We start from the raw sequence: 461,373 nt of genomic DNA, 5'->3' as shown, positions 1-461,373 counted from the left end.
GAGCGAATGAGTTGAGTTATCGACGCATTCAAAGATCATTTCGAATTTGAAATTTCGACTTTCGCATTCAATAAGAACTGATAAAGATTAAACCCATCACGGGTCAAAGCTTCAGCAATATCCTGCTGGAGCTTTTTTTTGTCGATATTGGCCATGCGCCGGTCACGGATGATCTGCCAGGCTTTTTCGGCAAGTAACATGGCGCGTTTAGGGTTCGGATGATGCGTTTGTAGAGATACAAATTCGGCTATTTCGGCCATGCCTTTATTTTGCGATGCTATAGCCTTATATATGGGCATAGGTTTGCCGCTTTGGGCAAGCAGTTTTTGTAGTGTATTATAATAGGTGTCGGCGCCATCGCGATCGGCCTTGTTTATAATAAAGGCATCGGCAATTTCCATAATGCCCGATTTGATGTTCTGGATCTCGTCGCCACTCTCGGGTACCAGTACCAATAAAGTGATATCGGCCAGCCCGGCTATCTCTATTTCTGACTGGCCTACGCCAACGGTCTCCACAATAATATGATCAAACCCTTCGGCCCGTAAAACGTCGGTCATTTCAATGGTACGGGCAGATAAGCCGCCGAGCGATCCGCGGGTAGCTATCGATCTGATGAAAACGTTAGGGTTGTTAAAGTGGGCGGCCATCCTTATCCTGTCGCCCAGTAGTGACCCATGATTGAATGGCGATGTTGGGTCGACAGCTAATACGGCTACCTTTTTGCTTCCTGTGGTAAGTTCGGCTATCAAGGCGTTCACCAAAGTGCTTTTGCCAGCACCCGGCGGGCCGGTTATACCTATAATAGGCGTGTTGCGGCTCAAGTCGGCATTGGCTAATAATTGCATCGCACCGGGCAGATCATTCTCTACCATGGTAAGTCGCCTGGCTATTTGCCTTAATTGTTTAGTGCTGAAAGGTTGCTGACCCGTATTTGACATATATTTAAGGTAAAGAAACAAAATAATGTACACACTGTTACGTTTACCATTTGCTTGTTAATGTAAGAGGGGACGTACCGCTGCGGAAAAATTAACAGCAAACAAGTGAATATCACCAAACATCTGTATCTTTAACGATATAATTAGTTGATGTTGGTCAACGATAGGGTGGCTGATCGGTGCTGATGACCAAAAACCAAATAAAGTTTTGGGCCAATAGCGGCGTTAGGCAATAAAATTAGGCGTTTGTTTAGACGCCACTATATCATTTTAGTTACACACTTTTATCAGATCGGTATTTGCTAATCTTGAAAAAAATGGTTTTTATTGTAAAAAATTGTTTTTTGCAGCCTGTGAACGTCTTTTTTGACCTCGCTATTACAAGGCGATAAATTACGAACTTGATAAAACGGATATTAAAAAATTATTAATTGTACAGCACTACGTTTTTTTATGTCAATTAAATTATAAATTTGTTATCCTGCTTAAAAGCGCATTATTTAATTAACTATAACATATAAACAAAAACTAAAAACTAAATTTTAAAAGTAATGGCAAACGCACCAAAACCAACTACACCTGCTCAGAAAAAAGAAGGCGGATCTAAGTCAGGTATTTTCTCTACCCTGGTTATCCCGATCTGTTTCGTTATCGCTATCCTGTTATTTATCTTCGTTTTGGGTGATCCAAGCCACTACAAAGGAGGCGATGTTGAGCACGGCGACCCGACCGACGTTTTCGGTACTGTACACAAAGGCGGCGTGATCGTACCGGTACTGATGACCATGTTATTGATGCTTATCGTTTTCTCTATCGAGAGGTTCGTAGTTATCGGTAAAGCTTCAGGTACAAGCAGTGTTGATTCATTTGTACACAAGATCCAAGTTTTCTTGAATCAAGGTAACATCGCTGCTGCGTCTGCAGAGTGCGACAAACAAAAAGGTTCGGTAGCTAACGTTATCAAATCTGGCTTGAAAAAATACAAAGAGATGGAAGAAGAGCCTAATCTGGACGTTGACCAAAAAACTTTGGCCATCCAAAAAGATATCGAAGAGGCTACCGCTCTTGAAATGCCAATGTTAGAGCAAAACTTAACTATCATCGCAACTTTAGTATCTATCGGTACATTGTTGGGTCTGTTAGGTACAGTAACAGGTATGATCAAGGCCTTCCAGGCACTGGGTGCATCTGGTGCTCCAAGCCAATCAGCTCTGGCGGTAGGTATCTCTGAAGCATTGATCAATACCGCTTTAGGTATCGGTACTTCAGCTTTCTCTATCATCATGTACAACATCTTTACCTCTAAGATCGACAGCTTAACTTACGCTATCGACGAAACAGGTTTCAGCATTGTACAAACATTTGCGGCGTCTCACAAAAACAAATAAAAATTTAGTGTATATATGTTTAAAGCCCGGCCTTTTGTGCCGGGCTTTATAAACCCATCCACTAACGTTTTATTTAACAAACAACATTATGCCAAGAGTAAAGATCCCAAGAAAGAGTACAGCGATAGACATGACCGCGATGTGCGACGTGGCGTTCCTGTTGCTTACTTTCTTTATATTAACAGCAAAGCCCCGTACGGATGACCCTATCCCGGTGGACGCTCCTGCTACCGCGATCAACGTGCAATTGCCCGAGTCGGACGTTGCTATTTTGACCGTAGGCCAAGGCAAAGTGTTCTTTGGTGTAGAAGGCCAAAAAACACGCGAGGAGTTGTTGGACCAAATGGGCAGAAGATATAGCATCGCTTTCACTCCGGAAGAGAAAGCTGTTTTTGCATCGCTGCCAAGCTTTGGTGTCGACATTCAAAATCTTAAAGGCTTCCTTGCTCTATCTCCTGACGAACGGAAGGAATATAAATCGCAAGGTATCCCAACAGACACCACTACCGAAAGCCAGCTTTTTTATTGGGTTAAAGAAGCCCGTATCGTCACCAAAAACCTTAACAATAAGGAATTGCGTATAGCTATTAAAGGCGACGGAAAAGAAGAGTATCCAACGTTTGCTAAGCTTATTAAAGCCTTGCAAAAACAAAAAGTTAACAAATTCGCGTTGATCACCAACGTTAAATCCTTACCTAAATAAGAAGATGGCAGAATTAGACACCTCCGGTGGGGGTAAGAAGGGCGGCGGGAAGGTCAGAACCAAGAAGAAGTCAACCCGAGTGGACCTTACGGCCATGGTTGACTTGGCTTTCTTATTGGTTACTTTCTTCATGCTGACCACTACCCTGAACAAACCAAAGGCGATGGACCTTACCATGCCGGATAAAGACGAAATTAAAAAGGACGAGAAACCGGTTCCTGAGTCGCGTACGTTAACTATCCTGTTGGGTAAAGACAATAAGATAGAGTGGTACCGCGGTTTACCTGGTGTACCTTACAAAGGACAAGCACCTACTACCGATAACTTTGGTAAAGATGGCATCCGCAAAACATTGTTCGATCTTAAAAAAACGATCGAGGAAGAGTCGGGTGGTAAACCAATGATCGTGCTGGTTAAACCGAGCGATAAGTCAGTTTACAGGAACATGGTAGATATCATGGACGAGTTGAACATCGCTAAAATAGAGATTCGCGCTATCGTTGATATTTTACCATTAGAAATTGAGCTTTTAAAGCGCGACGGTAACTATTAAAAATAAACTAAGATTTTAGTTGCATTATTAAATAATAAACTATATCTTTAGTCGTTAAATCATTAAAAGAAAGAAAGCCCATGTTAGGTTCAAAATTAGATATTCTAAAACCGGAATGGCTGGAGATCGTGTTTAATGACAGGAACAAGGCTTACGGTGCTTATGAGTTGCGCAAGCAAAATCCATGGAACACCGTAAAGGCACTATCAATAACACTGCTATTCTTTGTAGTTGCTGTAGGTACGCCAACTGTTATTAATAAGATCCAGAAATTTATTCCTAAAGCCAAGGAAAAACCGAAGATCATTACCGAGGTGAACTTAAAACCACCTCCACCACTGGATGAGACCAAGAAACCACCTCCTCCACCTCCGGAACCACCAAAACCGAAGGTTGACCAGGTTCGTTTCCCGCCTCCGGTAGTAAAACCGGATAACGAGGTTAAAGAGAAAGATCCACCGACCGTGGAAGAGCTGAAGGTAGCTGATCCGGGTCAGAAAGATCAGAAAGGTGACCCAACTGCCGAAGTACGTATCGACGAGCCTGTAGGTAACTCTGACGTGAAAGCAGTAACTGAGGACTCTAACGAGATCTTTAGCGCGGTAGAAGAAAGTGCCGAGTACCCGGGTGGTATCGACAAATTCTACAAGTACCTGGAGAATACCATGAAGTATCCTTCGGTTGCACGTGAAAATAACGTTCAGGGTAAAGTGTTCTTAACCTTCGTAGTTGAGAAAGATGGTGCCTTGACGGACATTAAAGTACTTCGTGGTATCGGCAGCGGTTGCGACGAGGAGGCTGTACGTGTAGTTAAAGGTTCAAAAAAATGGAAGCCGGGTATGCAGAACGGTCGTGCTGTACGTCAGCAATACACAGTTCCTATCAGCTTTACATTGTCTGAACAATAAGAATATCAATGTCATATTTTTATAAACGTGAGCAAAAATCGCCCCCAAGGCGGTTTTTGCTCATTTTAGGGATCGCCCTACTGGTCAGTATTTCGGCCTTTGGCCTGATGATATTGTTTTGGCCCAAGCTGATAACCGCTATGGCCCTGCCCGAGCACCTGAGGATAGGTTTTGGGGTGATATGTATCATTTACGGGATACTGCGCAGTTCGAGGCTGATCTTTAAAAAGCAAACTGATGAGTATTAAGATCAAATTTATTTTCTTTTTGTTGGCAGGGCTTTCTATATTAGCCGCTCCTGCCTGCAAGAGAAAGAAAAAGGTGCCCGAAAAGAATGCGGATACCTTTATGGCCGGCCAAACCGATATGTTGATAGACGAATCGTGTGCACCGATCATAGAAGAAGAACTTTTCGTTTTCACATCCAGCTATACCGAGGCTAAGCCAAGGTTGCTGTACAAGACCGAGAACGAGCTACTGAGCCTGCTGCTTACTGATAGTATCCCTTACGCTATAATGACCCGGGATCTTACTGCCGACGAAAGGCGGCTGATGATACAGCATACAAGGCCACCTGATGCTAACAGGTTCGCTATAGACGCAGTTTCGTTGATCGTAAACCAAGCCTCGGCCGATACTACGATCACTGTATCTGAAGTGAAAGCGATGCTGAACGGAGAATTTAAAAGCGACAGAAGTGTAGTTTTTGATAACCCCAACTCCAGTTTGGTAAGATATTTGAAAGACCTGGCCGGCACAAAAGAACTTAAGGCAAAAAACGTTTATGCCCTTAAGAATAATAAAGAGGTGATACGCTATGTAGCTACCCATCCTAACTCCATTGGTATAACTGGCTTTAGCTGGTTGAACGATCCTGATAAGGATTATGCCGATGACGTTAAAAAAGTGAAGATAGTAGGTGTTAAGGACAACTCCCGCAAAGATGACATTGGGTTTACTAAACCATCGCAGGAATCTTTAGCTCTAAAAACATATCCGTTCATACGGTCGTTGTACATTATTGATTGTACCGGGCGCGATGGATTGGGAAAAGGGTTTGCCTCTTTTGTGTTAAGCGACAGGGGGCAACGGATCATTCTAAAATCGGGCATATTACCAGAAGTAATGCCTGGCAGAGAGATCAACATAGTAAAAGAACAGAATACAGAACGAGTAAACTAAAACTATAAATAAAAGCCATGGAAATGATCAAAAGAATAGCGATGACCGCAACGGCAACGATATTTATAGGATCGTCAGTTTTTGCGCAAAGTCTCGCCGACGCCAAAAAAGCTATCGACGCCGAACAATATCAAAAAGCTAAGACAATGCTTAAAGGACTGACCACAACTCAGCCTAACAGTGCCGAGAACCAGTTTTACCTGGGTTGGACCTACATTAAGCAAGAGTATGCCGATTCGGCCAAAGCTGCCTTCAATAAAGGTATTGCCGCCGACGGTAAATTTGCCCTTAATTTTGTTGGTTTAGGTGCAGCAGCCCGTTTAGATAAAGATGAGGCGGGTGCAACCAGCAACTTTAACCAAGCGCTGTCGTTATCGCCAAAAGACACTAAGGTTTACGACTATGTTGGCCGCAGCTACTTGCTTATCGTAGCCCCTGCAACAACCGTATCTCAGGCTAATGCCGAATCGGCCATCGCTGTGTTAGAGAAAGGCAAAACTGCTAACCCTAAGGTTAAGGATGCCGAACTGTATGTAACTGCAGGTAATGCTTTGATATCTCAGTTGAAGAGTAACGACGCTTACAAAAACTATTCAGAAGCATTAGCTATCGACCCTAAATCGGTAACTGCCCACGTTGCTGAAGGTGTATTGTGGAGATATGCTAATAACTGGGAGTCGGCTACTAACGAGTTCAATGCCGCTTTGACCATCGACCCTAACTTTGGCCCGGCTTACCGCGAATGGGCTGAGACCGACCTGCGTCAGGCTAACAAAGATATCAAAGTAGCATCAGCTAAAGTTAAAGAGGGTGTGGAGCACTACCGTAAGTATTTAAGCTTGACAGACATGTCCATCGAGTCGCAATTACGGTATGCCGACTTCTTGTATAATGCCGGTGAGTTTAAGACCTTGCAAGAGGTTACCGCCCAATTGGCTAAGTCAGCCGCTTCTAACCTGCGTGTTTACCGTTATTTAGGTTACTCAGCGTTAGAGAACAAGGATTACGACGCAGGTATCACCGCATTGAACAAGTTCATTGGCGAAGCCGGTGAAAAACGTGTATTAGCAACCGACTACCTGAACTTAGGCCGTTTGAAATTAGCTAAGAGCGATTCGACAGGTATCAATGACCTGAAGAAAGCTTACGCGATGGATACTACCAAAGCCGACGTTTTCTTAGAGATAGCTAAAGACGCTTACGGAAAAAAGAAATATGCTGATGCCGGTAACGCGTATCAGGAGTACTTTGATAAATCTAAAAAAGGTACTTTGCAAGAGCGCTTTGCTCAGGCTTTGAGTTATTTCTTCGCTTTCGACAGCAATAACCCTAAAGCAGATTCTGCAGTGCTTGTTAAGGCAGATTCGGCTTTCAGCTATATCGAGCGTAAAGCAACTACACCGGTAGCAGCTGTGTACCAATATAAAGGTTACATTGCTGACTTAAAAGATGCTGACAGGAACAATATCAAAGGTTTGGCTAAGCCGTACTACGAGAAGTATATCACTTTGACCTCTGCTAAACCTACTTTAAGCGACGCAGATAAACGTTACTTGGCTGCGGCTTATGTTTATATGGCCAATCTTTATGAATACAAGGATAAGGACGAGGCTAAAACTTTAGAGGCTTATACTAAAGCTAAGGAGTATGACCCGGCCAATAAATCGGTAGTAGCCTACTTTGCCCGCAAAACGGCGCCTGCTAAAACAACTAAGTAATAAAATTATCTAACCGATAAACAAAAAGCTCCCGATACCTTTCGGGAGCTTTTTTTGTTAACAGCACATTTACTATATTTGCCGCCATGGAAGTAAAAAGTTCAGCCATTGATTATTTACCGATCATTATTCAAATGCTGGTTGCGGTGGGTTTTGCCGTTGGTACCATGTTCGCGACGCACGCGTTGGGCCCAAAACGTAAGACCGCTGACAAGCTAACACCATTTGAGTCGGGTATTGAGGTTGTGGGTAACGCCCGTACACCTTTTTCTATTAAGTACTTCTTGGTGGCTATCCTGTTCGTATTGTTTGACGTGGAGGTTATCTTTATGTACCCTTGGGCGGTTAACTTCCGTGAGATGGGCTTTACCGGCCTGATAGAGATGTTCATCTTTATGGCTACGCTGCTGGCCGGCTTCATTTATATTCTTAAAAAGAAAGCATTGGATTGGGATTAATACATCCTGTCAATAAATATCAAAAGCATGTCTATACAAGGCATGCTTTTTTGTTTATACGGCGTTATAACATGCTTCTTTAGATTGATTCTAAATTCCCTTGTGCCAACGTACTCGTCTTTAAACACTGTATAATTTGTCGTAAATTTGTGATGTTGAAACATCTAATTCAACAGCACTATTATTTCTCTTATTCATGAGTGATATAAAAATAGTTGATGCCCCTGCCGGTATTGAAGGTTCCGGATTTTTTGCCACTAAACTTGATGAGGCTGTTGGTTTGGCGCGTTCGTATTCTTTATGGCCGCTGCCTTTCGCTACGTCTTGCTGTGGTATCGAATTTATGGCCACTATGGCATCGCATTACGATCTTTCCCGTTTTGGTGCCGAGCGTTTAAGCTTTTCGCCACGCCAGGCCGACCTGCTGATGGTAATGGGTACTATCTCTAAAAAGATGGGTCCCGTTTTACGTCAGGTTTACCTGCAAATGGCCGAGCCACGTTGGGTAATGGCCGTTGGTGCCTGCGCGTCAAGCGGTGGTATATTTGATACTTACTCGGTGTTGCAAGGTATCGACGAGATCATTCCGGTCGACGTTTACGTTCCTGGTTGCCCTCCGCGTCCTGAAGCGATCATTGATGGCTTTATTCAGATCCAAAAATTGGTACAGACAGAGACCGGCCGCCGTCGTAATTCTCCGGAGTATCAAAAATTATTAGCATCCTACGGTATCCAATAATGAGCGCTATTACTAACGAGACCATACTGAACGCCATTAATGCTAAATTCGGCGATACCATTATTGTAGAAGGCGAGCCTTATGGTTTGCTGACCATTGAGACAGGGCGCGAACAGGTCATTGATCTGCTGGGCTTTTTGAAAGGGCATGCTGTATTGAAATTCGGTTTCCTGACAGATATTACGGCCATCCACTATCCCGAAAGGGAAAAGCCTGTAGGTGTGATCTATCACCTTCATAGCTTGCAGAACAATGTACGCATCCGCGTAAAAGTATTTATGGCTGATGGTGACGTTCATATCCCAAGTGCGACCGTGCTTTGGGACGGCGCTAACTGGATGGAGCGTGAGACCTACGACTTTTTTGGTGTTGACTTTACCGGTCACCCTGATCTGCGCAGGATATTAAATGTTGACGACATGACGGTTTTCCCGATGCGCAGAGAGTATCCGCTGGAAGACCCTAATCGTGTAGATAAAAAAGATTACTTTTTCGGAAGATAATAATGGAGAACCATCCGGTATTTATAGATAACGATCCGCAAAGCGAACTTTCTACCCTTAACCTGGGGCCGACCCACCCTGCAACGCACGGCGTTTTTCAGAACGTGCTGCAAATGGATGGCGAGCGTATTGTTAGCGGCGTATCAACCATAGGTTATATTCATCGCGCGTTCGAGAAGATCGCAGAACACCGCCCTTTTTACCAGATCACCCCGCTGACCGACCGCTTGAATTATTGTTCGTCGCCGATCAACAACATGGGTTGGCACATGACGGTTGAAAAACTGTTGAACATCCAATTGCCGAAACGTGTGGATTACCTTCGTATCGTGGTGATGGAATTAGCCCGTATTGCTGATCACATCGTTTGTAATGGTGTATTAGGTGTGGATACCGGCGCCTTTACAGGTTTCCTTTACATGATGGAATTCCGTGAGGCGATCTATGAAATTTACGAAGAGATCTGCGGATCCAGGCTGACCACTAACGTAGGACGTATAGGTGGCTTTGAGCGTAATTTTAACGATATATTCTTCCGCAAGGTCAATAAGTTCTTGGTTGATTTCCCTGTAGCGTTGAAAGAGTTCGAGAACTTATTCAACCGTAACAGGATCTTTATCGACCGTACCAAAGGCGTTGCCCCGGTTGATCCTGATGTTGCTTTAGGTTACAGCTGGACAGGCCCTATCTTACGTGCTACCGGTGTAGATTACGACGTAAGGGCGATGAACCCATATTCAAGTTACCAAGATCTGGACTTTGAAGTCCCCGTAGGTACCCGTGGCGATGTTTACGATCGCTTTTTGGTGCGTAACGAGGAGATGAAGCAAAGTATGCGCATGATCGATCAGTGCTTAAAGCTGATCGCTAAAGAGGACTCTACGATCTTCCATGCTGACGTACCTGCATATTACCTGCCTCCGAAAGAGGAAGTTTACAACAATATGGAAGCTTTGATCTATCACTTTAAGATAGTGATGGGCGAGGTGGATACCCCGGTTGGCGAAGTTTACCACTCGGTAGAGGGCGCTAACGGTGAGCTGGGTTTTTACCTGGTTAACGATGGTGGCCGTTCGCCATATCGTTTGCACTTCCGCAGGCCAAGCTTTATCAATTACCAGATGTATGCGCCAATGAGCCGTGGCATGCTGTTGAGCGATGCGATTATTAACATGAGTAGTTTAAACATTATAGCCGGAGAGTTAGATGCTTAGAGTTGAAGATACTACCGAACACGCGCCGGTAACTTTTAGCGCCGAGCTTATTGCTAAGTTCGACGATGTGGTTAGCCGCTATCCGCAAGGCAAACAAAAATCGGCTTTGTTGCCTATTCTGCATTTGGTGCAAGCCGAATTGGGTTGGGTTAGCCCGCCTGCGATGGACAAGGTTGCCGAATACCTGAGCATACAGCCGATCGAAGTGTACGAGGTAGCTACTTTTTATACCATGTACCTGTTACGTCCGCAAGGTAAATTCCTTTTCGAGGTTTGCCGTACCGGCCCATGCGAGATCGTTGGTGCAGGTAAGATCATGGATTACATCGAGAATAAACTGGGTGTTAAAGAAGGTGAAGTTACTCCGGACGGCTTATTTAGCTGGAGAGGGGTGGAGTGCCTTGCTGCCTGTGGTTACGGCCCGGTATTGCAAATAGGCCCCGAATATACTTTTTACGAGAACTTAACTGAACAGTCTGTTGATCAGCTGATCAGTGATCTTAAAGCTAAAGCGAACAATTAATATGGGACGCAAGCTATTATTAGAACATATCAACGTACCGGGCATTAACACGCTGGAGGTCTATCGTCAAAAGGGCGGCTACCGCTCTGTCGAGAAGGCTTTGAAGCAGATGACGCCTGAGGAAATAGTAGAAGAGGTTAAGAAATCGGGCTTACGCGGTCGCGGTGGCGCAGGTTTCCCTACCGGGATGAAGTGGGGCTTTTTGGCAAAGCCTGAAGGCGTAGCACGTTACCTGGTTTGCAACGGTGACGAATCTGAACCGGGTACCTTTAAAGACCGTTACTTGATGACCTATATCCCTCATGCTTTGATCGAGGGTATGATCGTAGGTAGTTTCGCGCTTGGTGCTCACGTTTCTTACATTTACCTGCGTGGCGAAATGATGCCGCAGATCCGGATCTTGGAAAAAGCGATCGCTGAAGCTAAGGCTGCCGGATTTTTAGGTAAAAATATTTTGGGTACCGGTTACGATCTGGAGTTGTACGTACAACCCGGTGGTGGTGCCTATATCTGCGGTGAAGAGACCGCTTTGTTAGAATCATTAGAGGGCAAACGTGGTAATCCACGTATCAAACCGCCATTCCCGGCTATCGCTGGTCTGTATGGTTGCCCAACGGTGGTGAACAATGTTGAGTCGATCGCGGCAGTAGTGCCGATCATTAACGATGGCGGCGAAGAGTATGCTAAGATTGGTGTTGGTCGTAGTACGGGTACTAAGCTGATATCTGCCGGTGGTAACTTAAAGAAGCCGGGCGTTTACGAGATAGAACTTGGCTTAACTTGCGAAGAGTTTGTTTACAGCGACGAATATTGCGGAGGTATAGCCAACGGAAAAACCCTTAAAGCGGTGGTTGCCGGTGGTTCATCTGTACCGATCTTACCAAATAACCTGTTCTTTAAAACAGCTAATGGCGAAGCCCGCTTAATGAGTTACGAATCACTGTCTGACGGTGGTTTTGCTACCGGTACCATGTTAGGTTCGGGCGGCTTTATCGCTTATGACGAGGATCAGTGTATCGTACGCAATACCTGGAACTTCACCCGTTTCTACCATCACGAAAGTTGCGGACAATGTTCTCCTTGCCGCGAAGGTACCGGTTGGATGGAGAAAGTATTGCACCGCTTAGAGCATGGCCATGGCAAGATGAGCGACATCGACCTGTTGGTTGATGTATCTAAAAAGATAGAAGGTAACACCATTTGTCCGTTAGGTGACGCGGCGGCATGGCCGGTAGCCAGTGCTATCCGCCACTTTAGGGACGAGTTTGAATGGCACGTAACGCATCCGAGTGAAGCGACAACAAGGAATTTTGGATTGGCGCATTATGCTGACCCGTTGCCGAAGAAAGAAGAAACAGCGGCATAAACTTAAAAGGATATGAACAGCATTGATGATCTGGACTTATCGAAATCTTACACCTACGCGGATTATTACTCCTGGCGTTTTGAGGAGCGTTTGGAGCTGATCAAGGGTAAGATATTCAAGATGAGTCCGGCCCCGACAGGGAATCATCAATTGATCGCAGGTAGCATTTTTGCTGAATTGCATCACTTTTTAAAAGGACAGAACTGTAAGGTTTTTATGGCTCCTTTTGATGTAAGGCTGGTAAGGGACGAGACAAGTGACAAGAAGGTTAAGAACGTTGTTCAGCCTGACGTGTGTGTAGTTTGCGATATGGCTAAAATGGCCGATCCAAGGAGTTGTTTAGGAGCTCCCGATATTATTGTCGAGGTTTTATCAACTGGCAACAGTAGTAAGGAGCTTAAAACTAAATATGACCTTTACGAGGAATTCGGTGTAAAGGAATATTGGGTGGTATATCCTTCAGAGCAATCGTTAGTGCGGTATGTGCTTGATACTAACGGTAAGTTTGCAACTGAAGGGCGCGCGCTAACAGGTGGTGATACTTTAACTACTCCAATACTACCGGGTTTTGAATTGGCAATGGATGATGTGTTCAGAGACTTGCTGTAAGAATTAGAAGAATAGATTTTGACGAATATAAAATGTCAGATAAACATAAAGTAACAATTGATGGCATTACCGTAGAGGTAGAGGCTGGTACAAGCATCCTGAATGCCGCAAGGCAGATCGGTGGTGATATTGTTCCGCCTGCGATGTGCTATTACTCTAAGCTGGAAGGTAGCGGCGGTAAATGCCGTACCTGTTTGGTGCAGGTAAGCAAAGGTTCGGAGAAAGACCCGCGCCCGATGCCTAAGTTGGTAGCATCATGCCGCACCACGGTGATGGATGGTATGGAGGTAAAGAACATCACTTCGCCTGAGGTTGTTGAGGCACGTAAGGGTGTAGTAGAGATGTTGTTGCTTAACCACCCGCTGGATTGCCCGGTATGTGACCAAGCCGGCGAATGCCACCTGCAAGACTTAGGTTATGAGCACGGTCGTGCTAAAACCCGCTACGAATTTGATCGCCGTACTTTCGAGAAAGTTGACCTTGGCGATAAGATCCAATTGCACATGACGCGTTGCATCCTTTGCTACCGTTGCGTGTTCACTGCTGATCAGATCACCAATACCCGTTTACATGGTGTATTGAACCGTGGTGACCACTCCGAGATATCAACTTACATCAGCAAGGCTATAGATAACGATTTTTCTGGTAACGTGATAGATGTTTGTCCGGTAGGTGCTTTGACCGATAAGACCTTCCGCTTTAAGAACCGTGTTTGGTTCACTAAGCCGGTACAGGCTCACCGCGATTGCGACCACGAGAAATGTAATGGTAAAGTGACCCTTTGGTACAAAGGTGAAGAAGTTATCCGCGTAACTGCCCGCAAAGATCAGTATGGCGAGGTTGAAGAGTTTATCTGCAACACTTGTCGCTTTGATAAAAAGCAGACCAGTGATTGGGTGATCGAAGCGCCGACCAAGATATCTAACAAGTCGGTGATCAGCTCGAACCATTACGACACTATGAAGCCGCTGCCGGTGGTTAAAACTAACCCGCAATTGCTGGAAGCGAATAAGGAACAATTTGAAAGAGACACACGTTTATAATGGATCTATTACAAATAGGAATTAAAGCAGGTTTAGTGGTGATCATCTTCGCCATTAGTTTGGTTGTTGCTATGTACAGCACCTATGCCGAGCGTAAAGTAGCCGCTTTCTTACAAGATAGGGTAGGCCCTAACCGCGCAGGACCATGGGGTATATTACAACCATTGGCCGACGGTGGCAAAATGTTCATGAAAGAAGAGATCATCCCGGCACGCGCCAATGCTTTCTTGTTCATTGTAGGTCCGGCTTTGGCGATCATGACGGCTTGTATAGGGTCTGCAGTTATCCCTTGGGGGCAAGAGATCAAGACGGGTTCGCTAACGATCGATCTTCAAGTTACCGATATCAATGTTGGTATCCTTTACATTTTTGGCGTTGTATCGCTGGGTGTGTATGGTGTAATGATCGGTGGTTGGGCATCTAATAACAAATATTCGCTGTTAGGTGCTATCCGTGCAGCATCTCAAAATATCAGCTACGAAATTTCAATGGGGCTATCTATCATCGCTTTGCTGATGTTCACCGGTACTTTGAGCTTAAAAGAAATAGCTGAGCAACAACATGGTGCCAATTGGAATGTGCTTTATCAGCCTTTCGGTTTTCTTCTGTTCATGGTTTGCTCTTTTGCCGAGACCAACCGCTCACCGTTTGACTTACCTGAGTGTGAGACCGAGTTGGTAGGTGGTTACCACACCGAGTATTCATCAATGAAATTAGGTTTCTACCTGTTCGCTGAGTATATCAACATGTTCATCTCTTCGGCAGTAATGGCTACACTTTATTGGGGTGGTTACAACTATCCGGGCATGGATTGGGTTACAGCACACGTTGGCCCGGTGATCGGTCCACTGATCGGTACTGCGGTATTGTTCGGTAAGATATTCGCTTTCATCTTCTTCTTTATGTGGGTACGCTGGACCATCCCGCGTTTCCGTTATGATCAGTTGATGGATCTGGGTTGGAAATCATTGATCCCATTGGCGATAGGTAACATCGTGTTAACAGGTGTGTGGATAACCGTTTATGATAAATTTTTTAAGTAAGAGGAACTAAGATGGAACCACTAAGTAATAAACGGAAAGTTTTAGATTTTAAGCCACTTACCTTGGCCGAGCGCTCTTACCTGCCTGCTATTGTAAAAGGTTTGGGCATCACCATAAAGCACTATTTTAAAAAGGACGTTACTATCCGTTATCCTGAGCAAAAGCGTGAGTTCTCTGAGAACTTCCGTGGTATGCACTCGCTTAAGCGAGATGAGAATGGTGCCGAGCGTTGTACCGCTTGCGGCCTTTGCGCTTTATCTTGCCCGGCGGAAGCGATCACCATGACAGCTGCCGAGCGCCAAAAAGGCGAGGAGCACCTGTATCGCGAAGAGAAATACGCTGCGGTATACGAGATCAATATGCTGCGCTGCATTTTTTGCGGATTATGTGAAGAGGCTTGCCCTAAAGAGGCGATCTATTTGGACGGCGACATCGTCCCTTCGGATAACTTGCGGAAGGACTTTATTTACGGTAAGGACAAATTAGTAGAGGCGCCCTTAAATCAATAGAGAAGTTTTATACCTTTGCCCCGCATTTGTGGGGAGCGCTAAGGTAAATTGACATAAAAACATGAGTATATTTTACTTCATCGCATTTTTATCTATCCTGTTCGCCGTGCTGGTGATCACGGCCAAAAACCCGGTGCATAGCGTATTGTATCTTATCCTTACGTTCTTTACCATCACCATCCACTACATTTTACTGAACGCCCAGTTTTTGGCCATCGTTAACTTTATTGTTTACATGGGGGCCATTATGGTGTTGTTTCTTTTCGTACTGATGTTACTGAATTTGAACGTAGAGTCGGAACCTGTAAAAAGCAACATCGTAAAGTTTGCCGGTGTGATAGGTGGTTGCTGCTTGTTAGCTACGCTATTCGGTACGCTGAAACTGGCTGCTACATCAAGCCCGGTTGTTTTACAAGATCAGGGTTTAGGTCTGGTAAAGAACCTGGGTAAAGTATTATTTAAAGAATTTTTATTGCCATTTGAGATATCGTCCATCCTGCTTTTATCAGCAATGGTGGGTGCTGTATTATTGGCCAAACGCGAAAGACAGCCTGATGGAAAAGTTTTTTAATATTGTACAATCAGTACCGCTTAACCATTACATTTTGTTAAGCTGTATCCTGTTCTCGATCGGTGTGATCGGTGTATTGACCCGCCGCAACGCTATCGTGATCTTTATGTCGGTAGAGTTGATGTTGAACGCGGTGAACTTGCTGTTAGCAGTATTCTCGGTATTCCGTAACGATCCAAGCGGACAGGTATTCGTGTTCTTTGTGATGGCCCTTGCCGCTGCCGAAGTAGCTGTTGGATTAGCCATTATCGTAATGGTTTATCGTAACACAAGTTCGATAGACATTAATGTGCTGAATAAATTAAAATGGTAAGCCCCCGCCCCCTAACGGGGAGTTTGGATGGCTTCATAATAATATAATAAATTAAAAACTTCTGTTCCCCCTTTAGGGGGTTAGGGGGCTTAGATCCTATGGATAAATATATCTGGCTTATTCCTGTATTACCGCTTATCGGGTTCGTTATCAACGGGCTTGGGCGTAATCTTTTGCCAAAGGCGGTCATTGGTTTAATAGGTACATTATTAGTATTTGCGGCTTTCGGCATCAGCATCGCGACCTTTTCGCAGATACACGAGACCGGCAAAGCGATCAACGTGACGCTGTTCCAATGGATCAACGCCGGGGCAATGAAAATCCCTTTTGCGTTTTTGGTAGATCAGTTAAGCGCTATTATGCTGCTGATCATAACCGGGGTAGGTACATTGATCCATCTATACTCTGCAGGCTATATGAGCCATGACGAAGGCTTCGGTAAGTTCTTCGCTTACTTGAACCTGTTCGTATTCTTCATGTTATTGCTGGTGATGGGATCTAATTATGTGATCATGTTCATCGGTTGGGAAGGTGTAGGATTATGCTCTTATTTGCTGATCGGTTTCTGGTACACCAATCCTGATTATGCAGACGCTGCTAAGAAGGCTTTCATCATGAACCGTATCGGCGATTTAGGCTTCCTGTTAGCCATCTTCGTGATGGTGAATGTATTCGGCAGTGCATCATACAATGTCATCTTCGCTAAGGTGAAAATGCTGGAGCCTGGTTTCTGGGTTATCACAGTGATCACCTTATTGTTATTTGTAGGCGCTACCGGTAAATCGGCACAAATACCGTTGTTCACCTGGTTACCGGATGCGATGGCCGGCCCGACCCCTGTATCCGCCCTGATCCACGCGGCTACCATGGTTACCGCAGGTATCTACATGATCGCGCGCTCTAACGCATTGTTCAGCTTTGCACCGGTTACGATGGATATCATTGCTTATATCGGTCTGGCAACTGCTTTGTTTGCAGCGCTGATCGCTTTGACGCAAACGGATATCAAAAAAGTACTGGCTTATTCTACTGTATCTCAGTTAGGCTATATGTTTTTAGGTTTAGGTGTTGGTGCATTCACCGGTGGTTTCTTTCACGTGATCACACACGCTTTCTTTAAAGCCTTACTATTCTTGGGTGCGGGTTCGGTTATCCACGCGATGAGCGGCGACCAGGATATGCGCAACATGGGCGGCCTTTGGAAGAAAGTACCTATCACGGCCTGGACCATGCTGATCGGTACGATCGCCATTGCTGGTATCCCGCCATTCTCGGGTTTCTTTTCTAAGGACGAGATCCTGGCCCATACTTACGAGCACAGCAAATGGATGTACGGTGTTGGTGTACTGACGGCCATGTTGACCTCTTTCTACATGTTCCGCCTGGTGTTCCTTACCTTCTTTGGTAAGTTCCGTGGCACACATGAGCAGGAGCATCACTTGCATGAGTCGCCTGCAAGCATGACCATTCCGCTGATCGTGTTGGCTATCCTGTCGATGGTTGGCGGTTTGATCGGTGTGCCGCATGTATTAGGCGGTCATCATGAGTTGGCCCACTTCCTTAAACCGGTATTCGATAATCCTTCGTTACACAATAAAGTAGAGGAATTGCCTGCGAGCACAGAGTTTATGCTGATGGGCTTATCCGTTGGTGTTGCAGTTCTTGCGCTCATCTACGCTTGGGTTAAATATGTTAAGAACAAACATGTACCTGTCCGCGATGGCGAGGAGCGTAGCCTGCTGGCTACCTTATCATACAACAAGTTCTATGTTGATGAATTATACGATTTCCTGATCCGTAAACCGCTTGATACCGCTTCTAACTTCCTTTACCTGGTGGTGGATAAAATGGGGATCGATGGCATTGTTAACGCGTTCGGCTCGGCTCCGTTAGAGAGCAGCAAGGGCTTGCGCCTGTTGCAAAGCGGAAATGTTGGCTTTTATATTTTCATAATGGTAATAGGTGTTATTGCCGTGTTGGCTTACAGCCTGGGACTAACTGATATACTGCATAAATAAAATGACGGTTTCGATATTAATATTTTTACCATTACTGGCCGCCGCCGCTTTAGTATTCCTTAAGAATGAGGTGGCTAAACTGGCAGCCCTGTTCTTTGCAGTGGTCGAATTGGCGCTTTCTGCCTATTTCCTTGCTAATTATATCCCGGGTAGCAATACGCAATTTTTGGTTGATCAATCATGGATACCACAATTCGGCATCTATTTTAACGCGGGTATCGATGGCATCAACATCATCCCGATCATGCTAACCACGCTGTTGGTACCGATCATCATCCTGACAACCTTTAAGCACGAATATACTAAAGCCAATATCTTTTACGCGCTGATCCTATTCATGCAATCAGGTTTATTGGTCGTGTTCACCGCATTGGACGGTTTCTTGTTTTACGTAGGATGGGAAGCAGCATTGATCCCGATCTATTTTATCTCGGCACTTTGGGGTGGCGAGAACAGGATAAAGGTGACCTTGAAGTTCTTTATCTATACGTTTGCAGGTTCATTGTTCATGCTGATCGCGCTGATCTATCTGTACACGCAAAACCCAAGTCACACTTTCGACCTGCACGAGTTCTATAACTTTAACATGACCGCCAAGCAGCAAGGTTTTGTCTTCCTGGCTTTCTTTTTGGCTTTTGCTATCAAGATGCCGGTGTTCCCTTTCCATACCTGGCAGCCCGATACTTATACCGAAGCCCCATCGGCAGGCACCATGATGTTATCCGGTATTATGTTGAAGATGGGTATCTACGGCGCTATCCGCTGGATGATCCCGGTAGTCCCACAAGGCTTTGATCAGTACTATCCTTACTGCATCACCTTGGCCGTTATCGGTATCGTTTACGCGTCTATCATCGCCTTTAAACAAAAAGATGGCAAGCGTTTAGTGGCGTACTCATCTATCGCCCACGTTGGTTTGATCGCTGCGGCTATCCTGGCCTGGAACGTTACGGGTGTGCAGGGCGCGATGATCCAAATGCTGAACCACGGTATCAACGTAGTTGGCCTGTTCTTTATCTGGGATATCATCAGCCGTAAATTAGGCACACGCGATCTCAGCCAGTTAGGCGGTATCGCTAAGAATAACCCATGGTTCGCTGTAGCGTTCCTGATCATTACGTTAGGCACGGTTGCTTTACCATTAACCAACGGTTTTATCGGCGAGTTCCTTTTGCTGGATGGTGTGTATTATTATAACATCACCCTTGCGGCAGTTGCCGGTACCACCATTATTTTGGGCGGTGTGTATATGCTGAGGATGTATAAAAGCGTAATGCAAGGCCCGACCAACGACCTGACGCTGACCTTTACCGATGTTACCGGTACTGAGCGCCTGGTGTTGGTGATCATATGCGCGCTGATCATTGTGATCGGTGTTTATCCGCAGCCTATCCTGCATTTGTCCGAAGCTTCGGTAACACAGCTGGTTGGCGAGGTTAATGCTAAATTGAATGCTTTACATGCACCTGCTGCAGCTGTTCCGGTAAAATAGATAGGCTGTACTGTATAAAAATATAAAGATGAATACCCTTATAGTTATTTCTGTTTTACCCATAGTGCTGCTTTACCTGGGCTTGTACAAAGCCAAGAATGCGCTTTTACCTGTAACCATTGTTGGGTTACTGGTAGCGCTTGGTTTAGCGGTATCTCAATGGAACGTTGATGCACAGCCGATATTCAGCGGTATGATGTTGTTCGATAAATATGCGATCGCTTTTTCGAGCATAAGTATCTTGTCGACGATACTTATCCTGGCTTTATCTAAAGAATACTTTGAACGTATCAGCAGCCATGTGGCCGAATATTACGCAGTGATCTTATTCGCTTTGGCGGGTATCATTGTGATGGTATCGTACCATAACCTGAGTATGCTGTTCATCGGTATCGAGATCATGTCGGTGAGTTTATATATCCTTGCGGGCATCAAAAAGACCGACTTTGCGTCGAACGAGGCTGCTTTAAAATACTTCCTGATGGGGGCATTCTCTACCGGTTTCCTCTTGTTTGGTATCACGCTGATCTACGGTTCGTCCGGTTCTTTTGATCTGGATGTTATCCGCGATTGGGCTTTAACGCATACCGCTAAAACTGTCGACCCGATGTTCTATACAGGTATTATGCTGATGATCGTTGGTTTGTGCTTTAAAGTTGGCGCCGCCCCGTTCCACTTCTGGACGCCGGACGTTTACGAAGGTTCGCCTACGCTGATCACCGCGTTTATGAGTACTACAGTTAAGACCGCCGGTTTTGCCGCCTTCTTAAGATTGTTCTCAACCTGTTTCGCATCACTGGCCGACCTTTGGACGCCGACCTTAATGGTGATCACCGTGATCACACTTTGCGTGGGTAATGTTACGGCATTATATCAGCAAAGTTTTAAACGTATGCTGGCTTTCTCCAGTATATCACATGCAGGCTACCTGTTGTTTGCGATAGTGGCTTTAGGTATCAATTCGGGTAATTCGGTATTTGTTTATGCTACGGCTTATACAGTAGCATCTATCATCGCTTTCGCGGTGCTGATCTTGGTGCAGCAACAAAGCGGTAACGATAACTTTGAGAGCTTTAACGGCTTAGGTAAACGTAACCCGTTCCTGGCTTTTGTGCTTACGGTGGCTATGCTGTCCTTGGCAGGTATCCCGCTTACGGCCGGCTTTATGGGCAAATTCTTTATGTTCGGCGGTGCGGTTGCAAAAATGCAGATCTGGATGGTGATCATTGCGGTGATCAACGCTATCGTGAGCATATACTATTATTTCAAGGTGATCATTGCCATTTATTTCCGTGATGCAGAGCGCGCCGAATTGGTTGCCCCGGGTTATGTAAATGTAGTGCTTGGCCTATCGGTAGTGATCACTTTGGTGATCGGTGTTTACCCTAACTTAATTTCGAACCTGATCCCGTAAATTATTTCCTGACGGTAAAAGATATAGGTCAGACCTTTTAGGTCTGACTTTTTTTCGTTTACTATCAAGCAGTTATCCTGCAAACTAATAAGTATAAAACAGAACATAAATATTTGTAGTTTTACTTGTCTAATGGAAAGCTTCTGGGAATACCTGCATAATCTGACCGATGCCAACTCCATTATAAGTACAGGCGGTTTTTACTTGTTGCTTATTGTGGTTTATGCTGAAACGGGATTGTTCTTCGGGTTTTTCCTACCCGGCGACTATCTGCTGTTTTTAGCCGGGCTGCTTTGTGCTACAGGTATATTAGATGTCAGCATTTACTTATTGGTCGCCTCGTTAATGATAGCAGGCATACTGGGCAACTTTACCGGGTACTGGTTCGGGTACCGAACGGGGCCACTTTTATTCACCCGGAACGAATCAATTTTCTTTAAGAAGCGTTATGTGACCATGGCCGAAGCTTTTTACAAAAAACATGGCGGAATGGCGCTGGTTTTAGGTAGATTTTTTCCAATAATTCGAACTTTTGCGCCTATCTTTGCGGGAGTTGTAAAACTTGACTTTAAAAAATTCAGTATTTACAATATAATAGGTAGTGTGGCCTGGGTAGCGCTATTCACGTTGAGTGGATTTTTCCTTGGCCGCCGTTTCCCCCGCATCGAGCAATATCTGCAATATGTGATCATTGGCATGGTGATACTCACCAGCATACCGTTGATCTTTGCATTTTTTAAACGAAAAGGAGTTATCGAACCTGAAGAAAAAGACAAGACTAAAAATTAAAACACAATAGATAAAGAATGAGTACACAACACCCATGGCACCAAGTTTCGCCGGGCGACAATATCCCTGACATTGTTAACGCGATCATCGAGATCCCTAAAGGCTCGAAAGCTAAATACGAGATCGATAAAGACTCTGGTTTGCTAAAACTGGACCGTATCCTTTTTTCGTCTGTGATGTATCCGGCTAACTACGGATTTATTCCGCAAACTTATTGTGATGATAAGGATCCTTTAGATATCTTAGTGATCTGTTCTGCTGATGTTTACCCAATGTCTATGATAGAGGCTAAAGTGATCGGTGTAATGCACATGGTAGATAACGGCGAGCAGGACGATAAGATCATCGCGGTAGCAAAGAACGATATGTCGGTAAACTACATCGACGATCTGAACGAATTGCCACCACACACAATGAAAGAGATCGTACGTTTCTTTAAAGATTATAAGGCTTTAGAAGATAAAAAAGTTACCATAGAGCACCTTTTAGGTAAGCCTTATGCGTATAAAGTAATTAAGGAAAGTTTGGAACTTTACAATTCCACTTTCAAAGTTGAACAAGAAGGTTAATTAATGGCGCCCCCCGATCACCCCGTCAGTTTACTGTACATTTTTTTAACACTGTTCCTCGTTCTGCTGAACGGGTTCTTTGTTGCAGCGGAATTTGCGCTTGTGCGTGTCCGTGGGTCGCAAATAGAATTACAGATCAAATCGGGCAGCACAGTTGCTAAACTGGCCCGCAAAATAATGCACAATATGGACGGCTACCTGGCCGCTACCCAATTGGGCATAACTATAGCATCCCTGGCACTTGGTGCCTTCGGCGAGGAAGTAGTGACCAACATTATGCTTAATACGTTTGCGTATTTTGGTTTGGTCATTACTTCGCAAGTCGTTATCAATGCGGCTCACATCGTTTCATTTATAGTGATCACGGTTTTGCACATCGTGTTTGGTGAGTTGGCGCCCAAGTCGATAGCTATCCAGCGCTCGGTACGTACTACACTGGCCGTGGCTGCTCCGCTGCGTTTCTTTTTTGTGCTGTTCAAACCGGGTATTTGGTTGCTGAATGGTTTTGCTACCTTCCTTTTAAAGTTAGTAGGTATTCAGAACGTAGGCGAAGAAGCGCATCATAGTTCAGAGGAATTGCAGTACTTATTAGAGCAAGGTAAAGAAAGCGGAGCTTTAGATTACAACGAGCACGAACTGATCAAGAACGTATTTGATTTTAACGAGCGCGTGGTAAAGAACATCATGGTACCTCGTACCAAGATATCGGGTGTTGATATCGATACCTCTAAAGAAGAATTACTGGAGTTGATCATCACCGAAGGTTACTCGCGTATGCCGGTTTACCAGGATAGTGTAGATAAGATCATCGGTATCGTACATGCTAAAGATATCTTACCTTTATTAGCACGTAACACCGACTTTGAATTAAAGGACATTATCCGCAAGCCGTACTTTATCCCCGAAACCAAAAAGATCAATGATCTGATGGCCGAGTTGCAGCAGAAGCGTATGCAGATCGCTATTGTGTTAGATGAGTTTGGTGGTACTGCCGGTATGGTTACGCTCGAAGACATTGTAGAAGAATTGGTAGGCGAGATACAGGACGAATTCGATGAGGAAAAACCGATCGTTGATAAGATCAGCGACCGCGAGTTTGTTGTTAACGCTGTAGCTTCTATTTATGACGTGAATAGCCACCTGCCACACGATCTGCCTGAAGACGGCGACTTTGACACCGTGAGTGGTTGGGTAAGCGAGATCTTTGGTAAGATACCTGAGGTTGGTGAACAACGCGAAGCTGATGGCTACAACATCACCGTGTTGAAGAAATCGGACCAGAACATCGAATCGGTTAAGCTGGAATTGCTGCTGAACGAGGAAGATACCGTTGACCTGCATTAACCCCTTGCCGGTATGCACCTGTTTTATACCCCCAATATCACCCCACAAAATGATGCCTGGTTCCTGACAGAGGAGGAGAGCAAACATTGCGCGCGCGTGTTGCGTTTGGGCCAGAGCGATCAGGTTAGCCTGATCGATGGTAAAGGCGGGCTATACACTGCAACCATCAGCGATCCGCATCCAAAACGCACTATCCTCAAGATCGATTCGGTGATCACCGAATACGGGAAGCGCAACCATTACCTGCACATGGCCGTGGCCCCAACTAAAAATCTGGACCGGTTGGAATGGTTTTTGGAAAAGGCGACCGAGATCGGCATTGATGAAGTTTCGCTGATCATCACCCAGCGATCAGAGCGTAAGGAAGCCAAAGCTGAGCGCCTGAATAAGATCATCACATCGGCTATTAAGCAATCGCTGAAAGCCTATCACCCCATACTGAACGAGGCTGTGCCTTTCAACAAATTTTTGGAGCGGCCATTCGATGGGCAAAAATTTGTGGCACATTGCATAGACGGACCCAAGTCGGCTATTAAAGATCTGATCGCACCACAAGGTAACTATTTGGTGATAATAGGCCCCGAGGGCGACTTTACCGAAAAAGAAGTGACCGATGCTTTACAAAGTGGTTATAAAGCCATAACTTTAGGTGAAAGCAGGCTCCGCACCGAAACGGCCGCATTAGAGGCTTGTTTTGAGGTGAACTTTTTAAACCGCTAATATCATTTTATGAAGTTGAAGATAGGGATAGCCACGTTGCTATGTTTTTGCCTGTTCGTAGCTTTTGCTCCGCCATCATACCGCATGGCTAAGTTAAAATACAACGGCGGCGGCGATTGGTATGGCGACCGTACGGCTTTGCCCAATCTGATCAAATTCTGTAACGAGAACTTGAAGACCAACTTCCAGTTAGAAGATGAGGTGGTGGAGGTGGGTAGCACCGAGATATTCAACTATCCATTCGTTTTCCTGACAGGCCATGGCAACGTGATCTTTAGCGATGTGGAAGTGAAGAACTTGCGCAAGTACCTGCAAGGCGGCGGTTTTTTACATATCGACGATAACTACGGCCTGGATAAATTCATCCGCCCGCAAATGAAACGAGTATTTCCCGAATTGGAGTTTGTTGAGTTGCCGGTGAACCATCCCATCTATCATCAGAAATACGATTTCCCCACCGGGCTACCCAAAGTGCACGAGCATGATGGCACGCGCGCCCAGGGCTTCGGGTTGATATATAAAGGCCGTATGGTGTGCTTTTACAGTTACGAGTGCGACTTAGGCAACGGCTGGGAAGACTTTGGTACCTACGCCGGCGATACGCAGGAATCGCGCGCTAAAGCCCTCAAAATGGGCGCTAATATGATACAATTTGCATTAACCCAATAAGGCGATGTATCAGATCAAAGTAAACGAAAAACTTGCTTTCGAGGTAGGAGATGGTCCGGGTGGCCTAACGGTTAAAGGCAATGCCTTACAACCTGATATCAGTAATATCGCTCCGGGTGTCTATCATATTATAAACGGAACGGGCTCCTATAATGTGGAGGTGGTGAACTTTGATAACACCGCTAAAACAGCGGAGATAAAAGTGAACGGTAATACTTACCAGGTATCAGCCAAGGACCAATTCGACCTGTTATTAGATAAATTGGGCATGAGCAGTGCCGACAGCGCCAAAGTGGCCGACCTGAAAGCACCAATGCCAGGCCTGGTATTAAAGATATTTGTGAACGAAGGCGATACCATTAAGAAAGGCGATAACCTGTTTACCCTGGAGGCCATGAAAATGGAGAATATCATTAAAGCCCCGGCCGATGTGACCGTTAAGAGCATTAAGGTAACACCAGGGGATAAAGTCGAAAAGGGACAACTGCTGATGCTTTTCGCTTAGGTGTTCGGTCCTTCGCAAAATGCTATATAACAAAGAACGCCCGTGATCATCTTCACGGGCGTTCTTTGTTTATGTCAACATCCTTATTTTTTAGGATTAAAGTTTTTAGAGTTTTTAATGCTGAAGTGCGGTTTACCACTCGGATTGATCTCCGGCGGGCCATCATAGCTCATCGCGCAACGGAAGCCAATCTCGGCACTCACATCGTCCTGGTCTTTAAAGCGACGTGCAGCAGGGTTTAACCACTGTGCACGGTCATTCCAAGATCCGCCTTTGTAAACCTTAGAGCGGTCATTTACCAAAGTGGTTATGCCATATAAAGCGGTTTCAGGATCCCTTGCGCCACGTTGGTCAGCAGAATAAGGTTTACCTGCCAGTGCATTATCTTGAGGTTGCAAACCGGCCGGTAAAGCAGGATTGGCAGGGTTACCTGCGTTAGCAGGCGGATTGGTGGTATTAGCATTTGGATTAGCGGCCGCTTGTTGCGCAGCTACCAATTCGGCCCAGGTCTGTTTCTTTTGAGCTACGGCAGCAGTTTTTACAGGGCGGCCGTATTTATCTTTTGCGTACAGACCTTTTTCGGCATCAGCGTAGCTTTTGTTAGTGAACTGGTTACCACGGAAAGGGTTAAAGTCGTCAGATTCCTCGAACGAGGTTTGGCGATAAGTATCCTGTACCCATTCGTTAACGTTACCGGCCATGTTGAATAAGCCAAAATCGTTAGGCTCATACATACGCACCGGGGCTGTAATGTCGGCTTTATCATTCAGGTAACCACCTACACCGGCGTTATCACCACTGGTACGTTTAAAGTTGGCCATGATCAAACCACGGGTACGTGATCTGGGCGAACGAACGCCCATGCCATTCCATGGGTAGATCTTGTTATCGTCAATATTCTCAAATTGCGTATTACCGATCAGGCCTAATGCTGCATACTCCCATTCAGCTTCGGTTGGCAAACGGTAGGCCGATTTCAAAACACCATCCTCGCGACGCACCGGACGAGTAACTTTGCCGGAACCACCCGGGTTGTTACGCGGGTTAAGATCGGGCATCATTTTCTTACCGTCGATACCCTGGCCTTTGTACTGACCGTTCAGGTAGATCTCGGTATTAAAGGGCTGTTTAGGATCTGCGGCTGTTGCGGTTGCAGTGGTGCCTGTAGGTGCAGTGACCGGGGCGGTAATGCCTGTACTGGCAACGCCGCCAGCACTGCCCACGGTGGCAGATCTATCTTTCCATGACGCTAACTGACCGCGCTCGCGCAGGATGTTCTCGTTCATGCGTTGTGTACGCCAATCGCAATAATCTTGAGTCTGGCTCCAACTAACACCAACAACCGGATAGTCTTGAAATGCAGCACCACGCAGATAGTTATCTACATAAGGCTCGTTGTATGAAAGAGCGCTACGCCAAACCAGGGTATCAGGGATGGCATTATAGTAAAGCTCGCGGTCATCAGGGAAATTGCTTTGTAACCAGTACAGGTATTCGCGCCAATCGTTATTAGAAACCTCGGTCTCGTCCATGTAGAACGTCGAGATGGATTTGCGCTTGCGCGTGTTGTTATACTCGTAAGTAACGTCCTCGCCGGCGCTGCCACCTTGTACAAAGGTACCGCCTTCAATAGCGATCAGGCCCGGGCCCGGCGCCGGATGTGTCTTTCTAAATACCTGGAAACCGCCGTTATACTTGTCGTTATACCGCATCCCTGTCTTTGGAGATGATGGTTTTGAACAACCAACTAACAAAGATCCCGCACCCAACAGCACTAAAGCATACCTGGTAAAATTCATCTTCATGCAATTCAAATTGATCAGAGCGTAAATTTAGTAAAATTTTCAGATCTGTAACTAACGCTAATGTATGGTTATTTTCAGAAAATAAAATGTTTATAAATACCCTTTTAACGTAAATTAACGGTGGATGTTATATTTAATTGAATAATTTCGCCACCCGATAAGTTATTTTATAATAATACGTTAATTTCGCATTGATATGTGCATGTTGCACACGATCTGAACAAACTGATGACAAGACTTTTCCCTAAAGCTATCATAAAGATAAGTTCGCTGATGGTGGCTTTGCTGCCCCTGGCAGCATCTGCACAGGTAATTGGCCCGGGTGGTACCACTACCACAGGCAGTGCGGCGCAGGATAATCCTATTATTACAGGTGTCCCTTTTTTGTCCATCGCTCCGGATTCGCGTTCGGGTGCCATGGGCGATGCCGGTGTAGCGTTATCTACCGATGTGAATGCCAATTATTGGAATCCATCCAAGTTAGCTTTTATAGGTGAGGGCACGCATTTCGCTTTGTCATATAGCCCTTGGTTACGGCGTTTAGTGCCGGATGTTGATCTGGCTTATCTTTCTTTTGCAAAGAAGGTTGATGATCGCAATACCATCGGAGCATCCTTAAGATATTTTAACCTGGGATCCATACAATTAGTGGATGCCAATCAGAACGATCAGGGTACTTACCGCCCTACCGAGCTTTCACTTGACGTAACGTTGGCTCGTCAGTTCGGCGAGAATTTTTCGTTGGGGTTGACAGGTAGGTTCATCCATTCTAATTTATCTAACGGCGCTTTCACGGCCGGGCAACAAACCCGCGCGGCCAACGCTGTAGCTGCCGATGCCAGCATGTACTATCGCAATCCGACCCAGCAATTTGGTAAGGACGCGATATTTGCTTTCGGTGTTAATATATCTAACATCGGTACCAAGATCAGCTATTCAGACAATGGCGTAAAATACTTTTTACCGACCAACCTAAGGATCGGTGCCGCCAATACCTGGATGATAGACGAGTATAACGAGTTTACGCTTGCCTTTGATATCAATAAATTGTTAGTGCCGACACCGCCATTGCGCGATAATACAGGTGCTATTATCAGCGGCAAAAGTGATGACCGTTCTGTCGTTTCAGGAATATTCGGTTCTTTCAGTGATGCACCGGGAGGTTTTGGCGAAGAAATGCGCGAGATCACTTACTCGCCGGGTTTGGAGTATTGGTATAACAAGCAATTTGCCCTGCGTGCAGGTTATTTTTACGAGAACCCTAACAAAGGCGCACGCCAGTACCTAACGCTTGGCGCGGGCTTTAAATATGATATCTTCAATATCGATTTTTCTTATTTAGCGGCCAGTCAGCAACGTAGCCCGCTATCTAACACGCTCCGTTTCTCGTTGTTGGTTAACTTTGGTGCCACCGGCAAACAACAATTCTAAAAAATGGCTAAAATAAGGGTAGGTTTCGGGTTCGACGTGCATCAACTGCGCGATGGTCACCCGTTTGTGATGGGTGGTGTAAAATTAGAGCATACATCAGGTGCGTATGGTCACTCTGATGCTGATGTGTTATTACATGCTATTTGCGATGCCTTATTAGGTGCGGCCAACCTGCGAGATATCGGTTTTCATTTTAAAAATACTGACGACCGCTGGAAAGGTATCAGCAGCCTGATCCTGCTACAGCACGTGATGGAAATGCTGAAAGAAAAAGGTTGGGCGATCGGTAACATTGATGCCATGATCTGCCTGGAAGCGCCAAAGATCAACCCGCATATCCCTGCCATGACGGCCCATATCGCTCAGGCTGCCCAGATCGATCCGGATGATATCTCTATTAAAGCCACTACTAATGAGCAAATGGGCTTTATTGGCCGCGAAGAAGGTGTCGTGGCTTACGCCGTTTGTTTGATCGAGAAGATCTGATCAGGGTTTATCTTTAATTAGTGCCTTAATCAGTTCCCTGTTTACCGATGCCTTTTCGGTAATGCGGATGATGACCACTCCATTTTTAGCGGCCGCCCCAAATTGAGCATTCGCGGTACTGTCCTTCAAAATTTCCATCGAGGCGATATCCTGTTGTTGGATAACATCTAACGGCGACTTTTTGATATTGGATGAATCACTGCGATAGATGATCTTATCACGCGCATAAACGACATACAAGGGTGGCGATAGTAGCCTGTGACGAGATGCCGTGCATATTCTGACCGTACCGCGCGATCCGGCTTGAGGAGTATCGGTCGGTTTTGTTGCTGTATTTTGTGCATTGACGGATGCCGAAAAGGTCAGCAAGGAAAGAATAACTAACGAGGTCTTCATAATGGGTAATTGGTTGTTAGTATGATGCCTTACCAGACCGTATTCCATAATTCCTTGAAAATATTTTAGGTCCATATCAAAAGCCTACCGATCTGCTTCGTCGATCACTTTCACACTCCCCGTACGTTTCAATACTCCCCAACCGCTCAATTCGCCTTTTAATGCCCTGCGGATCGATTTGAATAATACCCAATACATCAGTTGGCGCCAAATGAAACGTTGCGGGATGATGTACAGCAACCGGTGATAGTCCCGTTCTTTCTCCATCCAGAAAGCCAGGGCAGATACAATGAGGTCGATAATGATAAAGGCCAGATAGAACCACAATATCTTATAAGGGTTATCGCCAAGGAAACCGACCAGCATCATCAGATCTGCTAATGGCGAGAACAGCGGCAGGATGATCTGGAACAGCAAGATATTAGGCATGCCGACCATGCCAAAGAAGTTATATTTTTTATTGAACAACGCGTCGCGGTTTTTCCAAAAGCTCTGAATTACCCCAAAACTCCAGCGGAAACGTTGTTTAAGTAGCCCGCTCAAGGTTTCAGGTGCTTCTGTATAAGCGATCGCATCGTCACAATTGCGGACAATGTAGCCCAGTTTAAGGATGCGCATCGTGAGGTCGCAATCCTCGGCAAGTGTATCGGTAGTAAATCCGCCCGCCTCGGCAATGGCTTGCTTTTTAAACGCCCCGATAGCGCCGGGGACTACGGTAATGCTGTTCAACAGATCGAATGCCCGCCTGTCCATATTTTGTGCGGTGATATACTCGATCGCCTGCCAATTGGTAAGCAGGTTGTGAGCGTTACCCACTTTGACCGTACCTGCAACGGCACCTATTTCGGCATCGGTAAAGTAACGCATCAGGTGATGAACGGCATCGGTCTTTAGTTGGGTATCCGCGTCGATACAGATCACATGGTCATACTGCGAATGCTGGATGCCAAAATTCAGAGCTGATGCTTTGCCGCCGTTGGGTTTGGTGAGTACCTTGACCGATGAATGGTCACCGTAAGCATCGGTCACCATTTGGTAGGTGTTGTCTTTAGAACCGTCATCCACAAAAATGACCTCGAATGATGGATAGTCGGTTTGTAGTAGGCTTAGGATGGTCTTGACGGCTGTCACCTCCTCATTATATCCGGGGACGATGATACTGACCGGCGGCAGGGTAGCAGCATTGGGCATGTCACGCTTTTCGCGTTTGTTGATAAAGTATTGGCGGGTAGCCAGCACACCGATCAAAAAGATCCGCCCGACGGCCAAAAATATGGCCGTGTAGAAGATGTAGTTGAGTACAAATCCGCCATAAAAATAGCCGTTGATAAAGGCATCATAGATCCGATCCGTGACAGTGGTTTCGGCATCTTCCTTGATCTCGGGCATCAGCTCTTCGCGGGTCTTATCCAAAATATCGCCGATGGTGGTGAACTGGTAGCCGTGGGTTTTAAAGTAATGGATAATGCGCGGGAGGGCTTTTACGGTCTCCTCGCGTGTATCACCGCCGGCGTCGTGCAATAGTATCATCGAGCCATCGTTAGCCATGCGGATGGTGCGTGCTACAATGCTGTCGGCCGTAACGCCTGGTTGCCAATCGTGCGGGTCGATAGATTCGCCAATGTTGATGTAGTTCTGCTTTCGGCTTTCGGCCACGGGGATGACCTCGGCCAGTGTACGTGGTTCGGCATCAGCATTAAATGGCGGGCGGAAAAGGATGGTGCTCCTGCCCGTAATAGATTCGATCAGCTTGCGCGTAGCATTCAATTCCAGCTTTACCCGCATCATGCTGATGGTGGAGATATCGGGGTGGTAATACGTATGGTTACCTATCTCGTACCCCGAATCGTAAATGCGTTTAACAATTGGTATCGCCTTCTCGGCCATCGACCCGACAATGAAGAATGACCCCGGTACTTTTTCTTTCTCTAAAATGTCCAGTATGCGCGGCGTGTAGGCCGGGTCAGGACCATCATCGAAGGTCAGCACTACTTTTTTTGCTTTGTAACCGTACTTACGGATCACATACTTGGTAGGTAGCTTTTTATATTCCTGATCGGTGACCGTGAAGTTGGTTTTATCGATGTTGATACTGATCTCTCCCATTTCGGGCTGCGTGATCAGATCTAACACCTCGCCGTCGCCGGTATAGTCGATATGGTTATTCAGGCCAACGCGGGTCAGATGTTCTTCGTCGATGCCGGTACGTTTTAAGGAATCCAACGCCAAACTTTTAGAGAAGAAAGACCACAAACGCGGATCCTCGTAACCTAAACGCCATAGCGCAATACCACCAACGCCCCAATCATCGGCCATGCGCATGATGTTAAAGTTGGCCGCAGCATCCATAAAATAAACGGTGTGCTTGCTGCTATCTAGCGCGGTGTATTTATAATGCAAATTGGCCGACCCTTTATCGAACGTGACCTTCGACTTATTTTCCTGCGCCACGCTAATGGCCTGCTGGTAACCGACGGATGCCCCCTCGCTATTCTCGGGCCAATCGTAGCCGCCTGCCGTTAATACAAGCACTACTTTATTGCTGGGCACAATGGCGCATACGTGATCTAACAATTCCTCCACCCAGCGTTGATGGGCAATATCGCCGGGGAGGGTATTATAGGTATGCTGATCGGTAGCAAATACTAACAGGAAGTCGTTGTATTTTTGAAGGTGTTTCAGATCGTACGAGTCATCGCTCGGCATTACGTTCTGTGTTACCATAAAGCCCCGGGCGTGGAGGGTCTCGTAAAGTTCTTTCTCAAACTCGTGATAGTCTTTAGTGGTTCGTTGCACATCCACCAGCTCCATATTCAAGCCACGGAATTTGTATTTGGTGAGCTTGGCCGCGATATCATTGATCAGCTTTTGGCGGGCTTTTTTATCCTTAACAATACGCTCCACCGTTTTGGTGTCCATGTAGCCGCTAACGTTATCGATGTTGATGTAGTTACTCAACGACATCAACACCTGCTTTTTGTGCCAGCGGTTAACGTTGGTCAAACCGGTATCCAAACGGACGGTGACAGTATCTTGGTTGGGGGTAATGGAAAAGCCTTCGGTAATGATGACATCCATTTTGTTGATATGATCGGACAGCGAGGTATAGGCCTGTGGTTCCCACGCGCGATAGAACCCGAAGTTGATGCGCATTTTGTTATTCGGGTGCTGCAACTGGTGCAGGTGCATGCGGTGGCGTAGCTTCGCCAGTTCTTCGGTATCGACCTTGAATTCGCCGTATTTGCGGCTCTTTTTGATCAGGTCGAGTTCTTTTACGGTCAAGCGTTTGGGGGCCTGGTCAAAGCTCGGCAAGGTAGGGTAACGAGTAGAACGGATGGTAATAACAACGGCGGCAATACCCAGCAACAGGAAGATCAGCAGCCCCCGGCTGAGCCACTTAAAACGGTTCCACCTGCTTGGGGTATCAGTTTGAAAAACCTGTTTTGCAGCCATTAACGGAATATAAATTTAGGCGTTCGTGCGCTGCCTAAGAACGGTCAGCAACGAAGATGGTTCACTAAGATACAGTTTTGCCCGGGCCGATGTTAGAAAAGTCGACCTCGCACTTGCAATTACCGCCACAGCTTTTTTTGGTAAATAGCTGCTTGTAGAACATCCTGCCGATGTAAGCCACAGCTAACGCAAAAACAACTGCTATGATAATTCCTTGTACCATGTCACAAATTTAAGTATTATGTAATAGATAATACGTGAAGTTTTGGTGAATAGTATAGGCTAATGACAGAGCGAGGGTTATTTCCTAACCAAAGCCACCGTACCGCCCACCCAATCAAAGTCTTTATTATACCGCACCCCGATCATTTTACCACGACTTAAACGAGCCAAAGTAATAGCCAACGTAGGCTCCGCGTCACCATCGGGCCATAAGTAAAGCAAGCGTATTTCTGCTTTCACACCACCATCCGGCGACTGTATAGCAGGCTCGTAATTCACTTTCTCTTGCAGTATCCAGTTCTCGGGATCTTTGATAGCGCTGATATCTTCGGGCTTAACATCAATGATCACACCCTGACCGGCAAAAGAGAACAAGGGTTTCAGTACATAACTTTCCAGATCGGCAGGGATAGGATTTACCTGATGTAGAAATTGGGTTTTAGGCACAAAATCGCCTTTAAAGAAAGGCATCGTGAACTTGCTGATACGATAGAACCAGTTTGGATGCGGCAACCATTCCACATTCAGCGGCTTACGGATGTCGACCGCTTTGTTGAAGATATCGGGATCACCGGCTATCTCGTCAAATATCAAACGGTTGTAGATGCGTTTGATCGGCTTTAGCTGACCATCGGCTGGGTAATATAGCTGATCTCCTTTTTGCACAAGACCCTCTAACGATACCACCGGTATACCAAGATATTGCTGGGTGATATAAAAGTCGACGGAGGTTTTTTGTTCGGGGGCGTTAACGTCCATCAATACCACTTCATCTGGCTGATGCGGACCGATGATGGTCTTTTTTAATAATTCGATATAGCTTACTTCATCCAAGCCATTCAAGTGCCCTGTCCATTCCTCCGCGATGTCGAAGCTTTTTTTGTAATGTTCGCTCGCATAAGACTGGAAGCCATACAGGGAAGGAAAGCCCTGTAACTCGATCAGTTTTGGCACCAGATCTCCGTTATCATCCTTACATACACCAAAATCTAAAGCGATCATGTGGGCATGACCGTTCTCTTTAGCTACCCGCCATTGGTCGGGGATAGCGCGTTCGGTCAGCTCCTTAAAATCGGGTTGAAGAATGGTACCGATCACATCAGCGCCTGCTTGTTGCAGCTTGGCATAGAAATCATCCGAAATAAATATTGGGGTCTCTGCCAACCTGAAATGGATAGGATGATCCACTCCGGCCTTGATATCGGTCAGGAACTGCTGATATTTTTCATCGGTAAAATTAGCGTTGAACGCTGCGCGTGCTGATGGATCCATATTAACCTATTGGGTTTTTGTCATTGCGAGGAACGAAGCAACCGCGAATAAGCAAAGCGGCTCTTTGGGTGTGCGGTTGCTTCGTTCCTCGCAATGACGTTGGGATTAGGTTCATTTCGCAATTGGCATTTCGCCTTTCGCAATATTCTTCACCGCCTGATCCAAAAAATTAGGGATCAGCGTGTTTTGGGTATGCATGATCTTGTCGGGATCTTCTAACCGTTCGATCATGTCATTGTATTTGTCTTTGCCGTGCTCGGCTATTACTTCATTCTTACGCTCATCCTGCTCTAAATGATATTTCATACCCATGGCGTCGGCCTCGGGGTGAAATTGTGTGCCGATGAAATAGTCGCTAAAGCGGATGGCCATCATAGCACGGGGCAGGTCAACATAAGGGCGTTCTTTCTCAATGATCAGCAATTGCATGCCCAACTCAGTGAAGCGTTTTTCATCAGCATGGATCACTTGCCAACTACGCGAATCAACGGTATAGAACGGGTCGGACAGATCTTGCAGCACAGGCTCGTGTTTGCCCGCGTCGGTCAAGTGTACCGGCAATATCCCGAACGATGGCGAACGGCGTTTATTGATCAGTCCCAATTTGTACCTGCGGCACATCATTTGGAACGAATGGCAAACAAAGAATACGTGTTTTTTATCCGTCGCGTCAGAGGCATTGTGAGCTTCTAAGTCGCCAACCAACTTCATAAAGTTGATATCCCAATCTTCGGCCTCGCTGCTTAACGGATCGCCGGGGCCACCGCTGCAGATGTAGATATCGTAGCTGGTGTCCGGCAATTCATTTGCTCCACGGGTATCATAGACCTTATATTCCAAGTCAAGGCCATGTTTTTCCCGATATCGCTTTAATATATCTTTGAAACCCCGCATGCCCTGGTTGGCCATGCCGGCATAGAGGTCTAAAATTGCTACTTTGATCGGCGCTTCTTGCGTCATTTTTATAATCCCTTCAATGTTTGCGAGGTGATAAAATCTACCACATCTGCAAAGTTATTATTTTGCTGGTAAACGGCCAGCTGTCTGTCGGCCCCGGTGCCATGTTCTAAGATCTTTAACACATAATTTAAGTGGTGACGGCTACCCAGATCATCAACCACGTCATCCACAAAGTCCAATAGCTCCATGATCAGGGCGCGGGTGTTTACCTCCATCTCTTTACCAAAGTCGATCATCTTACCATCTATACCATAGCGGGCCGCACGCCATTTGTTCTCGTTGATCAGGGCACGGTTATAGGTGATAAAGCTCATATTCTGCTGACGCAGTTTGTACAACTTAGCACAAAGCGCCTGGAACAAGGCCGTGAATGCCATCGTTTCCTCCACCAACATCGGGCAATCGCAAATGCGGAACTCGATGGTCTCGAAGAACGGATGCACCCGGATATCCCACCAGATCTTTTTAGCATTATCGATACAATTGGTCTTTACCAGCAGCTTGACGTAATTATCGTAATCCTCGATGCTGTTGAAAAAGTCGGGGATGCCCGTCCGCGGGAACTTATCAAAAACCTTAGTGCGGAAAGATTTATAGCCAGTATTACGACCTTCCCAAAACGGCGAGTTGGTGCTCAGCGCATACACGTGCGGCAAAAAGTAACGCACCTGATTAGCGATATGTATCGCCATCTCGCGCGATTGTATGCCCACATGCACATGCAGACCGAAGATGAGATTACTACGGGCGGCCTCCTGCAACTCGTCCACAATGTCAAAATACCTTGGGTGATCGGTGATCAGCTGGTGCTGCCAATGCGAGAACGGGTGCGTACCCGCTGCGCCAATACGCAGACCGATATCTCCTGCCAATTGCGCCACCGTAAGCCGAAGTTTGGATACTTCTTTATGTGCCTCATCGGTATTGCGGCAAATGTGGGTGCCCACCTCCACAACGGCCTGGTGCATTTCGGCTTTCACCTGATCCTCGTGGATCTTTTGCGCGGCCTCAACGATCTTTTGATCGTGCGATGTTAGCTCCCGGGTCACCGGGTCTACCACCATAAATTCTTCTTCAACGCCTAAGGTAAATTCGTTCATAATTGGTTCGGGTTTTCTTCTCTCTCTCTTTCTTTCAATCCAGTACGTCATCGCGAGGAGCTTCTATCAGCGACGAAGCGATCCTCGGCAAAGCGGTTCTTCCTTCCGAGGATTGCTTTGTCCCTCGCATGACGTTGGTTTTTTTTATTTCTTCGGTGCTTTTGGAGCTGCCGCCTTCTTAATCGGCTCTTTTTTTACTGTCTCTTTCGCTTCGGCAGCTTTTTTCGCCGGCGCTTTCTTAGTGGCCGGCGCTTTAGCTTTAGCAACCTTTTTCTCTGTAACTACTGGTTGTTCTAAGGTACCAACGCTAACATCAGCGGCTTTGACCGCTTTTGCAGACGCGATCAGCGGTTTGCCTGCTGCGCCGGTCTTGACAAATTCGCCCCATGTAAGGTTGTCGGCACCATCTTTCTGTGCTTTGGCACGTTCGATGGCGTATTCGGCGGCAGTCTCCACTACCCACTCAAAGTTCTCCTGACCTACGCTGGTCACTTCAGCATCAGGGGCAGGGTTGCAGAAATCTATCGCATAAGGAATCCCATCGCGTACCGCAAACTCTACGGTATTAAAATCGTAACCTAAATATTGGTTCAGCTTTAATACGTACTCGGTAATGGTATCTAAAAGCTCTTTTGATGCCGGTGGTTTACCGTGCTCGTAACGCAGGTGGTGCGGATTGCGTGGCTCGTACTGCATTATGCGTACGTGTTTGCCGCCAATGCAATAGCAACGGAAGTAATCCTCAAAAATGATCTCTTCCTGCAGCATCATTACGTATTGCTTGGTCTGGTTGTATTTGTCCCACAGGTCATCAAGACTGTTGATCTGGTACACTTCTTTCCAGCCCCCACCGTCAAACGGTTTCATATAGGCCGGGAAACCCACGTAACTGAAAATACCTTCCCAATCCAGCGGGTAAGCCAAGTTACGGAACGACTTTTCAGTAGTATCATCCGGCAATTCTTTAGATGGTAAGATCACGGTTTTTGGTACCGGTACACCGATCTTCACCGCTAAGGCGTTATTAAAAAATTTTTCATCCGCGCTCCACCAAAATGGATTGTTGATGACGGCAGTTCCGCACATGGCGGCGTTCTTCAAGGCCGCACGATAGAACGGAACGTCCTGGGAGATACGGTCGATGATCACCGAATAGCCCAGCGACTCGGCCTGTAGTACTTTATCAATGCGGACAAATTCGGCAATGATGTCTTTGCCCCCTGTCTTTTGATTCACCCGGTCGACAAATGCTTGCGGGAATGAATTCTCTTGTCCGAAAAGGATGCCAATTTTTTTCATAGTGTGTTATTTCTTTGGAGTGATGTCTGTTTAATTGCAAATAAAGCTTTGCATTTTACCTTAGCGCTAAGGTGCTATTAATTCGGTGCTTCAATAATTCGATCATTCTTTTTAATGATCAGATGATATCATGTCTTGATTCTTGACTCTATACTCTTGTTTTTATTTTATAGTGCTCAGATAATGCGGGAACATCTGTCGCCAAACCGGCCAATCGTGCTTAGCCTGAGGGCGGATGTCGAGCCAATGGTTAATGTTCTTGGCCTTTAAAATGTTTGACATAATGATATTATAACCCTTGCAGATATCCCACTCCGACGTGCCCAGGATGATATTCATCTGCCAAAGGTTAGGGTCATTCGCGCCGGGCATATAATCTACCGGGTTGTTATAAAAAATATCGTCGTTATAAAAGCCGTCGGTAAATTGTTTAATGTCGAATGCGCCACTCATGCTGAACAAATTGCTCACCTTATCCGGATGCTTAAAAGCGAAGTTGCCTGCTTGATATCCACCAAAACTGCAACCTGCCACGGCTACTTTACCTACGCCGGTCTCGTGCATGGCCCAAGGAGCTAATTCCTCGTTCAGCATGCGATCGTACCATTGGTGATTGTAGGCACGGGCTGCCGGGTGGACGTCTTTATTGTACCAGGTGAGGTGATCTATACTGTCCGGGCAATAGATCTTTACCAGGCCTTGTTCAATGAACCAGCGGGCGCTCTCGATCAGGCCTTCATCCTTGTTTTGATAATAGCGGCCTTTTGTGGTCGGGAACAGGATAAGCGGGTAACCGCGGTCGCCAAAAACCAGCATCTCCAGGTCTGTGCCCAGGTTGTGCGAATACCAACGGTGATATTGTTCTTTCAATAGGTGATGTGTTTATGATGGTAAGATAATATCTTTAAGTCAAAATGACAACCGTATGTAAATTAAAGGTTTCATCTCTCGGTGTTTAAACAGATAAAACTTATTTTTGTGCCCTTTAAAACTATTTGCGCTATCAAATACGTAAGATATATAATTTGCTTGCTGATAACCCTTGGGCAAGCTGTACCCCTGATAGCGAATATTAATACTATTGAGATGAATTTGTGCTGGCCTGAATTAGAGATGGACGTTACCCAAACCACCTATATTATTGCTTCAACCAACCTCGGTCGCGAGGTTACTTATACGATATTTTTGCCCGAAGGCGACCTTAACGGAGGGCCGGTGAACCTGCTGTTGATGAACGATGGGCAGGATGCAGAAGCTTTGAACTTAAAGCAAACGTTGCAAGAACTTTATGATGCCAACCGCCTAAAGCCAACGGCTGTGGTGGCCATTAACTGTGGCGATGACCGCATACAGGAATACGGCGTAGCTGGTAACCCCGATTTTAAAAAGCGCGGCGCTAAAGCCGATCTCTACACCGCCTTCATCATCAAAGAGCTTTTGCCACAAATTAAAAAACAGCTTGATAGCGATACATTTGAGACGGTCGGCTTTGCAGGTTTTTCATTAGGTGGATTATCAGCTTTAGATATCGCCTGGAATAATCCGGAGATTTTTGACGTAGCAGGCGTATTCTCCGGCTCGCTATGGTGGAGGAGCAAGGACATTGGCAAAGGCTATACCGAGGCCGATCGCATTATGCACCGCGTTATCCGCGAAACAAAAGGCAAACCCAACTTGAAATTCTGGTTCCAAACAGGTACCAAAGACGAGACATCAGACCGTAACGGCAACGGCATTATCGACGCGATCGATGACACCACTGACCTGATCAAAGAACTCCAAGCCAAAGGCTACACCCGCGATGACATCACCTACGTAGAAATGGTTGGCGGCGAACATAACCCGGCCACCTGGGCTAAAGCGATGCCTAAGTTTTTGGTGAAGGTTTTTGGGAAGTAGGCTGCGCTTTTATTGAGCGTATCAGGATTTAACTTTAGCGAAAGTTTACAAAGGTTAACATTTTTAACGGTGACTTTATACAAATAATTGATTGTCAATTATTTATATAAAGTCGATTGATGTGTGTTAACATAAAAAAGCATTAACCGGGTCCTTGATGATATTGCTTAACTTGGAGTTATGGGCGCGAACATAACTCCGGCCACTCGGGCTATAGCCATGCTTAAGGTTATTGGGAAATAAAAATGTTTAATTTTCTCATGTGGGATCTTGGCCTGAGTTGCATCTTGTTTAAGATGAAAAGATATGCGTTAGTATTAGGACTTATTTTAATTGTTTTTACATGCTGTGGTAGTAGCTGTTCGGTTAAAAGAAAGCAACCTTTTATTATTGAACAAAGACAGTCGATAAGTTCAACGGATAGCGTTGGTCCTGGAGTAAAGGTCATCAGCTTTGAGGGTGCGACTTGCGTTATCTTTCCTGCTTCGTTCGGTCGAGAAATGTTCGAAAATGCAACGGACTTTAAAGAAATGGACTTCTTTATGCCTGATAGTACTTTGATCAGTAAAATTTCTAAAGAGTTTCTATCGAAGTATTGCGAATTGTTATCTAATTCAAAAGGTGGTTCGGCTTTTGGAAGGTTGGCCTGCTTTAATTTGCAGAAGAACTACGCTTACTACGATCGACAGTATTTGGGTTACGTGACAAAAAAGGGAACCCGAATTATAAGAGTACAGTTTGTAGACTTTCGTCAAGATCCTCAGAATTTAATAAAGATGTTTAGATATCATTGGATCAATGGAGTGCACGGCTGGTATTACAGCAATGTTTGGAATCTTTTTTATGATGTCAATAAAAACGCTATAGCAGATGACGATGATATTTGATCGTCTATACACAACCGCTCACCCCAAACCTGATAGTAACGGAAACCCCGAAGCGCGCGGCGGGAGTGAGCATCAGGACAGGCGAGGAGTTGTAGTGGATAGCAGGAAGAAACGTTGATAGTAGCAGTGTCTTTGCTTTTAAAAAAGGCATTATAATTGTACGATATTTTGTATATTAGCATATCATGAGTACCATCGAATTGATAGAAATGATCGAGAAGCTTCCTGCTGATAAGCAAAAGGAAGTGAAGGATTTTACGGCCTTTCTGCTTTCAAAAAATTTGGAGGAGAAGGCAAAAATGTATCCGCACATTAAACCCGGTTTAGGGGGTGGTAAGGGTATTTTTGGTGAGTTACCCGATGACTTTGATGAGCCTTTACCCGAAATGAAGCCTTACATGTGATCCGAATGAGAGTACTGCTCGATACGCATTCGCTTATTTGGTTTACTGAAGATGACAAGAGGTTATCAAAGAAAGCCGCCGAGATCATTGCTAATGCTGAGAACGAAAGATTTTATCAGCATTGCATCGCTATGGGAGATCACGATAAAGTTAACCAAGAAAAAGCCTGGCTTTGATGTCTCGTTAGGCGAGCTCTACTACTTTTTAGAAGTAAGCAAGATAGAAATATTGCCAGTAGACTTCAGTCATCTGAATACTCTATTGCATTTGCCAAGGCATCATGATGATCCATTTGATCGCATGATGATCGCTCAAGCGATCACCGAAAATTTAAACTTGGTGTCTACAGATGGTGCTTTTCCTGCATACGGAGTTAACCTGATCTGGTAAATCTTAATCCCTTCCCTACATTACCTTTGCGTTAATACTTTTTATTCTAAGATATTAACCGTATCTTTGCGCAAAATTTAAGAGGCGCATTTCAATGCAAAAAATTAGAAACATAGCGATCATCGCTCACGTTGACCACGGCAAAACTACTTTGGTTGACAAGATCTTGCACAGTTGTGCAATTTTCCGCGACGGCCAGGAAACTGGTGAGTTGATTTTGGATAATAACGACCTGGAACGTGAACGTGGTATCACCATCGTATCAAAGAACGTTTCGGTAATGTATAAAGATGTTAAGATCAACATCATTGATACCCCTGGTCACGCCGACTTTGGCGGCGAGGTTGAGCGTGTATTGAAAATGGCTGATGGTGTGTTGCTTTTGTGTGATGCATTTGAGGGCGCCATGCCACAAACACGTTTCGTAACGCAAAAAGCTTTGGCTTTAGGTTTGAAACCAATTGTGGTTGTAAACAAAGTCGATAAAGAGAACTGCCGCCCTGAAGAGGTTTACGAGCAGATCTTTGAATTGTTCTTCAACTTAGAGGCTACTGAAGATCAGCTGGATTTCCCGGTTATTTACGGTTCGTCTAAACAAGGTTGGATGAGCACCGATTATAAAGTACCAACTACGGATATCTTCCCGTTGATGGATGCTATTTTGGAGAACATCCCACCGGCACCTATCAATGAGGGTACGCTGCAAATGCAGATCACATCGTTAGATTACTCATCTTTCGTTGGTCGTATCGCTATCGGTCGTGTTGCCCGTGGTACTATCAAAGAGAACCAACCGGTATCTTTGGTTAAACGCGATGGTTCGATCCAAAAATCACGTATTAAAGAGCTTTACACTTTTGAAGGATTGGGTAAAGTTAAAGCTACCTCGGTATCGGCCGGCGATATTTGCGCTGTTGTAGGTATCGATGGTTTTGATATTGGCGATACCATTGCCGATTTTGAGAACCCTGAGCAATTAGCGGTTATCCATATCGACGAGCCTACCATGAACATGTTGTTCACCATCAACACTTCACCTTTCTTTGGTAAAGAGGGTAAATTTGTAACCTCACGTCACTTACGTGATCGTTTGTACAAAGAGATGGAGAAAAACCTGGCACTGAAGGTTGTGGAGACCGAATCGCCGGATTCGTACTTAGTTTACGGTCGTGGTATCCTTCACTTGTCTGTACTGATCGAGACCATGCGTCGCGAAGGTTACGAGTTACAGGTAGGTCAACCGCAAGTTATCGTTAAAGTTATTGACGGCGTTAAATGCGAGCCTATCGAGGTTCTAACCGTTGACGTTCCTGGTGATGTTGCCGGTAAGGTAATTGAATTGGTAACACAACGTAAAGGCGACCTGTTGGTAATGGAGCCTAAAGGCGACCTGCAACACTTAGAATTCGAGATCCCTGCACGTGGTATCATCGGCTTACGTAACAACGTACTGACCGCTACCGGTGGCGAGGCTATCATGGCTCACCGCTTTAAAGCATACGAGCCTTGGAAAGGCACTATCCCTGGTCGTGCAAACGGTGTATTGGTATCTATGGATACCGGTAAAACCACTGCTTTCGCTATTGATAAACTACAAGATCGTGGTCGTTTCCACATCGATCCGGGAGTTGATATCTACGAAGGTCAGGTTTTAGGCGAGCACATCCGCGATAACGATTTGGTTATAAACTTAACCAAAGGCAAGCAGTTAACCAACATGCGTGCATCAGGTAGCGATACCAACGTGCGTATCGCTCCGGCTATCAAGTTCTCGTTAGAGGAATCTATGGAGTACATCCAGGCTGATGAGTACATTGAGGTTACGCCGCAAAGCATCCGTATCCGTAAGATCTATCTTAACGAGGGCGAGCGTAAGATCAACGCTAAAAAATTCACCAGCCAGTAATTAGGTAGGAGAGTCAAGAATATAGAGTCAGGATGCAAGACAGAAGTTTTGCTCCTGACTTTTTTTGTTTATAGAGCTGGCTATCGTATGGTCTTGATTCTTGAATCTATATTCTTGACTCTATCCTTCCTTTTTTTCTCTTGATCCCTGACTCTATACTCTTGACTCTTTTCTCTTATCTTGGCCCCGTTAAATAATATGCGCATACCCAGTATCCCCGGTTTTGATCAGCAGGCACTCGAGAAGTATTTTAAGAATACGGGGTGGTTATTTATCGGCAAGGTAGGTGGTTTGCTTATCAAGATGCTGGTGAGCATACAGGTGGCTAACTATCTGCTGCCCGAGAATAATGGTATTGTTTACGGCGGTACTGTTTTTATTTATCTGTTCTCGGCTATTGCCTCCTTAGGCTTAGACCAGTTCATTGTAAAAGAGCTTCATCAATTTCCCGAGAATCGGGATCAGATACTGGGCACATCTTTTTGGATGAAGATCTGTGCAGGGTTTGCTTGCTTCCCACTCATTTGGATAGCTTACCAACTTTACCCGCCCGAGGGTACACCCTATAAATACGTTTTGATCTTTTCGGCGATAGGCGTCATTCAGGCATTTACCGTGGTCGACTCTTATTTTCAGTCGCAGGTTAGGTCTAAATACATTATGCAGGTGCAGGTGACGGGAAATATCATATCGGCCATTATTAAACTGGCGCTGATCTATTTGCACGCGCACCGCGTAGCTTTTGTGTACGCGTTCACGTTCGATTTTGTGCTGATATCGGCCGGTTACTATTTTACTTATCAGCGCGAGGGTAGGAGCGTTTTTAATTGGGCGTTCAATTGGTCGCTTGGCAAAAAGCTGCTCCATCATTCGTGGCCGCTGATCATATCGGGCATCATGGTGGTGCTGTATATGAAGATAGACCAGATCATGCTGCAAAACATTTGTGGCCCTGCCGAAGCCGGTGCTTACTCTACAGCTGCCAATTTAAGCGAGGCCTGGAACTTCATTCCTTCTATTATTGTAACCTCATTGTTCCCGGCTATATTGAACGCCAAGCGCGACGACCCCGAGCGCTATAAAAAAAGGATACAGAACTTGTACGACCTGATGGTTTACATCAGCCTGCCTATAGCGATCTGCATCACATTTGCTGCGCCGATAGTGTACATGTTATACAAAACACAATACGCCCACGCCGCGCCAACTTTAGCCGTGCATATCTGGTCGGGTATATTTGTGTATTTGGGGGCAGCAAGCAGTCAGTATCTAATTGCCGAAGGTTACAACAAACTGACCTTTGTGAGGACGGGCTTTGGTGCCTTGGTCAATATCGGCCTCAATTTAATACTCATACCAAAAATGGGCATGATGGGGGCGGCATACGCAACATTGGCAGCATACGCCAGTGCTACCTTCTTCATCCTGTTCATCCCCAAAGTAAATAAGCAAGGCATTATGATGTTAAGGTCATTATTCCTAATTTCACTTTTTCAAAAGATCACCAAACGTTGAGCAACTTTTCCACCATATTAGAGTTATTAGCGCGACCGGCCAGGTTGCGTTCGATATTGTCATTCAATAAAAAAGGCTATCTGAAAGAGATCGGTTGGTTCGCATCGGCCGAGAGCAGATCGCCGGTAGATAAATATGGCAGTCCTATCCCCTGGGTGACCTACTCATTCATCGACTTTATTAAAGAACGCCTCACCAAAGAGCATTCGGTATTTGAATTTGGCTCGGGTAACTCTACGCACTTTTACGCCAAGTATGCGGGTAGAGTAGTATCGGTAGAGCATGATAGAGCCTGGTTCGATAAGATACAGGACGGTAAGGCCGCCAACTCAGAGCTGGTATTTACTGAACTAAAGACCGACGGTGATTACTGCCGTGTCCCTGTTACCCGTGGCGAGAAATACGATATCATTATAGTAGATGGCCGCGACCGCGTGAACTGCTGCAAGCAAGCCGTTGATGCACTAACGCCAAGTGGTGTGGTAGTGCTTGACGATTCGGAACGCGATTTTTATAGCGAAGGGGTAAACTTTTTAAAAGATAGAGGATTTAAACAATTGCCTTTTTCAGGGATATCGCCGGGGTTATTTTACCCTAAAGCTACCTCGGTATTTTACAGGGCTGATAATTGTTTAGGGATATAAGCGGATGGAAGAAAAGATGGTGAGCGCGGACGTAAAGACCGCGTACGACGAATTTTACCAAAAACATGATGTGGCCTGGCGAATGCTTGGCGCAAAATATAAGGCCCAGCACATCATTGATGTATGTAAAGGCCAACAATTTAAAACCGTACTGGAAGTTGGCGCAGGCGATGGCAGTATCTTAAAGCTATTATCAGAGCAGAACTTCGCCCCCAGCTACGATGCTGTCGAGATATCAGATAGTGGTGTAGAGATGATCAAAAAGGCCGGGATCACCAACCTGCGTTCGGCGCAGGAGTTTGATGGTTACCGTTTACCTTTTGCCGATGATAGCTTTGATCTGATCATCCTGTCGCACGTGTTAGAGCATGTGGAGCATGAGCGCCTTTTACTACGCGAGTTAAAACGCGTGGCCAAGATGTTCGTGATAGAAGTGCCGCGAGACTACAAGGCTAACGTGGATACCCGTATCAAGCATTTCCTTGCCTACGGACACATTAACGTTTATACCCCAACATCGCTAAGATATTTATTGCGTACCGAAGGCTTTGAAGTGGTGACCGACCTTACCTCGATGATAGAACCGGAGGTAACTAAGTTCAACACTTACATCAACCAAAAGAAAGCCAAAAGTTTGGTGACCGACTTTAAGATCGGTGCCGAATACGCGGTAAAGAACTTCATAGTAGGCGTGATGGGTAAAAAGAAACGCGAAGAATTGGCCAATGCTTATACTGTACTTTGCAAAAGGTCGGATGAGCAGTTAGGGGTGTTTTAACAGTCATCAAACCATAATGGGGTGTCATCCTGAGCTTGTCGAAGGGTGCGCGGGGAGGCTTACCACTATGCAAGTTCGCCACTTGCATATTCGAGAGGCCCCTCACACCATGCTTCGACGGGCTCAGCATGACACCCGTTCAGTGAAAAGAAACGTATTAACAGTTCTGCATAACCAATGCAAAAACTTGCCCCCATAGCCCTATTCGTATACAATCGCCCGGACCATACCCGCCGGACGCTGACCTACCTGCAAAAAAATGTTTTGGCCGATGAGTCGCGGCTATACATTTTTTCGGATGCGGCCAAAACCTCTGCCGATGAGGATAAGGTGGACGAAGTGCGCGAGGTGATCAAAAATGTAACTGGATTTAAGTTGGTAAAGGTTATTGAGCGTAAGCAAAATATGGGATTGGCTGCTTCTATTATCGACGGCGTTACCCAATTAGTAGCCGAATACGGCACAGCCATCGTTTTTGAGGATGACCTGCTGTCGTCACCATACACCTTAGAATACTTTAACGAGGCACTGACCCGTTACGCCGACGAAGAAAAGGTAATGCACATCGGCGCCTATATGTACGATCTGAAAGACCGTACCCTCCCCGAGACCTTCTTTTGGCGTGCCGCCACCAGCTGGGGCTGGGCCACTTGGGCACGTGCCTGGAAAAACTTTGAGCCGGATGTTGACCTGCTCTTAGCCCAGTTTAATAAAGAAAAGATAAGTGCGTTCTCCATCCAGCATACGATGAACTTTTGGAAGCAGATCCAGGGTTTCAAAGCGGGCAAAAATAACTCCTGGGCTATCCGCTGGTACGCCTCGATATTCCTAAAAGGCGGGTTGACGCTTAACCCCTCGCACTCACTGGTCCACAATATCGGTAACGATGGCTCGGGCACACATTCTAATAACGAGCACATGTACAGCGTGCAAGTAGCCCAGAAGCCTGTAAAGCAGTTCCCGGATGTGATAGCGGAGGATGCTACGGCCTACCACGCCATCTGGAAATTTCTGAAACACCGTAAGGGTACATTATGGCAAAGGGTGGTACGGTTTGTTAAGCAGCGGGCGAGGCGCTAAGCTACTTCGCCATTTCTGCCAGCAACATATCCTCCGTCTGCTTGCCATCGCTTGGGCGCGAAGCGTCAAAGCTGACGATGTTGCCTTGCTTGTCTACTACAATAAACTTGGGTATAAAATTGGCCGCATAGCTTTTGTATACTTTGCCGTCTTTGTCCAGCAATTGCAGCCACTCGGGTTTATCTTCTTTAATAGCTTTTTTCCATTCGTTAATGCCATCGCTTACCGCTATGCTAATGAAGGCTATCCGGTCATCATCTTTGTACTTGGTATAAAGGCTTCTGAAGGCTGGTGTTTCGGCACGGCAGGGGCCACACCAGCTGGCCCACAAGTCGATATAAACAACTTTGCCTTTAAAATCAGCTATCTTGTAGGGCTTACCTAAATTTGATATCGCAGTAAAATTAGGGGCCGGTTTACCGATCTGGGTCTTCATTAGGTCGGTTTCTTTGTCGGCAAAATTTTTGGTGATAGCTTTTTTCAGTTGATCATTACTTATGCTTGCAACAAATGGTTTGGTATCTTCGACTAAGGTGCTCAACTCATCTAATGACTTTGCAAAATAGGTCTTGTCATCTATCAGGTTATAAAAGGTGAACTCTTTTATCGGTCCTTTGTAAGTGTCGCGCACTTTTTCTAAGCCGTAATTTTTACGTGTTTTTAACGTGGTATCCCTCAACCTGTCCATTCGGGTAAGGAAACTCAGGTATCGGGAGGTCATAATGTCTTTGTATTCTTTTGAAATGAAGTATTCAGGTCTGAACATATTTGTCCATATATCCTGATCAACGTTGTTACGGATCAGATTCATCGAACTTTCTCGATCCAGGTTGTTCAACTGCACGTATTGCAGTAAGAGACTCAGATCAGAGAATGCATTATCATAAGTGATCATTTTACCAAAGTGGAAAAGGTATTTATCCGCTTGAGCGAGTGTATTGTTTGTTAGATCTATTATGCCGGCCCGGTTGATGGAAAGCTGTTTCGGCGCGTTTGGCGCGCCAAATACTACCTTTAATAGTGAATCTCTTAGCTTTTTCCGTTGTTTAATATACGCGATAAGCTCTGCTTCATTTAATTTGTAAACTTCGGTAAAGTTCTTCCTGGCAAAATTCACAGAATCAAACTTGATATCATACTTGTTACTTTGCGCGCCATGCCCGGTGATCTTAATGGTGGTGATCAGCGTTAACGTATTGGGTGCATCCGCTGTAATATTAAGTTGATATCCCGGCGCTACATAAAGATCGTTGATCTGGATATTGTTCTGTACGATGCGAGTCTTTTGCGGACCGGTTACCTTGTAAGTTTTTAAGTAAAAATTGCCCTCCTTATCCACCTTGATCGTGTCAGACAAGATCAGTTCGTTTTTATCCCTAAAATAGATCACAAGTTTACTCTCCGGGCAGTTAGTAAGTTTGCCTTTAATGATCAGCGGCAGTGGTTTGGCTTTTTGCTGAGCGATCAAGGCGAAAGGCGCAAGGATGATGGATAGGATAAGGGTCAGTTTTTTCATGGTAAATATAGTGACGCTTTTAATAGGTCGGTCTTGTTGTGGCATGCTATAACTGATTTGATACTACCAAAATACTACAATAATTTATTCCGGTCAAATGGAGATGTGTAAATGGAACCTCCGGATGTGTATCACGATCGAATAGGATGGCCGATGTCTTGATCTAAGTGCATTTCATATTCCAATTCTTTAAGATCTTTTCGCCCTCTTTTCACTTTTCGCGCCGTCCAAAACGCACCTTTGAGCGCATACACTAAGCCCCGCTTTTACCACCCGCCCGGTGCCTACCTAACTTGCAATGGATCAGCAGGATCGCGCCGCAAATATTTATGAAAAAATTATTGCATAACTATTTGAGAGTTAATTCAAAGTTGCTATCTTTGCCGTCCCTTAAAGCGGGATAAATTGTCTTGAACGAAGCCCTACTGCTTCGATGGACGCAAACAAAAAAAAGAAAATGTCAGGATTAATTGGTAAAAAAGTAGGTATGACCAGCATCTTCGACGAGACAGGGAAGAACATTCCTTGTACTGTGATCGAGGCTGGGCCTTGCGTGGTTACTCACGTTAAGTCTGTAGAAACAGACGGTTATGCAGCTGTTCAGCTTGCATACGATGAAAAAAAGGAAAAAAACACTACCGCACCTTTAAAAGGCCATTTCGCAAAAGCCGGCACTACGCCAAAACGTAAGCTGGTTGAATTCAAATCATTCGAGGACGAAAAATCATTAGGCGACACTGTTGCTGTTGATATCTTCGCCGTGGGTGATTTTGTTGACGTTGCGGGTACTTCAAAAGGTAAAGGTTTTCAAGGTGTTGTAAAACGTCACGGTTTCGGCGGTGTGGGTATGCAAACTCACGGTCAGCACAACCGTTTACGTGCACCAGGTTCATTGGGTGCTTCATCATGGCCATCACGCGTATTCAAAGGCATGCGCATGGCCGGTCAAACAGGTAATGTACGTGTAAAGGTTCAAAACCTTGAGGTAGTGAAGATCTTCGCTGAGCAAAACCTGTTAGTAGTTAAGGGCTCTATCCCAGGAGCTAAAGGTTCATTTGTTATAGTGGATAAATAAGATGGAAGTTAAAGTATTAAATGTTTCAGGTAAAGAAACAGGTGCCAAGGTGCAGCTTCCTGAATCGATCTTCGCTATAGAGCCGAATGATCACGCTATCTATCTTGATGTTAAGCAATTTTTAGCTAACCAACGTCAAGGTACTCACAAAGCTAAACAGCGTAACGAGATAGCTGGTTCAACTCGTAAACTATACAAACAAAAAGGTACAGGCGGTGCCCGTGCAGGTAGTGTTAAATCGCCATTGTTCAATGGTGGTGGCCGTGTTTTCGGTCCTCAGCCTCGCGATTACAGCTTTAAACTGAACAAGAAGTTAAAATCATTGGCCCGTAGGTCAGCTTTAACTTACAAAGCTCAGGATAACAACATCTTAGTTATTGAGGATTTCAGCTTTGATACCATCAAAACTAAGAGTTATGTTAAGCTGCAGGCAGATCTGAACGTTACTAACGACAAAACGTTATTAGTAATTGCCGGTGCCGAAAATAACAATGTGTATTTATCAAGCCGTAACCTGAAGAAAACTAAGGTAATTTCTGTTGAGCAATTGAACACTTATGATGTGTTGAACGCCGGCAAATTACTGTTAACTACAGGTGCTGTTAAAACTTTGGAGGAAGCTTTCGCTAAGTAATTATGGAAATTTTAAAGAAGCCCTTACTTACAGAAAAAGTAGCTCAGTTAACTGAGAAACTTAACCGCTTTGTTTTCAAAGTTGATCACAGAGCTAATAAGATACAAATTAAAGCCGCTGTAGAAGAAATGTATGGTGTAACTGTAGTTGCCGTAAATACAATGAAATACGCCGGTAAATTAAAAAGCCGTTCTACTAAAGCTGGTGTTGTGACCGGCCGTATCGCTACTTACAAAAAAGCAGTGATAACGTTAAAAGACGGTGAGTCAATTGATTTTTATAACACTTTATAATCAGGGAAATGGCAGTTAAAAGATTTAAACCAGTTACCCCGGGTACCCGCTTTAGAGTAGGTGCCGATTATTCTGACGTTACAACCAACGTTCCTGAAAAGTCGTTGGTGGTAAATGTAAACACCAGGTCAGGTGGTCGTAACCACAGTGGTAAAATGACCATGCGCTACTTAGGTGGTGGTCACAAACAAGCATATCGTTTAATTGATTTTAAACGTAACAAATTTGACATCCCTGCAAAGGTTGCAACTATTGAGTATGACCCGAACCGTTCGGCCCGTATCGCATTGCTACACTTTGTAGATGGTGAAAAAAGATACATGATCGCTCCGGCAGGATTAACAGTAGGCATGACCGTAATATCTGGTGATGCAGTTGCTCCTGAGATCGGAAATACTTTACCATTAAAAAGCATCCCTTTGGGTTCTTTGATCTACAACATCGAGTTGAACCCGGGTCAAGGTGGTGTAATTGCCCGCTCGGCAGGTACTTACGCTCAGCTTGCTGCACGTGATGGTAAATACGCAGTTATTAAATTACCTTCAGGTGAGACCCGTATGATCTTGTCAACTTGCTTGGCTACGATCGGTACAGTTTCTAATGCTGAAAAAGCCAATGAAGTATTGGGTAAAGCAGGCCGTAAACGTTGGTTAGGCCGTCGCCCAAGAGTACGTGGTGTTGCGATGAACCCGGTAGATCACCCTATGGGTGGTGGCGAGGGCCGTGCATCAGGTGGTCACCCACGCTCTCGTAAAGGTTTATTAGCTAAAGGCTACAAAACCCGCGACAAGAAAAAAGCATCAGATCGTTACATCATTGAAAGAAGGAAGAAATAATGGCTCGTTCAATTAAAAAAGGACCTTATATTGATCATAACCTGGATAAAAAAGTACTTGTCCTGAATGAATCAAATAAAAAATCGGTTGTGAAAACATGGTCACGCCGTTCCATGATCTCTCCTGATTTCGTGGGTCACACATTTGCTGTGCACAACGGCAATAAATTTATCCCTGTTTACGTAACCGAGAACATGGTAGGTCATAAGTTAGGTGAATTTGCACCAACCCGTACTTTCCGTGGTCACGCAGAAAAGAAAAAATAAGCAATGGAAGCAACAACAAAAATTAAAAAGTCTGTGCTGGTAAGACAGCAAAAAGACGAAGCAAAAGCCATTCAAGGCGGCGCTGCGGTTGCCAAGTTGAATGACTGCCCAACCTCTCCGCGTAAAATGCGCTTAGTGGTTGATCTGATCCGCGGTAAAGAGGTATTTGCTGCATTAAGCATCCTTAAATTCACTAACAAAGAAGCCGCTATCCGCGTTGAGAAACTGCTGTTCTCGGCTATCAATAACTGGGAAGCTAAGAACGAAGGCAAACGTGCCGACGAGAGTGGCTTATTTGTTAAAGAAATTAGTGTAGGCGGTGGCCGTCAGTTAAAAAGGTTACGCCCGGCCCCACAAGGCCGTGGATACCGTATCCGTAAACGCTCTAACCACATTACTTTAGTGGTGGATAGTAAAAACGTTAACAATTAATTTGAAATGGGACAAAAAGCACATCCAATAGGAAATAGGTTAGGTATCATCAGAGGATGGGATTCTAACTGGTTCGGTGGAAATCATTATGCCGACAAATTAGTTGAAGACGAAAAGATCCGCAAGTACATCGCTGCACGTATCGCAAAAGGTGGTGTATCTAAAGTAGTTATCGAGCGTACTTTAAAACGTATCACTATCACTATCCACACTGCCCGCCCGGGTATCGTTATCGGTAAAGGCGGCCAGGAGGTTGATAAGATCAAAGAAGAGTTAAAGAAACTGACCAAAAAAGACGTTCAAATTAACATCTTCGAGATCAAACGCCCTGAGCTTGATGCACAATTAGTTGCAGAGAGCGTTGCTAAGCAATTAGAGGCGCGTATCTCTTTCCGTCGTGCAATGAAAACTACCATCGCGTCGACCATGAGAATGGGTGCCGAAGGTATCAAGATTATGACATCAGGCCGTTTAGGTGGCGCTGAGATGGCACGTACCGAGCAATACAAAGAAGGACGTATCCCATTGCACACTTTCCGTGCTGATATCGACTACGCTTTGGCCGAAGCTTTAACTACTTATGGTAAAATAGGTGTTAAAGTTTGGATCTGCAAAGGCGAGGTTTACGGCAAACGTGATCTGTCACCTAACATTGGTGCAGCAAGCAGCGCAAGCGCTAAAGGCGGCCGCCCAGAGGGTGGTGGTTTTGGCGACCGTAACGAGCGCGGTGGCGATCGTCGTCAAGGTGGTGACCGCCGTGGTGGCCCAGGTGGCGACCGTCGTGGTGGCCCAGGTCAAGGTGGCAATCGTGGTGGCCAAGGCGGTGGAAACCGTGGTGGCGGCCAAGGTGGCAGGAGATAATTAACTTAAATATGAGATGTTAGATGTGAGATATGGGATATGGATCACATCACCAGACATCGAGTAAAGAATAGGATCGTTTAACAAAGATATATGAGAGTTGAGATGTGAGGCTTCGGTCTCATATCTCACACCTCAGATCTCAAATCTTAAAAATAAAATGCTACAGCCAAAAAGAACCAAGTTCAGGAAGATGCAAAAAGGCCGTATGAAGGGTAATGCCTCTCGCGGTACTGAATTGTCTTTCGGTTCATTCGGTATAAAATCACTCGAAGCGGCTTGGATCACCAGCCGTCAGATCGAGTCTGCACGTATCGCTGTAACACGTTTCATGAAACGTGAAGGCCAGGTGTGGATCAGGATATTCCCTGACAAGCCGGTTACTAAAAAACCAGCAGAGGTACGTATGGGTAAAGGTAAAGGTGCCCCAGAATACTGGGTAGCAGTTGTACGCCCGGGTAGGATCATCTTCGAAGCCGAAGGTGTACCACTGGAAGTTGCTAAAGAAGCACTACGTTTGGCAGCCCAAAAATTGCCGGTACAAACAAGGTTCATCGTTCGTAACGACTACGCCGAAGCTTAAAAATAATGGTTGCTGTAGGTGGTAAACATCATAGGATGAATACCTGCAGTGTAATATCAAACCCTGTAAGTTGTATAGTTGTGAGGTAATTCTTACATACCCAACTTGCAACTTAACAAACAAAGTAAAATGAAGTACTCAGAAATTGCTGCGTTATCAACTGAAGAGTTGACAGCCCGGGTAGGCGAGGAAAAGAAAAACCTTACCAAGTTGAAATTCGCTCACGCGGTCTCAGCTATCGAAAATCCAAGCCGTATCACTAAGATACGTAAGGATATCGCCCGTTTAACTACAGAATTAACCAAACGTAAAGCGGCAGCAGTAGTAGCTGAAGCATAATCATCAAGCAGGAAATGGAAAGAAATTTAAGAAAAACCCGTACCGGCCTGGTAGTAAGCAACAAGATGGAAAAATCTATCGTTGTGGCCGTTGAACGTAAGGTGAAGCACCCTATCTATGGTAAATTCGTTAAGAAGACTACCAAATTTATGGCTCATGACGAAGCTAATACCTGCGGTATTGGTGATACCGTGTTGATCATGGAAACTCGCCCTTTGAGCAAGAGTAAGAACTGGAGGTTAGTACAAATTTTAGAGAGGGCTAAATAAGATGGTACAACAGGAATCAAGGCTTAACGTAGCCGACAACAGTGGTGCTAAAGAAGTTTTAGTTATCCGCGTATTAGGTGGTACCGGTAAAAGGTATGCATCAATTGGCGATAAGATCGTAGTTACCGTAAAAAGCGCTTTGCCATCAGGCAACGTTAAAAAAGGTACTGTATCTAAAGCCGTAGTTGTTAGAACCAAGAAAGAGATCCGTCGTAAAGATGGTTCGTACATCCGTTTTGACGACAACGCAGCAGTTTTGTTAAACAACCAGGACGAGCCAAGGGGTACCCGTATTTTTGGCCCGGTTGCAAGGGAATTGCGTGAAAAACAATTCATGAAGATCGTATCATTAGCACCGGAGGTATTATAATATGGAAAAGAAAGTAAACAAACCTGCCAAACTAAAGATCAAAAAAGGTGATCTGGTTAAGGTGATTGCCGGTGACTCTAAAGGTACACAAGGCAAAATAGTTGAAGTTATCATTGCAAAGAACAGAGCGATAGTTGAAGGTGCCAACATGGTATCTAAGCACACTAAGCCTAATGCTGCTAACCCTAACGGTGGTATCATTAAGCAAGAAGCTGCTATTCATATTTCGAACCTGGCTTTGGTTGATCCTAAAACAGGCTCAACTACCCGCGTAGGCCGCAAGCTTAACGCCGATGGTAAATTGGTTAGGGTATCAAAAAAATCAGGGGAGGAAATTAAGTAATGACTTACACGCCAAGATTAAAGACCAAGTATTCGGAAGAGATACGTACTGCACTGAAAGAGAAATTTCAGTACAAAACGATCATGCAAGTTCCGAAACTGCAGAAAATAGCTATCAACCAAGGTGTTGGTGCCGCTACTACTGATAAAAAACTGATCGACGTTGCGATCAACGAGCTGACCACCATTACCGGTCAGCAAGCTGTTGCTTCTAAATCAAAGAAAGATATCTCTAACTTTAAATTGCGTAAAGGTATGCCTGTAGGTGTACGTGTAACGCTGCGCGACAATACCATGTACGAGTTCCTTGATCGTTTGATCGCTGTAGCTCTGCCACGTATCCGCGACTTTAAAGGTATCAACGATAAAGGTTTTGATGGCAACGGTAACTATACCTTAGGTATTACCGAGCAGATCATTTTCCCTGAGATCAATATCGACAAGATCAACAAGATCATGGGTATGGATATCACATTCGTAACCTCGGCAACTAACGACGTTGAGGCATTAGAGTTGCTTAAACAATTTGGTTTACCATTTAAAAATCAAAATAACAATGGCTAAGGAAGGTTTAAAAGCACGCGAAGTAAAACGCGCTGCGTTAGTTGCAAAATATGCTGAGAAACGTGCCGCTTTAAAAGCAGCAGGCGACTACGAAGGTTTAGATAAATTGCCTAAAGCTGCTTCACCTGTAAAATTGCACAACCGTTGCAAATTAACAGGTCGCCCACGCGGTTACATGCGCCAATTCGGTATCTCAAGGGTAACTTTCCGCGAGATGGCTTTGGCCGGTAAGATCCCGGGAGTGAAGAAAGCAAGCTGGTAATCAGTTAAGCTTAAAGGTGAAAGGTAAAAGGCGAAAGGTGATAAAACACCCCTCGGCTTTGATCTTTCACCTTTTCTCTTTTAAGTAGAGGATGGGTGATAAGCACCCATTTTTTATGTAATAAGGCCGATGTGGCAGATCCGTTAAATAATTACCTTTAACCCTTCGCCATTCAGCTTTTACCTACCCGAAAAAATAGTTGCTAAAAGGTTCAAAACATATGAGTTATGTTTTTAATTTTTTTGTATCTTTGCGCCTCGGTTTTTATAAAGAATTTTAACCGGCAGTAGGTCGCCCCGGATGTTACGGGGATGAAACCGCCGCCACAGCTCAATAAAATGAATACAGATCCAATCGCAGATTATCTTACACGAGTAAGGAATGCCATTAAGGCCAACCACCGGGTTGTCGAAATTCCTGCATCAAATCTTAAGAAGGAGATCACGAAAGTGCTTTTCGACAAAGGTTACATTGCTAATTTTAAATTTGAGGATAACGGTCCTCAAGGCATCATCAAAGTTGCTTTGAAATACCATCCGATCACTAAAGTATCGGCTATCCGCACGTTAACACGCATCAGTAAACCAGGCTTAAGGACATATGCAGGTATGGAGAACATGCCACGTGTACTTAATGGTTTAGGTATCGCCATCTTATCAACTTCAAAAGGCGTTATGTCTGACAAAGAAGCACGTCAGCAAAATGTTGGTGGCGAGGTATTGTGCTACGTTTATTAATAGTTTAAAAGCAAACAAACAATGTCAAGAATAGGAAAAGCACCTATAGCTATCCCTGCAGGCGTTACTGTTACTGTATCTTCGGATAACGTGGTAACTGTAAAAGGCCCTAAGGGACAATTAGAGCAAGCAGTTGATAGCGATATCACGATAGCTCAGGAAGACGGAAACGTGCTGGTACAGCGCCCGTCTGACCAGAAACGTCACAGAGCATTACACGGTTTATACCGCGCATTGCTTAACAACATGGTTGTTGGCGTTACCGAAGGTTACAAAACAACTCAAGAGTTAGTAGGTGTGGGTTACCGTGCTACTAACACAGGTAATACTTTAGACTTAGTGTTAGGTTACTCTCACCACTACGTGTTTGAATTACCAAAAGAAATTAAAGTTACAACAACTGCTGATAAAGGTAAAAACCCTACTATCATCCTGGAGTCTATCGACAAGCAATTGCTTGGCCAGGTAGCCGCTAAGATCCGCTCGTTACGTGCACCAGAGCCTTACAAAGGTAAAGGTATCAAGTTTGCAGGCGAGGTATTGAGAAGAAAAGCAGGTAAATCAGCATCTAAAAAATAATCGTCATGGCAGCTAAACTATCAAGAAGAGAGAGAATAAAAAAAGGCATCCGCAAACGTATTGCAGGATCTGCCGAGCGCCCGCGCTTATCAGTGTACAGAAGCAACAAAGGCATCTATGCACAGATCATTGACGATGTAACTGGTAAAACATTAGTTTCGACATCATCTATGGCCAAAGACTTTACCGATAAAGGCAGCAAATCAGAATTATCTGTAGCTGTAGGTAAACTGGTAGCTCAAAAAGCTATCGCGGCCGGTATAACTTCAGTAGTGTTCGATCGTAATGGTTATTTATACCATGGCCGTATCAAATCATTGGCCGACGGTGCACGTGAAGGTGGTTTAATTTTCTAAACACAACAAGAGATGTCAACAATCAACGTAAAAAGAGTAAAAACAAGCGAGATCGAATTAAAAGACCGCTTGGTAAGCATACAACGTGTGGCCAAAGTAACCAAAGGTGGCCGTACTTTCAGCTTCAGTGCCATTGTGGTAGTGGGCGATGAGAATGGTGTAGTAGGTTACGGTTTAGGTAAAGCAAAAGAAGTTACCGAGGCTATCGCTAAAGGTGTGGATGATGCTAAAAAGAACTTGGTAAAAGTTCCGATCATCAACCAAACTATCCCTCACGAGCAGATCGGTAAATACTCAGGCGGTTTTGTATTCCTGAAACCAGCTGCTAACGGTACCGGTGTAATTGCCGGTGGTGCGATGCGTGCTGTATTAGAGAGTGCCGGTGTACATAACGTACTGGCAAAGTCAAAAGGTTCGTCTAACCCGCACAACGTGGTTAAAGCAACTGTATCTGCATTAGCGCAACTGCGCGATGCCTACACAGTAGCACAACAACGCGGTGTTAATTTAAACAAAGTATTTAACGGATAATCATCATGGCTAAGATCAAAATAACTCAGATAAAAAGCGTGATCGATAGAAGTGAGCGCCAGAAAAAAACTGTTGAAGCGTTAGGTCTTAAAAAGATCAATCACAGCGTGGAGGTTGAAGCTACACCTGCTATTATTGGCATGGTGCGTAAAGTAAATCATTTGGTAGCAGTAGAAAATATTTAATATCATGAACTTAAGTAATTTAAAACCTGCAGAAGGTTCTACTAAAAATAGAAAAAGGATCGGTCGTGGTACCGGTTCAGGCCGTGGCGGTACATCAACCCGTGGTCATAAAGGTGCAGGCTCACGCTCTGGTACATCTACTAAGGTAGGTTTTGAGGGTGGCCAGATGCCATTGCAACGTCGTGTACCTAAGGTAGGTTTCAAAAACCCTAACCGTGTAGAGTACGTAAGCTTAAACCTGGATGCTTTACAGATCCTGGCCGATACTCACTCATTAACTTCTATTGATTTTGAAGTGTTGAAAGAGTACGGTCTGGCATCACGTAACGACCTTGTTAAAGTTTTAGGTCGTGGCGAGCTGAAAGCTAAATTAGAAGTTAAAGCACACGCTTTTTCGGCCACTGCACAAGCAGCTATTGAAGCAGCCGGCGGATCTATCGTAAAACTGTAAATTTCGATGAAGAAATTTTTCACAACATTATCCAATATCTGGAAGATCGAAGATCTAAGAGTGCGTATCATAAACACACTCTTATTTCTTTTGATCTACCGCGTAGGCTCATACGTTGTTTTGCCCGGGGTTGACGCTAACGTGCTCGACTTGCAGAAAAACAAAGACGGTTTGTTGGGCTTGCTTAATATGTTTGCCGGTGGTTCATTCTCCCGCGCATCAATTTTTGCATTAGGTGTGATGCCTTATATATCTGCCTCTATCGTGGTGCAGTTATTGGGTATTGCGGTGCCTTATTTCACTAAAATGCAAAAAGAAGGTGAGAGCGGCCGTAATAAGCTTAACCAGTGGACCCGTTACTTGACAGTTGCTATCACCTTTGCGCAAGCTTATGGTTATGTACACTCGCAAGTACCGGAAAACGCTCAGCTGATCACTAACGCTTTCATGTTCAACCTCATCACTATGTTGGCTTTAACCTCGGGTACATTATTTGTAATGTGGCTGGGCGAGAAGATCACCGACAAAGGTATCGGTAACGGTATCTCCCTGATCATTATGGTGGGTATCATCGCTCAATTGCCAGGTGCAATTATCGATGAGTTCAGCTCACGTGTGATCAGCGGTGGCGGTGGCCCTATCATCTTTATCGTAGAGATAGTAGCCCTGATGCTGGTGGTTATGTTCACTATCCTTGTTGTACAAGGTGTGCGCAAGATCGCAGTGCAGTATGCTAAACGTGTAGTTGGTAACAAACAATATGGTGGCGTACGTCAGTACATCCCGTTAAAAGTTACTGCTGCAGGTGTTATGCCTATCATCTTTGCTCAGGCTTTGATGTTCATCCCGGCTACTGTTGGTCAATTCTTCCCTAAGATGTCGACCAATAGCGTGCTAATGGCTTTATCTAATTACACATCTTGGCAGCATAATCTTGTGTTCGCATTATTGATCATCATTTTCACTTTCTTCTACACCGCTATTACGGTAAACCCTACCCAAATGAGCGATGATATGAAAAAGAATGGTGGCTTTATCCCGGGTGTTAAACCAGGTCAGGCTACATCAAGCTACATTGGTGGTGTAATATCAAAGATCACTTTACCGGGATCTATCTTCCTGGCGATCATTGCTATCATCCCGGCATTTGCAGGCTTGTTCCATGTGAATAGCCAGTTCGCACGTTTCTTCGGCGGTACCTCACTGATCATTTTGGTGGGTGTTGTTTTAGATACGTTGCAACAGATCGAAAGTCACTTGTTAATGCGCCATTATGATGGCTTAATGAAAACAGGCAGGATAAAAGGCCGTAGCGCAGTTCCGACTGCTGCAGGTACTACCCCGCCTGCTATCTAATTGAAAGAGGAATAAAAACTAATGTCAAAGATCGTTTATAAGTCTATCGAAGAGATAGAACTAATAAGAGAAAGTTCTTTGCTGGTTTCCAAAACACACGCCGAGATCGCCAAGATCATCGGGCCGGGTGTTAAAACAATAGACCTTGATAAATTGGCAGAGACCTTTATCCGTGACAACGGAGGGGTCCCTGCCTTTTTAAACTACGGCGGTTTCCCTTATACCCTTTGCATTTCTGTTAACGACCACGTGGTACATGGTTTCCCGGGCAAATACGAGCTTAAGGAAGGTGATATCATATCGGTTGATTGCGGTGTCCTTAAAAACAAATTCTACGGTGACTCGGCTTATACCTTTGCCATTGGCGAAGTAAGCGCGGAAGCTAAGAAGCTGATGCAAGTGACCAAAGAGTGTTTAGATAAAGGCATCGAGAAAGCGGTTGTTGGTATGCGCATAGGCGATATCGCCTACGCCGTACAGGAACATGCCGAAAAGAACGGTTTTGGCGTAGTGAGAGAACTGGTTGGCCATGGTGTAGGCAAACGCCTGCACGAGAAGCCGGAGGTTCCTAATTACGGTAAACGCGGCAGCGGCACCAAACTTGAAGAAGGTATGGTGATCGCGATCGAGCCAATGATCAACGGAGGCAGGGCAGGAGTGAAGTTTTGGGACGATGGATGGACGGTGTCTACTATAGATGGTAAACCTTCGGCTCATTTTGAGCATACGGTAGCCATAAAAAAAGGCAAAGCTGATATATTATCGACTTTTTCTTACATAGAAGAAATTTTAAAAGAAAAATAAAAATTACAAATTATTTTGTTAATTTTGCGTCCCGCTTTAGGGGCGGATTTTTTATCGTAACAGACAATAGATGTGAGATTTGAGACGCGAGATAAGCGCCAAAATGATCATATCGACAAAAAGAAGATAAAGCAGTTGAGTTTAGGTTGAGGGTTGAAATGTCTCAAATCTCATATCTAACATCTCATATCAAAGTAACAATATGGCTAAACAGTCCTCGATCGAGCAAGACGGCACAATAAGAGAAGCATTGTCAAACGCTATGTTTAGGGTTGAGTTAGAGAACGGGCACGAAATTATTGCGCATATTTCGGGCAAGATGAGGATGCACTACATCAAGATCTTACCTGGCGATAGAGTGAAATTGGAAATGAGCCCGTATGATCTGACCAAAGGCAGGATCACCTACAGATATAAATAATTTATTAATATAAAGCGATGAAAGTTAGAGCATCCATCAAAAAACGCAGCGCTGATTGCAAAATTATCCGTCGTAACGGAAAACTTTATGTGATCAACAAAAAGAACCCAAAGTTCAAGCAGCGTCAAGGATAATTAAAACAGAAATTGTGCTGAATTCCGTACAACGGTAGCCGCCGTTCGGTCAGCATTTAAAACCAAACTAAAAATATGGCAAGGATAGCAGGTATTGATTTACCAAGAAACAAGCGTGGCGAAATAGGACTTACCTATATTTACGGTATCGGTCACACCACAGCTGTAAACATTTTGACTCAAGCCGGTATCGACTTGAATACAAAAGTACAGGACTGGACAGATGAGCAGTTAACTGCCATCCGTACCATCATCAACGAGCAGATCAAAGTAGAAGGTGCTTTACGTTCTGAAGTACAACTGAACATCAAACGTTTAATGGATATCGGTTGCTACCGTGGTACCCGTCACCGTAAAGGTCTTCCTTTACGTGGTCAGCGTACTAAGAACAACTCACGTACTCGTAAAGGTAAACGTAAGACAGTTGCTAACAAGAAAAAAGCTACTAAGTAATAAATGATCAGTGATCAGGGACCAAAGCAACAGTGCTTCGGTCTTTGGTCGTTGGGAACAAATTAAAAACGGCTAAGGGTCCGGGTTATTCGTTAACTGAGTAATTCTTAGCAAGATCAAAAAAGACAATGGCAAAAGCTAAAAAAGTAACCAAAAAACGTATCGTTGTTATCGAGGCTGTAGGTCAGGCTCACATCAACGCTACTTTTAACAACATCATCATCACCCTTACCAACAACAGCGGTCAAGCAATTTCTTGGTCGTCTGCAGGTAAAATGGGTTTTAAAGGTTCTAAAAAGAACACTCCTTATGCAGCAGGTCAAGCAGCAGCCGATTGCGGTAAAGTTGCTTATGACTTAGGTTTGCGTAAAGTAGAGGTGTTTGTTAAAGGCCCGGGTTCAGGTCGCGAGTCAGCTATCCGTACTTTGCAAACTACCGGTATCGAGGTTACCACCATTAAGGACATCACCCCGCTTCCGCACAACGGTTGCCGTCCAGCAAAACGCAGAAGAGTTTAATCAATTAATTTTTAAAGCTAAGATTCGCCGGCTGCGGGCCGGTCGATACTTTAAAAGCAACAACAATGGCAAGATATACAGGCCCCAAATCAAAGATCGCACGTAAATTCCGTGAGCCAATTTTTGGCCCGGACAAAGTGTTAGAAAGAAAGAACTACCCACCGGGTATGCACGGACCGTCTAAAAGACGTGGTAAAGAGTCAGAGTACTCTGTGCAATTGAAAGAGAAGCAAAAAGTTAAATACACTTACGGTGTATTAGAGCGTTACTTCGAGAACTTGTTTCACCGTGCTTCTGCTAAAGAAGGTATCACTGGCGAGAACTTGTTAAAATTCTTAGAAGCTCGTTTAGATAACGTAGTTTATCGTTTAGGTATCGCTCCTACCCGTTCTGGCGCACGTCAGTTGGTAGGTCACAAACACATCAACGTTAACGGCGAAGTGGTTAACATCGCTTCTTACCAGGTTAAACCGGGTGACGTGATCTCTGTTCGTGAGAAATCTAAGTCATTAGAGGCTATCACAGCATCAGTTGCAGGTCGTAGGATCAGCAAGTATAGCTGGATAGAGTGGGATGCAAATAGCTTAACAGGCAAATTGCTTAACTACCCTAACCGCGATGAGATCCCTGAGAACATCAAGGAGAACCTGATCGTCGAGTTATACTCTAAATAAGATATGAGCATTGAGATGTGAGATCTGAGACCCCTTTTTCGGGGTCTCAGATTTGGCATTTAAGATAAATCAAATACGAGAACACGAAATGAGATAATTGATCTGTATATTGGTCTCACATCTCATATCTAAAGTCTCACATCTATTAAACAACCAATTAAAAGGATATAAATGGCAATATTAGCATTTCAGAAACCAGACAAGGTTATCATGCAAAAGTCGACTGACTTTGAGGGCACATTCGAGTTCCGTCCGTTAGAGCCAGGCTTTGGTGTAACCATTGGTAATGCTTTACGTCGTATCTTACTTTCATCGCTTGAAGGTTATGCGATCACTTCTGTTCGTTTGTCAGGTGTTACGCATGAGTTTTCGACCATCAAAGGTGTTGTTGAAGACGTTACCGAGATCATCCTGAACCTTAAACAAGTTCGCCTGAAAAAAACAGGTGACTCTGGCGATAGCGAAAAAGTATTCGTTATCATCAATGGTCAAGATAGTTTCAAAGCCGGTGATATCACCAAATTCTCTAACAACTTTACTATTCTGAACCCTGACCTGGTGATCTGCAACATGGATCCTTCGGTTACTTTGGAAGTTGAGTTGACCGTGAACAAAGGCCGTGGTTACATTGCCAGCGAAGAGAACAAAAATCCTGACGCTGCTGTAGGAGTTATCGCTATCGATTCTATCTACACCCCGATCAAGAACGTAAAATATACTATCGAGAACTATCGTGTTGAGCAAAAGACCGACTACGAGAAATTGGTTCTGGATATCGCTACAGACGGTTCTATCCATCCAGAAGAAGCATTAAAAGAGGCTGCTAAGATCCTTATCCAGCACTTTATGTTATTCAGCGACGAGAACATGATGCTGGAAGCACAAGCTAAAGAAGAAACCAAAGAGGTTGACGAAGAGATCCTGCACATGCGCAAGATCCTGAAAACCGAATTGGTTGACCTTGACCTTTCTGTACGTGCGTTGAACTGCTTAAAAGCAGCTGATATCCGCAGTTTAGCTGATCTGGTATCTTACGACGTTGCTGACATGTTAAAGTTCAGGAACTTTGGTAAAAAATCATTAACTGAGATCCAGGACCTGGTTAAATCAAAAGGCTTATCTTTTGGTATGAACCTGTCTAAATTTAAGTTAGACGAAGAATAATTTTAGTGATCAGAGGTTAGAGACCGGTTAATCAGTCTTTAACCTCTTTTCTTTTTATAAGAACTTGATCAGCGAGAATACAGTGACTAATCACTGATCACTAATTAACCAGTCACTGACGAACGCGTAATTCCGAAGGCTTGACCGAAAGGCCGCCCGACGGTATGCACGTGCCACAAACAACAAAACAATGAGACACGGAAAAAAAGTTAATCACTTAGGCCGTACCGACAGTCACCGTAAGGCGATGTTGAGCAACATGGCTACTTCACTGATACTGCACAAGCGTATCACAACTACACTTGCTAAAGCTAAAGCTTTACGCGGTTATGTTGAACCACTGATCACAAAATCAAAAAGCGATACTACGCACTCTCGTCGTACTGTATTTAGCTACTTGCAAGACAAGGATTCTACAAACATCCTGTTCCGCGAGATAGCTGAGAAAGTTGCTAACCGCCCGGGTGGTTACACTCGTATCATCAAATTAGAGAACCGTTTGGGTGACAACGCCGAGATGGCTATCATTGAGTTGGTAGATTACAACACAGTTTACAACAAAACCGGTGAAGCTGCTGCCGCTAAGAAAACTACTCGCCGTCGTGGTGGTAAAGGTAAAGCTGCTGAAGCTGCTCCTGTTGCCGCTGTTGCAGAAGAAACCCCAGTTGCTGAAGAAGCTGCACCAGCAGTTGAAGCAGCTCCGGAAGCACCTGCTGCTAACGAAGAGAACGCAGAAAAAGGCGAATAATTTATCCGCTTTTAAGCATAACAAGAACGCCCCGGTCAGTTTGATTGGGGCGTTTTTTTGTTCGTATGGATATTGGGGTTATCTTAGATGTAGCTGAATGATCTTATGCTAAAAACCTATATCATTATCCTATTCTCGATCCTCTGCTCGCGCTCAATTTATGGCCAATCTAAAGACGTGTTGATGTCGGGCATTCGGCTCGAATTTCAAAGTATCAATTCTGACACGAATTTTAAACGGGTCAGTTTGGAAAACGAAGAGATCTCCGGACCGGCAACTAACGGCGGGCAGGAGCTTGTTGGTTATTTTGAAGGTAGTAAAATAGGAAAGATCAAGGTCTGGGTCGGGCTTTCCAATAGGGTACTTCAACAAGAATATTATTTAAAGAACGATAAGTTGTTCTTCGTTTATATAAAGGAAGAAAGATATGCTGCTAACGACACTACTGTTGATTTGGATCACACTAAGCTTATTCCATCGTCAGAACGTAGGTATTATTTAGATAATGAGAAGATCGTTGAATTGATGAGCAAGGGGAAGGGTGTTTACGGGAATAACTCAACTGAAACGTTTAGTGAACTGAAAGAAGGGGTCTTGGACCACATTAAAACACTTAGATCCCAATTGAAAAATGCTAAATAATAAATGCCCCGACCAAATTGACCGGAGCATTTATTAATAGATGTTTGTTGCGACTTATTTAAAAATTAGTATTCACCGTCAATTCTTTCCATTCCTCCAGCTCCGCTTTGATAGCGCCCATTTGCTGATTAGCCAAATTATAAGCATCCTCACCTAAAAAGAAGTGCACCGGTGGGTTTTCTTCCGAAGCTAATTTGATGATTGCTGCTACACCTTTCTCCGGATCGCCGGGTTGGTTACCGTTGATAGCGTTCTGGTGTGCCTCTTGCGAATCCCTTACTGCCTGGTAGGCATCGATCGGGTTCTTAGGTATGGCTACCGAGCCACTGGTCAGAAACTCGGTGCGGAAATAACCCGGATAAACAGCGGTCACTTTAATACCCAGATCTTTTACCTCCTCAGCTAACGAACCGGTAAATCCTTGCACCGCAAATTTGGTGGCGCAATAGATACCCCATCCTGGGAAGGCAGACGAATAGCCACCGATAGAAGAGATATTGAAGATATGGCCCGACCCTTGTTGGCGCAGATGCGGCATCGCAGCACGGATCACGTTCAATGAGCCGTATACATTCACTTCAAAGTTGCCTTTTGCTTCGTCGTAACTAAGCTCTTCCAGCGCACCGATGAGACCATAACCCGCATTGTTGACAACCACATCCAGCTTGCCAAATTGCTTAACTGTTCTGTCGATAGCTTCGGTTACGCTGTCCTCAGATGTAATATCCATAGCCAGGGGCACGAAGTTGTCTGAAGCTTCAACTGCTGCTGACAGGTCGGCAACCTTACGTGAGGTGGCAGCTACTTTATCGCCTTGTGCTAATAATTGTTTAACGAATTCCAGGCCGAACCCTTTGGATGCGCCTGTTACGAACCATACTTTTTGAGTGCTCATGATGTTTTGATATTTAATTGTTGTGTGTGAAATGAATTAATAGTCGGTAGATTTGGTGAGGTCTTCCCATTGGTGGTAGGTGTTGGCCAATAGCTCCAGCTTACTAAAAGCTCGTGCGTAGGCATCCGAACCTAATAGGAGGTACAAAGGAGGTTCCGTCATCTCTGTAATACCGATCATGGCTTCTACTGCCTTCTCAGGGTCGCCAGCTTGCTGTCCGCTCATTTTGGTGTAGCGCTCGTGAGAGGCGCGGATATCAGCATAAGCATTGATCTTGTTTTTTGATAGCACTAATGAATCGGCATTAAGGAAATTAGTACGGAATGCCCCCGGTGCTACCACGGTCACTTTGATGCCTAAGGCTTTTACATCGTCGGCCAATACTTCGCTCAGGCCGATCACAGCATGTTTTGCCGCGCCGTAAACCGACCAACCCGTGGCCGGTGCGATACCAGCGATAGAAGAGATATTGATGATGTGCCCCGATGACTGTGCCCTCAGGATAGGTAGGGCGTGGCGGATGACATTGATAGTACCGAAGACGTTAATGTCGAAACTATCCTTTACCTCTTTATCGGTCAACTCTTCCAGGCTACCACCAATGCCGTAACCTGCGTTGTTGACCACAACGTCTATACCGCCAAAGGTTTGGTGAGTTTGTTCGATAGCGGCGGCAACGCTGCTATCGCTTGCAAGATCTGCCTGTAGGGGTAGGAAAGCGTCGCCGGTAAAGTCGACGGCTTTAATAAGATCTGCAGTGTTTCGCGAAGTGGCTGCTACTTTAGCACCTGCTTTTAATAATTGTTTGACTAATGAAAGTCCCAGGCCTTTGGATGCGCCTGTAATGAACCATATTTTTTGCTTTTCCATATCGTTTGACTTGATAGGTCAAAGGTATGGCGGCAATGAGGGGAAGCGTTTACATCAATCAAACCAATGCTTGCGAAATTCAAACAACTCGTATGGCGGTAGGGGTAAAGTTAGTATGCTTTTTAAAAAAGTTATTGAAATGGGCCGGTTCTTCAAAGCCAAGGCTATAGCTGATCTCAGCTACGTTCCAGCTGGTATGCTTTAATAGGGCGGTGGCCTCGGCTGTGATACGTTCGGCTATGTGTGCTGTAGTGGTCTTGCCCGTGGTTGAGCGCACTGCCCTGTTCAGGTGATTGACGTGTACAGATAACTGCTCTGCAAAATCACTTGCAGATCTTAGCGTAAAGCGTTGCCCTGGATTCTCGATAGGAAATTGGCGTTCCAACAATTCGGTAAAGACTGCTGTGATGCGGGAGTTAGCATCAGGATGTTGGTAAAGTGTTTCGGTAGGCTGCATCTTCATGGCGAAGTGGATCATCTCGGTCACGTAGTTGCGCAGCAGGTCATATTTAAATCGATAATCTGACTCGATCTCGTCAAACATCTTTTGAAACAGCGTAATAGCTTGTGTTTCCTGGGTTTCATTCAAGGTATAGGCAGGCTTGCCGCCAAGCATGAACATCGGCAGGTCATGGATATTGCCGCGCATGCTTTCTGTAAAGAAGGAGTCCTTAAAAATGCAAAAGAAACCGGTGGTCGTTTCGTCCAAAGGTTCGAATCGATAAGGCACCTGCGGGTTAAAGAAGATCAGCGTAGTGCCGTCCACCTCGATGCTTTTATCGGCATAATGGTAGCGGTGTTTGCCACGGATGAGCGTGATCTTATAGAAATCGCGACGGGAGTAAGGCGTAACCACTTTGCCGCCATTCCAGCAATCCTCTAAACGGAACACATTGAACGCCCCGACGCCGTTTGCCGTAGGCGGGGGTGTGGTACCGAACTTATGGGCGTAAAAATCTTCTAACGTTTCTGTGGTTTGCATGATGCAAAGTTACAGAAATCAAACTATATACAAATTGGGGTCTTCTGCTGTCGGTTAGCAAGGCGTACGCTAATTAAGTTGATCGTTCACGCGTGAATGATCAATTTTGGCTATAACAGGTTGATATTCAGTGGTGTTCATGGGTGTGTTCATGTTCACGCGTGAACACGCTTGTTGGGTTTTGTAACTTATTGATATTCAGTATTGAAAAATGTGCCGTGAACAAAGCGGCGATGAACGATCACAGATCAGGCTTAAAATACCACACTCGGACCAAATTTTACGCCGGCAAGCAACGTAGCCCCGTTATAGCCAAAGTCCCACATGTAATTTTTATAGTTACGGTTGCCCGGATAAGTAGCACTTTCTGAGCCGAATTTGTAACCTACTCCGCAGTAAATATCCAAAAATACAGGACTTCTGTTGTTTGTTAGCCGACCGGCCACGGTGGCGTTGATCATGATGTTCTGTGCCTTAACCACATCCTCAAATTCGCGGTAGCGGTAATATGTAAGGCCGTTACGTTGTTCGGGGATAAAACCTTCGTCGTTATATTTTACATTTACGGCGCGGTAGGTCAACCCCAAGCTGGTGATAATGGGTTTGCTTTTGCCATTTGTAATATAGCTTTGATGGTAAAGACCAATGCCAAAACCGTCGATCCGGTCGCCGTTGAAAGAAAATAAACGCTGGCCGGTATAGATCTCGGGAGTTAGTTCCAAACCAAATTTTTTGCCCGGAAACTTGTAGGCCAGATCAAACTTAAGGGCATTATTAAAATGGAATATCGGTTCCAAGCCAATGGTCATCAACCCGGCGTTGGTGAAAGCGGTTGTATCGCGATGGGCCTCTATCAAGCTGTCCCTTTTTCGGATAAGCGCAGAGTCTCGGGCCGGATCGCGGCGCGATGGATGCGGAGGGAACAACGGCGGTAAGGGCCGCCTTTGGGCCATGCTGTCCAAACATATGAACAATAAAGCGAGGGTGATAAGGAACTTGTACAAGGCGGGGTTAGTTAAGGTTAAGCTTGCTGATCTGCACCAGAGTGCCACCTGCATAATTGAACTGATAAAGGCCGTCTGTAGCTATGCAAATGAGTTTCCCGCTCTGCAAGATCACATCGCGGGCGCCAATGTTGATAGTTTGTTTCAGCACAGGTTTGGCCACGTCGGTAATATCATAAAGCTTCAGGCCGCGGTCGCACACGAATAGGTAGTTACCATCCAGGCCCAAACCGTAAGGTTCGGTCATAGGGTAGCTGAGCAGAAATTTTGGCGCGGTCGGTACTGTAATATCAATTACATCGATCTGATTTTGCCCGATCGTACAGACCGAACTGCTCCTTAACGATGCGAAAGCGTATTTGTCATTCGCTACTACCGGGTCGCAAGCGCGGGCATGCGAGTAACCTCCCAGGTACTTGGGGTTGAACGGGTCGGCGGCGTCGAATATGGACATGCCCGTTTGAGCGCCGATATACAGGAATTTGGGTGTAGCAAAAATGCTTTCGCTATTGGCGTTCAGGTAACTGGTGGCGCGGTACACCGGCAGCGCGGCGTTGGTGATATCGTAGGTATTTAACCGGTTGGGTGTTACGGTATATAGCGTATTACCCGCCACTGCGAAACGGGCCAGCGAACCACCAATGCCCGCATTGGTGCCGGTATTGTTAGGGCCAACATAGTCTTTACCGCATGCTGTAAAAAGCAAGATCAGTACCGCCAGACTTAAGGTTTTTTTCAGGTCGTTCATCATTATTTCTCCCAGCCTACAAGTATGGTATTCGGTGGACGGTTCTCTGGTTTGTATTTATCCGGCACTGATCCGCCATCGGGCGGGGTAAGCTCGGGGAATGCATTCTTAGTACGCGATAAAACATTGATGACCGTGTTGCCGATGCTGCTAAGGTCTATCGCCAGCATATCAACCGCGTTGTCTACATACAGCACATTCCCTTTAACGGCCATATCTACACAACCCGGCACATTGATGTAGCCGCGGTTAACGGGTTTGGCCGGGTCGGTATTATCAATAACGTGGACGCCTTTAAAACGCTCGCTAATGAGGATAAAATTGTCCTTATAATAAACCTTGGCAGGTATCTCGATTGGTACAGGACCATGGAAAGTAATAGACCGTTCTAACGATTCACGACTTAACAGCACGGGGAAGTAGTTGGTCTGCGGATCTTGCTCGTCTCTGCGGCAGCCACTGATCAGGACCAGTAAGAGCAGTAAATGATAAGGTTTCATTTGCCTAAGATAAGCAGCAGGTTTTAATTGGGCAAGGGGTGGAGGTGTTAAGGTTTTGTGAAGGGGGCTTTCATTATTCCATACCATCCATCGTAGGAAAGGCCTGGATGTGGCTGTAGAACCATTTGCCGTTCTTGTCTGTCAAATAGATGTTTATCCGGGCACGTTCGCTGCCTCCCGATCTGTAGTAATATTTAAGGAAGATCATTCGCTTGTTGGTAGAGAAGATCGGCATAGCTATTCGGGTAAACCTCGTTTCATCGGATAATGCTTCTTGTAAATGGATCCCCGGTAACATTGTCGAGTCTAACACCCGGTGCGCCGCATTATACTTTATCTGTTTGGCAAAATAGGCTTTCTCCTTACTGTTCACTTTTAGGTAATCCAGGGTCGTCTTGTCTCCGGTACCCAGATCAGTTATAGTGAACAGGTCGGTCTCCATGATCATGTATCTTAGGTCTTCGCTTTTGATGGCCCATTTTAGGAAGTCGTATTGTTCTTTTTTGGTGGGGACAGATTGTGTGTAAACGATCAATGGGAACAATAACGTTAAAATGATAACGACCTTTTTCAAAATAATGTGAAGATACACCTTTGAACTAAATAAATAGTTATATTTATGCACCTACTTATCAACCTAAACCCGGTAGGAGCGGAAAACCCACAGCGAGGAACGAGCGAGGATCTGTAGCGGATGACGGGGCTACCGGTACTGAAACGTGACAGACCGTTCTTTTTCAAAGTACTTATAAGACTGCTCTGCTTATCGGGGATTGCCACGTCGCTGTTAGAAACTACTCATGATGACTGGGGGGAATATCTGCACATCTTCAATTTCTGTCAACCTGTCATCGATAAGTCAGCCAAACCTGACGTTTTTTGACCTTTTGCCTTTCACCTTTCGCCTTTTACCTGACAATTTACGCCAAACAAATATTGGCACAAGCATTGTTAATATAGGGGAGTAAGACAAACGAGTAAAAAAGAAATATCAATCATATTATGTCAAAGATCATAGGAATCGACTTAGGAACAACAAACTCCTGCGTAGCAGTAATGGAAGGTAACGAGCCGGTAGTAATTGCTAACAGCGAGGGTAAACGTACCACGCCGTCGGTAGTGGCGTTTGTGGACAACGGCGAGCGTAAAGTAGGTGATCCTGCAAAACGTCAGGCGATCACAAACCCTACAAAAACCATTTATTCAATTAAGCGCTTTATGGGTAACCAATATAACGAGGTTACTGCTGAAGCCGGCCGCGTGCCTTACAAAGTGGTTAAAGGTGACAACAACACCCCACGTGTAGAGATAGGCGACCGTAAATATACCCCGCAAGAGATATCAGCAATGGTGCTTCAAAAAATGAAGAAAACCGCTGAGGACTTTTTGGGTCACGAAGTTACTGAAGCGGTTATCACCGTTCCGGCTTACTTTAACGATGCGCAACGTCAGGCTACTAAAGAAGCAGGCGAGATCGCAGGTTTGGTAGTTAAACGTATCATTAACGAGCCTACTGCTGCTGCCCTTGCTTACGGCCTGGACAAAGCGCATAAGGACATGAAGATAGCTGTATTTGACTGCGGTGGTGGTACGCATGACGTATCTGTACTGGAGTTAGGTGATGGTATCTTCGAAGTAAAATCTACCGATGGTGACACGCACTTAGGTGGTGACGACTTTGACCAGGTTATTATTGACTGGTTGGCAGACGAATTTAAGAATGACGAAGGTATTGACCTGCGTAAAGACCCTATGGGCTTGCAACGTTTAAAAGAAGCTGCTGAGAAAGCTAAGATCGAGTTATCGAGCACTACCCAGAGCGAGATCAACTTACCATACATCACCGCTGTTGACGGTATGCCTAAGCACTTGGTTAAAACTTTGACCCGTGCTAAATTTGAGCAATTGGCTGACAGCCTGATCAAACGTACCATTGAGCCTTGCCGTACCGCATTGAAAAATGCAGGTTACAGCGTGTCTGATATCGACGAAGTGATCTTGGTTGGTGGTTCTACCCGTATCCCTGCTATCCAGGAAGCTGTACAAAAATTCTTTGGTAAAGCGCCGTCAAAAGGTGTTAACCCGGATGAGGTTGTAGCGATCGGTGCTGCTATACAAGGTGGTGTAATGACAGGTGAGGTTAAGGACGTATTGTTGTTAGACGTTACCCCGTTATCATTAGGTATCGAAACTATGGGTGGTGTAATGACCAAACTGATCGAATCTAACACGACCATCCCGACCAAAAAATCGGAAGTGTTCTCTACCGCGTCTGACAGTCAGCCATCTGTAGAGATCCACATTTTACAAGGTGAGCGCCCAATGGCAGCGGGTAACCGTACGATCGGCCGTTTCCACTTAGATGGTATCCCACCTGCACCTCGCGGTGTACCACAGGTAGAAGTTACCTTCGATATCGATGCTAACGGTATCCTGCACGTATCTGCAAAAGATAAAGCTACCGGTAAAGAGCAAAAGATCCGTATCGAGGCTTCGTCAGGCTTAACTGATGCCGAGATCAAGAAGATGAAAGAAGAAGCTGAAGCTAACGCTGATGCCGACCGTATAGCTAAAGAAGAAGTTGAGAAACTGAACTCGGCTGACGCGCTGATCTTCTCGACCGAGAAACAATTGAAAGAGTACGGTGATAAGATCCCTGCTGACAAAAAAGCACCGATCGAAGAAGGCCTGACCAAGTTGAAAGAAGCTTACGCTGCCAAAAACTTAGGCGATATCGAAACTGCTCAAACCGCGTTGAACGCTGCATGGCAGGCAGCATCTGAGGATATGTACAAAGCATCTGCCGAAGGCGGCGCACCAGGTCCGGATGCAGGTCAGCAAGGTGGTGGCCAACCACAAGGCGGCGCTGATAGCGTGACCGATGTTGATTTTGAAGAAGTAAAATAGTCAGATCAATATATAAAGCAAAGCCCCGATGGAGAGATCCATTGGGGCTTTGTGCGTTTAAATAAACCTTTACCAACCGTCATAGCGAGGAACGAAGCAATCTCTACGTTAGCAGAGTGGCTATGCAAGGACGACCTTTGGGTGCAGAGATTGCTTCGTTCCTCGCAATGACGGATCCGGCAGATCGAAGGTTAAAAGATGTTAAATAAGTAGATGAGCATTGCAATTCCCTTATCAAGTGCTGAACTTGTACTAAACCCGTGTCACCATGAAAGTCAAACTCCTTTTCCTCGTCCTGACATTGATCACCAACACCTCGTTAGCGCAGGTCTTTGATACCGTCAGCTATTACAAAAAGTACCCAGTAGCTCAACTACATCAGGATCTGGATGCGCTGCTGAAGAAGTTTGAGGAGATCCACCCCAATTATTTTAAAGAGACACCAAGGGATACTGTCCTTAAACGCTACGAACAGCTCAAAGCCCGGATAACCAAACCACTTAACCGCATGGACTTTATGAATATGTTTGCGCCGATGGTGTTCGATGTGATCAAAGACGGGCATAATTACGTCAATGCGCCGGGCGAGGAAATACAGCAATATATTGATAGGGACGGTCTGTTTTTTCCGCTGCCCGTTAGGATATACAAAAGGATGTTGTTCGTTAATTCGAGAAAGGCGGATCTGCCTTATAATACCCAGATCAAAAGCATCAATGGCGTACCGGCTCAGGATATTGTTGATAAAATATTAGGCAGCTACAATCCGGAAAATGACCGCTACGAAGAGAGTTATTGTTCGGGAGACTTTAGCAGGATGTTTTGGGTGAGTTACGGGATGATGAAGCAGTTTAAGATCACTTACGCTGATGGCGACGCTGTAAAAGAAATTGTGATGACGGGAGCAAAATTGGAACAAGTAGATCAGCTGCGCGCCAAACCACAAAGCGAAGCCAAGAACTATCTGATCAGGTATCCTAACTATGCTTACTATGAATTACCCGACCAGCGAATAGGAGTACTTGAATACAAAGCCTGTGCCGATCTGGAAAATTTCAGGCCGTTTTGCGATAGCGTATTTACCAGGATCAGGAAGGCGGGGTTAAAAGATCTGATCATTGATATCAGGAATAATGATGGCGGGACCACCCGGCTTAACCAGATACTTTATGAGTATATCACCGATAAACCTGTAGCGCAATATACACAGGTCGATATCAAGGTAAGTAAAGAGTCGAAACGAGACCTGATACAGGCTAACCGCAAATTTGCCGGTTGGTTCAAATGGTATCATTACCTGTATTACCCAATTTATATCAGGCTGGAAGCAGGGCGAAAATTGTTGTTGACGGCGCGAAATGGCACTATGGTAACGCAAACTTTTCAGCCCGTCACGCCACCTAAGAACGATCTTTTATTTAAGGGCGACATCTATTTGCTGACCGGTAATAGTACGTACTCGTCCGCCGCGATATTTGCCGCAGCTTTCAAGTGCTATCAATTAGGGGCAATAGTGGGACAGGAAACAGGCGAGCCGACCTGCTTTACCGGCGATTGGGTAAGCGTGGTGTTGCCCAATACAAAACTTGATGTAGCTATATCCGACAGGCGTTTCCTATTAGCATGCGGCAAATGCGACGGGCGGGGCGTGCTACCTGATCGTGCGGTCAATGACGATAAAAATGCAATGGATGTGGTTAAGAAGATGATCGCTCAGAAAAAGTAGATCAAAGAACAGATCTAATGGGTATAGTATTTAAATTGGCGATATGATAGTAAGATCGATCTTGGTCGTGACTCTTTTATTAGCGACCAGTGCATCATTTGGTCAATCTCCAAAACGCTATAAGCACCCGGAGTTAGATGTTTATAACGGCGTTTGGGTGTATCATGCTCCTACTTATGATGTAAAGCTCAAGCTAAGTACAGAGCAGGTGTTTATCGAAAGTTATAACGCATATGCAGACTTTCTGCAAGGTTCTTATGTGGGTAAAGGTGTAGAGGAACGTTCGGGTGTTAAGGATCTTACAAAAGGCATCCTTTTAAAAAAAGATACCGTTCAAATTACCTACACCGATGATGCATCGAACAATAAACAAACTCAAGTACTTTTGATATTCTCTGCAGATAAAAAGTCCTTGCGGTGTTCTGTTGTTAAAAGAGAAGGACTTACGTTCAAAGCTAATGGAAAAGATCAGGGCGAGAAAAATGAGCGGAGAAAGTTCTCTATTTTAGAAAATGTGACCTTTTTTAAGGTAGAATAGCAAATAGAGAAGCCCCGATGAAGATATCATCAGGGCTTCTCTAAAAACATAAATACTAATTATTCGGCTGCTGCAGCTTCGTTGATCATGCTAACGGCGGCTTCGGTCAGGGCCACGTCGGTAGCTTTTTCATTCTCTAATGTTTGCTCTAACAGGTCGGCCACCTCGGTGTGGCCCATAGTTGCGGCAAAGGTGCGCAAGGTGCCATAGGTGGCTATCTCGTAGTGCTCAACTTTTTGTGCTGCCGCGATCAGGGCTGCATCACGTGTGTGCGTACCTTTCTCAGTCTCGCTGATGATGCTGTTAGCTTCTTCTAACAAGCCTTCCATCGCGTCACATTTTTTTGCTACTGCTTTTTCTTCTAATAGCGCAAATACCTGCTCTAACGTTTCGATGTGGATCTGCGTTTCGGCAGTGTGTTTTTCAAATGCCGCTGCCAGATCCGGGCTGGTTGCTGCTTTTTTCATCTTAGGCAAAGCTTTTACTAAGTGTTTCTCTGCCCAATAAATATCTTTTAAACTGTCGACAAAGAATTCATGAAATTCTGAATCTTCCATTTTGCCTGTTTTAGGCGCTGTCGCTTTGGTTGCCGGTGCTTTGGTTTTTGTTGCCATTGTTACTGCTTTTTGTGGTTTTGTAGAGATATAAGGAATATCGATGCAACAATGTTTTATGTTTTAGGATATTTTTTTAATTAATTATTAAACTATCTGTTTGAACAGATGTTCCTAACAAAACATCACATCCATGGAGAACGAACACAACAAAATGAGCCGCCGGGCAGCCTTAGGAGGCATAGGCACAACTATTGCCGCCGCCGTTGCCGCCCCGGTTTTGAACGCGAATGCTATGAACACAGATAACCACGCCGGCCTTCCACTGGAAGATCCGGCTTCAAAATATCCAAAGCCACCGTTTCAGGAGCAGAAGCAAGAATGGCCTGGACTGGCCACCAAAATGAACCCACGCCCCGACCACGGCGAGACCAGCTATAAAGGATCCGGAAGATTAAAGGGCCGCAAGGCACTGATCACCGGCGGCGACTCGGGCATGGGCCGCGCTGCAGCTATCGCTTACGCCCGTGAAGGTGCTGACGTAGCCATCAATTATTACCCTACCGAGGAGGAGGATGCTAAAGAAGTGATAGCCCTGATAAAAGCTGAAGGCCGTAAAGCGGTTGCGATCCCAGGTGACCTGCGCGACGAGGGCTTCTGCAAAAAGATGGTAGATGAGGCAGCCAAAGCGTTAGGCGGATTGGATATCCTGGTGAACAATGCTGCCCGTCAGCAAACCCAAGCGTCGATCATGGACATTACCAGCGAAGCTTTTGACGCCACGATGAAAACTAACATATACGCGCCGTTTTGGACCACCAAGGCGGCACTGCCATATTTGAAGCCTGGCTCGGTGATCATTGGTACTACATCCGAGCAGGCTTACGATCCATCTGCCGAACTTTATGATTATGCGCAAACTAAGGCAGCTACTACCAATTATGTTAAGTCCTTAGCTAAGCAATTGGGCCCTAAAGGCATCCGTGTGAACGGCGTAGCACCAGGACCGATCTGGACACCACTGCAGGTGAGTGGTGGTGCTACGATGGAAAAGTTAAAGCAATTTGGTTCACAAACAGTTTTCGGCCGCCCTGGTCAACCGGTCGAGTTAGCATCAATATATGTACAACTGGCTGCTTCTGATGCATCTTTCACTACCGGAGCCGTATACGGTGCATCGGGCGGTGGTGGCCAGCCATAAGATCTTAGGGAAATGAGTTGATAGGGTAAGAGTATGCGGCTAACGCATACTCTTATTTATTTACTGTTCTCATCCTTAATGCCCTTCAATAACGCGTAAATAGCCATAGCATGGCCGTGGCCAAGTTCAAAGTCTTGTTTAAGCCAGTCGGTTATTTGGGTGGCTTTTACTTTTAACTCGCCGCCTTCGGTAAAGCCTTTTTCTTCGGCCATGGTGCGGAAGTCTGGCGCGGTTTTGCCGGTCTTTTCGTGTATGCTTTTTAAATATCCTTGGAATGACATATCGATAGCTGTTTTGGTTTACGTGCTCAAATATATCAGAAAGATCTATTCGCTCACCCCATCCTGTATCGACTTCCGGGATGCCCACAAAGCCAGGAACGTTAATGCGGCCGACAGGCACAGGTAATACCCCACGTAATGCAAGCCGTAGTCGGTAGCCAATTTGGTAGCCAAAGCAGGCGTAAGCGATGCTCCCAGTATCCCTGCGATGGTGAACGCCAGTGATGCGCCTGTGTAGCGCACCGTTGCCGGGAAGATACCCGCCAGGGCTGTACCGATCGGTCCGTAAGTAAGTCCCATTAAAAACATGCCCAAAACCAGGCAAAATACCGTCACGGTCCAGTTGCCGCTATTGAACAGGGGCGAAAAGAAAAGTCCGAATATAAAGATGCAGGCACTGGCCGTCATCAGCATATTAGCGCGACCGAATTTATCTGCCAGTAAGGCCGATATCGGTATCCCGAAACCGAAGAACAGTACCGATATCATCTGCCCGATCAAAAAGCTATGGCGCGAGTAGCCTAAATGCGTCGTCCCCCAACTGAGGGTAAATACGGTCATCAGATAGAACAATAAGAAGGTGGTGATGGTAGCAATGGTGCCTAACACAATGGCTTTGGTATGCTTAACAAAAACATCCAGCACGGGTACTTTTACCTGGGCTTTTTGCTCTTTTACTTTTTCAAAATCGGGCGTTTCGGTGATCTTTAGGCGCACGTACAGGCCAACCCAAACCAACAGCGCGCTGGCAATAAATGGTATGCGCCATCCCCAGCTAAGGAAATCGGCATCGGTCAGGGTCTCGCTAAGGATAAAGAAGATCGCGCTGGATAACAGGAAGCCTATAGGTGCACCCAACTGAGGGAACATGCCGTACCATGCTTTCTTGCCGGGAGGGGCGTTCTCGGTAGCTAATAGCACCGCGCCGCCCCATTCGCCGCCTAAACCTAAACCTTGCCCAAACCTGAATATAGATAACAGGATAGGGGCCAGGATGCCTATGCTTTGATAGCTCGGCAGCAGGCCAATGGCTACGGTTGATGGCCCCATGGTCATCAGCGCGGCAACCAGTGTCGCTTTGCGGCCTTTACGATCGCCAAAGTGACCGAATAGGGCAGCGCCTAATGGTCGTGCAAAGAAAGCAAGCGCGAAGGTCGCTAAGGATTGCAAGGTTGCCGAAGCCGGATCTGCAGCCGGGAAAAATAGTTTAGGGAACACCAGCACAGCGGCGGTGGCGTATATATAAAAGTCGAAAAACTCGATGGTAGTGCCAATAAGGCTGGCGGTAAGGATGCGCCTTACCGGGTTAGCTTGGGCTGGTTTAATTGTCATTAGGTTTACCGATAGGATGATCTGAACATCAAACATATCAATAATTTAGCTTACAATAACTATTGGCAATTATATCGTAAAGAATAATTTAGTGTAACATTGCGGCCGGCTAATACGTCAGTATTGGTGGTCGCCGCAATGATCGCGCGCACTGTACGTTCAATAGCTTTAATACATCCTACTTTGAATAATATCACAATTACCAATACCGAGGTCTTATCCGACAATTGGTACACCCTACGCAAAATATCTTATCAAACAACCGACAGAGCGGGCAACGTCACCACGCAAAGCCGCGAGGCTTACGATAGGGGCAATGGCGCTGTTATCTTTTTATACAACAAGCAGCAAGGTACGGTGATCCTTACCCGTCAGTTCCGTATGCCTACATATGTTAACGGCAACCCCAATGGCATGCTGATCGAGTGCTGTGCCGGTCTTTTAGACGCTCATAACGCCGAAGACTGCATCCGCAAGGAGACCGAAGAGGAGACCGGTTACAAGATCACCCACGTGCAAAAGGTTTTTGAAGCCTATATGTCGCCGGGTTCGGTTACCGAGATGCTTTATTTTTTCACGGCGGAGTATGATAAGTCGATGCAGGTAAGCGACGGTGGCGGACTGGCCGAGGAGAACGAAAATATTGAAGTATTAGAGATGACCTTTCAGCAAGCTGTAGGCATGATCGCATCCGGCGATATACGCGATGCCAAAACCATTATGCTGCTGCAATACGCGCAGATCCATAATTTGCTGGACCGATAACAGGCAGCGATAAGCTATCTTTGGTGAAGCTCATCAGCATCTATCCATGTTCCGTAGCATAAAATGTATTGTTTTTATAATTGCCATGTTCGCTATTGATCATAGTTACGGGCAGGCACGGCTGTCCCTATCTAATAAGAATGCGTCCGCCGAGGCTAAGGCTGTTTATGCTTATCTGCAGGATATGTACGGCAAAAAGATGCTGGCCGGGCAAATGACATCTAACTGGGGTTTTGATGAACTGAAATACGTGCTCGACTCTACCGGTAAACTCCCCGCCATCCGCGGGTTGGACTTTGTAGATAGTGCCAAGAATAACAATGAAGTGAAATTTGCCAAAGCCTGGTGGAAACAAGGCGGCATCCCTACCATTATGTGGCATTGGGGCGCACCGGCTATCGGTAGCGGTTACGAAAACTCCAAGAAAGAAATTGATATCGACAAGATCTTTCAGCAAGGCACGCCGGAGCATACCGCCTTTTGGAAGGAGTTGAAAGAGAAAGCCCAATTGCTTAAAAAACTAAAACGGGCCAAGGTGCCGGTACTTTGGCGGCCATTTCACGAGTTAAATGGCAATTGGTTCTGGTGGGGCAAACAAGGGCCAGATCGGTTTAAGCGCCTATGGATAACCATGTACAATTACTATGTGCATGATCAGCATCTGGATAATCTGATATGGGTACATTGCTACATGGACAAGCCCGATGCTGCCTGGTATCCGGGTAGGGAATATGTGGACATAGCCGGGCCTGATACCTATCAGCCGGGACTATCGCGTAAAGGCATGTATGAACAAACCCGGGCCATTGTTGGCGATACCATGCCTATCGCTTTCCACGAGTGCGGCATCCCGCCCGATCCGGCTAAATCTTTTGCCGAAGGCTCTAAATGGAGCTGGTTTATGCAATGGCATACCGATCATTTAAAGAAGGTGCCTGCAGCGCATTTAAAATATGTTTACGATCACGATCTGGTAGTGACCTTAGATAAGGTCCCCAACATTAAAAAGGCCTACAGGGAACGCCGGCCGAATATTTTTGAACGGGTTAAGATCGCTTTAGATAATTTGGTAACAGTATTGTTATAGGCACTGACTAATAGTGTCTTATCTGCGGCTTAGGTTGCTGCAAATCTTCATCATACCTTCATTTTTCCTCCGCTACCTTCGTCATCTCTAATTAAATTTTAATAATGGTAGCCAAAGGAGTATTGTGAAGGTTAATATATGACTTAAACGTCTGTATTAATTTTATTACACACTACTTTTTTAGTTAACAATTTCGGAGGTTTGTTGTCTGCCTAATAACCTGACGCAATTTCCCTGATCGATCAGCGCCTATTGATTTTCTGTGACCATCATTGTAGTCAACTTTGTACTGACATATTTGTCTGTACAAGCCAATTTACCAATTTTAAATTTTACCTTTTATGAGAAACTTTTTAAAACCGATGGCACTTTTGTGCTGCCTTATCGCCGCAGTATCCTGCAAAAAAAATGAACTGGATGAGTATGTTGAGCCGGCTTATGATAACCCTATAACCGACTATGAAGTGGTCCCAGATCCTAATGACGCATTCACTTTTACCTTTAGAAATAAAACCACCAATTACGGTAAGTTAGAATGGCGTTTCGGAGACGACACTTTAAAGACAGACACTGCACCTACCCACACCTACCTCGCTACCGGTAAATACACGGTAGACCTAAAGGCTTTTAGTAAAACTACCGACCAGTTCAGCCGTAAATTGGTAGATATCAATATCGTTCCGGATAGTGTTGTGCATGTGACCACAACCCGCGTAGAGAGTGGGAGTGGTGCAGCAACTATACAATTTAACTTGGATGTTAAGGCCCAGATAGATAGCGTTGAGTGGGTATTTGATGATGCCGCCACTGGCACTACTCCCGCTACCCGTACCCGTAGTAAAGAGTTGCATCCAATTAAAACTTATTCTACGGGCACATTCAACAGTTTTACGGTAACCATCACTACTAAAAAAGGTTCGGTAGTTAGCCTGAACCGTAATGTGACCACCGAGGGTATAGCCGAAGATATTACGCAAAAACGCCTGGGATACACTACGGTGTTAGAGAATAATAATGACCCAGCAAATGCTACTGCTAACGAGGGTTCGTCTAAACTGGTGGATGGTAATGTGGATACCAAATTTGGCATCTACGGTAATGGTCAGTTAAACACCTGGGCCTTTACCATTCAATACAACAGCCAGGTGTTAGTGAAGCTTTACGCCATAGGTAACGGTAACGATGCCGGTAACGATCGCGACCCTAAGGAGTGGATATTAGAAGGGTCGGACGATGGCATGACCTGGACCCAGATAGATCACCAGGTAAATGGCACCGGCTTTTTTGATAAGGCCAACGCCGCAGGCGCCACAACCGATGCCGAGCGCTACAAACGCTTATGGTATTACCCGGTAACCGATCCAAAACCTTACAGCTTATTTAGATTGCGGTTCCCTAACGGTACTTTCAATAACAACGACTTCCAACTGGGCGAATTCAGGCTCTATAGATAACAAAGTACCAAGGCAGAAGAGGCCCGGCAAAACACCAGTTTTGCCGGGTTTTTTTATGCTCTTTTTGGGCGGTTACATGTATATACATCTCTGGTCGGCGTGGTTTTTATGACTAATTAGTTATTATATTTTTGACAGTTAATGCCTTCGAAATTTGCCAATATCATCAATAATGGCATTTTCTTATATTATTCTAATATCTTACATACTAATTCGTTTGTATATGTTGTAACATCTGTATCAATTTTATTACACACTGTTTACGGGGTCTTTTTTTGATTAAGTTTGTGATAACAAAGGCAGATCCTACGCCGCTGACCGATCCTAAATTAACAAGAAGCTTAAGGTATTCCCGACGTGCGAACGTTGCGGAAGAACTATGCTACGCGGTTAATTATGGTCGCTTAACATTTCCTTGCAGAGAGCTTTCTTGTTGATCAATGGACGATACGCGCCGCCACAGACCGGCCTGAGGTTTATAAAAATTATCACCCTGTGTATCAACTAAAAAATTGAAACTAATGAAGAAACTTTTAAAGCCAATTGCATTGCTTTTATGTTTGGCTGCAGCTACCTCTTGTAAAAAAGAAGAATTAGACGCTTACGTAGACCCTCCTTACGACCTGCCGCTGACCGACTACGAGGTTGTACCCGATGCTAATGACGCGTTTACATTCAGTTTTAAAAACAAAACAAGTAACTACGGCAAGGTAGAGTGGCGATTTGGTGACGATACCCTTAAGTTTGACGATAACCCTACCCACACCTACCTTACCACCGGTAAATACACGGTAGACCTTAAGGCTTTCAGCAAAACTACTGCCCAGTTCGGTCGTAAAATGATCGATATTAACATTGTGCCTGATAGTGTGGCTAAGCTTACCACAACTAAAGTGGCAACCACATCCGGAACGGCAACTTTGCAGTTCAGTTTAAATGTGAAGGCGACCGTGGCTAAAGTGGCCTGGACATTTAATGATGCCGCATTTGGCAGCACTGCCGCAGCAACAACAAAAACAGAAGAGTTAAGCCCGCGCAAAACCTACAATGTAGGTACTTTCAATACGTTCACGGTTGTGATAACTACCAACAAAGGTTCGGTGATCACGCTTACCCGTAACGTTACGACCGAAGGTATTGCCGAAGACATTACCCAAAAACGTATCGGTTATTCTTCTGTGTTAGAGAACGGCTTGAACCCTGCCAACGCTACCGCTAACGAAGGTTCGTCTAAACTGATAGATGGTAACGTTAATACCAAATTTGGTGTTTATAATACCAACTTATTAAACACCTGGGCGTTCACCGTTATATACGAAACACCTGTTAGGATCAACCTGTATGCTATTGCCAACGGTAACGATGCCGGTAACGCCCGCGACCCAAGGGATTGGGTGTTAGAAGGATCTAACGATGCCGGAGTAAGCTGGACCCAATTAGACTATCAGAACAATGGCAGCGGTTTCTATCAAAAAGCTATCGATGCCGGCGCTGCTACTGATGCTACCCGTTACAAACGCTTATGGTACTACCCTGTGCCAACACCTGGTTTGTACACACATTACAGGTTAAGGTTCCCGGCTGGTGTTTTTAGTACGTACTTCCAGTTGTCAGAGTTCCAATTATTCAGATAGTATCCCTTTATAAATATACCATATCAAGCCCGGCCAATTTTGAGCCGGGCTTTTTTTGTGCTTTCTATATGTCGCCGAAATTGCTCACAGATATTTTTTTTAAAAAGATCATACATTTAAGCAACCTTTCCACCCCTGTCGCCGTGTTAAGGGTAAAAAGGGAACAATGCTCAACTGACCAATGGGCCATAATATGGTAGATGAACAGTTAAAACAACTGATAACGGGCTGTATCGAACAGGACAGAAAGTGTCAGAAACAACTGTACAAGTTGTTTTACGGCTTTGCCATGGGCATTTGTATGCGTTACACCGGCAACCGCGACGAGGCGGCAGAAGTTATGAATCAGGGATTTTTAAAGGTTTTTACGCATCTGGCAAAATTTGATCAGGCTAAGCCGTTCAAAGCTTGGCTGGGCAGAATCATGATGAATGCGTCCATAGATAACTATCGCGCCAATTTAAAAATGGCCTATATGGACGACATTGAAAAAGCCGAGGATATTAGCCACGACGACCTGCCCGACCGCAAACTGGCTTTTGATGAATTGCTGGCCATGGTGCAAAAATTGCCAAACGCCTATCGCACAGTGTTTAACCTATTTGCGATAGAAGGCTACGGGCACGACGAGATAGGCGAGATGCTGGGCATCAGCGCCGGTACGTCAAAATCGAATCTTTTCAAAGCCAGGGCAAAGCTAAAAGATATGATATTACAAGCCGAGGGCGACTATCGTTCACCGGGCGGCAACATGGTGCATTACTCTACCGTGGCCATCATAAAGAATGACGGACCGGATGAAAATTTAAAGCAACGAGGATTTAGGATATGAAGGCGGGGGACAAACATAAATTTGACGAACTGTTCAAACAGAGCTTTGACGGCCCCGAAGATCATTTTGAATTTGACGAGGCCCACTGGGACAGCATGGAAGATCAGCTACCAGGCGGTAAAAAGCCAGCCAGGGTATTCCCGATCGGCAGGGCGGTAGCCATAGCAGCATCGATATTGATCGTATTGGCTTTTGGTTGGTGGATGCTGAACCCAACCGAGCAAGGCGGTAGGCAATTGGCTAATGACGGACAGAAAGGAATTAAAGCGGATAGCATAGCTATTGATCAGCCAACGGCAACCTTCCCATCAAAAGATATTGCAGGCAAAGTACCGGCCGGTCAGCCTGTTATAGCGCAAGCTAAGACGGATTTGGTTAAGCAAGATAATACAGTTAAGCCGGGTAAACTTGTAGCGGCATCGCACGGCAACGGACGGTCACTCGTTAAAGCAGGATCGGTGACTGGTAATAAGACAAGCGCCCCTGTGGTTAAGCAGGGAGACGACATCATTAAACAGGACGACCGCATCATCGCGCAGAAGCCGGCAACGTCGCCACGGGATACGGTGGTCGCGGTAGCATCGGCAGGGACAAATACAGCGGTGATAGCGGGTGGTGATGCTACCACTACAGACCCAAAGGTTAGCGATGTTGCGCCTGTGAATAATGTGAAGGTGAACGATGCTGTTAAAAGCAGACCGGTCGGCCTGGCAATATCGGCGATACTGTCGCCAAGTTTTAATGGGGTAGGCTCGCTGCGAGATTCTAAAATGGGCAAGACCGCCGGGTTGATCTTCTCGGTCGGGGTAAGTAATAAACTGACAATTAGCACGGGGGCGGTGTACAGCCAGGTGCCTTACGCTACCGACTACAGCAGTTACATCAGCACCTATAATTTCTATACCAAACCAACCGGCGTAATGGCCGATTGCCGGGTGCTGGATATCCCGCTGATGGTTGATTATCAGGTTTATCGGCAGGGGAGGAACTCCTTTAACATAGGCGCCGGCCTGTCATCTTACTTTATGCTGAAAGAGACGTACGATTATCAATTTGCATCGAGCTATACTTACGGGCCAAGCAGCTTTTCGGTATCGAACCGGAACAATCACATCTTAGGCGTGCTGGACCTATCGACCACTTATCAGCGAAAACTTAACAATAAATTCAGCATAGGGCTACAACCCTATCTTAAATTGCCGCTTACTGATATTGGCAACAACCGCGTAAAACTCCAGACCGCCGGGATAGCCTTGTCAGCAAGCTGGACCATTATCAATAAAAACCCTTAAGCCATGAAACATCTGCTAATATTACTGGCTTGGATGCTACCGCACCAGGCAGACGGGACTCTTTTTGCCTGTAAAAACGCAAAGGTGAGCCTCTATTCCAAAGCCCCGCTGGAGGATATCCGGGCCACGTCGGCCACTGCTGCGTCGGTCTATAAAGCCACCACAGGAGAGGTAGCGTTTAACGTGCCGATACGCTCGTTCAAGTTCCAAAAGTCGCTAATGCAGGAGCATTTTAACGAGAATTACATGGAGAGCGATAAATTCCCCAACGCCACCTTTAAGGGAAAAGTGCAGTCGCTGCCGGATCTTACCAAAGACGGTACCTATGCGGTAAAAGCCACCGGCGACCTCACCGTGCACGGTGTTACCCAGAACCGCACTATTGACGGGGCATTCACCGTGAAAGGCGGCGCGGTCAGTTTTAATTCAGAGTTCACGGTAAAATGTGTCGACCATAAGATAGACATCCCCAAACTGGTATTCCAAAAGATCGCCGAAAGCATCAGCGTAAGCGTAACGGCCACCTACATCAAAAACTAAAGAAGCCATATATGAAAAGTACGATAGCGCTTTGCCTGTTGGCAGGGGCGGTGTGCACCGTCCGCGCCCAAACTACGCCACCGGCTAAAACCAGTTCGGCCGATTCATTGCTTAACGCCATGTCGACCACTGCTGATAACGAACCGGTGATCGCCACTTTTAAAGCCTCCCGACTGATCTTCTCGCAAACCACCGAGACGGTCAAAAAAGGTAACCTCAACTTTGTGGTCATCCACCGTTTTGGCGACATTGGCGGATCTGCGGGTGGGGGTAAAACCTTGTGGGGACTGGATAATTCGAGCGATATTTTTATCGGTTTCGAGTACGGCATCAGCGATAAGCTGGACCTGCAATTTGGCCGCAGCAAGTTTGAGCAATTATTGGAACTGGGCCTGAAATATCATTTTCTGCAACAGACCGCTGACGATGCCATGCCTTTCAGCGCGACCATCATTGGCAAGACCGGGTTGAAACCGTACAGCGTTACCACCAACGTTTTTAAGCCCTACACCAACAGGCTTAATTATTTTACGCAACTGGTCATCGCCCGTAAATTCTCTACCAATTTTTCGATGCAGATAACGCCGTCGTATCTGCGCAATAATTTGCCGTTCCCGTACCTGCCCGATAACGAGAAGAACTTTTTTGTGCTGGGCGGTGCGTTCCGTTTAAAGGTGACCAAGCGATCGGGCATTGTGGTTGATTATCATCACCCGTTCTCGTCGTTCCGCAGCAGCAACAATACCACCACCAATTTTTACGATCCCATTGGCGTAGGCTGGGAGATAGAAACGGGCGGGCACGTGTTCACGCTTAACCTCAGCAACTCGCAGGCGATATCCGAGATCAATTACCTGGCCGATACCGAATCGAGCTGGGGCAAAGGGCAATTCCGTTTGGGCTTTACCATATCAAGAATGTTCGAACTATCGGGTCGCTCTAAAAACAAATACTAAAACGCATAAACGATCACTTTACAAAAGGAGGAACAAATGGAAAGAGACGAATTTTTAACCAAGTTTGGCATTGGCCTGCTGGCCGTATGCACCGGTTGCGGATTGGCCGGCTGCGGCAAGGATCCCGTGGCTGATAACCCTACGCCCGGCAACAACCCGCCAACGAATAACCCACCCACCAACAACCCACCCACTAACCTGGTGACCGCCGATCTGGCCACCGAATTGACCACGGTAGGGTCGAGCAAGGTAGCTAACGGGGTTATCCTGGTCCGCGTGGCTGCGGGGAATGCGGCTGCATCTTTCACCGCGGTGCAGGTGGGCTGTACCCATCAGGGCACGCCGGTGGGTTATAACAACGCGCAGGGGGTGTTTATTTGCCCTAATCACGGCAGCCAGTTCGCTAAAGATGGCGCGTTACTGCAAGGGCCAGCAGCAACGGCTTTAAGGCGCTATACCGTTAGCATAGCGGGCAACGCATTGACGGTTACGGCATAACATCCCAATAAGTAATTAGGTATTGGTATTTGGGTACAAGGCAGCACCGGGAGGTAGCTGCCTTTTTTGTTTGTTATTCGGCGTAACAAAATTTGCAGTATTGCGTATAGCAAGTTAACTTGTAGGATCTTTCCAAAAAGATATGCCCCAATTAAAACTATCCGCTTTGGCGCTTTTTTGCGCGCTGTATTTTTGCGCACCCCGTGTTTTGGCACAGGGTGATAACGCCCGCTTGCAAAAGCAGATGAAGGCGTATGATAGTATCATTACCGAACTTAGGTACCGTGACCCCGATTCGGCGCAGCTGATGGCCGATAAGGCTATGGATCATGCCCGCCTGAACAACTACAAGGCAGGCGAAGCCATGATGCTGCACCAATTTGGGCTGATAAACGATAATCAGGGTAAGTACGGTCATGCCCGCAAAAACTATCAGGACGCGCTGGCTATCTACCGGTCGCTTAAAGATGATAAGGGTATCGTTACTGAGACCAACCGCCTGGGTGTAGTAGAGTTGCGCAGCGGCAATTATGATAAAGCCATTGAGTTTCACCTGAACGCCTTACAGTTAAGCGAAAAAGCTGCCTATGCCCGAGGTTTGGCTGAATCTAACATCGGCCTGGCCGAAGACCATATTTGGCAGCGCAGTTACCCAATGGCGCTGAAATACCTGCGCACGGCGGATTCTGTTAATAAAACATTGCCGTTCTCCAGCCTGTACTTCAACATCGCCAACTCGTACGGGATGATCTACCGCGAGATGAGCCGTTTAAACGAGGCTAAAGCCAGTGTTGAACTTGGCTTGAAGCAAGCGGTACGGCCAAAATTCAACGGGTCGTACATTACGCTGACCAATACGCTGGCATCTATTCATGTTAAAGAGGGTGATATAAAAAAGGCTATCACGTTGCAAAAAGAGGCGCTTGCTATATCGCGCGACATCAAAAATTATTTGCGGCAAATGGAGAGCCTCATCAACCTGGCGGTATCTTACCTGCAGGTGGACAACAAGGAGAGCTTAAAATATTTGCATCAAGCCCGTACCCTTGCCGCAACCCGTCAAAGCAATAAACTGACGGTGAACGCGCTCGAAAAAATGTCGGCCCTGTACGAGAAACTGGGTGATGATAAGACCGCCCTGGACCTGAAGAAAGAACAATATGCGATTGCCGACTCGTTATTTTACCGCGAGATGTCTGATCAGGTAGCCGCCGTAAAATCGACCAGTGAATTGAATAAGTCGCGCATGCAGGTAGAGGCGATGAACGAACGGCAAAAACTTGAGCGCAAGATCATCATCGGCGGGGCGCTGGTAGCTTTGCTCATCATTGGCGGCATTGGTTTCTTTTATTACCAATTACGCAAACTTAACCGTGGCTTGGCCGACACCAATAAAACTAAAGACCGTTTGCTGTCGGTATTGGCGCACGATCTTAGGGCGCCGTTCATCTCTATGATAGGCTTATTACAAGTGATAGACGATGCCGACCTGACCCCCGCCGACCGCAAGAAAATGCTGGGTCAGTTAGAGAAGACCAGCAAGGCATCGTTAGAGACGCTGGACGGATTGCTTAAATGGGGCCAAATGCAGATCAAGGGTATCAAAATAGCCCCTATCCGTTTTGAGATAGGCCCCGTTATCGCACGTACCTTTGACCTGCTGGCGGAGAGCGCCGAACAAAAACAGATCTTGCTGAAGGATCTGGTAGACCCCGGCCTTGCGGTGTATTGCGATGTGGACCATTTTGAGTTTATGATGCGCAACCTGGTATCCAACGCCATTAAATTCACCCCGGTGGGTGGCCGGGTTTGGATCATTGGGGTGGCTAACAAAGATCAGTTGCAGGCTACCATCACCGTAAAAGACAACGGCGTAGGCATGAGCGAACTAAAGCAAAGCCATATATTTAGTTTAGATAACGAAAGTACCCAGGGAACTACTAATGAAAAAGGCACCGGCATGGGCCTGCTGATGTGTAAAGAATATGCCGAAGCCAACCACGGTAAGATTGGCGTGGTAAGCGCGCCGGGCAGTGGGTCCGACTTTTATATTACTTTGCCAATGTAGTGAGCGGCAGTGTCTGCAACTATTCTTTTACGTTCGTCGGTGCGGTTGCCAGGCCGTAGATCCGGCCGCAAGTGTTATATTTGGCTTCAATTCACCACCTCAAACTCAGAACATTTAAATGACACCGATCGCTATTAAACAAACCTGCCGGGTGCTTTGCACAGGTGTGGCCTTGTTATTTATCAACCAGACATCTTTTGCACAGACCGTTAGCGATGCCGACAGGCACACCGTAGTTACCAGACTGACCGACAGGTTGGTTGATGTTTATCCTTTCCCCGAGATAAGCGCCAAGTATAAAGAAGCCTTGTTGAAGTTAGAATCTGAAGGCCGCTACAATAACCTGACAGAGAACGAACTGGCCAACAGGCTGACCGAAGATCTGCGCAAAACGCACAAGGATGTTCACCTGCGTGTATCGCGCAGTGCACCGCAGCAAGGCGGCGGCGGACAGCGTAGAGGCGGCGAGGACAACTCGGATCAGCGCGCTAACTACGGATTTAAAAAAGTAGAGATAGATGGCGCTACCTCTACCGCTTATGTAGATATCCCGGGGCCATTCCTGGCCTCGCAGGAGGCTTTTGAGATGGCGGCCGCTGCGATGAATATGTCGGCCTACAGCAAATATGTGATCCTGGATGTTCGCCACAACGGCGGGGGCAGCGGGCAGATGGGCCGCTTTTTGGCTTCGTACTTCTATAACCCCGGCAACGAGCAGTATTACCTGAACGGTTTTTATAAGGATCGCAAGCGCGATGTGCAGGAATGGACCTACTCCTACACCCCGGGCAAACACATGCCTAACGCTAAGGTTTACATCCTGAGCGGCAGGAGCACAGGTTCGGCATCCGAAGGATTTGCTTACGCCATGCAAAAGCTTAAACGCGCCACCATTGTGGGTGATACCAGCGCAGGCGCGGGCATTGCCGGCGGCAACGTACAGTTGGGTAGCAACTTGCAGGCATTTATCCCTGTAAAGATGGTAGTTGGCCCTAATGACAATACAGGCTGGGAAGGCATTGGTGTGATCCCTGACGTGCAGACCGGCAAAGAGGACGCGCTTGTAGTTGCCCGCCGACTTATTTTGGAGGACATCATGAAAACATCTACCGACACGGTGCAGAAAGCCGCCGCGCAATGGGTGCTTGATGATGCCGCTATAGCCACCGGTCCGGCCGATCTGAAAGCGAAATACGGCGAGCTGGTGGGTAAATACACTAACAACATTAACATCACTTACGTAAAAGGCCAAATGTTTTGGAACCGTGCCGAACCCGGTAAACCGGTAGAGAGCTACCTGCTAAAAGAAGTTAAGCCCGACGTATTGGTGATCACCGGTCTGAATGCCAACATCGGCCCAAATGTATCAAGGGTTTACATTAACCGCGCAGGTAGCAAACTGGAAAGCCTAACCCGCAAGACCCTAATGGGCAACGGAAGGATATCCGCCACCCCGCAACCGCTTAAAAAGATCTGATAAGATCAGGGTATCATAAAACGGTCCGAAGCCAAAAGCTGCGGACCGTTTTTGTTTAGCTACCTAACGACCGTAAGAAAACGCCCAATCTTTTTCGTTCTCCTTTCGCTTTCCACAATAAACCTTTGACTTTTAACCTTTAACCTTTCGCCTTCTACCTCTCTCAAGCCTTCCACCAAAAAAATAAAAATAAATCTTGCACCATCCATTTATAATACCTTACTTTGAATAACAAAGTACTTTAACCATTGGAAAATAATCAAGTACAGCAAGATCTGGCCTCCATCCGCAACTTGATGGAGCGTTCGTCAAAATTTTTGTCGCTTAGCGGGCTTTCGGGCATATTGGCCGGGGTTTACGCTTTAGTGGGTGCCTACCTGGCTTACCGGGTGATCAACCCGTTCTGGTCGGCCACTTATGATCAGCGTGGCGAGGTAGATGACCTGCTGATCATCGAGAAGCTATTGCTGATAGCGGTAGTGGTGCTTGGTGCATCTTTAGCTACCGGTCTTATCCTGAGCATGCGCAAAGCGCGCCGCACCGGGCAGAAGTTTTGGAATGCGGGCAGCAAGGCGCTGATCTTCAATATGTCGGTACCGCTGCTTACCGGCGGGGCGCTGATGCTGGTGTTTGTTTGGCAGCGCGAGTATTGGGGCATTGTAGCCCCGGCATCACTGATATTTTATGGCCTGGCGCTGGTAGGGGCCGGAAATTACACTTACAAAGGCGTGCAATACCTTGGCATCAACGAAATTTTGTTAGGTTTGATCGCTGCTATTTACCCGGGCTACGGACTGTATTTTTGGGCGTTTGGTTTTGGCGTGCTGCACATTGTTTACGGCAGCTTTATGTACATAAAATACGATAGGTGAGCATCCCATTTGATAAACTTGATAAAGCATTTGAGAACCGCGTTAGGCTGCAGATAATGAGTGTGCTGGTGGTGAATGAGCGGTACGATTTTAACTCGCTTAAGGATCTGCTGGGCGTTACCGACGGCAACCTGGCATCGCACCTTAAGGGCTTGGAAAAGGAGGAATATATTTTGGTGAATAAGAGTTTTGTAGGCCGCAAGCCTAACACCACTTATGAGGCTACCGATAAAGGCCGCAGTGCTTTTAACGCGCACCTGGATGCGCTGGAGGCTTTGATTAAACAAAGGGTAGTATAGCTATTTTTTTTACCCATTAACTTTGAAATGCAAAGTACTTTTTAAATAAACAATTATCATGATAGAAGAACAAACACAGCAAGGGATACTACAATGGTTCAAAGGATCCATCGTAGTAAAATTAGCCTTTATCGCTTTTTTAACATTAGTTTTATTGATACCATCGGTATGGGTGGACGGGCTGATCACCGAGCGTTCGGCACGGCAGAACGAGATCATTAGCGACGTATCCGACAAATGGTCAGGGCCGCAGCAGATCAAAGGGCCGGTGCTTATTATCCCTTATAAAAAACAGGTGCGCACTAAAGACGCCTCCCAAAAAGAAGTGATCACCGAGGTGACCGATAACCTGTATATCCTGCCCAACGATCTCAAGATCAACTCCGACATCAGGTCGTCAAAACTGCACCGCGGGATATTTGATGTGATCGTTTATAATACCTTGGTTAAGGTGACCGGTAATTTTGTGAAGGCCGATCTGGCCAAACTATCTATCGACCCTGCCCAACTGATGCCGGCCAAGGCGCACTTAGCCTTTAGCATTACCGACCTGAAGGGTTTAAAGACTAATCCCGTAATTAAACTGAACGGACAGAGTCTATCGGCCGAGCCGATCTTTAGTCGCGGCAGCGCGTTCGAGAGCGGCTTGCAAGTGGCGGTCGCCCTACCGGATGCCGTGCCCGATCAGATACCTTTTGATTTTACGCTTGACCTGAAAGGCAGCCAGGACCTTAGTTTTTTAGCCTTAGGCAAAACTACCGAAGTAACGGCCACCGGCGATTGGGCCGCACCAAGCTTTGATGGACGATCGCTACCTAATCAACGCAACGTGACCGCCACCGGTTTTAACGCGCATTGGAAAATGCTTTACTACAACCGCCCCTTCCCGCAGGAGTGGACCGGCAACGATAACCTGCTCGCCAACGTTAGCAAGCTGGAGCAGGCCAGCTTTGGCGTAAAGCTGCGCGTGCCGGTAGATCAGTATCAAAAAACTACGCGTACCAGCAAATATTCGGCACTGATCATCCTGCTAACATTCATCTCGCTATTCCTGACCGAAGTGATCCGCCGCCATCGTATCCATATCTTTAATTATTTGCTGATCGGTGCGGCCATGATCGTCTTCTACACGCTGCTACTCTCCTTCTCCGAGCACATCGGTTACAACTACGCCTATCTGGTAGCGGCGGTGGCTACCATCGGCCTCATCAGTTCTTTTATGGCATCGTTATTCAAAGATGGCAAAGCCGCCGCGATGTTCGCCGCTATACTGTCGTTGTTCTATGGGTTCATCTTTGTCATCATCCAGCTCGAGGACCTGTCACTGATGGTAGGCAGTATTGCCCTGTTCATTATCGTGGCTACGCTGATGTACTTCTCGCGCAAGATCAATTGGGATCAGCATTAATTATCACTTACCTAAAGAGATATCAAGATGAAAACAAGTCATTACTGGATCGGGCACTTTAAACAAAGTGCCCTCCAACAACGCATCAACTGGGATCTTCAACCTAACCTTACCGCGACCGAGCAGGCTAACATCCTGGCGTCATTACGTACCTGGCAACTGGCCGAAACATCCGAAGGCAGGCAACTCATCGCGGCAGCAACAAGGTATGCCGACAAATTTGATGATCCCGGCTATCTGGAAGCCATCAAGCTTTTTATTAAGAGGAACAAAAACACGGCGAGAACCTGGGCCAATATGTCGACCGCATTGGCGAGCAGCGCAAAAAGAAAAGCTGGGACGATTCGCTCTTCCGTTTTACCCGCCACATTGCCACCAGTATGGAGGTATGGACGCTGACCGTGGTGGTAGTAGAAAGCACGGCGCAGATCTTTTATCAGTCGCTTAAGGATGCTACCAACTGCAGCCTGCTTAAACAGATCTGTACCGATATTTTGATAGACGAGGCGCATCACATTGCCTTCCAGACCGAGCGCTTGGCTATTATCTACGCCGAAAAGAACGCCTTTTCGCGGGCGTGGCGTGCGGTGTTTTACAAATGGTTCTTTTACAGCTTAGCCTGTGTGGTTTGGATGGGGCACCGCAGGCTGTTCAAGGCCGGCGGAAATACTTTTAGTGGATACTTAAAAAAGATGCGCCATAAATACGTAAAAACGCTGGACACCATAACAGGGGTGGCTACTTTAGAATGGGCTTGAACGGGATAACAATGAATAACAGAACGGAATACGTTTTAAAGATCTGGCTGACGGCTCTATTTTTATCGCCCCTGATAATTTCAATAGTAGCTTGGCATCATTTGGATGGTGTTCTATCGCTCTTTTTGATGGTATTTTTTATGGTCGTCTTGGGGATGGTATTTTCCATCCCGAGCGTTGTGCTGCTATTGATAATTATGGCTATCATCCAACAGTTCACCAACTGGTCGGTCATCGGGTCAAGGCTCGTGTGGACTTTGGTCGCCGCCGGGCTATGCATACTGCCATTTATGTACTTAGATCATCTGATCGGGTCGGATATGGAAGTAAGAAGTATGGGCGCGTGTTACACTGCTATTACGATAGCAGGTATTTGGATCTATAAATTCCCTCGGACCGATATTGAACCAGGTATATGAATGAAGCAATAAAAAACTATGTACTAAAGATCTGGTTGACGGCATTACTATCGACCCTATTGCTGTTCTTGATCGCACCGGTCATCACCCCGTCAGCTTTCCCGATATGGGTTTATCCGCTGTCAGACATTTTGGGAACGATGATCATTACCATCTTTTTGGGCATGCTGATATCCATCCCAAGCGTGTTCCTGCTTTGGGTATGTGTGCTGTTCACTTACGATAGTTTTACGGTAAGGATAGGCTGGTTCAAACTGGTATGGTCGGTAATTGGGGCGGGTTTGTGCATCATCCCGTTCCGGCTGATCGGCAAGTGGTTCATCGGGAGCGATACGGAACGATGGTCGTTCTGTGCCTTTTATGCGGTTGTGGTAGTGGCGGCGATATGGTTTTACGAATTACCTACCGCGAAAAATGAATGAAAATTTGCACAACGAGGTGAGTTATAATTTAAAAGTTTGGCTAACGGCGGTGATACTCTCCCCTTTTATCACTGTTGTGTTCAACCTTTTTACAAGTGCCGACGTCGCTGGAATGTTTATGCTGGCGGGGCTGATGATATTTCTTGGAGTGCTTTATTCGTTTTTGTGTTTCGCCATAGCATCCTTTACAACATATAGCCTTTTACGGTATAGCACGTTTGATATCCCTGTGATAAAAGGCTTACTACTTGTGCTATGGCTAACAATGGCCGCACTTTTATTTTGGTCGGTCGACATTAACTGGTGGAAAGATGAGGCAACGTTGAAAATCGCTTTGCCTTATGTTACAATACTTTCCTGTGCCTTATGGTTTTATGAACTCAGAAAACCGAATGCTGATTAGTAAATTAAATTACAGATATGTACCCCGAACTAAAATACGTTTTAAAAGTTTGGCTGACCGCCTTGCTGTTCCCTCCGGTGTTGGTTACCACCTTTTGGATCGTTGCAACGTTGCTGGCCATGGTCGGCTTCATCCAGCCAGCGAAATTTTTAGATGGGTCAGATCTTTTATCGTTGATGGGATTTGTGGTTGCGATCGCAGGGGTATTATCATTCCCAAGCGCATGCATTCTTTGGTTTATAGTTTATCTGATGCGCAAATATTACGAATTGGCAGAGACCAGAACTAAGTTGATTTTGTCGCTCGCCGGCATTTGCCTTTCGGTGCTGCCATTTATGCCCATCTTGGGTCCGGAGTGGTTTGGCGATATGATATTCTTCGTCCTTATTTACGCTTAGTGGTTACTTTTATCTGGTACTACCGCATACCGGGATACCATCAACAAAATAAGCCAATGGAGGATGACAGCCTTGCAAAACCTACATAGTCGCCTTGACCAACTCCGCTTCCAGTTCCTTATCAAAATAATTAGCATTGATGAACACTTCCTGATTGCGGTAGCGCATGCTGAGCAGCTTGGCGTGGCTTTTAAAAAAGATGTAGTAGGGGTTCTCTATCATTTTAAAGGTCACCTCGGCCGAGCGCGGGAACTCCAGCTCTAAGGGGTCTTTCCGGAACCATAGCGGCCCGTCGAATGATGCGGTACGTATCCTGATCTTATCCGGCATCAGCCTGATATCGATAGCCGTTTCGTTAACGAACTTACTGCGCGGCGACAACAGCATGTACTGAAAGAAACCCAAACACGCAATGGCGATAGCTACCGTAGTGGCAAAAAAGGGGATATCCTTATCAAATTTATCATACGTATACCCGCTGAAGACAAGCAGAACGATATCGCAGATATAGCAATCGCGCTTAAGGCGGTACACTATACGCAAAAGCACAAGCAAAAGCTTATCGTCGGCTATAAAATGATCTTGATCGGTCCGGGTATCCAATTGTGGTAATGTATGTCTCAAATATAAATAAAAAACCCTGTCAGCATTAGGCTGACAGGGTTTGTATATCATCTTCTGTAAGAATTTTTATTTCAACTTAAAGCCTAAACGGCCCATAGTATAACCGTCGGCATATAGGATCACCGTGTACTCGCCTTTGGTAAATTTGCCCGGGTTCAGCCAGTCGATCTTAAATGGCGAACCATCGTCTTTATACTCGATAGCAGTGCGGTAAGTATATTGCAGATCCTGCCCGTCCGATTGGAAAGTTCCTGTCTCCGGCGTAGTGATCAGGTTGCCGGCCGGGTCTATCACGCGTAAAAATACATCGTGTGTGCCTTTTTGGGCGACCGGGTTACTTGGGATGGTAAAATCGATAATGATCTTTTTAGCCACGCTCGAGCGTTCGGTATCAACCTCTTTACCGCTGCCTTTTATCTTGTAAGCAACAATCTGTCCCGCGCCGATCTTCAGGGCCGATGCTACCTGTACTTTATTGTTCAGGTCCTGGTTCTGTGCCTCAAGTTCGGTAGCTTTTTGGCTAACGGTATTCAGGTTGGTCTTTAGCGTATCGCGCTCGGCCATTAAAGTGGTGTTCTGTTTTTTCAGGGCCTCAATATCGGCGGTATATTTGGTCACAAAATAGCGTAGTTGTTTTACGTCTTCCTGTGCTTTTTCCAGCTCCTCTTTGGTGAGTTTACCTTTAGCAAGGTCGCGGCGCAACTCACGTATCTTGGTCTTTAGCGAGTCGTTGGCGGCTTGCATTTCTTCGGTCAGGCGGGTCCTGCTCGAGGTTACGGTCTCTATCTGGGCCTCCAGACTGTCCAGTTCGGTCTGCAGGCGGGTCTTATCGTCAGATACGTTGGCTACCCTGTCTTCCGACTTGTTTTTTTGCATGTACAGGTACACATCGGTCACCAAAAGTGCAAGCACAACAACTATCAGAAAGTAAATTACGTTCGAATTCTTTTTTGAAGGTGGTACTTGCGTCGGTTCTTTCTCCATTTCCAAGTTAAATTTAGTGTTAGTCAAATAGCTTCCCAACCTCAGCTTTCGGTGTTCTGAAAGCCGTGGGGCCTGCTTGCGGTAAAACAATAACGACATTTTAGCCTTTAGGTTTTTGCCGGGGTTTGATCCGTGGATCGGTTGTTACTTACGGCTAAAAATATCAACTTCTGTTTAAAAAACACAAAATACTTGTATTTATTGCCCGTTAAAGTCTATAAAACTAACTCTGTTTTTATCTTTGCGCCTTTCAAATACCCGCTGATGACCAATTTAAGATCCTTATATATAACTGTTTTTGCCCTTTGTACAGGCCTGTCGGCGATGGCCCAGTCGCCATCGGGCATGCCCCCATTGCCCGAGGCCGGCCCTGCCCCAAAACGCGAGTTCCGCGCCGTTTGGGTAGCCACGGTAGCTAATATCGACTGGCCATCCAGCTCGAAACTGCCTGTCGAACGTCAAAAACAAGAGCTGCTTAACCTGCTGGACTTTGACCATAACATCGGTATCAACGCCGTAATGTTCCAGGTGCGCCCCGCTGCCGACGCGTTTTATGCCAAGGGAAAAGAACCGTGGAGTAAATGGTTGAACGGTACGCAAGGCCATGCGCCCATCCCGTTTTACGATCCGCTGCAAATGGCCATTACCGAGAGCCACAAGCGCGGTATCGAACTGCATGCCTGGTTCAACCCCTACCGTGCTACGCTTGATGCCAATTTTAACGCGCTGGCGCCCGACCATATCACCCGCCTGAAACCCGAGTGGTTCATGGTCTATGGCGGTATCAAACTATTTAACCCCGGCATCCCCGAAGTGCGCGAATACATTGTGCAGACCCTACTGAACGTAGTGGATAATTACGACATAGACGGCGTGCACATGGACGATTATTTTTACCCTTACCGCATAGCCGGGCAAACCATTAAAGATGCCGAGACCTTTAAACAATACGGCGGCGCGTTTGCCAGTATTGACGATTGGCGCCGCGACAACGTAGATCAACTGATACACATGCTGGGCGACAGCATACACAAGCATAAACCAAATATGAAATTCGGGATCAGCCCGATGGGGATCTGGGCCAACAAAAGCCAGCACCCTGAGGGATCTGACACGCGTGGAGGTAGCGCTTACGTAGAGCTTTATGCCGACTCGCGCAAGTGGAGCCGCGAGGGTTGGATAGATTACATTAACCCGCAGCTGTACTGGAACTTTGGTTACCGTTTGGCCGCTTACGAGACCCTGGTTGACTGGTGGAGCAATAATGCCTATGGCCGTCACCTATACATTGGCCAGGCCGCATACCGCATCGGCGACCCTAAGCAGATCGCCTTCCGCTCGCCATCGCAACTGCCCGACCAGATCAAATACCTGCGCAACAACCCACGGGTGCAGGGCAGTGTATTCTTTAGCCAGAAATCGTTGCAGAACAATTTACTGGGGATAGCAGATTCGTTACGGACCAAATACTACAACCACCCGGCCCTGCCGCCGGTAATGCTATGGCTGGATTCGGTTGGCCCTAAGCAACCAACGCAATTAATGGCGACATCGCTGGCTGGCAAAGTCACCCTGCGCTGGAACGCCCCGCTACCCGCCAACGATAACGAACCGACCTACGGCTACGTGATCTACCGCTACACCGGCGACGAAAAAGTGGACACCGAACGCCCCGAAAGCATCGTCGGTATCCGTTACGATACCAGCCTGGTGTTTGAGGACAAGACCACCGAGCGCGGCAAAAAATACATCTACATTGTAACCGCATTAGACCGCATGAAGAACGAGAGCGAGCATTCGGAGCCGGTGACGGTGGTGGCTAATTAGGATCAGAATTTACGGAATTTGAGAATTTGGCAGAATGGATGCCCATGCAAGTCGCAGGCTTGCATGGTCTTTGCCGGCTCGAACATGAATTTCTTCTATTCTCCCACCAACGATATCCCGCTCACATCTGCACGGGCATTTTTCAAGAACTCGTAGGTGATGCGGTCGGCACTGGTATTTATAAACCGGACGCTTTTAAGCGTTTTGCATTTAAAAAAGGTGTTCAGCAATGTAGCGTTCTGAAAGGTGACCTTGGATAGCGCGCTGTTCTCGAAAACGCAATTTTTTAAGGTGGTCGAGAACAACACATCAGCCAGGTGAGTATCGGTGAAGCAGGCGCGGTCGAGTACCGAGCCTTCAAAGGTTATCTTTTGCAGGGAACATCCTTTAAACACGCCTCCGGAAAGATCTGCTCCCGAAAATTCGCAATTCTTGATATGACAATTGTCGAACGCGGTATTGTTGAGCAGGCAATCCGTAAAATTGTTATCGACCATGTGCGAATTATCGAACCGGCCATTGCTGATCTGCGATGCCGAAAAGTCGCAGGCCTCGATGTTGTTATCTTTCAGCAGCACGCCGTTCATCTCCGCCCCAACAAATTTACAACGCTGGATATTTGATGATGTAAATTTATCATGCAAGCCTTTCAGTCCCGAAAGATCCGCATCCACCCAGTTACCGCGAGACATGTTCCAAGTCAGTTTTTCGTTGCCTTTCGGCGCTGCCGGGCTGTCTGTTGACACGATCGGGGCAGCCGGCTTGGCATCAGCGGGGGGCACCGAATTTTCGCCAGCAAAATAATTAAGATCTACACCCAGTACCTTCGCCAATTTTGTGGTCGTGAGCAGATCGGGTACAGATTCGCCGCGTTCCCATTTACCTACAGCCTGCGGACTGATAAAAAGTTGTTGAGCAAGCTCGGCTTGCGAGTAGCTGATCTTTTTGCGGGCTACGGCGATCTTTTCGCCTATCATATTTGTTTCCATATCATGTTGTTTTTGATAAGGCAAAGTTATTGCGGGGCGTTGGCCCCGGTATCAAATATAGCGCTACCATTAGTTGCATTTACGCTACTTGCAGTTGTTTTTAGCAACTACGGGTAGCAAGCAGTTCAATTTGTATTCGGGTTAGCGGATCGTTAAGGCACGGTTAATTTGATCATAAGTGCTTGTTGGTTTATTGTTAAAGTACGTATTATTTTGCTTTTTTATTTAACCTTATCTTCACCTTAAGCAAGCATCCAGCTAAAACTGCGGGAGGATATTTGTGATGTGATCTACCTACGCACATATCAAACGGTACAGCTATCATCATGAAAAAGCTTTACCATTGCAGGTACCTCATCATCCTTTTGTGCTGCATGGCTTTGGCGACCCCTGTCAGCAGCTTCTCTATCCTTGCGCACGAGGCCATTATCGATGCCGAATGGGCCGGACACATCAAGCCCTTGCTGATCAAAAAATATCCCACAGCTACGCCCGACGAACTGCAGAAAGCTTACGCCTACACATACGGTGGCAGCTTGGTGGCCGATATGGGTTATATGCCTTTCGGCAGCCCTTACTTTACTAATCTGCTGCACTACGTACGCAGCGGCGATTTTGTAATGGCGTTGATAGACGGGTCGCAGAATTTGAACGATTATGCCTTTGCCCTCGGCGCCATGTCGCATTACATGGCGGATAAATATGGCCACGCGCTGGCTACCAACATTTCGGTCGCGGTTGACTACCCCGAACTTAAAAAGAGATTTGGCGATGTAGTTACGTACGACGACGACCATACATCGCACAGCCGTATTGAGTTTGCTTTTGACGTGATCCAGATAGCCAAGGGCAATTACGGCAGCGTGGCCTATCATAAGTTCATCGGGTTCGAGATAGCTACGCCGGTGGTGGAGCGGGCCTTCCGCAAAACTTACGGGCAGGAGCTTAGTACGGTGTTCCCTAACTTCAATTCCTCTATCTCTACTTTCAGATGGGGCGTTCAGGACCTGTTTCCCGAACTGGCCCGGGTAGCAGGTCGATCGGATCGGGCTGCGGGCAGTATTATGGTCGATGATGCCCCCAATGGCTTTACCCGGCGCATGCCCGAAAGTATTTTTGATAAACGTTACGGCATATCTCCGGCCGGGACAGGCATTATTGCCCGTACGCTGGCTACGTTGGTAGAGGCATTGCCCAAGATCGGTCCGCTTAAAAAGATGGGCTTTAAACACCCGGGGAAAACCTGCGAGCAACTATTTTTGCAAAGTATGGACAGCATCATGGTCAATTACGAGGCCGCCCTGGCGCATTTAGCACAAGGCTGGTTGCATTTGGCCAATATCAATTACGATACCGGCAAGCCCACCACCCTTAACGAATACACCCTCGCCGATAATACCTAAACCGAGTGGGTAGCCAAACTACAGGCGGATAAGCAAGCCATTATTTCGCCGGCCCTGCAACAGAATATTATGGCTTTTTATGGCAGGGGAGACGCTCCGGCATTGATCGTTACTAATGCAGGGTCAGGCAAAGCCCCCTTGGTTGTTGCGAAGCACGTTTCGGGTACTCGTTAAGTTAAATATCAATTTTCTCTTTCCCAATTTAAATACTGCCCGGCCAAGTCTGTGACTTGGCTGAACGTGGTAATTTAAACGTCCCGCTTAATTTTATACTTTATCGTCGTGGTAATGATAAATTTGGCCATCAAACAGATCGATATTAGATTGTTATCTAAAATAATTATCTGTAATATCGCTTTCTACCAAAACCTGATCTGACCTATGCTGATCATCAAACGGACAATCGCCTTAAAAGCATTACTGCTACTGGTCCTCTGTCAGTGCCAACTGAGTTTATTTGCCCAGGACCTGCCCCTTTGGCAACCCGAACTGCACGCCACAAAAAAAAGCGACTGGCTGGTAACGCCCGAAACCGAGAAGGCCGGTGTTTATAGGACTGTCGACAATAAGAACATCATCCTGTACAACGGCATACTCAGGCGCAGTTTCCGCATATCGCCTAATGTTACCTGTTACGACTTTATTAACGTGCACACGGGTAAGCAACTGATCCGATCGGTAAAGGCCGAAGCTAAACTGGCTATCAACGGTAAGGCTTATAACGTTGGCGGGTTGTACGGTCAATCCGAGAATGCCTACCTGCTGCCCGAATGGCTAGACAGATTCACGGCCGATAATAACGACTTTCAGTTGGATAGATACGAGGTATCGGCCATCGCGCCGGTCATCAATTGGAAGGGCGACCAATGGTGGGCATCTAACAGGAAACAACCTGCCGGCAAAACCATATCCTTTATTTACAAGCCGGGGCAGAACGAGCTTAACGGCATCAACGTAACGGTACATTACAGTATTTACGATGGCCTGCCGCTGGTCAGCAAGTGGGTGACGATAGAGAACAAGACCAACTCGACCATCACCATAGGCCGAGTGGTGAACGAGATATTAGGCGTTGTGGAAGAGGAGAGCGCCGTGGTTGGCGGTGTTAGCGAGATGCGTGCGCCGGAGAATATCTATATCGAAAGTAATTATGCCTTCAATAACTCCATGCGGGCCGGCTTGAGTGATCAGACCACGCATTGGGTAGCCGATAAAGCTTATACATCCCAGGTGAACTATCATTTCCAAACCCCGTGTTTGCTGGAGGTGTACCCCGAGAAGGTGACCGCCGTCGAACTTAAAAAGGACGAGACCTTTACCTCCATCCGCACTTACGAGTTGCTGATGGACAGCTACGACCGCGAACGGCGTGGGCTGGCCATCCGTAAAATGTACCGTACCATTGCGCCTTGGGTTACTGCTAACCCGATATCCATGGATCTGGTAAGCCGTACCGATGCCGAGGTGCGCACCGCCATAGACCAATGCGCGGATACGGGTTACGAAGCACTGATCCTGAGTTTCGGCAGTCATTTAAATATCGAGGACGTATCAGGCGCTAACCTGGCCAAATGGAAACAACTGGCCGATTATGCGCACAGCAAGAATATCAAGATCGGTTGCTACTCATTGTTCAGTTCGCGGCGGATAAGTGACTATGATGATGTGATCGATCCTAAAACGGGTTTGCCGGGTGGGGCATTTTTCGGCAATGCGCCATGTTTTGGCAGTAAGTGGGGGCTGGCTTATCGCGATAACATCAAAAAGTTTTTTGTGGGGACGGGCTTCGATATCTTCGGACACGACGGGCCTTATCCCGGCGATCTGTGCGCGTCGCGTAAGCATCCCGGGCATAAAAATTTGGATGACAGCCAATGGCGGCAAATGGAGATCCAGAAGGAACTATACCACTGGCTGAACGAGCACGATGTTTACATCTGCTCGCCCGATTGGTATTTTTTGGATGGTACGCACCGTATCAGCATCGGCTATCGGGAGGTTAACTTTTCGCTTTCGCGGGCGCAGCAGGTGATCCTTAACCGCCAAAACATTTACGATGGACTTTGGGACGAGATACCATCCATGGTGTGGGGCTTTGTGCCGCTCACCCAATACCACGGCGGCGGTGCTGACGCCATATTAGAGCCACTGAGCGAACACCTGGATGCCTACCGCACGCTGATGATGCAATACTACGGTTCAGGCGTGCAGGCCGCCTACCGCGGTCCGCGTTTGTATGATACCGAAGCCACCAAACAAACGGTGATCGACGTGGTCAGCTGGTACAACAAACACCGCGATGTTCTCACGTCGGACATCATCCACCTAAAACGCGCCGACGGCCGCGATTGGGACGGCATTATGCACGTAAACCCCCTACTGAAAGAGAAAGGCTTAATGATGCTGTACAATCCACTGAAAGAGAAGATCACGCGTACCATCAGCATCCCGCTATACTACACCGGACTTACGCAGACCGCGACTTTTATAGAGAAAGGTGAGGTGAAGGCGGTGAAAGAGGTAGGGCGGGATCATACCGTAGATCTAACCGTCACTATCGACGCGGAGAGTTATACTTGGTTTGTGGTGGAGTAGGGGGTGGGATCAAAAAAGATCGTAACTAATGAAAAGATCAATAAAGGTATCTATGATCGTTTTGCTGATCTGCAGCGGTACGGCCGTAACAAGGGGGCAGGATACTGCCATGCGCAGCTATTTTCCTGTAGGAACTTTCCATAAAAGGAACGCGAATATCTACGGTCTTTCTGTAGGGTTGATCAGCACTTATATGGATACGCCCCGTAATGTACGCAGTAACGGTATCAGGATAGAACCTTTGGGTATAGGTTTTGGGATACCAATGGCCGGCCCTTACCCGTACCCTAAGAGCAGATCCGAATATCAAAAGATCATGGTCGCCCCGCTTTCCGAACAAATAAACGGCATTAGCATATCGCCGGGTGGCACAATTTGCAATTGTACTATCAATGGTATCAGCGCGGGCGTTGTGGGGCAAATGAGCAGGTCAGTAAATGGTATGTCGGTCAGTATGTTCAATTTTACCCAGCGGTTTAACGGTTTGCAGGTAGGGATGCTTGCCGATGCTTATGTAATGAATGGTGTACAGATCGGTTTCGGCACCCGGGCCGGCACGGCTACCGGCCAGCAGATCGGCCTGACCAATCATGCTGAAAAGCTAAAAGGGATACAATTGGGCCTTTGGAATGTAAGCGACAAAAGAAAGTTCCCGATAATTAACTGGGGGTTTTAGCGATCTGCTTCATTTGTATCCTGTACAACTCGTCCCGGTAGTTAGCATAAGTAGCGTTTGCCTATAGGTTTTTCGCCTTTAGGCCTGCAACCTAAATTTATGCCCATCCTCTGCAGCCGGATCGGATGAACTAAGCGGCTCTGACCTTAATTTTGGTAACCAAACGTAAAAATTGGTGCCCTTGCCGGAGCGGCTCTGAAAATGTATCGAACCACCCTGTTCCTCTATAATTCTTTTGCAGATAGATAAACCCAGACCATGAGACTTTTCTCCTGACGTACCCGACCGGCCGCCACCTGATATGGAAAAGATCTGAGGCTGTATGTTTTCGGGGATACCTATCCCATTGTCTTTAACGGTGATCTGCAAACCGTTGGCGATAATAAGCGTGCTGATAGCTATTTTGCCACCGCGCGGGGTAAACTTGATAGCGTTGCCTATAAGATTATCGATCACACGGGTAAGTTTTTCTTTATCGATCATCAGCAGAGCGTCGCCATCTAAAAAATTGACAGAGATATGCTGCCCTTTACTATCGATCAAATGCTGCGAAAATTTTAAATAGTTCCGTATCGTTGCATGTACATCTATCTCTTTAATGTATAGGTTTTTAAGATCGGCTTTTTTGCTGGTCAGCAATTCATCTACTAATTTAAGCGAGTAATTTGTTGCTGTTTTTATCAGATCCAACAATTCAATTTGTCCTCCGGACAACTCACCCTCCTGACCTAACAGCATTGCTAATGCAGAAATACTACCCAAAGGGCTGCGGAGGTCGTGAGCTACTGTGCTGATCAGCTGGTCTTTTTCTTTCAATAGCGAAAGCAGTTCGCTGTTATCGTATTCTTGTAAGTGATCGGGTGATACCTGACCATTACTTTTAATATGCTGTGCTTTAGTGACCTTCATCGTAACTGATCTTGCCCTGGCCAAAATTTCGACCGCAATAAAAACAATAGTTTATAATGCGTTGGTATTGCACATCCTGTGCCACTAACAGAAAAGAAAGATATTTAATGAGAAATTAATATTTTAACCTTGAAATTAATGAACGAGCGCCTGGCTTAACGTTAGCCGCCACAAAAATTGTGTAGGTTATTTAGTAAATAATGTTCGCTTTTGTTCCTTAGCTTGGTTGTGGTTGGGCAGAACGTCCTGATCGATATGATACGAGCGCTTGATTCGCTCACCATCTGAACAGCGAGGTTGGACAAGCATTAAAAAAAGTCGTAGCTTTCGGCCGATGCCATCATTTCTGCAAGATCAGCAAGTACCGGTTCACAAGATCGAACCTGACGCTACCGGTAACCAACATTTCAGAGTTTATCAATTTGAGGGCGCTACTCCAAGCTGGTCGGAGGTGCTGATACCTCATCGTAAAGATCATTACCTCATCGTCTTCATCCGTCGGGCAGGGGGCCACCGCCAATGGATAGATACCACGGCCTACACCCTTAAAGATAACACGGTATATTTTATGGGGCCTGAGCACATCATTGTAAAAGAAGAGTTAAAACAATTGTGGAGTACCGGGATAGCTTTTACGCCCGAGTTTTTGTCATTAGATCATAACGGGTCGTTAAAACAACTGCCTATCATACTGAACCCTCAGGGTGGACACGAACTGCTGTTAACCGAACATGACGTAACTTTTATAGAAGATATACTGGCCAAAATAAGCACAGAACATCACCGGCCCGGTGATTGGCAGCAACGCATGCTTAGCGCGCAATTAATTTTGTTACTTACCTATCTTAGCAGGCTATACACCGAGCAATACCATACTGACGGACCATCAGCAGAAAAGATCTTTCTTAAAAAATATCAGGCCGAGATAGATAAAAATTTTAAACAGCTGCATGAGGTTAATGACTATGCCGGCATATTAAATATATCGCCCGGCCATTTAAGCGATGTTGTGAAACTGCAAAGCGGTAAGCCCGCTATCAAACATATACATGCCCGCTTGATAATGGAAGCACGCCGCCTGCTTTTCCATACCGCGCGCCCGTTAAAGGAGATAGCCTTTGATCTTGGTTTTAGTGATACATCTTATTTTAGCCGCTTCTTTAAACGCGAGACCGGTGTATCCCCAGCCGACTATCGTGCCAACATCCGCAAAATGTACCATTAATACCTACCAATGTGTTTAAGCCGGGTAGTGCCCGCCCGGTACTTTTGTATCATAAAACAAACACGATGAAAACAGTATTGATAACAGGAGCGAACAAAAGCATTGGCTTTGAAACAGCCAGGCAATTATTACACCAAGGATATTATGTTTATTTAGGTTGCCGCGATATGGCTAAAGGTGAGCAAGCAGCAGAGCAGTTAAAAGCAGAAGGCCTTGACCAGGTAGAACCACTTTTAATAGACGTGAACAATGGTGTATCTGTAACTGCCGCCGCCGGGGCACTATCACAAAAAGCGGCAGTATTGGATGTGCTTATCAACAACGCCGGGGTAAGCGGTGGGTATCCGCAAAGTGCGACCGACGTGCCGGTAGCGGAAGTTAGAGAAGTTTTTGAGACCAATTTTTTCGGTGTGATATCGGTGACCCAGGCATTTTTGCCGCTGTTAAAGCGGGCGGCCGAACCAAGGATAGTTAACGTGACATCCGGTTTAGGCTCGCTAAACTTGCATTCGGACCCCAGCTGGAAATATTACCCCGTGAAGCTGGCGAGTTATGTGTCGTCAAAAGCGGCTTTAAATGCTTATACCATTGTGCTGGCCTATGACCTTCGCGATACAGCCTTTAAGGTGAACGCAGTAGATCCGGGTTACACAGCCACCGATTTTAATCATCATAGTGGGCCGGGTACCCTGCCTGATGCCGCCGCCCGCGTGGTTAAAGCTGCCGTATTGGGAGCCGACGGCCCAACAGGTCAGTTCTTCAGCGATGATAACGCGCCTGAGACCGGGATCAGTCCGTGGTAAGTTAATAAACTTGGGCAGGTTTCGCCATTGCGGGGCCAAGTGTGCTACCCGGCTCAATGTCTCATTTAAGCGTCCCGAATAATCCGATCGTTTACAGCGGAGCGCTTTTTCTACAATTGGATCACAGGCTTAGCCAGGCATATTTCAACGGTCCGGATACTCTTCCACAATTAAACTAATTAATTAGTTTAATTGTGGAAGATATTTTATCTTCGGTATAGTTTATCAAACGGTCCCTCACCTGCTAACACTATCCGCATGTTTACATTTTTTATAAAGATCGCCGCGCAATGTTTGACAGTTATCTTGATGACCCAATGCACAGCCGCCATCGCCCAAAAGCTTCCCAAGGTGCAAGCAAGCAGTGTACGTGCTCCAGCCAATATTAAGATAGACGGTAAACTGACGGAGTGGAACGACAGGTTCCAGGCGCATAACTTGGGTAACCATCTGTACTACACTTTAGCTAACGACGACGATAATTTGTATCTCTCCCTGCAGACCGACGATGTATTTGGCGATCAAAAGGTTTTTAAAGGCGGACTTACGTTTACTATTATCCCTATAGAGAAGTCGGCCGAGAGGGTCGCCATCACCTATCCTGTTATATCGATGAAGAACCGTGGCGAAATGGCTAAAGGGGAGGGAGGCAACGTGGTGGTTCATCACGTTCCCAGGGCGGACACCTTAGGCAAAAAAGCCAGGATCGATTCGATGATGGCTTTCTCTAACGATAAGATCCCGAAAGCTTATAAGGAGATACACATTAAGGGTATGTCTGATATCGATACGCTCCTTTCCATCTACAATACCGACGGCATTAAAGTAGGCGCAAATTTTAACCGGAAACTGAGATATACTTATGAGTTAGCTATACCGCTGAAATACTTGGCATCGGCCGTAAGCGACACCAAGAGCATCAAATACAATATTAAATTGCGGACGCTACCAATTTTAAGGTCACCACGTCCCTCAGGACTTGTAGTTAATATTACAGCCCCACAGCCCGCTTACAGGCCACCGAGCATTGACGACCTGTTCAGGTACGAGGATAGCGACTTTTCGGGGACGTACACTTTAGCCCCTAAACCTTAACTCTCTTTCAAGATACCATCAACTTTAACCATCAGACCCCATGAGCAACCATTTGAAACACATCACCGCGCTACTGACCGCCCTGCTATCAATAAGCGCAATTAGCACCATTGCCCAAACCACGCCCCTGGCCGGCAACTTTACCATCACCGGCAAACTACGTGGGGTAGATGCCGGATGGGTGTTCTTTATGGACGCGGTAGCGCCGTCGCCCAAACCGATAGACTCGGCCGAGATAAGCAAGGGGGAATTCGAGTTTAAAGGACAGACCGCTTACCCGAAATTGTATTATATAGCAGCTACGTCAAAAGCACGGTCGATCAGGTACAAAGTTTTTTCGGCCATGATCATGGTAGATACCGGCACGCTCAGGGTATCGGCCCATATCGATTCTTTGACTAAACTTAAAGCAGAGGGGACTGTAGGTCAGACCGAGTACAATGCCTACCTGAATAGCGTAAGGCCGCTGCAAAAGCGGTATAGCGATCTGTACGGCGCAACCTTTAAGGTAAAAAAGAGCGATAAGCAGCGCATGGCGGGCTTAGAAAAGCAACAACGGCAAACTTTGACCCAAATAGAGCAGGCGGTGCTGGTGCATGTTAAGCAATACCGATCGGCAACGTCGGCCTTGCTGGCCTTTCATCATCTGCCCCTGGCCGGTGTGGAAGTGATAGAGCCTATCTACAACAGCCTGACGGAAGAGGCGCAACAGTCGTTCTACGGCGTAAAGTTGTCTGAAAAATTAGCGGTTAGTTTAGCTACTGCCACCGGTAACGTAGCGCCAACATTTACGCTGCCTACCGCGGCTGGTGCCATGATCCCATTAGAGAGTTACCGGGGTAAATACGTGCTGATAGATTTTTGGGCCAGCTGGTGCGGCCCCTGCCGTGCCGAGAACCCCAATCTGCTTGCCGCCTATCAAAAATTCCGCGATAAGGGCTTTGATATTCTCAGCATATCTATGGATAAAAGCCGCGAGCAATGGCTGCAGGCCGTTAAGGCCGATAAACTCCCCTGGACCCAGGTGAGCGATCTGCTGGCCACCAAAAGTCCCATCAGTAAGCTATACGGCATCAAGGTCATCCCGTTGAATTATTTGCTGGATAAGGACGGCAAGATCATTGCCGCCAACCTGCGCGGCGGGGATCTGATGAAAGCGTTGGAGAGGTTGAAACTCTGACGAGAGCATCAAAGTAGTTTGATATATGCAACTTATCGGTTGCGTGTTTTGTAAAAAATTTACAAAACGCGAAATATGCACCTAAAACGTATCTTTTTTGATGAAAAACGCGCGTTTTTCAAACACGTGTTTTACCTGGCTTTGTCACCCCAATGTTTGTTGTAACACAATAATTAAACCCGCATTAAACCGTTTGAGTTTATAATGGTCTATTAATTATAACGATCAACATAACATGGAAAGCAAATATAAATATGTATCAAAAGTTGCCCTCAGCGCCTTATTCGGCCTGTTGGTAACCTTCTCTGCTGAGGCCCAAAGGGGCGGAGGTGGCCGTCCAAGTGCGGGAGGTGGTGGCGGCGGAGGTGGCTCCGTTAGCAGAGGAGGTGGAGGCGGTGGCTTTTCAGGCGGTCGCGGTGGCGGCATGTCCATGCCGAGCGGCGGTTCTGTAAGCAGAGGCGGCGGCGGTATGTCGAGCAGGCCTTCCCCATCTGTAGGTTATACTCCCCAGCAACGTACCCAACAAGCTTACGGTGGCCGTGGTGGTGCGGTAAGCAGTGCGCCGCAGTCGAGGGTGTATTCAAACAACGGTCAGGCCTATGGCAACCGTGGCGGTGGTGCTATCCCGGGCAGGGTATATGGCAATTATAGTAGCCGTACCAACGGTGGTGCTATCCCGGGCAGGGTTTATACCAACCGTGGCTACATAACCCGTGGTTATGGTTATAGCGTGCCGCGTAACGCTTATCGTAATGGCTATTTTTACGGCAGCTTTTACAACGGTATCTACTCGCCATATAACAGGTTTTATGGCCGCAGCGCGTTCTACAACCAGTTTTACTATCCGCGCATAGGCATCAGCATTGGTGTATTGCCATACGGCTACTATCCATTTTGGTGGGGCGATATGCAGTATTATTATAGCGATGGTTACTACTACCGTCAACAAGATAATAACTACACCGTAGTAGAGCCGCCAATGGGTGCTATCATGGATCAACTGCCTGCCGGCGCTAAGTCATTAATGATAGACGGTGAGCAATATTATGAGTTGAACGGTATTTACTATCAGGCAGTTACCAAACAGGACGGTACTACAGGTTATCAAATAGCAGGTAAAGACGGCGAGCTGACCACAGCGGCCAGCGTACAGTCACCGGGTATGTATGATGATCAGGATACTAACGGATCTAACCAGGCCCCTGTTGTAAAAATAGGCGACGTATTCGATAGCCTGCCGCCTAATACAACGCCTATCAAGATAGATGGCAAAAGGTATTATATCACTCCCGATGGTATTTACTATCAAGAGGAGAACAATGCTGGCCGTAAGGCATACCGCGTAGTCGGTACGTCCGAAGATCAGCCAAGATAAAGTGTGTGTGAATGTGTGTTAATTTTTGAGGTGATGTGATGAAGGGTAGTGGCTTAGGTTGCTACCCTTTTCTTTTGTGACCTAATTATCAAACAATATTCTTGTAAGTTCTGTTCAATACGTAATTAATTGGTGGACAATTATTTATAATTTAATCAATAAGCAATAATTAAACTAAAACTATCGGTTGTGAATATTAATATCGTTTGAACTTAAATTTTCAGCCTCTTGTTAAATTAAAGCTTACATTTATTGTCTTAAGAAAATAAAGCATGAGCAGATCCCGGAAAAATATAACGGCTATCTCAAAATATACATTAGCAAAATCGCCCACCGGCATTATCGGATTGGACGAGGTTACAGGCGGGGGCTTCCCGACTGGTAGGCCTACACTATTATGCGGCGACGCAGGCAGCGGTAAAACACTGATGTCCATGGAATTCATCGTTCGCGGAGCGATAGAGTTTAATGAGCCGGGCGTATTTATGGCTTTTGAGGAGAAGCAAGACGAGCTGGCTATGAACGTAGCGTCATTAGGCTTTGATCTGAAGCAACTACAAGCCGATAAAAAGATACGTGTGGACCACGTACACATAGAACGTTCGGAGATCGAAGAGACCGGAGAGTATGATCTGGAAGGTTTGTTTATCCGTTTAGGTCACGCTATAGATACCATTGGTGCTAAACGTGTGGTCCTGGATACGCTCGAAGTGTTATTTGCTGGTTTAAGTGACCAGCGGATCTTAAGGGCCGAATTAGTGAGGCTTTTCCATTGGCTTAAAGAAAAAGGCGTTACTGCCGTAATAACAGGCGAACGTGGCGAAGGCAAATTAACGCGCCAGGGATTAGAAGAATATGTATCAGACTGTGTGATCCTGTTGGATCACCGCGTTATCGACCAAATATCTACCCGTCGCTTACGCATCGTAAAATATCGCGGTACGGTACATGGCACTAACGAGTACCCTTTCCTGATAGATGAGGAAGGTATATCGGTATTACCGGTAACCTCCCTGCATTTAGCTAAAGAGGTACGGACCGAGCGGATATCTACCGGCATAGAAGGCTTGGACCAGATGCTTGGAGGTAAAGGCTTTTTTAAAGGCAGCAGCATTTTGGTCTCGGGCACGGCCGGTACAGGTAAAACCAGTATCGCAGCGTATTTTGCGGCAGAATCGTGTAAGCGCGGCGAGCGGTGCATTTACTTTTCCTTTGAAGAATCGCCCAAGCAGATCGTCAGGAACATGCATTCGATCGGGCTGAACGTTGATCAATATTTAGAGAACGGCATGTTGCATTTCCATGCATCGCGCCCAACGTTATATGGACTGGAGATGCATCTGGTGGCTATGCATAAGCATATCCGCAAGTTTAAGCCAGATACGGTAATATTAGACCCGATCACCAACTTGATCACCATCGGCTCGGTTGGCGAGGTAAAATCGATGCTGGTGCGCCTGATCGACTTTTTGATGGAAGAGCAGATCACGGTAATGTTCACGGCTTTATCGCTTAACACCATCGTTAACGAGCAAACCGACGAGGGCGTATCATCCTTAGTGGATGCCTGGTTGTTGGTGCGCGATATCGAGTTTAATGGGGAGCGTAACCGTGGAATGTACGTAATGAAATCGCGCGGGATGAAACACTCTAACCAAGTACGCGAGTTCCTGATCACCGACGGAGGTTTAAGTTTGGTTGATGTTTACTTAGGCCCGGATGGCGTACTGACCGGATCGGCCCGCGAAGCGGAGCAATTGAAAGAACATACCGGGCAAGCCCTGCGTGATCACGCACTCAATCGTAAGGACCGCGAGATTATACGCAAGCGGAAAGTGCTGGAATCACAGATATCCAGCCTGCAAACCGAGTTTGAATCGGTAGAGGAAGAATTGAACAAGATCTACCTGGAAGAAGAGCTAAAAAAAGAGGTGATGGAAAAAAATCGCCGGGAATTGTTAGCATTGCGCCGCGAACATAAGGACGCGGAGAAAGCCGCTGAACCAGAGAAAAAGAAAGGTAAAAAGAAATGACTCCTGTAAAAGCTAAAAAAGCCTGGGAGCTGCGTTTATACGTGGCAGGCAAAACGGCAAAATCTGTTACGGCGTTAACCAATTTGCAACGATATTGCGAAGAACATTTGAAGGGGCAATATGTTATTGAGGTAATTGACCTGCTGGAAAAGCCACAATTGGCCGAAGGCGATCAGATATTTGCTATACCCACTTTGGTGCGTAAAGTGCCGGAACCGATCCGTAAAATAATCGGCGATCTGTCTAACGAAGAGAAAGTGTTGGTGGGGCTAAATATACGCCCTGCATAATAGCCGATGAAAGCGAACAAATGGTTGAACGAGGGCAACTCCCCCCACGAGGACAATTCGTATACATTACGATTGTTCATTACAGGAGCCTCTCCTAATTCTACCCGCGCGGTTGAAAATCTGAAATCATTTTGCGATAAATATCTGGTGGATCGCTACCAGCTGGAGATCATAGACGTTTATCAACAGCCCGACATTGCTGAGAAAGAGCAGATCATTGCGCTGCCCCTGTTGTTAAAAAAAGGCGGCGGGCCTGATCGCAGGCTTATCGGCGACATGTCTGATATCAACAAACTGGCCCAGTGCTTTAACATTGACATTAAGATCTGATATGGAACAACAGCCCAACTACCAACAGCTGCTGGACGAGATCAAAGAACTACGCTGGCAATTAGAAGAAGCAAATGACGCTATTGATGCTATCCGCACCGGGCAAGTAGATGCGCTTATTGTAAAGAACAACGACGGCCCACAGTTATATACCCTAAAAAGCGCCGACCAGACATACCGTGTGTTCATCGAAAAAATGAACGAGGGAGCCGTGACACTCAATCAAGCCGGGATCATTACCTACAGCAACTCTAAATTTACCGAACTTTTGGGTCTGCCTTTTGAGAAAGTATTAGGCTACCATTTGAATGATTTTGTCCATGGCGACAAAGCCATAATAGCAAATGTCATTAAAACCAGTTGGGATAAAGATTGCAAGGCCGAGGTCGATATCGCGGGCAAAAATGGTGTTATCCCATGTTTATTATCTTGTAATGCCATGGAGTTTGACGGTGGCTTGGCCTTAAGTATAATAGTTACCGATCTTACCGTATTAAAAGAAAATCAAAAACAGTTAGAATTACAATTTGACCAGTTAGAGGAGGCCCAGTTACTCACTCAGAAACTGAACGACGAACTGGAAGAAACGGTTAAGGAGCGCACCAAAGACCTTACCATAAGCAGGGAATATCTTAAGCTATTGACCGATAACATCCCGCAGATGACCTGGACCAACTTGCCAACAGGTGAGGTGACCTTTTATAACCAGCGCTGGTACAATTACACAGGCCTATCCCATCACGAAACAAAAGAATGGGGCTGGCAAGATGTTGTACATCCGGATGACCTGCCTTTGGTAATGGAGCGCTATTTAGCCGCTTTAGCAATCGGAGGTATTTTTGAAGTGGAGAATCGTTACAAAAAACATGACGGCACCTACCGCTGGCATCTCAACCGCGCTATCCCGTTAAAAAATGAATTTGGCGAGAATCTTTTCTGGGTAGGTACAGCCACTGATATCGAGGAGCAAAAACAGGCCATGGATAAAAAGGACGAGTTTATTGGTATTGCCAGCCACGAACTGAAAACACCGTTGACCAGCCTAAAAGGATACATCCAGATCATGGGTATCTATAAGAAAGAGGAAGTGCCTCCCGCCATTAAACAATACATCAACAAAGCCAGTATCGCGGTAAATAAATTGCAGCATCTTATCAATGATCTGTTAGATGTCAGCAAGATACAAGCCGGCCGTTTAAGCTACCAAATGAAAGACGCCGACCTGACCGAAATGGTGAACGCAGGCATAGAGAACGCTATACAAATGTATCCCGACTACCAGGTGGAATATCAAGTTGAACCACAACTATTGGTGCATGGCAATCCTGAACGTTTAGAGCAGGTGCTGAACAACCTGGTAAGCAACGCCGCCAAATATTCCAAACAACACACCAAGATCACTATTAAAGCACAAGCATTGGATGGGCATGTGCGCGTATCGGTTACTGATGAAGGCATCGGCCTGTCTGATGAACAACGCGAAAAGATCTTTGAACGCTTTTATCGCGTAGAGGATAAAACCTTTACCACCAGCGGCCTGGGCATGGGTCTTTACATATCTGCCGAGATCATTCAGCAGCATAACGGTCGTATCGATGTAGAAAGTGAATTAGGCAAAGGCTCGACATTTTATTTTGAACTGCCGAGGTTAAAATAGTCATTATCTAAATAACTGATAATCAATACCAATTCAGGTGTATATGGTGTATATGGGTGTATACACTCGACCGTATACACCTACGTACTGTACCGCTTACCTTTAGGCATCTGCACATCCGCGCATTTTTCTTATTTTTGCTCTTAACATGAGCGAAGAGAGATCATTAAACTTTATAGAAGAAATTGTTGAAGCCGATATCTCGGCCGGAAAGCACGACGGGAGGGTACTGACCCGTTTCCCGCCTGAGCCTAACGGTTACCTGCACATCGGCCATGCTAAATCCATCTGCCTTAATTTTGGATTAGCTAAAAAATATAACGGTAAGACCAACCTGCGTTTTGATGATACCAACCCGGTTAAAGAGGACGTAGAATACGTGGACAGCATCAAAGCCGACGTTAAGTGGTTGGGCTTTGACTGGGCACAGGAACTTTACGCGTCTGATTACTTTGACCAACTATATGACTTTGCCGTAACGCTGATCAAAGCTGATCTGGCTTATGTGGACGATAGCACGGCCGAAGAGATAGCCGCGCAAAAAGGTACACCTACCGAACCGGGCACGCCTAACCAATTCCGTAGCCGTTCGGTTGAAGAAAATCTGGAATTATTTGCCGATATGAAAGCCGGTAAATATCCTGACGGTGCTAAAGTATTGCGTGCCAAGGTTGACCTTGCATCGCCTAACATGCACTTGCGCGATCCTTTGATGTACCGCATTAAACATGCGCACCATCACCGTACAGGTGATGCCTGGTGCATTTACCCGATGTATGATTTTGCCCACGGACAATCTGATGCGATCGAAAAGATAACCCACTCTATCTGTACGTTGGAGTTTATCCCTCACCGTGCACTGTACGATTGGTTTATTGAGCAATTAAGCTTGTTCCCATCGCACCAATATGAAATGGCGCGCCTGAATATGACCTATACCGTAATGAGCAAGCGCAAGCTGCTTAAACTGGTTGAGGAAGGCCATGTAGAGGATTGGGATGATCCGCGTATGCCTACCATTAGCGGTATGCGTCGCCGTGGTTATCCGGCTGCTTCTATCCGTGAGTTCTGCGAGCGTATCGGCGTAGCCAAACGCGAGAATATGATCGACCTGAGTTTGTTAGAGTTCTGCGTTCGCGAAGATCTGAACAAGAATACATGGCGCCGTATGGCCGTGTTGGATCCGATCAAATTGGTGATCACCAATTATCCGGAAGGTCAGTCTGAGGTATTAGTTGGCGAGAACAACCCTGAAGTAGAAGGCGGTGATGGCGAACGCGAAATACCGTTCAACAACGAGCTTTGGATAGAGCGCGAGGACTTTATGGAAGAACCGCCGAAGAAGTTCTTCCGCTTGGGTGTTGGTCTGTCGGTGCGTTTAAAGAACGCCTACATTGTTAAGTGCGAAAGCTTTGTGAAAGATGCTGATGGCAACGTGACCGAAGTGCATTGCACTTACATCCCTCAATCAAAGTCGGGTAGCGATACCAGTGGTATCAACGTAAAAGGCACCATCCACTGGGTGAGTGTAGCGCAGGCTAAAACAGCCGAGGTACGCTTGTACGACCGTCTGTTCCGTGTAGAAGATCCAAGCAGCGAGGACGGCGATTTTAAAGAGTACCTTAACCCGGACAGCTTGCAGATCATCAACGCTTACGTTGAACCTGATCTGGCCAATGCCGAAATGGGCAAAGCAGTACAGTTCATCCGTAAGGGATATTTCAACTTAGATAAACATTCTACCGCCGATAAATTGGTATTTAACCGTACCGTTACTTTAAAGGACGGCTGGAAAGTAGGAGCCCCCCAGCCCCCTAAAGGGGGAGCGTAAAAAGCTTCAAAAACAATATGAGTAAACAACCGACCCAACGACAACTACGCCGACGCATCAGAGTATGTATATGGATAGTTATTGTTGGGTTGTTTGTTAGTGGAGTCACCGCCTTCCCGCTGGAAAGTGAGCTGGCGGTGATCAAAGACTATATCCCTGCAGGTGTGTTGAACGATTGGATCACCAAGATCTATAACACCCTGCATGATGTTAACCTTAAATATCCTTACCTCAGTTATGGCACCGATTGGCTGGCCTTTGCACATGTGATGCTGGCTATCCTGTTCATTGGTCCGCTGCGGGATCCTAAAAAGAATATTTGGGTGATCCAATTTGGGATGATCGCTTGTGTGGCGATATTACCGCTGGCTTTTATAGCCGGGCCTATCCGTCAGATCCCGTTCTTTTGGCGACTGATCGATTCTTCTTTTGGGGTGTTCGGGATCATACCTTTGTGGTTGGCACATGGGTATGTGAAGAGGTTACGCAATTAAATTTTATGTCATCTCGACCAACGGGAGAGACCTTATACGTGAGGACCCGCCACGTCGCTTATCGCACGTAGAAGTTCCCTCTGTCGCCCCTGCGCTCGTGTCTCACCTTCGCTCATCGGGATGACATAGCTTTTTAGGATATCTTTAGATCAAACCCCAACACCCTCATCGCCCCCGTAAACTCATCCCGCAAAGGTGCCTCAATAACTATTCGTTCCCCTGTCACCGGATGCAAAAATGACTGATAACTTGCGTGCAGTAGCATCGTGGTCATCTCCCATTGTTCTAAAAAGAATTTATTCTGTTTGTTGCAACCATGGGTACGATCGCCAATGATGGGGTGGAAAATATGGGCGAAGTGTTTGCGTAATTGATGCATACGACCTGTGGTGGGTACGGCTTCCACCAATGAATAGCGTGATGTAGGATGTTTACCTAAAGGTATCGGCAACTCTACACGTTGCAGTGTGGTATAGTCTGTATGGGCATCTTGCAAGGTGCCGTTCTCTTTCCGTAAAGGATAGTCGATAGACTCCTGATGTATAGTGTGCCCGCGTAGTACGGCAAGGTATTTCTTAGTTACCTGCCCTTCCATAAACTGCTTTTGCATGGCTATCTCGGCCTCTTTATTCAGGGCAAATAGCAATACACCGCCTGTTTTGCGGTCGATGCGGTGGGCGGGGTATACCTTCTCGCCTATCTGATCGCGCAGGATCTGTATGGCAAACTCCTCAACATCGGCAGCTATGGATGAGCGGTGGACCATCAGTCCGTGGGATTTGTTAATGGCGATCAGGTGCTCGTCGCGGTACAGGATATCTAACATTGGGGCAAATGTACAAAAACAAAGAGCCTTGTTCATGCAGGACTCTTGGTGTACTAATACGGCACAGAACGGCCTATCCCAGAAAATGCACCACCAATTGTTCCCATTCCTCATCTAATGAAACGTTAGGGCGCTTTTGCCTTGCCCTGTTGTACCAATAGTCAGCATTCCAAATATCGCCTTCCTTGCGGTGCAGGTAAGCATGTACCCAGGCCGATGGCTGGTCAGTAAGCTGATCGATAAGATCATGCGCTTTGCGCCAGTCGCCTTTACCATCGTACCAAAGGCTTTGGAGCTGGATGGAGAGGTTGGCGGGCGTAGTGGATGAGGTGAGGGTAGTACGAAATTGAGCGATATCCATGTAGATGCGTATCTAAGGCAAATATACAACAACGTAATTCATATACAGGCTTCCGTAAACTACAAAGCCCTGCTGTATGTACTGCAAGGCTTTGTAATTCTGATAGCTACTCCCCATCAAACTCCACTATCCACTCGATACCATATTTATCTCTGAACATCCCGGCATAGGTGCCCCAAGGTGTATCGCCGATCGGGCCTTCTACGTCTCCGCCGGCAGATAGTCCGTTAAATATTTGGTCTGCTTCTTCGCGGCTTTCGGTGCTGACCATGATCTTCGAGCGGTTCTCGTTCTCATTAACCGTTCCCAAAAACGATGGTACATCGTTAGCGATCAACACATTCTTTTTACCTATTGGCAGCGCGATCTGCATGATCTTGTCAGCATCCTCGGCCGGGATCTGGAACTCCTCGCTGGCAAGGTCTTTAAGGCGCACGATCTTTGAAAACTCGCCGCCAAAAACCGACCTGTAAAAGTTGAATGCTTCTTCGGCATTCCCGTTGAAGTTGATCCAGGGGTTAATTGCTCTCATGTGGTTTATAGTTTATGAATGTGACCTTGTTATTTGGTATAGATAGCTAGTTGCTTTCCCTTACTGATATCATCGTAGTTAACCGACCAACCTTTGATCGGAGCACCGCCGATAGTCAATTTGCTGATGTTTTTACCGTTACCTTTTTTAACAATGGTGAATTTTTTACCGTTACCAAGCTGCATCTCAACTTTTCCAAAGATCGGTACGGATACGATATATTCCGGATCAGCGGGTGAGTAAGGATAGATACCCATGGCATTAAATACGTACCATCCGGTGAGTGAGCCATAGTCGTCCATGCCGGCCAGCGCAAGGCCTTCAGGCCCCATGCCAAAGTAATCTGTCAATAATTTGGTAAGTATAGCTTGCGACTTTTCGGGCTTGTTTATAAAGTAATAAAGGTATGGGTAAGTAAAATCGGGTTGGTTACCCATGCAAAATTGCCCCAAAAAGCATGAGAGGTTATCTTTTGCATAGCCGCCCCATGGTACTGAGAACAGCGAATCTATCTTAAGTTCAAAATCCTTCGGACTTTTATATAGTGATATAAGTCCTTTAGTATCCTGCGGGACAAAAAATGAAGCCTGCCAGGCATTTGCCTCGCGGTACATAAACTCGTAATATGGATAACCTGGATCAAATGGCGTAACCCATTTCCCATCCGCCAGGCGGCCCCGCATAAATCCGGTCTGCGCGTCGAACACGTTTCTATAGTTCTGACTGCGTTTGGTCATCAAGTTAAAGGTCTCTTGATCGCCCAGCGCTTTAGCCATTTGTGCGATGGCATAGTCCGAATAGGCAAACTCCAGCGTTTTAGTAGTACCGGCCGTCGATACCGTTTCGGTCGTCGGGCTGGCGATGTCCGCTTCGGGTACGTAACCTAATTTCAGGTACTGGGCGTTGTGCGGTCTTGCGCCACGTACATCGCCACCTGTTGGGGTATTAGCATTATTCAACATTAGCTGATAGGCTTTTTTGGCATTGTAATTCCTGATCCCACGGGCGTATGCCCCGGCAATGAAAGAGGATGCGAAATCGCCGTGGAATGATGTAGCCAGGAAACCTGACCGCTCCCCGCCAAGGATCATGGATCTGATAATGTTGTTGCTGACCTCAGGCTGTACCAGGTCAAGCACCGGGAGCTGGGTACGGAAAACATCCCAGATGGCTGGGCTGGCATAAGTGTCAAAGCCGGGTATCGTATCTCTCGGAACTGCCGCACCTGCACCTTGTCGCCTTCCGCCGCCAAGCGCTATCTTGCCGTCAGCATCGCTGGTGATGCTTGGCGAACAGAACTGTCTGTACAGGCACGAGTAAAACATCACCTTTTGCTTTTGAGTGCCGCCGGTAACTTTTATCTTGTTCAGTGCTTGCTCCCAAATGGCGTCCGCCTCTTTATAAACCTGATCGAAGGTTTTGTTGGCGATCTCTTTCTCGTAATTAAGTTTTGCACCGTCGGCACTCACGCGCGATATGGCTATCTTAAGCTCCAATGGTTTATCAGACCGTTCGAAACTGAGGACCGGGACATCGATATTGCCCGTAAGTTTCCGCTGACCACCTGCACCTTGGCCACTACGCGGTATCTCTGGCTGCACCGGGTTACGCTTGTTGATATCGATGCTTTTGATCTTGTGGTTCAGCACCGCGTAAAAATACAGGCCGCCTTGCTTCCCGACAACGATATTATCGCCGGCCTGGTTAAGTTCCCAGGTACTGCTGCCGCCGCCCGCATGTACCAGATCAAAGGCAAGCTTTTTATCCTGACCACCTGTGTAAGTGTATTTGTGGTAAGCAGCCCGGGTGGTAGCGGTAAGTTCGGCGTTGATCTTATAGCGATCCAGTATCACCTGATAATAGCCCGGGCGAACGGTTTCTTTAGCATGACTGAATGTCGACGCAAAATCATCCGCCGTGAAATTAGTACCCTCTAACGGCATGACGGGGATGTTAAGGTCGCCCCAATGGTTGCCGCTTGTTTGCGCGATAGCTTTGATGGTTTTTACCTCGTATTCATACCCGCTGCCGCTACCATAGGTAGTGACCGGCGTAGCCTGTACCATTCCATGTGGCAGGGTAGCGCCGGGGCCGGTAAGGCCATTCCAGGTGCGCCAGGGCGGGTCGTAGCCAAGGTCTTTAGGGTCGGTCAATACGGTGGTGCCTATCAGCGGGTTCACATAACTTGTCAGGCGTGCCTTAGCTTGGCCATAGCCGATGACCGGTAAGATCATCCCTATCAGAACAAGAGTATTGGTTTTTTTCATAATTGGTTATTGTACGGTCAAGATAGCAATATCGTGGCAGATAGGCATAAGGTCCACTGTCACAAAGGTCTTACCGAGGGTGTTGTATTTGGTTTATCAAGCAGCCTTTTTTGACCGGTCAGGTCATTGAAGCGCATAGCTAAGGTCGCGTGTTTTTCCTAAGGTTGGTAGATGCCATAGATATTTTTTTTCCGCAAACGATGTCAGGTCGACGCTATGGAGAAGGTTAAAAGGGATCATGCCCGCATTATACAAAAAAAGCCTTACCGGACATGGTAAGGCTTTTTGCATTTGCTCCTGAGGCTGGGCTCGAACCAGCGACCCTCTGATTAACAGTCAGATGCTCTAACCGGCTGAGCTACTCAGGAGTGTTTTCCGGTTTGGAGTGTGCAAAAGTAGGATTATCCCCGATATTTCACAACATCCGGCAAGAAAAAATTTAAAATATTTTGTTTTTGGCTGATAATCTTGCAATTAATTTTGCGTCGACACCTTGCGATGTGTTCTTGTCACTCCGTTTCCTGTATAAGTTGGTGATTGATCATGGCCCCGGCTACACTACCCGCTCCCACGGCGTAAGCGACCGAACGCATACGGGTGGTATTATCACCCGCGGCGAACACGCCGGGTATATTGGTGGCTTTAAATTCGTCAACTGCTAAATAGCCATCATCGGTTATGGTACAACCTATTTGTTGTGGCAGTTTACTGCCATCAAACGGCAAACGCGCGTAAAGTGCTTCCAGCTTTATCTTATCACCGTTAGCAAGGTGTACGGCGTTGATATAGCCGTCCTGATGCGATATCTTGGTCAGTTCTGTCTCAATTACCTTGATGCCTCGCGCTGTGATCTGCTGATAAATTTCGCCGGTCATACCGTGCGGACCATTAGTAAAGATGGTAAGGCTTTTGGTCCAATGCTGGATGAATTTGCCAAAGTCGAAGGACATATCGCCGTTGATCAATATCCCCGTTGGTGCGTCGCGGTATTCGTAGCCATGGCAGTAAGGACAATGTATGGCTGATATGCCCCAGCACTCGGCAAAGCCCGCTATGTCGGGCATCAGATCCTTAACTCCTGTGGCGAACAGGATCTTCTTCGCGCTGAACGTTTCTATGTCTGTGGTTACCATAAAGTTGAGGTTACTGCCCGATACCTGTTGTACAAAGCCATCCAGCCATTGCACGGTAGGGTAAGCCAACACTTCTTCTTTTGCCTTTTGAGCGATGGCGGCAGGTGTTTCCCCATCATGAGTAATAAAATTATGCGATGCAGGTGTTTGCCGGTTGCAGGGTTGTCCACCGTCAATGATCAGCACTTTTTGTAATGAACGGCCCAAGGCCATAGCCGCGGACAGACCGGCATAACTGCCGCCTATAATGATCACATCGTATTGTTCGGTTTTCATAGTGTCAGTTTTAGATGTTGTTTGTAGTTAAGCCTATGCTTTTGCTAAAGCTGCCCCAAGCCAGTTTTTTGATGTCGTTAACGGCAATGTCGCCGCTTTGCAGTGCGGTTACAGCGGTGCCGATCATCCCCGTGAAACATTGAAATATCCAGGCCGATGGTAATTCCTTGTCTATCTGCCCAAGGTTTTGCAGTAGAATGATCACACCTTGCCACATGCCAGTTATCCTGTCGTAAGTGTTGCAGTTGGTATTGCCGGATGCATGCTGATGGTGCCGGTACTCATGTTTCTTTTTCAGGAAAGTGTATTTACTCCCGCAATCTATCAGGGCGTAAAGTACCTGCTCTAACTGCGCCATCGGTGCCGAATGGTTGTGAAGAGCGGCTTTAATAGCCTCCAGGCAGCGGTCTTGCATAGTGGTTTCGCAAGCCGTAAGTAATTCTGCACGGTCTTTAAAGTAGCGGTGCAATGTACGTCGGGTCACCCCGGCCCGTTCGGCTACCTGTTCAAGCGGGGCTGATGGGTCGCTATCAAAGGTGGCAATGGCTGCGTCAACAATAAGTTGGTCGGTGTTCATGTCTCAAATGTGAGACAAATAGCTCAATTGTATGGCATTTACATATTAAGATGACAAGCGTATGATCTTATGCTAATTCCGAAAATTTCCCTCATTACTATTTTGAGCCGCATCTGTGGGGTGAGAGGGTATGATTACTGCTATAAAATCACAATATTTGCAGCAAAATTTTCAAAACACTATAAATGAGTTTAGTAGTTATCGGCACTGTGGCTTTCGACGCGATCGAGACCCCATTTGGTAAAACAGATAAAATTGTTGGCGGCGCGGCCACTTATGCCAGCTTAGCGGCATCATACTTTTATGATAAAACAAAGATCGTAGCTGTTGTGGGCGATGACTTTCCGCAAGAGGAAATAGCCGATCTTGGCGCGCACGATATCGATACCGAGGGTTTGCAGATCAAGCAGGGCGAAAAGTCGTTCTTTTGGAGCGGCCGTTACCATAACGATATGAACAGCCGCGACACCCTGGTGACCGAACTGAACGTATTGGCCGATTTTGATCCGATCATTCCTGAGAGCTACCAGGATTGCGAATACCTGATGCTGGGTAACCTTACCCCACAGATACAGCAAACGGTTATCAAAAGGCTTAAAAACCGTCCTAAACTGATCGTGATGGACACCATGAATTTTTGGATGGACATTGCTATGGACGACCTGTTAGAAACCATTAAAATGGTGGACGTGCTGACCATTAACGATGCCGAGGCACGTCAACTATCAGGCGAGTACTCGCTGGTGAAAGCTGCCCGTAAGATCTTGACCATGGGTCCCAGATACCTGATCATTAAAAAAGGCGAGCACGGCGCATTGCTGTTCAGCGATGATCTGATCTTCTCGGCCCCGGCATTGCCTTTGGCTGATGTGTTTGACCCAACGGGCGCGGGTGACACCTTTGCAGGCGGCTTTATCGGTTACCTGGCTAAGGTAGGTACCATAAACTTTAATAATATGAAGAACGCCATCATTTACGGATCTGCCCTGGCTTCGTTCTGTGTAGAAAAATTCGGCACTGAAAAACTGAAGAACCTGACCAAAGAAGAAGTTGCAGGCCGCATTCAGCAGTTTGTCACCTTGTCGCAATTTGCGATCGTGGAATAAGCTGAACGCTTGATATATAACAAAGAACGCCGTAGCATTTGCCCGGCGTTCTTTGTTTATGGAGGTTTTTCGTCGACAGATGATCGTCAGACCATCCTTAAAAATTTGCGCTGGATCCGCCGCCGCCAAAGCTGCCACCGCCAAATTTGGTGCCATCGTCGGTAGGGGCATCGGGAGCGTGCGAAAAGGTCTCGGCAACGATCAGTGACTCTACCCTTAGGCGGTCTAAGGAATTGATCTTGTCAGGATCGGCCGTGGTGATGCCGTGTTTAGGCACTTTCAGATACCGCATGATAGCAAAAGCTACCAGCAGCATAGCAGACCCCGCTATCGTTAGGGCTATTTCTGTTGGTAACACATGATAATAGTTGCGGAAAGTGGCTACAGCCGCCGCGATCAGCAGCAAGCCTATACGTAGTAGCATCGCGTCCTTTTTGCGCACACTAATGCCGATGTAAACGAATGGCACCACGAAGGTCCATATCCAAAATACCCTACCAAAGGGCACAGGACCTTCCCGCCCGGCCATGTCGGCGCTTAGGGTCTGTATCACAAAGTAATTCCCGGCGGCATAGAGGGCCAGTAAAGCGATGGCTTGGGTAATGTACAGGCAGTCGCGATAGTTGATGTATCGTGCATCGCCAGCATATCGCCCTGCTAACCAATACAGACAGCCTGAGGCGGTCATCATTATAAAAGGAGCGGTGGCCAGGCCGGCGGGTATCAGTTGTATCCATACAAAAAAGATAAAGGCTAAAACGGCGCAGGATGCTATGGCGCTCATTAACCTGTCGCTAAAACGGATGGTCAGCCATAGGCTTGTAACTAAAACGACGAAGGATATAGCGATGTTAAAGCCATCGGCGTTGCCGATCATCATGACGAAGACGGCAACTATTTGGCAACCGGCTATCAGGGTCAGCATGTCATCCACTCCGGCGCGGAAGTAATTGTTCTGTTTGGTCAGCGTTTCCAGAACAAAATAGCTTAACATGGCCAGGAAAAGCACAAAGCCCCAACTTTCAATGATATTAGCCGATGCCGCCATGAATGCCAGCAGGCCATCGCCAAAAAGCACCGCGATCAGGGTTAATATGGCCATGCCCACGCGCGCAAATATGCCGGGCGTGTAAAATCCTACCAGATATTTTTGGGTGATAGCCTTAAACTCTTCGGGGCTGATCAGTCCGCTGTCCAAGTCATCCTTTACCTGATCTTGCAGGCGTAAATTGGCCAGCCATGTTTGGTTATAAATGATCATTCGGCTTTTAGTTTTTTGTTGATATCCATCAGTAAAAAGATAAAACCTATAGCCGAGCCTACAAAGTACATCAGCAAGAAAAAGATCAGCGCACCATCGCCTACCGAAAAGGTAAGCCTTACCATCAAACTACTGATCATGACATAGCTGTACAGCAGCACGATCAAGATAAAATAGAATGACCTGTGCCTGAATGCGTCCAGATACATGATGACCGATAAGACACCCACGCCCAGCACAAACGCAAACGCCAGCCACGAATCATAATTATGAAAATACCCCGCCAATAAAGCCACATAACACACATGGATGCCGTAATGCTGATAGCTGAATTTGAAATGCTTTTTAAAATTGTAACGCTGCGTAGCTATAGATAAGGCTAACAAAGAGCAGCCCAAAACCAGGTAGGTGTAAATGATGGTCAGGTTATCAAAATCGGCATTTAGCAATAGTTTTTTTGGGGTGACGGACACACCCATCCACAGCGCAAGGTTGGCTATGGCCATGCTCAGTATCCCCAAATGATCAAAACGGTAGGCGATGAAGAACAGGGCCAACATGGGTATAAAGGTAGCCAAGCCGTAATTAGTACCGAAAAAGTTGTATTGATATTGCAGGTAGCCCAAAAAAGTAAGCATGCTGATGCTGCCTAACAGGATCACGTAGTCGAACGCCGGGTTGGGTGCTTTCACCAGTTCGGCGCTGAACGGTTTGCGCTTTTTATAGCCGTAGGCAAAGCTACCCACACAGATCAGGGCGATGAACAGCAAAATAGCCTGATGCCCGATCGTGTCGATATGCTCGTAAACCAGTAAGCCCAAGCCGCCGGTGAGCGCCAGGATGCCGATGTACAGCAGCGTTTTAACCTCCCAATGGACAGAGAAAAGCCGGGGCTTATTGGCTTTGGCCTGTATCCGTGCCAGCGACGCATCACTGATGAGGCACTCTACATGCAGGTTTTGATAAAGTTCGTCGGTCATGGTTTATCGGGTGTAGACGTTCAAATCCAATGATAGTCAATATTTGTCAGCCTTGCAAAGCGGGTAGGGAATGGGGCTTTCACCATTCGTCTGTCATAATCTGCTGTTCGTCCGTTTCGCCTTTAGCGGGAGTGGGGATCGCGTTACTTTTGTTACGTTATCGGCGAAGAATATCTTGCTTACTTTGTAACAATTCAACAAAAACTGGCTCTTACTACCAAATTTTCAAACATAGATGAAACGTGTACTTTTACTAATTGCAATTTTCTGTTCTGCAATATCGGCCAATGCGCAATTCGGCGGTGGCAATACTTCTACCATCCTGGGTAAGATATCAGGAACGGTGATCGATTCGGTCACCAAAAAGCCGCTGGAATATGCTACCATCAGCGTTTTTCGCACCGGCGGTAAAGCGCCTATCAACGGTGTGATCACCGATGATAAAGGTAATTTTAAGCTGAATAACCTGCCCCCGGCCAAATACAAGATCAGCATTACTTTTATTGGTTACCCAACCAAAACTATCGATCCGGTAGAGACTACGCTGTCTAAACCGGATAATAACATGGGTACCATCTCTGTGGCGCCAAGCACCAAAACCTTAAATCAGGTCAACATCGTGGGAGAGGTACCGCTGATAGAGAATAAAATAGATAAAATCGTTTTCAATGCCGAAAAGGACGTAACATCGCAAGGCGGTAACGCTACCGATGTATTGCGCAAAGTGCCATTGGTGGCCGTTGATATTAACGGCGGCGTATCGGTACGTGGCGATCAGAATGTGCGCGTACTTATCAATGGAAAGCCATCGGGTGCCATGTCTAACAACTTGGGCGACGTGCTGAAATCTTTCCCTGCCGATCAGATCAAAAGCATCGAGGTAGTAACCTCGCCATCGGCTAAGTACGATGCTGAGGGTACCGGTGGTATCATCAATATCATCACTAAAAGCAAAAATATATCCGGCGTAAGCGGCTCTATCAGTGGCGGTTTCGGCACGCGTCAAAATAATGGCAACGCCAACCTGAATATCAAGCAGAACCGTTTAAGCATCACCGGTAGCTTTGGCGGCAACTACACCTGGCCGCAATCTACGCCTACCATCAGGGAATCTTACAACAGCTTGTCTGATATTACCAATAACCAAAATGCTACCAACAAAGTTGAGCGTTATGCCTATACAGGCTCTGGCGAGGTTAGTTATGATTTTAATAACTACAATGCTATTCACTCTACGATCCGCTTCAATCAGGGCGGGTTCAAGGCAGAGGGTTTTACTGACTTTTTAACTCGTACACCTACCTTAACTAACACCTACAGGTCCGAAAATAATAGCAAAACTGTTTTTGGTGGCTATGACTGGGTATTAGATTACACGCACAAGTTTAAAAAAGAAGGCCACCAAATAGTAGCATCAGGGCAATGGAGCCATAGTATCACCGATCTGGACTACGGCTTAAAGTTTTTTAATACTTCTACGCAGCCTAAACAGGACGCAACTAATGGTGGCACTAACAATGAGTACACTGGACAATTGGATTATACTTTGCCTATCACAGATAAATTTAAGTTAGAAGCAGGTGGTAAAAGCATTTCCCGTATCATCAGCAGTAATTCTGACATCAACATTAACGACGAGTACAGGCCGGATGCATCTAATCTTTACGATTACAACCAGTATGTAACCGCTGGTTACACCGTGCTTACCTTTACGTTACCTAAGGCTTGGTCATTACAAACCGGCGCGCGATACGAGATAACCAGTATCGACGGAAGATCAGCGAGTGAGGGACTACAGTTTGAACCGGTAGAGGATACTTACTACACATTCGTGCCAAGTTTTGCGGTATCAAAAACATTTGGTGGCACTCAAACTTTTAAACTGACTTATAGCAAGCGTATTCAGCGCCCAAGCCTTCAGTTCCTGAATCCATTTGTTAACAGACTGAACCCGCAAAATATCAGTTACGGAAACCCGGCACTGGCTCCGGAGGTATCGCAGACGGTAGAATTCAATTACTCTACTTTTATCAGATCATCGGTCATCAACGCGTCGGTTTATTACAAAAATACTAAGGACCTGATCGAAGGCAGTACGCTGTTACCGGCACCAGGCGAGACCTTTAACCGGACGACCTACAACAATATTGGCCAGAATAACTCTGTCGGTATGAGTTTTTTTGGTTCGATAACGCCCATTAAGCCGCTTACTTTCCGTACAAGTGTAAACGTTTTTACGTATAACGGACGCCCTTACAGCCAGTTCGATTATTTGCAAGTAGCAGAGAACAGGGGCGCTCAGGTGATGTACAACATTTTTGGTAACGGTACGCTAACCCTGCCTAAGGGCTTTGTTGCCGAGACCTTTGCTATCCTAAACTCGCCTACACGCAGCATCCAAGGCCGCAACCCGTCATTCGGTTTCATCGGCTTTGGTGTACGTAAAGAGATCCTGAACAAGAAAGCATCTATCGGCTTGAACACCCTGTCGCCGTTCAAAGAGAACATCGACTTTAACCAGCGCATTGCCAGCCGTAACCTGGTGCAGACCAGTAATACGGCCTTCCCGTTCCGTTCGGTAGGTGTTACGTTCAGCTACAATTTTGGTAAGGTGACCTTTAAACAAGATAACCCAATGGCACCGAAGAAAACCGGCCTGAATGACGACCTTAAATCGGGCGGAGACCAAGGCGCGGGCGGCCAGCAATAAGATACCGATCTTCCCAAAGATCAACAAAACAGAGAGGTCCCCGCCCGTTGGCGGGGACCTTTTTTATTGACGCAAAACTCGACCGAATTGTGTTTCGTTAGCTTGGGAGCGTGTTTAAAAGCGACCATTTTTGACCAAATAACACGAGTTTTTGCCACTTATTTTACGTTTTGTAATTGTTTTGCAAAATGCGCAACTGATGGGTTGCGGGTTTAGCTTTTTCGGTATAGCTGATCACAATTTTTTAAGCGATCAAATGTTTTTGCGTATATTGCATTACAGTTCAACCCAACCGTTTCACAATATGATGATACACTTTTTTAGTCCTAACGCTTTTTTTAATGTCCGTCCGCTTTTGATAGCATGCGTTTGTGTGCTATTTTCAGTCCAAATATCCTTTGCCCAAAAGCTGCCACAGGTGCAAGTCGATGCCATGCTTGCCCCGGCCAAAATTAAGATAGATGGTAATACAGCAGAGTGGGGCGGCAAAATGCAGGCCCATAATCGTACGGTTGACTTTGCCTATAGTTTAGCTAACGACGACGAATATCTTTACCTTGCCGTTGAGGCTACCCAACCACGGGTGATAGAGAAGATCTTATTGGTAGGCGTACAGCTTACTGTGAACACTACCGGCGTTAAGGGCGACACGGCTAATACAGTGGCCGTCAGTTACCCTAATATGTCCTATAAATATGTTAGAGGTATCCTGTTCAACTCGGGGAATAAAGCTAACATAGCCGGCCTGCCGGCGCATGCGCCGCACCCGACTACATTACTCACACGCACCGATTCTACCGTGGACCGGGCCAATAAGGCTTTTGGTTCCTACGCTAAAGATATTAAGGTTATCGGGGCAAAAAAAATTAGCGATACCCTGATATCTATCTACAATGATGTGCAGATAAAAGCCGTGGGCCGTTTTCAAAACAGTGGTAAATATGTATATGAGTTGGCATTTCCGTTAAAACATGTGGGCATATCTGTAGCCCAGGTAAGAAAGATCGCTTACAATATTAAACTGAACGATTGGGGCAACGCGTTCTGTTGCCTGACATACGTGGAGCGCGACCCGATCACCAAAGCACGCGGCGAAGAGCGGGATGGCGATGCCGATCTGAATTCGACCACACAATTTTGGGGCGAGTATAGCTTGGCCAGGAAATAGTGGGCTTGCCGTGATCTGCGCGCTGATCATTTATATCCCTTACGTCTGAGGTGTACCGATCGGCCTTTCTGACACTGCTGGCACCTCCTCAACCAAAACCCGATCGGCGGGAAGCTTTTGCAGCGTAGGGGCATTGCGCGGCAGGGGCAAAACTTGGACAGAGAGCGGGGCGGGTGGTACCGATGGAATGCGGAATCGTTGGTTTTCAAAAAAGATCATAAGAAAATTAGGCCTGTCATTACGAGTTTACCGATCTGCTGGGCTTCGATGAAGAGAGACAAGCCCGCGTCTCCCCGCTTGAGCGGGGAAGCGATGAACGAACATCGAGAAGAACCTTTCATAGGGGTGTCCTTTCGCAAACCTTGCAAATGAAGGACACACCCCTGACCCCGCTCAAGCGGGGAAGCGAGACTTTAAAGCATTTCGACCAACATGCCGGGGATCACCGCGCTGCGTTCGTGATGACGCGTCAGTAAATAAGAAAGGCGAAGTGATGCCACTTCGCCTTTTCTTAAGATCGTTTATTGCTACTACTTCTGCCTGAAGAACAATTGTATCGGTACGCCTTCAAAGTCAAAGTTCTCGCGGAGTTTGTTCTCTAAGAAACGAATGTAGCCTTCTTTAATATACTGCGGCAGGTTACAGAAGAACGCGAACATGGGCGATGTGCCTTTGATCTGTGTAATGTATTTGATCTTGATGTGTTTGCCTTTAAGCGCCGGTGGCGGGTTGTTCTCTATGATCGGCAGCATCACGTCATTCAGTTTTGATGTCGGGATCTTTTTGCCGCGGTTCTCGTAAACTTTTCCTGCTGTCTCTAACACCTTTAATACACGTTGCTTTTCGGTTACCGAGGTAAACACGATAGGTACATCGTTAAATGGTGCTAATTTTTGGCGGATGGTCTCTTCAAAAACCTTAACAGTTTTGTTGTTTTTCTCGATCAGGTCCCACTTATTCACCACTACTACCACGCCTTTTTTATTCTTCTCGGCCAGGTGGAAGATGGCTACGTCCTGCGCTTCCAGGCCTTCAACAGCGTCCAGCATCAGGATCACCACGTCGGCTTCTTCCAAGGCTTTGATGGTACGCATTACCGAGTAGAACTCGATATTCTCTTTAACCTTGGTCTTTTTACGCATACCGGCCGTGTCTATCAGCATAAACTCGTGGCCGTATTGGTTATAGTGGATGTGGATACTATCGCGTGTGGTACCTGCAACCGGGGTAACAATGTTACGGTCCTTACCGATCAACGAGTTGATGATAGATGATTTACCCACGTTAGGACGACCGACAATAGCGTACTTAGGCAAGGTATTTTCCTCTACCACGTCCTCGTCGAAGGTTTTAACAACCTCGTCCAGCAGGTCACCTGTACCGGCACCTGTTGCAGAGGAGATGTTATGGATCTCGCCCAAACCAAGGCTGTAGAATATGGTCGCATCACTTTGCAGCAGGCCGTGGTCTACTTTATTCACTACCACGAATACCGGTTTTTTACTGCGGCGTAACATGGTCGCTATCTCGTCGTCCAGATCGGTAATACCTGTGGTAACGTCTACCACAAATAAGATCACGGAGGCCTCCTCAATAGCGATCAAAACCTGCTCGCGGATGGCGGCCTCAAAAACGTCATCGCTATTGGCTACATAACCGCCGGTATCGATCACGGTAAAGTTACGACCGATCCACTCGGCCACGCCGTAATGGCGATCGCGCGTAACGCCGCTAAAGTCATCAACGATCGCCTTACGGCTCTCGGTCAAACGGTTATATAAAGTTGATTTGCCTACATTGGGGCGGCCCACTATGGCTACTATGTTACTCATTTTGTTGAAGAATCAAGAGTTAAGAGTCAAGAATCAAGACACCTGCAAAGTTACCTATATGCAGCTTAACTCGTATTATGTATATAATGTTGTTAGAACCAAGAGTCAAGAATCAAGAACCAAGACTTACGCTAAGTTACTAATGTGATGCCTAACTCGTATTATGTATAATAAAATTGCTAAGGGATATCGACGACGACTAAATAGTGTCTTGTCTCTTGACTCTATATTCTTGCATCTCTTTCAAAAATAGTGTCTTGATTCTTGACTCTATATTCTTGCATCTAATTCCCTAATCGTCGTACCCAAATTTCTTCAGGTAGTTCTTTTTGCTGCGCCAGTCGCTGATCACTTTTACGAACATCTCCAGGAAGATCTTCTTTTGATAGAATTCCTCCATCGAACGGCGGGCGTAAGTGCCAACGATCTTCAGCATGCTGCCACCCTGACCAATGATGATGTTCTTTTGCGAGTCGCGCTCTACAATGATCTCGGCACTGATGCGGTAGATGTTCTCTTCCTCTTTAAAGGCCGTGATCACCACCTCGGTACTGTAAGGGATCTCTTTTTTGTATTGTTTAAATATCTGCTCGCGGATCATCTCCGACGCAAAGAAACGATCGTTACGGTCGGTCAGCGCGTCCTTTTCGTAATAAGCGGCATGCTCGGGCAGGTAGCTGACAACGAATTTCAGCAACTCCTCGGTGTTCGGTGCTTTTAGGGCCGATATAGCGAATACAGCTAAAGGCTGCAGCGTTTCTTCCCAATAAGCGACTTTAGCGTTAACGGTATCGGCATCGCTCAGATCAACCTTGTTGATTAGTACGATCACCGGTGATTGCGAACCTTCCAGGCGTTTCATTACGTCGGTCTCGTCGTGTTTCTCGTTAATGTCGGTCACCAGCAGGATCAGGTCGGCATCCACGATAGAGCCTTGCACCTGGTGCATCATGCTCTCGTGCAGGGCGTAATGCGGTTTGATGATGCCCGGCGTGTCCGAGAACACCACCTGGTAATCGTCGGTATTGACCATACCCAAAATTCTATGGCGCGTGGTCTGTGCCTTTGGCGTGATGATAGACATCTTCTCGCCAACCAGCGCATTCATTAATGTAGACTTGCCCGCGTTAGGCTTGCCGATGATGCTTACAAAACCCGCCTTGTGACCCATAGAAAAAAAATTAAAATATTATTTGGACTGCAAAGAAACGAATTATATCTTTGCAGTCCAATAAAAAACGGGAATTTAACCGTTTGGCGTTGGAAAACACAGTGCGGGATGGAGCAGTTGGTAGCTCGTCGGGCTCATAACCCGAAGGTCATAGGTTCGAGTCCTGTTCCCGCTACCCAGGTTAAGCCGGTAGTCTTGAGTCGAAAGTCTTAAGAACGGTAACCAAAAAAGAAAGCGACTTTCTTTTAAAACAAAACGGAAGTATGACCGTTCAATATTATACAAACACAGTGCGGGATGGAGCAGTTGGTAGCTCGTCGGGCTCATAACCCGAAGGTCATAGGTTCGAGTCCTGTTCCCGCTACCCAGTAAATCAAAAGCCTCAAGTCGAAAGTCTTGGGGCTTTTTTGCGTTTGATATTTTCTCGGGCATCTCGTCGGGCTCTTATCCGTCAGCTGACGGACATAGGTTCGAGTCCTGTTCCCGCTACCTTTTAAGAAGCCTTGGGTTGAAAAGCCTGAGGCTTTTTTGCGTTGGAGGAAGACTAACTTGCTGGACACAATGGTCCGTTAGAGTCTACACACATCATAGTGTTAACTTTAAATCTTATTTTTTTACATATTTCCTAAAGGCATTCACAAATTGGTAAAGTAAGTATGCCCCAATTATCTTAGAAATCCCATCGACCAAAATCGCCCCGTTTGTATTTTGATTATTTGCGTCAGCCCCAAATAATTTTTCAAACTGATGTAAAGGATTAAGAAAAATGAGGAACTTTCCAATTTCATCGCCAATTAGAAGAACATCGAAATAAACATATCCCAACAAATATTTGATAGCAGTATAGAAAAGCAAAGAAACCGAAAGTAGCCATATTAACGCCCTGCTCCAGTTATTCCCGAAATCATTTGATAGCCAAGATGTATATAAAATAAATTTATCATTAAAACTAGCATTTGTTTCCTTTGCAATCGTTAATAACGTGTTCATTTCGTGCCTAGCGTAAATCAATTTGTTATCTATATCTTCATTTTTTTGAGATACTATTTTTAGCTGTCTGAAATTTTCTTTCGTTGAAAACAAGTTACTTGAAGCGATATTTTTATTATTACATAATACGACGTTTACTGGCGTAATTTCTAAAATATTACTGTTTTCAAGATTTACGGTTTGAAACTTGCTGAAGTCACAATTGTTAATTTGGGTTTTGCCTAAAACTGACTTCTTTATTACTAACCTTGAATTTGTGGATACTGGTTGAAGATTTGAAATTTTTAAATTACCATCATTAAAAAAGTGATCAAGTATGCCTAAACGAATAGAAAGGTTATTAGTGTAGATAGTTGAATCTTTTAGAGATCCAACTACTTGGACCATGTCAGCATTTATATTGAAAAACACAAAGTCAGTACGATGCTGCGAGTAGCAAAATAATCTAATTTGGTCGTAAATTCCATTGTCAGACCTACCAGACAGCGTTACTTGATACTTTTTATCGTTGCCTTTCAAAAAAACCACTTTAGCAGCTAGTGGCTTGATATAAATATCATTACTTGCTTCATTATTGACGAATGAAAAATTATCGACTGCGAACTCGTGTAGCCTTAGTTCCTTACTGTTATTAATAGCACAATTTTCAATGGTCAAAATTTTGGCGTATAAATTTTTAAAAGCAAAGTATTGCAAAAAAGTTGACCTAGCTAAATTGACAAGTTCTAAATTGCTGTTAAACAGTAAAAAACGCTTTTTTAGCGTGCAATCTAACAGATGGAACTTTTTAACTGATGGATTTGCTCTAAAAAACAACTCTCCTTCAAAATCACAATTAGCGATTTCGACAGTGTCCCCCCTTAAAATTATACTCTGCTGTACATCAACATTGTCTGTTATTTTTAGGTTGTAAATTTTAGTGTATTTTTGAAGGTAAGTCAAAAATTCTACGCCGTTGACCTCTTTTTTTTCTATTGGAGTATCTGGATTAATCATCGCGTGATCTTAGGTAACGCAATATACTGCTATTTAATAAATTCATTGCTTGTGTAATTCATATCCGCATCTACAAAACCGATGATTAGATGCTAATTTAAATCAAGATTTCGCTTGATAATTCATTAACAAGTGAACAATTTGTACGAAGTATCGCTAAATAGCAGGTTGCGATAGGCCGTTAGTAACTCTTTATAAAAATTCTACACCCAAATTCCCCAGCCAAGCCACAGGCCTGGATGAAAAACAATTTTAAACATCCCGCTTAATCATAACCATGCATCGCAATTAACACAGTTGTCACTATTTAATCCAAATGATATAAATTGCTGATTATCAAATACTTGAATAAGTAACAGTCTAAAAAATGTTAACCTTTGTTAACTTTCCCAGCCTCTTTTTACAAAATTTACATTTTAATTTACAACCCAAATTCTCTCCCCACCCCACCGCCCACCTACTTTTGCTGAACCAAATTTAAAAGGATATGAAAAAAGTTGTCTATGCGCTGGTGTGCTCGCTGGTTGTGTTGAGCGGACTGGTATTTGCCGATCACGAGACCAAAAAGGAAACCCCTAAAAAGCCGGCTACGGTTGTTGACCAGAAAGCTGCCGCCGAGGCTCGGAAGAAATGGGAGAACTCGCCTGATGGTGTAAGGTTCAAAAAATGGAAGGACTCGCCCGAGGGAATGAGGATCTTAGCCAGTGGTGCTAAAGTTAGAGGCGACATTAAGGCCTTTACCGGTATGGAGGCAACTATTACAGCGCTTGCTGTCTCGCCGCCGGCAAGGGTGCCGGGATTCCTGGTCACTATAGGTGACGAGACCTATATCCTTGACCTGCATTCCTACAAAGAACGTCAAAACGTGAAAGACCTAAAGGTTAACGACAAGGTCACCATCAAAAGCCATGGCGGCGCCTACTCGCCCAAGCATCCGCATTATATCATATCAGCCGAACGCATTGAGCAGAATGGTAAATTGATATTTAAACGTGTGCTACCCAAAGGCGGTTGCTAAGCATCTGCACCTGCTCAAATGATAAAAGGTGGCTTTTGGCCACCTCTGCTTTTTATTTTTTTGTATCCTTAACACAATTAGGTACCGTCTTACCGTCCTTCTTCTTTGTGCCTTCTTTTTTATAACCCGACCAGCATGGGTCTTTTTTTGTTTTTGCTGCCATGTGTATGATCAAACAAACCGCGTTCCAAGGTTTGGAGCTACTCTTGTATGGTTTAAGCCGACTGCTTGTATACCGCACGGCGCCCCATGATCTTGGTCACCAACGTTTTTAAGCGGGCTTTGTAATCTTCTTGCAGCCACTCAGTGTAGTTTTTAGTGACCTTGCCAATACATTTTGCATACTGCTTTATCCGCCAGGTAATTTCTTTGTCCAATAGTTCGGTCAATGCCAAGGCATCGCTTAAATGGTCAGCGTTGTCGGCACACATCAGCGCATGCTGCCTGATGGCGTCTCGAATAACGATCTTCGACTTTACCTGGTTGGCTGTAGCATCCTGATGCGCTTGCTGGATATCAAATGACAACTGCAAAGTATTAGGAAAATGCGCGCGCAGATCGGCAGGTAGTTGATGGGCTTCAAATTCGGTTTTGGAATGCAACGCCTCATGATAAGCGTCGGGGTGATCGAATACGCTTTGCCAGTCTATCGGCGCCTGCCATTGGCCAAAGCGGTCGGTGTTATTGCCCAGATCAATAATAGTGAACGTTTTCTTTTGCGGCAGGCGGCGTGCCCCTCTACCTATCATTTGATGATACAACGTTAACGAGGTGGTGGCCCGGTTCAGGATAACGGCTTGTATGGTGGGCTCGTCAAAACCGGTAGTTAAAATAGATACAGAGGTAAGGATGGCCCCTTTGGTCCGTTTGAACCATTGCAATATCTCCGTACGCTCACCAGCGGGTGTGTGATTATCTAAGTGCCTTACGGGATAACCGGCTTGTTCAAATAATTGACAAACCGCTTTTGAGGTAAATATACCGTTGTTAAAGATCAGCGTCTTTTTGCCTTTGGCGTGCTCCTGATAAGCGTGCATCAGCAGGTCAAGCATGACAGGCGAACTATATAATGCATCCGAAGTAGCAACAGTAAAGTCGCCACTGATACCGGTCTGCAAGGTGTTCAGCTCTACATCGTAGCGCCAGTTTACAGGCTTTGCTAAAAAGCCATTGGCGATCAGGTTGCCTATACTTTCGCCAATGATCAGTTCCTGGTAGTTTTTATTCATGGGCAGGTTTATGTCCGAACTGAAAGGCGTAGCCGTAACACCAATGATATTGGCATTGCCAAACTTATCTAGCAACTTACGGAACGAATTATGGTGTGCTTCGTCTATAATGACCAGACCGATATTTTGCGTGTCGATGAGCCCGCTATCTATCCGGTTCTTCAGCGTCTCTATCATGGCCACAAAGCACTGATAATTTTCTTTAGCCGATATTTTTTTCACCTGACTGTTTACGATCTTATTGCGTATGCCCAGTTTTTTCAACACGGTGGACGTTTGGCTACACAGCTCCAAACGATGGGTAAGGATCATCACCTTTTTATCGCAGGTGCCGATAAAGCGGCCTACCATCTCGGCAAAGATCCGCGTTTTACCGCCACCTGTAGGTAGTTGATAAAGCAAGCGGTGCTTGTCGGGGCAGTTCTGTAACCGTTCAAATAACGTGTCAAGGTCACGTTGTTGGTAAGCGTAAAGTTCGTTCATTAGGGTCGATAGTTTGGATATGCTAATAATGGCAACATCTGTGCCGATTTCATCGCCCAACTTTTCAACTTTTACTGTCTTGATATCTCTCACATTTAACAGTTGTGCCAAAAGCTTTCAATAAAAAATGCCGCCCGTAGTTTAAATACGAACGGCATTCGGGCAAATTTATCTGGTGAACACCATCTAAGCGATCCCCCAATTATTCACCACATTTATTCTTGTCCTTCTAAGCCTCTGCCCGTTTTATGCTGTAACTCATCTATCTTTTTTGATGCCTCGGCTTTGGTAAGAGTTTCATCAACTTCTTCACCGGCTTCGGCACTAAGCGTAGTTAAATAAGATAACTGTGCGCCGGTTATCTTTTCGTCGCCGGTGGTCCAATCATCCGGATCTTTTATCGTGTTCGAAGTATTGTCTTCTAAAGACCGTTGCTTATCCTCATCGGTTGGGAAAAGCTTTTCTTCCTGATCGTTACTTTTCATATCGCGTACTAATTTATTTAGTAACGCCATAGTGTGCGATCTGTTTTTAAAAAAGTAAAGTTCAGGCGATGAGTGGTGTCGTCGTCACAGATCACCAAAGTATACAGATCACTTCACTACCGTAGCTTCCAGCTCAACTTTCAAGGTCTCAAACAAAGTCTTCACCTCAAAAAAGGTCGCAGCCTGTTTAATACCATTAGCTGATATCCATTGACCAAATTTTTCAAAATGGGGGAAAAATTCCTCGTGCGATGTGGTGTACACATTCAATCGCACAATATTCTTGGTCTCGTATCCTGCTTCGCGGATCACCTGCTCCAGGTTCTGTATGGCGATATCTAATTGGGTTCCCATATCGGCATCACTTGAGGTTCCGTCGGCAAGTACCGCCGCCTGACCTGCGCAATAAAGCGTAGCGGTCACATTTTTAGCTTCTACAGCCTGCACGTAGTGGCGGCTGTCTTGCCATTTCCAGGGGTTTATCGTTCTCTTTTCCATATGGCAAAATTAGAACGACCGATCTGGAACTGACCGTGACCTATATCACATTCGGCTTAAGGTCTCGCGGGATACACCTAAATAAGCAGCCAATTGTGTCTTTGGGACGCGCTGCAACAAAGCCGGATATAGCCGCATCAATTGCTCGTACCGTTCCTGCGCGCTGGATGTCATCAGCGAGAGGATACGACGCTGTGCGCTGAGCATAGAATTAATGGATCGCTCGAGCAGGAAGTGTTCCATTTTAGGCAATTGGCGTAAGGCCTGAAGATCATCTAACGATAAGCACAGCACCTCCGTATCCTCTAAACAGACCATGGCTAAGGTAGCTTTGCTACGAGTATAATAAGCCTGAAAATCGTTATCCCACCAATCCTCCATGGCAAAAGACAGGATATGCTCTTTGATGGTCTCCGGGTCGGTGTAGACCAACTTGGTCAGGCCCGATAAGATGTAATAGTTATCAGGCACGGCATCACCGGCGCTGAAAATATGATCGTTCTTTTTAAAGGATCGGTGCCTAAAGTAGGGTACGATCGCTTCAAACTCGTCATCACTTAACAGGATCACTTTTTCAAACTGTGCGCGTAGCGCAGGGTACATCATGTTTAACAAATTACTTCCCTATCAAAAACACCAACACCTCATCTAACCGCTTAGCCCAATCACGTTCTGAGTGAGATGCACCTTCAAATACTAAACTTTTAAAGTTCTTACTGCCGTAACCTTTACGTTTAAATAGAGCATCAACCTTTACCTGTGCAGGCGCGTAAAGTGAATCTAAAGTGATTGTGCCATGGTCAAAGTAAAAGCGATGCCCACCTGTTGACGGGAGTTTCTTATCCAGATAATTGACCATCGCATCCGGTATAGCGGTATTCTGAACGAATGTCCCAGTCCAATGTGTCGACATGCAGAACGCGCCTGAGAATATCTGCGGATAACTACAGACCGCGTAGAGCGATATCATACCACCTAAGCTGGAGCCGCCGATGAAAGTGTGCGCAGCATCGCCATAGGTGGAGTAATTAGCGTCGATATAAGGCTTCAATTCGGTAACGATGAACTTGAGGTAATTATCGGCTATCGGTCCGCTGGGCATTAGCTTATCTAATTCGGCACGTTCGGGTTGGGGGACGGTACCGACCACCGCCTGCGGGAAAAACTCAGCCAGGCGTTTGGCTCCGTTGTTATCTATGCCGACCACGATCAGGTCGCGCATTTTTTTTGTTTTGGTGAGGCGGTCCAGTGTTTCGTCCAGTTGCCATTCCTGATGGTTCCAGGTGGTGGTGGAGTCGAACAGCATTTGGCCGTCGTGCATGTATAGGACGGCGTATTTTTTCTTGGCGCTGTAGTCGGCCGGCAGCCATATTCTAATATTGCGCCCGTCAACATATTTCGACTTGATGGGTACGGTCTTGATCTGTTGACCAAAGGCGATCAGCGGGAACATTATGATCGCTATTAAAAAAGCCCGGTATTTTTTCATCGGTATACTGCTTAATTAAAGTCCTTCACCCAAGTTGATAACCGGGTTTATCTTGAGCAGATCGGCTATGAAAGGAGCGCGATCAGCCGGCGATATGATCACACTATCGAATTTACCATAAGTGACCTCGATGCGTTCGGTAACAGAAAGGGCAGGCGAACTTAGGATGCTGCCGGTCTTGCTGATGGTTTTGATCTGATCTATCGGGATGCTGATACTGGCCATCCAGCCCGAGCGTACTTTAGTGTAGTTGCTGTGATGGTGTAATTAGTATTAAGGAAGATGGGCAGTACGATGCCAAAGATGGCGGCGCATAAAATGATCATCGGGATCAATTGCCTGTCAATGGCGGCCATTACCGTGGGTACAGCCAATACAAGGCTTACCGGGATCCAAAGACCATAACTAATGGCCGAACGATATTTGATATCGGGTGTCATCCTGCAAGATAGTAATTATCGGCCGCGTCGCAATTCACCCCTTATTTGTCGCCTTAGGGCATTGCTGTGGTTGTGCTGTGCTTGTACATTTGATCATAAACCAAAAAATAAAAAAATACTTATGGCAACTCAAATTTTTGTGAATCTTTCTGTAGATGATCTGGACAGGTCGGTATCGTTCTTTACCAAACTTGGCTATACTTTTAACCCGCAATTTACGGATGAAAAGGCTACGTGCATGATCGTGAGCGACACCATCTACATTATGCTGCTCACCAAGCCGTTCTTCCAAACGTTCACGCCAAAAAGGATCATTGACGCGCATACCGAAGTTGAATGTTCTATCTGCCTATCTGCAGAAAGTAAAGATGCCGTTAACGAGATGGTTGCCAAGGCCGAAGCGGCAGGCGCCACTATCCCTAACCCCGCTACCGACTACGGCTTTATGTATCAGCATAGTTTTGCCGACCTTGACGGTCATCATTGGGAATACGTTTGGATGGACCCGAACGGTGCCCCGCCTCAACAGGCTTAATATTCGGCGAAAACCTTGTCGGGATAGCACCATAACCAGCGCTCTCCCGGCTCGGCAGAGCTGATCACCGGGTGGCTCGTCTCGTGATAATGCGCCGTCATGTGTTTCATCGGCGAATCATCGCAGCAAAGCGTTACGCCGCAGGTTTGGCAGGTGCGCAGGTGTACCCAGGTGCCGTGCTGTTTGATGCATTCTTCGCAGACATGCTCGTCGGCAACTTGTAGCGTGGTTAGTTCTTGGATGTGGGAGCAGGTGGTTTGCATAATGTTTTGTCTGAACCGCTGATCATAATGATCTTTTTGATTACGCTGATGATCTTTATCTTGAATACTCAATTACGTCATTGCTTCGTTCCTACCTATGACATATTTTTGAAGGGTGTCATGGTGAGCCCGTCGAACCATGGTGCGGTGGGCTTGACACTTTGCAAGTGGTGACCATGTACATCGGTCATGCCCTGGGCACGTCGCCCTTCGACGGGCTCAGGGTGACACCCCTTGGCATTTCACCTTCACAGTCCCAGCGGGATCTGTAAGCTCGCAATGACGTAGGTAGGTGGGATCTTACTCGTCCAATATATCACCCAACTCTTCCAATACCCATTTAAGGGCTACTATCTTGTGCTGATATTCGGATATATCCAACTTGGCGCGCTTATCATTTTTAGACATGCTTTGCAGGATGGCTATTTCGGTCTTGATGTCTTCTTCTGTTCTCATGATGGTGTTTGTGCTATAATTTACAAACCTACACATTTAAGATTATTTGTTGTTGGCCACAAAGTAATCGTGGAAAAACTGTAGCTGGTACTTGATGGAGTTAGCCCAATAGCGAGAATCGTGACCGCCGGGACGGGTAATAAAATCGTGCGGGATATTGCGGTATAGTAACTCATCGTGCAGGTTGCAATTCACCTTGTAAAAGAAATCTTCGGTACCGCAATCAATGATCAGCGATAGTTTTTTAGGTGTAAGCAGGTGCAGCATGTTGATCACTGTGTTCTTCTCCCAGTTTTCAGGTTTGTCGGCGTAAGTACCCAGCAACTGCGACATATCCCAGTTATTAGGGAACGGGCGAATATCCACGCCGCCGCTTGTACTACCTGCCGCGCCGTAAACATCCTGGTGTTTAAACGAGACGTAAAGCGCGCCATGGCCTCCCATGCTCAAACCCGTGATAGCTCTGCCTGTGCGGTTCTTGATGGTCTTGTAATGCTCATCTACGTATTTCACCAGTTCGGTGCTGATGTAGGTCTCGTATTTAGATTTCGGATTCTCCGGCGCGTCAAAATACCAGCTGCGTACGTTGCCATCGGCACAAACGATCATCAGGTTGTCGGCATCGGCAATATCTTTCAGGTGAGGGGCAAAGGATATCCAGTTTTTGTAATCGGCACCAAAACCGTGCAGCAGATACACTACGGGCATGGCTTTCAGGTTATCGTAATTAGCCGGACTGATCACAACGGCTTTTATCTTTTTCTTCATTACGTCGCTATAGGTCTCTACGGTATCGACCCTGGCGGCGCGGGTTATGAGGGAGCAAGTGAGAATAAAACAAGTTAAGGCAATGCCTTTAAATAAATTACGCATGGGTTTGGTATATTTTGGTCAGCCTAATATAGCAGTTTTATCTGATATGGTTGTATCGATTTAGCAGGGGGTATTACTGTTTGTTTTGAACGTTAGGCACTTTGCAAGGTGGCTCTTCATATGCCGTTCTTTTGTCTTGACACAAAAGAACCAAACCGAGCATAGCGAGCTCATGAACACATGAATAAATAAAAAACTCGTGAATAAAAGTCAAGACAGCGCTAATGCTTATACGCACAGGCCTTTCCCCTGCAGGCAGCCAATTGCTCGTACCGCACATACCAAATGCATTGGCCACCTCACCCGACGCCAAACCGCTGTCGGAGAAAAAGAATAGAAAGCAATGGTTTTTTCTAACGACCTACAAAGCCCTATTGATCCCCACTTCCAAACCCCTTAACTCAGCCAATCCACGTAAGCGACCGATAGCAGAGTAGCCCGGATTGGTCTTTTTACCAAGATCATCCAGCATTTGGTGACCGTGATCGGGGCGCATTGGGATGTTCACTTCCCGCTCTTGCATCACTTCTACTACTGCTTTTACAACGCTGTACATATCAACGTCGCCTTCCAGGTGGTTATCCTCGTAAAAATCGCCGAATTGGTTGCGACGGGTGCTACGCAAGTGCAAAAAGTTAATGCGATCTCCAAACTGTTTTACCATAGCCGGCAGGTCATTATCCGGCCGAACGCCGAATGATCCGGTGCAAAAACATAGACCGTTATTTAATGACGGAACGGCTGCGGCAAGCGCCTCAATATCATCCGCAGTACTCACCACCCTCGGCAAGCCAAGGATAGGGTAGGGAGGGTCATCGGGGTGGATCACCATTTTGGTTCCACACTCGTCCGCCACGGGGATGATCTGCTCTAAAAAGTAGATCAGGTTTGCGCGGAGGCCATCGGCACCAAGTCCGGCATAAGTATCCAAAGCCGACTGGAAATTTTCTAACGTAAAGCTTTCTTCGCTGCCGGGTAGTCCGGCTATGATATTGCGTTGTAATAAGGCTTTGTCCGCATCGCTCATGCCCTCAAAACGGGCTTTGGCGCGGGCGGTATCTTCGGCATTATATTCAGCTTCGGCACCTGGTCGTTTAAGGATGAACAGGTCGAACGCAATGAAAGCCGCTTTCTCGAATAATAACGCTTTAGACCCATCCTCGACCGTATAGGCCAGATCGGTACGTGTCCAATCCAGCACCGGCATAAAATTGTAAGTGATTATATGAATACCGCACTCGGCCAGGTTACGGATGCTGCGTTTGTAATTATCAACAAAAGTTAAGTAGGTACCCGTCTGCGTTTTGATCGCTTCGTGCACGGGGACGCTTTCTACCACGTTCCAAACCAATCCGGCATCAGCAATAATTTGCTGGCGTTTTTGGATCTCGTCTACTGGCCAAACTTGTCCGTTAGTGATATGGTGCAGTGCGCTCACCACACCCGTGCAACCCGACTGGCGGATATCGGCCAAACTAACAGGGTCATTAGGGCCATACCAACGCATGGTCTGTATCATTTGGTAGGGTTTGTTTGGAGTGGCAGCGGCGGTCATGGGCATACGGTTACAATTGTATTTGTCAAAAATATAAATAGGATCCGAAGTTGAGTTGGTTGGCGGTATTTATCGGTGGTAAAATATACGGGAACGTTTGCGGCGGTGTAGATGAGTGTCCTATTACAATAGGTGATCCCTTGTTCGGGAACCCATCATAAGGTCAGTAACGCAAAGCGGCTTTGCGCGTGGGGTGCTAAAACAAGTTCAGCATGACTTTTGGGAGGGTACAGAGTGCAATAAAAAAGCGCCACTGACCCAGTCAGCGGCGCTTAAGCTAAATTTATATAATGAGAATCTTGTGTCGATGTGTTAGTCCATCTCGGCGTACACTGGTTTTTTGACACCGCTGTCGTAAGCTTTCAGGCCTTTTTTAAGGATCTTGCGGGCTACGTGGATGCGGGTCTTAACGGTACCGATAGGGATATCCAGGTGCTCGGCAATTTCGTGGTATTTGTGGCCTTCAAAATACATGGTGAAAGGCACGTAGTAATCTTGTGGTAGTTTATCTAAAGCGCGGCGGATATCATCCATCACAAATTTAGATTCGCCTTGGTTTTTAGTTGAGCTGAATACTAAGTTGGCCGAAGATATCTCTTCGCTCTTAGTTACAAATGTGCTCATTTTAACAAAGCGGCGGTAGTTGTTAATGAAGGTGTTCTTCATGATGGTGTACAACCAGCCTTTAAGGTTAGTACCCTCTTTAAACTTGTTGTAGTAAGTGATAGCTTTTAACATTGTATCTTGTACAAGGTCGTTAGCATCGTCCGCGTCGTGGGTGAAGTGTAAGGCGTATGAACGTAATGAACTTGCCTGACGTAATACCAATGTGTTAAACTCTATCTTATTCATACAATGTTATTTTTAGATGTAGATGTATACACTAAGGCAAACATGATACCGATTTGGCATTGTATGGAATAATGGAACAGGTGTACAGTGCCAATTATAACAAATTTTGTTTGGCAAAACAGCTGTGATGCAATTGAGGTAATATCTTAAAACGCTGATAAATAGACTGTTTTGGCTATGTTGAGGATAAACAGGGGGTGTTAAAACAAAGCCGGTTAAGATTTTGTTAAGAATTTTTAGATGGGTGAATTAAACTATTACGTTCACCTCACGTTCTAACAGAACGCCAAATTTAGTGTACACACTGTCTATGATTTGCGACGACAGTGCATAAATTTCAGTACCCGTGGCACCGCCATGGTTCACCAGCACCAGTGCTTGGTTATGCCATGTGCCCGCGCTACCCACCGTTTTTCCTTTCCAGCCGCATTGTTCTATCAGCCAACCGGCGGCAAGTTTTACCATACCATCACCTGCGGGATAATTAACCACGTCTGGGAAGTTCTGTTGTACGGTGGCGAATTGCTCGGCAGTGATAACCGGGTTCTTAAAAAAGCTTCCCGCGTTGCCAATGGTAGAAGGGTCTGGGAGTTTAGACACACGTATGTGCGATACCACTTGAGATACATCCTTTATAGTAGGCTGGCTGATGCCACGGTTAGCCAACTCCTGCCCGATAGCGCCATAGCTCAATTTAAGGCTCGGCGTAAGCGATAGATGGAATTTTACGGACACTATAATATACTGTCCTTTTAATTCGGTCTTAAATACACTCTCGCGATAACCAAAGCCACAATCATCTTTACTAAAGGTTTTAAATGTGCTGGTAGCTATCTCAAAAGCGCGACAGCTCTCGAACACATCTTTCAACTCCACACCGTAAGCACCTATGTTCTGTATTGGCGACGCGCCCACCGAACCCGGTATCAGGCTCAGGTTCTCCAGTCCGGCGTAGCCATGGGTAACGGCGTATTGCACCAGATCATTCCAAACCTCGCCCGCGCCGGCCTCTACAAATACATCATTGTGACTGATGCGGTGTTCTATCCCACGGATATTCATGCGGATCACCAGGCCATCGTAATCGTTCAGCAATAGCATATTGCTGCCGCCGCCCATCACTAATCGCGGCATATCCTTCCATTGCGGATCCATGAACAGCTCTGTCAGCTCCTCCTCGTGACTGATCTCGGCAAAGTACTTAGCCGAAGCTTCGATACCGAAAGAGTTAAAGTTTTTTAAGGATACGTTCTGCTGGATCTGTAACATGGGGTGCTTTTGGGTGTCGGGGGCGAATTTCGGAATTTTAATTTATATCTATACTTTAGGCATACACTTACACCATATCATATGCGCAAATACTTAGGATATCTATTTTTAACAACTTTATCCTTTACTGGTTGCTTAGGAGAGACAGATAAACGGGATGTCGAATTTTCAGAACGTGATACTTCTGCCACAACATCCCCCGGTCATTTATCGACAATAAGTTATGAAACTTCAAAGATCATCGACAGTACGGGTTATGTAATGTTCCCACTGATAGGCATAGTTGAAGGGCAGGAGCAAAATGGTGGTGACTCCTATTCCAGCAAAGGTTACAGGGCGAGCACTTATTGGAATATCGTATTTTATAATTCAGAGAACAAAGAGCAGCGATTGTTAACCCCCGACCGCAAGCTTATTATTACCGGCTATAACATTGCATCTTCATCGGATGACAGCGGACCAATAAACAAGGTGACCGGACCAGGTACGGCCGAAGTGTCGAAACTGATATTTTATAAAATGATCTGCGAAGACGTAAATAAGAATGGCGGGATAGATATCGATGATCCCGAATATCTCTTTATCTCAGATAAAATAGGTAAGGGTTTTAAGCAAATATCCCCATTTGATCTGTCGGTCACCGGCTGGAGTGTTATTGATAAGACGGGGCTATTGCTGATCAATGCGCGACCGGATTCTAATAAGGATGGAAAATTTGACAGTGATGATCGCGATGTGTGTTATTTATACGATTTAAAAAATGGGGGTGATGCCAAACCGGTGTTTAGCAAAGAGTTTAGTAGATCGGTGGTTAATACTTATAAAAAGCAATGGCCGGTGAAGAAATAAGCGATCACGATACCGCTCTGCTTATCGGGGATCGCCACGTCGCTGGTAAAAGCTCCTCGCGATGACGTGCTGTTTGGATCATTTCGCACTTGGCATTACGCCTTTCTCATTTTTTTTAAATTCATTTGATAATAAAAAACAAAACCGCTACATTTGCACTCCTGTTTTAAAAGGGAAAGTATAAGAAAATAAAGTCATGAAAAGAACGTTCCAGCCATCTCAGCGTAAAAGAAGAAACAAACACGGTTTCCGTGAGCGTATGTCATCTGCTAACGGCAGAAGGGTTTTAGCTGCGAGAAGAGCTAAAGGCAGAAAAAGATTATCAGTATCTGACGAGCGTCGTCACAAAGCATAGTACATCTGATCGCTTGCTCCGGTAATGGAGTTTGGCCGGCTATGCAATAGGTCATACCAGGTCATATCAAAGCTCTCATGTACACTTTTAAAAAAGAAGAACGGTTATGTAATAAGACCATCATTGATGGGCTTTTCCGTAGCGGTTCTTCTTTTTTGTGCTATCCTTACAAGGTGTCCTGGGCGTTCACCGATCGGTTCAGCGTTCCGGCACAAGTGGTATTTGCCGCTCCTAAAAAGCGTTTTAAACACGCCGTGGATCGTAACCTCATTAAACGCCGCATGCGCGAGGCTTACCGTCTGCACAAACAACAACAACTTTACGATCAGCTTACCGCTATGGATAAGCATTTGGCCCTCTCGTTGGTATACGTAGGCACCGAGGTGCTTGACTATATCACTATAGAGAAAAAAATGCTGAAGATGTTCGGTCTGCTCTCACAACAGCTTGCCAAATGATGTGGCTGTGGGATATGATCAAGCGCGGTATTGGCGGCATATTTTTGCTGCTGATACGGCTGTACCAGATCTTGCTATCGCCAATTTTGGGTGCACAATGCCGCTATAACCCTACCTGCTCTGCTTACGGTGCCGAAGCCATAAAAAAATACGGCCCGTTTAAAGGCGGATGGTTAACTTTGAAACGGATAGGCCGCTGCCACCCCTGGGGCGGGCATGGGCACGATCCGGTACCGTGAGGAAGTCTTTTAAGTCAGTGGTCTTAAGTCGGAAGTCTCAAGTCAGAAGTCTTAAGTCAGAAATGATGGATGTCATTTTTGGTAAGTACTTCGGACTTAAGACTTAGCACTTCGGACTTAAGACTTAAGACTCAGAATTTAAGACTTAAAAATGATCCTACAAATAGAGACCGCCACTACATCCTGCTCCGTTGCGCTATCGCACAATGGTATCGTTATGTCTAAAAAAGAATTAGATCAGCGCAATGTACATGCCGAGGTGTTGACGCTGTTCATTCAGGATGTATGTGCTGAGGCTGGTATCGCCCTTGCTGATCTGGACGCGGTGGCTGTAAGCAGCGGGCCGGGATCTTATACAGGTCTGCGTATTGGCGTCTCTACCGCTAAAGGTTTATGCTTTGCACTGGATAAACCACTCATCGCGGTAGAAAGCCTTAAAGCTATGGCTGATGGCATGGCAATTCGCTTAGGTGCTGAGCTAACAGATAACACTTTGCTTTGCCCTATGATCGATGCCCGCCGGATGGAAGTGTTCGCGGCGATGTTCGATACTAAAGGAAACAAAGTAATGCCGACCGAGGCTGTTATTGTGGACGGAGATAGTTTTGCCGATCTGTTAGCCGATCACCAGATCATCTTTTTTGGCGATGGTGCTATGAAATGCCGTGAGACCGTTACCCATCCGAACGCAAGCTTTGTAGACGGCTTCGCTAATTCAGCTATCGATATTACTACCGAAGCCACTGTTAAATTGGCTGCTAAAGAATTTCAGGATGTTGCCTACTTTGAACCCTACTATCTGAAAGATTTTATTGCCGGGGTGAAAAAGTCTGTTTAGAAATAGGTAACCGCTCCGCCGACTTTCGACTTCGTACTTCCGACTCCGGACTTATTGATAATCCTTGCCTGTGATACGCTCACGCAGTTTTCTAAAGATGCTGCGTTTAGGCCCCATAGGGATGTAGCTGGCATTTAATGGATGCTCTAAAATATTACCGAATTTGAGCGAGAAGCCCAGATAAAAATTAGCACCCGTATACTTGTTGTTGGCAAAGGTTTCGCCCAGCTTTGGTTGGTAAGCTTCGCGCGCTAATCCTAACGTCTGACCAACACGGTCGGACCCGATAAAAAATTCTACGTTAGGCGACTTGACCATGAACTGTAGGCCCATGTTCATGTACTTCATATCGCTGTATGATGCCGTAACGGTGCCAATAATATTGCGGTACTGCAGGTGGTTCACTAAAGCCCCGGTAAAGCCCTTGTAAAACAGCTCTTTCGATGCGATAAAGGTTGGCGTGTATTTAGCGGTAATACTTTCTATCCAAAACGATTTCGCCACACTGCCTTCGGCTAAAGAGTTGGTATTACTTACATAGGCCCTTTGTACACCATTATTCTGCACAATAGAAAGGGCGGTGCGGGCAGTACGGGCCTCTAAATTAGGTAGCGATAGATCCTGTATGATACCGGTATTATCAAACTCGCCAACGGCCGACTGGTTGTTCCAGCGGATAAAGCCCAGGTCCTTAACGTTAAATTGAAATTTGAATTTATCTTCTGTAAGGTATCCTAATCCAAAACTGATAGAAGCGCCGGGGTTGCGGAAGGTTGGCAGCAGATCGTGCGAGGTAAAATTACCGGGCTGAAAACTGGCACGATACGTGCCGGCCAAACTTAAGAACGCCTGATCGTTGGGGCGGTCATAAGTGATTACGCTTCGGTAGATATTTACCCTGTTGGCTACAACGCCTAAGATAGCACCTACTTTAACACCAAAGGATAGTTGCTCGTCCAGGTCTTCGCGGTAGGTCAACCCCAATTGGTGGTAAACTTGGTAATTATAACGTGCGTTAAAAAAGTTGGACTGGACATTACCGAACTGATTATCATCGTTCAGTATAGCTATAGATTCGTCGGGGTATTGGCCGTGTCCTTCGGCTTTGGTGCGGGCAAAAACGCCCCATTCTTTAGCGCCGTCTAAGCTGCGGTGCACCTTAAGCATAAACCAATAGCTGTTAAAAGATGCGTTGGCGTAGTTAAAGTTATTTTGCCCCAGGGTTATTTTGCTGTCGTCATAATAACCGATAAAGGCGCGGGTTTTTAATGCTGATTGCGAGTTGCCGGCCAACGTAAAGTCTACATTAAAGTTAGGTACAAATAAGTTGAAGGCGAACCTGCGGCTCGAGTCGGCAATGAAAATTTTTTGGCTGGGGTTCTCGAAAGAGTCGTACAGGGTACCCGTATTGTAATGCGAAAATTGTTGAGCCGACAACCTTTGGCTAAACAGGAGGAGAGAGAATAGAAAGAATAAGCCGGTAAAAGATCTGTTCATCCGTGTAGTCAATAGCTCGGTTTATCGGCTGTATATATCTTGATATGAGATATACGTTTAGTCCTTTAAAAATAATTCGTTTAGTGATGTTATACGCAATAATAACACTAATTGTTGTTAACGATGGCAAATTAATTGTTACTAAAACAAGTAATTCAGTCGTTAAATGTTAAGCAAAAGTTAGTGTAATAGCTGCCGTCGGCGCCGCTCAGCTGCCACGATAAGGCCTGCAGCCTATCACCAATTTGCCCATCGGGGTTAAAAAGTGTTGAGTATGAGGGTTTCATATCCCGTTTAAGCAATGGATAAACATTGCGGAAGTGTATTAAGTAGCTCACATTACAGCGTTCGGCCAGTAGGTTATCAAATTTCTGGAAACCGTCCGTACGGTTCAAAAATTTGTCGTTATCGTAACTATCCTTGAAACTGTTCAGCTCGTTTTGGCTGTTGGATAGGATAAGGTATCCGTCCAATATCATAAAATAAGGGTGGTTGAACACGCTAAAGGCATCGCCCAATAAAAAGAACGGTAATTTGTTGTAGCGGAACTGGCCCACATCATCAGTAGCCATATTGCTGATGCTGACCATCAGTTGCCGCGTCGACTGCGGGTCTTTGATGGGGATGATCGCGAACTTCTCGTCAAAGCGGGTGGTCACTACAGCAAACTCGCCCGTTAACTGACCATTGAATTTGCCGGGTAACGATACGCCGCTCTCGTCTTTTACCTTTTTGAACAGGGTATTTTTTTCTGCCTCGAGACCAGCGTTCTTATGGAACTGATCCAGATCCTGAGCGAATTTTTTAACATCCGACAAGGTAAAGCAAGTACTCAAGGCCGTGGTCGATGGCAGCAGGTCTTTCAGTTTGGATACAGTTGGCTGTTGCTTGCGGAAGAGCGTGGCATAGCTTAGGCGCTTATCGGTCTGTATGTTGGTGTAGCCATTAAAGATCAGCGCATCCTTACGATAATTTATAGGGAGCGCTGCCAGTCCCGGCATCATCCGCAAGGTCTTTAAAACGCTGTTATTGGTCGACTTAAAGAACATATCGAACAGCGGTGTCAGCTGCTCATAATTAACATATAGGTTGGCCAGCGAGTTATTATTCTGCTGGTCGGGTATCTGCAAATAGTTAATGCTGCCCTTGGCTGGTTTGTAACCGGCGCTTTGCTCGGCCAATGGTTTAGAGAAACTGCCCGAGAAGATATTGTTGCCCTTATCGGCCACATAGAAGGTCTTTTTAAGGCTATCGAGATAAATGCTGTAACCATTTTTACCGCCCAGTTTAGTGTCGGTGATCTTTAGGCCGGTTTTGGCTTGTTTGGCTAACTCAGCTATATGCGTTTTGCTAAAAATGGCCGAACCTGCCACGGTGATCAAAAAACTGATGCTGTCGGCAGGTTGCCCGTGTATAGAAACGTAGATGTGCTGATCGTTAAAGTAGTTTTTCAGCAACGGGGCGTTCAATAACTTACGGCGGAGCAGGTCCAACTCCTGCATTTTTTGTTTGCCGGCAATGTTGGTCAACAGGTCGTTGTCTTTAAAGATGTCGTAAAAACCGGCATCGTTACCAAATTCAAAAACAAGTCCGGCGGTATTGGGGATGCTCTCCATCACTTTGCCGGTGCTGGATGCAGTAGTGGTGTTCAAATTTTTAAAGTACACCACCGTTACGGCCACCACCGCGACCAGTAAAATTATAGTGATGATGATATGCTTTTTCATATTTACCCGGGGGACTTTCAAATGTAGGAAATTAAGCCGCCAATTGAAGCGCAATGCACGAATTACACAATCTGGCGGGACATAAATTGTGCGGATCTGTACTTATTAGCCGATCTGTGTAATTTGTTATCAATAGAGAAAATTAGTGCCGATAATGTAACTTAGCCCCATTATCTATTGTAATGAATAAACAGATCATTATCACCGCAGCTTTTTTTGGTATGCTGGCCGTTGTTTTGGGTGCTTTTGGTGCACATGCGCTTAAAGCCGTATTTACCCCCGCACATTTGGATACCTGGCACACAGCGGTGCAATACCACTTTTACCACGTGTTCGCGTTGTTGTTCCTGTCTACTTTTGCCAGGTTCAAGACCGGGCTGATCGCTGCCAGTTTTTATCTGTTCACGGCCGGTATCATATTCTTTTCGGGGTCGCTTTACCTGTTGTCCTGCCGCGATGTGCTGAATATTTCGTGGCTGCATATCCTTGGTCCGATCACTCCGGTTGGTGGCTTTTTGTTTATTGCCGGCTGGGTAACTTTGGCTTTGGCCGCATACCGTAACAAGTAATTTTATTGCCGATGTTAGAATTTACCGGGAGTGAACATACCGACAGGAGAACGCTTTTTGTTGAGGTAGTATTGCCCCTGGGTATCGCTATAAATTATACCTACCGCGTGCCGTATGATCTTAACGATCAGATAGCCGTTGGTAAGCGCGTAGTGGTGCAATTTGGTAAAAGCAAGATCTACACGGCCATTGTAGCCGGCATTGGCGAGCAAGCGCCCGAAAAGTACGAGGCCAAATACATTATCGATGTACTTGATGCCGAACCGGTGGTGCATCAACGCCAGTTACAGTTTTGGGCCTGGATAGCCGACTATTACCTCTGTAATATTGGCGAGGTGATGAACGCCGCCCTGCCCACTGCCTTAAAATTGGCCAGCGAGACCAAGGTAGAACTCAATAAAGAATATCCGGTAGATAAAACAACCCTTAACGACCGCGAATACCTGATCGTTGACGCGTTGGAACTACAGCCCGAACTGACCGTTAACGACATTGCCAAATTGCTTGGCCAAAAAACGGTAATGCCAATACTGAAGATGATGTTCGAAAAAGGCATCATCAACATATCCGAAGAGGTGAGCGACCGTTACAAACCACGGGTACGCACCTTCATTACACTAAATCCTATTTATCGGGATCAGGACCAGTTGAGGGAACTATTCGGGATATTAGAGAAACGTGCGCCTAAGCAGGCCGATGCTGTGTTAGCATATATCCAGCTATCGCGCAGCCAAAAAACCATATCGAAAAGCGAACTGGTAGAGGCCAGTGGAGCCGGTGCGGCGGCCATCAAGTCGCTGATAGAAAAAGAGATCCTGTTTGCTGAGGAAAAGATCGTAAGTAGATTGGTACACGATGCAGACGACCTGGAAGCCAATTTTGAATTGAGTCCCGCACAGCAGACCGCGCTGGACGAGATCAAACAAGGTTTTGAGCAAAAAGATGTGCTGTTGCTTCACGGTGTAACATCGGCAGGTAAGACGCAGCTATACATCCGCCTGATCGAGGAGATGGTGAACAGTGGCAAACAGATCCTATACCTGCTGCCAGAGATCGCGCTCACCACTCATATCGTAGAGCGTTTGCGCAAATATTTCGGTAACGCCATTGGCGTGTACCACTCGCGCTTTAATGATAACGAACGGGTGGAGGTTTGGCAAAAAGTACTGAGCGGGCAATACCGCGTGGTGCTGGGTGCAAGGTCGTCGGTGTTTTTGCCGTTCAAAGATCTGGGACTTATCGTGGTGGATGAGGAACACGAAAATTCCTATAAACAATTTGACCCCGCTCCCCGCTATAATGCCCGCGATGCCAGTATTTACCTCGGCCACATGTATGGGGCTAAGGTGTTGCTGGGTTCGGCTACGCCATCTTTCGAGTCGTTTTATAATGCGCACAATGGCAAATATGGTCTGGTGAAACTGACCGAACGTTTTGGGGGGGTAGAGATGCCGCTGATAGAAGTTGTCAGCATTACCGAAGAGACCAAGAAAAAAACTATCCAGTCGCACTTTACCAGTGTGCTGATGCAGGATATAAATAACGCGTTGGCCAATAAAGAGCAGGTGATCCTGTTCCAAAATCGCCGCGGATACGCGCCGATCATGCTTTGTAAGATATGCGCCTACACACCCAAATGCATCAATTGCGATGTAAGTTTAACCTACCATAAAAGCAGCGGTAAACTGCATTGCCACTATTGCGGCTACAAAGAGGATTCGCCGAATATCTGCCCGGCTTGCGGGTCTACACAGTTAGAATATAAAGGCTTCGGAACAGAAAAGGTAGAGGCCGAACTGAAATTACTACTCCCAGATGCCCGCATTGCCCGGATGGATCTGGACACCACCCGCTCCAAGAACGCGTTCCAAAATATCCTGAACGATCTTGACGAGCACCGTATTGATATCCTGGCAGGTACCCAAATGGTAGCCAAAGGTTTGGACTTTGCATCGGTTACGGTCATCGGCATCATCAGTGCCGATAGTCTGTTAAAGTATCCCGATTTTAGAGCTAACGAGCGGGCCTACCAAATGCTGTCTCAAGTGAGCGGCCGTGCCGGCCGGCGGGGCAAGCAAGGCAAGGTAGTGATACAGACCTATGATCCCGGTCACCGGGTGATACAGCAGGTGATCGCGCATGATTATGTGGACCTGTATAATACCGAAATGACTGAGCGAAAGAATTTTAAGTATCCGCCGTTCTATCGGTTGATCGAGATCAACATCAAACACAAAGACCCCGAAATACTGCACCACCAAGCCGAAGCTTTGGCCCGCGACCTGCGCAAGCATTTTGATGATAGGGTGATCGGTCCGGAATATCCTTTGGTAGGTCGCATCCGCAATTACTTTATTAAGACCATCATCCTGAAATTCGAGAAAGATAACATCTCGATGCCAAAAGTTAGGGCGACCATTAAGGATGTGATCACCCAGTTCAATACTACTAAGTTAAGCAAGGGCAGCGTGATACAGCCCGATGTGGACCCGTATTAGTATGTAATTCTTTGTTTATAGATTCCCGCCGGGACTTTAAAGGTGAGATGACAAACCCAAGTCTCCCCGCTTGAGCGGGGAAGCACTGAACGAACATCAAGCAGAAACTTTCATAGGGGTGTGTTCTCTCGCAAACCTTGCAAGTGAAGGACACACCCCTGACCCCGCTTAAGCGGGGAAGCGAGACTTCGAATTATTTCGAACAACTTGTCATGGGTAGGAAACGCTTCAGGATGACAGGTAAGGCAGAAAAGCATATCGAAGTTTGTTGCTCCCTATCTCTCCACTTTCGTAATATGTATGATCGGTATGCCCGCATTAGGGTCCCGCGTTAATCCGCAACGGAAAGTTTCGCCGGTGATGGTAGCGGTTATTTTTACCTTTTTGTTGATGAGGGTAGAGTCGTCGGCGAAGTTGTCTGCATGATAGCGCACGCTGTCTATCTCTAATAAATAGCCGCATCCGTCTACTAAAGGGCTACCAGTATTAATGACCATGGCTTTGGCGTTCTTGATGGTCTTAAGGCCGTTGTCAGCGGCTTTTTGTCCTGCGCAACCTAACAGGAATATGGTGACAATGATGGCTGTTAACGTTCTCATAACTGTATTGTTTAATATATGTTAACAACCATCGCCTTATAAAGTTATCATTTTGGTGATATGGATAACTGCCAAGCCCGGCGTGCTATTGGCCGACCATCCGCAATGAAAGCGTTCGCCTGTAACGATAGCGTCAAGGATCACCTTTTTGTTATCAAAATTGGGCATGCCTTGGAAGTTATCGGCATGATATTGTTCTCCGTCTATCATCAAAAGGTAGCCGCAACCATCAGCCGCCACCGGGCCGGCATTTACAATGGTGCCGTTAGCTTCAATGATGCGGCGTTTGCCATTGTCTGATTTTTTGCAGCCTGTGGTGGCCAAAAGCGCGCAGGCCATAGTGCCCGCTAAAAGAATGCGTTTAATGTTTAACATTGTTTTAAGGTGATGTTGTTTTTAGATAGGTAGATGCAGGAACTGTTACAAAGGTTGCTTTCCTAAAGCCGCAGGCTGTTGCACACCCGCGGCTCGTTCGGACATATCAAGATCAGCAATTGGCCCCCGGCACGGGGCATAAACCTCAACGCTACCGCTTGCTGATGCTATTGATATGAATGATAGGATAACTTAAGTTGGCGGCCAGGCCGCACTGAAAACGTTCGCCGGTGAAATGCGCGTTCACTTTTACTTTTAAATTGTCGGCCCGAAAGTCTTCAGGTAAATTTTCGGGGTGATAGGTAACGTTATCTATAATGACCACATAACCGCAACCATCCGAACTGATCAATCCCTGAAAGGTTACCGTAGCATAGCTGTTAAGTATGGGTGGCTCTTCGTTCTTTTTACAGGCGTTCAGGCTGCTTGTCGCTGCTATTATCAATAGGCAACAAAAGGCCCGTATCGTTCTTTTCATTAGTAGTACTGTTTAATAGGGATTACGGTATGCCATAGCGGAATGCTACAACGGAATGTGTATATTTTTAAAAGTTTATAGTCAGAACGTTAAATATTACGGCCATATCGGCCATGATCCCGATGCAGAACTTTTGCTATTTTAGCAGGAGAAATGGCCTATAAGTTTGTTGATAATTACAGGGAAAAGGGAGCGCGGAAGCGTTTGGTCGACGTATTGCGTAAAAAAGGCATAGCCGACGAGCGCGTACTGGAGGCCATTGGCAAGGTGCCGCGTCATTACTTTTTTTCAGAAACTTTTTGGGAGCAGGCTTATAAGGACATTGCTTTCCCGATAGGAGAGGGGCAAACCATATCGCAACCCTACACGGTAGCTTACCAGACCGAACTACTGCACATACAACCCGGCAACAAGGTGCTGGAGATAGGCACCGGGTCGGGCTATCAAACCTGTGTATTGTTAGAGCTGGGCGCCAAGGTGTACACCATTGAGCGTCAGGAAAAGCTATATGAGCGTACCAAATGGGTGCTGCCGGTAAAGATGGGTTATAAACCCAACTTCTTTTTAGGCGATGGGTCGATAGGTATTGCCGCCCACGCACCTTACGATAAGATCATTGTCACCGCCGGGGCGCCTTTAGTACCCGGCATCCTGCTAAAGCAATTAAAGATAGGCGGCATGCTGGTGATCCCCGTAGGTAACGAGAAAGCCCAAAAAATGGTGACCGTAATGCGCGTAGCCGAAAACGATTTTGAAGAGATCGTGCTGGATACCTTCCGCTTTGTGCCGTTGGTTGGGGATAAAGCTTGGTAGTTAATTAAGAATATATTTTAACCACTAAGGACACAAAGGTTTACACAAAGAGCACAAAGCTTTAATAGGGGACCCAAAAGCCTTTGTGGTTTAATTATCATTGAATATCAGTTAAGATGCAACAACCCCACTACGAAGACAAAACATTTGAAGGTTTCGACTACTCGGGCCAGGTGACCAAGGGGGGCGAGTTCCAGAGCTGTACCTTTAAAAAATGCAACTTTAGCGAGGCCGATATGGGCAACAATAAGTTTTTGGATTGCGTATTCGAGAGTTGCAACCTGTCTATGGTCAAGCTTGGTGGTACCACCCTAAGCGATGTGCGTTTTAAAGATTGCAAAATATTGGGCGTGCACTTTTTTGATTGCCAGGACTTTCTGTTCAGCGTGGCTTTTGATAATTGCATTCTGGATTATTCGTCGTTCATGCGTAAAAAGATGGTGAAGACCAAATTTGCCAACTCATCGTTAATGGAGGTCAACTTTACGCAGACCATCCTCACCAATTCTGTTTTTGATAAGACCGAGCTGTCTGGCGCTGTCTTTAATGGTACCGACCTGTCATCAGCTAACTTTACATTAGCCTATAATTACAGCATCGATCCGGAGTTGAATAATGTAAAGAAGGCGAGTTTTTCTTTAGATGGCGTACCGGGATTGTTGGAGAAGTATGGGTTGAAGATCGTTTAGCCCCCCCCCGCCCCCCTAAAGGGGGAGCAGAATACCAATAACATCATCACCATGCAACCCGACCTGCAACCCATAGACCAATACTTTGCACGGCAGGACGAACCTGCGCGGAGTTGCCTGCTGTTTTTACGGTCATATATATTAAAGCAAGACACCTATCTTACCGAAAGCCTGAAATATGGGATGCCATTTTACAGCTATCGTGGTAAAATGTGCTGCTATTTATGGGGCGAAAAAAAAACGCGTCATCCATACATCGGTATTGTAGAGGGTAAGGCGATGGATCATCCGCTATTGGTACAGGATAAACGCGCCCGGATGAAGGTCTTGCCTATCGACCCGAACCAGGATATGCCCCTTGCTTTGCTTGATGAGGTTTTGCAGCGATGATCAACCTTTACAAGTAGCCTTTTACCAGCCTTTATGCATCCTTACTATATGTATTTTTGCAGCTGCATTTCAGCCGTTTAGGGTAAAAAGGCAATTTTTAGCAAACTATATCGTTTAATATTTATTAATAGTTCAATAATTTAACACAAACGTGCACTAAAAGGAAAGGTAACTTACGGAAATATTCTACTCGTATTAACTAATAAAAATTAAATATCGAGCGTATGAAAAAGTTCATTTTAGCTGCCGCAGCAACCGTACTTGTAACTGTTACAATAAACCAGGCTTCGGCACAAACAACCGACACCACTAAAAAAGAAACAACAACTACTACCGCAACCACCACAGCTGCCAATGGCGCTGCCGACGTTGTAGGTGCTTTAAATAGCAACTCGGATTATACTACAGCTGCCGCTGCCGTTAAAACAGCAGGCTTAGAGGGTACTTTAAAAGCGGGTGGCCCTTACACCATCTTCGCGCCAAATAATAGCGCGTTCAGCAAGTTGCCGCAAGGCGCGCAGGATAGTTTAATGAAAGATCCTGCTAAATTGGCTACCGTATTAAAGGGCCACGTAGTAAGCGGTAAATATGGTAAGGCCGAGATCATTGCAGCTTTAAAGGCCAGCAAAGACCGTAAAGTGCCATTGACCACTTTAGGTGGTGAGGCTTTGACCTTGTCTATCAGCCCGGCACAAACATTGGTGCTTACCAATGCTACCGGTGCTACTGCCGAGGTTACTTTATATGACCTTGTAGGCGGGAACGGCATTGTTAATGGTATTAACGGTGTGCTGGCAACCAAGTAACATTTTTAATATTTAAGCTTTATATGGCCGCCTTGCAAATTGCAGGGCGGCTTTTTTTGTAATAAAACTTTGGTGTGTATGCCAAACAAATAATTAATGCGGTAAGATTAATTATAGTATGTATGTTTATCGCACGGGATGGTGGAGGCCGTCCTGAGAACTGATCCCTAACTAATGGAAGAACAAACCCGCATTACGCAATTCGTTGCCGGTTATGATCTGGAACGGTTTTTTGAACTGTCGGCCGATCTTTTTTGTATAGCCGGTTTTGATGGCTACTTTAAAAAGATAAACCCAACGGTATCTAAAACCTTGGGCTTTACCGAAGCGGAATTGTTCTCGCGCCCTATAAACTCTTTCGTCCACCCCGATGATCAGGATGTTACCAATGTTAAGCGCGACAGGTTACGCCATGATACACCCCTGCTCAATTTCGAGAACCGGTACGTTACCAAAAGCGGCGAAATAGTTTGGCTGGCCTGGACATCCATGCCCGTACCCGACGAACAATTGGTTTTTGCCATCGCCAAAAATATCACCTATAAGAAGAAACAGGAAGAAGGCCGCAACGCCATGCTGGCCGATCTTACCGCCATCAACCACGAATTAAAACAGTTGACCTACACTACATCGCACGATCTGCGCATGCCGGTGAATAACCTGCTGGCCATATTCGGGTTGATGAACAAATTGAAAATAGAGGACCGCGAAACGCTGGAATTTATAGCCGTACTTAAAATGGCCGCAGATGCATTAAAGGGTACACTGAACAATTATGTAGACGCGCTTGGCCAAAAGAATGTGCTGAACATAGAGACCGAACCGGTGAACATAGCCGTAAGCTTGGCCAACGTTATGCGATCATTGAGCGGTTTGATACAAAGTTCGGGCGCAGTGATCGATATTCGGTTCGATGATTTTGATACCGTGATCTTTAATAAAAGTTACATGGAAAGCATATTGATCAATCTGCTCACCAATGCTATAAAATATGCTAAACCCGATGGTTCGCCCAAGATCAATATCAGCACACGCCATCACGACGGACTGAAACAGTTGGTTTTTGCTGATGAAGGCCTTGGTTTTGATATGGACAATGTGCGGGACAAAATATTTGGTCTGCACCAAAGTTTCCACGGGCATGCCGATAGTAAGGGGATAGGCCTATATCTGGTGTACAACCACGTTACCGGTCTTGGGGGCGATATTGCCGTGGAGAGCGAAGTAAATAAAGGTGCCCGCTTTACGATCACGTTCCGCGAGCACCTTTAAGATCTATATTATTTTCTTGATTGCTTGGCAGGGGCTGCAACTGCCGGACTGCCCTTGATCACGCCCGGTATCACCGAGCCGATGTTGCCGCTTGGTGTTTGGATGTGCAATAGCGATGCAATGGTAGGTGCAATATCTGTATGGTTGGTATTGTCATAAGTTACACCTGGCTGAACACCCCATCCCATAAAGATCAGCGGAAGGTGGGTGTCGTAAGCGTTCCATTCGCCGTGGGTAGTGCCCGTGCCACCGTTCTCTATCCAGCCCGCCGTTGGTACTACCATTACGCTGCCGCTGCGTTTATAGTTAAAGGCGTTAACGATCTTCTCTTTCAATACTGCCGGGACAGTAGCTGCTGCAAGGTTATCCATATCGACCACAAATAAACTTTGCGGGTCTTCTTTCAATATCTCTATAGAGCGATATTTAACAGCGTCGTAGCTGATCTTTGCTTTTTTGATCAGATTACGGTTGAAGTTCACCTGAAACTCGGTGATCGACAGTACTAAACGATCTTCGCCAAATTCGCTTTTCAGCTTTTGATTCAGGTTGCGTACAAAGTCGCTGGTGTGCCAGTATCCTGCCGGTATCTTGTTCTCCAGATTGAATTTGTATGAATGCGATGCACCATGGTCGGCGCTCAGGAATACCGTATAAGTACCTTTGCCCAACTTGTCGTCAAGGTTCTTGAAGAAAGCTGCCAGATCCCTATCCAAACGCAGGTAAGTATCCTCTACCTCAATAGCGTTCGGGCCGTACATGTGGCCAACATAATCGGTAGATGCGCAATTGATGGTCAGGAAATCAGTATCACCGCTGGTGCCCAATTTGTAGGCATCGATAGCTGCTTTAGCAAAATCAAGCGTTAATGTGTTACCGAACGGGGTGGTACGGATAACGCCTTTGTTGGTTTTGAATATCTCATTCACGTTATGGGGGAATGCCGTAGTGGTCTCGCCTCTAAATTTACCTTCCCAAACCACATTATCAGCAGTGCTCTGCTTGTAGGTATCGATCGGGTAAAGCGTATTCCAACCATTAGCCAAAAGTTTTTCGGCGTTGTTCTGGCTGTTAAAATCATTTACCCAGGCAGGCAACTCGGTCATGTAGTAATTGCTGGTGATAAAGCGCGAACTGGCATCGTCAAACCAAAAAGCACCTGTAGGGTTATGGCCTGCTGGTAAAATGCTGGCGCGATCCTTTAAAGAAATACCTACTACTTTAGATCGGTTGTTGGTCGCTAAACGTAACTCGTCGGTCATGGTACTGCTTAGCAAACTACGCGGCGACATTTTGCCGCCGTTGCCTGCCGCACCGATAGTGCCAACGGTGCTGTCACTTACGCAATAAACACCGCGACCGGTAGCCTGGTCCACCCAATCGTTACCGGCGATACCATTAATAGCAGGTACGCTGCCTGTAAATATAGAAGCATGACCAACGGCTGTAGCCGACGGCAGGTAGTTGATATAATGATTCTCGCATTTAAAGCCTTCGTTCAACAGGCGTTTAAAGCCGCCCTCGGCATAGCGGTCATAGTAACGGTACAGATAGTCCCAGCGCATCTGGTCTATCACCAAACCAACGACCAATTTGGGGCGAGGTAATGTAACTGTTTTTACAGGAGCTTTAGTTTGTGCAAATGTGAGCGTAGCCACCAGTTGCAATGATGCTAAAGCTATCATTTTGATAGGGGTAGAAATTTTGAACGTCATAACAAATTTGAAATAAGACGGATAAAAGTAACCATTTTACATTACCGACCAATTAAGATATTGTAAATCCGCCGATACAGAAACCGCCGATAGCTTATGGCTACCGGCGGTTGGATGTTGTGAGTTTGCATTGGGTTTTAGCTGACATCCGGGTTGGCAGCATATTCGACCCAAAGCTGGTCCAACGTTTTGCCTGTTTGATCGGCCCATACGGTATCAACATATTTGTGGTCGCGCATTTGTTTATCTAACACCTGCACAATGCCTTTCTTTTTCTTTTTTTCTATCCAGTACAGGAAACGGGCGGTAACGTTGTAACTGTTATCATAATTCTGTTTGGTGTTATAACCGCCAATGCTCCATTTGGCAGCAGCATTGTTTATACCAAATTTGTTGCGGGCAAAATCGGCAATACCTTCGGTAAGCCAACCCGGGCCGTTGGTGTCTCCATAATCCTGCACAATGTGCATTACTTCGTGCGTAACCACGTCAATATCCTCGGGGTGCTTACGCATCCACTCAGGGTTAACCACTACATGAGCATCGCCGGTCGCGGCTACGCCATCATAAGCTTTGTCAATAGCGATGGTGACCGTTTTGGCTGTGTTTTTATTGTACTCGTTAGCCAGGGCAGGATACACTTTAAAAAAGGTCTCGATCATGCGGCGCTGCACAACGGAATCCAAAGTTGGGTCGTTATTAGTAAAATTAAGGGTGTAGCCTTTTTGGTTATAAGTTTTAACCAATTGTGCAGATGCGCACAGGGTAGATAGCATAAGGCATAGCGCCAGATAAATTTTTTTCATAAGATGCAGATGTGTTTTACATCAGCAAATATAACCGTAGACGGTGATCTAATAGGGGAAACTACAAAATAGATGCAGATCAGGCCATTGCTTTCATCTCGGTGCGGGCCTTAGCGCACCAATATTTGGCAGCGCGGCGTTCCATCGGGCTAAGTTGTTGTTCTTCGTCCAGCATTGCGGTAAATACCTTTCCGGCTTCATCGTTCCGGCCGTTGCGTAATAGGAAACTCCCGTAATGATAACGTTGCTCATAGTAAGAGAAACGGCCGATCATCTTCTTAAATTCCGCATCAGCCGCATCCAATTGCCCCATTTTTTCTAACGACAGCGCCTGGTACAAATGCGCCTTCGAACGTACAAATTGCGGATGACGGCTAATGGTTGATGCGGCGTCGACCGCGTCCCGATATCTTTCTAACTGATAATAGGCGACCGTAAGCTGACCTAAGGCATGCTCATTTTCTTTAAAGGCCCCGGTGAGGCCGTCTTCATAAAGTTCAACAGCTTGCTCAGTTTGTCCCGAAGACAGATAGGCATCGGCCAGTTTAATCCGGTTTTGGAAAGTATCTGTAAAGCGGAAATCCTCTTCCAGTTTTTTGATCTTAGCGCCGGGGTTAACTATTGCGCCAACGTCGATACGCGGACCGCGTGTACGCATTGATGGCAATATCTCCATGATAAAATAAATGATGGAGCCTACTACCGGTAAAAATATGATCAGCCAAAGCCAGTTACCCCTGCCACGGCGCAAACAATGGATGCCGCAAATGATCTGCAAACCTATGGTGACGAGGTAGTAATAATTGCCGGCAAAATTCATGACGCAGGTGCTTGGGAGCTTTGTTTTGTGATGTACCAAAGTTAAAAATATTCGCCGTTCTGTCAATATTAACACAACAATAATGACAGGTTATGGCCCTTGCTCAATTAACAATAGCTTCATATTGGCTTCATAAAAAAGCCTTAGTTTTGCAACATTATATTTATGGCCGACATTAACCATCTACACCAGCAAGCTATATCTCTGTTACAGGAACTGATCCGTATCTCATCTTTCAGTAAGGAAGAGGAAGAGACCGGCGATGTTCTGGAAAGATTCCTGAACAAACAGGGCGTTACTACTCATCGTAAGATGAACAACATTTGGGCATGGAACAAGCACTTTGATGCCGCTAAACCAACTATCCTGCTTAACTCGCATCACGACACCGTTAGACCAAATTCCGGTTACACCCGCGACCCGTTCGACGCGGCGATCGAGGACGGAAAGCTATTCGGCTTAGGTAGTAATGATGCCGGTGGTTGCTTGGTATCGTTGGTGATGGTATTCCTGCATTTTTACGAGCATGAAGATTTGGCCTATAACTTTTGCTTAGCGACCACCGCTGAAGAAGAGATATCAGGAGTGAACGGGTTAGAATTGATCATCCCCGAGTTGGGCGAATTAGCCTTCGGGATAGTAGGTGAGCCGACGCAAATGCACTTAGCCATAGCCGAGAAGGGCTTGATGGTATTAGATTGCACAGCCCACGGTAAAGCCGGCCACGCCGCACGCGAAGAAGGGGAGAATGCCATCTACAAAGCCTTGACCGACATAGAGTGGTTCCGCAACTTTAAATTCCCTAAAGAGTCCGAAGTATTTGGCCCGGTAAAAATGTCGGTAACCATTATTAATGCCGGCTCTCAGCATAACGTGGTGCCCGCTAACTGTGTATTTACAGTTGATGTACGCGTGACCGATGCTTACCGTAACGAGGACGTTTTAGAGATCATCCGCCAGCATGTAACGAGTGATGTCAAGCCACGCTCGATAAGGTTAAAGCCATCATCGATACCAAAAGAGCATCCCATCGTCCAGGCGGGTATCAAATTAGGCCGCACCACATATGGTTCGCCTACTACGTCCGATCAGTCCTTGTTAGATATCCCTTCATTAAAGATAGGCCCCGGCGATTCGGCCCGTTCACATACCGCTGACGAGTTTGTTTATGTAGACGAGATCCGTGAGGGGATAGATATTTATATTAAGATGCTGACGCAAGTAGTGGTCGGTTGATCAGTGATCGGTTAACCGGTGACCAGTTGAATATTTTTACTGGTCACAATGTCTATATCTATTCACTAATTAACTGTTCAACCGATCACCGGTTAACTGTCCTACAGTAACCTCGTATCGAAAGTGAACGGCACCACATCCGTTACTTTTATCAGTGCCGTTTTAGGATGGAAGGGGTTTATTAAATAATTGAACTCTTCTTGCACGATGGCTGATGGTACCTTCATCAGCAGGTTCTGGTTCTCTTTCAGAAAGAAATCGCCGGTACGTTTAAGGATATCCGGCTCAGGGAAGGCGTTCCAGTTAGGCGGGAATATATCGGTATCGGGTTCGAAAATATCTTCGGGGACTTTTATCGTTACGATGCAAAAACCATCAGGGATAAGTGTAGCTGATAAATGGACCAGACATTCTAAAACAGCTAAAGCGCGCGACGAGGCTGTATACAACATCGATTGGCCTACGCTGTTCCAACGGCCGCCGTATAAACGGGCACCCATTCCGCTCAGATCGTTAGCGTATAAGTTTCGGGTAATACGATAAACAAGCATCCTTAGGCAAAAATACCGTGCTCTATGCGGCCTAACTCCCTTTGCACCATATCAAAACCTACCGAGGTATCCAACAGTGATATCGGGGTTTCATTACCGAAAACATGCGTTGGGGTTTTCATCCAGCGTTTAAATTTATCCATCGAACCAAAAACCTCCTGACCGCGGGTGTATAAGCGGGCCAACTCAATGGCTTTTTCTGAATACTCGGTTTTAACAACGGCGTCATCATCATAACGTTGAAACGTACGCTCGCTGATATGCATAATATCCGATAACTCCTGAATGGTTAACGATATCTTTTTGGCCAATGCCGTAAGCACCTTTTTAGGCAAGCCCTCCCTGGTAAGCTTAAGCAGATCCAAATCGGAACTTAAACGTGCCGGCTTTATCCCGCCAAGCAAACTATAAAAGGAATTATCCGAACCGGCTACCATATATGCTACCATTGGTTCATTAACCTCATCGTGGGCGGTATGTTTTGTTTTGTATGACATTTATCCAAATTTATTACTCTTTTGTCGTAGTTGCAAATTTCTTTTAATTTTTATTAACCGCGAAGTTCACAAAGGTGAGAAAAACACAAAGGGCACAAAACTTTTGATAATGAAAGCTTTGTGCCCTTTGTGTTTTTCTTGCTATGCTCTATGGCTACCTTATCATTCTGCGATGATCAAAAAGTAATTCTTCTTTCCTTTTTGAGCTACCAAGTATTTGCCATTGATCAGGTTAGTCGTGTTAAAGATATCATCCACGCCACCTAATTTAGCTTTGTTTACAGATACGCCACCACCGGTGATCATCTTTTTAGCTTCACCTTTTGATGGGAATACCGCCGTCTTATCTGCCAATAGATCGATCACGTTCAAACCGGCATCAAGGTCGCTTTTGGCGATGTTGAAGTTCGGCACACCATCAAACAAGCCTAATACTTCGGCATCGTTCAATTCATTTAAGAACTGAATATCCACATTCCCAAAAAGGAATTCCGACGCTTTGGTAGCTTTCTCATACTCGGCTTCGCTGTGCACCCGGATAGTGATATCCTTTGCCAATGCTTTTTGCAGGATGCGAGTATGCGGCGCAGCATCGTGCTCAGCCTCTAAACCTTCAATAGTTGCCTGATCGAACAAGGTAAAGATGCGGATATAGCTTTTCGCGTCATCATCACTCGTATTCAACCAAAATTGGTAGAATTTATATGGCGATGTTTTAGCCGGATCCAGCCATATATTGCCACCCTCAGATTTACCGAATTTAGTACCATCCGCTTTTTTGATCAGTTGGGTGGTCAGTGCGAATGCCTCGCCTTTACCTTCGCCTTTACGGCGGATCAGTTCGGTACCGGTGACGATGTTGCCCCACTGGTCGCTGCCGCCCATTTGTAACGAGCAGTTATGGTTTTTCCATAGGTAGTAAAAATCATAACCTTGCACCAACTGGTAGCTGAATTCGGTGAACGACATGCCGGTATCGCCGCTGATACGGTTCTTTACCGAATCTTTGGCCATCATATAGTTAACGGTGATATGCTTACCCACGTCGCGTATAAAATCCAAAAAGCTGAACTCTTTGAACCAATCGTAATTGTTGACCATTTGGGCGCTGTTGGCACCGGTATTAAAGTCTAAAAATTTTTCTAACTGGGCTTTTACACAGTCCAGGTTGTGCTGTAATATATCGGTAGTAAGCAGGTTACGCTCGGCCGATTTACCCGACGGGTCGCCTACCATGCCGGTAGCACCGCCAACCAAAGCATAAGGCTTGTGGCCCGCGCGTTGAAAGTGGATCAGCGTCATGATCTGGGTAAGGTGGCCAACATGCAGTGAATCAGCTGTTGGATCATACCCGATATAACCTGATGCCATGCCGTTATTCAACATCTCCTCAGTTCCGGGCATAATATCGTGCAGCATGCCGCGCCAGCGTAATTCTTCAACAAAGTTCATCGTACAAATTTTATAGTCGGCAAAGATAATTTTTTGGAGGTTAAAGGTGAAAGGTTAAAGGCGAAAGGTGTTGGATGGTCGTCATTAAACATGTTCGCTATGAACTATCACCTATGAACCATGAACTAATTTCCCTATCTTGCCATCAAGCAGCTACTATGAATTTTCTATCGCACTACTATTTTGACCGTCACTCGGCCGACTGCTACCATATCCTTGGTACGGTACTGCCTGACCTGTTGAAGAACGCCGATAAGAACATCATTATCCACCCCGAAAAGCTGCATCACAATAACCCCGAGATAGCCTCATTGATCCAGGGCTGGAAAAAACACCTGGAGATCGACAAACATTTCCATTCGTCGGAGTTCTTTTTGACGCATAGTAAAGGACTAAAACTTGCCCTGCGCCCCGTGATCGAAGGCTCGCCTGTAAAGCCCTTCTTTTTAGGGCATATTGCGATAGAACTGATCCTGGACAATCTGTTGCTGACCACCAAAGTGATAACCGTGCATGGGTTTTACGATCATCTGAGCAGTTGTAGAGAGGATGTTATTGAAGAGTTTCTAATCTTTAGCGGGATGGACGATACCCGCGTCTTCTTCAATTTCTTCGAGTCATTCAAAAGGCACCGTTATTTAGAGACCTATGTTGATGCTACCCAAGTGGCTTACGCGCTAAAACGTATCTGTATGCGTGTGTGGGCGCACCCATTCACGCCCGAGCAGGAAGCGGCAATGAGCAAAGTGATCATCGATTATCGCTTAGGTATCCATGATAGCTTTATGCAGGTATTTGAAGAAATAAGTCAAAAGTTAGAAGTCTGAAGTCAAAAGTCGGGAGGAGGCTTTGTTTCTCCGCGTTAGGGATAGTAGCGGATACCGGCCCTGTGGCTAAGGCCTGAGGGCGTATAAGCGGATAGCCCGGGCCAAAGGCAACGCCCACATTATTTCCCGTCCATCAACCCCTTGCCCTGCAAAATATCCGGGATACATTTCTCCACCCTTGCCTCACGGGTCTTAGCCTGCTTTGGTGCGGTAAAGTATAGTAAATAAGCTCGTTGACGGCCTGGTGTCAAAGCTTCAAAAGAAGTCTTCAACGCAGGCATGGCATCCAATTTTTGTTGAAACTCATCCGCCACCGGAAAATCTTCGGTCTTTTTTAAGGCTACCTTCAACCCGGCTTTCTCTACCTCGATGGCCTGGAAGATGTACGCTTTGATGGCAGCGCGTAGATCGGTCACCTGTTGCAGGTTGGTGAAGCGGATCTGACGCTGGGATTGTACCCGTTCGGTCTGTTGGATAAGGATGTTGTCGGTATCTTTTAATAGTGCGCCTTTAAAGAACAGCAGGGCGCAGTACTCCTTAAATACATGGATCAGCACAACGTTCTTATCACCGTCGACCACGTAGCAAGGCGTGCCCCATTTTAGTTCTTCGGTAAGGTTACAGTCAAGGCAGATGGCTCGGAGCTCACGGATCTCGGCCTGCCATTTGGTCTCTTTGTCGAAGTAGAAGTCAACTTTTGGGTTTATCATCATTATACTTTTAGCATCCCCCTAAAACCTCTTGCTGCATAATAAGACTCGGCGCCGTTATGGTAAGTGAAGACGGTATCATAACGCCTATCGCAAAACAAAGCCCCTCCCAGCTTGCGGATATTATCCGAGGTGGCCACCCAGCTGGATGTCTTCAGGTCGAACTTGCCTAATTGCTGCAGGTCGCGGTATTGCTGTTCGGTGAGGATGGTGATGCCTATCTCGGCAGCCATATCCTCGGCGGTGTTTTCGGGTTTGTGTTCCTTGCGACTTTCCCAGGCTGCGCGGTCGAAGCAAATGCTGCGTCGGCCTTTGGGGCTTTCGGCTGCGCAATCAACAAACAGGTATTCGCCGGTGGTCGGGTCGGTGCCGATCACATCCGGTTCGCCGCCGGTCTGTTCCATTTGGTAGAGGGTGTGGAGTTTGGCGGGGTTAGCTTCTAATTTGGATTGGATGTCGGTCCAGTTGAGGCCCTCGTGGCGTTCTTTGTGTTTGGCGAAGCGGGTTTTGAGGGTGCTTAGTAGTTCTTCTTTATCGGCGGGTGTTAATTGGTTTGGCATTGTTTTGTTGATTTTGAGTAAGGCTAAGTTAGTGATATGGTTAATTCGCCGTTAATAAACCGTAAATCTTTCACCATCAACATTAAAACCGTCTAAAAATCAATAATTAACATCAAAAAAGTTTTTATCTGTAAAAAATAAATTTCTACCTTTGCAGTCCCAATTGAGTTGGGAAAAGGAGACAAATTATTTAATGGCAAAAAAACAAGAAGTAGAAAACGAATTAAAAGCAAAAGAGGCTGATCTGGAAACAGTTACAGCTACTGCTCAAGAGGACGCGATCGAATCAGAAGCTGATTCATTGTCGATCGAGGACATCAAAGCTAACATCACAACCTCAAACGAGGATTTTGATTGGGATGCTGACGAAAAAGGCTTTGGCAACTACAGCGATGCTGACCGTGCTAAGTTAGAAGCAATGTACGACGTTACTTTCAGCTCGATCAATCAAGGCGAGATCATTGAAGGTATCGTGGTTAACATCAACAACAAAGACGTGGTATTGAACATCGGTTTCAAATCTGATGGTATGGTATCTCTGTCTGAGTTCCGCGACACACCTGATCTGAAGATCGGTGACACTGTCGACGTATTTGTTGAGTCGCAAGAAGATGCTAACGGTCAGTTAGTATTATCTCGCAAGCGTGCTAAAACTCAAAAATCTTGGGAGCGTATTAATTCGGCTCTTGATAATGACGAGATCATCACCGGTTTTGTAAAAAGCCGTACCAAAGGTGGTCTTATTGTTGATATTATGGGCGTTGAAGCCTTTTTACCGGGTTCACAGATCGATATCAAACCTATCCGTGATTACGATGTGTACGTTGGTAAAACTATGGAATTCAAGGTTGTTAAGATCAACCACGAATTTAAGAACGTTGTAGTATCGCACAAAGTGCTGATCGAGGACGATCTGGAGAACCAAAAAACCGAGATCGTGGCCAAACTTGAAAAAGGTCAGGTATTGGAAGGTACCGTTAAAAACATTACCGACTTTGGTGTATTCATTGATCTTGGTGGCGTTGACGGTTTACTGCACATCACTGATATCTCTTGGGGCCGTATCGAGCATCCGCGTGAAGTATTGGCACTTGATCAGAAGATCAACGTGGTGGTTCTTGACTTTGATGACGAGAAAAAACGTATCGCCCTGGGCTTAAAACAATTAACTCCGCATCCTTGGCAAAGCCTTACCGAAGATATCCAGGTTGGATCTAAGGTTAAAGGTAAGATCGTTACTGTTGCTGATTACGGCGCTTTCTTAGAGATCATCCCTGGTGTTGAAGGTTTGATCCACGTTTCAGAAATGTCGTGGTCACAAAACCTGCGCAACCCACAAGAGTTCTTGAAAGTTAGCGACGAGGTTGAAGCACAAGTGTTAACACTTGATCGCGACGAGCGCAAAATGAGCCTTGGCATCAAACAATTAACTCCAGATCCTTGGCAACAAGCCGGCGACCGTTACGCGGTTGGCACTAAGCACGTTGCTACTGTGAAAAACATGACCAACTTTGGTGTGTTTGTTGAGTTAGAGGACGGTATCGACGGTCTGATCCACATCAGCGACCTGTCTTGGAGCAAAAAAGTTAACCACCCTAACGAGTTCACTAAAGTGGGCGAGAAACTGGACGTGGTAGTTTTAGAGCTTGACGTTGATAACCGCAAACTGAGCTTAGGCCACAAACAACTGGAAGAAAACCCTTGGGATACTTTCGAGACCATCTTTAACGTTGACTCGATCCACGAAGGTACTGTGTTGAAAGTGACCGACAAAGGTGCTATCGTAGCTTTACCTTACGGTGTTGAAGGCTTTGCGCCGACCAAACACTTAGTGAAAGAAGGTGGTGCTTCAGTTAAAGCTGAAGAAACTGCTGAATTCAAGGTGATCGAGTTTAACAAAGAGAACAAACGTATCGTTATCTCTCACTCTCGCATCTGGGAAGAGCAGCGCAGCGAAGCACGTGTTGCCGACTTTGAGAACCGTAAAAAAGAAGCGAAAGCTACTACCAGCGCGGTGAAGAAAGTGAAGGACTCAGTTGAGAAATCAACCCTGGGCGACCTGAGCGTACTTGCACAACTGAAAGAGCAAATGGAAGGTGCTGAAAGCAAAGCCAAAAAAGCTCCAAAAACTGAGGAATAATATTCCTTAAGGTTTAATATTAAAACGGCCTCCCCATTGGGGAGGCCGTTTTTTTTGTGGGGTGGGTTTTTGGAAACGGAGGGTTCTGTGTTTTGTGGCGGGAGGTAGCCCCGCTTTACGCTCATATGCCTTCTGGCATTGCGCCCAAGAACGGTATATGCTGCAATCGGGGTTAGGGATTTATAGAAATTTTGTTAAGTCCTTTTCGTCAACTTTGAAAGTAATAACGTAATACGAAATCATTACCAACGTAATTATCAGGGCTACTATAATGGCCCATCCAATAAATCGTATTTGCCGGCGCTTAGATTTCATAAAATCGAAATCATTCGAAAAATCTCCAATCATATCAGGATAATATGTTTCTAGATTTTTCCGCTCTTGATTTACGTCTGTTGCCAGCTTATTAATGTCCTTTAAATAAGTTGATACTACGAGTATGATAAAGAAGCTGTATATACCAATTGCAGCGTAAATCAGGAGAATAGTTTTGTAGTTTGATGACAATTGATAGAAGGAAAAAATTGAGGCTCCGAGGGAAATCGGTATAGAGATGATTTGCGCCGATATTTTATCCTGAGCGTTGCTCAGATTTTCGAAGTAGCTACTTTTTTCTGCCTTAAATTGCTTCCTGATTTTATCAAACGAGAATCTGGAAATGAAAATATGATAGTTTTTATTTGTTTGATTTAAAATGTAGGTGAGATTTTTATATAGTGTTGCAAAGTTTCGTTGCACTTCATTTTGAGCTTCCATATACTCACAAAGAAAGTTTTTGAACGAAGATATCCATTCATCGTTGATTAATTTTAATTGGAGTTCCTCAAGAGGTATTCTTAAATAAGCAGATGAAAATATTGACTCATCAATTTCACTATATCTAATTCCAGTTATAAAATTTTCGTTTCCTTTTGATAAAATAACCAATTCATTTTGGTTGCCACTAAAGCGATCTAATTCGACCAATCGTGGTATATTGGCTTTAAAGAGCTTAAGTAACTTTGTGTATGATATATGATGGTTTAATACGTCAGATATAAATTCAGATGGAAGATTAGATGTGAGTTTTTCTGTAAAGTGATCGTAATGGAGATAATGATTTTTGTAGTTTAATACAAAGAAGTTATGAGTAGCGATAAACGCATCATTGGTGTTCAAAAAAGTAAATAAGTTCTTTTCATTCTTAAAGAAGATTATTCCTTTTGCGTTATCTATTCTATTTATTGAAAAAAATGTACTGCCTTGATCAACAATAGTAGCCGTTGAATCAAAGGCGTCAATTATAGTTTGTAGGCTGGTGTCGTCGCTAAACTTAAATTCGACAATTTCCTGCTGGATTGAAATGTCTGACAGATGTGAAGCCTGAATTAAATCCCAAACCTTAATTAAATCAGGAAGCTCATTTTCATTATGCATTGCGCGATTGTCTTTGCTCTTGAATGCTGCTTACGATTTGTCGGTTTTTTATAATTAACATGCCTTGGGTAATCTGAACTTCATCATCATCAAACTTATCTGTATCTATTACGACAGTGATACCTTTGGTAGTAGCTCTCAATTTAATCAAGCGATTTAATTCCTGATTGTTGGGTTTGAAAGTAGGGTCAATTTCCTTTTTTAATTTTTCACTAGCATGATTACGTATTTTAAGCGGGTCTTCATATAAATAATCACTAAGCTTGTCGATATCTATTTTCTTGTCATTTTGCTTGGTGTAAAAATTGATCCATTCGAAAACCGAGCGTTCGAAATCATCTTTATCTATGGTATCATCAGGAGGCCCAATATCTTTAATCGCGGTAACAAGAAATTTTGTATTAATCTGATTGTTAGTGACCTTGTCAGCATTTACCCATTTTACAAAATATTTAGATAATTTATCACCTTGATTGCTTACTAAGCCTAAGTAATTGCGCTCCTCGTCAACGGCTGTGTAGAGATTACAGTTTAGGCGAAATCCCATTGCGATTTTGTCAATATTGATATTTTCTGTAGCTCCAATTGAAAAGCCATTAACAGTCCATTTAATATTAAATGCTTCTTTGTTACGTACTATTATTATGGAAATAAACTTGTAACTGTTTACTTGATAGTCGATAAATACATAATATCCACCAGTAGCGAAAGGCTCACGTTTTATACTGTCTGCTAGTTCATTTAAACTCGCTTTACTAAAATGAATAAATGTAGAATCGTCGCTGTTGTCTAAATATTGATTGATGTTAGAATATACCGCGTTAGTAGTTTTAGACTTGTCAAATTTTGAGTACTTAGTGAGGGATTTTTCGAAAGCAATATGGAGTTCTGTAACCAAGTTAGTTAATCCGTCATCAACTGTTGTTAAAGTATCTGAGGATTTATATTCGAGGTCTACCGAATTAGCGGCTTTTTCCAGTTCATGTATGATAAGGCGATTTACTTGCATAGACGCAAATTTAATTATATGGTTTTATATTATTTTGATACTCAATCCGCTATTAGGTCCAGCCGGCAATCCAAATGAGGTATCTACCCCTTTGTTATCTCTTAAATCTTGTAGCAGTGTTTTTGGGTCAAATGTATTGCCAATCAAAGCTTCTGATTCTGGTCTTGGGCTCGACGATGCGCGAGCCCTATATACTTCAATAGCTCTGTTCTCTGTTAGTGCTCTTAAACATATCGCTCTTATGTAAAAGCGATTAAATTCTCCTTCTGCAAATGTTTCCGCTGCAGTTACTGGAACTTTAACCATAGAAATTGTACCATTTTTGTTTCGTTCTTCGTGAGATTTAAAACAATTATTTGACTTTAAAGCCTCAGTCAAACTAGCATCATCACCCGTGGCGATATGCTGAGGCATTATTTCAATAAAGTGTGTATTGCCAAAATCATTAAAACGTTTGCTCAAATAGCAATTGTCGCAATCCAAATCGGACTGAAATTCCTTTAGCATGTATTCACGAGTGACATCGTCAAGTGATAAATAAGTTAAGGCCATCGTTGAGGTTTAAATGAGACGTGCTGATAATTAACGTAAGGTTGGATTTAATTACAACATATACAACCCGTATAAACACCTGTTTTTAAGTTTCTTCGCCTATCCGCGCAGGCGTGCGCCGGCAATAAGCGTAAAAAATAGCGTGTCATGGTGGGCTTGTCGAACCATTTGCCGGTAATGACTGACCGCACAGGTCTTCGACAGGCTCAGACTGACATGGGTCTTTGATCAGCTTTGCATCGTCGCGAACCCCTCCCTGCTACCGCTCATGCCTTGCCCGCCCCTCCCCAAGGGGGTAATTGGGGATTCGACCCTGCCTACTCAAGGACACACCCCTGACCCCACTCAAGCGGGGAAGCGTGATGGCTCTGCTTTTCTTTTTCCCCGACAGCGCTCCGGCTTCAGGTGAGGCGGCCAATGCATTTGGTATATGCGGGACGGGCAATTGGCCGCCTGCAGGGGAAAGGCCCTGTGTGGAGAAGCATTAGCGCTGTCTTGACCTTTGGATACTTTGGGGCGACTGCCAAAGTATCTAGGCCCCTGCGGCCATGAGCAGACTGACGTTGATGTGCTACACTGACCTTTTATCGTTGCTCTGCCTGCCGAATGACACACCCCTGACCCCGCTCAAGCGTAGAAGCGTGATGGCTATGCTTACCGAGGATCACCACGCTGCGCTCATGGTGACGATGTGTGTCTATTCTCCCAATTCCCTCCTCGGGGAGGGGTGCGGATGGATCGTGTTGAAATGGCAGGGAGGGGTTGGTCAGCCATGCCTCGTCGCAAAACCCTCCCTGCTACCGCTCATACCTTGCCCGCCCCTCCCCAGGGAGGGATTCGCATTTCTTCCGTCACAGCCCTTCCCCAAAAAACTGTGGAGAAACTCCACACTTGCGCTACAATTTGTTGCGTTAGTTTCGTTAAAGTTATTGAATACTCGTATTGGAGAAAATATTGTCGTTGAAATCGCTGTTTGTTTTAATCATAGATCAATAAAACATCAACCGGTGGTTGTTAAACTACTATTGGGTAGACGTTCGGTATAGTGCTTGCATTACTCATATAAGTAAATAGCAAGATACTATGAGAGAAATAGCAGACCAATTCTTCCACATCTTTGTGATGGTGGTTATCCTGGGTTTCGGGTTGTTGGGCTTTTTGGCCACCGGCGGCAGTTTCGATTCGTGGCGCAGTCGCGAGGGCGAGAAAAGGCGCGTCAATACCGTAAAACGCCGCATTATCCGGCTGGGTAAATTTAAGCCCGTTTACCCGCAGGTGCCTTTCAGGAATAATACGCCGGCATATTAAATTATCACACACCGGGTCGCAAGCAGCGGCATATCAATAGTTCAGCAGGTGTATATGGGTGTATATGCATGCACGGCATATACCTTGCTTTTCTTGTTAATCGTTAGTATATCAGCTGTTTATTTTAGGCGTATACACTTGTACACACCTGCCGTATACACCCTCCATATACACCCGCGCCGGGCGCCGGCCATTGGTAAAAAAGGGCAAAAATAAATTGCCAATGCCTAAGCACACTTAACCTTTAATTATTACGTTTGTTAACTTTGTTGTCGAGCGTGGGGTGTGTGGGCATTATTCTAATATTTACCAATGTTTAAAGAGATAAAGATCAGGCCGCTGCGGTGGTTAGCCATACTTGTTTATTTCGTCATCCTGTTTTTTTGCGCCATCGAACTCAACTTTCTATGGTTGTTCGGCTACACCCCCGAGATGGACGACATCCGCAACCCCATACTATCCGTATCATCCGAAGTTTACTTTGCCGACGGCAAACTGATCGGCAAATACTACCGCGAAAACCGTTCGCCAGTATCTATCGATAGCATCTCGCCCAATCTCATTAACGCCCTCGTAGCTACCGAAGACGTTCGGTTTTACAAGCACGGCGGCGTGGATATGTACTCGGTGACCACCGGACTATGGTCGACCGCTAAGGGCGATCGTCGCGGAGCAAGTACCATTACCCAGCAGTTGGCCAAAAACCTTTTCAGCACACGCAAGCGTAAATCGCAGGGCTTGATCAAGCATGTGCCGTTCTTCCGCACGGTGGTGTTCAAGATCAAAGAATGGCTGACGGCTTATAAGATAGAGCACGTTTACGATAAAAAGAAGATCCTGGAGCTATACTTTAATACCGTGCCTTTCGGTAACAACTCTTTCGGTATCAAAACAGCCTCCCTAAAATACTTCCACAAAAACCCCAACGAGGTGAACCCCGCCGAAGCTGCCATGCTGATCGGCATGCTCAAAGCCACGTCGACGTATAATCCCATCAATAATCCCGAAAAAGCCCTGGAGCGCCGTAACGTAGTATTGCGCCAGATGGAAAAATACGAGTTCCTTAAAAAGCCCGAAGCTGATGCCAATATCGCCAAACCCCTGGGTCTGGATCTAAGCTACGTAGATCAAAACTCAACCGGCGACTCGTACCTACGTCAAGCCGTTGAAAAATGGCTAAAAAAATGGTGTAAAGAGAATGATTACGACCTGTATGAGGATGGCCTGAAGATCTACACCACCATCGATAGCAAACTGCAACAATACGCCGAAGAAGCCGTAGCCGAAAAGATGCGCATGCTGCAACGCCGTTTCTATAACATTTGGGGCGATAAAAACCCATGGCGCGATAGCAAGGGTGTCGAGATCAAAGATTTCCTGTTGAAGGCCGAGCAACGCCTGCCAATCTATGCCCTGTTGAAGAAGAAGTATAACGGGGATACCGTGCAGATCCAAAATTACTTCAACACCAAAAAAAAGATGACCGTTTTCACTTGGAAAGGTGAGCGCGACACCACGATGAGCAGCGTAGATTCGATCAAGTACTATACTAAATTGCTTAATACCGGTATGATGACCATGGAGCCGTCGACAGGTAAGATCAAAGTTTGGATAGGCGGTATCGACTATAAATACTTTAAGTACGATCACGTTAACCAATCTAAACGCCAGGCGGGATCAACATTTAAACCATTTGCTTATCTGACGGCTTTGGATAACGGCTATAGCCCGTGCGATAAATTCACCGATAAGCCGGTATCCATAAACTACACCTACGAGGGTAAAAAAGAGACCTGGTCGCCTAACAATGCCGACTGGAATTTTACCTACATGGATATGTCGTTACGTTGGGCCATGGGGCGTTCGGTGAACTCTATTACAGCTCAGGTAACCGAAAAGGTTGGCTGGGATAAGGTAGTAGAGTATGCGCACAAAGCTGGCATCGAAAGTCCGCTGAAGGCGATACCTTCGGTATCGTTGGGATCAAATGATGTATCCGTTTACGAGATGGTGAGGGCTTATAGCACGTTCCTTAATAAAGGCAAAAAGGTAGATCCCCTGCTGGTGACCAAGATCACCGATAATAGAGGCAAGATCGTTGCAGAATTCACCCTAAAAGAGGAGCAAGTGATCAGCCCGGAAACGGCATGGCTGATGCTATACATGTTCCGCGGTGGTATGGAAGAACCGGGCGGTACCTCGCAAGCCTTATGGGAATATAACGACCTTTGGAAAAAAAACAACCAGATCGGCGGCAAAACAGGCACCTCGTCCGACTATGTGGACGGCTGGTATATGGGCATCACCAAAGATCTTGTGACAGGTATTTGGGTAGGTGATGATGACCGCAGTGTCCACTTCACCACCAGCGAAAGCGGAGAAGGCTCGCACACGGCCTTGCCGATCTTTGGCAGTTTTATGACCAAGGTTTACAACGACCCTAAGTCGGGCTATACTTACGGGCAATTCCCTAAGCCATGGGTAAAGATCAATAAAAAGTACGACTGTCCGTCTCCGCGTCTGCATATCGATACTGGCGAGGTAGATACCAGTTGGGCACCGATCGATACCACTATGACGCCGACCTTAGAGCCTACCGGGCCGGTAAATATTCCATAAGGGAGATAGTAAATTGTTAAAATTTTTGCCACGGTTTTTTTACATCGTGCAATAAGATTACATTTATGCGTTATAACACCGCAATACCCAGTCTATGGATAACAATTACCATTTGTTAAGGCGTTTAAGAACTTACATTATAGCGGCCGTGTGCGTAGTGGCGGCCATGTTCGTTAGTCAACCGGCAAGCGCGCAGTACTTCGGGCAAAATAAGGTCCGTTATAAAAGGCTCGATTTTAAGGTGTACAAAACGCCCCATTTCGAGATCTATTACTACATGAAGAACGATAGTTTGCTGAAGCGTTTTGCGCAGGAGAGCGAGCTTTGGTACACCCTGCATCAGCAGGTGTTCCGCGATACTTTCCGTAAGGCAAATCCGGTCATCCTTTACGCCAATCACCCCGATTTTCAGCAGACCACCGCCATTGATGGCGAGATAAGCGTAGGTACCGGCGGTGTTACCGAAGGGTTAAAGAACCGTGTGGTGATGCCGATCATGGAGACCAATCAAACCACCCGCCACGTATTAGGCCACGAGTTGGTGCACGCCTTTCAGTATCATATTTTGATGGGGAACGACACCACCAGTCTGGATAACATTGGAAATATCCCATTATGGATGGTAGAGGGTATGGCCGAGTATCTGTCCATCGGTAAAAAAGATGCCTACACGGCCATGTGGATGCGGGATGCGTATCAAACCAAGGATATCCCAAGTATTAAAGATCTCACCACATCAGGCAAGTATTTTCCTTACCGTTATGGCGAGGCTTTCTGGTCATTCTTAGGGTCTACCTATGGCGATTCGGTCATTGTGCCTTTCTTTAAAAATACCGCTCGCTTTGGTCTGGAATACGGTATTCGTCGCACTTTCGGATATGATGAACGGACACTATCAGCCTTGTGGAAGAACTCCATCACCAACGCTTACAAACAATACGACGCCGACACCGCGCAAGCGCCTACAGGCCGTAAGCTTATCGATTCAAAGACCGGGGGAGATTACACCGTAGCCCCTTCGGTAAGCCCGGATGGTAAATACATGACGTTTTTGTCATCCAAGGAACTATTTACCATCGACCTGTTTTTGGCCGATGCCCAAACGGGGAAGATATTGAACCGGCTCACCAGTAAGATCAACAATACCCACATCGATGAATTCAACTTTATCGAATCGGCGGGCGGTTGGTCGGCCGACGGTAAAAAATTCGCGTTCAGTGTATTTAGCAAAGGTCGTAATAAGCTGATCGTAGTGAGTATACCAAGCGGAAAGGTTTTGGGTGAGATATCCATGGGCAAGGCCGAGCAGTTCAGTAACATCACCTGGTCCCCGGATGGTGAGAACGTTGCTTTCCAGGCGCTGGTTGAAGGTCAGGGGGATCTATATTCTTACAGCTTTAAAACCAAGGAAGTTACCCAGCTGACCAACGATAAATTCTCGGATTATCAGCCTAACTGGTCGCGCGATGGTAAAAAGATCATCTACAGCACCGATAGGGCAACATATGATAAAGTACGATCGCAGGATATCAGCTTTAACCTGGCCGAGGTGGATGTAGAGACCAAACAGATCACCGATATCCCGGTGTTCACGGGTGCTAATAACCTTAACCCGGTCTACTCTTCAGATGGCAAGCAGGTTTATTTCCTGAGTAACCGCGATGGATTCCGCAATATTTATCGCTACACTTTTGCCGATGGCAAGGTAGAGCAGATGACCAAACTGTTCACGGGTATTAGCGGTATTACGGAATTCTCTCCCGCGCTGAGTGTGTCGGCAAATAACGATATCGTTTATTCTTACTATAAAGGTCAGAAACATACGATATATACCGCTAAGGACGGCGACTTTAAACCGACCGTTGTTGGCGCACAGGAGGTTAATTTTGATGCTGCCATGTTGCCGCCATTTAAAGCGGTAGGGGTGGATCAGATCAACTCTAACTTAAATGCGTTTTTGGCCTATCCGCGCCTTCCGGCTGATTCTATCAAACAGATCAAATACCGCCCCCAGTTTAAACTGGATTATTTAGCCAGCAATGGCGTAGGTGTTGGCGTAAGTAATTTTGGTACAGGGTTGGCCAGTGGTGTACAAGGTGTGTTCAGCGATATTTTGGGCCGCAACCAGATCTATGCGGGCTTAGCCGTTAATGGCGAGATCTACGATTTTGGTGGCATGTTCACCTACATTAACCAGGCCGGCAGGTGGAACTTTGGGGGTAGCGTATCCCACATTCCATTCCAGTACGGTAGCTATAGTTTTGTGCCAAGCACCTATCAATATAACGGTACCACCGTGCCAATTTATGAGGAGCGTTACGACATTATCCGTATTTTTCAGGATAGGGTGGGTGGCTTCACCTCGTACCCGTTATCAAGGATCAACCGGATAGAATTTGGTGCCGGTGCAGCTTATTATTCTTATCGTGTAGATCGCTTCACCACCTATCGCGATCTTAATGGCAGTGCCTTTGATGTTCAGCGCCGTCACATTCCGCGTGCCGAGTATGAGGCTGATCCGGCTAACCGTGGTGTAAGCCTTCAGCCATTTAGCGTATTCAATGTCAACACGGCGTTTGTAGGTGATAATGCTTACTTTGGCATTGCCGCACCGCTTAACGGTTTTAGATATCGCATAGGCGGGGAGCTCAATTTTGGCACCTTCAATTATTTTGCCCCGACTATCGACCTTAATAAATACCAACGCATTAAACCGATAACGTTGGCCGCAAGGTTTTATAGCTACGGGAGATTTGGCGGCACGGGTAATAGCCTTTACCCGCTATATTTAGGTTATCCGTTCCTTATCCGTGGTTACGAGTCGCAAACGTTCACCAATAGTAACTCGGGCGTGCCAACCAATAACTTCACTATCGATCAGCTATCAGGTAACCGTATGGCCTTGACCAGCTTTGAGATAAGGTTACCATTTACCGGCCCGGAAAAACTGACGGTTCTGCCTTCTAAATTCCTATTCTCTGAGCTCAACGTTTTCTTTGATGCCGGTTTAGCCTGGAACGGTGGCGACCAGATAGACTTTGCCATTAACCCCCGGGTACTGAGCCGTACACCTTATGTAGATGGTGCCGGTAACCCGATCAGAGACAATGCCGGTAACCCGGTATATCGCAACGTTTATAGCCGTGTGCCGGCGTTGAGTACAGGTGTTTCATTAAGGGTAAATATGTTCGGTTATTTTGTGTTGGAGCCGTATCTGGCTTGGCCCATCAACCGTTCTGACGTGAGCAAGCCTGTGTTTGGGTTAGGTTTTACACCAGGTTGGTAATTTAAGATCAATATTTTTAATGACGATATACGGGAGGTCTGTTGCAGGCCTCCTTTTTTGTTACTTTTGCCGTCCGGATAAAATGCATGGCATTTTATTTGTTTAGTCACGGTCGATGATAAAGAAGATAATTTTAACCACCATATTTAACCTGGCGATCGTTACCGCTTTTGCCCAGATCAAAGATCCTTTCACTCCAAAGTTTGCTAAATCGCCAAATAAAGAGAAGACCGCCGGAGGGAGCATTATGCTTCCGGAGTTGAGTATCTCTGAGAATATCTCCAAAGCCAAAGATTGTTCGGTATTATTCGATGCTATTAAGGCAGCAGGATTGGTCACTACTTTTGAAAGCAAAGGCCCTATAACGGTTTTTGCCCCGGTGAATAGCGCCTTCGCTAAAATATCAGCCGGTAAACTGGATAGTTTGCTAATGCCCGAGAATCAGTATCAGTTAAGCAGTATTGTAACTTATCATGCTATTGCCGGTAAAGTAACAGCGAATGACATTGCCAAAAATATTAAAGAACACAAGGGACGGGGAACTTTTACAACCCTTGCAGGTACTAAACTCATCGCTACAATTGATGCAAATAGCAACATAGTGTTGACAGATGAAACAGGTGGTCAATGCACCATCAGTCAGTCTAATTTTAAACAAAGCAACGGGATGCTGCATATTGTTAACGGTGTGCTGATGCCGAAGCCCCGGGTGATCTGACCGGCGGCTTCTATCAACTTATTTATACCATATGCCTTACACCGTTAATGCATATTTTATTTCAGCCCGATCTGGTTAGGCATTAAGCGGTTTGCGTAACCTGTTGTTCAAAGGTCGGATGGCCGGTCTGCTGTATAATTGTTGCTCCAATTTTAAACCTTTGGTAAGGTCGGTCCAATCGGCATTGGCAGAGCGGATCAGTTTTTCCTTTTGCGGACGAGTGAAGGTGCTTACATATTTAAAACGATCCATGGCCATATCGTCGTTAATGATCTCTTCAAAATATACCAGGCGGTTCAAATGCTTGCTGCTATCAAAGAAAAGCGTAGGCATTTCGGCATAAAAATCTAAGGTCTTAAGCAGATCCTGGCATAAACCAACGTGTAAATTATTGCGGTTACGATCGGTGATGATATAAATAAAGTTCCTCATTTTAATAAATATTTTGGTGATCTGGAATATTGTTACTAACTTTATGAGCATAAAGATACTAACAGATTTAGTAAATCCAAATTTTTTATGTCATTAATTTCACAAAACATCAAATTTCTTCGCAAAAAGAAGGGTTTAACACAGCAGGCATTTGCTGATGCTGTTAATATAAAGCGCTCATTAGTAGGTGCATATGAAGAGGATAGAGCTGATCCCAAGTATGATCTGCTTAAAAAATTAGCAATTTTCTTTGACGTAACTTTAGACGACTTTATTAACGAAACTATCGACGAAAATTGGAAGCCAAAGCCCAAAGGCGACCCTAATAATCTTCGCATCCTGAGTATTACGGTTGATAAAGAGGATAACGAAAACATAGAGATGGTACCCGTAAAAGCCAGCGCCGGTTATCTTAACGGTTATGCTGACCCGCAGTACGTGGCTACGCTGCCAAAGTTCTATTTACCGATGTTCAAACAAGGCACTTATCGTGCTTTCGAGATCAATGGCGACTCGATGTTGCCCCTGCAGTCGGGCAGTATTATTATAGGTGAGTACCTGGAGCGCTGGGCCGATATCAAAGCAGGGGATACCTATGTAGTGGTATCTAAAAGCGAAGGTGTAGTATATAAAAGGATAGCCAGCCGCTTTAAAGATAATAAGAGCTTAAAACTGGTGTCGGACAATCCGGTATATGACCCTTACGAAGTTGCCCCGGAGGATATCGTTGAGATATGGAAAGCTAAAGGTTATTTCAGCACACACCTGCCTGAGCCCACTCCTGAACCTACTATGGAGAGCCTGACCGGCATGGTGGCGCAGATGCAACGGTCGATATCTAAGCTGGAGAAAAACAGCAACAATTAAGTTACAACGTTGCAGCTAAACTAATAGCCTCTATCTTTATCTTATACTTTAAAACTGAATAAGATATGAAGAAATTATTATTGGCTGCTTGCTTCGTTATCGGTGCAACAGCTATGAGCTTTGCTCAGGGCGGCGGCCAGGGTGGTCAAGGCGGTGGACAGGGCGGTAACCGTATGGGCGGTACTCCTGAGCAACAGGCTAAAAGGCTACAAACGCAATTATCACTGACCGACGATCAATTGGCCAAGGTTACAGCCATATACGCTGCTGATACTAAAAAGATGGATAGCATCCGCACGGCTGCTAACGGCGACAGGCAAGCGATGACGGCCGCTATGCAGCCTTTAAGGAAGGCGCAGACCGACAAAATAACCGCTTTGCTTACCGACGAGCAAAAAGCGACCTGGAAAAAAGCGCAGGAAGAGCAGGCGGCACGTCGTCGTCAAGGTGGCGGTGGTGGTCAGGGTGGCCAACAAGGTGGTACGCCTCCGCCTCCTCCAACCGAATAGTGTTTGCAAAATAATATTTTACGAAAGCGGCTGATCGGCCGCTTTTGTTGTTTGTAGCAGGCTGGTTTCGTAACATTTATGATCGTTTATCACTTGCTGTTGTAAATGACGTTATTAGGGTATATCTTTATTTTAAACTTAAAAATAAACTGAAAATGAAAAAATTATTATTAGCTGCTTGCTTTGTATTAGGAGCAACAGCAATGAGCTTTGCCCAAGGTGGCGGTGGCCAGGGTGGTCAAGGTGGCGGTCGTGGTCGTATGGGCGGCACGCCGGAAGAGCAGACTAAAGCGTTAACTGCATCTTTAAAATTAACCGATGACCAGGCTGCTAAAGTTAAAGCGATCTACACTGAGCAAACTGCAAAACGCGATAGCATTATGAAAGCCGCCGGCGACGATCGCCAGGCGATGATGCAGGCTTTCCGTCCGTTAATGACCACTTATCAAGCTAAGATACAAGCGGTATTGACCGACGAGCAAAAAGAAGTTTACAAAAAACAAATGGCAGAGCGTATGAACCGTGGCGGACAAGGCGGCGGTCAGGGTGGCCAAGGCGGTGGTACCCCACCTCCACCTCCTACAAAATAATTTTTGCAGAGATATGTTATAATGAAAGCGGCTTACGGGCCGCTTTCGTTATTTTAGCCCAAATTTAATTGGAGTGCGCAACGCTGATCAACATCTGCAAACTAAACTGGACGAACGCAAGGCGGCAGGCAACTACCGCACGCTAAAGCCGGAAAACGCTCTTGTGGACTTTTGCTCTAACGATTATCTGGGTTTTGCCCGCTCGCCTGAATTTGCCAAAGCTATTGCTTCGGAAGTAAGTGCGCATCCCGTGATAATGACTGGTTCGACAGGCTCGCGACTGTTGGCCGGCAATACCACTTATGCCGAAGATGTGGAAAAACAGATCGCCGGTTACCAAGGGTATCCTGCGGGCTTGATCTTTAACTCTGGTTATGATGCTAACGTCGGCCTATTCTCATCCGTCCCTCAAAAGGGCGATACCATTATTACCGACGAGTTGGTACATGCCTCTATTATCGATGGTTGCCGTCTAAGTTATGCTAACCGCTATCGGTTTAAACACAATGATACCGATAGCCTGATCGCCAAGTTGAAACAAGCTACCGGTAATATCTACATTGCTATCGAGAGCATTTACTCTATGGATGGCGATTCGGCCCCGCTTGCCGACATCGCCGATATCGCACAAGAATACAACGCCAACCTCATCGTAGATGAAGCCCACGCCACAGGAGTGTTTGGCAAAGGGTTGGTTGACGAATTGGGTTTACAAGAGCGAGTGTTTGCACAGGTTGTAACGTTCGGTAAAGCTTTGGGATGCCATGGGGCCGTTGTGTTGGGCAATGATGTGCTGCGGCAATATCTGATCAATTTCTCGAGGTCATTTATATACACTACTGCTGCGCCATTTCATCAAGTGGCGGCGGCTAAGGTGGCTTACGACCTGCTGAATAGTTGCGAAGATGAGCGTGATGCCTTGCATCATAACATCTATCTCTTCAAACAAAGTTTTGCTAACGCGACGCTCCAATTGATCCCAAGCGATAGCGCCATACAGTGCATCTTGCTGAAAAGTAACGATGCTGCAAAAAGCCTGTCGACTGAGCTACAACAAGCAGGTTATGACGTTCGCCCGATATTAAGCCCGACGGTGGCTGCTGGCACCGAGCGTTTGCGCATCTGCATCCACAGCTTTAATACCGAGGCCGAAATTATTGGTTTGTCCACCATCATCAATAAATTTACCTTATGAGCAACCCCATATTTGTAACCGGTATTGGTACCGATGTTGGCAAGACCGTAGTATCGGCCATACTGACCGAAGCCCTGCAAGCCGACTATTGGAAACCTGTGCAAGCAGGTGATCTGGATAATAGTGATACCATTAAAGTAAAGCGTTTGGTGAGCAACCCGATCACCAAATTCCATCCCGAAGCTTATGCATTGACGCAGCCATTCTCGCCGCATAAGTCGGCTGATCTGGATGGTGTGGATATCGATATTGATCATTTTCAGCTGCCGCAAACAGATAACCAGCTTTTGATCGAAGGCGCAGGTGGTTTAATGGTCCCGCTGAATAACAAACATTTAGTGATCGACCTGATCCCAAAACTAAATGCCGACGCCGTACTGGTATCGCGGAATTACCTGGGCAGCATCAACCACACATTGCTATCTATCGAAGCATTAAAAAGTCGCGGCATTAATATCAAGGCTATCATTTTTAATGGTGATGCTGACGAATACACGGAGAGCATTATTCAAGCCCATGTCGGAAGTACGATATCGTTTTACCATATCCCCAATCTACCCGCTATTGATCGGGAAGAAATTGCCCGGCAAGCTTTGAAATTAAAAGATGCCGGTATCCAAAATTTAATAAACTAAAGCTGCTGTAAAGCCGTTTATCTGGTACATCAACCCAACATCGCGCAACACATGCCTATCAAGATCAACCACCTGCAACACATCGGTATCCCGGTAACAGATATTAAGGAGTCTGAAAAGTTTTACCAACGTTTAGGTTTTGCTAATGCGATGACCGCCCAATTTGATCACGTAGCCGGTAAAGGCGATGTGATAATGATGCAGTTAGGCGATATTATTGTTGAACTATACCAAATGCCTGAGGCCGCTCTCGACGAGGTCCGCAATCGCGGCAATGGTCATATAGATCATATCGCTTTTGATGTGGACGATATCGACGAAACCTTCGCCGCCGTTAAAGAGGCCGGGTTCACTATCATCGAACTACAGCCTATATTCCTGCAATTTTGGACGAAAGGTTGCAAATACTTCAACATCGTAGGGCCAGATGGTGAGCGTTTGGAGTTTAACCAGATCTTAAAATAATGGGGATAAAGCCGCGTCACCTTGCTACACTGATCTTATTACTGCTGACCGTAATTGTTTACGATAGCTGCAATGCTATCCGTTCGACAGGCCGCATACCTGCCGGGGAGCATCTGAAAGGGATAGCGGCTTTGGCTAATTACGACAGTCTCTATGGATTCCGTAACCTGGATACTGCCGGGCAGCAGAAGCCCCGTAAGATCAACCCTTTGCGGATATTGACCTGGAGTTTGCGTAGTAAGCCTGCCTATGTTACACCAGATCACGAATTGCCATGGGTAAAGGCAGATCTGAATGCTTTGCCTGCTGATACACCTACGGTAGTTTGGTTCGGGCATTCATCGTTCCTGCTTAAGACCAAGCAGGGAAATATTCTGGCCGACCCGCAATTCAGCGGCTTTACAGGACCTTTCAGTTGGATGATCAAGCCCTATCACGGTAGTGACGAATACAAAACGAAGGATATGCCTGTTATTGATGTGCTGATCATATCTCACGATCATTACGATCACCTGGATATGGGCACCGTTGTAAAACTGAAAGATAAAGTAAAACGTGTGGTCGTACCCAAAGGTGTTGGCTCACACTTCATCCATTGGGGTTACGATCCAAAGATCATAACCGAGTTAAACTGGGACGAGTCGGCATCCACCACAAGTGGCATTAAGATAACCGCCACGCCCGCGCGGCACCGCTCGGGTAGGGTATTTAAAGGTAACCGCACTTTGTGGGCATCATACGTGATCGACGCCGGAGGGCGTAAAGTTTTCTTCAGTGGCGATACCGGCTATGGAACGCATTTTAAAAAGATCGGTGATAAATATGGACCAATGGATCTGGCCATGATCGAGTGCGGGCAGTATAACGATAATTGGAAAACCACCCACATGCACCCCTCGCAAAGTGTGCAAGCGGTCATTGATCTGAAAGCCAAAACGGCCATTCCCGTGCACTGGGCCAAATTTGCTGAAGCCTACCATCCTTGGGATGAGCCGGTGCGCTTATTCTTAAAGTCGGCCGATAGTTTAAAGCAAGCGGTATCGGTACCCATGCTGGGCGAGCCTTATGTTATCGGATCTAAACCAAAGTTGGATCCCTGGTGGGATGAGAGTTGGCATTGATAATATGAGATCGAGTGAAGATTAACCACGAAGTGCACAAAGATTTTCGCAAAGGGCACAAAGGCATAGTTTATAATACTTGCAAAGCTTTGTGTCCTTTGTGCTTTCTTTCTTTGTGTCCTTTGTGGTTAAGAAAAAAGTTACCGCTTAATCATCACACCCTTCAACTTCTTCCGTATCGGTTCATCCACCCACTTCAATATTGCTTTAGCCAAAAGCAGTAAGGCAATAGTGCCAATGATGAGCACGATGGTCATATCCCCAAGTGTGGGTTTAAATTTCTCTATCCAGCTCATGTATAGCCAAATGAAGCCGTAATGAACCATGTATAACGGATAAGATATCTCACCCGACCATTGGCAGATCCTTTTTAACGACGGACGTAAAGTAGCACCTGCGCCCAAAGCGACCAGGAACGGGAAGTAGAACAGCACCACCAAGGCATCGACAACACGATTGATCTGGGCTGAGCGGAACGGTATCAGGAAAGCTGCCAGTGTAAGCAGACCAATGGGTAAAAATCCTAAGTTCGACTTGATCATCCACCGGCTACGGTAAACCAGCATCCCGACAACAAAAGAGTAGAACACCCTTACCGGGCCGCCCCAAAAGTTGGTCGCGCCCCAGCCTACGCTTAGTTGGCCTTCTAAGTACGACTCGTAGCATAACAGTCCGGCGGCCACCAGTAGCAATAACCACGTCCATTTATTGTTCATCTTTACAAATACGAAGGCGTAAACAATGTTGGCGATATATTCCCAAAACAGCGACCAGCTTGGTGGGTTAAGGTGGAACAGGTTAAAATATCGCTCGGGCATGTTAGGGTAGGGAATCATAAAGCACGACGTTACGAACATGATCACCGAATCTTTAATACCCTTTTTGATAAACAGGTCGCTCCACGGATCGAACACAAAACAGAGCAAGCCCAATATCGACCCAATGATCACTAACGGATGCAGGCGGATCAACCTCAGTTTAAAGAACGCAGCCAAACCGATATCTTTCAACTTAGCATCATAAGCATAGGCTATGACAAAGCCCGAAAGGCAAAAAAAGAAATCGACTGCCAGGTAAGCGTGGGCGATGAAACTCTCCTTGTAATCGGGCACGGCTATCTCCATAAAGTGGAACACCACTACAGATATGGCCGCTATGCCGCGCAGCCCGTCGAGTATCTCAAAATGTTGCCTGGTCTTTAAAAGGTCGGTATTGGTTTGGGTAGACATACCGCAATTATACCCTTTACCACGGGTAAGTGCAAGTAATAAGCGTGTTGCATTGCCCGATCAACTTTGCGCCCCATACTTTTCCCCGGAGCATTTTTACCATGAAATTCAACAGGTAGGAGCGGGGGCGCAAAGTTCTCGATGATGCTATCTGGCCACTTGTTTATTAAACACCAGATCCAGTTTAACGGCTATCATATTGGCTACGGCTTGGTTCTTTATTGCATCAAAAAAGTTCCAGTCTTTCTTTTTCTGCTGAAAGTCTATCTCCCACTTTTCGCGGTCGAAGGCGATATCAGCCTTGGTGGTCAGTTGGTCGGCGTTGGTTTGGATGTCGGCATCAAAGGCGATAGGGTGGGTGATGCCTTTGATGGTAAGATCCCCGGTGACTTTGTAGATCGTACCGGCAGAGTAGGTGACCGACTTCACCGTCATCGCTGCCGTCGGGTGTTTCTTCACGTCAAAGAAACCCGGTGTGCGCATCTCCCGGTCCACCTTGTTGTTCTCCGATTTTTTCTTGCGGTCGGTAGATCGCATGGTATTCATGTCAATCACAAAGGTGCCGTTATCAGGCCTGCCGCCTACAACGTTATTCAGTACGCCGCTTTTGAATAGGATGTCGCCCTGGTGCTGACCGACAACTTTGCGGGTATCCCAAAGGATCTTACTTTTTTTAACATCTAACTGATAGGTCTGTGCGCGCACCGAAAGGGTGAACAAGGCAAGCGTAACAAAAAATAAAGGTTTTTTTAGCATGGCATCAATTGTTTTGTTGATGCTGCAAACCTATTAACGACCAACAGAACGGGCGCTGTAAAAACTGTAAATTAAAATGTAAAGGATGTAAATTCTGCTTTTGATCAGATAAGTAACGTCATCAATCAGGATATTCATCGTCCTGTGGCCCCCGCTTTTGTTTGATGCTTTTTTTCCAGCGGACGTAGAAGCCGAATTTAGGAAGCGTAAGCAGGCTATAAACCGCTACTGCGCCAACTATAGCGATAATGAACATATCCAAACCCACCGCAACGCCAATAGCGGCAGTACACCAAACCGTAGCGGCGGTAGTAAGGCCCTCGGCCGAGTTTGTCTTCTCGTTCTTAAAGATGATACCGGCGCCAAGGAAACCGATACCCGAAATGATATTAGAGATAATGCGCGAGCCGGCAGAGATATCGCCCAGGTTTTGGCCGATATCGGTAAATAACGTCGATCCTAAACAAACGGCCGCGTAGGTGCGCACCCCGGCGCTTTTGCCATCCCGCTCGCGATCGAAGCCGATAAATGCGCCCAATATAAATGCCGCTATTAGTTTCAGTACGATATGTAATTCTTCTATCAACTCCATTGGGTACTAAAATAGCGTTTCGGCGCAATTGTTTGTGGTAAGTGGTCTAAAAGGTTTTCGTTGATACAGAATTTTCGTCGCCGCAAAATGAAAGTTTACAAAGGTTAACATTTTTTAAAATTAGAATATTATAAGTAACTGACAGTCAGTTTGTTGAAAATGTCCTGACTTAATGACGTAAACCATGTTGGCTGGTCGTATTAATTTTAGGCGAGTCGCTTGAATTTTTTGTGCGACCAAAATACGAACTTAGGCAGGCGGATGATTTAGTATCTTTTAGTAGTATAAGCTGAGATCCATGGTAAGGAAAATTTTAGGCGTGATAGCCGGTTATACCATCTTTGTGATCACCGGTGTGGCATACTTTCAGCTATCCGGTCATAAGCCCCATGCCCCGGCTACGGGCGGTTTCCAATTGCTGACGGCGGTTTACGGCGCATTCTGGTCGATGGTGGCGGGCTATGTGCTGCAACTCATTGCCCGGACCAATGATCTTAAACCTAATTTTGCACTGGCGGTCATTATAGCAGGTTTCGCGTTGTTCTCTATGTTAAAGTCGACAGGTAGCTCTTGGACACAGGTGCAGGCGATGGCGGTATTCGCTCCGGCGTCAGTTCTGGGTGGATGGATGTTTTTGGGGAAGAAGAAATAGTATTGGAGAATGATGAGGGGAAGTCTGTAGGTGTTCAGTTACAGACTGAAGCCAGTAAGCGCAAAGGCTTAAAAATAATAAACTGATATGGAGATCAAAGATTTAAAAAAGCTTGTCGAGCATCCTACTTTTCGTAAAGAAGGTTCCGATTACGTTAAAGTGCTTGAACCCATCTCCGTTACCGAGGTCGTTAGTTTAGAAAATATTTATAACAGTGGTCAGCAATTCCCAGTCGCGTTAAGGGAGCTATTGTTGTTGGCGGGCAACGATTGCTACGTGCTTGACTATGGATTGAACGACTCTCAAGCAGAAATGCAAGGATCTTCAAGAGCATATCTTACCTCTTTCGGAAGAAATTATTGTATTACGCGCCCGTTCTTCGTTATTGATGTTTATAATGCAGGAACGCAATTTTTATTCGTTTATTTAGACGAAGATCAAGAAGACCCTATAGTTTATGAGGCTTACATGGATGAGGCATACCCGAATTGGATCGAATCTGTAGGAGGGACTTTGTCAAGTTTGATCAAACATCGAATGGTCAGGTTATTAAGTGGCCGTAATCCTTTCTGAACTTGTATTTATTCTCTACGCTAACCTCAACCCTTCATCTGTAATTATTCAGCCACAGTTGACCCTCAACAATTGACAAAGCCCCCTTTGCATAGCTTTGTGTCCTTTGTGCTTCCTCTCTTTGTGTCCTTAGTGGTTAAATTAGCCACAAAGTTTAATGGTCTTCATCAACAACCGACCGCTTCTTCGCAAAACTCCAGATCAAATAAACCAAAGCCGGCAAAATGAATACGCTACCCGCCAGCAAGGCGATACCCAAGGCATTAATGGTTGCCGAGGGCGCGGCGTGATCAAGGATAGATAACGAACCGCCATTCTTCAACAATACGATATTAGGAAAGTGAGGATAGCTGACCGATATCAGTAAAGACATCACCATCAACCCGGCATAAAAACGGGAAGTTTTTACCCTGCTTTGGTAGATCATATACCAGGTCATGGCCAGAGACGCGGCGGCGATGACATCAGCGATCAGACTGATGACATTCCCGAACAACCAGCGGAACAGTGGGATGCCTTGTAAAGATGCGCTCACAAACAGCAGTACCATGAATAGGGTTGCCAGTCCGTTCATCTGTTTGGCTTTGCGGATGAAGCGCCATTTTTCGTCGCTGCCGGGAACTTCTCCTGCCAAAAATATGGCCGCTAAGGACCCGCATAAACATACCGTGAACAAACCAACACTAAGCGGGAACCAGTTGAACCAGTTAAGGATGTAACCGGATGGGAAGTCGGTAGCATCGGTATCTATCCTGCCTGAGATAGCTGTAGCGGCAATGATCCCCAAAAACATGGGGGTGATAAAACTGGAATACATATAGATCCTGTCGTAAAGGCGGTGCCAGCTATCGTGTACAGCATCGTAATTACGGAACGTGAAGGCCGTGCCCCTTGCAATGATACCCATCAGCATAATAGTCAAGGGGATGTGCAAGTGGACCGATACCAGCGAGTAAACATCGGGGAAACCTACAAAAATGATCACTACGGCAATGATCAACCACATGTGGTTGGCTTCCCAGATCGGCCCGATGGCGCGGTAGGCTGTCTTTTTAAGCCCGGCGCGGTTACCCTCCCGGGTGAGTAACTCCAGGATACCGGCGCCGTAATCGGCCCCACCCATCAAAAGATAGAGCAGAATAGACCACCATAAAAAAGCGATAACGATATAGAGCATCATAAGGCAGGGTTCAGCTGAGGTTTATCATAGATCACCGGCACCATTTGGATCTGGCGTTTTAGCAGGAATACCACCACGATGGACAGCGTTACGTAAACCGCCGTGAACAGGTAGAATGAGTATTGAATACCCGGCATAGGTGTTACCGCGTCGGCCGTGCGCATTACGCCGTTAATGATCCAGGGTTGGCGACCAACTTCGGTCACCGTCCAGCCAGCCTCTACGGCGATAAACCCGGCCGGGGTAGCGGCAATAAATAGTTTTAAGAACCAAGGCTGGTGCAGCCATTGCCGCCACTTAAAAAATGCCGCCAGGCCTATCGCGCCTATCGCCATCATCATCATACCCAACCCGACCATGATCTGGAAGGCATAATGTGTTACCGCTACAGGTGGCTGATCTTTCACAAGGATCCGGTCTAAACCTGTAACAGGTTTTGCGGGGTCGCCGGTGATCATCCAGCTGAGCACGCCGGGTAGTTTTATGGCATAATTAACTTCCTGCTTTTTAGTGTCGGGAATGCCGCCGATGATCAGCGGGACGTGCGTATCCGTCTTAAAATGGGCCTCCATAGCGGCCAATTTTGCGGGCTGACTTTTAGCCACGAACTTGGCCGAAATATCGCCGCTTAAAGGTTGCAAAAACGCCGCCACAATGGCGAACACGGCCGATATCTTAAATGATGCTTTATGGAAGCCAACATTCTGTTTCCGCAACATCATCAGCGCGTGGATACCAGCCACCGCGAAACCCGTTGCCGCGAAGGCTGCTATACACATGTGCAGCGCTTGCGAGAACCAACCCTGGTTGAACATGGCTTTCATCGGGTCGATGTTGAGATACTGGCCATTCACAAAGTCGAAGCCCGACGGGCTGTTCATCCAGCTATTGGCCGCCACCACTAATATGCCCGATGCGATACCGGTAATACCTACCATCACGCCCGTCAGCCAATGGAACCAGCGGTTAAATTTATCCCAACCATACAGGTAAAAACCCAGCGCGATAGCCTCGATAAAAAAGGCCGTACCTTCCAGCGAGAATGGCATACCAAATATCGGCCCGGCGTGTTTCATAAACGTTGGCCACAGCAAGCCTAACTCAAAAGAAAGTACCGTGCCCGATACCGCGCCGGTAGCGAAGAAGATGGCCACACCTTTGCTCCAGGCTTTGGTCACGTTCTTATAGTTCTCATTCCCGGTGCGCAGCCACAGGTAATGCGATACAGCCATGAAGAACGGCATGACCATGCCAATGCACGAAAAAATGATGTGGAACCCTAACGAAAGGGCCATTTGGGAGCGGGCAGCTAAAAAGTCGTCCATAGTTAGATGGATAGGATAAGTGATAAAAGTTCAATAAGAAATGAACGCGGTCCGCGGATACTACGGAAGGGTAAATTTGTTCATCAAAATGCCGGATGGCAGGGGCATTCACGTCCGGATAATTGATGTAACATGAACGATACAAATATACAAAAAACCGACGGGAATGCCGCCGGCTTGTCAAGTACTAAATGCAATTTATACCGAAAATAAATTGAAATAATTGGGGCGTAAATGAGTTACGCGGAGGCTTGTAACGTATTAAGCGGGGCCATGGTAAGCTCGGCAGCATCCTGCCCAAAAACGTCCTGTGGTTGAAATTTCCAGCGGCGGTGGCTCCATAGCCAGTACTGCGGTTTTTGGCGGATCACTTCTTCCAGATAGTGCACATGGGTATCGGTGATCTCGTGTTCGGCGGTCTCCTTAGGCGAATTATACAGCGGCACAAAGTTGCAATGGTAATGCCCGCGCCCGGTAGGCCTGATGTCGCAAAAAACTACCACGCTATTGGTCATCTTAGCTAATTTTTCGGGACCAAGGAACACCGCCGTAGGCTGATTAAGGAATTGGGTAAAATATTTGATGTCTGATCGGGCCGGGGTTTGGTCGCCCACCAACACGGTCACCGTAGGTTCGCGGCGGAATTCGACCAACTTGCGGGCCGTATCTTTCATAGCTACCAGCGTAGCCCCAAAGCGCGACCGCATCCGCATCATCATCCGATCGAACAATTTATTGCTCAGTGGCTTATAAACGATCACCCGGCGCTCCTTAAACAATTGACTGAACCTTAGCGCATTCATTTCCCAATTGCCGTAATGGCCCAGCACACCGATCACGCTCTGCCCGGCATTGAAGGCATCGGTCACCAGTTTGGTGTTGGACACCGTCACCCGTTCGCGCACCTGCTTAGCCGACATGGTCAGCAACTTCACGGTCTCTACCACCATATCTGCCAGATAGTGGGTGTAGTTCTTGCGGATCAGTTCGCGTTCGGTCGCTGTCTTTTCGGGGAAGGCGTTCTGCAGGTTCTGGTCTATCACCTTGCGGCGGTAACCCACCACGTAATAGAGGATGAAATAGAAGCCGTCGGCCAAAAAATATAAAAACCGAAGCGGTAACAGTGATATGAGGTAAAGTAGCCCTAAAGCTATTGCAGAAAATGCCTTGCGTACCATTTTTCCAGCGTTTAGATAGATGAGCTGCAAAAATAATGGCCATTAGAAAATGGTTAAAGCAGGTTTTTAATTTTTGACTATTTGGTTACAAAAGTCAGCCTCCAAGACGAAACATTGACAGATCGGTTGACCAAACAGGGCTGGCACTACATCACAACACGTCCGCTCAGCTTGATGTTCTTTTTCAGTTTGATCACCTGATAGGTTACGCCTGCAAAATACAACAGCAATAAAACCAGCAAGGACATTTTTAAGATAGGAGAATCCGGTCCGGTAGCTAAGGGTGCTTCGATAGGCAGGCGCGTCAGGGTCTCGTTCACCGCTGGTACCAATGATAGAAATAGCGTGGTACTCATCAGAATCACTTCGACATAAGCCCATGCTTGCCCTAAAAATTTTATGGATCTCGCGTAGACTGCAACAGGCAGGATCAGCAAGATGATCAGCCCTAAAAAATGGCCCGGACTTGGATGCCCAAAGCGCATGATAGGGAAGCCGGTAAGGCAGGTGATGACGGTCAGGAAAATGTAGACCTTCCCTGTAGCACTGCGCGGGCTGATGCGCCCGTACCTTGGCAAGGCAACAAAGGCGGCAATAAGGGCAAAAATGCTAATGATGGTGTGGATGATCCCTAAGGTTGAAAGGTGGTTCGGCATGATCGTAAAGGTTAGCGGGTGAATACTTAAGGTGTGATATCCAAATATAACTAATTGGTAGTTAGAAATATATGGGCGCATTAAATATTCATTAAAAAAAGAACGCCTCGCGGAGCAATGTCCGGGAGGCGTTACTTAAATTTCTGTTAGGCGATCGGTTACATCGTCTCTAACGACTTATCCAGCAACTTCACCAACTCCGCATTCGACGGGCGCGGAGCATCGGCCGATACGATATTACCTTTCGGGTCTATCAAAATAAAGCGCGGGATGCTGTTAATATTCAGGCTCTTTACAAAGCCCGACTTCCAGGCATTATCAGCCATGATCTGTATGCCGCCAAGTTTGTTATCGGCCACATAATTTTTCCATTTGGTCTTGTCCTTCAGGTCATCGATAGACAAGCTTACAAATTTGATATTCTTGTCATGATATTGTTCCTCCACCTTTTTTAACGATGGTATCTCGGCAATGCACGGACCGCACCAGGTGGCCCAAACATCAATGTAAACGTAGCTGCCTTTTAAGCTGCTTAAGGATACCGGTTTTTCGTCGGGTGTGTTGTAGGTGAACAGTGGGGCGGGTTTACCCGGGCTATATTTTAACAGGTTGTTGTATGATGCTGTCACCAGGTCCTTGTAATACGGGTCGGTAGCAACGGTCATATATTTATTATAATCAACCGTCAGGCTATCGCCGGGGCGGATCACCATTTGCATGGCGGTGTACAGCAGGCGGTCTTTCACGTAAGGGTTGCTTACCTCTTTACCGATGGTCAGGAGTTTTTGTTGATAGATGTTCCTGCCCCTAAAGCTTGGCGTGCGGCTACCCTCTAAAGCTTGTAGCGTACTTAGGCGCTGATCTAACATGGTGCGATAGGTATCCGAAAATTTATACAGGTTGGCGTTGTTCACATCAAAGCCTTCCCAAACTTTGCTAAATATGGTTTGCGTGTCTTCTATCGGTAATCTCAGTACATGCATCTTATTTTGATACTCCATCACCTTGGTCATAAAATCGGCCGGGCGGTTAGCTATGTTAGCCACCATGTAATCCATAGACTGTTTTTGGATCACCGGGTCGATGCCATATTTTAAATGATACTTAGATATGGCCGAGCGGATGTTATAGTCCACCGCTTGCTGCTGGGTTTTGGTGTAGTAAGGCGTGCCTTTGGTATCGGCGATCAGTTGGAGCGAGCTTGCTTTATACTCGTCCATCTGTTTCAGGAAGTCGGCCAGCGGCATATCCAGCGGTTTTTGGAAAAGCTCCGCGTTCTCGAATGGCAGATTTTTATTGATGTTCTTGTTGATATCCAGCATGGCCTGGTTCTCGGCGCCGCCTTTGCCGCTAAAGGTAGGGCCGGTGGTTTTGGCCAGATCTATGCTCAGATCCATCTGCGGGGCCAGGTACAGCGGCATGCCGTTGAAGCGGTAATAGTCGCCGCTATCTAACTTGAATGTCGATTTAAAGGTATTATCCTTGGCTACGGGGATCTTGATAGGCTTATGATCGCCTTTTTCGAGCGTCACCGTGTCCGACGGGCGGATGCCGAATTTGCCGCTTACGGTAGCTGTTTTAGTTTGCGCATAGCTAACTGTTGATGCCAGCGCGAAAATAATGAGGATACTTTTTTTCATGTTTGTAGGTATGTAGCAGGTATTGGGGGTCGGGAACAGTTTAGTTGACGACGCAATAGGTTAGTTCAGTTAAAGTTACAGATCTATATTGTAATATCAGTAGATCAGTTAGCAGCTAACGACTTATCCAGTAGTTTCACCAGTTCCGGATCGGATGGCCGCGGCGCATCAGCCGAAACGATGTTGCCTTGCGGGTCTATCAGGATAAAGCGAGGTATGCTGTTGATGTTATATTCCTGAATAAAGGCCGATCCGGCCGCTTTCTCGGTGATCACTTGTATGCCGCCCAATTGGTTGTCTTTAATAAAATTCTTCCAGGTACCGAGGTCCTTCATGGCATCTACTGATACACTGACGAATTTGATATTCTTATCGTGATATTTTCCTTCTACCATTTTTAACGATGGTATCTCTGCTTTGCAAGGGCCGCACCAGGTAGCCCAAACATCTATGTAAACGTAACTGCCTTGCAGATCTTTCAACGCCAAAGGTTTATCGCTTGGGTCGTTATAAACAAATAATGGCGACGGCTGGCCCGGCAATACGCTTTGCAATTTGTTGTAAGTTTTCGTTGCCACGGCTTTGTAATTATCGTCTGTAAATGCAGCCATAAAACGGTTATAGTTAACCGTAAGTTTGTCACCGGCGCGGATCATTCGGCGCATTAACATGTAAAGCTGTATATCTTTCACGAAGGGGTTGCTTATCTCCTTATCAATGGTCAGGAATTTTTGCAGGTCGGCGTCTTTGGATCTAAACTCCGGCGATCGCTGACCTTCGGCTTGTGTTAATTGGTCCAGCCGTTTTTCCAGCATCGTATTATATACCCCAAAGGTTTTGTAAAGCGCTACATTGTTCATATCAAAGCCATCCCATATTTTGCTGTTCAGCATAGCATCGTCAGCAGCAGATAATTTCAAGACCCGCATTTTTTTCTGGTACTCCATCGATCTTACGCTGTCCGGCTGTCTGCCTACCGAGAGCAGTGAATCCTGATAGTCGAAATATTCTTTTTCCACTGCAGGGTCTTTACCATAACGCGTGCGGTAAGTATGTAAAGCCGAACGGATAAGATACTCAGTCTGCTGTTGTTGGGTTTTGTTATAGAACTTACTTGCTCCCTTAACACCGGCGATCAGCTTTAGCGAGTTGGCTTTGTAATCGTCCATTTGTTTTAAAAAAACAGGTAGCTTGATATCCAGCACTTTGCCATAATATTCGCCATTTTTAAATGGGATATACTTAGCCATCGACTTCTCTATCGTTACCATGACCTTATTTTCAACGCTGCCTTTGCCGCTAAAGCTTAGGCTGTCGCCGTTGACATTCATCGTTAACACCATTTGTGGCGCCAGGTAAACGAACGATGCGTCTAAACGGTAATATTGCCCGCTATCTATCTTGAATGTCGAACTGAAAGTACCATCCTTAGCTACCGGGATCTTGGTTGGTAATTGCGCGTAGTTGATCAGCAATACAGTATCAGCAGGGCGTTTAGCGAACTTGCCGGAGATGGTTGCGGTGTTGCTTTGCGCGAAAGAGATAGTCGAGGTCAGTAAAAAGAGGATGGTCAGGTATTTTTTCATGATATAGCCGGTTAGGTCGATGTATTTAGGTTTGTTGATATAATGTTACGAAAAAAAACTGTTTCGGCAAATTTTAAGTATCTAATTTAGATATGAGATATGAGATATGAGATATGAGATATGAGATATGAGATATGAGATATGAGATATGAGAAGGGAAACACCCTGATCTGTGGCCCGAAAATATTTTTCATATCTTGAGGCAACCAATTATTCCAAAACAGCGTAACTACGCGGACGGTCTTCCGTTCGTTAAACCAGGCTTAAGCCAAATATGAAGGAAGAGCAACTTCGTCAACTTATTGATGGCTGCATCAGGCAGGACCGCAAAAGCCAAAAGGAGGTTTACAAGGCCTTTTATAGCTTTGCTATGCATATTTGCTTGCGCTACGCTGCCGATAGGGACGAGGCTGCCGGTTTGGCTAACGAAGGTTTTTTTAAAGCGTTCACTAAGATAAACAGTTACGATGTTGCCCGCCCTTTCCGCACCTGGTTGGGCAGGATAATGACCAACGTAGCTATAGATCATTACCGGGCCAATTTAAAAATGGCTTATAATGAGGATCTGGATCAGGCCATACACCTGGGGCACGACGAAGTGGCGAGCGCCAGGTTAAATTACAACGACCTGCTGGATATGGTGCAACGCTTGCCCCGATCTTACCGTACCGTCTTTAACCTGTATGCCATTGATGGCTACACGCACGAGGAGATAGGCGAACTGCTGGACATTAGTCCGGGTACGTCAAAATCCTGCCTGTTCAAGGCACGAGCCAAGCTGAAACAGTGGATACAGGATTCGGACGCCCCGGCGCCCGGGAAAACTTACGGAAGTGCAGAGAATTATTTGCCCATAGTGGCTTTTAACGGAGCGATGGTGCCGCCCCGGGATATAATGAAAGGAATTGACAGGAATGAAACGGGATATAGATAAGCAGTTAGACGATCTGTTCAAGAACAGCCTTGCCGAGCCGCAACATAAAGTGCCCCACCGCGAGGAGGAATGGGACGCCCTTGCCCAAAGATTGGATGGCGCATCAGGTAACAAAAAGATCATTGCACTTTGGTGGCCCATAAGCACTGCCGCCGTACTATTAGTGGCCGTGGGTTTATGGGTATTGATGCCAAAAGCCATCAAACAAAAGCAACAACCGCAAACCGCGGTTATAAAAAAGAATCTGATTGAAGATACTAATGATCAGAAAGAAAGCCCTGCTCAGGCAGCTTTACCGGTTGACGTTAGTAATTCAAAACCGCAACGCCTGGCTGCTAATAATATTAACGTTGCCCCTCGTACCCTGGACCGCACGGCTGTCAACAGGCAAGGCGCTCTTCCATCGCAACCAACACAGGTAACTAATTTGCTGCCAAATGATGCTGCAGCAACGGATCAACCACCGGCGAGCGATAATGGACAGGCCCCTGTAGGTACAACTGTTACCGAGCAACCTGTAATTGCAGCCAACACGCTCCCTGCCAACAATACAGCTGTTGCGGCAACTACGATCGTGGGAGCCGATAGTATGAATAACAATATCGCCGCCACTCGTGATATCGCTCAGGTGACGGCTGAGCAAAATAAGGCATCCATCAAAACCTCGGCTTCATCATTCCGTCCGCAATTTGCCTTGAGTTTTATGGGCGCGCCAGAGGTGAATGGTTTGGGCGCTATGCTGAACGTAGAATCGGGCCTGAATGTTGGTCTGCTATTTTCGGCAAGCGTGAACCGGTTTAAGCTTAGTACCGGTGCCGCCTACTCGATCAAGCGTTACGGCTCGTCTTACGATCCGTGGGGATACATGGCCGTAGCGCGTGGCTACTCTCAGGCCAATGTGCGTAGCGGTATTATCGATATCCCTTTAAATTTAGATTATCAGCTTTATAGCCATGCTCAAAATAAATTCAGCGTGGGTGCAGGTATCTCGTCCTATATCATGACGTCGCAAAACTATCAGTACAGTTACATCGACCCTGATTTTAACCCGACCGAAATGAGTATAGGCACTACCGACCGCTATTTTGCAAGCACCATGAACCTGCAGGTAACTTACACCCGCCAACTTACGCCTAAGTTCGGATTAAGTTTTCAGCCATATTTTAAACTGCCGCTTAAACAGATAGGGGATAGCCAGTCGAAATTACAGACCGCAGGCTTAGCCATCGGTGTCAACTGGAATTTAAATACGCTGCGGAAGAAGTAGAAGCCGATCCGGCAAGGTCAATTTTGCGCAATAAACTCCTTTTGATAATTATGCGGCGTTTTACCCGTGATCTTTTTAAAGTACTTATAAAATCCCGCGAAGTTGTTAAATCCTGACTCATAGCAGATCTGCTGGATGCTCAGCTTATCTTCTATCAAAAGTTTGCAGGCCACCCCAACTTTATACTCTAACAAAAATCCGGAGTAGGTTTTACCAGTATTCGCTTTAAAATATCTACAGAAAGAATTTGGGCTGATGTTGGCTACCTTGGCTACCTCTTCCAGCGATATCTTGTTCATGTAGTTATTGATGGAGTACTCGTAAATAGCGTTCACTCGGTCGTTAGCCGATTGCTCAGGGTTAGGCAAAAAGCTGATGCTGGATAGGTATTCCACCTCGGTACTACGGGCGATGATATCCAATATCTGTAACAGGATCATCAAACGTTTGAACGACTCGGCTTTTAACATATCCTGCATCAGCGAGGCTACCTGCTTGCGGGTCTTGCCGTTCACTTGGATGCCGCGTTTTGCGCGTTCGAATAATTGTTTGATATGCTTATTCTCGGGTAGGTCTACAAAGGTGCGCCCTAAAAATTGCTCGCTAAAATGAGACACCATCGTATCGGCCACATATTCGGTCTCGCCCTCGATCACGTTAGCGTCAAAGCGCCAATAGTGGGGCAGGTTAGATCCGATAAAGACCACGTCGCCGGGGCCAAAATTCTTCATATGGTCGCCAACGAACTGCATGCCGCTGCCTTTTTCGAACGATACCAGCTCCAATTCCAAATGGTAATGCCACTTGTTATTAAAGAATGGCACAAGATCCCGCCGCACGCTGAACGACGCCGACGTACCCGTTGCTACTTTTAATAATAATGGTTTCACGTTTATATTGGTCTAATTTTTAAATTTATCAAAAATAGTTCGCAATCTACTAAGTTTACACTATCTCGTGCAAAATTTGTGATACCTTGCTAAGATTGCTGAATACAATACCAATTTGAAACATTAATAAATTTGGCTTTTGCGGTTATTTGCATTACGGTCGACCAACCATCCTCCGTGACCGCATCAGGGCATCGTCCAGGCTATAAACAGGCATTTTAAAATGGAAACAGGCACACTTTTAGAGAAAGGGAATTTTTTAAAGATCAACGCTAAGGACAATGTGCTGGTAGCGCTGAAAGACCTTGCCGATGGTGCCGAGATCGTATTCCACGACTACCGTTTCCCGTTAAAGACCCTCGTAAAAGCCAAGCACAAATTTGGCCTGACCGACCTGCAGCCGGGCGATGTGATCACCATGTATGGTGTAAAAGTGGGTTTAGCAACGACCTTTATTGAAAAAGGCACCGCGTTGACTACCGAAAATATCGAACACGCTTCATCAGAATACAGTCTTGGCCACGACCGCAACGCGGAATGGTCGGCCCCGGATGTAAGCAAGTGGGCGGGAAGGACCTTCGAAGGTTTCCATCGTGCGGATGGTACAGTTGGGACAGGCAATTTTTGGGTGGTGATCCCGATGGTGTTCTGCGAGAACCGTAACACCGAGTTTTTAAAGCAAGCATTTTTAGATCAGCTTGGCTACAAACAACCCGACGTTTACGAAGCGGGCGTTGCTCAATTGGCTGAACTATATAAAGCAGGTGGATCGGTAGATGATATTCTGAACGCGGATATCCCTGAAGATAAAAGCGCCCTAACTCAAAATAGATTATTCCCTAATATCGACGGTATCAAATTCCTGACTCATAGCATGGGTTGCGGCGGTACCAAAAGCGATGCCGACGCCCTTTGCGGATTATTGGCCGGATACATCACCCACCCTAATGTGGCCGGTGCTACGGTGTTGAGCCTTGGTTGCCAACATGCACAGGTATCCATGCTGAAGAACGAGATCGCTAAGCGCGATGCCAACTTCAGCAAGCCGCTGATCGTGTTAGAACAACAATCTGAAGGCACCGAAAAAACACTAATGCAAAAAGCCATCAAGCAAACCTTCGCGGCGCTGATGGAAGTAAATAAACAGGAACGCAGACCAGCCCCATTATCCAAACTGATCATTGGTTTAGAGTGCGGCGGATCTGACGGTTTCTCGGGCATATCGGCCAACCCGGCTATCGGTCTGGTTTCTGACATCGTAGTTGCCCTTGGCGGCGCAACCATTTTAGCTGAGTTCCCTGAACTTTGCGGTGTTGAACAAGAATTAGCTGACCGTTGCGTGGACGACTTTGCGGCTAAACGCTTCTCAGATCTGATGTACACGTACAACAAGCGTGCAGAAGAGTCAGGCTCGGGCTTTTACGCTAACCCATCGCCGGGAAATATCAAGGATGGTTTGATCACCGATGCTATTAAATCGGCCGGAGCAGCAAAAAAAGCAGGCAGCTCGCCGGTGGTAGCGGTGTTGGATCACCCGGAGAAAGTTCAGAAACCGGGCTTGCATTTATTGTGCACTCCGGGTAGTGATGTGGAAAGTACCAGCAGCGAGGTTGGTGCCGGTGCTAATGTCGTTTTATTTACGACCGGCTTGGGCACGCCTACGGGTAACCCGGTCGCGCCGGTGGTAAAGCTATCCACCAATACGGCGTTGCAACAGCGCATGCCGGATATTATTGATATTGATTGCGGCACGATCATTGACGGCAGGGAGACCCTGCAAGAGGTGGCCGACCGTGTAATGGAATATATCATCAGCGTAGCGAGTGGCGAGACCATGGTGAAAGCTGACCAATTAGGACAAGACGACTTTATCCCCTGGAAGAGGGGCGTATCACTATAAACCGATACCGACATGTTTAAATTAGACAATAAGACCGCCGTGGTAACCGGCGGCGGCAGCGGCATTGGCAAGGCTATCAGCTTGCTGTTTGCCGTGCAAGGCGCGCATGTGCATATTTTAGACGTTGACCAGATCGGCGCAGGCCTAACTGCGGCTGAGATAACAGAGAGGGGCGGCAAGGCGACCACGCATTTTTGCGATGTAAGCAAACAAGCCGAGGTAGTTGAACTTTTCAAAAGCATAGGCACCGTCAACATCCTGATCAACAATGCCGGTATTGCCCACGTTGGTAAAGCCACCGTCACTGCCGAGGCTGACTTTGACCGTGTAATGAACGTGAATGTCAAAGGCGCTTACAACTGCATCTATGCCGTATTGCCGTTGATGATAGAAAATAAAGGCGGTGTGATATTGAACACGGCATCGATAGCTGCCCATGTGGGCATTGCCGATAGGTTCGCTTATTCGACCAGTAAGGGCGCGATCTATGCCATGAGCATGTCGGTAGCTAAAGATTACCTGAACGAAAACATCCGTTGCAACAGTATATCGCCGGCAAGGGTGCATACGCCTTTTGTGGATGGCTTTATCGCTAAGAACTACCCGGGCAAGGAAGCCGAGATCTTCGAAAAATTATCTAAAAGTCAGCCGATAGGGCGGATGGGGCAAACTACCGAGATAGCCTCGTTGGCGCTATTCCTTTGTTCGGACGAAGCGGCCTTTATCACCGGTTGTGATTACCCGATCGATGGCGGGTTTGTGCATCTAAATAACTAATACTACAACATCTACCAATAGATAAATATGAAACTGATACGATACGGAGCGCCGGGCAAAGAACAGCCGGGTGTGATCATTAACGATAAACGCTACGATGTTTCGGAGATCACCAAGACTTTCGACGAGGCATTTTTTGAGAGTGAAGGCTTGGCAAGATTGAGCGAATACATCAAGGCTAAAGATGGTCAGCTGACCGAAGTTTCGGCAGATGAGCGTTTGGGTTGCCCGGTGGCACGCCCTTCAAAGATCGTTTGTATAGGCCTTAACTATGCCGATCACGCTAAGGAGACCAACGCGCCGCTACCGTCGGAGCCGGTGGTGTTTATGAAAAGCACTACTGCTATCGTTGGCCCGAATGATGAGGTGATGATCCCGAAAAATTCGGTAAAGACCGATTGGGAAGTTGAATTGGCCGTAGTGGTAGGAAAACGCTTATCTTATGCTACAGAAGAAGAAGCCTTGGCTAGTATTGCCGGTTATGTTTTGCATAATGACGTATCTGAACGTGAGTTCCAGTTAGAGCGTAATGGTACCTGGGATAAGGGCAAGGGTTGCGATACATTTGCGCCGCTTGGTCCGTTCTTGGCAACACAAGACGAGATAGCTGATGTAGATAACCTGAACTTGTGGCTAAAGGTTAACGGCCAGGTGATGCAGCAAGGCACTACGGCTAACTTTATTTTTAAAGTACCTTTCCTGCTTTCATACGTAAGCCAATTTATGACCTTGTTGCCGGGCGATATTATATCCACAGGTACACCGGCGGGTGTCGGCTTGGGCTTTAAACCACCGATCTACCTCAACCCGGGCGACGTGATGGAATTGGGTATTGACGGTTTAGGCGAGCAACGCCAAACGGTTAAAGCTTATGAACCACATAGATAGTCATAACCATTTTTGGCGCTACGACCCATCAACCCACGGCTGGATAAGTCCGGAGATGGGCGTGATCCGTCGCGATTTTTCTCCTGCTGATCTGTGGCCGGTTTTGACCGTCAATGGCATGGAGGGAACGGTTGCCGTTCAGGCTGATCAGACAGAAGCAGAGACAGAATACCTGTTGCAATTAGCTGAGGAGAACGATTTTATAAAAGGCGTTGTAGGTTGGATAGATCTGCAAGCCGATGATATCGACGAACGACTAAAACACTACTCGGCTTTTAAAAAGCTGAAAGGTTTCCGTCATATTCTTCAAGGCGAAGCTAAGCGGGATCTGATGCTGACACCGAAGTTCAAGCACGGCATATCAAAGTTGGGTCAATATGGTTTCACTTATGATATCCTGATCTTTGTTGATCAGTTGAAATACGCGGTAGAATTGGCAGATGAGTTCCCCGAACAAAGATTTGTGCTGGACCATATTGCCAAACCGGAGATAGCCGCCGGAAAGATAGAGGATTGGAGCAAAGGCATCAAACGTCTCGCGTTGCGCCCCAATGTGTGGTGCAAAGCATCGGGCCTGGTGACCGAAGCCAAATGGGATAACTGGACCAACGATACCTTTAGCCGCTATCTGGATGTGGTGTTCGATAGTTTCGGCGTCGAGAGGATCATGTTCGGTTCGGATTGGCCGGTTTGTTTGGTGGCCGGGGAGTATGCGGCGGTCAAGGACATCATCACAGAATACACCGAGAATTTAAGCGACGCGGATCGTCAAAAGATATTCAGAAATAACGCCATTAAATTTTATAACCTGTAATTATGGATCTGGGATTAAAAGATAAAGTGATCATTGTGACCGGCGGTGCCAAAGGTATTGGTGCGGGCATCAGCAAAGTGTTGGCGGCAGAAGGAGCGATCCCCTGCATCATCGGCCGCAAGTCGACCGATAATTTGATCGTGGTGGATGAGATAGCCCAAGCCGGCGGTCGTGCTTTTGAGGTACAAGCCGAGCTGACCGACCCCGAGCAATGCCGCGCGTCGGTAGAGGCAGTGATCGCCAAATTTGGCCGCATTGATGGCGTGGTGAACAATGCCGGTGTAAACGATGGCGTAGGTTTAGAGAACGGTACATACGAGGGCTTTATGGCATCGTTGCATAAAAACCTGATCCATTATTACCTGATCGTACAAAACGCCCTGCCCGAGCTAAAAAAGAGCAAAGGCGCTATCCTGAACATCGGCTCCAAAACGGGAGAGACCGGGCAAGGTGGTACATCTGCCTATGCTGCATCTAACGGTGGCCGTAACGCTCTTACCCGCGAGTGGGCCTTGGAGTTATTGCCATATCACATTCGTGTTAACTGCATAGTAGTGGCTGAGTGCTGGACCCCATTATATAAAGATTGGATATCGACATTTGATAACCCGGATGAGAAATTGCATCATATCGAAAAGAATATCCCATTAGAGCAACGCATGACCACTACCGAGGAGATCGGTAATACAGCGGCATTCCTGTTGTCGCCAAGGTCAAGCCATACCACAGGTCAGCTGATCCATGTGGATGGGGGATATGTGCATTTGGATAGGGCGTTGTAAGCTGAATTATTGATCTTTTCTTCCTGCATAATATAAGACAACGATCAATAAGTTATCTGTAAAGATCTAAACTTAGTTGCGCAACAGTCGCTTTAGCTGCGGCATATGAGATCGCAGCCAAGCATGATCCGTTCATTTACTAAAAACAAAGCCCCGCATCTCTCGATACGGGGCTTTGTCAATTTTATGCTTAAGCTTATTGCTTAGCTATTTTGTAAAGCTTACCGCCATCGGTACCCGCGTAGATCGCGCCGTCTTTGCCAATGGTCATGCAGCGCCAGCGTTCGCGTTTATCTTCTAACAGGCGCTCTTCGCCAACTACCTTATTGTCTTTGATCACCAGGCGGATGATGTGGTTACCGCTCAGGCCGCCAACCAGCAGGTTGCCTTTCCACTCGGCAATGTTGCCGGTGTAAAACACCAAACAGCCGGGAGATATTACCGGATCCCAGTAGTAAACCGGTTGGGTAGTGCCTTCTTTTTGCTGGATACCATCGTAAACTTTGCTGCCGCCGTATTCAATGCCGTAGGTCACAAAAGGCCAGCCGTAGTTCTGTCCGGCTTTGATCAGGTTAAGCTCATCACCACCGCGCGGACCAAATTCTACCTCCCACAGGTCGCCTGTTGCAGGATTCATGGTCAGGCCGTCCGGGTTACGGAAACCAAGGGCATAGATCTCGGCAGGTGTGCCTTCTTTACCCGCGAACGGACCATTAGCCACCGGCTTACCTTCCGGGGTGATATGAACGATCTTGCCTAAAGTAGAGGTCAGGTCCTGCGCTTTCACGCGTATCTCGTTAGATTGGCGGTCGCCTACACTTACGAACAGGTTACCTTGCTTATCGAACACGATACGAGAACCGAACTGACCTGCACCGCGGTAACGTGGTGTGGCCTCCCAGATCACTTTTACATCCTCTAACTTGGTCTCATCGGCAGATAATTTGCCTTTGGCTACAGCTAAAGTAGCGCCCTCGCCAGGTTGGGCGTAGGTCCAGTACAGCATGCGGTTCTTGGCAAAAGCAGGGTCGAGCGCTATATCTAATAAACCACCCTGATCCCTGAATTGTACCGCCGGGAAGCCGGTGATGTCTTTCTCAACTGTGCCATCGGTCGCCAATATTTGCATTGTACCGCTTTTGCCACTCAACAGCAAACGGCCGTCGGGCAGGGTGCGCAAACCCCATGGGTTTTTAAGCGTGGTGCTTAAAACGGTAGATGTGTAAGCAGTTTTGCTCTTCACACCCGGGCCACGTGTCTGCCCCGCAAAAGCCGGTTTGTAGTCGGTATTGGCTTTGTTTTTCTCGACAGGCGCGTTGTCCTGTGCGGTGGCTGCAACCGTGGCCGCCATAAAGATACCACTCAATAAAAGCGGCTTATAAAATTTTGATAACATGAGGTTTTGCTCTTTTTGTTTGTCAGGTACAATATAGGGTTATAACATTTTCGGGGGCTAATAGTGGCGGCAAGATACTGTAACATCTTTGATAGTTAAAATTTGTTGATGATGATAAAAATTCAAAACTATTTCTATAGTTTCGTTCCCGACCTAATAAACCATTCTACCTAAATATGCGGTTCACAATTGTGGCAGTGTTTTTATGCTGCCTCTACTCCACCATAAGCTTTGCCCAGCAAAAGTATGCAGTTAAAGGCATGGTGGCCGATAGTTCGGCCAAAACGGCTATCGACCAGGCTACCGTGGCGGTAATGAGTTTGCCCGATTCGATGCTGGTTACCTTCGCTTACGCGGATAAAGGCAAGTTCGATATCGGCGGCCTACCGTCCGGCAAGTACATGTTGCTGGTGACCTATCCCGACTATGCCGACTACAGCGATACTTTTAAGCTCGATGCTGCTAACCCTGTTAAAAGCTACGTTAAGATCAACCTGATATCGCGCATTAAACTGCTGAACGAGGTGCTGATCAAGGCCAGGACCGTGCCCATGACCATCAATGGCGATACCACTACGTTTAACGCGGCCGCCTACGCTGCCGAAAAAAATGCCAAGGTAGAGGACATCCTGAAACAATTGCCCGGTATGCGGATAGATCGCGAGGGAAAGATCATTTTCCATGGCGACGAGGTAAAAAAGGTATTGGTTGATGGCCAGGAATCTTTCAGTACCGACCCCCAACTGGTCAGCAAGACCATATTTGCCGAAAGGGTAGCCAAAGTGCAGATATTTGACGACCGCACCGAAGAAGCCAAACGCACCGGTGTAGACGACGGCAAAAAAGTAAAGACCATGAACCTGGTGATCTACGAGGACAAAAGATGGGGCATTGAAGGTAAGGTTGAGGCTGGCAAAGGTCTCGGTCGTTTTTTTGTTGCCGATGGCTATATTAACAAATTTACCCCTACCGAGCAGATCAATTTCAACGCTAAAACATCAACATTAGCTAACGGCAACCCGGGCTTACCGGCAAGCCGTAATATCTTGTTAAACTATCGCGGCATGTATAACGAGGGTAAGCAGACCCTCACCGGGCGGGCGGGCAGTTCTTTCAACGGCAGCAGGCAGGCAACCAACGCCATTACCCAAAATAACTTGCCGGGAAATTACAACACCTTGGTAAGCGACAATGAAAGCATCACGGGCAATACCAATCACAGCGCTTATGCCACTGTGGATACCAAAGTGGGCAAACAAAGTAACTTGTCTATCAGTATTTTTGGCGGCGCTGACAATAGGATGTCTGACAACTTCACCAATGTAAATACCGCCCGTGGTAACAATGTTAAACTCAACTCTAATTTTAGCAGTAACACTTACACCAGCAACTCCAATAGTGCAGGGGCCAGTATCCGGGGTAGCACGCATATTAAACCGTTAAAAACTAACCTATCTATATCCGGTAGCCTTCAACAAGGTAAAAGCAGTGGGCAGGGCTATCAATATTCTGACCTTAAATATTACGATACTTTGGGTATTATCAACAGGATGGATACCATTGATCAGTACAAGCCTTACGAGAATAGTAACAACTTTTTATCAGCCAATTTAGGTTTGAGCCGTAATTTTTCAAAGATCCTGTACACATCGCTCAATTACGGTCTGTCGCGGTCTTTTAGCGACGACAATAGCTTAGCTTACAGCAGGCAGGGCAATGGGGGATACACTTTGCTCGACTCGTTGGTGAGTAACCATTTTGCACAGGTGACCGTTAAGCATAACGCTAACCTTAATCTGACCATTGAGAAAGGCAAGAACAAGATAGATCTGGCTACCCAGATGATCAATAGCGATCTTACCCAAACCGATAAATTATTCACCGGCCAATTGTCTCAAAAATACACCACCTGGCGGCCATCGGTATTTTATACCTATACCGTTAAACGGGACGAGACTATACAATTAGAGTATGCGAGAGAGATGCAACAACCAGGTCTTTACCAGTTGCAGCCATACCGGCAGAACGCTAACCCCTTGAACGTTCTTTTAGGTAACCCCGATCTGAAGCCTGAGTACACCCATCATTTTTATGGCTTTTACCGCCTGTATATGCCCAGCACTGATGCCGGCATCAACCTGAAAGGCTGGTACGATAGCAAGGGCAATGCGCTGGTGAATAACCGCAGTATAGACTCGGCCGGGGTGACCACCAGCCAATGGAGTAACCTCACCAACAGGCACGCCGATAGCTGGTACCTTTTCTCGAGTGTTTACTTCCACGCTACCAAACAAAAGTTCTTGGTCGAGCCAAGCTTCACCGCAAACTCGTACACCTATTTCAACATGGTTAACGGCCAGCTTAACCAAACCCGCACCATGCGCTATCAGCCTGATATCCGCATTAATGGGGGGAAAGCCACCTATAATTATGCCCTTAGCCTGGGCATGGGCATATCACGCAACCGGACATCGTTGCTGGACCGGCAGAACAACACCCGCAGCTACTACGTAAACCTTAACCTGTACACCCGCCTGCCCTACAGTTTTTTTATTGGCGAGGATGGCAATTACGAGTATAACACCGCCAACCAAGTATTCGACCGCGATTTTCAGCAACTGTTGGTAAAGGTTTATGCGGGCAGGAATTTCTTTAAAGAGGAGTCGTTAAAAGTGCTGCTTACCTGTAACGATATATTTGATCAGAACCGGGGTTACAGCCGCACGGGTAATACCGATAGCTTTGTAGAATCGCGCTCGCTGACCATACGCCGCTTCTTTGTGCTATCGCTGGTATGGAATTTTAAAGCCTACAAAAAAACGACCGAAGAACCTAAGTCATGAGAAAGACCATCACCATCATACTTGCTTTAACGATGCCTTTTATACTGAAGGCTCAGAACAAACCTCGCATTATCACCAGCGGTACCATCGAGTTCGAGAAGACCATTAATATGTTCGCTGTGGTTAAAAAGAAACTGAACGAGCCTACGCCCGAAGTGCAGAAACATTACAACAACTATCTGAAAAGCGAACCGCAGTTCAGGGTGTTGAAAAGCACACTGACTTTTAACAAGGACGTCACCCTGTTCACTCCGCAACCTGCCCCCGAGCTTTACCATTGGTACTACACCCCGGCTGCGGATCAGCTTAATGTTGTGCACCAGGATCTGGGCAAAAATCAGACCACTATTCAAAAAACATATTTTGAGCGCACCTATTTGGTTAAAGACAGTCTGCGCAAGATCAAATGGAAAATGACCGACGAGACCCGCGAAATAGCCGGCTTTAAATGCCGCCGCGCTAATGGGTTGGTGCTGGATTCGGTTTACCTGGTAGCATTTTACACCGATGAGATACACGTACCCGGCGGCCCCGAACAATTTAACGGCCTGCCCGGGATGATATTAGGCGTTGTTGCACAATATGAGAACGTACGCTGGTTCGCCACCAAATTTACGGATGCCACTGTCGACCTTAAAATGCTCACGCCGCCTAAAAAAGGCAAAGTGGTGAACAACAAACAGCTGTACGATGACCTGATGAAAGCCACCAATAGCTTTAGCGAGTTTACGCCTTTGCAGATGAAGGGGGTGTTGTTGTAATTCTTAACACGTGGCTCCGCTGGAGCCTACCTGCTTTTCTGGCCGACGGCTATTAACACGAGATCCCGCCGGGATCGAGAATTTGTAAACATATGTCAGCTCAAAGAGGAACGGCCCCGATCCCAGCGGGATCTCGTGTTAATAGATATCTTGCGTTCATTTCGACAGACTCCGGATGGAGTCGCCTATAAACTGCGTACGCACCGCAAGACAGTTCAGGACGGTTCGCCCTCTCATCCTCCCTATATTTAAACCGAACCAATTACTGCTACAAAATGAGAAGCTTTGCTAAGAAACTAACATTAGCTACTACCTTATTGGCTTTTTGCCTGATGGTGACGAACGCGTCGGCACAAACATCTGTCCAGAAAAAAACGTCGGCCACACCTAAGATCGTTAACATTGTCAACTTCATCCGCCTGTTAGAACCGCGCGATGCTGCCATTACCCAGGACGTGCTGTACCAGACCGTAGTGAAACAGGTGGACATCATGAAAAAATATAAACTGGGCGGCACTTTCCTGCTTCAGTATGATGCGCTGATGGATAGCCGTTACCAAAAGCTACTGAAAACCCTCCCTGCCGGATCTTTTGAGATAGGTGGCTGGTGGGAGATCCCGCAACCACTGGTAGAAAAAGCCGGACTGAAATGGCGCGGCCGTTACCCATGGGACTGGCATGCCGACATTGGCTTCTCGACAGGTTACGATCAAAAAGAGCGCGAGAAACTCATCGACGTTTACTTTGCCGATTTTAAACAGATCTTTGGTTACTATCCAAAGTCGGTAGGCTCGTGGTTCATTGATAGCTATAGCCTGAATTATATGTATGATAAGTACGGCATCATCGCATCAAGCAATTGTAAAGACCAATACGGCACCGACGGCTATACCCTTTGGGGAGGGTACTGGAACCAAGCTTACTACCCAAGCCGTACCAACTCGTATATGCCGGCACAACACGCCGAAAAGCAGTTGCCTGTACCCATCTTCCGCATGCTGGGTAGCGACCCGATCCGTCAGTATGATACCGGATTGGAAAGTTCGCGCCAGGGAGTGATCACTTTAGAGCCAGTGTATAAATTCGGCGGTGGTGACAGTACCTGGGTAAATTGGTTCATTAAGTCGCTGGTCGATGATGTGGCTTTGGGTTTCAACTATACCCAAGCGGGTCAGGAAAACTCTTTTACCTGGGATGCCATGGCCAAAGGTTTTGAGATACAGATGCCGCTGATCGCCAAGCTGCGTAATGAGGGCAAGGTAAAAGTAGAGACCTTAGTAGAAAGTGGCCGCTGGTTCAAGAAGACCTATAAAGTTACCCCGCCAACATCTTACACCGTAGCCAAAGACCTGCCCGGCAGCGAGCTAAAGACCGCCTGGTTCAACAGTCGCTACTACCGCGTTAACTTTTTGTGGGAGAAAGAAGGCCTGCGCATCCGCGATATCCATTTGTTTGACGAGGATCTGCCGTCCATCTATCATACACAGGCCGCAACATCTAACGAGTGCCAGTTCTTTACCCTCCCGTTGATGGATGGCTATATCTGGAGCAAGCGCAACCAAATAGCAGGTTTAAGACTGAAAGCTATCATTAACGGCAAGGAAGTACGCCTGACCGGAGGTCAACCAATATTCACTAACACCAGCGCAGGATCGATGCACATCAGTTGGCCGCTTGCTAACGTCAAGGGCAAATTTGAAATAGACCTGAACGAGAAAGATCTAAAAATGAAACTGGTAAGCGCCAAAAACTACGATTGGTATTTTGACATGACCACCGCCGCCGGAGCAAAGCTACCGTTCCAAAACATAGCGGATAAAAAGATCAGCTGCAGTTTCGAGAACATGAGCTATAGCGTTAAAGCTATTCAGGGCACTTTCAGCGCACCGGGTGATGGTGTGGTGGTAAGGATGAAACCGCAGGCGAATACGCTGTCATTTGACCTGTCGGATATTAAGTAAAAATACCCAAAATGTTATCATGGAACGCAGTGAAGGACCTTCACCATGATGCAAAGCGGACATGCATATCCGTCGCGCATATCAGTGAAGGTCCTTCCTTCGTCAGGATGAGATGATTTTTGTTTTTTGTGGACGCTACAATGCCACGGTTGCGTTATTCATCACCTTCCAGATCCCTGCACCGGCCGTAGGGAAACTCACACCCTTGGTGTTGCCCCTTACCGACGCATCCTGACCAAAGTAATAAAGCGGATGCCCCTTATAAACCAATTGCGTGTTACCGAACACCGTAATAGTGCTGAACTGCGTTTTATCAAACACCGATGGGATACTCGCCAAGCCTGTTACCGCCATTAACGGCCAAACAGCGTTATTGCTCATATCGGCACGGGTAAAGGTGTTGGTGTTACGGGTATCGTTCTTAAAATCGTACAAAGTGCGGCCGGTCGGGTCGGTGATGAATTTTGACGTTGCGGTGCCTGCTACGCCCAGATCGTTATATTGCAAACCATCGTGGCCGGTCAGTTGCGCGTTACCGAACATCACCGTATAATCGGTCTTGGCTACCACCCAGATGCCGCCAACGCCGTCACCCTTAATATCGCCTGCGGCAGTGTCCTGGTTATAGTAATAAAGCGGCCAGCCTTTAAAGGTACTCTGTTTGCTGCCGTCGGCACGGGTGACCACCGAAAAGTCGGCAGCGTTCAGGCCTGCGCCCAGCGTTAGGTTCTCTTTATAAAACACAGGCCAAACGGTAAGGCAGCCACCGGTACAGGCAGATGCGCCGGCAACGTCGTTAGCGAAAAAGTACAAGGCAAAACCTTTATTATCGGTTAGGATGTTACCAAATTGGGTACTTGTTGAAAGCCTGACACCGGTAACAACCTCCGGGGCCGGCGTTGGGTTATCTACCACTTCACTCTTTTTGCACGACGTATAGAACACCGTCAGCAAGGCCATTAGCGCAAGGCCCATATAGTTTATTTTTTGTGTTTTCATGTTTTTGTGTATTAAATGGTTTCCAAGCTTGTATTCCCTATTACCAGCCCACCCGTCGCTTTGGTTGCTTTAAAAATGAAATAAGTTTACCCGGCAGATCATCCGCTCCCATCAAAAACGTTACGCTAAACAGCTCTGAACAGCCTTAATTGTACCCCGGCAATGTTGGTCGTCTGCACGATCCAACCTATATTTGAATTTCATCCCGTCAGGTCATCCTGAAAGAAATGCTGTCAAAAAGACCAACGTTAAAAACCGATAGTACACGATCATCCCGCTACAGGGCCGGCTCGTTCTTGCTTGGTTTTTTAGCCGCGTTAATGAGCATTTCTTTTACGATGTGCGGATCACCAGGGTCGGGTAATACAGAGACCGATAGTCTGCAAACGAAAACCGATCAGCCTAAAGAAAGAAAGATCCCAGCCGATGCTTGGCAAGCCCCCGATACTGCAACCATCCCGACAGGCGAGCAAGGCGAGATGATCCGCTACGGTAAGGAACTGCTTGCCCACACGTCTAAGTATTTTGGTCCGAAAGGAACGATCGGCAAGATCAGCAACGGCATGAACTGCCAGAACTGCCACCTTGACGCGGGCGGAAAATTGTTCGGTAATAACTATGCGAGCTTCATATCGAGTTACCCAAAGGTGAGTAACCGCTCAGGCAAACTGACCGTGCCATCAGTACGTATTGCCGAGTGCTTTGAGCGTAGCCTTGCAGGAAAAGTGCCTGACACGACAGGCAAAGAAGTTCAAGCTATGTTAGCCTATATGAAATGGATGGGCACAGGCATCAAAAAAGGACAAAAGCTTTTCGGCAACGCGTCCGAAAAATTGCCTTATATGGATCACGCCGCCGATCCCGAACAGGGCAAAGCGGTCTACATTAGCAAATGCAAAGTTTGCCATGGCAATAATGGCGAGGGTATCCAATTGGCTGACAAATCGGGCTATACCTATCCTCCCCTTTGGGGTGATCATAGCTATAACGATGGTGCAGGTATGTATCGCATCAGCAATTTAGCCGGATTTGTCAAGAACAATATGCCATTCGGAGCCACTTACCTCAACCCTCAATTGAGCGATGAGGAAGCCTGGAATGTAGCAGCCTTCATCAATTCGCAACCACGCCCGCACCGGGATCAGCAACACGATTGGGCTAATTTAGACGTTAAACCTATCGACGCGCCATTTGGCCCGTATGCCGATGGGTATAGCGAGGAGCAACACAAATTCGGACCATTCCAGCCGATTGTTGATGCTAAAAGGAAAAAGTCGTAAAACAAGAACAAACACTAAAAACAGATATCATGCAAAAATTATTCAGGGTCTTATTTTTAGCCGCTTTGGTAGCAGTGGTCAGCCCGGCATTAGCCCAAACTACCCCAACCTTTAAAGGCGCCGAGGCAACGCTCCCAAAATACAAAGCCCTTTACTATCTGAACGATGCTAATCCCGACAAGATCAAAGGCACATTACGCAACATCAATAATGCTCTAGAGGACGAGCGTATTAAGGGCAAGGTAGAGATAGAGTTGGTAGCCTTCGGTGCGGGCTACACCGTTTTTGAAAAAACAGCAGGTTACGAAGAGACCTTACTAATGCTGCAAAAGAAAGGCGTGATCTTGGCCCAATGCAGCAATACCATCCGCGAACGTAAGATAGATACCGCCACGTTGTTCCCATTCATTAGCTACGTACCAAGTGGCAATGGCGAGATCATCATCCGCAACGCGCAGGGCTGGGCGACGATACATCCGTAAGGGTGGCCACACTTTATCGAAAGCCGGCAGCACCGTTTGGAGTTGCCGGCTTTTTTGTGGGATATTGGTCCCTGTGTTAGGTGATCAAATGTCAAATTCTACGCCACATTTTATATTCTGTCGCGACCGAAACATATTCTCATCTGTCAAGTTGTATCGATACAATATTTCACATAAGGAAATATTTTATTAAACAAATTAATCATTTAACCTAAAAACAATGGCAGAATTAGATGTTCAACCCAAACGCTCCAACCCATGGTGGCTTTGGCTTTTGTTAGCGATAGTTGCGCTGGCAATTTTAATGTTCCTTTTTAAAGGTTGTAACAACGACAACTCGACTACGTCGACGACCGATTCAACGTCTACAACCAGCGATACTACCAAAACTATCGCGGCTACAACGCCTGACTGGAACAGCGTAGACTTTAACGCTGCAAAAGTAGTTGATGAAGATGTGACCGATCCGGGTATCGCGGTGAGCGGCAACGACCAGTACACCATTTACACCCTTGGCGAGAACATCCTGTTCGACACTGATGCCAATGCCTTGCAGGGTGATGCGTCGGCTAAGCTGAAGCAGATCGTGGCCTCACTGAATAAACGTTTTAAGGGCGCACAGATCGGCGTATTCGGCAGTACCGATTCAACAGGTACAGCTGGCCACAACAAGGCCTTAGGTGCCGAACGCGCCGACGCGGTAAAGAACTGGCTGATCAGCGATGGTGGCATAGATGCCAACAACGTTACTATCCATTCTTTGGGCGAATCAAAACCGGTAGCTACCAATGCTACCGAAAGTGGCCGCGAGCAGAACCGGAATGTTTCTATTGTAGCTTTCCCTAATAAATAATAACCTTTAAATACTACAACGATGGCTTTTGAAGATCAAGAAAACGATAATGTTTACCAGGGCTTAGAAGAGCTAAGCAACAGTGACTACGAAATTAAAGACGGCGAACCTGATATTACCGGGTGGGGTGTGTTCAATCAGCAGGGTGATAAGATAGGTGAGGTTGATGACCTGCTGTTTGACGCCCAAGCCCGGAAAGTGCGTTACATAGTACTGGAATTGCAAGCCAACGGCTTGGACGTATTAGGCGATGACAAACGGGTATTGGTGCCGATCGGTGTTGCTACGTTGCACCCCAATGATGACGATGTAGTACTGCCAATAGACAGCGCTACGATACTATCAGGCTTGCCGGAGTACGATGCCGAAACTTTCGGCCCGGAATATGAAGTAGATGTAAGGAACATCTTTGACGATAGCGGCAGCACCGCGCCGTATGAGCACCCGCAATTTTATCAGCACCAGCATTTTGATGAAGATAAATTTTATAACCGCGGGGCTGTGCTCGCCGAAGGAACGGAGGATACCGAACTGACCGATGTTACTGAAGAGGATCCGGAAGATGAAGCCGCGAGAGCGCAGCGTGTGAGCCGGATAATAGAGCGGATAAACCGCAAACAAGATAATGTTTAAACGAACAAGGCCAGATCAAACCGATCGGGCCTTGTTCGTTTTTGTCGGTCTTCATAGGTCAATAATACGCTATTGTTACCGTGCAAACTTGCACAGCGTCTTGAGTCGCGACAGCCTGCAAAGAAAAAACTCACACCTATTTCTAATACCAACAAAAAAGGTCCTGCTTCATCAGCAGGACCTTTTTTGTATTATATTTTTCGTGGTCTCCTTTTTTTCTCCGGATCAAATGGGGCGCGGGGCATTACCCTTGCATAGCGCGGTGGAGGCGCAGCCGGCTTATCTTCAACTATGGCCACTTTTAGTTCGCGGCCTTTGTACATGGCACCGTCAAGTTCTTCAACGGCCAGTTTAGCGCCCTGTTCGGTCTCTATCTCTAAAAAGGCATAGCCTTTGCAGATCCTTGTCTTTTTGTCGCGAACGATCTTGATCGTTACTACAGTGCAATACGGGCTTACCATCTGCACCAATTCCAATTCATTCGCTTCGAGCGGAAACCCGCCGAGAAATAACTTTACCATTTTTCCTTTAGTAGATGTTTACGGTTGATAAGCTTGCTTTTGCGTCAATATCCCATCAACGTAACACCTACCCGGTCCGATGGTTTAAAAATAGTTATTTTTTATAGAAAAGCACTTTTTTGTGTGTAATGAACTACAATTGAAGTTAGGGCGTGCTTGTATCTTCTTTTAAATGAATAATTAATAACTTTACTTTTGTAATTCTCCAATTTATGAACATCTCTAAGCTTAAATACCTCACCGCCGCAGCCGCCATCGTTTTTGTGGTGCTGTTTTGCGCATTTGCGGTGAGTGAGCAAGACAATGATAAATTTGCACTGGCCAAACAAGAGATGATGTTGCGAAAGATCGGTCATCAACTGTTGTTGAAAGCAGGCGACAGTACATCGCGGGTGTTGCCTATCGTTCAGGTAGGGGAGAACGAATTCCAGATCCGTTTTGAACGCCAGCTTAGTTTTGAGGCAGATACGCTGGCTAAGATCGTGGATAGCGAACTGGCTGCCTACCGATCACCAGGCGATTATGTAGTAAGCGTGTTAAGTTCTAAGATGCCTGGGGTAGTTTTTGGTTACTCTATGTTAAGGTCTGAGAAGGATAGCACCAGGGCCTGTTCTGGCCGTATCCAGCCTAAGGATAGCTACAAAGTGAACATCCTTTTTAAAGAACGTGGTATGACGACCATGCAAAAAAGCTACCTGATAGGCGGATTGCCGGTTTTGGCTTTCATTGGCTTGCTTTTATACCGTCGACCTAAGCAGAGTGCTCAAATGGGTGCGGCTATCACTGAAAGCCCTAATGCCAATGAAAACATCGCCATCGGCACCTTTCAATTCTATATCAACAATCGTCACCTGATCAACAACGGTGATGTTATCGACCTGACCGTTAAAGAAACCAAACTGCTCTGCATCTTCGCGTCCGAACAGGGCGAGATCATCCCCCGTGCCCGCTTGCAAAAGGAATTATGGGAGGATGAAGGCGTGATCGTTGGCCGCAGCCTGGATGTTTTTATCTCTAAACTACGCAAGAAATTAGAGGCCGACCCCGCTGTGAAACTGGTGAATATCCACGGAAAGGGTTTCAGGTTAGAGGTTGGCGTAGCCGTCTAAACATCTCTCAAATTCTCATTCACAAAGTTCTGTACGTACTTTCGGATCATCTCGCGCACCTCGCGAAATTGTTCCATGATCTGCTCTTCGGTGCCTTGCGCTTTGGCCGGATCCGGGAAGTTATAGTGCAATTTTACCGCCTGTGTAGGGAAGTAGGGGCAACTCTCCTTAGCGTTATCGCATACTGTTATCACAAAATCGAAGAGGATACCGGCATACTCATTTACATTGTTTGATGTGTGTTGCGATATGTCTATCCCGTCCCGCTTCATGATCTCTATCGCCCTTGGGTTAACGCCGTGCGTCTCGATACCTGCGCTGTAAATATTGGCTTTATCGCCGGCAAAATGGCGTAAGTAGCCCTCGGCTATCTGGCTGCGGCAACTGTTGCCGGTGCAGAGTACTAAAATGTTCTTCATTGTTACGATACAATTAACAGCACCCACCACCTGGCGTGCAAGAGTTACCATCCACAGCTAAATTTATTAATTGGATCTTTGGTTTGGCCGATGGTCCGCAACTGCCGCCACGCTCGTTGGCTTTGCATTGTACAGCGTCCGGGCGAAGATCGATCAGCAAATTATCACCGTCGACTGTGATATCCGATGGCAGCATTTGACGGGTATCGAATGTGGCATTGCCGAACTCTATTTTCACCTCCGCATCGGGGTCCAAGGGCAGTGAACGCTCTACCAATTCAATTATCGATAGCGCTTTATTCACCGTCATGGAGCGGTCTTGCTCGCGTATTTCAGGTTCGTAAAGTTGGATGATTATCTCGGTCCATTTGTTCATTACGCCGCCGCAATCTACCGATGTGATGGGCGCTTGTTTGATCTCGGTAATGTGGAACGACGGGTCGACAAGCTTGCTGTCGGCGTATTGAAATTGGAGGTGAAAAGTGCTGCTATTTTGCAGTTTTTCTTTAAAATTTTGCCATTTCATTGCGTTTGTAATTAAGTTGTATCGTAATATTGCGATTATTTGTCTCAAATTTTTTTAGCAACAGTTATCGCGATCGGTGTAGGATGCAAAAAGTTTGCTCATCTCTTTTTGCAACTTTTTCCAGGCCCTAGGTTCGATGCAGTAGCATACGCTGGTGCCCTCGATATTACCCTGGATCAGTCCGGCATTTTTTAATTCTTTCAGATGCTGGGAGATGGTCGCCTGCGCCAACCCGAACTCCGACACCAGCTCGCCGCAGATGCAAGCCTCGGCACGGATCAGCTCTTGCAGTATCGCTATCCTGGCCGGGTGGGCTATCGCCTTTAGCTGTTTGGCCAGGCGGTTCTGCTCGGCGGTGAATATCTCTGTTTTCGTGGTCCCCATAAATTGTATCGCAATATTACGATAAATTGATCGAATGCAAAATTTTGTTGATGCTTCGGTACAAAATTATTTTTCGCTGCTGATCCTGATGCCGTCGCGGATAGCGGTTTGGAGTACGGCGGTATCGATATCCTTTAGTTTTTTGAATTTGATGCAATAGCCGGTCACGCTGGCTTTGCCGATGGTTTCGGTGTAAGTGTCCGGCAGGTATTTTTTGTCATTGATACCTAAAATGTAAACGGTAATGCCGGTCTTGTTGGGACTAACGCCGATCTGGAAGAACTCTTTGGTCTTGCCGTCGGCGTAGCGCAAGGTTTGCAAGCCATAGCCTACGGTCGGGTTGGTTACCACCTTGCCTTCTTCGTTAGTGCCGTTATCGAACCATAGTTTGCCGTTGGGCAATATTTGGAGCATGAGTTGGTGTAAGGCTTCCATGTCGGCGCGTTTGGCTGAGGGTTGGGTGTATATGTACTCTTGGATCTGTTGCTCGATGGTCATCGCTTGGAGATTTTAACCACAAAGTACACAAAGACTTGCATACTTTACAGGCACAAAGAGCACAAATGAGAGAGTGCTCCTAACGTTTTTACCAAACGCAAGTCATTCCGAACTCGTTTCGGGACCCCATCACGCCGGGCAGTTTAGCACGTCGGCTTTGCAAGTGGGGTGCTGAAACAAGTTCAGAATGACTTAATGCTTTAAAAAGTTATTTACGTGGGCAACAGCTTTTATAGTCTGATGGAAGGCCTTTGTGTTCTTTGTGCATCCTCTCTTGTGTCCTTTGTGGTTAAATAACTTTCCAAAAAAAGAGCCCCCTGATGGGCAGGGGGCGTCTTTCAACCAATTATAAACCAAATTATGAGAGAGAGCAAAATTTTTAGAGGTGTGAGGACGGGTTCGAACCGTCGTGAAGGGTTTTGCAGACCCCCGCCTAACCGCTCGGCCACTCCACCGTTTTTTACGGAAAATTCTTTTGTGGGTGTCATGGTGAGCCTGTCGAACCATGGTGCAGTGGCCTCTGCTTTATGCTTACTTTGCATAGTCTTGCCCCACGCTCCCTCATTCGACGGGCTCAGGATGACACCCCTTTGTTTTGGCGTTAGGCCGTAGCCTTGATCTCAACTATCCCTTCCGCCACCGTCCGCTGCTTCCACTTGCGGATCAGGTATGTTACCAGTAATGCGATCAACATAATGCGCTTATTTAACGATGCCTGCAAAACGTTGATAAAAAGCCGTTGGGCTGTCGGCGTGTTTGGGCTGGTACTTGCCGGCTATGATGGGGATATAGATCACCCGTCGGCGACTCGCCTCACCGGTTAGGGTCGACTGTGCTACCCGGTGCCATAGGCGGCCGTCGTGGATGGTCAGGTCGCCCGCTTTGGGGGCGATCGCTATTTCACGTTCATCTGCTTTGTGATCCAAAAAATAGCGCTTGCGGAAAAGCATCCCGTATAAACTCTGTTCGTGCGTGCCGGGCAAAACCCTTAGGCCACCGTTCTCGGCAACCTGATCGCTCAGGTGTATGCCTACGTTCAGCATTGGGTTAAGCTTAGCGCCGTGAAAGATGTCGCGCAGGCCGTCGGTATGCCAGCCCATTTTGGTAAAGCTGCTCTCGTCCGAGTTAACATAGTGGTTGAACACCATGCCATCCTTCTCGGTCAGCCCAAGCCTGGCCTCGGGACCGATCAGATCCAACAAAGTGCCAAAACGCGGGTCCTTAGTAAACTCGGACAGTAATAAGCTATGCTGATTGATGAAGGCGAAGCGCTGTACTATCGGTTTGCCGTCGATATCTTTACCGTACTTAATGGGCACGCCGTTCACCTTTTCTACCTCATTGTCTATCCAATGTTGCTGCACCTCTTCGGACGAGCGGATGATATCGGCAACGGTTTGGCGCTGTATAAAATTTGTGAAGTGTATAAATCCATTTTCTTTAAAGAACGCGCGCTGTTGCGCGGTGATACGATCACCCAGGGTGAATTTTTGATATGCAGACATGATGAAAATTATTAGATGATAAAAAGTGTATTACTGTAAAGCCACCTTTCGGCAGCGGCGAAAACGACGGGCGTTAACAACAACAGCAACAACACATGACCATCTTTTCAGCGGTCATTCGCACCGGGCGATCTTTATGTACTAACAGGTATTTCATTAATCTATATAAAGTCTATCGTTTTTGTAGACATTGCAAATGTAGAGAGAAAAACATCATCTGCAAGAAAAATTCTAAAAAAATTATTTCCCGTATAAACGGCCCGCTACGCGCTCTACCAAAGCCTTAGGCATGTGCCTGCCACCCCAGGCCGATAGCTTGTTCATAAAGCCGGGGATCACCTCGGTCTTTTTAGCGAACATAGCTTTGATCCCAAATTCGGCCACGGGCAGGGGCTGCATGTTCACCTTATCGGTAATATGATCCAGCGCCTGCATATTGGCCCGCGCCGTAAAGTTGGTAGCCGTAGCGCCGGGCGATAGGCAGGTAACCGAGACATTGGTATCCTTAAACTCGACAGACAGCCCCCTGCTGAACGACAATACAAAAGCCTTGCTGGCCGCATACAGCGTAAGGTATGGCACCGATTGATAAGACGCCGTACTGGCCACGTTAAGGATATAGCTTTGCTGTTGCGCCTTCAAAGTAGGCAGTAGCAGATGCGTCAGGCTCACCAGCGCATTCATATTCACCTGCATCATATCCATCATACTTTGCAGTTCCAGCTTTTCAAAATCATCCCAAAGGCCATAACCCGCGTTATTGATCAGGATGGAGATATTGCTGCTGATCGCTAAACTTTGTTCGGTCAGCTGTTGGGCAGCACCGGGTTTGGACAGGTCGATAGTGATGTACCGGACATCGACGGGGTATTTAGCCTTGATATCTGCGGCTAGTTGCTGCAGGTCGCTTTCGGTACGGGCGGCAACGATGAGGTTGTACCCTTTTTGCGCCAGCACCCCGGCCATGGCTTTGCCTATGCCTTTACCTGCCCCGGTTATTAATGCGTATGATGATGTGTTGTTTTTCACAATGCAAGATGAATAAAAATATCTACGGAGATCGCTATTAATGGTTCAATAAAGACAAGTCATCAATGACAGATTTTTTTTAGGGTGTCATAGTGAGCGCGTCGAACTATGGTGCGGAGGGCTTGACGCAATGCAAGTATTGACCATTTATATCGGCCATGCCCCGCGCACGTCGCCTTTCAATAAGCTACCCATAACATATTTTGTTTTGAGAGGGTGTCATGGTGAGCCCGTCGAACCATGGTGCGGTGGGGTAGCCACTATGCAAGTGGCGACTGTGCATTGTGGCGATCCCCCGCACGTCGCCCTTCGACAAGCTCAGGGTGACATCCCTTGTTATATCACCTTCAAGTTCCAACAGATCTACAAACTCAGGGTGACACCCCTTAGCCTAAGTTGGTCATAAACTCAGCAGGACTTGATCTTTTAAAGATGAATAAAAATATCTACTAATTTGGTAGTCTATTTAATTGTTTGATATATTTGCTTTATGCAAAGCATAAACTCCCGCAATTTACGTTACTATTGCAAGCGCAAATGCTTGTGTTGTTGTCGTTAGCGCCACCGACTGACAAACACTTTTTGTATTTCATCGTTTACCTTATTCTATCTAAAAATGGCTGCTTTTTCGTCGCAGACTATGCGCCAGGCGCTGATGTCTGCAATACTTGCTCTTACCGCTTTTACTGTTCAAGCCCAATCTACGGTCAATTATAGTGCCCCTTTTTCTGATTCCACGCGCCGTGTACTGGCCGCTTACACTGTTCCGGCCGATGTCCGGGTCGACAATAATATTGCGGCAACCTCGTCCGAAGTGGCTTTTAAAGCCGCCAGCCACCAGGAACAACAACGGCTGTTAAGTTACCTGAAAGCGCTGGATATCCCCGACAATAAAGATAACTACAAGACCAACAAAACGTTCTATTATCATTTAGCCGGGGCTTTTGCCAAGTTGCGCCTGTATCCGCTGGCGATGAAATGCTTCATCAGATCGATCAAGACCGACGATACCAAAACGGACAGCCTGGACAACCTGACCGTTAACCTTAAAGACGACGAGAATGTATCGCGCCAGGCCAAAAAGATGGCCAAAAAGGCCGAAGCCAAAAGCAAAGCCATTAACTATCAACGCATACTGGATAATTTTAACGATGGTAAAAGCGCCACGGCTTATGCTATGCTGTTCCATGTAAAGCAGCCTGTGCCGGGTAAAAAAAAGATCTATGTGGGCGCCAATACCGGGCATACTTTTATCACGCTGATCAAGTATAATACCGATTCTACCTACAGTTCGGCCTCCTTTGGTTTCTATCCTAAAAAGGACCATTTCCTATCAGCCACACCGGTTATGCCGACCACGTCGGCCACTTTCAAAGACGATACCGACCACCAATGGGACCAGATCGTTGGCAAGTTCATCAGCAAGCGTAAATTCGATAAGATCCTAAAGCTGACCAAGGAGTACGACAACGCTGTTTATAACCTCAACAACCAAAACTGCACCGACTTTGGTCTGCAAGCCGCCAACCTGGCCGGGCTGAGCATCACTGATACCAAAGGCAGCTGGCCATTAGGCAGCGGCAACAACCCGGCACTGACAGGGCAGAGTATTTTGGAGGGTAAGATCCAGGATCAACAGGATATTGGTAAGGTTTTTACATCGGATACGGTGAAGCAGGTGCCGATGTAGAGGGATCTGCCCTGTTTTTGTTTAAATGAACATTGCCTTTGAGCCGTCAGTTAAAAGCACAAGGACCGCGCCTATATACATTTCTTTTATTACCGACGAGCGCGACACGCGCTTTAAATTTAGTCACACGCGGCACGCGTGCGCCGGCTTCTGAAATGTTTTTAGATAATGTTAGTGTAAAAAACACACTTTATTGCCCGGCCCTTATCCCAAGCCTTTTATCTTTGCCGCTTAACGGCACTAACTATGAAAAAGAGTTTGTTCCCGCTGTTGCTTGGCGGTTTAGGTATAGGTACTACAGAATTTGTGATGATGGGCCTGCTGCCCGATATTGCCGCCAACCTGCACACCAGCATCCCTACCGCCGGTCACCTGATATCGGCTTACGCTTTGGGCGTGGTGGTGGGTGCGCCTTTATTGGTGATCAGCAGCAGTAACCAGCCACCTAAAAAAGTATTGATCGGTTTGATGATGATCTTTACCGTCTTTAATATGATATCGGCCTTCGCGCCAACGCATTTTACCTTGTTGCTGGCCCGTTTCTTTTCGGGCTTGCCACATGGCGCGTTTTTTGGTGTGGGGGCTGTGGTTGCCAGTCGGTTGGCTGATAAGGGCAAGCAAGCTCAGGCGATATCTATGATGTTTGCGGGGTTGACCATTGCCAATTTGGCTACCGTTCCGTTGGGGGCTTGGGTGGGCCATCATTTGCTGTGGAGATATACTTTTGGCATAGTAGGCGTTATCGGACTGGTTACCCTACTATTCCTTTGGCTATGGATGCCGCAACTACCGGTAGAACGTACAGGCAATGCCCGTTCAGAGTTACGCCTGTTCAAAAGCGCCGAAGCGTGGTTGGTGATCCTGATCACGGCGATAGGTACCGGCGGTCTGTTCGCGTGGATAAGCTACATTGCCCCGCTGATGACCGAGGTATCGGGTTTCGAGGCAGGCAGCGTGTCGTGGATATTGATATTGGCCGGTTTTGGTATGGTGGTGGGTAATATCATTGGCGGTAAACTGGCTGATAAATTCTCGCCGGTGATCGCCTGCGCCTGGCTGCTGGTAGCCATGGCGGTGACGCTGTTGTCCATCTTTCTGTTCTCGGGCAACCAGATCATCTCATTGATACTCACTTTTATTGCCGGGGCATTATCTATCGCCCTGGCCTCGCCGATACAGATCTTAATGATCAACACATCCAAAGGTGCCGAAATGTTAGGCGCGGCAACTACGCAGGCGGCTTTTAACATCGGTAACGCTATGGGCGCTTTCTTTGGCGGACTGCCGATCGTAGCTGGGTATGGTTATAACTCGCCCTCGCTGGTGGGTATGGTGATGGCGCTGTTTGGCGTGGTGTTCGCTTTTGTGCTGATCAGGAGAGGGGAGCGGAAAGTGGCGGTGGATCAATTAGCTTAATGATCAAGCGCCAATTCGGCAATAGCGGCCGATAGTTCTTCCGGTTTTAAAGTGGTCGATATCATGACCTGATCACCCGACTTTTTGGTGATCAGCAAACCTATACTGCCGCCAAAGATATAGCCGGACACATTCTCGGCGTTCAATCGCCAGCCTAAGCCGCCGAAATCTTTCCAGGCATCTAAAGGCCTGACCTCTATCTTGGCGATCGCCTCTTTCTTTATCTCGCACGATACTATCCCGATCGGTGATGACCTTAATGTTATTCCCTCTGCGCTGATGGTCAGCTTCAGATAGGTGAAATATACCCAGGCCCAAACAACGATAAAGCCCCCCGCAGCCGGAACGCTCTGTGTTAGAAATGCTCCTGAATCTATCCCCGGGAGCAGAAATAATAACAACACGAAAAGTGCAAGCAGGGCAATGTTCCAAAATTTAGGGAATTCTTGTATCTCGATAAGTGGTTTGTGAGGTATCATAGTGGAAGGTATGAAAAATTAGGAGGAATTATTGCCATTTTTCGCCATTAAAAATTATGCTGTATATTGGTGCTGACCTTGTAAACTTGCGCAGGGTATTACTTAGAAATACCGCAGAGATATAGATATGGATACAGCGCCTCGTTGGTTTGTTAAGTTATCACTGATCGTTGGACCGATCTTAATGATCGTGCTGATGATATGGGAGTTAAATGATGAGGACAATGATAAAAGGTTGTTGATCAAAAATAGTTTTAGCGATAAGATAGCGTATATAGGACCGACGAGGGCCGGTCAGATCCAACTTAGGCTTGCGGGCGATAAGCAGGCATATCGTTTTTACCAACTTAAGAATAACGACGGGGAGAGAGCGGTGCTATCATTTGCGGCTATTGGAGATGCAGTAGCAAAATCTGCCAACTCAGATGAAATAAGTGTTTTCCACGCAGATACTGTATTTAAATTCCGAGTAACGGCACCCAACGGTGACCGATGATCATCGACCCCAAATTTTCCCTACCTTTGCCCCATCCGGGATAAAAACCCGGCCCAACAGCATGACCAAAGAGATAGAGATCGTTTGCAGTCCCGAATTGCACGAGGACCAGACCGAACTGACCCGCCTTACCGCCGACGCTTTGCGTATCCCTGCCAAGCGCATTAATGGCATCAAAATACTTAAACGGTCCATAGATGCCCGCGGCCGCAAAGTGGTTTACCGCATGCAGGTGCGCGCCTTTATCGAAGAGCCTGTGCAGACCGAACATTACACCGCCGAATACCCCAATGTAAAAGATGCCAAGCCGATCATTATTGTTGGTGCCGGTCCTGCCGGGTTGTTCGCTGCTTTGCAGTGTATCGAGTTGGGTTTTAAACCCGTGGTGCTGGAGCGTGGTAAGGACGTGAAACAACGCCGTCGCGATCTGGCCAATATTAATAAAGAAGGCATCGTTAACCCCGAATCTAACTATTGCTTCGGCGAAGGCGGCGCCGGGACCTACTCCGATGGTAAGCTCTACACCCGCAGCACCAAGCGCGGCGACGTGAACGCCGTGCTAAAAACCTTTGTAGCCCATGGTGCTACCGAAGATATTTTGGTGGATGCCCGTCCGCATATCGGTACTAATAAATTGCCCCACATTATTACCGCCATGCGCGATAACGTGCGTAATGCAGGTGGCGATGTATTGTTCGATACCAAGGTGACGGAATTTATAGTCGAGTTCGGACAGATCAAGGGGGTGAAGACATCGGCGGGAGAAACTATTAAGTCGGACGCGGTGATCCTGGCAACAGGCCACTCGGCACGGGATGTGTTCGAAATGTTGCACCGGCAGAATATTTTGATCGAGGCTAAGCCTTTTGCCTTGGGGGTCCGTATAGAGCATCCACAATATATTATCGACAAAGCCCAGTACCATTGCGATGTGCGTGGCGAGTATCTGCCGCCATCGTATTATAGTCTGGTAGAACAGGTTGATGGTCGCGGCGTATTCTCGTTCTGTATGTGCCCGGGCGGGATCATTGCGCCATGCTCTACTGAGCCGGGCGAGATCGTGGTGAACGGTTGGAGCCCGAGCAAGCGTAATAACCCCTATGCTAATTCGGGTACGGTGGTACAGATCAATTTTGAAGATGTCCCCGGCGATGATGCGGATCCGTTTAAACTATTGAATTTTCAAAAGCAGGTAGAGCAAGCGGCCTTCGCGGCTGGTGGTGGTAGTTTAGTTGCCCCCGGTCAGCGGATGGTAGATTTTGTAGAGGGTCGTTTATCTGCTGATCTGCCAAAAAACTCGTACCTGCCCGGCACCAAAAGCGTCGAACTGATAAATGTGCTGCCCCATAAAGTACAGGACAGGTTGCGTAAAGCCCTGCCGGTATTTGGTAAAAAGATGAAGGGCTATTATACTAACGAGGCGATATTGGTCGGCGTAGAATCGCGCACTTCATCGCCGGTTAAAGTCCCGCGCGATAAGGAGACCTTGCAGCATCCGCAGGTGAAAGGCTTGTATCCGTGTGGCGAGGGTGCTGGTTATGCCGGTGGTATTATTTCAGCAGCAATTGATGGTATTAACTGCGCGGTAGCGGCGGCGAAATTGATAGCGTAGCACTTTTATTGGGCGTCATCCTGAGCCCGTCGAACCATGGTGCGGGGATCGTTAGCTATGCATCGTTGGATAAACATTGTGGCGAGTCCTCACGCACTATCCTTCGACAGGCTCAGGATGACACCCGATCTTTATTGATAACACCCGCTTTCCATTATTGATAATAACGTTAAACCGTCTGCTAAAAATTTCTGTTACAATTACCATGACAACCTCTGAAAAATTAATAACCGAATTAGAGAAAGTATTATCAGGCCAGCCTTGGTACGGGCCGTCTATTTACGAAGTATTCGACCGGGTGACTTTCGACTCGGCCTACGAGAAACCATCGCACGCTGCCCACAACGTGGCCGAGATCCTGTTGCACATGCTCAGCTGGACCGAAGAGGTAATGGACCGCCTTAACGGCATGTCGGCAGGTATGCCCACAAGCGGCGACTGGCCGCCCGTCGGCGCACCCGACGAAAAGAAATGGCAGGATTGGATCGATGATATCAAACTCGCCAACGTTAACCTGGTGCGTACCATCCGCGATCTGCCCGAAGAACAATGGGATACCCCCATCGACGATAAACGTGGCGACGAACCCGTAACCACCCATGCCGAACTGGTTTACGGCTTTATCCAGCACCAGATCTATCACGCCGGGCAAATAGCTATTTTGGTGAAGATCGTGAATGGGTGATGTTTCTTCAAGTCCCTCCTGGGGGAGGGGCGGGGAAGCACGTGATGAAATGGCGGGGAGGGGTTAGCGAAGACGTCTTGCGGCAAACCCCTCCCTGCAGCCGCACGGTCCTCCGCACCCCTCCCCAAGGAGGGATTTAGCAATAGCTGTTTGTTAGCGACAAACGCTTAATCGGCTATCGGTTTCAATATCTTTTGATCAATATAAAATGTACCGAACGGAATGATGCAGGCCAGCAATACCTTCCAGGTCGTCTGCCCGAATTTCCATTTTTGTTCGATGCCGACCATCAGCGTATTGAATATGAACAGCAGGAACAACGCGCCATGTATCGGCCCCATAGTTTTTACTAAGGACGGATCGCCGGCGTAGTGTTTCATGGGTACGGCTATGAATATTAAGATCAGCAAAGATAACCCTTCCAGGTAACTTAAAATGCGTAACCTACCCAGGCGGGTGGTGAATAGTTTGGTCATAAATAAACAGATCAGCTTTAAAAACTTCATAGATAGGGCCTGCCTGCCAGGGGCGAGAACGGCCACGGGATCGCCAAAAATATCAGCACAAGCGCGGTGATGAACCAGATCATCATCGTTTCGAATTTATCGCGGTCGGCGGTTTTGCGTTTGGCCATGGATGAGCCGGAACTGATCAACACCACGGCCAATAGCATTAGCGCGATGTGGATGTATTTAAAAAACATCTGCTCGGTAGCCATGGGGCTGTGCATGCCCGGTATATCGCCCTGAACAAATGGACTTTTAAAATACAGGATCATCCCCACGGTCATCTGCAATTGGGCGATGGTAGCTGTCCAATGCCTCAGGCTGTTGTCGAATTTGGTAAATGGTCTACGCGCAGCGTAACCCGATACGCTCCTGTAAATGGCTAATAACAGTGCCGTCAGCACCACCCACCTGAAAACGGAGTGAAGTAATAGTAATGTAAAGTACATAGATGATAAAGAGTATCCACATGGTTTTTAATGGTTGATATAGTGATGTGTCTTGTAAAACGTAGTCACTTTTTCTTGAAAAAAAGTAACCAAAATTCAAGGCAGCAAAATGCTTCCTCTGCAGCACTGGCCTTTGCGCTGCATGCCGGACAGAACCACAGGGCCGAACCTTGACGCCCGACTTCGTTCGCGCAAACCCTCGCTTCTGCGCCAAGCTAATGCCCTCTCCCTCACACAGGCCAACATGTTCGGTCCGCCCTCATCCGGAAGCCGTACGCAGTCGGGAAGGGGGGAACGCAAACCGCTAATCAACCACTGATCACTGGTTAACTGATCACCGATCACTGACCGATCAATACGCCAACTCCTCACATCCGATCCCGGCTTTTTGCAAAGTGGCTTCTACCTGTCGCGGTGATAGCCCGTTAGCTACGATACGGAGGATGTTGTCGCAATCTTCTAAGTCAAAATTGAAGTTTTGGATAGCTGGCATGCGCGTGAGCAAGGTGCGCACCTTATTTACTTGTTTGGTTTCCTGAACACTGGTTTTAAAAATAAGCACGTCCATGTTGGTGTTGAGTTTAGTGTGGTAGATGAATGTGTTGGGTTTAATAGGGGCTTATTTATTCAATATCAGTTTTGAGTGGCAGCGGCAGGGTATGTAATGGCTTTAGATGCCTGCAACTGCCACTCGCTGCTGTTTATTCGTTATCCTTAAAGGACTGGTCGGGCTTACGTTCGTCCTGATCGAACTTGTCCCACGGACCCCAGTTAGGGCCGTGACCACAAAAACGATCTGACATTTTTTTGCGGAAGGCTTCACGCTCTTCAGGGGTCATTTTTTTGTATTTCTCTTCCATTTTACGGCGCATCCATGGCGGGCCGCCCGGGCCTCCCCAGCCGCGCCCTCCGCCTTTACCGAAACCGAACAGGATCTTGCAGAGTACAAAGATGCCCATGGCTTGCCAAAAAGTGATGGCGGCAACATGCAGGATATCCGGCAGTAGGCAGTTCCATAACTGCATTACGATATAGCTGACCAGCGATAATACGCCGAACGCGAATACAGGTATGGTGACAAATTTTACCGGTCCCTGAAATAATATTTTCTTCATTTTGATAATTTTTAATACTGTGTGATCTCCAGATACAATTGCCTTAAGCGCTCCCTCAGGTGCAGTACCGCGTAACGTTTGCGCGATACCAGCGTTTGGATGGGCACGCCTGTCATCTCTGCCATTTCGGCAAAGGTGACATCTTCCATCTCTTGCCATAGCCATACCTGGCGTTGCTCTTGCGGCAGCTCGTCAAGCGCACGGTAAAGCTGATCCCAAAAAAGGTTGCGCAGATATTCGCTTTCGGGCGTTTTGGCTTCGGTCATCAGGATCGCCTTAAAATTGCTGCCCTCATCATCGTCATCCTCGTCGTCCAAAAAAAGATCGTCCAATAACGTTTCCGAACGTTTGCGGTATTTATCTGTGATCTTATTGGTAGCTACCCTATACAGCCACGCGCCCGTTTGTTCTATCGGCTCGGAGTTGACCACCGCGCTTAGCTGGTACCAAACATCCTGCAGAATGTCCTCGGCATCGGCGTCGGTCTTCACCCTCCTCCTGATGAACGACAGCAGGTTCTTTCCGTAAGCCGTGATGGCTTGCAGTATATGGCTGTTCTTTTCTTCGGACATCAGGGCAGTGGACAATTGTATCTAATTATTGTTGTTATACAGGGGTAGACGAACCAGCATTAAAAACATTTTAAATTATTTTTAATTTTTTTCACCCCTCCAAACCTCCCCGACGGGGAGGCTTAAAAAGCCCCGTCATTGTGAGCGCAGCGTGGCGATCCCCGATCCAAAGGTCGGACTTGCGGAGCCGCTCTGCTTGCCTGGCATCGCTACGTCGCTGATGGAAGCTCCTCACGATGACGTGTTTTGTTATTTAGATGCCTTGACTGTCTGAATGTTACTGCCTTAACCTGACAGGCTATCACTTTGGCACACCTTTAGCATATCATCTATATGGCAAATAAAAAAACAATGATCATTGGCGCAACGCCCGATAGCAGCCGCTACGCCTACCTGGCTGCACATCGCCTCACCAAGGCCGGACACGACATCATTAACGTAGGTATCAAAAAAGGAGAAGTAGCCGGTGTAGCTATCGAACCGGCCGAGGATATCCATGATGATGTAGATACCATCACGCTATACGTTGGTCCGCAAAACCAGCCGCCTTTGTATGATTATATTTTGAACACGAATCCTAAGCGGATCATCTTTAATCCAGGGACGGAGAATAGTGAGTTACGTAAGATGGCGAATGAGAAAGGGATAGAGACGGAGTATGCTTGTACGTTAGTGTTGCTTTCGATAGGTCAATATTAATGGTTCGTAAGAGGGGGATTTAAGTTTTGTATCTTTGGGTATGAAAACCTTATTCGCATTCCTGACAACTTTATTATTCTGTTATCAGGCAGAACTATCGGCTCAGACGCTTCTGGACTCAACATTAACAAGTACTATCGCTCAAAAGAAACTTATCGAGGGGTATAAAAAGAAGTATGAGCGTAAAATCATTTTGCTGGCTAAGGTGCCGGGTAAAAAGTCGCTTGTAAAGGTGGTCAACCAAAAATGGCCTGATGAAACAGAAGTTTCTTACAACATCTTAAAAGATACCGCTGGGCGTATCAGGTATATTACGCAGTCGCCGGTGAGTGAAAGTGGCGACTGGGATATTGCGTACGACCATTATTTTGATGAGAACGGTAACACTATCGCGTTTTACGCCATCGAATCCATTTTTGATGATAATGTAAAGGGTGGTATTGTTAGAAAGAGCTTGTTAAAATACTACGACGCCGATTTCAAGCCCCTTAAACAGATCAATAGTTTGTCAGATGTGAAATTCCGTCCCATCAAAAAGAGTAAGCAGGAGTTTAATTTTAAAGATGATAAATATGTTATCTACAAAGATGTCACTGCTTGTTTAAAAGGTTACAATGTCATTTTGAAATAACAAGTTATGTGTTTGCGAGGAACGAAGCAATCGCGAATAAGCAGCGCGGCTCTTCGGGTTTGCGGTTGCTTCGTTTCTCGCAATGACAAGTATACAAATTAGGAACGCCCGGTCATCGACCAGGCGTTCCTAATTTATATCATTTCGCAATTGGCATTCCGCCTTCCAACAACTATTAAATATGTATCGGTCTCTTATCCGTAGCTGCCAAACAAGCTTCACGCATGGCCTCTGTGTAAGTCGGGTGGGCGTGGCTGGCGCGGGTTACGTCCTCGGCCGAGGCGCGGAACTCCATGGCGATAACAGCTTCGGCGATCATGTCTGCCGCACGTGGGCCGATCATGTGTACGCCCAGGATCTCGTCGGTTGTGGCATCAGCCAATACTTTTACAAAACCATCCAGGTCACCGCTGGCACGTGCGCGACCGCTGGCTTTGAACGGGAACTGACCTGATTTGTAAGCTACACCGGCAGCTTTCAATTGCTCTTCGGTCTGGCCTACGCTGGCCACCTCCGGCCAAGTGTAAACTACGCCCGGGATCAGGTTGTAATTAATATGTGGTTTTTGATTGGCAATTTGCTCGGCAACCAAAGTCCCTTCGTCCTCGGCTTTGTGAGCTAACATAGCACCTTTGATCACGTCGCCAATGGCATAAACACCAGGGACGATGGTTTGCAGGTGCTCATCTACAGTGATCTTACGACCACGCTCTTCAACGGTGATGCCGATATTCTCCAGGCCTAAGCCATCTGTGTAAGCTACACGACCTACGGCTACTAAGCAGTAATCACCTTTCAACTCGCCTTTTTCGCCTTTAGGAGTGTCGAAAGTAACGGTCACTTCTTTACCTTTTACGGTAGCGCCGGTCACTTTGTGGCCCAGGTAAAAGTCCATGCCTAATTTGGTCAGAACCTTTTGCAATTCTTTACCCAACGACTTGTCCATGGTCGGGATGATACCGTCCATAAACTCGATCACCGATACCTTAGCGCCTAAACGAGCATAAACCGAACCCAGCTCCAGGCCGATAACGCCACCGCCGATCAGTACCAGGTGTTTAGGTACTTCGGGCAAGTTCAAAGCCTCGGTAGAGGTGATGATACGTTTTTTATCGATTGGGAGGAACGGTAATGACGATGGTTTGGAACCTGTCGCGATGATCACATTTTTACCGGTGATCTCGGTAACGGTACCATCAGCCTTAGTTACGTTGATGGTGTTTTTATCTTTAAAAGAACCTACACCCACGTGTACGTCTATCTTGTTCTTCTTCATAAGGTAGGTTATGCCGCTGGTGTTAGCGTCAACAACTTCCTGCTTGCGTTGCACCATGCGGCCGAAATCAAATTTCAATCCTTTGGTCTCGATACCGTGATCGGTGAAGGCATGCGCCGCGTTATGGTAATGTTCGGATGAATCCAACAAAGCCTTGCTTGGGATACAACCCACGTTAAGGCAGGTACCGCCCAGGGTATTATATTTTTCGACAATGGCTGTTTTTAAACCCAGTTGCGCGCAACGGATAGCGGCCACGTAACCGCCCGGGCCCGAACCTATAACGATAACATCATATTGCATAGTAGTGTCTTTTTTGATCGGTGGCAAAGTTAGCATTCTGCAAATTAAACCATGCCATAATATCATAGCCTAAAGGTAAATTTTATATTTTAGGGCAAACCTTCAGCATCAATCGCTTATGACAATAACCAGTACCCTCACCCAACCGTGGTCGGCCGCCCAAAAATGGGGCTTCCGCTTTGCGTTCATCTTCTTTTTGATGTTCATTTTTTTGAACCCGAACGGTGCTGTGCCGTTGCTGAGCGAGACCTTTGAGATGTATATCATCCCTATGCATAAACTGATCGTATGGGCGGCAGCTAACGTATTACACCTGGCGAAACCCGTTACTCAATTTACAGGTGGCAGCGGCGATACTACTTATGATTGGTTGGTATTGCTGTTTATTACCGTGAGTGCGCTGGTCGGTTCGGTAGTGTGGTCTCTGGTAAGCCGCAAGCCTGTGAGTTACGATAGGTTATACTATTGGCTGCTGGTGATCCTGCGGTTTTATGTCGGTTTTACGATGCTGAGCTATGGCTCGGTAAAAATTGTCAAATTGCAATTCCCAATGCCTGGGCCGAGCAGATTGTTGCAAGCATACGGCGACTCGTCGCCCATGAGTTTGGCCTGGACCTTTATCGGTTACTCTAAAGGATACAACTATTTTACGGGGATAGCCGAGGTATTATGCGGCGCATTGCTGCTCTTCAGGCGAACGACTTTATTGGGCGCCATTATCGCCTTTACGGTGGCCGCTAATATTGTGGCTATTAACTATTGTTACGATGTGCCGGTAAAGATCGTATCGAGCGCGTTATTGTTAATGACGATATTTATCCTGCTTAAGAACCTGGACCGCATCATTAAATTCTTCTTTTTGAACCAGCAGGTGCAACCGGCGGTACTTACCCCTCGTCGTTTCCAAAAGAAATGGAAGAACATTACACTCACCACCGTTAAATATTTGTTGATCGCTTACGTGGTATTGAGTACGGGCAGCAACGTGATCAGTAGTATGCCTTTCGGCGATGATGCCAAACGACCGGTCTTGTACGGCATTTTTAATACGCGGGAATTTGTGTTGGGCAAAGATACGCTACCCCCATTGCAAACGGATACCAACCGCTGGCGTAGGTTGATCATCAACGGACGAGGCGGTGTGCGGGTGATGCTGATGAATGACAGTGTCCGTCCGTATAAGTTTGATACCGATACGGTCAAAAAGGTCATCACATTGGGTTCTTTTGATGATACCACTAAGAAATATAAATTCAAATACACGCTATCTAAAGATAGCGTATTGCAGATGACAGGCAAAGGCCCTAACGGTGACGTTAGTGCCAGCTTTAAACGGTTTGACGAGAAGCAGTTTTTGTTGATACGGAGGGGTTTCCATTGGGTGAATGAGTTTCCTTTTAATAGATAGGTATCTTTCTTCAACTATGTCATCTTTGTTCCTCTGGATGACATAGTTGAAGATCATTTCCACAAGCATCAACTTGTAATTTCAAAACTTTTTCGTACATTAGTATCACTCCGCCAAACCAGGCAAACCATCAAAATTTTCTTTCAATGAAGCTGATACCCGTATTTAAAGTGCGCGATATGCGGTCGGCGTTGAAGCATTATACCGAAGTGCTGGACTTTGAAATGACCGACCCAAATGATACCGTCGATTCGTTCGTAGTTGACCTTGGCAAGGACGGTGCCGACTTTCAACTGACCACTATGGAAGGCGACTACCTTTTCGGCTCGGTCGCCAATGTTTGGGTTGATGATGTGGACGCGGCTTTTGCCAAATATGTATCAAGGGGTTTGGATACATCAGGTAAGCCAAATTCGCCCGTGCATCAGGGACCGGTAAACCAAACCTGGGGCAGGCGCGAGTTTTATGTGACCGATGCGGATGGGAATACGTTGAGGTTTTGCGGGTTGGTAAAATAAAAAGTTTCGCTTTCCCGCTTGAGCGGGGTCAGGGGTGTGTCCTTCATTTGCAAGGTCTACGAAAGGACACATCCCTATGAGAGTTTCTGCTTAATGTTAGTTTAGTGCGTCCCGCTCAGGCGGCGAGACCAGGGTCTGCTCATACCTGCTTAGCTAACGATTGGATCAGGCAGTCACTCTATTTCCAAATTTTCACTACCTTAACCGTCACAAACTACAAACTGATCTTACAAATGAAAAAGAGTTCTACACTGTTATTAGCCCTTGCCCTTTTTTGCGCGACTGCGATGGCGCAGACCGCTCCGGCCGGTCCGTCCAAACAGGCGCTGGAGGATGCGCAATACGTTAAAGACCATTACGAAAAGGTAGAAATATCCATCCCGATGCGCGATGGTAAGAAACTGTTCACCTCTATTTATACGCCCAAGGATAAGTCGCAGAAATACGGCATCGTAATGCAACGTACGCCTTACACTGTTTCGCCGTACGGAGCTGCTATGAAAGGCACACTGGGGCAGAATATGCTGTTCGCTAAAGAAGGCTACATTTTTGTTTACCAGGACGTTCGTGGCCGCTATATGAGCGAGGGCGACTTTGTGAACGTTCGCCCGCAATTGGCTAAAGGCGGTAAATATGGCAAGAGCGATATTGACGAAAGCACCGATACTTACGACACCATAGATTGGCTGGTCAAGAACGTGAAAGGCAATAACGGCAAGGTGGGTATCCTGGGTATCTCTTATCCGGGTTTCTATTCAACCGCATCCTTACCTAACGCGCACCCGGCTTTAAAGGCGGTATCGCCGCAGGCACCAGTAACGGAGTGGTTCAAGGGGGATGATTTTCACCATAACGGGGCTTTCTTCATGATGGATGCTTTCGCGTTCCTGACCGGGTTTGGCGTACCTCGCCCTCAACCGATCTTGCCTACTGATATCAAGAACCAGATCAAGACCAACGTTAAGGACAATTACGATTTTTACCTGAAGCAAGGCGCGCTGCCCAACTTTAAAAAGAATTTCCTGGGCGACTCGGTAAAGTTTTGGGATAACATGATGGATCACCCTAACTACGACGAGTTTTGGCAAAAGATGAACATCCTGCCGCACCTCACCAATGTTAAACCGGCAGTGATGACCGTTGGTGGTTTCTTTGATGCCGAAGATGCTTACGGCGCTCAGGAAGTGTATAAAGCCATCGAAAAACAGAACCCGCAAACCACCAAGAACATGCTGGTATTAGGACCATGGTACCACGGCGGCTGGGAGCGCGGCGACGGCGACTTTTTAGGCGATATCCAATTTGGCCAAAAAACCAGCGAATATTTCCGCGAGCAGATAGAGATGCCTTTCTTTAATTACTACCTGAAAGGTAAAGGGGAGATGAACCTGCCCGAGGCCCACATCTTTATCACCGGCAGTAACGAGTGGAAGAAGTTTGACAAATGGCCTGCACCCAACACGTCCGAAAAGACGCTTTACCTGCAAGCCAATGGCAAGCTAAGTTTCAGCGCGCCGACCGTGGCCAATAATTTCGACCAATACACCATCGACCCTGCCGCGCCTGTTCCGTATCAGGAAGGTGTGCAAGCCCGCCGTACGCGCGAGTATATGATAGACGACCAGCGCTTTGCCGCCCGTCGCCCGGATGTGAAGGCTTACCAGACCGATGTGCTGACCGAGGACATTACCCTGGCCGGTCCGCTGTTGGCCGATCTGTTCGCATCAACCACCGGCACCGATGCCGACTTTGTGGTAAAACTGATCGATGTTTATCCTGACAACGAGCCTAACCCATCACCAAATCCAAGGAACATCACCATGGCCGGTTACCAGATGCTGGTACGCGGCGAGATCTTCCGCGGTAAGTTCCGTACTTCTTTTGAAAAACCGGAGGCGTTTGTGCCTAACAAGGTCACTGAAGTGAAATACGCCCTGCCCGAGGTTGCGCATACCTTTAAAAAAGGTCACCGCATTATGATCCAGGTACAAAACTCCTGGTTCCCACTGGCGGATCGCAACCCTAACCAGTTCCTGGATATCAATAAGGCCAAAGATTCTGATTTTATCCAGGCCACCATGCGCTTGTATCATGATAAAGATGCTCCGTCGAGTTTGAAGGTGACGGTGTTGAATTGATAACAATATCTGGCTTCAGTTTTTAAACTGAAGCCAGTTTTGGGCTTTTTAAATTATCACAATGAAACTAACCTGCACCCTTTCACTGCTATTATCAGTTTCAACTTTAACAGTTTCGGCTCAGATCAAGGTGACCAACCTTAAACCGACAGATATCTCTAAGTCAGTTCGTTATGACGGTAAGGTTATTAATGCCGCCCGTTTTTCAGACCGAGCAGGGGAACATTTGATCATCACGACAGAGACAGGCGAACGCCCATCAAAAGATAAGGACTTTGACGGACGTGATGCCGACCTGTATGCCTATCACTATGCTGTCAATGGCGCCGCATACAAGCAAACCTGGCAGATGCACGACTTTATTAAAGATTGCCCTGTGGACATTTGGGCCCAGTATCTACCGAATACTTTTGCGATAACTGATCTGGATAAGAATGGTGTAGCTGAGGTTTGGTTAATGTATAAGACCGTTTGCCATGGCGATGTAAGCCCAAGCACGATGAAGATCATTATGCACGAGGGTGATAAGAAATATGCAGTGCGAGGTACAAATATGGTTAAAGTGCCGGGAGAACAATATGGCGGCAGTTATACTTTCGACGCCACATTTAAAGCAGGACCTGAAGTATTCAGGAAATATGCAGCGGACCTTTGGAAGAAGAACTTGTTAGAGACCTGGAAGTAAATAATACTACCCCTTTTAACACTTCTTAACTAAACCCACCACAACAACGGTCGCGCTGTGCCGTTTGTATCACACAAACCGAACCCGACCATGCCCAAGCACATCGCCATTTGTCTTTCTTTTTTATTGCTCGTTAATATCGCGCAAGCGCAAAAGATCTTCCAGGTCACTTTGCAATTCGATAGTACCATCAAGCCGCAAAATGTACGCTACCATTATGATGACGGGATTGATCTGCACTTTAATGATGATACGCTCAGCAAGCGCCAATTTGTGCTGAAGCGCAAGTACTACGCGCCTTTGGCTATGGTAAACGTGGATTATACCGATGACGCCGGTAAGCAATACAACAACCGCTTTTTTATTACGGATAAACCGGCCATTATACGCTTTACGAACAAACCTAACGAGGAGCAAGAACTGCATTACAGTTACATCCTGAACGCCACGCCGATATTCGACTCTGTTAAAAATAAATTTTGGGCGGGGACCATCGCGAACCGCAAAAAGCATCCGGAGGAGAGCATTGCTTTTGACACTTTTTTGAAAAAGAACCCCAAATATCCATCAAGTGATTCTTTGCGTCGGGTATTTCAAAAACTGTATGAAGGCCATTTGAACAGGGATATGGCTTACCTAAGCCATCATGCCGATGATTACCAAGCGTTCTGGTTCTTCCGGAGCCAGTTAGAGCAAACCTCGGGCGGGCGGGACGCTTATCTGCAAGAGCAATTGGCCTACGTTAAAAAGGTATTCCCTAAGTATCTTAATACACCCGGCGGCAAACGCATGCTCGAAAGGTTCAGTGCCAGATTAGAACTGGTCGGGGTGGGGCAGGTATCACCATCATTCACGTTGAAATTGATCGACGGTAAAAATGTGGAGCTAAAAGACCTGAAAGGCAAATACGTCCTGCTGGACCTTTGGGCCACCTGGTGCCCGCCATGTATGGCCGAGATGCCGTTCATCAAAGATATCCGCGCCAAGTATCCGCCTGAGAAATTGGTCATCATTGGCATCAGTTCCGACCGTAGCATCAAGCCTATGAAAGAAGCCATCGTAAAACAGGGTATGAACTGGGAGCATTATTTGGATGCTGATGGGTACATGCTGCGTAAATTCAGCGTGTCGGCTATCCCGGTGTTGATCTTGATCGGTACTGACGGTAACATGCTTTATAAGAGCGACCATAAGGTGCGGGATGAGGATGCCTTGCCAAAGGTATTGGCGGGGATAGAATAAGATACCTCAAAGTCTCCCTTCCCCGCTCGAGCGGGGTCAGGGGTGTGTCCTTGGTTTGCAAGTTCTACGAAAGGACACACCCCTATGAAAGTTTTTGCTTGATGTAAGTTCAGTGCTTCCCCGCTCTAGCGGGGAGATTTTGGTCTGTCATTCCTCACATGAACTTCAGTCATAGAGTTAAGAGAGAATTAACTACACCTTCCTCGCCGATCTTTCCCAGGCCGCACTTTGCTTTCCTTTAAAATAACGAATGATACCAGCCAGTACCGCATAATTCATCACGCAAAAATAGTAGGGGACGAATAGCGCCTTCACGCGGATCTGGCGTTTCTCCATGATCATGCCTAATAGGGCCAGCAGGTAAAACATCACCTGACCGAACAGTAGCAGATCGTAGATCAGCCCGGCGCCTTGTATGGATATGACAACGTTCAGGATCAATGCCGCTATCATAAAGAACGGCGTCACCGTCCAGCGTAACACGCGGTGACTGATGTATTGGAACGACAGTATTGGGTACTTAAAAATGTTCAGCAACGGAGCAAGGCGAATGATGGATTGGATACCACCGGCAGCTATACGCACCTTGCGTTTCAACTCCTCGGTCACGTTGGCCGATGATGACTCGCTGGCGTAGGCTTCCGGTTCGTAAATAATGCGGTAGCCATCCTGGGCAATGTACATGGATATCATAAAGTCATCCAAAATGGTATCCAGCGGAACAGGTTTATACAGATCGCGACGGACGCTGAATAACTCCCCGGCAGCACCCACTACCGAGTATAGTTCCGAGTCCCATTTTTTCAGTGTCGACTCATATTTCCAGTAGAAACCTTCGCCGGCGGCGCTGGCATCGTCGGTCTCTTTTACCAATACGCGTTTCTCGCCCGCAATGGCGCCCACGGTCGGGTCGGCGTAGTGGCGGCAGATCTTTAATAGGGCCTCGCGATTAAGCATGGTATTGGCATCGGTGAACACGGCCACTTCCGCGTCAACAAATTCCATAGCGCGGTGCATGGCTACGATCTTGCCCGATCGGCCGTCCTTGTGCAACAGGTTTATCTGCGGGTATTCGCTGATGATGGCGGCGGTGTTATCGGTAGATCCGTCGGTCACAAAATAGATCTTCAGTTTGCCTTCGGGATAGCTTAGTGCAAGCGTATCGGCTATCTTCTCGCGGATGATGGTCTCCTCGTTATAGGCGGCTATTACCAGCGCACAAGTAGGTAATTGCTCGCCGGGCAGGTCGACAGGTACTTTACGGCCTTTAACGGCACGTTTTATTTTGATGATGATAAAGAGCAATATCCCATAACCCACGTAAGTGTAAAAGGCCATGAACAAGCTGAACCAGAACGCAATTTCCATATATCTGAGCTATTTGCTTAATGTTATCCCTAAGTCGGTACTATCGGTTTTGTTGGTGACGTTCCACCAAATGGCTTTGAGCAGGTAACCTGTAAAGTTGGCGTTGCCGCTGCGGATGTAATTGATGATGTTGCGCGGCACTACCAGCAACATATAATAAAAGTAAAAGAACAGCGCTTTCAACGCCGGCGCATTACGGCGGATGAACAGGATGCGGTTACGGTTCATAAAATACTCCTTCAGCCAGCTGTTGCGCCCTACCGATACCGATTCTTTATGGTAAATGAGCGCGTCGCCACGCATCCAGATCTGGTAGCCGGCACGCTTAATGCGTTCGGCCCAGTCCATTTCCTCGTAGTATAAAAAGTAGTTTTCGTACATCAACCCGACTTTGTCGGTAGCCTCACGTTTCACCATCATGGCGGCGCCGTGAGCGTAACCTACCGGACCTACCACCGTGTTATAATCATCGCCATTACGCTGGAACTGCCCCGGCGAGCTATTAGCGCAGGTATAATAGTTCATCTGTGTAAAATTGACGTATTGGATCAGCGTTTGGTCGTCAAAGTAATGGATACGGGGAGATACCGCGCCAACCTCGGGGTGTTCATCCAGTGTATCAACCAGTTTTTGCACCAATCCGGGTATAAATTCGGTATCGTTATTTACCAGAAAGTAATAGTCGCCGGTGGCGGCTTTAATGCCCACGTTGTTACCGCCTGCAAAGCCCAGGTTGGCACCGGTGGCTATAAATTTTACGTCGGGATATTCGGCCGCTATCTCGAGACCGGGGTTGTGCTTGCTGCCATTGTCTACTACAATGACCTCCAGATCGGGATAGGTATTGGTTTGGGCTATAGACCTAAGCAGGTCCATAGTGACCGCCGCTTGATTAAAATTTACCGTAACGATAGATACTTTTTTCATGCTGTTTTGCCGATGACTAAATATACGGCTTATTCTTAATTCAACCGTTGTTTAAAACCCATAGCTATTCAACGCGGTCAAATTTATTTGTATTGGCTCCCCCGGGTAAGTTAGGCTGATCATGGTCTGATCCTCTAAACAAAAACTTTGCGTGCGCCACTCTTTTACGGGATAACGGGCAGGCAGGTTATGCTTGCCATCAAGGGCAGGTACTTGGGGCAGATCATCATCGATACCCATCCCGCAAGCTTTTAGTAATGCCTCTTTGCGCGTCCATAATAGAAAAAAAGCTTTTGCCGGATCGTCGGACCTGTCAATAAAAGCGATCTCGTCCTTGCCGAAATAATTTTGGGCGATATCCTGATAATTGAAATTTGGTTTAATGATCTCGATATCTAACCCCATTTCCTCCTGCGCAATGGCGATCAAAAATTCACCGTCCGAATTGGACAGGTTAAAATAAATATCGTGTCCCGACAGGTAAGGCTTTTTGTTTGGTCCGAAATTGAAGGTCAATTCATCCCCAGATATGCCTAACTGGTCACCTAATAACTTCCTTAAAAGTCCATGTTGAATCACATAACGTTGGCGGTCGGCTTCGCGATGGAAGCGTTCAGCTTTAGTTTTTTCTTCGGGGGCGATCAGTTGATAATACTCATCGTAGCGGTCGGAGAGATCGTTAACCTTACTATACCAAATGGTTATGCCGTTATCGGCAGGGGCAGGGCTTCCCGAGGGGGCATCTATCCACGAGCAATTTACCGTTCCGGTCATCGATCAACCGATTTAGCGGGCCAGTTTGCCCATTGCTAATTTATAAAGGATCTTCACCTCTGCCCAACCCAGTTTAATGATGTCTGTAAAGGTAAAATCCATGTACATTTTTAACGAGAAATAGCCGATCGCTGTACCCACAATAAAGGTTGGTATGCTGGCAAAACCTACGCCGTAAATGCTATGCAACAGGTGGATACCGATAAGGTCGCCCACAATATTGACGCTTAGCATGGCCAGTACTTTATAAAAGTTGATCTTTGGTTTGTGTATGATATCCAGTGTTACGCCTGTAAACCTATCTATCGGGAATAGTAAAGCAATGCACAGAAATATCCTGAAGATATTTGCCGCCGGTGTACCCACATATTTACCGCCGCCAAGCATGCCTACGGCAATGTCGGCAAACGCCATAGCACCGATGATCACCGGGACGAACAGGATGGTAAGTGCGCCGGTGTATTTTTTAAAGATGTATTGCAACTCGTCTTTACGGTTATTATTCTGTGCTGCCGATAGGGACGACATGCCGGTGTTCACAAAGCTACGCAACGGGATATCGATCATATTGGTCAGCATTTGGCCAATGCCATAAACCGCCAGCGCGTTAGGGTGCGTTGGTACTAACAACAGGTTGATAATGAACGTGTCGGAATACCTTAACAAGTTAGCGCTAATGCTGGTGCCCACACTAAATTTACCAAAGTGGTATATCTCGGTCATGCTGGCCTTGGTTTGGGCGCGCATGGTTTTCATGCCGGTCCAGCTGCAAGCAAACACAATAACGCTTGTAAGTACGCAGCTGATGATATTGGTGACCAGGTACCAGTAAAGCGTGTTTTGTTTGATGTAAATAAGCACGATCACCGCAATGATGAACGACCCCTGGTTGATCAGCCTGATGTACAATATCTCTTTATAGCGTTGCTGGGCCTGCAATATCCAGGTAGCCACCACAATAGGCAGTGTAGCTACAAAGGTAATGGCCACCCATTTTATAGCCGTTTCGATACCTGAGTTATCGATATACTTGAGCATAAAAAGCCCGGGGACAGTGATCACACAAATAGCCAGGGTGATCAGCCAGCCTAATACCCAGGTGCTGCCCAATACATTGTCGGCACGTTGTTTATCGGCACCGGCAAAAAACTTGATGAAGGCCGTCGACAAAAAACCCGAGCGGAAAGTATCGATAAAAACGTAGGTAGCCTGAAAGAAGAACCAATCGCCCATCCTTTCTTCAGTAGTATGGCGCAGCAGGATAGCGTTGGTGATCAGATTCAGACCCGCCATCACCACATTGCCAGCAAGCGACAGGAATTGTTTGTTACCAATAAGTTCTTTGATCTTTCCCATCAAGTGTGGTTATAGCCGCAGTTAAATGTAGCCTTAATTGTCGGATGATTTGGTATCGTGCGGTGCGTGCGGCTTAAAGTATTCCGTTATTTTTTTCAACTCGCCAACCACGCGGTTAGATACAGCCTTGAACAGGCTGCCATCCTGATCGATGGTGCGGGTACCGGTCCAGGTAGTGTATTTAGCATCCTTCACCTGTTTTACTTTGCCAAATTGCATCAGGTCGAAGGTCAACCTGCCGTCCTCGCCGCGTACGTGTTTCATTACGTAGCCAACTTTAAGGGCCTGCTCACGGATGAAACCCATCGTCATACCCAAGGTATTCAGGTAAGGGCGTTTTTGATGGCGCACCTCGGCTATCACGTCCTTCATCTTCTCGTAAATAGCCAGTTTCCAGCGTGGGTTCTTCTCGTTAGCAATGAAAGAGTAACGGCCGTAAACGCAAACTACGCCCGGCTCTTTTAGTGTGTCGATCAAACCATCTATCCAACCTTCAGGGTAGATACAGTCGGCATCTGCGGTTAAAATGTATTTGCCTTTAGCCTGCTCTAAACCAAGCTGACGGGCCGGGCCGCAACCTTGTATAGGCTGCTGGAAAGAATGGATATGGAATTTGTCAAGGACTTCCTGTGTGCGGTCGGTAGAGTTGTTGTTCACCACAACGATCTCTATTGGCAACTTGGTAGTACTGTCGGCTAACGAACTGATGGTTGGCAGCATGTTCACCTCTTCGTTCCAGGCGGCAATGGTGATGCTCACTTCGGGGATGTCGCTGTTCAGCTTGTCAAGCTTGGCGTTTATCTCGTCGTACAGTGTCTGCGGAACCTCGTCAACGGACTTATAATTAAACGTGTATTTATCAAGCCATTTGGGGTTACTGAAGGCACTCATGCACTATTTGTTTAATTATGATCTACGGTAAGTAAAAGTATGACTTTCGGGCGCAAAACAAAAATGTTACACTACACAAAAGGCGAATATTTTAGCACGCCATGTATACGCACATTAGCCCCATGCAGTTTGCTCCGCGATGCCTAAAACTTTAAAATTACCCTAAAAAAGGCATTTTTTACGATATCCTCAATAACTTTTTAACCTTTACCCAAATATTGTCGATCTTTTTTACGTAACGGTTAAGTTCGCCAATGGGTTTAAAGTTCTTCCACTCGGTCTGCAGGCGGTATTTTTCAAATAACTCCTTGTAGTATGGGTTATTGGTGTAGGTGGTATAGATGGGTTTGCGCGATACAAAGTGGATCAGGAACGGGTCTTTCAACGTCTCCGAGGCGAAGTAATTCCAACGGTGATCCAACTCGTACCATTGGTTGGCCAATACCACGTTCAGGCCGTACTGATCGGGGTAGTTAGCGAATTTGATGTTATCGTTAACGCAATCTAATATGCGCTGGGTAAGGTTCTGCTCGGTCCATTGCGGTATGTTCACTACCAGCAGGCCGGCGTTAAAGTACTTGGTCTTTGGCTTTAAATTAAGCTCTTTGTAGTTGGCAATGCCACCCCACTCGTTATCAACGGTAAGCAGGCGCGGGTCTTGCACGGCAGCTATCACGTAGTCGCCGGTATCCTGGTTCCATAATTTGCTGATGTCTTCCAGAACAAGCATATCCACATCCAAGAACAAGGCTTTTTTAGTACCCGGTGGCACTACGTTAGGGATGAACAAGCGCAGGTAAGTAGTGAGCGGGAACGAGGTATGGTCCAGCGGAAGAGTAACACCTGCCGGGATGATATCATCCATTTTAGACCAGGTAATGGTGAACATATCCTTGCTTACCGAATCGGCCAGTTTGCGTTGGCTTTCTTTGCCCACGCCGTCACCTATGGCGTACACGTGTATCTTTTCGCCGGTCTTGTGGTTGGCCTCTATCGACTTTAATAGTACCCCCAGCAATATCACATAATGCTCGTCGGTTACAACTACTATAGGGATGGTGGTTTGTGCTGACATATCTCGGCTAAATTTACTTAGTTGTCTTTAATTCAAGGTATTTATTCAATATTTCCGAAAACTCTTCGGCGCGCTTGTCCCAGGTATTGTCGGCAGCAACGGCCAAACGTTTAGGGATCATCGCTTGCGGATCTTCGGCCAGGGCATGCGCAATAGCCGCCGAATATTCGGCCGCTGTGCTGCAATAGGCCACGGTATCCGCGGTAAAATCTTTCAGGTCCTCATTAAAATCTGTGGACACCACGGGCTTACCGGCACCAAGGTACTCAAACAATTTTAAAGGAAATATTGTTCGGCTCACTTCGTCTTTTTTGAATGGCAGCAGGGCAACATCAAAGCCTTTTACAATGGCGGGCATATCCTCGTAAGGCATGCGGCCGGGCAGGTACACATTGGGTGTATCAAAAAACCAATCGGGGATGTAGATCTTTCCTTGCGGACCAACAAATACAAAACTCTTATCCGGATTGGCAGCTATCACCTCCTTCAGCATGTCAAAATCCATGCGGCGTTCAATATTGCCGAAGTAGCCCAACACGGGCTTCGGCAGTTTGGCAATAATATCGGCCACCGGCAGATCCGGAGCCAGCGCTTTTTGGCTGTGCGATATATCGGCAGCGTTGGGTACAAAATGGGTGTTCGCGTTCAGCGGGCCTTTTTCTACACATAATTGCTTGCTTGAGCAAATGATCACATCACTCACCTTGGCAATATGCGCCTCGGATATGCTGCCATGTTTCAGATCGTAGTCAGATACCAGCGGATCCACGCAATGGTAAACCAACAGGCTTGGGTCCAGCGCGTCGCCTACGTTAGGGTAATGGAAGTTGTATGAGTTGATGAAAATGTAGTCCTTCAGTTTATATTTTTTGATCACCTGCTTAATGCGTTTGGTGATCAGCCATTCATTCAGTTTCAGCGCAGCGCGATAGATCGGCCCTTCGGGTAAAAAGTGGATCGACGCCAGTGGCGGGGTGATCACTACGCGCAGGTTAGGGGTGGTGGTCTCTATAATGCCATCGGCAAAAAATCCAAAATGATCTTTACGGCGGTTAAAATCGTCGGTGCCTTTAAACCGGGCATAATCTTTCCATGTGTAAGGATTATCTACATAAAACACCTGGTTATGCTTGGCCAGGTGCTTGGCAATGGTGTAGTTCGTCGATTCGTACTCGCCGTCGAACTTCATCAGGCTTAATATGATGATATTTTTACCTTTCAAGATCATACGGCAACATAGGGGGCTTTAGGTTTAAGGTGGACCACGCCACGTTTTTCTTCATCCAACTGCAAGCACTTGTTCAGCAAGGCCACCATTAAAAAGAAATAGATATTGGTAGGGAACTGCACCAGCGCCTCCTGCGGATAGTTACCTACGTTAATGGCAAATATCATAATGGTCATGGCCAGGCAGTAACATCGTAGTTCGGGATCCTGTATCTTAAAAAAGTTGACGACCCCCGTCTTCAGGATCGTGAACATCATCCAGCAAAAGATGAGCATGCCTATCCAGCCCAGCTCTACCGCCACACGCACGTACCCGCTATCCGGCGGGAAATTGGCCAGCATACTACCCGGCGAAAATTTTTGCCCCCACACACCTACCGAACCCAGTCCGCCGCCCAGCGGGTGCGTATGGATGAACGGTTTGATACGCTGCTGGTTCATTTGCCTTAACAAGTAAGATGCATCCTTACCGGGTTTAAATGCCGTTTGGAAACGCAGGATATTGGGATTGCTGGTCGGCATAAAGATCAGTACTACAAAAAACATAGCGCCTAAAACTCCCATGATCGCGATCCGCCGGTTAAAGTTAAGCACGCTGAACAGGATGACACCCACCGGTGTAAGCGCGAACGCGCCACGCGTACCCGAGAACAGCATCGACAAAAAGAACAGACCGATCAGGCCGCCTAATATCCATTTTTGCCAGTTTTTGGTCGGCCCCCAGATCAGCCCGATGCATAGCAGCGATGCCAGCACCATGTTATAGGCAAATACCACGGGGTCATTAAATATCGAGAATTTGCGCCAGTGACCTGCCTGGAAATATAGCGCGGCACGTTCTGGGTCAGCATCCATAGCGGCCTGCTCTGAAGCCGAGAAACCGAATATCTCCTGCTTAACGCCGTACAGCGCACCGATCACCGCGTAGACGAGCCACATGGCGATCAGCACACGGATAAATTTTACCGAGGTGATGTTCTTTAAAAACACAAAGTACATCAGCGTAACAAAGGCAACGTTGCGTACAGTATAAACCCAGGCTAAAATAGACGATGCCGACGGGTTGACCGCCTGCATAATATTGTAACAGAACCAAACCAGGATCATATAACTGATCGGGTTCTTGAACATCTCAAAATTCTTGTCGGCCCGTTGCTTGATCAGGAAACCAAGGATCAGCAGGGCTTCCAACCCGTCCATTATGGTACCCATAGGGAAGGTGGTGGTCACCAGCCGCATCATGAACATGATGTAATAGGCCATGGTCAGCAACACTAAAATGCCAAATTTGGGATGGGCCACAATGCAGTATAGCACAGGCAGCATTACCGCCATGGCAGCCAATGCAAGCCCGGGTACCAAGCCTAAGCGCGCTATAATAAGCCCGTAAACTATGGCAAGCAGCGCTAAAAGGATATATCCAACGGGGTTAAGCAGTTTTTCTGCAATAAATACCTTGCGCAACCACTGGCCTACAGACAGCCTTTGGGCGGGGGTATCTAAAGGTAACTGCTCTATCATGATAATTTATCGTCTTAAAATACCACTTTAATAAAAAAGTAGAACACGCCTACAAACACCAAAACCACCCCGGCTATCTCTTTATAGTTTTTAGGCAGGATGGGTTTACCGCTCAGCGTAAAAGTTTTGCTTTTGGGATCTACCCTCATTCTTTGTCAATGATATCGTTAATACTTTTCTCGTGATAGTGCTGGGTAGCTACCGAGCGCTTGTTGGCCCTGCGCGAGTTGTATAAAGATATCAGTTGGTAATACATGAATACCGGAATGTTCTTTAACGATCTGTACACGCGCGGATCGGTGTGCGAACTGCGCAGTGCTATCACAAAACCTAACACAAAGGCCGTAAAGCCCAATGCCCATACAATAACCGCGGTAAGGCTCACCCATAAATTGATGAACATGCAAAATACCGACAGTATCAAAAAGATGAACAAAGGCGGGCGTAGCAATACTAAACCAAAAATGATCTGGTTGCGGCTAAAATTCTTAATGCCCGAACCAATGATGGTAAAGCCCAGCTTAAAATATTTGAACCAGGTATTTATCCAACGCGCACGCTGGTTCACTAACTGATCTGAGCGGGTGGTCTTTTCGTCGTAAACAATGGCATCCTCGGCAAAGGCTATGCGCAGGTTTCGTTGCAGGATCTGGGCTTGTAGTACTTTGTCAAAACCGGCGCCGGTCACGTCCAGATGTTCCAGGCTTTGGCGGTACAGGCTAGTGGTGAATGCCATACCCGACCCGGCTAAAGTTGCCGATGACCCTACTGCGAAAAGCACTTTACCATCGTAAAAATGGTAATAGATATCACGGGCGGCATCTAAACAAGCGTAGGTAGTATCCAGGTTTTTGGCATCGCGCACGCCTTGTACGGCTGTGTAGCCGGCATCAAAGTATCTGTTCAGTTCGTCCAAATAATCAGGGTGAACAAGGTTATCACTGTCGATAATGGTCAAAATATTATGCGGACGGACAAAGCGGTTGATGGCATAAAAGTGCGAGCGGGTGTTGCTGGCCAAAGTTTCCTCGGGGCGTAGTACGATCACGCGTTCGTCGTCAAACTTCAGATCGGTCACATCGCATTTGTCAGCAACGATGTAAACCAGGTAGTTATCGTATTTGAGTTTTTGTATGGAATCGACAACCGCTTTTAACGAGTAAGTTTGCTCATAGGCGGTCACAATAATGGCGTAATCGTTGGGTTCGTCGCCGCCCTGGGCTGTCGCGATCTTAGGTTTGCCGCTCAGTTTATACAAAATATAAAGCAACAGGGGGAACACCAGGTTGTAACCCAGCATCACCTGAAAAGCTATCCATAATATATTCAGTACCTCGACCATACCTTAGATCATTTGCCTTTTTTAGGGGCGGCTACCATTGTTTGCTTATTCAGTATCCAGCCCGAGAATTTGTCGCCTTCGTTCTGGAAATATTTTACCACCAGTTTTTTACCGTTAAAGATACTTTGCCCGGCCTCAAAGACCGATACGATCTTATCCGCAAATATGAACCACTCTTTAGCCTTGCTCAATGCTGATAGGGCAGGGGTTTCGATGATGATGATATCGTAAGTGCGTTGCAACTCGGCAAATTTATCCTTGATGGCTTTTTCGTCGCTCACCTCTAACAGGGTCACGTCGCCGCCATAGTTACCTAAAACGTTGGTCTGCGCGGTAAGGCGCGGGCTATCGGTCGTGTTCTTTAGCACGTCCTCTACATAGTACTCGGGCATTACCGATCGGGTAATGGTAGGGTCTTCGTAGTTACCATCTATCAGCAACACTTTTTTGTTGATCATGGCGTACGAGTAAGCCAGGCTGATGCTCAGCAAGGTCTTGCCTTCGCCGGGGCGCATGCTGGTAACGGCCAATATCTTTTTACCGGCCAGTTCCTGATCTATCTCAAAACGGACCGAGCGTAGCAGATCTTTAAAGCGCTTCATTTTTTCGCGCTGATCGCCGTCCCAAAGTTTACGCAGATCTATATTGTTGCCGGGCAGTTTGTTAAGTGCACCCAATACAGGCAGGTTAGTAATATTGGCCAAACGCACCGGGCTGTTGATGGAGTCGTCCATGTACCACAGCACGAACATCACTACCAAACAGATCACAAACGTACCCAGGCCGGCACCGATCACAAACAGCTTCCATTTAGATGGTTGCGGACCTTCGGGCACGGCCATAACGATCTGCGTTAACTTACTGTTGGCCGAGGCCTGCATAATGGCCTGGTTGTATTTGGTAAAAACATCCTCATACTCTTTAGTAGCGTTCTCGATCTCGAAAGTGTAGGTCTGTACCTTGGCATCAAGCGGTACCAACTTTTTAAAGCGTGAATCAAGATTGGTCAATTCACTCTGGATAACGCTTTGGCTGTAAAAGGCCTGATCATATTCCACCTGTAAGGTGCGTAGTTGCTGCAATTGGGCTTCTTTGCCGGTTAGGGGGCTCACAGCAGCGGCATCGGTAATGGCAGCACCCTGTGCGATAATACGTTTCTGCAGAGAGTCGATCGATCTTTCGAGGCCTGGGTTAGGCGGGGCAAGCAGGTCCCGGTATTTTAGGGCGACGAGTTGATTTAAACGCTCGCGCGATGTTACCAAAGTGGCGTTAAGCCTGGATGATTCGGCTTCGGCATAGGCCCTTACGCTGGGACTCAAATTGCTTTTAATGTTTTTGATAGCCCCACCCAAAGAGCTTACTTGGCGTTTTAAGAGCACTAGCATATCCTCTGCAGTTTGCTTTTGGGTTTGGATAGATTTAGATTGTTCTTCCAGGTTCAAAATGTCGTTAGCGATCTTATACGATTGCAGCTTTTGGCGTGCCGAATCCACTTCCTCTTTTTTCTGCTTTAACAGATCGGCCAAAAATTCAACATTATTGGTTTGCGATTGGGTAGACTGGCTGGTGTAATAATCGATAAAGATCTTAACGTAAGTATTGACCATAAAGGCCGACAACTCCGAACTTTCGGTAGTGGCCGTGGCCGATACCAGATCGCTCGCGTCCATACGGTCCACCATTAATGCCTTTTTAAGGGCGCCTTCGTCATATTTCATGGCGATCAGCAAACCGTTGAGCCAATCCTCGTAAGTGCTGGTGGCGTTCATGGGTTCCATGCGCTCCAGTTTGCGGCTGAACAGGGCAATAGCTCTCAACTTATCCTTGTTGTCCATCGCCTTATATTCCTTAATGCCTTTGATAGAGCGGAAAGGGGCATCGGTGCTCAGATCGTGGATGATGAGTTTGTAAGACAGGGCATCCCATATCCGCTTCAGCATCATCTGGCTTTTCAGGTTACCAAATTGTGCCATCAGGCGGGTCTCTTGCAAACCACCGCCCAAAGGATCTAAAATAGCACGCGACTGGTCGGTAAAACCTGTCGCGATCAATCCTTGCGATACATACTGCTTGGGGAGGTTTTTTAAGGGATAATATACGACGAGCACGGTCACTATCGGTACCAGGATCAGTACCAATACGTATTTTTTTAAGAGCTTAAAAAAATCCTTTACCTGCTCCATTATTTAATGTCTTCCAATCTTCTGCCCACTAATACTTCTAAACTAAGCTTGGCCGTTAAGAACGCGCCCTCTGCGGCTACCTTAGCTAAAGCCGACGAATTGTATGCCGTTAACGCGCTGTTATAAACGGTTGTGGTGGCAGTAGGGCTGCTTAACGAAAAATCGTGTTTAACCTGTTCTAAATACAACTTGGTATCGCTTGCTGTTTTTGCGGCAACCCTTAAACTGGATTGTGTTTGCAAAAACTGAACGTATAAGGTACTAACCTGTGTGCGCAGGGTCAATTTTGCGGTCTCTTCTTCCATTTGGGCCACCACAATATTGTGTTTGGCATTACGGGTAATATACGGCCTTGTGATAAAGCTGCTTAAGCTTAAGCTAAACGCGATCTGATAACCATTAAAAAAATTGGTAGATGCGCCTGTGCTGTTGAACAGGTTAATGGACCCGCTGGGGTTGTATACGTATGACGGTGTGACCGACAAACCCTCAAACCAGGCTGCCTTAGATTGGCTGTAAGAAGTTTGGGCGATCTTGATCTGTTCGGCCCTTAACTTGATCTGCGGATAATATTTATCTGCAGTATCTATCAGCTTTTGCAGGTAGACCGTTTTAAAATCGGGGAACATGCTCTCCTGGTCGCCATCCTTGCGGGTGCCGCCTAACACCTGGGCGCTTAATTGGCCCGCGGTGAACAGAGAGATCAATATGGTGATTATCAGCTTATATTTTACAGACATTGGCGATCACACTTTTTCTTTCTGGAACAAGGCCGGAATTGTGCTAAAGATAATCTTAAGATCTAATAAAATTGAATAGTTCTGGGCATAAAAGTTATCAAGCTTTTTGCGTTCGCGCTCGCTCATGTCGTCTTTACCACGCTTGGTCACCTGCCAAAGGCCGGTAAGCCCTGCGGGACCTAAGAACCTCATTGCCCACTCGTTAGAGGTTAGCATCTCGGCTTCGTAAACCGGTAAAGGGCGGTTGCCAACGATAGACATATCGCCTTTTAAAATGTTGAAAAACTGTGGCAACTCGTCAATACTGCTGCTGCGTAAAAATGCTCCCAACTTGGTAATGCGCGGGTCATTCTTGATCTTTACAAAAGAAGCGGCTTTAGCGCCGGTCTCCTCAACTGCGTACTGATTGTTCTCGATAGCCATTTTGGCCAACAACTGATCGGCATCGCTACGCATCGAGCGGAACTTATAAAAATCGAACACGTGGTAACCGGTACCAACACGTTTGCTCTTGTAAATGATAGGGCCTTTAGATCCGAATTTAATAGCCAACGCCACCACCAAAAATACCGGCGACAGCATCAACAAAGCCATGCCCGAAAAGAAGATATCCATAGCACGCTTACCAGGAGGCAGTTTGTAGGTGGTATCCACTTTTTCAGAAAGTTCGGCCAGGGTAGGTTTGATCAGTTTAAAGTTCACCAAAAAGTTCAAACGCTCGCGCAGGTGGCCCAGGTTGATCGGCATGCTGTAAAGGTCGTTCACCTTTAGCTTGATGGCTTGCTTTTTCAGTTCAGGATCCACTTTAGCCGATACCAACACGATAAGCATTTGCTTGAAAAGGCCGTTCTTTTTAATACGCTCGACAAATTTCATGGTCTCGCCGGCATCATCAACCTCGGCTACCACAATATCGGGCATACTTAGGATGGATTGCTCGGCCAGGTAATCGTCAAGCTGTTTTACCGTATCGTTAGATGTGATCTGGTAATGTGCCGGTAACTCGGCAAATATCGAATCGCGGAGTTGGGTACCGGCATAAGCCAAACGTACGCGCAATCCGGCGCTCTCGTTCCAATCAGTTGTGGTGTGCATCATGATAATTGCAAAATTTTACTGATCTCGGTCTTTAAAATATTAGGGTTGAAAGGTTTTTGCAGAAAAGCTTCTACCCGGAAAGGCATTTTGCCCACTTGCTCGTCCAGATCGTGCGCGGCAGACAACAGTACAACAGGGATATCGCCATAAAAGCCGCTGATCTTCACGTTCTTCACAAATGCCTGTCCGTCAAAGGTCGGCATAGCAAGGTCGGATATGATCAGGTCGGGAAGATTGCCTAACTCCAGCCAATCCAGAGCATCGAAACCATTGGTCTTAACCACTATTTCGTATTCCTTTGAGAGGATAAAATTGAGCAATTTTAAAATACCCAGGTCGTCGTCAACGATCAGTATAACTTTCTTCATTTTAAATTAATAACCCAATATACGGTAATGAAACCTCTTGCGATCTTAAGACTTGAAATAAAGATGTTAAATTAGCAAAAAAAGCTCCATCTAAAAGTCTTTTTGATAATTAAATCGCTTACTTAAATAAGTAATCATAAATTTTATTATCTCTGTAAAAATAAATAAAAAATCCATTCTTACTACTGAAAACGCTTTTTTTGGTATTTTAAAACTATGCGGAATGAGCCGGGCCGTGTTTTTTGATGATCATATTTATAACATCGGCCGTCTCGTTAGGATAATCTACACCGATAATCTTACCATTCTCTATCCAATCGCTTAAAACAGGGAAGTGTTTTTCCTTTAAGCTTTTTATCACCGGTACGCCCATTTGCTTTAGCGCGGCTGCATTCAGGTGTTGCTCGTACTGGCTTTTCATAGGTATCACTAACAGCTTCTTTTTCATGTACAAAGCTTCGGCTGGGGTCTCGAAGCCCGCCCCGCAAAGTATCCCCGACGCGCCGGCCATGCTCTCTATAAATTTTTGATTGTTGATGGGCTGTATATGCACATTGCGATGCTTCAGCACTTTTTTGTTGTGTTTAGAGAATACCTCCCAGCGCACATCCTTAAACTCCGACAGGCGTTTTATCAGCCTGCTATCATCGTAAGCGGGCAGGTAAACCGTATAATGTCCCTGATCGCTCACCACTTGATCCCGCACTTGCTGACGGATGACCGGCGTGAACATATTGTCATCGAACTTATTGAAATGGAAGCCATACTTTACGCTAGCCGGCGAGTAATATTCCAGGATGAATTTACCCATCACATCTACATCGTCGGCCTTGGGCGAACCTTCGGCTACTACGGCTGCCTGGTGGCTTAGCCCCACACTGAACTTGTTTTTCAGGTAACAGGCCCAGGATGTAACGGGCTCAAAATCGTTGATCACCAGGTCGTAATCCTCTACCGGGAGCTTTTGTATCTCTTTAAGGAACAGGCGCAGCTTGGCTTTGTAAAAACTTTTGAGCAGATCTACCCCGCCCGACTTACCAAAAATAAATCCCAACCCGTGGAACTGGTATTTGACCGGGAACGGCAGTTTAAGATCGCCCTGAACGCCGCTTACTACTACATCAACCTGCCCGTATTTTTGCAGCAGGGGCACAATATCCATCGACCGGCTTAAATGACCGTTGCCGGTACCTTGTATCGCGTATAAAATTTTCATGTCGGGTTAAAATTAACCTACGCATGTTATGGCAATGTTTAGCGATCGTAAACATATTAAGCCCTGATAAACTGTTTGTTAACGTTGCGATATTCCGAAAGCAAAAACGGCTTTTAAACACCCTTGCGTCAATTGCGCCCGAATGGACGCATGCTGCGGTATCCCCCAATACAAAAACGGCTTTTAAGCACCGCGTAAGCAATGTTTAAAAGCCGTTATTATTTGATCAGGAAGGACTATCTGTTACCACCGCCTGGTTTACCACCACCCGGTTTGCCGCCACGGCGCCAGTTGCCGTTACCGCCCGCCTTATTAGCGTTAGGGTTGCGAGATGCAGACGGGTTACGCGGGCCAGAACGACCGCCGCCCTGTGGGGCGTTCTTAAGTTCCTGCGCTATACGTTGCTGCGTGGTCAGTTGCTTCATCGGGAAAGGGTGCTCTTCCTCTACCGGTATCTGCTTGGCTATCAGTTTATGGATATCCTTGATGAAATCTTTCTCGTCGTTATCGCAAAAAGACAAAGCTATACCGCTTGCACCAGCCCTGCCGGTACGACCGATACGGTGTACGTAGGTCTCGGGGATGTTAGGTATCTCGTAGTTGATCACGTGGGTCAGCTCGTCAATATCAATACCGCGGGCAGCGATATCTGTAGCTACCAAGATCCTGGTGGTGCGGGCCTTAAAGTTGGTCAGCGCACGCTGACGAGCATTTTGTGATTTGTTACCGTGGATAGCCTCGGCAGTAATGCCGGCTTTGCTCAGGTCTTTCACTACCTTATCGGCACCATGTTTGGTACGGGTGAAAACTAGGGCCGTAGCAATAGACTTATCTTTAAGGATATGCAGCAACAAGCCGCGTTTATCATCCTTATCCACATAATATAAAGCTTGTTGGATAGTTTCGGCGGTAGATGATACCGGGGCAACTTCTACACGCTCAGGATTGTTCAGGATGCTATCGGCCAATGCCTGTATCTCATTCGGCATGGTAGCCGAAAAGAACAGTGTTTGGCGTTGTTTAGGCACCTTGGCTATAATGCGTTTAACATCATGCACAAAGCCCATATCCAGCATACGGTCGGCTTCGTCCAATACCAATATTTTCAGATGATCCAGCTTGATAAAACCCTGGTTCATCAGGTCCAGCAAACGGCCAGGGGTGGCTACCAAAATATCAACACCTTTTCTTAAGGCTTCGGTCTGCGGGTTTTGAGATACACCGCCAAAGATCACCAAATGTTTTAAACCGGTATGGCGACCGTAAGCCGCGATACTTTCAGCGATCTGGATAGCCAACTCGCGGGTCGGGGTCAAGATCAGCGTCTTGATGGTCTTTTGCTCTTTATGCTGTTGTTTGTCCTGATACAATAACTGCAGGATAGGGATAGAGAAGGCGGCCGTTTTACCCGTACCTGTTTGGGCGCAACCTAACAGATCGCGTTTTTTTAGGATGATGGGTATAGACTGGGCCTGGATGGGGGTGGGGGTGGTATAACCCTCGGTATTCAGAGCCTTTAAAATAGGCTCAATTAAATTAAAATCTTTAAATGACATGTAATGTTTTTACTATTGTTTGCTAACGCGAATGCATAGCGGGCTTGAAGAGTTCGTCGTGGTGTTTGAAATGATCAAAACCGTAAGCTTACGGGTATTATGCCGCAAAGATACGGTTAATTATTGATAACTATTACGAAAGGCAGATCACCTTATCTTTCAGAACCCCAAATATCTTATCCTGCTCCTGGTGGCGCATGGCAACCTTGCCCGTAAATTTCCCGAACGATGGTAGCACCACCTGCCTGTCGCCAAATGCAAAGCATGGCAGGGTAACACGCTGGCGTGCCCTGCCGGATAGTAATACGCCCGGGTGGATATGCCCGCAAAATACATAGCCCTCTACGGTCAGTAGTTTCTCATCAGATTGTGGATGATGCAGCATCAGGAACGGGCCGACAAGCAGGCGTTGGTGCAGCTCTACGTCCAATTCCAGGTAATGCCTGTCGTGAATAATATCGTGATTGCCTTTGATCAGGATCATTTGCAGCTTAGGGAAATTGCGCCGCCACATGGCAAACCAGTCCCAATCGTTATTCATATCGCTATGAAAAAGGTCGCCAAGGAAGATAATCTTTCTGGGGCGATGCTCGTGGATCAGATCCGACAGGCATGCGAGGTCGTCTTGCTCCATATCCCTCGGCACGGCAATACCCGCCTTGCGGAAATGCCCCACCTTGCCCAAGTGAACGTCTGCCACGATGAGCGCCTGTTCCTGCTGCCAGTAGATCGCTTTTTGTGGTAGTAATAAAAGATGCTGATCCAGTAAAATATGTTCCATCCCGCCGTTGGCCTTCGTCATGTTGAGTTTTGTGGCTACAAAGATAGTTAGGGAATGCGAAAGGCAAAATTTGAAGAGAAGGAATGCGAAAGTCGAAATGTGAAATGCGGAATTGGGTAAGTAATAAGTGGCTGATCTACACTATCATGACGCCCGTCTTCACTTAAGTTAAAATTGGGATGCCGGGATCAGCCCAACTTTGCCCAAAACAAAACACAATGGAAAATTCATCATCGGCCTTGCGCAGGCTTTATTTTACACGGGCGGCATTCTCGGTTTGCTGGGTAATACTTGTAGCGGTATTGGTTAAAGGTTCGGCCACGGCGGGAATGGTCCTGCTGATCATCTATCCGCTTTGGGACCTGCTGGCAACCATTTGGGATATCCGCATCAATGCAGCTAACTCATCCAAAACGCCGCAGTATGTAAACGCGGATATCAGCCTGGTCACTACTGTAGCGGTAGGCTTGGCTTTACAAGCAGGTGTACCCGAAGCTTTAATGGTATTCGGTGCCTGGGCTATACTTACAGGCGCTATCCAATTGGTGATGAGCATCATCCGCCGTAAAACCTTGAACGGGCAATGGCCCATGATCATCAGTGGCGGACAGTCAGTGCTTGGCGGTACATCGTTCATCCTGCTGGCTCACGACCCAAGCAAAGGCATAGGCAGTTTAGCCGGCTACGCGGCTTTCGGCGCGTTCTACTTTTTATTGGCCGGCATCAGGATCGGGCGTAGCCCTAAGCCTCTTACGGATGCGGCTGAGTGAAGGATTGGTGATGCCGAGGTATGACGATATGTGATAAGCCGGTATCCTGTCGACGATATTGGGATGCTCTTTCAACAAACGCAGGTAACGCTCCTCATGCGTAAAGAACATCAGCTCTTCGGTGCGTGTCTGTGCATAGGCAAAAAACTGCTCGGCCAGTAAGCGGCCAAAGGTGGCCCAGTTGGACGAGGTGCCATAAAGGTTATTCAGGTCCTGATAGGAGATGAACACGATCTCGGAATCCTCCATGGCCTCTATAAAATACCAGCACGGGTTGCGGGAAATAAAACTGCGGAACGATACCACAAATTGATCCTCCGAAAAGAAGAACAGGTTTTTATCCGTCTCGGTAGCAGGATCACGGTAGTAGATGCGGAAGATCCCCTTCACTACCAGACCAAGGTCGTTACAGACCATGCTTTGCATGTTAAAAAAGTCGCCCTTGCTGATCTTGCGACTACGCCAGTAGGGTTGCGCTTCGGCTATATCTTTATCCGTCAGCCCGGCAAAGTTTTGCAAATGCCGGGTCACCTTATCGTTGCTTACTATCATGGGCCGCCAAGTAAAACATTTTTGTTAGATGTGTTTTTAACTTAAGTTAAAAATGACGACCAGATTAACGACGTAGCGCAAGTCGCAAGGAGAATAATTTGTCATCCTCACAATGGGTTTTGTAAGATCTTACGTATAAAGAGGGTGTCATGGTGAGCTTGTCGAACCATGGTGCGGTGGGCTTGACACTATGCAAATGGTGACCATGCACATCAGCCATGCCCTGCGCACGTTGCCCTTTGACAGGCTCAGGGTGACACCCTCTTATGTCACCTTGTTCAACTACTCCACCAACACCCCGATATAATAATTCAGCGTATCCACCTCCAGGTTCTCCTTGGTCAAGCCTTGAACGTTGATAGGGGTAACGCGGGTTGTTGGGGTAATGAATTTCCACTTGCCGCCTTTGGTGCGCACGCGTACCGGCATGTTAAAGCCACGCACTTCAGATATCCAGCGGGCCGTAGCCGTGCCGTTCTCAAAACGGAACTCCAAGGTCGGGATGTGCTTGTAGCGCAGGTATTGGTCAAATATCGGTGTCAGGTTCATACTTGCCTGGTCGTTAATGTATTTAACAACGGCTTCGGTAGTGGTGGTCTGGTGATAAAAGGTCTTGTTCAAGCCACGCAGAATGGCCCGCCATTTCTCGTCGTCGTTTATGATGGTGCGCACCATGTTCAGCAGGTTGCCGCCTTTGTAGTACATATCGCCGCTGCCCTCTTTGTTAACACCATAAGTGCCAATGATCGGCTGGTCGTTCTGTATCGCGCGGCGGGTACCGTGCACGTACTCAATGCCTTTCTCTTTACTGTTCATAAAATGCTCAATGAACAGCGACTCCGAGTAATTAGTAAAGCCCTCGTGGATCCACATATCGGCCACATCCTTATTGGTGATGTTGTTACCGAACCACTCGTGGCCGCTCTCGTGCACCACAATAAAGTCCCAGTTAAGGCCATGACCTGTTCCGGATAGATCCCTGCCTAAATAACCGTTGCGGTATTTATTGCCATAGGCCACGCCGCTTTGGTGCTCCATACCCAGGTGCGAGGTCTCGATCAGCTTGTAGCCGTCCTCGTAAAACGGATACGGACCGAACCAGTATTCAAAAGCTTTCAGCATTGGCTTAACATTGGCGGCAAATTGCTTTTTAGCCCGCTCCAGGTTATAAGGCAGCACCCAGTAATCCAGGGTCAGCTTACCTTTTTCACCCATGTAGCTATCGCTGAAATGTACGTAGTCGCCGATGTTGGCCTCTACGTTGTAATTGTTGATCTTGTTGCCGACGAACCAGTCGAACCTGGTATAGCCGTCCTTCAACTCGGTCACCTTGCGCAGGCGACCGTTAGATACATCTTTCAACCCCTTAGGTACGCTGATGCTGATCAGGATACTGTCGGCCTCGTCGGTCATTTGGTCTTTATTCGGCCACCAGATAGATGCGCCGATGCCCTCGCAGGCGGTCGATATCCACGGTTTACCTAACGAGTCGGTCTTGAAAGCTACACCGCCATCCCAGGGTGGATTTTTAGCGATGGTGGGGTTACCTGAGTAGAACACGGTGAACTCATCCTTAGCGCCGGCCTTGATCGTGCCCGGGAAGTCAAGGAACACGGCATTGAACTCACGCTTGAATGTCAGCTCCTTACCTTTATAAAGTACCTTTTCTATTTTGAGGTTATCGAACAGGTCGAACTGCAACTTATCCATATCCCGCGTGGCCGTGAACCTGAACAGGTTGCTGCCGCTGATGAATTTGTTGACGATATCGAACTTAACATCAAGATGATAGTAGTTGATATCGTAACATGTACGCAAAGGCGCGTTCTGGTTGCCCTGTAACGAATCCTTTCGGGTGAAATTCTGACGCGCGGTAAGCAGCTGTGCTTGCGACGATAGAGGAGCGATGCCGATCAGCAGCATCAACAGGCCAAGGGCCGATCTTAGTTTCATAGTTTAAATAATGATGCTCTAAATATAAGTGATCTGCAAGTAAGAGCGAAATCCCCCGCGGATAGTGGTGAATTCGGCATACCGTGACGATCAGCACCCGCAAGCGTCACTTTGCGACAATTTGCAAAAAGGCTTTGATATTGCCAATTATTTTAGTATATTTGTTTGTGCTCGATGATGCCGTCATCGGCGCAATACCGGATGGTTCTTTCCGGTCGATAACTCTCAAATTTTGATCTTGAAAATTATTTGCTAAACCTGCGACGGTAGAGCAATTTATGATTCCCCGATCCTGTAAGGATCACGTGTAATAGCTTGAAATATATCAAAGGGAAAGACTCCGTAGGAGTCGCCTATCTCTACAACGACTTTTATTGATCGGCAGCAACACGGGGCTGCGCTGTAGCCTGCTATTGCAATGAAACTTTTCTATTAACACGTCATCCCCTTCGGGATCGACCCGGACGCGGATATCCCCCGTCCACCTCAAGTTCTTTGACATCATATCACAAAAAAGCCCGACCACATCACTGCGCCGGGCTGAAAATAGTTATCTAAGCAATTATATCTTCCCAAATATCTCGGCCAGTTTATCCTCCAGATCTTTCCCTCTGATGTTGCGGGCTATGATCTTGCCGTTGGGGTCTATCAGTACATTTTGGGGTAGGGTTTGCACATTATAGAGTACGGCGGCTTCGCTCCGCCAGCCTTTCAGGTCGGTCACCTGGGGCCAGCGCAGTCCGTCGTTCTCTATTGCTAATTTCCAGGCACCTTTTTGCCCAACGCTATCCAAGGATACGCCCAGGATAGCGAATTTTTTAGTGCGGTATTTGTTGTAGATGCTTATCAGATGCGGGTTTTGAGCGCGACAAGGTTCGCACCAGGATGCCCAAAGATCAACCAGCACATACCGCCCGCGGAAGGATGACAAGGCCATGGGTTTACCTGCTCCATCGTTCAGGCTAAAGTCGGGAGCTGCAGATCCAACAACGGTGGTCTTTGATCGCTCGATAGATTCGGCCACCGTTTTGCCAAGGTCGGTCTGCTTCAGATCGGTGGATAGGCCCGCATATAGTGGCGCTAAAACAGCAGGATCCAGCGCCAGCCCGGTCAGTGAGTTAAGGCTGATCAGACTGATATAACTTTTGGGGTTACTTTTAATAAAACCCTGCATAATACGTTCGCGGTCGGTTTGTATGGGTTTTAAGCGGGTCTGCATTACGGCGGCAAACTCGGCGGATCGTTGCTGCTCGGCGGTAAAGGTCGCGCCGTCATCAGCAAGTCGTTTAGCCCGGGTGTTCACTACGGTAAGCAGGGTATTCAGGCGTTGATTATCATCGTTTACAGGAGAGCCTGTTATTTTAGCTTTCGCTATAGAGTCGGTCCCGGTAACGGTTATGATCGCGTCATCAAGGTACAGGTTCAGCACGTCCAGCTTTTTCTCCATCCCCGTTTTTTCGGCGGAAGCCCTGGCGTGGTTAAAGGTGTTGCCCGTATGATCTAATATCAGTTTGGCGTTAACAGGTACGGTGAAAGGTCCTTTAAAAGTGAACAGACCGCCGGTGATGTTTGCCGAATCGAGCATTTGCCCTGCGGCAGATCGGTAAGCCAAATAAACTTTGGCCGCGAGGTCGGTCTTGCCAACCTGTCCGTATATAGTAAATGTGTCTTGTGCTGCGCCGATGAAAGGCGTTAAGGTGATAAGCGCTAAAAGCAGTTTCTTCATTGATGGGATCTAAAACCTTTTAAACGCCGGCATCGCCAATAAATTATTTTGACATGCCGCTATGTTTAAATTGGATATTCACAGGCCAAAATAGCATATTGCTGCAAATACCGATCAGCCTAAATTTACCGGACGCTTAAAAACCAAAAATACCATCGATGAAAATTCCCCGGCTATACAGAACCGCATTGTCATTTATCGCCCTTGTTTTAATGACCGGCGCTAACCTGATCGCTCAGCCTAAAATTACCGCCCCGGCAAATGTTCTTTGGGATAATACCCCTGCGCCCACCTGGATGGAGAACGCTTACCCTATTGGTAACGGACGCATTGGCGGGATGATATTTGGCGGCGTACAGCAGGAGCATATCCAGTTTAACGACATTAGCCTGTGGACCGGCGACGAGAATAACCGCGGCGCTTACCAGGCTTTCGGCGATCTGTTCATCGACTTTGACAATAAGGATGCGTTCACCAACTACCGCCGCGAACTCAATATCGATAAGGCTATCCATACTATAGCCTATACCCAGAGCGGTACAATATTTAACCGACAGTATTTTTGCAGTTTCCCCGATAAGGTGATGGGCCTGCGTTTCATCGCCAATAAAGATGGCGCATACTCGGGCCTGATCAGCCTGACCGATGCCCACGGCGGCAAGCCGACACTGGTAGGGAACACTATACAATTTAAAGGCCGGCTGGATAATGGAATGACCTACCAGGCCACCGCTTTAATTAAAGTGGAAGGCGGCTCGGTGAGCCCAACGACGGATAAGAATGGTGCCCCCGCTATCCGTATCGATAAAGCAGATGCCTTCACCATTTTGCTGACGGGCGCGACCAACTTCGTCGGTGATCGCACACAGAACTGGAAAGGCGAAGAGCCTGACGCCCCAATAAAACAGGTACTGGCTTTGATATCAAGCAAACCATACAGCATTTTGTTAAAGGATCACTTGGCCGATTTTACCGCGCTTTCGGGCCGTACCTCGCTTACCTTAGGCGGCGGCAGACCGAATATCGATATGCTGACCACCAAACAGCGCATTATCAACTACAAGAATAAACCCGACCATGATCTGGAAGCCTTGCTTTTCCAATACGGCAGGTATCTGCTGATCAGCTCGTCGCGTAAAGGTGGTTTGCCTGCTAACTTGCAGGGCCTGTGGAACAATACCAACAACCCACCCTGGGGCGGCGACTACCACTCTAACATTAATATCCAAATGAACTATTGGTTGGCCGAGCCGGTCAACCTGTCCGAATGCGCCTGGCCTTATCTGGATTACATCAACAGCATCCGCGAGGTGGCTAAATTGCATACCCAAAAAGAATATGGAAAAGTGCGCGGCTGGACCGTCCGCACCGAAAATAACAGCATGGGCGGCGACAGCTACCTTTGGAACATCCCCGGCAGCGCCTGGTATGCGCAAGCTTTGTGGGACCACTACACTTTTACACAGGATAAGAATTACTTGCGCACCTTTGCTTACCCGATCATGAAAGAGGTGGTTGAGTTTTGGGATGACCACCTGAAACGCCGCCCTGATGGTACGCTGGTTGCCCCGCTGGGCTGGTCGCCCGAGCATGGCCCGACCGAGGACGGTGTATCGCACGATCAGCAGATCATTTACGATCTGTTCACCAACTATACCGAAGCGGCAGGCTTGCTGAACATCGACCCGGACTACAAAAAACACGTGGCCGATATGCGCGAGCACTTACTAAAACCAAAGATCGGTAAATGGGGCCAACTGCAGGAGTGGGAGACCGACCGCGACGACCCGAAGGATACGCACCGCCACGTGTCGCACCTGTTCGCCCTGCACCCGGGCAGGCAGATATCGCCGATCACTACGCCGGATCTGGCCGCTGCTGCCAAGACCAGTCTGCTGGCCCGTGGCGATGCATCCACAGGCTGGTCGATGGCGTGGAAGATGAACTTTTGGGCGCGACTGCTGGATGGCAACCATGCTTATAAGATCCTGAATAATTTCATCACCCTGGTAGGTGGCACCGGCACGGACTATAATAATGGTGGCGGTATTTACGCCAACCTGTTCTGCGCGCACCCGCCGTTCCAGATAGATGGCAATTTCGGCTACACCGCCGGCGTTGCCGAAATGCTTGTACAAAGTCAGAACGATGATATCGTTCTGTTACCCGCCCTGCCATCAGCCTGGCCCGAAGGCAAAGTGACCGGTCTGAAAGCCCGTGGTAATTTCGAGATCACCAACCTGGCCTGGAAAGACGGTAAGGTCGCCAGCGTAAGTATCAGATCATTATCCGGCGGAGATGTTGCTCTGCGGAGTAAGAATGCGTTACGATCAAGCAGTGTTAAGGCTGTTATTGCTAAAGATGGCAATGGGTTTAAGTATAGCTTTAAAACGCAGGTTGGGAAGGTTTATACGTTTGTGGGGGAGTAAGGGATTCTCTACTCCTTACGCTGGCTCCAGTTTGTAACTGAAGCCTTGCAGATAAACGGAAGCCTGTGACTTCCGCGACAAGTCACAGACTTGTCCCCATTCGTTAAGCTTCAGTTACAAACTGAAGCCAGCGGGGAGGTTAAAAGCAAAGCGTCCGGCTATTGGCCGGACGCTTTGCTTTATTATCATTTTGTTCCCGATATCTATCGGGATGGCATTTTCGCCTTTCGAATTCCTCATTAATACTGATGAAAAGCATCCGACACAAACTCCAATACCTTAGGTAGCGATGCTCGCCAATAGGTCCAGGTATGGCCACCGTCGCGCATACGAAATTCGTGGGGGATGGCTTTCTTGGTCATAGCGATGTGGAGCAGGGCGTTGCCTTCGTAAAGGAAGTCGTCGTCGCCGCAATCCAGGAACCAGCGCACGGCTTTTTTGTCTTTATCCGGCATTTTAGCTACCAGACCCAAAGCGCTGAACTGGTTGTAATAATTCACGCCAACTGAATCGGCAGCATTTGGTAAGGCGCGTTGAATGTTCTTTTTGGCTTCCTCCACATTAAGCGGACCAACATAAGCACTTAGCGGGCAAGCCGAACTGAACAACTCAGGATGATGCATGGCATACATCAGCGTACCGCCCCCACCCATGGACAGGCCCGAGATAGCGCGGAAACGTTTCTGCGACTTAATGCGGTATTTCTTTTCTACATAAGGCATCAGCTCCTGAAAAAAGAAGTCCTCGTAATTCCAGTCGCCTTTAGGGTCGTTAAAGTAACCCCGCCTACCAGTGTCGCCATCGGGCATAATGATCACCATTGGGGTAGCTGCTCCGTCTTTAATGGCTTTATCGGCAATGCCAAGCACCTCGCCAAATTGCACCCAACCGGTATGGTTATCGCCAGATCCGTGCAGCAGGTATAGCACAGGGTAATCGCGTGTAGATGTTTCGTAATCGGGTGGCAGGTAAACGGCAAACTTGCGTTCCATTTTCAGGATCTTGCTGGCGACAGAAAGGTTGTCAAAAACCTTCCCGGTCTGTGCCAAAGCAGCAGCCGAGCATAATAAAGCCATAAAAGCGGTAAGTAAATATTTCTTCATGATGTGGGTTTTATTGGTGTGTTAATTTCGCTACTAATATCATAAAATTACTATAAATTGGCCGATACACAAAGCATGACATCGAACCTAAACAATATCATCAGATCAATAGTCTTTATCGCCATCGTCTGTTGGTGCTCAATTACCGCGTACGCGCAAAAAATGCCGAGCGTGCAAATACAAGCGGTCAGGGCACCGTCGGACTATAAAGTGGACGGCAAAACTACCGAATGGAATGACCAACTCTTGGCCTACAATAAAGCCACGGCTATATTTTACACCATCGCCAACAATGATAGCTGCCTTTACCTGGCCATAAAAGCTACTGACGTTGACATCATTAATAAAATAATTAAGGGAGGGTTAACATTAAGGGTCAGCGCATCCGGGCATAAAAATGACAAAAATGGGGTAGCGATCACGTTCCCATTGTTCAACAGATCAGCAGGGTTTAATGTTAATTTGAAAAATAAGCCGAAGCAAGGCAGTGATACTGCACACTATAAGCTGTCTCTGGACTCTTTTAAAAGAGTTTGTAATTTCGAATTAGACCGGACCGTCAAAGAGATCAAGGTAAAGAATATAAAAGGCATCACCGATAGTTTGATCTCTGTTTACAATGATATTGGCATAAAAGCTAAAGCCCTTTTTGATGAGCAGATAGATCTTGTTTGTGAGTTGGCTATTCCGTTTAAGTATTTAGGGTTATCGATGAAAGAACGCTCAAAGTTCTCTTATAATGTTAAATTGAACCCGCCGCATATTGGTCAGATCCCGGCAGATATTCGTAGCGGTTTAACATCCATGTCCTTAGTGAACGGCAGTTTTGTTTATGAAGGCTCATCGGCAGATAAGGTGCAATACCTGATGAGCGCTACCGACTTTTGGGGCGAGTACACTTTGGCCAAATAACTAACTCAACTTTTGGTATGTCCTCCACCAAAGGTCGGGCATTTCGCCGGTGGTGGCCATTTTGTAATCATCGTAACGGCAAGGAACGAGGTGGAAACGCGAGTTTTGCGAACCGCCGGTAGGGTAAGGCACCTGCATCCACCAACGGTCGGACTTTTTGCTTTTTACAAATACCAGCTCGTGGTCATCATGTTTAAGGGTAGTCTTGTAGATCAGATATTGCGATTTAGGGTTGAGCGGGAAATCCTTTTTACGGTTGTAAAAGCCATCAATAAAATACCAGATCATTTGCGATAACAGGGTAGCGGTCTGCCCGTTGCTATCATAAGCCGGGTTGAACTCGTAAAAACCGATCGATGTCAGCTTATCGTTAAAACCAGCATAACGGCAGATCTGGCAAGCTTCTTCGCCGTAAAAACCATTCGGTGTGGCATTGGCATTACCCACTGCATCCGACGAGCGGATGGCGCCCATATCAAAACTGATCATACTGGCATTACGGATGATGGGCTCGGCAACGGCAACGTTACCCATTAGTTCGCCGAGGCGATGCGTGTCAAAGTAGAGTTTATCCATTACCCGCAAACTATCCTGGTTAACAAAATAGGTTTGGTAACCCAGGTTGCTGAAGTTGAAAAGGTAATTGGGCTCGTGCAAGAATATCTTGTTCAGGTATGATCCCGATGTGGTCTCGATAGTTTCTGCATTGCTGTCATCTTCCAGGTCAAAGCGAGGATCGATAACTACCAGATCCACCTTTTGCTCCAGGTCTTCATAAGCCAAATATTGGGCATAGGTCAAGTCCTGCCCGCCCCCAATGATCACCGGTAGGATGTCTTTCTTAACCAGTTCGGATACCACGGTTTTTACCGCATAATAAGTATCCGTCACTGAAGCACCCTGTTTGATATTGCCCAGGTCGGCTATTTTGGTGGTGTAAGCGCCCTCGTAAAGCGAGTACAGTTTTTCGCGGACGTAATCAGGCCCCAGGGCACAGCCGGGATTGCCGACAGCGTTGCGGTCGTCAAGAACGCCGATGATGGCTATGTCGAACTTCTCGTTCTCCAGATCGGGGAAAGCGACAGAGTGGTGTTCTATTTTACTACCTAAATGACTGTTAAAGAAACCGGTCTTAGGCGTTACTTTCTTAAGGTCGATAGGAGCGAAAAAATCTGACAATGACATGCTGCAAATGTAGTAATTAAGCCGAAAGCCTAAAGTCCAAAGCCGAAAGCATTTTACTTTGGACTTTAGACTTAGGACTTAAACTGGGTCGGGGTTTTTGCTACATTTGCACCCATGATCCTCGTTACAGGCGCTACAGGTTTTTTAGGTTCGGAGTTGGTGATGCAGTTAGCTTCTGCCGGTCACAGTGTGCGCTGTATCAAACGGGCCAGTAGCGTTGTGCCGGTATTTCTTGATCCTTACAAGAACAATATCGAATGGGTTGATGCTGATCTGCTGAACTATCCTGCTTTAGAAGATGCCTTTGAGGGCGTAACGCAGGTTTACCATTGCGCGGCCTGGGTATCACTAATGCAAAAGGATAGGGATGCTATGATCAGCACCAATGTTAACGGGACTGCTAACGTGGTTAACCTTTGTTCGCTGAACAATGCGCGTCTGGTGCATGTAAGCTCGGTAGCGGCTATTGGCGATGCCAAGCCCGGGCAAATGATCACCGAAGAACACCATTTGGACCCCGGCTTGATGCACGATGGTTACGCCACTTCTAAACTGGAAAGCGAGATGGAGGTTTGGCGCGGTATTGCCGAAGGGTTGGATGCCGTGATCGTTAACCCGAGTATTATCATTGGTCCTAATGCAGGTATCGAGGGCAGCGGTCGCTTATTCCATATCGTAAAAAAAGGGTTGAAATTCTATACCCGTGGCACCATTGGTTTTGTAGATGTGCAGGATGTCGCCAAAACCATGATCCTGCTGATGGACAGCGGTATCAGCGAGCAGCGTTTCATTGTCAGCGCCGAGAATCGTGATTATAAAAGCGTAGTGACCGAGGCTGCTAATTGTTTCGGCATCCCCGCCCCCCAAACAGAATCGAAACCATGGATGATGGAAGTAGCCTGGCGTGCGGCGGCTTTTTGGGCGGCAATTACCGGCGGTATCCCGGCTATTGATAAGGTGTCGGCACAGAGCGCGTCCATCACCCGTAATTACGATAGCAGTAAGTTACATAAGGCTATCGATATCCAATTTAAACCTATCAGTAAAGCCATAGTCGAAGTTTGCGAAGGCCTAAAGGCGTAAAATGTTTAAAATTTACCGCAACCCTTTGGGTTTACAGCGGTTATATTTGCAGCCTTTTTAAAGACATAGCAACGTAATGCGCAATATATATACTGTTCCGCTTTTTAAATATATCCCTGTTCCCGTTTTAACGATCCTGTTCCTGTTGGCTACCAACGTACTGTTGGCCCAATCGCGCGATACCGACCGTCAGGCTACTTTTAAGTTCAAAACAGTGGTGATCGATGCCGGTCACGGTGGTAAAGATCCGGGCGCACATGGTGTGTCTAATAAAGAGAAGGACATCGCTTTAGCTATCGCCCTTAAGTTACGCAACGCCATTAATTCCGAACTACCGTCTGTAAAAACCGTAATGACCCGCTCTACCGATGTGTTCGTAGAGCTGAGCCGCCGGGCCGAGATAGCTAACGATGCCAAGGCCGATCTTTTCATATCGATACATTGTAACTCCAGTCCGCAGCGTACCGGTACCAAGCGTGGCGCTTTATTGCTTGTCTACGGTTACCACCGCAAAGGCGAACAAATGGAGGCACTGCGCGAGAACGCGTCCATCTATCAGGAGAAAGACTACTCCCAAAAATATAAAGGCTATAAAGGCGACGACCCTGCCTACTTTATCCTGCTGAACGTAATGATGCAGACCTACCGTGCCCAAAGCATTAAATTTGGTAAAATGGTAGACGAAGAATTTACCCAGCGCGACGGCCGACGCAGCGACCACGTACACGAACAAGGCTTGCTGGTATTGGCACATAGCGCTATGCCGTCGGTTTTGGTTGAGACCGGCTTTGTGAATAATCCCCAGGACGAAAAATACCTCAGCTCTGATGAAGGGCAGAACGAGGTGGCGCAATCACTGCTGCGCGCGCTGAAGAAGTATAAGAAGGATTTTGAGCGGAATTAAGTAAACTATACTCTCCCATGAACGTCATCGCGAGGAGCTTCTATCAGCGACTTGGCGATCCCCCTCACTGGCTTCAGTTTGCAACTGAAGCCTCGCAGATGAACAGAAGTCTGTGACTTCCTAAACCATAAAGACAGTTGGGGATGCCGGCTAAATTTTAATATCTTAGCTTAGTTGCGTAAACCATACTTATGAATTTTTTGACCAAACTTAGCAGCGCTTCCTTGCTGCTTGCTCTGCTCTGCACATCGCCGGTAATGGCACAAAGCACCGTTGCGGTTGCCGACGTTAAATGCGAATACCTTGCCGACCCGATCGGTATGGACACCCCGCATCCCCGTTTTACCTGGCGCTTGCAGGATGACCGCCAGGGTGCTAAACAGACCGCTTATCGTATCGTTGTCGGCAAGACCGTCGCCGAACTGGCTAAGGGCACGGCCTGGAATACCGGCTGGGTAAAAAGCGACGCGCAACTGGCTACGTATGCAGGCGCGGCGTTAAAACCATTCACTAAATACTTTTTTAGGGTTGATGTTGCCGATAAAGGCGGCGTTAAAAAGACAGGCAAAGTTTCAACGTTTGAGATAGGTATGATGACCATGGATAACTGGAAAGGCGAGTGGATAACTGATATTAACGATGTAGCCCTGAAGCCTGCTCCTTACTTCCGCAAGGTTTTCAGCGCGGCTAAAAAGATCAAGTCGGCAAGGGCTTACATCACCGCCGGTGGTTTGTTCGAACTATATGTTAACGGGCAAAAGATAGGCAATCACCGTATGGACCCCATGTACACCCGTTTTGATAAACGCAACCTGTACATCACGCACGATGTGACCGCGAATTTATTGGCAGGCAAAAATGCCGTTGGCGTGTTATTGGGCAATGGTTGGTACAACCACCAGTCAACCGCCGTATGGGATTTCCATAACGCAAAATGGCGTGCCAGACCGACGTTTTTGTTGGACCTGCGTGTAACCTATACCGATGGCTCTACCGAGACCATCAGCTCGGGACAGGATTGGAAAACGGCATTAAGTCCGGTGATATTTAACTCTATTTACACTGCCGAACATTATGATGCCCGCTTGGAGCAACCTGGATGGAATACCATCAAGTTCGACGATTCGGCCTGGAAAACGGCTATATCGCGCCAGTCACCCTCAAAAAATATCGTAGCGCAGGTAATGCACCCGGTGCGCAATGTAGAGGAGATAGCGACCAAAAGCGTGAAAGCTTTTAGCGATAGTAATTACGTGTTCGACCTGGGACGTAACATTTCAGGCGTGAGCAAGTTTACGGTCGACGGCCCTGCTGGCACGATCATCCGCCTGAAACACGGGGAGCGCGTTTATGCCAATGGCCATGTGGATATGTCAAATATCGACGTTCATTATCGCCCTAAAGACAAGTCAGACCCTTTCCAAACGGATATCATCATTTTGGATGGTAAAGGCCCGAAGAGTTTTAGCCCGCACTTTAACTACAAAGGTTTCCAGTATGTGGAGGTGAACAGCAGTGCTCCATTGAAACTGACGCACTACAATATGGTGGGCTACTTTATGCACAGCGACGTGCCTGCCGTGGGCAAGGTGAGCTCATCAAACCCTACGGTGGATAAGATGTGGTACGCTACCAATAACTCTTACCTGTCTAACCTGTTCGGTTACCCTACCGATTGCCCTCAGCGCGAAAAGAACGGCTGGACGGGCGACGCGACCATTGCTAACGAGACCGGCCTGTATGGCTTTGACGGCATCACCGTGTACGAAAAATGGATGGCCGATCATCGCGACGAGCAAAAACCTGATGGCGTTTTACCATCCATCATCCCTACCGATGGTTGGGGCTACGATTGGGGTAACGGCCCGGATTGGACCAGCACCATCGCCATGATCCCATGGAATATCTACTTATTTTACGGCGATAAACACCTGCTGGCCGAGTGCTATGATAATATCAAACTATACGTTGACCACATCGACGAAAAATATCCTACAGGGTTAACCACCTGGGGACTGGGTGATTGGGTGCCGGTGAAGTCTAAATCGCCGGTTGAGTTAACGTCGACCTGTTACTACTATAAAGATGCACTTATCCTGTCGTCAGCAGCAAAACTGTTAGGCAAAACTGCCGACGCGGAGAAATACGCCGCTTTAGCCGAGAAGATCAAGACCGCTTTCAATCAAAAATATCTGAAAGCTGATGGGATCTACAATAACGGTTTACAGACCGAATTAAGCTGCCCATTGTATTGGGGCTTAGTACCTGACGATATGAAAGCTAAAGTTGCCGGGAACCTGGCCAAAAGGGTAGAGGCCGATAACTTCCATCTGGATGTAGGATTGCTTGGCCAAAAAGCCATCCTGAATGCGTTGAGCGATAACGGCTATGCCGACGTTGCCTACAAAGTTGCCGCCCAGGAAACCTACCCATCATGGGGTTGGTGGATAAAAAATGGCGCTACCACTCTGTACGAGAACTGGAAAATAGATGCCAAGAACGATATATCGCTTAACCACATCATGTTCGGCGAGATAGGTGCCTGGTTATACAAAGGCTTAGGCGGTATCTATCCCGATGCCGATCAACCCGGCTTTAAGAATGTGATCTTGGCCCCCAACTTTGTAAACGGCCTGGACCGTTTCGAAACCAGCCATAAAGGTCCGTACGGAACTATCCTGTCATCTTGGAAAAAAGAATATGGCAAAGTGATCTACAATGTAGAGATACCGGCCAACTCTACCGCCACGGTTAAGTTGCCGACCATGCCGGGTATGAAGGCCTACATTGGGGTGAATGAGGTTAAAGGTACTACCACTCAACTCGCAGCCGGCAAGTACCGTTTTGAGTTGAGATAAGATTGCTATTGATATTATGCGAAGGGCACTATGCGCGAGTATGGTGCCCTTCTGCTTTTTTTATCGGCAGTAGCTTCTCTCGGCGGCATGGCACCCTGTTCAGCACAGCAACGCATGAATTGATCCGATCAGTAACTGGAAAGTTTGCCACGATCCTTCGATCGCTAACAATAGTAAGTCTTACTTCTTCAAAAACTCCACATCACTGAACATAACCCTCGTTTTAGGATCAGAATCGATCTTGTTATAGAACGGCGAATACATCAACCCCGATATCGACCGCTTGTCCACATCTATCTCTAACAAACGGATGTAACCGCCACCGTTATCGGCGCATTGGTAATCCTGCAATATCTGGTAGATCTTGTTGCCTTCGGTGCCGTCGTCTACCCGTGAGGCGGTGGTGCAAACGTGGCCGCTGAGTACCAGTAATACATTTTTGTGCGGCTTAATGTATTTGTTAAATATTACCTCCGGACTCAAGTCGCCATAACCAGCGTTATTTTTATTGATCTGCCCGTTGGATGTCAGGTGGAAATGGGTAAGTACGATGGCGTTGTGTTTAGGATAAGCGCTGATCACGCTATCCATCCATTTGGCCGCTTTCTCCCGGGCGCAAAACTCAAGCGTGATCACCAGCCATTGCGTATTCTTTACTTTAAAAGTATGGAACGAATTATCGCTGATGCCTTTCTCCATCGTTCCCTTCATTAGCTTAAAACGATCGGTAGGGAAGTAGCGGTTATACTTGGTGGTCTTGCGCAAATTTTGGTTGACGTTGCCCGGAGCGGCGCTCCCGCTGTTCTCGCCAACTGCTTCGGTATCATGGTTGCCGACAGTAATAGCGTAGGGGATCTTGGCTTTGTCGAATAACTGATACCCTTTGCTGGCTACCTCATAATGCCCAACATTGTCAAAGTTCACCAGGTCGCCTACATGCAAAACGATAGGCGCTTTTAGCGAATCGCGGTGTTTGGCTATCCAGTTCACCTGTCCGTAAAACATCTCGTGCTTGCGGGTAACAGCTTCCTGCGTATCTGGAAATATCGGTATGGTAAATTTTTGCGCGGACGCATGGAAGCAGTTCGTTATTGACGCTATCGCGATGAGTACACCGGTAATGGTTTTGTTCATGTCCTTTTATGGCTTTATCGATCAGGTCGTTTGCCTTAAAGGTAATTATACTATTGGACTTTAAACGTCCCCTTAAACTTAAAGAAAACCACATCATCCACAAACAACTTCGCGTCCGCATTATAGCGCTCCTCCAAAGCGGTTAACTTAATTTCTAAACTCAAAACAGGCGTTTGTCCCGGATCTATCATCGACAAAAATTTTAGATCAGCTGCCTTCACCAGATCGGTCTTTTGGCCGAGGTGTGTTTCTATAGCTTCCTTTACCATTTGCATCATGCAAACGCCCGGTAACACAGGTTGCCCGGGGAAATGCCCGGCAAAGATCGAGCTATCAGCATTAAGCGTGATAGCAAATTTGATCAAATTCCCCTCAGTGGATGATCCGGTAAACGTAAATAAATTGTTCTGGAGCATGAGGGGCGACTTAGTTACTACTAATAAAGATTTTCATTTGGCATTGGGCGATAAGCTGGCCATTCAATTTTACCGAACCGGCTATGAGGGTGGCATCAAAGATCTGGTCCTCGATAGTGATCGTGGTAACTATGGTGTCGCCGATTTTAGCTCTATCGAATACCTCTAAATTTTTGATCGCGCCGATGTAGCCGTCCTTTACACCCGCGCCGTTCTGTTGGGCGGCGTAGCCTGTTCCTGCTGCTGCGGTTTGGGCGATGTTCTCTAACAATCCCGCTTCGCTGAGTTTGCCGTTCTCTACCAATACATTGTCTGATGGAATGGTGAACGTCGTTGTCGAACTTGTCTCATTGCTTTCTATCAATGTACTGATCATCACAAAAGGAGGCCTTTGCGGGATGAGGGTTAAAATATCTTCTTGCGGTACAAGCATCTGTCAAAACGAATTAGGTGTACAAACCGCCGTTGATAGAGATGACCTCGCCGGTGATATAAGAAGCATCGCGGGATGCTAAGAACGCAACCGTGCTCGCCACCTCATCTGCCGTGCCGAAACGTTTCATGGGGATCAGCGCCTTCAGTTGTTTCTCGTCCAGGTCGCCGGTCATGTCGGTCTTAATGAAGCCCGGGGCGACGGCGTTAACGGTGATGCCGCTCCGCCCAACTTCTAAGGCCAAAGCCTTGGTCGCGCCGATAACGCCTGCTTTGGCGGCCGAGTAATTCACTTGTCCGGTCATACCCTTGATGCCAGATAACGACACCACATTAACAATGCGCCCGTAACGTTCTGTCAGCATACCTGAAAGTACCAAATGGGTGACATGATAAAAACCGTACAAACTGGTTTTGATGATATTATCCCACTGCGGGTATTCCATCCAGGCCATCAGCACGTCGTCTTTAATGCCGGCGTTGTTCACCAGCACTTCAATGTGTCTATCGGTATGGGCAGCTATCCAACCGCCCAGCACGCTGTCAACTTGTTCCTTGTCGCCTACGTTAAATTGAATGATCTCGCCATCGCCGCCTTGCTCGCGGATCTGGGCGAGGGTATTGTTAGCCTCGTCGGCATTGCTGTTATAATTGATCAGAACGTAGTAGCCGGCCTTGGCCATTTTGTAACAAATGGCCTTACCTATCCCTCTGGACCCGCCGGTCACCAGTGCGCATTTCATCGATATATGTTTTTATTGATCTGCAAGTTTAACCACAGATCGCTTGTAAAGTTGGCTAAATAGCCTATGGTTGTCGTTTTATTTCAGTCCGGCTTTTAGTTTTTCGGACAGTTCAGCAACCGCACTTTGCGCATTAGTAATGCTATTGCCAAGTGGCTTTGTTTCGCCGGTCACGTTAATGTCTTTCATTTTACCAATAGCATCGGTGTACCATTTAGCCCAAACGTCCAGCTTGTGTTTTTCCTCATCGGCAGGGGTGCCGCTCGTTACGGCTTTTAACCCTATTTGATATTCCACTTGCAAGCGGTCGGTCGCGCTTTTTTGCAATTCAGCGATCAGGGTAGCGGTGGTCGCCTCGTTGGCCGATGCTAACGTGTAAGCTGTTGCCAAACCGCTTATGCCTACGTTCTTCATTTCTTCGGGCGATACCATGTCCAAACGGTCAGCATCGGTATGGTAGTAAACATCGGTAAAGTGCCACATTAGCAGACCGGGTATCTTGGCTTGCAGGAACGGCGTATGATCGCTGCCGCCCTCAAAAGGGTTGGTCTTTACGATCCAGCCGTTGCTTTTGGCTTGCTGTAAACAACGGTTCAGCAGCAGATCGTTAAAGTAATGCGGGAACATGTCCGACTCCTTCAGCACGCTACCACCCCATTCGGTGTGCTTTTCTTCGCCGCGTGTCCAGATGGCCGATGGGTCGGGCATTTTCTCGATCAGGAAAGTGCCGCCGGTTTTGGCGATGTCCTCGCCGACCATATCCAGACTCATACCCCATTTGATGCCTTTGGCGCGGGTAGTATCTTCTTTGATATACCTTGCGGTCGACTGTATCTCATCGCCCCAAAGGAAGGTAATGGTCCGTTTCGGGTCGAATTTCTTTTGTTTGATGAGGGTAGCGGTTACCCGTGCCATTTCGGCAAGCGTACCTACGCCCGTAGCGTTATCGTTAGCACCCGGTTCCTGCACGTGGGCACTGAATACAAAACGCTCGTAGGGTTTTAGTGAGCCACGGGCATTGGCCACAATGGTCAGCTCGGCTGCTTTGTAGATGCGCGCCTTGGTCTCTACATGTACCTTAACTACTCCTTTCGCTAAAGCTGCTTTCAATCTTTCTTTAGCCTGATAAGACAGCACGATCCCAAATTTCTGACTGGTAGAATCCTGGTTGCTGATGCTGCTGAACTGGATAGAGTTTACATGCGTTTCAGGCTTTGTATAAGCCGGCATGCTATAGCCCATAGCGCCTAAAGCGCCGTTCTTGACAGCAAACTGGTAATAAGAGCCGACAGAACCTTCGCCAAAAACGATCTTACCTGCAACCGTTTTCGGGTCGATAGTATTCATGGTCGCGCGGGTCACGTAAACCAATTCGGCGGTAACGCCGCCAGCAGGTGTACTGCCCGAATACATGGCCAGCATATTACGGTTGGTCGCGAATTTTAATACCGGTTGCTGTTCGCCCTCGATGGTCACTGTGGCATCTATCGGTTCCCAGGTCAGGCGTTTCATCTCGCGCGATTCTACGCGGTAGGTGAGTGGACCATCGGCTTCGCCTTTTACTTCTTTTTTAAAGCCTCCTTTTTGCAGCACTTTTTCCACCTCGTAAATGCTCTCGGTAAAGCCGGTGTTGCCGGGCACACGCCAGCGTTGCTCTACAAAGCCGGTTGTTTTGTAAGCGTTATCCTGGTTAAATTCTTTACGTAGCAGCCGGTAATAGCTGTCGATAACGTTAGCGTTCTTTTGCGCGAGGCTTGCGCTTGTAGATAAAGCCATCGCGGCTAAGAGGAAATATTTGGTCATGTTTAAATTTATCTATCGGCCTTCATGTTAACGCCGGCTTCCTGTTGTTTTAAGTTGTTAAAGCTTTTAGCGTCGCTGACTATGCAAGTGGCTCTTCATACGCCGTTCTTTTCTTGATAGAAAGAACCAAAGATCAAGACAGCGCCAATGCTTCTACGCACAGGCCTTTACCCTGCAGGAGGCCAATTGCCCGTACCGCACACACCAAATGCATTGGCCCCCTCACCCGAAGCCGTGCCGCTGTCGGGAAAAGAAGGTTTGATTCGCTCAGGGCTGACAAATATAAAAATTAGGTAAGCAACCCTACTTTATTTCCGCATCAAAAGCGCTGTTGATGATATTTCCGTTGCGTTTGGCTTGTATCCAAATGCGGTACTTGCCCGGTTGCGGGAAAGTGTACGGGAAACTCACCTGATGATGTGCCTTGCCGTCGGATTTCATGTCGGACATGTTGGTCATCAACAATTTGTCGCGCTCGGCTGCGGGCATATCATTGATCTTGGCCACAAAGTGATCTATGCTATCTGCAAATACCGACGGTTTGGGCAGGTATTCATCCAGTGGTTTGTTAAAGGCTATCCTGTCCAGCAGCGCCTTTTGCGATGCCATGGAATAGCTGCCCGCCGGGTGGAGGTGGATGTACACGCTGCCATCATCCTTTAGGATCACAGCGTGGGCCATCATGCCCATGTAGGGTTCAAGTACGGCGGGTTTGCCTTCGGGGTCTTTGATCTCGAAGTTCAGCGTGGTCAGCTCGTTGGCCTGGATAGGTTTTTTAGGATCCTGCAACCATATCGCTGATGAACCATCATTTAGTTGGGCGGCAACGCCCGGTAAGCCGCACATGGCCGCGCCGGGGCGGGTAAGGGCGCGGCTGCCCATAGGGTTGTTGGTATAGTATGTATCGTCAGGGTCGGCCAAGGTTTCGGTCTTGGCTTCCAGTGCCGCGTTGCGGAACAGGTTCTCCTTCACGTCCAGCGTATCTACAATGGTCTCGGTAAAACCGCTTAGGCGGGTAATGTCGGCGTAAACAAAATATTTACCTGCGGGCAGCTTTGGTACTTTAGATATAAAGGTGACCGAATCAGCGCGGCGGGGGTGCAGGTGCGCAAACACATCCAGATCGCCGGCGCGGACCAGGAACAGGTGCATCAGCTTACCGTGGTCGGGCACTATGTAATTCATTTTACGGGTGGTGCCCATGCGCCGGCCACGACCAAGGTATTTTAGTTGCGCGGTGTCTATCGAGAAGGTCAGCGTTCCATTGCCGGCATCAACCGTTGTGGTAGCCTGCATGGGCTTGAACAGGTAGCTTTTATAATCCTCCGCCTCTGAATCCCACCAGTTCTTACCTCCCCAAAGGATGAGCACTAACAGCACCAACGATACTACTGAGCCGATCACCCGGCGGCGGCGTAAGCGTTGGGTCATCTCGTCGCCCGGGTTAAGCTGGCTATCGCCAACGCTCGAGCCAATGATGGTCACCATCAGTATCACTAAAAAGGCGGCCATGGCCAGCAAACCCCAACCTAATCCGGCAGGCATGCTGCGTTTAGCGGTTGATAATGCCATTACCGGGACCAGTACAACGCCTTTTCCTTTTGGTCCGTCCACAATAACTTCGATGCTGGATGCACCGATACTCATGAACCAGACCTTTACATCGTAACGGCCCTGCTCGGTTGCTGATGGTGTGGCTATGTCGGCGCTTGGGGTGCCGTCTTTACCAACCGTCCAATAGATGGGGCGGGCGCTCACCTGTAAACCTTTGGGCGCGTCCTCTAAATAAACGGTCACCGTGGCGGTGCCTGGGATCACATCAGGCGGAGTGATGTTGATGATGGCTTTGTATGGCCCGGCCGTGCCTTCAAAAGTCACACCCGGGCTGCCCACATGCGCCGAAGTAGTTAAAAATATTAAAAGCAGGATGAGGGAGGTCGTCAGTTTTTTCATGTCCTTATCCTTTGCTTAGCGTTTAACTGATGTCATCCAACGCCCCCAGATCAGGCCGATGCCTGCTGATACTACTGACCATAACAAAGCCCAGGCCATACCTTGCCATAGCCTTGCGCCTGTTGCGATATTGTTAGGGTGGAAGCTATAACGGAACTCATAATTAGGGTCGTTACCAAAATACCATGATGTTGTGCCGAATACCCAGCTTTTGGCCATTTCTGTAGTGAGGAAATCGCCAAAATACCATTGCACCACAAAAAACACCACCGTGAAAGCAGCGCCTAAAGCCAATGTTTTCAGCAAGCCTTTACCGAAACCGCTAACCTGTATGCGGTGGTTCAGCCAGTCAATTATTAGTGCCGGGAACACCAGCAGCAACGGAAAATGAAAAGCCTGATAATGCGTAATGTGATTAGCCACCGGCCCTAATTTAGGCTCGGCCGGGAAGAGCGGTAGTATCCAAACCATGGCTGCCATCAATCCCATGTAAACTAACGCCATTTGCGTTGCGCCCCATTTGCTTTTTGATGCCTTGGATATCGCCACTAAAAACAAAGGAAAAATGATGCCGCCTACCTGGAAGAATTGCGGCTCGTGCATATCGTGCCGCGTCAGGTATTCTGATGCGATGGTGAACAGCATTACTAACAAAAATCCTGATGACAGCATAAAGCACCAGGCCAAAGCTTTGGGCGAGTAATTTGCGCCGGTAGACAGGCGGTTCTGCAAAGCGATCACACTGACCATGGCGCCAAATTGTATGGTGATCATCCCTAATAACAGAACGGTATGCGGCGGCGATAAGATCTGCACGTCCAGCCCAAAGGTATTGTGCCACCAATCATCAAAAGGTGCTGAGGTGATCATGGTGAATGCACCCCAAATGCAGAATAACGCGCCCAGAGATCCGTAAAAAACCTTCCAGAACTTGATAGAACTTTGGCGTTCTTCTTTACGGCCGCCAAAGGTCAGCCGCAAAACGTAATACCCCGAGAACAAGCCCGATGTTACCGCGCCTAAATAAGTAGCCAAATGCGGCGGCGAAAAAAGCCCATCGCGCCCGATACTGATGTGCCAGGCGATATCCCAGATCAAACCAACAGTAATGCTGAACGATGCGAATACAACGGCGTAAATATAAAATGGCAAAGGTTTGCTTGCGACGGTGCTAACGGAGCGGTCGTTGGGCAGGGTTTGCGGTGCGTGCAGGCTAATGGTATCCATAACTTGAGGGGCGTTGATAATTAATTGGATGAAGGTCTTTATCAGGCAACTAATATAAGGAAATGAATTTGCACGAATCCTCCTAAGGGCAACAGAATTATGTCGAATTGCACGAATTTTTTCTGCAACGAATTTGTGTAATTCGTTGTCATTAGATAAAATTAGCGTCAGATATTATATTTGTGAACTATAAGACATTCAGCTTGATACCTGTCACCAAAACTTTTTTTCGTTTTAAGTTTTCGCTTAACCTCTCTCTGTTGGTCTGTTTGTTAGGTGTCGGTCTCAGCACCCAGGCGAACGAGATCATTTTTTCGCGCTTATCCATCAACGATGGTCTCCGTTCCAATTTCATCAATTGCTTATGGCAGGATGCCAAGGGTTTTATCTGGGTAGGCACCGAGGGCGGTCTGCAACGGTATGATGGTAATAAGTTCATTCAGATCTATGCCGAGGCAGCCGGGCGCAGTTTGCCCGCCTTGCCCGTGCAGCAGATACTGGGCGATAAGCAGAACAATATGTGGCTTAGATTGGGTTCTATTATTGGTAAGTATAACTTTCAGACCAACAGATTTACCGCCGCAGATCTGTCTGATCTGCCCGAGGTAGACAAAGCCATAACTATTGATAGTAAAGGTAATGTAGTAGTTAGAGTGACCGGTTTCGGTATCTATAAATATAACCAACGCAACAACAAGTTCGAAACATGGTCGGCTTTAAAGATCCCTAAAGATTGGCGGGCCTTATCTTTTGTAGAAGATCCCAAAACCGGGGACTACATCGTTACCGGTATCAGGGGTTTGGGTATCTATCATCAGCGTACCGGGCAGTTTTATCACGAGGGTTATAACCCGCTTAACTTGCCTTTACTTAAACATCAGTTCGGTGATCATATACTGAAAGTGCTGATCGACAGCCGCCGGCGTTTTTGGGTGTTAAAGTGGCCACCCTTAGCGGCTGCTACTTTGTTTTGTTACGAGGAGCGTACGGGCGTCACTTTCGAGAATAATGTTTACCCGGATATGCCGGGCTATTTTGCTATGGTAGATATTACCGAATGTGCCGGCCGCATATGGTTATCGGGCGGGAATGTTTTTAATTTGTTTGACGAGGGGAGCTACACCTTTTACAAATGTTACGATAGCCAAAGCAGAAATTACGGGATCAAATTTGCCGATATCAGGCAGGTGTATCAGGATGGGGATAAAAACATTTGGATAGCGAGCGACAATGGTTTGTATATGACAACCGTGTCTAACAAAAAGATAAGGCACGGCACACTACCCACCAGCAATACCGATATGACCTTTGTAAAGCAGATAAGTACCGGGCAGGTTATTTTGGGTACCTGGGGTGGCGGTATCTTTCCGTTAGAGATGGACAGGCAGGATATGTCGCTTACCACCGATAGCATATTATCGCGCGATGTTTATAAAGGCGCACCCTTTATGGGCGGCAATTATACAGCGCCATGGTCAATGCTGGAGTACTCGGTAGATAAGCATTTGTTTTTTGGCTGCCAAGAGGGGATATTGATCGACTACGACCCGGTTGCAAGGCGGTCAAAATTCATTGTTGATTCGGCGTTTAAACGCAGTTCTATCCGCAGCATTATCGAGGACCGTCAGCATAATATCTGGTTCGGCTCACACTCAGGAAAGCTTGTTAAGCGCACAACCAATGGTAAGTTCCACTTCATTACCAACATTGGCAAGGTGATCCCCCAAATGCGACTGGACAAAAAAGGGTTGATCTGGATGGCGACGGGTGGTTACGGATTAAAAGTGTTTGATCCTAATACCGAACAGGTGGTAAAGACCTATGGCACATCTAAAGATCCATCCCTAAGTTTGTTCACCAATTCTATTACCGATCTGATACAGGTTAATGATAGTATCATGGCCGTTGCCTGCTCAGAAAACTTGAACCTGCTGAATACTACGACAGGCAAGGTAACCAAGTTCAATAACTATAATGGCTTGCCTATGCCTATGGTCAATTGCCTGCAAATGGATAAAAAAGGGCAGCTATGGATGGCTACTAATGGCGGGGTGGTGCGGTATAGTTTTAAAGAGAACACTTTCCGCGCGTTCGATCAAAAGGACGGGCTTATCACCACGTCGGATAATAAGAACATGCTTTATAATTGCACCCTGCTGGCTACAGGCGAGTTAGTTTTTGCAGGAGGCAATAGCTTTATCATTTTTGATCCGGATGCTTTACGCGATAAAGGTTCGCCCAGGGATGTTACCATCACCGATCTTAAGCTGTTCAACACGTACCTCAATATCGATTCGATAGCGGCTAAGGGTGGTTTGGTTTTGCAGCATGATCAGAACGCCATTACGATCCAATTTGCGTCCCTGAGTTATACGCAGCGCGATAAGCTCAACTATTATTATCAATTACAAGGCGCAGGTAAAGATTGGATCAAGGCCGAGAATTCGCTGACGGCATCCTACGCCTCGCTATCGCCGGGGCGATATACCTTTTTGGTGAAATGCGTTAGTCCGGATGGGATATCGTCAAAAAACATTACGCAACTGAGTATCATTATTAAACCTGCCTTTTATCAGACCTGGTGGTTCATTTTATTGGTCGCCATATTTGCGGCGGCGCCGATCTATGTGATCTATCGCGCCCGGATTAACCGCTTACTGGCCGTACAGAAATTGCGGGAGAAAGTAGCCCGGGATCTGCACGATGATATGGGGTCGACGCTGACATCTATCAATATCCTCAGCGAAATGGCTAATATAAAAATGACGGGTGATAACCCGCAGGTGAAGGATTATCTGGGTCGCATCAGTACCAACAGCAGCCAGATGATGGATGCCATGGATGATATTGTTTGGAACATCAATCCCGCCAATGATACCATGCCCCGCATTATTGCCCGTATGCGGGAGTACGCCGCTACGGTGCTGGAGCCGCGCGATATTGACTATACCGTAGTGAACGATGATAAGCTGCGGAACGTGAAGCTGGATATGGATGTGCGGCGTAACCTGTTCTTGATCTATAAAGAGGCGTTGAACAACCTGGTAAAACATTCGGGCGCGACGGATGTGCGTATAGAGTTTAAGGTAAGTTACGATATGCTGCAGATGACCATTACCGATAACGGCATTGGCTTTGATCCTGAGCAAATGGACCTGGGTAACGGCCTGATCAATATGCGAAAAAGGGCCGAGGGTATGCAGGGAAGTTTCAGCGTAGATCCGCAAAAAACATCTGGGACAACGGTCACGCTAAAAATACCTATCGCATAAATATGTGATTGACGGCGGGTTTTGTTTTGCCTACTTTGCGCTTAACTATTAACTATTAATGATACGCGTATTACTATACGAGGACAATCCGCAATTGCGCGATGGGCTGGCCATTCTGCTGAGTGGCACCGAAGGCTTTGAATATGCCGGGTCTTTCCCCGACTGTAGTAATGTGGTGCAGCAATGCGACACCATTAAACCCGACGTAATATTAATGGATATCAACATGCCCAATGTTGACGGGCTTGCCGGGCTAAAACTGCTCCGCAAGCATAACAGTGACGTAAAGATCCTGATGCTCACTGTATTTGATGATAATCAGAATGTTTTTGAAGCCATAAAGAGCGGAGCCAATGGCTATCTGCTTAAAAAAACACCCCCTGCAAAGCTATTAGAGTACATTCAGGACGCCCAAACCGGCGGCGCACCAATGACGTCGTCTATCGCTTCGCAAGTGCTGAAAATGTTCTCGAAAGGCAATTCCCCGGGCGATAACTTTGATCTGTCCGACCGCGAAGCTGAGGTTTTGCAGTTGCTGGTGAATGGCCACAGCTATAAAATGATCGCTGTCGATCTGTACATTTCCATCGATACGGTACGCTCCCATATCAAAAAGATCTACGAGAAACTCCACGTAAATTCCAAGAGCGAAGCGGTAGCCAAAGCCCTCAAAAATAATTACTGATCCCGATCTGCCCCGTTTTTAACATCACCCCAACGTGTGATTGATGTGTTTTTATGCCGCGCCTACTTTTGCGGTATAAATAATTTATTCACAATTAATAAAACACATCTATGTTAAAAACGATCACAAGATCTGCCGCTGTAGCCATGTTTGCAGCCGCGTCAATTTTCGCTACCTCATGCAAAAAAGATAAGGAAGTAGTAACCAACCCAACGATCACCCGCCAATTGGTGAAGATAGAAGAAGGTACCGACAATACCACTTTTGAGTACAACGGCGATAACAAGTTGAGCAAAATGGTCACCAAAGATGGCCCTACCACTACTAACATCGACTTTACTTACGATGCTACCAAAAAGCTAACGGTTGCCAGCATGAACCTGGTACAATTAAAGTTCGCCTACAACGGCAACAGCATATCTAAGGTCGAGTATTTCAGCACAGGTGCTAATCCAGCACTGACCGGCTATACCGAGTTCACTACCCAAAATGGCAGGGTTAGCGAGATCAAAGCGTTCGCTAAGTCGGGTAATGTGGTTACGCCGTTCTACAAGATCACCTATGCTTACAATGCAGCCGGCAGCGTGACCACGCAGACCCAATACATGTGGTCGCCGTTAGAGGAGAAGTACGAGTTGAACGAGACCACCACCTTTGAGTACGATGCTAAAGTTAACCCGCTGACCATCACTTCAGACATCTCGGCAACTTTCTACTCCGTAGTATCGGCTAACAACATCACTAAAGAGGTGACCAAGGATGCGCTTAACCAAGTGGTTGAGACCAGCATTTACACTTACACTTATGATGACAAAGGTTACCCTACCATTGCCACCAAAAAGACTACAACAAAAGAGAACCCTAACGAGGTTACCGCTACGTTGAAGTACACCTACAAAAATTAATATCACCTATATTTTTTAACCGAAAGGCTACCCCGCGCAAGGCGGGGGCCTTTCTATCACAATTTACCTTACCGATCATGAAAATTTTAATTACCGATGCACACATAGCCGCCTGCAAAAAAGGCGACAGGCGTGCTCAGGAAACCGTTTACCGGCACTACGCCGGCCGTATGCTGGCCCTTTGCCGCCGCTACACTAATAACACCGCCGAGGCTGAGGATATTTTGCAGGATGCTTTTGTAAAGGTGTTCACCAAGATACACTTGTACACCGGCGAGGGCAGCTTTGAAGGCTGGATGCGCCGCATTATGGTCAACACCGCGCTAACCGCTTACCGCGAAAAGCAAAAACAGGTGATGACCGTGGATATTGACGATTGCCTGTACGCACTGAACAGCTATACTGACTATCAAACCGACGATACCGCCTACCTGTACGATAGCCTGAACAAACTGCCGCTACACCATAAAGTTGCATTCAACCTGTTCGCCATAGAAGGCTACAGTCACCAGGAGATAGCCGAGCTGACCAATATTACTGTACTGCAATCGCGTACGCACGTTTGCCGGGCACGTACGGCTTTGCGCAAAAGCGTTTCGCTTAACGTACGCATTCCGCTCAAAGCCATGGCTATGACCGCCTGAATATTGCTCACATCAAACCAATTCCCATCTCTATAAACTAAACTATGTACTATATACACCACTAAAGAGCGCCTTTTGCGGGGCGCTCTTTTTTTGTTAGGTTTGTGTATGGCCATTCATCTTTCCTCAATTAAACCGTTTCGGTTCTTATCTCTTTTGCTTATCATATTGTGCTTGTCCATCACTGCTATCGCGCAGGATGTGCATCACTTTACATCAGGGCTTACCATTCGTGTTACTGCTAACTATAACAGGGCTGCCATTTATCAAGATCCGGTAGCTTATGCCATGTACAAAGGCACTTTAGGCACTCCCAAAGAGGGCGATGCCATAGGCTCTGCCAAATGGACCAAGATCACTGCGGATACCGCCAAACGTTTCCGTGCGAGGGGAGGAGAGGGTACTTACACCTATTTTACTTATGATTCGCCAAAAGACCAGGCAGCTGTGCTGAATATCCAGGGCAACAGTGCGGTATTTATAAACGGTGCGCTACACATGGGCGACCCATATCGTTTTGGCTGGATGAACGCCGTGGTAAAATTAAAGAAAGGCAAGAATGATATCTTCGTGCGTGGCGGCCTGTTGCAAGGCGCGCTGATGTTCCCTGATAAAGCGGTGATCTTGGACACCAAGGATATGACCGCTCCGTTCATCGTCCCCGGTAAAAGTGCTGATAAACAAAAGGCTGCAGTGTTGGTGATCAATACAACAGCAACTCAGCTTGCCAACCTTAAATTGCAGAGCAACCTGGGCGGTAAAGAGGTAAGCAGCACCTTGCAGACCGTGCCGGCCTACAGCACCCGCAAAGTTTATTTTGAGTTTGATGGCAGCACCGTAAAGGCCAAAGGTTTTAACGAGTGTGCCCTGATTCTGACGAATGGCGGCAAGGTGCTGGATAAAGCCACTATCAAAATAGAGAGCGCCCTTAAGGATGATAAATACAGCCAAACCTTTATCAGCAATATTGATGGCAGCTTGCAGTACTATTCTGTCGCGCCGCAGGTTGGCGGGCAAAAGGATGGCGAGGCGCTGTTTTTTTCGGTACATGGCGCGGGTGTTGAGGCGATCAATCAGGTCCGCGCTTATAAAAGCAAAGACTGGGGCAATCTGGTCAGCCCTACTAACCGCCGCCCACGTGGGTTCAACTGGGAAGATTGGGGCAGGTTGGACGCGCTGGAAGTTTTGGATATCGCCAAAAAAGAATACAAACCAGATCCGCAGAAGGTCTACCTGACGGGGCATTCCATGGGTGGCCATGGTACCTGGTTCCTGGGGGCAACTTATCCTGATAAATGGGCGGCGATCGCACCTTGCGCGGGTTATCCTACCTTGAAAACTTATGGCTCGGCGGATGGCGTGGTGCCTGATACCAGTTCATTTGATCTGGGTAAAGTGCTGCTCCGTACCAGTAACCAAAGCGATGTGCCCAAGCTCATCAATAACTACAAACAATTAGGCGTTTACATCTTGCATGGCGATGCGGACGAGACCGTATCGGTAAACTTTGCCCGGCAGATGAAGCAATTGCTGGCACCGTTCCACTCGGATATGAACTATTATGAATATCCAGGCGGTTCGCATTGGTACAGCGACGAATCGGTAGACTGGAAGCCGATCTTTGACCTGTTCAAATGGCACAAGATCCCGGTCGTTGCCGATGTTTTAAATATTGATTTCACTACAGCAAGCCCCGGTATATCGGCCAAAGATCATTGGGCTACTATTTATCAGCAGCAGGTCCCTTTTCAGTACAGTAAGGTGAAATTGAATAAGAATAAACAGTCAGGAACAATTTCGGGATCGACAGAGAACGTTGAATTGTTAAAGTTAACTTTAGATGGCTTTGCAGCCGGTAAGGAAATAAAGGTGACTTTGGATGGCGCAATGGCTCTAAATTACACCACTAAAGGAGATAAGGACAGCATCTTCATCAAAAAAGAAAATAATAGCTGGAAGCTTATCGCCCAGCCAGCTTTTACAGAGAAAGGCCCGCACCGCAATGGCACTTTTAAGGATGGTTTTAACAAGCGCATGCTTTACGTGTACGGCACGGGCGGCACCGAGCAAGAAAAACAATGGGCCGAAAATAAAGCCCGTTACGATGCTGAAAGCTGGTACTACCGCGGTAACGGTGCTTTCGATATCATTAGCGATAAGGAATATAGCAAAGCAAAATACCCGGGCCGTAATGTGGTATTGATCGGCAATGCGACCACCAATTCGGCTTGGAAAACATTGCTGTTTGATTGCCCGATCAACATAACCAAAGGCTCGGCCAAGATCGGTGGCAAGCAATGGACCGGTACCGATATAGGCGCCTACTTTGTTTGGCCGATAGCAGGCACGGCCGATAATAGCGTATCGGTTATATCAGGCACGGGCATCGATGGGATGAACGCCACCAACGCCAACCAATATTTTACCGGTGGCAGCGGTTTTGCTGATATAATGTTGTTTAAGCTGGATATGTTAAAGGACGGTGCAGGGCATTTATTACACGCCGGCTTTTATGATAACCAATGGAAGGTGGGTTTGTAATTAAGATCTTCATCTGATAACCAATAGTGATCCCTTCATAGGGTCGGTGCCATTACCAAGGTCAATAACATAGTAATATGTCCCTGTAGGAAGCACGCCTGAATTACTCGTTGCATCCCAAGGAGTATGGTAGCCTAAAGCATAGAACACCTGACTGCCCGACCGGGTGTACACCTGCACGGTGGCTTTAGGGTATTGGTTAATGTTGGCGATGTTCCAGGTATCGTTAATGCCGTCGCCATTAGGTGTAAAAGCGTTAGCGGGGGTGACCGAGCGCGAGATGATGGTCAGCGTACCGGCTTTACCCTCTATTTTATAATTCAGCGCGGCGCCTCCGGTAATATTGATAGGATATTTACCCACCGGCGATGCTTTTGTAGCGGTGGTAAAGGCGTTAGGGGTACCGGTAAGCACGCTCTCATCATCCGGATCTACAAAGCCGCTATATTTAAAAGTAAAGATCGGGTCGGCTTCGTTATAATAACGTTGCTTGTCATCAGCAGTAACGGTTAGCGTAGCCTGCTCTACAATGATGTCAGCATCCGACCGGTCGATCTGATAATTACCGGCCAGAAAAGTACCGCCCGTAGGCTGATCTATCTTCACCGAACCTGTATGCGACCGTACTTCATCCCTCGTCGCAGCGCCAGTTCCGTAAGTAACGGTGACGCTGCCAATGGTCTCGTTATTTTTTAATCCGGCGGCAGTAAAGGCTGTAGAACCCGGTCCGCCGGTCAGGGTCTCGCCATATTTTTTGGTGACGTTAGTTGCTTTAAGTTCAAGTGCTGCCGGTGCAACACTGCTTGTAGGGATAGCTTTGGTGAGGCTTAAGTTACCGTTGCTGATCATAATGTTGCCGCCATAAAGATTACCCGCGTTAGCGGTAGCCGCCAGCCTGATGTACACGGTGGTAGCCGCTACATCGCCCGAGCCACCGACTGTAGTGGTATTGGTAAACGTTGTTCCGTTAGTACTTATCTCAAACCCGGCAGGCGGGGTTACCAAAATGCCCGCATTTATCCTTTGGCCTGATATGGTGAAAGTGCCTGCCGTCGACGGCGTGCCATAAGTAGTATTATGAGCGGCTAATGTATTATTAGATGGCGTAATGGTAGGCGGGTCAGGGTCAACAGTGATCTTGACGGTGATGGTGCTGGCAGAACAATATTTTTCAATATCGTAAAGGCGTATGTCTTGCGCCTCATAATTAGGAAGGTCGATCCTTTTTACCACTTTCTGTGTTGCGACATCGGCGACAGAGATGTATGCGAACCTTTTATTGTTGGCATAATCCTCAACCCTATTGGTGATATACAATTGCGTACCATCCGGACTTAGCTGCATATTCGAATTAGAAAAGTCTATATCAGGATTACCATACGACTTAGAAGCGTTGACATTGATCTTGTCGCCACGTATCGTTCCGTCATTAGCATCTATCATAATTACGTTGCCTGTAGCCCGCTCCAATACAAAGATCCTTGTATGGTCTTTGTTAGGCAGGATCTGGATACCCGAGATCGGCGAAAATCCGGTCTCGAAAGGGGTAACGCTATTGTTCCTCAGATCTATTTTGATCAAATGATCATAAGAGGCGGTATATAGGTAATTGCCATCTTCGCTCAATACCGTGAAGTAAGTAAATTGGTTAAAAGGTGTCTCTTGAACGTTGCCGGTAGCTATGTCATAGAACTGGATCGGTATGGTTTGCGTAGCGCTGGTGATGATCAGCTTGGTTTGGTCTTTACTTTCTATCACATGTGTTGGCCGCTTCACCTGTACCCGGGTCAGCATCTGTTTTGAAGACCTGTCAAAAATCGCCAATAAACCTTGGTTGCTGAATGTTCCCCAATCGTTGGTCATGTATATTTTACTGCCATCTTTACTGAAAGAAAATCTGGGATCAACATTCAAGTCTGGATTGAACAGGTCTCTCGATAAAACGATCGGAGCTTCTTCAGTCCGCGTAGCCACATCTACTACTAACAGCTTATCATAATTTGCACCCGAAAATACACTGTTTTGCAGGTAGATCTTATCACCGCCAGGGCTTAACATAAGCCACGAGTAGGGTGCACTTAACGTGATCTGATCTACGATATCGTTAGTAATGGTGCTCACCAACAAGATCATATTAGGCTTGGTTGGATCTTTCATATATAAGATCTGTCCATCCGGACTCATCCGTAAGATCTGTCCATTTGGTATGGTTATCTCAGCCACATCCTGATGGGTCTTAAGATCCACCACTGCAATGGTCCGCGGCGTTTTAGTAGTAGTGCGGTAGCCATAGGTAGGTGTCGCCAAAATAGTAGCGGTAATATTAGCGATCGCCGGTGCGAAACCGTTATTGATAGCTTTAAAAGCTGCGATATTTCCGCTGCCGCGTGCTGCCAGGCCAATTGTTGGGTTGTCACTGAGCCAATTATAAGTACAATTGGCCGCGGGGAAATCGATAGGCTGCGTCATGGCACCGTTGGCCACGGTTTGATTTTGCGCGTTTACTTTCAGATCAGGCAAAGTAAGGCATAACAACACCAGAGCTATAAGCGCCGTGTGCTTAACTTTAAGATAACCGAAGGTGCAGATAGATGTCAAGGCTGTTAATTGGTAAGGCTAAGGTATTAAATAGTATTGACAGTTAATAATTTAACTATATAACTTAAGATCATATTATTGTGTTATGCTGCCATTATAAGTATAGTAAAGATGTCGGTATTCACAAAAATGAATTACATACATCAAGATAGCTTAACATTTGCTTCATATGTCGCCAATACTTTTGTCACGTTCTATGCGGCCCATCAAAACGCGTAGAACCGAACATTAACTATTGCACTATGAAAAAAAACTTACTGTCTAAAATCAAGGTAATAGCATACGCGTCCTCGGCGTTGCTATGTGTAAGCGTGTTGCCGGCACAGGCTACCACTATACCTAATCCTGACGGCCTGCCTTACCTGGTGGGGCAACAAGAAACAGGAACGATCAGTGGAAAGGTGGTCGACGAAAAAGGTGAGACCTTGCCGGGAGCCACCATCATGATCAAAGAACTGAACAAAGCGGTGTCGAGCAATGCCGACGGTACTTTTAAAATAAGCGTGGCCGCAGGCACTTACAACGTTACGGTAACCTATGTATCTTATGCAACGTTAACGCTAAGTAAGATCGTTGTTAAAGCTAACGAGGTAACGCCGTTGAACATTGCGCTTAAAGCAGAATCGGGCACGTTGAACGAGCTGATCATTGTAGGTTACGGTACGCAGAAAAGAGCGAATGCTACCGGCGCGGTCGATCAGATCAGATCAAAAAATTTAGAGAACAGGCCGGTCACCAACCTTACGCAGGGTTTGCAGGGTCAGATACCCAACCTTAACTTGCGGATGCTGGATGGTAAGCCAACGCAATCGCCAACGTACAACGTAAGGGGTACAACCTCTATCGGGCAGGGTGGCAGCGCGCTTATACTGATCGATGGTTTTGAAGGCGATCCAAGCTTGTTGAATCCTAACGATGTGGAAAGTGTATCGGTACTGAAAGATGCCGGTTCTGCCGCTATTTACGGTGCACGAGGTGTTTTTGGTGTGGTTTTGATCACCACCAAAAAAGGCGAAAAAGGGCGCACCAGTGTAACTTATACTAATAACTACGCGATCAAATCGCCAATTGTAAGGCCGGAAGTGGTGACCGATGGCTATACGTGGGCCAAAATGTTTGCCGAAGCATTTGTTAACGGCGATGGCGCTTTCCCACAGAACGCCAACAAGACCCAAAAATTCTCTCAAGCTTATCTTGACGAATTCAAAAGAAGGGTGGAGTCTGGCCAGCCTTACAACCAAGTGGAAGTGAACCCGACCACAGGTGAATATACTTATTACGGCAGCGAAGATTACTATGCCGCCTTATATAAAAATACCACACAGTCTTTCGAGAACAACCTATCTGTAAGCGGGGGTAGCGAAAAAGTAAATTTCCTGGTCTCGGGCAGGATGCTGGATCAAAAAGGCTTATTCAGGTATAATAGTGATGATTACACCATGAAAAACCTGCGTGCCAGAGGTTCGGTACAAATAGCGCCTTGGTTAAGCATCGAGAACAATGCCGACTATTCGATCATGAACTATCATAACCCGCTTAACGTGGGTGAGGGTGGCGGTATTTGGCGTAATATTGCCGACGAAGGTAAGCCAACGGTTCCGTTGACCAACCCTGACGGTTCTTTAACATTTGCATCTGCCTATACCGTGGGCGACCTAATGTATGGTAAGAACGGTTTTGACACGCAACGCGAGGTGTTCAGGAATATTACAGGTTTACGCAGTAATTTTTTCAATAATAAATTTCGCGTTAATGCCGACTTTACTTTCCGCAACACCGATAACGATCGCGAGCAAAAACGTGTGCAGGTGCCTTACAGTAGTTTTAAAGGCGTTACCGCTTTTGTAGGTACCACCACTAACGATCTGTCGTTCGATCTGCGCGAGACAAGATATCTGGCAACGAACATTTACAGTGAATTTGAGGACCGTTTTGGTAAGGACCATTACTTTAAAGCAATGGCAGGCTACAACTACGAGCAGTCCACTTATAACCGCACCGCTGTACAGCGTAACGGTATCATCTTCGAAGACGCTACAGACCTTAACCTTGCCCTTGGCCAAGCTATAACTACCGGTGGTGGTTACGAGCAGTGGGCGATCCTGGGTGGCTTTTCCAGATTGAATTACTCTTATAAGGACAGGTATCTTGTTGAAGTTAACGCACGTTATGATGGTTCCTCAAAATTTCCGTCAAACCAGCGCTATGGTTTCTTCCCTTCAGTATCTGCCGGTTGGAGGGTCAATAATGAGCCATTCTGGAAGGTCTCTGACAAGTTGATATCGGATCTTAAACTGCGGGCATCATACGGTTCTTTAGGTAACGGTAACATTGCATCGTACGCTTTTCAGGAACAATTCAATATAAGCCAGTCTGGTGTTATATTAAATGGGTCACGGCCGCAAACTACACGTAACCCGTCGGTATTGCCGGATGGACTGACCTGGGAAACAGCCACCACTACTAACGTTGGTTTAGATCTGACCATGCTGTCTGGTAAGTTAAGCCTGACGGGCGATGCCTACGTGCGTAAAACAACTGACATGTTCACCACCGGTTTAACTCCGCCCGCAGTATTTGGTGCAGGTACACCCCGGGGTAACTATGCCGATCTTACTACACGTGGGTGGGAATTGTCTGTAAGTTGGAACGATAGGATAGGCAGCGGCTCAAAACCGTTCGTTTACAATGTGAGAGTTACCCTGGCCGATAACATTACCAAGATAGACAAGTATAACAACCCGGATAAATTACTGAGTGATTATTACGAAGGCCAAACGCTGGGAGAGATATGGGGTTACGAGACCGAAGGTTTCTTTATTGACGCTGCCGATATCGAATCGCACGCCAAGCAAGATCCGCAGATGCGGGCTTCGCCCACAGGCTTGTGGTTCCCGGGCGATATCAAATTGAGGGATCTTAACGGCGATGGTTTCATCAACGTAGGCGAGAATAAAGTTGGCAGATCTGGCGATAGAAGGATAATCGGTAATTCGGCACCACGTTACACATATGGTATCAATTTAGGCGCAAGCTGGCACAATTTATTCTTCTCCAGTTTTTTACAGGGTGTAGGCAAGCAGCAATGGTATCCAAGCACCGAGACCGAAATGTTTTGGGGCCAATATAACAGGCCATACAACAACATCCCGCTTTTTCACCTGGGTAACATGTGGACGCCTGAAAATACGAACGCTTACTTCCCGCGTACCATGTCACGTGCAGCATCAAGCAATACCAACCGTACGTTAGGTGTCGCGCAAACCAAGTATCTGCAAAATGTGGCTTACCTGCGTTTAAAGAACATACAGGTGGGTTATAATTTGCCAAGCAAGTGGATAAACCGCGTTGGTATGCGTAGCGCTAAAGTGTTCTTCTCTGGCGAGAACTTATTTACTTACTCGCCAATGTATAAGATCGTTAAAAATACCATCGACGTGGAAAATGCTGTTCCGTCAGATCAGGATCTTAACCCGGGCAGCACCAACGGCGACGGTTATAATTATCCGCTGCTGAAGAGTTATTCTTTTGGGTTGAACATTGGCTTTTAACAATCATAAACAGATCAATATGAAAAAGTACTATATATTTACGTTATTAGGTTGCCTTAGCTTTGCAGCCTGTAAAAAACTGGACCAGACACCCCAGTCATCAGCTTCTAAAGCAGCGGTGTTCAGTACCGAAAATGGATTAAGATTATATACTAACTCCTTTTATGGTATGGGTTTTCTGCCCCGAAACTCTACTACCCAAGATGCCATGTCTGATTATCTTGCGGTAAAGTCGGTGCCTGATTTTATCCGCCAGGGTGGCTTTGCTGCCAACAATAGTTCGGGTTGGGATTGGTCGGACCTGCGGAATATTAATTACTTCATCGAAAATTGCGATGATCCAGCCGTGCCGTTGGCTACGCGTAAAAACTATCTGGGTATAGCACGTTATTTCAGAGCGTACTTTTATATGGAAAAAGTAAAACGCTTTGGCGATGTGCCATGGATAAACAGGCCATTAGCGTTTGATGATCCTGCTTTGATAGCCGGCCGTGATAAGCGCGAGCTGGTTATGGACTCAGTATTAGCCGATCTTGATTATGCCTGTGCTAACATTCAAGCCACTAACGATGCCAGCCGGACAACGATCACTAAATGGGTGGCTTATGCCTACAAGTCTCGTGTGTGTTTGTTTGAAGGTACCTTTCGTAAGTACCACACTGAACTTAATTTAACATCAACTGCAACCAAGTGGTTGAATGAAACGGTATCAGCCTCTGATCAGATCATCAAGAATGGGGGCTATTCGATCAATAACGCGGGCGGCGCGGGTGTATCTTATCGTCAGGTATTTACAAGTAACGCGCCTTTGATCAACGAAGTATTACAGGCAGCCGTTGCCGACGTGAACCTTGGGGTACTTAGCGAGGCAAATTGGTGGTGGACCAGCGGTACCTACGGTGCAAAAGCAAGCTTTACACGTACTTTTATCAATACCTATTTAAAGCTGGATGGCACACCTTTCACCAATGATCCAAACTATCGCACCACGTTATTTAAAGACGAGGTTAAAGGTAGAGATCTGAGGTTGAAACAAACGATACGCTCGGGCGATTACAAACGTATCAGAAACGGGGTACAAGTGCCCGCACCTCCGGTGTTTTCATATACCTTCACCGGTTACCAGCCCATCAAATTAACGCTTGATGACGAAAGTTTGGATGCCGGTGCATTGAATACCAACGCGATAGTGTTGTTCCGTTATGCTGAAGTTCTGTTAAATTATGCAGAAGCCAAGGCAGAGTTAGGAATAATAACTCCTGCAGATTGGGCATTGACCGTAGGGATATTGAGGGCAAGGGGTGGTATAACCGCAGGCCTTAATACACTGCCTACTGTGGCAGATCCATATCTGAGAACAAATTATTTCCCGGATATTACTGATCCGGTAATATTAGAGATACGCCGAGAGCGTGGTATCGAACTAAGTTTAGAGGGCTTCCGTTTTGCCGATATATTAAGGTGGAAACGCGGCCCGCTGATGGAGCAGGAATGGAATGGTTTTTATGTTCCCGCATTGAATACACCATTGGACCTGAACGAAGATGGTATATTAGATGTAGCCTTTTATCAGGGTACGCGCCCAACGCCGGCAGTGGCCGGAGTGACCTATGTTGATGTATCGCCAAGAGTTGGTACCGCTGTCAACTCGCAATTATTGAAAAATGGCACATCGGGAGAATTGACCTGGATGAACGAGATCCCAAGAAAGTGGAACGATCGCAACTATTATTACCCTATCCCGCTGAACGATATCCAGCGTAATCCTAACTTAAAACCCCAAAACCCGGGCTGGGAATAAATTTGATATATTTGTTGCCTTTTTAAAAGGCTGATACGAGATAGGCTGTACACTTAATGTGGCAGCCTATTTCTAATTGTAGTAGCCCACAAAAAAAGCCGCTCTTTCAAGCAGCTCTTCTAAAACTGTTGCCTTTAAGGCTTTTTGTGATCCCGCTGGGATTCGAACCCAGGACCACTACATTAAAAGTGTAATGCTCTACCAGCTGAGCTACGGAATCATTAGCAGGTGTTACCCTACTGAAAACAAAAGGCGCAATTGCTTGCGCCTTTTGTACTTTAAAAGTTATCGTCTTCGGTGACAGGATGTGATCCCGCTGGGATTCGAACCCAGGACCACTACATTAAAAGTGTAATGCTCTACCAGCTGAGCTACGGAATCGATAATCGTTTCCTTTTAAAGTGGTGCAAATATACGGCTATTGGCAATTGCCTGCAAGCCTTTTTTTAATTTATTTTTCGGGCGGTTTTAAGCCGTTCATTAACAGGTATTAAAATGTGAACAGGCCAATTCTACCCCTGTCGCCTGCTAATAAAACCAGTTTTCCCTTCTTTGCTTTGCGGCAAACGTTATAGCTGTTCGCATCTATTTGCTTCCAGGTAAGGCCGCCATCGGTGGTAATATTGCTGCCCGGTGTACCTGTAGACAAGTAAGTTTCGCCTTTTATCTGCTCAACTCCTGATTGATAACCCGACGGGCCATCCTTTATTGCTACAAACTCGCCAGCTTTAAAATAACAAGCTACCGAATCCTTGGTTTTATCTTTTGAGTAATTGCCACCAACGATAACCTTGTTATCGGCCGAGATGGAAAACGCGCCGTTGCTTGATGGCCCGTGCGTAACCGGTAGATCCGTAGCCAACCATTTTTGAGCTTTAGCATTGTAGCTCAGGTTGCGAGCCACTTTACCACCTGTAACAATAGAAAGGTAACTTTTACTTTCCACCCGCAGGCAAGTTCCGCTGGCCGCAAAGGCAGCTTCCCCTTCCAATGCTTCGGGCATGTTACTGAAAGGGGACCAGGTTTCGCCGCCATCTTTGGTCTCTAACACCAAAAACTTACCGCCGATCGGGTCGCCGAGGATGTAGCCGCGTTTTTTATCGGCAAAACCCATCGCATCCAAAAAATATGCTTTGTCATCATTCCTGTATTTCAAAGACCAATTGGCGCCGCCATCCATAGTTTTAAGGACAAGCGCCGGCGTGCCCGAACTTAGGATCACGGCCTCTTTATCCGAGAATGCTTCGATCGCCCTAAAATCAGCCGTTTCAAAACCTTTTACCTGTTGCCAGTTCCATGTCTTGCCGCCGTCTCTGGTAGTGGCTATCGTTCCTTTACTTCCACTTATCCAGGCTATTTTGTCGTTAACCACACTCAAGCCACGGATACTGATAGAACGGCCTTGTTGCAACACCTCTATCTTTTGGGCATTGGCGGTATTGCACACAATTAACAATAGAACAATACTAACAAAGGCCCTGCAAAGCAATAATTTCCTCTTAAACATGCACCTAAAATACTGTTTAACAAGCTGAACGCAAAACTATCCGCCGATGTTAAAATTTTTTAGGCCTATGTTGTAGAAAAAACTATATTTGCACCCTTGTTAAGCTAAAGCGGTTGCAAAACCGGCCAGGTCCAAACAAAAGCCCGGATGGCGAAATTGGTAAACGTTGCGGTCTCAGAAGCCGTTGAGAATTGTCTCTTGAGAGTTCGAGTCTCTCTTCGGGCACATCCATTTAAGTCGAAAGTCTTAAGTTATAAGTCAAAGGTCAATAAAACGACTTAAGACTTTCTACTTAAGACTTTTTTACTGTACAAAGCCCGGGTGGCGAAATTGGTAGACGCACCATCTTGAGGGGGTGGCATTCGTAAGGATGTACGAGTTCGAATCTCGTTCCGGGCACTATTACCTTCTTTCTTTCAGCTCCGCAACTTCGGTTTGCAGCACAGCTATTTGTCCTTCCAAAACATTTAAGCGGATCTCGTTAACTCGGGTTTGCGCCTCTTGATTAGTTTGCACAGCATTTATGCTCGTTTTTAACTCGAAGTAGGTAGCCATTACCGATGCTACGATGCTGGCTGTTGAAATTGTAAGCATCACTAAGGTCTTTATTGTGAAGCCTTTTAATTGTTGTTGTTCTATGGGTGTCATATTGGGTAAGATTTTAGGTTAGGATTTCTCTGACGACAGCATATTGACCAAGGCTCGCACTCGCTACAATGAAACGATTATTGACAATATTAGGATCAAAAGCTATTCCCTCCGGACCCGTTATCGCCGATACTCTTTTTAATATTCCATGAGTTCCCTTATCCACATATGCAACTTGGCCGCCTGCATATTCGCTAACAATAAATCTGTTATTAGTGGGGTTGGGGTCAAATGAAAGATCTATGGGCGAGCTAAAACCGGTTATCGTGTCAACGATGATAAAATTGTCGGTATCGACCACAGAAATGTAATTGCTGGCATAATTACCAACATATATCCTGTTCGGTATATCGGGATGAAACGCTATACCATAAATGCCGGTAAATCCGCTCGTCATTACATGTGTTATCGCAAAGCTGGTTCTGTTCACAAAATTCAACTTGCCGCCACCACCAATAATCAACCTATTGTTAGCAGAATTTGGGTCGATGGCTATTCCCGTATAAATGCCGCCTACAAGTGCTGTTGCCGCCGCGGTCCAGGTTGTTGTGTTGATAATATATAAATATCCTCCGGCTGTTGCATATAGTTTATTGTTGGGCGAATCCCATGCAAAACCCACCACCATGCCAGGTATAGACACCGTAGCGATGACATTAAAGGTATCCGTATCTACTATCTTTGCAAAGCCGGCCCCCGATATGGCTACTCGGTGATTGCTGATTATTGGATCTATCCTCAGCCCCTCTATCACGCTGCCAAATCCCCCCTTATTCTCCACCAAAACATTTAATTTATCGTTCACTCTAAAAATGTTGTCGCCGTTCTTTAATATGCTGGTGCCTGTTTTTAATATGTGTGACATGGTTTTATGCGGTTATTGCGGCAACCTTTTTCCAAAGGGTAAGCGTTTTTTTGATATATAAATTATTTAATCCCCAAACCTGCTGACCGATCACCGATGCCGGGTAAGCTGTTTGCAGCTGCGCGCTGGTCTTGTCGCCGGCGCTGTCGTCAATGTCAGCCAGGTAAAGGTCTACCAAGCTGCCGTTCAGGGCCGAGCGTCGCCATTGGTTAATGCCCACGCTATCGTAACGGTAGTTACTGTCGTAAGCAACCTGTCCGGGCAAACCCGTCACTACCGCCATGCCGGTGCTGAAATCGGCGGCGGTCAAGCTCGTCGGCGATACCGACATCTCCTGCAGGTCATAGGTCTTTTGCGGTCCGCTTGATGTGATGGTCAGCACCTTTTCGCCCGTGGTTACGGTGGGGATAGCCGATAGGGAAAGTATTCGCGCGTTTGTCCCATCAATAGCGATCACGTGGATGCTATTAGCCACAATATCGCCGACGGAAATAGCGGTGTTAATACCCTTCACTAACGGTAAGGCGGCCAACCCATTCAAGGCCAGGGTGCAGCCCACGTTGGTATTGCCATTGGTGAAACGGATGTAAAATCGCTGTGTATTGGAGTAAGCCGTAATAGCCGGACTAATAGTTGCCGTGTAAGCATTAGTGCCCGATGCCGTAGCTGATAATTTCGCGCCGGATTGATCGGCATACTTTGAGCCTTCCAAAGCCAACGCCGTAGCGAATTTGGCATCGTCAGCACCTGCATTTACTTCGGCCAGCGTTGCTTTGGTAACGCCCGCCGGCGGGTCTATCCATTGGGTATTGTAATTGGTGCCGTTAATTTTGGCGAGCACTTGCCCGGTTGATCCGCCGGTCGCTACACCTGCTCCGGTAGCGCCGTTCGCTCCGGCAGGTCCCGCATCACCGGTGTCTCCCTTTGCGCCTTGTGGCCCTTGCGGACCGGTGTCTCCGGTGTCGCCTTTTGGTCCGGCCGGACCTTGATCGCCGGTATCACCTTTAATACCCTGCGGACCAGTGGCGCCGGTGTCTCCCGTCGGCCCTTGCGGACCGGTATCCCCATCCTCGCCCTGAGGACCTTGCGGCCCGGTGTCTCCGGTATCGCCTTTGGCTCCTGTTGGTCCGGCCGCACCTTGAGGTCCTGTGTTCCCGGTATCGCCTTTTGCCCCGGCGGGACCGATCACATTAGTGCCTATTCCCCATACCCCTGCTGTCTTCGGACCAAAAAGGGTAAAATTACTTGTGTTTATGTAGTAGTCACCGTTAATGCCGTCGGTCAGGTTAGATGGGTTGGTCGTCCCGCTTAGGATCGTTCGCCCGGCAGCACCGGTATCGCCCTTGTCTCCTTTTTCGCCGCGGGCACCTGCAGGTCCGTTCAGAATCGAAAAGACGTTGCTCCACGCGTCCGACGCTTTTTTGTAGAACATACCCGTGGCGGTATTGATATATGTATCGCCGTTGCTGCCCGTGCCTGATGCAGGCACACCAATGCCATAAAGCACGGTGCTATCTGTTAACCCGGCAGTGGGGAGGTTATAAACGATGGTCCACACGCCTAATGTTTTTTGGGCGATGGCTGCGGTGGCTGTGTTGAAGAATATGTCGCCGTTCTTGCCGCTAATGTTCGTGGGTAAGGTAGTACCAAAGCTGATGGCTGCGCCAAGCCCTAGGTTACTGCTTAAGAAGGTAAGCAAGGTAGCAAAGCTATATTGCAGATCGGCCCCATTGTGTACCAGCACCGATACGTCCGACGATTGGATGGACGTGGCAGCAGCTAATTCTGTTATTTTTTTATCCATGTTGATGTTTAGTTTGATGGTGATCTTCATCCGCCTGGCCAAGCGTCCACGCTTAACCGTAACGATCATTGGAGCGTCCACGCTCCCGATCTTCGTAAGCGTGGACGCTTGGACCGGCGGTTGTTAGTCCTAAAGCGGCACTACATAATTAAGATCCACCCCGCTTTGCAGGTTTAACTCAGTTCTGTCTACCGCGCGGATGCGTGGCCCGGCTTGTCTGGCCGAACGATTCTTAGGATCATATTGCCATAGCGGGAAGTCGGCTTTGTGGTCTTTTAAAAATTGTTCGGTCTGGTTGGCGTAAGCATTGGCTGTACTGCGTTGTTGTTGCACCAGTTTGGTGGTATCGGCAGGGGAGAGGCTTGTTGCCCCCTCGCGCTGTTTGATCACCGGACCGGTGGCCGAGTAGTGTACCGCATTGTCCTCAATAAAGCGGGCAAAAGCAAAGTACACTAATAGTGGGGCAAGGCCCTGGTAAAGCACAACATTGCCCCGGCGGTCCAGGTATTCGGCGCCGTTCACCAGGTCTTTATAGTGTTGCGGGGCATCGTCTTTAAGTGTACCGTCGGTATTAAAGTGTTTAAGCAGGTCGTAATACAGGGCGTAGCCTAAAAAAGGTTTTAGGTCAAGTTCTTGCGCTTTGGCTATAAAAACGGCCAGGCGTTCGGGTTTGATGTTTTGGCTGATATCCTCGAAGCGTTGAAATGTTGTTTGATCGATGAGGTTCATTAGTAATTCATAGTTAATGGTTCGTTGGTTTTAGTTCATGGTTGATGGTTCATAGTTCATTGCCTTTTTGTATCTGGTAGCTTGGTGGTCTTTACGATGCCATGAACAATGATCTATGAACCATCAACTAACCCGTCATCGCTTCCGCTTCGGCTGGTTTAAAACCGTAGGCGTGGATCAGGATAGCGGTTTTGCTGCTTGGCGGCAGATCAGATAATAGTAACTGGTTAATACTGCTACCCGCCGCAATGCCCACACTATCACCGGCAAGATCGGCCGGGACGGGGATGATATCCCAATTACCGGATGGGTTCAGGTCAATATGGAAATGCCCGAATATCTCGGCAAAGGTCTCGGACAATTCAAGGCGCTCGGGCGCGGTGATGTCGTTAAACTCCCGGATGGCTTGTTTCTTTTCGCCACCATTGCTAAGGCTGGATGCTTTATCTGAGTTAATGAGTTCGCGCGGGATAGAGAAACCTTTAATGATGCGGGCCTCTACCGAACGTTCCGTCGCCTCAAATAATTTGTCGTTATTCTGAATGGCGTAAGGTTTAAACTCCGGTTTGGATGCCTCGTCTTCGTACTCGATCACGATGATCTTTTGCGAACTTTTGGTCCCTTGAAAAGCACCCAGGTCTTTCTCTAATTGCGATGGCGTATTTGTGCCGGGTGCAGCATCGGTAGCACCTGCATTATCGGCTTCTTCCCTGCGCGATGGCATGAAGAGCATAGTCGACGGCAGGAAACCGGTGGTCACTTCGCGATTGTTGAAAATTTTGATGCCCGCCTCGGTCTCAAAGTCTTCCCAAACGCTATCAGCCTCTATCAGCGGGTAATCATCTACTTCGGGATTGAAATAAAAGAGTTGCCCTTTGTAGTTTGCCCAGCCGCCGGCAGCAGTCACTTGTTGTTGGATCACCTCGGGGTTCGGATCGTATGCGTCAATAAAGCAGATCTTGCTGCGCATCACGTGTTTCCAGCTTTTGCGGCCCCAGTCAAAGTAAACGGCGTATTTGCCGCAGGTCTCGCTGTTGTCGATATCGCCCATGCGGATATCCTCGAACTTGACATAGTTGACCGAGCAAACCTTAAAGTTGGCATTGTAATTCACATGCAAGCCAAACCCGCTGAACAGTGCTTTATCCGTAGCCAGCGCCTTTAGCAACTTAGCCATCGTCAATCCTTTATTGTTGATAACCTGCTTACCCAGATCAGGCTGTACAAAGCCATTGCCCGAGATGAATTTGGCCCGTTTGTTCCAGCAATCCTTAGCCGTTGGCGATGCGCCCACCAGCTCCAGCATGCGCTGCGGATAGGCATTATCCTTGTCATAATTCAGTATCCCGTAGGTTTGGTTGGGCCTAACGGTGATGCGGCGTTCAATTTGTGGAAGGTAGGTTTTCATTTTCTTCGTTGGAATGTTGTAAGGTTGAAATGTTTGAAAGTTCTATTGTTGTTTTACCTTTCGATTTTCTGCTTCGATACCGTTTCACGGCAGGTAACTTTTCAACATTCAAACTTTCCAACCTTTCAACAAATAATCCGGCTATATGCGGATACCGTTCCAAGTACCACTCCGCTTCGGCGTCGGTCAGGTTATCATTGTCATGCACCGCCTCCCCGCCGGGGGCAAATTGGTGTTTGCCGGGTTTTAAAATATATTTTTTCATAAGTAGTTCATGGTTGATGGATATGGATCATAGTTTTAAAATGGATGATGGTTTTAGTCTCGGTCCTACCATGAACTATGAACCATCATCCATGAACTAAAGGCTTACACCGTCAACGCTTCCAAAGCCGCCAATGTGCTGGCATAGGTAGCCGTGCCCGATTGCGGCGCGATAGATACGGCGCGCGGAGGGAATGGTTCTTTCAGCTTATCGGGGTTGGTGAGTTTTAGTTTGTAGCCACCCTCGATAGATTCCTCGGCGGCGTTGCGTTCGGCTTCGGACAGGATAAGGCCGTTAACTGCGCCGAACAGTTCGATAGCCGAATCGCCCGATTTGTAATTGTTGACCGTAATAGCACGCACACGACCGTAACCCATGGCCATCAGTTGCGTTTTGATCTCGGTAGATAGTCCGGCAATGTTAAAGTCTATCTCTTCGGTATAACGCGGGCCCACCTGGGTTTTGGTCAGTTTGGATATACTGTTAAAGCTATTGTTAGTACCGGTGAACTTGTACACCAGTGCGTCGGTCACGGCGGTCAGTCCAGTCACGATCAATGGGTTGGTGGTGTCGAAGGTGAGGGCGATGTCGCCCTCGTTAAAAATGTAGATCACATCTTCTAAACCTGAGGTAATTGGGCTTGCTGCGCCAAGGGCAAAGCCTGCTGTTATTTTATTGTAAATGGGCATGTTGGTATTAGTTTTTAGCCCCTAACCCCCTAAAGGGGGAATAGGAAAGCATTGATAAATTGATAAGGTTAAATAGTATCGGTTTTGATTTTTCTCCCCCTTTAGGGGGCTGGGGGGCTTAAGCCGTTAACAAGAACAACTCGTTAGCGAACTTAAAATTAACCGCTGCTTTCATCCTTGCTTTCATGCGCACTACGTTATCGTTGGTGTAGGGCTTCATGTAAACGGTTGATAGTTCGCTGGCATCACCTAACAGGTCTACACCTAAGAATAGGTTTGATGATCTTGCGCCCAAAATGGTGTTGGCTTGCCAGTGGTTCATCAATTGCAGCGGGATGCCTAAGTAATCCATTTTTTTTTTGTCGGTAAAGGCATTCAACACGTTGGTAGCTTGCGATGCCTGGGCCTGGGCGTAGGCATAACCTACGTGCAGCGGGATCTGCAGGTTAAAGTCATCCTGCGAACGATCGGCCGGATCCAGTTGAGAAAATACGCTACTTAATACGCCTAATACGTTGCTTGCGTTGATGTAGCTGATCGTAGCCCCGCTTGATGTGCCGGTGAATTGGGCAGCTTTACGGGTGTTGATCTCGTTATAATTACGTACCAATTTAAAAGTAGTGGCTGTCAACACCTGAATAAAATAGGATTGGCCTTGGATGTCGATACCGGCTCCACCGTTGGTAATGTCCTTGCTGTTACCAGTTACTGCAGTAATGGTCACCACATCGCCATCAGATAAAGTTGCTGTGCTTGCTACCGTAACCACACCACTGCCATTGATCGCAGTTGCCGACATGCTGGTGGCCGATTTACCCAAGCCGACTTTGTAAGTACCGGTCGCATTAGCGATGCTTGGTAACAGACCATCGAACTGAGCGGTGAACGAGGCCTCTTTAGTAGCCGCTTTACCTAACCAGTACAGGCGCTCGTTAGCGATCTGGATCTTTGTCAAATAGCGTTGCACCATAAAGTCGGATAGGTCTACCACGCCTTCATAGTCGCCGAAGGCGCCGGGTGCAAGGGCTTGTGCTTCCCAGCTTTGGGCTAGCTTGTCCCATTGTTCCTGTTTCATAAATTCGTAAACTACCGGGTCCAGATAGCTTTCGGTCTGATGGGCGGTGGTACCCTGGTCGGTGAAAATGCCCGACGGATCTTGCAATTTTACGTCATCGTCTACGTCCAAAATGACCTTGCGCGACTTTACGTCGTTGATCACTGTGAGCAATCCGCGCTTTACCGAATCGGCCTCCAGCAGCGTGCTTGCCATAAACCCCGCCAATGCTTCACCGGCGTAGGTGTTGTTTGTAAATGTAAATTGAGCCATGTTTTTTAGTTTGCAGTTGCCGGTCGGCTTCTGCAGGTTTGTTATTGGTTAATTAATTGTATGATAGGTTTCGGGTTGAAAGTTGTTAGGTTTAGGTTGTTGTTTAAGTTTGTACATTTGAGTAGCAATGGAAGTTACACGGTATACTCCGGAAGAGATCTTGCAGATACTGAATGATCAGTACCATTGTCAGGCTGTATTTGATCCTGAGGTAGATGAAGGTGATGATCTGACCTTTGCGACGACGATCCAGGAATGGCGTGATACCTGTGATCTAATAGATCCTAAAAGTTTGGCTAAAGTTGAACACCGATCCTTTCAATTGGCAACTCCCGTTCAGGAATTGGAAATCATCTTATCGACAGAGACTACTACGCTCCTTGGCTTTTGCCGCTATATTTCAGATCATGCCGTTAAGCTAACAGTATCTCCGGTAATGAGTCTCGGTACCCCTTGCATGAGTGCGGCCATTTTCAAAACGCTTACAGCTAACTTGAAAGAGCGCGGAGTAGACGTTCAACACATCAGGCCAAGCTCCAAACTTGCGCCGATATTTAATAAGCACGGTGGGATATTGCTGACAGAAGTAAGCAAGTTTGCCCCCGGTGCTTTTACCAAATTTGAGTACGAACAAAACCGTATCAGCAGAACGGGCGGTAACTTTATCCTTCTCTTCTTGCTATCCATCATCGTCGTCCCCTTCGTTTGGCATTTCCATTGGATGCTGTTGCTTCCGCTTGGTATTGGCATCCTGCTATGGTATATCGGCAGTAAATTCCCTCCTGCTAAAGAGGTGATCGGCGGTTACTACACCTTAAGGGAACTGGTGATGGCTATGCAAGCCCGCATGTAAGCTTTGCCAACTGCCTACTTCCCACTGCCAACTGAAATGCGTACCGCGTTCTTAGCCAAAGCATTCAGCGGAGCATGAAATGTTGATTATCTTTGGTTTATTGAATATTCTACCTAAATGACTAAAGTGATGAATTTACAAGTTGTAGAGACAGACATAGAATATGTGCGGATCTTAAACGATAACTTTAGTTCTGAACTCTTTGTATTTACTTGTTTTCGGTTTGAAAACGTTGAGGAATTCTTAACTATTTGTTCAGAAGGGGAAATTAGCCGATCCGAAATTGGACGCAGTTTTTTGTTATCTAAACCAGTATTAGATCAATTTCAGCAAGAGGTTTATAGCGGGCCAAGTCAATATGTTAGTGCCGACGCATTGGTTTTAGAAGTTGATCTGCAAAGGTTAGATGCCGGTAAAAATATCGAGAGCATTCTTGCCGACGTGTTGTTTTATGGCGGATTAGGAAACACAGATTTTCAAGGTTCATATGATTCCGCACTGCAACTGGCAACATCGTTTTGTGAAAAAATATTCGAAGGAGTTTACACACAAAGGAATGCTTATTGCTTAAGGACGCTTTCTCCTTGGAATACATGGTTCATGGCTGGGCCATATACCTTCAGCGAAACAGTTTTACTTACAGTTGAAAAAACTAAAAGCATTTGGTTGTTAGCCTACTCGACCTCGGATTGAAATTTCAGATCTCAGTTAAGGTAATGGGTTGTCGTTTTAATAAAACCTACTTCGCCACTGCCTTTCTCACCGCGTTCTTAGCCAGGGTGGTCTGCGGAGCAAAGAAAGGCTGGTCCTCGCTACGTGCTTTATTGCTGCGTCGCGAACCCTCAGGCGTAAAATTCGATTTGATCTCATTTCTCACCTCCTCGCGGGTCTTTTTCAGTCGGGCGTTGGCATCTTCTAGGGCGGCACGGGCATCAGCTAATAGTGAGTTTTGTGCGTGCAGCTTGGCGCGGATGCTCGCTATCCGGTTGGTTACTTCGCCCTTTTTTAGTTTGTCGGTCGGGATGTCGTCGTCTTCGTCCTCCACGTCCTCACCGGGAGTCAGCTCTTCAACTTTGCCTTCTTTTACTTTTACTTTTTTGCCCGACGAGGTGACATACAGATTGGTAGGGGCGGGCTTGGACAGATCCTCGTCCTGATACACCTCGCTGCCGGGTTCCATCTCGCCGGTGTGGTGCAGGGTGCCTTTGTCGGTAATGGTAGCCTTGTTCACTACGCGTTTAAAAAAGTTCATCATCTTATCTAAGACAGACGCGGTCTTTTCGATAAGGTCCTTGTTTTCCATGTTCATGTTGTTGTGGGTTTGTTTGTTATTGGGTTTGTTATTTGTGTTCAGGATCTTGTTGATGCAGCGTTGGTAAACAGCCGGGGCCGCGCCGGTATAATTTCGGATGATGGCGCTATTAATAATGTCGGCACTGTAATCCTCCACCCGGTCAATAAAGCCCAGGTCTAAGGCCTGATCGGCGGTCATCCAGGTAACGGCATTGATAAAACTGTTGATGGTCACTTCGTCCAATCCCGATCTATCCATATAGATCTGCGCCAAGCGAGATTGAACAATGTTGAGCATCTGCACATCCTTCAGTAGTTCGTCGGCATTGCCGCCGCTGCCTACCATCGGTTTGTGGATCATGAGCAGGGCATATTTGCTCATCACCACATCCTGCCCGGCCATGGCTATAATGGATGCTGCCGAGGCGGCTAATGCGTCCACGTACGTGGTTACCTTGCCGGGATACTTTTTAAGCATATCGTAAATGGCAATGGCATCAAAAGCGCTGCCGCCTACCGAGCTGATGTGAACCTCGATATCCGCGCCGCCGGCGGCATTCAATTGTTGTTTAATGTAAGCTGATGACAGGCTGCCCGTACCGATGCAGTCCTGTTCGGTGTCGTAGAGATAAAGTTTGTGGTTCATTTTATAAATTATGAGTTTGTGATCGGTCCGTATAGCGATGGATCATCGGAACGGAGGGTCGGGTTGAAGGAAAAAAGAGGTTTGCGACGGTTATGGACGCTTAGCTGAATGGTTAATACAAATATATGAATTATATTCTAATTGGCATAATTTATTTTAAGTTTTTGCTACTCCAACTTCACCAACTCCACCTTGGTGGGCTTCCCCTTTTGCCAGGCATCTATTTTATTGATGTAATAGTAGGCACTGTCCTGCTCCAGGTAAACAGGGATCAGCAGGTCCAGCTCCAAAATGTCGAGCGGGCTGAGCAGGAAGTAGCGGATAACCTTCTTGGCGCGGTGCAATATCTTTTTCAGTTCGGGATAGTAGCGCGTTTTTAAGCCGGGTAAAAGTGCTGTGCCGTTGCCGGGCTTGTCGCCAAAACAAAGGTTATGTTCGCCGTCGGGTTTGTAAAAGTAGGGGACGGATACCCAACTGTTCACAACCACGTCCTTAGCCGCGTTGCCATCCGTAAATTTAATGTCGCGGTTGGTTTTGGTCCTCAGGTCCATCTTTTGATCAACCAATATCCTGGGCGATACACCCGTAGAAAAGTCATCGCTGCCCTCGCCCGGTTGGTTCATGATGATCTGTGCAATGGTGCCGCCAATGTAAGGCCGGTTCAGGGTGGGGGCAAACTGGCTCTCGAACAGGTCAGCGGCAGGGGGCAGGGTCTTGTCATCGACCAAAATGTTGGCGTCGCCAAACCCCAAAGGTAAAATGGCCTCATCTTCCTTGCACTTCATTCGGTTTACCTGGGCGTAATTGCCTAATTTAAAGCTGATGCTTTTGCCTTGGTCCATACATTTTTTGCTCCAGTTTTTGGCGATCGGGATATTGCCGACGATGTCCCTGAAAGACGCGAAGTTGATCTGCCGGTTATTGGCATCCGTTTGGCAGATGATCCCAAAACGTAGCAGTACATCTTTCAGCAGATCTTTTTGACTGATATCCGGGAAGATACGCTCGCACTGTATCATTTGCCCGTAGCGTACCTCTTTCACCTGGGGCCGCACCTCCCAGGTGGTGTTCTTATCCATGTTGAATTCAGCCGGATCGCCGCCTTCAAAACGGTATTTTACGGCCAGCTGGTCGCCGTTGATCAGCTCTACCTCGTGCGTTAATACGATGTTTTTCAAAATGGTGAAGCTCTTTTTATCGGGGCCGTTATCAACGCTAAAATAATAGTCGTACCCTGCCGAAAAATCAACCACATAAGATGCGATACCGTCAAACGCACCGGTTGCCGGATGGCTTTTGACGAGTTCGATCACCAGTGATGACTCGTTATCCGTTACTTTGCCGTAGAAATAGATGGCCGGGATACTCAACTTTACCGATACGGTCAGTTCACCGGGCGAGTCGTAAACATAACCTGCCTTGAATTGCTTGTTAAGGGCGTTCGCATTTCGGATATGCCAATGTATCATAGGATCATCATCCCCCTCGCCGGCCGTTGTCCTCACCAGGTTATCGCCAAGCGTTACGCTGATGCCGTCTACGTCCGGCTCGTTCTGATAGTCAGTACCATGTTCAAATTTACTGTTGCTGAATTGCGCGATCAGCTTGGGATATAAAGGGTCGGCCATTAAAGATCCTATAGCGGTATATCCTACCGAGGCCAGCATACGGTCTATAGCGGTTTTAATGAAGAAACCCGGGCGCAGCTGGCGCACATCGATCACGTTTTGGCCGGTCTGGTTGTAAGTAAGGTTGCCATAGTCCACTATAGGCCATATCCAGCCGTCGGTCTTTGTTTGTGATGCTACCACATTGGCAACACTCCACTCGTGCTCGTAACTTTTAAATGGCTGGCCCACGCCATAGGCCGACTTGCTGTCGCCCATCTCATACAGCTTACCGCCAATCGCGTCAAAAAAGTCCACATTGCCCGATAGTATGGTGATAGATGCCGTATCGTTATCAACCCCGTTCAGTTCGGCAAAGCCGTTTGGGACGATCTCTAAACCATCCTGAACGATCTTGGCCGGGTATTGGCGGTAAGGCCACTCGTTGGTAAAAGCAACATCATCCGGGAAACCCAAAATGCGCCTGTTGCGCTGCGTAAGCGGCAGCTTAAATTGGTTGCTGGTATTGCCCTGCTGGTTCTTCACCTCGGCCAGGTTATTGATCTGGAAGGTAAGCGCTATCGGACTGCTGTCAGTCAGGTCGACGAGGTGGTCGGAGATGAATAATTGTAAGTTCATTTTAAGGAATGCGAAATGCGAAAGTTCAAATGCGAAATGAGTTTAGAATGAATGCGGAACGCCAATTGCGAAATGAGTTTAATTGCATATTTTGGCGATATGCAACCTGTATCAGACCTTAAGCAACGTTCTAAAACCTTTGCGTTGAATATTATCAAATTGGTTAGGCAATTGCCTGATGATAAAGTTGGCCGGGTGTTAGGTAACCAGATATTACGGTCTGGTACATCTGTGTCCGCTAATTACCGTTCGGCCTGCAAGGCCCGATCAACCGCTGATTTTATTTCTAAGATCACTATAGTCGAAGAAGAAGCTGATGAAACCACGCTGTGGTTAGAGCTGATTATGGAATCGGGTACTCTGAGCAACGACTTTACGATAGCGCTACACAACGAAGCTAAAGAGCTGACCGCGATATTTACCGCGTCGGGCAAGACCGCTAAGGAAAACAAGGCCAAGGGTAAGTGACGTTTTAAGGAATGCGAAGCGGATGTTAATGAATTCGAAGTGCGAAAGTTCAAATGCAAAGTGCTCATTTTCTATTTTTAATTCATTTCGCATTTGGCACTTCGACTTTCGCATTCCTTAAACCTATTGGCTTTGCACGTTGATCCCCGGCAAATTAAACGTCACACTAAATGGCGCTTGCCCGTTCTTGGTTTGATATTCGGCAAAGGTGGCGGTGTTGAGGACGACCGTTTGCCATTTCATCGGCGACATGCTCACCAGCAGTTGCACCTTGGGCGAATACTTGATGGACTGTAAACCCTTAATATCGGCTACCGAAAGATCCTCGGCCATTACTTTCATTTTTACCCCGGCCGATTTGCTGATCACTTCCTCGATGCTTTGCTGGTTGGCCCAATCGGTCACGTAGTTTTTAATGATGACGGCGTTCTGCACGTCGAGGCTTATTTCCTGGTCGTACACAAAACGATAGTAATTCCAAGATCCGGTCAGGCCGATCCAGCGCAGGTAGACCGAATTATCGTCTACGGCTTTATCTATCCGTACGGTCTGTGTCCGGGTGACCGGTCTCGGTGTACTATCGTCATCATATTTCAGCGTCAACGAAAAATAATGCGCTGCCGCGGGGAAGTTTTGGTTGACGAGCAAACGGTTAAGCCCTATACACTTTGATAGTCCCTGCCCGCTTACCGATGCGTAGGCGATCACCCATTTACTGCCGTCCTGTTGAAGCAGGAAGGAGCCGTCCTCATTCAGTAAATGATTGTTTTGCAAGGTGCCTGTGATTGGCTGGCGGTTAATGTCCAGCAGGATCAGCTCGGCGTAGATGTCGAGTCCGGCTATGGCATCACTATAAATAAAGCCGATATCGAATGGATAACCATTACTGTAAGCCGGTTCGGCAAAGTCGGTCAGCCATTTGGCCAGTTTGGCATCATCGTCAACCATAGGGAAAGGCACATAGGCCGCCAGGTTACCGCCGTGCGCATCGCCTAATTGCTTGGCCGCGTACACAATATAATACGGCTGGGCAATGTGGTGATAGACCGGGTTAGCGATGCCATCCCATTGCTCGGCGTAGCTGATCTTGTACGATGCGCTTAGGTTGGTATCCTTAAAGTTCAGTTTGGTGTAGTCGCTATCGTCCTGTACCTGTAACAGGCTTTGCAAAAAGCTGGAGATATCGGCGCGTACCAACCCTTTGCCATCGGGGCGGTGCGTAGCCTCGATGGTCTGCTCCCTGCCTGTCTCGCGGTTAATGTAAGTCACCTTGGTTTTGATACAATAGTAAGGGCGGTAACGGTTAATGTTGATGAACCCGCTTGCCGTTTCTATGAACGATGCCTTGATGGGTAACTGATTGCCTGCCGCAACTTTGGTCTCGAATACACCTTTATATGGCCCCGCATCAACATACACCAACTCACCGGCGGGCAGATCGCTTACATTGCGGTTCACTATCAGGATGGCTTGGTCGTTGCCGTCGCGGATCACTTCGGTCACCTCAAAATCGCGGCGCTGATAAGTGAACACAACCGGGTTAAAAGCCGCGTTCCAGCGCGAATTATTGCCCGATCCGATGCTGACCGAAGGGTCGTCCACCAACATACTTTGCAAGGTGGGTAAGGTAAAGGCGTGTGTGACCGTACACCCAATAGCATCGCTTACGTAGGTGGTGTAATTGCCGCCCGGAATACCGTTGAAAATTGGCGAAGACTGAAAGTTGGTGCCATCCAAACTGTAACTCATCGGTTGTTTGCTACTGCCTGCCGCTATACTTATCTGCCCGTCGGCAGCACCCGGAGCACTTTCCTTTTTGTTGATGGCAACCTCGTAGATCAGCAGATCGCAAGCGCCGGGATCGATGGGTGGTTCATCGGGCTGGATCGGGTCCGACGCTACGATCTGAAGGTCGTATGTGTAGGTGGCTGTGCCATCCTTGCGCAATATCAAAAAGGTAGAGGTCTCTAACTTATCCAACCAACCCGATACGGTGCGCGTATGGATGCTGTCGGGCACGCCGTTAATGATCTTTTGATAAGTTATGCTAACGCCATTGCCGGGTGTGTCCAGCCCGGTGGCAGCATCGCGGATGCGGATGTAGAAGGTAGCGGTGTAAATGTCGTTCATCCCGGCATCGGATACGCTATTATCTACTTTAAAAATTTCAGCTATGATAGCCATGGTTTGGGATATTTATGGGTTAATTAATGATTCAGACAGCCGGCGAATACATGGCTGCCAGTGTCACCGTCAACCCAACACCCGTGCTGTTGACGTCGTACTTGTTATACACCGGCAGGCACTTGGCCTTTTCGCCCGGCTTTACGCGGAAGTAGCGGCCTTGGCTGTCGCGGTAGGTGCCCGCTTTTACCAAAAATTGGTTGGCTAATTGCAAGGCTTGCGCCACGTAGGTTTCGTTATCGGCCGTGTACTGGCCAAAATCGGTGCGGTACAAAAATTCGAGGTAGATGGTAAAGTTGTTATCTACCGATCCGTTGACCGAGGTATTGATCCCGATGTTTTGCAGCGGGTACATGAACACGCAGGGGAAACCAGCGTCGTCGGCAAGGGTGTTCAGTTCGCCCTGGTCGCCGTATAAAAAATTGGGGCCGGGGTGCAGTTGCTGCACTATTGCAGCTATTTGGTTACGTATGGGCATGGTTATTAATGAGTGAATGAGTGAATGTTTTTTATTGATGGTTCATAGATCATAGTTCATAGTAGAATGAGAAGGTTTTATTCAGATCGGTAAGACTAACCATGAACCATGAACCATGAACCATGAACCATGAACCATGAACCATGAACCATGAACTATTCTTTCATCAACTCCCCATACCGCTTTTGATAGGCCGCTTCGGTTTTGTTGAGGAGCAGCTTGGTGAGTACAGTATGGTAGGGTAGGTTCAGCACGGTGTCCCATTTGGTCACGTCGCCGCCGGCCAGGGAATTGATGGTGTTGATATATTTAAATGGTTCGAAATTTTTTATCCCCGCGCGTTGCTCCAACGCTGTAACAGGCGATGCCAAAAGCTGGTTCTCGGTTTGGATAAGTTTGGATAGTTCAAAAAAAAATACTTGCAAATGGGCAGGGCTTGCGTTATCGGTAATTGTCTTACCTGCTCCTCAAATTCGGTAGCGGCGGCCTCGTTATAAGGCTTGCCGGTAGCGCGGCAATAGAAGTACTGGGCCAATATTTGCGCACAAACCGTTAACGGCGGACTAAATGTTTCCTGCCAGTCATCCTCTCCGTGATCGGCAATGTGCTTGGCTATCGCATCGGCGATCAACTCGCGCGAGGCATAGTAGGCACCGGCCGGTTCCATAGATAGGTTGTTGGTGACTTTTACCTCCCGCTTGCCGCCATCGATCATAAAGCCGACCGTTTTTGGTATCGCATCGCTATTGTACAAGTATTTGATCTGATGAGCTATAGATGCAACGTCGGCATTAAATACTTCCAGATCTTTAACATCCAAAATATTTTGCAGATCGGCTAAAGGCGTTCCCGACAGGATGCTGACGGCATCCAGATCGCCCAACTTATCTGCCGATTGCATCGCGATCAGTTGCCCGAGCGTGATATCACTCAATTGTTGGGGCATAGCTATGGCCAGCCACCCGGTTGTGGTTCTTATTTTTCTTGTCATAAATTTTAAAGATGAGCTGAAGTATCTTTTGACTTCAGACTTTTGACTTGAGACTTTTGACTTGAGACTTAAAGGGTCACCCTATCCACCGTTTGCGCCAGGATATTTTGCTGGTTGTTCACGTCCTTAACATCCACATAAATGGGAGGGAAGTTATTGATCATTTGATAAGCTAAGGTATTGGCAAGGTCTTTTACATCCGTCACCGGTTGATTGTAATATCTATTGGCATTACCACCATCGGTAAACACGCCACCCATGGCATAGCCCCGTGTTGGGTAAGCGATCGAGAAATCCCTGCCGCCGTGGGCGACGTTGATAGCGCTCACCAGGTTACGCGCCCAGGGGTTGCGCATCGCTTCGGACACCACTACGGCTTCGCCCGATCGCAGGTAGGCATTGGTATCATCTGCACGGCTGTAGCCTCCAAGCAAAGCACCCCGACCATCCGACACGAATTGCCCGCCCCGCGCAAAGCCCGGCTTTTGCTTCGCTATCTCGGCAATGGACGATGCTGCCTGCCCGGCTATGAACGCCCCCTGCGCTATGGCCAGCGCTTGCCCAATAAATGGCATACTTGCATACCCGGTGAACGACGCGATCAAGGCCTTTTTAGTATCGATAATGATATCCGCTATCGCTACGGCTTTTTTGGCCACAAAGGCGGCCTTAAATATCGCCGAGTTTTTGTTGCTATGCTTCAGTACCGCATCCAGGTACTTATCGCCGGCGTGTATCTTGGCACGTACCAGTTGCTCCTCTATCGCCTTTTTCTTTTCGGCATGTTCCTCGTCTATTTTTTTGGTCGTTTCGTTGGTTTTGATCGCGTTGGCCTTGGCGGCTTCAAACTGCATATCCAGTAAGATCTTTTGCTGTTCCAACGCTTGTATGTTATGCCCGCCCGCGTTAAGGGTTTGGATATTATTTTGTAGTTCTTGCTCGTTTTTGGCTTGTTTCTCCTGCTGCTTTACGGTGGCGGCATCGGATTCTATCTTGGCCTTATCCTGCTCCAGTTTGGCAGTTAACTCGGTTTTGTAGGCCGACGCTTTAAGTTCTACCGCCATCTCCGCGTCCAAATAACCTTGCAACTTAACTATCTGATCGGTCCGGTGTTCTTTAGTAGCTTGGTCAAGTTGTTGCCGAATGGCTTGTTGTCGGGTCTTACTATCATCAATATCCTTATCTATGATCACATTTTTGGCCGCGTTCTGGTCCTCAAGATCAACTATGGCCAGGTCGGTAGCGTTTTTTCCGGCCTTGCGGGCAATATCATTAAGCTCTTTTTTATAGCTGTTCAGTTTAACAAGGCCATCGTTCTTAAAGCGTTGGTTGATCTGGTCTACAGTAGCAAGGTGTTCTTTTTCAAGTTGTTCTAAAGTTGCTTTGCTGCCCTTGTGCTTTTCTTTCAGTCGGGTGAAGTGTTGGTCGGCAAGGGCTATTTCTTTAGCATAACCATTTAGTGTAATGGTGGCCATACGCGCTTGTGATTCCAGGCGTTCTTCGAGGTCAAGGTCGGGGGCAGCTTCTTTGCCTTGAGTTTTTCCTGAACCGTTACCCGAGGGAGATGGGCTTTCGGATCTCTCTTGATATTTAGCTAACATTTCCCGCGTTTTTTTTATTTTTTCAAATATTGGTTTAGCACTCGCTTCAAAATTCGTTTCGCCGGCCTTAAGCGCGTTCAACTCGGTTTGTTGCCGTATAAGTTGATCTTCCCAATAGCTTTTGCCCGTCAATTGTTTTTGTTTGGGCGCTGTTGGAACCAATCCTTTAAGTTGGTGTTCAAATAATTTGTCTAAAGATCTTATTCGTTTCAGGATGTCTGCATCTTTATCCACATATACTTTATAGTTTTTTTCGGCCAGTTCAGCGTAGTCTGTTGTACTCGAAGTCCCCAGCGTGGATCCTTGGTTCATAGTCGTAACTTTTCCAAAGTCTTTGTTTTTCTTTTTGCCCAACCGATAATGGTAAGCGTCTTTTTGTGCTGCCTGGTAACCTTCGGTAATGTCCGAACGCTCTTTTAATAATTCGCTCATTTTGGGTTGTATGGCTTCTGCTAATGCTTTTCTTTTTAAAGCTTTAGTGTACTCGTCTAATGCCAAGGTGCCTTCGGCCGTCTTAATATTGGCCAGTGTAAGGCTACCTAAATACTCAGGCGAGAGCGCGTTCAACTTTCTTATTGCTTCCAGCCGTGTTTCTTTCGCTATCTTTTCATTTTTAGCTACTGCAAGAAGGGTTTCCATCTCTCCTCTCTCTTTAGAAAGGTTTTGGCTGTATAACGTAAGGACATCTTTATAGTCTTTTAACGCTTGGGCTGCGTCTTTCGCTTTCTTTGACTCGAATAAATTGCCGATAAATGATAATATTTTAGGGCCGTAGGCGGTAACCAGTGTGATCCCGATAGAAAGTGCGTTGTTCCACGACAGAAATGAAGACGCAAGTTCTTTTAATACGCTTTTAGGTTTCTGTCCGGATGCGGCAAGTTCTTTATTTTGCGCGTTAAGTTTCGTCATCGAATCCACCAGTTCGGGTAGCTTTTCGGCAATAGCACCCAGGCCAGCTTCAAGTCCATCGGCAAAAGAGGGTAATTTGCTGCTTAATCCGCTTAACGATGCATTAACGTTGTTAAGCGCATCTGCATAAGCTTCGGTCTTCTTTATTTCGTCATCGGTGATTCCGTTCAGGTTATTATTGGCCATATGTTTTTTTAGTAATAAGGTTTAATTAAGTATGTATCCGCCCGTCCGATCCATGGAACAGATTGGGCAGATGGCGTATTGCATTGCCATAGTGATGTAAATAATAGCCTGATCTTGGTCGATAAAATGCAATTTTCGGGTGCAAGGGCGTGGCCACCTGTATCTGTAAAAAGATAAAGTTTAGATCTTTGGCTGTAAAGAACTTATCAGTTCTGCACCGTTTTTAAAATGCCGTTTGTGAAGTAGTAATACGAGTTGTAATAAACCCACTGCTCGTCGTGGTTGTTGCCGTAGTAGGTATTGTTGATCTTATTTGGATCTCCCTTGATCAACCTAACTATATCGCGGCGCATTCCCAGCCTTATAACTCCTTTTTTTATTGTTTGTAAGTCTGCCGCACTAAGTTTATAGATCTTTACAGGGTCTTTTAAATACAATACCTGATCTAAATGTTGCCGTTCATTCCCACCGCTTGCCTCGCCGTACCAAAGCCCCTTACGCTCTTCAAAGTTGAAGAAGGCCCTTAAACCTGTCGACGTCCGTATATAGATCCTAAAAGGAGTCAAATGGGAGATAGCCAGTCCAACGGAGTCGACCATAACAGGCATGAATCTTAAATTGTCGTCGTGGATATTGGTAAATTTACCGTTCAATGTGGTATAAGTGATCAATGCACCACTTCTGAGCCAAAGGGGTTTACCGGTGTAGATGTTATTAAGCGAGTCGGCCGAATTTTTAAGCGATCTTGCACCATCGGCGGTTTTCGCTTTTGTTACAACCTCTTCCTCTATATTCACCAGATATTGCAATTCGTTAAGGTCATATTTATATTGGTAACGATAGTATATGATCCCTAAATTAGGTGCTTGCAGTTTTAAGTATTTGTAAGAATAACCACCTAAATATTTATCTTCGCCGGCATCGATACACGTAAATACTTTGTTGACCAATGCGGAATATGCTGAGCTTGTGGGATGTTCTGTTGTAGCGAATGGGACATTCCCGCCATCTAATGTATGTTTCGTTACATCCCACGCGAAGCGGTCGTAACCATATTTTCGAAGCTGGGCCCTAACTGTATCTATTCGGAACATTTTGCCGATGTAAGCCTTGGGGTTTTCCTTTATTTTGCCAAATTGTCCAAAAGCAAATACGGTGAATATTAAAAATTGTATGGTAAGGTATATCTTTTTCATTTTTTTGACTAAAGTTATTAGCAATAATAGCATAAATAGTTGAAATAACGAAGGGGCTTAAAATATTTAAAAAAGCGCCATATCATAATCCCTTGCCCCAAAATTCGGCTCTTTCCAGGGTAGTTTAGATCGGCTGCGCCTGATGGTGTTCACCCGTAATTTATTCAGGGCGATGTATCGCAGAGGATCTATCAGGTGGTTAAAGCCATCCATGGGTTCGTTAAAAGTGCGTCCGTTCTTGTCGGTCTTCCATTTGTATTTGCCTAATTCAGCGATCAGGTTCACGCTGCAGCGGGTGATGTTGATGCGGTAACGCTTCAGGATATCTATAGAAAGGTTCACCGTTCCCGGACCTTTCATGGCACCGGTCATATTCCAGCCCATGCGCCTAAGCTCTTCTATCGATTTTGGTTCGGCACTGTCGGCAATGATCAGCATTTGTTTGTCCACGCCGTTCTCGGTCAGCTTGCGCCCGATGTCGGGGTTGGTCAGGCCGCGCTCGTAAAACAACTCTTTCACCCAAAGCTGGCCGTTCTGCATAAACACTTCAATACAGCCTGTCTGGTCGTTAGTAAAGCCAAAGTCCAGTCCGCAGGCAAGGCGTTTGGCATGTTCGGGTATCTCCTCGCAAATGTGCCAGTTGCCTAATACCAGCCCGGTCACTTTGCCGGTGAGGCCACGGGCATACACCTTCCACAGTTCGATGTTCTCTTCTTTTAATGCCTCGATGCGTTTGCGCATGCCATCGTCACAAAACGGATTGTGCCTATGGTCGGATATGATCAGCTGCACATCGGGCTTGCCCAGCAATTTATCATGCACCCAAAAGGCCGCCGTTGGGTTATAATCAATATACACCCGCCGTTTGGTGCGCAAAGCCAACTCGGTATAAATGGCATGGTCCACACCGTTGGCCTCGTTAATAAAGAGGTAGTCGCGCTTGCCCGACTTAGCATCCTGCCCGTCGTGGTAACTATTGAACTCGATAATGCTACCATTCACAAATTCGAACACCCTGTCGCTACGGTTGTAATTAGCCACCCAGCGTTGCAGCAGGGCAGAGTTTTTGTAGATGGTCAAGGCATCCCGCAAAGCGCCCGCCTTTAGGTTAGGTATGTCCTGCCCGACAACGGTGATCACCATGCCTTCCTCGGCACAAGCCATGCAAAAGAGAACCTGCAAAATAGCATAAGTTTTACCCGAACTGGTGCCGCCCTGGTTTACCACCACATGCGTGTTGGCGTTGTAGTTCTGTTGAAATAAGGTTGAGGTTGAAAGTCCTTTCATGTTTTTTTTGTCGTGATTTCACCGATGTTTTTTTGATTTCACCGATTTTTTTTGTGTCGGTCTACAATGCTTTAAAGTCGCGCTTCCCCTCTTGAGAGGGGTGTGTTCAGTTTGTAAGGTCTGCGATAACACACCCTATGTAAGTTTGTGCTTTATGATAGTTAAGTGCGTCCCCTCTCGAGAGGGGGAACCTGGGCTTGTCGGTTTTTACTGAGCCAGTGGGGCTCGCCATTTACCCCTTATTAAAGTTTCTGCTAAAAGCAGTGTCTGTGGTGTTCCCCTAAAATAGGGGAAAGCAGAGGCAGTGCAATTTGCACTTGCTTTGATAAGGGGTAGTTCACTCGCAGTGATTGCCTCCTACCATGATCTATGAACCATTAACCATGAACTCGAAAGCCCTACATCACCACATCCCCTTCAGCCGCCGCCAGCGGCGGGGCGTTCTCGCCCTCTACAATGATCTTCATTTTGCGGGGCATGGGCTTTTGGTCGGCCTTGTCTTTGTCGTTCCAGCCCAGGTTTTTGAGGGCGAAAACGGCGCCGCCGTGGGTGTGTTGGTGCAGTTTCTTTTCGTACTCGGCTTCGATACGTAGCCTGGCCCGTTTAAGGATGACGGCGAATTTGCCCCTGCGTTCCTTTTTATCAAAGGCATCCCGGCTTTCTATCCCCAAAAACAGGATCAATCCTGTAATGGTGGGCGGCTCGGGCTGGCGGATCCAGATCTTTTGCGGCTCGGCTTTTTTGCTGCGCGATGTGGTAGGTTCCAGCTTGTACTCGCCGGCTATATGCGTAAAATAGGCATCAATAAGGCTATCCAATTGATGGGTAGTGGTGAAAAGCATGATGATAAGGTTTTTATGTTTAAAATGCCGATCGGCATTTGATTGATATAAAGGTACGGAGAATAAATTTCATTTGCAAATATATTTAGCATTTTTTTTCAACTTATGTGATGTGATATTTATGCTGTTGGGCATATATGCTTTGCTAAATATTACCGGCGTGTACCTCTGTCTCGATCAGTTGTGTTAGGATAGCTTTCAGCATGGCCTCGCGCGCCCAGGTCTGCTCGGTAGGCGAGGCGTCGTCGCGGTACCAGCTGATCGGGTTATTGATGTCGACCCGCTTGCGATAGCTGAACTTTTTATCGGCGTGCATTTTTGTAGCCTCGTAGCTGTTAAAGCCCTGCTCGCGGATCAGCTTGGCAAACTGGCGTAGTTGAATGTCCAGATTTAAGCACTCGTCTAAGGAATTCTTATAGTTATGCTTGTCCTCGAGCCAAAAGGTAATGTGTTCGCCATTGATCTCGTGATCGGCAATGGCTATGCGACTGTAATCAAAGTCGACCGATATAACGAGCCACCAAAGCTCGTTACGTAATTTGTGTGGTATTTTTATGGTTGCCATGGGGAATGGTTATGTTGGTTTATTGTGTTTTGTTTTTTCAAGCCGCTCTTTCCGCCGAAGGCCAAGAGGGTGGCGAGCTAAGCGATGTCGGGTGAGTCAACTCGGCGGCAATGCATAACCGCTCTGCTCGCCGGTCTACTCACCCCGACGTACCGCCTTCGGCGGTCGTCGTGCCCTCTCTTCGCCTTTGGCGGAAAGAGGGCGGGGGAGTGTGTTATTGGTTGTTTACCGCCAACTGCCCGCTGCTAACTCCTCGTGCAGGGTGTTGCGGGGTAAATTCCGGCATATACTTCCTTATCTCGGCAATGGTCTGCTCGTGTTTTTGGCAGGCGGACAGGTAACCCTGGTAGCGGGCCAATGCGGGGCTTTGTTTTGCGTTGCGGTTGTTGCGGATGGCGGAGTAAGCGATGTGCATAGCGGTGAAGTTTTATTTCTGTAATTGTATTCAAGAGATGTTTTTATATCTTTGAATATTGACATTACAAATATAAAGAAAATTCTTTATATAAATCAAGAAAAATTTAAAATATTTTTTTGACGCCATGGATACACCCGACAAACCAAACAAAATAAAAACGGTACGCCCTGAAACTCTGGAGTTTATCATTTTATACAATCAGCTGCGCGGAAAGGCCTTTACGGGCAATATTCAGCTGGCCGAGGTGCTGGGCTTTAATTCGCCGGCCAGTATCACCGAGATCATCAAGAGTCGTCAAAATATAGACCCTGAAAAATTAAAGAAATTTAAAGAGGAGTATAAAGAATTTTTATCACCTTTCAAGAAACAGGAGTTAGCCGCTACAAATACCACAGGCAGTACTTTCATAGGCATACCGATGTTCGAGGTGGTAGCCACGGCCAGTGGTGTCGAGGTTTATAACGACATTAACGATGCTAATCCCGTAGGCCACATGAATTTCCCGGGGATAGAGGATTGCGATTTCGCGCTGCCGGTTTGGGGGCACTCCATGTATCCTTATTTGGAGAATGGCTGTTGGGTGGCCCTCAAGATCATCCGTGATATGAAGATCCTGCCCGGCGAGGTATATTATATAGAGTGGGGCGATTACCGTATGTACAAGCGCCTACTGGCCGGCGACAGCCCCGACGAGGTGATAGCCCACTCGGACAATGTGACCGAGATGATCGGCAACCGCCTAAAATATGCGCCTTTTACCATCAGGCTGGAAGATATCAAAAAGCTGTGCCTGGTGAAAGACATCCACAAAAAGCATAACCATTAATTAAAACATGCGCTGGCTGCCGCAGGAAGGTCCGCCGCAGCGGACGGTCGTTTATTATTTGATCACAACCCCGCTGCTGGTACTGGCTCTTGCTTTCGGCGGCGGGTCGGGGCCTTGTACACCGTCGGTGGGCATATCATTATCGATCCTATTCTTTATGATAGCCTGTGTCGGCTTGCTGCTAAATTTAGCTTTGGGGGTTGCAAATACGATCTTTCTTCGCCAACGTTTAACGGCCGCGGCCATTCACGGTAGTGTTATGGGTATCGTTTTAGCGCTACTGGTTGTGGGTAATATGTTCTCCTGGAAAAAAAATATCCACGCCTGTGGACAAAAAGGGGACAGTCATTAAAAAAATATTTATCCTAAGAATGTCTATACAAGTGAGTTAGGGCCGTTTTTGAACAAAAGCGTGTTTTGGTATGCCGTTTTATGGCTAAAATTTCTATAGTCGATAAAAATTATCTTATAAATATTTTATTTTTGATCTGATAAACCAAACAAACTAATAGACAGGATGGAAATGAGTACGGTCGCCATTGTGGGCGGAGTGATAGTAGCGGGTGTAGTTTTTTTTGCTTTTAAGAACAGGCGCGATGCCGGTAATATGATGGAGAACAATACCAACGTGGTGCCGCTAATGCTGCAACGATCGACCCAACTAAAGGTTAACCGCCTCCAACAGGCTACAGTAACAGACACCCAACAGAATGACCGCCTGGAGGCTCTGATGGCTGCCTACAAGGATAACCGCATTACTATTCAACAATACAACCAAAAGTTGGATCTGATGATCAACCAACTCCAGGTAGAATTGTAACTTGCGTCAAAAATAATACCCCAACCAATGACCATTATCGTTCTGCTTGCTTTCGGCCTGGTGCTGCTGGCCTTCGCGCTCATCTTTCGCAAACGCCATACCACCGGCTTTGAGCAGATGATGACGCATAACCAGAACGTGCAACCACTCCTTAAAGAGCGGTCGGCTAATTTGAAGCACGAGCAATTGCAAGATCAGCATAAAAGCAACCCGGCCGTACTGCGCGAGCTTAACCGCCTGCAAACCGACTATGCAGATAAGCTGATGGATGCCGCCACATACGAGCGCCGGCTGGATGAGCTGGCGGCTAAACAAAAAGTTACGCGGTAGCTGACCCATCTTTGCTATATTGGGGGCGATGAAACTACTATCTGCCTACACCTGTTTGTTGCTGCTGACGTTAACGCAGCTATCCTGTAAAAAGAAAGACACCGCCGATCCCGCCCCCGATGCTTACCGCCCGTTAAAGTCGGTATTTAGCGGACGCGATGTTTGGGCTTACAGTTATGATGCCCAAAACAAGCTGATGCAAAGGGCCGTACAAAGGGGCTCTGCACAGATCGAGAACAACTACACTTATACCGGAGGGCAGCTATCAAGGATAGACGTTAGTAGCCAAACTTATACCTCATTTGAAAGAGAGAACGGAAAGATAGTAGCCGAAAATGAATTTAACCCCATGGGGCTGACACGGCAGTTTAAATTTAGTTACAATACTGCCGGCAGGGTATCGCAAATAGACGAGATAGACAAACTTTCGGCAGGCAACAGCAGATCCAACCAATATACATATGACGCCGAAGGGCAGCTGAGCAGGATAGTGACCTACGGCTTGCAGCAAAATGCAGATAGGGACACAGTTCTTTTACAGAACTACTCGGCCGAATGTAACTTTGATCCCTGGGTGATCAGCGACTTCATCCAAACCGATATTTGCCGTTTTCATCCGCTGTTGATCACCGATGCTAAAAGGTTGCCGCTGCGCATACACCACACCAGCAACTATGGTTTTGTAAATACTTATACCTACCGGTTGCAGCTGTCGGGCCGTACTATAACTAATATCGATATTGCCAGATCGGGCAGTTACGGTAACAGTAGCGAGGCCTTTTTATTGTTTTATTGATACAGAGCTGAACTTGACCTTAAAATGGAACGTAAATTATCTTGCTTAACAATGCTGCTGCTCATCTTGCTGCAGCTATCGTGCAAAAAAGACAAAACCGAACCGGCACAAGAGTATACCGATCTGCCGATCATAAAAGTAGAAGTTAATGATATCGACTACGATGGCAAACCCCGGCTCGGTATGCGAACCAATTATGGGTATAACGATGCCCGGCAACTGATACGCCGGGTAAATGGTGGATACACAACGGTTATGAAATACGAGAGCGGGCGACTGACCACTATTGACTATGCAGCTAACGGAGGCCGCTGCGACTATGTTTACGATGCAGCCGGTAAAATGACAGCCGCCGATATTTACGACCAGAGGGGCACGCTGATCACCGCGTGGCAAGTTACGTACGACAGCAAGGGTAAGATAGCAACGGCCGAGACCAAAACGACCACCGGCCAGCCCGAGTTACGCGTTTACACGTATAATGCCGAGGGCATATTGGCCCAAATAGTGGTGAGCGACCCGGTTACTAAAACCTTGCGATCAACCACAACGCTATCAGAGCCATCCGAAAAATGTTTTGTTAACCCATGGATAGCATCAGATGTTTTAGGTATCTCAAGCTACCCTTTCGATAGCTTGGTTTGGCAGGGTGCCGACCGCTTGCCTACCCGCGTTAAGGTTGTAATGCACAACTACGCTACTGAGCACCGTATTTTGGCTTACACCATCAGGGGGCAACAGATAGCTAACGTGAACAGGGCCTGGTCCACTAGTTTAATGCCGCTGAGCAACCAGGTCTCTGAACTGATCTTTTTTTATTAGTGATCTTTTATCCGCACCCCTTAGCGTCATTTTTTTTATCATTGCACCACACATCACTCTAAATACCCAATGGCAGCAACAGACGATGGCGTGGTAAAGCGCATTAAGGTTATTGTAAAAGACCATGGCGGGCAATTGGCCCTGGCCAACCTTATTGGCGTAGATCAGGGTTTTATCAGCAAGGTGATCAACAAAAAGCAGGATGTGAGTTACTATCTGATCAGCAAGCTGTGCTTCCAGCTGAAATACTCGCCCGAGTGGCTGATCTTGGGCACGGGCGATAAGCAGATCCTAAAACCCGAATCGACCAAGCTGATCACCGAGATACAGATGCTCCGTACCGAGGTAGACATCCTGCACGCCCGCATGCGTGCTTACGAACTGGAGTTGAAGGAGATGAAAGGTTTGCAGCAGGCCGGGTAGATCACCTTTTCTTTATAGTTAGATCGGGTAAAGTTCTGTACCTTGCACCATCTACTTTTATGGAAAGCAATATGATCATCATCGGCGCGGGCGCGGCTGGTTTGATGGCGGCGCGTACTTTGGCCTTGGCGGGCAACACCGTCACCGTGTTAGAGGCACGTAACCGTACCGGTGGCCGCATCAATACCATCAGCAATACCTCGTTCTTTACCAAGGCCGAGTTGGGGGCCGAATTTATTCATGGCGACCTGCCCGTTACCCTTGATCTGCTGAAAGAAGCCGACATAGCCACCCAACCCTTCGATATGCAGACGTGGCGCTACCGCGACGGCCAATTTCGCCCCGAGGAGGAACAGGTGGAGCATTGGGATATTGTTATGCAAAAGCTGGCAGAGCTGGAGCAGGACCAACCCATAGCCCAATTTATGCGGCAGCACTTTGGCGATGAGCGTTATGTTGCAGTCACCAGGTCGGTATTGCAATTTGTGGCCGGCTACGATACCGCCGACCCCGAGAAAGCCGGCGCCTTTGCCCTCCGTAAAGAATGGCAAGCCGAGGTCGAAGGTGCCCAGCACCATATCCCCGACGGTTATTGCGCTATGATAGGCTATCTGTCCTCGCAGATAAAAACCAATGGCGGCACTGTTCACTTAGGTGCCGAAGTGACCGATATTTACCACGCTCCCGGCGATGTGCGGGTAGTGACAAGTAATGGCGATACCTATCAAGCGCAAAAACTGATCGTTGCTTTGCCTTTGGGCGTATTGCAACAGGGGGCGGTCAAGTTCCATCCACCTGTACCTAAATATCAGGCGGCTTTCAAACACATCGGTTTCGGTTCGATCATTAAAATATTATTCCAATTCGATACCGCATTTTGGGAGGACGAGCTTGGCATCAGCGGGACATCATTCCTGTTCACCGACGAAGCCATCCCCACCTGGTGGACACAAGGCAACGGCGACCCCTTACTCACCGGTTGGCTGGGTGGCAACCCGGCCCTTGCCTTAAAAAATGCCCCTGACGATGAATTATACCAACTGGGCCTAACCTCCTTAGCCAATGCCTTCCATATCGACATCGAACTACTGAAAGGCAAACTCACCACATGGCGCGTAGCCAACTGGACCGCCGACCCATACACTCGCGGATCTTATGCTTACGATATGATAGGCAGTGATGAAGCCCGCAAGGTGATCAGCCAACCGATCAATGACACCGTATTTTTTGCAGGTGAGTATCTTTATGATGGCCCTGCTATGGGGACAGTGGAGGCTGCGTTGAATAGTGGGGTGAATTGTCTGAACCGCTGATTTGAATGATTTCTTTGATTTCGCTGATTGCGACAAGATGTATCAATTAGCCGATCACGACAATCAATGGAATCATTTTAATCATTCAAATCAGCGGTTCAGACAAAATAGCTAAAAATACAACTCCAACCCATCATACGCCAGCCTGATATTATCAGGCAACTGCCGCGTAATATTCTCATGCCGACCAAGGCGGTGACTGATGTGGGTAAAGTAAGTCATCTCTGGACCGATCTCTTTAGCGAAGTCGATCGCTTCATCAAAAGTAAAATGCGAGATATGGCTGTCGAACTGCAGCGCGTTGATGATCAATATTTTGCTGCCTTTGATCTTTTTCTTCTCCTTGTCGGTGACGGTCTTGGCATCGGTGATATAAGTAAGATCGCCAATGCGGAAACCAAGGACCGGAAGTTTGTAGTGCATCACCTCGATAGGGGTGAAATGGATGCCCGCAGCTTCAAATGGGTCCAAGCCGATGGCGTGCAGGTTCAGCTCGGGGATGCCTGGATATTTATAGTCGTGGAAGATGTAAGAGAACTCTCTTTTCAGGGCATCCTGAACACGCGGGTCGGCATATACGTCGATAGCCTGTTTTTGAAAGTAGTTGAACGCGCGGATATCGTCCAATCCGGCAATGTGGTCCTTATGCTCGTGGGTAAAAAGGATAGCGTCCAAACGTTTCACTTTAGCACGCAGCATCTGGTAACGGAAGTCGGGGCCGGAATCGATCACCACATTCCGCCCCTCGTGTGATAACATCACCGAGGTACGCAGGCGCTTATCCCGGGCATCGTCTGACGTGCAGACCGCGCAATCGCAAGCGATGACAGGGACACCCTGAGAAGTTCCGGTACCTAAAAAAGTCAGTTTCACAGGGCTAAGGATGTTTGTTTTAGTTGTTGCAGAAAGGCCAGCTGTTTATCGTCCAGCAAGTTTGCGTCCATTTCCAGCGTACGGGCCAGTTCGGCCATAGCGCTGATGCGGCTCTCGAGGTTGCTGAACTTGTTGATCACCACCATCTTATTATGCTGCAACAGGCACGAGTTACTTTTAAAGTTCCCCCGCTCGTACCGCACTCGGTACCCCGCCGACTTCAGCAGCAGTTCCAGTTTCTCCAGCGTATGATTAGTTGCGGTAAGCATATATTCAAAAGTAGGAAATTTATGTGGATGAGAGGATGTGCAGGTGTGCGAATATGCAAATACAACTTGTGCAGAAGAACCCTTAATAACCTTACTGAACCGGCCTTGGGAATTTCCGGAAGCTACTGCACCTGCCTAAGCACAGGCCGTTGGTAGGAAAGTCCCACAGCCGGGAGTTTTCTTTTTGGTTCTTTTTTTTTGCGGAAAAATAAAAAGAACATCCACTGACGATGATAGAGCACACTACCTATCCTAATGAAATGCTGGCGGGGCAGGTACGTTCCCCGTGTGGTTATTTTTGCTCTCGAAGGGGAGCTGGAATAGGCGAGACTATCTTAATACCCTCTAAGTTTGACAGGTCTTGACCGTTTTGTATCGCTTCTAAAATACGTCTTTTATCCATTATCATTTGTATGATCACATTATCATACTTAACATATTTGATCGGTTCCTTGGACATAAAGTAAATTTACAAATTATCAACCATTTAAAACCCAAACACCAGCTGCTCCACCTTCCTCACCTCGGCCCCAATACTATCCGTACCGATACAATAAACAGCCGATTCCACATGGCGCGATGCTACGGTTACGTGTACGCCGTTGGCATGGTCATTGAACAGGCGCTGAACCAGGTCGGGGCAGTTATTGTCTTGCGATAGGTGGGCCAGCAGCAGGTGGCTCAGGTGCGGCGGGCGGTGGTCCAGGAACAACTGCAAAGCCTCGCGGTTAGATATATGGCCCCTGCCACCACGGATGCGTTGCTTTAGGTGCCATGGGTAGCGGCCGCCGTCCAACATGGCCTCGTCGTAGTTGGCCTCCAGGAATGCGGCGTGGCATTGCTTAAAATAGGCGATCAGGTTATCGCAGCAGCGGCCAAGGTCGGTGAATATGCCGATCTTGATATCGCCACGGGTAACGATAAAGCTGTGCGGGTCCATGGCGTCGTGGATCTTCGGGAAGGCGGTGATGCACAGGTCGCCGATGCGTACTTCGGCAAAGGCGGTCAATCGCACAAAATATTGCCGGTCAAGCTCTAAACGTAAAAAGCTGGAATTGCTGAACGTGCCCTGGGTGATGTACACCGGCAGGTCATATTTTTTAGCGATAACGGGGATACCGCGGATATGGTCAGAATGCTCGTGCGATACAAATATAGCTCGCACTTTGCTCATGCTCAGCCCGGCACGGAGCATACGCTTCTCGGTCTCGCGGCAAGACAGGCCTGCATCTATCAGCACGGCATCGCGCTCATCGCCAACGTAATAACAGTTACCGTTACTGCCCGAATTAAGTGAACAAATATATACCGACATAGCTGATGCAAAATAACCAATTTTTTGGCTTAGCTACCATCAGCTGTGTCAAAAATTTTAGCATTGCCGGTGTATTTTAATTCCATTTTAATTTGATGACGATTTAAATGTAATAGTTGTAAAATGGCATTCCTGCAGGTTGTAATATTGGTGATCTTAAAACCCATAGTGTTAAACATTCGTAAGTTTGACGGTTGTATTGCTGCCGTTTGGCCCAATGCTAACCTTACCTTGGTAGGTATTGTTGGTCCAGATCTCTATCCGGCAAACAAGCCCGGCAGGTTCGGTATCCGTTAAAACTTAACGCTGCCAGGCTGTTAGGTTTTAACAACACTATCTATTTTGAAACAATAAGTATGAAAAAAACGCTGGTGTCTGTTTGGCTGCTGTTACTGATAGGTGTGGTGGGCGGTATATTTTGGTATGCCGAATTCCGCTACCAGTTGCCTACACCCGTGCCCGAGGGTTATGTGGCGGTGAAGCCCGGCACTATGGTGCAACTGCCGCAAAGTGTTGCCCATACTGCGGGTAAACCCCTGTTCCTGCATTTTTTTAATCCTGATTGCCCTTGCTCGCGTTTCAATATTAAGCAGTTTAAAGAGCTGGTGCAAGGCTACGGCGATAAGGTAGATTTTAGGATCGTGGTGTTGACTACCAAAAAGTATTCGGCCGATGACATCCGCGATAAATTCGACTTGGATCTGCCCATAAGTTTCGACCAGAAATTGGCCGATCTGTGCGGCGTGTATTCTACCCCGCAGGTGGCTTTACTGGATGCCGGCGAGCAGCTCTACTACCGTGGCAACTACAACCGCAGCCGTTACTGTACCGATAAAGAGACCGGCTATGCCCGCATTGCGCTTGAGGGGCTGATGGCTAAAAAACAAGATATCAAATTTAACAAATACGCTTTAACCGCTTATGGATGCAGCCTTCCGGGTTGCGAAAAGTAGGCGGGCTTAACCTAACACAATTAACACAGGTACGCCTATGTCACCCAATATGATCTACCACACGCAGGTAAAAGAGCGGTCGGACAGTTTAATGAATTACTTCATCCCGGGCCATTTTATAATGGGGCTGGGTTTTGCCTTTTTTTACGATACCTGGCTGGTGGCCTTTGCGGTGGGTGGTATTTGCCTGCTGGCCTACTACTCGGTAAAATGGCTGCTGCCCGATTCGGACCTGTACCAGTATGTGCTGGGCGCGGTGCTGGGTGTTTACATGGCGCAATTTATTTACCAGATGCATGGCTTGTTCGAGATGCACTTTTTTGCTTTCATCTCCAGCGCGCTGCTTATCACTTACCAAAAGTGGAAGCTGCAATTGCCGTTGGTGGCGGTGGTGGTGGTGCACCATGCAACGTTCAGCTATTTGCAGGATATCGGCTACTCGCAGATCTATTTTACGCAGCTCAACTATTTTGATCTGCAAACTTTCATCATCCACGTTACCCTTACCGGTATCATCATGTTCATTTGCGGGTTGTGGGCCTATCAGTTAAATAAGTACAGTCAGCTGCAGGTATCGCAAGCTATACAAATGGCCGACCTGCAACGCGAGGCCGAACTATCTTTAGAACGTAAGCATAACCAGGAGGTATTAGCCCAGGCCAATGCCGAACTGCAAGCCAATATTGTACAATTAGATCTTGCCCGCGAAGCTGCCGACCGCGCCAACCAAGAAAAGAGCATCTTTTTGGCGACCATGAGCCACGAGATACGCACACCCATGAACGGCGTGATCGGCATGTCGTCCCTACTGTCGCAAACCGAACTTACTGATGAGCAGCGGATGTTTACCGAGACCATATCTGGCTGCGGCGAAACGCTGATCCACGTGATCAATAACGTGCTGGATTTCTCTAAGATCGAGTCGGGCAACCTGGAACTGGAAGCTATGGAATTTAATTTGAGGGAGCTGGTAGAGCATGTGCTGGATATGTTCGGCATCAAGGCTGCCCAGCAGGGCATCGACCTGGTTTACGAGATGGATGATGCTATCCCGGCTAATGTGATCGGCGATCAGCTACGCTTAAAGCAAGTGCTGATCAACCTGATCAGCAATGCGCTCAAATTTACCGAGCGTGGCGAGATAGGCGTGCGTGTTTGCGGCCGTAAGGCTGCGGATAGTGATAACATTGTTGTCGGGTTCGAGATAGCTGATACGGGTATCGGTATCCCGCAGGATAAGATCCCAAGGTTGTTCAATTCTTTCTCTCAGGTTGATGCTTCCACATCGCGTAAATATGGCGGTACTGGTCTCGGACTGGCTATTTGCCAGCGCTTGGTGCGATTGATGAAAGGCGAGATAGGGGTGACCAGCGAGGCCGGCAAAGGATCGCGCTTCACATTCACCGTAGACCTCACCCGTGGAGCGGTTCAGCAGGCCGAGGTAGTGGATACCGACATCGCCCTGGTGCGCGGTAAACGCGTACTGATCGTGGATGATAACCTGACCAATCTGAATATCCTTGAGCGCCAGTTCAATAACTGGAAACTTAAGCCACTGATAGCACACAGCGGACGAGAGGCATTGGAAATATTGGCTGCCGATAATGCAATAGATCTGGTGATCACAGACATGTTCATGCCCGTGATGGATGGTGTGGAACTTACCCGCGAGATACGCGACCGTAAGGCCGACCTGCCGGTGATCCTGCTCAGCTCGCTGAGCGAGGAGATAGGTCCGTCTAACCGTGCGCTGTTCAGCGCTGTATTGACCAAACCGGTTAAACAGCAGGTGTTGGCGCGACAAGTGCTGGCGGCCTTGCGTAAGGTAGTGCCGCGCGCGTCGGGTAAAATGTATGTAAGCGAATTGAATACCGATTTTGCCAAACGTTTCCCGTATGAGATACTCACCGCCGAGGATAACGAGGTGAACCGCCTGGTGATCAAACAGATCCTTAAAAAGTTGGGCTACACTACCGATATCGCTATCGACGGCAAGGAAGCTATACAGGCGGTCTCTAACAAAACGTACGACCTGGTCTTTATGGACGTACAGATGCCCGAGCTTGATGGCCTTGAAGCCACAAAGGTTATCAGGCAGTTGGATATCAAGCAGCCGGTGATCATAGCCCTTACCGCTAACGTAATGGAGAATGACGAGAAAGCCTGCTACGATGCCGGCATGGATGATTTTGTGTCTAAACCCGTCAAACCCGAAATGCTGATGCAAAGGTTATCTAAATGGCATCATGGTGCAGATCAGGTTAATGATAACCCGCATGTTGAAGGGGAGAAGGCGGTTTAGTGGTTAAATCCCTCCTTGGGGAGGGGTGCGGTTGACCGTGCTGAAAAGGCAGGGAGGGGTTGGTCAGCTATTCATCGTGGCTAACCCCTCCCTGCTATCGCTCTCGCCCGGCACACCCCTCCCCAAGGAGGGATTAAAAAGACCAAAAAAAGGGCGAAGCCCGTCTAACGGTCTTCGCCTCATATTCTTAAGCTGGCAGTGCCAACTACAAAGCAACCAACTGCCCTACAGCATCAGCGTCTTTAAAAAGGATCTGCCTTCGCTGCCCCAGTCGTCTAAAGATTCGTCCAGTTTTTTCTTGAGCGACTTGCGGTCGACTACTTTGCCTTTGGCCGGTGCAACGATCTTGTTCTCGGGGATGGTCACATCGGTAACCTTGGTGGCAAACCAGGTGATATTATCGTGTGGCATGGCCACGCCTAATATCATGCCCGGCAACCCGGTAAAACCTTCGGGACCGCTGGTTACGGGGATATCATCGGTATAGAATGCTACCACATAGATCGAATCCATTACAATGGCATTAGCTCGGCGGCAGTTGTAGCCGGCAATGTCTCGTTTCTCGTCGGTGATCTTCCAGTTGATCTTGCGGGTGCTGTCTTTCAACAAAAAAACTTCTTCAAATGCTTTCTTTTGGGTTACGCTCAGTCCGCTGGTCAGGTCGGTGTAGGTAGTGTTATTTTGTTTGATGGTTGGCGCCGCGCTCCAAAAAAAGTTATCGCTTTGCGCGCCGGTCTCCTCAATAGGTTCAAACAGCGACTTATCTTTACTGAAGGTCAGCAAGCTTTTTTGCTTTTTAAATTGCGGGTTATTCTTCTTGTACCCGTCAACCATGGCTTGCATCCATTGGTCATCGGGGTTGTCGGCCATTTGTTTTTTAATGAGGGCGTAAATGTTGATGGTCCGCTCAAACTCCACGGTGCCGTTCATGGTAAAGTGGGCCTGCTGCGCCATCAGGCTGTGCGTGCCGAACGCAAGTGCTATTATTATGATCAGTTTTTTCATGATGCTATGATATCTCTGTTCTATATGTCTTTTTAGATTATTTAGTTGCCGCTACGCCGCCACCCATTCTGCTAAAATCCCAGGTAACGGTGAATAGGAAATAACGGCGGATGGTGGTGTAAGTGTTCTGCGTAATGTTACCATTAAAGGCGCTACGATCAAAGCCGCGGTTCTGGTTCAGCAAGTCATTCACGGTCAGGGCCATCTTTAGGTTATCACCTTTCAGGAAGGTCTTAGTTACACCGGCGTTAACGATGGTACGGTTAAAGCTCTCGTTAAAGGCCTGGGTTTTGCCACGGTGCTCGTAACGGCCGTCGGCACCTAACTGAAATTTCAATGGCAGGTAAACGTTCACGTTACCGTCGGCATTAAAGGTGTTACCGTTGTTGTTGATGTTTGGCTGTAACGATGCTTTACCGAACGAGTAACCCGGACCGGCCGACAGATTAACATCATACTTTTTCTGTTTGTATTTGTACAGGTTAAGGCTGGCGTTGTAGCTGCTGGTGGTAGTGGTATTTAACAGGCCGTTAATGTAGTTGTAGTTTTTGCTACCGCTGGTGCTTAACGACAGGCGGATGCCCAAACCACCAAACTTGATCTTGCGGCCCATATCGGCGTTAAAATTATAGTTGATAGGCGTATGGCCCGATAGGTTGGTGGCCAGGTAAGTACTGCGGCCGGTGCTATCGGTAGTGGTGCTGCTCACAATATCATTATTTACAAAACCAACACCACCGTTTATCCAGATAGACTGATCGGACAGGATCTTGTACGAATTGTAGAACATGTTGAAGTTGCTGCGGAACGACGGACCTAAATTAGGGTTACCCAGGCTAATGTTCAGCGGGTCGCTATTCACACGGATCGGTTGTATCTGATCGATGCTTGGCTGGCTGGTGTTACCCCAATAGCTTAACCTGAACGATCTTTGCTGCGTAAACCTGTACTGGTAGCTGGCACTCGGGTTCCAGTTAATGAAGCTACGCTTAACGGTCATGCCGTTGTACTCGTTCTTTTGGTTAAAATTAACGTTGGCGGCGCGGGCGCTCACATTCAACGTTGAGTTTTTAGCGCGGTAGTTAATGGTAGCGCCACCGCTGTTGGTAGTTTGGTTAAGCGTGTAGTTATTACTGAAAACACTATCCAGCAAGTTGTAATTGGTTGGTGCCGACGCGTTGAACGACTGCCTGTTGGAATTATTATGGTTCAACGAAAAGCCATAGTTCAAACTCAACGATACCGTTTTGGATATAGGCTCGGTATAAGTAGCATTACTGTTAATGCTATTAGCACGTGTAACGTTCTTTTTGTACTGATCTATGTTGTTTACGCTGTCGACCGCGCCTGTAATACGGTTGTAATAATTTACTTGTGAGTTGAGGAAACCTTTGGCATCGCTGTTATTAAGGTTACCGTTCACGTTCCACGATATAGTGCGGCCTTTCTTTTTCAGCTTTTTGGTCAGTAATGCGCTGGCGTTAAATATCTGGTCGTCCACGTCGTTGGTCAGCGTACGGGCGTTGGTGTTCAACAGCGTATCGGTGCCGGTAGCGCTCATAGAATTGTATCGGTCGTTGTTCTCGCTGTTTTTGGCCGTACCGTCCATCATAAATTTCAGGGTAGTGTTGGTGTCTATTTTCACCTGGTACATAAAGTCCAGTTTTTGGCGGAACACGCTCTTTATAAAATTCTGATCCGATGCGCCTTTCAATACATTGCCGCCCGGCAGGGTATTCTGGTTCTGGTTGTTGGATGTACCTTTAATATCCATGTACCCCAATTTGTAATTGGTGTTCAGGGTCTTCTTATCGCCTTCGCCCCATTTGGTATCAAAGTGCATACCGCCGGTGCGGGCCGTTGGGATACCCTGGCCATTATAACGCCCGTCGAACGAGTCGAGGTCGCCATCGCCGCCGCCGCCAAAAAACATGATGCCACCGTCCTCCATCATTTCCATACCCGAGTTGCCGCCATACTTGCTGTTATCGTCCCAACCCAGACCGGTCTTGCCGGTGTTAGATCCGATACCGTAGAAAGAGAATTTCTTTTTGCCCCAAAACTTATTGAACAAGGCCTGTCCCGAATAAAATTTATCGGTACCCATGGCGCCTTCCAGCTTGCCAAAGTAGCCGTTCTTTTTATCCTCTTTCAGTTTTATGTTGATGGTCTTCACTTCTTTACCATTGTCGATACCGGTAAAGGCGGCCTGGTCGCTTTTTTTATCGTACAGTTGTATCTTGTCCACCATATCGCCACGGATATTCTTGGTCACCAGGGTAGGGTCGTCACCAAAAAACTCTTCGCCGTCTACCAGTACCTTAGGTACGGTCTTTCCTTGTGCGGTTATCTTACCATCCTTATCTACCTGTATGCCGGGTAGTTGTTTCAGCAGGTCCTCTACCTTAGAATTAGGCTGGATCACAAATGCTCTTGGGTCAAATTCGGTGGTATCGCCTTTGATCTTCATGGCGGCGGCTGTACCTTTGATCATCACCTCTTTCAGGATCCTTGATTTGAGGTTGAGATAAACCTTATTAAAGTCGTGTGTGGTTTTTACCGAGTCTAAGGCGAAATGCTCTACATAGTCGGCATATTCTGGGTAGGTCACCAGCAAAATAAATTTGCCTTTAGCCAGTTTGTTAATATTGAAAGTGCCATTGGCAGTTGCGCGGGTGAACGAGCGCAGGGTGGAGTCTTTTGCGTTGAGTACCGCAACAGTGGCGTTCAGCAGCTTTACGTTAGATGAGCTGTCGGACACCGTGCCTTTGACCGAATAATTGGTCTGGGCGGATGCAGAAAAGATACAACACAGGCATAGTAATAGGGTAGTAACAGTTATTTTCATGTGTTTGGTTAAGTGCAGGCGAAGCTATAACTAAATTTTTAGTAATTGCAAAGATTTAACATTCGTTAACATTTTTTTGCTCCCGTTTGGATGGATAACGGGCCTTTTAGTTACAGTTGATAAGTGTTAAATTTTTGTGAAGGGGGCAGCGTGTTGGCTGTTAGGATGTTGTGATGTGTTTGCATGTTTGTAAGTATTTAGGTCAAAAGTATAGCGGGATCGGCTGCCAAAATTATGGCAGTGTGAGGACAGACAGCTTGGTTGTGAATTTGGTAACAGGGCATCGTGATGGTGTGTTGATGCCAAGCAAACGTTAAAAACTTTGGCTTATTGTTTTGGCAGGGAATAACAGCTTACCACTTTTGCGGGTACCGGCAACGGTTATGTGGACGATGTTCAGTTGGTCATCAAAAAGGTTATGCATCAGGCTTACGGTCGCGTCTATTTTTTTTGGCGATGTTAATTTGGCCGATTCCAGGTAAACGTGAACCGATTCGCGCTCCACCTCAAAGCCCAGGTAGTTAAGGGCAATGTCCGTACCACCCGCTTTAACATGTATGTTAGCGCCGATATATTTTTTTACCAGGGCATCCATGGTGGCGTGTTTGTTGGCACTGATCAGATCAGCCTTAGTGCCGGTGAGTTTAGTGATGGCATCTTCAAAGTCGTCGGTAAAAATGGTGCAGGTCACCTCAAACTGCCCATCTTTATTATAGTTGATATCGACCGAGCTTACATGCAGGGGATGGAAGTCAACAAACGGTTTTTCCTCCACCGGTCTGCCCGTCATCATTGCCCAACACATCAACACACTATAGATAAAACCCGCCATAAATTGCTATTCGCTTAAAAGGTGGTAAATTTAACGCTTTGATATCTACTATCGCATGTCCGACTTTTCTTTTTATTTCGGTTTAGGCTGGCACCACATCATCAGCGCCGACGCGCTCGATCATCAACTGTTCATCCTCGCGCTGGCGGCGGTCTACACGTTCAAGAACATCAAACAGGTACTGATCCTTGTGACCGCCTTTACCATCGGCCACTCGCTTACGCTTGCCTTGAGCATCCTCGACGTATTCCGGTTCAGCAGCGCCTGGGTAGAATTTTTGATCCCCTGCACCATCTTCATCACCGCGCTGAACAACCTGTTCCAGGCTGATAAAGCCGGGCGGAGCGCCAAGATCAATTACTACCTTGCTTTAGGGTTCGGGCTGATCCACGGGATGGGTTTTGCCAACTCGGTAAGGATCATGCTGGCGCGGGATCAGTCGGTAGGTATGGGGTTGTTCGGGTTTAATGTGGGTTTAGAAGCCGGACAGATCGTGGTGGTGGCCGCCATACTTGTTATCGGATGGTTAACATTGAATTATGCAAAAGTTAAGCAACGCGACTGGATATTTTTCTTATCTTCAAGCGTTTTTGCATTGGCACTAAAAATGGCGCTGGAGAGGCTGCCCTTTTAACACAAACTACACACTGAATGAAACGTTTTTACGCTTATTTGCTGACGTCGGCATCAATTGTCGGTTCGGCTATCGCCCAGGACATCCAGAACAACCCGGGCAGTAACCACGGTAATAAATTTGAGCAGTTGGGTACCATCCTGACCACGCCTAACGAGCAGCGTACCGCCAGCGGCGCGCCCGGCAACAAGTACTGGCAGCAAAGGGCCGATTATAACATCAAAGCCACACTGGACGAGAAGAAACTATTGCTGACCGGCAGCGAGACCGTTACTTACTTTAACAACTCGCCCGATCCGCTAACCTACATTTGGTTACAGCTGGACGAGAACCAGCACAACACCTTTAAGAACTCTGGCTACCAAACCAGCTCCGTTATGCCAAGGGGCGGCGCATCAACAGCTACTATCGATAAGAACGCAGGCCGCAACGGCGATGTAGATAACGGCTACGGTATCAACATCCTAAAACTGACCGACGCACTGGGTAAAAAGATACCTTATACCGTAAACAAAACCATGATGCGTATCGACCTGCCTACGCCTTTAGCGCCGGGCAAGCAATACGTTTTCAATATCGATTGGAATTACAAGATCACCGATCGTATGACCATTGGCGGTCGCGGTGGCTACGAATATTTCCCCGAGGATAAGAACTACCTGTTCACCATGGCGCAATGGTTCCCGCGCTTGTGCGTTTACAGCGATTTTCAAGGATGGCAGCACCACCAGTTCACCGGCAGGGGCGAGTTCGCGCTTACCTTCGGTAACTACAAAGTGGCCCTTACCGTACCATCCGACCACGTGGTTGGCGGTACAGGGGAGTGTACAAACTACGCGGCGGTACTAAGCCCGGCGCGTTTAGCTAAATTTAATCAAGCCAAAACATCAAAAGTACCGGTAGAGATCGTTACCCTGGCCGAAGCTAAAAAGGCCGAGCTAAGCCCGGCAGCAGGCACCAAGACCTACAACTTTGTAGCTAACAACGTGCGCGACTTTGCCTGGACATCGTCCCGTAAATTTGTTTGGGATGCTATGGGCGTTAACGTGGGCGGCCGCACGACTATGTGTATGAGTTTCTTCAGTAAGGAATCTTATAACCTGTGGGCGCCTTACTCTACCCGTGTGATCGCGCATACGGTGAAAACCTATTCTGATTTTACTTTCGCCTATCCATACCCAACTGCTCAGAGCGTGGAAGCATCTAACGGTATGGAATACCCGATGATCTGCTTTAACAATGGCCGTACTGAAAAGGATGGCACTTATACCGAAGGCGTGAAGAACGGTATGATCGGTGTGATCACCCACGAGGTTGGACACAACTTTTTCCCGATGATCGTAAACAGCGACGAGCGCCAGTGGAGCTGGATGGACGAAGGTCTGAATTCGTTTGTTGAATACCTGACCGAAGAACTTTGGGATAATAAATTCCCTACCAAACGTGGTCCCGCTTACGCGATCGTGGATTATATGAAATTGCCTAAAGATCAGTTAGAGCCGATCATGAGCAACTCAGAGAATATCATCCAATTTGGTCCGAACGCTTATGCCAAACCGGCCACCGGTCTGAACATTTTGCGCGAGACCATTATGGGCCGCGAATTGTTTGACTATGCTTTTAAAGAGTACTCGCGCCGTTGGGCCTTTAAGCACCCAACGCCTGCCGATTTCTTCCGCACCATGGAAGACGCAAGTGGCGAGGACCTGGACTGGTTTTGGAGGGGCTGGTTCTACGGTACTAACCCGGTAGATATCTCTATCGACTCGGTTAAAGTAGCCAAAGGCGAACTGACCGACAAGCCTGATCTGAACGCCATGTTCACTACAGTTGCAGGGCGCGCGCCGGCTGGTGCTGCCACAGCTAACCGTACACCACGTTTAGTTGCCGCGCCATTGGTTAACGTGGACGATATCAGCAAGCAACGCAACCGCGCCGATAAAAGCCTGAGTTTTTACACCGACAAAGACCCCGTAACCCAGGATTTCTACTGGAAATACGATCGTGGTATGGTAAGCATCGATGAGGAGAAAGCTAAAGAGCTGTTGAAAAACGTACAACGGACCGCTTTCAGCACCGAGCCGCTGACCGAAGAGGACAAAGCCCGCTTTGGCGGCAAGTTCTTTTACGAGTTGAACTTTGGCAACAAAGGCGGATTGGTGATGCCGATCATCGTGCAGTTCACTTACAAAGACGGTACGACCGAAATAGACCGCATCCCGGTACAGATCTGGCGCCTGAACGAGAAGAAAGCGTCGAAATTCTACATTACCAGCAAAGAGGTGGCGTCTATCCAAATAGACCCTTTCCGCGAAACAGCCGACATTGACGAAGAGAACAACAAATGGGGCGACATGCCATCAGCATCAAAGTTCCAGGTGTTCAAACAAAAAGCGGCCGCCGCCCGTGGTTCATCAGGCGGTGCGGTTAACCCAATGCAGGTTGGGAAGTAGTTTTGGAAGTCTTAAGTCCGGAGTCAGAAGTCAAAGTCCGGAACATAAAAGCAAAGCCGATCATGTCCTCGTGATCGGCTTTGCTTTTATATAAAGTTTTGTCATTGTAAGGGACAAAGCGATCGCCAAATAAGCAGAGCGGCTCTTTGGGTTCGCGATCCCTTCGCTCCTACTCACAACATGTTGGTTCAAATGCTTTAAAGTCTCGCTTCCCCGCTTGAGCGGGGTCAGGGGTGTGTCCTCGTTTGCAAGGTGAGTCATCCTACTTTGCGAAAGGACACACCCCTATGAAAGGTTCTGCTCGATGTTCGTTCGGTACATCCCCGCTCGAGCGGGGAGACTTCGGCCAATTACAAAATGTTACCTCGACAATACTTGCTCGTCGCTGGTCATCGGTCTCTGTTCACTGACCACTACTTCGCCAGCTCCAAAATAAACTTCAAGGCCTTCGGGTCGCTATAATTAGCGGCGCCCTCCTGATGGAAGGCGATGCGGCCGTTCTTATCTAAAATAGTGGTAGTAGGTATCGAATTATTTACCAGATCAGTCGGTACACCACCCGCCAATTGATACAACGGCATGGTAAATTTCTTTTTAGCCATAAATGGCTGCGACTTTTTAAAATTGGCATCCGCATCCACGATCAGGAATACCACGGTCTTGTTAGTCTTCAATTTCTCGTAAAGATCGTTGATCGATGGCATCTCGGCCACGCAAGGCGGACACCAGGTGGCCCAAAAGTTAATGAACACTACCTTGCCTTTCAACTCCGACAGGCGGACGGTCTTACCATCCACACCTTTAAAAGCAACATCGGGCAGGGGAGTGGCGGCGATCGCTTTGACCGGCTCAGCCGATATCTTCGGTTGGAACAGGCCCACCTTCATCAACCCCTCTATCGCCCATGCCTTAGCCGACGTACTGAAGATCAGCGCCAGCATCGCGGCAAAGAATAACCCGTTCCACAAGTTAGATAGTTTGAACCATTGCTTTTTCATTGCTGCAAATATACGTCCGCTCATTGGTGTTTTAGATGAGCTATTGTAAAATGGTTTAACTCAAAAAAACTAAAACACATTACCCTAACAAAGCTGGATCACTACTCACTGAACATTAGACCTTTTTTGAGTAGCGGGTGATATTAATGATTTTAACTATTGGTTTATGGAATTTAACACTTATATTGGGTCTTGGTTTATCATACACCACATCTACCTGAAAAGAAATGACACCATTATTCCTGAAGTTAGAGAACAGCCGCCATTTAAAGATCATCCCCGAAACACGGGTATTTATGGACGGGCACCCTATCCTGAGCTATAATTATAGCATTTATAAAAACGGGCATCAACAGGCCGTCGATACAAATGATTACCTTGGCGCGGTGACCTTTGAGGACGACGGCGATATTTTTACCTACACCGCAGGCGACGGTGACACCCTGCACCCCGACGAGGTGGAAGAGATGATAGAGCAGATCAGCAGCATCCGCAAGGATCCTACCCGCTGGAAGTTGATAGCGAATTTGTAACCCCAACCCCTGAAGGGGCTAATGTGGGTGTTTTTTATACACCAAGTATTCGTTGGGTTAAGTAAAGATCTGTAAATTGGTTGCGCGATAGCCCCGTCGCGTATAAACCAAATTTCCGGTCTGTTAGTTCAGGCCATCATCAGAACATGAAACTGAAACTCATCGCTCAATTAGGCTTAACGGCCCTGTCATTTAAAGCGCTGGCGCAAGAGAAGGCCAACTACATTGGCAACCGCGCCCCGCTCCGCGAAAATCCTTATATCGAGTTGCCTATCGGCGCTATCAAACCGCAAGGCTGGCTGCGCGAAATGCTGGTTCGTCAGCGTAACGGCGCTACAGGTAACCTGGATAAGCTGTACCCTATTGTGATGAATAACCGCAACGGCTGGCTGGGTGGCGACGGCGACCAATGGGAGCGCGGCCCGTACTGGATAGACGGTTTGTTGCCTTTGGCCTATATTTTGGATGATAAGGAAATGATAGCCAAGGTGAAGCCATGGGTAGAATGGTCTATCAAGAGTGCCCAACCCGACGGCTATTTTGGTCCGGCTAAAGATTATGGTCCCGAGCCGGGCGTACAGCGTGATAATGCCAAAGATTGGTGGCCAAAAATGGTGATGCTGAAGATCCTGAAACAATATTATCAGGCTACAGAGGATAAACGTGTGATCACCCTGCTGACCAACTATTTTAAATATCAGCTGAACGATCTGCCTAAACACCCGCTGGATCACTGGACCTTTTGGGCCAAATACCGCGAGGCGGATAACTTATCGGTAGTGTACTGGTTGTATAACATCACCGGAGATAAATTTTTACTGGACCTGTCGGAGATACTACATAAGCAGGGTTACGATTTTACTACCGCCTTCCTGAATACGGATATCTTGTCGCGCCCAAATACCTTCCACGGTGTTAATCTGGCGCAGGGTATTAAGGAGCCTGCTATCTACTATCAACAGCACCCCGAGGATAAATATCTGCAAGCCCTTAAAAAAGGTTATGCCGACCTAAAAAAGTATAACGGCACCGCCAACGGCATGTATGGCGGCGACGAAGGCCTGCACGGTAATTCGCCAACCCAAGGCGCGGAATTATGCAGCGTGGTGGAGTTAATGTTCAGTCTTGAGCAAACGCTGGCCATCACTGGTGATATGGCTTATGCTGACCATTTAGAGAAGATAGCTTTCAATACACTACCGGCCCAAACTAACGAGGATTATACCATGCGCCAGTACTTCCAGCAAGCCAACCAGGTAATGCTGACCCGCTACGCAGGGCGTAACTTCGACACTAATCACAGCGGTACCGACCTATGTTACGGCTTATTGACCGGCTACCCATGCTGCACATCTAACATGCACCAGGGCTGGCCAAAATTTGTACAGAATCTGTGGTACGCCACTCCGGATAAAGGTTTGGCGGCGCTGATCTATTCGTCGAGCCAGGTGAAGGCTAAGGTGGCTGATGGCGTAGAGGTGGTGTTTGATGAAACGACCAATTATCCTTTCGAAGAGACCATCAAATTCACCCTTGCATCGCACCAAGCGGGCAGCAAAACTTTAAAGTTCCCGTTGCACTTGCGTATCCCGGCTTGGTGTAAAAAAGGTACGATAAAAGTGAATGGGCAACAGATCGTGGAGTCGGCTGGTAACCAGGAGATCAAGATAGACCGTGAATGGAAAAAAGGCGACGTAGTAGAATTGAGCCTGCCGATGCACGTTTACAAAAATACCTGGGTAGAGAACTCTATTTCGGTAGAGCGCGGCCCTATCCTTTACGGCTTAAAGATAGGCAACGAGCGCAAGATCGTACAGAACGAAAAAGGCAAGGTGGCCTACGGCGCTACGTACGAAGAGATACGCCCGACCACCCCTTGGAACTACGGCCTGGTATCGGTCCCTAACAATAAAATGGACGAGCAGTACAAGGTAGAAAAAGCCGCCCCGATGAGTAACTATCCATGGACCGAAGCATCAGCCCCAATCGTACTAAAAACCCAGGGCAAACGCATCCCGCAATGGACGCTCTACAACGAACAAGCCGGTCCGCTGCCATGGAGCATTGCCTATGTGGAGGATGAGGTGAAACAGTCATTAGAAGATATCACGTTGGTTCCTTACGGTAGTACCAAGTTAAGGATATCGCAGTTCCCGCAGGTGAGGAAGTAGGAATAGTGAGTTCAACCGAAGATGGAGAGAGCCATTCTCAGTAGGCGTGATACTTTCAAGGTGCCTTATCATCAGATCTGAAAAAAGGCCTGCGCGAGTGAGATCTCGTTCAGGCCTTCTTTAATTAATAGCAATGAAAAATTAACGGATATTAGAATTATCTTTTAACTATCTTATGTAATGATATGCCTCATAAACGATACTGGTATTACCCAGCGAAGTTATGACGGTATCGTTAAAATATATCGCAAGCTTGTTGGCAGATATTGATCTTATATAAGCCTTTTGTTCGTATCCTGCGATAGTTCCCGATGGAGTAGGAACAGGCGCATGTATAAAATTGATCACGTTGCCCTTTAAAGTATAACTTGCTGCTTCAGGAAGATATCCTCCGGTTCTCGTCCATGCACCGCCGCTGCTAAAAATATCATAAAAGCTGCTGTCCCTGGGTACTTTAAATACAACAAATTGCTTTCGTACGCCGTTAACGGTTTCGATAAGTGTGTCAGCAGTTATTATCCATTTGCCAACAAGCAAAGCTTTGGTTTTGGCATCATTGTTAACTGAAGACGGAGGAAGCGAAGTCCCCTTTTGAGCGGTCGTATCCTCTTTTTTACAGCTGTAGATCGCCGATGATAGCAGAGTTAAAAAGATAAGGTTGAACAGGTATTTCATGTGTTATTATCGCTTAGAGTGAAAGATCTCATAGACAACATAAACGTCGCCATTAGCGTATAGTATGGTATCGTTAACAAAGTTTATTAGGGTGGTAGCATTAAGCGTTTTAATGTAGGTGTTTTTGCTATAGGCCGGTTCGGTGATGCCTCCGTTGGTGTAGGCCTCATGGTCCATTTTAATAATGTTTCCTTTAAGTGTGTATTTGATCTGGCGCTGACTGCTGTTGCCCCTTAAAACTTCGGTCCAATAACCGTCGGGGGTAAAAGCCTGATAGTCGCCGGGCGTAACGATCGGGTGAGATGTTCTAACAAGTTTTCCGTTTTTATATTCACGTACGGTGTCGGCTATTTCATACCATTTACCTAACAACAAAGCCCTGTTTTTGGCATCGGTTTCGGCGTTGGAAGAGGGGGATGGAGGTAAGCTCTTACCGATGTGTGCCGTGTCCTCGTTCTTTTTGCAACTATAAATGGCGGATGCGATCAAGGTTAAAAAGATAAGGCTGAAAAGGTTTTTCATTTGTAAAGTTTAGTTGATAACGCTGATCCGAAGATAATGAAATGGTCATTGTACAGCAATAGTGCTTTATAAAAAATATCTGATCGATACAGATAAAGTGCGCTCTAAAGATGGATCATCAGCAGATAAAACATTCTACGAATCTTTCGTAGGTTATTAATTTAGTTAAATTGCGGTCCGTTACAAAACATCTTATCATGATCAGATACATTGTGCCGTTTGCTGTAGCCTTATTCGGCGTTACAGTTTCCAATGCTCAAACGACCATCCTCGAAAAAGCCATTAAGCAGATCAACCAATATCAAACCGTCAGTTATAAACAAGCTATCGTATCGGTAGGGCCTTTTGATGCTAATGAGACCAAGCTTAGCATCATGTCGGACGTGAAGCAGATCACGCCGGGCGGCGCAAGGTTATTCAGGATGGCCGACGCGAGAGGTTACACCAATATAGGCAATGGATCTACCCGGATAGATCTTGATCTGAACGAGAACACTTACCGGGTAAGCGACAAAGCACTGGACGAACCGGAAGGGTCGCCGTATTATTGGGCTAAATTTATGCAGGACAAATTGGCATCAGCCCCAACAAAGATCAAACAACTGGCAGATACGCTGATCAATGCTTCGCCTGCTTACCATATCCAGATCAAATTGAAGGATACGGTGAACGCACGCATCTGCTATGATCTGTGCCTGGATAAAAAGACCCTACTGCCGGTTTATACCAAGCAATACCTCCATGGGCAATTTGGCAAAGGTGATATCAACAGTACGCTGCTGGCCACCATGGCGACCGAGAACCGCTACACCAACTATCGCATCAATGCCAAAAACTTCCCCAACCTGGCCGAGTACAAGATCCCGGTAAATTTCAGACCCGAAAAGAAGGTCGATCTGTTAACCGCCGGCACTAAGCTACCTGATTGGTCTTTGCAAGATCTTGAAGGCAAAACATATTCTGAAGCCTCTTCAAAAGGTAAGGTAATATTGGTTGACCTTTTCTTTGTCAATTGCGGCGCTTGTGCGCTATCGCAACCGGTTTTAGCCAAACTTCACGAAAAGTATAAGGGCAGCGATGTGGAGATATTCAGCATCAATACGTCTGACACTAAAGACGCGGTGCAGAAATACATCGCCAAAAACAACATTAAATATCCCATCCTGATGAAAGGGGCCGGTATTGCCAAAAAATTTCAGGTGTCGGCATATCCAACATTTTTTGTGGTTGATAAACAGGGTAAGATCGCCTCGGTCATTGAAGGTTATAGCGACGACTTTGAAAAGACGGTGACCTCACAAATAGATCGGGAATTGGGTAGGTAGTAAAGAAGTGTACGAGTTCGGATCTCGTACACCCTTTTGGTCGATATGATTTTTATGGTTATGGCAGTTGCGCAGCCGATGGCGGCGGCGAACCTGCTCCCCAGGTCTTGTTGGCCACCGGACCCATCACCAATTCCAACACACCGCCGTTAGCGATATCGCTGTGATTGAACCATGGTTGGTTAAGCACCTTACCGTTCAGCGTGGCCGATTGGATGTACTTATTATCTTGCGATGCCTTGGTCGCTTTGATCTCGAAGAATTTACCGCCGCCCACATTCATTTTAACATAAGTAAACCTTGGGCTGCCGATGTTGTAGGTAGGTGAACCTGGCGTAACAGGGTAGAAACCCATCTGACTGAATACCACAAATGCTGTCATACCACCGCCGTCCTCGTCGCCGGGTATACCCATCAGGTCGTTACGGTACCATTGGTCTAACAGGTTGCGGATGCGTTTTTGAGTGCGCCAAGGTGCTCCTGCGTAGTTGTACAAATAAGGGATATGGAAGCTTGGCTCGTTAGCCATCGAGAACATACCCACGTTGCCGGTGTGGTCGGGCAGGATGGCATAAAAATCCCAGCGTGTGCCCGGTATCGGTTCGTTGAACATTGATTCTAAACCGCCAATGAATTTTTCGTTACCACCAATCAAATTCACCAGGTCGCCAACGTTGTGCTGAACATCCCAACGGTAAATGTAGCCGTTGTTCTCGTCGTAATATTCACGTGCGCCTGGTCCGCCTGAAGTACGGTAATCCAGCGGTTTAATAAAATTGCCGTCGGCATCTTTCGGGTGGAAAAAGCCCGTCTCGGTATTGAATACGTTGCGATAGTTGTATGATGTTTTCAGGTAGTGCGCCTGCTCGTCGGTCTTGCCCAGGATGCGGGCCATTTCTGATAGACACCACTCATCGTACGATGTACCAAGCGTTACGGCTATCGGCTGGCGTTTTTCCCAACCATGAACTTCTTTTACGGTCTCTTTTTCGCCTGGTTTTAAAGCAGGCATGTACCCTTTTTCGTGATAAAATTTATCCAGTTCCCCGGCCTTCTTGGCCCCTGACCATGGCACTAATGATTTACGCTCAACAGAACCTTTGCTGTACTCGTAAGCCTTAGCAAAGTCAAAACCACGCAGGCCTTTCACCTGGGCATCAAGCATACTGGCAATGAAGTGGTTCGAGTTCATAGCACGGTCATCACCGTTCACCATCGGGAAGTTAGGCAGCCAATTGTTACCACCTTGCTCCGACATTAGGATGTATGATCGTAACACGTCGACCTCCTGGTTCTTGGCAATGAGCACACGCAAAGGGTGGGCAGCACGGTAAGTGTCCCAGCTCCAATCGTCGGTGCTGAAAGGGTGGCCCTCATCGCTGTGGACCTTGCCATCAGTCGCGCTGAAGTACCGGCCATCCTCACTGATCACCATCGGGCGTTCCATAGTGCGGTAAAGCGATGTGTAAAATACAGTGGTTTCTTTATCAGGCGCGCCTGTCGCAGCTATCTTGCCCAACTCGTCGTTCCAGATCTTGCGACCAATGGCAGCAATAGCATTCACATCGTACGTTTTGATCTCGCGCGCCAGGTTCTTTTTGGCCTGCTCCACGCTGATAAACGATATGCCGTAACGCATACCCAGGGTTTTGGTCCCGGCCGGATATTGCAAGGTGATAGCCGGACCGGAAGTTGCGCTGGTAACACCTGCGCGATCTACACCGCCTGTTTTGGTAGGTTTGGCATCGGTCTCGGCATAAAAATAGACGTTGGTTTTGTTGCCGATATCTTTGTGACCGCTGATGGTGTTGCCTTCGGCTTTTAATTCGCCACGGCCGGTATTGATCACCAGATAAGGCGCGCCCGGTTTATCAAAGCTGATCTTGTAGATAGCACTTTGGTGCGATGGGGCAAAGTCCACGCCGATATTGCCTTCGTCCAGATAAACGCTGTAACGGTAGGGCGTAACCTTCTCTTGGTCGTAGCTGAATTGTTTGCTTGGGGTGATGCCGCTTTCCTGACCCTGGTATGGGTAAAAGTTAAAGCCGGATCCCGAACGGTGATTGGTCACGATCAGCGGCAGGCCGCCGATACGGTTACTGGTATAATCGCCACGGACAGGGAATACCCGCATCATACTGTGCGGCAAATGCGTGGTTGGGAAACAAGGCACCAGCATGTGGCTGATACTGCCAATGTAAGGATTTACATAGTCGACAGGTTGTTTGGCCGGGGCCGTGGTGGCCTTTGCTTTGGTCTGCGCGATCGCCGGTAAGGCCGACACCGCACCCGCCATACCCGCAAGTACAAGTAGCTGTTTTAATTTCATTTTGAATAGGTAATATTTTGGATCGATAGTTAAAGTAACGAAAAATTTGGGTGAAAGGGGAGGGTGACGGGGTAATAATTAGGCGACGGAACAGCAATTGTTGCTGCACCTGTCTACAAATTTTTCCACCCCAAAACCTTGTAGTTAGTACGGCGCTGATCTTCTGACCCACCGTATATCAGCGTTTTGCTCACTTCGGCAGGTGTTGCAATTGACTCGAATTTATCCATGTTCTTAAATAACGCATTGCTGACGGTTTGTGTAGCCTTGATCTCGAAAATATCGTACCCATTAGACCGTTCCCGCAACAGATCCACCTTGTTAGCATTACTGTCCTGCCAAAAGTAATATGGTCGGTGCTCGTACAAGTGATGGTCCTTTTTCTGTAGTTCGGATACGATCAGGTTCTCAAAGATATTCCCGCGTAAGCGGTTCTGCTCATAGTCGGTCACGTTACGGATACCTAATAAATAACAAAGCAGGCCGGTATCATAAAAATACAATTTTGGACTTTTAACCAACCGCTTATTAAAATTACGGTGATAGGGCAGCAATGGGAACGTGATATAGCTACTTTCTAAAATAGACAACCAGGCACGAGCGGTGGTATTTGCGATATCACATTCGTTGGCGAGTGAGCTTAGGTTGAGTAGCTGACCGGCGCGTGTAGCACATAGACCAAGAAAAGTACGGAATTGCCCCATATCACGGATATTCAGTAGTTCGGTAACATCTTTTTCTATATAAGTTTGGATATAGTTGGTATAGAATATTGCGGGTGCAATATCGCGGTCGTAAATAGCTGGATATGCTCCCTTTACAGCTGCCTCCGCAACGGTATCCGGTAATAATTGATGCGATCTTAGTTCGGCAATATCGAAAGGCAAAAGTTTAAACAAAGCTACCCGGCCAGCCAATGTTTGGGTGATACTTTTTAGTAAATGGAAATTTTGAGAGCCTGATAAGATATATTGTCCCATCAGCCGTGAGTTATCTACTCTGGTTTGGATATAGGAGAATAGTTCAGGCACGCGCTGCACTTCGTCCAAGATCACGTGCTGATCATACTGATCAAGGAATGCTGACGGGTCATCGCTGGCAAATGCTCTTATATCCGGGTTCTCCAGTGATATGTAGCGATAGTTAGGAAATAGTTCGCGTAATAATGTAGTCTTACCCGACTGACGCGGACCAGTTAAAGCAAGTATTGGGAACTTGCTTTTTTGCTCTTCCATTATAGTTGCTATTTGCCTGTTTACGAAAGCCATATATCATCCGTGTTAGTTTCTATCGCAAATTTACATAAAAAATAAAGTGAATTTGCATAAAAAATAAAGTGAATTTGCATAGATTTAAAAGTCAATTTACATAGGTTTTCTGTCCCAACTTAACAGTAAAATAACCAAACCTTCACGTCCTCATCGATCTTATCCCAACCCCATTTCCCATTTTTGAAGTAAAGGAAAAATTCTCCTTTATTAACCGTACCTTTGCGGCTGCTTTTGCAGGTGGTGCTAACAAACGTTTCCTGTTCAGCTACAATACATTAAGGATCAAGTGCATGAAGAAAATTATCGACTATCGTAAATTATTAGGTGTTACCAAAGAGGCAAGTTTAGAAGATCTAAAAAAGACCTACCGCTCGCTGATGAAGACCTGGCACCCGGATAAGTTTAACGATGATGCTGAAAAGAAAGCTGAAGCCGAAGAAATGAGCAAGAATATGATCGAGGCTTATCACTTTTTGGTAAGCATCTGTCCTGAAACTGCCGAGCTGACCAAAGAGGCTTATACCACCACCATTACTGCCAGTAACATAGCCGATTATCAATACGAGAAACAAGTATTGAAGGTGGATTTTACTGATGGCAGCACTTACGAGTATTTCAGCGTGCCAAGAGAAGTTTATGTGAAGTTGGTCAATGCCGATTCGCCGGGCCGTTTTGCCCGCAGACATATCTTTAACGAGTACCTTTACCGCAGTACCAGCAGGCTGGTGGCTAACGCGTAAGTTTATCATACCTGAGAGCCCCGTTAGGGGCTCAATGTTGGTAGTAAATGTCTATCATATACGATAAGGTGCCGTAGGTACCTAACAAAAGTAGCGTACTTACGGCACGCCACCTTTATTATTATATTTTACTACCAACATATTGCCCCGATGGGGCATTTTTTTTAGGCTTATTTCTTAGCAAATTCTGCTGCCAGCGCGGTCACCTTTGCACCACTCAGCGTGGTCTTACCATTGCTGATGACGATACGATAGCTGAATGTTATTGACTCGCCCTTTTTTAATTTCAAATTCAAGGCCGACTTGCCATTGGTAAATACTTTCTCACCTAATGGGTTGGCGGCAAATAAGCCGTAGCCACGTGCATGCCAAAAAGTAGGGTAGTTAGGGTTTTTAGGATGATCGATAATAGCGATACTTACCGAATCGTTACCCATTTTGGCGTACACCTTGCACCAATCGGCGCGGCTGCTCCAAACATCGTTACCGTATTTGCCGTTGCTGGCGGCATAGTTACCGTTGGCTATCTTGTCGTCACTGCCTTTTACAACGGTTTCGATGCCGCGGTCGTCGGTATATTTCAGGTCCTCTTTGGTGGGGATCTGTAATTCGTGCGCTAAACGCAAGCCTAACACGCCATCTTTATTGTCGGTAAAGTTTACCTCTTTGGCGGCGGTCAAAGTGGTGATGCGGTCTATAACGCGCTCGTTAGCCGTGCCGCTAAATTCAAAGCGGGTGTTCTCATCAAGCAAGGTCTCTTTAGCTTGGTCGTGCCATTTGGCATGGTAAGCTACAATGCCTGTCTTGCCGCCTTTGGTCTCGGTGATCTTATCGGTACGGATCCAGCCGTATTTATTCTTTTTAGCTGCCGGAATAGCGTAAGAGTTATTCCAAAAATCCAATCCGTTCACCCCCTCGTGGTTAAACCATAGGCCAATATGGTGCGGGTGATCCGTCGGGTCGCCTTTGCGGGTCGCTAAAGGGAAGCCACGAGTGATAGTGGTGCCGCCGGCCGTGTTGAGCGGGAAAAGAAAAGGCTTCTCCAAGCTGTCAGGATAATTGAACGTGGTGAACGGTTTGCCCCCGATCATGATATCTATCTTTTGATCTTTTGGCGATGCTTTCACCGTAACGGCTTGCTGCTGGGCAAACGCGGTCGATGCCGATGCCAGTGCAAGGGCAGCGGTTAGTATTTTGATCGTTCTCATGGTTTTGGGTAGTTTTGGTTTTGTATTGATAGATCAACCATTTGTGACGAACCGTAGTTTCACCTCTTGAGAGGGGACGCACTAACAGTTCTTTATAGCAGGCACTTTAATAGGGGTGTGTACTCGGTGGACCTGCTGCCGGAGGACACACCCCTGACCCTCTAAAGAGGGGAAGCGCGACTTTATATTTTTAATTATGCTTTAAACACCTTACCATTCGCCATAACCTCTTGCGTTTTCTCGTTAAAGGTAGCTTTAGAGCCGGTATGAGCGGCGGCGGTGGTCATGATGTTGGCAATTGAGTGGCTGTAACCCGCCTCTACCGGGGCATTAGGCGTAGCACGGCTACGTACACACTCCATCCAGTTGCGTACGTGTGCCGATGTCAATGCGTCGCCGCCGGTGTTGGCCGATGCTACTACACGCTCGGTGTTTTTCAGGCTTATCTCGGGCAGTAAATTGGCTTGCATACCCATCGCTTTGGCCGCGCCTGCTGTCAGGCCACCTTTAGGCGATATCTTGTTGGTGATCAGGTTCAACTCGCCACCGTTAGAGTAATAGATCTCGGCCGGGTTCTCGTCGCCATTGTGCATGCGTGAACCAAATGTTACCTGGAAGCCTTTGGTCAGGTCGTCCGCCGGACCGTAATCAAAAGCCGCCATCAGTGTATCCCAGTTACGGCGACCATCTTTCCACTGGTATATACCACCATTGGCGGTCACGCTGCGCGGGTGGCTCAATCCACTGAACCAGTGTACGGTATCTATCTGGTGACTCATCCACTGACCGGCCAAGCCTGATGAATATGGCCAGAACAGGCGGTATTCCAGATAAATACGCGGATCGAATTTCTCGAACGGACGGTTACCCAAAAAGCGTTTCCAGTCAATATCTTCTTCTTTCAGTTGAGCCACCAGATCCGGACGGCGCCAGCGGCCAGGCTGGTTCACGTTCCAGGTCAGTTCAACCATAGTGATCGGACCAAATTTGCCTGACTTGATAAACTCCTCGGCAGCGTGGTAGTTGGATCCACTACGGCGTTGCGAACCTATCTGCACGATCTTGCCGGTGGCTTTTACCGCTTTCAGCGCCGCGCGGGCATCTTCCATGCTCTCGGCAAAAGGTTTTTCTACATAGGCATCGCAACCGGCGTTAACCGCCTGGATCAAATGCTGGGCATGCTGAAAATCGGCCGTGCTGATGAACACCGCGTCAACCATTTTGCTATCGTATAATTCCTCGTTATTGCGGAAAGCCTTAACGTCGTTATTCATCTTTTGCTTCCAAACGGCGGCACCTTGTTCGCGGCGTAGTTTCCAAATGTCGGATACGGCCACTACCTCAAAGTTCATCTCTTTTTGATGGTTCATAAAACAAGGGATGTGCGAACTGCGATGCCTGTCCGAAAAGCCCACAACGCCCACGCGCACACGGTCGTTAGCACCGATAATACGTTTGTAGCTTTTGGCGCTGAAGCTGTTTTTGGCCACTAAGGCACCGGCGCCCATTAACGCGGCCTGCCTGATAAAAGTACGGCGAGATCTTTCCATGCGGTTACAGAAATATTTGGTATATAAAGTGTTAATTGGTTTTGGCCACCAACGCGGCCTTATCAAATATCTGATAATTTGTGAGTAAACGTACTATCCCGAACGGAAAAGTTACGCATACGATTGCGGGGGAGGGATGATCAATTGTAACGTAATCGATAGAGATGCTCCTTGTTTCGTTCGTCAGAATAATAGAGAATCTTTTTGATTCTATCGTGATGGCCTATATTAAATGCGGATGTATTTATCCTTATCCATCCGTTGGTAATAAATGTCAGCTTTACAGTTTGATTGATCCGGTAAAACGAAAGTAGTTGCTTATCCTTAGCTAAGTCTTTAGACGAATATTGGATATAGCCTTCAGGTTTCCATACATAAACACTATCTAAATTGTTCTTATTATATGTTTGGCGATTTTTGACTAAATATCTAAAACCGTTATGTACTAAGATATAGTCTTGTTCTGTTGTGGCATATCCCCGTTCTACACGGATGGCGTAAGATATTTCGCTAACATTTATTTGAGCTATAGTTTTAAAGCCGTAGATCATGGCAACAAACAATAAAATTGATAGCATTTTAGTATTCCGAGTCGTAGTTTGGTCTCGAAGACAATTTAGGTAAAATTCAATCAAAAAGCAGTTGCCCTGCTATTATTATAGTCTCCTCCCGCTCTCCATTACAAAGCCTCGCCTCCTGTTCGCTCAAGGCCAACTCACGCTCCGGGTTTTCCATTTCGATCGGGTTTATGTTGATCGGTTGTGTTACAAAGTCAAAGCTGTAAAAGCAGATCGGCGAAGTTTGTTCAACTTCGCCGATCCTGATATTTTTTCTACTGCTCCTCCTCGCGCATAATGGCGTGGTCCATTTTGTCGCGTTTGGTGCGCAGGTATAGTTCGTTATGCGGGTTCGATGGTATCTCTATCGGGATATTATCTACTACTTCTAACCCGTAACCGATCAGGCCGGCGCGTTTTTTAGGGTTGTTGGTGAGCAGTCGCATTTTGGTGATACCCAACTCGCGGATGATCTGGGCGCCAACGCCGTAATCGCGCTGATCCATTTTGAAGCCTAACTGGATGTTAGCCTCAACGGTATCAAAGCCATTCTCTTGCAAGTGATAAGCTTTCAGTTTATTGATCAGACCTATACCGCGACCTTCCTGGTTCATATAGATAATAGCTCCTTTGCCTTCTTTCTGGATGATCTCCATCGCCTTATGCAATTGCGGACCGCAATCGCACCGGCACGAGCCAAAAATATCGCCGGTAACGCATGAACTGTGTACACGTACCATTACCTCTTCGCCGGGCTCCCAGGTGCCTTTTACCAGGGCCAGGTGGTTCTCTTGGGTATCATTTTGGGTGAAAGCGATCATATCAAATTCGCCCCACTCGGTTGGCATTTTAACGGCTATCTCGCGGGTCACCAAGCTTTCGGTGCTTAGGCGGTAAGCGATCAGGTCCTCTATCGAGACGATCACCATATTATGCTGCTTGGCCATTTCCAGCAGTTCGGGCAGGCGGGCCATTTCGCCATCTTCGGTCATGATCTCGCAGATCACACCGGCAGGCTCAAATCCGGCCAGTACCGAAAGATCTATGGTAGCCTCGGTATGCCCGGCGCGGCGCAATACGCCGCCATCTTTAGCTATCAGCGGGAAGATGTGTCCCGGCCGACCTAATTCAACCGGATCGAGGCTGTCGTCTATCAGCGCCATCACTGTTTTAGAACGGTCGGACGCGGAGATACCTGTAGTACAACCATGACCAAGCAGGTCTACCGAAACGGTAAAATTGGTCTCGTGCGATGCGGTGTTCTGCATCACCATCGGCTCCAACCCTAATTTTTTGGCACGCGCAGCGGTTATAGGGGCGCAGATCAGTCCGCGGCCATGTTTGGCCATAAAGTTTATGGATTCGGGCGTAGCGTTGCGGGCGGCCGTCAAAAAGTCGCCTTCATTTTCGCGGTTAGCATCGTCAACAACAATAATTGTTTGCCCAGCCTTAATGGCCGCTATCGCTTCTTCTATGGTATTAAGCATTTGTTCGGGTACAGATACAGGCGGCAGAACAACAAGCAGACCACCGCCTTAAATGATGCACAAAGTTAAGCTAAGGTTAGCAACCCAGGGTCTTTTCTTTGTAAAAACAATAGGGTGCTACTGCGCGGCTTTTTTATTAAAGATCCGGGTGATTTTTTTGATGAGCTTGTTGTACGCCTCGACATTGAATAACTCCGAATCATTAGCTGCCTTGTACGACAGGAACAACCCTATCGGCGTGAGCACCACAATGGCTATCCACATACCGATCATGGGGGAAAGGTCGCCGTCCTTCACAAACTTTTCGCCTATGGTGGATATGATGTAGTAGATCAAAAAGAAGATCACCGATACCACCACCGGCAAACCCAGGCCACCCTTACGGATGATCGCTCCCAGCGGCGCACCGATCAGGAACAGCGCTAAACAGGCTGCCGAAAGCGTATATTTCTTTTGATATTCTACCCGGTTACGGCGGCTTTCGAGTTGTAGTTCGTCCAGCCTGTCGGCACGGGCTTTTACCTGCTCTTTTACGGCGCGGGCCTCGTTGAGGGCATTAGCTATGATAGACATTTTGCGGTCGCGGTCTATCGAGTCCCAATAATTGCCTTTTACTTTTATATATTTCAGACCTTTTTGGACCGGCTTGCTTGGCATTAAAAAGTAACGGAAATACGGCGTTACCAAACCAAAGTTACGGCCAATGGCCACCTTGGTAAGCGTATTTACCGAGTCACGCCAATGGTTAAGCTGGTCGCGGTTCATCATTTGGAAAGCTCCCTTAAATTCGCTTTCGGCGGTACGCTTAGGTTTAAAAACCGAAAGGTCGAACCGGGCCACCCGCTCGGTAAAAGCCGAACGTGTGAACTGTGACCGTAACCCCATATAGCCGTTATCGGCAGGGGTCTCGGCGTAGCGGATGCCATTCTTTAGCCTGATCACCAGGTCATTCTCCGTGCGGTACATAATGCCTTCGGCAGCAAAGGTCACATCCAGGTTGCTTGGGTTTTTTTCGGAGCGGCTGTAGATCATGATGTCGCGCAGAGTACGGCCATCCGCGTCTTTCTTCTTTACTCGGATACTATAGCCCGGGAAGCTGTTATTGAAAACGTTCTCGTTGATCAGGAAAGCCGTTTTTTGCTGGCGAACATCATAAAGCAAACTATAATACTTTAAGTTGGCCACCGGCAGCATATATTCTGAAAAGAAAAATGCCGATATACTTAAACCACAAACCGCAATGATCATAGGGTATAAAGCACGGCCTAAGGATATACCTGCCGATTTGATGGCCACCAATTCGTAATTCTCGCCCAAACTGCCGTACGTCATGATGGAGGATAGCAACACCGATAGCGGCAACGCCATGGCCACGTTGGTGGCTGAAGAGTACAGCATCAACTCGAGGATGACATACCAATCGAAACCCTTGCCGATCATATCGTCGATGTATTTGAACAGGAATAACATCAACAGCACGAACATCACAATGAAAAAGGTGACCACAAAAGGTCCTATAAAAGATCTGAGGATGAGCAGGTGTATCTTTTTCACGGGTGCAAATTTACAGAAATATCTTGGGGCACAACTAAAAAGCTTGTTGCGCGGTGCAGTATAAACTAAATACCGGCGCGTTTATTGCAAAGCGCCGGTATTTAATATGTTGCGATATGGGTGATAGATTATGCGCCCAGGGTACTGATGAGGTAATCGATCTGGTTGTCCCAAATAAGTTTGCGCTCGGCAATTAATTCTTCGGGTGCGAAGTCGGTTATGCCAAGGGCTACGTCGTTAGTAAGGTCGTCCTGCAAAATTTCCATCTCGAAATAAGCTGCAGGATCATCGTCCACAAATTTAAAACGCACTAATTTATTTTCTTTATTGATGACCAATTTGGCTTTTTGAGGCTCGCCGTCCCAGGTAAAAGTATATAGCTGATCTTTAACAGTAACATCGTCAGCGAACCACTGAGACAGGCCGTTAGGCTCGACCAGGAAGGTATAAAGGATACGTGGAGATGATCTTATTTCATACTCGAGAGTAAATTTTTTCTTTTCGGACATATAGTAGGTCGGTCAATTGGCAAGCCTCTTCGGCAATAAAAGTTCACATTTTTTCTAAAGGAAACTAAATTATCCTATATTTGCAAACCTTTTAAAAAAAGGGTGCCCAACGGGACACTAAACCCAAGGGACATAACCAAAAATATTACGGCGGGGTAGCTCAGATGGTTAGAGCGTAGGATTCATAACCCTAAGGTCGGCAGTTCGATCCTGCTCCCCGCTACTTACCAGAAAGCCACCCAATGGGTGGCTTTTGTCGTTTTTAAAGATCTTATCGTTCGATGGTCATGTAGACGAGCTTGCTACGTTGGAGTTTAGGACTTTCGATCTCTTAGCCTCGTTAGCCGCCACCCGTTGTGCCTGCACTCGGTCAAACTCTTGCACGTAATCGGGGTGTTCGGTCCCCATTACACGATCCCAAACCCTAAAGTACAACCCGTAATTGCCTTTGAATTTGCTGTGGTGCATATTATGATGCACCGATGTATTGAAGAATTGAAAAGCCAAGGTACGGCGGAACCACAGTGGCACTACCTCGTAACCCAAATGCCCGTAAACGTTAATGGTAAAACTGGTGAGTAAGAATAGCATCACCCCGGCGCGGTGCATTGGTATCAGGCAAACGATAAAGATCAGCACGGCGCCCTCGGTCCAGGCTTCGATAAAGTGGAACGAGTATGATGCCCATGGCGATGGGTTGGTAGACTTATGGTGCAGCAGGTGCGTATATTTAAATAACCTTGGGTGGTGCAATGTACGGTGCATCCAATAAAAATAAGTATCGTGAATGATGAGCGCGAAGGGCACGCAGGCATAGATCCACCAGATAGGGTACTCGTTAATGTCGGTGTACATCAGCGTGTAGTTGCGCACCGGACTCATGATCACGATCATTCCTACAACGGTCAGCACGGCGGTGGTTTGTATAGAGTGGAGTATCTCGCGGATGAAGTCCTTCCTGGCTGCCAATTTGGGCTGTATCTTATTAGCGATCAGTTTCCGCCCGAACAAGGTATAGCATAGTAAGAATGCCACCCCGGCGATCAAAAAATACCTGATGGTAGAGATAGCGAAAGCTTTTATAAAAATGTCGATGACCTGTTCCATAGCCTTATCCTTTGGTTTAGCCAAAGTTAGGCAGTGGGTGCCCTCAAAAAATTAACAAAGGATAATTAGTGAGATATGTTTAATCACACTCAGCCGCTATTTTTTCTTGCGCCAGCTGATGGTCTTCGGCATCGGCTTCAAGTTGCTCGTTCACATGGACTGCGGCCGGGGCGTATTGCAGGTTAACACACATCGGGAAATGGTCCGATCCGCAGTGAGGCATCCGTTCAATGGCGGTCAGGGTAAAATCGGTAGAGCAAAAGATGTGATCCAGCGGGAACCTTAGGAAAAAATACTTAGCGTTAAAGCTATTATAAAAACCTCGTCCGCGACGGGGGTCTAACAGTCCGCTTGTTTTGCAGAACAATTCGGTAGTGTAACTCCAGGCCACATCGTTCAGGTCGCCAACAACTAATACAGGGATATCAGAACATTTAGCCTTTTGGCCAACCATTAAGATCTCTTTATCCCGTTCGGTCGACCGTGGGTTCTCTTGCGGTACGGGAGGTTGCGGGTGCAGGCAATACAGCTTGACCAGTTGCCCGGATCTCAATTTTACGTTCACCTCTATCGAAGGGATATCATCTTCTACCAAAAAGTGAACCGCCCCATTTACCAATTCCAGGCGCGAGTATAGCAGCATGCCGTACGTATTCGCTAAAGGCATTTTGATTTGGTATGGATATTTTTCTTCTATCGATGTTAATTGCTGTTCCCACCAATTGTCGGTCTCTACCATTAAAATCACATCCGGGTCGCAATTTTGGATCAGTTTAAGGTAGTCAGCTGATCGGCGGTTATATTGGTAAACGTTAGCGATAAGCAGGTTGATGTTATTATCGCCGGCAGGTTGAGTACTATTAATGATCTGTTTTTTGGCGATTCGGGTGAACGGCCATATCAGGTAGCAGAGGTAAAAGCAATTGACGATCAACCCGCCTAAGATCATTTTATCTAATAAAGTCGACGGTAAGTTAGCAGTTACAATAGTTGCGATCAACACCACATTTAAAACTAATTTCTGCAGCCGCGGATATTCGAACACCCGGAACACCCAAAAATCATGACGGATGAGCGGGATGGCGCTGGCGAGGATAAGAACCAGACTGAGGATGCGGATAAAGTTTTCCATTTTATTACGGGTAGCGCTTAAATAAGTTCGGCAAGTAGCCCCTATTGAACAGATCCATTCACAGAAAGTTGCTTTGACCAATATATTTCTTTTACCGGTTTTTTGATAATTTCATTCTTTCCCGTAAGTTTATGCAATCGATTGCAATAAATCAGCCATCGCTCAACAACCTTTATGAAGACCCGTCAATTCACCTGCCTCCTTGCCATGTGCTCGTCGCTGGCTGTTATGCCTGCCCATGCCCAGCAAAACCTGAAATTATGGTACAACAAACCCGCCGCTAACTGGAACGAGGCTTTGCCGATAGGTAATGGACGTTTAGCTGCTATGGTATTTGGCGGACCTGCGACCGAGCAACTGCAATTGAACGAAGAAACAATATGGGCCGGTGGTCCGCATAATAATGCGAATGCCGATTCAAAAGTGTCAGTGCCGCAGTTGCGCGAACTGATCAACCAAAAGAAATTTGTGGAGGCGCAAGCCCTGGCCAATAAGACCATGACATCCAAACAGAATGGTATGCCTTATCAAACTGTCGGCAGCTTGTTCATCAGGATGGAGGGACAAGGTGAGGCGAGCGACTATTACCGCGACCTGGACATCTCAAGGGCAACCTCATCGGTAAAGTACACAGCCAATGGCGTGCATTATGTGCGCGAGATGTTCGTATCGGCTAAAGATCAGGCGGTGATCGTGCGGTTGACAGCAGATAAACCTGCATCCATCAATTGCGAGTTGTATATGAAGACGCCGCTTGGCAAGAAGCAGATAAGCACGGCTGACGGCAAACTGTTGCTGACCGCTACCACGGGCAACAATAGCGGGATAGAGGGGCAGGTGAAATTTCAAAGTCAAACACAGGCGGTATTGCAAGGCGGTTCACAAAGCGTTACCGATACCAGTCTGATCATTAAAGGGGCAAATACCGCTACATTATACATCACCGTCGGCAGTAATTTTATCAACTATCATGATCTGAGCGCCGATGGTGCAGCCCATGCAAGTGCCGATATGGTCAAGGCGATCAAAACACCTTATGCCGATGCTTTAAAAGCGCACGTGGTCTGGTATCAAAAATACTTCGATAGGGTAAAATTTACTTTGGGCGGTGCATCTTCAGACAAACCTACTGATCAGCGGGTGAAAGAATTCACACAAGGCAACGACCCGGGCCTGGTGCCGCTCTATTATCAATTCGGCAGGTATTTGTTGATATCGTCATCGCAACCCGGCAACCAGCCCGCTACATTGCAGGGAAAGTGGAACAACCTCACCTCACCACCATGGGGATCTAAATATACGATCAACATCAACACCGAAATGAACTACTGGCCGGCCGAGATCACTAACCTGAGTGAGTTGACCGAGCCGCTGATCAAGATGGTAAAAGAGCTATCAGTTACAGGGCAGCAAAGCGCAAGTAAGATCTACGGTGCACGTGGTTGGATGGCGCATCATAATACCGATCTGTGGCGAATCACAGGCGTAGTAGACCCTGCTTATTACGGCGTTTTCCCTACGGGTGGCGCATGGCTGACCGAGCATTTATGGGAGCACTACCTGTTTACCGGCGATAAAAAATATCTAAAGGATGTTTACCCCGTGCTAAAAGGCGCTACCCAATACTTTATAGATGCCCTGCAGGAAGAGCCTGATCATAAATGGCTGGTGGTATCGCCATCCATGTCGCCCGAGCATGAGTTCACCAGCGCTAAAGGTGTAGGTGGTGTTACTATGACGCAAGGTACTACTATGGATAACCAGATCATCTTTGAGTTGTTCAGCAATACCATTGCCGCAAGCAAGGCCTTGGGTACCGATAAAATTTATGCCGATTCCCTTGCCCAAAAACTAAGCCGCTTTGCACCCATGCAAATTGGCAAATGGGGGCAGTTGCAGGAGTGGATGGAAGACTGGGACAAAAAAGGCGATACGCACAGGCATATTTCGCAGCTGTTCGGTTTGTATCCGGGTAAGCAAATGTCGCCATACCGTAATCCTGAATTGCAGGAGGCATCTATCAATATCCTGAAAAGCAGGGGAGACGTATCTACCGGCTGGTCGATGGGGTGGAAGGTGAACTTTTGGGCACGATTGCTTGATGGCGAGCATGCTTATAAGCTCATTAGCGACCAATTACGCCCCGCAGCGACCAGCGGGTCGGGAGGTACTTATCCAAACTTGTTCGATGCGCACCCGCCTTTCCAGATAGATGGTAACTTTGGCTGCACGGCCGGTATTACCGAAATGTTGTTGCAAAGCTACGATGGCGAGGTGTTCATTATGCCTGCATTGCCCAAGGCATGGGGCACAGGGTCGATAAAAGGTTTAGTAGCACGCGGCGGTTTTGTGATCGATATGGATTGGAACAACGGGGCGGTCACCAAATTGCAGATCACTTCAAAACTGGGCGGCAACTTGCGCCTGCGCTTGCACGATGCCCTGAAACCATCAGGCGGTTTCACAATGGCGACAGCTAAAGGCGATAACCCTAACCCGTTCTACCATGTAGATAAGATCAAAGCCCCGATCATTGCCGATGCATCGCAATTGAAAGGCTTGCAATTTGCTCCGACCAAGCTGTATGATATCAAAACCGTCACGGGCAAAACTTACACGCTGGTGGGTAAATAATTATATTAGCGGCAAACCATCACACTGTTCGCCGTGAAAAGTATCGTTATCAAATTGTTGGGGTTGTCGCTTGTTGCGATGGCTTGTGGTCGGCCTGCGTCCGCTCAAACTTACCACCCGCCTGTGGAGGGCATACGTATTGCCTGGGATGCACGGACCTTACGGAAAATATCGTCAGATAATTTCCGCAACGCGGGGTATGCCCGTATGATACAATTAAAAGATAACACCTTGCGCTGTATTTACGAGGCTGATGGTAACACGGTGATCACCAGTAGCGAGCATGTTAATTTTTCATGGTCCGAACCAATAATTATTGCGGCAAGGCAGAACAGCATTGCCATGGCTGTGCCCGATATTTTGCAATTGCAAGATGGGTCGCTGCTGGCCATGTACAACCCGCGCCCACGCGGTACTGACACCACCCAACATTTCGGTATTAAAACTAAAAAGAGTTACGATGGTGGCCAAACCTGGACTGACGAGCGCACTCTTTACCAGGCAGGTAGCAAATTTGAGGATGGCTGTTGGGAACCATCGGCCATACAAATGCCCGATGGCGAGATACAGTTATTCTTTGCCAACGAAGGCCCTTTCACCAAAACTAACGAGCAAAATATCTCTATGGTACGCTCAAAGGATGGTGGTCTTACCTGGTCGACCGCCATTGCGGTAAGTTTCCGCAAAGGATCAAGGGATGGTATGCCGGTGCCGGTATTGTTAAAAGATAGCAAGGAGATCATTTTCGCGATAGAGGATAATGGCTTCAAGAACTTTAAACCTTACATGATCCGGAGTGGCGTCAAAAATAATTGGGCTGCTACGGTAGATGCCAAAAGCGCTGACAGAGAATATGTTTTAGCTGATAAGATCCCTGACAGCATCTATGCGGGTGCACCATACTTACGCCAACTACCGTCGGGCGAGACGATCTTATCCTATCAGGGAACAGAAGGGCGCATCAATAATATGAACCATTCGGAAATGAAAGTAGTGATCGGCGATCCCTCCGGCCGGAACTTTACCCGTAAGTCGGTGCCATTTGATCTGAAGGCGGATAGGTCAGGTTTATGGAATAGCTTGACCGTGTTAGATAACGGAGATGTTGCGGCACTGACCAGCACAGCAAACTACTCGGATAAACGCAAAGGCGAAGTGGTCATGATCAGGGGGCATGTAATGCCCGAAATTATGGTGAAGAAAAATTTGGCTGTTCCTGACGGGACGAATAGACAGATCACTGCTAAGGACAAATATCAGATGTTCATTGGACAAAAAGGGCCTGTTAACTTGCGGGGATATTTTGCAGCTGATAATAAAGACCTACATCTGACCGTAAAGGTAGCTGATCTGGATACGGTAGCCTCGAACCCACCTGATGTGGAGCTATTTATCGACCCTCAAAACAGAAGTTATGATATGCCCGGCAAAAGCATATTTAAGTTATCGCTTACTGCCAATGGCGAGGTCACTGTCTTCGAGGGAGAGGCCGGTCAATGGGAAAAAATAAACCAACGGTTCAAAGTGTCATTAAAAAAACAAGCGGATGGTTACTTTGCGGATGTGGCATTGCCCTGGAAGTTTTTAGGCGGGCAACCCAAACCCAACACCCGAATGGGCTTCAATATGTCGCTGATAGTGCCACCGAACGGCTCAAAACCGGGCTATACTGAAACAATTTCGGGCAACGAAACAGAAAAGCCTTTTACCTGGTGTACACTTAAGCTATATTAGGGGCGCATTTATTCAACGAAAACACCAATTCCATCAAACATGAAAAAATTAACCAGTTTGCTATTGGCAGGCGCCCTGCTGGCCGGAGCCTATACTGCCGATGCGCAAACCAAAAAAACTACTGCTGCTAAGGGCCAACGCTGGTCGGTAGAGAAAGCGAAAGCCTGGTACGCCCAACAGCCCTGGATAGCCGGCGCTAATTTTACCCCGAGCAGTGCCATTAACCAGTTAGAGATGTGGCAGGCCGATACTTTTGACCCTACCACCATCGACCGTGAATTAGGTTATGCCGAAGGCATTGGTTTTAACGCCATGCGCGTGTTCCTGCACAGTCTGGCTTACGAGGCCGACCCTAAAGGTTTCAAGACCCGTGTGAGCAAATACCTGGAGATCGCCGATAAGCACAAGATCAAAACCATGTTCGTGTTTTTTGATGACTGCTGGAACGAAGATCCTAAAATTGGCAAGCAACCCGAGGTAAAGATCGGTGTGCACAATTCGGGCTGGGTTATGGATCCGGGCGTACCGGCCATGAAAGACCCTAAAACCATGCCTCGTCTGGAAAAATATGTTAAGGATGTGTTGACCACTTTCGCGCACGATAAACGCGTTCTGCTGTGGGATCTATACAACGAGCCTGGCAACAAAGGCAAACGCGAAACCTCATTGCCGCTGGTAAAGTCAGTATTTGGTTGGGCGCGCGAGGTTAACCCTGATCAGCCGCTATCGGTAGGTATCTGGGATCTGTCATTTGAGAAACTGAATGCTTATCAGGTGCTGAACTCGGACATTGTTACTTATCATAACTACGACGATGCCCCCGTACACGAGGCTGAAGTGCGCACTTTAAAAACCCACGACCGCCCGCTGATCTGTACCGAATACATGGCCCGCACCCGTAAAAGCTTATTCAGCAACGTAATGCCGATGTTGAAGAAAGAGAACGTTGGTGCAATTAACTGGGGCTTTGTTGCCGGTAAGACCAACACCATTTTCGCCTGGGATACCCCAATGCCAAACGGCGGCGAACCGCTGATCTGGTTCCACGATATCTTCCGTAAAGATGGTTCACCGTACAAGGCCGAAGAGACGGATGTGATCAAAAAAACGACCGGGAGGTAGACACTGATGATCTAAACACAAAGACCACGAAGGTTTTCACAAACAGCATAAAGCCTTGCAAGTTTATTACCTGCAAGGCTTTATGCTCTTTGTGCTTTCCTTACTTTGTGTCCTTCGTGGTTAATTAGCCACCATGAAACTACAATCCACTATCATCCAAAGCAAAAGTATTCTTCCTGTCCTTCCACTTACCTTTGGTAAAATCAGGGAACTCCAAAGTCTTGTTACCCTCGTTGATAGATTGGGTAGATAGCGGCGCGATCACGCTCATCGTTACTGAATCGTACACGTCTATAGGGGTTTGCTTTTTCTGTTTGACAGCGGTGATGAACGCATTGAACACATACCAGTCCATACCGCCATGTCCGGCGCCTTCGGCTTCTTTAGCGTATTTTTTCCATAGCGGGTGGTCATATTTATCGAACCATTCTTGTGCCGGGTCCCAAACGTCGTATTTCTTTGACTTACCTTCAATGTAAACGCTTTTGTTCACGTCCATCCAGGTGCCCTTAAGGCCGTCTATGCGGAAACCTAAGGAATATGGGCGCGGCAGGTGGGTGTCGTGGGTCAGCAACATGGTCTCGCCATTGGCGCAGGTAAGCATGGTTTGGTTAATGTCTCCGTTACGATAGTTCAGTTTAGCATTCGGGTGACCGGGAGAAAGTTCTGCCACATAAGCCGCCAAGCCCCGCGCTTTACTACCGAACGATACGATCTTGGTGAAACGGTTACCGCGGTTAATGTCCAAATAATTCATGCACGGGCCGGCACCATGGGTGGGGTACAGATCGCCGGGGCGATCTACGTTATATTGGGTGCGCCATTGGGCTTCGCTGTAGGCTTTTTCACCAAACTCTACACCGCCGCCATACATTTGCTTGCCGTCGTTAAAGAGTACTTTACGCAGGTCGTGCTGATAGCCACCTTCAACGTGCAATACCTCACCGAATAATCCTTGCCGAACCATGTTCAGCGCGGCCATAACATCGCGGCGGTAGCAAACGTTCTCTAAGGTCATGTAAGGCATGCCGGTCTTTTCAGATGTGCGAACGATCTCCCAGTGTTCATCAACGGTCAATCCGGCAATAACCTCGCAGCCCACGTATTTGCCAGCCTTCATGGCGTCAATAGCCTGCGCGAAGTGGAACTGCCACGGGGTAGAGATTATCACCGCGTCGATATCCTTTAACTCTAACAGTTTTTTATAAGCATCGGTGCCACCGGTAAATTCTTTAGCGGCCGCGCGGCCTTTTTTTGCGATAGCGTTACGGCAGATACCGAGCGACCGCTCCTGGGTATCGCAAATAGCCACGATCTCCACATCGTCGCGCAGCAAAGCTTCGGATATGTGGCTCATGCCGCGGGCACCCACGCCAATGTAGCCCAAACGTACTTTTTGATCTGCGGATGCGAACAAACTGCCCGACGGTAAAATAGTGATCCCTGCGGCGGTCACCGCGCTGTTTTTGATAAACTCTCGTCTCTCCATGATAATGATATTTATGGCCGCTATTCCGGCTTTACTTATTTTGTGTTTTTGGTTTTTATAGTTCGGTCGATAATATTGAGTAACGAATGCGGGCCTGTAGCATCCTGCAGTAGTTGCCAGATCATTACGCCGCCCGCTTGCGCTAGCGCAAAATTTGTTTTGGCCGTAATGGTAGCTGCACCGTTATAATAGATCACGCCGCCACCTGTGGTGCCAACCGTATCGCGAAGGTGGGCATCCGGATACTTGTTTATGATGGATCTATAACTTGCATCAGCCGGCGCTCGGGCGCCAAAGCCGTATCCGTAAAATGGAAGACCGATATTCAGTTTTTCTTTGCTGATCTTTTTTACCGATACCCAATGTTGAAGGTCGGATACGGCCATGTCATAGGGCGAGTGCTGACCCGCATTAGCAGGGCGCCACGGTCCTGTTTTATCGTAGGACATGATGTTGATAAAGTCGAAGCGTTGCAGGGCAGCATCGGTATATTTATAGCCCGTTGCTACAGCCGCTGTGATCAATTTGCCTTTAGGCTTCAGCGCATCGGCAAGGGCTATCACAAAGGCCTCGTAGTGGCCGTCTATACGTGACCCCTCCAGGTCCACATCCAGTCCATCAAGGTCGTTGTCTATAACAAATTTCACCAGACCGGCCGTTACTTTTGCCCGTAAACTATCAGACAAAAGATCGGTATAATAGGCCGGTGCCGAGCCGCCGCCGATGGCAGCCAAAACCTTTACGTTCTTTTGATGCGCCTGATCTACAAAGGCTTTTAAGGACGGCATGGCTCGCAGCTCGCCATTTTTATCGGGGTTGATAAAGGCGATGTTTATCACCTTAACCTTATCCAGATCCACAGTGGCAGCATTGCCATTTTCGATATCGTTTTTGCGGAGGTAGCCGACCACCCTAAATTTGCTTTGCTGGGCCATCACCTGTTCAGTTATGGCGACACAAAGCATCAGGCTAATTGATGCGAAAATTATCGGCGACCGTAAAAATTTCATCAAGGGGATGGTTTAACCCAAATATGGTAAGAATTTTATTACGCTGTATTTTTATTTTGAGACAGATAGCCATCGACCGACACACCGTGCCTATATTAGAAGAACCAATTTTCCGGACCCGCTGAATGAGAAACCATCTACGCCACCTGTTCACCGCTTTAGTGCTGCTTTTTACTGTAGATGCGTCTGCGCAAACCACGGTCAAGGTTGATCCTACCCGCATCCTCACCAACAATTATTTAGGTAACGGCGTTCAATGGGACCCCTACGAGACCCGCGATCTGAGCGATGCCGACTGGCAGCAGACCTTCGACCGGCTCGATTTTATGCAACTAAAGTTTGCCCGTGTAGTGATGAACGCAACGCTTTACTGCAAGACCTTCCCATTGGGCGGGCAGCCGGTCTACGACTTTAACTCCAACACCGCCAAGGTGCTTTACCGGATACTGGACTACTGCCAGTCGAGAGGTGTGACCGTCGTTTTGGGCGAATGGGGCGATCCTTCAGGTAAGGGTAACACTATAGACCGCACCCGCAAACAGCTACGATTTGACGGCATACAGGAATACGACCCGCGTTGGACCTATATCATCGGCGACTTTTTGGAACACCTCATCAACACAAAAAAATACACCTGCATCAAATACTACAATCTGGGTAACGAACCCAATGGCGACTGGATGTACACCGAAAGTTTTGCCACCTGGCGCACATCGATCCTGAATTTGGATACCGAGTTGAAAGCCCGAAACCTTCGGGATAGGATAAAGATCGTTGGCCCGGATGTGGCCTGGGATAACCATTGGATAAAACAGATCATTGCCGATAAAAAGTTGGTGAACGCGATGGATGCCTACGAGATCCATTGGTACGCCACCGCTAAAGAAATTGAAGGCGCGGATTACGAGAAAGACATCGCCTACTATCGCGACTATATCAACACTAACGATTCTAAAGGCAAAGAAAAACCCTTTTTTATGGGCGAGGCCGGGATGCTTGAAGGTAAGAGCAAAACTCAAGATCAGCAAAAGATGATCGGCACTTTTCAGTACGGCGTTTGGATGGCCGATTATGCGGTACAAAGCATGCGCGCCGGTCAGGCAGGTATGATAGCCTGGGCTTTAGATGATGCCATGCATGTAGCCAGCCGTAAGGCCAACAATGGCGACCTGAACGATTATGAATGGAAGGAATGGGGCCTTTGGGACAGCTTCGGTGAAGAGAAAGGTAAACCCGAATTAGAGAAGCTGAGACCATGGTATTACACATGGTCGCTGCTGTCAAAATATGTCCCGCCGGGCAGTAAGGTTTTAAAGACCGATAGCACAGGCATTGCCGGACTAAGGACAACGGCGATCAGCTTTGAGGACAAGGGTCAAACGCATTATACTTTTATTTTAGTCAACGCTACCGATACACCGAATACGGTAAGCCTTAATTTGGCAGACAAGGCTAAACTTACCCTGCATCAGTTCAACTATTTTGACGCTGATCGGCTGGTCGACGCTAAAGGGTTCCCTGTAGCAAAAAAGACCATTAAGAATATCGCCTCAGATAAAGGTGTCAAGATCAGTTTGCCATCAAAAGGCGTAGTGATCCTGACCACCATCCTATAAACTCAACACCAAAACATAAACCACCATGAACAAAACTTTACTATTCACCCTGATGCTGGCCTGCGGCATATCAGCTTATGCGCAGCAGACGCCACCTGTCAATAACGCTCGTCGCCCTACCCGTATGCAGGTGGGCGATGTTACTACCGACCCCGTTGTGCGCGACCCTTGCCTGGTTAAAGAAGGAGACACTTACTACGCCTATCACACCGGGGGCGGCATACAGGTATGGTCATCGAAAGACATGAAAAGCTGGACCAAGCAGCCGTCCGTTTTTAGCGGGGCTCCGGAGTGGGTGGCGCAAAAGCTACCCGCCTTTAAGGGTTTAGGTTTTTGGGCCCCCGACCTGAGTTTTCATAAGGGGACATGGTATCTGTATTATGCTACTTCGCTGTTCGGCACTAACACCTCGGTGATCGGTGTGGCTACCAATAAAACCTTAGACCCTAAGTCGAAAGATTATAAATGGGTCGACGGTGGAATGGTGGTACAGTCGGTATTAGGTCGTGATGCTTGGAATGCGATCGATCCTAACCTTGCTGTAGACGAGAACGGTACCGGCTGGCTCAGCTTTGGTTCGCACTGGAATGGCCTGAAACTGGTTAAACTTAACCCCGACCTTAAGACCGTGGCCGAACCGCAGGAATGGTACACCATTGCCAGCCGCCCGCGCGACTATAAGTATAACGATAAGGATCCGGGTGATGGCGCGTTAGAAGCTCCGTTCATCTACAAGAAGGATAATTACTACTACCTGTTCCTGTCGTGGGATAGTTGCTGCTCGGGTGTAAGGAGCACGTATAACATTCGCGTAGGTCGTGCCGAAAAGATCACTGGACCATATCTGGATAGAGACGGCAAGGACCTGGCCAAAGGCGGCGGCACACTGCTGTTAGGCGGCGACACTACCGAACCCAAAACCGTTTACGCCTTAGGCCACAACTCGGTAGCCGGCTTTGATGGCGCCGATTGGATGGCCTACCACACTTACACCACCGATAGGGATCAGCATTTAGGCATCCGCAAATTGAGCTGGGAGAATGGCTGGCCGGTAGTTAAAAAGTAAAACGCTATTTAGACCCGGGATCGGCGGCTGGCGGCACATACTCGATAGGTAGCTGATCGCCGATCCTTTTTTTGCCCCAAAAGTTTTGGATCAGCAATGCTTTTTGCTGGGCTATGCTCCCGCGTTTATCAACCTCGCCATCCATCATAAAGATAGACCCCTTATCGTCCAGCTTCATCGTTTCTGATTCTTTTGTCGACGGCTTTTTGTCGGCCGCTGCCTTCTTCTTATCATACAGCACATACAACCGGTGTTTGTACCTGAACTGCATAAAATTACTGTCCGTGCGGCTGATCAACTGTTCGGTATTGATAGGGTTAGGTGTCACTTCGATCGGTGGCAGGGTATTCAGCATTTGGTAGGTCAAAAAGCCTTGGTCGCGCGTATTATCGGCGTACAGGGCACGCAGGTAATGCATCATTGAGCCATTGTAAGCCAGCAGGCGGTTGGTGACCCAGGTCTTTTGTTGCTCGGGTGTGCCGGGTAGTTCTTCAAACACCGATTCGCCTTCGTAAAAGGTCGCGTCGCGCAGTCTGTCGTAACTAAAATTGCGCAGCAGGTATTTAACTCGATAGCCAAGTTTAGGGTTTTCGATGATCAGGAAATCCTCGGTATAGGCTTTCAACTCAGACTTATTGGTGCTGAATTCGATAATATTAGGGTTCATGATCTTACAAGCCTTGGCATTGGCCGATTCGCCCATAAAATATTTGATAAAGGTCTTCAGGTAGCTCTCCCGGTCCACCTTCCGACCAATGTTCACCTGGGCCAACATAACGGGCTTTACCTGCATCACCGTATCGAAGGTCACTGGTGCGTCCCGAACGATGAGGTTGCGTTTGATGGGCGCGTAACCGATCATGCTCACCATCAGATCATAAGTGCCCACTTCGATATTATTCAGTGTGAACTCGCCCTCGGCATTGGTGATGGTAGCGCGTTGCGATCCGGCCAAAAATATCGTCGCAGCTTCTAAAGGCGCGCCCTTGGCCGACTTGATCTTTCCGCTAATAGAGTAGGTGGTTTGCGCGATGCCGCTAACGCTGATCAACAGCAACAGGCAGCAGATGGATAAAAATTTAGGTTTCATATAACGTATCGCAATAGGTTACCCAATGTTAGGCATTTTTTTTAAAATAGCTAAATCAGCGGATAAACTATCTTTTAAAATGAACGTTTATCAAATAAGTTAAAAAGATCGGTTGCATTGGTTTGCATCTTTGCGTCAATACCGTATTTTTATTTCCAATTACGCCAATAGTTTGAATACTCACACCATACCCGCTGATATTAAGGCCATTACCGCTATCACTGCTATCCCGGTTATTTTGGATGTGATATGCCGCACCACAGGCATGGGCTTCGCTACCGTGGCCCGCGTTACCGAGGACCGCTGGGTGGCCTGCGCCGTTAAGGACAATATCAACTTTGGTTTAAAAGTAGGTGGCGAACTTAAGGTAGAGACCACTCTCTGCCACGAGGTGCGCGAGTTTAGGGAAGAGATAGTTGTAGACGATTTTGAACTGGACAGTAAATACAAAGGTCATCACACCCCTTTGTTGTATGGATTGCGGAGTTATATATCGGTACCGATCTGGCTTAAGGGTGGGCGTTTCTTCGGTACGTTATGCGCTATTGACCCTAACCCGGCAGCAGTAAATAATCCCGAAACAATAGGGATGTTCAACCTATACGCCGAGCTGATATCCATGCACTTTGATAATTATGAGCAATTGGAGGCAGCGCAGACCAGCCTATCGCAAGAGAAGGAGATAGCTGTGCTGCGCGAGCAATTCATTGCCGTGCTTAGTCACGATCTGCGTAACCCTGTAGGCGCGGTAAAAAATGTAGCCCAGCTGATGCATCGCGGCCGCCTGGACGAGGCCGGCACCAAACGCTTTGCCGGGGTGTTGCTTAACTCGCACCACCGGATGATGGGTTTGATCAATAACCTGACCGATTTTGCCCGAGGGCGTATGGGGGCAGGCATAGTGCTGCAACAATCGGCCGAGCAAATGGAACTGCCTTTACGCCACGTGGTAGAAGAACTGCAACTGATATGGCCGGAGCGGGAAATAGACCTGCAAACCGACCTGGAGCACCCTGTGTATTGCGATAGTAAACGGGTAGCACAACTATTCTCTAACTTGTTGGGCAACGCCCTGATCCACGGTGCGGCAGACGGTCCGATCCTGATCAATGCCGAGAGTGGCCCGAACAAGTTTTTGTTATTTATACAGAACAGCGGTAAGCCGATCCCCGAAAGCATTATGGCCAACATCTTTCAACCATTTGCCAAAGGGCACGAAAAACCGGGGCAAGATGGCTTAGGTTTGGGATTGTACATCGCATCAGAAATAGCCCGTGCCCACGGCGGTACTTTGGAGGTTCGGTCGGACGATGAAACCACCATTTTTACTTTTACCACCCCAAATAACATTTACCAGTAGCGAAAACCATTTTGCCTGCGTAAGAGCATTTTACCGGACGATAATTATTGCAACCGCCTGTAACATCAGCGGCAGATAATTCGTCTACCCGTTAGCATAACGTGACAAATGTTCAATAAGTAAAATGTTATCACACATGAATTTTAAAAATTATGCCTGCATCGCCGTTGCGATAATTGCACTTGCAGGTTGCAAAAAATCGACCTCCAAACAAGACCCAACACCTGTATCTATCCCAACGCCGGTCATTGATCCGCCGAAGGACCAGCCCACAATGATCTACACCGATCTGAGCGGCAAAAGTTTAAAAATGCAGGAGGCTGTGGCTATTGATCTTAACAAGGATGGTAAGAATGATGTGGTGTTTTATACCCAATACGTTGCCGACAATCTGAACAATATTGTGAAGCTGGATTTTATGGCTAATTCAGTTGTGTCGAGCTTCCTGAATTTCAGCACAGATGCAACTACGGGCGACGATATACTGCCACCACTGAACAGCGGACAGGTCATTCACGAAGGGCTCAACTCATCTGAATGGTATAACGTAAGCGCGGCCGTAGTGATGCGCCGGGTAGAGAACAGCACCAGCAGGGCCGTTACCTGGCGCGGCAACTGGACCGATAAAGGCCACTTGTATTTACCAATACAGGTTACCAAAGAAGGCAAAAAATATTACGGTTGGATAGAGTTTGAGGGCAGCAGTCAGCAAGAAAAGCTGATCTTTTATAAAGCCGCTATAGCTACCGAGGCGGATAAACCTGTGTTGGCGGGGCAGTAGCAAAAAACTATAAAGACTTACGAAGTTTTTAAAACTTCGTAAGTCTGAGGCCTAATATCAATTAGCAGGGGATAATATGATCTTACGCACGTTCACAGGGTTCCAGGTGCCGGTGTTGGATGCTAAGGATATAGTGTAAGTACCAGGTGCAGAGAATGTGAAAGTACCCGGGGTTAACTTTTTATACCTGCCGTAACCGCCGGTAGCATCAACATCGGCATTTAGCGTTTCACTGCCCGACTTAAGGGTGATCTTAGTGCCTTTTTCGGAAGCTGCCGCGGTCTCTACTTTGTATGTCCCCGCTTTCTTCACCACAAATTTCCATGATGCTGACGATTTTGGGTCGGTCCAGTAACCGATGTTCTGCTCGTTGCCGCCTTCGGCACGCATGGCTTCGCCACCCTGTGCAGCATGCATATCAGCATAGCCGGGTAACAGGGCGATCGTGCCATCAGCTTCTTGCGTTGGGACGAATGGGGTTACATCAGGCTTACCTTTGATCAATAGTTTGATCACGGTCGCATTCTCGTCCGATGCGTTTGCCGGTACATTTACGTACAGGTTACCGTCGGTTTTAGAAGTTGTAAGTGCTTTGCCGTTGGCTAATAATTTGGCAGATATCGCCTCGTTCTGTAAGCCGGTCACCATTAGTTTGCCATCGGTCGGCCAGTTGTACACATGCAGGTAAAGTGTGGTATTACCATTAGCCTCGTGGCGGGTAGTGGCGCGGCCCCATGTCAATACTTTGAACGGACTTGGTGTGGTATTATAAATAGACTCGCTGTTCACCTTCATCCACTTACCGATCGCGTCCAATCTTTCCACAATAGGTTGCGGGAATTTGCCCGTAGGCTCGGGGCCAACGTTAAGCAGGTAGTTGCCACCCTTGCTTGATGTTTCGATCAGGTTTCGGATCAGCGTTTGCGATGATTTCCAGTTATGATCAGTGGTTTTAAAGCCCCAGGTATCGTTCATGGTCATACAGGTTTCCCACAAGCCCGATATACCTGTTGCCGGGATATATTGCTCGGGCGTGAACAGGTCGCCTTTAACATCACCACCCAAACGATCATTAGTAATTATGTTTGGTTGCATAGCCACTATTGGCAGGAATTTAGCGGCGCGTTCCTTGGTCATGCCGGTAGGGACGTCCCACCAAAGTTCGGCTACGTCACCGTATTTTGTCAGTATCTCTTTCACCTGCGGTATGGCTACTTTATCAATGTAATCGTCCATGCTACCATCCTGGGCTTTATCCCAATGGCCGCCTGCGGCAGCGCCACCCGGGTTGGTCCAATCGTTAGCTTGGGAGTAATAGAAACCCAGTTTCATGCCCTGCTTGCGGCAGGCATCGGCCAATGGTTTGATCAGGTCTTTGCCGTATGGCGTGGCTTTTACCACGTTCCAATCACTGGCTTTGCTGTCGAACAGGGCAAAGCCATCATGGTGTTTGGTGGTGATCACAATGTATTTCATACCCGCGGCCTTGGCCATCATTACCCATTCATCGGGATTGTATTGTGTGGGGTTAAATTGCTTGGCGTAAGCTTTATAAGTATCCAGCGGAATCTTGGCATCGTGCATGATCCACTCGCCCAGACCGGGGATCTTTTTATCGTTATAAACACCCGCCGGGATAGTGTACACACCCCAATGGATGAACATGCCAAAACGGGCTTTCTCCCACCAGGCGGTGCGGTCGGTTTCTACTATAGCGTGTTTCGATGTTGTTTTTACGCTGTCGGTCAATAACGTGGTGTTAGCGGCGGCGCGGTCGGCGGTCAGTACGCCTGCTAACAGCATGGCTTTAATGGGTAGCTTTAATTCTATCATAGCAGTGTTTGGCAGCCCTCCATAATAGCAGGGCGGTTGGTAAACGGAAAGTTATTTATCGGAATAACTGGTTCACCCTAAGATAAGCAGGATCGCCGGGCCGTTTGCTGTACGTAATTGGTATTATATTCAGCTATTTTGGCATTGGCAGATCACCCATTTAAGGGTTTACATAGGTTTCTGTCAAAGCAAATAAGGTTTCCTAACACGCAAAAACTACTTCAATTAGGTATTTAGCAGTATTCCTTTAAGCTATATCTTTAATTAAAATTATTCGTATAAAGAATAATTACATCTACCCAAATTAAAAACATTATGACACGCATTGCCAGCCGTGAGGAACTGCAAATGCAGGAACTTATGCTCAAGAAACTAAGTCCGGAATTACGCCAAAAACTAAGCGCATGCGGCGGATCTATCTCTGTAAATATGGATATCGGAAGCTTTGAGGTCACCGGCAACTGTCCCGACGAGATCAAAGCCGAAATAATGGCGGTATTGAAACAAGAATAGCAAAAACAGGCCTTACTTATTCGGCAACGGCTGTTTCCTCGCCGGCGTAACCGAACAGGCTGCGCTCCTTAATAATGCTGGCTACTTCAGCAGGCACAAATTCTTCCCAGCCACTTTGGTGTTCTTTGATCATATCTAACACCTTATCGGTATGCAGCTTCAGGTTCTCTTCTTTGTAGTTGCAGATGTCAGCTATCTTATCGTTAGCTAACAAATACTCATACAGGTCGATCAACTTTGGCGGCAAAGTAAATTTGCTGGTGTTCAGTATCTCACCGTCGCGTAGGGTAGGGTAAATGAATAGTTTAACTTTACGACTGAACAGCGAAGAAAAGGACTCCAGGATGCCACCTTGCAAGTCGCGATAATGTTCTTCGGAAAATATATATTCTAAGTTGGGATAACCCAGCACTACACCGATCTTTTGTTTAGTGACCTTGGACAGGTAATTGACCACCTTATAATACTCGTGGAAGTTGGATATTAATACCGTTTGTCCCAAAGAGCAAAGGATATCTACCCGGTCTAAAAAGTCCTTTTCGTCAATAGAGGCACTTTCGTCGGCATCCCGTTCTTTGAGCGATTGTAACGTAAGCTCGGTCAATACTACAAGGTTTTCCTTGTCTACATCAGGTTCCTGTTTATATTGCTCGACACCAAGTTTGAACAGATCGACGTGAACATTAGTTAACGGACGGAAGCGGCCGCGTACGATCACAATGTGTTTTTTATACAACACCTCGGATGCTTGCCTGTTCTTGCCATCCGGACCGAACAGTGCCGCATCCGTCATTCCATACTTTACCAGGTATAAACTCATCAAGCGGTTGTCCACCTTGTTAAACTCCGGCCCTTCAAAATGGATCATATCTATTTGAATGCGCTCGCGCGATAACTCATCCATCAATGATAGGAGAAAATCCAGCGGTTTATCACGGTAGTAAAAGCAGGCGAACAACAAATTTACGCCCAAGGTACCCACTGCTTGTTGCTGCAGGTTATTCTCGTTATCCTTTAGCTTAACGTGAATGATCACATCATTTGGTATGCCGCCCGGTTGGGTCTGGAAACGCACACCCATCCAGCCATGGCCGTCATTGGTACGTTGATAATTCAATGCCGAAAAGGTACCGGCCAAGGCAAAAAAAGTAGTATTCTCGCCACGTTTGCCGGCCAAACGTTCTATCAGCAGGCCGTACTCGTGGTCGAGCATTGCTTTTAGCCTTTGCTCACTTACGTAACGTTTAACTTCGGGGATGCCGTAAATACTGTCAGAGAAGGTCATGTCGTACGCCGACATGGTTTTGGCGATGGTCCCCGCCGCGCCGCCGGCCTTAAAGAAATGAGCTGCAATGTCCTGACCTGCACCTATTTCGGCAAACGAACCATAGATAGGGGGATCAAGGTTAATTGTTAATGCTTTTTGTTTGGTACCTAAGTCTTTATTGTACGGAAGTGAGCCCATAGTTGTAGCGTTATGCGGTCGTTTTTCATCAGGCCGATCGGGTAGCCTGCCGCCGGTGCGGACAATAATCCGTGCCGACCTATGCCGGTAGCAGCATATAACGTGCCGAATGTACGGATAAAGCTAAAAAATACCTAATAACGCCACTGACGAAGCCGTTATTTAATGGTAGATCGACAGTTTGGAAACATGGCTGGGGAAACTTATGCCACCATCGGGCATCTTATCAATACTTCACCACCTCTGCACTTGGCGATGATATCTTTCTATACGGATCATCTAAAAACTTCAGCATCATCTCTTTCCAGTATTTGCCGCCAACGCCATGTCCTTTTTGGGTGAACAGGAAGGTTTGTGCGTTGGGCATATAGTGTTTCAGGCGCGATAGGTAAAGCGGACTACAATTCGGATCTAAAGCGCCATCGCCCAGCAGGGCGGGTTTTAAAGAATAGTAGGGTAGCTTGGTCGACGGCTTGGTAGGTGGCACTTTCCAGCAATCGCACATGATCTGTGGCACATCATGTATCCTGAAATTAGTAAGGTAGGGGTAAGCCTTATACAAATCTTGCACCACCTCCTTGCTGTGATAGGCCGATTGGTCGCCACAGCTAACGGCGATCCGCATACCATCGGGCGCGGAGTTGCGGCGGAAAAGTTCGTCTAAATAATGTTTAACGTAGGGTGCATGGTTCCCGGCGATCATCTGGTTGACTATCGCTGCCAGATCCTTGCGTTTGTTTTGGTCGGACAGGGCATCCAGCACCTCCATCAGCAATTCGTTTTTGGTGTAGGCGATCTTGAGGCTATCAGTGGTTCCTTTTTCCAGATAGGACAGATAGAAGGTTTTGCTGGTGATGCCATTAAAGTAAGTCAGAAACCGTTGGTACATATTGCCATAGCGTTGCTGATCGGCCGAGTCGCGCCCAACACGGCGGAAGAGTTCCTGCAAAGCCGCGTTGAAATTTGCCGGCTCGTCCTCATCTATCGCCGCGAACATCGGCAATGGCGAATCTAAGACCAACGAGCGTATCCTCGACGGATCTTTTTGTAAAACAGCCGTCATCAAAGCGCCACTGTAGGATCCGCCTAACAGATTGACAGAATCTATTTTGAGCACGGTCAGCAGGTCGTGGATATCGGATACGGTCTCGTCGCTGTTATAGCCACTCAGGTCGATGCCTTTTTGCTCCAGCGTTTTTTTGTATTTGGTGATGCCTACGATCAGCATGCTGTCCTTGTTCAGGTTTTTCCGGTACGACTCTTTAATGGCTACATCCAGATCCAGCACCCGCAAATTCGGTATGGCGTAGCGTGTGCCACGTTGTTCAAAGGCGATAAAGTCGCGCTTGTTGATCAGTTCATCCTTGGTGATATTCAAGGCCCAACTGAGCGAGCTGTTGCCTGGACCACCGGCGGTAAATAGCACCGGATCTTTCTTCTTGTTCGGGTTCTTACTCTCTACCACAATGAAAGGTAGTTTGACTATTTTAGCATTCCGCTTGTTCCGGTTCTCGGGCACGATAAGGTAACCGCACCGGGTCTTAAAACTGCTGTCTATCTTGGGGAACGGTTCGGAGTAGGTGGTTTTCAAATAGTCGGGCAGGATCTTTACAAAGCTACTGTCTATTTTAAAGCGGCAATCGCATGGTTCTATTTTGGGCGTGTATCGCTTCATTTGAGCGCTAACGCTGCCAATAGTGAATATTAAAAGGGCTGTTATAATGTGGATCTTCATTGTAGCAAGTTATTGCCCTTAAAGACCACATCGGCAAGAAAGTGTTACATGAAAATTAAATTTTGCAAACATATTTAGCCTGTTATCTTTGTTCAATAAGTGCCGTCGCCAATTGCTGTTTTTAACACGAAACGATAGGCGATCGGCAATTTGAAAAGTAAAACCCCGTTCTATAACCGAATAAATTATATCTATCATGAAATTAAAAAGCAGCTTTTTTATATTAGCCATAGCCCTGGCAGCAGTGACCGTAGTGCCGGCCTGTAAAGCCAAAAAACCTTTAGTACAACCAACGCCGCCGGTAGCCACGCCCGAGCCTGCACCCGTAACAGCACCGCCAAAAGAGCAAAAAGCACCGGAGCCTGAAGCTAATGCAGGCGCACCGATGTCGCCGATATTGAAACCGGACTATAACTTTAAAAATATCCAGTTCGAGTTCAATTCGGCTGTGTTGAAGACCAGCTCATACCAGATCCTGGACAAAGCCGTTGCCGAAATGAAGAAAGACGCTTCGGCCACCTTTACTTTAAATGGTTACGCATCTAACGAAGGTACTCCCGAACACAATATGTCACTATCGGTAGAGCGGGCCAACGCCGTAAAAACTTACCTGGTAAATGGTGGTATCTCTGTTGATGCTTTCACAGCCAAGGGTTTCGGCGAAGCCAACCCGGTTGCCAAAGGAAGTGATGAGCCAAGCCGTGCATTGAACCGCAGGGTAGAGATCAAGAAGAAATAACAAATAGTTCATAAACAGAAAAGGCAGGATCATCATCACAATGATCCTGCCTTTTTTATTTGCGTTGGAAAAAGATCTTAAGGCTGTACAGGGCTAACCGGCGTTACTGTGATCACACTATCCACTACAAATTCGCTCACGCCGCGCCATGGCAGGGTGTGCAGGTATTCTTTGTAATGAACTTCTATAAATGCGCCTGCACTGCGGTTCAGTTTTTCGGCCACCTTAGGGTCGGTCACCGAGAACATGAACTCGTTAGTGCCGATGTTGCCTTGCACTTGGCTGCGGATCCCGCTTTGGATGAGGCGCCCCTCGTAAGTTTTAAAGACATACCCTTTGTGTACAAAGTAATTCATGGTGCCGGCTTTAACACCGTCGCCAAACACGTAATAGTAGCGGTAGTAAAATACGCCGATGAGTATCAGGATAACTACTGCTGAAATGATGATCCAAATGCGTTTCATAAATATCGATATGCTTAATTACGGGTCGCTTACACAACAGAAACGCCGCCCTTGTGTTTCAATAGCGGCGTTATAAAGATACCGATATTAATTGCTTAATTCTCTTCGGTATACTTTTTAAAGTTATCCAGGATGGCCTGCCAACCGGCTTGCTGCATTTCTATGGGGTTTTGCGTTTCGGCATCAAAACTTTCGGTCACGGCGGTAGTGTCGCCGTCGGCCTCAAATTTGATCTTCACCTCGCGACCGTCGCCCATTGCGTAGGCTATATATTTGTGCCCCTCAACCTCGCTGTAAACACCGCCAAAATCAAAGCTAAAGCTGCCATCTTTAGCTGCCATGGTGGTCTTAAAAGTGCCGCCAACCTGCAGGTCGTTATCGGCATACGGCGCATGCCAATCCGGTGATGCCTGGCACCATTGGGTAATATGCTCGGGTTTGTTCCAGTATTCCCAAACTTTAGCTACGGGCGCGTTAATGGTAGCCGAAACGGTGAGGGTTGTTTTGTTAGAGGTTTCCATAATTTGATCGTGTTTTATTTTAGCGTTTTTGTTGATGTAAAGATATAAGGTATCATCATATTGTTGTGATAGCCGAATGCGACATTTAGTGGGGTGATCTGCGTCTTGATCAATATGCTCAATCAATTTCCCCCGATCCTTGTTGTACATTCTGTTAAACAGCAAACTATGGCGCTTACCACACAGATCATATGGTTATTCTTGTTGGCTATCCCAATTGCCTGTGTGGCCTGGACCGTTACCCACGAGGAGGTTTTTCGCGAGCCGCGCGAGTATTGCGCCAAGCGTTGCCACCAGGGTAAGACCATCATCGAGCGTAAGTTCTTTTACCTTTTTACTTGCGAGTACTGCTTTAGTCATTACGTCACCATCCTATTCCTGGCGCTGACGGGGTTTAAATTACTGCTTGACGATTGGCGTGGTTACATTATTGCCGGTTTCTCGTTGGTTTGGGTGGCCAATATGTATATGAGTTTATACGGATTGCTCCGCCAGGGCATCGTGGTAGAAAAAGCAGAGGCTGCCGTGTTGAAGAACCAGTTAGAAGAAGCAGAGGAGAAAAAGTAGCAGCTTAAACTTTTGTCCAGCTTGCTGCCTCGCCGGATAGTATCGTTCCGAAACTACTTCGGGCAGGCAGATCCAGATACGGGTAGGTCACTTTGCTCAGATACAAACCTTGCGGATAGGCCGGTTTGATCTCGCCGGCTAATTGCGGATAGGCCAATATCGATTCAAATTCCTTAACGCTGATCTTGTTACTCCCAACATCCATTAGCTTACCTATGATAGTTCGCACCATCTTACCTAAAAACCTGTTAGCCGAAATATGGAACCGCAGCCTGTCGCCGGTATCGTCGGCGAATAATTGGGCTGCGCTCACCTCGCATAAGGTGTGCTTGTTACGGTCTGGTGTTTTACAAAAGCCATAGTAATCGTTATACTTTAATAACAGGTTGGCGGCTTGCTGCATTTTGCCAAGATCCCAGTTCGCCGCCGGATAATAAGAACTGAACCGGTTTAAAAAGGGGTCTTTATAGCAATTGATGTAATAGTCATATCCCCGCTGTATAGCATCAAAACGAGCATGAGCATCATTTTGCGCCGGGATGATATCGAATATAGAAATATCATCAGGCAGTACATTGTTCAGCCGAAAGATCAGATCAAAATCCCACACCTCGTCCGCATCAATATGGAAAAAGAACTGGCTTGCGTGCACACCCGCATCGGTACGGCCGCAGCCGTAAACAATGGTGGTTCTTTTCAAGATCCGGCTTAGCGCTATCTCTAAAACATCCTGCACACTTGGTCCGTCGGGGTGCTTTTGCCAGCCGCTGTAGTTGCTGCCATGATAGGCGATATGGAAAAAGTAGCGCAAAGGATATCGTATTGATGAGCGCGCTAAAATAGGGTTTAAATATTACCCTTGCAGATAACGTAGCATTGTTATTTCACTATGCGCTTCCGTATCCTGCTTAACGATACCGGCGTTATGCCCAGCAAAGTTGCCAGGTGTTTGTCAGCTACACGGTCAACAATGTTGGGTTTTTCTTTTACCAGTTTCAGGTAACGTTCCTCCGGCGATAGCATTACAAACGACTCGATGCGGTCCATCGCCTGGCCCAATATCTCTAACAATAAGTTTTGTCGCTGGGCCGATAGTTTGGGGCTTTTATCAATGATCTGCAAGGCCTGGTGATAGTCTACTTCCATCACCACGGTATCTTCCATGGCCTGATAGTTGAATCGCGATGGCTTGCCAAGTACCACACTATCCAGCGATGCAACCAGTTGTTTTTCCCAACGCAGCATCATCGTCACTTCTTCGCCATTGGCTTTTAAAGTGTAGGCGCGGATAAGGCCCGATCTTACATAGGCTAACCGTTTAGACATGGATCCCTCGGGGATAAAGATGTCGCCTGCTTTTAGCTCGCGGCGTTTGGCCAGTTTTACCAGGTCGATGATATCCGTTAGGGATAGTTCCCTAAACACGGTCAAATAAAAATTGATATCATCCTGGCTCAGCATGATCTAAAGATAGCAGATCTTGGTTAACATGTGCGATAATAGGTATTGATCGTCGTCGTCGTCAATTTTTGATCACTGCGGTATTGCCGGGTACGGTCACCGCCGGCGCCGCGGGTTTACGCCCTCTCCTGAACAAGCTCCTCAAAAACTCGCCAATGCTGTCAAAATCGCGCTGATATACCAAGCCTACGCCATTTACATACTGCACGCCCAGTTGGTTGCTAAAAAAATCCAGCGTGTTACCGTTCAGTACCCGGTACGAGTAGCGCCCGCGCAAACGGCCATCCGGGCGGATCAGGTAATCGGCCTCGAAATCTTTAGTGAAGTTGTTGATATCCGAATCGAAGAAACTACCCGAACTACCGAACAGGTTATTACTGCCCGACGCGTTGTATAAACTGCCGTTAAAGATAAGGCGGTCGTCAAAAAACCTTAGCGTGGCGCTGGCATCACTGGTGGAGCGGATGTTAATATCCGCAAACTTGATGTTGGATTGCGATATCAGCGTGTTCAGTTTGTTAAAGGCAAACTCGCTCAACGCCTGCTCGGCCGTCTGTGTTACCTGATCGGATATATTACTACCCGCGCCCGATGCGAACTGGCGGCGTACGATCAAACTTAGGGCCTGTTGGTTACGGTTACTCTCGTCGCGCAAGTAAGTGGCCAGGTCATCTTTAATGGATGGGTCGGTAGGGAATGTAAAATCAAAATCTATCTTCGGCTGCAATAGGGTGTTTGTCAGGATCAGTTCGGCCTGTACCAATTTTTGCTGGTTACCCTGCGGCGATGTCAGGCCGGCCGCAGTGTACAAGTTGTTGATACCTGTACGCACCTCATAAATGGCTTTCAGGTTGATATCGGCATTGGCCGGGTTACTGGTCCAGCGGATGGTACCGCCCTGATTGACAGAGAAGTTCTTGCTGATAAAGTCCTTGGCCGTAAACTCGAACTTACCCGACGATATCTGGAAGTCGCCGAACATCTCAAAGTCACCCAGGCTGTTTATCTTGAGCTGCAAGTTGTTGGCCACGCCCCGGCCTTCCAGCTTACCGTAATCGGTAGCGATCTTTACCAAACTCTTTTCGTCTACACGAAGCACCAAATTAAGGGTGATACCTTTAAAGGAATTTACCGATTCTATCTTTTGGGTGGTATCCGTATGGCTCACATAACGGATAAAGTCGTAATCGCTTGCGGTAGACGAGGTATTAAGCGGGATATTGAATACCGTGCCCTCCTCGGCCGATGCATTGATATCGATGCTCATATTATCTACCGGGCCTTTAAATTTGACAGTACCCGTGGCGTAAGCCGTGCCAAAGTACACGTGGTTATCCTTAAAAGTAGTATTGAGCGCCTGAAAATTCTTTGGCTCGATGGTGATATCGAGTGTAGGCTCAGATATTTTTCTCAGGTCAACAGTACTCTTGGTTACCACCGCTTTGCCGCCCTTTACGTCGGTTAGGGTCAACTTATCAATTTTGATCAGGCTGTTATCTATCGTAACAACGTCGTTAATGGTGTAAGCGGTCTTTAAATAATCAACCACCAGGCCGGTGTTGCCAAATATCACCTTACCATTCAATTTAGGCTCTTTAGGGCTGCCGGTCAGTTTAATATCGGTAGAGATATGGCCTTTTAGGTTAGATACCAAACCTTTTACAAAAGGGTTCAGCATCACGGCCTCGGCCTGGTTCATTTTAATGTCGAAATCAAAACTGCTTTCGGTATCCTTGCCCAGGTTATACAAACCCGAAATATCCATCGTCTCCAATCCGCGGTTAAGGATGTTCAGTTTAACCTTAGCCTGCGAGCGGTCGTTATCCAGCGTCGAAGCGATCTTCACGTTACCGATCAGTGTCTCATTCATCGCCAGCGAATCTATGCGTAATTGCGCATCCACCCCCGGAGCTTTGGTAATGGCCGTTAGGGTGACACCGCCGTTAACATAACCGTTAAGCGCAATGCCCGATGGCTTGGTGAGCTGGTTAAGTGTGGCCATGCTGAACTTATCGAACTCTACCTTCAGCTGATCTTTTACATCGTCGGATATCAGGCCGTTTATCTTCACCTTTTGCTGGCCGTTGGTCAGTTCAAAGCCGGATATCTGGGTCTTGCCGTCCAAAAACTTGATCTTTACCTGCTCCTGTATCTTCCAGCGCTGACGCTCTAAAAACACATCCGACGGCAAGATGCTTACCGAGGCGGCCGTGTCTTTGCCAAATTTTACCAGTCCGTAAAGGTCTAACTGGTTGGTCGCGTTCACGTCCGAAAGTTTGACGTTGAAGTTGACGCTATCGCGCCTGATGAAATTAGATATGTTGACATTTTTGATAAACAGGTCCTTGGTAATATCTATCTGGTTGAGCGATACGTTGACCGACAGCTGATCTTTGGTGGTATTCTCGTCAAGGATAAGATCGTGCAGTACCATGCCGCCGTATTTGACGGTTTTGATGTAGCCACTAAGCGTGGCCTGCTGATCGGCCGAATCGAAATTGCCTACAATAGTGCCTTTGTCAGGGATGCTAAGGCCGGGTACAAACAGGGCCAGCAATGGGTCGATATCTTTGATCTTGAGGTTAAAATCAAACTCCTGGGGCTTGAATGGTTTGATATCTGCCTTGTACGATGGTACATATTTTTTCACTACCGACTTAAAGTAATCGGGCAAGCTGGCTACGTTGTAATTGCCTTTAATGCTGCCATCGGCCATGGGCGAGGTTAAGCTGATCAGCCTTTGGCGGCCCGAGCCTGAAGCGGTGAGGTTTACCGAATCGACCAGGTAATTATGCCTTGGGTCTACAATACGGATAGGACTTAATGAAACTTTGCCCGTAATGTCGTTCAGGTTGTTGCCGCTAAAGCGGGTATCAATATTTGCACTTAAAGTAATAGTATCTTTGGTCAGATTAAGCGTATTCAGCCTTGCGTTAATGATGCTGGCCGTCAGGTTGTAATCCGGGCGCGAACCAGCAATATCGGCAGTGCCTTTCAGGTGGAGGTTAACATTTTTATCATTTACGGATACCGTCCCTGCAAAAACTTGCCTGTTAACAGACCCGTCCACCTTTACGTTGCGGTAGCGGTATTTATTAAAGTCGATATAAGCGATCTGGCTTTTTACATTAGCGGTGAGCGACTTCAGGTCATCGCCGCTGCCTTTTACATCGGCCACGGCGGTTATGCGGTTGAGGTCGGGCTGATCGATCAGTTTGCCCAAGGCAAAATCATAGAGTTTTACGTTGCCGCTGTAGCTTGGGCGGCCACCCTTAGCTATCTTCAAATTCACATCCGACTCAAATCTACCCAGCGCCGTCTTGAATTCGCCATAAGCGATAAAGTCGTTGGTCAAACCCGAGAAACGTCCCTTGAAATTAAAGTTGCCGAACTTGCCCACAATGGCAGGCAGCTTTTGATTGTTAGTGCCCGAGAAGTCATTGTATATCTTGTCGAGGTCTTTTTTATTACTGGCCACCTGGTCAAAGTCCAACTCCAGGATAGTACTCTCAATATCGGGCAGGCCTTTTACTTTAAAATTGCCTTTGAGGTAAGTTGCCTGTCCGGCGGTCACCATCAGGTTGGTGGCTTTTAGGTTGGCTACGGTGCCCTTGATCTTACCGTCGATACCAAGGTCGAACTTGGTCTTATCCAGCGTAGGGGTGAAGTAGGTGATGTCTTTAGATGATATCTGCGACGACTTGAAATTCCCCTCCATGATAACACTGTTCACGTAATCCTCACTCATCACCCCAAAGCGGGCAAATTTCATGCTGTAATAGTCGCGCAGTATCGAGTTCGGTGTTTCCAGATAAAGTTTCTCGGCCGTGATCTTATTGCTGTCGACGGTGGCGATCGCTGTTAGGTTATTGATGTGGAAACCACTCTTTTCGTGCAGGGTCAGTTTACGCACGTCACCTTTGAACATGTGGTTCACCAAGTCCATGTTGCGCACATCTACGCTCAAGCGGCTTACATCCAAGTTGTCAAAATCGATAGCATTGCTATGTATCTCTTTGGCCGTTTTGTTTAGATATCTGAAACGGAAATTTTTCACCACCGAACGGTCGAACACCATCGTCCAGGGCTTGGACGGAGTTTTGGCTGTATCCGGTTTTTTCGGTTTCGATTCAAAATAATCAATGATAAAATCGAGGTTACTGGTAGTGTCATTCAGCTTTTTTAGGTAAACGGAGCCATTATCCAACTCGATCAAACTAAAATGAAGTTTCTTTTCGCTAATGCTGCTGAAAACAGAGAAGCCGTCAAGCTCGACGGTCAACTTTGGCGTAATGAGCAAGGTGTCCTTCTGCTTGTCCAGTACATACAAACTGTCCAGCACAATAGATGAAAATGGCTTAACGTAAAGGCCACCAATGTACACCTTTGTCTTCCATTCCTGAGAGAAATGGTCGGCTACTTTTTTGGCAACGTAAGTTTGTACGGGTTTGTATTGCAGTACCAATAACAGCACGCTCACCAATAACAGGATCACCAGGACAATACTAAGCGCTATTTTGAGTACTTTTTTAATAACTTTGCAGCTTTATACAATGAGTGAATTAGTGAGTGAGCGACTTAGTGAATGTTAAACAGCATTTGCCACATTTGGTTTAATAAAATTAACCGCATATTCACTCATTCACTCCATCAATAATTCAAAATTAGACGAACGTGCCTGTAATACTTGGAATAGAATCTTCGTGCGATGAAACATCGGCCTCGGTGTGTATGAATGGCGAGATCTTAAGCAATGTGATCGCTAATCAGACCATTCACGAGGCTTATGGCGGCGTTGTGCCCGAACTGGCTTCACGCGTGCATCAGCAAAATATCATCCCCGCTGTTCAACAGGCTATATCAAAGGCAAAAGTAAACAAAAATGACATAGACGCGGTAGCTTTTACACGCGGTCCGGGTCTTTTAGGTTCTTTATTGGTGGGCGTGTCCTTTGCCAAGTCGTTCGCACTGGCTTTAGATAAACCTTTGATCGAGGTGAACCACATGCAAGGCCACGTTTTGGCTCATTTTATCGGCGATCATAAACCCAGTTTTCCTTTCCTGTGTTTGACGGTTTCGGGAGGGCATACGCAGATCGTCTTAGTAAAAGACTACTTCGATATGGAGATCATCGGTCAAACTACAGATGACGCTGCCGGCGAAGCCTTAGACAAGACCAGCAAGGTGTTAGGCCTGCCATACCCGGGTGGTCCGCTGATAGATAAATACGCGCGCCAGGGTAACCGCGGTGCCTACAAATTCCCCGAGCCACAGATCCCGAATTATGATTTTAGCTTTAGCGGATTGAAGACATCCATCATGTACTTTATCCGTGATAACGTTAAGACCAACCCTGACTTTCTGCAAGAGAACATGGCCGATATCTGCGCATCTGTAGAATACCGCGTGGTTACCATCCTGCTCAATAAATTGAAACGCGCCGCGATAGAATACGGCATCAAAGATATTGCCTTAGCAGGCGGCGTATCAGCCAATACCGGCTTACGCCAGGGACTGACCGAACTTTGCGAGCAACAAGGCTGGAACGCCTTCATCCCGAAATTTGAATACTGTACCGACAACGCCGCCATGATAGCTATTGCCGGCTACTACAAATACTTAAAAGGCGAATTTGTAGGGCAAGATATAGCACCATTGGCAAGGATGCCGTTTTAAAATGAGTTCATAGTTCATGGATGATAGTTCATAGTAAAAAGAACTCCCGACCATGAACTGCGATCTATTAACTATGAACTAAGACTATGAGTTTACCATCACTAATATTCTGGGCGATCTTTGTATTGCCGCTTGTTGCCTTAATGGTTTGGATAATGCGTCAGGACAAAAAGAAAGGCATCACCGGACTGATCTTTTTATTTATCCTGCTGGTTGTGGGGATAACCTACATGTATCTGAAAACGGGCGGGAAATAGTTTGCAGTTGTAGTGGGCAGTGTTTACCGAACTCTGCCAAAGCACGGACCTGAAATATGCTATCTCTTCTCCGGCATTGGGAATCGTCGGTATCTACTGTCCCTGCCTTCGCGCAGACCGTCGGTAGACGATACCCACAGCCGGGAGTTTTTCTTTGGTTACTTTCTTTTTGCGGAAAAAAGAAAGTGACATCACTGATGATATAACGCACCGTTTGTCCTAATGGAATGCGGACCGTAAATAAACGAACGCCCCGATGAATGGTCGTGACGTTCGTTTAGTAGCATAGCTGCCATGCAACGCGTCAAGGTGCTTCGTTCCTCAGCTTGACAATTGGGATGTTGAACCCTATCTCCAACCCCCACCAAGCGCCCTGTACAAACCTATCTGGTTCATAAATACATTCTTCTTGATGTTAGCCAGTTCCAGTTCAGCATCTAAAACACTGCGTTGGGCAGTGATCACCTCTAAATAAGAGGCACGGCCCACCACGTACAGGTCATTGGCTACAGATACAGCGTTCTTAAGAGCCGCTACTTCCGTTTGTTTTAGCTCGTAATATTTGCTGTAGTTCTCTACACCTTTAATGCCATTCAACACTTCCTGATAACCGGTGACGATGGTCTTTTGATACTGGAATAAGGCCTGACGAGCTTCGGCTAGCTTAAACTCGTAGTCGGTTTTGATCTTGCGGCGATTTAAAACCGGGGCGGTCAACCCGCCGATCAAACCGAATACAGCCGATGATGGGTTGAACAGTAACGCTGCCTTGAACGAGTTATAACCCACATACGGCGTAATGGTCAGACTTGGGAAGAACGCTGCCCTTGCCGAACGGATGTCGGCGTTAAAGGCGGTCAATTCAAACTCGGCCTGGCGTATATCCGGGCGGTTCAATAGTAGCTGCGCGGGGATGCCTGCGCTCACATTCTGTGGCATCGGTAAGGCGATGATAGAGGTATCGCGTTTGATCTGCTTGTTAAAATTGCCGGTCAGCAAGTTAAGCTGGTTCTCAGCTTCGGTGATCTGTTGCGATATACCGTAGCCTAATCCCTTGGTGTTAGCCAATTGCGCGGCAAATTGTTGCACGGCCAGTTCGGTAGCTCGGCCGCCTGACTTTTGGATTTTCACGATCTCTAACGCGTTCTCTTGCAAAACGATGTTACGGCGGATGATCTCACGCTCGGTATCCAGCCCCATCAATTGGTAATAAGATATCGCGATCTGTGCCGAAAGTTCGGTAGTGATCAACTTATAACCTGCTTTTGACGCCAGGAAACGGGCCATGGCCGCTTTCTTTTGGTTATTCAGCTTACCCCAAAGATCAACCTCCCAGGAGGCACGTAAGCCCACAAAGTAATCAGGCGTTGGGTTGGTACCTACGCGCTGGTTATCGTCAATATTGCCTGATAGGTTGGTGTCAAAGTTACCGACGCCACTCATGGTGTATTTGCCGTATTTATCTGCAGCGGCGGTAGCAACGGCGTTCACTTGCGGTAGCATCAGCGTTTTGGTGTAGCGCAAGTTGGCGGTAGCCATTTCAAGGTGCTGCAATGCCGACTGGCGGTCAAAGTTGCGCACGAGGGCGCTATCGATCAGCGTACGCAGCGCGGCATCATTAAAAAAAATATTGACCGGCACGGCCGCTATGGTGGTGGTATCATTACCACCTGTGTAAGTATCCGGCACCGCCATGTCCGACTTTATTACAACGGCCTTGTACTTACAGCCCGCGGCCGTAAGCAGAAGCAGGGCTGTAAATAGCTTGTATTTATGTTTTATTCGATAATTCAGCATAGTATTAATTAAGGTTTACAGGGTCGTGATGATGGTCTACATGTGCGCCGGCCGGCTTTGGTTCTGTAGGTTTGATCTTGGCCATGCTGGCAAACATTACATACAGACCCGGTATAATGATCAGACCAAAGATGGTACCGAACAACATACCACCCGCGGCGGCCGTACCGATAGAGCGGTTACCTAACGCACCCGCGCCCGATGCGATCACCAACGGGAAGAGACCCGCTACGAATGCCAGCGAGGTCATCAAGATAGGGCGTAAACGCGATACCGAGCCCTCAATTGCGGCTTGCAATACGGTAGCACCCTCGCGCTGCCTTTGCACCGCGAACTCGATGATCAAAATGGCATTTTTACCTAACAGACCGATGAGCATTACCAAGGCTACCTGCGCGTAAATGTTGCTCTCCAAACCTAATATCTTCAGGAAGAAGAAAGCACCGAAGATACCCGTAGGTAACGACAGGATGACCGGTATCGGCAACAGGAAGCTCTCATACTGAGCAGCTAATAACAGGTAAACGAACACCAGACAGATGATGAAGATGTAGATCACCTGGTCGCCGGATAGGATCTGCTCCCGCGTCATACCCGACCACTCGAAGCTGAAGCCTTTAGGCAGGTGCTTATCGGCGGTCTCCTGTATGGCCTTGATCGCGTCGCCGCTACTGTAGCCCGGCGCGGCATCACCCGTAACCATGGCCGATATGTACATATTGTAACGCGTGATCTGCTCGGGCCCTAAAATGCGTTTCATTTGCAGGAAGGTAGAGAAAGGTACCATCTCGCCCTTGTCGTTCTTGATAGCCAGTTTCAATACATCCTCGGGCTTGGTCCTGAACTCGGGCGAGGCTTGCACCATCACCTTATACAGCTGACCAAAACGGATAAAGTTAGACGCGTAAAAACTACCCATCAGTGTTTGCAGGGTCGACATCGCTTCGTCTATCGTAACGCCTTTTTGCGCTGCCATAGCCTGGTCAACGGTTACCATGTACTGCGGAAAATTAGCATCAAAACTACTGAACGAGCCATCTACTGCCGCGGTGTTGTTCAACTCTTTAATAAAGTTGTTGGTCACTTCGGCGGTCTTTTGCAAGTCGCCTGAACCTGTTTTGTCCAGCACCCTTATCTCGAAACCGCTGGAATTACCAAAGCCCGGCACTGTTGGCGGCGGGAAGTATTGGATGGTTGCGTCAGCAATGTTCTTGGTCTGCTTTTGAATATCACCCATTACGTCATTCACCCCGGCTTTACGCTCGTCCCAGGGCTTCAGGTTGATCATCACCATACCGTAAGATGCACCGGCAATGTTGTTCACCAAGCTATAGCCCGATAGGGTAGATACCGATTCCACGTCCTCCATCTTTTGCGCTTTTTGCTGAATGGCGGTCAACACTTGTTCGGTACGCTCGACTGTCGCACCCGGCGGTGTGGTCACGTTGGCGTAGATCACACCCTGATCCTCGGTAGGGATAAAACCGCCCGGCAGGATAGCGTTAAAGCCCCAGGTAGCGATGATGAAGAACACCAACATCGCAACAGTGATCAGCCTTCTGCTGGCGATCTTGCCTAACAACCATTGATACTTGCCCGATACTCCATCGTAACGTTTATTAAAACCACGGAAGAAGCGCGGCAGCAGACCGTTACCTTTGGTCGGGTCGGTGTGCTTCAACATCAGGGCGCAAAGGGCAGGGGTAAGCGTTACCGCGTTAATACCCGATATCACAATAGAGAAGGCCAGCGTTAACGAGAACTGACGGTAGAATACCCCCACCGGTCCATCCATAAAGGCCACCGGAACGAATACTGCCGACATCACCAGTGTGATGGCGACGATAGCCCCGCTGATCTCTTTCATGGCGCTCACCGTAGCGTCCATAGGCGATAGATGCTCCTCGTGCATCTTTACGTGCACGGCCTCTACCACTACGATGGCATTATCCACTACGATACCGATAGCCAGTACCAGGGCGAACAAGGTCAGCAAGTTGATAGAGAAACCTAACATCTGCATACAGGCCAGCGTACCGATCAAAGCGACGGGAACAGCAAGCGCCGGGATGAGGGTTGAACGCCAGTCCTGTAAGAAGATGAATACCACAATGAACACCAGCAAGAAAGCCTCTACCAGGGTACGTAATACCTCGTGGATAGATGCGTCAAGGAACTTGGAAACATCATAGTTAACGTTATAGATGATACCCGACGGGAACGAGGTCTTTTGCAGCTCGGCCATACGGGTCTTAATATTCTCGATAACCTCGCGGGCGTTAGATCCCGGGCGTTGCTTGATCATGATAGATGCCGATGGCTTGCCGTCGGTTTTGGATACCATGCCATAGCTTAGGGATCCAAATTCTACCTCGGCAATATCCTGCAACCTCAGCACAGATCCGTTGGTATTGGCCCTTAATACGATGTTCCTATATTCTTCGGGCTGGAAGAACTTGCCCGGATATTTCAACACATACTGCAACAATTGTGGCGATCGGTCAGAGCTTTGGCCTGTTTTACCCGGCGCGGCCTCCACGTTCTGTGATCGGATGGCTTTGATAACGTCATCAGTCGATACTTTGTAGGCGGCCATGCGATCCGGTTTCAGCCAAACACGCATCGCATATTCTTTGGCACCCATGATCTCGGCACGGCCCACACCTTCAATACGTTTTAGCTCCTGCAAAACGTTTATGTCGGCAAAGTTGTAAATGAATTTCTCGTCGGCAGTGCTGTCCTTACTCATTACGTTAAGGTACATCAGCATACTGTTCACCTCTTTCTCGGTAGTTACCCCGGCCTTGATAACCTCTTCGGGCAACTCATCTATAATGGTAGATACGCGGTTCTGCACACTTACGGCAGCCACGTCGGGGTCGGTCCCCACTTTAAAGAACACTTCAATGATGGTCAAACCATCGTTACTGCACACGGTAGACATGTAGGTCATACCGGGTACACCGTTAATAGCACGCTCCAGCGGGGTGGCTACCGCTTTGGCGCAAACTTCGGCATTGGCACCGGTATAGTTAGCGGTAACCGTTACCGAAGGTGGTACGATATCAGGAAATTGGGTGATAGGTAATTGCAAAAGCGCAAGAACCCCCACCAAGGTGATCAGCAAGCTGATCACCAGCGACAGCACTGGTCGCTTAATGAAAGTTTCGAACATAGTTTATGTTGATAGACGTGAAATAAAAGAGTAAAATCCTTTAAGGCGATATCATTCCACCCGTCGTTTGTGTCCTCACAAACGACAGGTCATAGTTCGGTATCAGTTGTCTGTGAGGACACAGACAACTGATTAAAAGATCTTTTCCTTAACTTAATGACATCGACCTGTCGGTCAATTACTTTGCAAGGGCAACCAGGGCTGCTTTGGCTTTAACCACTGGTTTGATGGTCTGGCCGTCCCTTACACCTTGGGTTCCCTCGTACAGTATACGGTCGCCGGGCTGTAAACTGCCTTTAACCACATAGTTGTGCGCTAAACGGGTGATCGGTACAATACTTTTGATGTGCAGGGTGTTGTTGTTGTCTACCAAATAAACATAGCTCTTATCCTGAATGTCGAATACGGATTGCTGTGGTACCAGTATCACCGAATCGGCGGCCGAGGTGATATACAACTTAGCGGTAGCACCGTGGCGTAGCAACTTCTCCGGATTTGGGAAACGCGCCCGCAGATCGATAGAGCCGGTGCTTTGTTCGATCTGAGCTTCGATGATCTCTATTTTACCTGCGTGCTTGTAGCTGCTACCGTCAGATAATGACAGGGTAACATTACGGTCGGCTGTGCCGGTATTCTTGTTGCGCTCGTACTTCAGATATTCGTTCTCGGGGAAACTGAAATAGGCGAACATGGAGCTGATGTCAGAAATATCGGTCAGCAATGCGCCTTCTTCTAATAATGATCCTGCTTTCAACGGGATACGGTCGATGATGCCATCAAAAGGCGCACGCAGGCTGGTGTAAGCCATGTGGTTCTCGGCGCTTTGCACGGTCGAGCGGGCTTCGTCTACGGTGGCCAGGTCGGCAGTCAATTTGGCGGCAGCGACATCCAATTCAGATTTGGATATTACTTTTTTGTCGACCAGCATTTTAATGCGGGCGTTCTCTAATTCAGTAGCGCGAACGGCGGCTTGGGCGTTGCTCAAAGCAGCTTTAGCCTTGCTCAGCATAACACGGTATTCTTCATCGTTGATCTTGAACAGGAGCTGGCCTTTTTTTACAGGTTGGCCTTCGTCGACATAGATCTTTTCTAAAAAGCCTTTAACGCGGGTGCGTATCTCTACGTTCTTAACGGCCTGTACATCGGCAACATAGGCCGACTTTAATACGGTATCGACCGTTTTTAAGGTAACTACCGGCAGCTCCGGTCTTTCTTCTTCTTGTGTAGCTGTGTCTTTGCTGGTGGCCGTGCAACCGCACACAAAGGCAGCCAAAATTACGGGCATTAAAAAGCCCATAAATGATGTGTTTTTCATTTTTGATCTTACTATGGCAGGTGATGGTAGTTTAAGCAAGACTACCGTTCAATACAATAAACAGCGCGACGGGGAAACCGTCACGTTAGCGCATAGTAATATTTAGAAGGGACTGAGCCGGAAGAGGAAATGGTGCAGCGGCGGCAGGAATATCTTATTATCCCATGCGCGGAAATGCTTGCGGGCAATGGCCTCTATATGTTCGACAGGCTTGAACTCCTGAACGAATGGGGGAACAATGTTAAGAACAAAAGAACGTGCGCCTATATAACGCTTGCTGTGGGCTATGCGGTGCTGAGTGCCATCTTCAGGCTGGTCGTTATCGGCATTAACATAGTTGAAAAAAATGTCGACAGCGGTGTTGTACGGAAAGCGTTCATCGAACGAAGTGATAGCCCCGTCATTATCACACTCTAAAAAGTTATTGGGATGGAAGCAGATCAAGGCATTGATCAGCCATGCAGAAATAAGTATGTGAGCCCATCTTTTCAGCATATAGCAAATATAATGAAAGTTGGTAAGCATTACAAGTTGGATTGATATAAATTTTGTAACAGATCTGTAGATATTTTACGTTTTTGAAAGAAAAACTACAGCATGAGGTTTTGATAGAGAGCGGGTTAGAGAGTAGTTAACTAAGATGCACATCCCGGTCGTGCAGATCTGTAAAAAATGTTTAGCATCCTTATTTCCGAAGGATCTTCTCCATCGCCTTACCCTTGGCCAGTTCATCTATCAGTTTATCCAGATAGCGCACTTTTTGCATCAATGGTTCTTCGATATTTTCGACACGATAACCACAGATGACCCCGGTGATCTTGTCGGCGTTCGGATTCAGCAGGGGAGCACTATTAAAGAAGTCCTCGAAGTTGGTCTTATCATCAAGGATGCGCTGCAGATCGGCGGCGTTGTAGCCCGTCAGCCAAAAGATCACCTCGTCAACCTCGGCTTTGGTACGACCTTTCTTTTCGGCTTTGGCGATGTAATGCGGGTAAACACCTGCGAATGACATTTTATAAACCCGGGCTACGTTTTTGTCGTCCATGATGATGCGTTTTACTCAAAGGTAGGGGATAAATTCAAAACATTGGTAGCAGAATTACGACAACGCATTTGGCGGAGGCCCTCCGGCTGGTCTGGAGTTGATATTGGGCAGAGGGATGAATTCCTCGTTATCGTTCGGTGGTAAAATGATCCGGCCTTGCTTCCAGTCTTCTTTGGCTTGTTCGATGCGCTCTTTGCGACTGGATACAAAGTTCCACCAGATGTAACGGTCGCCAAGATGTTCGCCGCCAAGCATCATTAAAGTAGAATGTTCGGCCGCAACGATCACCGGATCCACACCCTTGCTGAATACCAATAATTGCCCAGCCGTGTAATTGATCCCGTTAACGGTAAGGCTGCCTTTAGCAATGTAAACACCCCGCTCGGCATAACCCGTTGGGATACCGAAGCGGCTGCCCTGATCCAACACTACATGCAGATAGAATAGGGGAGAGTTGGTCGGTACTTCACTTTTTAAGCCAAACGCATCGCCGGCGATCAGGCGCATCCAAACGCCGGTGTCCGTAAAAACAGGTAATTGATCCGCGGTAAAATTTTTAAACGAAGGGTCGGCCTCTTCATCCATCTCGGGTAGGGCTACCCAGGTCTGTATCATCTCCAGTTTACCGCCGGCCCGTATAGCCGGGTCCTCGAAACGTTCGCTGTGTGCGATGCCTTTGCCGGCCGTCATCCAGTTCACTTCACCGGGTTTGATCACCTGCTCCACCCCAAGCGAATCGCGGTGCGTGACCTCGCCACTAAATAAATAACTCACTGTCGATAACCCGATATGCGGGTGCGGTAGTACATCCAGCGTGCTGGCCGCAGAGGTAGACATATCCACCGGCCCGCCATGATCCACAAAAATGAACGGACCTACCATGCGCCTAAGCTGATAAGGCAATATGCGTTTAACGGAGAAGCCGGGCGTGATGTCGGCCGTGCGGGCAGGGATGACGATGTCTAACATGGGTGGTGGTATTTGTGCAAGCAAATTACGGGGTGGGGTGGAGAATTGCAAATGAGGTCACTTGCCGATACAGAACTTACTAAATATATTATCCAGCAGATCATCTGTAGATACAGCCCCCGTAATCTCACCTAAATAATGTAACCCCTGCTTAATATCCATCGCCAAAAAATCAGAAGTTGTTTGGCTGCCGATACCGTCTAAAACTCGTATCAAAGCATCTTGCGTACGTTGCAGCGCTTCCAGGTGGCGGATGTTGGTGATCAGGGTTTCATCTGCACTCAATTGACCTTTTACGGTTTTGGTGTATATCAGTTGTTTTAACTCGTCGATATGTTGTTTCTCTTTGGCGGATATCTGTACCAGGTCGGTGCCTTTTGGTAGGGGAAGGTCGAGGGTGTAGACATCATCCAGCAGATCTGTTTTATTAGCTACGATGATAGCTGGTATGCCTGGTTTTACCAGTTCGGCAATGTCTGCTTGCAGGTCAACAACAGAAAGTTCTAAGGCATCGTAAACGTAAAGCAGTATCGCTGTCTGACTGATCTTCTCCATCGTTTTGGCTACGCCGATCTGTTCAACTGTGTCGGTAGCTTCGCGGATGCCGGCAGTGTCTATCAGACGGAAGTTGATGCCGTTGATATTTAATACTTCTTCGATCGTGTCGCGGGTGGTGCCGGCTATGTGGCTTACGATGGCGCGATCCTCGTTTAGGAGTGCATTCAGCAAGGTTGATTTGCCTGCATTGGGGCGACCGGCGATCACGGTGTTCACGCCTTGTTTAATGGCATTACCCAGCTCAAAAGACTGGATCAGCTTGCTCACCACATTTTCTATATTGATCACCAGTTGGCGCAATTGATCTCGATTAGCAAATTCTACATCCTCTTCGCTAAAATCCAATTCCAGTTCTATTAGCGAGGCAAAGTTCACCAACTGTTCGCGTAGGGCTGCTAATTGGTTGCTGAAACCACCACGAAGCTGCTGCATAGCCGCTTGTTGTGATGCTTTAGAATTGGCGGCGATCAGGTCGGCAACGGCCTCGGCTTGGGATAGGTCCAGCTGGCCGTTCAGGAAGGCGCGCATAGTGAACTCGCCGGCTTTGGCGGCTCGGGCACCACGTTTGATCAGCAGTTTAATGATCGACTCGATAATGTAATTTGACCCGTGGCAGGATATTTCTACCACATTCTCGCGCGTGTAGGAGCGGGGACCAACAAAGATCGACATCAACACCTCGTCCAATATCACGTCGCCATCTACAACGTTACCAAAGTGGATAGTATGGCTAACCTGTTTGGTCAGGTCCTTGCCTTTAAAAACGCTGTTGGCGATGGTGATGGCTTGCGGTCCGGACAAACGAATAACGCCGATAGCGCCTACGCCGTTGGCGGTGGCTAATGCGACGATGGTATCTTCCTGGTATAACGTCATTGGGTCATTGGGTCATCGAGTCATTAGGCTTTTGACCAAATACAAAAGTCGGTATAAAAGAACAATGTTCCTAAGCCCCATTGTCAACCCCTCGCTAAAATAATGACTCAATGACCCAATGACTCAATGACAATTATTTACCTTCGCAGATATTATGGTAACTCATTTCGACGCTTCATTGGATAAAATTTCTGTACATCATGTTGGCAATCAATCGCTCAATGAGCTTTACGCGCTGTCTGAACAGCCTTTAGAGTTAAAGGATGAGTTGATCCCGAAGCTGTTGATGAAATACTTCCTGACGCCGTTCGAAAAAGCTAACGAGGTCTATCACCTGATGCACCCGAGCGATGATCTGAACCTGAACGTGCTGCACCACTTCGCGACGATGGCTTTTGAGGATCCCGAAAAATTTCATGAAGCGTCCGAACAGATCGCAAAACAACTGTATAATGTTAGCAATCATCCCAATATTAAACCAGGTGAGTTATACGTGGCATATTTTCACGATGTGCAGATAGAGGGTAACCAACTGGATGTGATCGGTATCTTCAAATCTGAGAATAAAGAGACCTACCTTAAAGTCTATCCTGAGGATAACGGCTTTGGTGTCGACTACGAAGAGAATGCCATCAATATCAACAAACTGGATAAAGGCTGCCTGATCTTTAATATCGAAAAAGAGAACGGCTATAAAGTGGTAGTGATCGATAAGACCAACACCAGCAGCGAGGCCGCCGTGTATTGGAAAGACCAGTTCCTGCAGTTGAAGATCCGTAACGATAGCTTTAACCAGACCAACAATACGCTAAGCATCTACAAAAACTTCGTAACCCAAAAGCTGGATGATGAATTTGAGATGAGCAAGGCTGATAAGATAGACCTGCTTAACCGCAGCATGAAATACTTTAAAGAGAAAGAGACCTTCGATATCGACGAGTTCGGTCAGGAGGTGATCGGCAACCCCGAGGCGGTCGAGTCTTTCAAAGCTTATAAAAGCAGCTACGAGGAGGAATTCGACACTCCGATCAACGATAACTTCCAGATATCGGACAATGCCGTAAAAAAACAGCAACGCGTTTACAAGAGCGTGCTAAAATTGGACAAGAACTTCCATATCTATATCCACGGTGATAATAAACTGATAGAGAAAGGTTTCGACGACGAAAAGTCGATGAATTATTATAAGGTTTATTTTAGAGAGGAGCAGTAGGAGGGGCTACACAATCATCGGTTCGGTAAACTTATTTTTGCAGTATCGGCATTTGTATTTGGTGATTCTAAGCACTATGGCTTTTATAGAAAATACAATAGCTCTTATACCGAAGATCAGTATCAGTAAGGAAAATAAGCTGAGACCTGATAAGATCACAAGGTCGAGGTCTTTCTCTAAGATAAGCCCATAAATTCCCACGCTTGCCATTGTCAATATAAATATACATAGTACTAAGATACGTAGGGATCTTCGGCGGCTATCTACATGTACGTTTTTACTTTTACATTTTGGGCATTGAACCTTTTCAGTCCCGTTAACGATCCAAAAAGAAAGTGCAATAATGACTGCACCTATTGTGAGCCATACCACGTTTATAAGTAATAGTTCCAATGCCGACGATATTATAAAGTTTAGGAATCATTGTGCAACCGGTCTCATTACGCGGTCTCCGCCTCCTTAAATTTCTTCGCTTTCCTATCCTCCAAAAAATACCAAATAAACAACATCGACGCGCCGACAGTAACCGATACATCGGCCATATTGAATACGCCGGTCTGCAAAGCGCCGAAACGGATATGCATAAAATCGGTAACCGAGCCGTACAGGATACGGTCGTAGATATTACCGATGCCGCCGCCGATCACAAAACAGGCACCGATCAGTGGAATACGTGGCACTTTCTTAATGATCAGAAATATCACAGAACCGAGCAGCATCAATATCGGCATACCGATAAGCAGGATGTATTTAAAGATGGTCGGGATGTTGTTACCCAAGCTTAGGAACGCACCGGTATTCTCTACCTTCATCAGCGTAAAATGGCCGCCAACATAGCCGATCAGCTGGCTCTCGGATATATTATTACGGACGATATTTTTAGATACCTGATCGCAGCCGATGTTGACGGATATCACCAGCAGGATGATCGCGATCTTGATCAGGGTTATGGTCTTTGCACTTTTCATCTTCAATATTTGGAAGTTCAAACGTAAGAAATATCTTTTAATTGCGGCAGGGTATGGTCAATGGTCGATTGTCTTTTAACTTTAAGGAAAGTTGACAAAGGTTAACATTTTTCATTTTCAATTTAATTTAAATAACTGATTATCAGTTATTTGATAGATTAAGTCTCAGCCATTTTCCTCTTCATAGGCCAACTTCATAAATCCCAACACCTCTTCGTTCAGATCGTCAACCTGTAACATCCTGAAATGATGGTTCACCTGGCTCTGCCCCGGCACGTGGCCTACCTTTTGGAAGCAGAGGTTATCCGCATACTCCTGCTTAAAAGGGAAAACTACGTGGATAAAATTCTTACCCAATTGCGTTACCCAGGCAATGCGTTTATTACTGTTGGAGATACCGATCATGGTTTTGGTCGCCTCCACATCGATCGGGCCTATCTCCTGAAACCGACTTATAAAATGATCGAACAGCATTAGTGTATGCTCGCTTTTGCCGGCGAGAAAAGGGGAGATGTCGTGGTTTTCTTGGGATGTCATATTGTGTTCAGTAAATATATCTATTGATCGGCTCAATTGCTAAATTAGCTACGTGGTCGATATATTTAAAAGATACGTGTTGGATCATGCCGAGGTGAGTGAAGATGAGTTCGCCATCCTTGAGTCGGCAAGTCATATTAGGAAGTTACGGAAACGCCAATATCTGCTGCAGGAGGGCGACGTTTGCCGCTATCACTGTTTCATTACCAAAGGATTGCTTCGCACATATTCGGTTGATGATAAGGGCAATGAGCATATCATCCGCTTTGCGATGGAGAACTGGTGGATCAGCGACCGCGAAAGTTTGGTCAATGGCACGCCGAGTAAATATAATATCGATGCTATCGAAGATGCTGAAGTATTGCTATTTGCCAAGGCGGATATGAATATGCTGATGGATAAACTCCCGGTCTTTAAAAAGATGATCAGCGATATCCTCGATAAAAGTTTTATCACCTCACAAAACCGCATTAACGAAGTGATCAGCAGCACGGCCGAAGAAAAGTACCACAACTTTGTGCAACGTTACCCGCAATTCGCCTTGCGTGCGCCGCAAGCCATGATCGCCTCGTACCTCGGCATCAAGCCTGAAACCTTGAGCCGGCTGCGTAACAAACGCTGAGGCGCTTGACATTTGTCAATTGTTTTCTTGACAAACCTCATCGTTCTGATGGGCCGGTATTAGGCAATTTTGCTTCATAACAAAAAAGCAAAATATCATGTCACGTAAATTAGAAAATAAAGTCGCCGTAATAACCGGCGCAACCAGCGGAATGGCTTTAGCAACCGCTAAATTATTTGTAGCAGAAGGCGCTTACGTATACATCACAGGCCGCAGGCAGGAGCAACTGGACGCTGCCGTAAAAGAGATCGGCAGTAACGTTACCGGTGTGCAGGGCGACGCAGGTAACCTGGAGGACCTTGACCGCCTGTTCGATATCGTTAAAAAAGAAAAAGGCCAAATAGATGTACTGTATGCAAGTGCCGGCGTCGGTCATTGGAACGTTGGTGTAGATACTATCACTCCCGATGAATACGACCGTGTATTCGATGTCAACGTAAAAGGCACCATCTTCACTGTGCAAAAAGCTTTACCCTTGTTGACCAACGGCGCATCGGTGATCATGACCGGCTCTATTGCTACGGTAAAAGGTCTGCCGGGCATGGGTGTCTACAGCGCAAGTAAAGCCGCTCTCCGTTCCTTCGCCCGCACCTGGACACTGGAATTACAACCACGCAAGATCCGTGTGAACGTGATCAGCCCGGGTTCCATTGATACCGCCACTTTCGACGGTGTACCACAAGAGACCAGGGATGTATTTATCGAAAAGATCCCAATGGGCCGCTTCGGTTCGTCAGAAGAGATCGCATCGACCGCTTTGTTCCTTGCTTCTTCGGATTCCAGCTATATCACCGGTGTAGAGTTGTTTGTGGATGGTGGTTTGGCGCAGGTGTAAATCACACCTTGCAATCTAACCGTTATTGTGAGGGGCTTCTTCAAATGGAGAGGCCCCTTTATTTTGATACCTCATTGAGCAACATCAAAGTGTACTTGCTTTTGCCGGATAGAAATTTGGATGAATGGAGTTCTTCGCCGGGTGCCAAAGTAATCATCAGCTAGTAATTAGACAGGCCTTTAAAAAACTGGATACCGCCGAAAACTATAGCACCCCAAAAAATAAAGCCTACATCCGCTATGGTGAGCACTGTGCCGCCAACGCACCAAAGAGCGCCATATATCATATCTTTTTGGGCTTGTTCGCGAAATGCGGCGTATAACCTGTCGTTATGATCGTTAATGGCCTGTTGGTCTTCGGCTGATGTGTCGAAAGTTTCAGCTTCGATAGGGGCGGTAGCGGTAGCCGGGGTTAGGGCATCTGCCGGTTCAAGGTTTTGGTCGTTTTGCATGTAATTATTTTAATTAACCTAAGTGCTATGAAAATAATAAGTTCGATCAACATTTGCAAGAGTCAATATGCATTCAACAAAAAAGCCTCTCCAAAATTGGAGAGGCTCATATCATATCAAAAAGACCTTTCAGCTTTCGCCTTTAACCTTTTAGCTTATTTCCGTATAACTATATGCTCGCTTTTACCGGCAAGGAAAGGGGAGATATCGTGGTTTTCTTGAGAGGTTATGTGTGTCATTGTGACCTTAAATATCCAAAGATGGGAATAATGTTAACAATACGAATAACACTATAAAAAGTGCTGCGAAAGTAATAGCACAGCCAATTATGCTGATCAATATCACACGACCCCAACCGTAATTGGTACCGCCGGAGGCCACGTGCTCGTTTATAAGGCCTTCTTGCAAGTATTTAACCAAACTGAACGCCGCCCAAGAGTACAGAAGTGGTACAAGATATTTTAGAGAGCCACGGTTGGTAGCGGCATCAGCAGGTAAGATCAGCACCACTCCGAATATGATAAAAGAAGCTATGATGGTATATAGCCATACCAGCCTTACTTTCTTAGCTTTACTAAATGCTTTATAGTTGTTGCTGATAAAATACCCGGCAGCTATAGGTCCTCCTAAAAACGTTCCGATCTGTATCATTTTAGGCGTGTAATATTTTTTCTCAGGTATAAGCGGAGAAATTTCAGTAGTATCTTCAGTCGTCATAAAGCTTAGTTTTGAACTAAGTTATAAAAGATCCGCATATCAACAAAAAAAGCCTCTCCATTTTGGAGAGGCTCATATTATCTCTAAAAGACCTTTCAGCTTTCGCCTTTAACCTTTCAGCTTATTTAGCCATCTGTGCACGGATGATATTCAACGCGCCACCGGCTTTGAACCACTCTATTTGCTGTGCATTGTAGGTGTGGTTAACCGGGAAGCTTTCGGTAGTGCCATCTGCGTGGTGCAATACAACGGTTAATTGTTTGCCCGGTGCAAAGGTGGTCAGACCGGTGATATCGATCGTGTCATCCTCCTGGATCTTGTCGTAATCGGCAGTGTCCGCAAAGGTGATACCCAACATGCCTTGTTTCTTCAGGTTGGTCTCGTGGATACGGGCGAAAGATTTCACCAAGATCGCGCGAACACCTAAGTGACGTGGCTCCATCGCCGCGTGCTCGCGAGATGAACCTTCGCCATAGTTCTCGTCACCAACAACGATAGAACCGATGCCATGGGCCTTATAATCACGCTGAGTGGCCGGTACCGGACCGTACTCACCTGTCAACGCGTTCTTCACGCTGTCGGCATTGTTGTTATAGTAGTTGATCGCACCGATCAGCATGTTGTTACTGATGTTATCCAGGTGACCACGGAATTTCAACCATGGGCCCGCCATCGAAATGTGGTCGGTAGTACATTTACCTTTAGCTTTGATCAGCAATTTCAGGCCGCTAATGTCGGTACCTTCCCAAGCTTTAAATGGATCAAGCAATTGTAAACGTGCCGAAGTAGGGCTAACGATAACCTGTACCGCGCTGCCATCCTCTGCCGGTGCCTGATAACCTGCATCTTCTACCGCGAAGCCTTTGATCGGCATTTCTATACCCAGTGGCTCGTCCAGTTTCACTTGTTCGCCTGCCTCGTTGGTCAGCGTATCAGTGATCGGGTTAAAAGTAAGGTCACCTGCAATAGCGAACGCCGTAACGATCTCCGGAGAGGCTACAAAAGCGTGCGTATTAGGGTTACCGTCCTGGCGTTTAGCAAAGTTCCGGTTGAATGAGGTGATGATAGAGTTTTTGCGGGTAGGATCATCTGTATGACGTGCCCATTGACCGATACACGGACCGCAAGCGTTAGCCAATACCACACCACCGATCTGCTCAAAAGTGTTCAGGTAACCGTCACGCTCTACAGTGTAACGTACCAATTCCGAACCCGGGGTTACCGTATATTCAGCTTTAGCTTTCAGGCCTTTATCAATAGCTTGTTTGGCGATAGACGCGGCGCGGGTGATATCCTCGTAAGACGAGTTGGTGCAAGAACCGATCAGGCCAACCTCTAATTTAACAGGCCAGTTGTTCTCTTTAACCGCGGTAGCAAATTTAGACAGTGGCCAAGCCAGGTCCGGAGTGAACGGACCGTTGATCTGCGGCTCCAACTCGCTCAGGTTAATTTCGATCACCTGATCAAAATATTGCTCAGGGTTAGCGTAAACCTCTGGGTCACCTGTTAAGTGCTCGGCAACAGCGTCAGCCAGTTCAGCTATGTCAGCACGCTCAGTACCTTTCAGGTAAATAGCGATCTTTTCGTCGTAACCAAATACTGAAGTAGTAGCACCGATCTCGGCACCCATGTTACAGATGGTACCTTTACCGGTAGCCGAAAGCGACTGCGCGCCTTCGCCAAAATATTCAACAATAGCGCCTGTACCACCTTTAACGGTAAGGATACCAGCCACTTTTAAGATAACGTCTTTTGCAGATGTCCAGCCCGATAATTTGCCGGTCAGTTTTACACCGATCAGCTTAGGGAATTTAAGCTCCCATGGCAAGCCGGCCATTACGTCGCAAGCGTCGGCACCGCCAACACCGATCGCGATCATGCCTAAACCACCCGCGTTAGGGGTGTGGCTATCGGTACCGATCATCATACCACCCGGGAAAGCGTAGTTCTCTAACACTACCTGGTGAATGATACCTGCACCTGCTTTCCAGAAACCGATACCATATTTATCCGATACTGATGCCAGGAAATCATAAACTTCTTTATTAATGTCAACTGCAGTATGCAAGTCCTCAACAGCGCCAATTTTGGCCTGTATCAAGTGATCGCAATGCACGGTTGATGGTACGGCCACCTGCGGGCGACCAGCTTGCATAAACTGCAACAGGGCCATCTGGGCGGTAGCATCCTGCATCGCCACGCGATCTGGTGCAAAGTCAACGTAGTCCACACCACGACCGAATGCTGTTTTAGCATCACCTTCGCTTAAGTGGGCATATAAAATTTTCTCGGTTAAAGTTAAGGGTTTGCCGGTAGCGGTACGTGCAGCCGCGGTGCGGGTTGCGTAACGGTCGTAAACCTTTTTGATCATATCTAAATCAAAAGCCATATCTTATTGATCTTTAGTGTAAAGAATAGCCGTGGACTGGTTTAAACTCACCACAGCCTTTAGTTGGCGAAGCTACAAAATTTGCAAAGTTTTTTTTAGCGGACGGCTGTGTAAATCTTATTTGGATATATTCTAAATAAGAGAGATGGAGAGGTAGGAGCTTGGTGTATTAGGAGTTGGGTTTTGTTATTAGAATTTTTCTACTTTAGTAAAACTAAATCAATAGTTATGCGAATGCTCGGCTTGATCTTTATTGCAATAATTTTGATGTCGTTGAAAGCGGGTGGCGACGCTATGAAACTCATCTGCCACCAGTGGGTTCAAGTTTCTGTTAAGCCTTATGGTTCGGCGGAAACACAGCCCCTTCCTAATGGCAGTCGCACCAAACTGTCTTTCATTCAAAACGGTGCTTTCGAGCGGATAGGATCCGCTAATTTTACAAAAGTAATATCATCAAAAGGCAAGTGGGTATTTAACTACGATCATACCAAGATCGGTTTCCAAATGCGAGGAACGAGAGGAGCGATAACGACCGATATCGAGATCATCAAACTGACAACCGACAGTTTGATCCTACGCCATGGCTCTTATTATCAAAAGGAGAATAAGCGGTCTAAGGTCTATGTGTATGATGATAGCTATTTTGTGAGGGGGCGGTAGGTTGGGGCTTTTTGCTTACATCATCTTTATTAGTTAAATTTGTTATTATGATACGGACAATACTGACATCAGAAACAAATAGCCTTACGCTCGAACTCCGCGATGATCTGGTGGGTAAAAGAATAGAAGTGCTTGCTTTCGAAATCGAGCAAACGGAAAAATCCGAGAGTATCTTAAATACTCATGATCATGCACGTGCAAATGAGATAAATAATGCGTTAGCTAAATACAGGGTAAATCTGTCAGGTTTTAAATTTGACAGGGACGAAGCTAACGACTATGAGTAATACCGCTATCGATACTAATGTATTGATCTATTTACATGATAGCGAGGCGGTCCCCCAAGCGAGATGTCGCCAATGGATTGGTAACGGTCGGTCCTCTTGTATCACCGCAGGTCATCAGCGAGTATTTGAATGTCTGCCACAAAAGGTTAAGAATGTCCAAGCAAAGTGCAATGGACGCGCTGATGGTTTGGTTGCCATATTGCCAATTAGCTAATTCAGAACTGAAAGCATACCGCTTGGCAGAAAGTCTGATCCGAAAATATCAATTTCAAATGTTCGATGCGATCATTGTTGCTTTTGCCTTAGAAGCAGGTTGTACTACGTTGTATTCCGAAGATATGCAACACGGTCTGCTGGTAGAGAAGCAGTTAAAGATCATCAACCCATTCATCTAACCAATGGGCGTTACCTACGGCCCGGGCTATCCGCTCATACGCCTGCAGGCATTACGCTCGGGGTCGGTATCCGCTACTATCCATAACGCAGGTGGGGTGGTTATTTCTTAGGAAGGGTTTTAAGAAGTTCTTTGGCTGGGACCAAACGTGACGTTCCGTCAATATTGCCTATTACCAAGCTCTCGTTATTAGCGGCAGCTTTTTCGGTCATCTGCCTAAGGCCGGCACTTAAAGTGTCAATGAATTTTTTAGCAAACTCATCGAACTCCATATGTTTGTTATTGATGGTCATTGCGTTGTTCATTTATTGTTACCCAAATATCGTTATTAAAAATTATTTCAGGCAAAGATTTTTTTTGCTGAGCAACTATTTTAGGTTGGTTTTCCATATTGTTAGTAACGATCCAGGCGTCACAAATAGGCATGTAAAGGTCAAATAAATTTTTGATGCCCCGATAATACCTTCGCTCTACAACGTCGTCCGGGATATGATGCCCACCTTTGCTAACTCTTATAGCTACTCTTTCCATTGCTTGTTCCGGGCTTCTTAACCAAAAATATAATAACGTAACATCGTAACCCATAGTCTTGGCTTTTTTGATAAAAGACACATAACTCTTGGTTGACAAAGTCGTTTCCAAAGCAAAATCTACGCCGTCAAGTAATAATTCGTTGATCCTGTCAAGCATGAGTCGACCCGCCGCTAAAGCTACGCTTTCGGGATTGAACGGAGATAGGCCGGCTGCGATGTTGTCTGCATTGACAAACTCTTTGCATTGAAACATTTGCGGCAAAACAATATAACTCGCGGTCGTCTTCCCCGCGCCATTGCAACCTGCTATGATGTATAAATTGGGCATAGCCTTATAAATTAGCTATCGCCAAGGTAACACAACATTTCCAAAAAGCTACATCCATTTAGCAATAAATATAGGTTTAAACTTGTATATACAAGAAGAAAAATTTTGTCCTTGTGATCGATCACGTTGTTTATCTTTGAGTTATAAACCACATATTTGTAAACCGATATATTTGATATCACCTACAATTACCACCATTAGTATGCAAAACAAGTACTCACCAAGATCTATCGCCCTGCAATTGCTTTTAGGGGCGGCCTGTATCCCGTTCGTTGCTTCGGCACAGGGCGGCAGGCAGGGGCAGAACAGACAAGCGCAAACCATTAACCTTACCGATCTTTCGGCGTTCAAGTCGCCGGGCGCAACCTGGTCGGTTGCCGCTTCGGTAACAGCCGATAGGGAGAAAGCCAACACCATCACCAAAAAGGATGGCAGTGGCATACTGGTCAATATCCCCGGTAAAGAACACGGGCAAGATCTGTTCACCAATATGGAGCATGGCGATATCGACCTAAGCTTCGATTTCATGATGCCTAAAGAATCAAACTCGGGCGTGTACCTGCAAGGCCGTTACGAGATACAGTTATTGGATAGCTGGGGTAAAAAAGCCCTAAGTCCTGGTGACCTTGGCGGCATCTACGAGCGTTGGGACGAAAACCGCCCCGCCGGCCGTTTCGGTTACGATGGTGTCGCACCGCGCTTGAATGTAAGCCGTGCACCCGGTCTGTGGCAAAATATGCGCATCGTTTTCCAGGCACCTAAATTTGAGGGTGGCAAGAAAGTGGCTAACGCGCGCATCATCCGCATCGCGTTGAACGGTGTGACCATTATCGAGAATGCCGAGATGCAAGGCCCTACCCGTGGTTCGGCATTTGCCGATGAGGCTGCTATGGGGCCGATCCGTATCCAGGGCGACCATGGCGCTGTTGCTTTTCGCAACATCCGTTACAGCAACAACGTAGCTGCCGCGCAAACCGACGGTACGCGCCAAGTATGGGATCAAAATGAGAAACCTGTCACCGTTGATGTACAAGGCGAACCGATGATCTTCCGCAGTTTTGTGGATATCCCGGGCAAGCGTGTTACTCATGCCGCTAACGTTGGTCTGCTAAATAATATCAGCTTTGGTTACGACCTGAGCAATGGCGGCCTGTTCCAGATCTGGAAAGGCGGCTTTTTAGATGCATCACCAATGTGGTTATCCCGTGGCGATGGTAACTCCCGTGCTTTGGGTAGCGTGATATCGTTAAATGACATGTCATCTATAGCAGTGTTAAGCGACGCTAACGTTTCATGGCCGGATACTTTGGCCAAAGGCGACTTCCAGCCGAAAGGTTACGACTTGGACGAAGCCGGTGTCCCTACTTTCAAAAGCATTTTCAAAGGACTCGCGATAAATGATAAACTGACCAGCGACGATGGCAAAAGCCTGCTGCGCACCATCAGCGTAGATGGCCCTGCATCAAAGGCCATTTACGTGCGTGCTGCAGCCGGTACTGATATTGCCGACTTGGGCAATGGGATGTACGCGGTGAACAATTTTACCTATTACGTGCAGATAGACAAGTCTCTGAAACCGGTGCTACGTAACGGTGCTAAAGGTCAGGAGCTGATCATCCCTTTAAAGAACACCGATAAGGGCACATCTGTACAGTATTCCATCATTTGGTAATTTATTAAGACATTGAAAATGAAAGCTATCATTAAAAATATATTATTGACCGCGGCCGTTGCTGCAAGCTTCGGGGTGTCGGGCACGTTCGCTCAAAATACGGCGGCAAAAAAGATACCGACCGAACAGGACTACTATCGCATCGTAACCCTGCCAACGCCCGAGGGTGTGGAATTAGAGGTTGGCGGTTTGGCCCTGATGCCTAATGGAGACCTTGGCGTGGCCACCCGTCGCGGTGATGTTTACATCATTCAAAACCCGTATCAACTGAACGGCGCTTTGCCGTACTATAAAAAATTCGCGAACGGCCTGCACGAGATATTGGGTCTGGCTTATCGCGATGGCTCTTTCTACTGCGTTCAGCGTGGAGAATTAACCAAACTGACCGACAAGAACCACGACGGCAAAGCCGACTCTTACGAAACAGTGTACGCCTGGCCGGTATCGGGTAACTACCACGAGTACTCTTACGGACCGGTAGTAATGCCGAACGGCAATATGATGGTGAACCTGAACGTAGGTTTCGACGGTGAGTGGTGGAGAGGCAAGAGCCTCGTACCATGGCGCGCGTGGACCCTGGAGATATCTCCTGACGGTACCATGCAACCATACGCCACCGGCTTACGCTCACCTGCCGGACAAGGCACGGTAGACGGCAAATACTTCTACGCCGAAAATCAGGGCGATTGGGTAGGTTCGGGCTACATTATGCAATTAGACAAAGGCGACTTTGCCATGCACCCCGCCGGCCTGCGCTGGGCAGCAGATCCATCATCGCCTGTGCGTGTCCGTACCGAAGATATCTACACCCGTGTAAACGCCCGTTTTAACGATCCGGAAGGTAAAATAGAGGACCGAGACCCTAACCGTCCGTACAAAACTTTAGCCGAGGTATCTGCCGAGGTTAAGGGTATGAAAGCGCCTGCCGTTTGGTTGCCGCACTCGGTAATGGGTACGTCTACATCGTCGCTGATCCAGATCCCTAATAACGATAGCTTTGGTCCGTTCGCGGGACAGGTATTGGTAGGTGATCAGGGCCAAAGCCGCTTGAACCGTGTGTTCTTAGAGCAGGTTAAAGGTCAGTCGCAAGGTGCTGCATTCACTTTCCGCGAGGGCTTCGAGTCGGGCGTTTTGCGTTTGGCCTGGGGTAATGATAATACGCTGTTCGTAGGTCAGACCAGTCGTGGTTGGGGATCTAAAGGTCAAAAGAACTTTGGTTTGGAGCGCGTAGTGTTCTCTAAACAAACCCCGTTCGAGATGAAAGCCGTACGCGCCATGGCCGACGGTTTCGAGATCGAGTTCACCCAGCCTGTCAATAAAAAGTCCGCCGCCGATCCTGATGCTTATGGCATCACCGGCTTCACTTACAAATACCACCCGGTATACGGCAGCAATACCATCCGCGAGAAAACGCATATCGTTAACGCCGCCATCGTATCCGAAGACGGCCTTAAAGTGCGCCTGGTGGCTGATAGCCTGCGTGAGAAATACGTGCACGAGATCAAACTGAGTGAGAAGATCGTATCGGCCAATGAGGCCAACGCGGTACTGCACCCGGTAGCTTACTACACATTGAACAACATCCCCGACGGTACTAAACTGAACGTACCTAAACGTAAGCCAACGCCTGCGCATAACATGGCCGGGATGGATCACGGCAATATGGATGGCATGCCTGCTAAGTCGACCGCTAAGGCGGCGCCTGTTGCCGGTGTGACCCTGAAAAAGAACCAGACCACTATGCCTGCCGGTTGGACCAAGGCTGACCAAAGCATCAACCTGAGCACCAAACCAGGCCTGAAGTACGACATTACCGAACTGACCGTAAAAGCAGGCAGCAAGATCAAGCTGACCTTCACCAATGGCGACGATATGCCGCACAACGTGGTATTCGTCCCTGCAGATCAGGGTAACGTGGTAGGGGAACTGGCTTTAAAGTTGGGCTTACAAGGCGTTAAGCTGAGTCATATCCCTAACTCGCCAAAGGTGTTATATAACACTACGCTGGTAGGTCCGGGGTCTAACCAGACCATCTACTTTGTAGCACCGACCAAACCGGGCACTTACGAGTACGTGTGTACCGTTCCGGGCCATTACTTAGTGATGAAGGGTAAACTGATCGTACAGTAACAGATCACAACTGGAAATATCAACGCACGGGCCGTCGGTTCGTGCGTTTTTGTTTGTTCGGTAAGCCGGGTCAATCTTTCGTGGCACTATCATTGACTATGTTAGCTAAACATTAAAACTATGGGATTATTAAGAACAGCCCTGATAGGCGCAGCAGTAGCCTACGGCATCAACCACATCACAAAGAAACGCGAGAACGGCACGTCGATATTAGACGACCTAAGAGAGCAGGCCCCCGGATGGGCTGAAAAAGCGAAGAACTATGCACAGCAGACCGTTGGGGATGTAAAAGCACAGGCAGCAGCCGCTACTGCTACCGACAATTATAACAATACACCACCGTACTAAATAGCAGATAACAAAAAATGCCGGACACATCGTCCGGCATTTTTTGTTTAATTATATTTTAAGTTGGCGGATACTAACCTTGATGCTCGTTAGTCAGTATATCGCCGTGTAGCAATGCATCACGATCGGTCTTAGCTTTTTTAGCTGTCTTTTTGACGTAATCAATCGCGCGTTCTTCGGCTTGCTCAACGTCCTTTTTGAACCTTTTGGTGAACTTGTCGATCTGCTCAGCCGCCTGTGCACGTACCGATGCACCTCTTTCGGTCAGGAACAAATAGGCCGCGGCACCAGCCACAACAGAACCTATCGCGATCGATACTATTAAACCGGTATTATCTCTTTTTTCGAATGGATTTCTCATAGCTGTATGTTTTATACAGATAGCAACACGCTATATCTCATTTGGTTTAGATTTTTTCGCGATGATTGAAAGAAATATTTGGGTTTTTAGTTGTTCTTTAAACCCAAATAATACTTATAAAGCAAGGCAAAACGATATCTTTTTTGGACGGTTTTATGATATCCAAATCGAACTATTCGGTCCACGATAATGCCATTTACTTTAAGCAATTCCACTAAATTCTCTTTGTTTCTATTTTCTAAGTCAGGATACTTTTCTATAATTAAATCGAGCAGTTGATAAAATTCTCGTTGTTGTAATTCTAACACTTTGAACTTACTATCCGCGTCGTCTTTAAGATATTTAAAGATATATATTAAATCTCCATTTCCTTTTTCTTTAGCTAAGTCTTGAAAATGTCGTTCTACGGCTTTTTCACGGGCTCTTCCATGAGAATAATAAAATTGTGGTAATATTGGCTCCTTGCGTTTATCCTCACTGATAGCCCATTTTACTGCTTCAGATATTAAATCAATAAAAGGTCTAAGGCTTATAGTCTCATTCGCATTTTTTAAATTTCTAAAGAACCAATCATAGCTTTCGCCAAAATGAGGAGTATTGTTTACATCAGCATATTTACCAAAGAACGTTGATGTCAAATGTCTTAATATGTAGTCGTCAGTCGGTGGTTGTTTTCCATGTAATTCAATAGTTCTTCTGATTTTGTTAATATGAAAAGATGGGTAGTGTCCATACTCTTTCATTAACGTGAAAAAATCTTCTTTCGAATGTGATAGAATGACTTTGAAAAAATATGCGAATAACTCTTCTCTGTCCCATTCAATCTTGATTGAGCGATTGTTTAATGCCTGTATATTGTTAACATTCGAAATTTTTTCAAACAAGTCACTCCTTAAAAATAGTTTAGGATAAATCCTTGAGTAACTAAATTTTTTACACAAATTAATAAGCGGAGCAACTCTTTCAGACCACCTGTGTGGTCTCACAACATGATCAAGTTCGTCAAAAATGATGATGATATGTTTATCTCCCTTTGATTTCAGTAATGCGTCAATTTTATCAAGGTCGCGCTCGATTTCAATCATTGATAAATCATCGATTATTATATCGTGGAAACGAACTGTCGTTTCTGTATTATCAGCAATTTGAAAATTTGAAACATTTGATTTATAATTTATTTCAGATTTTAATTCAGTTAATAAAACATTCCAAATATAAACTTGCCAAAATCTTTCATAATATTTTTCAACAGAAAATACTTCTCTCCCGTCAAATTTAGTAGTATCTATGAAATAGTTACCTTTGAAAATTAACTGAATAAATTGATAATCTATATTAGTTTTATTTGCGCGAAGCTTAAGTTCATTAACGATGTTCTCTTGCCTTAAAGACCGATATATATAAGTTTTTCCAGTGCCTTTGTTCCCAAGCACTATGAATTTATCGAGGTTAAATATGTCGAGCATACATTTACGATAGAAATATCGACCCTCTTTATATTCTTTATCAAAGTCTTTGATGTCCTCTGCGTATAGTTCGGGCATCTTATCTTGTAAAGTTAAAAGAACTCTTTTTTTGATTTCTAAAATTTCGTCTGTTGTTTCGGGCTGATTTTCAATAATATCTGTTTTACCCTGCGTGAATTCTTCGATATCTACAACATCATCTGAAAGTTCTGGATAACTTTTGTCTTCTGGAAGAGATGGGTCTAGTGATTGATCCGTAGATTTAAAAACAACTTCTGGAGTTGCGCTATGATCTTCTAATAATGAGTTGATTTTTTCAAATAAATCGACGTAATCGGAAAATGTTTTAGATTCGATAAAATCAACAAAGTCAAGTTTGTCATCGTCGCGAGTTCCCAGTGATTCTAATATTTCATGACGAGTCACAGGATACATTTCTATATTTACCAAATCAGAATTGATTGTTTGTTCATCGTTTTTTGGCTGGTATAGGTGAGCTACGGATGTGATATAATTTTCTACGTCTTCTTTGAATAGCTTAAACCATCTCCGTTTATTAGAGGCTGGTATTATCGAATTTACAATCAGCCCAGAAATTTGATTTCTTTTTAAAATTGAGTCAATGAAAAAGTGTATCCCAGGCAAAGTTTGGACATTACTACCAAAAAAACCGATTACTATATTAGATAATTGAAAAGCTGTGAGTCCAAAAATGTCATTGAACCCAGTCCTTGAATCCAACAATATTATATCCGGATGCAATTCTTTATCTATAGCACTTATCAAATCTTTAAACCGTTCGATTATTCGCGTCTTTTCGGAGAAATCAATTCTGCCTAAGCCCTGAAGATAATGAACTCTGTCATTTATTTCATTTTGATTGACTTGAACATCATTTAGATTTCCAGATGGCATTACATAAATTTCACCCTGACCGCTAAACTCTTTAGACGCTTCCCACAAATAATTTCTAATGTTTAGGTCTTCTTGGCAAAATTCCTTATCGAGAAAATACTCAATAACTCCGTTATTATAAAACGGAACACCTGGGTCATTTAAAAAGAAATTTGTGAATCCAGGAGCTTCAAAGTCACAGTCTATGACAACAATTTTTTTTGAATAATGTATAGCCAAATAGGATGCGCATGCCGCCAAGGTTGTGGATCTTCCTACCCCACCTTTGTAACTGTAAAATGTTGCAATAGGAAATTTGAAGTCATTACTGTTGGGAAGCTCGGCTATTTCTTCGTCTAATAAATTTACCAATCTTCTGTTGGAATCTATGATATTGATTTTATGTTGACTTTTGAAATATAACTGATGTAAAAAATTATCTATATCATCATCTTCGAAAAACTCAAATTCTATATTCGGATTATCAAACTTTTCATTTAATAGGCCTGAAATGTTATCATTAGAGACGATATATGTAGTTACTGTATTATTAGATTTTAAATAAATCCTATAGTCAGTTATTTGTGAATGCTCAACCAATGATTGAAGTTCTTCACTGAGTTTGCTTATTTCTTTATATATATTAATCATTTAAAATCTTCTGAATATTGTCTCTAAAAGAATGTTAAGTTGCTCCAAGTATTTAGTTAGAAGTTCCTCTGTCAAATCTCGCTCTTTTATTTTTTCGGTCGCTGAATACCTATAATCTGTACTCCAATTATTAAATAGCAAATTTAGCTTATCAAATTGTGATTTATTGTTTATGAACGGAATTGAATTTAAGTCTCCGTTTACCCCCATGATGAATTTAATTTTTACATCGAATCGATGTGTTTTAAATCCGTCAGTCGCATAAGCTTTGCAATTTTCAACGGGGCCTTGGTGTTTTATGTGACTGAAATACGCATAGCTTAGGCAGGTTTCTACGACATATCCACTTAGATAATAAACATTTAATAAAATTGCGGTTTTATTTTCTTGTTTAAGTATTGTGGATTTATCAATTAGTTGTTGACATGTCAGCAAATGCCTTACGGCAGATCTTTTGTATTCTCTAAAATCCATTAGCGACGGTTCGGGTTAATTTATTGTGAAAAGCTAATTTAGCCATTTATTTGGTGACAAAAGACTTTTTTATTATCCAAACAAAAACGGCCGAAGCATCCGCCCCGGCCGTCCCAATATCAAAGTGTAATAAGTTTACTTCTCCGCCAACTCCGACGCAGCAGCAGTATCCAAAAACCAAACCACATCAACGTCCATGCGGATCATCTGGGCCGGGATTGTTTTTTTCCTTGCGATGAGAAGATGTCTTTCATAGCATTATTTTAGCATCGACACCCTATCTTTAACGCTAAACTATCACCATGAACACCACCACCCTGAAATACCTCACCGCCGTACTTATCTGGCTTATCCCCATCATCAGCATCGCGCAAACCCCACTTGCCGATACCGACCGCAAGCAGTTGGATGCCACGTTCGCGTGGTTCAGCAAAAATCGATTTTATGGTACCGATGCTAACTTTAAAGCAAGATGGGAGCGAAGCAAAGTGTTGGATAAATACGGTTTTCAATTAAGCGATACTATTTGGAATGCCTATCGTAGCGCCTGGATAAAAGATCCGCCCAAAGTGGATGAATTGGAACAGGGCAACGGCATTCTTTATTACCTCCGAAAAGCGATAGATAAGACCGTAGCCGACATCCGATCCACCAAGGTGAAAAAAGGTGCGGTGATCTGGAAACTTTACAACATGGGCTACGTGGTCAAAACCAAAGATGTGTGCTTCGGCATGGACCTGAACCAACCCGGCGCAGAAAAATTGGTGGACGTGTTAGATTTTGTGACCGTATCCCACATCCACGGCGACCATAACTATACCGCTCTTCTGGATGCCATGATCGCCGCCGGGAAGCCGGTATACACGCCATTCTATAAAAAAGGGGTAATGATCACCAGCCCTCAGGAGTACACCCACGGGGAAGTTAAATTAAGGTTGACCATGAACCGTCAGGCCGACGTGCCATGTATCGTTGTTCAGGCTGATCTTGGTTCGTCGGCAAGGAATTATACCATTTACCATATCGGCGACTCCCGTACGTTGGAGGACCTGAACCCCGGTAGGCATATCAACCTGTTTATCCTGCATATCGAGAATGCGATCGATGTGTTCAATTCTGTATCACGAGTTAAGCCTGATGTAACCATCTATGACCACATAATGGAGTTGGGTCATCATGTAAATAAATGGCGCTGGAGTTATCAATACACTTACCATAAGATCAAAGGTCTGTCGCCGGCTAAGTGTGTAGTGTTGACCTGGGGGGAACGGATGGAGGTGGGTAAGTAAATTAATGTGACCGCAAACATGAGTATCGAATAAAGGGCATATCCTTAGGACATCTATGACGGGCGATGGTTGTGCCGATCATGATACTTGTCCCATTCATCCATACAAAGGGCCTATTCGCCGATACCTCGGTGTAATGGCAGCATTATTGATATAGTCGGCCACAGTTACTAAAACATCCAAACTATGAAAAAATTGATCCTATTAGCCGCTGCTATCGTAACCCTTAGTATCGGCGCTTGTAAGAAAGGCCCGAAAGACCCTGAACCGGGCAAAGCGAGAGTTTCTGTTAGAATGACCGACGCGCCGGGTGCCTATGATGCTGTTATCCTCAGCGTAAAAAATGTAATAGTTGTAACCTCTAACGGCGAGTACACTATGCCGGTTAACGGCACACCTATCGATATTTTGAGATTTAGATCAGGTAAAGATACTTTATTGGCCGCTGCAGATATCCCAGTAGGCCGTATCCAACAAGTAAGATTGGTATTGAATGACACCGGCAACCGCGTGATCATTGACGGCAGATCATACGATCTGACCACCCCAAGCGGACAAACATCAGGTGTAAAGCTGAAAGTGAACGACGAGTTGACCGCAGGGATCGCTTACACGCTGAAGTTAGATTTCGACGCCGCAGCATCTATTGTAACTACCGGTAGTGGTAAATACATCCTGAAGCCCGTGATCCGTGCCTATACCGATGCGGTTTCAGGTTCTATCAGCGGCACGGTCAGTCCGGCTGCCTCATTCCCCAAAGTTTATGCCATTTCAGGTATTGACACCGTGGGAACCATTGCCGACGTAAGCGGAAGGTTCTATTTTCCGGGTATGCCAGCAGGCACTTATACCGTAAGGTTTGAGCCTTTAGCGCCGTACGCAATTAAAACAGTAACTAATGTGGCAGTAACCAATGGCGTTACTAAAGACATGGGTATAGTGACCATGCAATAACCGTTTCAAGGTCTTACCAAAGCGGCCGCACAATAGTCGGCCGCTTTGAATGTATATTACATACTACTCAATTGTCAGTTTCTCTTTACCAAACCCCCAGTTGATCCCGAAAACGGATATCAGTTTATTAGGCCCGGCAAAGTCTTGTCCGAAAGCGCCGTTGACGAATAAATTATCCATCAACTTGACGTTGATCACACCTACCGTACGGGTCGACTGGTCGGTAACGCCGTAACCATTACGGCGAAGGGATTCGACACCGATCGAAAGTTGATTCAACTCGAACGCTATTTTTCCGCCAACGTCATAGTTGTCGCCATAACCGATAGCGCCTGCATCGTTCTTTTGATAATTATCGGCCAGGTAACGGAACGAGCTGCTGATGCTGATGTAGTTCTTATTGTCATCCGCTTTAGAGAAGGGAATATGGAAGGTGGCCGACGACCAGGCGCCTGAACGGCCGGTCTTTACGGTGTTATCGTCGATACCATAGGCCGCATACGCGCCGGCTAAGTCAAGTGTAAAAACGGGTTTTTGTTCCATCAGTTGGCTAACTTCCTTCAATAAGGCTCTCGAACCTTCGTCTTTAAATTTGGCCAGTTGCGCGCGTCTCTCTTCCGTGGTCGCGTCCGGGTTGTCTGCCATCCATGTAATGATCTGCTGGTTGGCGTTAAAACCCGCTAAAGCAGCGGTGTGCCAAGCGCTGAGTTTGTCGTTAAGCGCTGTTGCGTAGCCCTTTTTATGCGCTTTGATAAGGGTTGTGCGGATGCCAACAGAGAACGTTTTTTGAGTAGTTGTGGCGGCATCTGGTATGAGGTCTTTGTTAATGAACGCTACCGATAGACTGGTGAATTTTAACCCTGACCATATATTTTCGCTATTGTAAGCGGCAGATCCGTGCGTTTGGCGTAAGCCTGCAAATTGGTATATGCTTCTGCCATCAGGTTTTACCCACCAATAGGGGGCAACTTCGGCCGAAAAGTTATTTGGGAACAAACTGCCGGCTTGTTGCGCCGATTGCGCCACACCCAACACAAAAGATTTGGGCGTGTTTGGGTTTTGTACCAGAGTGGGTGCTATATCGGTGATCACAAACGCGGGCGAGGATGGTACCGCCAGATCTTTTAATGTAAGTTCTTCTTTTTTAGTTTGCGCTGCCGCTATACCTGATATCAGCAACAGGGCGATGGTAAAGTACTTTTTCATTTTGGGTCTACAAGAAAGTTAATAAAAACGTTCGGGTCGATAAAGTCGATACTTGCGGCTGCGAAACGCTTCTTGCCTTCCTCGCCATGTTCAAGCGTGTAAGCGGCGGTAACATTGTCTGCTATCCTTTTGCGCTCTTCTTCACTGTGGTGATCCGGGATGGAAACCTGGGTAAATACCTGCAGGCGTTTGCCTTTTAAGGTGGTGTGGTCGCCGATCAGCTCTCCGTGTATGTCGCCGGTGGCATCTTGCGATGTGGACAGGACAGTAAATTTGCCGCCGGACGGTATGGTCAATAAGCGTACCTCGGTAGCGGCCGGAGCATCGGCGCTGATGTTAACTGTGATCTTGATGCGATCGGTGCTGCTCCCGATCTTATAGGTTGGTGGCATGCGAAATTGGTTTTAAGTGTTCACTAATATAGCAAAAAGGAGTAGCTTGCTTAATGTTAATACACGGTATTTTTAGGGTGAAAACACCTGATGGTCAGTGAAATGCAAAACGGCCGAAGCATCCGCCCCGGCCGTCCCAATATCAAAGTGTAATAAGCTTACTTCTCCGCCAACTCCGACGCAGCAGCGGTATCTAAAAACCAAACCACATCACCGTCCCTACGGATCAGTTGGGCCGGGAATTCAGGAATGTCCTGTGCATCTTCCAGTACGTGGCGTACAGCTAAGGCCTTACCCTGACCGTAAACCAGGAACGCGATATGCTTAGCCAGGTTGATCAATGGGGCGGTCATGGTAATGCGGAATACCTGTTGGTCTTCCAGGTAAACTTCTTTTACCGATGCGGTACGATCCTCTAACACGGCAGTGTAAGGGAATAACGAGGCGGTATGCGAGTTATCACCCAAGCCTAACAGCACCAAGTCAAATATCTGTTCTTCGCCTTTAAAATAATTCAGTATCGCGATGGTATATTCTTTAGCTGCGCCATCCGGGCCTGATGAGGTATTCACTGCAAAGATGTTCTCGTGGGGGATATTCAACGGGTCGAACAAGGCGGTCTTCACCATCAGGTAATTGCTGTCCTTATCATCCTGCGGAACGTTACGTTCGTCGCCGAAGAAGAAGTCGACCTTGGTCCAGTCGATCATATCTTTATACTCGGCCGATGCCAGCAGTTCGTACAGTTTTTTAGGAGATGATCCGCCCGATAGGGAGACCGAAAAACGGCCTTTAGCTTCGATAGCTTCGGTTCCCACCTGCATAAAGTAGTTGGCCAATTGTGTCAACACCTCGGCTTCGGTGTTAGAGATATTTAGTTTTACTGACATATCTTATTTCATTAAGATGCCCGCCGTTGGGCGGGCATCAGGGTTTGTAATATTTTACCAGATCGTCATGCCGAACTTATTTCGGGACCTCATCCTAAGGTCAAGCTAAGCATAACCGCTTTGCATATGGGGTCCCGAAACAAGTTCGGGATGACATGGTTTGTTGCTCCGTGATGGCGCAACAATTCGTTCTTTGACCTATCAATCCATTGTCTGTGTCTCCACTGACAAATTATTTCTTGTCCTTCAACGGCAACGTGAACCAATGGTAACCATCGCGGGCTATTAAAGCCTCGGCGGCTTCCGGTCCCCATGAATCTGCCGAATAGTTAGGGAAGCTCAGGCTCTTTTTGTTTTGCCAAGCATGCAGTATCGGCATCACCAATTCCCACGCTGTCTCTACCTGGTCGCCGCGCATAAACAGCGTTTGGTCGCCAAGCATGGCATCTAACAACAAGGTCTCGTAAGCCTCGGGTGCCTGGTTGGTGTAGGTGCCTTTGTAATCGAACACCATATCAACCGCGTTCAGGATCATATCGATACCCGGGCGTTTAGCTTGCACCTGCAAACGGATACTCATCTCAGGCTGTATGCTGATGATCAGCCTGTTCTGCTGCCAACTCTCGGTCGACTCGGCAGGAAATATCTTATGAGGAACGTCCTTAAATTGAATAGTGATAACCGATGCCGACTGGTGCATACGTTTACCGGTACGCACGTAGAATGGAACGCCTTGCCAGCGCCAGTTATCTACAAAGAATTTGATAGCGGCAAAGGTTTCGGTGTTAGATTCTGCGTCCACTTTAGCTTCTTCGCGATAGCCGGGAACTTCTTTACCGGTCATCCAGCCTTGGCCATACTGACCGCGAACGGCCGAGTTACGTACATCCTCCGGACTAAATTTGCGCATGGCACGTAATACCTCGACTTTACGGTCGCGTACTTCGCTCGCGTCAAAGTTGATCGGGGTTTCCATGGCCACTAAGCAAAGCAATTGCAGCAAGTGATTCTGGATCATATCACGCATAGCGCCGGATCCGTCGTAGTAATCTCCGCGATCCTCAACACCTAAAGACTCGGTAACCGATATCTGTACGTGTTCAATGAAGTTGCGGTTCCATATCGGCTCGAACAGGGAGTTGGCAAAACGGAACGCCATGATATTCTGCACGGTCTCTTTACCCAAATAATGGTCGATACGGTAGATCTGACATTCGTCAAAAATATTGGCTAACAAAGCGTTCAGCTCTTTTGCTGAATCCAGATCGTGACCAAAAGGTTTCTCGATCACAATGCGGGTACGTTTGGTATCCTTGGTCAGGCCTGCCTTAGCCAGGTTAGACGCAATGATCGGGAAGAAATTTGGCGATACGGCCAGGTAATAGATCACATTAGCCTTGGTCTTCCACTCAGCGTTGAACGCGTCGATCCGGTGACTGAACTCTTTATAAGTGGCAGAGTCGGTAGCATCAGATACCTGGTAGAAAACGTGCTTTTGAAATTCGTCCCATTTGGCTTTATCGGCCTTACCGCTGCGCGAAAAGCTGTTGATGCCTTCCAATAGTTTGGCGCGGTATTCCTCGTCGGTAAATTTGGTACGGCCTGTACCGACCACCGCAAAGTTGCCGGGCAGCCAGCCATCCAAAAACAAATTGTAAATGGCCGGTGCCAGTTTACGCATATTCAGATCCCCAGTGCCGCCAAAAATGACAAATACGGTAGGGTCTGTATGTATTTTAGAGCTCATTTGTTTATCTGCTAATATATGTTACTCGGTTTTTTTAGGTACCCACTGGGTGTGGAAGGTGCCTTCTTTACCGATCAATTCGTAAGTGTGTGCGCCAAAGTAATCGCGTTGTGCTTGTATCACGTTTGATGGCATGCGCGCGCTGCGGAACGCCTCAAAGTAGCTTAAGCTTGCATTGAAAGCCGGGGCAGCGATACCCGCCGCAACCGTTTTAGACAATACCGAACGGATACCCGGGGCAACCTCGTTCACCAGTTTGGCAACGCCCGCATCAAGCAATAGGTGCTGTAAGCCCGGGTTGTTGGTGTAAGCATTGTAAATATCGTACAAGAACTGTGAGCGGATGATACAGCCCGCGCGCCAGATCTTAGATATCTCGGCCAGGTTAAGGTCGTATTTATACTCAACAGACGCGTTGGTCAATAAGTGCAGACCTTGCGCGTAAGAAATGATCATGGTGAAATACAAGGACTGCTCTAACTCGGCGATCACTTTCTCGGTATCCTCAGCAGTTATCGTTTCGGCTTTACCGTAAAGTTCGGCAGCCTCAACACGTAGGGCTTTGTATTTAGACAGGTCGCGCATGGCAACGGCGGTATCGATCGTAGGGATAGGGGCTTGCAGGTCCATAGCCACTTGCGATGTCCATTTACCGGTGCCCTTAGAGCGTGCCTCGTCCTTAATATCGTCGATCAGTAAGTGATCAGCATCCGGTGCTTTGTATTTAAATACGTCGCGGGTAACTTCTAATAAGAAAGACTTCAGGCGGCCTTCGTTCCATTCCTCATAGATCTTACCGATGCGCTCGTTATCCAAACTAAGGCCATTTTTCATGATCTCGTAAGTCTCGGCGATCAGCTGCATCATTCCATACTCGATACCGTTGTGCACCATCTTCACAAAGTGACCGGCAGCACCCGGGCCGCAATAAGCAACACATGGCAAGCCGTCCTCGGCTTTGGCCGAGATAGCTTCCAATATTGGTTTCATCACCTCGTAGGCTTTTTTATCGCCACCCGGCATAATGCTTGGGCCACGGCGGGCGCCTTCCTCGCCACCGGATACACCCATGCCGAAGAAGTGGAAACCTTGTGCTTCCAGGTATTCTACACGGCGGTTAGTATCGGTAAAATGCGAGTTACCACCATCAATAACGATGTCGCCTTTATCCAAAAGTGGGGTCAGCTCGGCAATAACGTCATCAACGATCTTGCCGGCAGGTACCAGCATCATGATCGCACGTGGGGTACTCAGGCTTGCCACAAAAGGTTCGATAGTGCTAAAGCCTTTTAGGTTGCCATTTTTATCTTCTTGCTCTAACAGTTGGCCTTTGGCAGCGTCTTTATCAAAACCCGCGCCGGCAAAACCGTGATCGCCAATGTTCAGCAACAGGTTACGGCCCATTACGCCTAAACCTATCATACCAAAGGCATATTTTTTTGTATCGCTCATTTTAATTGAGATTTTCTTTTTTAAGATCTTCTAATATCTTTTTGGTCGTTTCAAAGTCGGTATGCTGGAAAGCCCTGATGCCCAATTTTTCGGCAGTGGTCACAAACATCATGCGGTCATCAAAATAAACGCATTGCTTAGGCGATACTTGTGCAATACCCATGGCCAGCTTCCAGATACCCGGGTCAGGTTTGCGTAAGCCGACCTCGCAAGAGGAGATGAACGCGTCGAAACAATCGTGCAGGCCAAATTTTTTCACCCGGTAATCGTTAAGTTCTTTACCCTCATTGTTGATGGAGATAATGCGGAAACCGCAATCTTTTTTCCATTTCTTAAGCCATTGTAGCGTATCCGGCAATTCTACCGACTGCTCAAATATGAAGGCTTTCAGATCCTCGCGAGTAAAATCGCGTTCACAATGGAATACTGCTGTATCCAGGTATTCATCAAGGGTGATGCTCCCGATCTCGTAAACGTTAAAAATAAAATTATGCAGGGCGTTAAGCTCTGCATAATCAATTTTAAATTTTTCGGATGCCAGCTTACGCGACTCGTGCCCCCAGCCATTGCTCAGCAAAATGCCGCCAATGTCAAAGAACAGGATCTTGATACGGTCGCTATGCATCTCCAATTATGCTTTATTTTTTTGATCTTCGATAGCTTTCAGCAATTTCTCAAAAGGCGCGTTGAATTTCTCGATGCCTTCATCCTCTAATTGCTGAGTGATCTTGTCAAGGTCGATGCCTGCTGCTTTGATCTTTTCTAAAACCTCGGTAGCGTGGTCCAGACCTTCTTCTAAATTGTTGGCAGCAATACCGTGATCACGGAAAGCCTCTAAAGTTTCCAAAGGAACAGTATCAACAGTTTCAGGGCCGATCAAAGCCTCTACGTATTTAGTGTCTTTAAATGCAGGGTTTTTGCTGCCGGTACTTGCCCACAATAAACGTTGTGGTTGGCCGCCTTTAGCTGCCAATGCTTTCCAACGGTCGGTACTGAATACGCGTTTGTAGATCTCGTAAGCTTTTTTAGCCGACGCGATAGCAACTTCGCCTTGTAATTCTTTCAGGCCTTTTTCTTCTAATAGCGGATCAACGGCAACGTCGATACGGCTCAGGAAGAAACTTGCTACTGATGCAATATGTTTGATATCATGACCAGCAGCTAAGTGATCCTCCAAACCAGAGATATAAGCTTCGGTAACGGCCTCGTAACGCTCTAAACCGAACAATAAAGTTACGTTGATGTTGATACCATGCGCGATAGATTCGCGGATAGCTTTTAAGCCTGGTTGTGTACCCGGGATCTTGATCATTACGTTCTTGCGGTCCACTTTTTCCCAAAGTTCAACAGCTTGTTTGGCGGTACCTTCAGCGTCTAAAGCTAAGAAAGGAGAAACCTCTAAGCTTACATAACCGTCAAGCGCGGCAGGCTCTTCGCTGTAAACCGGCTCGAATAATTTGGCAGCAGCCTGGATATCTTTAACAGCAACCTCGAAGAAAAGCTCCTCGTTAGTTGATGTAGTTGAAGCGTATTTGGCAATATCAGCATCATAGTCAGAGCTACTGCTGATCGCCTTCTCGAAAATAGCCGGGTTAGAGGTAACGCCGCGTACGCCGTCCTCGTCTATCAATTTTTGTAATTTTCCGGTCGATATGATCTGACGGTCGATAAAATCCAACCAGATACTTTGGCCAAAGCTGTGTATTTGCTTTACGTTGTTAGTTGACATGATGTATGAATTATTTAATGATATTAATAGATGTAATTATGCAGGTAGTACTTTGTCGCGCCTAAATTAGCACGTTTTAAATTAAATTCAGCTATAAACTATTGCCGGCGACCATAATATGAACGTCATATCCAAGGAAAAGTCCGCTCTCGATCACGCCGGTTATCGATTTGATGTCCTTCTCTAATGATGTTGGGATATGGTGGAAACGGCAATCCAAGATCAGGTTATTGTTCTCGGTGATCACCGGTCCGTCCTTGCCTTTCGCCGGGCGCAATTTTATATCTTCGGCACCCAGTTTTTTTAATTCATTAGCAACAAGCGGCAGGGCTTGAGGAAATACCTCGACCGGGATCGGAAAGTTCTGACCAAGGCGCTCTACCTGTTTCGACTCGTCCACAATGATATAATTGAGAGGACTGCTCGCCAATAATAATTTTTCTTTAAAGAGCGCACCGCCACGCCCCTTGATCAATCCGTTACCCGGGCCAACCTCATCAGCTCCATCAAATAACCAGTAAGGCTGATGCTCATAGAGTGTAGTTTGCGGGATGCCCAACTTAGAGCAGAACATTGATATCTCCAGCGAAGTTGATATCGCTTTAATATTCAGCCCCTCGTTCTTCACCCTTTCAGCTATCGCGATCAGCGCCAAATAAACCGTCGACCCTGAGCCAACGCCCAGCACATCGCCGTCCTTTACCTTAGCGGCAATTTCGCGCGCCACCTTTTCCTTACCGGGGCGGTTAGTGATCTCTGACGACCATTCGAGGCTTTTTATGAGACTATCCATGAGGAAGATTCAAGAGTATAGAGTCAAGAATAAAGACAGAAGCTATATCGTATAGTCTTGCATTTTGATTCTTGGCTCTTGATTCTATTCTATAACGCTTTCGCTTTGGCCACTACATTCTCCACCGTAAAGCCAAAGTGCTTATACAGGTCTTCAGCCGGGGCTGATTCGCCGAAGGTGGTCATGCCTAAGATGTCGCCTTCGTCGGTTACATATTTGTGCCAACCCATTGGTGACGCGGCCTCTACAGCCAAACGTTTTTTCACCGACTTAGGCAATACGCTTTCTTTATATTCTGCCGATTGCGCTTCGAATATCTCCCACGACGGGAAGCTTACCACGCGGGCTTTAATGCCATCAGCTTTTAGTTGTTCTTGTGCTTTTAGGATCAGTTCTACTTCAGATCCGGTAGCGATCAGGATGATGTCCGGAGTACCTTCGCTGTCAGATAAAATGTAGGCGCCTTTAGCAAGATCGGTCGCTTTGCCATATTTAGCTTGGTCCAGTACCGGTAAACCCTGACGGGTAAATACCAATACGGTCGGGCCGGTCTTGTGCTCCAAGGCTACTTTCCAGGCTTGCGCGGTCTCATTGGCATCAGCCGGGCGGATCACACGGATATTCGGTATCGACCTTAACGATGCCAGTTGCTCTACCGGTTGGTGAGTGGTGCCATCTTCGCCTAAGCCAATGCTATCGTGCGTGTACACAAATATCGGGGCCACCTTCATGATCGCCGCTAAGCGGATAGGAGGGCGCATATATTCAGAGAACATCAGGAACGTCGCGCCGAAAGGTATCAGACCCTTGGTCAAGGCCATACCGTTCAGAGCAGAACCCATAGCATGCTCACGGATACCAAAGTGGAAGTTACGTCCGCTGCGGTTCTCTGATGTAAACGAGCTGTATTGTTTAAGATCTGTCTCGGTAGATGGCGAAAGATCTGCCGCGCCGCCGATCAGGTTTGGCAATACATCAGCGATAGCGTTCAATACCTTGCCCGATGCGGCACGGGTAGCGATCTTTTTATCAGACGGTTCAAAGGTCGGCAATTTAGCTTCCCAGCCTTCCGGTAATTGGCCTGACGCGGCACGCTCGTATTCGGCGGCTAATTCAGGGAACTTAGCTTTATAATCAGCAAAAGTCTTGTTCCATTTTTCTTCAACAGCAACACCACGCTCCCCTTTTTTGCGGTAGTAATCTAATACCTCAGGTGCAACGTCGAACGACTTTTCAGGATCAAAACCAAAGAACTCTTTTACCAGTTTGATCTCGTCCGGACCAAGTGGCGAACCGTGCGATCCTGCAGTACCCGATTTATTAGGGCTACCGTAAGCGATCAGCGAGCGAACGTTGATCAGTGATGGTTTTTGCGTTTCAGATTTCGCATTGATCAAAGCCAGCTCTAAAGCGTGGATATCATTCACATCAGGCAGGTCCTGCACATGCCATCCGTATGAACGGAAACGGGCGCTCACATCCTCGTTAAAGGTAATGTCGGTGCTGCCTTCTATCGAGATATGATTATTATCGTACAGGTAGATCAGGTTACCCAATTGCAGGTGACCGGCTAACGATGCGGCCTCAGAGGTAACGCCTTCCATCAGGTCGCCATCGCTACAGATGGTGTAGATGTTGTAATTGAAAAGTTCGAAGCCCGGTTTGTTGTAACGTGCTGCCAAATGCTTTTGTGCGATGGCGAAACCCACGGCGTTAGCAAAACCTTGTCCCAGCGGACCGGTAGTCACATCGATGCCCGGAGCCAAACCGTATTCAGGGTGACCGGCGGTCTTGCTGTTCATCTGACGGAAATCCTTCAGGTCATCCAGCGTAAGGTCGTAACCCGTAAGATATAAAAAGGCATATTGCAACATACAGGCGTGCCCTGCCGAAAGGATGAACCTGTCGCGGTTAGCCCAATCAGGATTTTTTGGGTTATAGTTCAAAAACTTGGTCCACAATACGTGGCCCATTGGCGCTAAAGCCATTGGTGTACCCGGGTGGCCCGAATTTGCTTTTTGTACCGCGTCGGCCGCTAAAACACGTGCCGTGTCTATTCCTAATTGTTCAATGTTTTTCTCTGATGCCATGGTAGATGGTAAATATTAATGTAGATGTATTTATTTTTTCACGACCTTCTTATCTGAGTCAATAACCGCGTTGATGCCCTGTATATGGTCGCCATTCCAAAGGCGTGCGCCGCCTTTAATGCCCTCCTCGTTGGTCACCAGCTTCATGTTACTGTCCAGTTTGAATGTCAGTTTGCGGGCGTTGCCCCCGCCTATGTATAAAGAGTCGTAATTGAATACAGTTTTTAAAACTTCAAAAACCTTCTTCATGCGTTTGTTCCATTTCTTCTCGCCAATGTCGTCCAGGGCACGGTCGCCGATGTAATCATCGTAACCTTGTCCTTTAGCGATGGGGTGGTGCGATATTTCCAGGTGAGGCAGCAATACACCATCCTGCAAAAGCGCCGTGCCGAAGCCGGTACCCAGGGTGATCACCATTTCCAATCCTTTACCGTTCACTACACCAAGGCCGGCCATGTCGGCATCGTTCACTACGCGGGCAGGCTTGCCAAATTCTTTGCTTAACGCATCCTGCAAGTCGAATTTTTCCCAAGCCTTATTTCCCAGGTTAGGTGCGGTCATCACTACACCGTTCTTCACGAAGCCGGGGAAGCCGACGGAAATGTTATCGAAATTGGGGAACTTCTTGACCAGTTTCTTGATCGCCTCCATCATGTTCTTTGGTGTAGATGGCATGGGGGTCTCGATCTTATCATACTCCATGGTCAGCTGACCTTGTTTGTTCAAGATGGTAGCTTTTACGTTAGATCCGCCGATATCGATGGAAAGGATACTTACTTCGCCGGTTTGTTTTTTCATTGTTTTAGGGATATAGACTGACGGGGTTGCGAAGCCCCATAAACAAATATGAACATTATATCACGATAACCTAAATTACCGTTGCGTTAAATTACCATGTAGTTACAAAAAAAGAGCGCCATGTGTTTAACATGACGCTCTTTTTGTCGGTGATATGTTGGTCGGCTAACTGTGACCGGTTTATTAGTGATCAATTAACCCGCCTTCTTTTGTCCGGTCACTGGTTAAACTGATCACTGGTTAACTATTTAACCGATCACTATTTATAAATAAAGCTACCATCGCCACGGCGTTGCATATTTTGGCCGTTACGTTTTGGCGAACCGCTCCATTTTTGCAAGTTAAGACGGAAACCCAACAGGAAGTAACGGCTATCGGTACTAACCAAACTGTTGGTAACGCCGGTCTCTGTAAGGTTTTGGCGTAAAAAGTTATTCTGTTTTAAAAGGTCATACACATCAAAAGTTACGGTAAATTGACGTTTAGCGCCAAATTCTTTTTGGACGCCGCCATTAATGATCAGCGGGCTATTATTATTATTAGGTAAGCCATTAGATATTTGTGTGGTCAGGTTTTTGCTGGCATCATAGCGTACCCTGTATGTTTTTAGGAAATAAAAACTGCCCTCGAGACCCAAAGAATGAGTAACCGCACTGCTATATAAACCATCGCCCAGGGTAGAATATGTACGTCTTAAACTTGTGCCGAGGAAGGGGTTGATTTCTACAGCATCAACAGGGTTGATACGCGGGCCAAAACGCTCGCCAAAATTCCACTCGGTTACGTGGTAGCGCTCACCGGCATTCATAGCGATACGGTAATCGTAGCCCAGATTACCATTAAGCATCAAATTATATCTTCGGTCGGCTAATTGCTTTGATACGCTGTATCTACCCCCAAAACTTCTGGCTCCGCTTATGTTCACAAAATACTGCTCGTTATATGAGCGGCGGCCGGCTGAAGTACCTGGCAGGACAATCAAATAGGTATTACTGACAGTTTGGTCTGAATAGAACCTCGCGTCTCCGTTGTAAGAGATGTTAAATCTGGAGTTAGGAAAGTAGTTATTGTACGACACGCTGAATACGTTAGTAAAGGACGGCTTAAGGTTAGGGTTTCCTATAACTATATTATTGATATCCGTTCTGTCAACAAATGGTTGTATCTGGGTGAAGTTAACATCAGAATAGCTACCGTTATAATTTAACGTAAAACGTTGTGTACGCGACCATGAATAAGAAAAACGGAAAATAGGCAACACCCTAAAAAAACTACGGTTGGTATTGGCATCTTGCTGTATATTCTGATCCAGTTTGGTGCCGTTGAGGGTATATGGAACGAAAGTGGTACCTAACGACAAATTTACTTTAGTACCCTGATAACGGTAATTTAAACTTAACCGGGTTTCGGTAGTGGTGAAATCGTATTGGTTGGTCAACCGGTCAAGCAGTCCTATCGTTCCATTTAATGAATCTACGATACCATTAGAAGTACTCAAGCTGTTGTTATTCCTGCGATTTACCTGTCCGTTCAACTCTAATTGCGAGTACTGCCCCAAAGGTTCAGAGTAAGTAGAGCTTACTCGAAGGACGTTTCTTACGTTGTTACGCTCATTTAGTAAGTATATCAATGAATCGGTGAGTGCCGGATTACTGATAAGGGGTATTGGTTGGTTAAAGATGTCATAAAATGTTAACTTCCTGTTGGTTTCGCCATCAGAGTTGGATACCTCGCGGGATACATCACCTTGTACAGAGAAAAAACGCTTAGGTTTTTTGAATGTATGTAAGAAATTGACAGAAGTACCTATGTTGTTAGATGGTGATTTGCTGGTGTTGGTTCCTGAAGATATCCTGTGTTCAGGGTTGCCTTTTTGAAATACAGTGGTACGGTCTTCGAAAGAATTGTTAAAACTTTCGCTGGTTGAATAGCTGTAATCGGGGCGGACCTGCAAAAAGTTAGCGCTGTCTATATTGTACTCTATCTCAAAATTGGCACCTCCGTTATTCGATACAGATTCCTGGCTACCGCTACTAGTAAAAGTTGCTGTACCATTACCTGTATCCTGGTTACCATTTGTGCGGGTTATACCGTTAGATTGATTGATAGACTGGTTATTATTACCGTTGTAACGCGCATTAGTGTTTATCTGCACCTTGGGGCCAAACTGATCGCGATAAGATATATTGGGCGAGAACTGGCGCTGTGTACCGGGGTTAGTGCCCACATTAACTGTACGGCTGGTGTTGCCAATAAGTGTGATGTTTTGATTAGCGTTTATACGGTTAACATATATTTCGCCCCGGTACCGGTCGTTGTTACCGCCCTGCCCTGTAAGACGGCCGTTAGTGCCAATAGATCGGTCGGGTTTAGTGGTCACGTTAAGGATCTTTCTGGGTTCGCCTGACTTTACACCGGTCTTCGCGGCCATATCACCGTAGTCATCAACTACCTGTACTTTTTCCAATATCTCGGCGGGTATATTGGTTATAACTTGTTTCACGTCGCCACCGGCGTAGGTCTTGCCGTTCAGTTTTACGCTGGTGATCGCTTCGCCGTTGTGGGTAACGCTGCTACCATCGGATGCTACCTCCATGCCTTCCATCTTTTTCAGCAATTCGTCCAAAGTGGCGTTAGGGCGTACTTTGTAATCGCTCGCGCGATACTCAACTGTATCTACTTTATAAACGATGCTCGGCGTACCATTGATCACCACCTCGTTCAGTTGTTTCGATTCGGATTTCAGTACCACGGGGTCTAATGTTAGACGGGTAGGTACGTCGTTATTTAAAAGCTTTTTTATTTGGGTACGGTATCCCAAACTTGATACGGTAAGCGTGAAAGTAGCTTCTTTAACATTTTTGAAGATGAAGATACCATCAACGTTAGTAGAGGTACTTAAAGTATCTTTTGCCGATACCAGCTTTACAACAGCGCCCGGTAGGGTAGAGTCGGTTGAATCTTTTACGATACCACTCACCGTGCGTACAGCTGCAGGAGGAGGTAAATTGCTATTACGTTGAGGAGTTGCCGGTCTCGGGGCTGCAGGTGTCACCACCGGTGGCGGTATGGTCTGCGCGAATATAAAGCCTCCGCAGAAAAGCATGATAGTTATAAGGAATAGTTTTTTCATGAGTGATGTTATTAAAAAGCGATAAGGTTTTTGGCGCCTGCTGTTTGGGCAGGCACCAAAGTATTAAGAGTATTGAATAGTTAAATTGTTACTGCTTTTTTGCAAGCGTGTATTTGCCCCAAAAATCGGTAGCCGACATCATGTCCTGCATGTTGAAGCCGCCGCCACCGCCGCCGCCACCACGACCGCCGCCGAAGCCGCCACCGCCGCCACGGTTACCGCCGAAGCCACCGCCGCCGCCCGGAGGGCCGCCGGGGCCACCCTGCGGACCAAAGGTCAGTCCGTTAGCTTTGATGTTGTAAGCAAACTCTTTAGCACCCGGGGCAATGCCCATTAATTTTAACGGGATAGATAGCTCGTAAAATAATAAGCCTTTCTCGTCAAAATTAGCGGCTGCTTTAATGCCGTACTCGTTGTATATAGACACCAGGGTATCGGTGATCTCTTTAAAACCTAATACACGCAGATCTTTAATATTGGCGATCTGCTGTTTACGCATTTCTGCGATCTGTGCCGAATCTGGCGCCTGGCGCTGGCCACCGCCGCCACCTTGACCACCGCCACCACGTTGGCCACCACCGGCACCTTGCGGCCGCTGACCACGGCCCGCGCCGCGGTTAACGATAGGGAAGGTTACCGAGTAGGCGTCTTTTTCGTTCTTTTTACCATTGGTATTAATGGCCAGGGTAATACCGCCTGCCATTATCTTCATGTTATTTTGATCGATGGCCGATTTTACTACCAGATATAAGTTATTCTCGTCGTTAGACATGGTATAGTAAACATTCACCGTTTTATTTAAGGCTTTAAAATAGCTGTTCACATCCTCAAGCTTGCCTTCGGCTTTACCAAAGCCGTCAAGTTTGCTCAAAGGATCGGGGTTCCACTCCGTCAGTTTGCCATCTACCTTAACACCTACCGGCGCCCAAACGCTGGCCTCCTGGGTCGACGGCAATTTTTGTCCGTACACCATACCTGTGGCCGCTATCAGCAGGGCGTTCAGCCCAACTTTGGCTAATATTGCTGCTCTCTTATTCATCATATTTGTATTTTAGGGTATTTTATTGGTTGTTAATTATTGGTGCTTTTGGTCCTCTTATTCATCATGCCCTATGTACGCCAATACTTTGTCTTTATAATTATCGCTTAACGGTATCTCGGTCTGCCCGATCATTAAACGGTTCTTTTTAAATGCTGTCACCTTATCCAGTGCTACGATATAAGACTTATGCACCCGGGCAAATGTTGCTTCGGGTAGTTTTTCTTCCATAAAGCGCATGCTCAGGCGGGTAATCACCGCTTTGTCGCTACTTTTAAGGTAGATCTTGATATAGTCTTTCAAACCCTCTACATAAGTAATATCGGGTATGTTTATCCGCACTACTGAATAATCGGCATTAACGAACAGGTAATCAGGGTCTGTTTTAGCCGGCGCCACTTGTACCGCCTCTGCCGTCGGTGCCGCGACGGTTTGCGTTGCGCTGCCGTTATCTTTTTGCTGACGCAGGCTGATCAGTTCGTATGCCTTGTTCACTGCTTTTAAGAACCGCTCAAAAGAGAAAGGTTTAAGGATGTAGTCAACCACATCCAGGTTAAAGCCTTCCAGCGCGTAATTGTCATAGGCGGTAACCATTATTACCATAGGCGGGTTGCTCAAGCTGTTCAAGAACTGTACGCCCGATATGCCCGGCATCTGTATGTCTAAAAATATCAGGTCCACAGGTTCTCTGCGCAGGAACTCCATCGCTTCCATGGCGTTTTTGCAGGTGCCCTGTAATTTCAGATAAGGTACTTTAGATACGTTATCCTCCATCAGCTCACGTGCAAGCTTCTCGTCATCAACCACTAAACAGCGTACCATCTATTTCAGTTTAATTTTCAGTTCGGCAATAAAAATATTGTCGCTCTGTCTGATATCCAGCGCGTAATCGTTATTGTATAATAATTCAAGTCTTCGGCGTACATTGGCAAGCCCTATTCCCGAGCTTTTGTCTTTGGTGTGCTGTTGCGGGGCAATGGCGTTCATCACCTTAAAATCAAGCCATCCGGAGGTGCGGTCCACATCCAAAACAATGTTGATATGAGGGTCCTCTACCATGCCCACGCCGTGTTTAAAAGCGTTCTCCACAAAGGGCACCAGTAACATTGGCTCAAGATAGTAAGCATTTATGTCTTCGGGAGGGTTGAACACAATTGTTACATCGTCGCCAAAGCGCAGGTGCTGTAAAGCGATGTAACTTTTAAGATACTCCACCTCGCGGGCTAAAGAAACGCGCTCTTCATCGTTCTCATACAGCATGTAACGCATCAATTTTGACAGCTCGATAAGTGATGGTTCCAGCATGTCCGACTTCTTGCGGGCCAGCGACACCATATTATTTAATATGTTGAAAATAAAGTGCGGGCTCACCTGCGAACGCAGGAAGGTCAGCTCCGAACGCAGGTTTTCGTTCTCGCGCTCTTTACGGATCTTCTCCAGTTTAGAGTTATCAATGATGATGCGATAGCTGATGCTGATACCGATCACAAATATGTAAGTGATCATATTAGTAAAGTACCACCATAGGAACATTGGGCTACCACCCCTGAAACCTTCGCGTCCGCGACCACCAGGACCACCCGGACCAAAACGGCGCATGCCGCCACCTTCGCCTTTGCCATGCATATCGGCACCGATTTTTGGCCGCTCAAAATTCGGGTAAAGCAGATGGTCCAGATATTTAAGGAAGAAGATGATACCCGCAACAATGGCCACCAGCGATACCACATACAGTGCCAGTTGCTTCCGCTTTTTATACAATACCGGATACAGGTAATACGCGTTAAGGTAAAACAGTCCGGCCAGCATTGCATTGTTAGCCATGCCCCGATAGTGCCACGCGTTAAACCCTTTCCAGGTGGTTGGGTTGCGGAACAGGTAGGGCGATATGATGATCAGGGTCCAAAACACCACGTGCATTGCAACCACCAGATATTTGCTCGAGAATAATTTTTTAAATGCCATTAAGATAAAAGTAGGGCATAATAAATTACCCGTTACAGATATGCGACGAGGGGGGCATATAATTAGACAAAACCGCCTTTTTTTGCGATAACAGTTTTAGGCGATAAGGTATTAAGAGGATAGGTGAGGATGATCATCAGCATAATAGCCGGCATCAGGCCCGGCTATTATGTTCAATAAAGTTATTCCAGCCGTGGTAGCCGCAGTAGCGGGCCATGGCGGTAATGGTAAATGTAGAGGGCATAAATTCAGTACAGGCGAAGCCATAAACACGCTTAATGGTGGTCTCGCTCACCTGTAAATGCGTTTTGGCATAAATATCTGCCGATAGCCGCTTGCAGTCCGACGGCATGATCTCGCGGATGCCGCAATGGTTAAGCAGTTCGGCTTTTAGTTTTTCGAGTTGGCTTGTTTCGTAACGTGCCATAGATATCAATAGCAAAGCTTAAACTACCATGTTGATGCATTGGTCTACAGTGATGTTGGCCGTAATATCACCTTGCAGTATTTGTTTGCCGGTGTGATATTGTACGGCTATCTGTTGCAGGCGGGTCTCTAATTGGCGGCACCATCCCTCGTATTCATCGTAGCCTAAAAGCGATAATTGAATACTGTCAATAAGATTATCGGGCTGAGATATAGGTGCATCGCAAACGGTCAGTATCTCTAATTTGATCTGTTTACTCACAAAGGTTCTGTTCACGGCAATAGATCTTAATGGTTTATTTTTCAGCAAGTTTCGGTAGTGTAGTTCTGTGCCGACGGCGGGAGGGGACCCAACCTGTCTGCACTATAAAATTAGATGCCGCAATTGAGTTTACCTACACGTATAAATACGTGTTTTAATATCAGGTGTAAATACGTGCTTTGATCGGATCGGGCGGGTCCTAAACTTCGATCAGTTTGTTCTTGATAGCGAAGATGACCAAACCGGCAGTAGTTTGGCAACCCGTTTTTTCCAGCAGTTTGGTGCGATGCCCTTCAACCGTACGAACGCTGATGAAGAGCTTTTCGGCTATTTCGGGATTGGTCAATTCCTGGCAGATCAGCTCCAGAACCTGCTGCTCGCGCGGGGTGAGCAATTGGGAGTGATCTTTGGGTTTAAAAGAAATGTTCTTGTTTTGCGATGCGTATTTCAGCGCGTTCAATACTGCCGGATTCATGTAGTAGCCCGTTTTATGAACGGTCTCTATAGCTAGCACCAACTCGTCCTTATCGCAGTTCTTAGCCAAACAGGCCGATGCGCCTTCCTCCATCATCTGGGCAATAATGCGCTCCTCGGTATGTACCGATAGAATAATGACGTTGATATTGGGATAGTCTTTTTGCAGCAGCTTATTCAGTTGTACGCCGTTCATTACCGGCATGTCCAGATCTACCAGGGCTACGTTTATCTGTTGGTGGATATCCGGCAGGCGGTCGGCCAGTTCCTGCCCGTTAGCAGCATCGGTAATTAGGTCTAAGCCATCAACCGTAGTGATCAATAAAGCCAGGCTCTGCCTGAACAGGTGCTGGTCATCAACTATAGCAATGCCGATATTTCCGGTACTTTCTGCCATGTATTAAAGCGCTAAAGGGCAAGTGATATGAATAGAAAAACCGCGCTGATCGGCCTCGCCCAAGCGGTACGTAGCGTTGATCATGCTTAAACGGCTCTCCATGTTTTGCATACCCATACCAGCCTTTTTAGGGTCGGCAGAGTTAAGGCCAATACCATCGTCGGCATACCCCAAAACCAGTTTACCGGCCTCGGTATAAATATTAATTCGGATGCTGCTTGCCGCCGCATGCTTGATGGTGTTTTGTATCAGTTCCTCAAATATGCGGTACAAGGCCGTAGCGATGGTAAGATCCAGGTGACCGATGGTATCCATAGCCTGGTTATCCAGCAGTAGCTTAAGTCCCGAACGGGGTATGACATCGGTAAGATCTTCTAACGCAGCATTAAGCCCGAACAACGCCAAACGCGGCGGACTTAAATTGTGCGATATGTGCCTAACGTCGGTAACGATATGGTCTATCTCTTGCTTGCAGCTTTGGGCAAAGGCTTTAAAATCCATTGGCGTAATATCGGCCGCATTAAACATATCCACCTTTAAACGTAAGCGCGACAGAGCCGCGCCAACATCATCATGAAGGTCCTGACCTATGCGTTTACGTTCGGCTTCCTGCGATCTAATGACCGTTGATAGCAAGTTCTTTTGATGTTCTATCTCTTTTTCCTGAGCCATTTCTCGCTCTTGCAGCAAGTGGTTCTGGTTGCGCATATGCAGGGCAATAAAGGCTATCACCAGTAAAAACGCGCCACCGGTGCCAGCAAATACTAAAAAGAAGATGTTATCCGTTACGGCGCTCATGTCGGTATCCTATCGCTATTAAAATATACATCGCTGTTTGGCAAACACCATGTATGTCCCATATCAACTGTTGGGTAATATTGGGTAACGTGGTGATCACATTAGAGAACAAAAAGAAAAAGAAAGCGCCACCAAAATACGCTAATAATCCGGTCACGAACCAGTTATTCGGCTTTTTTTCCCAACGTAAGGGTTGCTTAATACGACTCTCATTCTCAAAATAAACAAAACAATAAGCGATCATTAGCAAAGCCTCTAACGACCGCGTATAGGTACTAAAGGTGTATAAGGGCTGAAAGAACGCCAGGTTAATTGCAGCTAAAATGATGAACAAGCCACATAATATATAAATAACCCTGGTTTTTTTTATTTTGTTAAATAACAGCTTAAAAAAGAACGACAGTAAAAAAAATTCGCCTACGGTATAAAAGTGCAAACCCGGTACAGTATTAAACCCGAAATCGTTCAATACACTAAGGATAATATCGCACATCCCCGAATAAAGCAGGAAATAATATAACGCTTTAGATGGGGCCGGTTTATGTTTAAAGCGGTATGCCCCCACCGCAATGGGGATAATAACGCTCCATATTACAATAAATGTTGTAAAATAATAACTGTAGTAGTCAAACACAGGAAAGGGGGTTTCGATCGCTTTCCAAAATAAAGTAATTAAACTTAAAAACGGAATAATAGAGCTGTTAAAGAGCAAAATTATTCCGTTTTATGCTATTTAAACGCTTTTTATACGTTGGTCAACCACTCCTCAGGTGGTTTACAGTATGGCGGGCAAGTAGCAGCGTAATTATAAATATTGGTGTCATCGTCGCCGCCAACTGTTCCCGGCGCCGGCAAGGTCACGATATCTTTACCATTAACAGTAGGTACCAATAATAAAGTGATCGATGTTGGGTCGTTCTCGGCCCGTAAAGCCAAATACATGCGTACGCCGTCGGCTTCGGGGGTGTAGGTCTTAATGTTATCGAACGTATCGATCGAAAAATGGAACGATTGGGCTACGATATCAGTATTAGCAGCATAGGTTTGCCATGCCGTAACTTCGTGTTGTGCCAATGGAATAGAGATGGTTCCCTTTGAACCCGGAGGTAATTGTGAATTTGCCATAATTTAGTTCAGTGTATATGTGTTTTTTGTTTGCTCCAATTTATTTATCGGCCGCAATAGTTAGCAACTAAGTAAGCACAATGAACGGAATGAACAAAATGAACAAACACTTAAGTTAATGCCGACAACCATAAGTTGTTATAGCCCAAATCTGTAGCCAATCTGTAACAATTACGCTAATCACGCCGTCTATCGGTGCAAATTGGTTTTTGGTCGACACTCGGGATAGATGTGCCACAACTAAGCTCAACTTTAAGCATCATCAAAAAAACAAAGCTTATGCAGATCATCAGCAAACAGAAAAAGATATTGGTATTGGACCGCAATAACCGCATCCGCAGCGTGGTAGACGAGATGCTGATATACGAGGATTGGGATGTATCCCTGATCTATGACCCTTACAGCGTGCACCAAAAAGCACAGGATAAAAAGCCCGACGTGATCCTGCTGGACTACCTGCTGCTGGATAATGATTGCGTCAACATTTGCTGGGATCTGCGCGAAGACCCTGAACTACAGCGCGTGCCTATTATTGTGGTAACATCATATAAAAGCCGCAGGACCAATGCCGATGTTTTTAAGTGCGACGCGCTTTTTATTAAACCGTTGGATATGACCGTGCTGGCATCGCGCATGGAGTATTTGATGGCATCGTAAGGGGAGGTTGGCTTTGCAAACGTTCCCTTATTATTTGCTGCGGTCATGCTTCAAAAGCAGGTAAAAACACTTACTTTTAAGCCATATCATTTTAAACCAAAGAAAAAACAAATGAAGCTTATCAGTAAATTGTTATGCTGCGCCCTCGTGCTTTTTGGATGCACCGTACAGGTGTACGCGCAAGGCAAAGCTATCGATCTGGCATCGCCCAATGGCGAGCTTAAAGTATCCGTGAGCCTGGCCGACAAGATCTATTACACCATCAGCGGCGGGGGGAAAGATCTGTTCACTAAAAATCATCTCGCTTTAGAATTACCCGGCGGCCTTACCCTGGGCGCTAATCCTAAACTAAGCGGTACAAAAAAAGGTAAAGGCGACGAGACCATTAAACCGTATGTGTCACTTAAATACTCGACTGTACGTAATGTTTACAACTCTCTATTGCTGACCTTTAAGGGCGATTATCAAGTTGAGTTCCGTGCTTTTGACGATGGTGTCGCTTACCGTTTTATCACGAGCAAAAAAGGTGATATTGAAGTAATGAACGAAGACTTTACTGTTAATTTCCCTGGTGATTACTTGTTGCATTTACAACAAGCCAATGGTTTTAAAACTTCATACGAAGAACGTTATACGCACATCCCGGCATCTACCTGGAAGGCGGCCGACAAAATGTCGACCTTGCCGGTACTGATCGATACTAAGAACCAATACAAAATACTGATCAGCGAGTCGGATCTGTCCGACTACCCGGGCATGTTCCTTAAAAGCACGGGTAACAACGGTGGCGAAGGCACTTTCCCTAAACAGCCGCTGGAATTTGGTCCGGATGGCGACCGTAGTTTAAAGTTTACAAAAGTAGCCGATTACATTGCCAAAACTAAAGGTACACGCACTTTCCCGTGGCGCTATTTCCTGATCACCAAGGATGATAAACAGATCATCGAGAATACGATGACCTTAAAATTGGCGGCTAAAAGCGTTATAGCCGATCCAAGTTGGATCAAACCCGGCCAAGCCAGTTGGGAGTGGTGGAATGATGCGTCCCCTTACGGACCGGATGTGAACTTTGTATCGGGCTACAATCTGGAAACCTACAAATACTATATCGATTTTGCCTCTAAATATGGCATCAAGTACATTGTGATGGACGAGGGTTGGGCTAAAACTATCGAGGATCCATACACCCCGAACCTTAAGGTAGACGTGAAAGAACTGATCCGTTACGGTAAGACCAAGAACGTAGATATCATCCTTTGGCTGACCTGGCTGACCGTGCATAATAACATGGACCTGTTCAAGACTTTTAAAGAATGGGGTATTAAAGGTGTCAAGATAGATTTTATGGACCGCAGTGACCAATGGATGGTGAATTATTACGAGAATGTAGTTAAAGAAGCCGCCAAACATCAGGTGTTTGTGGATTTCCATGGCGCGTTTAAACCATCAGGTCTGGAGTATAAATATCCTAACCTACTGTCTTACGAAGGTGTAAGGGGCTTAGAACAAATGGGCGGCACCACGCCCGAAAATAGCATTTACCTGCCGTTTATGCGTAACGCGGTAGGCCCGATGGATTTTACACCGGGCGCTATGATCAATTATCAGCCTAATGTTTACCGCGCCGAAAGGCCTAACGCCGCCGGGATAGGTACACGTGTTGGCCAGTTAGCGATGTATGTGGTGTTTGAAAGCGGTGTGCAAATGTTGGCCGATAACCCAACACTATACTATCGTAACCCTGATTGTACCCAATTCATCAGCAGCGTACCAACCACCTGGGACGAAACTAAAGCCCTTGCGGCCGAGGTTGGCCAGGTTATAGTGGTTGCTAAACGCAAGGCTGATAAATGGTTTATTGGTGGTTTGACCAACAGCAAAGAGAAGTCGGCCGAGATCAGCTTTGATTTCTTAGAAAAAGGTAAAACCTACACCATGAACTATTTTGAAGATGGCATCAATGCCGACCGCCAAGCGATGGACTACCGCAAAAAAACCATCCAGGTTAAAGCGGGCGATAAGTTCACCGTGAAAATGGCACGGAACGGTGGCTTTGCAGCGGAATTGAAGTAAGAATTGAAAAGTTAAAATTCAAAAGTGAGAACGCCCGGCATGTGGAATGTCGGGCGTTCTTATTTTTTATTGATGTGTTTTTCTGATCCCTCCTCGGGAGGGGCGCGTTTGGAATGAGCGATAGCAGGGAGGGGCTTACCCTCAAAGCAAGTCGACCAACCCCTCCCTGCCATTTCAACACAAGCTAACCGCACCCCTCCCCAAGGAGGGATTTACACATCTTAATCATGCCATGTCTTCGCCGTGCCGGCAACGATCTTCGCTTTGCCACTCTCTAACATCTTTTGTACCTCGGCTGAGAATGGTGTCCTGCCACCGAAATCCTGTACCCAATAATCGTTATACTGCACCACACCTACTTCTTTAAACTTCGGGTTCATCAGGTTTTTGCAATGACCTTCGCTTTGGAACCAGGCTGTCATTACCTCGCGGATGCTTTGTTGACCGCGGGCAATGTTTTCGCCGATGGTGAAATCCTGAAAACCTTTAAAATAGTAACCGGCCTGAACGATGCGGGTCATGATAGAGCGGCCATCCCTACTGTCGTGACCGAAATAGCGTTTATCATTCATGTCCCTTGCATGGCCAAAAGCGGCTTTTTGCAGCAATGGGTTCCAAGTGATGGGTGGGGCAGGGGGATAATATTTTTTGCCGCAATTGCAGCCTACTTTGCGCACACCGTTAATATATCTCAAAAACTCGGACTTGAATTCCTCGCCCGATATTTCCGGATCTTGCGGGCGGGCAGTGGCTACGGTCAGTAGCAATAATATCAATAACGATCCTTTACGTAACATCTCTCTCATACATCGTTTTTATTGTGAGTATTGACCGACGTTTTACGCCAAGGTTTGATCCGGCAATGAATTTAAGTGCAATCGGGATATCCCTTTACTGATAGTAAATTAACGGGCAACGATCTTAAACGATAGAGGAGTGGGAGATATTATAATGACGCCGATCTTTGGGTAGAGTCGGCTGGTGCGGTTACTTGTTCAGATGCGTCAGGTTGTTTCTTGGCTTTGTCGGTAGCCTCTTTCTTTTTCTTGTCGGTCGCTTTTTTCTCGGCCGCTACTTTCTTGGCTTCGGCGGATTTACGGATAGAATCCTCGATCGCATCGCGACGTTTAGCGGCATTGCTCGATTTGGTCAATTCATTTAACTCACCGTAAACTACTGCTAAGTTGGATTGCACGGCGGCTTCTTGTTTCAGCAGGCCACGTTGGCTGGCGATACGTAAGGCCTCGTTCAGATCATCTACGGCCATCTCGTGGTCATTAACGGCGCGTTTAATGCCCGCCAGATCAATAAGGGTGTTGATGATGTTCTTATAATTCTTCTCCTCGCGGGCGATGGTGTTGGCTTGCAGGATGAACCATTTTGCCTGAGGGAATACGCGTTGGTCTTTATAAACTTTGGCCAGGTTGGTGTAGCTTAACTGCATACCATCCGGGTTGCCCATTTTAGAGTAGGTATGCAGCGCTTTCATGGTAAATTCTATAGCCTCGTCCTGGTAGTAACGTTTGGTAGTACGGATGCTGATAGAATCGTATCCTAACCACCGGGAAATTACTTTTTGATAAAGTGCGGCACGCAAGGTATCGTTGTAAACTAATCCTATCTCTTGTTTCAGCGTAGTGATGTTGGCAGGCATCCTTTGCGGGATCTTGGCGCTATTACTATCAGCCATGATGGTGGTAAAGTACTGCCCGGTCTCGCTCATGGTGACCATTAACTTGCTGTACAAGTGATCTTGCAATTCCTGATCTGTCACCGATGGTATCGGCGACTTAGGGTCTTCTTTAGGAACGTATGCAAAAATACCCGTTGCGAATTTATTTTCTGGGATATAGATCACTTTGTTTACTGTATGCGCAACAGCGACATCCGAAGTAACCTGTTTTTGTTCAGCACCATTGACAGCTAAAGCCAGTTGGAAAACGTCACCATCTATCAAACTAATATGCTTGCGGAAATAAGCAGCATCCTTAGCCTTGAATTTAGGCGCGGTGGCAATTGCCTCTGTTTCTTTTTTAGCGGCCGCTTTGTAGGTCACCAATTTCAATTTAAAGTCATCGCCGGATAACAAACTGATGCGCTTTTTAAAATAAGCCGCATCCTTTGCCGTGAATTTTACTTCTGGTGCTGCGTCCGGAGTAGTGGTGCCGGCGGTCGTATTATCGAAAGTGATGGTAGTCACTGCATCTGTGACGACAGTAGTGGCAGTAGTAACAACGGCCGGGATATCAATAGATGCAGTCGCTACTTCTTCTTTAGCTGGCTTTTTATCTGCGACCTTCTTTTTAGCAGCAACATATGGCTCCAAATTCAGACCGAAGGCATCAGCATTGAACATAGTGATCTGCTTGCGGAAGTAAGCCGCGTCTTTCGCTGTAAAGTTTTTCTTTTCGGGCGCTTTGCCTTTGGCTATCGTGAATTGCGCCAGTTTTGGAGCGGCCGGTGCAGGGTTGGCTGCTAAAGTCAATCCAAAGCTGTCGTTATTGATCAGGCTGATGTGCCTGGCAAAGTATTTCGCTTTTTGTTTGTTCTGCGCTTCGTCCTCATAAGTGGCCGGGTCGAGTTGCGGTTCTGCCTTGTCTGCCTTGGCCGACTTGACTGCAGCGGTTTTCGTGCCAGGATTTTTATCTGCAGATTTCGAGTTGGCGATGGCTTCTATCTTGCCAATATCAATGCTGGCCGTTTGCGCCTGGGCACAAAGCACGCCGGTGCATAAAAATATCGCAGAAAGTAAAGCTGTTCTCGTCATGTAAGTAGTGCTTGTTATTATCCGCACAAATAACATGCCGATAAATGTAGATAGAAATACCGGATACCACCTAATTCTGAAAGCTAATTGATCTTGGGTTAAAAACGATCAGTTTTCAGGTAAATAGATAGAAAATTAGGATACGATCTTTACGTAATTGTTTAAAATACCACCAATGGTTTTAGTATGCGCCAGGGCATTGAAAAATAAAATGCCTACTGTAGCACACACTATGCCCATTAAAACATCAACGATATAGTGGTGACTGGCGTACACCGCCGTGAACCAAATGCCCACCATCACCGTCGCCAGTATAATATTGAACCAGCCTAATTTGTTTTTAAGGCCGTAATAAACTACGATTATCGGGTAGGCCGAATGCAGCGATGGCATAGCAGCGAATACGTTTGATCCTTTTGCGTAGATGCCTTTAAAAACGGGCGAGCCCACCAACGCGTCAAACCTGGCCAGCCCTGCTACGTTGCCAGGCGTGTTAGCTATAAATTCAAACCCGTGTAACTGCACATACCAGGGTGGTGCGGCAGGGAAGGTGTAGTAAACCACAAAACCGAGCATATTTACGGTGAAGAACGTTAGCGCGAAATACAGGAATTCCTTTTTACGGGTGAAAAACAAGTAGATGGCAAAAGCCATCGGCACCGGGATCCAGCACAGATAAAAAATACCGCCCATAATATCTATCCATGGTTTGGAGTTTGCCAGCCAATATTCGTTAGTGCTTACGCGTTTTCCGTTGAAGGTGAAGCCGAACAGGTCCTTATCAAAATTGTATAGATCGGCAATGTGTACCGCGTTGAAACGGTAGTTGGGGAATGCCTTCATGTAATCGAAAATGATCCAATAAACGGCAAATATCGCAAAGCCTAATATGAACTTACGGGTGATGGGCGAGATGTAGAACAGCCCATTGACCATAGCCACCAGCACCACCTCGTCCGTTTTAAAACCGATGAGGTAATAAGACAGCAGCAGATATCCCGCCGATAGCAGGGTGAGCACCGTAACAGACCTGGCATTAACAGTAACTGCCTGCCCCTGTATATCCATTTACGCTTGTTTACCCGGTTTTTTCTCGAAATCTGAACGGAAGATCTTATCCCAAAGCGGCGAGCTTACACCGTAGCCCGATGCCGGGTCGCTGTAGTGGTGTAGCATATGGTGTTGTTTAATGCGTTTCCACATACCACCTTTAAAGTTAAAGTGGTGGATAGCGTAGTGACCGATATCGTAAACCAAATAACCCAGGATAAAGCCGGCGTAAAAACCGAACACAAAACCTTCGGGCAATAACCATCTGAACAGGAAAAAGAAACCGGCAGCCAATGGGATACTGGCCGACAACGGCATTACCAAACGTTTAGCGTCACTTGGATAATCATGATGTACACCGTGAAAGATGAAGTGCAAACGCAAAGCCCACGGCGCCTTAGGCACATAGTGGAACACAAAACGGTGCAGGATATATTCGGTCAGTGTCCAAATGAACAGTCCTGAAGCGAACATGGCGATGTAGTTAACAAAGCCTAAGCCGGTCTCGAACAAAGCCCAATAGCTGCAAGCGAAAAATACGGGTACATACACATACAAAGGCACGGTAAAATGCACCTTTGACAGACTTTCTAAAAAGTCACTTTTAAACATGCGCACACTCTCGGAAGAGTTTGATACATAGTTCTTTTTCATCTCTCGCGTCTATATCAGGGTTTAAAACGTTCTGTTATTTCTTTACCGGTCTCGGGGTCAATACCTCTCAACTCTACGTAAAGTATATTAGGCACAAAAAGGGTCCCACCTTCAACCCTAACAAATATACGGTTTAAAATGGCTTGCTTTTTGGCGATAGGTCCAAAGATACGATATTTTCCATAGTCGTCCTTAGCCAGGGTGAGGCCCAACTTTTTGTAGCACACAAAGCGCACATCGTACTCATCGTTCCTGGTCGGTTTGATGTTGAGGCCGTATGCAAACTTGCGTTGTATGTAGTTCAGCTCCTCTTTTTGTCCTTTATCGGCATAACGGATCCAATACACGTGCATCGGCTCTTCTTTGTCCAATACACCGTTCTTATCGGTCTTTAGTTCGTAGATCAGCGTATTGGTATTCGGGTCGCGCTGAACGTAAAACAATTTGTTTACGTTGGCGGGGTTAGGATACACCAGATCTTTTTTCAGGTTTCGTTTGACGGTATCGTCCGTCGCGACGATCTTATCTTTAGCAGTGTTACTTGCGTAGCCGGTAAAAGTGACCAGGGCCAGCAGCAATGAGAATATTAAGCGCATTAAATTAATTGGTATTGTCGTTCTTTTCTTTTTCCATTAACGCCTGTTTAGCCTCGATCAGTCTGTTAACGGCGGTAATATTTGTTAAAAATGCCAAAACCACTATCGGCAAAGTAAATATGGTGATGGTCTCGAACACGTGGTACTTAAAACCCGGGATGTACATTTTGTAATCGCCGCCCAGGTAGATCGAGCCTAAGCCGCAGCCAATGGCGCACAAGCCGATGGTCACCACGCGCTCCGGGCGTTGCATTAGGCCGCCTTTACACTCTACACCTAAACCTTCGGCACGGGCACGTACGTAGCTTACCATCAACGAACCTATCATGGCCACAAAAGCCGCTATCGAACTGATGAAATAATGGTGAGCCACCAAATAATAACATATCCCAAGGAACATGATCAACTCGCTGTAACGATCCAAAACTGAATCGTACAAAGCTCCGAAAATCGATTTCATATTACCTAAGCGTGCAACCTGTCCGTCAAGCATATCAAACAAGCCTGCGAAAAGGATAAGGCCGCCGGCCCAGCCTACGTAGCTTAGCTCGCCGCGGTTACCTTCTTCGGCGCCGATCACAAAGATCACGGCTACGCCAAGGTTAAGCACAAAGCCAATGGTGGTGACCGCGTTGGGGGTCAATCCTAATTTGATCAGCAGTTTTACAAACGGATCTATGATCTTGTAAATGCCTAATTGTAAGTCGGTGCGTAGTGATCTTGCCTGGCTGTCCATGTGGTTGATGTTTACTTGCCTTAAAGTTAACAAAAATTTAAAAATCAAATTTCACCCTTGCGCGGATACCGATAGGGGCAATGTCCGGATGATCTAAATAACTAAAGCGTTTAACCACGTCTACGCGGATCACTTTAAAAATGTTCTCTAAACCTATACTTCCCTCTATGTAAGGCGCGTTGCCCAGTGCGTAAGTAATAGGCGAACCATCGGGCTTTACCGGATATTGGTAAAGTGAACGGTCTATGTTTGGGTTGTTGTTTTCGCTAACGCTTCCCTTTAATATTTTAAAAGTGGTTGTCTCCCTAAGTTTTAACAGCTTGATCAACGGTATCTTGTTCAGGAACAGGCCTTGCCAGTGCTGATCTATTTTAAAGGCTACGTAGCGGTCGCTCACAAACTCCATAAAGTTCATCAGGTTGTACGATTCTATATCGTAAGCGTAGCTTTGGTTAGCCTGATGAATGGTCAGCAACGGGAATGGCACCTTACCGAACAATCGGTTGGCCTGTAACGATACGTCAGAATAGCCGAAGATCGATTGATAAAAGTGTTTATCTACCCTAAAGTCCAGCACGTTATAATTGTACGAGCTATTAAATACGCCTTTCATCCCCTTTACGTAGTTGAACGTGAAGATAGGGTTGCCCGTAGGGATAGGGATACGGTATAGTTTACCCTGAAAGAACTGCTCGCCCGGCGCATAACGCAAATTTAATGTCGCCTCGGTAGTGGTAAGGTTATTCACAACATTTGGTGTTGTGCTGTTGGCATTGCCAACAAAGTACAATGACCCCGCCGGAGACTGCGTCCAATTGTTGAAGCCTAACGCGTACGAGAAGTGGTTGCGATACTCGTGTACGTAGTTGAATTTGTAGTTATCGTTATACAGATACTTATCGTTGACCCCACGTTTGAACGACAGGAAAAAGTTATCTTCCTGGATGAACATCAGGTTCTGACCTGGCACCTTGGTATCGCGCTGGATGCTGGCACGGATATAGTTTTGCGGGAAACGATAGATAGATTTATCGTTAAGCGAATAAGTAGCACTTAAAAAGTATTTAAACTTCTCGTCCCTAAAGCCATAAGCGCCAAAGGTTTCAAAGTAGTAACGTTTACTTAATTCGGTAGTAGTACGGCCACCCAAACGCAGACGGAAGCCTTCGACCGGATTAAAGCTATAGAACGCGTTAGACGGACCAACCTCTACAGGGCCAAATGATTTGTAACCCGCGAATAACAAAGTAGCGATATCGGCCGCACGCTTGAACGACGGCATATTATTCAAACTGTCGATGTTCTTGTAAACTTTAGATTCGGCGGTGGTCAGCGTATCTAAGCGGTTCTTGGCCCAAAAATCTTCGCTGCGGTTCTGTACCTCTTCTAATACCTCGCCGTTGCCATTGGTGTAAGTTGTATCGGGGCGGGGTTGGTTCACCAGATAGTTTTTAAAGGTCACCATCCGGTCGCCAAAAATACCGCCTTTGCGGTTTTTGTTGAAGCCAAAATCGGCCATGGTCTCGCTCTTGCTCAGGTGGTAGCGTTTATCAGGGTTCTGCTCAAAATCTAGAATAACCTTTAAAGATTTTACAAAGTTAAGGTTGATGTTCTTATTGATCACCAATTCGGCTTTCTGTACCGCAAAGTTGCCATCCTGGGTGATATAGATCTTACCCTCAAAGAGCATATCGGTAGTGTTACGCGGAGTGAAGGTCAGTTCAATCAGCTTTTGGTTATTCACGACAACAGTATCCTGAATAAAGAACTTGTAGAACGACGGCGCTACATCAGATATCGGGCTTAGGAACTGATTAGTGATCAGCATGATATTGTTATCATAGATGTTCACATCCGTATAAATGTGTTTGATGTATTGGTTAAGGCCTTCGTTATCTAAAAAGCCGCCAAAGTTCACATTCTTTTCGCCTAATTGTATCTCACGTTTTTTCTCGGGGTTTTTACGATAGTAGGTTTGTAACAACTTTTCGTTCAGGTAAACAGGCAATAGCGATTTGCCGGGAACAAGGGTAGTGTCCTTATTGTCCAATAAGAACTTATATTTTCTGAATAGTTTTTTATCGCCCAGTTTCTCTGATACGTTCACAAAAGATATTTGCAGCTTATCGTAAGCTTTGTATTCCACAAAATCGTAAGCCTCTGGTTTATTCTGCTCTTTATGGTCGATCACCTGGCGGATCAGCTCTACCGCCGGGTTGTCTTTATTGGTATAACGGGCACGTTTTGCACCTTTAATGTCTACCTGTGCAAGGTCCTCGCTGGTCGATTCCATTTTGATGCTGACAGCCTGCTCTTTGCCTGCTACAATGTTCACTACTACAGGTTTGTAACCCACATAAGTAGCCTTGATCTGCATAAAGCGCTGAGAAGTTTTTAACGAGTAACGGCCCTGGTCATTAGTGTTGGTACCAATGTTAGAGTTATTGAAAGATACGGTAACAAAAGGCAAAGGCTGACGCGTTTTTGCATCGGTAACTATACCGGTAATAACGGTTTGCGATTGTGCGAACAACGTTGCCGGCAACAGATATAGTAGGGTGATAAGGAGAAAGTTTTTTGTATAACGCGTTATATCCATGTGTTAAATTACAGTTACGTTTATACAGACTTCTATTCGGCCTTGAATATTACAAACGCTTAAAAATTTAGCGTTGCCACCACCTAACAGAACGATAACGACGGGGTTTTCTTCTCTGTTTAAACACTACAAACGATTAAAACGGGATTAGAGTTTTAACGAATGCTTAGGGATGCATAAAGCTTGTAAAAACGGTACAAAGGTATGAAAAAAAGAGGATAGACTTATGTGGTCAAAAAGTCAATATTTTGGCAGACGGGAATGCATGGCTAATATAGCAAAAAATGCTAAGGGCGCAAGTAACAAAATGGATGAAATAAAAAAGACCACCGCTGTTGGCGATGGTCTTTTTTATGCTAATGCCGGAGATTATTCCTGACCGGCAAACATATCGTCGTAATAGTCAAGACCTAAGTGCGTGATCAGGTCTTCGCCCATGATGTAGCGCAACGTGTTCTCTAATTTTTGTAACTGTTTAAAGATATCGTTCTCGGCAGGCAAGCCCGGAGCAGTCTGCGGCGATTTTAGGTAGAATGATAACCACTCTTGTACACCTGCCATGCCCGCGCGTTTAGCCAGGTCTAAGAACAGGGCCAGGTCCAATGCAACCGGAGCAGCCAGGATAGAGTCGCGGCACAGGAAGTTGATCTTGATCTGCATTTTGTAACCTAACCAGCCAAAAATGTCGATGTTGTCCCAGCTCTCTTTGCTGTCGCCATGAGGAGGGTAGTAGTTGATACGGATCTTGTGGAAGATATCGCCATACAGATCAGGGTTATCTTCAGGTTTAAAGATATCCTCTAATACGCCCAATTTAGAAACCTCTTTGGTTTTAAAGTTATCCGGATCGTCCAATACCAATCCATCGCGGTTACCCAATATGTTGGTTGAGAACCAGCCACGTACACCTAACGAACGTGCCGCTAAGCCCGGTGCCAAAATGGTCTTCATCAAAGTTTGACCGGTCTTAAAGTCTTTACCTGCGATAGGTGATTTGGTCAGCTTAGCCAACTCGATCAATGCCGGGATATCAACTGTTAAGTTTGGTGCACCGTTCACATAACCGATACCCATTTTAAGAGCAGCGTAAGCGTAAAGCATACTTGGGGCGATCAGTTTGTCGTCGGCAGCAAGGCCTGCTTCAAATTTCTCTAAAGTGCTGTGTACGTCAGTTGGCTCGTAGTAGATCTCGGTAGAACCGGTCCACAATAACACTACGCGATCAAGGTCGTTGTCTTTTTGGAAGTTCTTGATATCTTCCATCAACTCGTTCACCATCTCTAAACGGGTACCTGTTTTAACGTGGGTACCGGTCAGGTTCTTGGCGTAGTTAAGGTCGAAGGCAGCCTTCATCGGCTTTATCTTCTCTAACTCCTCTTTTACAGAGAACAGCAGGCCTGGTTCTAAAACCTCGGCCGTCATGGCTGCATCATATACGTTATCTTCAAAAACGTCCCAGCCGCCAAAAACGATATCGTTAAGGCTGGCCAATGGCACAAAATCTTTGATCTTTGGGTTACGGTTCTCGGTACGTTTGCCTAAGCGGATAGTACCCATTTGCGTGTGTGAACCAATTGGTTTTGAGATGCCTTTTTTTACGGCCTCAACCCCTGCAATGATGGTGGTTGCAACTGCTCCAAGGCCCGGCATCAGGATGCCCAGTTTACCCTTGGCAGGTTGAATGTTGATTTTCATTGGTAATTACTTATTTTAGTTTTGATGTTAAGCTTGTTATAACCAGCCATTGGCTTTATACCAACTGATGGTCTCGTTAAGCCCGGAGTTAAGATCGTGCTGCGGATAAAAACCAAGATCGTGCTTAGCTTCATCAATAGCGCAGTACCAGTTAACGGCGGTCAGTTCGTGCAGTTTCTCGCGGCTTAATACCGGGGCTTGCTTGCGCAAAGAACCAAAAATGTCGGCCAGACCCGCAACAATTTTTATAAACTTTACAGGTAGATGAACTTTGTACGTTTTCACGCGCAATATACCCGTAGTGATATTTGCCAGTTGATACCTATCGTAAAAGTTACCGTCGCTTAAGTTATAAGCCTGGTTTTTACCGTTGTATAGCGCGCGTACAGCAGCTTTAGCCAGGTCGGTAACGTAAATAAAACTCATCTTTTGTTCGGTGCGGCCTATGTAAGGTTCAAATCCTTTAGAGAATTGCTTCAGGGCGATAAAAATATCCTTATCCCGCGGGCCGTAAACGGCCGTTGGGCGGAGTATAATACAATTCAATCCCGAAATAGTTTTAATGGCGTGTTCGGCATTCAATTTACTTTGTCCGTACGCGGTCACCGGCCTTGGGATAGACTTCTCTGTAAGCATGCCGGTCAGCGTAGGCAAAGGACCCACAGCCGCTAAACTACTGATCAGCACAAACTTTTTAAAGCCGGGTGTAGCCGCCGCCGCTTTAGCCAGGTTGACGGTGTATCCCACATTCACCTCATTGTAACGCTCCTCGGTCAAGGCGCGGGTAAGGCCCGCCGCGTGGATCACATACTGGTAGCCATTCTCTGCAAACTCTTTGGTCAGCGCATCGGCGTTACTGAATGAAGGGTAAACGAA

General features: G+C 46.8%; 445 protein-coding genes and 9 tRNA genes (1 of these 454 only partly in view). 231 read left to right on the top strand and 223 right to left on the bottom strand.

Annotation, left to right across the window (positions count from 1 at the left end):
* Positions 1-35: 35 nt before the first annotated feature.
* Positions 36-941, bottom strand: coding sequence for a methylmalonyl Co-A mutase-associated GTPase MeaB (gene meaB / locus IRJ16_RS10580; protein ID WP_194111501.1), 906 nt, complete (start codon positions 939-941; stop codon positions 36-38).
* Between the two features lie 551 nt (positions 942-1,492).
* Between meaB and IRJ16_RS10575 the strand changes: the two genes are divergently transcribed.
* The 28 genes from IRJ16_RS10575 (at position 1,493) to IRJ16_RS10440 (ending at position 25,804) form a co-directional block, all read left to right on the top strand.
* A complete protein-coding gene (locus tag IRJ16_RS10575) occupies positions 1,493-2,329 on the top strand; it encodes a MotA/TolQ/ExbB proton channel family protein (protein ID WP_194111500.1) in 837 nt (278 codons plus the stop codon).
* Positions 2,330-2,417: 88 nt separating this feature from the next.
* Positions 2,418-3,032 (top strand): ExbD/TolR family protein, encoded by a 615-nt coding sequence (locus IRJ16_RS10570; RefSeq protein ID WP_194111499.1) that lies wholly within the window; start codon positions 2,418-2,420, stop codon positions 3,030-3,032.
* Between the two features lie 4 nt (positions 3,033-3,036).
* Positions 3,037-3,585: an ExbD/TolR family protein gene (locus IRJ16_RS10565; RefSeq protein ID WP_194111498.1), complete on the top strand. Its 549-nt coding sequence runs from the start codon at positions 3,037-3,039 to the stop codon at positions 3,583-3,585.
* Positions 3,586-3,665: 80 nt separating this feature from the next.
* Positions 3,666-4,493: an energy transducer TonB gene (locus tag IRJ16_RS10560; RefSeq protein ID WP_194111497.1), complete on the top strand. Its 828-nt coding sequence runs from the start codon at positions 3,666-3,668 to the stop codon at positions 4,491-4,493.
* A gap of 8 nt (positions 4,494-4,501) precedes the next feature.
* Positions 4,502-4,741, top strand: coding sequence for a hypothetical protein (locus IRJ16_RS10555; protein WP_194111496.1), 240 nt, complete (start codon positions 4,502-4,504; stop codon positions 4,739-4,741).
* Positions 4,731-5,675, top strand: coding sequence for a PstS family phosphate ABC transporter substrate-binding protein (locus tag IRJ16_RS10550; protein ID WP_194111495.1), 945 nt, complete (start codon positions 4,731-4,733; stop codon positions 5,673-5,675). Before IRJ16_RS10555 ends, IRJ16_RS10550 begins: the two co-directional genes overlap by 11 nt.
* Positions 5,676-5,692: 17 nt before the next feature.
* The gene (locus IRJ16_RS10545; protein ID WP_194111494.1) at positions 5,693-7,393 is read left to right on the top strand and encodes a tetratricopeptide repeat protein; all 1,701 of its coding nucleotides are present in this window, start codon (positions 5,693-5,695) and stop codon (positions 7,391-7,393) included.
* A gap of 86 nt (positions 7,394-7,479) precedes the next feature.
* On the top strand, positions 7,480-7,851 hold the full coding sequence (locus tag IRJ16_RS10540) for an NADH-quinone oxidoreductase subunit A (protein ID WP_194111493.1): 372 nt from the start codon (positions 7,480-7,482) through the stop codon (positions 7,849-7,851).
* A 196-nt stretch (positions 7,852-8,047) separates the two neighbouring features.
* A complete protein-coding gene (locus IRJ16_RS10535) occupies positions 8,048-8,590 on the top strand; it encodes an NADH-quinone oxidoreductase subunit B (RefSeq protein ID WP_194111492.1) in 543 nt (180 codons plus the stop codon).
* The gene (locus tag IRJ16_RS10530; protein ID WP_194111491.1) at positions 8,590-9,093 is read left to right on the top strand and encodes an NADH-quinone oxidoreductase subunit C; all 504 of its coding nucleotides are present in this window, start codon (positions 8,590-8,592) and stop codon (positions 9,091-9,093) included. The genes IRJ16_RS10535 and IRJ16_RS10530 overlap by 1 nt, the downstream gene beginning before the upstream one ends.
* Positions 9,094-9,095: 2 nt before the next feature.
* Positions 9,096-10,307 carry an NADH-quinone oxidoreductase subunit D gene (locus IRJ16_RS10525; RefSeq protein ID WP_194111490.1) on the top strand — a complete coding sequence of 404 codons (1,212 nt, stop codon included), beginning with the start codon at positions 9,096-9,098 and terminating at the stop codon, positions 10,305-10,307.
* Positions 10,300-10,830 carry an NADH-quinone oxidoreductase subunit NuoE family protein gene (locus tag IRJ16_RS10520; protein ID WP_194111489.1) on the top strand — a complete coding sequence of 177 codons (531 nt, stop codon included), beginning with the start codon at positions 10,300-10,302 and terminating at the stop codon, positions 10,828-10,830. Before IRJ16_RS10525 ends, IRJ16_RS10520 begins: the two co-directional genes overlap by 8 nt.
* A 1-nt stretch (position 10,831) precedes the next feature.
* Positions 10,832-12,196 carry an NADH-quinone oxidoreductase subunit NuoF gene (gene nuoF, locus IRJ16_RS10515; RefSeq protein WP_194111488.1) on the top strand — a complete coding sequence of 455 codons (1,365 nt, stop codon included), beginning with the start codon at positions 10,832-10,834 and terminating at the stop codon, positions 12,194-12,196.
* A 12-nt stretch (positions 12,197-12,208) separates the two neighbouring features.
* On the top strand, positions 12,209-12,805 hold the full coding sequence (locus tag IRJ16_RS10510; RefSeq protein ID WP_194111487.1) for a Uma2 family endonuclease: 597 nt from the start codon (positions 12,209-12,211) through the stop codon (positions 12,803-12,805).
* A gap of 32 nt (positions 12,806-12,837) precedes the next feature.
* Positions 12,838-13,848 carry a 2Fe-2S iron-sulfur cluster-binding protein gene (locus IRJ16_RS10505; RefSeq protein ID WP_194111486.1) on the top strand — a complete coding sequence of 337 codons (1,011 nt, stop codon included), beginning with the start codon at positions 12,838-12,840 and terminating at the stop codon, positions 13,846-13,848.
* A complete protein-coding gene (gene nuoH, locus IRJ16_RS10500; protein WP_194111485.1) occupies positions 13,848-14,891 on the top strand; it encodes an NADH-quinone oxidoreductase subunit NuoH in 1,044 nt (347 codons plus the stop codon). Before IRJ16_RS10505 ends, nuoH begins: the two co-directional genes overlap by 1 nt.
* Positions 14,892-14,902: 11 nt before the next feature.
* Positions 14,903-15,400 carry a NuoI/complex I 23 kDa subunit family protein gene (locus IRJ16_RS10495; protein ID WP_194111484.1) on the top strand — a complete coding sequence of 166 codons (498 nt, stop codon included), beginning with the start codon at positions 14,903-14,905 and terminating at the stop codon, positions 15,398-15,400.
* 61 nt (positions 15,401-15,461) lie between these two features.
* The gene (locus IRJ16_RS10490; RefSeq protein WP_194111483.1) at positions 15,462-15,971 is read left to right on the top strand and encodes an NADH-quinone oxidoreductase subunit J family protein; all 510 of its coding nucleotides are present in this window, start codon (positions 15,462-15,464) and stop codon (positions 15,969-15,971) included.
* Positions 15,955-16,284: an NADH-quinone oxidoreductase subunit NuoK gene (gene nuoK, locus IRJ16_RS10485; RefSeq protein WP_194111482.1), complete on the top strand. Its 330-nt coding sequence runs from the start codon at positions 15,955-15,957 to the stop codon at positions 16,282-16,284. Before IRJ16_RS10490 ends, nuoK begins: the two co-directional genes overlap by 17 nt.
* Positions 16,285-16,382: 98 nt before the next feature.
* Positions 16,383-18,302, top strand: a complete 1,920-nt coding sequence (gene nuoL, locus IRJ16_RS10480) for an NADH-quinone oxidoreductase subunit L (RefSeq protein WP_194111481.1) — start codon at positions 16,383-16,385, stop codon at positions 18,300-18,302.
* A 1-nt stretch (position 18,303) separates the two neighbouring features.
* Positions 18,304-19,794 (top strand): complex I subunit 4 family protein, encoded by a 1,491-nt coding sequence (locus IRJ16_RS10475; protein ID WP_194111480.1) that lies wholly within the window; start codon positions 18,304-18,306, stop codon positions 19,792-19,794.
* 28 nt (positions 19,795-19,822) lie between these two features.
* Positions 19,823-21,208 (top strand): NADH-quinone oxidoreductase subunit N, encoded by a 1,386-nt coding sequence (locus IRJ16_RS10470; RefSeq protein ID WP_194111479.1) that lies wholly within the window; start codon positions 19,823-19,825, stop codon positions 21,206-21,208.
* A gap of 132 nt (positions 21,209-21,340) precedes the next feature.
* Positions 21,341-21,997 carry a DedA family protein gene (locus tag IRJ16_RS10465; RefSeq protein WP_194111478.1) on the top strand — a complete coding sequence of 219 codons (657 nt, stop codon included), beginning with the start codon at positions 21,341-21,343 and terminating at the stop codon, positions 21,995-21,997.
* 17 nt (positions 21,998-22,014) lie between these two features.
* Positions 22,015-22,566 (top strand): inorganic diphosphatase, encoded by a 552-nt coding sequence (locus IRJ16_RS10460; protein ID WP_194111477.1) that lies wholly within the window; start codon positions 22,015-22,017, stop codon positions 22,564-22,566.
* Between the two features lie 3 nt (positions 22,567-22,569).
* Positions 22,570-23,910: a hemolysin family protein gene (locus IRJ16_RS10455; RefSeq protein ID WP_194111476.1), complete on the top strand. Its 1,341-nt coding sequence runs from the start codon at positions 22,570-22,572 to the stop codon at positions 23,908-23,910.
* 12 nt (positions 23,911-23,922) lie between these two features.
* The gene (locus IRJ16_RS10450; RefSeq protein WP_194111475.1) at positions 23,923-24,630 is read left to right on the top strand and encodes a 16S rRNA (uracil(1498)-N(3))-methyltransferase; all 708 of its coding nucleotides are present in this window, start codon (positions 23,923-23,925) and stop codon (positions 24,628-24,630) included.
* 9 nt (positions 24,631-24,639) lie between these two features.
* Positions 24,640-25,299, top strand: a complete 660-nt coding sequence (locus IRJ16_RS10445) for a DUF4159 domain-containing protein (protein WP_194111474.1) — start codon at positions 24,640-24,642, stop codon at positions 25,297-25,299.
* Positions 25,300-25,303: 4 nt separating this feature from the next.
* Positions 25,304-25,804 carry an acetyl-CoA carboxylase biotin carboxyl carrier protein subunit gene (locus IRJ16_RS10440; RefSeq protein ID WP_194111473.1) on the top strand — a complete coding sequence of 167 codons (501 nt, stop codon included), beginning with the start codon at positions 25,304-25,306 and terminating at the stop codon, positions 25,802-25,804.
* A gap of 83 nt (positions 25,805-25,887) precedes the next feature.
* Here IRJ16_RS10440 and IRJ16_RS10435 read toward each other — a convergent pair whose 3' ends face one another.
* The gene (locus tag IRJ16_RS10435) at positions 25,888-27,609 is read right to left on the bottom strand and encodes an SUMF1/EgtB/PvdO family nonheme iron enzyme (RefSeq protein ID WP_194111472.1); all 1,722 of its coding nucleotides are present in this window, start codon (positions 27,607-27,609) and stop codon (positions 25,888-25,890) included.
* Between the two features lie 228 nt (positions 27,610-27,837).
* Here IRJ16_RS10435 and porV point away from each other — a divergent pair, with 228 nt between their 5' ends.
* The gene (gene porV / locus IRJ16_RS10430; protein WP_194111471.1) at positions 27,838-29,040 is read left to right on the top strand and encodes a type IX secretion system outer membrane channel protein PorV; all 1,203 of its coding nucleotides are present in this window, start codon (positions 27,838-27,840) and stop codon (positions 29,038-29,040) included.
* A 3-nt stretch (positions 29,041-29,043) separates the two neighbouring features.
* Entirely contained in the window at positions 29,044-29,526 is a 483-nt protein-coding gene (gene ispF / locus IRJ16_RS10425; RefSeq protein ID WP_194111470.1) for a 2-C-methyl-D-erythritol 2,4-cyclodiphosphate synthase, read from the top strand.
* Here ispF and IRJ16_RS10420 read toward each other — a convergent pair whose 3' ends face one another.
* The 8 genes from IRJ16_RS10420 to IRJ16_RS10385 form a co-directional block, all read right to left on the bottom strand.
* Positions 29,527-29,922, bottom strand: coding sequence for a hypothetical protein (locus IRJ16_RS10420; protein WP_194111469.1), 396 nt, complete (start codon positions 29,920-29,922; stop codon positions 29,527-29,529). It lies immediately after the preceding gene.
* Between the two features lie 84 nt (positions 29,923-30,006).
* Complete coding sequence (locus IRJ16_RS10415; RefSeq protein ID WP_194111468.1) at positions 30,007-33,375, bottom strand: glycosyltransferase; 3,369 nt, start codon at positions 33,373-33,375, stop codon at positions 30,007-30,009.
* A gap of 64 nt (positions 33,376-33,439) precedes the next feature.
* The gene (locus IRJ16_RS10410; protein WP_194111467.1) at positions 33,440-33,598 is read right to left on the bottom strand and encodes a FeoB-associated Cys-rich membrane protein; all 159 of its coding nucleotides are present in this window, start codon (positions 33,596-33,598) and stop codon (positions 33,440-33,442) included.
* Positions 33,599-33,675: 77 nt separating this feature from the next.
* Positions 33,676-34,869, bottom strand: a complete 1,194-nt coding sequence (locus IRJ16_RS10405) for a hypothetical protein (RefSeq protein ID WP_194111466.1) — start codon at positions 34,867-34,869, stop codon at positions 33,676-33,678.
* A 111-nt stretch (positions 34,870-34,980) separates the two neighbouring features.
* Positions 34,981-35,829: a type 1 glutamine amidotransferase gene (locus tag IRJ16_RS10400; protein WP_194111465.1), complete on the bottom strand. Its 849-nt coding sequence runs from the start codon at positions 35,827-35,829 to the stop codon at positions 34,981-34,983.
* A 2-nt stretch (positions 35,830-35,831) separates the two neighbouring features.
* A complete protein-coding gene (locus IRJ16_RS10395) occupies positions 35,832-36,929 on the bottom strand; it encodes a carboxylate-amine ligase (RefSeq protein ID WP_194111464.1) in 1,098 nt (365 codons plus the stop codon).
* 144 nt (positions 36,930-37,073) lie between these two features.
* Positions 37,074-38,228, bottom strand: a complete 1,155-nt coding sequence (locus IRJ16_RS10390) for an ATP-grasp domain-containing protein (protein WP_194111463.1) — start codon at positions 38,226-38,228, stop codon at positions 37,074-37,076.
* A 162-nt stretch (positions 38,229-38,390) separates the two neighbouring features.
* Positions 38,391-39,098: an esterase family protein gene (locus IRJ16_RS10385; RefSeq protein ID WP_194111462.1), complete on the bottom strand. Its 708-nt coding sequence runs from the start codon at positions 39,096-39,098 to the stop codon at positions 38,391-38,393.
* A 216-nt stretch (positions 39,099-39,314) separates the two neighbouring features.
* Here IRJ16_RS10385 and IRJ16_RS10380 point away from each other — a divergent pair, with 216 nt between their 5' ends.
* From IRJ16_RS10380 to IRJ16_RS10340, 9 genes are all read left to right on the top strand, one after another.
* Positions 39,315-40,127, top strand: a complete 813-nt coding sequence (locus IRJ16_RS10380; protein WP_194111461.1) for an alpha/beta hydrolase — start codon at positions 39,315-39,317, stop codon at positions 40,125-40,127.
* A 296-nt stretch (positions 40,128-40,423) separates the two neighbouring features.
* Positions 40,424-41,014, top strand: coding sequence for a hypothetical protein (locus IRJ16_RS10375; RefSeq protein WP_194111460.1), 591 nt, complete (start codon positions 40,424-40,426; stop codon positions 41,012-41,014).
* A 185-nt stretch (positions 41,015-41,199) separates the two neighbouring features.
* Positions 41,200-41,418 carry a DUF2281 domain-containing protein gene (locus IRJ16_RS10370; protein WP_194111459.1) on the top strand — a complete coding sequence of 73 codons (219 nt, stop codon included), beginning with the start codon at positions 41,200-41,202 and terminating at the stop codon, positions 41,416-41,418.
* A 93-nt stretch (positions 41,419-41,511) separates the two neighbouring features.
* On the top strand, positions 41,512-41,808 hold the full coding sequence (locus IRJ16_RS10365) for a type II toxin-antitoxin system VapC family toxin (RefSeq protein WP_228080011.1): 297 nt from the start codon (positions 41,512-41,514) through the stop codon (positions 41,806-41,808).
* Between the two features lie 94 nt (positions 41,809-41,902).
* Entirely contained in the window at positions 41,903-43,714 is a 1,812-nt protein-coding gene (gene typA / locus IRJ16_RS10360) for a translational GTPase TypA (RefSeq protein ID WP_194111458.1), read from the top strand.
* Between the two features lie 198 nt (positions 43,715-43,912).
* The gene (locus IRJ16_RS10355) at positions 43,913-45,229 is read left to right on the top strand and encodes a flippase (protein WP_194111457.1); all 1,317 of its coding nucleotides are present in this window, start codon (positions 43,913-43,915) and stop codon (positions 45,227-45,229) included.
* Positions 45,226-45,873 (top strand): class I SAM-dependent methyltransferase, encoded by a 648-nt coding sequence (locus tag IRJ16_RS10350; protein ID WP_194111456.1) that lies wholly within the window; start codon positions 45,226-45,228, stop codon positions 45,871-45,873. The genes IRJ16_RS10355 and IRJ16_RS10350 overlap by 4 nt, the downstream gene beginning before the upstream one ends.
* A 4-nt stretch (positions 45,874-45,877) precedes the next feature.
* Positions 45,878-46,651, top strand: coding sequence for a class I SAM-dependent methyltransferase (locus tag IRJ16_RS10345; protein WP_228080009.1), 774 nt, complete (start codon positions 45,878-45,880; stop codon positions 46,649-46,651).
* A gap of 177 nt (positions 46,652-46,828) precedes the next feature.
* Entirely contained in the window at positions 46,829-47,731 is a 903-nt protein-coding gene (locus IRJ16_RS10340) for a glycosyltransferase (RefSeq protein WP_194111455.1), read from the top strand.
* A gap of 1 nt (position 47,732) precedes the next feature.
* Here IRJ16_RS10340 and IRJ16_RS10335 read toward each other — a convergent pair whose 3' ends face one another.
* Positions 47,733-49,247, bottom strand: coding sequence for a TlpA family protein disulfide reductase (locus IRJ16_RS10335; RefSeq protein ID WP_194111454.1), 1,515 nt, complete (start codon positions 49,245-49,247; stop codon positions 47,733-47,735).
* A gap of 457 nt (positions 49,248-49,704) precedes the next feature.
* Between IRJ16_RS10335 and rplC the strand changes: the two genes are divergently transcribed.
* The 30 genes from rplC (at position 49,705) to IRJ16_RS10185 (ending at position 66,126) form a co-directional block, all read left to right on the top strand.
* Complete coding sequence (rplC, locus tag IRJ16_RS10330; protein WP_194111665.1) at positions 49,705-50,322, top strand: 50S ribosomal protein L3; 618 nt, start codon at positions 49,705-49,707, stop codon at positions 50,320-50,322.
* A 1-nt stretch (position 50,323) separates the two neighbouring features.
* Positions 50,324-50,956, top strand: a complete 633-nt coding sequence (gene rplD, locus IRJ16_RS10325; protein WP_194111453.1) for a 50S ribosomal protein L4 — start codon at positions 50,324-50,326, stop codon at positions 50,954-50,956.
* A 2-nt stretch (positions 50,957-50,958) separates the two neighbouring features.
* Positions 50,959-51,249 carry a 50S ribosomal protein L23 gene (gene rplW / locus IRJ16_RS10320; RefSeq protein ID WP_194111452.1) on the top strand — a complete coding sequence of 97 codons (291 nt, stop codon included), beginning with the start codon at positions 50,959-50,961 and terminating at the stop codon, positions 51,247-51,249.
* 8 nt (positions 51,250-51,257) lie between these two features.
* Positions 51,258-52,085: a 50S ribosomal protein L2 gene (rplB, locus tag IRJ16_RS10315; RefSeq protein ID WP_194111451.1), complete on the top strand. Its 828-nt coding sequence runs from the start codon at positions 51,258-51,260 to the stop codon at positions 52,083-52,085.
* Entirely contained in the window at positions 52,085-52,351 is a 267-nt protein-coding gene (rpsS, locus tag IRJ16_RS10310; protein WP_095703461.1) for a 30S ribosomal protein S19, read from the top strand. The genes rplB and rpsS overlap by 1 nt, the downstream gene beginning before the upstream one ends.
* 3 nt (positions 52,352-52,354) lie before the next feature.
* Positions 52,355-52,783, top strand: a complete 429-nt coding sequence (gene rplV, locus IRJ16_RS10305; protein ID WP_194111450.1) for a 50S ribosomal protein L22 — start codon at positions 52,355-52,357, stop codon at positions 52,781-52,783.
* Between the two features lie 6 nt (positions 52,784-52,789).
* Positions 52,790-53,644, top strand: a complete 855-nt coding sequence (gene rpsC, locus IRJ16_RS10300) for a 30S ribosomal protein S3 (RefSeq protein ID WP_194111449.1) — start codon at positions 52,790-52,792, stop codon at positions 53,642-53,644.
* Between the two features lie 160 nt (positions 53,645-53,804).
* Positions 53,805-54,227 (top strand): 50S ribosomal protein L16, encoded by a 423-nt coding sequence (rplP, locus tag IRJ16_RS10295; protein WP_194111448.1) that lies wholly within the window; start codon positions 53,805-53,807, stop codon positions 54,225-54,227.
* A 129-nt stretch (positions 54,228-54,356) separates the two neighbouring features.
* Entirely contained in the window at positions 54,357-54,566 is a 210-nt protein-coding gene (gene rpmC, locus IRJ16_RS10290; protein WP_194111447.1) for a 50S ribosomal protein L29, read from the top strand.
* A gap of 14 nt (positions 54,567-54,580) precedes the next feature.
* The gene (gene rpsQ, locus IRJ16_RS10285) at positions 54,581-54,835 is read left to right on the top strand and encodes a 30S ribosomal protein S17 (protein WP_134335650.1); all 255 of its coding nucleotides are present in this window, start codon (positions 54,581-54,583) and stop codon (positions 54,833-54,835) included.
* 1 nt (position 54,836) lies between these two features.
* Entirely contained in the window at positions 54,837-55,205 is a 369-nt protein-coding gene (gene rplN, locus IRJ16_RS10280) for a 50S ribosomal protein L14 (RefSeq protein WP_073405786.1), read from the top strand.
* Position 55,206: 1 nt separating this feature from the next.
* A complete protein-coding gene (gene rplX, locus IRJ16_RS10275; RefSeq protein ID WP_194111446.1) occupies positions 55,207-55,548 on the top strand; it encodes a 50S ribosomal protein L24 in 342 nt (113 codons plus the stop codon).
* Positions 55,548-56,111, top strand: a complete 564-nt coding sequence (gene rplE, locus IRJ16_RS10270; RefSeq protein ID WP_194111445.1) for a 50S ribosomal protein L5 — start codon at positions 55,548-55,550, stop codon at positions 56,109-56,111. The genes rplX and rplE overlap by 1 nt, the downstream gene beginning before the upstream one ends.
* Positions 56,104-56,373 (top strand): 30S ribosomal protein S14, encoded by a 270-nt coding sequence (rpsN, locus tag IRJ16_RS10265; RefSeq protein WP_194111444.1) that lies wholly within the window; start codon positions 56,104-56,106, stop codon positions 56,371-56,373. The genes rplE and rpsN overlap by 8 nt, the downstream gene beginning before the upstream one ends.
* 338 nt (positions 56,374-56,711) lie before the next feature.
* A complete protein-coding gene (gene rpsH, locus IRJ16_RS10260) occupies positions 56,712-57,110 on the top strand; it encodes a 30S ribosomal protein S8 (RefSeq protein ID WP_194111443.1) in 399 nt (132 codons plus the stop codon).
* 21 nt (positions 57,111-57,131) lie between these two features.
* Complete coding sequence (gene rplF, locus IRJ16_RS10255; RefSeq protein ID WP_194111442.1) at positions 57,132-57,689, top strand: 50S ribosomal protein L6; 558 nt, start codon at positions 57,132-57,134, stop codon at positions 57,687-57,689.
* Positions 57,690-57,694: 5 nt separating this feature from the next.
* Entirely contained in the window at positions 57,695-58,045 is a 351-nt protein-coding gene (gene rplR, locus IRJ16_RS10250; RefSeq protein WP_194111441.1) for a 50S ribosomal protein L18, read from the top strand.
* 12 nt (positions 58,046-58,057) lie between these two features.
* Positions 58,058-58,576 carry a 30S ribosomal protein S5 gene (gene rpsE, locus IRJ16_RS10245; RefSeq protein ID WP_194111440.1) on the top strand — a complete coding sequence of 173 codons (519 nt, stop codon included), beginning with the start codon at positions 58,058-58,060 and terminating at the stop codon, positions 58,574-58,576.
* Between the two features lie 5 nt (positions 58,577-58,581).
* A complete protein-coding gene (gene rpmD, locus IRJ16_RS10240; RefSeq protein ID WP_228080007.1) occupies positions 58,582-58,761 on the top strand; it encodes a 50S ribosomal protein L30 in 180 nt (59 codons plus the stop codon).
* Positions 58,762-58,765: 4 nt separating this feature from the next.
* Positions 58,766-59,212, top strand: a complete 447-nt coding sequence (gene rplO, locus IRJ16_RS10235) for a 50S ribosomal protein L15 (protein ID WP_194111439.1) — start codon at positions 58,766-58,768, stop codon at positions 59,210-59,212.
* Between the two features lie 6 nt (positions 59,213-59,218).
* Positions 59,219-60,568, top strand: a complete 1,350-nt coding sequence (gene secY / locus IRJ16_RS10230) for a preprotein translocase subunit SecY (protein WP_194111438.1) — start codon at positions 59,219-59,221, stop codon at positions 60,566-60,568.
* A gap of 21 nt (positions 60,569-60,589) precedes the next feature.
* The gene (map, locus tag IRJ16_RS10225; protein WP_194111437.1) at positions 60,590-61,372 is read left to right on the top strand and encodes a type I methionyl aminopeptidase; all 783 of its coding nucleotides are present in this window, start codon (positions 60,590-60,592) and stop codon (positions 61,370-61,372) included.
* Between the two features lie 202 nt (positions 61,373-61,574).
* On the top strand, positions 61,575-61,793 hold the full coding sequence (gene infA, locus IRJ16_RS10220) for a translation initiation factor IF-1 (protein WP_022833270.1): 219 nt from the start codon (positions 61,575-61,577) through the stop codon (positions 61,791-61,793).
* Between the two features lie 17 nt (positions 61,794-61,810).
* Positions 61,811-61,927 carry a type B 50S ribosomal protein L36 gene (ykgO, locus tag IRJ16_RS10215; protein ID WP_022833269.1) on the top strand — a complete coding sequence of 39 codons (117 nt, stop codon included), beginning with the start codon at positions 61,811-61,813 and terminating at the stop codon, positions 61,925-61,927.
* A 75-nt stretch (positions 61,928-62,002) separates the two neighbouring features.
* Positions 62,003-62,380, top strand: coding sequence for a 30S ribosomal protein S13 (gene rpsM, locus IRJ16_RS10210; protein WP_194111436.1), 378 nt, complete (start codon positions 62,003-62,005; stop codon positions 62,378-62,380).
* A gap of 128 nt (positions 62,381-62,508) precedes the next feature.
* Positions 62,509-62,898, top strand: coding sequence for a 30S ribosomal protein S11 (gene rpsK, locus IRJ16_RS10205; protein ID WP_194111435.1), 390 nt, complete (start codon positions 62,509-62,511; stop codon positions 62,896-62,898).
* A gap of 65 nt (positions 62,899-62,963) precedes the next feature.
* A complete protein-coding gene (gene rpsD / locus IRJ16_RS10200; RefSeq protein WP_194111434.1) occupies positions 62,964-63,572 on the top strand; it encodes a 30S ribosomal protein S4 in 609 nt (202 codons plus the stop codon).
* Between the two features lie 171 nt (positions 63,573-63,743).
* Entirely contained in the window at positions 63,744-64,736 is a 993-nt protein-coding gene (locus IRJ16_RS10195) for a DNA-directed RNA polymerase subunit alpha (protein WP_194111433.1), read from the top strand.
* 190 nt (positions 64,737-64,926) lie between these two features.
* Complete coding sequence (rplQ, locus tag IRJ16_RS10190; RefSeq protein ID WP_194111432.1) at positions 64,927-65,484, top strand: 50S ribosomal protein L17; 558 nt, start codon at positions 64,927-64,929, stop codon at positions 65,482-65,484.
* Between the two features lie 246 nt (positions 65,485-65,730).
* Positions 65,731-66,126 (top strand): hypothetical protein, encoded by a 396-nt coding sequence (locus tag IRJ16_RS10185; RefSeq protein ID WP_194111431.1) that lies wholly within the window; start codon positions 65,731-65,733, stop codon positions 66,124-66,126.
* Between the two features lie 58 nt (positions 66,127-66,184).
* Here IRJ16_RS10185 and IRJ16_RS10180 read toward each other — a convergent pair whose 3' ends face one another.
* The 7 genes from IRJ16_RS10180 to IRJ16_RS10150 all read right to left on the bottom strand — a co-directional run bounded on the left by IRJ16_RS10180 (position 66,185) and on the right by IRJ16_RS10150 (position 71,699).
* A complete protein-coding gene (locus IRJ16_RS10180) occupies positions 66,185-67,021 on the bottom strand; it encodes an SDR family NAD(P)-dependent oxidoreductase (RefSeq protein WP_194111430.1) in 837 nt (278 codons plus the stop codon).
* Positions 67,022-67,057: 36 nt separating this feature from the next.
* On the bottom strand, positions 67,058-67,891 hold the full coding sequence (locus tag IRJ16_RS10175; protein WP_194111429.1) for an SDR family NAD(P)-dependent oxidoreductase: 834 nt from the start codon (positions 67,889-67,891) through the stop codon (positions 67,058-67,060).
* A 79-nt stretch (positions 67,892-67,970) separates the two neighbouring features.
* Positions 67,971-68,873 (bottom strand): helix-turn-helix domain-containing protein, encoded by a 903-nt coding sequence (locus IRJ16_RS10170; RefSeq protein ID WP_194111428.1) that lies wholly within the window; start codon positions 68,871-68,873, stop codon positions 67,971-67,973.
* A gap of 254 nt (positions 68,874-69,127) precedes the next feature.
* Positions 69,128-69,877 carry a hypothetical protein gene (locus IRJ16_RS10165; protein WP_194111427.1) on the bottom strand — a complete coding sequence of 250 codons (750 nt, stop codon included), beginning with the start codon at positions 69,875-69,877 and terminating at the stop codon, positions 69,128-69,130.
* Between the two features lie 7 nt (positions 69,878-69,884).
* Positions 69,885-70,625, bottom strand: coding sequence for an LVIVD repeat-containing protein (locus IRJ16_RS10160; protein WP_194111426.1), 741 nt, complete (start codon positions 70,623-70,625; stop codon positions 69,885-69,887).
* Between the two features lie 2 nt (positions 70,626-70,627).
* Positions 70,628-71,125 carry an LVIVD repeat-containing protein gene (locus tag IRJ16_RS10155; protein WP_194111425.1) on the bottom strand — a complete coding sequence of 166 codons (498 nt, stop codon included), beginning with the start codon at positions 71,123-71,125 and terminating at the stop codon, positions 70,628-70,630.
* Positions 71,126-71,198: 73 nt separating this feature from the next.
* Positions 71,199-71,699, bottom strand: a complete 501-nt coding sequence (locus tag IRJ16_RS10150; RefSeq protein ID WP_194111424.1) for a hypothetical protein — start codon at positions 71,697-71,699, stop codon at positions 71,199-71,201.
* A 428-nt stretch (positions 71,700-72,127) separates the two neighbouring features.
* Between IRJ16_RS10150 and dnaK the strand changes: the two genes are divergently transcribed.
* The 3 genes from dnaK (at position 72,128) to IRJ16_RS10135 (ending at position 76,296) form a co-directional block, all read left to right on the top strand.
* Positions 72,128-74,032 (top strand): molecular chaperone DnaK, encoded by a 1,905-nt coding sequence (dnaK, locus tag IRJ16_RS10145; RefSeq protein WP_194111423.1) that lies wholly within the window; start codon positions 72,128-72,130, stop codon positions 74,030-74,032.
* Positions 74,033-74,300: 268 nt separating this feature from the next.
* Positions 74,301-75,758 carry a S41 family peptidase gene (locus tag IRJ16_RS10140; protein WP_194111422.1) on the top strand — a complete coding sequence of 486 codons (1,458 nt, stop codon included), beginning with the start codon at positions 74,301-74,303 and terminating at the stop codon, positions 75,756-75,758.
* 43 nt (positions 75,759-75,801) lie between these two features.
* On the top strand, positions 75,802-76,296 hold the full coding sequence (locus tag IRJ16_RS10135) for a DUF6705 family protein (RefSeq protein ID WP_194111421.1): 495 nt from the start codon (positions 75,802-75,804) through the stop codon (positions 76,294-76,296).
* A gap of 59 nt (positions 76,297-76,355) precedes the next feature.
* Here the strand turns inward: IRJ16_RS10135 and IRJ16_RS10130 are convergent, their stop codons facing one another.
* Complete coding sequence (locus IRJ16_RS10130) at positions 76,356-76,910, bottom strand: YciE/YciF ferroxidase family protein (protein ID WP_194111420.1); 555 nt, start codon at positions 76,908-76,910, stop codon at positions 76,356-76,358.
* A 133-nt stretch (positions 76,911-77,043) separates the two neighbouring features.
* On the opposite strand from IRJ16_RS10130, the gene IRJ16_RS10125 reads away from it, so the two are divergent.
* Positions 77,044-78,051, top strand: a complete 1,008-nt coding sequence (locus tag IRJ16_RS10125) for an SDR family oxidoreductase (protein WP_194111419.1) — start codon at positions 77,044-77,046, stop codon at positions 78,049-78,051.
* A gap of 56 nt (positions 78,052-78,107) precedes the next feature.
* On the opposite strand, the gene IRJ16_RS10120 is transcribed toward IRJ16_RS10125, so the two are convergent.
* A complete protein-coding gene (locus tag IRJ16_RS10120) occupies positions 78,108-78,332 on the bottom strand; it encodes a DUF4287 domain-containing protein (RefSeq protein WP_194111418.1) in 225 nt (74 codons plus the stop codon).
* Between the two features lie 45 nt (positions 78,333-78,377).
* Positions 78,378-79,664, bottom strand: coding sequence for an MFS transporter (locus tag IRJ16_RS10115; protein ID WP_228080005.1), 1,287 nt, complete (start codon positions 79,662-79,664; stop codon positions 78,378-78,380).
* A 183-nt stretch (positions 79,665-79,847) separates the two neighbouring features.
* Here IRJ16_RS10115 and nudK point away from each other — a divergent pair, with 183 nt between their 5' ends.
* The 20 genes from nudK (at position 79,848) to IRJ16_RS10020 (ending at position 97,246) form a co-directional block, all read left to right on the top strand.
* Entirely contained in the window at positions 79,848-80,429 is a 582-nt protein-coding gene (gene nudK / locus IRJ16_RS10110) for a GDP-mannose pyrophosphatase NudK (RefSeq protein WP_228080004.1), read from the top strand.
* 85 nt (positions 80,430-80,514) lie between these two features.
* Positions 80,515-81,516 (top strand): glycosyl hydrolase, encoded by a 1,002-nt coding sequence (locus IRJ16_RS10105; protein ID WP_194111415.1) that lies wholly within the window; start codon positions 80,515-80,517, stop codon positions 81,514-81,516.
* A 341-nt stretch (positions 81,517-81,857) separates the two neighbouring features.
* Positions 81,858-82,970, top strand: a complete 1,113-nt coding sequence (locus tag IRJ16_RS10100) for a PKD domain-containing protein (RefSeq protein WP_194111414.1) — start codon at positions 81,858-81,860, stop codon at positions 82,968-82,970.
* Between the two features lie 521 nt (positions 82,971-83,491).
* On the top strand, positions 83,492-84,604 hold the full coding sequence (locus tag IRJ16_RS10095; protein ID WP_194111413.1) for a PKD domain-containing protein: 1,113 nt from the start codon (positions 83,492-83,494) through the stop codon (positions 84,602-84,604).
* Between the two features lie 181 nt (positions 84,605-84,785).
* Entirely contained in the window at positions 84,786-85,436 is a 651-nt protein-coding gene (locus IRJ16_RS10090) for an RNA polymerase sigma factor (RefSeq protein WP_228080002.1), read from the top strand.
* The gene (locus tag IRJ16_RS10085; RefSeq protein ID WP_194111412.1) at positions 85,433-86,728 is read left to right on the top strand and encodes a porin family protein; all 1,296 of its coding nucleotides are present in this window, start codon (positions 85,433-85,435) and stop codon (positions 86,726-86,728) included. The genes IRJ16_RS10090 and IRJ16_RS10085 overlap by 4 nt, the downstream gene beginning before the upstream one ends.
* Positions 86,729-86,731: 3 nt before the next feature.
* Positions 86,732-87,268 carry a YceI family protein gene (locus IRJ16_RS10080; RefSeq protein WP_194111411.1) on the top strand — a complete coding sequence of 179 codons (537 nt, stop codon included), beginning with the start codon at positions 86,732-86,734 and terminating at the stop codon, positions 87,266-87,268.
* Positions 87,269-87,279: 11 nt separating this feature from the next.
* A complete protein-coding gene (locus IRJ16_RS10075) occupies positions 87,280-88,224 on the top strand; it encodes a DUF5777 family beta-barrel protein (protein WP_194111410.1) in 945 nt (314 codons plus the stop codon).
* A 36-nt stretch (positions 88,225-88,260) separates the two neighbouring features.
* Complete coding sequence (locus IRJ16_RS10070; protein ID WP_194111409.1) at positions 88,261-88,722, top strand: QcrA and Rieske domain-containing protein; 462 nt, start codon at positions 88,261-88,263, stop codon at positions 88,720-88,722.
* Positions 88,723-88,864: 142 nt separating this feature from the next.
* Entirely contained in the window at positions 88,865-90,790 is a 1,926-nt protein-coding gene (locus IRJ16_RS10065; protein ID WP_194111408.1) for an ATP-binding protein, read from the top strand.
* Between the two features lie 118 nt (positions 90,791-90,908).
* The gene (locus IRJ16_RS10060) at positions 90,909-92,267 is read left to right on the top strand and encodes a S41 family peptidase (RefSeq protein ID WP_194111407.1); all 1,359 of its coding nucleotides are present in this window, start codon (positions 90,909-90,911) and stop codon (positions 92,265-92,267) included.
* A gap of 248 nt (positions 92,268-92,515) precedes the next feature.
* Positions 92,516-93,139 carry a hypothetical protein gene (locus IRJ16_RS10055; protein WP_194111406.1) on the top strand — a complete coding sequence of 208 codons (624 nt, stop codon included), beginning with the start codon at positions 92,516-92,518 and terminating at the stop codon, positions 93,137-93,139.
* Positions 93,136-93,438: a winged helix-turn-helix domain-containing protein gene (locus IRJ16_RS10050; protein ID WP_290246124.1), complete on the top strand. Its 303-nt coding sequence runs from the start codon at positions 93,136-93,138 to the stop codon at positions 93,436-93,438. The genes IRJ16_RS10055 and IRJ16_RS10050 overlap by 4 nt, the downstream gene beginning before the upstream one ends.
* Before the next feature lie 58 nt (positions 93,439-93,496).
* The gene (gene creD, locus IRJ16_RS10045; protein WP_194111405.1) at positions 93,497-94,846 is read left to right on the top strand and encodes a cell envelope integrity protein CreD; all 1,350 of its coding nucleotides are present in this window, start codon (positions 93,497-93,499) and stop codon (positions 94,844-94,846) included.
* Between the two features lie 27 nt (positions 94,847-94,873).
* Positions 94,874-95,245 (top strand): hypothetical protein, encoded by a 372-nt coding sequence (locus IRJ16_RS22865; protein WP_228080001.1) that lies wholly within the window; start codon positions 94,874-94,876, stop codon positions 95,243-95,245.
* A complete protein-coding gene (locus tag IRJ16_RS22860; protein ID WP_228079999.1) occupies positions 95,227-95,604 on the top strand; it encodes a hypothetical protein in 378 nt (125 codons plus the stop codon). Before IRJ16_RS22865 ends, IRJ16_RS22860 begins: the two co-directional genes overlap by 19 nt.
* A gap of 11 nt (positions 95,605-95,615) precedes the next feature.
* On the top strand, positions 95,616-96,023 hold the full coding sequence (locus tag IRJ16_RS10035; RefSeq protein ID WP_194111404.1) for a hypothetical protein: 408 nt from the start codon (positions 95,616-95,618) through the stop codon (positions 96,021-96,023).
* Positions 96,020-96,445 (top strand): hypothetical protein, encoded by a 426-nt coding sequence (locus tag IRJ16_RS10030; protein WP_194111403.1) that lies wholly within the window; start codon positions 96,020-96,022, stop codon positions 96,443-96,445. The genes IRJ16_RS10035 and IRJ16_RS10030 overlap by 4 nt, the downstream gene beginning before the upstream one ends.
* On the top strand, positions 96,438-96,848 hold the full coding sequence (locus IRJ16_RS10025; protein WP_194111402.1) for a hypothetical protein: 411 nt from the start codon (positions 96,438-96,440) through the stop codon (positions 96,846-96,848). Before IRJ16_RS10030 ends, IRJ16_RS10025 begins: the two co-directional genes overlap by 8 nt.
* Positions 96,849-96,865: 17 nt before the next feature.
* On the top strand, positions 96,866-97,246 hold the full coding sequence (locus tag IRJ16_RS10020) for a hypothetical protein (RefSeq protein ID WP_194111401.1): 381 nt from the start codon (positions 96,866-96,868) through the stop codon (positions 97,244-97,246).
* 81 nt (positions 97,247-97,327) lie between these two features.
* Here IRJ16_RS10020 and IRJ16_RS10015 read toward each other — a convergent pair whose 3' ends face one another.
* A complete protein-coding gene (locus IRJ16_RS10015) occupies positions 97,328-97,849 on the bottom strand; it encodes a hypothetical protein (protein WP_194111400.1) in 522 nt (173 codons plus the stop codon).
* 87 nt (positions 97,850-97,936) lie between these two features.
* The gene (locus IRJ16_RS10010) at positions 97,937-98,854 is read right to left on the bottom strand and encodes a hypothetical protein (RefSeq protein ID WP_194111399.1); all 918 of its coding nucleotides are present in this window, start codon (positions 98,852-98,854) and stop codon (positions 97,937-97,939) included.
* A gap of 264 nt (positions 98,855-99,118) precedes the next feature.
* Between IRJ16_RS10010 and IRJ16_RS10005 the strand changes: the two genes are divergently transcribed.
* Positions 99,119-100,681 carry a glycoside hydrolase family 10 protein gene (locus IRJ16_RS10005; protein ID WP_194111398.1) on the top strand — a complete coding sequence of 521 codons (1,563 nt, stop codon included), beginning with the start codon at positions 99,119-99,121 and terminating at the stop codon, positions 100,679-100,681.
* A gap of 95 nt (positions 100,682-100,776) precedes the next feature.
* On the opposite strand, the gene IRJ16_RS10000 is transcribed toward IRJ16_RS10005, so the two are convergent.
* Positions 100,777-101,670, bottom strand: coding sequence for a pentapeptide repeat-containing protein (locus IRJ16_RS10000; protein WP_194111397.1), 894 nt, complete (start codon positions 101,668-101,670; stop codon positions 100,777-100,779).
* A 326-nt stretch (positions 101,671-101,996) separates the two neighbouring features.
* On the opposite strand from IRJ16_RS10000, the gene IRJ16_RS09995 reads away from it, so the two are divergent.
* From IRJ16_RS09995 to IRJ16_RS09985, 3 genes are all read left to right on the top strand, one after another.
* Positions 101,997-103,073 (top strand): zinc dependent phospholipase C family protein, encoded by a 1,077-nt coding sequence (locus IRJ16_RS09995; RefSeq protein ID WP_194111396.1) that lies wholly within the window; start codon positions 101,997-101,999, stop codon positions 103,071-103,073.
* Between the two features lie 381 nt (positions 103,074-103,454).
* Positions 103,455-105,668 carry an alpha-galactosidase gene (locus IRJ16_RS09990; RefSeq protein WP_228079998.1) on the top strand — a complete coding sequence of 738 codons (2,214 nt, stop codon included), beginning with the start codon at positions 103,455-103,457 and terminating at the stop codon, positions 105,666-105,668.
* A 28-nt stretch (positions 105,669-105,696) separates the two neighbouring features.
* Positions 105,697-106,344 carry an LA_2272 family surface repeat-containing protein gene (locus IRJ16_RS09985; protein WP_194111395.1) on the top strand — a complete coding sequence of 216 codons (648 nt, stop codon included), beginning with the start codon at positions 105,697-105,699 and terminating at the stop codon, positions 106,342-106,344.
* Positions 106,345-106,422: 78 nt separating this feature from the next.
* On the opposite strand, the gene IRJ16_RS09980 is transcribed toward IRJ16_RS09985, so the two are convergent.
* Entirely contained in the window at positions 106,423-107,253 is an 831-nt protein-coding gene (locus IRJ16_RS09980) for a sensor histidine kinase (protein WP_194111394.1), read from the bottom strand.
* 334 nt (positions 107,254-107,587) lie between these two features.
* On the opposite strand from IRJ16_RS09980, the gene IRJ16_RS09975 reads away from it, so the two are divergent.
* The 11 genes from IRJ16_RS09975 to IRJ16_RS09925 all read left to right on the top strand — a co-directional run bounded on the left by IRJ16_RS09975 (position 107,588) and on the right by IRJ16_RS09925 (position 119,566).
* The gene (locus IRJ16_RS09975; protein WP_194111393.1) at positions 107,588-108,478 is read left to right on the top strand and encodes a helix-turn-helix domain-containing protein; all 891 of its coding nucleotides are present in this window, start codon (positions 107,588-107,590) and stop codon (positions 108,476-108,478) included.
* Positions 108,479-108,543: 65 nt separating this feature from the next.
* Positions 108,544-109,281: an SDR family oxidoreductase gene (locus IRJ16_RS09970; RefSeq protein ID WP_194111392.1), complete on the top strand. Its 738-nt coding sequence runs from the start codon at positions 108,544-108,546 to the stop codon at positions 109,279-109,281.
* Positions 109,282-109,539: 258 nt separating this feature from the next.
* Positions 109,540-110,376, top strand: coding sequence for a hypothetical protein (locus IRJ16_RS09965; protein WP_194111391.1), 837 nt, complete (start codon positions 109,540-109,542; stop codon positions 110,374-110,376).
* A gap of 40 nt (positions 110,377-110,416) precedes the next feature.
* Entirely contained in the window at positions 110,417-111,556 is a 1,140-nt protein-coding gene (locus IRJ16_RS09960) for a TlpA disulfide reductase family protein (protein WP_194111390.1), read from the top strand.
* Between the two features lie 235 nt (positions 111,557-111,791).
* Positions 111,792-112,931, top strand: a complete 1,140-nt coding sequence (locus IRJ16_RS09955; RefSeq protein ID WP_194111389.1) for a DUF6515 family protein — start codon at positions 111,792-111,794, stop codon at positions 112,929-112,931.
* A 272-nt stretch (positions 112,932-113,203) separates the two neighbouring features.
* Positions 113,204-114,964 carry a circadian clock protein KaiC gene (gene kaiC / locus IRJ16_RS09950; RefSeq protein ID WP_194111388.1) on the top strand — a complete coding sequence of 587 codons (1,761 nt, stop codon included), beginning with the start codon at positions 113,204-113,206 and terminating at the stop codon, positions 114,962-114,964.
* Positions 114,961-115,254 (top strand): circadian clock KaiB family protein, encoded by a 294-nt coding sequence (locus tag IRJ16_RS09945; protein ID WP_194111387.1) that lies wholly within the window; start codon positions 114,961-114,963, stop codon positions 115,252-115,254. Before kaiC ends, IRJ16_RS09945 begins: the two co-directional genes overlap by 4 nt.
* Before the next feature lie 6 nt (positions 115,255-115,260).
* Positions 115,261-115,584 (top strand): circadian clock KaiB family protein, encoded by a 324-nt coding sequence (locus IRJ16_RS09940; RefSeq protein ID WP_194111386.1) that lies wholly within the window; start codon positions 115,261-115,263, stop codon positions 115,582-115,584.
* 1 nt (position 115,585) lies between these two features.
* Positions 115,586-117,241, top strand: a complete 1,656-nt coding sequence (locus IRJ16_RS09935) for a PAS domain-containing sensor histidine kinase (protein ID WP_194111385.1) — start codon at positions 115,586-115,588, stop codon at positions 117,239-117,241.
* A 148-nt stretch (positions 117,242-117,389) separates the two neighbouring features.
* Positions 117,390-119,072, top strand: a complete 1,683-nt coding sequence (locus IRJ16_RS09930; RefSeq protein WP_194111384.1) for a glutamine--tRNA ligase/YqeY domain fusion protein — start codon at positions 117,390-117,392, stop codon at positions 119,070-119,072.
* Positions 119,073-119,089: 17 nt separating this feature from the next.
* Complete coding sequence (locus tag IRJ16_RS09925) at positions 119,090-119,566, top strand: hypothetical protein (RefSeq protein ID WP_194111383.1); 477 nt, start codon at positions 119,090-119,092, stop codon at positions 119,564-119,566.
* Between the two features lie 133 nt (positions 119,567-119,699).
* On the opposite strand, the gene IRJ16_RS09920 is transcribed toward IRJ16_RS09925, so the two are convergent.
* From IRJ16_RS09920 to IRJ16_RS09890, 7 genes are all read right to left on the bottom strand, one after another.
* Positions 119,700-120,392 carry a pseudouridine synthase gene (locus IRJ16_RS09920; protein ID WP_194111382.1) on the bottom strand — a complete coding sequence of 231 codons (693 nt, stop codon included), beginning with the start codon at positions 120,390-120,392 and terminating at the stop codon, positions 119,700-119,702.
* Positions 120,393-120,465: 73 nt separating this feature from the next.
* Positions 120,466-120,753 (bottom strand): hypothetical protein, encoded by a 288-nt coding sequence (locus IRJ16_RS09915; RefSeq protein WP_194111381.1) that lies wholly within the window; start codon positions 120,751-120,753, stop codon positions 120,466-120,468.
* Positions 120,754-120,859: 106 nt separating this feature from the next.
* Positions 120,860-121,285, bottom strand: a complete 426-nt coding sequence (locus IRJ16_RS09910) for a VOC family protein (protein WP_194111380.1) — start codon at positions 121,283-121,285, stop codon at positions 120,860-120,862.
* 29 nt (positions 121,286-121,314) lie between these two features.
* Entirely contained in the window at positions 121,315-123,552 is a 2,238-nt protein-coding gene (locus tag IRJ16_RS09905; protein WP_194111379.1) for a GH92 family glycosyl hydrolase, read from the bottom strand.
* A gap of 294 nt (positions 123,553-123,846) precedes the next feature.
* Positions 123,847-123,920 (bottom strand) — tRNA-Asn (locus IRJ16_RS09900).
* A 141-nt stretch (positions 123,921-124,061) separates the two neighbouring features.
* Positions 124,062-124,961: an NAD(P)/FAD-dependent oxidoreductase gene (locus tag IRJ16_RS09895; protein WP_194111378.1), complete on the bottom strand. Its 900-nt coding sequence runs from the start codon at positions 124,959-124,961 to the stop codon at positions 124,062-124,064.
* Positions 124,962-124,971: 10 nt separating this feature from the next.
* Positions 124,972-125,538: a TetR/AcrR family transcriptional regulator gene (locus IRJ16_RS09890; RefSeq protein WP_194111377.1), complete on the bottom strand. Its 567-nt coding sequence runs from the start codon at positions 125,536-125,538 to the stop codon at positions 124,972-124,974.
* Between the two features lie 185 nt (positions 125,539-125,723).
* Between IRJ16_RS09890 and IRJ16_RS09885 the strand changes: the two genes are divergently transcribed.
* Entirely contained in the window at positions 125,724-126,644 is a 921-nt protein-coding gene (locus IRJ16_RS09885) for a PfkB family carbohydrate kinase (protein ID WP_194111376.1), read from the top strand.
* A gap of 97 nt (positions 126,645-126,741) precedes the next feature.
* On the opposite strand, the gene IRJ16_RS09880 is transcribed toward IRJ16_RS09885, so the two are convergent.
* Positions 126,742-127,905, bottom strand: a complete 1,164-nt coding sequence (locus tag IRJ16_RS09880) for a hypothetical protein (protein WP_194111375.1) — start codon at positions 127,903-127,905, stop codon at positions 126,742-126,744.
* Complete coding sequence (locus IRJ16_RS09875) at positions 127,902-128,885, bottom strand: DUF2157 domain-containing protein (RefSeq protein ID WP_194111374.1); 984 nt, start codon at positions 128,883-128,885, stop codon at positions 127,902-127,904. Before IRJ16_RS09875 ends, IRJ16_RS09880 begins: the two co-directional genes overlap by 4 nt.
* A gap of 235 nt (positions 128,886-129,120) precedes the next feature.
* Here IRJ16_RS09875 and IRJ16_RS09870 point away from each other — a divergent pair, with 235 nt between their 5' ends.
* On the top strand, positions 129,121-131,595 hold the full coding sequence (locus IRJ16_RS09870) for a TonB-dependent receptor domain-containing protein (protein WP_194111373.1): 2,475 nt from the start codon (positions 129,121-129,123) through the stop codon (positions 131,593-131,595).
* Positions 131,596-131,968: 373 nt separating this feature from the next.
* Positions 131,969-132,763: a hypothetical protein gene (locus IRJ16_RS09865; RefSeq protein WP_194111372.1), complete on the top strand. Its 795-nt coding sequence runs from the start codon at positions 131,969-131,971 to the stop codon at positions 132,761-132,763.
* A 530-nt stretch (positions 132,764-133,293) separates the two neighbouring features.
* Here the strand turns inward: IRJ16_RS09865 and der are convergent.
* Both der and era read right to left on the bottom strand, forming a co-directional pair.
* Positions 133,294-134,595 carry a ribosome biogenesis GTPase Der gene (gene der / locus IRJ16_RS09860; RefSeq protein ID WP_194111371.1) on the bottom strand — a complete coding sequence of 434 codons (1,302 nt, stop codon included), beginning with the start codon at positions 134,593-134,595 and terminating at the stop codon, positions 133,294-133,296.
* A gap of 292 nt (positions 134,596-134,887) precedes the next feature.
* On the bottom strand, positions 134,888-135,766 hold the full coding sequence (gene era / locus IRJ16_RS09855) for a GTPase Era (RefSeq protein WP_194111370.1): 879 nt from the start codon (positions 135,764-135,766) through the stop codon (positions 134,888-134,890).
* 102 nt (positions 135,767-135,868) lie between these two features.
* Here era and IRJ16_RS09850 point away from each other — a divergent pair.
* Together IRJ16_RS09850 and IRJ16_RS09845 are read left to right on the top strand one after the other, a co-directional pair.
* Positions 135,869-135,945: transfer RNA gene (locus IRJ16_RS09850), tRNA-Met, on the top strand.
* A 112-nt stretch (positions 135,946-136,057) separates the two neighbouring features.
* Positions 136,058-136,134 (top strand) — tRNA-Met (locus tag IRJ16_RS09845).
* Between the two features lie 238 nt (positions 136,135-136,372).
* Here IRJ16_RS09845 and IRJ16_RS09840 read toward each other — a convergent pair.
* Positions 136,373-137,752, bottom strand: a complete 1,380-nt coding sequence (locus IRJ16_RS09840; RefSeq protein WP_194111369.1) for a hypothetical protein — start codon at positions 137,750-137,752, stop codon at positions 136,373-136,375.
* Between the two features lie 487 nt (positions 137,753-138,239).
* On the opposite strand from IRJ16_RS09840, the gene IRJ16_RS09835 reads away from it, so the two are divergent.
* On the top strand, positions 138,240-138,770 hold the full coding sequence (locus IRJ16_RS09835) for a hypothetical protein (protein ID WP_194111368.1): 531 nt from the start codon (positions 138,240-138,242) through the stop codon (positions 138,768-138,770).
* A gap of 215 nt (positions 138,771-138,985) precedes the next feature.
* On the opposite strand, the gene IRJ16_RS09830 is transcribed toward IRJ16_RS09835, so the two are convergent.
* The 7 genes from IRJ16_RS09830 to IRJ16_RS09800 all read right to left on the bottom strand — a co-directional run bounded on the left by IRJ16_RS09830 (position 138,986) and on the right by IRJ16_RS09800 (position 143,394).
* Positions 138,986-140,593, bottom strand: a complete 1,608-nt coding sequence (locus tag IRJ16_RS09830) for a DEAD/DEAH box helicase (protein WP_228079996.1) — start codon at positions 140,591-140,593, stop codon at positions 138,986-138,988.
* Between the two features lie 104 nt (positions 140,594-140,697).
* Entirely contained in the window at positions 140,698-140,997 is a 300-nt protein-coding gene (locus IRJ16_RS09825; RefSeq protein ID WP_228079994.1) for a DUF3072 domain-containing protein, read from the bottom strand.
* Between the two features lie 78 nt (positions 140,998-141,075).
* Positions 141,076-141,465, bottom strand: coding sequence for a RidA family protein (locus IRJ16_RS09820; protein ID WP_194111367.1), 390 nt, complete (start codon positions 141,463-141,465; stop codon positions 141,076-141,078).
* A gap of 45 nt (positions 141,466-141,510) precedes the next feature.
* Positions 141,511-142,071: a Crp/Fnr family transcriptional regulator gene (locus tag IRJ16_RS09815; protein WP_228079992.1), complete on the bottom strand. Its 561-nt coding sequence runs from the start codon at positions 142,069-142,071 to the stop codon at positions 141,511-141,513.
* Positions 142,072-142,081: 10 nt separating this feature from the next.
* Positions 142,082-142,954, bottom strand: coding sequence for an alpha/beta hydrolase (locus tag IRJ16_RS09810; protein ID WP_194111366.1), 873 nt, complete (start codon positions 142,952-142,954; stop codon positions 142,082-142,084).
* A 15-nt stretch (positions 142,955-142,969) separates the two neighbouring features.
* Positions 142,970-143,179, bottom strand: a complete 210-nt coding sequence (locus IRJ16_RS09805; RefSeq protein ID WP_194111365.1) for a PH domain-containing protein — start codon at positions 143,177-143,179, stop codon at positions 142,970-142,972.
* Positions 143,155-143,394, bottom strand: coding sequence for a hypothetical protein (locus IRJ16_RS09800; protein WP_194111364.1), 240 nt, complete (start codon positions 143,392-143,394; stop codon positions 143,155-143,157). The genes IRJ16_RS09805 and IRJ16_RS09800 overlap by 25 nt, the downstream gene beginning before the upstream one ends.
* Positions 143,395-143,515: 121 nt before the next feature.
* Here IRJ16_RS09800 and IRJ16_RS09795 point away from each other — a divergent pair, with 121 nt between their 5' ends.
* Entirely contained in the window at positions 143,516-143,929 is a 414-nt protein-coding gene (locus IRJ16_RS09795) for a VOC family protein (RefSeq protein WP_194111363.1), read from the top strand.
* Here IRJ16_RS09795 and IRJ16_RS09790 read toward each other — a convergent pair.
* The 6 genes from IRJ16_RS09790 to murB form a co-directional block, all read right to left on the bottom strand.
* A complete protein-coding gene (locus IRJ16_RS09790) occupies positions 143,926-144,264 on the bottom strand; it encodes a UBP-type zinc finger domain-containing protein (protein WP_228079990.1) in 339 nt (112 codons plus the stop codon). The genes IRJ16_RS09795 and IRJ16_RS09790 overlap by 4 nt on opposite strands.
* Positions 144,265-144,492: 228 nt before the next feature.
* Positions 144,493-144,648 (bottom strand): hypothetical protein, encoded by a 156-nt coding sequence (locus IRJ16_RS09785; RefSeq protein WP_194111362.1) that lies wholly within the window; start codon positions 144,646-144,648, stop codon positions 144,493-144,495.
* A gap of 42 nt (positions 144,649-144,690) precedes the next feature.
* Positions 144,691-145,521, bottom strand: a complete 831-nt coding sequence (locus tag IRJ16_RS09780; RefSeq protein WP_194111361.1) for an alpha/beta hydrolase — start codon at positions 145,519-145,521, stop codon at positions 144,691-144,693.
* A 361-nt stretch (positions 145,522-145,882) separates the two neighbouring features.
* Positions 145,883-147,082 (bottom strand): mannonate dehydratase, encoded by a 1,200-nt coding sequence (gene uxuA / locus IRJ16_RS09775; protein WP_228079988.1) that lies wholly within the window; start codon positions 147,080-147,082, stop codon positions 145,883-145,885.
* Between the two features lie 306 nt (positions 147,083-147,388).
* A complete protein-coding gene (locus IRJ16_RS09770) occupies positions 147,389-147,928 on the bottom strand; it encodes an RNA polymerase sigma factor (RefSeq protein WP_194111360.1) in 540 nt (179 codons plus the stop codon).
* Between the two features lie 249 nt (positions 147,929-148,177).
* The gene (gene murB, locus IRJ16_RS09765) at positions 148,178-149,197 is read right to left on the bottom strand and encodes a UDP-N-acetylmuramate dehydrogenase (protein WP_194111359.1); all 1,020 of its coding nucleotides are present in this window, start codon (positions 149,195-149,197) and stop codon (positions 148,178-148,180) included.
* Positions 149,198-149,458: 261 nt separating this feature from the next.
* Here murB and IRJ16_RS09760 point away from each other — a divergent pair, with 261 nt between their 5' ends.
* The 5 genes from IRJ16_RS09760 to tsaB all read left to right on the top strand — a co-directional run bounded on the left by IRJ16_RS09760 (position 149,459) and on the right by tsaB (position 151,936).
* Positions 149,459-150,046, top strand: coding sequence for a hypothetical protein (locus IRJ16_RS09760; RefSeq protein WP_194111358.1), 588 nt, complete (start codon positions 149,459-149,461; stop codon positions 150,044-150,046).
* 196 nt (positions 150,047-150,242) lie between these two features.
* Positions 150,243-150,401 carry a 50S ribosomal protein L34 gene (gene rpmH / locus IRJ16_RS09755; protein ID WP_194111357.1) on the top strand — a complete coding sequence of 53 codons (159 nt, stop codon included), beginning with the start codon at positions 150,243-150,245 and terminating at the stop codon, positions 150,399-150,401.
* 77 nt (positions 150,402-150,478) lie between these two features.
* Positions 150,479-150,859 (top strand): ribonuclease P protein component, encoded by a 381-nt coding sequence (locus tag IRJ16_RS09750; RefSeq protein ID WP_194111356.1) that lies wholly within the window; start codon positions 150,479-150,481, stop codon positions 150,857-150,859.
* Entirely contained in the window at positions 150,856-151,098 is a 243-nt protein-coding gene (gene yidD / locus IRJ16_RS09745; protein WP_194111355.1) for a membrane protein insertion efficiency factor YidD, read from the top strand. Before IRJ16_RS09750 ends, yidD begins: the two co-directional genes overlap by 4 nt.
* Before the next feature lie 151 nt (positions 151,099-151,249).
* Positions 151,250-151,936 (top strand): tRNA (adenosine(37)-N6)-threonylcarbamoyltransferase complex dimerization subunit type 1 TsaB, encoded by a 687-nt coding sequence (gene tsaB / locus IRJ16_RS09740; protein WP_194111354.1) that lies wholly within the window; start codon positions 151,250-151,252, stop codon positions 151,934-151,936.
* A gap of 51 nt (positions 151,937-151,987) precedes the next feature.
* Here tsaB and IRJ16_RS09735 read toward each other — a convergent pair whose 3' ends face one another.
* Positions 151,988-153,433 (bottom strand): DUF5723 family protein, encoded by a 1,446-nt coding sequence (locus IRJ16_RS09735; RefSeq protein ID WP_194111353.1) that lies wholly within the window; start codon positions 153,431-153,433, stop codon positions 151,988-151,990.
* A gap of 155 nt (positions 153,434-153,588) precedes the next feature.
* On the bottom strand, positions 153,589-155,160 hold the full coding sequence (locus IRJ16_RS09730; protein ID WP_194111352.1) for a hypothetical protein: 1,572 nt from the start codon (positions 155,158-155,160) through the stop codon (positions 153,589-153,591).
* Between the two features lie 182 nt (positions 155,161-155,342).
* Between IRJ16_RS09730 and IRJ16_RS09725 the strand changes: the two genes are divergently transcribed.
* The gene (locus IRJ16_RS09725) at positions 155,343-155,729 is read left to right on the top strand and encodes a DUF423 domain-containing protein (RefSeq protein WP_194111351.1); all 387 of its coding nucleotides are present in this window, start codon (positions 155,343-155,345) and stop codon (positions 155,727-155,729) included.
* Positions 155,730-155,740: 11 nt separating this feature from the next.
* Positions 155,741-158,227: a replication restart helicase PriA gene (priA, locus tag IRJ16_RS09720; RefSeq protein ID WP_194111350.1), complete on the top strand. Its 2,487-nt coding sequence runs from the start codon at positions 155,741-155,743 to the stop codon at positions 158,225-158,227.
* 275 nt (positions 158,228-158,502) lie between these two features.
* On the opposite strand, the gene IRJ16_RS09715 is transcribed toward priA, so the two are convergent.
* The 3 genes from IRJ16_RS09715 to IRJ16_RS09705 form a co-directional block, all read right to left on the bottom strand.
* Entirely contained in the window at positions 158,503-158,826 is a 324-nt protein-coding gene (locus tag IRJ16_RS09715; protein ID WP_194111349.1) for a hypothetical protein, read from the bottom strand.
* 36 nt (positions 158,827-158,862) lie between these two features.
* Positions 158,863-159,201: a hypothetical protein gene (locus tag IRJ16_RS09710; protein ID WP_194111348.1), complete on the bottom strand. Its 339-nt coding sequence runs from the start codon at positions 159,199-159,201 to the stop codon at positions 158,863-158,865.
* Positions 159,202-159,352: 151 nt separating this feature from the next.
* On the bottom strand, positions 159,353-159,679 hold the full coding sequence (locus tag IRJ16_RS09705; protein ID WP_194111347.1) for a hypothetical protein: 327 nt from the start codon (positions 159,677-159,679) through the stop codon (positions 159,353-159,355).
* Positions 159,680-159,832: 153 nt separating this feature from the next.
* Between IRJ16_RS09705 and IRJ16_RS09700 the strand changes: the two genes are divergently transcribed.
* The 5 genes from IRJ16_RS09700 (at position 159,833) to IRJ16_RS09680 (ending at position 163,649) form a co-directional block, all read left to right on the top strand.
* Positions 159,833-160,492 carry a protein-L-isoaspartate(D-aspartate) O-methyltransferase gene (locus IRJ16_RS09700; RefSeq protein ID WP_194111346.1) on the top strand — a complete coding sequence of 220 codons (660 nt, stop codon included), beginning with the start codon at positions 159,833-159,835 and terminating at the stop codon, positions 160,490-160,492.
* Between the two features lie 116 nt (positions 160,493-160,608).
* On the top strand, positions 160,609-161,181 hold the full coding sequence (locus IRJ16_RS09695; protein ID WP_194111345.1) for a pentapeptide repeat-containing protein: 573 nt from the start codon (positions 160,609-160,611) through the stop codon (positions 161,179-161,181).
* Between the two features lie 51 nt (positions 161,182-161,232).
* On the top strand, positions 161,233-161,571 hold the full coding sequence (locus IRJ16_RS09690; protein WP_228079986.1) for a DUF1801 domain-containing protein: 339 nt from the start codon (positions 161,233-161,235) through the stop codon (positions 161,569-161,571).
* Between the two features lie 224 nt (positions 161,572-161,795).
* Entirely contained in the window at positions 161,796-162,377 is a 582-nt protein-coding gene (locus IRJ16_RS09685; protein WP_194111344.1) for a fasciclin domain-containing protein, read from the top strand.
* Between the two features lie 174 nt (positions 162,378-162,551).
* Positions 162,552-163,649 (top strand): PAS domain-containing sensor histidine kinase, encoded by a 1,098-nt coding sequence (locus tag IRJ16_RS09680; RefSeq protein ID WP_194111343.1) that lies wholly within the window; start codon positions 162,552-162,554, stop codon positions 163,647-163,649.
* An 8-nt stretch (positions 163,650-163,657) separates the two neighbouring features.
* On the opposite strand, the gene pafA is transcribed toward IRJ16_RS09680, so the two are convergent.
* From pafA to IRJ16_RS09665, 3 genes are all read right to left on the bottom strand, one after another.
* Complete coding sequence (gene pafA / locus IRJ16_RS09675) at positions 163,658-165,364, bottom strand: alkaline phosphatase PafA (RefSeq protein ID WP_194111342.1); 1,707 nt, start codon at positions 165,362-165,364, stop codon at positions 163,658-163,660.
* A gap of 137 nt (positions 165,365-165,501) precedes the next feature.
* The gene (locus IRJ16_RS09670; RefSeq protein ID WP_194111341.1) at positions 165,502-166,170 is read right to left on the bottom strand and encodes a basic secretory protein-like protein; all 669 of its coding nucleotides are present in this window, start codon (positions 166,168-166,170) and stop codon (positions 165,502-165,504) included.
* Positions 166,171-166,249: 79 nt separating this feature from the next.
* Positions 166,250-166,990, bottom strand: coding sequence for a tetratricopeptide repeat protein (locus IRJ16_RS09665; RefSeq protein WP_194111340.1), 741 nt, complete (start codon positions 166,988-166,990; stop codon positions 166,250-166,252).
* A 165-nt stretch (positions 166,991-167,155) separates the two neighbouring features.
* Here IRJ16_RS09665 and IRJ16_RS09660 point away from each other — a divergent pair, with 165 nt between their 5' ends.
* Positions 167,156-168,226: a M20 family metallo-hydrolase gene (locus tag IRJ16_RS09660; protein ID WP_194111339.1), complete on the top strand. Its 1,071-nt coding sequence runs from the start codon at positions 167,156-167,158 to the stop codon at positions 168,224-168,226.
* Positions 168,227-168,327: 101 nt separating this feature from the next.
* Here the strand turns inward: IRJ16_RS09660 and IRJ16_RS09655 are convergent, their stop codons facing one another.
* The 3 genes from IRJ16_RS09655 to tyrS all read right to left on the bottom strand — a co-directional run bounded on the left by IRJ16_RS09655 (position 168,328) and on the right by tyrS (position 170,726).
* Positions 168,328-168,777 carry an RES family NAD+ phosphorylase gene (locus IRJ16_RS09655; RefSeq protein ID WP_194111338.1) on the bottom strand — a complete coding sequence of 150 codons (450 nt, stop codon included), beginning with the start codon at positions 168,775-168,777 and terminating at the stop codon, positions 168,328-168,330.
* 2 nt (positions 168,778-168,779) lie between these two features.
* On the bottom strand, positions 168,780-169,274 hold the full coding sequence (parS, locus tag IRJ16_RS09650; RefSeq protein WP_194111337.1) for a type II RES/Xre toxin-antitoxin system antitoxin: 495 nt from the start codon (positions 169,272-169,274) through the stop codon (positions 168,780-168,782).
* A gap of 162 nt (positions 169,275-169,436) precedes the next feature.
* The gene (gene tyrS, locus IRJ16_RS09645; RefSeq protein ID WP_194111336.1) at positions 169,437-170,726 is read right to left on the bottom strand and encodes a tyrosine--tRNA ligase; all 1,290 of its coding nucleotides are present in this window, start codon (positions 170,724-170,726) and stop codon (positions 169,437-169,439) included.
* 113 nt (positions 170,727-170,839) lie between these two features.
* Between tyrS and IRJ16_RS09640 the strand changes: the two genes are divergently transcribed.
* A complete protein-coding gene (locus IRJ16_RS09640; protein WP_194111335.1) occupies positions 170,840-171,553 on the top strand; it encodes a hypothetical protein in 714 nt (237 codons plus the stop codon).
* A gap of 119 nt (positions 171,554-171,672) precedes the next feature.
* On the opposite strand, the gene IRJ16_RS09635 is transcribed toward IRJ16_RS09640, so the two are convergent.
* Together IRJ16_RS09635 and IRJ16_RS09630 are read right to left on the bottom strand one after the other, a co-directional pair.
* The gene (locus IRJ16_RS09635; protein ID WP_228079983.1) at positions 171,673-172,266 is read right to left on the bottom strand and encodes a YdeI/OmpD-associated family protein; all 594 of its coding nucleotides are present in this window, start codon (positions 172,264-172,266) and stop codon (positions 171,673-171,675) included.
* Positions 172,266-172,823 carry a DUF4256 domain-containing protein gene (locus IRJ16_RS09630; protein ID WP_194111334.1) on the bottom strand — a complete coding sequence of 186 codons (558 nt, stop codon included), beginning with the start codon at positions 172,821-172,823 and terminating at the stop codon, positions 172,266-172,268. The genes IRJ16_RS09635 and IRJ16_RS09630 overlap by 1 nt, the downstream gene beginning before the upstream one ends.
* Before the next feature lie 193 nt (positions 172,824-173,016).
* Here IRJ16_RS09630 and rpsA point away from each other — a divergent pair, with 193 nt between their 5' ends.
* Entirely contained in the window at positions 173,017-174,963 is a 1,947-nt protein-coding gene (gene rpsA, locus IRJ16_RS09625; RefSeq protein WP_194111333.1) for a 30S ribosomal protein S1, read from the top strand.
* A gap of 180 nt (positions 174,964-175,143) precedes the next feature.
* Here the strand turns inward: rpsA and IRJ16_RS09620 are convergent, their stop codons facing one another.
* Genes IRJ16_RS09620 through IRJ16_RS09610 form a run of 3 tightly spaced genes read right to left on the bottom strand, consistent with a single transcriptional unit; the run spans position 175,144 to position 177,940 of the window.
* Positions 175,144-176,379 carry a hypothetical protein gene (locus IRJ16_RS09620; RefSeq protein ID WP_194111332.1) on the bottom strand — a complete coding sequence of 412 codons (1,236 nt, stop codon included), beginning with the start codon at positions 176,377-176,379 and terminating at the stop codon, positions 175,144-175,146.
* Positions 176,372-177,388, bottom strand: a complete 1,017-nt coding sequence (locus IRJ16_RS09615) for a nucleoid-associated protein (protein ID WP_194111331.1) — start codon at positions 177,386-177,388, stop codon at positions 176,372-176,374. The genes IRJ16_RS09620 and IRJ16_RS09615 overlap by 8 nt, the downstream gene beginning before the upstream one ends.
* A 24-nt stretch (positions 177,389-177,412) precedes the next feature.
* The gene (locus IRJ16_RS09610; RefSeq protein ID WP_194111330.1) at positions 177,413-177,940 is read right to left on the bottom strand and encodes a hypothetical protein; all 528 of its coding nucleotides are present in this window, start codon (positions 177,938-177,940) and stop codon (positions 177,413-177,415) included.
* A 1,083-nt stretch (positions 177,941-179,023) separates the two neighbouring features.
* Between IRJ16_RS09610 and IRJ16_RS09605 the strand changes: the two genes are divergently transcribed.
* The 4 genes from IRJ16_RS09605 to IRJ16_RS09590 all read left to right on the top strand — a co-directional run bounded on the left by IRJ16_RS09605 (position 179,024) and on the right by IRJ16_RS09590 (position 185,871).
* Positions 179,024-179,248, top strand: coding sequence for a hypothetical protein (locus tag IRJ16_RS09605; protein ID WP_194111329.1), 225 nt, complete (start codon positions 179,024-179,026; stop codon positions 179,246-179,248).
* A 312-nt stretch (positions 179,249-179,560) separates the two neighbouring features.
* Positions 179,561-181,867, top strand: coding sequence for a penicillin-binding protein 1A (locus tag IRJ16_RS09600; RefSeq protein ID WP_194111328.1), 2,307 nt, complete (start codon positions 179,561-179,563; stop codon positions 181,865-181,867).
* Positions 181,868-181,961: 94 nt separating this feature from the next.
* Positions 181,962-185,153, top strand: a complete 3,192-nt coding sequence (locus IRJ16_RS09595) for a DPP IV N-terminal domain-containing protein (protein ID WP_194111327.1) — start codon at positions 181,962-181,964, stop codon at positions 185,151-185,153.
* Between the two features lie 115 nt (positions 185,154-185,268).
* A complete protein-coding gene (locus IRJ16_RS09590) occupies positions 185,269-185,871 on the top strand; it encodes a fasciclin domain-containing protein (RefSeq protein ID WP_194111326.1) in 603 nt (200 codons plus the stop codon).
* Positions 185,872-185,946: 75 nt separating this feature from the next.
* Here IRJ16_RS09590 and IRJ16_RS09585 read toward each other — a convergent pair whose 3' ends face one another.
* Entirely contained in the window at positions 185,947-186,303 is a 357-nt protein-coding gene (locus IRJ16_RS09585) for a GIY-YIG nuclease family protein (protein WP_194111325.1), read from the bottom strand.
* 87 nt (positions 186,304-186,390) lie between these two features.
* On the opposite strand from IRJ16_RS09585, the gene IRJ16_RS09580 reads away from it, so the two are divergent.
* From IRJ16_RS09580 to IRJ16_RS09550, 7 genes are all read left to right on the top strand, one after another.
* Complete coding sequence (locus tag IRJ16_RS09580; protein WP_194111324.1) at positions 186,391-187,170, top strand: XRE family transcriptional regulator; 780 nt, start codon at positions 186,391-186,393, stop codon at positions 187,168-187,170.
* Positions 187,171-187,235: 65 nt separating this feature from the next.
* Positions 187,236-187,679, top strand: coding sequence for a hypothetical protein (locus IRJ16_RS09575; RefSeq protein WP_194111323.1), 444 nt, complete (start codon positions 187,236-187,238; stop codon positions 187,677-187,679).
* A gap of 155 nt (positions 187,680-187,834) precedes the next feature.
* The gene (locus IRJ16_RS09570) at positions 187,835-188,269 is read left to right on the top strand and encodes a periplasmic heavy metal sensor (protein WP_194111321.1); all 435 of its coding nucleotides are present in this window, start codon (positions 187,835-187,837) and stop codon (positions 188,267-188,269) included.
* Positions 188,270-188,342: 73 nt separating this feature from the next.
* On the top strand, positions 188,343-189,464 hold the full coding sequence (locus IRJ16_RS09565; RefSeq protein WP_194111320.1) for an aminotransferase class I/II-fold pyridoxal phosphate-dependent enzyme: 1,122 nt from the start codon (positions 188,343-188,345) through the stop codon (positions 189,462-189,464).
* Positions 189,461-190,099, top strand: coding sequence for a dethiobiotin synthase (gene bioD, locus IRJ16_RS09560; RefSeq protein WP_194111318.1), 639 nt, complete (start codon positions 189,461-189,463; stop codon positions 190,097-190,099). Before IRJ16_RS09565 ends, bioD begins: the two co-directional genes overlap by 4 nt.
* A 51-nt stretch (positions 190,100-190,150) precedes the next feature.
* Positions 190,151-190,564, top strand: a complete 414-nt coding sequence (locus IRJ16_RS09555; protein ID WP_194111317.1) for a VOC family protein — start codon at positions 190,151-190,153, stop codon at positions 190,562-190,564.
* Positions 190,564-191,685 (top strand): MBL fold metallo-hydrolase, encoded by a 1,122-nt coding sequence (locus IRJ16_RS09550; RefSeq protein ID WP_194111316.1) that lies wholly within the window; start codon positions 190,564-190,566, stop codon positions 191,683-191,685. The genes IRJ16_RS09555 and IRJ16_RS09550 overlap by 1 nt, the downstream gene beginning before the upstream one ends.
* A 140-nt stretch (positions 191,686-191,825) precedes the next feature.
* On the opposite strand, the gene IRJ16_RS09545 is transcribed toward IRJ16_RS09550, so the two are convergent.
* From IRJ16_RS09545 to IRJ16_RS09535, 3 genes are all read right to left on the bottom strand, one after another.
* The gene (locus IRJ16_RS09545; protein WP_194111315.1) at positions 191,826-192,914 is read right to left on the bottom strand and encodes an acyltransferase family protein; all 1,089 of its coding nucleotides are present in this window, start codon (positions 192,912-192,914) and stop codon (positions 191,826-191,828) included.
* Between the two features lie 147 nt (positions 192,915-193,061).
* A complete protein-coding gene (locus IRJ16_RS09540) occupies positions 193,062-193,670 on the bottom strand; it encodes a YceI family protein (RefSeq protein WP_194111314.1) in 609 nt (202 codons plus the stop codon).
* 121 nt (positions 193,671-193,791) lie between these two features.
* Positions 193,792-194,262, bottom strand: a complete 471-nt coding sequence (locus IRJ16_RS09535) for an MgtC/SapB family protein (RefSeq protein WP_194111313.1) — start codon at positions 194,260-194,262, stop codon at positions 193,792-193,794.
* Between the two features lie 298 nt (positions 194,263-194,560).
* Between IRJ16_RS09535 and IRJ16_RS09530 the strand changes: the two genes are divergently transcribed.
* Both IRJ16_RS09530 and IRJ16_RS09525 read left to right on the top strand, forming a co-directional pair.
* On the top strand, positions 194,561-194,914 hold the full coding sequence (locus IRJ16_RS09530) for a hypothetical protein (protein ID WP_194111312.1): 354 nt from the start codon (positions 194,561-194,563) through the stop codon (positions 194,912-194,914).
* Positions 194,915-195,001: 87 nt separating this feature from the next.
* Positions 195,002-195,487: a hypothetical protein gene (locus tag IRJ16_RS09525; RefSeq protein ID WP_194111311.1), complete on the top strand. Its 486-nt coding sequence runs from the start codon at positions 195,002-195,004 to the stop codon at positions 195,485-195,487.
* Between the two features lie 154 nt (positions 195,488-195,641).
* Here the strand turns inward: IRJ16_RS09525 and IRJ16_RS09520 are convergent, their stop codons facing one another.
* The 6 genes from IRJ16_RS09520 to IRJ16_RS09495 all read right to left on the bottom strand — a co-directional run bounded on the left by IRJ16_RS09520 (position 195,642) and on the right by IRJ16_RS09495 (position 203,052).
* On the bottom strand, positions 195,642-196,667 hold the full coding sequence (locus tag IRJ16_RS09520; protein ID WP_317174005.1) for a cytochrome d ubiquinol oxidase subunit II: 1,026 nt from the start codon (positions 196,665-196,667) through the stop codon (positions 195,642-195,644).
* A complete protein-coding gene (locus tag IRJ16_RS09515) occupies positions 196,664-197,992 on the bottom strand; it encodes a cytochrome ubiquinol oxidase subunit I (RefSeq protein WP_194111310.1) in 1,329 nt (442 codons plus the stop codon). Before IRJ16_RS09515 ends, IRJ16_RS09520 begins: the two co-directional genes overlap by 4 nt.
* A gap of 239 nt (positions 197,993-198,231) precedes the next feature.
* A complete protein-coding gene (locus tag IRJ16_RS09510) occupies positions 198,232-199,170 on the bottom strand; it encodes a lysophospholipid acyltransferase family protein (RefSeq protein WP_194111309.1) in 939 nt (312 codons plus the stop codon).
* Positions 199,171-199,316: 146 nt separating this feature from the next.
* A complete protein-coding gene (locus IRJ16_RS09505) occupies positions 199,317-199,826 on the bottom strand; it encodes a hypothetical protein (RefSeq protein ID WP_194111308.1) in 510 nt (169 codons plus the stop codon).
* A 158-nt stretch (positions 199,827-199,984) separates the two neighbouring features.
* A complete protein-coding gene (locus IRJ16_RS09500) occupies positions 199,985-201,466 on the bottom strand; it encodes a TlpA family protein disulfide reductase (RefSeq protein ID WP_228079981.1) in 1,482 nt (493 codons plus the stop codon).
* A gap of 104 nt (positions 201,467-201,570) precedes the next feature.
* Entirely contained in the window at positions 201,571-203,052 is a 1,482-nt protein-coding gene (locus IRJ16_RS09495; RefSeq protein WP_194111307.1) for a TlpA family protein disulfide reductase, read from the bottom strand.
* A 274-nt stretch (positions 203,053-203,326) separates the two neighbouring features.
* On the opposite strand from IRJ16_RS09495, the gene IRJ16_RS09490 reads away from it, so the two are divergent.
* Both IRJ16_RS09490 and IRJ16_RS09485 read left to right on the top strand, forming a co-directional pair.
* Positions 203,327-203,986: an RNA polymerase sigma factor gene (locus IRJ16_RS09490; protein WP_194111306.1), complete on the top strand. Its 660-nt coding sequence runs from the start codon at positions 203,327-203,329 to the stop codon at positions 203,984-203,986.
* A complete protein-coding gene (locus IRJ16_RS09485) occupies positions 203,967-205,253 on the top strand; it encodes a hypothetical protein (protein ID WP_194111305.1) in 1,287 nt (428 codons plus the stop codon). The genes IRJ16_RS09490 and IRJ16_RS09485 overlap by 20 nt, the downstream gene beginning before the upstream one ends.
* A gap of 17 nt (positions 205,254-205,270) precedes the next feature.
* Here the strand turns inward: IRJ16_RS09485 and IRJ16_RS09480 are convergent, their stop codons facing one another.
* Complete coding sequence (locus tag IRJ16_RS09480) at positions 205,271-206,143, bottom strand: AraC family transcriptional regulator (protein ID WP_194111304.1); 873 nt, start codon at positions 206,141-206,143, stop codon at positions 205,271-205,273.
* A gap of 223 nt (positions 206,144-206,366) precedes the next feature.
* Here IRJ16_RS09480 and IRJ16_RS09475 point away from each other — a divergent pair, with 223 nt between their 5' ends.
* The 5 genes from IRJ16_RS09475 to IRJ16_RS09455 are packed head-to-tail and all read left to right on the top strand — an operon-like array spanning position 206,367 to position 211,304.
* On the top strand, positions 206,367-208,043 hold the full coding sequence (locus IRJ16_RS09475) for a UxaA family hydrolase (RefSeq protein WP_194111303.1): 1,677 nt from the start codon (positions 206,367-206,369) through the stop codon (positions 208,041-208,043).
* Between the two features lie 12 nt (positions 208,044-208,055).
* Complete coding sequence (locus IRJ16_RS09470) at positions 208,056-208,820, top strand: SDR family NAD(P)-dependent oxidoreductase (protein WP_194111302.1); 765 nt, start codon at positions 208,056-208,058, stop codon at positions 208,818-208,820.
* Positions 208,821-208,847: 27 nt separating this feature from the next.
* Positions 208,848-209,708 carry a fumarylacetoacetate hydrolase family protein gene (locus IRJ16_RS09465; RefSeq protein WP_194111301.1) on the top strand — a complete coding sequence of 287 codons (861 nt, stop codon included), beginning with the start codon at positions 208,848-208,850 and terminating at the stop codon, positions 209,706-209,708.
* Positions 209,692-210,522 carry an amidohydrolase family protein gene (locus IRJ16_RS09460; RefSeq protein ID WP_194111300.1) on the top strand — a complete coding sequence of 277 codons (831 nt, stop codon included), beginning with the start codon at positions 209,692-209,694 and terminating at the stop codon, positions 210,520-210,522. Before IRJ16_RS09465 ends, IRJ16_RS09460 begins: the two co-directional genes overlap by 17 nt.
* Before the next feature lie 2 nt (positions 210,523-210,524).
* Positions 210,525-211,304: an SDR family oxidoreductase gene (locus IRJ16_RS09455; protein WP_194111299.1), complete on the top strand. Its 780-nt coding sequence runs from the start codon at positions 210,525-210,527 to the stop codon at positions 211,302-211,304.
* Between the two features lie 196 nt (positions 211,305-211,500).
* Here IRJ16_RS09455 and IRJ16_RS09450 read toward each other — a convergent pair whose 3' ends face one another.
* Complete coding sequence (locus IRJ16_RS09450; RefSeq protein ID WP_194111298.1) at positions 211,501-212,700, bottom strand: PQQ-dependent sugar dehydrogenase; 1,200 nt, start codon at positions 212,698-212,700, stop codon at positions 211,501-211,503.
* Positions 212,701-212,876: 176 nt separating this feature from the next.
* Between IRJ16_RS09450 and IRJ16_RS09445 the strand changes: the two genes are divergently transcribed.
* The 3 genes from IRJ16_RS09445 (at position 212,877) to IRJ16_RS09435 (ending at position 218,265) form a co-directional block, all read left to right on the top strand.
* On the top strand, positions 212,877-215,543 hold the full coding sequence (locus IRJ16_RS09445) for an outer membrane beta-barrel protein (RefSeq protein ID WP_194111297.1): 2,667 nt from the start codon (positions 212,877-212,879) through the stop codon (positions 215,541-215,543).
* The gene (locus tag IRJ16_RS09440) at positions 215,540-216,304 is read left to right on the top strand and encodes a GLPGLI family protein (protein ID WP_194111296.1); all 765 of its coding nucleotides are present in this window, start codon (positions 215,540-215,542) and stop codon (positions 216,302-216,304) included. Before IRJ16_RS09445 ends, IRJ16_RS09440 begins: the two co-directional genes overlap by 4 nt.
* Before the next feature lie 275 nt (positions 216,305-216,579).
* On the top strand, positions 216,580-218,265 hold the full coding sequence (locus IRJ16_RS09435; protein ID WP_228079979.1) for a hypothetical protein: 1,686 nt from the start codon (positions 216,580-216,582) through the stop codon (positions 218,263-218,265).
* Positions 218,266-218,400: 135 nt separating this feature from the next.
* Here the strand turns inward: IRJ16_RS09435 and IRJ16_RS09430 are convergent, their stop codons facing one another.
* Complete coding sequence (locus tag IRJ16_RS09430; RefSeq protein WP_194111295.1) at positions 218,401-219,264, bottom strand: hypothetical protein; 864 nt, start codon at positions 219,262-219,264, stop codon at positions 218,401-218,403.
* Between the two features lie 320 nt (positions 219,265-219,584).
* Here IRJ16_RS09430 and IRJ16_RS09425 point away from each other — a divergent pair, with 320 nt between their 5' ends.
* The 4 genes from IRJ16_RS09425 (at position 219,585) to IRJ16_RS09410 (ending at position 222,512) form a co-directional block, all read left to right on the top strand.
* Positions 219,585-220,544, top strand: a complete 960-nt coding sequence (locus IRJ16_RS09425) for a c-type cytochrome (RefSeq protein ID WP_228079977.1) — start codon at positions 219,585-219,587, stop codon at positions 220,542-220,544.
* Between the two features lie 29 nt (positions 220,545-220,573).
* Positions 220,574-221,026, top strand: coding sequence for a DsrE family protein (locus IRJ16_RS09420; RefSeq protein WP_194111293.1), 453 nt, complete (start codon positions 220,574-220,576; stop codon positions 221,024-221,026).
* 220 nt (positions 221,027-221,246) lie between these two features.
* Positions 221,247-221,879 (top strand): OmpA family protein, encoded by a 633-nt coding sequence (locus IRJ16_RS09415; RefSeq protein WP_194111292.1) that lies wholly within the window; start codon positions 221,247-221,249, stop codon positions 221,877-221,879.
* Between the two features lie 21 nt (positions 221,880-221,900).
* A complete protein-coding gene (locus IRJ16_RS09410) occupies positions 221,901-222,512 on the top strand; it encodes a PRC-barrel domain-containing protein (RefSeq protein ID WP_194111291.1) in 612 nt (203 codons plus the stop codon).
* A 191-nt stretch (positions 222,513-222,703) separates the two neighbouring features.
* Here the strand turns inward: IRJ16_RS09410 and IRJ16_RS09405 are convergent, their stop codons facing one another.
* Complete coding sequence (locus IRJ16_RS09405) at positions 222,704-223,033, bottom strand: RNA recognition motif domain-containing protein (RefSeq protein ID WP_194111290.1); 330 nt, start codon at positions 223,031-223,033, stop codon at positions 222,704-222,706.
* 212 nt (positions 223,034-223,245) lie between these two features.
* Between IRJ16_RS09405 and IRJ16_RS09400 the strand changes: the two genes are divergently transcribed.
* Complete coding sequence (locus IRJ16_RS09400) at positions 223,246-224,142, top strand: winged helix-turn-helix domain-containing protein (RefSeq protein ID WP_194111289.1); 897 nt, start codon at positions 223,246-223,248, stop codon at positions 224,140-224,142.
* On the opposite strand, the gene IRJ16_RS09395 is transcribed toward IRJ16_RS09400, so the two are convergent.
* The 7 genes from IRJ16_RS09395 to IRJ16_RS09365 all read right to left on the bottom strand — a co-directional run bounded on the left by IRJ16_RS09395 (position 224,139) and on the right by IRJ16_RS09365 (position 228,503).
* Positions 224,139-224,561, bottom strand: coding sequence for an arsenate reductase ArsC (locus IRJ16_RS09395; RefSeq protein WP_194111288.1), 423 nt, complete (start codon positions 224,559-224,561; stop codon positions 224,139-224,141). The genes IRJ16_RS09400 and IRJ16_RS09395 overlap by 4 nt on opposite strands.
* A 13-nt stretch (positions 224,562-224,574) precedes the next feature.
* Positions 224,575-225,087: a DUF6428 family protein gene (locus IRJ16_RS09390; RefSeq protein ID WP_194111287.1), complete on the bottom strand. Its 513-nt coding sequence runs from the start codon at positions 225,085-225,087 to the stop codon at positions 224,575-224,577.
* Positions 225,088-225,141: 54 nt separating this feature from the next.
* The gene (locus IRJ16_RS09385) at positions 225,142-225,471 is read right to left on the bottom strand and encodes an ArsR/SmtB family transcription factor (protein ID WP_194111286.1); all 330 of its coding nucleotides are present in this window, start codon (positions 225,469-225,471) and stop codon (positions 225,142-225,144) included.
* A gap of 66 nt (positions 225,472-225,537) precedes the next feature.
* Positions 225,538-225,969 (bottom strand): DUF1801 domain-containing protein, encoded by a 432-nt coding sequence (locus IRJ16_RS09380; protein WP_194111285.1) that lies wholly within the window; start codon positions 225,967-225,969, stop codon positions 225,538-225,540.
* 383 nt (positions 225,970-226,352) lie between these two features.
* Positions 226,353-226,424 (bottom strand) — tRNA-Cys (locus tag IRJ16_RS09375).
* Between the two features lie 246 nt (positions 226,425-226,670).
* Positions 226,671-227,474: a phytanoyl-CoA dioxygenase family protein gene (locus IRJ16_RS09370; protein WP_228079975.1), complete on the bottom strand. Its 804-nt coding sequence runs from the start codon at positions 227,472-227,474 to the stop codon at positions 226,671-226,673.
* Between the two features lie 240 nt (positions 227,475-227,714).
* Entirely contained in the window at positions 227,715-228,503 is a 789-nt protein-coding gene (locus IRJ16_RS09365) for an SDR family NAD(P)-dependent oxidoreductase (RefSeq protein WP_290246128.1), read from the bottom strand.
* Between the two features lie 616 nt (positions 228,504-229,119).
* Between IRJ16_RS09365 and IRJ16_RS09360 the strand changes: the two genes are divergently transcribed.
* A complete protein-coding gene (locus IRJ16_RS09360; RefSeq protein WP_194111284.1) occupies positions 229,120-230,193 on the top strand; it encodes a hypothetical protein in 1,074 nt (357 codons plus the stop codon).
* Between the two features lie 246 nt (positions 230,194-230,439).
* Positions 230,440-231,609 carry an MFS transporter gene (locus IRJ16_RS09355; protein ID WP_194111283.1) on the top strand — a complete coding sequence of 390 codons (1,170 nt, stop codon included), beginning with the start codon at positions 230,440-230,442 and terminating at the stop codon, positions 231,607-231,609.
* Here the strand turns inward: IRJ16_RS09355 and IRJ16_RS09350 are convergent.
* Positions 231,606-232,088 carry a hypothetical protein gene (locus tag IRJ16_RS09350; protein WP_194111282.1) on the bottom strand — a complete coding sequence of 161 codons (483 nt, stop codon included), beginning with the start codon at positions 232,086-232,088 and terminating at the stop codon, positions 231,606-231,608. The two genes, IRJ16_RS09355 and IRJ16_RS09350, sit on opposite strands and share 4 nt — an antisense overlap.
* Before the next feature lie 127 nt (positions 232,089-232,215).
* Between IRJ16_RS09350 and IRJ16_RS09345 the strand changes: the two genes are divergently transcribed.
* The 3 genes from IRJ16_RS09345 (at position 232,216) to IRJ16_RS09335 (ending at position 234,881) form a co-directional block, all read left to right on the top strand.
* Positions 232,216-232,584: a hypothetical protein gene (locus IRJ16_RS09345; protein ID WP_194111281.1), complete on the top strand. Its 369-nt coding sequence runs from the start codon at positions 232,216-232,218 to the stop codon at positions 232,582-232,584.
* A gap of 61 nt (positions 232,585-232,645) precedes the next feature.
* Positions 232,646-234,196, top strand: a complete 1,551-nt coding sequence (locus IRJ16_RS09340; RefSeq protein ID WP_194111280.1) for an NAD(P)/FAD-dependent oxidoreductase — start codon at positions 232,646-232,648, stop codon at positions 234,194-234,196.
* Between the two features lie 205 nt (positions 234,197-234,401).
* Entirely contained in the window at positions 234,402-234,881 is a 480-nt protein-coding gene (locus IRJ16_RS09335) for a DinB family protein (protein WP_194111279.1), read from the top strand.
* Between the two features lie 167 nt (positions 234,882-235,048).
* Here the strand turns inward: IRJ16_RS09335 and IRJ16_RS09330 are convergent, their stop codons facing one another.
* The 5 genes from IRJ16_RS09330 to IRJ16_RS09310 all read right to left on the bottom strand — a co-directional run bounded on the left by IRJ16_RS09330 (position 235,049) and on the right by IRJ16_RS09310 (position 237,538).
* Complete coding sequence (locus tag IRJ16_RS09330) at positions 235,049-235,357, bottom strand: DUF3817 domain-containing protein (RefSeq protein ID WP_194111278.1); 309 nt, start codon at positions 235,355-235,357, stop codon at positions 235,049-235,051.
* 26 nt (positions 235,358-235,383) lie between these two features.
* Complete coding sequence (locus tag IRJ16_RS09325; RefSeq protein WP_194111277.1) at positions 235,384-235,836, bottom strand: hypothetical protein; 453 nt, start codon at positions 235,834-235,836, stop codon at positions 235,384-235,386.
* A gap of 352 nt (positions 235,837-236,188) precedes the next feature.
* On the bottom strand, positions 236,189-236,404 hold the full coding sequence (locus IRJ16_RS09320) for a hypothetical protein (protein WP_194111276.1): 216 nt from the start codon (positions 236,402-236,404) through the stop codon (positions 236,189-236,191).
* 133 nt (positions 236,405-236,537) lie between these two features.
* Entirely contained in the window at positions 236,538-236,951 is a 414-nt protein-coding gene (locus IRJ16_RS09315; protein WP_194111275.1) for a hypothetical protein, read from the bottom strand.
* Positions 236,952-236,962: 11 nt separating this feature from the next.
* Positions 236,963-237,538: an RNA polymerase sigma factor gene (locus IRJ16_RS09310; RefSeq protein WP_228079973.1), complete on the bottom strand. Its 576-nt coding sequence runs from the start codon at positions 237,536-237,538 to the stop codon at positions 236,963-236,965.
* A gap of 318 nt (positions 237,539-237,856) precedes the next feature.
* Here IRJ16_RS09310 and IRJ16_RS09305 point away from each other — a divergent pair, with 318 nt between their 5' ends.
* A complete protein-coding gene (locus tag IRJ16_RS09305) occupies positions 237,857-238,222 on the top strand; it encodes a CoA-binding protein (RefSeq protein WP_194111274.1) in 366 nt (121 codons plus the stop codon).
* Positions 238,223-238,262: 40 nt separating this feature from the next.
* On the top strand, positions 238,263-238,853 hold the full coding sequence (locus tag IRJ16_RS09300; protein ID WP_194111273.1) for a hypothetical protein: 591 nt from the start codon (positions 238,263-238,265) through the stop codon (positions 238,851-238,853).
* A 175-nt stretch (positions 238,854-239,028) separates the two neighbouring features.
* Here IRJ16_RS09300 and lpdA read toward each other — a convergent pair whose 3' ends face one another.
* Positions 239,029-240,432 carry a dihydrolipoyl dehydrogenase gene (lpdA, locus tag IRJ16_RS09295; RefSeq protein WP_194111640.1) on the bottom strand — a complete coding sequence of 468 codons (1,404 nt, stop codon included), beginning with the start codon at positions 240,430-240,432 and terminating at the stop codon, positions 239,029-239,031.
* 118 nt (positions 240,433-240,550) lie between these two features.
* On the opposite strand from lpdA, the gene IRJ16_RS09290 reads away from it, so the two are divergent.
* The 5 genes from IRJ16_RS09290 to IRJ16_RS09270 all read left to right on the top strand — a co-directional run bounded on the left by IRJ16_RS09290 (position 240,551) and on the right by IRJ16_RS09270 (position 246,423).
* Positions 240,551-241,840: a hypothetical protein gene (locus tag IRJ16_RS09290; RefSeq protein ID WP_194111272.1), complete on the top strand. Its 1,290-nt coding sequence runs from the start codon at positions 240,551-240,553 to the stop codon at positions 241,838-241,840.
* A 146-nt stretch (positions 241,841-241,986) separates the two neighbouring features.
* Positions 241,987-242,358, top strand: a complete 372-nt coding sequence (locus IRJ16_RS09285) for a VOC family protein (RefSeq protein ID WP_194111271.1) — start codon at positions 241,987-241,989, stop codon at positions 242,356-242,358.
* A gap of 233 nt (positions 242,359-242,591) precedes the next feature.
* Positions 242,592-244,496 (top strand): CocE/NonD family hydrolase, encoded by a 1,905-nt coding sequence (locus tag IRJ16_RS09280; protein WP_194111270.1) that lies wholly within the window; start codon positions 242,592-242,594, stop codon positions 244,494-244,496.
* Positions 244,497-244,557: 61 nt separating this feature from the next.
* Positions 244,558-245,181, top strand: a complete 624-nt coding sequence (locus IRJ16_RS09275; RefSeq protein ID WP_194111269.1) for a M949_RS01915 family surface polysaccharide biosynthesis protein — start codon at positions 244,558-244,560, stop codon at positions 245,179-245,181.
* A 90-nt stretch (positions 245,182-245,271) separates the two neighbouring features.
* On the top strand, positions 245,272-246,423 hold the full coding sequence (locus IRJ16_RS09270) for a TlpA family protein disulfide reductase (protein WP_194111268.1): 1,152 nt from the start codon (positions 245,272-245,274) through the stop codon (positions 246,421-246,423).
* A 192-nt stretch (positions 246,424-246,615) separates the two neighbouring features.
* On the opposite strand, the gene IRJ16_RS09265 is transcribed toward IRJ16_RS09270, so the two are convergent.
* From IRJ16_RS09265 to pdeM, 17 genes are all read right to left on the bottom strand, one after another.
* Positions 246,616-247,791: a glycosyltransferase family 2 protein gene (locus IRJ16_RS09265; RefSeq protein ID WP_194111267.1), complete on the bottom strand. Its 1,176-nt coding sequence runs from the start codon at positions 247,789-247,791 to the stop codon at positions 246,616-246,618.
* A gap of 9 nt (positions 247,792-247,800) precedes the next feature.
* Positions 247,801-248,718, bottom strand: coding sequence for a glycosyltransferase family 2 protein (locus tag IRJ16_RS09260; protein ID WP_194111266.1), 918 nt, complete (start codon positions 248,716-248,718; stop codon positions 247,801-247,803).
* Positions 248,719-248,769: 51 nt separating this feature from the next.
* Positions 248,770-249,492 carry a 4'-phosphopantetheinyl transferase family protein gene (locus tag IRJ16_RS09255; RefSeq protein ID WP_194111265.1) on the bottom strand — a complete coding sequence of 241 codons (723 nt, stop codon included), beginning with the start codon at positions 249,490-249,492 and terminating at the stop codon, positions 248,770-248,772.
* Between the two features lie 12 nt (positions 249,493-249,504).
* Complete coding sequence (locus IRJ16_RS09250; RefSeq protein WP_194111264.1) at positions 249,505-250,848, bottom strand: lipopolysaccharide biosynthesis protein; 1,344 nt, start codon at positions 250,846-250,848, stop codon at positions 249,505-249,507.
* A gap of 33 nt (positions 250,849-250,881) precedes the next feature.
* On the bottom strand, positions 250,882-251,739 hold the full coding sequence (locus IRJ16_RS09245; RefSeq protein ID WP_194111263.1) for a glycosyltransferase family 2 protein: 858 nt from the start codon (positions 251,737-251,739) through the stop codon (positions 250,882-250,884).
* 178 nt (positions 251,740-251,917) lie between these two features.
* Positions 251,918-252,814, bottom strand: coding sequence for a glycosyltransferase family 8 protein (locus IRJ16_RS09240; protein WP_194111262.1), 897 nt, complete (start codon positions 252,812-252,814; stop codon positions 251,918-251,920).
* Positions 252,815-252,827: 13 nt separating this feature from the next.
* Positions 252,828-254,003, bottom strand: coding sequence for a glycosyltransferase (locus IRJ16_RS09235; RefSeq protein ID WP_228079971.1), 1,176 nt, complete (start codon positions 254,001-254,003; stop codon positions 252,828-252,830).
* Between the two features lie 35 nt (positions 254,004-254,038).
* Positions 254,039-255,562, bottom strand: a complete 1,524-nt coding sequence (locus tag IRJ16_RS09230; protein WP_194111260.1) for an O-antigen ligase family protein — start codon at positions 255,560-255,562, stop codon at positions 254,039-254,041.
* Positions 255,563-255,576: 14 nt separating this feature from the next.
* On the bottom strand, positions 255,577-255,711 hold the full coding sequence (locus IRJ16_RS23020) for a hypothetical protein (RefSeq protein WP_262893659.1): 135 nt from the start codon (positions 255,709-255,711) through the stop codon (positions 255,577-255,579).
* Positions 255,708-256,904 (bottom strand): glycosyltransferase, encoded by a 1,197-nt coding sequence (locus tag IRJ16_RS09225; protein ID WP_194111259.1) that lies wholly within the window; start codon positions 256,902-256,904, stop codon positions 255,708-255,710. The genes IRJ16_RS23020 and IRJ16_RS09225 overlap by 4 nt, the downstream gene beginning before the upstream one ends.
* An 8-nt stretch (positions 256,905-256,912) precedes the next feature.
* Positions 256,913-259,087 (bottom strand): exopolysaccharide transport family protein, encoded by a 2,175-nt coding sequence (locus IRJ16_RS09220; protein WP_194111258.1) that lies wholly within the window; start codon positions 259,085-259,087, stop codon positions 256,913-256,915.
* Positions 259,087-259,827: a TolC family protein gene (locus tag IRJ16_RS09215; RefSeq protein ID WP_194111257.1), complete on the bottom strand. Its 741-nt coding sequence runs from the start codon at positions 259,825-259,827 to the stop codon at positions 259,087-259,089. Before IRJ16_RS09215 ends, IRJ16_RS09220 begins: the two co-directional genes overlap by 1 nt.
* A 6-nt stretch (positions 259,828-259,833) precedes the next feature.
* Positions 259,834-260,925 carry a sugar transferase gene (locus IRJ16_RS09210; protein WP_228079969.1) on the bottom strand — a complete coding sequence of 364 codons (1,092 nt, stop codon included), beginning with the start codon at positions 260,923-260,925 and terminating at the stop codon, positions 259,834-259,836.
* Complete coding sequence (locus tag IRJ16_RS09205; RefSeq protein ID WP_194111256.1) at positions 260,922-261,293, bottom strand: response regulator; 372 nt, start codon at positions 261,291-261,293, stop codon at positions 260,922-260,924. Before IRJ16_RS09205 ends, IRJ16_RS09210 begins: the two co-directional genes overlap by 4 nt.
* 214 nt (positions 261,294-261,507) lie before the next feature.
* Positions 261,508-262,509, bottom strand: a complete 1,002-nt coding sequence (locus tag IRJ16_RS09200) for a glycosyltransferase family protein (RefSeq protein WP_194111255.1) — start codon at positions 262,507-262,509, stop codon at positions 261,508-261,510.
* 236 nt (positions 262,510-262,745) lie between these two features.
* Complete coding sequence (locus IRJ16_RS09195; RefSeq protein WP_194111254.1) at positions 262,746-264,065, bottom strand: DEAD/DEAH box helicase; 1,320 nt, start codon at positions 264,063-264,065, stop codon at positions 262,746-262,748.
* Between the two features lie 133 nt (positions 264,066-264,198).
* Positions 264,199-264,867: a ligase-associated DNA damage response endonuclease PdeM gene (gene pdeM, locus IRJ16_RS09190; protein WP_194111253.1), complete on the bottom strand. Its 669-nt coding sequence runs from the start codon at positions 264,865-264,867 to the stop codon at positions 264,199-264,201.
* A gap of 197 nt (positions 264,868-265,064) precedes the next feature.
* Here pdeM and IRJ16_RS09185 point away from each other — a divergent pair, with 197 nt between their 5' ends.
* Positions 265,065-265,616, top strand: a complete 552-nt coding sequence (locus tag IRJ16_RS09185) for a hypothetical protein (RefSeq protein WP_228079968.1) — start codon at positions 265,065-265,067, stop codon at positions 265,614-265,616.
* On the opposite strand, the gene IRJ16_RS09180 is transcribed toward IRJ16_RS09185, so the two are convergent.
* The 3 genes from IRJ16_RS09180 to IRJ16_RS09170 form a co-directional block, all read right to left on the bottom strand.
* A complete protein-coding gene (locus tag IRJ16_RS09180) occupies positions 265,557-266,168 on the bottom strand; it encodes a Crp/Fnr family transcriptional regulator (protein WP_194111251.1) in 612 nt (203 codons plus the stop codon). The two genes, IRJ16_RS09185 and IRJ16_RS09180, sit on opposite strands and share 60 nt — an antisense overlap.
* A 282-nt stretch (positions 266,169-266,450) precedes the next feature.
* Positions 266,451-268,121, bottom strand: a complete 1,671-nt coding sequence (locus IRJ16_RS09175; protein WP_194111250.1) for a M1 family metallopeptidase — start codon at positions 268,119-268,121, stop codon at positions 266,451-266,453.
* Positions 268,122-268,683: 562 nt separating this feature from the next.
* On the bottom strand, positions 268,684-269,847 hold the full coding sequence (locus tag IRJ16_RS09170) for a TlpA disulfide reductase family protein (RefSeq protein ID WP_194111249.1): 1,164 nt from the start codon (positions 269,845-269,847) through the stop codon (positions 268,684-268,686).
* Between the two features lie 158 nt (positions 269,848-270,005).
* Here IRJ16_RS09170 and IRJ16_RS09165 point away from each other — a divergent pair, with 158 nt between their 5' ends.
* A complete protein-coding gene (locus IRJ16_RS09165) occupies positions 270,006-272,276 on the top strand; it encodes a glycoside hydrolase family 95 protein (protein ID WP_194111248.1) in 2,271 nt (756 codons plus the stop codon).
* Between the two features lie 239 nt (positions 272,277-272,515).
* Here IRJ16_RS09165 and IRJ16_RS09160 read toward each other — a convergent pair whose 3' ends face one another.
* Positions 272,516-273,379 carry an alpha/beta hydrolase gene (locus IRJ16_RS09160; protein ID WP_194111247.1) on the bottom strand — a complete coding sequence of 288 codons (864 nt, stop codon included), beginning with the start codon at positions 273,377-273,379 and terminating at the stop codon, positions 272,516-272,518.
* Between the two features lie 162 nt (positions 273,380-273,541).
* On the opposite strand from IRJ16_RS09160, the gene IRJ16_RS09155 reads away from it, so the two are divergent.
* The gene (locus IRJ16_RS09155; RefSeq protein ID WP_194111246.1) at positions 273,542-274,291 is read left to right on the top strand and encodes a hypothetical protein; all 750 of its coding nucleotides are present in this window, start codon (positions 273,542-273,544) and stop codon (positions 274,289-274,291) included.
* Here the strand turns inward: IRJ16_RS09155 and IRJ16_RS09150 are convergent, their stop codons facing one another.
* Positions 274,292-275,476 carry a formimidoylglutamase gene (locus IRJ16_RS09150; protein ID WP_194111245.1) on the bottom strand — a complete coding sequence of 395 codons (1,185 nt, stop codon included), beginning with the start codon at positions 275,474-275,476 and terminating at the stop codon, positions 274,292-274,294.
* Positions 275,477-275,590: 114 nt separating this feature from the next.
* On the opposite strand from IRJ16_RS09150, the gene IRJ16_RS09145 reads away from it, so the two are divergent.
* The 3 genes from IRJ16_RS09145 (at position 275,591) to IRJ16_RS09135 (ending at position 280,321) form a co-directional block, all read left to right on the top strand.
* Entirely contained in the window at positions 275,591-276,559 is a 969-nt protein-coding gene (locus IRJ16_RS09145; protein WP_194111244.1) for an NAD-dependent epimerase/dehydratase family protein, read from the top strand.
* A gap of 76 nt (positions 276,560-276,635) precedes the next feature.
* Positions 276,636-277,463, top strand: a complete 828-nt coding sequence (locus IRJ16_RS09140) for an N-acetylmuramoyl-L-alanine amidase family protein (protein ID WP_194111243.1) — start codon at positions 276,636-276,638, stop codon at positions 277,461-277,463.
* Between the two features lie 191 nt (positions 277,464-277,654).
* Positions 277,655-280,321, top strand: coding sequence for a glycoside hydrolase family 78 protein (locus IRJ16_RS09135; protein ID WP_194111242.1), 2,667 nt, complete (start codon positions 277,655-277,657; stop codon positions 280,319-280,321).
* Positions 280,322-280,501: 180 nt separating this feature from the next.
* Here IRJ16_RS09135 and IRJ16_RS09130 read toward each other — a convergent pair whose 3' ends face one another.
* From IRJ16_RS09130 to IRJ16_RS09100, 7 genes are all read right to left on the bottom strand, one after another.
* Entirely contained in the window at positions 280,502-281,455 is a 954-nt protein-coding gene (locus IRJ16_RS09130) for a metallophosphoesterase (RefSeq protein WP_194111241.1), read from the bottom strand.
* A gap of 50 nt (positions 281,456-281,505) precedes the next feature.
* Positions 281,506-281,871, bottom strand: a complete 366-nt coding sequence (locus IRJ16_RS09125; RefSeq protein ID WP_194111240.1) for a hotdog family protein — start codon at positions 281,869-281,871, stop codon at positions 281,506-281,508.
* 10 nt (positions 281,872-281,881) lie between these two features.
* Positions 281,882-282,304, bottom strand: coding sequence for a 3-hydroxyacyl-ACP dehydratase (locus tag IRJ16_RS09120; RefSeq protein WP_194111239.1), 423 nt, complete (start codon positions 282,302-282,304; stop codon positions 281,882-281,884).
* A 13-nt stretch (positions 282,305-282,317) separates the two neighbouring features.
* Positions 282,318-283,046, bottom strand: coding sequence for a 3-oxoacyl-ACP reductase FabG (fabG, locus tag IRJ16_RS09115; protein ID WP_194111238.1), 729 nt, complete (start codon positions 283,044-283,046; stop codon positions 282,318-282,320).
* 78 nt (positions 283,047-283,124) lie between these two features.
* Positions 283,125-284,849 carry a M28 family peptidase gene (locus tag IRJ16_RS09110; protein ID WP_194111237.1) on the bottom strand — a complete coding sequence of 575 codons (1,725 nt, stop codon included), beginning with the start codon at positions 284,847-284,849 and terminating at the stop codon, positions 283,125-283,127.
* A gap of 303 nt (positions 284,850-285,152) precedes the next feature.
* On the bottom strand, positions 285,153-286,802 hold the full coding sequence (locus IRJ16_RS09105; protein ID WP_194111236.1) for a hypothetical protein: 1,650 nt from the start codon (positions 286,800-286,802) through the stop codon (positions 285,153-285,155).
* A 15-nt stretch (positions 286,803-286,817) separates the two neighbouring features.
* Complete coding sequence (locus IRJ16_RS09100; protein ID WP_194111235.1) at positions 286,818-288,029, bottom strand: hypothetical protein; 1,212 nt, start codon at positions 288,027-288,029, stop codon at positions 286,818-286,820.
* A 182-nt stretch (positions 288,030-288,211) separates the two neighbouring features.
* On the opposite strand from IRJ16_RS09100, the gene IRJ16_RS23120 reads away from it, so the two are divergent.
* From IRJ16_RS23120 to IRJ16_RS09075, 5 genes are all read left to right on the top strand, one after another.
* Positions 288,212-291,301: a sensor histidine kinase gene (locus tag IRJ16_RS23120; RefSeq protein WP_194111234.1), complete on the top strand. Its 3,090-nt coding sequence runs from the start codon at positions 288,212-288,214 to the stop codon at positions 291,299-291,301.
* 58 nt (positions 291,302-291,359) lie between these two features.
* Positions 291,360-291,986, top strand: a complete 627-nt coding sequence (locus IRJ16_RS09090) for a response regulator (RefSeq protein WP_194111233.1) — start codon at positions 291,360-291,362, stop codon at positions 291,984-291,986.
* Between the two features lie 110 nt (positions 291,987-292,096).
* Entirely contained in the window at positions 292,097-292,891 is a 795-nt protein-coding gene (locus tag IRJ16_RS09085; RefSeq protein ID WP_194111232.1) for a DUF3836 domain-containing protein, read from the top strand.
* 77 nt (positions 292,892-292,968) lie between these two features.
* A complete protein-coding gene (locus IRJ16_RS09080) occupies positions 292,969-293,535 on the top strand; it encodes an RNA polymerase sigma factor (protein WP_194111231.1) in 567 nt (188 codons plus the stop codon).
* Positions 293,536-293,709: 174 nt separating this feature from the next.
* A complete protein-coding gene (locus tag IRJ16_RS09075) occupies positions 293,710-296,076 on the top strand; it encodes a carboxylesterase family protein (protein WP_228079967.1) in 2,367 nt (788 codons plus the stop codon).
* Positions 296,077-296,085: 9 nt separating this feature from the next.
* Here the strand turns inward: IRJ16_RS09075 and IRJ16_RS09070 are convergent, their stop codons facing one another.
* Positions 296,086-298,674, bottom strand: coding sequence for a T9SS type B sorting domain-containing protein (locus IRJ16_RS09070; protein WP_194111229.1), 2,589 nt, complete (start codon positions 298,672-298,674; stop codon positions 296,086-296,088).
* 242 nt (positions 298,675-298,916) lie between these two features.
* On the opposite strand from IRJ16_RS09070, the gene IRJ16_RS09065 reads away from it, so the two are divergent.
* Positions 298,917-302,225, top strand: coding sequence for a SusC/RagA family TonB-linked outer membrane protein (locus IRJ16_RS09065; protein WP_194111228.1), 3,309 nt, complete (start codon positions 298,917-298,919; stop codon positions 302,223-302,225).
* Between the two features lie 19 nt (positions 302,226-302,244).
* Entirely contained in the window at positions 302,245-304,026 is a 1,782-nt protein-coding gene (locus IRJ16_RS09060; RefSeq protein WP_194111227.1) for a RagB/SusD family nutrient uptake outer membrane protein, read from the top strand.
* A 147-nt stretch (positions 304,027-304,173) separates the two neighbouring features.
* Here IRJ16_RS09060 and IRJ16_RS09055 read toward each other — a convergent pair.
* The 3 genes from IRJ16_RS09055 to IRJ16_RS09045 all read right to left on the bottom strand — a co-directional run bounded on the left by IRJ16_RS09055 (position 304,174) and on the right by IRJ16_RS09045 (position 305,473).
* Positions 304,174-304,246, bottom strand: a tRNA-Lys gene (locus IRJ16_RS09055).
* A gap of 88 nt (positions 304,247-304,334) precedes the next feature.
* Positions 304,335-304,407: transfer RNA gene (locus IRJ16_RS09050), tRNA-Lys, on the bottom strand.
* Positions 304,408-304,516: 109 nt separating this feature from the next.
* Positions 304,517-305,473, bottom strand: a complete 957-nt coding sequence (locus tag IRJ16_RS09045; RefSeq protein ID WP_194111226.1) for a WD40/YVTN/BNR-like repeat-containing protein — start codon at positions 305,471-305,473, stop codon at positions 304,517-304,519.
* Positions 305,474-305,674: 201 nt separating this feature from the next.
* On the opposite strand from IRJ16_RS09045, the gene IRJ16_RS09040 reads away from it, so the two are divergent.
* Together IRJ16_RS09040 and IRJ16_RS09035 are read left to right on the top strand one after the other, a co-directional pair.
* Positions 305,675-305,758, top strand: a tRNA-Leu gene (locus tag IRJ16_RS09040).
* 90 nt (positions 305,759-305,848) lie between these two features.
* Positions 305,849-305,932, top strand: a tRNA-Leu gene (locus IRJ16_RS09035).
* A gap of 3 nt (positions 305,933-305,935) precedes the next feature.
* On the opposite strand, the gene IRJ16_RS09030 is transcribed toward IRJ16_RS09035, so the two are convergent.
* The 8 genes from IRJ16_RS09030 to IRJ16_RS08995 all read right to left on the bottom strand — a co-directional run bounded on the left by IRJ16_RS09030 (position 305,936) and on the right by IRJ16_RS08995 (position 313,268).
* A complete protein-coding gene (locus tag IRJ16_RS09030; protein WP_194111225.1) occupies positions 305,936-306,181 on the bottom strand; it encodes a hypothetical protein in 246 nt (81 codons plus the stop codon).
* Between the two features lie 13 nt (positions 306,182-306,194).
* Positions 306,195-307,046 carry a YncE family protein gene (locus IRJ16_RS09025; protein ID WP_194111224.1) on the bottom strand — a complete coding sequence of 284 codons (852 nt, stop codon included), beginning with the start codon at positions 307,044-307,046 and terminating at the stop codon, positions 306,195-306,197.
* Positions 307,047-307,050: 4 nt separating this feature from the next.
* Positions 307,051-308,850: a collagen-like protein gene (locus IRJ16_RS09020; RefSeq protein WP_228079965.1), complete on the bottom strand. Its 1,800-nt coding sequence runs from the start codon at positions 308,848-308,850 to the stop codon at positions 307,051-307,053.
* A gap of 129 nt (positions 308,851-308,979) precedes the next feature.
* Entirely contained in the window at positions 308,980-309,579 is a 600-nt protein-coding gene (locus IRJ16_RS09015; RefSeq protein WP_194111223.1) for a DUF6712 family protein, read from the bottom strand.
* Between the two features lie 127 nt (positions 309,580-309,706).
* Positions 309,707-310,987: a hypothetical protein gene (locus IRJ16_RS09010; protein ID WP_194111222.1), complete on the bottom strand. Its 1,281-nt coding sequence runs from the start codon at positions 310,985-310,987 to the stop codon at positions 309,707-309,709.
* Positions 310,962-311,252 carry a hypothetical protein gene (locus tag IRJ16_RS09005; RefSeq protein WP_194111221.1) on the bottom strand — a complete coding sequence of 97 codons (291 nt, stop codon included), beginning with the start codon at positions 311,250-311,252 and terminating at the stop codon, positions 310,962-310,964. Before IRJ16_RS09005 ends, IRJ16_RS09010 begins: the two co-directional genes overlap by 26 nt.
* A gap of 104 nt (positions 311,253-311,356) precedes the next feature.
* Complete coding sequence (locus IRJ16_RS09000) at positions 311,357-311,941, bottom strand: hypothetical protein (protein ID WP_194111220.1); 585 nt, start codon at positions 311,939-311,941, stop codon at positions 311,357-311,359.
* 118 nt (positions 311,942-312,059) lie between these two features.
* Positions 312,060-313,268, bottom strand: a complete 1,209-nt coding sequence (locus tag IRJ16_RS08995) for a hypothetical protein (protein ID WP_194111219.1) — start codon at positions 313,266-313,268, stop codon at positions 312,060-312,062.
* A gap of 127 nt (positions 313,269-313,395) precedes the next feature.
* Here IRJ16_RS08995 and IRJ16_RS08990 point away from each other — a divergent pair, with 127 nt between their 5' ends.
* Together IRJ16_RS08990 and IRJ16_RS08985 are read left to right on the top strand one after the other, a co-directional pair.
* On the top strand, positions 313,396-314,121 hold the full coding sequence (locus IRJ16_RS08990) for a hypothetical protein (RefSeq protein ID WP_194111218.1): 726 nt from the start codon (positions 313,396-313,398) through the stop codon (positions 314,119-314,121).
* 129 nt (positions 314,122-314,250) lie between these two features.
* Positions 314,251-314,814, top strand: coding sequence for a hypothetical protein (locus IRJ16_RS08985; protein WP_194111217.1), 564 nt, complete (start codon positions 314,251-314,253; stop codon positions 314,812-314,814).
* 46 nt (positions 314,815-314,860) lie between these two features.
* Here IRJ16_RS08985 and IRJ16_RS08980 read toward each other — a convergent pair whose 3' ends face one another.
* Together IRJ16_RS08980 and IRJ16_RS08975 are read right to left on the bottom strand one after the other, a co-directional pair.
* A complete protein-coding gene (locus IRJ16_RS08980; protein WP_194111216.1) occupies positions 314,861-316,060 on the bottom strand; it encodes a head maturation protease, ClpP-related in 1,200 nt (399 codons plus the stop codon).
* A gap of 167 nt (positions 316,061-316,227) precedes the next feature.
* Entirely contained in the window at positions 316,228-318,306 is a 2,079-nt protein-coding gene (locus IRJ16_RS08975) for a hypothetical protein (protein ID WP_194111215.1), read from the bottom strand.
* 72 nt (positions 318,307-318,378) lie between these two features.
* Between IRJ16_RS08975 and IRJ16_RS08970 the strand changes: the two genes are divergently transcribed.
* Complete coding sequence (locus IRJ16_RS08970) at positions 318,379-318,774, top strand: four helix bundle protein (protein ID WP_228079964.1); 396 nt, start codon at positions 318,379-318,381, stop codon at positions 318,772-318,774.
* A gap of 123 nt (positions 318,775-318,897) precedes the next feature.
* Here the strand turns inward: IRJ16_RS08970 and IRJ16_RS08965 are convergent, their stop codons facing one another.
* The 10 genes from IRJ16_RS08965 to IRJ16_RS08920 all read right to left on the bottom strand — a co-directional run bounded on the left by IRJ16_RS08965 (position 318,898) and on the right by IRJ16_RS08920 (position 329,428).
* Complete coding sequence (locus tag IRJ16_RS08965; RefSeq protein WP_194111214.1) at positions 318,898-320,958, bottom strand: hypothetical protein; 2,061 nt, start codon at positions 320,956-320,958, stop codon at positions 318,898-318,900.
* A gap of 31 nt (positions 320,959-320,989) precedes the next feature.
* On the bottom strand, positions 320,990-321,436 hold the full coding sequence (locus tag IRJ16_RS08960; protein ID WP_194111213.1) for a hypothetical protein: 447 nt from the start codon (positions 321,434-321,436) through the stop codon (positions 320,990-320,992).
* A 155-nt stretch (positions 321,437-321,591) separates the two neighbouring features.
* Positions 321,592-321,807 (bottom strand): hypothetical protein, encoded by a 216-nt coding sequence (locus IRJ16_RS08955; RefSeq protein WP_194111212.1) that lies wholly within the window; start codon positions 321,805-321,807, stop codon positions 321,592-321,594.
* The gene (locus tag IRJ16_RS08950) at positions 321,765-322,427 is read right to left on the bottom strand and encodes a hypothetical protein (RefSeq protein ID WP_194111211.1); all 663 of its coding nucleotides are present in this window, start codon (positions 322,425-322,427) and stop codon (positions 321,765-321,767) included. Before IRJ16_RS08950 ends, IRJ16_RS08955 begins: the two co-directional genes overlap by 43 nt.
* 68 nt (positions 322,428-322,495) lie before the next feature.
* Positions 322,496-325,123 carry a coiled-coil domain-containing protein gene (locus IRJ16_RS08945; protein WP_194111210.1) on the bottom strand — a complete coding sequence of 876 codons (2,628 nt, stop codon included), beginning with the start codon at positions 325,121-325,123 and terminating at the stop codon, positions 322,496-322,498.
* Between the two features lie 206 nt (positions 325,124-325,329).
* Positions 325,330-326,319 carry a hypothetical protein gene (locus IRJ16_RS08940; RefSeq protein WP_194111209.1) on the bottom strand — a complete coding sequence of 330 codons (990 nt, stop codon included), beginning with the start codon at positions 326,317-326,319 and terminating at the stop codon, positions 325,330-325,332.
* Between the two features lie 66 nt (positions 326,320-326,385).
* Complete coding sequence (locus IRJ16_RS08935) at positions 326,386-327,606, bottom strand: terminase large subunit (protein ID WP_194111208.1); 1,221 nt, start codon at positions 327,604-327,606, stop codon at positions 326,386-326,388.
* A 398-nt stretch (positions 327,607-328,004) separates the two neighbouring features.
* On the bottom strand, positions 328,005-328,448 hold the full coding sequence (locus IRJ16_RS08930; RefSeq protein ID WP_194111207.1) for a terminase small subunit: 444 nt from the start codon (positions 328,446-328,448) through the stop codon (positions 328,005-328,007).
* Positions 328,449-328,593: 145 nt separating this feature from the next.
* Entirely contained in the window at positions 328,594-329,013 is a 420-nt protein-coding gene (locus IRJ16_RS08925; protein WP_194111206.1) for a hypothetical protein, read from the bottom strand.
* Positions 329,014-329,227: 214 nt separating this feature from the next.
* Positions 329,228-329,428 carry a hypothetical protein gene (locus IRJ16_RS08920; RefSeq protein WP_194111205.1) on the bottom strand — a complete coding sequence of 67 codons (201 nt, stop codon included), beginning with the start codon at positions 329,426-329,428 and terminating at the stop codon, positions 329,228-329,230.
* A 127-nt stretch (positions 329,429-329,555) separates the two neighbouring features.
* On the opposite strand from IRJ16_RS08920, the gene IRJ16_RS08915 reads away from it, so the two are divergent.
* The 8 genes from IRJ16_RS08915 (at position 329,556) to IRJ16_RS08880 (ending at position 334,761) form a co-directional block, all read left to right on the top strand.
* Positions 329,556-330,257, top strand: coding sequence for a S24 family peptidase (locus tag IRJ16_RS08915; RefSeq protein ID WP_194111204.1), 702 nt, complete (start codon positions 329,556-329,558; stop codon positions 330,255-330,257).
* Between the two features lie 7 nt (positions 330,258-330,264).
* Positions 330,265-330,609, top strand: a complete 345-nt coding sequence (locus tag IRJ16_RS08910) for a hypothetical protein (RefSeq protein ID WP_194111203.1) — start codon at positions 330,265-330,267, stop codon at positions 330,607-330,609.
* A 165-nt stretch (positions 330,610-330,774) separates the two neighbouring features.
* Complete coding sequence (locus tag IRJ16_RS08905) at positions 330,775-331,077, top strand: hypothetical protein (protein WP_194111202.1); 303 nt, start codon at positions 330,775-330,777, stop codon at positions 331,075-331,077.
* Between the two features lie 27 nt (positions 331,078-331,104).
* Positions 331,105-331,407 (top strand): hypothetical protein, encoded by a 303-nt coding sequence (locus IRJ16_RS08900; protein WP_194111201.1) that lies wholly within the window; start codon positions 331,105-331,107, stop codon positions 331,405-331,407.
* Between the two features lie 28 nt (positions 331,408-331,435).
* Positions 331,436-332,203 carry a hypothetical protein gene (locus tag IRJ16_RS08895; protein WP_194111200.1) on the top strand — a complete coding sequence of 256 codons (768 nt, stop codon included), beginning with the start codon at positions 331,436-331,438 and terminating at the stop codon, positions 332,201-332,203.
* Positions 332,204-332,254: 51 nt separating this feature from the next.
* Entirely contained in the window at positions 332,255-333,025 is a 771-nt protein-coding gene (locus tag IRJ16_RS08890; protein ID WP_194111199.1) for a hypothetical protein, read from the top strand.
* A 69-nt stretch (positions 333,026-333,094) separates the two neighbouring features.
* Positions 333,095-333,448: a helix-turn-helix domain-containing protein gene (locus IRJ16_RS08885; protein WP_194111198.1), complete on the top strand. Its 354-nt coding sequence runs from the start codon at positions 333,095-333,097 to the stop codon at positions 333,446-333,448.
* Between the two features lie 59 nt (positions 333,449-333,507).
* Positions 333,508-334,761, top strand: a complete 1,254-nt coding sequence (locus IRJ16_RS08880; protein ID WP_194111197.1) for a flavin monoamine oxidase family protein — start codon at positions 333,508-333,510, stop codon at positions 334,759-334,761.
* A gap of 111 nt (positions 334,762-334,872) precedes the next feature.
* Here the strand turns inward: IRJ16_RS08880 and IRJ16_RS08875 are convergent, their stop codons facing one another.
* The 3 genes from IRJ16_RS08875 to IRJ16_RS08865 form a co-directional block, all read right to left on the bottom strand.
* Complete coding sequence (locus tag IRJ16_RS08875; RefSeq protein ID WP_194111196.1) at positions 334,873-335,634, bottom strand: MBL fold metallo-hydrolase; 762 nt, start codon at positions 335,632-335,634, stop codon at positions 334,873-334,875.
* Positions 335,631-335,903 carry a hypothetical protein gene (locus tag IRJ16_RS08870; protein WP_194111195.1) on the bottom strand — a complete coding sequence of 91 codons (273 nt, stop codon included), beginning with the start codon at positions 335,901-335,903 and terminating at the stop codon, positions 335,631-335,633. Before IRJ16_RS08870 ends, IRJ16_RS08875 begins: the two co-directional genes overlap by 4 nt.
* A 487-nt stretch (positions 335,904-336,390) precedes the next feature.
* Positions 336,391-337,218 carry an MBL fold metallo-hydrolase gene (locus tag IRJ16_RS08865; protein ID WP_194111194.1) on the bottom strand — a complete coding sequence of 276 codons (828 nt, stop codon included), beginning with the start codon at positions 337,216-337,218 and terminating at the stop codon, positions 336,391-336,393.
* Between the two features lie 123 nt (positions 337,219-337,341).
* Between IRJ16_RS08865 and IRJ16_RS08860 the strand changes: the two genes are divergently transcribed.
* Genes IRJ16_RS08860 through IRJ16_RS08850 form a run of 3 tightly spaced genes read left to right on the top strand, consistent with a single transcriptional unit; the run spans position 337,342 to position 340,473 of the window.
* Positions 337,342-337,515, top strand: a complete 174-nt coding sequence (locus IRJ16_RS08860; RefSeq protein ID WP_194111193.1) for a hypothetical protein — start codon at positions 337,342-337,344, stop codon at positions 337,513-337,515.
* Between the two features lie 59 nt (positions 337,516-337,574).
* On the top strand, positions 337,575-338,171 hold the full coding sequence (locus IRJ16_RS08855) for a TlpA family protein disulfide reductase (RefSeq protein ID WP_194111192.1): 597 nt from the start codon (positions 337,575-337,577) through the stop codon (positions 338,169-338,171).
* Positions 338,172-338,208: 37 nt separating this feature from the next.
* On the top strand, positions 338,209-340,473 hold the full coding sequence (locus tag IRJ16_RS08850) for a response regulator (protein WP_194111191.1): 2,265 nt from the start codon (positions 338,209-338,211) through the stop codon (positions 340,471-340,473).
* Between the two features lie 225 nt (positions 340,474-340,698).
* Here the strand turns inward: IRJ16_RS08850 and IRJ16_RS08845 are convergent, their stop codons facing one another.
* From IRJ16_RS08845 to IRJ16_RS08835, 3 genes are all read right to left on the bottom strand, one after another.
* Positions 340,699-341,478 (bottom strand): GLPGLI family protein, encoded by a 780-nt coding sequence (locus IRJ16_RS08845; protein ID WP_194111190.1) that lies wholly within the window; start codon positions 341,476-341,478, stop codon positions 340,699-340,701.
* 37 nt (positions 341,479-341,515) lie between these two features.
* The gene (locus IRJ16_RS08840) at positions 341,516-344,326 is read right to left on the bottom strand and encodes an outer membrane beta-barrel family protein (RefSeq protein ID WP_194111189.1); all 2,811 of its coding nucleotides are present in this window, start codon (positions 344,324-344,326) and stop codon (positions 341,516-341,518) included.
* Between the two features lie 313 nt (positions 344,327-344,639).
* The gene (locus tag IRJ16_RS08835) at positions 344,640-345,158 is read right to left on the bottom strand and encodes a DUF6702 family protein (protein ID WP_194111188.1); all 519 of its coding nucleotides are present in this window, start codon (positions 345,156-345,158) and stop codon (positions 344,640-344,642) included.
* A gap of 55 nt (positions 345,159-345,213) precedes the next feature.
* Here IRJ16_RS08835 and IRJ16_RS08830 point away from each other — a divergent pair, with 55 nt between their 5' ends.
* Positions 345,214-345,792 carry a HupE/UreJ family protein gene (locus IRJ16_RS08830; protein WP_194111187.1) on the top strand — a complete coding sequence of 193 codons (579 nt, stop codon included), beginning with the start codon at positions 345,214-345,216 and terminating at the stop codon, positions 345,790-345,792.
* 17 nt (positions 345,793-345,809) lie between these two features.
* The gene (locus tag IRJ16_RS08825; RefSeq protein WP_194111186.1) at positions 345,810-348,245 is read left to right on the top strand and encodes a M1 family metallopeptidase; all 2,436 of its coding nucleotides are present in this window, start codon (positions 345,810-345,812) and stop codon (positions 348,243-348,245) included.
* 413 nt (positions 348,246-348,658) lie between these two features.
* Here the strand turns inward: IRJ16_RS08825 and IRJ16_RS08820 are convergent, their stop codons facing one another.
* Positions 348,659-349,267, bottom strand: a complete 609-nt coding sequence (locus tag IRJ16_RS08820; RefSeq protein WP_228079963.1) for a TlpA family protein disulfide reductase — start codon at positions 349,265-349,267, stop codon at positions 348,659-348,661.
* 203 nt (positions 349,268-349,470) lie between these two features.
* On the opposite strand from IRJ16_RS08820, the gene IRJ16_RS08815 reads away from it, so the two are divergent.
* Entirely contained in the window at positions 349,471-349,776 is a 306-nt protein-coding gene (locus IRJ16_RS08815) for a hypothetical protein (RefSeq protein ID WP_194111185.1), read from the top strand.
* A gap of 146 nt (positions 349,777-349,922) precedes the next feature.
* Entirely contained in the window at positions 349,923-351,947 is a 2,025-nt protein-coding gene (locus IRJ16_RS08810; protein WP_194111184.1) for a beta-L-arabinofuranosidase domain-containing protein, read from the top strand.
* Positions 351,948-352,115: 168 nt separating this feature from the next.
* Here IRJ16_RS08810 and IRJ16_RS08805 read toward each other — a convergent pair whose 3' ends face one another.
* Positions 352,116-352,622: a hypothetical protein gene (locus tag IRJ16_RS08805; RefSeq protein WP_194111183.1), complete on the bottom strand. Its 507-nt coding sequence runs from the start codon at positions 352,620-352,622 to the stop codon at positions 352,116-352,118.
* 6 nt (positions 352,623-352,628) lie between these two features.
* Positions 352,629-353,144 (bottom strand): hypothetical protein, encoded by a 516-nt coding sequence (locus IRJ16_RS08800; RefSeq protein WP_194111182.1) that lies wholly within the window; start codon positions 353,142-353,144, stop codon positions 352,629-352,631.
* A 197-nt stretch (positions 353,145-353,341) separates the two neighbouring features.
* On the opposite strand from IRJ16_RS08800, the gene IRJ16_RS08795 reads away from it, so the two are divergent.
* Complete coding sequence (locus IRJ16_RS08795) at positions 353,342-354,469, top strand: TlpA family protein disulfide reductase (RefSeq protein WP_194111181.1); 1,128 nt, start codon at positions 353,342-353,344, stop codon at positions 354,467-354,469.
* A 58-nt stretch (positions 354,470-354,527) separates the two neighbouring features.
* On the opposite strand, the gene IRJ16_RS08790 is transcribed toward IRJ16_RS08795, so the two are convergent.
* Complete coding sequence (locus tag IRJ16_RS08790; RefSeq protein WP_228079962.1) at positions 354,528-356,798, bottom strand: GH92 family glycosyl hydrolase; 2,271 nt, start codon at positions 356,796-356,798, stop codon at positions 354,528-354,530.
* A gap of 113 nt (positions 356,799-356,911) precedes the next feature.
* Positions 356,912-358,033, bottom strand: coding sequence for an ATP-binding protein (locus IRJ16_RS08785; protein ID WP_228079960.1), 1,122 nt, complete (start codon positions 358,031-358,033; stop codon positions 356,912-356,914).
* Between the two features lie 326 nt (positions 358,034-358,359).
* Between IRJ16_RS08785 and IRJ16_RS08780 the strand changes: the two genes are divergently transcribed.
* Positions 358,360-358,809, top strand: a complete 450-nt coding sequence (locus tag IRJ16_RS08780) for a KTSC domain-containing protein (RefSeq protein ID WP_194111179.1) — start codon at positions 358,360-358,362, stop codon at positions 358,807-358,809.
* 170 nt (positions 358,810-358,979) lie between these two features.
* Here IRJ16_RS08780 and IRJ16_RS08775 read toward each other — a convergent pair whose 3' ends face one another.
* The 6 genes from IRJ16_RS08775 to IRJ16_RS08750 form a co-directional block, all read right to left on the bottom strand.
* Positions 358,980-360,017 carry a DUF6807 domain-containing protein gene (locus IRJ16_RS08775; RefSeq protein ID WP_194111178.1) on the bottom strand — a complete coding sequence of 346 codons (1,038 nt, stop codon included), beginning with the start codon at positions 360,015-360,017 and terminating at the stop codon, positions 358,980-358,982.
* Between the two features lie 194 nt (positions 360,018-360,211).
* Positions 360,212-361,567, bottom strand: coding sequence for a Gfo/Idh/MocA family protein (locus IRJ16_RS08770; protein ID WP_194111177.1), 1,356 nt, complete (start codon positions 361,565-361,567; stop codon positions 360,212-360,214).
* A gap of 140 nt (positions 361,568-361,707) precedes the next feature.
* Positions 361,708-362,145: a hypothetical protein gene (locus IRJ16_RS08765; protein ID WP_194111176.1), complete on the bottom strand. Its 438-nt coding sequence runs from the start codon at positions 362,143-362,145 to the stop codon at positions 361,708-361,710.
* A gap of 254 nt (positions 362,146-362,399) precedes the next feature.
* Positions 362,400-363,611 carry a bifunctional 3,4-dihydroxy-2-butanone-4-phosphate synthase/GTP cyclohydrolase II gene (locus IRJ16_RS08760; protein WP_194111175.1) on the bottom strand — a complete coding sequence of 404 codons (1,212 nt, stop codon included), beginning with the start codon at positions 363,609-363,611 and terminating at the stop codon, positions 362,400-362,402.
* Positions 363,612-363,728: 117 nt separating this feature from the next.
* Complete coding sequence (locus IRJ16_RS08755) at positions 363,729-365,165, bottom strand: LptF/LptG family permease (RefSeq protein WP_194111174.1); 1,437 nt, start codon at positions 365,163-365,165, stop codon at positions 363,729-363,731.
* Positions 365,166-365,293: 128 nt separating this feature from the next.
* Positions 365,294-365,674 carry an START-like domain-containing protein gene (locus IRJ16_RS08750; protein WP_194111173.1) on the bottom strand — a complete coding sequence of 127 codons (381 nt, stop codon included), beginning with the start codon at positions 365,672-365,674 and terminating at the stop codon, positions 365,294-365,296.
* 149 nt (positions 365,675-365,823) lie between these two features.
* Here IRJ16_RS08750 and IRJ16_RS08745 point away from each other — a divergent pair.
* Positions 365,824-365,897 (top strand) — tRNA-Met (locus IRJ16_RS08745).
* A gap of 62 nt (positions 365,898-365,959) precedes the next feature.
* On the opposite strand, the gene IRJ16_RS08740 is transcribed toward IRJ16_RS08745, so the two are convergent.
* Together IRJ16_RS08740 and IRJ16_RS08735 are read right to left on the bottom strand one after the other, a co-directional pair.
* Positions 365,960-366,781, bottom strand: coding sequence for a sterol desaturase family protein (locus IRJ16_RS08740; RefSeq protein ID WP_194111172.1), 822 nt, complete (start codon positions 366,779-366,781; stop codon positions 365,960-365,962).
* A 79-nt stretch (positions 366,782-366,860) separates the two neighbouring features.
* Complete coding sequence (locus tag IRJ16_RS08735) at positions 366,861-367,913, bottom strand: endonuclease/exonuclease/phosphatase family protein (protein WP_194111171.1); 1,053 nt, start codon at positions 367,911-367,913, stop codon at positions 366,861-366,863.
* A gap of 174 nt (positions 367,914-368,087) precedes the next feature.
* Between IRJ16_RS08735 and IRJ16_RS08730 the strand changes: the two genes are divergently transcribed.
* Genes IRJ16_RS08730 through IRJ16_RS08720 form a run of 3 tightly spaced genes read left to right on the top strand, consistent with a single transcriptional unit; the run spans position 368,088 to position 373,403 of the window.
* On the top strand, positions 368,088-370,547 hold the full coding sequence (locus tag IRJ16_RS08730; RefSeq protein ID WP_194111170.1) for a glycoside hydrolase family 95 protein: 2,460 nt from the start codon (positions 368,088-368,090) through the stop codon (positions 370,545-370,547).
* 33 nt (positions 370,548-370,580) lie between these two features.
* Entirely contained in the window at positions 370,581-372,281 is a 1,701-nt protein-coding gene (locus IRJ16_RS08725) for an exo-alpha-sialidase (protein WP_194111169.1), read from the top strand.
* 39 nt (positions 372,282-372,320) lie between these two features.
* Positions 372,321-373,403: a cellulase family glycosylhydrolase gene (locus tag IRJ16_RS08720; protein WP_194111168.1), complete on the top strand. Its 1,083-nt coding sequence runs from the start codon at positions 372,321-372,323 to the stop codon at positions 373,401-373,403.
* A 139-nt stretch (positions 373,404-373,542) separates the two neighbouring features.
* Here the strand turns inward: IRJ16_RS08720 and IRJ16_RS08715 are convergent, their stop codons facing one another.
* Together IRJ16_RS08715 and IRJ16_RS08710 are read right to left on the bottom strand one after the other, a co-directional pair.
* Positions 373,543-374,892, bottom strand: a complete 1,350-nt coding sequence (locus IRJ16_RS08715) for a Gfo/Idh/MocA family protein (protein WP_194111167.1) — start codon at positions 374,890-374,892, stop codon at positions 373,543-373,545.
* Positions 374,893-374,927: 35 nt separating this feature from the next.
* The gene (locus IRJ16_RS08710) at positions 374,928-375,902 is read right to left on the bottom strand and encodes a glycosyl hydrolase family 18 protein (protein ID WP_194111166.1); all 975 of its coding nucleotides are present in this window, start codon (positions 375,900-375,902) and stop codon (positions 374,928-374,930) included.
* Between the two features lie 125 nt (positions 375,903-376,027).
* Between IRJ16_RS08710 and IRJ16_RS08705 the strand changes: the two genes are divergently transcribed.
* Both IRJ16_RS08705 and IRJ16_RS08700 read left to right on the top strand, forming a co-directional pair.
* Positions 376,028-377,518 carry a glycoside hydrolase gene (locus IRJ16_RS08705; RefSeq protein WP_194111165.1) on the top strand — a complete coding sequence of 497 codons (1,491 nt, stop codon included), beginning with the start codon at positions 376,028-376,030 and terminating at the stop codon, positions 377,516-377,518.
* 25 nt (positions 377,519-377,543) lie between these two features.
* Positions 377,544-378,584, top strand: a complete 1,041-nt coding sequence (locus IRJ16_RS08700) for a family 43 glycosylhydrolase (protein WP_228079958.1) — start codon at positions 377,544-377,546, stop codon at positions 378,582-378,584.
* A 4-nt stretch (positions 378,585-378,588) separates the two neighbouring features.
* Here the strand turns inward: IRJ16_RS08700 and IRJ16_RS08695 are convergent, their stop codons facing one another.
* Positions 378,589-379,674 carry a carboxypeptidase-like regulatory domain-containing protein gene (locus IRJ16_RS08695; RefSeq protein ID WP_194111164.1) on the bottom strand — a complete coding sequence of 362 codons (1,086 nt, stop codon included), beginning with the start codon at positions 379,672-379,674 and terminating at the stop codon, positions 378,589-378,591.
* 172 nt (positions 379,675-379,846) lie between these two features.
* Here IRJ16_RS08695 and IRJ16_RS08690 point away from each other — a divergent pair, with 172 nt between their 5' ends.
* Positions 379,847-381,034 (top strand): GAF domain-containing sensor histidine kinase, encoded by a 1,188-nt coding sequence (locus tag IRJ16_RS08690; protein ID WP_228079956.1) that lies wholly within the window; start codon positions 379,847-379,849, stop codon positions 381,032-381,034.
* 136 nt (positions 381,035-381,170) lie between these two features.
* On the top strand, positions 381,171-381,815 hold the full coding sequence (locus tag IRJ16_RS08685) for a hypothetical protein (RefSeq protein ID WP_194111163.1): 645 nt from the start codon (positions 381,171-381,173) through the stop codon (positions 381,813-381,815).
* A 57-nt stretch (positions 381,816-381,872) separates the two neighbouring features.
* On the opposite strand, the gene IRJ16_RS08680 is transcribed toward IRJ16_RS08685, so the two are convergent.
* Positions 381,873-383,648, bottom strand: a complete 1,776-nt coding sequence (locus IRJ16_RS08680) for an alpha-L-fucosidase (protein WP_228079954.1) — start codon at positions 383,646-383,648, stop codon at positions 381,873-381,875.
* A 315-nt stretch (positions 383,649-383,963) separates the two neighbouring features.
* On the opposite strand from IRJ16_RS08680, the gene IRJ16_RS08675 reads away from it, so the two are divergent.
* Positions 383,964-384,161, top strand: a complete 198-nt coding sequence (locus tag IRJ16_RS08675; RefSeq protein WP_194111162.1) for a hypothetical protein — start codon at positions 383,964-383,966, stop codon at positions 384,159-384,161.
* A gap of 16 nt (positions 384,162-384,177) precedes the next feature.
* On the opposite strand, the gene IRJ16_RS08670 is transcribed toward IRJ16_RS08675, so the two are convergent.
* Together IRJ16_RS08670 and IRJ16_RS08665 are read right to left on the bottom strand one after the other, a co-directional pair.
* Positions 384,178-385,626, bottom strand: coding sequence for a TonB-dependent receptor (locus tag IRJ16_RS08670; protein ID WP_194111161.1), 1,449 nt, complete (start codon positions 385,624-385,626; stop codon positions 384,178-384,180).
* Between the two features lie 226 nt (positions 385,627-385,852).
* On the bottom strand, positions 385,853-387,361 hold the full coding sequence (locus tag IRJ16_RS08665; protein WP_228079953.1) for an alpha/beta fold hydrolase: 1,509 nt from the start codon (positions 387,359-387,361) through the stop codon (positions 385,853-385,855).
* A 196-nt stretch (positions 387,362-387,557) separates the two neighbouring features.
* Here IRJ16_RS08665 and IRJ16_RS08660 point away from each other — a divergent pair, with 196 nt between their 5' ends.
* A complete protein-coding gene (locus tag IRJ16_RS08660) occupies positions 387,558-388,100 on the top strand; it encodes an OmpA family protein (RefSeq protein WP_194111160.1) in 543 nt (180 codons plus the stop codon).
* Positions 388,101-388,177: 77 nt separating this feature from the next.
* Here IRJ16_RS08660 and IRJ16_RS08655 read toward each other — a convergent pair whose 3' ends face one another.
* Both IRJ16_RS08655 and IRJ16_RS08650 read right to left on the bottom strand, forming a co-directional pair.
* Positions 388,178-388,564, bottom strand: coding sequence for a hypothetical protein (locus tag IRJ16_RS08655; RefSeq protein WP_194111159.1), 387 nt, complete (start codon positions 388,562-388,564; stop codon positions 388,178-388,180).
* Positions 388,565-388,659: 95 nt separating this feature from the next.
* On the bottom strand, positions 388,660-389,085 hold the full coding sequence (locus IRJ16_RS08650; protein ID WP_194111158.1) for an SRPBCC family protein: 426 nt from the start codon (positions 389,083-389,085) through the stop codon (positions 388,660-388,662).
* A 168-nt stretch (positions 389,086-389,253) separates the two neighbouring features.
* Here IRJ16_RS08650 and IRJ16_RS08645 point away from each other — a divergent pair, with 168 nt between their 5' ends.
* A complete protein-coding gene (locus tag IRJ16_RS08645; protein ID WP_194111157.1) occupies positions 389,254-389,652 on the top strand; it encodes a hypothetical protein in 399 nt (132 codons plus the stop codon).
* Positions 389,653-389,656: 4 nt separating this feature from the next.
* Here the strand turns inward: IRJ16_RS08645 and truA are convergent, their stop codons facing one another.
* From truA to IRJ16_RS08630, 3 genes are all read right to left on the bottom strand, one after another.
* A complete protein-coding gene (truA, locus tag IRJ16_RS08640; protein ID WP_194111156.1) occupies positions 389,657-390,463 on the bottom strand; it encodes a tRNA pseudouridine(38-40) synthase TruA in 807 nt (268 codons plus the stop codon).
* 68 nt (positions 390,464-390,531) lie between these two features.
* On the bottom strand, positions 390,532-391,113 hold the full coding sequence (locus IRJ16_RS08635) for a Crp/Fnr family transcriptional regulator (RefSeq protein WP_194111155.1): 582 nt from the start codon (positions 391,111-391,113) through the stop codon (positions 390,532-390,534).
* A 61-nt stretch (positions 391,114-391,174) separates the two neighbouring features.
* Positions 391,175-395,608 (bottom strand): translocation/assembly module TamB domain-containing protein, encoded by a 4,434-nt coding sequence (locus IRJ16_RS08630; RefSeq protein ID WP_194111154.1) that lies wholly within the window; start codon positions 395,606-395,608, stop codon positions 391,175-391,177.
* Between the two features lie 179 nt (positions 395,609-395,787).
* On the opposite strand from IRJ16_RS08630, the gene tsaD reads away from it, so the two are divergent.
* Positions 395,788-396,789 (top strand): tRNA (adenosine(37)-N6)-threonylcarbamoyltransferase complex transferase subunit TsaD, encoded by a 1,002-nt coding sequence (gene tsaD, locus IRJ16_RS08625; RefSeq protein ID WP_194111153.1) that lies wholly within the window; start codon positions 395,788-395,790, stop codon positions 396,787-396,789.
* An 86-nt stretch (positions 396,790-396,875) separates the two neighbouring features.
* A complete protein-coding gene (locus IRJ16_RS08620) occupies positions 396,876-397,046 on the top strand; it encodes a hypothetical protein (protein WP_194111152.1) in 171 nt (56 codons plus the stop codon).
* A gap of 348 nt (positions 397,047-397,394) precedes the next feature.
* Here the strand turns inward: IRJ16_RS08620 and IRJ16_RS08615 are convergent, their stop codons facing one another.
* The 7 genes from IRJ16_RS08615 to mnmE all read right to left on the bottom strand — a co-directional run bounded on the left by IRJ16_RS08615 (position 397,395) and on the right by mnmE (position 406,781).
* Complete coding sequence (locus tag IRJ16_RS08615) at positions 397,395-398,843, bottom strand: TolC family protein (RefSeq protein ID WP_194111151.1); 1,449 nt, start codon at positions 398,841-398,843, stop codon at positions 397,395-397,397.
* Positions 398,844-398,847: 4 nt separating this feature from the next.
* The gene (locus IRJ16_RS08610; protein WP_194111150.1) at positions 398,848-402,018 is read right to left on the bottom strand and encodes an efflux RND transporter permease subunit; all 3,171 of its coding nucleotides are present in this window, start codon (positions 402,016-402,018) and stop codon (positions 398,848-398,850) included.
* A gap of 178 nt (positions 402,019-402,196) precedes the next feature.
* A complete protein-coding gene (locus IRJ16_RS08605) occupies positions 402,197-403,333 on the bottom strand; it encodes an efflux RND transporter periplasmic adaptor subunit (protein ID WP_228079952.1) in 1,137 nt (378 codons plus the stop codon).
* A gap of 102 nt (positions 403,334-403,435) precedes the next feature.
* Positions 403,436-403,828 carry a hypothetical protein gene (locus tag IRJ16_RS08600; protein WP_194111149.1) on the bottom strand — a complete coding sequence of 131 codons (393 nt, stop codon included), beginning with the start codon at positions 403,826-403,828 and terminating at the stop codon, positions 403,436-403,438.
* 190 nt (positions 403,829-404,018) lie between these two features.
* The gene (locus IRJ16_RS08595) at positions 404,019-404,378 is read right to left on the bottom strand and encodes a DUF2200 domain-containing protein (protein WP_194111148.1); all 360 of its coding nucleotides are present in this window, start codon (positions 404,376-404,378) and stop codon (positions 404,019-404,021) included.
* A 54-nt stretch (positions 404,379-404,432) separates the two neighbouring features.
* Positions 404,433-405,347, bottom strand: a complete 915-nt coding sequence (locus IRJ16_RS08590; RefSeq protein ID WP_194111147.1) for a pirin family protein — start codon at positions 405,345-405,347, stop codon at positions 404,433-404,435.
* 57 nt (positions 405,348-405,404) lie between these two features.
* Positions 405,405-406,781, bottom strand: a complete 1,377-nt coding sequence (mnmE, locus tag IRJ16_RS08585; protein WP_194111146.1) for a tRNA uridine-5-carboxymethylaminomethyl(34) synthesis GTPase MnmE — start codon at positions 406,779-406,781, stop codon at positions 405,405-405,407.
* 154 nt (positions 406,782-406,935) lie between these two features.
* Here mnmE and IRJ16_RS08580 point away from each other — a divergent pair, with 154 nt between their 5' ends.
* Entirely contained in the window at positions 406,936-407,994 is a 1,059-nt protein-coding gene (locus IRJ16_RS08580) for a nucleoid-associated protein (protein ID WP_194111145.1), read from the top strand.
* Positions 407,995-408,434: 440 nt separating this feature from the next.
* On the opposite strand, the gene lspA is transcribed toward IRJ16_RS08580, so the two are convergent.
* Positions 408,435-408,962: a signal peptidase II gene (lspA, locus tag IRJ16_RS08575; protein WP_194111144.1), complete on the bottom strand. Its 528-nt coding sequence runs from the start codon at positions 408,960-408,962 to the stop codon at positions 408,435-408,437.
* A 165-nt stretch (positions 408,963-409,127) separates the two neighbouring features.
* Positions 409,128-409,499 carry a DUF5655 domain-containing protein gene (locus tag IRJ16_RS08570; protein ID WP_194111143.1) on the bottom strand — a complete coding sequence of 124 codons (372 nt, stop codon included), beginning with the start codon at positions 409,497-409,499 and terminating at the stop codon, positions 409,128-409,130.
* Positions 409,500-409,551: 52 nt separating this feature from the next.
* On the opposite strand from IRJ16_RS08570, the gene IRJ16_RS08565 reads away from it, so the two are divergent.
* Together IRJ16_RS08565 and IRJ16_RS08560 are read left to right on the top strand one after the other, a co-directional pair.
* On the top strand, positions 409,552-410,121 hold the full coding sequence (locus tag IRJ16_RS08565) for a Crp/Fnr family transcriptional regulator (RefSeq protein WP_194111142.1): 570 nt from the start codon (positions 409,552-409,554) through the stop codon (positions 410,119-410,121).
* A gap of 97 nt (positions 410,122-410,218) precedes the next feature.
* A complete protein-coding gene (locus IRJ16_RS08560) occupies positions 410,219-410,956 on the top strand; it encodes an SDR family NAD(P)-dependent oxidoreductase (protein ID WP_194111141.1) in 738 nt (245 codons plus the stop codon).
* Between the two features lie 160 nt (positions 410,957-411,116).
* Here IRJ16_RS08560 and IRJ16_RS08555 read toward each other — a convergent pair whose 3' ends face one another.
* The 3 genes from IRJ16_RS08555 to IRJ16_RS08545 all read right to left on the bottom strand — a co-directional run bounded on the left by IRJ16_RS08555 (position 411,117) and on the right by IRJ16_RS08545 (position 414,513).
* Entirely contained in the window at positions 411,117-411,407 is a 291-nt protein-coding gene (locus IRJ16_RS08555; RefSeq protein ID WP_194111140.1) for a hypothetical protein, read from the bottom strand.
* A 246-nt stretch (positions 411,408-411,653) separates the two neighbouring features.
* Positions 411,654-412,124 carry a hypothetical protein gene (locus IRJ16_RS08550; RefSeq protein ID WP_194111139.1) on the bottom strand — a complete coding sequence of 157 codons (471 nt, stop codon included), beginning with the start codon at positions 412,122-412,124 and terminating at the stop codon, positions 411,654-411,656.
* Positions 412,125-412,245: 121 nt separating this feature from the next.
* Complete coding sequence (locus IRJ16_RS08545; RefSeq protein ID WP_194111138.1) at positions 412,246-414,513, bottom strand: aconitate hydratase; 2,268 nt, start codon at positions 414,511-414,513, stop codon at positions 412,246-412,248.
* A 228-nt stretch (positions 414,514-414,741) separates the two neighbouring features.
* Here IRJ16_RS08545 and IRJ16_RS08540 point away from each other — a divergent pair, with 228 nt between their 5' ends.
* Genes IRJ16_RS08540 through IRJ16_RS08530 form a run of 3 tightly spaced genes read left to right on the top strand, consistent with a single transcriptional unit; the run spans position 414,742 to position 415,855 of the window.
* Positions 414,742-415,173, top strand: coding sequence for a hypothetical protein (locus IRJ16_RS08540; RefSeq protein WP_194111137.1), 432 nt, complete (start codon positions 414,742-414,744; stop codon positions 415,171-415,173).
* 47 nt (positions 415,174-415,220) lie between these two features.
* Positions 415,221-415,460, top strand: coding sequence for a hypothetical protein (locus IRJ16_RS08535; protein WP_194111136.1), 240 nt, complete (start codon positions 415,221-415,223; stop codon positions 415,458-415,460).
* Between the two features lie 35 nt (positions 415,461-415,495).
* Positions 415,496-415,855: a PIN domain-containing protein gene (locus IRJ16_RS08530; RefSeq protein WP_194111135.1), complete on the top strand. Its 360-nt coding sequence runs from the start codon at positions 415,496-415,498 to the stop codon at positions 415,853-415,855.
* A gap of 100 nt (positions 415,856-415,955) precedes the next feature.
* Here the strand turns inward: IRJ16_RS08530 and IRJ16_RS08525 are convergent, their stop codons facing one another.
* Both IRJ16_RS08525 and IRJ16_RS08520 read right to left on the bottom strand, forming a co-directional pair.
* Entirely contained in the window at positions 415,956-416,147 is a 192-nt protein-coding gene (locus IRJ16_RS08525) for a hypothetical protein (RefSeq protein WP_194111134.1), read from the bottom strand.
* Positions 416,134-416,715 carry a zeta toxin family protein gene (locus tag IRJ16_RS08520; protein ID WP_194111133.1) on the bottom strand — a complete coding sequence of 194 codons (582 nt, stop codon included), beginning with the start codon at positions 416,713-416,715 and terminating at the stop codon, positions 416,134-416,136. Before IRJ16_RS08520 ends, IRJ16_RS08525 begins: the two co-directional genes overlap by 14 nt.
* Positions 416,716-416,917: 202 nt before the next feature.
* Here IRJ16_RS08520 and IRJ16_RS08515 point away from each other — a divergent pair, with 202 nt between their 5' ends.
* The 3 genes from IRJ16_RS08515 to IRJ16_RS08505 all read left to right on the top strand — a co-directional run bounded on the left by IRJ16_RS08515 (position 416,918) and on the right by IRJ16_RS08505 (position 420,865).
* Positions 416,918-418,387, top strand: a complete 1,470-nt coding sequence (locus IRJ16_RS08515) for a 3-keto-disaccharide hydrolase (protein WP_194111132.1) — start codon at positions 416,918-416,920, stop codon at positions 418,385-418,387.
* Between the two features lie 18 nt (positions 418,388-418,405).
* Positions 418,406-420,517: a plastocyanin/azurin family copper-binding protein gene (locus tag IRJ16_RS08510; protein WP_194111131.1), complete on the top strand. Its 2,112-nt coding sequence runs from the start codon at positions 418,406-418,408 to the stop codon at positions 420,515-420,517.
* Between the two features lie 120 nt (positions 420,518-420,637).
* On the top strand, positions 420,638-420,865 hold the full coding sequence (locus tag IRJ16_RS08505) for a YtxH domain-containing protein (protein WP_194111130.1): 228 nt from the start codon (positions 420,638-420,640) through the stop codon (positions 420,863-420,865).
* A gap of 73 nt (positions 420,866-420,938) precedes the next feature.
* Here IRJ16_RS08505 and IRJ16_RS08500 read toward each other — a convergent pair whose 3' ends face one another.
* The 3 genes from IRJ16_RS08500 to IRJ16_RS08490 all read right to left on the bottom strand — a co-directional run bounded on the left by IRJ16_RS08500 (position 420,939) and on the right by IRJ16_RS08490 (position 424,711).
* A complete protein-coding gene (locus tag IRJ16_RS08500) occupies positions 420,939-421,226 on the bottom strand; it encodes a YtxH domain-containing protein (RefSeq protein WP_194111129.1) in 288 nt (95 codons plus the stop codon).
* 86 nt (positions 421,227-421,312) lie between these two features.
* On the bottom strand, positions 421,313-424,237 hold the full coding sequence (locus IRJ16_RS08495) for a ParA family protein (protein ID WP_194111128.1): 2,925 nt from the start codon (positions 424,235-424,237) through the stop codon (positions 421,313-421,315).
* On the bottom strand, positions 424,238-424,711 hold the full coding sequence (locus IRJ16_RS08490) for a hypothetical protein (protein WP_194111127.1): 474 nt from the start codon (positions 424,709-424,711) through the stop codon (positions 424,238-424,240).
* Between the two features lie 302 nt (positions 424,712-425,013).
* Between IRJ16_RS08490 and IRJ16_RS08485 the strand changes: the two genes are divergently transcribed.
* Both IRJ16_RS08485 and IRJ16_RS08480 read left to right on the top strand, forming a co-directional pair.
* On the top strand, positions 425,014-426,000 hold the full coding sequence (locus tag IRJ16_RS08485) for an MBL fold metallo-hydrolase (RefSeq protein ID WP_194111126.1): 987 nt from the start codon (positions 425,014-425,016) through the stop codon (positions 425,998-426,000).
* A gap of 186 nt (positions 426,001-426,186) precedes the next feature.
* Complete coding sequence (locus IRJ16_RS08480) at positions 426,187-426,954, top strand: DUF4382 domain-containing protein (RefSeq protein ID WP_194111125.1); 768 nt, start codon at positions 426,187-426,189, stop codon at positions 426,952-426,954.
* Positions 426,955-427,017: 63 nt separating this feature from the next.
* Here IRJ16_RS08480 and IRJ16_RS08475 read toward each other — a convergent pair whose 3' ends face one another.
* The 20 genes from IRJ16_RS08475 to IRJ16_RS08380 form a co-directional block, all read right to left on the bottom strand.
* Positions 427,018-428,160 (bottom strand): hypothetical protein, encoded by a 1,143-nt coding sequence (locus IRJ16_RS08475; protein ID WP_194111124.1) that lies wholly within the window; start codon positions 428,158-428,160, stop codon positions 427,018-427,020.
* Entirely contained in the window at positions 428,157-428,552 is a 396-nt protein-coding gene (locus IRJ16_RS08470; protein ID WP_194111123.1) for a hypothetical protein, read from the bottom strand. The genes IRJ16_RS08475 and IRJ16_RS08470 overlap by 4 nt, the downstream gene beginning before the upstream one ends.
* Before the next feature lie 158 nt (positions 428,553-428,710).
* Entirely contained in the window at positions 428,711-429,442 is a 732-nt protein-coding gene (gene pgl, locus IRJ16_RS08465) for a 6-phosphogluconolactonase (RefSeq protein WP_194111122.1), read from the bottom strand.
* Between the two features lie 232 nt (positions 429,443-429,674).
* Positions 429,675-431,189 carry a glucose-6-phosphate dehydrogenase gene (zwf, locus tag IRJ16_RS08460; protein WP_194111121.1) on the bottom strand — a complete coding sequence of 505 codons (1,515 nt, stop codon included), beginning with the start codon at positions 431,187-431,189 and terminating at the stop codon, positions 429,675-429,677.
* A 21-nt stretch (positions 431,190-431,210) separates the two neighbouring features.
* Complete coding sequence (gene gndA, locus IRJ16_RS08455) at positions 431,211-432,641, bottom strand: NADP-dependent phosphogluconate dehydrogenase (RefSeq protein WP_194111120.1); 1,431 nt, start codon at positions 432,639-432,641, stop codon at positions 431,211-431,213.
* A gap of 1 nt (position 432,642) precedes the next feature.
* Positions 432,643-433,266 (bottom strand): HAD family hydrolase, encoded by a 624-nt coding sequence (locus tag IRJ16_RS08450; protein WP_194111119.1) that lies wholly within the window; start codon positions 433,264-433,266, stop codon positions 432,643-432,645.
* Positions 433,267-433,272: 6 nt separating this feature from the next.
* Entirely contained in the window at positions 433,273-434,370 is a 1,098-nt protein-coding gene (gene tal, locus IRJ16_RS08445) for a transaldolase (protein ID WP_194111118.1), read from the bottom strand.
* Between the two features lie 91 nt (positions 434,371-434,461).
* Positions 434,462-435,163, bottom strand: coding sequence for a ribose 5-phosphate isomerase A (rpiA, locus tag IRJ16_RS08440; RefSeq protein ID WP_194111117.1), 702 nt, complete (start codon positions 435,161-435,163; stop codon positions 434,462-434,464).
* An 89-nt stretch (positions 435,164-435,252) separates the two neighbouring features.
* The gene (gene tkt / locus IRJ16_RS08435; protein WP_194111116.1) at positions 435,253-437,253 is read right to left on the bottom strand and encodes a transketolase; all 2,001 of its coding nucleotides are present in this window, start codon (positions 437,251-437,253) and stop codon (positions 435,253-435,255) included.
* Positions 437,254-437,283: 30 nt separating this feature from the next.
* Positions 437,284-438,051 carry an ROK family protein gene (locus IRJ16_RS08430; protein ID WP_194111115.1) on the bottom strand — a complete coding sequence of 256 codons (768 nt, stop codon included), beginning with the start codon at positions 438,049-438,051 and terminating at the stop codon, positions 437,284-437,286.
* Between the two features lie 259 nt (positions 438,052-438,310).
* Entirely contained in the window at positions 438,311-441,184 is a 2,874-nt protein-coding gene (locus IRJ16_RS08425) for a TonB-dependent receptor (RefSeq protein ID WP_194111114.1), read from the bottom strand.
* A gap of 88 nt (positions 441,185-441,272) precedes the next feature.
* Complete coding sequence (locus IRJ16_RS08420; RefSeq protein ID WP_228079951.1) at positions 441,273-442,226, bottom strand: hypothetical protein; 954 nt, start codon at positions 442,224-442,226, stop codon at positions 441,273-441,275.
* Between the two features lie 54 nt (positions 442,227-442,280).
* The gene (locus tag IRJ16_RS08415; RefSeq protein WP_194111113.1) at positions 442,281-443,045 is read right to left on the bottom strand and encodes a LytR/AlgR family response regulator transcription factor; all 765 of its coding nucleotides are present in this window, start codon (positions 443,043-443,045) and stop codon (positions 442,281-442,283) included.
* Complete coding sequence (locus IRJ16_RS08410; protein WP_194111112.1) at positions 443,046-444,188, bottom strand: sensor histidine kinase; 1,143 nt, start codon at positions 444,186-444,188, stop codon at positions 443,046-443,048.
* A gap of 154 nt (positions 444,189-444,342) precedes the next feature.
* Positions 444,343-444,615 (bottom strand): hypothetical protein, encoded by a 273-nt coding sequence (locus IRJ16_RS08405; protein ID WP_194111111.1) that lies wholly within the window; start codon positions 444,613-444,615, stop codon positions 444,343-444,345.
* 18 nt (positions 444,616-444,633) lie between these two features.
* Entirely contained in the window at positions 444,634-444,891 is a 258-nt protein-coding gene (locus tag IRJ16_RS08400) for a hypothetical protein (RefSeq protein WP_194111110.1), read from the bottom strand.
* Between the two features lie 184 nt (positions 444,892-445,075).
* Entirely contained in the window at positions 445,076-445,747 is a 672-nt protein-coding gene (locus IRJ16_RS08395) for a response regulator transcription factor (RefSeq protein WP_194111109.1), read from the bottom strand.
* A 3-nt stretch (positions 445,748-445,750) separates the two neighbouring features.
* Positions 445,751-446,545, bottom strand: coding sequence for a sensor histidine kinase (locus tag IRJ16_RS08390; protein ID WP_194111108.1), 795 nt, complete (start codon positions 446,543-446,545; stop codon positions 445,751-445,753).
* Positions 446,526-447,179 (bottom strand): hypothetical protein, encoded by a 654-nt coding sequence (locus tag IRJ16_RS08385; RefSeq protein WP_194111107.1) that lies wholly within the window; start codon positions 447,177-447,179, stop codon positions 446,526-446,528. Before IRJ16_RS08385 ends, IRJ16_RS08390 begins: the two co-directional genes overlap by 20 nt.
* A gap of 110 nt (positions 447,180-447,289) precedes the next feature.
* Positions 447,290-447,670, bottom strand: coding sequence for a hypothetical protein (locus IRJ16_RS08380; protein WP_194111106.1), 381 nt, complete (start codon positions 447,668-447,670; stop codon positions 447,290-447,292).
* Positions 447,671-447,949: 279 nt separating this feature from the next.
* On the opposite strand from IRJ16_RS08380, the gene IRJ16_RS08375 reads away from it, so the two are divergent.
* Positions 447,950-448,327, top strand: coding sequence for a response regulator (locus IRJ16_RS08375; RefSeq protein WP_194111105.1), 378 nt, complete (start codon positions 447,950-447,952; stop codon positions 448,325-448,327).
* Between the two features lie 111 nt (positions 448,328-448,438).
* Positions 448,439-450,400, top strand: a complete 1,962-nt coding sequence (locus IRJ16_RS08370; RefSeq protein WP_194111104.1) for a glycoside hydrolase family 97 protein — start codon at positions 448,439-448,441, stop codon at positions 450,398-450,400.
* A 221-nt stretch (positions 450,401-450,621) separates the two neighbouring features.
* Here the strand turns inward: IRJ16_RS08370 and IRJ16_RS08365 are convergent, their stop codons facing one another.
* From IRJ16_RS08365 to IRJ16_RS08325, 9 genes are all read right to left on the bottom strand, one after another.
* Entirely contained in the window at positions 450,622-451,206 is a 585-nt protein-coding gene (locus tag IRJ16_RS08365) for a CAP domain-containing protein (protein ID WP_194111103.1), read from the bottom strand.
* Between the two features lie 140 nt (positions 451,207-451,346).
* A complete protein-coding gene (locus IRJ16_RS08360) occupies positions 451,347-453,167 on the bottom strand; it encodes a hypothetical protein (protein ID WP_194111102.1) in 1,821 nt (606 codons plus the stop codon).
* A gap of 135 nt (positions 453,168-453,302) precedes the next feature.
* Positions 453,303-454,235, bottom strand: a complete 933-nt coding sequence (locus IRJ16_RS08355) for a phosphatase PAP2 family protein (protein ID WP_194111101.1) — start codon at positions 454,233-454,235, stop codon at positions 453,303-453,305.
* Positions 454,236-454,871 (bottom strand): sterol desaturase family protein, encoded by a 636-nt coding sequence (locus IRJ16_RS08350; protein ID WP_194111100.1) that lies wholly within the window; start codon positions 454,869-454,871, stop codon positions 454,236-454,238.
* 14 nt (positions 454,872-454,885) lie between these two features.
* Positions 454,886-455,467 carry a DUF4833 domain-containing protein gene (locus IRJ16_RS08345; protein ID WP_194111099.1) on the bottom strand — a complete coding sequence of 194 codons (582 nt, stop codon included), beginning with the start codon at positions 455,465-455,467 and terminating at the stop codon, positions 454,886-454,888.
* 4 nt (positions 455,468-455,471) lie between these two features.
* Entirely contained in the window at positions 455,472-456,203 is a 732-nt protein-coding gene (locus IRJ16_RS08340) for a CDP-alcohol phosphatidyltransferase family protein (protein WP_194111098.1), read from the bottom strand.
* 37 nt (positions 456,204-456,240) lie between these two features.
* Entirely contained in the window at positions 456,241-458,802 is a 2,562-nt protein-coding gene (locus IRJ16_RS08335; protein ID WP_194111097.1) for a DUF5686 and carboxypeptidase-like regulatory domain-containing protein, read from the bottom strand.
* Positions 458,803-459,171: 369 nt separating this feature from the next.
* Positions 459,172-460,497, bottom strand: coding sequence for an inositol-3-phosphate synthase (locus tag IRJ16_RS08330; protein ID WP_194111096.1), 1,326 nt, complete (start codon positions 460,495-460,497; stop codon positions 459,172-459,174).
* 36 nt (positions 460,498-460,533) lie between these two features.
* Positions 460,534-461,373, bottom strand: the 3' portion of a protein-coding gene (locus IRJ16_RS08325) for an NAD-dependent epimerase/dehydratase family protein (protein ID WP_194111095.1). The gene runs 144 nt beyond the window's last position; the window shows 840 of its 984 coding nt (coding positions 145-984); its start codon lies beyond the right edge, outside the window — the gene reads right to left on this strand; it ends in the stop codon at positions 460,534-460,536.

The organism is Mucilaginibacter myungsuensis (genome assembly GCF_015222005.1).
GTDB lineage: Bacteria > Bacteroidota > Bacteroidia > Sphingobacteriales > Sphingobacteriaceae > Mucilaginibacter > Mucilaginibacter myungsuensis.
This window is presented reverse-complemented; position numbering and strand designations above follow the sequence as displayed.

What these genes read in the sequence shown, in the direction of transcription:
- meaB (WP_194111501.1), bottom strand. Translation starts at nt 941, where the DNA reads ATGTCAAATACGGGTCAGCAACCTTTCAGCACTAAACAATTAAGGCAA.
- IRJ16_RS10575 (WP_194111500.1), top strand. Translation starts at nt 1,493, where the DNA reads ATGGCAAACGCACCAAAACCAACTACACCTGCTCAGAAAAAAGAAGGC.
- IRJ16_RS10570 (WP_194111499.1), top strand. Translation starts at nt 2,418, where the DNA reads ATGCCAAGAGTAAAGATCCCAAGAAAGAGTACAGCGATAGACATGACC.
- IRJ16_RS10565 (WP_194111498.1), top strand. Translation starts at nt 3,037, where the DNA reads ATGGCAGAATTAGACACCTCCGGTGGGGGTAAGAAGGGCGGCGGGAAG.
- IRJ16_RS10560 (WP_194111497.1), top strand. Translation starts at nt 3,666, where the DNA reads ATGTTAGGTTCAAAATTAGATATTCTAAAACCGGAATGGCTGGAGATC.
- IRJ16_RS10555 (WP_194111496.1), top strand. Translation starts at nt 4,502, where the DNA reads ATGTCATATTTTTATAAACGTGAGCAAAAATCGCCCCCAAGGCGGTTT.
- IRJ16_RS10550 (WP_194111495.1), top strand. Translation starts at nt 4,731, where the DNA reads ATGAGTATTAAGATCAAATTTATTTTCTTTTTGTTGGCAGGGCTTTCT.
- IRJ16_RS10545 (WP_194111494.1), top strand. Translation starts at nt 5,693, where the DNA reads ATGGAAATGATCAAAAGAATAGCGATGACCGCAACGGCAACGATATTT.
- IRJ16_RS10540 (WP_194111493.1), top strand. Translation starts at nt 7,480, where the DNA reads ATGGAAGTAAAAAGTTCAGCCATTGATTATTTACCGATCATTATTCAA.
- IRJ16_RS10535 (WP_194111492.1), top strand. Translation starts at nt 8,048, where the DNA reads ATGAGTGATATAAAAATAGTTGATGCCCCTGCCGGTATTGAAGGTTCC.
- IRJ16_RS10530 (WP_194111491.1), top strand. Translation starts at nt 8,590, where the DNA reads ATGAGCGCTATTACTAACGAGACCATACTGAACGCCATTAATGCTAAA.
- IRJ16_RS10525 (WP_194111490.1), top strand. Translation starts at nt 9,096, where the DNA reads ATGGAGAACCATCCGGTATTTATAGATAACGATCCGCAAAGCGAACTT.
- IRJ16_RS10520 (WP_194111489.1), top strand. Translation starts at nt 10,300, where the DNA reads ATGCTTAGAGTTGAAGATACTACCGAACACGCGCCGGTAACTTTTAGC.
- nuoF (WP_194111488.1), top strand. Translation starts at nt 10,832, where the DNA reads ATGGGACGCAAGCTATTATTAGAACATATCAACGTACCGGGCATTAAC.
- IRJ16_RS10510 (WP_194111487.1), top strand. Translation starts at nt 12,209, where the DNA reads ATGAACAGCATTGATGATCTGGACTTATCGAAATCTTACACCTACGCG.
- IRJ16_RS10505 (WP_194111486.1), top strand. Translation starts at nt 12,838, where the DNA reads ATGTCAGATAAACATAAAGTAACAATTGATGGCATTACCGTAGAGGTA.
- nuoH (WP_194111485.1), top strand. Translation starts at nt 13,848, where the DNA reads ATGGATCTATTACAAATAGGAATTAAAGCAGGTTTAGTGGTGATCATC.
- IRJ16_RS10495 (WP_194111484.1), top strand. Translation starts at nt 14,903, where the DNA reads ATGGAACCACTAAGTAATAAACGGAAAGTTTTAGATTTTAAGCCACTT.
- IRJ16_RS10490 (WP_194111483.1), top strand. Translation starts at nt 15,462, where the DNA reads ATGAGTATATTTTACTTCATCGCATTTTTATCTATCCTGTTCGCCGTG.
- nuoK (WP_194111482.1), top strand. Translation starts at nt 15,955, where the DNA reads ATGGAAAAGTTTTTTAATATTGTACAATCAGTACCGCTTAACCATTAC.
- nuoL (WP_194111481.1), top strand. Translation starts at nt 16,383, where the DNA reads ATGGATAAATATATCTGGCTTATTCCTGTATTACCGCTTATCGGGTTC.
- IRJ16_RS10475 (WP_194111480.1), top strand. Translation starts at nt 18,304, where the DNA reads ATGACGGTTTCGATATTAATATTTTTACCATTACTGGCCGCCGCCGCT.
- IRJ16_RS10470 (WP_194111479.1), top strand. Translation starts at nt 19,823, where the DNA reads ATGAATACCCTTATAGTTATTTCTGTTTTACCCATAGTGCTGCTTTAC.
- IRJ16_RS10465 (WP_194111478.1), top strand. Translation starts at nt 21,341, where the DNA reads ATGGAAAGCTTCTGGGAATACCTGCATAATCTGACCGATGCCAACTCC.
- IRJ16_RS10460 (WP_194111477.1), top strand. Translation starts at nt 22,015, where the DNA reads ATGAGTACACAACACCCATGGCACCAAGTTTCGCCGGGCGACAATATC.
- IRJ16_RS10455 (WP_194111476.1), top strand. Translation starts at nt 22,570, where the DNA reads ATGGCGCCCCCCGATCACCCCGTCAGTTTACTGTACATTTTTTTAACA.
- IRJ16_RS10450 (WP_194111475.1), top strand. Translation starts at nt 23,923, where the DNA reads ATGCACCTGTTTTATACCCCCAATATCACCCCACAAAATGATGCCTGG.
- IRJ16_RS10445 (WP_194111474.1), top strand. Translation starts at nt 24,640, where the DNA reads ATGAAGTTGAAGATAGGGATAGCCACGTTGCTATGTTTTTGCCTGTTC.
- IRJ16_RS10440 (WP_194111473.1), top strand. Translation starts at nt 25,304, where the DNA reads ATGTATCAGATCAAAGTAAACGAAAAACTTGCTTTCGAGGTAGGAGAT.
- IRJ16_RS10435 (WP_194111472.1), bottom strand. Translation starts at nt 27,609, where the DNA reads ATGAAGATGAATTTTACCAGGTATGCTTTAGTGCTGTTGGGTGCGGGA.
- porV (WP_194111471.1), top strand. Translation starts at nt 27,838, where the DNA reads ATGACAAGACTTTTCCCTAAAGCTATCATAAAGATAAGTTCGCTGATG.
- ispF (WP_194111470.1), top strand. Translation starts at nt 29,044, where the DNA reads ATGGCTAAAATAAGGGTAGGTTTCGGGTTCGACGTGCATCAACTGCGC.
- IRJ16_RS10420 (WP_194111469.1), bottom strand. Translation starts at nt 29,922, where the DNA reads ATGAAGACCTCGTTAGTTATTCTTTCCTTGCTGACCTTTTCGGCATCC.
- IRJ16_RS10415 (WP_194111468.1), bottom strand. Translation starts at nt 33,375, where the DNA reads ATGGCTGCAAAACAGGTTTTTCAAACTGATACCCCAAGCAGGTGGAAC.
- IRJ16_RS10410 (WP_194111467.1), bottom strand. Translation starts at nt 33,598, where the DNA reads ATGGTACAAGGAATTATCATAGCAGTTGTTTTTGCGTTAGCTGTGGCT.
- IRJ16_RS10405 (WP_194111466.1), bottom strand. Translation starts at nt 34,869, where the DNA reads ATGGATCCATCAGCACGCGCAGCGTTCAACGCTAATTTTACCGATGAA.
- IRJ16_RS10400 (WP_194111465.1), bottom strand. Translation starts at nt 35,829, where the DNA reads ATGACGCAAGAAGCGCCGATCAAAGTAGCAATTTTAGACCTCTATGCC.
- IRJ16_RS10395 (WP_194111464.1), bottom strand. Translation starts at nt 36,929, where the DNA reads ATGAACGAATTTACCTTAGGCGTTGAAGAAGAATTTATGGTGGTAGAC.
- IRJ16_RS10390 (WP_194111463.1), bottom strand. Translation starts at nt 38,228, where the DNA reads ATGAAAAAAATTGGCATCCTTTTCGGACAAGAGAATTCATTCCCGCAA.
- IRJ16_RS10380 (WP_194111461.1), top strand. Translation starts at nt 39,315, where the DNA reads ATGAATTTGTGCTGGCCTGAATTAGAGATGGACGTTACCCAAACCACC.
- IRJ16_RS10375 (WP_194111460.1), top strand. Translation starts at nt 40,424, where the DNA reads ATGAAAAGATATGCGTTAGTATTAGGACTTATTTTAATTGTTTTTACA.
- IRJ16_RS10370 (WP_194111459.1), top strand. Translation starts at nt 41,200, where the DNA reads ATGAGTACCATCGAATTGATAGAAATGATCGAGAAGCTTCCTGCTGAT.
- IRJ16_RS10365 (WP_228080011.1), top strand. Translation starts at nt 41,512, where the DNA reads ATGCTGAGAACGAAAGATTTTATCAGCATTGCATCGCTATGGGAGATC.
- typA (WP_194111458.1), top strand. Translation starts at nt 41,903, where the DNA reads ATGCAAAAAATTAGAAACATAGCGATCATCGCTCACGTTGACCACGGC.
- IRJ16_RS10355 (WP_194111457.1), top strand. Translation starts at nt 43,913, where the DNA reads ATGCGCATACCCAGTATCCCCGGTTTTGATCAGCAGGCACTCGAGAAG.
- IRJ16_RS10345 (WP_228080009.1), top strand. Translation starts at nt 45,878, where the DNA reads ATGGAAGAAAAGATGGTGAGCGCGGACGTAAAGACCGCGTACGACGAA.
- IRJ16_RS10340 (WP_194111455.1), top strand. Translation starts at nt 46,829, where the DNA reads ATGCAAAAACTTGCCCCCATAGCCCTATTCGTATACAATCGCCCGGAC.
- IRJ16_RS10335 (WP_194111454.1), bottom strand. Translation starts at nt 49,247, where the DNA reads ATGAAAAAACTGACCCTTATCCTATCCATCATCCTTGCGCCTTTCGCC.
- rplC (WP_194111665.1), top strand. Translation starts at nt 49,705, where the DNA reads ATGTCAGGATTAATTGGTAAAAAAGTAGGTATGACCAGCATCTTCGAC.
- rplD (WP_194111453.1), top strand. Translation starts at nt 50,324, where the DNA reads ATGGAAGTTAAAGTATTAAATGTTTCAGGTAAAGAAACAGGTGCCAAG.
- rplW (WP_194111452.1), top strand. Translation starts at nt 50,959, where the DNA reads ATGGAAATTTTAAAGAAGCCCTTACTTACAGAAAAAGTAGCTCAGTTA.
- rplB (WP_194111451.1), top strand. Translation starts at nt 51,258, where the DNA reads ATGGCAGTTAAAAGATTTAAACCAGTTACCCCGGGTACCCGCTTTAGA.
- rpsS (WP_095703461.1), top strand. Translation starts at nt 52,085, where the DNA reads ATGGCTCGTTCAATTAAAAAAGGACCTTATATTGATCATAACCTGGAT.
- rplV (WP_194111450.1), top strand. Translation starts at nt 52,355, where the DNA reads ATGGAAGCAACAACAAAAATTAAAAAGTCTGTGCTGGTAAGACAGCAA.
- rpsC (WP_194111449.1), top strand. Translation starts at nt 52,790, where the DNA reads ATGGGACAAAAAGCACATCCAATAGGAAATAGGTTAGGTATCATCAGA.
- rplP (WP_194111448.1), top strand. Translation starts at nt 53,805, where the DNA reads ATGCTACAGCCAAAAAGAACCAAGTTCAGGAAGATGCAAAAAGGCCGT.
- rpmC (WP_194111447.1), top strand. Translation starts at nt 54,357, where the DNA reads ATGAAGTACTCAGAAATTGCTGCGTTATCAACTGAAGAGTTGACAGCC.
- rpsQ (WP_134335650.1), top strand. Translation starts at nt 54,581, where the DNA reads ATGGAAAGAAATTTAAGAAAAACCCGTACCGGCCTGGTAGTAAGCAAC.
- rplN (WP_073405786.1), top strand. Translation starts at nt 54,837, where the DNA reads ATGGTACAACAGGAATCAAGGCTTAACGTAGCCGACAACAGTGGTGCT.
- rplX (WP_194111446.1), top strand. Translation starts at nt 55,207, where the DNA reads ATGGAAAAGAAAGTAAACAAACCTGCCAAACTAAAGATCAAAAAAGGT.
- rplE (WP_194111445.1), top strand. Translation starts at nt 55,548, where the DNA reads ATGACTTACACGCCAAGATTAAAGACCAAGTATTCGGAAGAGATACGT.
- rpsN (WP_194111444.1), top strand. Translation starts at nt 56,104, where the DNA reads ATGGCTAAGGAAGGTTTAAAAGCACGCGAAGTAAAACGCGCTGCGTTA.
- rpsH (WP_194111443.1), top strand. Translation starts at nt 56,712, where the DNA reads ATGAATACAGATCCAATCGCAGATTATCTTACACGAGTAAGGAATGCC.
- rplF (WP_194111442.1), top strand. Translation starts at nt 57,132, where the DNA reads ATGTCAAGAATAGGAAAAGCACCTATAGCTATCCCTGCAGGCGTTACT.
- rplR (WP_194111441.1), top strand. Translation starts at nt 57,695, where the DNA reads ATGGCAGCTAAACTATCAAGAAGAGAGAGAATAAAAAAAGGCATCCGC.
- rpsE (WP_194111440.1), top strand. Translation starts at nt 58,058, where the DNA reads ATGTCAACAATCAACGTAAAAAGAGTAAAAACAAGCGAGATCGAATTA.
- rpmD (WP_228080007.1), top strand. Translation starts at nt 58,582, where the DNA reads ATGGCTAAGATCAAAATAACTCAGATAAAAAGCGTGATCGATAGAAGT.
- rplO (WP_194111439.1), top strand. Translation starts at nt 58,766, where the DNA reads ATGAACTTAAGTAATTTAAAACCTGCAGAAGGTTCTACTAAAAATAGA.
- secY (WP_194111438.1), top strand. Translation starts at nt 59,219, where the DNA reads ATGAAGAAATTTTTCACAACATTATCCAATATCTGGAAGATCGAAGAT.
- map (WP_194111437.1), top strand. Translation starts at nt 60,590, where the DNA reads ATGTCAAAGATCGTTTATAAGTCTATCGAAGAGATAGAACTAATAAGA.
- infA (WP_022833270.1), top strand. Translation starts at nt 61,575, where the DNA reads ATGGCTAAACAGTCCTCGATCGAGCAAGACGGCACAATAAGAGAAGCA.
- ykgO (WP_022833269.1), top strand. Translation starts at nt 61,811, where the DNA reads ATGAAAGTTAGAGCATCCATCAAAAAACGCAGCGCTGATTGCAAAATT.
- rpsM (WP_194111436.1), top strand. Translation starts at nt 62,003, where the DNA reads ATGGCAAGGATAGCAGGTATTGATTTACCAAGAAACAAGCGTGGCGAA.
- rpsK (WP_194111435.1), top strand. Translation starts at nt 62,509, where the DNA reads ATGGCAAAAGCTAAAAAAGTAACCAAAAAACGTATCGTTGTTATCGAG.
- rpsD (WP_194111434.1), top strand. Translation starts at nt 62,964, where the DNA reads ATGGCAAGATATACAGGCCCCAAATCAAAGATCGCACGTAAATTCCGT.
- IRJ16_RS10195 (WP_194111433.1), top strand. Translation starts at nt 63,744, where the DNA reads ATGGCAATATTAGCATTTCAGAAACCAGACAAGGTTATCATGCAAAAG.
- rplQ (WP_194111432.1), top strand. Translation starts at nt 64,927, where the DNA reads ATGAGACACGGAAAAAAAGTTAATCACTTAGGCCGTACCGACAGTCAC.
- IRJ16_RS10180 (WP_194111430.1), bottom strand. Translation starts at nt 67,021, where the DNA reads ATGAGCACTCAAAAAGTATGGTTCGTAACAGGCGCATCCAAAGGGTTC.
- IRJ16_RS10175 (WP_194111429.1), bottom strand. Translation starts at nt 67,891, where the DNA reads ATGGAAAAGCAAAAAATATGGTTCATTACAGGCGCATCCAAAGGCCTG.
- IRJ16_RS10170 (WP_194111428.1), bottom strand. Translation starts at nt 68,873, where the DNA reads ATGCAAACCACAGAAACGTTAGAAGATTTTTACGCCCATAAGTTCGGT.
- IRJ16_RS10160 (WP_194111426.1), bottom strand. Translation starts at nt 70,625, where the DNA reads ATGAACGACCTGAAAAAAACCTTAAGTCTGGCGGTACTGATCTTGCTT.
- IRJ16_RS10155 (WP_194111425.1), bottom strand. Translation starts at nt 71,125, where the DNA reads ATGAAACCTTATCATTTACTGCTCTTACTGGTCCTGATCAGTGGCTGC.
- dnaK (WP_194111423.1), top strand. Translation starts at nt 72,128, where the DNA reads ATGTCAAAGATCATAGGAATCGACTTAGGAACAACAAACTCCTGCGTA.
- IRJ16_RS10140 (WP_194111422.1), top strand. Translation starts at nt 74,301, where the DNA reads ATGAAAGTCAAACTCCTTTTCCTCGTCCTGACATTGATCACCAACACC.
- IRJ16_RS10135 (WP_194111421.1), top strand. Translation starts at nt 75,802, where the DNA reads ATGATAGTAAGATCGATCTTGGTCGTGACTCTTTTATTAGCGACCAGT.
- IRJ16_RS10130 (WP_194111420.1), bottom strand. Translation starts at nt 76,910, where the DNA reads ATGGCAACAAAAACCAAAGCACCGGCAACCAAAGCGACAGCGCCTAAA.
- IRJ16_RS10125 (WP_194111419.1), top strand. Translation starts at nt 77,044, where the DNA reads ATGGAGAACGAACACAACAAAATGAGCCGCCGGGCAGCCTTAGGAGGC.
- IRJ16_RS10120 (WP_194111418.1), bottom strand. Translation starts at nt 78,332, where the DNA reads ATGTCATTCCAAGGATATTTAAAAAGCATACACGAAAAGACCGGCAAA.
- IRJ16_RS10115 (WP_228080005.1), bottom strand. Translation starts at nt 79,664, where the DNA reads ATGACAATTAAACCAGCCCAAGCTAACCCGGTAAGGCGCATCCTTACC.
- IRJ16_RS10105 (WP_194111415.1), top strand. Translation starts at nt 80,515, where the DNA reads ATGTTCGCTATTGATCATAGTTACGGGCAGGCACGGCTGTCCCTATCT.
- IRJ16_RS10100 (WP_194111414.1), top strand. Translation starts at nt 81,858, where the DNA reads ATGAGAAACTTTTTAAAACCGATGGCACTTTTGTGCTGCCTTATCGCC.
- IRJ16_RS10095 (WP_194111413.1), top strand. Translation starts at nt 83,492, where the DNA reads ATGAAGAAACTTTTAAAGCCAATTGCATTGCTTTTATGTTTGGCTGCA.
- IRJ16_RS10090 (WP_228080002.1), top strand. Translation starts at nt 84,786, where the DNA reads ATGGGCCATAATATGGTAGATGAACAGTTAAAACAACTGATAACGGGC.
- IRJ16_RS10085 (WP_194111412.1), top strand. Translation starts at nt 85,433, where the DNA reads ATGAAGGCGGGGGACAAACATAAATTTGACGAACTGTTCAAACAGAGC.
- IRJ16_RS10080 (WP_194111411.1), top strand. Translation starts at nt 86,732, where the DNA reads ATGAAACATCTGCTAATATTACTGGCTTGGATGCTACCGCACCAGGCA.
- IRJ16_RS10075 (WP_194111410.1), top strand. Translation starts at nt 87,280, where the DNA reads ATGAAAAGTACGATAGCGCTTTGCCTGTTGGCAGGGGCGGTGTGCACC.
- IRJ16_RS10070 (WP_194111409.1), top strand. Translation starts at nt 88,261, where the DNA reads ATGGAAAGAGACGAATTTTTAACCAAGTTTGGCATTGGCCTGCTGGCC.
- IRJ16_RS10065 (WP_194111408.1), top strand. Translation starts at nt 88,865, where the DNA reads ATGCCCCAATTAAAACTATCCGCTTTGGCGCTTTTTTGCGCGCTGTAT.
- IRJ16_RS10060 (WP_194111407.1), top strand. Translation starts at nt 90,909, where the DNA reads ATGACACCGATCGCTATTAAACAAACCTGCCGGGTGCTTTGCACAGGT.
- creD (WP_194111405.1), top strand. Translation starts at nt 93,497, where the DNA reads ATGATAGAAGAACAAACACAGCAAGGGATACTACAATGGTTCAAAGGA.
- IRJ16_RS22865 (WP_228080001.1), top strand. Translation starts at nt 94,874, where the DNA reads ATGAAAACAAGTCATTACTGGATCGGGCACTTTAAACAAAGTGCCCTC.
- IRJ16_RS22860 (WP_228079999.1), top strand. Translation starts at nt 95,227, where the DNA reads ATGGAGGTATGGACGCTGACCGTGGTGGTAGTAGAAAGCACGGCGCAG.
- IRJ16_RS10035 (WP_194111404.1), top strand. Translation starts at nt 95,616, where the DNA reads ATGAATAACAGAACGGAATACGTTTTAAAGATCTGGCTGACGGCTCTA.
- IRJ16_RS10030 (WP_194111403.1), top strand. Translation starts at nt 96,020, where the DNA reads ATGAATGAAGCAATAAAAAACTATGTACTAAAGATCTGGTTGACGGCA.
- IRJ16_RS10025 (WP_194111402.1), top strand. Translation starts at nt 96,438, where the DNA reads ATGAATGAAAATTTGCACAACGAGGTGAGTTATAATTTAAAAGTTTGG.
- IRJ16_RS10020 (WP_194111401.1), top strand. Translation starts at nt 96,866, where the DNA reads ATGTACCCCGAACTAAAATACGTTTTAAAAGTTTGGCTGACCGCCTTG.
- IRJ16_RS10010 (WP_194111399.1), bottom strand. Translation starts at nt 98,854, where the DNA reads ATGGAGAAAGAACCGACGCAAGTACCACCTTCAAAAAAGAATTCGAAC.
- IRJ16_RS10005 (WP_194111398.1), top strand. Translation starts at nt 99,119, where the DNA reads ATGACCAATTTAAGATCCTTATATATAACTGTTTTTGCCCTTTGTACA.
- IRJ16_RS10000 (WP_194111397.1), bottom strand. Translation starts at nt 101,670, where the DNA reads ATGGAAACAAATATGATAGGCGAAAAGATCGCCGTAGCCCGCAAAAAG.
- IRJ16_RS09995 (WP_194111396.1), top strand. Translation starts at nt 101,997, where the DNA reads ATGAAAAAGCTTTACCATTGCAGGTACCTCATCATCCTTTTGTGCTGC.
- IRJ16_RS09990 (WP_228079998.1), top strand. Translation starts at nt 103,455, where the DNA reads ATGCTGATCATCAAACGGACAATCGCCTTAAAAGCATTACTGCTACTG.
- IRJ16_RS09985 (WP_194111395.1), top strand. Translation starts at nt 105,697, where the DNA reads ATGAAAAGATCAATAAAGGTATCTATGATCGTTTTGCTGATCTGCAGC.
- IRJ16_RS09980 (WP_194111394.1), bottom strand. Translation starts at nt 107,253, where the DNA reads ATGAAGGTCACTAAAGCACAGCATATTAAAAGTAATGGTCAGGTATCA.
- IRJ16_RS09975 (WP_194111393.1), top strand. Translation starts at nt 107,588, where the DNA reads ATGCCATCATTTCTGCAAGATCAGCAAGTACCGGTTCACAAGATCGAA.
- IRJ16_RS09970 (WP_194111392.1), top strand. Translation starts at nt 108,544, where the DNA reads ATGAAAACAGTATTGATAACAGGAGCGAACAAAAGCATTGGCTTTGAA.
- IRJ16_RS09965 (WP_194111391.1), top strand. Translation starts at nt 109,540, where the DNA reads ATGTTTACATTTTTTATAAAGATCGCCGCGCAATGTTTGACAGTTATC.
- IRJ16_RS09960 (WP_194111390.1), top strand. Translation starts at nt 110,417, where the DNA reads ATGAGCAACCATTTGAAACACATCACCGCGCTACTGACCGCCCTGCTA.
- IRJ16_RS09955 (WP_194111389.1), top strand. Translation starts at nt 111,792, where the DNA reads ATGGAAAGCAAATATAAATATGTATCAAAAGTTGCCCTCAGCGCCTTA.
- kaiC (WP_194111388.1), top strand. Translation starts at nt 113,204, where the DNA reads ATGAGCAGATCCCGGAAAAATATAACGGCTATCTCAAAATATACATTA.
- IRJ16_RS09945 (WP_194111387.1), top strand. Translation starts at nt 114,961, where the DNA reads ATGACTCCTGTAAAAGCTAAAAAAGCCTGGGAGCTGCGTTTATACGTG.
- IRJ16_RS09940 (WP_194111386.1), top strand. Translation starts at nt 115,261, where the DNA reads ATGAAAGCGAACAAATGGTTGAACGAGGGCAACTCCCCCCACGAGGAC.
- IRJ16_RS09935 (WP_194111385.1), top strand. Translation starts at nt 115,586, where the DNA reads ATGGAACAACAGCCCAACTACCAACAGCTGCTGGACGAGATCAAAGAA.
- IRJ16_RS09930 (WP_194111384.1), top strand. Translation starts at nt 117,390, where the DNA reads ATGAGCGAAGAGAGATCATTAAACTTTATAGAAGAAATTGTTGAAGCC.
- IRJ16_RS09925 (WP_194111383.1), top strand. Translation starts at nt 119,090, where the DNA reads ATGAGTAAACAACCGACCCAACGACAACTACGCCGACGCATCAGAGTA.
- IRJ16_RS09920 (WP_194111382.1), bottom strand. Translation starts at nt 120,392, where the DNA reads ATGTTAGATATCCTGTACCGCGACGAGCACCTGATCGCCATTAACAAA.
- IRJ16_RS09915 (WP_194111381.1), bottom strand. Translation starts at nt 120,753, where the DNA reads ATGGATATCGCTCAATTTCGTACTACCCTCACCTCATCCACTACGCCC.
- IRJ16_RS09910 (WP_194111380.1), bottom strand. Translation starts at nt 121,285, where the DNA reads ATGAGAGCAATTAACCCCTGGATCAACTTCAACGGGAATGCCGAAGAA.
- IRJ16_RS09905 (WP_194111379.1), bottom strand. Translation starts at nt 123,552, where the DNA reads ATGAAAAAAACCAATACTCTTGTTCTGATAGGGATGATCTTACCGGTC.
- IRJ16_RS09895 (WP_194111378.1), bottom strand. Translation starts at nt 124,961, where the DNA reads ATGAAAACCGAACAATACGATGTGATCATTATAGGCGGCAGTTATGCC.
- IRJ16_RS09890 (WP_194111377.1), bottom strand. Translation starts at nt 125,538, where the DNA reads ATGAACACCGACCAACTTATTGTTGACGCAGCCATTGCCACCTTTGAT.
- IRJ16_RS09885 (WP_194111376.1), top strand. Translation starts at nt 125,724, where the DNA reads ATGAGTTTAGTAGTTATCGGCACTGTGGCTTTCGACGCGATCGAGACC.
- IRJ16_RS09880 (WP_194111375.1), bottom strand. Translation starts at nt 127,905, where the DNA reads ATGATCATTTATAACCAAACATGGCTGGCCAATTTACGCCTGCAAGAT.
- IRJ16_RS09875 (WP_194111374.1), bottom strand. Translation starts at nt 128,885, where the DNA reads ATGACCGACGAACTTTATCAAAACCTGCATGTAGAGTGCCTCATCAGT.
- IRJ16_RS09870 (WP_194111373.1), top strand. Translation starts at nt 129,121, where the DNA reads ATGAAACGTGTACTTTTACTAATTGCAATTTTCTGTTCTGCAATATCG.
- der (WP_194111371.1), bottom strand. Translation starts at nt 134,595, where the DNA reads ATGAGTAACATAGTAGCCATAGTGGGCCGCCCCAATGTAGGCAAATCA.
- era (WP_194111370.1), bottom strand. Translation starts at nt 135,766, where the DNA reads ATGGGTCACAAGGCGGGTTTTGTAAGCATCATCGGCAAGCCTAACGCG.
- IRJ16_RS09840 (WP_194111369.1), bottom strand. Translation starts at nt 137,752, where the DNA reads ATGATTAATCCAGATACTCCAATAGAAAAAAAAGAGGTCAACGGCGTA.
- IRJ16_RS09835 (WP_194111368.1), top strand. Translation starts at nt 138,240, where the DNA reads ATGAAAAAAGTTGTCTATGCGCTGGTGTGCTCGCTGGTTGTGTTGAGC.
- IRJ16_RS09825 (WP_228079994.1), bottom strand. Translation starts at nt 140,997, where the DNA reads ATGGCGTTACTAAATAAATTAGTACGCGATATGAAAAGTAACGATCAG.
- IRJ16_RS09820 (WP_194111367.1), bottom strand. Translation starts at nt 141,465, where the DNA reads ATGGAAAAGAGAACGATAAACCCCTGGAAATGGCAAGACAGCCGCCAC.
- IRJ16_RS09815 (WP_228079992.1), bottom strand. Translation starts at nt 142,071, where the DNA reads ATGATGTACCCTGCGCTACGCGCACAGTTTGAAAAAGTGATCCTGTTA.
- IRJ16_RS09810 (WP_194111366.1), bottom strand. Translation starts at nt 142,954, where the DNA reads ATGAAAAAATACCGGGCTTTTTTAATAGCGATCATAATGTTCCCGCTG.
- IRJ16_RS09805 (WP_194111365.1), bottom strand. Translation starts at nt 143,179, where the DNA reads ATGGCCAGTATCAGCATCCCGATAGATCAGATCAAAACCATCAGCAAG.
- IRJ16_RS09800 (WP_194111364.1), bottom strand. Translation starts at nt 143,394, where the DNA reads ATGACACCCGATATCAAATATCGTTCGGCCATTAGTTATGGTCTTTGG.
- IRJ16_RS09795 (WP_194111363.1), top strand. Translation starts at nt 143,516, where the DNA reads ATGGCAACTCAAATTTTTGTGAATCTTTCTGTAGATGATCTGGACAGG.
- IRJ16_RS09785 (WP_194111362.1), bottom strand. Translation starts at nt 144,648, where the DNA reads ATGAGAACAGAAGAAGACATCAAGACCGAAATAGCCATCCTGCAAAGC.
- IRJ16_RS09780 (WP_194111361.1), bottom strand. Translation starts at nt 145,521, where the DNA reads ATGCGTAATTTATTTAAAGGCATTGCCTTAACTTGTTTTATTCTCACT.
- uxuA (WP_228079988.1), bottom strand. Translation starts at nt 147,082, where the DNA reads ATGCCCATGACCGCCGCTGCCACTCCAAACAAACCCTACCAAATGATA.
- IRJ16_RS09770 (WP_194111360.1), bottom strand. Translation starts at nt 147,928, where the DNA reads ATGAATAAGATAGAGTTTAACACATTGGTATTACGTCAGGCAAGTTCA.
- murB (WP_194111359.1), bottom strand. Translation starts at nt 149,197, where the DNA reads ATGTTACAGATCCAGCAGAACGTATCCTTAAAAAACTTTAACTCTTTC.
- IRJ16_RS09760 (WP_194111358.1), top strand. Translation starts at nt 149,459, where the DNA reads ATGTTCCCACTGATAGGCATAGTTGAAGGGCAGGAGCAAAATGGTGGT.
- rpmH (WP_194111357.1), top strand. Translation starts at nt 150,243, where the DNA reads ATGAAAAGAACGTTCCAGCCATCTCAGCGTAAAAGAAGAAACAAACAC.
- IRJ16_RS09750 (WP_194111356.1), top strand. Translation starts at nt 150,479, where the DNA reads ATGTACACTTTTAAAAAAGAAGAACGGTTATGTAATAAGACCATCATT.
- yidD (WP_194111355.1), top strand. Translation starts at nt 150,856, where the DNA reads ATGATGTGGCTGTGGGATATGATCAAGCGCGGTATTGGCGGCATATTT.
- tsaB (WP_194111354.1), top strand. Translation starts at nt 151,250, where the DNA reads ATGATCCTACAAATAGAGACCGCCACTACATCCTGCTCCGTTGCGCTA.
- IRJ16_RS09735 (WP_194111353.1), bottom strand. Translation starts at nt 153,433, where the DNA reads ATGAACAGATCTTTTACCGGCTTATTCTTTCTATTCTCTCTCCTCCTG.
- IRJ16_RS09730 (WP_194111352.1), bottom strand. Translation starts at nt 155,160, where the DNA reads ATGAAAAAGCATATCATCATCACTATAATTTTACTGGTCGCGGTGGTG.
- IRJ16_RS09725 (WP_194111351.1), top strand. Translation starts at nt 155,343, where the DNA reads ATGAATAAACAGATCATTATCACCGCAGCTTTTTTTGGTATGCTGGCC.
- priA (WP_194111350.1), top strand. Translation starts at nt 155,741, where the DNA reads ATGTTAGAATTTACCGGGAGTGAACATACCGACAGGAGAACGCTTTTT.
- IRJ16_RS09715 (WP_194111349.1), bottom strand. Translation starts at nt 158,826, where the DNA reads ATGAGAACGTTAACAGCCATCATTGTCACCATATTCCTGTTAGGTTGC.
- IRJ16_RS09710 (WP_194111348.1), bottom strand. Translation starts at nt 159,201, where the DNA reads ATGTTAAACATTAAACGCATTCTTTTAGCGGGCACTATGGCCTGCGCG.
- IRJ16_RS09705 (WP_194111347.1), bottom strand. Translation starts at nt 159,679, where the DNA reads ATGAAAAGAACGATACGGGCCTTTTGTTGCCTATTGATAATAGCAGCG.
- IRJ16_RS09700 (WP_194111346.1), top strand. Translation starts at nt 159,833, where the DNA reads ATGGCCTATAAGTTTGTTGATAATTACAGGGAAAAGGGAGCGCGGAAG.
- IRJ16_RS09695 (WP_194111345.1), top strand. Translation starts at nt 160,609, where the DNA reads ATGCAACAACCCCACTACGAAGACAAAACATTTGAAGGTTTCGACTAC.
- IRJ16_RS09690 (WP_228079986.1), top strand. Translation starts at nt 161,233, where the DNA reads ATGCAACCCGACCTGCAACCCATAGACCAATACTTTGCACGGCAGGAC.
- IRJ16_RS09685 (WP_194111344.1), top strand. Translation starts at nt 161,796, where the DNA reads ATGAAAAAGTTCATTTTAGCTGCCGCAGCAACCGTACTTGTAACTGTT.
- IRJ16_RS09680 (WP_194111343.1), top strand. Translation starts at nt 162,552, where the DNA reads ATGGAAGAACAAACCCGCATTACGCAATTCGTTGCCGGTTATGATCTG.
- pafA (WP_194111342.1), bottom strand. Translation starts at nt 165,364, where the DNA reads ATGACGTTCAAAATTTCTACCCCTATCAAAATGATAGCTTTAGCATCA.
- IRJ16_RS09670 (WP_194111341.1), bottom strand. Translation starts at nt 166,170, where the DNA reads ATGAAAAAAATTTATCTGGCGCTATGCCTTATGCTATCTACCCTGTGC.
- IRJ16_RS09665 (WP_194111340.1), bottom strand. Translation starts at nt 166,990, where the DNA reads ATGAATTTTGCCGGCAATTATTACTACCTCGTCACCATAGGTTTGCAG.
- IRJ16_RS09660 (WP_194111339.1), top strand. Translation starts at nt 167,156, where the DNA reads ATGGCCGACATTAACCATCTACACCAGCAAGCTATATCTCTGTTACAG.
- IRJ16_RS09655 (WP_194111338.1), bottom strand. Translation starts at nt 168,777, where the DNA reads ATGCTTGTTTATCGTATTACCCGAAACTTATACGCTAACGATCTGAGC.
- parS (WP_194111337.1), bottom strand. Translation starts at nt 169,274, where the DNA reads ATGTCATACAAAACAAAACATACCGCCCACGATGAGGTTAATGAACCA.
- tyrS (WP_194111336.1), bottom strand. Translation starts at nt 170,726, where the DNA reads ATGAACTTTGTTGAAGAATTACGCTGGCGCGGCATGCTGCACGATATT.
- IRJ16_RS09640 (WP_194111335.1), top strand. Translation starts at nt 170,840, where the DNA reads ATGAACCATGAACTAATTTCCCTATCTTGCCATCAAGCAGCTACTATG.
- IRJ16_RS09635 (WP_228079983.1), bottom strand. Translation starts at nt 172,266, where the DNA reads ATGATGATAAACCCAAAAGTTGACTTCTACTTCGACAAAGAGACCAAA.
- IRJ16_RS09630 (WP_194111334.1), bottom strand. Translation starts at nt 172,823, where the DNA reads ATGCCAAACCAATTAACACCCGCCGATAAAGAAGAACTACTAAGCACC.
- rpsA (WP_194111333.1), top strand. Translation starts at nt 173,017, where the DNA reads ATGGCAAAAAAACAAGAAGTAGAAAACGAATTAAAAGCAAAAGAGGCT.
- IRJ16_RS09620 (WP_194111332.1), bottom strand. Translation starts at nt 176,379, where the DNA reads ATGCATAATGAAAATGAGCTTCCTGATTTAATTAAGGTTTGGGATTTA.
- IRJ16_RS09615 (WP_194111331.1), bottom strand. Translation starts at nt 177,388, where the DNA reads ATGCAAGTAAATCGCCTTATCATACATGAACTGGAAAAAGCCGCTAAT.
- IRJ16_RS09610 (WP_194111330.1), bottom strand. Translation starts at nt 177,940, where the DNA reads ATGGCCTTAACTTATTTATCACTTGACGATGTCACTCGTGAATACATG.
- IRJ16_RS09605 (WP_194111329.1), top strand. Translation starts at nt 179,024, where the DNA reads ATGAGAGAAATAGCAGACCAATTCTTCCACATCTTTGTGATGGTGGTT.
- IRJ16_RS09600 (WP_194111328.1), top strand. Translation starts at nt 179,561, where the DNA reads ATGTTTAAAGAGATAAAGATCAGGCCGCTGCGGTGGTTAGCCATACTT.
- IRJ16_RS09595 (WP_194111327.1), top strand. Translation starts at nt 181,962, where the DNA reads ATGGATAACAATTACCATTTGTTAAGGCGTTTAAGAACTTACATTATA.
- IRJ16_RS09590 (WP_194111326.1), top strand. Translation starts at nt 185,269, where the DNA reads ATGATAAAGAAGATAATTTTAACCACCATATTTAACCTGGCGATCGTT.
- IRJ16_RS09585 (WP_194111325.1), bottom strand. Translation starts at nt 186,303, where the DNA reads ATGAGGAACTTTATTTATATCATCACCGATCGTAACCGCAATAATTTA.
- IRJ16_RS09580 (WP_194111324.1), top strand. Translation starts at nt 186,391, where the DNA reads ATGTCATTAATTTCACAAAACATCAAATTTCTTCGCAAAAAGAAGGGT.
- IRJ16_RS09575 (WP_194111323.1), top strand. Translation starts at nt 187,236, where the DNA reads ATGAAGAAATTATTATTGGCTGCTTGCTTCGTTATCGGTGCAACAGCT.
- IRJ16_RS09570 (WP_194111321.1), top strand. Translation starts at nt 187,835, where the DNA reads ATGAAAAAATTATTATTAGCTGCTTGCTTTGTATTAGGAGCAACAGCA.
- bioD (WP_194111318.1), top strand. Translation starts at nt 189,461, where the DNA reads ATGAGCAACCCCATATTTGTAACCGGTATTGGTACCGATGTTGGCAAG.
- IRJ16_RS09555 (WP_194111317.1), top strand. Translation starts at nt 190,151, where the DNA reads ATGCCTATCAAGATCAACCACCTGCAACACATCGGTATCCCGGTAACA.
- IRJ16_RS09550 (WP_194111316.1), top strand. Translation starts at nt 190,564, where the DNA reads ATGGGGATAAAGCCGCGTCACCTTGCTACACTGATCTTATTACTGCTG.
- IRJ16_RS09545 (WP_194111315.1), bottom strand. Translation starts at nt 192,914, where the DNA reads ATGTCTACCCAAACCAATACCGACCTTTTAAAGACCAGGCAACATTTT.
- IRJ16_RS09540 (WP_194111314.1), bottom strand. Translation starts at nt 193,670, where the DNA reads ATGCTAAAAAAACCTTTATTTTTTGTTACGCTTGCCTTGTTCACCCTT.
- IRJ16_RS09535 (WP_194111313.1), bottom strand. Translation starts at nt 194,262, where the DNA reads ATGGAGTTGATAGAAGAATTACATATCGTACTGAAACTAATAGCGGCA.
- IRJ16_RS09530 (WP_194111312.1), top strand. Translation starts at nt 194,561, where the DNA reads ATGGTAAGGAAAATTTTAGGCGTGATAGCCGGTTATACCATCTTTGTG.
- IRJ16_RS09525 (WP_194111311.1), top strand. Translation starts at nt 195,002, where the DNA reads ATGGAGATCAAAGATTTAAAAAAGCTTGTCGAGCATCCTACTTTTCGT.
- IRJ16_RS09520 (WP_317174005.1), bottom strand. Translation starts at nt 196,667, where the DNA reads ATGATGCTCTATATCGTTATCGCTTTTTTATGGTGGTCTATTCTGCTC.
- IRJ16_RS09515 (WP_194111310.1), bottom strand. Translation starts at nt 197,992, where the DNA reads ATGGACGACTTTTTAGCTGCCCGCTCCCAAATGGCCCTTTCGTTAGGG.
- IRJ16_RS09510 (WP_194111309.1), bottom strand. Translation starts at nt 199,170, where the DNA reads ATGGTACGCAAGGCATTTTCTGCAATAGCTTTAGGGCTACTTTACCTC.
- IRJ16_RS09505 (WP_194111308.1), bottom strand. Translation starts at nt 199,826, where the DNA reads ATGCCGAACCACCTTTCAACCTTAGGGATCATCCACACCATCATTAGC.
- IRJ16_RS09500 (WP_228079981.1), bottom strand. Translation starts at nt 201,466, where the DNA reads ATGAAAAAAAGTATCCTCATTATTTTCGCGCTGGCATCAACAGTTAGC.
- IRJ16_RS09495 (WP_194111307.1), bottom strand. Translation starts at nt 203,052, where the DNA reads ATGAAAAAATACCTGACCATCCTCTTTTTACTGACCTCGACTATCTCT.
- IRJ16_RS09490 (WP_194111306.1), top strand. Translation starts at nt 203,327, where the DNA reads ATGAAGGAAGAGCAACTTCGTCAACTTATTGATGGCTGCATCAGGCAG.
- IRJ16_RS09485 (WP_194111305.1), top strand. Translation starts at nt 203,967, where the DNA reads ATGAAACGGGATATAGATAAGCAGTTAGACGATCTGTTCAAGAACAGC.
- IRJ16_RS09475 (WP_194111303.1), top strand. Translation starts at nt 206,367, where the DNA reads ATGGAAACAGGCACACTTTTAGAGAAAGGGAATTTTTTAAAGATCAAC.
- IRJ16_RS09470 (WP_194111302.1), top strand. Translation starts at nt 208,056, where the DNA reads ATGTTTAAATTAGACAATAAGACCGCCGTGGTAACCGGCGGCGGCAGC.
- IRJ16_RS09465 (WP_194111301.1), top strand. Translation starts at nt 208,848, where the DNA reads ATGAAACTGATACGATACGGAGCGCCGGGCAAAGAACAGCCGGGTGTG.
- IRJ16_RS09460 (WP_194111300.1), top strand. Translation starts at nt 209,692, where the DNA reads ATGAACCACATAGATAGTCATAACCATTTTTGGCGCTACGACCCATCA.
- IRJ16_RS09455 (WP_194111299.1), top strand. Translation starts at nt 210,525, where the DNA reads ATGGATCTGGGATTAAAAGATAAAGTGATCATTGTGACCGGCGGTGCC.
- IRJ16_RS09450 (WP_194111298.1), bottom strand. Translation starts at nt 212,700, where the DNA reads ATGTTATCAAAATTTTATAAGCCGCTTTTATTGAGTGGTATCTTTATG.
- IRJ16_RS09445 (WP_194111297.1), top strand. Translation starts at nt 212,877, where the DNA reads ATGCGGTTCACAATTGTGGCAGTGTTTTTATGCTGCCTCTACTCCACC.
- IRJ16_RS09440 (WP_194111296.1), top strand. Translation starts at nt 215,540, where the DNA reads ATGAGAAAGACCATCACCATCATACTTGCTTTAACGATGCCTTTTATA.
- IRJ16_RS09435 (WP_228079979.1), top strand. Translation starts at nt 216,580, where the DNA reads ATGAGAAGCTTTGCTAAGAAACTAACATTAGCTACTACCTTATTGGCT.
- IRJ16_RS09430 (WP_194111295.1), bottom strand. Translation starts at nt 219,264, where the DNA reads ATGAAAACACAAAAAATAAACTATATGGGCCTTGCGCTAATGGCCTTG.
- IRJ16_RS09425 (WP_228079977.1), top strand. Translation starts at nt 219,585, where the DNA reads ATGAGCATTTCTTTTACGATGTGCGGATCACCAGGGTCGGGTAATACA.
- IRJ16_RS09420 (WP_194111293.1), top strand. Translation starts at nt 220,574, where the DNA reads ATGCAAAAATTATTCAGGGTCTTATTTTTAGCCGCTTTGGTAGCAGTG.
- IRJ16_RS09415 (WP_194111292.1), top strand. Translation starts at nt 221,247, where the DNA reads ATGGCAGAATTAGATGTTCAACCCAAACGCTCCAACCCATGGTGGCTT.
- IRJ16_RS09410 (WP_194111291.1), top strand. Translation starts at nt 221,901, where the DNA reads ATGGCTTTTGAAGATCAAGAAAACGATAATGTTTACCAGGGCTTAGAA.
- IRJ16_RS09405 (WP_194111290.1), bottom strand. Translation starts at nt 223,033, where the DNA reads ATGGTAAAGTTATTTCTCGGCGGGTTTCCGCTCGAAGCGAATGAATTG.
- IRJ16_RS09400 (WP_194111289.1), top strand. Translation starts at nt 223,246, where the DNA reads ATGAACATCTCTAAGCTTAAATACCTCACCGCCGCAGCCGCCATCGTT.
- IRJ16_RS09395 (WP_194111288.1), bottom strand. Translation starts at nt 224,561, where the DNA reads ATGAAGAACATTTTAGTACTCTGCACCGGCAACAGTTGCCGCAGCCAG.
- IRJ16_RS09390 (WP_194111287.1), bottom strand. Translation starts at nt 225,087, where the DNA reads ATGAAATGGCAAAATTTTAAAGAAAAACTGCAAAATAGCAGCACTTTT.
- IRJ16_RS09385 (WP_194111286.1), bottom strand. Translation starts at nt 225,471, where the DNA reads ATGGGGACCACGAAAACAGAGATATTCACCGCCGAGCAGAACCGCCTG.
- IRJ16_RS09380 (WP_194111285.1), bottom strand. Translation starts at nt 225,969, where the DNA reads ATGACCATCGAGCAACAGATCCAAGAGTACATATACACCCAACCCTCA.
- IRJ16_RS09370 (WP_228079975.1), bottom strand. Translation starts at nt 227,474, where the DNA reads ATGTCTGCATATCAAAAATTCACCCTGGGTGATCGTATCACCGCGCAA.
- IRJ16_RS09360 (WP_194111284.1), top strand. Translation starts at nt 229,120, where the DNA reads ATGGCTGCTTTTTCGTCGCAGACTATGCGCCAGGCGCTGATGTCTGCA.
- IRJ16_RS09355 (WP_194111283.1), top strand. Translation starts at nt 230,440, where the DNA reads ATGAAAAAGAGTTTGTTCCCGCTGTTGCTTGGCGGTTTAGGTATAGGT.
- IRJ16_RS09350 (WP_194111282.1), bottom strand. Translation starts at nt 232,088, where the DNA reads ATGATACCTCACAAACCACTTATCGAGATACAAGAATTCCCTAAATTT.
- IRJ16_RS09345 (WP_194111281.1), top strand. Translation starts at nt 232,216, where the DNA reads ATGGATACAGCGCCTCGTTGGTTTGTTAAGTTATCACTGATCGTTGGA.
- IRJ16_RS09340 (WP_194111280.1), top strand. Translation starts at nt 232,646, where the DNA reads ATGACCAAAGAGATAGAGATCGTTTGCAGTCCCGAATTGCACGAGGAC.
- IRJ16_RS09335 (WP_194111279.1), top strand. Translation starts at nt 234,402, where the DNA reads ATGACAACCTCTGAAAAATTAATAACCGAATTAGAGAAAGTATTATCA.
- IRJ16_RS09330 (WP_194111278.1), bottom strand. Translation starts at nt 235,357, where the DNA reads ATGACCAAACTATTCACCACCCGCCTGGGTAGGTTACGCATTTTAAGT.
- IRJ16_RS09325 (WP_194111277.1), bottom strand. Translation starts at nt 235,836, where the DNA reads ATGTACTTTACATTACTATTACTTCACTCCGTTTTCAGGTGGGTGGTG.
- IRJ16_RS09320 (WP_194111276.1), bottom strand. Translation starts at nt 236,404, where the DNA reads ATGGACGTGCTTATTTTTAAAACCAGTGTTCAGGAAACCAAACAAGTA.
- IRJ16_RS09315 (WP_194111275.1), bottom strand. Translation starts at nt 236,951, where the DNA reads ATGAAGAAAATATTATTTCAGGGACCGGTAAAATTTGTCACCATACCT.
- IRJ16_RS09305 (WP_194111274.1), top strand. Translation starts at nt 237,857, where the DNA reads ATGGCAAATAAAAAAACAATGATCATTGGCGCAACGCCCGATAGCAGC.
- IRJ16_RS09300 (WP_194111273.1), top strand. Translation starts at nt 238,263, where the DNA reads ATGAAAACCTTATTCGCATTCCTGACAACTTTATTATTCTGTTATCAG.
- lpdA (WP_194111640.1), bottom strand. Translation starts at nt 240,432, where the DNA reads ATGCAATATGATGTTATCGTTATAGGTTCGGGCCCGGGCGGTTACGTG.
- IRJ16_RS09290 (WP_194111272.1), top strand. Translation starts at nt 240,551, where the DNA reads ATGACAATAACCAGTACCCTCACCCAACCGTGGTCGGCCGCCCAAAAA.
- IRJ16_RS09285 (WP_194111271.1), top strand. Translation starts at nt 241,987, where the DNA reads ATGAAGCTGATACCCGTATTTAAAGTGCGCGATATGCGGTCGGCGTTG.
- IRJ16_RS09280 (WP_194111270.1), top strand. Translation starts at nt 242,592, where the DNA reads ATGAAAAAGAGTTCTACACTGTTATTAGCCCTTGCCCTTTTTTGCGCG.
- IRJ16_RS09275 (WP_194111269.1), top strand. Translation starts at nt 244,558, where the DNA reads ATGAAACTAACCTGCACCCTTTCACTGCTATTATCAGTTTCAACTTTA.
- IRJ16_RS09270 (WP_194111268.1), top strand. Translation starts at nt 245,272, where the DNA reads ATGCCCAAGCACATCGCCATTTGTCTTTCTTTTTTATTGCTCGTTAAT.
- IRJ16_RS09265 (WP_194111267.1), bottom strand. Translation starts at nt 247,791, where the DNA reads ATGGAAATTGCGTTCTGGTTCAGCTTGTTCATGGCCTTTTACACTTAC.
- IRJ16_RS09260 (WP_194111266.1), bottom strand. Translation starts at nt 248,718, where the DNA reads ATGAAAAAAGTATCTATCGTTACGGTAAATTTTAATCAAGCGGCGGTC.
- IRJ16_RS09255 (WP_194111265.1), bottom strand. Translation starts at nt 249,492, where the DNA reads ATGACCGGAACGGTAAATTGCTCGTGGATAGATGCCCCCTCGGGAAGC.
- IRJ16_RS09250 (WP_194111264.1), bottom strand. Translation starts at nt 250,848, where the DNA reads ATGGGAAAGATCAAAGAACTTATTGGTAACAAACAATTCCTGTCGCTT.
- IRJ16_RS09245 (WP_194111263.1), bottom strand. Translation starts at nt 251,739, where the DNA reads ATGAGTGCCTTCAGTAACCCCAAATGGCTTGATAAATACACGTTTAAT.
- IRJ16_RS09240 (WP_194111262.1), bottom strand. Translation starts at nt 252,814, where the DNA reads ATGTCAGCACAAACCACCATCCCTATAGTAGTTGTAACCGACGAGCAT.
- IRJ16_RS09235 (WP_228079971.1), bottom strand. Translation starts at nt 254,003, where the DNA reads ATGAAGTTCGACGGCGAGTACGAATCGACGAACTACACCATTGCCAAG.
- IRJ16_RS09230 (WP_194111260.1), bottom strand. Translation starts at nt 255,562, where the DNA reads ATGATAGAGCAGTTACCTTTAGATACCCCCGCCCAAAGGCTGTCTGTA.
- IRJ16_RS23020 (WP_262893659.1), bottom strand. Translation starts at nt 255,711, where the DNA reads ATGAGGGTAGATCCCAAAAGCAAAACTTTTACGCTGAGCGGTAAACCC.
- IRJ16_RS09225 (WP_194111259.1), bottom strand. Translation starts at nt 256,904, where the DNA reads ATGGTCGAGGTACTGAATATATTATGGATAGCTTTTCAGGTGATGCTG.
- IRJ16_RS09220 (WP_194111258.1), bottom strand. Translation starts at nt 259,087, where the DNA reads ATGGAGCAGGTAAAGGATTTTTTTAAGCTCTTAAAAAAATACGTATTG.
- IRJ16_RS09215 (WP_194111257.1), bottom strand. Translation starts at nt 259,827, where the DNA reads ATGTCTGTAAAATATAAGCTGATAATCACCATATTGATCTCTCTGTTC.
- IRJ16_RS09210 (WP_228079969.1), bottom strand. Translation starts at nt 260,925, where the DNA reads ATGATGCACACCACAACTGATTGGAACGAGAGCGCCGGATTGCGCGTA.
- IRJ16_RS09205 (WP_194111256.1), bottom strand. Translation starts at nt 261,293, where the DNA reads ATGAAGAAAGTTATACTGATCGTTGACGACGACCTGGGTATTTTAAAA.
- IRJ16_RS09200 (WP_194111255.1), bottom strand. Translation starts at nt 262,509, where the DNA reads ATGAAAATTTTATACGCGATACAAGGTACCGGCAACGGTCATTTAAGC.
- IRJ16_RS09195 (WP_194111254.1), bottom strand. Translation starts at nt 264,065, where the DNA reads ATGTCATTTAAAGATTTTAATTTAATTGAGCCTATTTTAAAGGCTCTG.
- pdeM (WP_194111253.1), bottom strand. Translation starts at nt 264,867, where the DNA reads ATGACGAAGGCCAACGGCGGGATGGAACATATTTTACTGGATCAGCAT.
- IRJ16_RS09185 (WP_228079968.1), top strand. Translation starts at nt 265,065, where the DNA reads ATGGAAAATTCATCATCGGCCTTGCGCAGGCTTTATTTTACACGGGCG.
- IRJ16_RS09180 (WP_194111251.1), bottom strand. Translation starts at nt 266,168, where the DNA reads ATGATAGTAAGCAACGATAAGGTGACCCGGCATTTGCAAAACTTTGCC.
- IRJ16_RS09175 (WP_194111250.1), bottom strand. Translation starts at nt 268,121, where the DNA reads ATGAAACTAAGATCGGCCCTTGGCCTGTTGATGCTGCTGATCGGCATC.
- IRJ16_RS09170 (WP_194111249.1), bottom strand. Translation starts at nt 269,847, where the DNA reads ATGAAGAAACTGCTTTTAGCGCTTATCACCTTAACGCCTTTCATCGGC.
- IRJ16_RS09165 (WP_194111248.1), top strand. Translation starts at nt 270,006, where the DNA reads ATGAAAATTCCCCGGCTATACAGAACCGCATTGTCATTTATCGCCCTT.
- IRJ16_RS09160 (WP_194111247.1), bottom strand. Translation starts at nt 273,379, where the DNA reads ATGAAGAAATATTTACTTACCGCTTTTATGGCTTTATTATGCTCGGCT.
- IRJ16_RS09155 (WP_194111246.1), top strand. Translation starts at nt 273,542, where the DNA reads ATGCCGAGCGTGCAAATACAAGCGGTCAGGGCACCGTCGGACTATAAA.
- IRJ16_RS09150 (WP_194111245.1), bottom strand. Translation starts at nt 275,476, where the DNA reads ATGTCATTGTCAGATTTTTTCGCTCCTATCGACCTTAAGAAAGTAACG.
- IRJ16_RS09145 (WP_194111244.1), top strand. Translation starts at nt 275,591, where the DNA reads ATGATCCTCGTTACAGGCGCTACAGGTTTTTTAGGTTCGGAGTTGGTG.
- IRJ16_RS09140 (WP_194111243.1), top strand. Translation starts at nt 276,636, where the DNA reads ATGCGCAATATATATACTGTTCCGCTTTTTAAATATATCCCTGTTCCC.
- IRJ16_RS09135 (WP_194111242.1), top strand. Translation starts at nt 277,655, where the DNA reads ATGAATTTTTTGACCAAACTTAGCAGCGCTTCCTTGCTGCTTGCTCTG.
- IRJ16_RS09130 (WP_194111241.1), bottom strand. Translation starts at nt 281,455, where the DNA reads ATGAACAAAACCATTACCGGTGTACTCATCGCGATAGCGTCAATAACG.
- IRJ16_RS09125 (WP_194111240.1), bottom strand. Translation starts at nt 281,871, where the DNA reads ATGCTCCAGAACAATTTATTTACGTTTACCGGATCATCCACTGAGGGG.
- IRJ16_RS09120 (WP_194111239.1), bottom strand. Translation starts at nt 282,304, where the DNA reads ATGCTTGTACCGCAAGAAGATATTTTAACCCTCATCCCGCAAAGGCCT.
- fabG (WP_194111238.1), bottom strand. Translation starts at nt 283,046, where the DNA reads ATGAAATGCGCACTGGTGACCGGCGGGTCCAGAGGGATAGGTAAGGCC.
- IRJ16_RS09110 (WP_194111237.1), bottom strand. Translation starts at nt 284,849, where the DNA reads ATGACCAAATATTTCCTCTTAGCCGCGATGGCTTTATCTACAAGCGCA.
- IRJ16_RS09105 (WP_194111236.1), bottom strand. Translation starts at nt 286,802, where the DNA reads ATGAAAAAACTGACGACCTCCCTCATCCTGCTTTTAATATTTTTAACT.
- IRJ16_RS09100 (WP_194111235.1), bottom strand. Translation starts at nt 288,029, where the DNA reads ATGGATACCATTAGCCTGCACGCACCGCAAACCCTGCCCAACGACCGC.
- IRJ16_RS09090 (WP_194111233.1), top strand. Translation starts at nt 291,360, where the DNA reads ATGATACGCGTATTACTATACGAGGACAATCCGCAATTGCGCGATGGG.
- IRJ16_RS09085 (WP_194111232.1), top strand. Translation starts at nt 292,097, where the DNA reads ATGTTAAAAACGATCACAAGATCTGCCGCTGTAGCCATGTTTGCAGCC.
- IRJ16_RS09080 (WP_194111231.1), top strand. Translation starts at nt 292,969, where the DNA reads ATGAAAATTTTAATTACCGATGCACACATAGCCGCCTGCAAAAAAGGC.
- IRJ16_RS09065 (WP_194111228.1), top strand. Translation starts at nt 298,917, where the DNA reads ATGAAAAAAAACTTACTGTCTAAAATCAAGGTAATAGCATACGCGTCC.
- IRJ16_RS09060 (WP_194111227.1), top strand. Translation starts at nt 302,245, where the DNA reads ATGAAAAAGTACTATATATTTACGTTATTAGGTTGCCTTAGCTTTGCA.
- IRJ16_RS09030 (WP_194111225.1), bottom strand. Translation starts at nt 306,181, where the DNA reads ATGACACCCATAGAACAACAACAATTAAAAGGCTTCACAATAAAGACC.
- IRJ16_RS09025 (WP_194111224.1), bottom strand. Translation starts at nt 307,046, where the DNA reads ATGTCACACATATTAAAAACAGGCACCAGCATATTAAAGAACGGCGAC.
- IRJ16_RS09020 (WP_228079965.1), bottom strand. Translation starts at nt 308,850, where the DNA reads ATGGATAAAAAAATAACAGAATTAGCTGCTGCCACGTCCATCCAATCG.
- IRJ16_RS09015 (WP_194111223.1), bottom strand. Translation starts at nt 309,579, where the DNA reads ATGAACCTCATCGATCAAACAACATTTCAACGCTTCGAGGATATCAGC.
- IRJ16_RS09010 (WP_194111222.1), bottom strand. Translation starts at nt 310,987, where the DNA reads ATGAAAACCTACCTTCCACAAATTGAACGCCGCATCACCGTTAGGCCC.
- IRJ16_RS09005 (WP_194111221.1), bottom strand. Translation starts at nt 311,252, where the DNA reads ATGAAAAAATATATTTTAAAACCCGGCAAACACCAATTTGCCCCCGGC.
- IRJ16_RS09000 (WP_194111220.1), bottom strand. Translation starts at nt 311,941, where the DNA reads ATGCCCATTTACAATAAAATAACAGCAGGCTTTGCCCTTGGCGCAGCA.
- IRJ16_RS08995 (WP_194111219.1), bottom strand. Translation starts at nt 313,268, where the DNA reads ATGGCTCAATTTACATTTACAAACAACACCTACGCCGGTGAAGCATTG.
- IRJ16_RS08990 (WP_194111218.1), top strand. Translation starts at nt 313,396, where the DNA reads ATGGAAGTTACACGGTATACTCCGGAAGAGATCTTGCAGATACTGAAT.
- IRJ16_RS08985 (WP_194111217.1), top strand. Translation starts at nt 314,251, where the DNA reads ATGAATTTACAAGTTGTAGAGACAGACATAGAATATGTGCGGATCTTA.
- IRJ16_RS08980 (WP_194111216.1), bottom strand. Translation starts at nt 316,060, where the DNA reads ATGAACCACAAACTTTATCTCTACGACACCGAACAGGACTGCATCGGT.
- IRJ16_RS08975 (WP_194111215.1), bottom strand. Translation starts at nt 318,306, where the DNA reads ATGAACTTACAATTATTCATCTCCGACCACCTCGTCGACCTGACTGAC.
- IRJ16_RS08970 (WP_228079964.1), top strand. Translation starts at nt 318,379, where the DNA reads ATGAGTTTAATTGCATATTTTGGCGATATGCAACCTGTATCAGACCTT.
- IRJ16_RS08965 (WP_194111214.1), bottom strand. Translation starts at nt 320,958, where the DNA reads ATGGCTATCATAGCTGAAATTTTTAAAGTAGATAATAGCGTATCCGAT.
- IRJ16_RS08960 (WP_194111213.1), bottom strand. Translation starts at nt 321,436, where the DNA reads ATGCCCATACGTAACCAAATAGCTGCAATAGTGCAGCAACTGCACCCC.
- IRJ16_RS08950 (WP_194111211.1), bottom strand. Translation starts at nt 322,427, where the DNA reads ATGACAAGAAAAATAAGAACCACAACCGGGTGGCTGGCCATAGCTATG.
- IRJ16_RS08945 (WP_194111210.1), bottom strand. Translation starts at nt 325,123, where the DNA reads ATGGCCAATAATAACCTGAACGGAATCACCGATGACGAAATAAAGAAG.
- IRJ16_RS08940 (WP_194111209.1), bottom strand. Translation starts at nt 326,319, where the DNA reads ATGAAAAAGATATACCTTACCATACAATTTTTAATATTCACCGTATTT.
- IRJ16_RS08935 (WP_194111208.1), bottom strand. Translation starts at nt 327,606, where the DNA reads ATGAAAGGACTTTCAACCTCAACCTTATTTCAACAGAACTACAACGCC.
- IRJ16_RS08930 (WP_194111207.1), bottom strand. Translation starts at nt 328,448, where the DNA reads ATGCTTTTCACCACTACCCATCAATTGGATAGCCTTATTGATGCCTAT.
- IRJ16_RS08925 (WP_194111206.1), bottom strand. Translation starts at nt 329,013, where the DNA reads ATGGCAACCATAAAAATACCACACAAATTACGTAACGAGCTTTGGTGG.
- IRJ16_RS08920 (WP_194111205.1), bottom strand. Translation starts at nt 329,428, where the DNA reads ATGCACATCGCTTACTCCGCCATCCGCAACAACCGCAACGCAAAACAA.
- IRJ16_RS08915 (WP_194111204.1), top strand. Translation starts at nt 329,556, where the DNA reads ATGGATACACCCGACAAACCAAACAAAATAAAAACGGTACGCCCTGAA.
- IRJ16_RS08910 (WP_194111203.1), top strand. Translation starts at nt 330,265, where the DNA reads ATGCGCTGGCTGCCGCAGGAAGGTCCGCCGCAGCGGACGGTCGTTTAT.
- IRJ16_RS08905 (WP_194111202.1), top strand. Translation starts at nt 330,775, where the DNA reads ATGGAAATGAGTACGGTCGCCATTGTGGGCGGAGTGATAGTAGCGGGT.
- IRJ16_RS08900 (WP_194111201.1), top strand. Translation starts at nt 331,105, where the DNA reads ATGACCATTATCGTTCTGCTTGCTTTCGGCCTGGTGCTGCTGGCCTTC.
- IRJ16_RS08895 (WP_194111200.1), top strand. Translation starts at nt 331,436, where the DNA reads ATGAAACTACTATCTGCCTACACCTGTTTGTTGCTGCTGACGTTAACG.
- IRJ16_RS08890 (WP_194111199.1), top strand. Translation starts at nt 332,255, where the DNA reads ATGCTGCTGCTCATCTTGCTGCAGCTATCGTGCAAAAAAGACAAAACC.
- IRJ16_RS08885 (WP_194111198.1), top strand. Translation starts at nt 333,095, where the DNA reads ATGGCAGCAACAGACGATGGCGTGGTAAAGCGCATTAAGGTTATTGTA.
- IRJ16_RS08880 (WP_194111197.1), top strand. Translation starts at nt 333,508, where the DNA reads ATGGAAAGCAATATGATCATCATCGGCGCGGGCGCGGCTGGTTTGATG.
- IRJ16_RS08870 (WP_194111195.1), bottom strand. Translation starts at nt 335,903, where the DNA reads ATGCTTACCGCAACTAATCATACGCTGGAGAAACTGGAACTGCTGCTG.
- IRJ16_RS08865 (WP_194111194.1), bottom strand. Translation starts at nt 337,218, where the DNA reads ATGTCGGTATATATTTGTTCACTTAATTCGGGCAGTAACGGTAACTGT.
- IRJ16_RS08860 (WP_194111193.1), top strand. Translation starts at nt 337,342, where the DNA reads ATGGCATTCCTGCAGGTTGTAATATTGGTGATCTTAAAACCCATAGTG.
- IRJ16_RS08855 (WP_194111192.1), top strand. Translation starts at nt 337,575, where the DNA reads ATGAAAAAAACGCTGGTGTCTGTTTGGCTGCTGTTACTGATAGGTGTG.
- IRJ16_RS08850 (WP_194111191.1), top strand. Translation starts at nt 338,209, where the DNA reads ATGTCACCCAATATGATCTACCACACGCAGGTAAAAGAGCGGTCGGAC.
- IRJ16_RS08845 (WP_194111190.1), bottom strand. Translation starts at nt 341,478, where the DNA reads ATGAAAAAACTGATCATAATAATAGCACTTGCGTTCGGCACGCACAGC.
- IRJ16_RS08840 (WP_194111189.1), bottom strand. Translation starts at nt 344,326, where the DNA reads ATGAAAATAACTGTTACTACCCTATTACTATGCCTGTGTTGTATCTTT.
- IRJ16_RS08835 (WP_194111188.1), bottom strand. Translation starts at nt 345,158, where the DNA reads ATGGCGGGTTTTATCTATAGTGTGTTGATGTGTTGGGCAATGATGACG.
- IRJ16_RS08830 (WP_194111187.1), top strand. Translation starts at nt 345,214, where the DNA reads ATGTCCGACTTTTCTTTTTATTTCGGTTTAGGCTGGCACCACATCATC.
- IRJ16_RS08825 (WP_194111186.1), top strand. Translation starts at nt 345,810, where the DNA reads ATGAAACGTTTTTACGCTTATTTGCTGACGTCGGCATCAATTGTCGGT.
- IRJ16_RS08820 (WP_228079963.1), bottom strand. Translation starts at nt 349,267, where the DNA reads ATGAGCGGACGTATATTTGCAGCAATGAAAAAGCAATGGTTCAAACTA.
- IRJ16_RS08815 (WP_194111185.1), top strand. Translation starts at nt 349,471, where the DNA reads ATGACACCATTATTCCTGAAGTTAGAGAACAGCCGCCATTTAAAGATC.
- IRJ16_RS08810 (WP_194111184.1), top strand. Translation starts at nt 349,923, where the DNA reads ATGAAACTGAAACTCATCGCTCAATTAGGCTTAACGGCCCTGTCATTT.
- IRJ16_RS08805 (WP_194111183.1), bottom strand. Translation starts at nt 352,622, where the DNA reads ATGAAATACCTGTTCAACCTTATCTTTTTAACTCTGCTATCATCGGCG.
- IRJ16_RS08800 (WP_194111182.1), bottom strand. Translation starts at nt 353,144, where the DNA reads ATGAAAAACCTTTTCAGCCTTATCTTTTTAACCTTGATCGCATCCGCC.
- IRJ16_RS08795 (WP_194111181.1), top strand. Translation starts at nt 353,342, where the DNA reads ATGATCAGATACATTGTGCCGTTTGCTGTAGCCTTATTCGGCGTTACA.
- IRJ16_RS08790 (WP_228079962.1), bottom strand. Translation starts at nt 356,798, where the DNA reads ATGAAATTAAAACAGCTACTTGTACTTGCGGGTATGGCGGGTGCGGTG.
- IRJ16_RS08785 (WP_228079960.1), bottom strand. Translation starts at nt 358,033, where the DNA reads ATGGAAGAGCAAAAAAGCAAGTTCCCAATACTTGCTTTAACTGGTCCG.
- IRJ16_RS08780 (WP_194111179.1), top strand. Translation starts at nt 358,360, where the DNA reads ATGAAGAAAATTATCGACTATCGTAAATTATTAGGTGTTACCAAAGAG.
- IRJ16_RS08775 (WP_194111178.1), bottom strand. Translation starts at nt 360,017, where the DNA reads ATGAGAACGATCAAAATACTAACCGCTGCCCTTGCACTGGCATCGGCA.
- IRJ16_RS08770 (WP_194111177.1), bottom strand. Translation starts at nt 361,567, where the DNA reads ATGGAAAGATCTCGCCGTACTTTTATCAGGCAGGCCGCGTTAATGGGC.
- IRJ16_RS08765 (WP_194111176.1), bottom strand. Translation starts at nt 362,145, where the DNA reads ATGCTATCAATTTTATTGTTTGTTGCCATGATCTACGGCTTTAAAACT.
- IRJ16_RS08760 (WP_194111175.1), bottom strand. Translation starts at nt 363,611, where the DNA reads ATGCTTAATACCATAGAAGAAGCGATAGCGGCCATTAAGGCTGGGCAA.
- IRJ16_RS08750 (WP_194111173.1), bottom strand. Translation starts at nt 365,674, where the DNA reads ATGTCCGAAAAGAAAAAATTTACTCTCGAGTATGAAATAAGATCATCT.
- IRJ16_RS08740 (WP_194111172.1), bottom strand. Translation starts at nt 366,781, where the DNA reads ATGGAACAGGTCATCGACATTTTTATAAAAGCTTTCGCTATCTCTACC.
- IRJ16_RS08735 (WP_194111171.1), bottom strand. Translation starts at nt 367,913, where the DNA reads ATGGAAAACTTTATCCGCATCCTCAGTCTGGTTCTTATCCTCGCCAGC.
- IRJ16_RS08730 (WP_194111170.1), top strand. Translation starts at nt 368,088, where the DNA reads ATGAAGACCCGTCAATTCACCTGCCTCCTTGCCATGTGCTCGTCGCTG.
- IRJ16_RS08720 (WP_194111168.1), top strand. Translation starts at nt 372,321, where the DNA reads ATGAAAAAATTAACCAGTTTGCTATTGGCAGGCGCCCTGCTGGCCGGA.
- IRJ16_RS08715 (WP_194111167.1), bottom strand. Translation starts at nt 374,892, where the DNA reads ATGGAGAGACGAGAGTTTATCAAAAACAGCGCGGTGACCGCCGCAGGG.
- IRJ16_RS08710 (WP_194111166.1), bottom strand. Translation starts at nt 375,902, where the DNA reads ATGAAATTTTTACGGTCGCCGATAATTTTCGCATCAATTAGCCTGATG.
- IRJ16_RS08705 (WP_194111165.1), top strand. Translation starts at nt 376,028, where the DNA reads ATGAGAAACCATCTACGCCACCTGTTCACCGCTTTAGTGCTGCTTTTT.
- IRJ16_RS08700 (WP_228079958.1), top strand. Translation starts at nt 377,544, where the DNA reads ATGAACAAAACTTTACTATTCACCCTGATGCTGGCCTGCGGCATATCA.
- IRJ16_RS08695 (WP_194111164.1), bottom strand. Translation starts at nt 379,674, where the DNA reads ATGAAACCTAAATTTTTATCCATCTGCTGCCTGTTGCTGTTGATCAGC.
- IRJ16_RS08685 (WP_194111163.1), top strand. Translation starts at nt 381,171, where the DNA reads ATGAATTTTAAAAATTATGCCTGCATCGCCGTTGCGATAATTGCACTT.
- IRJ16_RS08680 (WP_228079954.1), bottom strand. Translation starts at nt 383,648, where the DNA reads ATGATAGAATTAAAGCTACCCATTAAAGCCATGCTGTTAGCAGGCGTA.
- IRJ16_RS08675 (WP_194111162.1), top strand. Translation starts at nt 383,964, where the DNA reads ATGACACGCATTGCCAGCCGTGAGGAACTGCAAATGCAGGAACTTATG.
- IRJ16_RS08670 (WP_194111161.1), bottom strand. Translation starts at nt 385,626, where the DNA reads ATGGGCTCACTTCCGTACAATAAAGACTTAGGTACCAAACAAAAAGCA.
- IRJ16_RS08665 (WP_228079953.1), bottom strand. Translation starts at nt 387,361, where the DNA reads ATGAAGATCCACATTATAACAGCCCTTTTAATATTCACTATTGGCAGC.
- IRJ16_RS08660 (WP_194111160.1), top strand. Translation starts at nt 387,558, where the DNA reads ATGAAATTAAAAAGCAGCTTTTTTATATTAGCCATAGCCCTGGCAGCA.
- IRJ16_RS08655 (WP_194111159.1), bottom strand. Translation starts at nt 388,564, where the DNA reads ATGAAACGCATTTGGATCATCATTTCAGCAGTAGTTATCCTGATACTC.
- IRJ16_RS08650 (WP_194111158.1), bottom strand. Translation starts at nt 389,085, where the DNA reads ATGGAAACCTCTAACAAAACAACCCTCACCGTTTCGGCTACCATTAAC.
- IRJ16_RS08645 (WP_194111157.1), top strand. Translation starts at nt 389,254, where the DNA reads ATGGCGCTTACCACACAGATCATATGGTTATTCTTGTTGGCTATCCCA.
- IRJ16_RS08635 (WP_194111155.1), bottom strand. Translation starts at nt 391,113, where the DNA reads ATGCTGAGCCAGGATGATATCAATTTTTATTTGACCGTGTTTAGGGAA.
- IRJ16_RS08620 (WP_194111152.1), top strand. Translation starts at nt 396,876, where the DNA reads ATGAGTTTACCATCACTAATATTCTGGGCGATCTTTGTATTGCCGCTT.
- IRJ16_RS08615 (WP_194111151.1), bottom strand. Translation starts at nt 398,843, where the DNA reads ATGCTGAATTATCGAATAAAACATAAATACAAGCTATTTACAGCCCTG.
- IRJ16_RS08610 (WP_194111150.1), bottom strand. Translation starts at nt 402,018, where the DNA reads ATGTTCGAAACTTTCATTAAGCGACCAGTGCTGTCGCTGGTGATCAGC.
- IRJ16_RS08605 (WP_228079952.1), bottom strand. Translation starts at nt 403,333, where the DNA reads ATGAAAAACACATCATTTATGGGCTTTTTAATGCCCGTAATTTTGGCT.
- IRJ16_RS08600 (WP_194111149.1), bottom strand. Translation starts at nt 403,828, where the DNA reads ATGCTGAAAAGATGGGCTCACATACTTATTTCTGCATGGCTGATCAAT.
- IRJ16_RS08595 (WP_194111148.1), bottom strand. Translation starts at nt 404,378, where the DNA reads ATGGACGACAAAAACGTAGCCCGGGTTTATAAAATGTCATTCGCAGGT.
- IRJ16_RS08590 (WP_194111147.1), bottom strand. Translation starts at nt 405,347, where the DNA reads ATGTTAGACATCGTCATCCCTGCCCGCACGGCCGACATCACGCCCGGC.
- mnmE (WP_194111146.1), bottom strand. Translation starts at nt 406,781, where the DNA reads ATGACGTTATACCAGGAAGATACCATCGTCGCATTAGCCACCGCCAAC.
- IRJ16_RS08580 (WP_194111145.1), top strand. Translation starts at nt 406,936, where the DNA reads ATGGTAACTCATTTCGACGCTTCATTGGATAAAATTTCTGTACATCAT.
- lspA (WP_194111144.1), bottom strand. Translation starts at nt 408,962, where the DNA reads ATGAAAAGTGCAAAGACCATAACCCTGATCAAGATCGCGATCATCCTG.
- IRJ16_RS08570 (WP_194111143.1), bottom strand. Translation starts at nt 409,499, where the DNA reads ATGACATCCCAAGAAAACCACGACATCTCCCCTTTTCTCGCCGGCAAA.
- IRJ16_RS08560 (WP_194111141.1), top strand. Translation starts at nt 410,219, where the DNA reads ATGTCACGTAAATTAGAAAATAAAGTCGCCGTAATAACCGGCGCAACC.
- IRJ16_RS08555 (WP_194111140.1), bottom strand. Translation starts at nt 411,407, where the DNA reads ATGCAAAACGACCAAAACCTTGAACCGGCAGATGCCCTAACCCCGGCT.
- IRJ16_RS08550 (WP_194111139.1), bottom strand. Translation starts at nt 412,124, where the DNA reads ATGACGACTGAAGATACTACTGAAATTTCTCCGCTTATACCTGAGAAA.
- IRJ16_RS08545 (WP_194111138.1), bottom strand. Translation starts at nt 414,513, where the DNA reads ATGGCTTTTGATTTAGATATGATCAAAAAGGTTTACGACCGTTACGCA.
- IRJ16_RS08540 (WP_194111137.1), top strand. Translation starts at nt 414,742, where the DNA reads ATGCGAATGCTCGGCTTGATCTTTATTGCAATAATTTTGATGTCGTTG.
- IRJ16_RS08535 (WP_194111136.1), top strand. Translation starts at nt 415,221, where the DNA reads ATGATACGGACAATACTGACATCAGAAACAAATAGCCTTACGCTCGAA.
- IRJ16_RS08530 (WP_194111135.1), top strand. Translation starts at nt 415,496, where the DNA reads ATGATAGCGAGGCGGTCCCCCAAGCGAGATGTCGCCAATGGATTGGTA.
- IRJ16_RS08525 (WP_194111134.1), bottom strand. Translation starts at nt 416,147, where the DNA reads ATGACCATCAATAACAAACATATGGAGTTCGATGAGTTTGCTAAAAAA.
- IRJ16_RS08520 (WP_194111133.1), bottom strand. Translation starts at nt 416,715, where the DNA reads ATGCCCAATTTATACATCATAGCAGGTTGCAATGGCGCGGGGAAGACG.
- IRJ16_RS08515 (WP_194111132.1), top strand. Translation starts at nt 416,918, where the DNA reads ATGCAAAACAAGTACTCACCAAGATCTATCGCCCTGCAATTGCTTTTA.
- IRJ16_RS08510 (WP_194111131.1), top strand. Translation starts at nt 418,406, where the DNA reads ATGAAAGCTATCATTAAAAATATATTATTGACCGCGGCCGTTGCTGCA.
- IRJ16_RS08505 (WP_194111130.1), top strand. Translation starts at nt 420,638, where the DNA reads ATGGGATTATTAAGAACAGCCCTGATAGGCGCAGCAGTAGCCTACGGC.
- IRJ16_RS08500 (WP_194111129.1), bottom strand. Translation starts at nt 421,226, where the DNA reads ATGAGAAATCCATTCGAAAAAAGAGATAATACCGGTTTAATAGTATCG.
- IRJ16_RS08495 (WP_194111128.1), bottom strand. Translation starts at nt 424,237, where the DNA reads ATGATTAATATATATAAAGAAATAAGCAAACTCAGTGAAGAACTTCAA.
- IRJ16_RS08490 (WP_194111127.1), bottom strand. Translation starts at nt 424,711, where the DNA reads ATGGATTTTAGAGAATACAAAAGATCTGCCGTAAGGCATTTGCTGACA.
- IRJ16_RS08485 (WP_194111126.1), top strand. Translation starts at nt 425,014, where the DNA reads ATGAACACCACCACCCTGAAATACCTCACCGCCGTACTTATCTGGCTT.
- IRJ16_RS08480 (WP_194111125.1), top strand. Translation starts at nt 426,187, where the DNA reads ATGAAAAAATTGATCCTATTAGCCGCTGCTATCGTAACCCTTAGTATC.
- IRJ16_RS08475 (WP_194111124.1), bottom strand. Translation starts at nt 428,160, where the DNA reads ATGAAAAAGTACTTTACCATCGCCCTGTTGCTGATATCAGGTATAGCG.
- IRJ16_RS08470 (WP_194111123.1), bottom strand. Translation starts at nt 428,552, where the DNA reads ATGCCACCAACCTATAAGATCGGGAGCAGCACCGATCGCATCAAGATC.
- pgl (WP_194111122.1), bottom strand. Translation starts at nt 429,442, where the DNA reads ATGTCAGTAAAACTAAATATCTCTAACACCGAAGCCGAGGTGTTGACA.
- zwf (WP_194111121.1), bottom strand. Translation starts at nt 431,189, where the DNA reads ATGAGCTCTAAAATACATACAGACCCTACCGTATTTGTCATTTTTGGC.
- gndA (WP_194111120.1), bottom strand. Translation starts at nt 432,641, where the DNA reads ATGAGCGATACAAAAAAATATGCCTTTGGTATGATAGGTTTAGGCGTA.
- IRJ16_RS08450 (WP_194111119.1), bottom strand. Translation starts at nt 433,266, where the DNA reads ATGCATAGCGACCGTATCAAGATCCTGTTCTTTGACATTGGCGGCATT.
- tal (WP_194111118.1), bottom strand. Translation starts at nt 434,370, where the DNA reads ATGTCAACTAACAACGTAAAGCAAATACACAGCTTTGGCCAAAGTATC.
- rpiA (WP_194111117.1), bottom strand. Translation starts at nt 435,163, where the DNA reads ATGGATAGTCTCATAAAAAGCCTCGAATGGTCGTCAGAGATCACTAAC.
- tkt (WP_194111116.1), bottom strand. Translation starts at nt 437,253, where the DNA reads ATGGCATCAGAGAAAAACATTGAACAATTAGGAATAGACACGGCACGT.
- IRJ16_RS08430 (WP_194111115.1), bottom strand. Translation starts at nt 438,051, where the DNA reads ATGAAAAAACAAACCGGCGAAGTAAGTATCCTTTCCATCGATATCGGC.
- IRJ16_RS08425 (WP_194111114.1), bottom strand. Translation starts at nt 441,184, where the DNA reads ATGAAAAAACTATTCCTTATAACTATCATGCTTTTCTGCGGAGGCTTT.
- IRJ16_RS08420 (WP_228079951.1), bottom strand. Translation starts at nt 442,226, where the DNA reads ATGATGAATAAGAGAGCAGCAATATTAGCCAAAGTTGGGCTGAACGCC.
- IRJ16_RS08415 (WP_194111113.1), bottom strand. Translation starts at nt 443,045, where the DNA reads ATGGTACGCTGTTTAGTGGTTGATGACGAGAAGCTTGCACGTGAGCTG.
- IRJ16_RS08410 (WP_194111112.1), bottom strand. Translation starts at nt 444,188, where the DNA reads ATGGCATTTAAAAAATTATTCTCGAGCAAATATCTGGTGGTTGCAATG.
- IRJ16_RS08405 (WP_194111111.1), bottom strand. Translation starts at nt 444,615, where the DNA reads ATGGCACGTTACGAAACAAGCCAACTCGAAAAACTAAAAGCCGAACTG.
- IRJ16_RS08395 (WP_194111109.1), bottom strand. Translation starts at nt 445,747, where the DNA reads ATGGCAGAAAGTACCGGAAATATCGGCATTGCTATAGTTGATGACCAG.
- IRJ16_RS08390 (WP_194111108.1), bottom strand. Translation starts at nt 446,545, where the DNA reads ATGAGCGCCGTAACGGATAACATCTTCTTTTTAGTATTTGCTGGCACC.
- IRJ16_RS08380 (WP_194111106.1), bottom strand. Translation starts at nt 447,670, where the DNA reads ATGGCAAATTCACAATTACCTCCGGGTTCAAAGGGAACCATCTCTATT.
- IRJ16_RS08375 (WP_194111105.1), top strand. Translation starts at nt 447,950, where the DNA reads ATGCAGATCATCAGCAAACAGAAAAAGATATTGGTATTGGACCGCAAT.
- IRJ16_RS08370 (WP_194111104.1), top strand. Translation starts at nt 448,439, where the DNA reads ATGAAGCTTATCAGTAAATTGTTATGCTGCGCCCTCGTGCTTTTTGGA.
- IRJ16_RS08365 (WP_194111103.1), bottom strand. Translation starts at nt 451,206, where the DNA reads ATGAGAGAGATGTTACGTAAAGGATCGTTATTGATATTATTGCTACTG.
- IRJ16_RS08360 (WP_194111102.1), bottom strand. Translation starts at nt 453,167, where the DNA reads ATGACGAGAACAGCTTTACTTTCTGCGATATTTTTATGCACCGGCGTG.
- IRJ16_RS08355 (WP_194111101.1), bottom strand. Translation starts at nt 454,235, where the DNA reads ATGGATATACAGGGGCAGGCAGTTACTGTTAATGCCAGGTCTGTTACG.
- IRJ16_RS08350 (WP_194111100.1), bottom strand. Translation starts at nt 454,871, where the DNA reads ATGAAAAAGAACTATGTATCAAACTCTTCCGAGAGTGTGCGCATGTTT.
- IRJ16_RS08345 (WP_194111099.1), bottom strand. Translation starts at nt 455,467, where the DNA reads ATGCGCTTAATATTCTCATTGCTGCTGGCCCTGGTCACTTTTACCGGC.
- IRJ16_RS08340 (WP_194111098.1), bottom strand. Translation starts at nt 456,203, where the DNA reads ATGGACAGCCAGGCAAGATCACTACGCACCGACTTACAATTAGGCATT.
- IRJ16_RS08335 (WP_194111097.1), bottom strand. Translation starts at nt 458,802, where the DNA reads ATGGATATAACGCGTTATACAAAAAACTTTCTCCTTATCACCCTACTA.
- IRJ16_RS08330 (WP_194111096.1), bottom strand. Translation starts at nt 460,497, where the DNA reads ATGAAAATCAACATTCAACCTGCCAAGGGTAAACTGGGCATCCTGATG.